This is a genomic window from Oryzophilus luti, assembly GCF_059726245.1.
This window is the reverse complement of sequence record NZ_AP040874.1, coordinates 864,318-1,325,690: the sequence shown is the minus strand read 5'-3', so window position 1 is coordinate 1,325,690 and position 461,373 is coordinate 864,318. Positions and strand designations below refer to the sequence as shown.

General features: G+C 61.8%; 401 protein-coding genes, 7 tRNA genes, 1 other RNA gene and 1 pseudogene (2 of these 410 running past the window's edge). 209 read left to right on the top strand and 201 right to left on the bottom strand.

Translation table 11 applies throughout. The annotated features are described in order from the left end of the window. The 3 genes from AC6IZO_RS05790 to AC6IZO_RS05780 form a co-directional block, all read right to left on the bottom strand. Positions 1 to 159 carry the 5' end (the start) of an SAM-dependent methyltransferase gene (locus tag AC6IZO_RS05790; RefSeq protein ID WP_497808902.1) on the bottom strand. 588 nt of this gene lie to the left of the window's left edge, so only the first 159 of its 747 coding nucleotides appear in the window; it begins with the start codon at positions 157 to 159; its stop codon lies beyond the left edge, outside the window. A 337-nt stretch (positions 160 to 496) separates the two neighbouring features. Continuing rightward, complete coding sequence (locus AC6IZO_RS05785; RefSeq protein ID WP_497808900.1) at positions 497 to 778, bottom strand: 4a-hydroxytetrahydrobiopterin dehydratase; 282 nt, start codon at positions 776 to 778, stop codon at positions 497 to 499. A 69-nt stretch (positions 779 to 847) separates the two neighbouring features. Further along, on the bottom strand, positions 848 to 1,951 hold the full coding sequence (locus AC6IZO_RS05780) for an HD-GYP domain-containing protein (protein ID WP_497808898.1): 1,104 nt from the start codon (positions 1,949 to 1,951) through the stop codon (positions 848 to 850). Positions 1,952 to 2,161: 210 nt separating this feature from the next. Between AC6IZO_RS05780 and AC6IZO_RS05775 the strand changes: the two genes are divergently transcribed. The 3 genes from AC6IZO_RS05775 to AC6IZO_RS05765 all read left to right on the top strand — a co-directional run bounded on the left by AC6IZO_RS05775 (position 2,162) and on the right by AC6IZO_RS05765 (position 7,113). After that, positions 2,162 to 5,605, top strand: a complete 3,444-nt coding sequence (locus AC6IZO_RS05775) for a PAS domain S-box protein (protein ID WP_497808896.1) — start codon at positions 2,162 to 2,164, stop codon at positions 5,603 to 5,605. 123 nt (positions 5,606 to 5,728) lie between these two features. Then, on the top strand, positions 5,729 to 6,823 hold the full coding sequence (gene amrS, locus AC6IZO_RS05770; protein ID WP_497808894.1) for an AmmeMemoRadiSam system radical SAM enzyme: 1,095 nt from the start codon (positions 5,729 to 5,731) through the stop codon (positions 6,821 to 6,823). Between the two features lie 47 nt (positions 6,824 to 6,870). Further along, positions 6,871 to 7,113: a hypothetical protein gene (locus tag AC6IZO_RS05765; RefSeq protein ID WP_497808892.1), complete on the top strand. Its 243-nt coding sequence runs from the start codon at positions 6,871 to 6,873 to the stop codon at positions 7,111 to 7,113. 85 nt (positions 7,114 to 7,198) lie between these two features. Here the strand turns inward: AC6IZO_RS05765 and glmU are convergent, their stop codons facing one another. From glmU to AC6IZO_RS05750, 3 genes are all read right to left on the bottom strand, one after another. Further along, the gene (gene glmU / locus AC6IZO_RS05760) at positions 7,199 to 8,611 is read right to left on the bottom strand and encodes a bifunctional UDP-N-acetylglucosamine diphosphorylase/glucosamine-1-phosphate N-acetyltransferase GlmU (protein WP_497808890.1); all 1,413 of its coding nucleotides are present in this window, start codon (positions 8,609 to 8,611) and stop codon (positions 7,199 to 7,201) included. 74 nt (positions 8,612 to 8,685) lie between these two features. Further along, complete coding sequence (locus AC6IZO_RS05755) at positions 8,686 to 9,738, bottom strand: gluconeogenesis factor YvcK family protein (protein WP_497808888.1); 1,053 nt, start codon at positions 9,736 to 9,738, stop codon at positions 8,686 to 8,688. A gap of 43 nt (positions 9,739 to 9,781) precedes the next feature. Continuing rightward, a complete protein-coding gene (locus AC6IZO_RS05750) occupies positions 9,782 to 10,315 on the bottom strand; it encodes a tetratricopeptide repeat protein (protein ID WP_497808886.1) in 534 nt (177 codons plus the stop codon). A gap of 367 nt (positions 10,316 to 10,682) precedes the next feature. Here AC6IZO_RS05750 and lepB point away from each other — a divergent pair, with 367 nt between their 5' ends. From lepB to AC6IZO_RS05690, 12 genes are all read left to right on the top strand, one after another. Then, positions 10,683 to 11,282 (top strand): signal peptidase I, encoded by a 600-nt coding sequence (lepB, locus tag AC6IZO_RS05745; protein WP_497808884.1) that lies wholly within the window; start codon positions 10,683 to 10,685, stop codon positions 11,280 to 11,282. Between the two features lie 138 nt (positions 11,283 to 11,420). Continuing rightward, positions 11,421 to 11,909, top strand: coding sequence for a YybH family protein (locus AC6IZO_RS05740; protein ID WP_497808882.1), 489 nt, complete (start codon positions 11,421 to 11,423; stop codon positions 11,907 to 11,909). An 85-nt stretch (positions 11,910 to 11,994) separates the two neighbouring features. Further along, complete coding sequence (locus tag AC6IZO_RS05735) at positions 11,995 to 12,621, top strand: NAD(P)-dependent oxidoreductase (RefSeq protein ID WP_497808880.1); 627 nt, start codon at positions 11,995 to 11,997, stop codon at positions 12,619 to 12,621. Between the two features lie 10 nt (positions 12,622 to 12,631). Then, positions 12,632 to 13,345, top strand: coding sequence for a hypothetical protein (locus AC6IZO_RS05730; RefSeq protein ID WP_497808878.1), 714 nt, complete (start codon positions 12,632 to 12,634; stop codon positions 13,343 to 13,345). 87 nt (positions 13,346 to 13,432) lie between these two features. Further along, on the top strand, positions 13,433 to 14,557 hold the full coding sequence (gene carA / locus AC6IZO_RS05725; RefSeq protein ID WP_497808876.1) for a glutamine-hydrolyzing carbamoyl-phosphate synthase small subunit: 1,125 nt from the start codon (positions 13,433 to 13,435) through the stop codon (positions 14,555 to 14,557). After that, positions 14,554 to 15,153 (top strand): hypothetical protein, encoded by a 600-nt coding sequence (locus AC6IZO_RS05720; RefSeq protein WP_497808874.1) that lies wholly within the window; start codon positions 14,554 to 14,556, stop codon positions 15,151 to 15,153. Before carA ends, AC6IZO_RS05720 begins: the two co-directional genes overlap by 4 nt. Beyond that, positions 15,153 to 18,437, top strand: coding sequence for a carbamoyl-phosphate synthase large subunit (gene carB / locus AC6IZO_RS05715; protein WP_497808872.1), 3,285 nt, complete (start codon positions 15,153 to 15,155; stop codon positions 18,435 to 18,437). Before AC6IZO_RS05720 ends, carB begins: the two co-directional genes overlap by 1 nt. Positions 18,438 to 18,505: 68 nt before the next feature. Then, positions 18,506 to 18,940 (top strand): FKBP-type peptidyl-prolyl cis-trans isomerase, encoded by a 435-nt coding sequence (locus AC6IZO_RS05710; protein ID WP_497808870.1) that lies wholly within the window; start codon positions 18,506 to 18,508, stop codon positions 18,938 to 18,940. Between the two features lie 117 nt (positions 18,941 to 19,057). Next, positions 19,058 to 20,581: a 30S ribosomal protein S12 methylthiotransferase RimO gene (gene rimO, locus AC6IZO_RS05705; protein WP_497808868.1), complete on the top strand. Its 1,524-nt coding sequence runs from the start codon at positions 19,058 to 19,060 to the stop codon at positions 20,579 to 20,581. A gap of 31 nt (positions 20,582 to 20,612) precedes the next feature. Next, positions 20,613 to 20,873 (top strand): DNA gyrase inhibitor YacG, encoded by a 261-nt coding sequence (locus AC6IZO_RS05700; RefSeq protein ID WP_497808866.1) that lies wholly within the window; start codon positions 20,613 to 20,615, stop codon positions 20,871 to 20,873. Continuing rightward, positions 20,851 to 21,384, top strand: a complete 534-nt coding sequence (locus AC6IZO_RS05695) for a phosphatidylglycerophosphatase A family protein (RefSeq protein ID WP_497808864.1) — start codon at positions 20,851 to 20,853, stop codon at positions 21,382 to 21,384. Before AC6IZO_RS05700 ends, AC6IZO_RS05695 begins: the two co-directional genes overlap by 23 nt. Positions 21,385 to 21,443: 59 nt before the next feature. Continuing rightward, the gene (locus AC6IZO_RS05690) at positions 21,444 to 22,493 is read left to right on the top strand and encodes a Vgb family protein (RefSeq protein WP_497808862.1); all 1,050 of its coding nucleotides are present in this window, start codon (positions 21,444 to 21,446) and stop codon (positions 22,491 to 22,493) included. Between the two features lie 28 nt (positions 22,494 to 22,521). On the opposite strand, the gene AC6IZO_RS05685 is transcribed toward AC6IZO_RS05690, so the two are convergent. Then, entirely contained in the window at positions 22,522 to 24,729 is a 2,208-nt protein-coding gene (locus AC6IZO_RS05685; protein WP_497808860.1) for a transglutaminase TgpA family protein, read from the bottom strand. A gap of 203 nt (positions 24,730 to 24,932) precedes the next feature. On the opposite strand from AC6IZO_RS05685, the gene ffs reads away from it, so the two are divergent. Together ffs and AC6IZO_RS05675 are read left to right on the top strand one after the other, a co-directional pair. Beyond that, positions 24,933 to 25,030: signal recognition particle sRNA small type (gene ffs, locus AC6IZO_RS05680), an RNA gene on the top strand. Between the two features lie 165 nt (positions 25,031 to 25,195). Continuing rightward, positions 25,196 to 26,200: a beta-ketoacyl-ACP synthase III gene (locus AC6IZO_RS05675; RefSeq protein WP_497808858.1), complete on the top strand. Its 1,005-nt coding sequence runs from the start codon at positions 25,196 to 25,198 to the stop codon at positions 26,198 to 26,200. Between the two features lie 406 nt (positions 26,201 to 26,606). On the opposite strand, the gene AC6IZO_RS05670 is transcribed toward AC6IZO_RS05675, so the two are convergent. The 3 genes from AC6IZO_RS05670 to AC6IZO_RS05660 are packed head-to-tail and all read right to left on the bottom strand — an operon-like array spanning position 26,607 to position 29,515. Then, positions 26,607 to 28,010, bottom strand: a complete 1,404-nt coding sequence (locus AC6IZO_RS05670; protein WP_497808856.1) for an NAD(P)(+) transhydrogenase (Re/Si-specific) subunit beta — start codon at positions 28,008 to 28,010, stop codon at positions 26,607 to 26,609. Further along, entirely contained in the window at positions 28,011 to 28,358 is a 348-nt protein-coding gene (locus tag AC6IZO_RS05665) for an NAD(P) transhydrogenase subunit alpha part 2 (protein ID WP_497808854.1), read from the bottom strand. 14 nt (positions 28,359 to 28,372) lie between these two features. Then, positions 28,373 to 29,515 (bottom strand): Re/Si-specific NAD(P)(+) transhydrogenase subunit alpha, encoded by a 1,143-nt coding sequence (locus tag AC6IZO_RS05660; RefSeq protein WP_497808852.1) that lies wholly within the window; start codon positions 29,513 to 29,515, stop codon positions 28,373 to 28,375. Positions 29,516 to 29,905: 390 nt separating this feature from the next. On the opposite strand from AC6IZO_RS05660, the gene AC6IZO_RS05655 reads away from it, so the two are divergent. Further along, positions 29,906 to 33,616 carry an alpha-amylase family glycosyl hydrolase gene (locus AC6IZO_RS05655; protein ID WP_497808850.1) on the top strand — a complete coding sequence of 1,237 codons (3,711 nt, stop codon included), beginning with the start codon at positions 29,906 to 29,908 and terminating at the stop codon, positions 33,614 to 33,616. Positions 33,617 to 33,725: 109 nt separating this feature from the next. Here AC6IZO_RS05655 and AC6IZO_RS05650 read toward each other — a convergent pair whose 3' ends face one another. Beyond that, a complete protein-coding gene (locus AC6IZO_RS05650) occupies positions 33,726 to 35,777 on the bottom strand; it encodes a protein-disulfide reductase DsbD family protein (protein WP_497808848.1) in 2,052 nt (683 codons plus the stop codon). 421 nt (positions 35,778 to 36,198) lie between these two features. Between AC6IZO_RS05650 and AC6IZO_RS05645 the strand changes: the two genes are divergently transcribed. Next, entirely contained in the window at positions 36,199 to 37,500 is a 1,302-nt protein-coding gene (locus AC6IZO_RS05645) for an amidohydrolase (RefSeq protein WP_497808846.1), read from the top strand. 82 nt (positions 37,501 to 37,582) lie between these two features. Here the strand turns inward: AC6IZO_RS05645 and AC6IZO_RS05640 are convergent, their stop codons facing one another. After that, positions 37,583 to 40,021, bottom strand: coding sequence for a glycoside hydrolase family 31 protein (locus AC6IZO_RS05640; protein WP_497808844.1), 2,439 nt, complete (start codon positions 40,019 to 40,021; stop codon positions 37,583 to 37,585). 130 nt (positions 40,022 to 40,151) lie between these two features. On the opposite strand from AC6IZO_RS05640, the gene AC6IZO_RS05635 reads away from it, so the two are divergent. From AC6IZO_RS05635 to AC6IZO_RS05625, 3 genes are all read left to right on the top strand, one after another. Continuing rightward, entirely contained in the window at positions 40,152 to 42,851 is a 2,700-nt protein-coding gene (locus AC6IZO_RS05635; protein WP_497808842.1) for a PD-(D/E)XK nuclease family protein, read from the top strand. Then, entirely contained in the window at positions 42,844 to 46,212 is a 3,369-nt protein-coding gene (locus AC6IZO_RS05630; protein WP_497808840.1) for a UvrD-helicase domain-containing protein, read from the top strand. Before AC6IZO_RS05635 ends, AC6IZO_RS05630 begins: the two co-directional genes overlap by 8 nt. 131 nt (positions 46,213 to 46,343) lie before the next feature. Beyond that, positions 46,344 to 47,576 carry an MFS transporter gene (locus AC6IZO_RS05625; protein ID WP_497808838.1) on the top strand — a complete coding sequence of 411 codons (1,233 nt, stop codon included), beginning with the start codon at positions 46,344 to 46,346 and terminating at the stop codon, positions 47,574 to 47,576. Between the two features lie 64 nt (positions 47,577 to 47,640). Here the strand turns inward: AC6IZO_RS05625 and AC6IZO_RS05620 are convergent. Beyond that, positions 47,641 to 48,532: pseudogene (locus AC6IZO_RS05620) on the bottom strand (IS1 family transposase). Positions 48,533 to 48,611: 79 nt separating this feature from the next. Here AC6IZO_RS05620 and AC6IZO_RS05615 point away from each other — a divergent pair. Together AC6IZO_RS05615 and AC6IZO_RS05610 are read left to right on the top strand one after the other, a co-directional pair. Next, complete coding sequence (locus AC6IZO_RS05615; RefSeq protein WP_497808836.1) at positions 48,612 to 49,634, top strand: P63C domain-containing protein; 1,023 nt, start codon at positions 48,612 to 48,614, stop codon at positions 49,632 to 49,634. A 245-nt stretch (positions 49,635 to 49,879) separates the two neighbouring features. Further along, positions 49,880 to 50,563: a MarC family protein gene (locus tag AC6IZO_RS05610; RefSeq protein ID WP_497808834.1), complete on the top strand. Its 684-nt coding sequence runs from the start codon at positions 49,880 to 49,882 to the stop codon at positions 50,561 to 50,563. Positions 50,564 to 50,673: 110 nt separating this feature from the next. Here the strand turns inward: AC6IZO_RS05610 and AC6IZO_RS05605 are convergent, their stop codons facing one another. The 4 genes from AC6IZO_RS05605 to AC6IZO_RS05590 form a co-directional block, all read right to left on the bottom strand. Beyond that, positions 50,674 to 51,003 (bottom strand): DMT family protein, encoded by a 330-nt coding sequence (locus AC6IZO_RS05605; protein WP_497808832.1) that lies wholly within the window; start codon positions 51,001 to 51,003, stop codon positions 50,674 to 50,676. Between the two features lie 92 nt (positions 51,004 to 51,095). After that, positions 51,096 to 52,133, bottom strand: coding sequence for a class II fructose-bisphosphatase (gene glpX / locus AC6IZO_RS05600; protein WP_497808830.1), 1,038 nt, complete (start codon positions 52,131 to 52,133; stop codon positions 51,096 to 51,098). A gap of 172 nt (positions 52,134 to 52,305) precedes the next feature. Then, positions 52,306 to 53,484, bottom strand: a complete 1,179-nt coding sequence (locus AC6IZO_RS05595; RefSeq protein ID WP_497808828.1) for an acyl-CoA dehydrogenase family protein — start codon at positions 53,482 to 53,484, stop codon at positions 52,306 to 52,308. Positions 53,485 to 53,649: 165 nt separating this feature from the next. Then, positions 53,650 to 54,231 (bottom strand): YfiT family bacillithiol transferase, encoded by a 582-nt coding sequence (locus AC6IZO_RS05590; RefSeq protein WP_497808826.1) that lies wholly within the window; start codon positions 54,229 to 54,231, stop codon positions 53,650 to 53,652. A 223-nt stretch (positions 54,232 to 54,454) separates the two neighbouring features. Between AC6IZO_RS05590 and AC6IZO_RS05585 the strand changes: the two genes are divergently transcribed. Next, positions 54,455 to 54,634 (top strand): Rcat domain-containing protein, encoded by a 180-nt coding sequence (locus AC6IZO_RS05585; RefSeq protein ID WP_497808824.1) that lies wholly within the window; start codon positions 54,455 to 54,457, stop codon positions 54,632 to 54,634. Positions 54,635 to 54,767: 133 nt separating this feature from the next. Then, the gene (locus tag AC6IZO_RS05580) at positions 54,768 to 55,091 is read left to right on the top strand and encodes a hypothetical protein (protein ID WP_497808822.1); all 324 of its coding nucleotides are present in this window, start codon (positions 54,768 to 54,770) and stop codon (positions 55,089 to 55,091) included. Here the strand turns inward: AC6IZO_RS05580 and pyrF are convergent. Next, positions 55,088 to 55,786, bottom strand: a complete 699-nt coding sequence (pyrF, locus tag AC6IZO_RS05575; protein ID WP_497808820.1) for an orotidine-5'-phosphate decarboxylase — start codon at positions 55,784 to 55,786, stop codon at positions 55,088 to 55,090. The two genes, AC6IZO_RS05580 and pyrF, sit on opposite strands and share 4 nt — an antisense overlap. Before the next feature lie 187 nt (positions 55,787 to 55,973). Between pyrF and AC6IZO_RS05570 the strand changes: the two genes are divergently transcribed. After that, entirely contained in the window at positions 55,974 to 57,500 is a 1,527-nt protein-coding gene (locus AC6IZO_RS05570; RefSeq protein WP_497808818.1) for a hypothetical protein, read from the top strand. Positions 57,501 to 57,628: 128 nt separating this feature from the next. Here the strand turns inward: AC6IZO_RS05570 and AC6IZO_RS05565 are convergent, their stop codons facing one another. Both AC6IZO_RS05565 and AC6IZO_RS05560 read right to left on the bottom strand, forming a co-directional pair. Continuing rightward, positions 57,629 to 58,768 (bottom strand): acyltransferase family protein, encoded by a 1,140-nt coding sequence (locus AC6IZO_RS05565; RefSeq protein WP_497808816.1) that lies wholly within the window; start codon positions 58,766 to 58,768, stop codon positions 57,629 to 57,631. A 179-nt stretch (positions 58,769 to 58,947) separates the two neighbouring features. Further along, complete coding sequence (locus AC6IZO_RS05560; RefSeq protein WP_497808814.1) at positions 58,948 to 59,451, bottom strand: septal ring lytic transglycosylase RlpA family protein; 504 nt, start codon at positions 59,449 to 59,451, stop codon at positions 58,948 to 58,950. A 488-nt stretch (positions 59,452 to 59,939) separates the two neighbouring features. Here AC6IZO_RS05560 and thiD point away from each other — a divergent pair, with 488 nt between their 5' ends. Next, positions 59,940 to 60,761: a bifunctional hydroxymethylpyrimidine kinase/phosphomethylpyrimidine kinase gene (gene thiD / locus AC6IZO_RS05555; protein ID WP_497808812.1), complete on the top strand. Its 822-nt coding sequence runs from the start codon at positions 59,940 to 59,942 to the stop codon at positions 60,759 to 60,761. A 75-nt stretch (positions 60,762 to 60,836) separates the two neighbouring features. Here the strand turns inward: thiD and ybgF are convergent, their stop codons facing one another. From ybgF to AC6IZO_RS05525, 6 genes are all read right to left on the bottom strand, one after another. After that, complete coding sequence (ybgF, locus tag AC6IZO_RS05550) at positions 60,837 to 61,703, bottom strand: tol-pal system protein YbgF (RefSeq protein ID WP_497808810.1); 867 nt, start codon at positions 61,701 to 61,703, stop codon at positions 60,837 to 60,839. A gap of 173 nt (positions 61,704 to 61,876) precedes the next feature. Beyond that, complete coding sequence (locus tag AC6IZO_RS05545; RefSeq protein WP_497808808.1) at positions 61,877 to 62,611, bottom strand: OmpA family protein; 735 nt, start codon at positions 62,609 to 62,611, stop codon at positions 61,877 to 61,879. 107 nt (positions 62,612 to 62,718) lie between these two features. After that, positions 62,719 to 63,987, bottom strand: coding sequence for a DPP IV N-terminal domain-containing protein (locus AC6IZO_RS05540; RefSeq protein ID WP_497808806.1), 1,269 nt, complete (start codon positions 63,985 to 63,987; stop codon positions 62,719 to 62,721). A 99-nt stretch (positions 63,988 to 64,086) separates the two neighbouring features. After that, positions 64,087 to 64,923, bottom strand: a complete 837-nt coding sequence (locus AC6IZO_RS05535) for an energy transducer TonB (RefSeq protein WP_497808804.1) — start codon at positions 64,921 to 64,923, stop codon at positions 64,087 to 64,089. Then, positions 64,907 to 65,341, bottom strand: coding sequence for an ExbD/TolR family protein (locus tag AC6IZO_RS05530; RefSeq protein WP_497808802.1), 435 nt, complete (start codon positions 65,339 to 65,341; stop codon positions 64,907 to 64,909). The genes AC6IZO_RS05535 and AC6IZO_RS05530 overlap by 17 nt, the downstream gene beginning before the upstream one ends. Positions 65,342 to 65,352: 11 nt before the next feature. Then, entirely contained in the window at positions 65,353 to 66,057 is a 705-nt protein-coding gene (locus tag AC6IZO_RS05525; protein ID WP_497808800.1) for a MotA/TolQ/ExbB proton channel family protein, read from the bottom strand. A 277-nt stretch (positions 66,058 to 66,334) separates the two neighbouring features. Here AC6IZO_RS05525 and AC6IZO_RS05520 point away from each other — a divergent pair, with 277 nt between their 5' ends. Next, positions 66,335 to 68,398, top strand: a complete 2,064-nt coding sequence (locus AC6IZO_RS05520) for a M13 family metallopeptidase (protein WP_497808798.1) — start codon at positions 66,335 to 66,337, stop codon at positions 68,396 to 68,398. A 242-nt stretch (positions 68,399 to 68,640) separates the two neighbouring features. After that, a complete protein-coding gene (locus tag AC6IZO_RS05515) occupies positions 68,641 to 69,306 on the top strand; it encodes a hypothetical protein (protein WP_497808796.1) in 666 nt (221 codons plus the stop codon). 128 nt (positions 69,307 to 69,434) lie between these two features. Here AC6IZO_RS05515 and AC6IZO_RS05510 read toward each other — a convergent pair whose 3' ends face one another. Continuing rightward, positions 69,435 to 69,962: a DUF4410 domain-containing protein gene (locus tag AC6IZO_RS05510; RefSeq protein WP_497808794.1), complete on the bottom strand. Its 528-nt coding sequence runs from the start codon at positions 69,960 to 69,962 to the stop codon at positions 69,435 to 69,437. 223 nt (positions 69,963 to 70,185) lie between these two features. Here AC6IZO_RS05510 and recN point away from each other — a divergent pair, with 223 nt between their 5' ends. From recN to hpnE, 14 genes are all read left to right on the top strand, one after another. Further along, on the top strand, positions 70,186 to 71,877 hold the full coding sequence (gene recN, locus AC6IZO_RS05505; protein ID WP_497808792.1) for a DNA repair protein RecN: 1,692 nt from the start codon (positions 70,186 to 70,188) through the stop codon (positions 71,875 to 71,877). A gap of 434 nt (positions 71,878 to 72,311) precedes the next feature. After that, positions 72,312 to 72,785 carry a hypothetical protein gene (locus AC6IZO_RS05500; protein WP_497808790.1) on the top strand — a complete coding sequence of 158 codons (474 nt, stop codon included), beginning with the start codon at positions 72,312 to 72,314 and terminating at the stop codon, positions 72,783 to 72,785. 730 nt (positions 72,786 to 73,515) lie between these two features. Then, complete coding sequence (locus AC6IZO_RS05495) at positions 73,516 to 73,983, top strand: hypothetical protein (protein ID WP_497808788.1); 468 nt, start codon at positions 73,516 to 73,518, stop codon at positions 73,981 to 73,983. Positions 73,984 to 74,787: 804 nt separating this feature from the next. Further along, on the top strand, positions 74,788 to 74,922 hold the full coding sequence (locus AC6IZO_RS05490) for a hypothetical protein (RefSeq protein WP_497808786.1): 135 nt from the start codon (positions 74,788 to 74,790) through the stop codon (positions 74,920 to 74,922). 510 nt (positions 74,923 to 75,432) lie between these two features. Continuing rightward, a complete protein-coding gene (locus AC6IZO_RS05485; RefSeq protein WP_497808784.1) occupies positions 75,433 to 76,401 on the top strand; it encodes a 4-hydroxy-3-methylbut-2-enyl diphosphate reductase in 969 nt (322 codons plus the stop codon). 27 nt (positions 76,402 to 76,428) lie between these two features. After that, a complete protein-coding gene (shc, locus tag AC6IZO_RS05480) occupies positions 76,429 to 78,387 on the top strand; it encodes a squalene--hopene cyclase (RefSeq protein ID WP_497808782.1) in 1,959 nt (652 codons plus the stop codon). A gap of 126 nt (positions 78,388 to 78,513) precedes the next feature. Then, entirely contained in the window at positions 78,514 to 79,515 is a 1,002-nt protein-coding gene (hpnH, locus tag AC6IZO_RS05475) for an adenosyl-hopene transferase HpnH (protein ID WP_497808780.1), read from the top strand. A 97-nt stretch (positions 79,516 to 79,612) separates the two neighbouring features. Next, the gene (gene hpnA / locus AC6IZO_RS05470) at positions 79,613 to 80,629 is read left to right on the top strand and encodes a hopanoid-associated sugar epimerase (protein ID WP_497808778.1); all 1,017 of its coding nucleotides are present in this window, start codon (positions 79,613 to 79,615) and stop codon (positions 80,627 to 80,629) included. Further along, on the top strand, positions 80,622 to 81,356 hold the full coding sequence (locus AC6IZO_RS05465) for a phosphorylase family protein (RefSeq protein WP_497808776.1): 735 nt from the start codon (positions 80,622 to 80,624) through the stop codon (positions 81,354 to 81,356). Before hpnA ends, AC6IZO_RS05465 begins: the two co-directional genes overlap by 8 nt. Positions 81,357 to 81,372: 16 nt before the next feature. Continuing rightward, entirely contained in the window at positions 81,373 to 82,494 is a 1,122-nt protein-coding gene (locus AC6IZO_RS05460; RefSeq protein WP_497808774.1) for a zinc-dependent dehydrogenase, read from the top strand. Between the two features lie 18 nt (positions 82,495 to 82,512). Then, entirely contained in the window at positions 82,513 to 83,547 is a 1,035-nt protein-coding gene (locus AC6IZO_RS05455; protein ID WP_497808772.1) for a zinc-dependent alcohol dehydrogenase, read from the top strand. A gap of 18 nt (positions 83,548 to 83,565) precedes the next feature. Next, positions 83,566 to 84,558 carry a squalene synthase HpnC gene (gene hpnC / locus AC6IZO_RS05450; RefSeq protein WP_497808770.1) on the top strand — a complete coding sequence of 331 codons (993 nt, stop codon included), beginning with the start codon at positions 83,566 to 83,568 and terminating at the stop codon, positions 84,556 to 84,558. Further along, the gene (locus AC6IZO_RS05445; RefSeq protein WP_497808768.1) at positions 84,555 to 85,481 is read left to right on the top strand and encodes a phytoene/squalene synthase family protein; all 927 of its coding nucleotides are present in this window, start codon (positions 84,555 to 84,557) and stop codon (positions 85,479 to 85,481) included. Before hpnC ends, AC6IZO_RS05445 begins: the two co-directional genes overlap by 4 nt. A gap of 2 nt (positions 85,482 to 85,483) precedes the next feature. Continuing rightward, positions 85,484 to 86,872: a hydroxysqualene dehydroxylase HpnE gene (gene hpnE, locus AC6IZO_RS05440; protein WP_497808766.1), complete on the top strand. Its 1,389-nt coding sequence runs from the start codon at positions 85,484 to 85,486 to the stop codon at positions 86,870 to 86,872. A gap of 3 nt (positions 86,873 to 86,875) precedes the next feature. Here hpnE and AC6IZO_RS05435 read toward each other — a convergent pair whose 3' ends face one another. From AC6IZO_RS05435 to AC6IZO_RS05410, 6 genes are all read right to left on the bottom strand, one after another. After that, a complete protein-coding gene (locus AC6IZO_RS05435; RefSeq protein WP_497808764.1) occupies positions 86,876 to 87,520 on the bottom strand; it encodes a DUF4919 domain-containing protein in 645 nt (214 codons plus the stop codon). A gap of 107 nt (positions 87,521 to 87,627) precedes the next feature. Beyond that, on the bottom strand, positions 87,628 to 88,593 hold the full coding sequence (gene cysK, locus AC6IZO_RS05430) for a cysteine synthase A (protein ID WP_497808763.1): 966 nt from the start codon (positions 88,591 to 88,593) through the stop codon (positions 87,628 to 87,630). A gap of 263 nt (positions 88,594 to 88,856) precedes the next feature. After that, on the bottom strand, positions 88,857 to 89,237 hold the full coding sequence (locus AC6IZO_RS05425) for a hypothetical protein (protein WP_497808761.1): 381 nt from the start codon (positions 89,235 to 89,237) through the stop codon (positions 88,857 to 88,859). Next, positions 89,234 to 89,656, bottom strand: coding sequence for an EamA family transporter (locus AC6IZO_RS05420; protein ID WP_497808759.1), 423 nt, complete (start codon positions 89,654 to 89,656; stop codon positions 89,234 to 89,236). The genes AC6IZO_RS05425 and AC6IZO_RS05420 overlap by 4 nt, the downstream gene beginning before the upstream one ends. A 299-nt stretch (positions 89,657 to 89,955) precedes the next feature. After that, positions 89,956 to 91,446 carry a hopanoid biosynthesis associated radical SAM protein HpnJ gene (hpnJ, locus tag AC6IZO_RS05415; protein ID WP_497808757.1) on the bottom strand — a complete coding sequence of 497 codons (1,491 nt, stop codon included), beginning with the start codon at positions 91,444 to 91,446 and terminating at the stop codon, positions 89,956 to 89,958. Between the two features lie 173 nt (positions 91,447 to 91,619). Continuing rightward, the gene (locus tag AC6IZO_RS05410) at positions 91,620 to 92,135 is read right to left on the bottom strand and encodes a hypothetical protein (protein WP_497808755.1); all 516 of its coding nucleotides are present in this window, start codon (positions 92,133 to 92,135) and stop codon (positions 91,620 to 91,622) included. 205 nt (positions 92,136 to 92,340) lie between these two features. On the opposite strand from AC6IZO_RS05410, the gene AC6IZO_RS05405 reads away from it, so the two are divergent. After that, positions 92,341 to 93,564 carry an ABC transporter permease gene (locus AC6IZO_RS05405; protein ID WP_497808753.1) on the top strand — a complete coding sequence of 408 codons (1,224 nt, stop codon included), beginning with the start codon at positions 92,341 to 92,343 and terminating at the stop codon, positions 93,562 to 93,564. A gap of 76 nt (positions 93,565 to 93,640) precedes the next feature. On the opposite strand, the gene AC6IZO_RS05400 is transcribed toward AC6IZO_RS05405, so the two are convergent. From AC6IZO_RS05400 to AC6IZO_RS05355, 10 genes are all read right to left on the bottom strand, one after another. Beyond that, positions 93,641 to 94,966, bottom strand: a complete 1,326-nt coding sequence (locus tag AC6IZO_RS05400; protein WP_497808751.1) for a TolC family protein — start codon at positions 94,964 to 94,966, stop codon at positions 93,641 to 93,643. Then, a complete protein-coding gene (locus AC6IZO_RS05395) occupies positions 94,966 to 95,928 on the bottom strand; it encodes a tetratricopeptide repeat protein (protein ID WP_497808749.1) in 963 nt (320 codons plus the stop codon). The genes AC6IZO_RS05400 and AC6IZO_RS05395 overlap by 1 nt, the downstream gene beginning before the upstream one ends. Beyond that, the gene (locus tag AC6IZO_RS05390; protein WP_497808747.1) at positions 95,928 to 97,190 is read right to left on the bottom strand and encodes an efflux RND transporter periplasmic adaptor subunit; all 1,263 of its coding nucleotides are present in this window, start codon (positions 97,188 to 97,190) and stop codon (positions 95,928 to 95,930) included. The genes AC6IZO_RS05395 and AC6IZO_RS05390 overlap by 1 nt, the downstream gene beginning before the upstream one ends. Before the next feature lie 196 nt (positions 97,191 to 97,386). Beyond that, positions 97,387 to 97,938 (bottom strand): protein tyrosine phosphatase family protein, encoded by a 552-nt coding sequence (locus AC6IZO_RS05385; protein ID WP_497808745.1) that lies wholly within the window; start codon positions 97,936 to 97,938, stop codon positions 97,387 to 97,389. A 68-nt stretch (positions 97,939 to 98,006) separates the two neighbouring features. Further along, on the bottom strand, positions 98,007 to 99,266 hold the full coding sequence (locus AC6IZO_RS05380; RefSeq protein WP_497808743.1) for a spinster family MFS transporter: 1,260 nt from the start codon (positions 99,264 to 99,266) through the stop codon (positions 98,007 to 98,009). Between the two features lie 146 nt (positions 99,267 to 99,412). Continuing rightward, positions 99,413 to 99,832 (bottom strand): preQ(1) synthase, encoded by a 420-nt coding sequence (gene queF, locus AC6IZO_RS05375; protein WP_497808741.1) that lies wholly within the window; start codon positions 99,830 to 99,832, stop codon positions 99,413 to 99,415. A 218-nt stretch (positions 99,833 to 100,050) separates the two neighbouring features. Continuing rightward, a complete protein-coding gene (locus tag AC6IZO_RS05370) occupies positions 100,051 to 100,317 on the bottom strand; it encodes a carboxymuconolactone decarboxylase family protein (protein ID WP_497808739.1) in 267 nt (88 codons plus the stop codon). An 18-nt stretch (positions 100,318 to 100,335) separates the two neighbouring features. After that, a complete protein-coding gene (locus AC6IZO_RS05365; RefSeq protein ID WP_497808737.1) occupies positions 100,336 to 100,578 on the bottom strand; it encodes a carboxymuconolactone decarboxylase family protein in 243 nt (80 codons plus the stop codon). Positions 100,579 to 100,728: 150 nt separating this feature from the next. Next, positions 100,729 to 101,076, bottom strand: coding sequence for an STAS domain-containing protein (locus AC6IZO_RS05360; protein WP_497808735.1), 348 nt, complete (start codon positions 101,074 to 101,076; stop codon positions 100,729 to 100,731). After that, entirely contained in the window at positions 101,073 to 101,495 is a 423-nt protein-coding gene (locus AC6IZO_RS05355) for an ATP-binding protein (RefSeq protein WP_497808733.1), read from the bottom strand. Before AC6IZO_RS05355 ends, AC6IZO_RS05360 begins: the two co-directional genes overlap by 4 nt. A gap of 218 nt (positions 101,496 to 101,713) precedes the next feature. Here AC6IZO_RS05355 and AC6IZO_RS05350 point away from each other — a divergent pair, with 218 nt between their 5' ends. The 4 genes from AC6IZO_RS05350 (at position 101,714) to AC6IZO_RS05335 (ending at position 106,308) form a co-directional block, all read left to right on the top strand. Beyond that, on the top strand, positions 101,714 to 102,301 hold the full coding sequence (locus AC6IZO_RS05350; protein WP_497808731.1) for an acyloxyacyl hydrolase: 588 nt from the start codon (positions 101,714 to 101,716) through the stop codon (positions 102,299 to 102,301). Positions 102,302 to 102,577: 276 nt separating this feature from the next. After that, positions 102,578 to 103,324: a YebC/PmpR family DNA-binding transcriptional regulator gene (locus AC6IZO_RS05345; protein WP_497808729.1), complete on the top strand. Its 747-nt coding sequence runs from the start codon at positions 102,578 to 102,580 to the stop codon at positions 103,322 to 103,324. A gap of 169 nt (positions 103,325 to 103,493) precedes the next feature. Then, positions 103,494 to 104,735 (top strand): magnesium transporter, encoded by a 1,242-nt coding sequence (locus AC6IZO_RS05340; RefSeq protein WP_497808727.1) that lies wholly within the window; start codon positions 103,494 to 103,496, stop codon positions 104,733 to 104,735. Positions 104,736 to 105,048: 313 nt separating this feature from the next. Next, the gene (locus tag AC6IZO_RS05335; protein ID WP_497808725.1) at positions 105,049 to 106,308 is read left to right on the top strand and encodes an Nramp family divalent metal transporter; all 1,260 of its coding nucleotides are present in this window, start codon (positions 105,049 to 105,051) and stop codon (positions 106,306 to 106,308) included. On the opposite strand, the gene AC6IZO_RS05330 is transcribed toward AC6IZO_RS05335, so the two are convergent. From AC6IZO_RS05330 to AC6IZO_RS05320, 3 genes are all read right to left on the bottom strand, one after another. Further along, complete coding sequence (locus AC6IZO_RS05330; protein ID WP_497808723.1) at positions 106,305 to 107,477, bottom strand: GGDEF domain-containing protein; 1,173 nt, start codon at positions 107,475 to 107,477, stop codon at positions 106,305 to 106,307. The two genes, AC6IZO_RS05335 and AC6IZO_RS05330, sit on opposite strands and share 4 nt — an antisense overlap. Before the next feature lie 272 nt (positions 107,478 to 107,749). After that, entirely contained in the window at positions 107,750 to 108,169 is a 420-nt protein-coding gene (locus AC6IZO_RS05325) for a (deoxy)nucleoside triphosphate pyrophosphohydrolase (RefSeq protein ID WP_497808721.1), read from the bottom strand. Then, positions 108,169 to 108,894: an HAD family hydrolase gene (locus AC6IZO_RS05320; protein WP_497808719.1), complete on the bottom strand. Its 726-nt coding sequence runs from the start codon at positions 108,892 to 108,894 to the stop codon at positions 108,169 to 108,171. The genes AC6IZO_RS05325 and AC6IZO_RS05320 overlap by 1 nt, the downstream gene beginning before the upstream one ends. Positions 108,895 to 109,000: 106 nt before the next feature. Between AC6IZO_RS05320 and bamJ the strand changes: the two genes are divergently transcribed. Continuing rightward, on the top strand, positions 109,001 to 109,816 hold the full coding sequence (gene bamJ / locus AC6IZO_RS05315) for a BamJ family beta-barrel-assembly machinery protein (RefSeq protein ID WP_497808717.1): 816 nt from the start codon (positions 109,001 to 109,003) through the stop codon (positions 109,814 to 109,816). A 111-nt stretch (positions 109,817 to 109,927) separates the two neighbouring features. Here the strand turns inward: bamJ and modA are convergent, their stop codons facing one another. Continuing rightward, positions 109,928 to 110,689, bottom strand: coding sequence for a molybdate ABC transporter substrate-binding protein (gene modA, locus AC6IZO_RS05310; protein ID WP_497808715.1), 762 nt, complete (start codon positions 110,687 to 110,689; stop codon positions 109,928 to 109,930). 294 nt (positions 110,690 to 110,983) lie between these two features. On the opposite strand from modA, the gene AC6IZO_RS05305 reads away from it, so the two are divergent. Next, on the top strand, positions 110,984 to 111,523 hold the full coding sequence (locus AC6IZO_RS05305) for a MerR family transcriptional regulator (RefSeq protein ID WP_497808713.1): 540 nt from the start codon (positions 110,984 to 110,986) through the stop codon (positions 111,521 to 111,523). A gap of 18 nt (positions 111,524 to 111,541) precedes the next feature. Beyond that, the gene (locus tag AC6IZO_RS05300; protein ID WP_497808711.1) at positions 111,542 to 111,805 is read left to right on the top strand and encodes a hypothetical protein; all 264 of its coding nucleotides are present in this window, start codon (positions 111,542 to 111,544) and stop codon (positions 111,803 to 111,805) included. A 90-nt stretch (positions 111,806 to 111,895) separates the two neighbouring features. Here the strand turns inward: AC6IZO_RS05300 and AC6IZO_RS05295 are convergent, their stop codons facing one another. Continuing rightward, entirely contained in the window at positions 111,896 to 112,174 is a 279-nt protein-coding gene (locus tag AC6IZO_RS05295) for a YciI-like protein (protein WP_497808709.1), read from the bottom strand. 297 nt (positions 112,175 to 112,471) lie between these two features. On the opposite strand from AC6IZO_RS05295, the gene bshC reads away from it, so the two are divergent. The 6 genes from bshC (at position 112,472) to menC (ending at position 118,089) form a co-directional block, all read left to right on the top strand. Next, positions 112,472 to 114,076: a bacillithiol biosynthesis cysteine-adding enzyme BshC gene (gene bshC, locus AC6IZO_RS05290; protein WP_497808707.1), complete on the top strand. Its 1,605-nt coding sequence runs from the start codon at positions 112,472 to 112,474 to the stop codon at positions 114,074 to 114,076. 84 nt (positions 114,077 to 114,160) lie between these two features. Beyond that, on the top strand, positions 114,161 to 114,493 hold the full coding sequence (locus AC6IZO_RS05285) for a hypothetical protein (RefSeq protein ID WP_497808705.1): 333 nt from the start codon (positions 114,161 to 114,163) through the stop codon (positions 114,491 to 114,493). Positions 114,494 to 114,500: 7 nt separating this feature from the next. Continuing rightward, positions 114,501 to 115,259: a glycerophosphodiester phosphodiesterase gene (locus AC6IZO_RS05280; RefSeq protein WP_497808703.1), complete on the top strand. Its 759-nt coding sequence runs from the start codon at positions 114,501 to 114,503 to the stop codon at positions 115,257 to 115,259. Then, positions 115,252 to 116,121, top strand: a complete 870-nt coding sequence (gene mazG / locus AC6IZO_RS05275; RefSeq protein WP_497808701.1) for a nucleoside triphosphate pyrophosphohydrolase — start codon at positions 115,252 to 115,254, stop codon at positions 116,119 to 116,121. Before AC6IZO_RS05280 ends, mazG begins: the two co-directional genes overlap by 8 nt. A gap of 138 nt (positions 116,122 to 116,259) precedes the next feature. Next, the gene (locus tag AC6IZO_RS05270; protein ID WP_497808699.1) at positions 116,260 to 116,964 is read left to right on the top strand and encodes a GNAT family N-acetyltransferase; all 705 of its coding nucleotides are present in this window, start codon (positions 116,260 to 116,262) and stop codon (positions 116,962 to 116,964) included. A 15-nt stretch (positions 116,965 to 116,979) separates the two neighbouring features. Further along, a complete protein-coding gene (gene menC, locus AC6IZO_RS05265) occupies positions 116,980 to 118,089 on the top strand; it encodes an o-succinylbenzoate synthase (RefSeq protein ID WP_497808697.1) in 1,110 nt (369 codons plus the stop codon). A gap of 48 nt (positions 118,090 to 118,137) precedes the next feature. On the opposite strand, the gene AC6IZO_RS05260 is transcribed toward menC, so the two are convergent. Continuing rightward, positions 118,138 to 118,971 (bottom strand): hypothetical protein, encoded by an 834-nt coding sequence (locus AC6IZO_RS05260; protein ID WP_497808695.1) that lies wholly within the window; start codon positions 118,969 to 118,971, stop codon positions 118,138 to 118,140. A 363-nt stretch (positions 118,972 to 119,334) separates the two neighbouring features. On the opposite strand from AC6IZO_RS05260, the gene AC6IZO_RS05255 reads away from it, so the two are divergent. Beyond that, positions 119,335 to 119,769: a bactofilin family protein gene (locus tag AC6IZO_RS05255; protein ID WP_497808693.1), complete on the top strand. Its 435-nt coding sequence runs from the start codon at positions 119,335 to 119,337 to the stop codon at positions 119,767 to 119,769. A gap of 85 nt (positions 119,770 to 119,854) precedes the next feature. Beyond that, positions 119,855 to 120,487, top strand: coding sequence for a class I SAM-dependent methyltransferase (locus AC6IZO_RS05250; protein WP_497808691.1), 633 nt, complete (start codon positions 119,855 to 119,857; stop codon positions 120,485 to 120,487). A 17-nt stretch (positions 120,488 to 120,504) separates the two neighbouring features. On the opposite strand, the gene AC6IZO_RS05245 is transcribed toward AC6IZO_RS05250, so the two are convergent. Both AC6IZO_RS05245 and lptF read right to left on the bottom strand, forming a co-directional pair. After that, a complete protein-coding gene (locus tag AC6IZO_RS05245) occupies positions 120,505 to 122,301 on the bottom strand; it encodes an ABC transporter ATP-binding protein (protein WP_497808689.1) in 1,797 nt (598 codons plus the stop codon). 70 nt (positions 122,302 to 122,371) lie between these two features. Next, on the bottom strand, positions 122,372 to 124,750 hold the full coding sequence (gene lptF / locus AC6IZO_RS05240) for an LPS export ABC transporter permease LptF (RefSeq protein WP_497808687.1): 2,379 nt from the start codon (positions 124,748 to 124,750) through the stop codon (positions 122,372 to 122,374). Positions 124,751 to 124,877: 127 nt separating this feature from the next. On the opposite strand from lptF, the gene AC6IZO_RS05235 reads away from it, so the two are divergent. From AC6IZO_RS05235 to AC6IZO_RS05210, 6 genes are all read left to right on the top strand, one after another. Next, the gene (locus AC6IZO_RS05235; RefSeq protein WP_497809928.1) at positions 124,878 to 127,109 is read left to right on the top strand and encodes a glycoside hydrolase family 57 protein; all 2,232 of its coding nucleotides are present in this window, start codon (positions 124,878 to 124,880) and stop codon (positions 127,107 to 127,109) included. Between the two features lie 166 nt (positions 127,110 to 127,275). Then, positions 127,276 to 127,351 (top strand) — tRNA-Lys (locus tag AC6IZO_RS05230). A gap of 256 nt (positions 127,352 to 127,607) precedes the next feature. After that, a complete protein-coding gene (locus tag AC6IZO_RS05225; protein WP_497808685.1) occupies positions 127,608 to 130,379 on the top strand; it encodes a [protein-PII] uridylyltransferase family protein in 2,772 nt (923 codons plus the stop codon). A 215-nt stretch (positions 130,380 to 130,594) separates the two neighbouring features. Then, positions 130,595 to 132,016 (top strand): NADP-dependent isocitrate dehydrogenase, encoded by a 1,422-nt coding sequence (locus AC6IZO_RS05220; RefSeq protein ID WP_497808683.1) that lies wholly within the window; start codon positions 130,595 to 130,597, stop codon positions 132,014 to 132,016. Positions 132,017 to 132,096: 80 nt separating this feature from the next. After that, positions 132,097 to 133,023 carry a malate dehydrogenase gene (gene mdh / locus AC6IZO_RS05215; protein ID WP_497808681.1) on the top strand — a complete coding sequence of 309 codons (927 nt, stop codon included), beginning with the start codon at positions 132,097 to 132,099 and terminating at the stop codon, positions 133,021 to 133,023. A 284-nt stretch (positions 133,024 to 133,307) separates the two neighbouring features. Next, positions 133,308 to 134,018: a zinc ribbon domain-containing protein gene (locus tag AC6IZO_RS05210; RefSeq protein ID WP_497808679.1), complete on the top strand. Its 711-nt coding sequence runs from the start codon at positions 133,308 to 133,310 to the stop codon at positions 134,016 to 134,018. A gap of 36 nt (positions 134,019 to 134,054) precedes the next feature. Here AC6IZO_RS05210 and AC6IZO_RS05205 read toward each other — a convergent pair whose 3' ends face one another. The 8 genes from AC6IZO_RS05205 to AC6IZO_RS05170 form a co-directional block, all read right to left on the bottom strand. Further along, positions 134,055 to 135,662 (bottom strand): S1 family peptidase, encoded by a 1,608-nt coding sequence (locus tag AC6IZO_RS05205; protein ID WP_497808677.1) that lies wholly within the window; start codon positions 135,660 to 135,662, stop codon positions 134,055 to 134,057. 179 nt (positions 135,663 to 135,841) lie between these two features. Then, positions 135,842 to 136,372, bottom strand: coding sequence for a peptidylprolyl isomerase (locus AC6IZO_RS05200; protein ID WP_497808675.1), 531 nt, complete (start codon positions 136,370 to 136,372; stop codon positions 135,842 to 135,844). Positions 136,373 to 136,433: 61 nt separating this feature from the next. Beyond that, positions 136,434 to 137,036, bottom strand: a complete 603-nt coding sequence (locus AC6IZO_RS05195; protein ID WP_497808673.1) for a peptidylprolyl isomerase — start codon at positions 137,034 to 137,036, stop codon at positions 136,434 to 136,436. Between the two features lie 16 nt (positions 137,037 to 137,052). After that, complete coding sequence (locus AC6IZO_RS05190) at positions 137,053 to 138,357, bottom strand: dipeptidase (protein WP_497808671.1); 1,305 nt, start codon at positions 138,355 to 138,357, stop codon at positions 137,053 to 137,055. Between the two features lie 38 nt (positions 138,358 to 138,395). Then, a complete protein-coding gene (locus tag AC6IZO_RS05185; protein ID WP_497808669.1) occupies positions 138,396 to 139,031 on the bottom strand; it encodes a DUF5715 family protein in 636 nt (211 codons plus the stop codon). Between the two features lie 764 nt (positions 139,032 to 139,795). Then, entirely contained in the window at positions 139,796 to 140,545 is a 750-nt protein-coding gene (sdhB, locus tag AC6IZO_RS05180; protein ID WP_497808667.1) for a succinate dehydrogenase iron-sulfur subunit, read from the bottom strand. 15 nt (positions 140,546 to 140,560) lie between these two features. Beyond that, a complete protein-coding gene (gene sdhA, locus AC6IZO_RS05175) occupies positions 140,561 to 142,342 on the bottom strand; it encodes a succinate dehydrogenase flavoprotein subunit (protein WP_497808665.1) in 1,782 nt (593 codons plus the stop codon). A gap of 18 nt (positions 142,343 to 142,360) precedes the next feature. Continuing rightward, positions 142,361 to 143,122: a succinate dehydrogenase/fumarate reductase transmembrane subunit gene (locus tag AC6IZO_RS05170; protein WP_497808663.1), complete on the bottom strand. Its 762-nt coding sequence runs from the start codon at positions 143,120 to 143,122 to the stop codon at positions 142,361 to 142,363. A gap of 374 nt (positions 143,123 to 143,496) precedes the next feature. Between AC6IZO_RS05170 and pdxS the strand changes: the two genes are divergently transcribed. Continuing rightward, the gene (gene pdxS / locus AC6IZO_RS05165) at positions 143,497 to 144,432 is read left to right on the top strand and encodes a pyridoxal 5'-phosphate synthase lyase subunit PdxS (protein WP_497808661.1); all 936 of its coding nucleotides are present in this window, start codon (positions 143,497 to 143,499) and stop codon (positions 144,430 to 144,432) included. Positions 144,433 to 144,572: 140 nt separating this feature from the next. Beyond that, a complete protein-coding gene (locus AC6IZO_RS05160; protein ID WP_497808659.1) occupies positions 144,573 to 145,076 on the top strand; it encodes a DUF2721 domain-containing protein in 504 nt (167 codons plus the stop codon). 81 nt (positions 145,077 to 145,157) lie between these two features. Here the strand turns inward: AC6IZO_RS05160 and AC6IZO_RS05155 are convergent, their stop codons facing one another. Continuing rightward, positions 145,158 to 146,258 carry a serine hydrolase domain-containing protein gene (locus AC6IZO_RS05155; protein WP_497808657.1) on the bottom strand — a complete coding sequence of 367 codons (1,101 nt, stop codon included), beginning with the start codon at positions 146,256 to 146,258 and terminating at the stop codon, positions 145,158 to 145,160. A gap of 75 nt (positions 146,259 to 146,333) precedes the next feature. Here AC6IZO_RS05155 and pdxT point away from each other — a divergent pair, with 75 nt between their 5' ends. Further along, positions 146,334 to 146,903 (top strand): pyridoxal 5'-phosphate synthase glutaminase subunit PdxT, encoded by a 570-nt coding sequence (pdxT, locus tag AC6IZO_RS05150; protein WP_497808655.1) that lies wholly within the window; start codon positions 146,334 to 146,336, stop codon positions 146,901 to 146,903. Between the two features lie 60 nt (positions 146,904 to 146,963). Here the strand turns inward: pdxT and AC6IZO_RS05145 are convergent, their stop codons facing one another. Next, positions 146,964 to 147,437: a glutathione peroxidase gene (locus AC6IZO_RS05145; protein ID WP_497808653.1), complete on the bottom strand. Its 474-nt coding sequence runs from the start codon at positions 147,435 to 147,437 to the stop codon at positions 146,964 to 146,966. Between the two features lie 105 nt (positions 147,438 to 147,542). Here AC6IZO_RS05145 and AC6IZO_RS05140 point away from each other — a divergent pair, with 105 nt between their 5' ends. From AC6IZO_RS05140 to AC6IZO_RS05130, 3 genes are all read left to right on the top strand, one after another. Beyond that, positions 147,543 to 147,842, top strand: a complete 300-nt coding sequence (locus AC6IZO_RS05140; protein WP_497808651.1) for a hypothetical protein — start codon at positions 147,543 to 147,545, stop codon at positions 147,840 to 147,842. Between the two features lie 189 nt (positions 147,843 to 148,031). Next, the gene (gene miaB / locus AC6IZO_RS05135) at positions 148,032 to 149,312 is read left to right on the top strand and encodes a tRNA (N6-isopentenyl adenosine(37)-C2)-methylthiotransferase MiaB (RefSeq protein ID WP_497809926.1); all 1,281 of its coding nucleotides are present in this window, start codon (positions 148,032 to 148,034) and stop codon (positions 149,310 to 149,312) included. Positions 149,313 to 149,422: 110 nt separating this feature from the next. Further along, on the top strand, positions 149,423 to 149,908 hold the full coding sequence (locus AC6IZO_RS05130) for a bifunctional nuclease family protein (protein ID WP_497808649.1): 486 nt from the start codon (positions 149,423 to 149,425) through the stop codon (positions 149,906 to 149,908). Between the two features lie 74 nt (positions 149,909 to 149,982). Here the strand turns inward: AC6IZO_RS05130 and AC6IZO_RS05125 are convergent, their stop codons facing one another. From AC6IZO_RS05125 to AC6IZO_RS05100, 6 genes are all read right to left on the bottom strand, one after another. Then, positions 149,983 to 150,669: a SprT-like domain-containing protein gene (locus AC6IZO_RS05125; RefSeq protein ID WP_497808647.1), complete on the bottom strand. Its 687-nt coding sequence runs from the start codon at positions 150,667 to 150,669 to the stop codon at positions 149,983 to 149,985. Positions 150,670 to 150,733: 64 nt separating this feature from the next. Next, complete coding sequence (locus AC6IZO_RS05120) at positions 150,734 to 151,327, bottom strand: hypothetical protein (RefSeq protein ID WP_497808645.1); 594 nt, start codon at positions 151,325 to 151,327, stop codon at positions 150,734 to 150,736. Beyond that, a complete protein-coding gene (locus tag AC6IZO_RS05115) occupies positions 151,324 to 151,782 on the bottom strand; it encodes a hypothetical protein (protein WP_497808643.1) in 459 nt (152 codons plus the stop codon). The genes AC6IZO_RS05120 and AC6IZO_RS05115 overlap by 4 nt, the downstream gene beginning before the upstream one ends. A gap of 68 nt (positions 151,783 to 151,850) precedes the next feature. Beyond that, complete coding sequence (locus AC6IZO_RS05110) at positions 151,851 to 153,179, bottom strand: tetratricopeptide repeat protein (protein ID WP_497808640.1); 1,329 nt, start codon at positions 153,177 to 153,179, stop codon at positions 151,851 to 151,853. Next, positions 153,179 to 156,082 (bottom strand): excinuclease ABC subunit UvrA, encoded by a 2,904-nt coding sequence (uvrA, locus tag AC6IZO_RS05105; protein WP_497808638.1) that lies wholly within the window; start codon positions 156,080 to 156,082, stop codon positions 153,179 to 153,181. The genes AC6IZO_RS05110 and uvrA overlap by 1 nt, the downstream gene beginning before the upstream one ends. A 144-nt stretch (positions 156,083 to 156,226) precedes the next feature. Then, complete coding sequence (locus AC6IZO_RS05100) at positions 156,227 to 156,982, bottom strand: cytochrome c oxidase subunit 3 (protein WP_497808636.1); 756 nt, start codon at positions 156,980 to 156,982, stop codon at positions 156,227 to 156,229. A gap of 180 nt (positions 156,983 to 157,162) precedes the next feature. Between AC6IZO_RS05100 and AC6IZO_RS05095 the strand changes: the two genes are divergently transcribed. Continuing rightward, positions 157,163 to 158,026: a substrate-binding domain-containing protein gene (locus AC6IZO_RS05095; RefSeq protein WP_497808634.1), complete on the top strand. Its 864-nt coding sequence runs from the start codon at positions 157,163 to 157,165 to the stop codon at positions 158,024 to 158,026. Between the two features lie 90 nt (positions 158,027 to 158,116). Here the strand turns inward: AC6IZO_RS05095 and AC6IZO_RS05090 are convergent, their stop codons facing one another. The 5 genes from AC6IZO_RS05090 to AC6IZO_RS05070 all read right to left on the bottom strand — a co-directional run bounded on the left by AC6IZO_RS05090 (position 158,117) and on the right by AC6IZO_RS05070 (position 163,131). After that, on the bottom strand, positions 158,117 to 158,515 hold the full coding sequence (locus tag AC6IZO_RS05090) for a DUF1634 domain-containing protein (protein ID WP_497808632.1): 399 nt from the start codon (positions 158,513 to 158,515) through the stop codon (positions 158,117 to 158,119). A 12-nt stretch (positions 158,516 to 158,527) separates the two neighbouring features. After that, positions 158,528 to 159,397 (bottom strand): sulfite exporter TauE/SafE family protein, encoded by an 870-nt coding sequence (locus AC6IZO_RS05085; RefSeq protein ID WP_497808630.1) that lies wholly within the window; start codon positions 159,395 to 159,397, stop codon positions 158,528 to 158,530. A gap of 171 nt (positions 159,398 to 159,568) precedes the next feature. After that, positions 159,569 to 160,177 (bottom strand): RdgB/HAM1 family non-canonical purine NTP pyrophosphatase, encoded by a 609-nt coding sequence (gene rdgB / locus AC6IZO_RS05080; protein ID WP_497808628.1) that lies wholly within the window; start codon positions 160,175 to 160,177, stop codon positions 159,569 to 159,571. 110 nt (positions 160,178 to 160,287) lie between these two features. After that, a tRNA-Arg gene (locus AC6IZO_RS05075) sits at positions 160,288 to 160,364 on the bottom strand. Between the two features lie 205 nt (positions 160,365 to 160,569). Next, positions 160,570 to 163,131: a cation-translocating P-type ATPase gene (locus AC6IZO_RS05070; protein ID WP_497808626.1), complete on the bottom strand. Its 2,562-nt coding sequence runs from the start codon at positions 163,129 to 163,131 to the stop codon at positions 160,570 to 160,572. Between the two features lie 223 nt (positions 163,132 to 163,354). Here AC6IZO_RS05070 and AC6IZO_RS05065 point away from each other — a divergent pair, with 223 nt between their 5' ends. Then, a complete protein-coding gene (locus AC6IZO_RS05065) occupies positions 163,355 to 165,001 on the top strand; it encodes a DUF8728 domain-containing protein (RefSeq protein ID WP_497808624.1) in 1,647 nt (548 codons plus the stop codon). Between the two features lie 102 nt (positions 165,002 to 165,103). Here the strand turns inward: AC6IZO_RS05065 and AC6IZO_RS05060 are convergent, their stop codons facing one another. Continuing rightward, positions 165,104 to 165,331, bottom strand: a complete 228-nt coding sequence (locus AC6IZO_RS05060; RefSeq protein ID WP_497808622.1) for a hypothetical protein — start codon at positions 165,329 to 165,331, stop codon at positions 165,104 to 165,106. Positions 165,332 to 165,458: 127 nt separating this feature from the next. Between AC6IZO_RS05060 and AC6IZO_RS05055 the strand changes: the two genes are divergently transcribed. Beyond that, entirely contained in the window at positions 165,459 to 168,206 is a 2,748-nt protein-coding gene (locus AC6IZO_RS05055; RefSeq protein WP_497808620.1) for a heavy metal translocating P-type ATPase, read from the top strand. A gap of 75 nt (positions 168,207 to 168,281) precedes the next feature. On the opposite strand, the gene AC6IZO_RS05050 is transcribed toward AC6IZO_RS05055, so the two are convergent. Genes AC6IZO_RS05050 through AC6IZO_RS05040 form a run of 3 tightly spaced genes read right to left on the bottom strand, consistent with a single transcriptional unit; the run spans position 168,282 to position 170,614 of the window. Next, positions 168,282 to 168,773, bottom strand: a complete 492-nt coding sequence (locus tag AC6IZO_RS05050; protein WP_497808618.1) for a TlpA family protein disulfide reductase — start codon at positions 168,771 to 168,773, stop codon at positions 168,282 to 168,284. 52 nt (positions 168,774 to 168,825) lie between these two features. Next, positions 168,826 to 169,920, bottom strand: a complete 1,095-nt coding sequence (locus AC6IZO_RS05045; protein ID WP_497808616.1) for a glycosyltransferase family 4 protein — start codon at positions 169,918 to 169,920, stop codon at positions 168,826 to 168,828. Next, entirely contained in the window at positions 169,895 to 170,614 is a 720-nt protein-coding gene (locus AC6IZO_RS05040; protein ID WP_497808614.1) for a hypothetical protein, read from the bottom strand. The genes AC6IZO_RS05045 and AC6IZO_RS05040 overlap by 26 nt, the downstream gene beginning before the upstream one ends. A gap of 73 nt (positions 170,615 to 170,687) precedes the next feature. Here AC6IZO_RS05040 and AC6IZO_RS05035 point away from each other — a divergent pair, with 73 nt between their 5' ends. Genes AC6IZO_RS05035 through AC6IZO_RS05020 form a run of 4 tightly spaced genes read left to right on the top strand, consistent with a single transcriptional unit; the run spans position 170,688 to position 172,890 of the window. Next, the gene (locus AC6IZO_RS05035; protein ID WP_497808612.1) at positions 170,688 to 171,095 is read left to right on the top strand and encodes a 6-carboxytetrahydropterin synthase; all 408 of its coding nucleotides are present in this window, start codon (positions 170,688 to 170,690) and stop codon (positions 171,093 to 171,095) included. Then, a complete protein-coding gene (locus AC6IZO_RS05030) occupies positions 171,096 to 171,521 on the top strand; it encodes a 6-carboxytetrahydropterin synthase (protein WP_497808610.1) in 426 nt (141 codons plus the stop codon). Between the two features lie 39 nt (positions 171,522 to 171,560). Then, complete coding sequence (gene folE / locus AC6IZO_RS05025) at positions 171,561 to 172,160, top strand: GTP cyclohydrolase I FolE (RefSeq protein ID WP_497808608.1); 600 nt, start codon at positions 171,561 to 171,563, stop codon at positions 172,158 to 172,160. Between the two features lies 1 nt (position 172,161). Then, complete coding sequence (locus AC6IZO_RS05020; protein ID WP_497808606.1) at positions 172,162 to 172,890, top strand: SDR family oxidoreductase; 729 nt, start codon at positions 172,162 to 172,164, stop codon at positions 172,888 to 172,890. 24 nt (positions 172,891 to 172,914) lie between these two features. Here the strand turns inward: AC6IZO_RS05020 and AC6IZO_RS05015 are convergent, their stop codons facing one another. After that, on the bottom strand, positions 172,915 to 173,613 hold the full coding sequence (locus AC6IZO_RS05015) for a rhomboid family intramembrane serine protease (protein WP_497808604.1): 699 nt from the start codon (positions 173,611 to 173,613) through the stop codon (positions 172,915 to 172,917). Between the two features lie 106 nt (positions 173,614 to 173,719). Between AC6IZO_RS05015 and truB the strand changes: the two genes are divergently transcribed. Then, positions 173,720 to 174,601 (top strand): tRNA pseudouridine(55) synthase TruB, encoded by an 882-nt coding sequence (truB, locus tag AC6IZO_RS05010; RefSeq protein ID WP_497808602.1) that lies wholly within the window; start codon positions 173,720 to 173,722, stop codon positions 174,599 to 174,601. A gap of 144 nt (positions 174,602 to 174,745) precedes the next feature. Here the strand turns inward: truB and AC6IZO_RS05005 are convergent, their stop codons facing one another. From AC6IZO_RS05005 to AC6IZO_RS04995, 3 genes are all read right to left on the bottom strand, one after another. Further along, positions 174,746 to 175,141, bottom strand: a complete 396-nt coding sequence (locus AC6IZO_RS05005) for a hypothetical protein (RefSeq protein ID WP_497808600.1) — start codon at positions 175,139 to 175,141, stop codon at positions 174,746 to 174,748. 104 nt (positions 175,142 to 175,245) lie between these two features. Then, on the bottom strand, positions 175,246 to 177,021 hold the full coding sequence (locus tag AC6IZO_RS05000; protein ID WP_497808598.1) for a chloride channel protein: 1,776 nt from the start codon (positions 177,019 to 177,021) through the stop codon (positions 175,246 to 175,248). Continuing rightward, complete coding sequence (locus tag AC6IZO_RS04995; RefSeq protein WP_497808596.1) at positions 177,018 to 178,223, bottom strand: tetratricopeptide repeat protein; 1,206 nt, start codon at positions 178,221 to 178,223, stop codon at positions 177,018 to 177,020. Before AC6IZO_RS04995 ends, AC6IZO_RS05000 begins: the two co-directional genes overlap by 4 nt. 226 nt (positions 178,224 to 178,449) lie before the next feature. On the opposite strand from AC6IZO_RS04995, the gene ileS reads away from it, so the two are divergent. Continuing rightward, positions 178,450 to 181,272, top strand: a complete 2,823-nt coding sequence (ileS, locus tag AC6IZO_RS04990; RefSeq protein ID WP_497808594.1) for an isoleucine--tRNA ligase — start codon at positions 178,450 to 178,452, stop codon at positions 181,270 to 181,272. Continuing rightward, the gene (gene lspA, locus AC6IZO_RS04985) at positions 181,272 to 181,766 is read left to right on the top strand and encodes a signal peptidase II (protein WP_497808592.1); all 495 of its coding nucleotides are present in this window, start codon (positions 181,272 to 181,274) and stop codon (positions 181,764 to 181,766) included. The genes ileS and lspA overlap by 1 nt, the downstream gene beginning before the upstream one ends. A gap of 75 nt (positions 181,767 to 181,841) precedes the next feature. On the opposite strand, the gene AC6IZO_RS04980 is transcribed toward lspA, so the two are convergent. Continuing rightward, positions 181,842 to 184,127, bottom strand: coding sequence for a lytic transglycosylase domain-containing protein (locus AC6IZO_RS04980; protein WP_497808590.1), 2,286 nt, complete (start codon positions 184,125 to 184,127; stop codon positions 181,842 to 181,844). A gap of 207 nt (positions 184,128 to 184,334) precedes the next feature. Further along, entirely contained in the window at positions 184,335 to 185,417 is a 1,083-nt protein-coding gene (locus tag AC6IZO_RS04975) for a hypothetical protein (RefSeq protein WP_497808588.1), read from the bottom strand. A gap of 196 nt (positions 185,418 to 185,613) precedes the next feature. On the opposite strand from AC6IZO_RS04975, the gene AC6IZO_RS04970 reads away from it, so the two are divergent. The 3 genes from AC6IZO_RS04970 to AC6IZO_RS04960 all read left to right on the top strand — a co-directional run bounded on the left by AC6IZO_RS04970 (position 185,614) and on the right by AC6IZO_RS04960 (position 187,016). Continuing rightward, positions 185,614 to 186,225: a sigma-70 family RNA polymerase sigma factor gene (locus tag AC6IZO_RS04970; protein WP_497808586.1), complete on the top strand. Its 612-nt coding sequence runs from the start codon at positions 185,614 to 185,616 to the stop codon at positions 186,223 to 186,225. Positions 186,226 to 186,244: 19 nt separating this feature from the next. After that, complete coding sequence (locus AC6IZO_RS04965) at positions 186,245 to 186,520, top strand: anti-sigma factor family protein (protein ID WP_497808584.1); 276 nt, start codon at positions 186,245 to 186,247, stop codon at positions 186,518 to 186,520. Positions 186,521 to 186,716: 196 nt separating this feature from the next. Then, entirely contained in the window at positions 186,717 to 187,016 is a 300-nt protein-coding gene (locus AC6IZO_RS04960; protein WP_497808582.1) for a hypothetical protein, read from the top strand. 49 nt (positions 187,017 to 187,065) lie between these two features. Here AC6IZO_RS04960 and AC6IZO_RS04955 read toward each other — a convergent pair whose 3' ends face one another. Together AC6IZO_RS04955 and AC6IZO_RS04950 are read right to left on the bottom strand one after the other, a co-directional pair. Beyond that, positions 187,066 to 188,046, bottom strand: a complete 981-nt coding sequence (locus AC6IZO_RS04955; RefSeq protein WP_497808580.1) for a DHH family phosphoesterase — start codon at positions 188,044 to 188,046, stop codon at positions 187,066 to 187,068. Positions 188,047 to 188,165: 119 nt separating this feature from the next. Then, entirely contained in the window at positions 188,166 to 188,672 is a 507-nt protein-coding gene (locus AC6IZO_RS04950; RefSeq protein WP_497808578.1) for a Fur family transcriptional regulator, read from the bottom strand. Positions 188,673 to 188,864: 192 nt separating this feature from the next. Between AC6IZO_RS04950 and AC6IZO_RS04945 the strand changes: the two genes are divergently transcribed. The 5 genes from AC6IZO_RS04945 to AC6IZO_RS04925 all read left to right on the top strand — a co-directional run bounded on the left by AC6IZO_RS04945 (position 188,865) and on the right by AC6IZO_RS04925 (position 192,440). Then, complete coding sequence (locus tag AC6IZO_RS04945) at positions 188,865 to 189,731, top strand: carbon-nitrogen hydrolase (protein ID WP_497809924.1); 867 nt, start codon at positions 188,865 to 188,867, stop codon at positions 189,729 to 189,731. Between the two features lie 8 nt (positions 189,732 to 189,739). Further along, positions 189,740 to 190,837, top strand: coding sequence for an agmatine deiminase family protein (locus AC6IZO_RS04940; RefSeq protein WP_497808576.1), 1,098 nt, complete (start codon positions 189,740 to 189,742; stop codon positions 190,835 to 190,837). A 111-nt stretch (positions 190,838 to 190,948) separates the two neighbouring features. Next, a complete protein-coding gene (gene tadA, locus AC6IZO_RS04935) occupies positions 190,949 to 191,416 on the top strand; it encodes a tRNA adenosine(34) deaminase TadA (protein WP_497808574.1) in 468 nt (155 codons plus the stop codon). 137 nt (positions 191,417 to 191,553) lie between these two features. After that, a tRNA-Ser gene (locus tag AC6IZO_RS04930) sits at positions 191,554 to 191,643 on the top strand. A gap of 194 nt (positions 191,644 to 191,837) precedes the next feature. Continuing rightward, positions 191,838 to 192,440, top strand: coding sequence for a hypothetical protein (locus AC6IZO_RS04925; RefSeq protein WP_497808572.1), 603 nt, complete (start codon positions 191,838 to 191,840; stop codon positions 192,438 to 192,440). A 70-nt stretch (positions 192,441 to 192,510) separates the two neighbouring features. Here the strand turns inward: AC6IZO_RS04925 and metH are convergent, their stop codons facing one another. Together metH and nuoI are read right to left on the bottom strand one after the other, a co-directional pair. Further along, the gene (gene metH / locus AC6IZO_RS04920) at positions 192,511 to 195,999 is read right to left on the bottom strand and encodes a methionine synthase (RefSeq protein ID WP_497808570.1); all 3,489 of its coding nucleotides are present in this window, start codon (positions 195,997 to 195,999) and stop codon (positions 192,511 to 192,513) included. Between the two features lie 163 nt (positions 196,000 to 196,162). Further along, complete coding sequence (gene nuoI / locus AC6IZO_RS04915) at positions 196,163 to 196,681, bottom strand: NADH-quinone oxidoreductase subunit NuoI (protein ID WP_497808568.1); 519 nt, start codon at positions 196,679 to 196,681, stop codon at positions 196,163 to 196,165. Between the two features lie 80 nt (positions 196,682 to 196,761). Between nuoI and AC6IZO_RS04910 the strand changes: the two genes are divergently transcribed. Both AC6IZO_RS04910 and AC6IZO_RS04905 read left to right on the top strand, forming a co-directional pair. Beyond that, positions 196,762 to 197,991 carry a glycosyltransferase family 4 protein gene (locus tag AC6IZO_RS04910; protein ID WP_497808566.1) on the top strand — a complete coding sequence of 410 codons (1,230 nt, stop codon included), beginning with the start codon at positions 196,762 to 196,764 and terminating at the stop codon, positions 197,989 to 197,991. A gap of 12 nt (positions 197,992 to 198,003) precedes the next feature. Further along, on the top strand, positions 198,004 to 198,918 hold the full coding sequence (locus AC6IZO_RS04905; RefSeq protein ID WP_497808564.1) for a hypothetical protein: 915 nt from the start codon (positions 198,004 to 198,006) through the stop codon (positions 198,916 to 198,918). 10 nt (positions 198,919 to 198,928) lie between these two features. Here AC6IZO_RS04905 and AC6IZO_RS04900 read toward each other — a convergent pair whose 3' ends face one another. From AC6IZO_RS04900 to dnaE, 8 genes are all read right to left on the bottom strand, one after another. Next, positions 198,929 to 199,411, bottom strand: coding sequence for a DUF5063 domain-containing protein (locus AC6IZO_RS04900; RefSeq protein WP_497808562.1), 483 nt, complete (start codon positions 199,409 to 199,411; stop codon positions 198,929 to 198,931). Then, positions 199,404 to 200,975, bottom strand: coding sequence for a UbiD family decarboxylase (locus tag AC6IZO_RS04895; RefSeq protein WP_497808560.1), 1,572 nt, complete (start codon positions 200,973 to 200,975; stop codon positions 199,404 to 199,406). The genes AC6IZO_RS04900 and AC6IZO_RS04895 overlap by 8 nt, the downstream gene beginning before the upstream one ends. Before the next feature lie 39 nt (positions 200,976 to 201,014). Beyond that, positions 201,015 to 201,779: a hypothetical protein gene (locus AC6IZO_RS04890; RefSeq protein WP_497808558.1), complete on the bottom strand. Its 765-nt coding sequence runs from the start codon at positions 201,777 to 201,779 to the stop codon at positions 201,015 to 201,017. Positions 201,780 to 201,884: 105 nt separating this feature from the next. Next, positions 201,885 to 202,919 carry a 2-oxoacid:ferredoxin oxidoreductase subunit beta gene (locus AC6IZO_RS04885; RefSeq protein ID WP_497808556.1) on the bottom strand — a complete coding sequence of 345 codons (1,035 nt, stop codon included), beginning with the start codon at positions 202,917 to 202,919 and terminating at the stop codon, positions 201,885 to 201,887. Next, positions 202,919 to 204,769: a 2-oxoacid:acceptor oxidoreductase subunit alpha gene (locus tag AC6IZO_RS04880; RefSeq protein ID WP_497808554.1), complete on the bottom strand. Its 1,851-nt coding sequence runs from the start codon at positions 204,767 to 204,769 to the stop codon at positions 202,919 to 202,921. The genes AC6IZO_RS04885 and AC6IZO_RS04880 overlap by 1 nt, the downstream gene beginning before the upstream one ends. 203 nt (positions 204,770 to 204,972) lie before the next feature. Further along, on the bottom strand, positions 204,973 to 205,905 hold the full coding sequence (gene coaA, locus AC6IZO_RS04875; protein WP_497808552.1) for a type I pantothenate kinase: 933 nt from the start codon (positions 205,903 to 205,905) through the stop codon (positions 204,973 to 204,975). A gap of 6 nt (positions 205,906 to 205,911) precedes the next feature. Then, positions 205,912 to 206,871 carry an acetyl-CoA carboxylase carboxyltransferase subunit alpha gene (locus AC6IZO_RS04870; protein ID WP_497808550.1) on the bottom strand — a complete coding sequence of 320 codons (960 nt, stop codon included), beginning with the start codon at positions 206,869 to 206,871 and terminating at the stop codon, positions 205,912 to 205,914. 50 nt (positions 206,872 to 206,921) lie between these two features. Further along, a complete protein-coding gene (gene dnaE, locus AC6IZO_RS04865) occupies positions 206,922 to 210,398 on the bottom strand; it encodes a DNA polymerase III subunit alpha (RefSeq protein WP_497808548.1) in 3,477 nt (1,158 codons plus the stop codon). A gap of 113 nt (positions 210,399 to 210,511) precedes the next feature. On the opposite strand from dnaE, the gene ribA reads away from it, so the two are divergent. Continuing rightward, positions 210,512 to 211,144 (top strand): GTP cyclohydrolase II, encoded by a 633-nt coding sequence (gene ribA / locus AC6IZO_RS04860; protein WP_497808546.1) that lies wholly within the window; start codon positions 210,512 to 210,514, stop codon positions 211,142 to 211,144. 98 nt (positions 211,145 to 211,242) lie between these two features. Here ribA and AC6IZO_RS04855 read toward each other — a convergent pair whose 3' ends face one another. Beyond that, a complete protein-coding gene (locus AC6IZO_RS04855; protein WP_497808544.1) occupies positions 211,243 to 212,157 on the bottom strand; it encodes a DUF2520 domain-containing protein in 915 nt (304 codons plus the stop codon). Positions 212,158 to 212,278: 121 nt separating this feature from the next. Between AC6IZO_RS04855 and AC6IZO_RS04850 the strand changes: the two genes are divergently transcribed. From AC6IZO_RS04850 to ribD, 11 genes are all read left to right on the top strand, one after another. After that, entirely contained in the window at positions 212,279 to 212,872 is a 594-nt protein-coding gene (locus AC6IZO_RS04850) for an NUDIX hydrolase (protein WP_497808542.1), read from the top strand. A 236-nt stretch (positions 212,873 to 213,108) separates the two neighbouring features. Further along, positions 213,109 to 213,318 (top strand): cold shock domain-containing protein, encoded by a 210-nt coding sequence (locus tag AC6IZO_RS04845; RefSeq protein WP_497808540.1) that lies wholly within the window; start codon positions 213,109 to 213,111, stop codon positions 213,316 to 213,318. A 183-nt stretch (positions 213,319 to 213,501) separates the two neighbouring features. Continuing rightward, on the top strand, positions 213,502 to 215,271 hold the full coding sequence (polX, locus tag AC6IZO_RS04840) for a DNA polymerase/3'-5' exonuclease PolX (protein WP_497808538.1): 1,770 nt from the start codon (positions 213,502 to 213,504) through the stop codon (positions 215,269 to 215,271). Positions 215,272 to 215,360: 89 nt separating this feature from the next. Next, on the top strand, positions 215,361 to 216,041 hold the full coding sequence (locus AC6IZO_RS04835) for a lysoplasmalogenase family protein (protein ID WP_497808536.1): 681 nt from the start codon (positions 215,361 to 215,363) through the stop codon (positions 216,039 to 216,041). 54 nt (positions 216,042 to 216,095) lie between these two features. Next, positions 216,096 to 217,340: a competence/damage-inducible protein A gene (locus AC6IZO_RS04830; RefSeq protein WP_497808534.1), complete on the top strand. Its 1,245-nt coding sequence runs from the start codon at positions 216,096 to 216,098 to the stop codon at positions 217,338 to 217,340. 1 nt (position 217,341) lies between these two features. Next, on the top strand, positions 217,342 to 217,917 hold the full coding sequence (gene thpR, locus AC6IZO_RS04825) for an RNA 2',3'-cyclic phosphodiesterase (RefSeq protein ID WP_497808532.1): 576 nt from the start codon (positions 217,342 to 217,344) through the stop codon (positions 217,915 to 217,917). 15 nt (positions 217,918 to 217,932) lie between these two features. Then, positions 217,933 to 218,574 carry a glycerol-3-phosphate 1-O-acyltransferase PlsY gene (gene plsY, locus AC6IZO_RS04820; RefSeq protein ID WP_497808530.1) on the top strand — a complete coding sequence of 214 codons (642 nt, stop codon included), beginning with the start codon at positions 217,933 to 217,935 and terminating at the stop codon, positions 218,572 to 218,574. A gap of 51 nt (positions 218,575 to 218,625) precedes the next feature. Further along, positions 218,626 to 219,648 carry an NAD(P)H-dependent glycerol-3-phosphate dehydrogenase gene (locus tag AC6IZO_RS04815; RefSeq protein WP_497808528.1) on the top strand — a complete coding sequence of 341 codons (1,023 nt, stop codon included), beginning with the start codon at positions 218,626 to 218,628 and terminating at the stop codon, positions 219,646 to 219,648. A 9-nt stretch (positions 219,649 to 219,657) separates the two neighbouring features. Next, on the top strand, positions 219,658 to 220,026 hold the full coding sequence (locus AC6IZO_RS04810; RefSeq protein ID WP_497808526.1) for a hypothetical protein: 369 nt from the start codon (positions 219,658 to 219,660) through the stop codon (positions 220,024 to 220,026). Between the two features lie 100 nt (positions 220,027 to 220,126). After that, a complete protein-coding gene (gene ftsY / locus AC6IZO_RS04805) occupies positions 220,127 to 221,110 on the top strand; it encodes a signal recognition particle-docking protein FtsY (RefSeq protein WP_497808524.1) in 984 nt (327 codons plus the stop codon). A gap of 24 nt (positions 221,111 to 221,134) precedes the next feature. Further along, on the top strand, positions 221,135 to 222,337 hold the full coding sequence (ribD, locus tag AC6IZO_RS04800; protein ID WP_497808522.1) for a bifunctional diaminohydroxyphosphoribosylaminopyrimidine deaminase/5-amino-6-(5-phosphoribosylamino)uracil reductase RibD: 1,203 nt from the start codon (positions 221,135 to 221,137) through the stop codon (positions 222,335 to 222,337). A gap of 54 nt (positions 222,338 to 222,391) precedes the next feature. Here the strand turns inward: ribD and AC6IZO_RS04795 are convergent, their stop codons facing one another. The 3 genes from AC6IZO_RS04795 to AC6IZO_RS04785 form a co-directional block, all read right to left on the bottom strand. Then, on the bottom strand, positions 222,392 to 222,964 hold the full coding sequence (locus tag AC6IZO_RS04795) for an FUSC family protein (protein WP_497808520.1): 573 nt from the start codon (positions 222,962 to 222,964) through the stop codon (positions 222,392 to 222,394). Between the two features lie 78 nt (positions 222,965 to 223,042). Beyond that, positions 223,043 to 224,530, bottom strand: a complete 1,488-nt coding sequence (locus AC6IZO_RS04790) for a hypothetical protein (RefSeq protein ID WP_497808518.1) — start codon at positions 224,528 to 224,530, stop codon at positions 223,043 to 223,045. A gap of 42 nt (positions 224,531 to 224,572) precedes the next feature. Next, positions 224,573 to 225,358, bottom strand: a complete 786-nt coding sequence (locus tag AC6IZO_RS04785; RefSeq protein WP_497808517.1) for an ABC transporter ATP-binding protein — start codon at positions 225,356 to 225,358, stop codon at positions 224,573 to 224,575. Positions 225,359 to 225,539: 181 nt separating this feature from the next. On the opposite strand from AC6IZO_RS04785, the gene AC6IZO_RS04780 reads away from it, so the two are divergent. The 5 genes from AC6IZO_RS04780 (at position 225,540) to AC6IZO_RS04760 (ending at position 229,682) form a co-directional block, all read left to right on the top strand. Beyond that, positions 225,540 to 225,980 (top strand): thiol-disulfide oxidoreductase DCC family protein, encoded by a 441-nt coding sequence (locus tag AC6IZO_RS04780; protein WP_497808515.1) that lies wholly within the window; start codon positions 225,540 to 225,542, stop codon positions 225,978 to 225,980. Between the two features lie 51 nt (positions 225,981 to 226,031). After that, positions 226,032 to 227,126 carry a BON domain-containing protein gene (locus AC6IZO_RS04775; RefSeq protein WP_497808513.1) on the top strand — a complete coding sequence of 365 codons (1,095 nt, stop codon included), beginning with the start codon at positions 226,032 to 226,034 and terminating at the stop codon, positions 227,124 to 227,126. Positions 227,127 to 227,320: 194 nt separating this feature from the next. Continuing rightward, a complete protein-coding gene (locus AC6IZO_RS04770) occupies positions 227,321 to 228,250 on the top strand; it encodes a prepilin peptidase (protein ID WP_497808511.1) in 930 nt (309 codons plus the stop codon). A 181-nt stretch (positions 228,251 to 228,431) separates the two neighbouring features. Next, positions 228,432 to 229,031, top strand: coding sequence for a hypothetical protein (locus tag AC6IZO_RS04765; RefSeq protein ID WP_497808509.1), 600 nt, complete (start codon positions 228,432 to 228,434; stop codon positions 229,029 to 229,031). Between the two features lie 174 nt (positions 229,032 to 229,205). After that, the gene (locus AC6IZO_RS04760; protein WP_497808507.1) at positions 229,206 to 229,682 is read left to right on the top strand and encodes a DinB family protein; all 477 of its coding nucleotides are present in this window, start codon (positions 229,206 to 229,208) and stop codon (positions 229,680 to 229,682) included. 72 nt (positions 229,683 to 229,754) lie between these two features. Here AC6IZO_RS04760 and AC6IZO_RS04755 read toward each other — a convergent pair whose 3' ends face one another. Together AC6IZO_RS04755 and AC6IZO_RS04750 are read right to left on the bottom strand one after the other, a co-directional pair. Further along, positions 229,755 to 230,441, bottom strand: coding sequence for a tetratricopeptide repeat protein (locus AC6IZO_RS04755; protein ID WP_497808505.1), 687 nt, complete (start codon positions 230,439 to 230,441; stop codon positions 229,755 to 229,757). An 87-nt stretch (positions 230,442 to 230,528) separates the two neighbouring features. Next, complete coding sequence (locus AC6IZO_RS04750) at positions 230,529 to 231,302, bottom strand: hypothetical protein (RefSeq protein WP_497808503.1); 774 nt, start codon at positions 231,300 to 231,302, stop codon at positions 230,529 to 230,531. Between the two features lie 335 nt (positions 231,303 to 231,637). Between AC6IZO_RS04750 and AC6IZO_RS04745 the strand changes: the two genes are divergently transcribed. The 13 genes from AC6IZO_RS04745 (at position 231,638) to AC6IZO_RS04685 (ending at position 245,685) form a co-directional block, all read left to right on the top strand. After that, positions 231,638 to 232,030, top strand: coding sequence for an NADH-quinone oxidoreductase subunit A (locus tag AC6IZO_RS04745; protein WP_497808501.1), 393 nt, complete (start codon positions 231,638 to 231,640; stop codon positions 232,028 to 232,030). Next, complete coding sequence (locus AC6IZO_RS04740; RefSeq protein ID WP_497808499.1) at positions 232,031 to 232,528, top strand: NADH-quinone oxidoreductase subunit C; 498 nt, start codon at positions 232,031 to 232,033, stop codon at positions 232,526 to 232,528. After that, on the top strand, positions 232,528 to 233,742 hold the full coding sequence (nuoD, locus tag AC6IZO_RS04735; RefSeq protein ID WP_497808497.1) for an NADH dehydrogenase (quinone) subunit D: 1,215 nt from the start codon (positions 232,528 to 232,530) through the stop codon (positions 233,740 to 233,742). The genes AC6IZO_RS04740 and nuoD overlap by 1 nt, the downstream gene beginning before the upstream one ends. Before the next feature lie 71 nt (positions 233,743 to 233,813). Beyond that, on the top strand, positions 233,814 to 234,299 hold the full coding sequence (locus AC6IZO_RS04730) for an NADH-quinone oxidoreductase subunit NuoE family protein (RefSeq protein ID WP_497808495.1): 486 nt from the start codon (positions 233,814 to 233,816) through the stop codon (positions 234,297 to 234,299). A gap of 108 nt (positions 234,300 to 234,407) precedes the next feature. Next, the gene (nuoF, locus tag AC6IZO_RS04725) at positions 234,408 to 235,727 is read left to right on the top strand and encodes an NADH-quinone oxidoreductase subunit NuoF (protein WP_497808493.1); all 1,320 of its coding nucleotides are present in this window, start codon (positions 234,408 to 234,410) and stop codon (positions 235,725 to 235,727) included. Between the two features lie 8 nt (positions 235,728 to 235,735). Further along, positions 235,736 to 236,278 (top strand): DinB family protein, encoded by a 543-nt coding sequence (locus AC6IZO_RS04720; protein ID WP_497808491.1) that lies wholly within the window; start codon positions 235,736 to 235,738, stop codon positions 236,276 to 236,278. Between the two features lie 27 nt (positions 236,279 to 236,305). Continuing rightward, a complete protein-coding gene (gene nuoG, locus AC6IZO_RS04715; RefSeq protein ID WP_497808489.1) occupies positions 236,306 to 238,636 on the top strand; it encodes an NADH-quinone oxidoreductase subunit NuoG in 2,331 nt (776 codons plus the stop codon). 15 nt (positions 238,637 to 238,651) lie between these two features. Further along, positions 238,652 to 239,725, top strand: a complete 1,074-nt coding sequence (gene nuoH / locus AC6IZO_RS04710) for an NADH-quinone oxidoreductase subunit NuoH (protein WP_497808487.1) — start codon at positions 238,652 to 238,654, stop codon at positions 239,723 to 239,725. Between the two features lie 43 nt (positions 239,726 to 239,768). Next, the gene (locus tag AC6IZO_RS04705) at positions 239,769 to 240,269 is read left to right on the top strand and encodes an NADH-quinone oxidoreductase subunit J family protein (RefSeq protein ID WP_497808485.1); all 501 of its coding nucleotides are present in this window, start codon (positions 239,769 to 239,771) and stop codon (positions 240,267 to 240,269) included. 55 nt (positions 240,270 to 240,324) lie between these two features. Continuing rightward, positions 240,325 to 240,627: an NADH-quinone oxidoreductase subunit NuoK gene (gene nuoK / locus AC6IZO_RS04700; RefSeq protein ID WP_497808483.1), complete on the top strand. Its 303-nt coding sequence runs from the start codon at positions 240,325 to 240,327 to the stop codon at positions 240,625 to 240,627. Continuing rightward, the gene (nuoL, locus tag AC6IZO_RS04695; RefSeq protein ID WP_497808481.1) at positions 240,624 to 242,693 is read left to right on the top strand and encodes an NADH-quinone oxidoreductase subunit L; all 2,070 of its coding nucleotides are present in this window, start codon (positions 240,624 to 240,626) and stop codon (positions 242,691 to 242,693) included. Before nuoK ends, nuoL begins: the two co-directional genes overlap by 4 nt. Further along, complete coding sequence (locus AC6IZO_RS04690) at positions 242,690 to 244,231, top strand: complex I subunit 4 family protein (RefSeq protein WP_497808479.1); 1,542 nt, start codon at positions 242,690 to 242,692, stop codon at positions 244,229 to 244,231. The genes nuoL and AC6IZO_RS04690 overlap by 4 nt, the downstream gene beginning before the upstream one ends. Then, positions 244,228 to 245,685, top strand: coding sequence for an NADH-quinone oxidoreductase subunit N (locus AC6IZO_RS04685; RefSeq protein ID WP_497808477.1), 1,458 nt, complete (start codon positions 244,228 to 244,230; stop codon positions 245,683 to 245,685). Before AC6IZO_RS04690 ends, AC6IZO_RS04685 begins: the two co-directional genes overlap by 4 nt. Positions 245,686 to 245,946: 261 nt before the next feature. Here AC6IZO_RS04685 and AC6IZO_RS04680 read toward each other — a convergent pair whose 3' ends face one another. From AC6IZO_RS04680 to AC6IZO_RS04665, 4 genes are all read right to left on the bottom strand, one after another. Then, the gene (locus AC6IZO_RS04680) at positions 245,947 to 246,261 is read right to left on the bottom strand and encodes an ATP synthase F0 subunit C (RefSeq protein ID WP_497808475.1); all 315 of its coding nucleotides are present in this window, start codon (positions 246,259 to 246,261) and stop codon (positions 245,947 to 245,949) included. 148 nt (positions 246,262 to 246,409) lie between these two features. After that, the gene (gene atpB / locus AC6IZO_RS04675; RefSeq protein ID WP_497808473.1) at positions 246,410 to 247,132 is read right to left on the bottom strand and encodes a F0F1 ATP synthase subunit A; all 723 of its coding nucleotides are present in this window, start codon (positions 247,130 to 247,132) and stop codon (positions 246,410 to 246,412) included. A 21-nt stretch (positions 247,133 to 247,153) separates the two neighbouring features. Then, positions 247,154 to 247,648, bottom strand: coding sequence for an ATP synthase subunit I (locus AC6IZO_RS04670; RefSeq protein WP_497808471.1), 495 nt, complete (start codon positions 247,646 to 247,648; stop codon positions 247,154 to 247,156). Next, complete coding sequence (locus AC6IZO_RS04665) at positions 247,645 to 247,869, bottom strand: AtpZ/AtpI family protein (RefSeq protein ID WP_497808469.1); 225 nt, start codon at positions 247,867 to 247,869, stop codon at positions 247,645 to 247,647. The genes AC6IZO_RS04670 and AC6IZO_RS04665 overlap by 4 nt, the downstream gene beginning before the upstream one ends. 159 nt (positions 247,870 to 248,028) lie before the next feature. Between AC6IZO_RS04665 and lysS the strand changes: the two genes are divergently transcribed. From lysS to AC6IZO_RS04645, 4 genes are all read left to right on the top strand, one after another. Beyond that, positions 248,029 to 249,582: a lysine--tRNA ligase gene (gene lysS / locus AC6IZO_RS04660; RefSeq protein WP_497808467.1), complete on the top strand. Its 1,554-nt coding sequence runs from the start codon at positions 248,029 to 248,031 to the stop codon at positions 249,580 to 249,582. Further along, on the top strand, positions 249,579 to 249,845 hold the full coding sequence (locus AC6IZO_RS04655; protein WP_497808465.1) for a hypothetical protein: 267 nt from the start codon (positions 249,579 to 249,581) through the stop codon (positions 249,843 to 249,845). Before lysS ends, AC6IZO_RS04655 begins: the two co-directional genes overlap by 4 nt. Positions 249,846 to 249,992: 147 nt before the next feature. After that, positions 249,993 to 251,462 carry a pyridoxal phosphate-dependent decarboxylase family protein gene (locus AC6IZO_RS04650; RefSeq protein ID WP_497808463.1) on the top strand — a complete coding sequence of 490 codons (1,470 nt, stop codon included), beginning with the start codon at positions 249,993 to 249,995 and terminating at the stop codon, positions 251,460 to 251,462. An 84-nt stretch (positions 251,463 to 251,546) separates the two neighbouring features. After that, positions 251,547 to 251,909: a YbjQ family protein gene (locus tag AC6IZO_RS04645; protein WP_497808461.1), complete on the top strand. Its 363-nt coding sequence runs from the start codon at positions 251,547 to 251,549 to the stop codon at positions 251,907 to 251,909. A 56-nt stretch (positions 251,910 to 251,965) separates the two neighbouring features. On the opposite strand, the gene AC6IZO_RS04640 is transcribed toward AC6IZO_RS04645, so the two are convergent. The 3 genes from AC6IZO_RS04640 to AC6IZO_RS04630 form a co-directional block, all read right to left on the bottom strand. Then, positions 251,966 to 254,530, bottom strand: coding sequence for a hypothetical protein (locus AC6IZO_RS04640; RefSeq protein ID WP_497808459.1), 2,565 nt, complete (start codon positions 254,528 to 254,530; stop codon positions 251,966 to 251,968). 15 nt (positions 254,531 to 254,545) lie between these two features. Next, positions 254,546 to 255,388, bottom strand: a complete 843-nt coding sequence (locus tag AC6IZO_RS04635; RefSeq protein WP_497808457.1) for a DmsE family decaheme c-type cytochrome — start codon at positions 255,386 to 255,388, stop codon at positions 254,546 to 254,548. 179 nt (positions 255,389 to 255,567) lie between these two features. Next, complete coding sequence (locus AC6IZO_RS04630; protein WP_497808455.1) at positions 255,568 to 257,004, bottom strand: tetratricopeptide repeat protein; 1,437 nt, start codon at positions 257,002 to 257,004, stop codon at positions 255,568 to 255,570. 147 nt (positions 257,005 to 257,151) lie between these two features. On the opposite strand from AC6IZO_RS04630, the gene AC6IZO_RS04625 reads away from it, so the two are divergent. After that, positions 257,152 to 257,559: a hypothetical protein gene (locus AC6IZO_RS04625; RefSeq protein WP_497808453.1), complete on the top strand. Its 408-nt coding sequence runs from the start codon at positions 257,152 to 257,154 to the stop codon at positions 257,557 to 257,559. Positions 257,560 to 257,990: 431 nt separating this feature from the next. Here the strand turns inward: AC6IZO_RS04625 and glnA are convergent, their stop codons facing one another. Further along, complete coding sequence (glnA, locus tag AC6IZO_RS04620; RefSeq protein ID WP_497808451.1) at positions 257,991 to 259,418, bottom strand: type I glutamate--ammonia ligase; 1,428 nt, start codon at positions 259,416 to 259,418, stop codon at positions 257,991 to 257,993. 223 nt (positions 259,419 to 259,641) lie between these two features. Between glnA and AC6IZO_RS04615 the strand changes: the two genes are divergently transcribed. Both AC6IZO_RS04615 and AC6IZO_RS04610 read left to right on the top strand, forming a co-directional pair. Beyond that, positions 259,642 to 260,547: a LysR family transcriptional regulator gene (locus tag AC6IZO_RS04615; protein WP_497808449.1), complete on the top strand. Its 906-nt coding sequence runs from the start codon at positions 259,642 to 259,644 to the stop codon at positions 260,545 to 260,547. 129 nt (positions 260,548 to 260,676) lie between these two features. Further along, the gene (locus AC6IZO_RS04610) at positions 260,677 to 261,234 is read left to right on the top strand and encodes a pyruvoyl-dependent arginine decarboxylase (RefSeq protein ID WP_497808447.1); all 558 of its coding nucleotides are present in this window, start codon (positions 260,677 to 260,679) and stop codon (positions 261,232 to 261,234) included. A gap of 86 nt (positions 261,235 to 261,320) precedes the next feature. Here the strand turns inward: AC6IZO_RS04610 and AC6IZO_RS04605 are convergent, their stop codons facing one another. Both AC6IZO_RS04605 and AC6IZO_RS04600 read right to left on the bottom strand, forming a co-directional pair. Beyond that, positions 261,321 to 262,430: an acyltransferase family protein gene (locus AC6IZO_RS04605; protein ID WP_497808445.1), complete on the bottom strand. Its 1,110-nt coding sequence runs from the start codon at positions 262,428 to 262,430 to the stop codon at positions 261,321 to 261,323. Positions 262,431 to 262,531: 101 nt separating this feature from the next. After that, complete coding sequence (locus AC6IZO_RS04600) at positions 262,532 to 263,611, bottom strand: deoxyhypusine synthase family protein (RefSeq protein ID WP_497808443.1); 1,080 nt, start codon at positions 263,609 to 263,611, stop codon at positions 262,532 to 262,534. 160 nt (positions 263,612 to 263,771) lie between these two features. Between AC6IZO_RS04600 and AC6IZO_RS04595 the strand changes: the two genes are divergently transcribed. Beyond that, the gene (locus AC6IZO_RS04595) at positions 263,772 to 266,276 is read left to right on the top strand and encodes a penicillin acylase family protein (protein WP_497808441.1); all 2,505 of its coding nucleotides are present in this window, start codon (positions 263,772 to 263,774) and stop codon (positions 266,274 to 266,276) included. 74 nt (positions 266,277 to 266,350) lie between these two features. Here the strand turns inward: AC6IZO_RS04595 and AC6IZO_RS04590 are convergent, their stop codons facing one another. Beyond that, positions 266,351 to 267,637 carry a YncE family protein gene (locus AC6IZO_RS04590; RefSeq protein WP_497808439.1) on the bottom strand — a complete coding sequence of 429 codons (1,287 nt, stop codon included), beginning with the start codon at positions 267,635 to 267,637 and terminating at the stop codon, positions 266,351 to 266,353. Between the two features lie 131 nt (positions 267,638 to 267,768). Between AC6IZO_RS04590 and AC6IZO_RS04585 the strand changes: the two genes are divergently transcribed. The 4 genes from AC6IZO_RS04585 (at position 267,769) to AC6IZO_RS04570 (ending at position 273,244) form a co-directional block, all read left to right on the top strand. Continuing rightward, complete coding sequence (locus tag AC6IZO_RS04585; RefSeq protein ID WP_497808437.1) at positions 267,769 to 269,619, top strand: bifunctional homocysteine S-methyltransferase/methylenetetrahydrofolate reductase; 1,851 nt, start codon at positions 267,769 to 267,771, stop codon at positions 269,617 to 269,619. Between the two features lie 196 nt (positions 269,620 to 269,815). After that, positions 269,816 to 270,619 carry a TIGR00282 family metallophosphoesterase gene (locus AC6IZO_RS04580; protein WP_497808435.1) on the top strand — a complete coding sequence of 268 codons (804 nt, stop codon included), beginning with the start codon at positions 269,816 to 269,818 and terminating at the stop codon, positions 270,617 to 270,619. After that, positions 270,616 to 271,311 (top strand): HAD family hydrolase, encoded by a 696-nt coding sequence (locus AC6IZO_RS04575; RefSeq protein WP_497808433.1) that lies wholly within the window; start codon positions 270,616 to 270,618, stop codon positions 271,309 to 271,311. The genes AC6IZO_RS04580 and AC6IZO_RS04575 overlap by 4 nt, the downstream gene beginning before the upstream one ends. A 40-nt stretch (positions 271,312 to 271,351) precedes the next feature. Further along, a complete protein-coding gene (locus tag AC6IZO_RS04570) occupies positions 271,352 to 273,244 on the top strand; it encodes a type II secretion system protein GspD (protein WP_497808431.1) in 1,893 nt (630 codons plus the stop codon). A 61-nt stretch (positions 273,245 to 273,305) separates the two neighbouring features. On the opposite strand, the gene AC6IZO_RS04565 is transcribed toward AC6IZO_RS04570, so the two are convergent. The 5 genes from AC6IZO_RS04565 to AC6IZO_RS04545 all read right to left on the bottom strand — a co-directional run bounded on the left by AC6IZO_RS04565 (position 273,306) and on the right by AC6IZO_RS04545 (position 279,506). After that, positions 273,306 to 274,271, bottom strand: coding sequence for a DsbA family protein (locus AC6IZO_RS04565; protein WP_497808429.1), 966 nt, complete (start codon positions 274,269 to 274,271; stop codon positions 273,306 to 273,308). Between the two features lie 72 nt (positions 274,272 to 274,343). Beyond that, positions 274,344 to 276,008, bottom strand: a complete 1,665-nt coding sequence (locus AC6IZO_RS04560) for an NAD+ synthase (RefSeq protein WP_497808427.1) — start codon at positions 276,006 to 276,008, stop codon at positions 274,344 to 274,346. 38 nt (positions 276,009 to 276,046) lie between these two features. After that, a complete protein-coding gene (locus AC6IZO_RS04555; protein WP_497808425.1) occupies positions 276,047 to 277,048 on the bottom strand; it encodes a hypothetical protein in 1,002 nt (333 codons plus the stop codon). Positions 277,049 to 277,126: 78 nt separating this feature from the next. Then, a complete protein-coding gene (locus AC6IZO_RS04550) occupies positions 277,127 to 278,080 on the bottom strand; it encodes a CPBP family intramembrane glutamic endopeptidase (protein ID WP_497808423.1) in 954 nt (317 codons plus the stop codon). A 61-nt stretch (positions 278,081 to 278,141) separates the two neighbouring features. Then, the gene (locus AC6IZO_RS04545) at positions 278,142 to 279,506 is read right to left on the bottom strand and encodes a hypothetical protein (RefSeq protein WP_497808421.1); all 1,365 of its coding nucleotides are present in this window, start codon (positions 279,504 to 279,506) and stop codon (positions 278,142 to 278,144) included. 232 nt (positions 279,507 to 279,738) lie between these two features. Between AC6IZO_RS04545 and ygfZ the strand changes: the two genes are divergently transcribed. The 6 genes from ygfZ (at position 279,739) to AC6IZO_RS04515 (ending at position 283,994) form a co-directional block, all read left to right on the top strand. After that, the gene (gene ygfZ / locus AC6IZO_RS04540; protein WP_497808419.1) at positions 279,739 to 280,791 is read left to right on the top strand and encodes a CAF17-like 4Fe-4S cluster assembly/insertion protein YgfZ; all 1,053 of its coding nucleotides are present in this window, start codon (positions 279,739 to 279,741) and stop codon (positions 280,789 to 280,791) included. A gap of 52 nt (positions 280,792 to 280,843) precedes the next feature. Next, positions 280,844 to 281,446 carry a DUF1844 domain-containing protein gene (locus AC6IZO_RS04535; protein ID WP_497808417.1) on the top strand — a complete coding sequence of 201 codons (603 nt, stop codon included), beginning with the start codon at positions 280,844 to 280,846 and terminating at the stop codon, positions 281,444 to 281,446. After that, the gene (locus AC6IZO_RS04530; protein ID WP_497808416.1) at positions 281,443 to 282,222 is read left to right on the top strand and encodes an MBL fold metallo-hydrolase; all 780 of its coding nucleotides are present in this window, start codon (positions 281,443 to 281,445) and stop codon (positions 282,220 to 282,222) included. Before AC6IZO_RS04535 ends, AC6IZO_RS04530 begins: the two co-directional genes overlap by 4 nt. A gap of 1 nt (position 282,223) precedes the next feature. Next, positions 282,224 to 283,192, top strand: coding sequence for a bifunctional riboflavin kinase/FAD synthetase (locus AC6IZO_RS04525; RefSeq protein WP_497808414.1), 969 nt, complete (start codon positions 282,224 to 282,226; stop codon positions 283,190 to 283,192). 126 nt (positions 283,193 to 283,318) lie between these two features. Further along, a complete protein-coding gene (locus tag AC6IZO_RS04520; RefSeq protein WP_497808412.1) occupies positions 283,319 to 283,615 on the top strand; it encodes a c-type cytochrome in 297 nt (98 codons plus the stop codon). A gap of 79 nt (positions 283,616 to 283,694) precedes the next feature. Next, entirely contained in the window at positions 283,695 to 283,994 is a 300-nt protein-coding gene (locus tag AC6IZO_RS04515) for a c-type cytochrome (protein ID WP_497808410.1), read from the top strand. Positions 283,995 to 284,092: 98 nt separating this feature from the next. On the opposite strand, the gene AC6IZO_RS04510 is transcribed toward AC6IZO_RS04515, so the two are convergent. The 3 genes from AC6IZO_RS04510 to AC6IZO_RS04500 are packed head-to-tail and all read right to left on the bottom strand — an operon-like array spanning position 284,093 to position 287,001. After that, complete coding sequence (locus AC6IZO_RS04510) at positions 284,093 to 285,100, bottom strand: DMT family transporter (RefSeq protein WP_497808408.1); 1,008 nt, start codon at positions 285,098 to 285,100, stop codon at positions 284,093 to 284,095. After that, entirely contained in the window at positions 285,097 to 285,519 is a 423-nt protein-coding gene (locus tag AC6IZO_RS04505) for an OsmC family protein (RefSeq protein ID WP_497808406.1), read from the bottom strand. Before AC6IZO_RS04505 ends, AC6IZO_RS04510 begins: the two co-directional genes overlap by 4 nt. Before the next feature lie 54 nt (positions 285,520 to 285,573). Next, the gene (locus tag AC6IZO_RS04500) at positions 285,574 to 287,001 is read right to left on the bottom strand and encodes a cation-efflux pump (RefSeq protein WP_497808404.1); all 1,428 of its coding nucleotides are present in this window, start codon (positions 286,999 to 287,001) and stop codon (positions 285,574 to 285,576) included. Positions 287,002 to 287,147: 146 nt separating this feature from the next. On the opposite strand from AC6IZO_RS04500, the gene AC6IZO_RS04495 reads away from it, so the two are divergent. Then, positions 287,148 to 288,221 (top strand): NAD-dependent epimerase/dehydratase family protein, encoded by a 1,074-nt coding sequence (locus tag AC6IZO_RS04495; RefSeq protein ID WP_497808402.1) that lies wholly within the window; start codon positions 287,148 to 287,150, stop codon positions 288,219 to 288,221. A gap of 71 nt (positions 288,222 to 288,292) precedes the next feature. On the opposite strand, the gene ubiE is transcribed toward AC6IZO_RS04495, so the two are convergent. Further along, positions 288,293 to 289,042, bottom strand: a complete 750-nt coding sequence (ubiE, locus tag AC6IZO_RS04490; protein WP_497808400.1) for a bifunctional demethylmenaquinone methyltransferase/2-methoxy-6-polyprenyl-1,4-benzoquinol methylase UbiE — start codon at positions 289,040 to 289,042, stop codon at positions 288,293 to 288,295. Positions 289,043 to 289,070: 28 nt separating this feature from the next. After that, positions 289,071 to 290,168 (bottom strand): 3-dehydroquinate synthase, encoded by a 1,098-nt coding sequence (gene aroB, locus AC6IZO_RS04485; RefSeq protein WP_497808398.1) that lies wholly within the window; start codon positions 290,166 to 290,168, stop codon positions 289,071 to 289,073. Positions 290,169 to 290,286: 118 nt separating this feature from the next. Here aroB and nadB point away from each other — a divergent pair, with 118 nt between their 5' ends. Then, positions 290,287 to 291,852 (top strand): L-aspartate oxidase, encoded by a 1,566-nt coding sequence (gene nadB / locus AC6IZO_RS04480; protein WP_497808396.1) that lies wholly within the window; start codon positions 290,287 to 290,289, stop codon positions 291,850 to 291,852. 77 nt (positions 291,853 to 291,929) lie between these two features. Here the strand turns inward: nadB and AC6IZO_RS04475 are convergent, their stop codons facing one another. Continuing rightward, complete coding sequence (locus AC6IZO_RS04475) at positions 291,930 to 292,880, bottom strand: TerC family protein (RefSeq protein WP_497808394.1); 951 nt, start codon at positions 292,878 to 292,880, stop codon at positions 291,930 to 291,932. A 128-nt stretch (positions 292,881 to 293,008) separates the two neighbouring features. Next, positions 293,009 to 294,625 carry a S41 family peptidase gene (locus AC6IZO_RS04470; RefSeq protein ID WP_497808392.1) on the bottom strand — a complete coding sequence of 539 codons (1,617 nt, stop codon included), beginning with the start codon at positions 294,623 to 294,625 and terminating at the stop codon, positions 293,009 to 293,011. 307 nt (positions 294,626 to 294,932) lie between these two features. Between AC6IZO_RS04470 and AC6IZO_RS04465 the strand changes: the two genes are divergently transcribed. From AC6IZO_RS04465 to AC6IZO_RS04450, 4 genes are read left to right on the top strand one after another with little or no spacing between them, the layout of a single operon-like run. Continuing rightward, positions 294,933 to 295,373, top strand: a complete 441-nt coding sequence (locus AC6IZO_RS04465) for a twin-arginine translocase TatA/TatE family subunit (RefSeq protein WP_497808390.1) — start codon at positions 294,933 to 294,935, stop codon at positions 295,371 to 295,373. Positions 295,374 to 295,401: 28 nt separating this feature from the next. Further along, positions 295,402 to 296,229 (top strand): twin-arginine translocase subunit TatC, encoded by an 828-nt coding sequence (gene tatC / locus AC6IZO_RS04460; RefSeq protein ID WP_497808388.1) that lies wholly within the window; start codon positions 295,402 to 295,404, stop codon positions 296,227 to 296,229. Then, on the top strand, positions 296,229 to 297,233 hold the full coding sequence (locus tag AC6IZO_RS04455) for a M28 family peptidase (RefSeq protein WP_497808386.1): 1,005 nt from the start codon (positions 296,229 to 296,231) through the stop codon (positions 297,231 to 297,233). Before tatC ends, AC6IZO_RS04455 begins: the two co-directional genes overlap by 1 nt. Before the next feature lie 20 nt (positions 297,234 to 297,253). Then, positions 297,254 to 297,727, top strand: a complete 474-nt coding sequence (locus AC6IZO_RS04450; RefSeq protein ID WP_497808384.1) for a hypothetical protein — start codon at positions 297,254 to 297,256, stop codon at positions 297,725 to 297,727. Between the two features lie 179 nt (positions 297,728 to 297,906). Here AC6IZO_RS04450 and AC6IZO_RS04445 read toward each other — a convergent pair whose 3' ends face one another. The 3 genes from AC6IZO_RS04445 to AC6IZO_RS04435 form a co-directional block, all read right to left on the bottom strand. Continuing rightward, positions 297,907 to 298,689 (bottom strand): DODA-type extradiol aromatic ring-opening family dioxygenase, encoded by a 783-nt coding sequence (locus AC6IZO_RS04445; RefSeq protein ID WP_497808382.1) that lies wholly within the window; start codon positions 298,687 to 298,689, stop codon positions 297,907 to 297,909. A 213-nt stretch (positions 298,690 to 298,902) separates the two neighbouring features. After that, positions 298,903 to 298,978: transfer RNA gene (locus AC6IZO_RS04440), tRNA-Ala, on the bottom strand. A 229-nt stretch (positions 298,979 to 299,207) separates the two neighbouring features. Beyond that, a complete protein-coding gene (locus AC6IZO_RS04435) occupies positions 299,208 to 301,013 on the bottom strand; it encodes a tRNA nucleotidyltransferase/poly(A) polymerase family protein (protein ID WP_497808380.1) in 1,806 nt (601 codons plus the stop codon). Positions 301,014 to 301,336: 323 nt separating this feature from the next. On the opposite strand from AC6IZO_RS04435, the gene AC6IZO_RS04430 reads away from it, so the two are divergent. The 3 genes from AC6IZO_RS04430 to AC6IZO_RS04420 all read left to right on the top strand — a co-directional run bounded on the left by AC6IZO_RS04430 (position 301,337) and on the right by AC6IZO_RS04420 (position 303,313). Continuing rightward, on the top strand, positions 301,337 to 301,816 hold the full coding sequence (locus AC6IZO_RS04430; RefSeq protein WP_497808378.1) for a DUF6982 domain-containing protein: 480 nt from the start codon (positions 301,337 to 301,339) through the stop codon (positions 301,814 to 301,816). Positions 301,817 to 301,885: 69 nt separating this feature from the next. Further along, a complete protein-coding gene (gene lpxD / locus AC6IZO_RS04425) occupies positions 301,886 to 302,890 on the top strand; it encodes a UDP-3-O-(3-hydroxymyristoyl)glucosamine N-acyltransferase (protein WP_497808376.1) in 1,005 nt (334 codons plus the stop codon). Between the two features lie 66 nt (positions 302,891 to 302,956). After that, the gene (locus tag AC6IZO_RS04420; RefSeq protein WP_497808374.1) at positions 302,957 to 303,313 is read left to right on the top strand and encodes a hypothetical protein; all 357 of its coding nucleotides are present in this window, start codon (positions 302,957 to 302,959) and stop codon (positions 303,311 to 303,313) included. Positions 303,314 to 303,331: 18 nt separating this feature from the next. Here the strand turns inward: AC6IZO_RS04420 and AC6IZO_RS04415 are convergent, their stop codons facing one another. The 9 genes from AC6IZO_RS04415 to AC6IZO_RS04375 form a co-directional block, all read right to left on the bottom strand. Next, positions 303,332 to 304,051, bottom strand: coding sequence for a lysophospholipid acyltransferase family protein (locus tag AC6IZO_RS04415; RefSeq protein WP_497808372.1), 720 nt, complete (start codon positions 304,049 to 304,051; stop codon positions 303,332 to 303,334). Further along, complete coding sequence (locus AC6IZO_RS04410) at positions 304,048 to 305,898, bottom strand: M61 family metallopeptidase (protein WP_497808370.1); 1,851 nt, start codon at positions 305,896 to 305,898, stop codon at positions 304,048 to 304,050. Before AC6IZO_RS04410 ends, AC6IZO_RS04415 begins: the two co-directional genes overlap by 4 nt. 13 nt (positions 305,899 to 305,911) lie before the next feature. Beyond that, positions 305,912 to 307,333, bottom strand: a complete 1,422-nt coding sequence (gene mpl / locus AC6IZO_RS04405) for a UDP-N-acetylmuramate:L-alanyl-gamma-D-glutamyl-meso-diaminopimelate ligase (protein ID WP_497808368.1) — start codon at positions 307,331 to 307,333, stop codon at positions 305,912 to 305,914. A 40-nt stretch (positions 307,334 to 307,373) separates the two neighbouring features. After that, the gene (locus tag AC6IZO_RS04400) at positions 307,374 to 308,303 is read right to left on the bottom strand and encodes a S66 peptidase family protein (RefSeq protein WP_497808366.1); all 930 of its coding nucleotides are present in this window, start codon (positions 308,301 to 308,303) and stop codon (positions 307,374 to 307,376) included. A 75-nt stretch (positions 308,304 to 308,378) separates the two neighbouring features. Continuing rightward, the gene (gene dapF, locus AC6IZO_RS04395; protein WP_497808364.1) at positions 308,379 to 309,194 is read right to left on the bottom strand and encodes a diaminopimelate epimerase; all 816 of its coding nucleotides are present in this window, start codon (positions 309,192 to 309,194) and stop codon (positions 308,379 to 308,381) included. A gap of 4 nt (positions 309,195 to 309,198) precedes the next feature. Then, entirely contained in the window at positions 309,199 to 309,906 is a 708-nt protein-coding gene (locus AC6IZO_RS04390) for an MgtC/SapB family protein (protein ID WP_497808362.1), read from the bottom strand. Between the two features lie 183 nt (positions 309,907 to 310,089). Next, the gene (pnp, locus tag AC6IZO_RS04385) at positions 310,090 to 312,456 is read right to left on the bottom strand and encodes a polyribonucleotide nucleotidyltransferase (protein ID WP_497808360.1); all 2,367 of its coding nucleotides are present in this window, start codon (positions 312,454 to 312,456) and stop codon (positions 310,090 to 310,092) included. 336 nt (positions 312,457 to 312,792) lie between these two features. Further along, positions 312,793 to 313,059: a 30S ribosomal protein S15 gene (gene rpsO, locus AC6IZO_RS04380; RefSeq protein WP_497808358.1), complete on the bottom strand. Its 267-nt coding sequence runs from the start codon at positions 313,057 to 313,059 to the stop codon at positions 312,793 to 312,795. A gap of 106 nt (positions 313,060 to 313,165) precedes the next feature. Beyond that, positions 313,166 to 313,594 (bottom strand): hypothetical protein, encoded by a 429-nt coding sequence (locus AC6IZO_RS04375; RefSeq protein ID WP_497808356.1) that lies wholly within the window; start codon positions 313,592 to 313,594, stop codon positions 313,166 to 313,168. Between the two features lie 413 nt (positions 313,595 to 314,007). Here AC6IZO_RS04375 and AC6IZO_RS04370 point away from each other — a divergent pair, with 413 nt between their 5' ends. The 3 genes from AC6IZO_RS04370 (at position 314,008) to AC6IZO_RS04360 (ending at position 315,881) form a co-directional block, all read left to right on the top strand. After that, positions 314,008 to 314,427 carry an ArsR/SmtB family transcription factor gene (locus tag AC6IZO_RS04370; RefSeq protein ID WP_497808355.1) on the top strand — a complete coding sequence of 140 codons (420 nt, stop codon included), beginning with the start codon at positions 314,008 to 314,010 and terminating at the stop codon, positions 314,425 to 314,427. A gap of 118 nt (positions 314,428 to 314,545) precedes the next feature. Next, the gene (locus tag AC6IZO_RS04365; RefSeq protein ID WP_497808354.1) at positions 314,546 to 315,634 is read left to right on the top strand and encodes a permease; all 1,089 of its coding nucleotides are present in this window, start codon (positions 314,546 to 314,548) and stop codon (positions 315,632 to 315,634) included. A 10-nt stretch (positions 315,635 to 315,644) separates the two neighbouring features. Next, complete coding sequence (locus AC6IZO_RS04360) at positions 315,645 to 315,881, top strand: thioredoxin family protein (RefSeq protein ID WP_497808352.1); 237 nt, start codon at positions 315,645 to 315,647, stop codon at positions 315,879 to 315,881. A gap of 106 nt (positions 315,882 to 315,987) precedes the next feature. Here the strand turns inward: AC6IZO_RS04360 and AC6IZO_RS04355 are convergent. Then, positions 315,988 to 316,061, bottom strand: a tRNA-Gln gene (locus AC6IZO_RS04355). Positions 316,062 to 316,268: 207 nt separating this feature from the next. Here AC6IZO_RS04355 and ispG point away from each other — a divergent pair. Then, complete coding sequence (gene ispG / locus AC6IZO_RS04350; RefSeq protein ID WP_497808350.1) at positions 316,269 to 317,489, top strand: flavodoxin-dependent (E)-4-hydroxy-3-methylbut-2-enyl-diphosphate synthase; 1,221 nt, start codon at positions 316,269 to 316,271, stop codon at positions 317,487 to 317,489. 69 nt (positions 317,490 to 317,558) lie between these two features. Here ispG and AC6IZO_RS04345 read toward each other — a convergent pair whose 3' ends face one another. From AC6IZO_RS04345 to AC6IZO_RS04330, 4 genes are read right to left on the bottom strand one after another with little or no spacing between them, the layout of a single operon-like run. Continuing rightward, positions 317,559 to 318,044 (bottom strand): hydrogenase maturation protease, encoded by a 486-nt coding sequence (locus AC6IZO_RS04345; RefSeq protein ID WP_497808349.1) that lies wholly within the window; start codon positions 318,042 to 318,044, stop codon positions 317,559 to 317,561. Next, positions 318,037 to 318,756, bottom strand: coding sequence for a Ni/Fe-hydrogenase, b-type cytochrome subunit (gene cybH / locus AC6IZO_RS04340; RefSeq protein WP_497808348.1), 720 nt, complete (start codon positions 318,754 to 318,756; stop codon positions 318,037 to 318,039). Before cybH ends, AC6IZO_RS04345 begins: the two co-directional genes overlap by 8 nt. Positions 318,757 to 318,760: 4 nt before the next feature. Next, complete coding sequence (locus tag AC6IZO_RS04335) at positions 318,761 to 320,476, bottom strand: nickel-dependent hydrogenase large subunit (protein WP_497808346.1); 1,716 nt, start codon at positions 320,474 to 320,476, stop codon at positions 318,761 to 318,763. Next, positions 320,473 to 321,591 (bottom strand): hydrogenase small subunit, encoded by a 1,119-nt coding sequence (locus tag AC6IZO_RS04330; RefSeq protein WP_497808344.1) that lies wholly within the window; start codon positions 321,589 to 321,591, stop codon positions 320,473 to 320,475. The genes AC6IZO_RS04335 and AC6IZO_RS04330 overlap by 4 nt, the downstream gene beginning before the upstream one ends. 318 nt (positions 321,592 to 321,909) lie before the next feature. Between AC6IZO_RS04330 and AC6IZO_RS04325 the strand changes: the two genes are divergently transcribed. Both AC6IZO_RS04325 and AC6IZO_RS04320 read left to right on the top strand, forming a co-directional pair. Beyond that, on the top strand, positions 321,910 to 322,701 hold the full coding sequence (locus tag AC6IZO_RS04325; protein WP_497808343.1) for an ABC transporter ATP-binding protein: 792 nt from the start codon (positions 321,910 to 321,912) through the stop codon (positions 322,699 to 322,701). A gap of 72 nt (positions 322,702 to 322,773) precedes the next feature. Next, on the top strand, positions 322,774 to 323,283 hold the full coding sequence (locus AC6IZO_RS04320) for an SET domain-containing protein (protein ID WP_497808342.1): 510 nt from the start codon (positions 322,774 to 322,776) through the stop codon (positions 323,281 to 323,283). A 73-nt stretch (positions 323,284 to 323,356) separates the two neighbouring features. On the opposite strand, the gene AC6IZO_RS04315 is transcribed toward AC6IZO_RS04320, so the two are convergent. Continuing rightward, positions 323,357 to 323,701, bottom strand: a complete 345-nt coding sequence (locus AC6IZO_RS04315) for an STAS domain-containing protein (RefSeq protein WP_497808341.1) — start codon at positions 323,699 to 323,701, stop codon at positions 323,357 to 323,359. Between the two features lie 202 nt (positions 323,702 to 323,903). Between AC6IZO_RS04315 and dnaX the strand changes: the two genes are divergently transcribed. From dnaX to recR, 3 genes are all read left to right on the top strand, one after another. Then, positions 323,904 to 325,799 carry a DNA polymerase III subunit gamma/tau gene (gene dnaX, locus AC6IZO_RS04310; protein WP_497808340.1) on the top strand — a complete coding sequence of 632 codons (1,896 nt, stop codon included), beginning with the start codon at positions 323,904 to 323,906 and terminating at the stop codon, positions 325,797 to 325,799. An 83-nt stretch (positions 325,800 to 325,882) separates the two neighbouring features. Next, positions 325,883 to 326,188 carry a YbaB/EbfC family nucleoid-associated protein gene (locus AC6IZO_RS04305; protein WP_497808339.1) on the top strand — a complete coding sequence of 102 codons (306 nt, stop codon included), beginning with the start codon at positions 325,883 to 325,885 and terminating at the stop codon, positions 326,186 to 326,188. A 155-nt stretch (positions 326,189 to 326,343) separates the two neighbouring features. Then, the gene (recR, locus tag AC6IZO_RS04300; RefSeq protein WP_497808338.1) at positions 326,344 to 326,943 is read left to right on the top strand and encodes a recombination mediator RecR; all 600 of its coding nucleotides are present in this window, start codon (positions 326,344 to 326,346) and stop codon (positions 326,941 to 326,943) included. Positions 326,944 to 327,067: 124 nt separating this feature from the next. Here the strand turns inward: recR and cyaY are convergent, their stop codons facing one another. Next, positions 327,068 to 327,397: an iron donor protein CyaY gene (cyaY, locus tag AC6IZO_RS04295; protein ID WP_497808337.1), complete on the bottom strand. Its 330-nt coding sequence runs from the start codon at positions 327,395 to 327,397 to the stop codon at positions 327,068 to 327,070. A 109-nt stretch (positions 327,398 to 327,506) separates the two neighbouring features. Then, entirely contained in the window at positions 327,507 to 328,139 is a 633-nt protein-coding gene (locus tag AC6IZO_RS04290) for a hypothetical protein (RefSeq protein WP_497808336.1), read from the bottom strand. Between the two features lie 316 nt (positions 328,140 to 328,455). Here AC6IZO_RS04290 and AC6IZO_RS04285 point away from each other — a divergent pair, with 316 nt between their 5' ends. Next, positions 328,456 to 328,848, top strand: a complete 393-nt coding sequence (locus AC6IZO_RS04285; RefSeq protein WP_497808335.1) for a response regulator — start codon at positions 328,456 to 328,458, stop codon at positions 328,846 to 328,848. A gap of 70 nt (positions 328,849 to 328,918) precedes the next feature. On the opposite strand, the gene AC6IZO_RS04280 is transcribed toward AC6IZO_RS04285, so the two are convergent. Next, positions 328,919 to 329,953, bottom strand: coding sequence for a YpdA family putative bacillithiol disulfide reductase (locus tag AC6IZO_RS04280; RefSeq protein ID WP_497808334.1), 1,035 nt, complete (start codon positions 329,951 to 329,953; stop codon positions 328,919 to 328,921). Positions 329,954 to 330,069: 116 nt separating this feature from the next. Here AC6IZO_RS04280 and fumC point away from each other — a divergent pair, with 116 nt between their 5' ends. Then, positions 330,070 to 331,479, top strand: coding sequence for a class II fumarate hydratase (gene fumC, locus AC6IZO_RS04275; RefSeq protein WP_497808333.1), 1,410 nt, complete (start codon positions 330,070 to 330,072; stop codon positions 331,477 to 331,479). Positions 331,480 to 333,031: 1,552 nt separating this feature from the next. On the opposite strand, the gene AC6IZO_RS04270 is transcribed toward fumC, so the two are convergent. Together AC6IZO_RS04270 and AC6IZO_RS04265 are read right to left on the bottom strand one after the other, a co-directional pair. Beyond that, positions 333,032 to 334,633: a hypothetical protein gene (locus tag AC6IZO_RS04270; RefSeq protein WP_497808331.1), complete on the bottom strand. Its 1,602-nt coding sequence runs from the start codon at positions 334,631 to 334,633 to the stop codon at positions 333,032 to 333,034. A gap of 186 nt (positions 334,634 to 334,819) precedes the next feature. Further along, entirely contained in the window at positions 334,820 to 335,554 is a 735-nt protein-coding gene (locus AC6IZO_RS04265) for a metal-dependent hydrolase (protein WP_497808329.1), read from the bottom strand. A 177-nt stretch (positions 335,555 to 335,731) separates the two neighbouring features. Between AC6IZO_RS04265 and AC6IZO_RS04260 the strand changes: the two genes are divergently transcribed. The 3 genes from AC6IZO_RS04260 (at position 335,732) to AC6IZO_RS04250 (ending at position 339,367) form a co-directional block, all read left to right on the top strand. Further along, a complete protein-coding gene (locus tag AC6IZO_RS04260; protein ID WP_497808327.1) occupies positions 335,732 to 337,504 on the top strand; it encodes a GAF domain-containing protein in 1,773 nt (590 codons plus the stop codon). Then, a complete protein-coding gene (gene lysA, locus AC6IZO_RS04255) occupies positions 337,501 to 338,820 on the top strand; it encodes a diaminopimelate decarboxylase (protein WP_497808325.1) in 1,320 nt (439 codons plus the stop codon). Before AC6IZO_RS04260 ends, lysA begins: the two co-directional genes overlap by 4 nt. Positions 338,821 to 339,205: 385 nt before the next feature. After that, positions 339,206 to 339,367, top strand: a complete 162-nt coding sequence (locus AC6IZO_RS04250) for a hypothetical protein (protein WP_497808323.1) — start codon at positions 339,206 to 339,208, stop codon at positions 339,365 to 339,367. A gap of 27 nt (positions 339,368 to 339,394) precedes the next feature. Here AC6IZO_RS04250 and AC6IZO_RS04245 read toward each other — a convergent pair whose 3' ends face one another. Further along, positions 339,395 to 340,240 carry an NAD(+)/NADH kinase gene (locus AC6IZO_RS04245; RefSeq protein ID WP_497808321.1) on the bottom strand — a complete coding sequence of 282 codons (846 nt, stop codon included), beginning with the start codon at positions 340,238 to 340,240 and terminating at the stop codon, positions 339,395 to 339,397. A gap of 72 nt (positions 340,241 to 340,312) precedes the next feature. Next, positions 340,313 to 341,077 (bottom strand): TlyA family RNA methyltransferase, encoded by a 765-nt coding sequence (locus AC6IZO_RS04240; RefSeq protein WP_497808319.1) that lies wholly within the window; start codon positions 341,075 to 341,077, stop codon positions 340,313 to 340,315. A gap of 87 nt (positions 341,078 to 341,164) precedes the next feature. Here AC6IZO_RS04240 and AC6IZO_RS04235 point away from each other — a divergent pair, with 87 nt between their 5' ends. Beyond that, positions 341,165 to 342,043, top strand: a complete 879-nt coding sequence (locus AC6IZO_RS04235) for a thiamine pyrophosphate-dependent enzyme (protein ID WP_497808317.1) — start codon at positions 341,165 to 341,167, stop codon at positions 342,041 to 342,043. 37 nt (positions 342,044 to 342,080) lie between these two features. Beyond that, positions 342,081 to 342,290 (top strand): hypothetical protein, encoded by a 210-nt coding sequence (locus AC6IZO_RS04230; protein WP_497808315.1) that lies wholly within the window; start codon positions 342,081 to 342,083, stop codon positions 342,288 to 342,290. Here AC6IZO_RS04230 and AC6IZO_RS04225 read toward each other — a convergent pair. Then, positions 342,281 to 342,673, bottom strand: coding sequence for a carboxypeptidase-like regulatory domain-containing protein (locus AC6IZO_RS04225; protein ID WP_497808314.1), 393 nt, complete (start codon positions 342,671 to 342,673; stop codon positions 342,281 to 342,283). The two genes, AC6IZO_RS04230 and AC6IZO_RS04225, sit on opposite strands and share 10 nt — an antisense overlap. 417 nt (positions 342,674 to 343,090) lie before the next feature. Between AC6IZO_RS04225 and AC6IZO_RS04220 the strand changes: the two genes are divergently transcribed. The 7 genes from AC6IZO_RS04220 (at position 343,091) to AC6IZO_RS04190 (ending at position 350,002) form a co-directional block, all read left to right on the top strand. After that, on the top strand, positions 343,091 to 343,384 hold the full coding sequence (locus AC6IZO_RS04220; RefSeq protein WP_497808312.1) for a co-chaperone GroES: 294 nt from the start codon (positions 343,091 to 343,093) through the stop codon (positions 343,382 to 343,384). Between the two features lie 80 nt (positions 343,385 to 343,464). Next, positions 343,465 to 345,126: a chaperonin GroEL gene (gene groL / locus AC6IZO_RS04215; RefSeq protein ID WP_497808310.1), complete on the top strand. Its 1,662-nt coding sequence runs from the start codon at positions 343,465 to 343,467 to the stop codon at positions 345,124 to 345,126. Between the two features lie 289 nt (positions 345,127 to 345,415). Further along, positions 345,416 to 346,336, top strand: a complete 921-nt coding sequence (locus AC6IZO_RS04210) for a hypothetical protein (RefSeq protein WP_497808308.1) — start codon at positions 345,416 to 345,418, stop codon at positions 346,334 to 346,336. A gap of 204 nt (positions 346,337 to 346,540) precedes the next feature. Beyond that, a complete protein-coding gene (locus tag AC6IZO_RS04205) occupies positions 346,541 to 347,347 on the top strand; it encodes a VTT domain-containing protein (protein WP_497808306.1) in 807 nt (268 codons plus the stop codon). A gap of 241 nt (positions 347,348 to 347,588) precedes the next feature. Then, entirely contained in the window at positions 347,589 to 348,101 is a 513-nt protein-coding gene (locus AC6IZO_RS04200) for a thioredoxin family protein (protein ID WP_497808304.1), read from the top strand. A 214-nt stretch (positions 348,102 to 348,315) separates the two neighbouring features. Continuing rightward, positions 348,316 to 349,227 carry a hypothetical protein gene (locus AC6IZO_RS04195; RefSeq protein ID WP_497808302.1) on the top strand — a complete coding sequence of 304 codons (912 nt, stop codon included), beginning with the start codon at positions 348,316 to 348,318 and terminating at the stop codon, positions 349,225 to 349,227. Positions 349,228 to 349,444: 217 nt separating this feature from the next. Then, positions 349,445 to 350,002 carry a hypothetical protein gene (locus tag AC6IZO_RS04190; RefSeq protein WP_497808300.1) on the top strand — a complete coding sequence of 186 codons (558 nt, stop codon included), beginning with the start codon at positions 349,445 to 349,447 and terminating at the stop codon, positions 350,000 to 350,002. Positions 350,003 to 350,140: 138 nt separating this feature from the next. On the opposite strand, the gene AC6IZO_RS04185 is transcribed toward AC6IZO_RS04190, so the two are convergent. The 4 genes from AC6IZO_RS04185 to AC6IZO_RS04170 form a co-directional block, all read right to left on the bottom strand. Continuing rightward, positions 350,141 to 351,514, bottom strand: a complete 1,374-nt coding sequence (locus AC6IZO_RS04185) for a dipeptidase (RefSeq protein ID WP_497808298.1) — start codon at positions 351,512 to 351,514, stop codon at positions 350,141 to 350,143. 84 nt (positions 351,515 to 351,598) lie between these two features. Further along, on the bottom strand, positions 351,599 to 353,215 hold the full coding sequence (locus AC6IZO_RS04180) for a glycosyltransferase family 39 protein (protein ID WP_497808296.1): 1,617 nt from the start codon (positions 353,213 to 353,215) through the stop codon (positions 351,599 to 351,601). A 116-nt stretch (positions 353,216 to 353,331) separates the two neighbouring features. Continuing rightward, on the bottom strand, positions 353,332 to 354,426 hold the full coding sequence (gene thiO / locus AC6IZO_RS04175; RefSeq protein WP_497808295.1) for a glycine oxidase ThiO: 1,095 nt from the start codon (positions 354,424 to 354,426) through the stop codon (positions 353,332 to 353,334). A 92-nt stretch (positions 354,427 to 354,518) separates the two neighbouring features. Beyond that, on the bottom strand, positions 354,519 to 354,962 hold the full coding sequence (locus AC6IZO_RS04170; RefSeq protein WP_497808294.1) for a hypothetical protein: 444 nt from the start codon (positions 354,960 to 354,962) through the stop codon (positions 354,519 to 354,521). 287 nt (positions 354,963 to 355,249) lie between these two features. Between AC6IZO_RS04170 and AC6IZO_RS04165 the strand changes: the two genes are divergently transcribed. The 6 genes from AC6IZO_RS04165 to AC6IZO_RS04140 all read left to right on the top strand — a co-directional run bounded on the left by AC6IZO_RS04165 (position 355,250) and on the right by AC6IZO_RS04140 (position 363,693). Further along, positions 355,250 to 356,056, top strand: a complete 807-nt coding sequence (locus AC6IZO_RS04165) for a hypothetical protein (protein WP_497808293.1) — start codon at positions 355,250 to 355,252, stop codon at positions 356,054 to 356,056. Positions 356,057 to 356,179: 123 nt separating this feature from the next. Next, complete coding sequence (locus AC6IZO_RS04160; protein WP_497808292.1) at positions 356,180 to 356,701, top strand: DUF421 domain-containing protein; 522 nt, start codon at positions 356,180 to 356,182, stop codon at positions 356,699 to 356,701. A gap of 903 nt (positions 356,702 to 357,604) precedes the next feature. Next, positions 357,605 to 361,534, top strand: coding sequence for a chromosome segregation protein SMC (smc, locus tag AC6IZO_RS04155; RefSeq protein ID WP_497808291.1), 3,930 nt, complete (start codon positions 357,605 to 357,607; stop codon positions 361,532 to 361,534). Between the two features lie 342 nt (positions 361,535 to 361,876). After that, a complete protein-coding gene (locus tag AC6IZO_RS04150; protein ID WP_497808290.1) occupies positions 361,877 to 362,788 on the top strand; it encodes a phosphoribosylaminoimidazolesuccinocarboxamide synthase in 912 nt (303 codons plus the stop codon). A 1-nt stretch (position 362,789) separates the two neighbouring features. After that, positions 362,790 to 363,311: a CvpA family protein gene (locus AC6IZO_RS04145; RefSeq protein WP_497808289.1), complete on the top strand. Its 522-nt coding sequence runs from the start codon at positions 362,790 to 362,792 to the stop codon at positions 363,309 to 363,311. A 115-nt stretch (positions 363,312 to 363,426) separates the two neighbouring features. After that, positions 363,427 to 363,693 carry a helix-turn-helix domain-containing protein gene (locus AC6IZO_RS04140; protein ID WP_497808288.1) on the top strand — a complete coding sequence of 89 codons (267 nt, stop codon included), beginning with the start codon at positions 363,427 to 363,429 and terminating at the stop codon, positions 363,691 to 363,693. 229 nt (positions 363,694 to 363,922) lie between these two features. On the opposite strand, the gene AC6IZO_RS04135 is transcribed toward AC6IZO_RS04140, so the two are convergent. Beyond that, positions 363,923 to 365,248, bottom strand: a complete 1,326-nt coding sequence (locus AC6IZO_RS04135; RefSeq protein ID WP_497808287.1) for a hypothetical protein — start codon at positions 365,246 to 365,248, stop codon at positions 363,923 to 363,925. 371 nt (positions 365,249 to 365,619) lie between these two features. Between AC6IZO_RS04135 and AC6IZO_RS04130 the strand changes: the two genes are divergently transcribed. Continuing rightward, positions 365,620 to 365,931 (top strand): YtxH domain-containing protein, encoded by a 312-nt coding sequence (locus AC6IZO_RS04130; RefSeq protein WP_497808286.1) that lies wholly within the window; start codon positions 365,620 to 365,622, stop codon positions 365,929 to 365,931. Between the two features lie 96 nt (positions 365,932 to 366,027). After that, complete coding sequence (locus AC6IZO_RS04125; RefSeq protein WP_497808285.1) at positions 366,028 to 366,537, top strand: hypothetical protein; 510 nt, start codon at positions 366,028 to 366,030, stop codon at positions 366,535 to 366,537. Between the two features lie 116 nt (positions 366,538 to 366,653). On the opposite strand, the gene AC6IZO_RS04120 is transcribed toward AC6IZO_RS04125, so the two are convergent. Next, on the bottom strand, positions 366,654 to 368,003 hold the full coding sequence (locus AC6IZO_RS04120) for an NAD(P)/FAD-dependent oxidoreductase (protein ID WP_497808284.1): 1,350 nt from the start codon (positions 368,001 to 368,003) through the stop codon (positions 366,654 to 366,656). A 108-nt stretch (positions 368,004 to 368,111) separates the two neighbouring features. Here AC6IZO_RS04120 and AC6IZO_RS04115 point away from each other — a divergent pair, with 108 nt between their 5' ends. Both AC6IZO_RS04115 and AC6IZO_RS04110 read left to right on the top strand, forming a co-directional pair. Continuing rightward, on the top strand, positions 368,112 to 368,786 hold the full coding sequence (locus AC6IZO_RS04115) for a TetR/AcrR family transcriptional regulator (protein WP_497808283.1): 675 nt from the start codon (positions 368,112 to 368,114) through the stop codon (positions 368,784 to 368,786). A 140-nt stretch (positions 368,787 to 368,926) separates the two neighbouring features. Next, positions 368,927 to 369,961 (top strand): aldo/keto reductase, encoded by a 1,035-nt coding sequence (locus AC6IZO_RS04110; protein ID WP_497808282.1) that lies wholly within the window; start codon positions 368,927 to 368,929, stop codon positions 369,959 to 369,961. Positions 369,962 to 370,302: 341 nt separating this feature from the next. On the opposite strand, the gene acs (AC6IZO_RS04105) is transcribed toward AC6IZO_RS04110, so the two are convergent. From acs (AC6IZO_RS04105) to AC6IZO_RS04090, 4 genes are all read right to left on the bottom strand, one after another. Further along, on the bottom strand, positions 370,303 to 372,270 hold the full coding sequence (gene acs, locus AC6IZO_RS04105) for an acetate--CoA ligase (protein ID WP_497808281.1): 1,968 nt from the start codon (positions 372,268 to 372,270) through the stop codon (positions 370,303 to 370,305). Between the two features lie 365 nt (positions 372,271 to 372,635). Further along, a complete protein-coding gene (gene acs / locus AC6IZO_RS04100) occupies positions 372,636 to 374,549 on the bottom strand; it encodes an acetate--CoA ligase (protein ID WP_497808280.1) in 1,914 nt (637 codons plus the stop codon). Positions 374,550 to 374,874: 325 nt separating this feature from the next. After that, entirely contained in the window at positions 374,875 to 376,482 is a 1,608-nt protein-coding gene (locus AC6IZO_RS04095) for a solute symporter family protein (protein ID WP_497808279.1), read from the bottom strand. Further along, on the bottom strand, positions 376,479 to 376,853 hold the full coding sequence (locus AC6IZO_RS04090) for a DUF485 domain-containing protein (RefSeq protein WP_497808278.1): 375 nt from the start codon (positions 376,851 to 376,853) through the stop codon (positions 376,479 to 376,481). Before AC6IZO_RS04090 ends, AC6IZO_RS04095 begins: the two co-directional genes overlap by 4 nt. A gap of 706 nt (positions 376,854 to 377,559) precedes the next feature. Between AC6IZO_RS04090 and AC6IZO_RS04085 the strand changes: the two genes are divergently transcribed. From AC6IZO_RS04085 to AC6IZO_RS04050, 8 genes are all read left to right on the top strand, one after another. Next, a complete protein-coding gene (locus AC6IZO_RS04085; RefSeq protein WP_497808277.1) occupies positions 377,560 to 378,396 on the top strand; it encodes a hypothetical protein in 837 nt (278 codons plus the stop codon). A gap of 626 nt (positions 378,397 to 379,022) precedes the next feature. Then, the gene (locus AC6IZO_RS04080; RefSeq protein ID WP_497808276.1) at positions 379,023 to 379,646 is read left to right on the top strand and encodes a Crp/Fnr family transcriptional regulator; all 624 of its coding nucleotides are present in this window, start codon (positions 379,023 to 379,025) and stop codon (positions 379,644 to 379,646) included. Between the two features lie 337 nt (positions 379,647 to 379,983). Continuing rightward, positions 379,984 to 380,361 (top strand): c-type cytochrome, encoded by a 378-nt coding sequence (locus AC6IZO_RS04075; protein ID WP_497808275.1) that lies wholly within the window; start codon positions 379,984 to 379,986, stop codon positions 380,359 to 380,361. Between the two features lie 386 nt (positions 380,362 to 380,747). Beyond that, positions 380,748 to 381,518 carry a 4Fe-4S dicluster domain-containing protein gene (locus AC6IZO_RS04070; RefSeq protein WP_497808274.1) on the top strand — a complete coding sequence of 257 codons (771 nt, stop codon included), beginning with the start codon at positions 380,748 to 380,750 and terminating at the stop codon, positions 381,516 to 381,518. After that, positions 381,515 to 382,702, top strand: a complete 1,188-nt coding sequence (nrfD, locus tag AC6IZO_RS04065) for an NrfD/PsrC family molybdoenzyme membrane anchor subunit (protein WP_497808273.1) — start codon at positions 381,515 to 381,517, stop codon at positions 382,700 to 382,702. Before AC6IZO_RS04070 ends, nrfD begins: the two co-directional genes overlap by 4 nt. Then, positions 382,692 to 384,515, top strand: coding sequence for a sensor histidine kinase (locus tag AC6IZO_RS04060; protein WP_497808272.1), 1,824 nt, complete (start codon positions 382,692 to 382,694; stop codon positions 384,513 to 384,515). Before nrfD ends, AC6IZO_RS04060 begins: the two co-directional genes overlap by 11 nt. A gap of 16 nt (positions 384,516 to 384,531) precedes the next feature. Beyond that, positions 384,532 to 385,899, top strand: a complete 1,368-nt coding sequence (locus AC6IZO_RS04055) for a sigma-54-dependent transcriptional regulator (RefSeq protein WP_497808271.1) — start codon at positions 384,532 to 384,534, stop codon at positions 385,897 to 385,899. Between the two features lie 23 nt (positions 385,900 to 385,922). Further along, positions 385,923 to 386,459, top strand: coding sequence for an archaemetzincin family Zn-dependent metalloprotease (locus AC6IZO_RS04050; RefSeq protein WP_497808270.1), 537 nt, complete (start codon positions 385,923 to 385,925; stop codon positions 386,457 to 386,459). Positions 386,460 to 386,464: 5 nt separating this feature from the next. Here AC6IZO_RS04050 and AC6IZO_RS04045 read toward each other — a convergent pair whose 3' ends face one another. Both AC6IZO_RS04045 and AC6IZO_RS04040 read right to left on the bottom strand, forming a co-directional pair. Next, on the bottom strand, positions 386,465 to 387,307 hold the full coding sequence (locus AC6IZO_RS04045; RefSeq protein ID WP_497808269.1) for a dimethylarginine dimethylaminohydrolase family protein: 843 nt from the start codon (positions 387,305 to 387,307) through the stop codon (positions 386,465 to 386,467). A 10-nt stretch (positions 387,308 to 387,317) separates the two neighbouring features. After that, the gene (locus tag AC6IZO_RS04040) at positions 387,318 to 388,676 is read right to left on the bottom strand and encodes a GTPase (protein WP_497808268.1); all 1,359 of its coding nucleotides are present in this window, start codon (positions 388,674 to 388,676) and stop codon (positions 387,318 to 387,320) included. Positions 388,677 to 389,070: 394 nt separating this feature from the next. Here AC6IZO_RS04040 and AC6IZO_RS04035 point away from each other — a divergent pair, with 394 nt between their 5' ends. Next, positions 389,071 to 389,562 (top strand): chemotaxis protein CheW, encoded by a 492-nt coding sequence (locus AC6IZO_RS04035; RefSeq protein ID WP_497808267.1) that lies wholly within the window; start codon positions 389,071 to 389,073, stop codon positions 389,560 to 389,562. Positions 389,563 to 389,758: 196 nt separating this feature from the next. On the opposite strand, the gene scpC is transcribed toward AC6IZO_RS04035, so the two are convergent. From scpC to AC6IZO_RS04015, 4 genes are all read right to left on the bottom strand, one after another. Next, positions 389,759 to 391,297 carry a succinyl-CoA:acetate CoA-transferase ScpC gene (gene scpC / locus AC6IZO_RS04030; protein ID WP_497808265.1) on the bottom strand — a complete coding sequence of 513 codons (1,539 nt, stop codon included), beginning with the start codon at positions 391,295 to 391,297 and terminating at the stop codon, positions 389,759 to 389,761. Between the two features lie 75 nt (positions 391,298 to 391,372). Then, positions 391,373 to 392,908: a rhomboid family intramembrane serine protease gene (locus AC6IZO_RS04025; RefSeq protein ID WP_497808263.1), complete on the bottom strand. Its 1,536-nt coding sequence runs from the start codon at positions 392,906 to 392,908 to the stop codon at positions 391,373 to 391,375. A 182-nt stretch (positions 392,909 to 393,090) separates the two neighbouring features. Beyond that, the gene (locus AC6IZO_RS04020; protein ID WP_497808261.1) at positions 393,091 to 393,582 is read right to left on the bottom strand and encodes a DinB family protein; all 492 of its coding nucleotides are present in this window, start codon (positions 393,580 to 393,582) and stop codon (positions 393,091 to 393,093) included. 70 nt (positions 393,583 to 393,652) lie between these two features. Continuing rightward, positions 393,653 to 394,312: a hypothetical protein gene (locus tag AC6IZO_RS04015; protein WP_497808258.1), complete on the bottom strand. Its 660-nt coding sequence runs from the start codon at positions 394,310 to 394,312 to the stop codon at positions 393,653 to 393,655. A 138-nt stretch (positions 394,313 to 394,450) separates the two neighbouring features. Between AC6IZO_RS04015 and AC6IZO_RS04010 the strand changes: the two genes are divergently transcribed. Both AC6IZO_RS04010 and AC6IZO_RS04005 read left to right on the top strand, forming a co-directional pair. After that, positions 394,451 to 395,608, top strand: a complete 1,158-nt coding sequence (locus AC6IZO_RS04010) for a hypothetical protein (RefSeq protein WP_497808256.1) — start codon at positions 394,451 to 394,453, stop codon at positions 395,606 to 395,608. Further along, on the top strand, positions 395,601 to 396,806 hold the full coding sequence (locus AC6IZO_RS04005) for a glycosyltransferase (protein ID WP_497808254.1): 1,206 nt from the start codon (positions 395,601 to 395,603) through the stop codon (positions 396,804 to 396,806). Before AC6IZO_RS04010 ends, AC6IZO_RS04005 begins: the two co-directional genes overlap by 8 nt. A gap of 58 nt (positions 396,807 to 396,864) precedes the next feature. On the opposite strand, the gene AC6IZO_RS04000 is transcribed toward AC6IZO_RS04005, so the two are convergent. Together AC6IZO_RS04000 and AC6IZO_RS03995 are read right to left on the bottom strand one after the other, a co-directional pair. Then, positions 396,865 to 397,698, bottom strand: coding sequence for an Fpg/Nei family DNA glycosylase (locus tag AC6IZO_RS04000; protein ID WP_497808252.1), 834 nt, complete (start codon positions 397,696 to 397,698; stop codon positions 396,865 to 396,867). Further along, positions 397,698 to 402,428 (bottom strand): Lhr family helicase, encoded by a 4,731-nt coding sequence (locus tag AC6IZO_RS03995; RefSeq protein ID WP_497808250.1) that lies wholly within the window; start codon positions 402,426 to 402,428, stop codon positions 397,698 to 397,700. Before AC6IZO_RS03995 ends, AC6IZO_RS04000 begins: the two co-directional genes overlap by 1 nt. Positions 402,429 to 402,952: 524 nt before the next feature. On the opposite strand from AC6IZO_RS03995, the gene AC6IZO_RS03990 reads away from it, so the two are divergent. After that, positions 402,953 to 403,879 carry a hypothetical protein gene (locus tag AC6IZO_RS03990; protein WP_497808248.1) on the top strand — a complete coding sequence of 309 codons (927 nt, stop codon included), beginning with the start codon at positions 402,953 to 402,955 and terminating at the stop codon, positions 403,877 to 403,879. A gap of 81 nt (positions 403,880 to 403,960) precedes the next feature. Here the strand turns inward: AC6IZO_RS03990 and AC6IZO_RS03985 are convergent, their stop codons facing one another. Both AC6IZO_RS03985 and AC6IZO_RS03980 read right to left on the bottom strand, forming a co-directional pair. Continuing rightward, positions 403,961 to 404,701 (bottom strand): RNA methyltransferase, encoded by a 741-nt coding sequence (locus AC6IZO_RS03985; protein ID WP_497808246.1) that lies wholly within the window; start codon positions 404,699 to 404,701, stop codon positions 403,961 to 403,963. Positions 404,702 to 404,735: 34 nt separating this feature from the next. Then, positions 404,736 to 406,463 carry a methyl-accepting chemotaxis protein gene (locus AC6IZO_RS03980; RefSeq protein ID WP_497808244.1) on the bottom strand — a complete coding sequence of 576 codons (1,728 nt, stop codon included), beginning with the start codon at positions 406,461 to 406,463 and terminating at the stop codon, positions 404,736 to 404,738. Positions 406,464 to 406,830: 367 nt separating this feature from the next. On the opposite strand from AC6IZO_RS03980, the gene gdhA reads away from it, so the two are divergent. Further along, the gene (gene gdhA / locus AC6IZO_RS03975) at positions 406,831 to 408,231 is read left to right on the top strand and encodes an NADP-specific glutamate dehydrogenase (RefSeq protein ID WP_497808242.1); all 1,401 of its coding nucleotides are present in this window, start codon (positions 406,831 to 406,833) and stop codon (positions 408,229 to 408,231) included. 165 nt (positions 408,232 to 408,396) lie between these two features. On the opposite strand, the gene AC6IZO_RS03970 is transcribed toward gdhA, so the two are convergent. Further along, positions 408,397 to 409,611 carry an acyltransferase family protein gene (locus tag AC6IZO_RS03970; RefSeq protein ID WP_497808240.1) on the bottom strand — a complete coding sequence of 405 codons (1,215 nt, stop codon included), beginning with the start codon at positions 409,609 to 409,611 and terminating at the stop codon, positions 408,397 to 408,399. Positions 409,612 to 409,828: 217 nt separating this feature from the next. On the opposite strand from AC6IZO_RS03970, the gene AC6IZO_RS03965 reads away from it, so the two are divergent. The 3 genes from AC6IZO_RS03965 (at position 409,829) to add (ending at position 417,125) form a co-directional block, all read left to right on the top strand. Further along, positions 409,829 to 412,807: a PEP/pyruvate-binding domain-containing protein gene (locus AC6IZO_RS03965; protein ID WP_497808238.1), complete on the top strand. Its 2,979-nt coding sequence runs from the start codon at positions 409,829 to 409,831 to the stop codon at positions 412,805 to 412,807. A gap of 236 nt (positions 412,808 to 413,043) precedes the next feature. After that, positions 413,044 to 416,016 carry a TonB-dependent receptor gene (locus AC6IZO_RS03960; protein ID WP_497808236.1) on the top strand — a complete coding sequence of 991 codons (2,973 nt, stop codon included), beginning with the start codon at positions 413,044 to 413,046 and terminating at the stop codon, positions 416,014 to 416,016. A 122-nt stretch (positions 416,017 to 416,138) separates the two neighbouring features. Further along, positions 416,139 to 417,125: an adenosine deaminase gene (gene add / locus AC6IZO_RS03955; RefSeq protein ID WP_497808234.1), complete on the top strand. Its 987-nt coding sequence runs from the start codon at positions 416,139 to 416,141 to the stop codon at positions 417,123 to 417,125. 68 nt (positions 417,126 to 417,193) lie between these two features. Here the strand turns inward: add and AC6IZO_RS03950 are convergent, their stop codons facing one another. The 9 genes from AC6IZO_RS03950 to AC6IZO_RS03910 all read right to left on the bottom strand — a co-directional run bounded on the left by AC6IZO_RS03950 (position 417,194) and on the right by AC6IZO_RS03910 (position 426,972). Further along, positions 417,194 to 418,327, bottom strand: coding sequence for a pyridoxal-phosphate-dependent aminotransferase family protein (locus tag AC6IZO_RS03950; RefSeq protein WP_497808232.1), 1,134 nt, complete (start codon positions 418,325 to 418,327; stop codon positions 417,194 to 417,196). Between the two features lie 138 nt (positions 418,328 to 418,465). Further along, complete coding sequence (locus AC6IZO_RS03945; protein WP_497808230.1) at positions 418,466 to 419,356, bottom strand: YeiH family protein; 891 nt, start codon at positions 419,354 to 419,356, stop codon at positions 418,466 to 418,468. A 113-nt stretch (positions 419,357 to 419,469) separates the two neighbouring features. Beyond that, a complete protein-coding gene (locus tag AC6IZO_RS03940; protein ID WP_497808228.1) occupies positions 419,470 to 420,765 on the bottom strand; it encodes a sensor histidine kinase in 1,296 nt (431 codons plus the stop codon). A 3-nt stretch (positions 420,766 to 420,768) separates the two neighbouring features. Continuing rightward, positions 420,769 to 421,491 carry a response regulator transcription factor gene (locus AC6IZO_RS03935; RefSeq protein ID WP_497808226.1) on the bottom strand — a complete coding sequence of 241 codons (723 nt, stop codon included), beginning with the start codon at positions 421,489 to 421,491 and terminating at the stop codon, positions 420,769 to 420,771. Between the two features lie 125 nt (positions 421,492 to 421,616). Then, positions 421,617 to 421,692, bottom strand: a tRNA-Phe gene (locus tag AC6IZO_RS03930). Between the two features lie 114 nt (positions 421,693 to 421,806). Next, on the bottom strand, positions 421,807 to 422,472 hold the full coding sequence (locus tag AC6IZO_RS03925; RefSeq protein WP_497808224.1) for a SanA/YdcF family protein: 666 nt from the start codon (positions 422,470 to 422,472) through the stop codon (positions 421,807 to 421,809). A 6-nt stretch (positions 422,473 to 422,478) separates the two neighbouring features. Then, entirely contained in the window at positions 422,479 to 423,819 is a 1,341-nt protein-coding gene (hutI, locus tag AC6IZO_RS03920; protein ID WP_497808222.1) for an imidazolonepropionase, read from the bottom strand. 2 nt (positions 423,820 to 423,821) lie between these two features. After that, a complete protein-coding gene (gene hutU, locus AC6IZO_RS03915; RefSeq protein WP_497808220.1) occupies positions 423,822 to 425,498 on the bottom strand; it encodes a urocanate hydratase in 1,677 nt (558 codons plus the stop codon). A 133-nt stretch (positions 425,499 to 425,631) separates the two neighbouring features. Next, a complete protein-coding gene (locus AC6IZO_RS03910) occupies positions 425,632 to 426,972 on the bottom strand; it encodes an inositol-3-phosphate synthase (protein WP_497808218.1) in 1,341 nt (446 codons plus the stop codon). Positions 426,973 to 427,150: 178 nt separating this feature from the next. On the opposite strand from AC6IZO_RS03910, the gene AC6IZO_RS03905 reads away from it, so the two are divergent. Next, entirely contained in the window at positions 427,151 to 427,996 is an 846-nt protein-coding gene (locus tag AC6IZO_RS03905; protein ID WP_497808216.1) for an SDR family oxidoreductase, read from the top strand. A gap of 61 nt (positions 427,997 to 428,057) precedes the next feature. Then, complete coding sequence (locus tag AC6IZO_RS03900) at positions 428,058 to 429,455, top strand: M48 family metallopeptidase (protein WP_497808214.1); 1,398 nt, start codon at positions 428,058 to 428,060, stop codon at positions 429,453 to 429,455. Positions 429,456 to 429,527: 72 nt separating this feature from the next. Here AC6IZO_RS03900 and AC6IZO_RS03895 read toward each other — a convergent pair whose 3' ends face one another. Together AC6IZO_RS03895 and nth are read right to left on the bottom strand one after the other, a co-directional pair. After that, positions 429,528 to 431,462 carry a S9 family peptidase gene (locus AC6IZO_RS03895; protein ID WP_497808212.1) on the bottom strand — a complete coding sequence of 645 codons (1,935 nt, stop codon included), beginning with the start codon at positions 431,460 to 431,462 and terminating at the stop codon, positions 429,528 to 429,530. 170 nt (positions 431,463 to 431,632) lie between these two features. Next, the gene (nth, locus tag AC6IZO_RS03890; RefSeq protein ID WP_497808210.1) at positions 431,633 to 432,448 is read right to left on the bottom strand and encodes an endonuclease III; all 816 of its coding nucleotides are present in this window, start codon (positions 432,446 to 432,448) and stop codon (positions 431,633 to 431,635) included. Positions 432,449 to 432,671: 223 nt separating this feature from the next. On the opposite strand from nth, the gene hemQ reads away from it, so the two are divergent. The 3 genes from hemQ (at position 432,672) to AC6IZO_RS03875 (ending at position 434,553) form a co-directional block, all read left to right on the top strand. After that, a complete protein-coding gene (gene hemQ, locus AC6IZO_RS03885; protein ID WP_497808208.1) occupies positions 432,672 to 433,529 on the top strand; it encodes a hydrogen peroxide-dependent heme synthase in 858 nt (285 codons plus the stop codon). Between the two features lie 19 nt (positions 433,530 to 433,548). Beyond that, complete coding sequence (locus AC6IZO_RS03880) at positions 433,549 to 433,779, top strand: hypothetical protein (protein ID WP_497808206.1); 231 nt, start codon at positions 433,549 to 433,551, stop codon at positions 433,777 to 433,779. 114 nt (positions 433,780 to 433,893) lie between these two features. After that, positions 433,894 to 434,553 (top strand): DedA family protein, encoded by a 660-nt coding sequence (locus AC6IZO_RS03875; RefSeq protein WP_497808204.1) that lies wholly within the window; start codon positions 433,894 to 433,896, stop codon positions 434,551 to 434,553. Positions 434,554 to 434,631: 78 nt separating this feature from the next. Here the strand turns inward: AC6IZO_RS03875 and AC6IZO_RS03870 are convergent, their stop codons facing one another. Together AC6IZO_RS03870 and ruvC are read right to left on the bottom strand one after the other, a co-directional pair. Then, positions 434,632 to 435,309, bottom strand: a complete 678-nt coding sequence (locus AC6IZO_RS03870; protein ID WP_497808202.1) for a hypothetical protein — start codon at positions 435,307 to 435,309, stop codon at positions 434,632 to 434,634. Between the two features lie 6 nt (positions 435,310 to 435,315). Beyond that, a complete protein-coding gene (ruvC, locus tag AC6IZO_RS03865; RefSeq protein WP_497809922.1) occupies positions 435,316 to 435,819 on the bottom strand; it encodes a crossover junction endodeoxyribonuclease RuvC in 504 nt (167 codons plus the stop codon). A gap of 126 nt (positions 435,820 to 435,945) precedes the next feature. On the opposite strand from ruvC, the gene AC6IZO_RS03860 reads away from it, so the two are divergent. Both AC6IZO_RS03860 and AC6IZO_RS03855 read left to right on the top strand, forming a co-directional pair. Continuing rightward, a complete protein-coding gene (locus tag AC6IZO_RS03860; RefSeq protein WP_497808200.1) occupies positions 435,946 to 437,928 on the top strand; it encodes a M1 family metallopeptidase in 1,983 nt (660 codons plus the stop codon). Positions 437,929 to 437,940: 12 nt separating this feature from the next. Then, a complete protein-coding gene (locus AC6IZO_RS03855; protein WP_497808198.1) occupies positions 437,941 to 438,990 on the top strand; it encodes a hypothetical protein in 1,050 nt (349 codons plus the stop codon). 73 nt (positions 438,991 to 439,063) lie between these two features. On the opposite strand, the gene AC6IZO_RS03850 is transcribed toward AC6IZO_RS03855, so the two are convergent. After that, positions 439,064 to 439,642: a DUF2127 domain-containing protein gene (locus AC6IZO_RS03850; protein WP_497808196.1), complete on the bottom strand. Its 579-nt coding sequence runs from the start codon at positions 439,640 to 439,642 to the stop codon at positions 439,064 to 439,066. Positions 439,643 to 439,852: 210 nt separating this feature from the next. Between AC6IZO_RS03850 and AC6IZO_RS03845 the strand changes: the two genes are divergently transcribed. Beyond that, positions 439,853 to 440,416 carry a putative outer membrane beta-barrel protein gene (locus tag AC6IZO_RS03845; RefSeq protein WP_497808194.1) on the top strand — a complete coding sequence of 188 codons (564 nt, stop codon included), beginning with the start codon at positions 439,853 to 439,855 and terminating at the stop codon, positions 440,414 to 440,416. Between the two features lie 68 nt (positions 440,417 to 440,484). On the opposite strand, the gene AC6IZO_RS03840 is transcribed toward AC6IZO_RS03845, so the two are convergent. The 14 genes from AC6IZO_RS03840 to AC6IZO_RS03775 form a co-directional block, all read right to left on the bottom strand. Continuing rightward, positions 440,485 to 441,444 carry a UDP-glucuronic acid decarboxylase family protein gene (locus AC6IZO_RS03840; RefSeq protein WP_497808192.1) on the bottom strand — a complete coding sequence of 320 codons (960 nt, stop codon included), beginning with the start codon at positions 441,442 to 441,444 and terminating at the stop codon, positions 440,485 to 440,487. A 35-nt stretch (positions 441,445 to 441,479) separates the two neighbouring features. Next, complete coding sequence (locus tag AC6IZO_RS03835) at positions 441,480 to 442,475, bottom strand: GDP-L-fucose synthase family protein (RefSeq protein WP_497808190.1); 996 nt, start codon at positions 442,473 to 442,475, stop codon at positions 441,480 to 441,482. After that, positions 442,468 to 443,556 carry a GDP-mannose 4,6-dehydratase gene (gene gmd, locus AC6IZO_RS03830; RefSeq protein ID WP_497808188.1) on the bottom strand — a complete coding sequence of 363 codons (1,089 nt, stop codon included), beginning with the start codon at positions 443,554 to 443,556 and terminating at the stop codon, positions 442,468 to 442,470. The genes AC6IZO_RS03835 and gmd overlap by 8 nt, the downstream gene beginning before the upstream one ends. Before the next feature lie 64 nt (positions 443,557 to 443,620). After that, positions 443,621 to 445,018: a UDP-glucose dehydrogenase family protein gene (locus AC6IZO_RS03825; protein ID WP_497808186.1), complete on the bottom strand. Its 1,398-nt coding sequence runs from the start codon at positions 445,016 to 445,018 to the stop codon at positions 443,621 to 443,623. A gap of 240 nt (positions 445,019 to 445,258) precedes the next feature. Next, positions 445,259 to 446,497 (bottom strand): glycosyltransferase family 4 protein, encoded by a 1,239-nt coding sequence (locus tag AC6IZO_RS03820; protein ID WP_497808184.1) that lies wholly within the window; start codon positions 446,495 to 446,497, stop codon positions 445,259 to 445,261. 8 nt (positions 446,498 to 446,505) lie between these two features. After that, on the bottom strand, positions 446,506 to 447,324 hold the full coding sequence (locus AC6IZO_RS03815; protein ID WP_497808182.1) for a glycosyltransferase family 2 protein: 819 nt from the start codon (positions 447,322 to 447,324) through the stop codon (positions 446,506 to 446,508). Between the two features lie 24 nt (positions 447,325 to 447,348). Then, positions 447,349 to 447,930, bottom strand: coding sequence for an LbetaH domain-containing protein (locus AC6IZO_RS03810; protein ID WP_497808180.1), 582 nt, complete (start codon positions 447,928 to 447,930; stop codon positions 447,349 to 447,351). A gap of 40 nt (positions 447,931 to 447,970) precedes the next feature. Further along, on the bottom strand, positions 447,971 to 449,122 hold the full coding sequence (locus tag AC6IZO_RS03805) for a glycosyltransferase (RefSeq protein ID WP_497808178.1): 1,152 nt from the start codon (positions 449,120 to 449,122) through the stop codon (positions 447,971 to 447,973). A 130-nt stretch (positions 449,123 to 449,252) separates the two neighbouring features. Further along, positions 449,253 to 450,269, bottom strand: coding sequence for a CgeB family protein (locus AC6IZO_RS03800; protein WP_497808176.1), 1,017 nt, complete (start codon positions 450,267 to 450,269; stop codon positions 449,253 to 449,255). A gap of 2 nt (positions 450,270 to 450,271) precedes the next feature. Beyond that, positions 450,272 to 451,459: a glycosyltransferase family 4 protein gene (locus tag AC6IZO_RS03795; RefSeq protein WP_497808174.1), complete on the bottom strand. Its 1,188-nt coding sequence runs from the start codon at positions 451,457 to 451,459 to the stop codon at positions 450,272 to 450,274. Next, complete coding sequence (locus AC6IZO_RS03790; protein ID WP_497808172.1) at positions 451,456 to 452,805, bottom strand: lipopolysaccharide biosynthesis protein; 1,350 nt, start codon at positions 452,803 to 452,805, stop codon at positions 451,456 to 451,458. Before AC6IZO_RS03790 ends, AC6IZO_RS03795 begins: the two co-directional genes overlap by 4 nt. A 72-nt stretch (positions 452,806 to 452,877) precedes the next feature. After that, positions 452,878 to 454,338 carry a sugar transferase gene (locus tag AC6IZO_RS03785; RefSeq protein ID WP_497808170.1) on the bottom strand — a complete coding sequence of 487 codons (1,461 nt, stop codon included), beginning with the start codon at positions 454,336 to 454,338 and terminating at the stop codon, positions 452,878 to 452,880. Between the two features lie 23 nt (positions 454,339 to 454,361). Next, a complete protein-coding gene (locus AC6IZO_RS03780; RefSeq protein ID WP_497808168.1) occupies positions 454,362 to 455,330 on the bottom strand; it encodes a polysaccharide biosynthesis/export family protein in 969 nt (322 codons plus the stop codon). Beyond that, a complete protein-coding gene (locus AC6IZO_RS03775) occupies positions 455,314 to 457,479 on the bottom strand; it encodes a GumC family protein (protein WP_497808166.1) in 2,166 nt (721 codons plus the stop codon). Before AC6IZO_RS03775 ends, AC6IZO_RS03780 begins: the two co-directional genes overlap by 17 nt. Positions 457,480 to 457,972: 493 nt before the next feature. Between AC6IZO_RS03775 and AC6IZO_RS03770 the strand changes: the two genes are divergently transcribed. The 3 genes from AC6IZO_RS03770 (at position 457,973) to AC6IZO_RS03760 (ending at position 459,759) form a co-directional block, all read left to right on the top strand. Next, positions 457,973 to 458,683 (top strand): tyrosine-protein phosphatase, encoded by a 711-nt coding sequence (locus AC6IZO_RS03770; protein ID WP_497808164.1) that lies wholly within the window; start codon positions 457,973 to 457,975, stop codon positions 458,681 to 458,683. Positions 458,684 to 458,867: 184 nt separating this feature from the next. Next, a complete protein-coding gene (locus AC6IZO_RS03765; protein WP_497808162.1) occupies positions 458,868 to 459,092 on the top strand; it encodes a hypothetical protein in 225 nt (74 codons plus the stop codon). A 235-nt stretch (positions 459,093 to 459,327) separates the two neighbouring features. After that, positions 459,328 to 459,759 carry a hypothetical protein gene (locus AC6IZO_RS03760; RefSeq protein WP_497808160.1) on the top strand — a complete coding sequence of 144 codons (432 nt, stop codon included), beginning with the start codon at positions 459,328 to 459,330 and terminating at the stop codon, positions 459,757 to 459,759. 92 nt (positions 459,760 to 459,851) lie between these two features. Here the strand turns inward: AC6IZO_RS03760 and AC6IZO_RS03755 are convergent, their stop codons facing one another. The 3 genes from AC6IZO_RS03755 to AC6IZO_RS03745 form a co-directional block, all read right to left on the bottom strand. Then, the gene (locus AC6IZO_RS03755) at positions 459,852 to 460,343 is read right to left on the bottom strand and encodes a metallophosphoesterase family protein (RefSeq protein WP_497808158.1); all 492 of its coding nucleotides are present in this window, start codon (positions 460,341 to 460,343) and stop codon (positions 459,852 to 459,854) included. Between the two features lie 29 nt (positions 460,344 to 460,372). Next, positions 460,373 to 460,447 (bottom strand) — tRNA-Gly (locus tag AC6IZO_RS03750). A 105-nt stretch (positions 460,448 to 460,552) separates the two neighbouring features. After that, positions 460,553 to 461,373, bottom strand: the 3' portion of a protein-coding gene (locus AC6IZO_RS03745) for a PIN domain-containing protein (RefSeq protein WP_497808156.1). The gene runs 409 nt beyond the window's last position; 821 of the gene's 1,230 nt are visible here — the last part of the coding sequence; its start codon lies beyond the right edge, outside the window — the gene reads right to left on this strand; its stop codon occupies positions 460,553 to 460,555.

Below are 461,373 nucleotides of genomic sequence, written 5' to 3'. Positions count from 1 at the left end.
GGTGCACAGCATCTCGCCCGAACCGCTGCCGAGATCGAGCACGCGGGTTCCAGGCTCCATGCGCAACGCCGCGCCGAGGGTGGAGAGTTTTTCTGGTGTGAATGGATTATGGATGCGATGAGCGCTTTCGGTAACGGTAAATATCCGTGGAATGTCCACTGCAGATACTCCTTTGGCCGATAGACCACATGTGCGGAGAGCAGATGTGGAAACGCTCATTCTCTCACACATGCAGAAGCCTGATTTGCGCGCCGGGCTTCCGCTCTGGCGCGCTCATTCTGCACACGGGATAAAGACTCTGTGCTTCACCGCGATGGATGGGACGCGGGGATCCTTCGCTTCGCTCAGAATGACAGCGGAGACAGAGTGGGGCTGGAAGGCATCGGCGTCGTTTGCGGGCGATGCCGCCAGCGCGAGAAGGAGCGATGCGGCAGGCGACTGATACAGACTCCGCTGCACGTCGTAACCGCAGAGTATGCAGGAGTGAGGGGCAGCGTTACTCCAGCGCGCCGATGCGTGCGGCCAAGGCGAGGTCGCGGGCGGTGACGCCGTGGGCGTCGTGCGACCAGAGCCGGAAGCCGACGCGGTTGTAGCGGATGGTGATGTCCGGGTGGTGGCCCTCGTCTTCGGCGATGGCGGCCACGCGGTTGACCAGCTTCATCGCCTCCAGAAAGTTCTTCAGCTCGAACTCACGCTCCAGCGCGTTGTCATGGAAGCTCCAGCCGGGCAGTTTCTCCAGCGCGCGCCAAATCTCTTTTTCGGAAAATGCTTCAGGCATGAAAAATCCTCCGTGGGCAGCGGCCTACGGAGGAATGGATGCTTGCAAGTGCCGGTTGGTTGCGCCGGATCAGGCGCGTCCGGTGGGCCCGGTGATGCGGTGGCTCTCCAGAAAGCCGTAAATCTTCTGGTCCACCTCGCGGCGCAGGTCCTGCCAGATGCTGTCGGGCATGGAGAGGAAGATGCGCACGATTTCCGGGTCGAACTGGCGTCCGCTCCAGCGCTGAATTTCTTCGCGCGCCGCCTGCAGGCTCTGGGCCGGGCGGTAGGGGCGGTCGCTGGTGATGGCGTCGAGCGCGTCGGCCACGGAGAAGATGCGCGCCCCGAGCGGAATCGCGTCGCCCTTCAGCCCGCGCGGATAGCCGGTGCCGTCGTAGCGCTCCTGGTGCGAGTAGACGATCTCGGCGGCCTCGGCGAGGAAGGGAATCTTGCGCAGCATCATGTAGCCACGCACGCAGTGCTCACGCATGGTGCTGACTTCGCTTTCGGTCAGCTTGCCGGGCTTGCGCAGAATGTCGTCGGGGATGGCCATCTTGCCGATGTCATGCAGGAAGGCGCCGCGGGCGATGATGCGTATCTTGTCCGAGGAGAGGCCGATAGCGCGGGCAATGGCGATGGTGAAGGCCGTAACGCGCTTGGAGTGGCCCTCGGTCTCGGCGTCCTTGAGATCAAGCGCATCGCCCAGAGCTTCAAGCGTAATGTCGTAGGACTTTTCCAACTCGTTCAGGGCGTCGCGGAGCTGCTCGGTGCGGGCGCTGACGAGCGACTCCAGGTTCTCCTGGTAGGCCAGATTCTCCAGCTTGAGGCGGCGGGTTTCCAGCGCGCGGCTGACGACGGCCAGCAACTGGTCGCGCTCGAAGGGCTTCAGCAGATAGTCGTAAGCGCCGTTGCGGATGGCGGTGAGGGCCACGGAAATATCGTGCACGGCGGTGACCATGACCACCTGCATGTCGGGCACCTGCTCCTTGGAGCGCTGCAATAACGTCTGGCCGTCCATCTCCGGCATCATCAGGTCGGAGAGCATGAGAGAGAAGCGCTCGCCGGATTGCAGCAGGGAGAGCGCCTCAACGCCGGTACCGGCCTGCTCACAGTGATAGCCGGCATGCTCCAGCATGGAGGAGACAATTTCGCGAATCGGTTCTTCGTCATCAACCACAAGAATTCGTTCAGCCACCGAGTACCCCAGCCTTCTTGACCCCTTTGTGTTATTCGCGGGTAGTCCAACGCATTTTACCGGGTTTTCCGGTTTCGTGAAGCGCCTGTTCCACGGAAAAGTGATGGTTTCTGTTTCACTCTGTGATATAGAAAAAGGCATTCATTTTGTAAGATTTGCAGAGTACTGTTTCACAGGAGCCGCAGTCTGCCAGTCTGGACAAGTTCGGTGGTGGCCAATTTAATCAGCCAGAGTGCGCTGACGTGCATGTTGCTGGCTATTGCGGTGCTGCTGTATCGCACCTTCCGGCACCGGTATCTGTTCTTCTGGGTCCTTGGCTGGCTCAGCTTCCTTTTCTATAAACAGGCGCTTTACTCGGGAATTCATTTCCAGTACACCCCGGCGGCGACGGCTCTGGCGGGCGCCAGCTTTGTGCTGGCCATTACGCTGTTCACCGTTTCGGTGATGCACTATGTGGAGTCGCGCACCTTCCTTTACGGAATCTGCGTACTCTGTGCCACAGGCGTGGACACGGCCATTGTGGACGCGCTATGGCTGAAGGGCGCGGCGGGCGCGGCAATCTTCCTGCGCCTGGTGTGCTACGCCATCGCAATCATAGGCGTGGTGCGGCTGGCGTACTGGTGCCGCGGACGCAGGGAACCCGGCCCCTGGCTGCTGATCATTTCCTTGCTGGCATTGCATCTGGATGTTGGCGTCCCTCTGCCGCACCGCTTCAGCATGCTGGACGGAGTGATTGAGGGTGCGCTCGGCATCAGCATGTTCCTGATCGTGCTGGATGATTCACGCGCCCGCGGACGCCGATTGGCGGCCGTCGGCTCCATCACCGCCGCGGTCAGCGAATCGCAGGACCTGGCAGGCATGATGATGGCCGCCCTGCTGGAAGTGAAGAGCATGACCGGCGCCACTGCGGTCTGGTTCCGCTCTCCTGCCGAGGGGCAGCGGCTGTTGATTCAGCAGCAGATTGGGTTGGCGGACGAGTGGCTGGCAGACCCGAGGCTGGCTAACGCCGATTACGACATGGCATGCCGCCTGATGACGGACCGCAGCACGGCCCGCGTGGACCTGCAGGAAATGCCGGAAGCGCCTCGCGCCATGCTGCAGTCGATTGGCCTGAACCATGTTCTGCTGGTGCCAGTCCTGGGCAAGGCCAGCGTGCTTGGCGTGCTGAGCATCGGCCTCTCCTTTGAGCGCGCGAGCACCGTGGAGGAGATGCGCTTCCTCTACACCATTGCCAACCACATCGGCATCGCGCTGGAAAACCTGCGCATGGTGGAGCAGTTGCAGCGCTCGCAGCGGCAGTGGGCCAGCACCTTTGACTCCATCGAAGACATCATTCTGGTGCACGACGCCGATGGGCGTCTGCTGCGCGCCAACCGCGCCCTGTGCGACAAGCTGGGGCGGAGCCTCGGCGAGCTGATTGGCAAGCACTGCTCCATGCTGCTGCCGAATGCGGGAGAAGGCTGCCCGTACTGCCTGCGTGCCGCCACGATTCTTGGCGAGGCACCGGACCCGTGTTTCGGCGGCTACTCAATGGTCTCCACCTCGAACTACGTCGGCGAGCCGGAAGCCGGTGTCGGCACCGTGCACATCATCAAGGACCTGACGGCGCAGCGCGCCGCCGAAGAACGCTACCGGCTGCTCTTCGAGGAAGTGCAGGAGGGCGTGTTTGTCTCAAGCGCCGATGGCAGGATTCTCGAATGTAACAGCGCATTCATCCGGATGCTGGGCTACGAGAGCCGCGCCGATGTGCTGGCGCTCAATGTTTCCGACGATATTTTTGCCGAACCGGCCCAGCGCAAAGCCTATATGTGGCAGATGGAGACGCGCGGTTTCGTTCGAAACTACGAGGTCACCTACAAGCGCAAGGACGGCAGCCGAATTTCGCTGCTGGAGAACTCTCTGGCTACGCGCAACATCAACGGGGAAGTGGAGCGCATTTCAGGCTTCCTCGTGGACTTCACCGAGAAGAAGCTGGCGGAGCAGGAGATCCGTCGGCGCAACCGCGAACTGCGCGCGCTCAACGCCATTGCCGTGGTGGCCACGCAGACCTTCGACCTTGACGAAATCCTCGACGTGACCCTGCGCCACGCCGTCGAACTGTTCGCCTGCGAGACCGGCATCATGCTGATGGTGGGGCCGGATGGCCGTTCGTTAAATGTTCGCGCCACCTTCGGCCAGTTTGCGGAGACCTCCGTGGCGATGATGAACCGGCAGATGCCTGATAGTTGGTGGAACATGGTCATCTCCGGCAACCTGGAGTTGCTGACCCCGCGTCACCTGCAGATGCTGACCGAGCCAACGCGCCAGATGCTGCGGCAGGAGCGCTTCCAGAACTGGATGGCCGTGGTGCTGTGGGCGCAGAAGCGTCCGCTGGGCGTGGTGGGCATTGGTACCCGCGCTGACCGCACCTTCAGCGAGTCGGATGAGAATATGCTCATTGCTATCTCGCGGCAGTTGGCCACCACCATTGAAAAAGTCCGTCTCTACGAGGAGACCTCGCGCGCATACGCCGACCTGCGGCGCGCGCAGGAGCAACTGCTGCAGAGCGAGAAGATGTCGGCCATCGGCCAGCTGATCTCCGGCGTGGCGCACGAGCTGAACAATCCGCTGACGGCCATTCTTGGCTACGCGCAACTGCTGGAGTCCGAACAGCAGAGCGACCGCGGCCGCGACTTCGTGCTCAAGCTCTATAAGCAGGCGCAGCGCACGCAGCGCGTGGTGCAGAACCTGCTCTCCTTTGCGCGGCAGCGCAAGCCGGAACGAGCATTGGTGGACTTGCGGCGGGTGGTGGAGGACACGCTGTCGCTGCGTGATTTCGATCTGAAGATGCACAACATCGAGATCACACGCGACTTTGGCAATGACGTGCCAAACGTGATGGCCGACTCTCACCAGCTTGAGCAGGTGTTCCTGAACATCGTGAACAACGCGGCCGATGCCATCATGGATTCCGGACAGGGTGGCGTGCTCGCGGTTCGTATCTTCCCGGAGAACGGTTCGGTTGTGGTTGAGTTCCATGACTCCGGCCCGGGCATCAAGGACACGAAGCGGGTCTTCGATCCGTTCTACACAACCAAGAAGATTGGCAAGGGAACCGGACTCGGCCTCTCGATCTGCTACGGCCTCATCAAGGAGCACGAGGGTGAAATCGTAGCCTTCAATCACGCGGAGGGCGGCGCTGTGTTCCAGGTGAAGTTGCCGGTCGCCCACGGTGGCGAGATTGTGCCGGCGACGCGCAATCACCATGAGCAGCGCGCTCTCGCGGGCAGCATCCTGCTGGTGGAATCGGAAGAGGCTGTGCTGGAGTTCGAGCGCGAGGTGCTGACCCGTGCGGGAGCCGAGGTGACTGCGGTGACCAAGGGGCAGTCGGCCTACGAACTGCTGCAGCAGCGCCACTTTGACGTCATCCTGATTGGCACGCAGGCCGGGGGAACGTGGTCGGCGGAGGGGCTCTACGACTGGCTGGCCAAGGAGCAGCCCGGCATGGAGCGGCACATGATTTTTGCAGCTTCCCATGTACAGAACGCGGCGCAGCATGACTTCCTCGAGCGCTCCGGCGCCAGCTACCTGGTGAAGCCGTTTGAGATGGAAGACCTGATCAGCGCGATACGCGCGCAACTCAGCCGCCAGATTCCAAGCGCAAGCGGGCAGTAACGGCCGCGTCCACCGAAGGCTCGGCCCATCTCGCAATACTGCGCGAAAACTGCGATTCCCGTAAGGGGCCATCCGCACGATTCCTGCGAATTTCCGGTTGCCGGCGGCGGTACAATCAGCGCGATGACGTACGCTTCGGCTGAGAAACCGGTGATTGCCCGCTGGTGGCAGAAGCTTCCGGATGGCCGCCTGCATTGCTACCTGTGTCCGCGGCACTGCAAACTCGCCGAGGGGCAGCATGGCTTCTGCTACGTGCGCCAGAACCTGGGCGGCGAACTGGTGCAGCTCGGCTACGGACGCCCGGCAGCCGTGGCGCTGGACCCGATCGAGAAGAAGCCGCTCAACCACTTTCTGCCCGGCACCTCGATCTTCTCGCTGGGCGGCGCAGGCTGCAATCTCGGCTGTCAGTTCTGCCAGAACTTCGATATCAGCCGCGCCCGCGCCGTGCAAAGCGAGGCCATGAGCCTCTCGCCGGATTACGTTGTGGCGCTGGCGCAGCAGCACGGCGCGCCGTCCATCGCCTTCACCTACAACGAGCCGACCATCTGGGCGGAGTATGCCATCGACATTGCGAAGGTGGCGCACGCCGCCGGGCTTAACACCGTGATGGTTTCCAACGGCTACATCACGCGCGAGGCCTTCTTCGATGTCTACGACCACATCGACGCCGCCAACATCGACCTCAAGGCGTTCACCGAAGATTTCTACGCCAAGGTGACGCTCTCGCGCTTGGACCCGGTGCTGGACACACTCCAGTGGCTGCGGCACGAGACGAATGTCTGGTTCGAGATCACCAACCTCATCATCCCGACCATGAATGACGCCGAGGATGAGACGCGGCGGCTTTGCGAATTCGTGCTCGCCAAGCTGGGGGACGATGTGCCGCTGCACTTCACGGCCTTCCACCCGGATTACAAGCTGATCGACAAGCCGCCGACACCGACCGCGACGCTTGATCGCGCGCGGCGCATCGCGATGGAGATGGGGCTGAAATACGTCTATGAGGGCAACCTGCAGACCGATGCGGGCGATACCATCTGCCCCGGTTGCAAGCGGCGCATCGTCCGGCGCTCGTGGCACAGCATCATCAGTGACGACGTGGTGAGTGATGGCGATGGAGGGCGGTGCAGGTTCTGCGGTGCGGCTATTGCCGGGGTCTTCAGCCAGCAGGAGGCGGTGGCGCGGCGCGCAGTGGCCGTCAGTCACCGGAACCAGTGAGTCCCGTCACAGCCCGGTGTTCGGTTTCAGGGTTTCATAGTGCTGCCATGAGAGCCGCCAAGAAAACCGCCACCTCGCGCAAGCCGGGCACGAAGGGCAGCGCAAAGAGCAACTCTGCGAAGAAGGCCACGGGCACACGCAGCGGCGTTGCCGCCCGCCTGATGAAGCAGCCCACGCCCGCCTGCGACTGCACGCGCTGCGGCATGGAATATTGCGACTGCTCAGAAGAGCAGTGCAAGACCACCGTGCCTGCCGCCAAGGCACATGTCGCCAAGGGCGCGCTCGACTAACAAGATGTAGTTGGGTGCCCCAGGCTTGCGCCTTTGTTGGGCGCGAACCTGGGACGAAACTGCGCTCGCTTGCGGACGGGAGCGACTACTTCGCCTTCGCCGCTTCCTTCTTCGCCTTCAATTCCTCGCGCTTCTTCTTGGCCCAGCCTTCCTTCACAATCTGCGGCGGACGTGTCAAGCCGAGTGAATCATCTGGAATGTCCTTGGCGATGCAGGAGGCTGCGCCGACATAGGCTCCGTTGCCGACCGTGACGGGCGCGACCAGCGTGGTGTCGCTGCCGATGAATGCACCGTCGCCGATGATGGTCTTGTGCTTGAAGACGCCGTCGTAATTGCAGGTGATCGTACCTGCGCCGATGTTGGCGCCTTCGCCGATCTCAGCGTCGCCGAGGTAGGTAAGGTGGTTGGCCTTGGAGCCGCGGCCGAGGCGCGTCTTCTTCGTCTCCACAAAGTTGCCTACGTGCGCCTCCGGCCCGATGTGGCTGGCTGGGCGCAGGTGCGAATATGGCCCGAGAATGGCGGCGTTTTCGACTTCGGAGTCCTCGCAGATGCAGCCATGCTTGACCATGACGCCGTCGGCAAGCTGCATGTTGCTCAACACCGAGTAGGACTGGATGCGGCAGTCGCTGCCGATGGCGGTGTTGCCGAGCAGTTGCACAAAAGGCTCGATGACGGTGTCCGTTCCGATGGTCACCTGGCTGTCGATGAGGCAGGTTTCCGGCTTGTAGATGGTGACGCCCGCGTCCATCAGCTCCTGGCACTTGCGCGCGCGCAGCATCGTATCGAGCGTGGCCAGTTCGGCGCGCGTGTTGATGCCGAGCACTTCGTTGGAATCCGTGGCGGGCAGCGCCAGCACCGGCAGCCCGTCGGCGCGGAGCAACTCGGCCATGTCGGTCAGGTAATACTCCTTCTGCACGTTGGCTTTGCTCAGGCGGTCGATGCGGGCGAACAGTTCGCGCACGTTGAAGGCGTAGATGCCGGAGTTGATCTCGCCGATGGCGGCCTGCTCGGGCGTGCACTGCTTCTGCTCCACAATGGCGGCGACCGTGTCGCCCTCGCCGCGCACAATGCGTCCGTAGCCGAACGGATCGGCAGGCGTGGCAGACAGGATGGTCATAGCCGCGTTGCGCTCGGTGTGGAAGCGGCGCACGCGCTCGATGGTCTCCGTGCGGATGAGCGGCACGTCGCCGGAGAGAACCAGCACGGTATCGTAACCGGCAAGCGCCTCGCGGCACATCTGCAGGGCGTGGCCGGTGCCTAGCTGCTCGGTCTGCTCCACAAAGCGGACGCCGGTGGCTTCCACGGCCTTGCGCACACGATCAGCCTGGTGGCCGATGATGCAGACGATGTCGGCTGGCGGAATGTCAGCCGGTGCGGCGGCAATGACATGCGCCAGCAGCGGGCGGCCCGCAATCTCATGCAGAACCTTTGGAAGCTTTGACTTGAGCCGCGTGCCTTTGCCCGCGGCAAGAATGGCGATTGCAAACTTGTTGCTCATGACGCCAGCTATTGTAACGAAGTTGTAAGGGAACGGTCGTGTGCCGCCGTGCAAAGACGATCAACGAGAGGTGGCTACGCGCGCGGTTTGCCGAGGCGTGTGCGGCGCGCCAAAGTGACCAGGTCGGCTGCCAAGCGCTCGGAGTTGTGGCGGGCTTGCTGTTTGGCCACCAGGTAGTCGCCGCAGAGAGGCGTGACGCCGAGTGCCTCGATGTGGTCGTAATCGTTGACGATCTGCGTGGCGGCCTCGGCGGCGTAAGCGTTGCGCAGGTGCGCCGGAACGGGCCGGTCGTTCAGCAGCACATAGTCGAAGCAGTGTTCGCCGGCGTGCTCAAAGATCGCGCGGATGTGTTGCGCGGCGGTCAGGTCGAGGCTTTCATTGGCTTGCGTCATCAGGTTGCAGATGTAGACCTTGACGGCCTTTGACGAGCAGATGGCCTGCGTGATGCCGCGCACCAGCAGGTTGGGGATGATGCTGGTAAACAGCGAGCCGGGGCCGATGGTGATCAAGTCGGCTTCGCGAATGGCTTCCACCGCCGCCTTGAGCGGGCGTGCATTCGAGGGCAGGAGGCTAAGCCTTACGATGCGCTGGTGGCTGGCGCTGATGCGGGTTTCTCCGCGCACCCGCGTGCCATCGTCCATCAGCGCCTCAAGTTCCACGTTGCTGTTGGTGGAGGGGTAGATGGTGCCCCGAGTCTTAAGAATGGCGGAGCTGAGCTTGACGGCCTGCGCGAAGTCGCCGGTGATCTGTGTAAGCGCCGTAACGAACAGGTTGCCGAAGTTGTGTCCCTCAAGCTCGCCGCTGCCACCGAAGCGGTATTGAAAAAGTTTGGACATGAGCGCTTCGTCGTCGCAGAGGGCGGTCATGCAGTTGCGTATGTCGCCCGGCGGCGGCACGCCCAGTTCCTTGCGCAGGCGCCCGCTGGAGCCGCCGTCATCGGTGACGGTGACGATGGCGCTCAGATGGCGTATGGGATGTTCCGCAGCATCGTGCGCGTTGTCGGAGTCGGCGGTGTACTTCTTGAGGCCGCGCAACAGGGTGGAGAGGCCGGTGCCGCCGCCGAGACAGACGACGTTCAGCCGGTCCTTGCCGGATACAGAAGCGGATTTTGCAGAGTGAGGTGACACGGCAGGGAAGTTGCACGGGAGGGGCAAGCCCTCCCGTTGCGAATTAGTAGCTCATCGTGCCTTCCGGATAGAGCAACTCCGTAAAGCGCGGATCGTCGGCCATGTTGCGGAAGTCCGAGTCATTGCGCGCCTGGAAGCGGTTCTGCGGATTCAGCCGGATGGCGTTGGCCAGGTGCTCAAGCGACGGGCTGGTGTGGCCGGTCAGGCACTCGAGCACGGCCAGCCCGTACCAGACGAAGTCGAGCGAGGGCTTGTCGTGCGTGAGCTGCTCAAAGTGCTCGCGCGCGCCCACAAAGTCGCCCATGTTCATCAGCGAGACGGCGTAGTCGTAGTGCTCTTCGGGCGTGGCGAAGGTGGTCTGCTGGCGCGAGAGTTGCTGCACACAGATGTTCAGGTGCATCTTGGCGCGGTCGACGAGCTGCCGCGGGCCGCTGGCAATCACCTTCTCAAACAGCGGCTTGGCCTTGTCGAACTTCTGCGCCTGCATGTGCTTCAGCGCGGCTTCATAGTTCTGAAGGGCCTGCTGCATCTCGGCTTTGGGATCGGGGATGGGAGTATTGGTTTTCTTCGCGACCATGACCACAGCTTCTTTCGTCTTTTAACCGCAATTAGTAAGACAGCTTCGCCGCAATCGTACCTTCGGCTCTATCGGACTCTCGCCGGAAACGTACCTCCGCGCCGGGGTCGTCTGGGGGAGAGACGAGAGCGTCCGTCCGCAACACACTGGAATATTGCTTTATACCCGCCTGCGGAATCGGCGTCAACCCGCTGCCCGGGCGTGCCCCTTGCTGCCCGGCGCGCCGCCATAACGCCCTGAGTATACAGGAATTTCCGGGGCGTGGTTCCCGGCGGGCGGCGGGGTGGCGCTCGAAAGGGCATGGCCGCCCCCGGATTTCATCCACAGGGCGGTTGCGTCTAAGATAGGGAAGGAGACTGGCAGTCGGATGAGCGAAGAGCAGGCAAAGGCCGAGGGCAGTGCGGTAGAGCAGGGGATCGGCGACGGTCAGGAGCCGAAAACGGCAATGCCTGAGTCACTGGTGCAGACCATGCGCGCGGTGCGCGACATTGCCATGTCCATTGCTGTCGCGGTCTTCATCATCGTCTTTGTCTACCAGCCGGTGAAGGTCGAAGGCACCAGCATGCTGCCCGGGCTGTGCGATCAGGAACGCATCTTCGTCAACAAGTTCATCTACCGCTGGGAGTCGATTGACCGCGGCGACGTGGTGGTCTTCCGCTACCCGTTCGACCACAGCAAGAGCTACATCAAGCGCGTCATCGGCGTGCCGGGCGATACGGTCGAGATTCGCGACGGCCGCGTCTTCGTCAACAACCGCCAGATCCTGGAGCCGTACGTTCCTGCCGAGTTCCGCGACGAGCGCTCCTACCTGCCGGCGGTGGTGCCCGCGGGAACCTACTTCGTGCTCGGCGACCACAGGAACCTCTCCAGCGACAGCCGCGAGTTCGGTCCGGTCGACCGCGACTTGATCTTCGGCAAGGCGGTCTTCGCCTACTGGCCTGCGAGCAAGGTCGGCAAGCTGAACTAGCGCCGCTCACGGCACACCCTCAAAGACTTTCCATTTTTGCCCAAAATCCGGTCCTTCTGGACTCGCGCAGGCTTCTGCGATAGAGTTCCGCCACTCTGCGGGCGCGGGTGGCCCGCCATGTTCTGCGCGAGGGAAGCAATGACAATGCGGAAGCTGCTGTTGAGCGTGCTGGTGTGTGCGTTGTGGACGGCCTTTGCCTGGGCGCAGGAGATGAAGCCTGCGGCGTCAAAGGCCGAGGTGATGGCCGCGGCAGAGACGGAATTGCTGGCGGCGGAAAAAGCCTTTTGCGATGACTGGCAGGCGCGCGGCGCCGAGGCTTGGGCCACCTGGTTTGCGCCCAACGGCGTGGAGGACACGGGCGAGGCTCCAGCCGTGGGGCCGGAGGCTGTACGCAAGTCGATTCAGGAGAACTATGGCGCGCCCAGCTCGTCGCTGACCTGGGCCGCCGATGAGGCCCGCGCCGTGGAGAACGGCCGCATGGGCTTCACGCGCGGACACTTCGTGGCCAAGTTCGTCGCCAATGGCAAGCCGTTTGAAGTTCGCGGCCAGTACATCACCATCTGGCGCAAGCAGAAGGATGGAAACTGGCGCATTGTGTGGGATGGCGGCGAGGCAATCAAGGATTAGCTGGACACGGTGCGTTGCTCATTCATGCGAGCCGTCCGCTGCGGTATGCTGTTGGCGCAGAAACTCTTCCACGCGGGGAACCCTTATGATTCTTGCCGTTTTTGGCTCGACCGGGCCGACCGGTTTGCAGGTGGTGCAGCAGGCGCTCGATGCCGGACACAACGTGCGCGCGCTGGTGCGCAACCCGTCGCGCATGACCATCAGCCATCCGAACCTGCGCGTGGTGCTCGGCGACGTGATGGACCCGGAAGCCTGCCGCAAAACCCTGCTGGGCAGCGCCGGAGCCATTGTCTGCCTGGGGCAGCACAACCTGCTCAGGAACCAGCAGATCATCTCGCGCGGCACGCGCAATGTCATGCAGGTGATGAAGCAGATGGGCCTGCGGCGGCTGGTCTACATGAGTTCGTACGGCGCCAGCGACAGCTATCAATACGCGAAGCTCAGCTTCAAGCTGGTGGCGCGCACGCTGCTGGCCGCGCCCTATGCGGACAAGGCGATCATCGATCCTGAAGTTCGCGCGAGCGGCCTGGAGTGGACGATTGTGCGCCCCACGGCGCTGACCAACGGCCCGCGCACCGGCCACTACCGCGTGGCGGAAGACTTACGGCTCGGGGCAAACACGAAGATCTCCCGCGCCGACGTGGCCGAGTTCATGCTGCGAGAGTTCAGCGAGCGCCAGTGGCTGCACAAGGCGCCCAGCATGAGCTACTGAGGGGAGAAGAGTGACAGAAACCGGAACCTCGACGATACAGTGGCGCTGGTGGCTGCCATTGGCGGAATTTCTGCTGTGCCTCGGACTCCTCATGCCGCTGTTGCCTCTGGTCTATCTGCAATTGGCAACGGGAGAAGCGTTTCCGGGATACCAGCGGACAAACGGAGAAGGCGGAAGCAGCCAGGCCACTGGGGAACCGTCACGCCCGGCAATCAACATTGAGCTTCCTGCGGAAGGCAGCCCCGCATCACGCCGGCTCATGCTGGCGCGGATACGGTTTCAAGTTCCGATTGCGCTGAATCTTCCCGCCGCGAGTTTCGAGCTGCCTTACTCGATTGCCACGACGCGAGCGTATGTCCCGCAGGCCGTTTTGTTGGAGCACTGGCGTGCAATCACATGGAGCATCTTCGGCACGGTCTTCTGGTTTGTGCTGGGTCGCGCCATCGAAGTGATGTCAGCGTTGCGTAGAGGGGCAGCCTCACCTCGGTTGCATGTTTTGGATGGGGTGGCAGCGACTGTGGCTCTGGCGATTGGGGCGCTGGGTACGGGGCTGCTACTCACGGAGGGTGCCGGAAATCCTGTCCGCGGGGATGATGGCAAGATGCTGCTCGTGGGCCTCGGCGGCGTGCTTTGGCTGGTCCTCAGTCTCATCATTTTTGCTGCTTTTGCGTGGCAGTGGCGTGTGAGAAGGCGCGAGAGGGCGCAAGTGACAGTGGTTGCTTGATTGCTCCTGTATATACAACCGCGGATGTGTTTGGGGGATGGGGCCTCAAGCTGGTAAAATCAATGAAATCCACACTCCGGAGTTGCGATGCAAGCAATCCTGGCGCTTGAAGATGGGCGCATCTTCCGCGGCAAAGGCTACGGTGCAAAAGGCGAATGCCGTGGCGAAGTTGTTTTCAATACCTCCATTACCGGCTATCAGGAGATCTTTACGGATCCTTCCTACGCCGGACAGATCGTCGTTCTCACGAACCCGGAAATTGGCAACTACGGCACCAACCCCGATGACGATGAGTCGTCGAAGCCCTACATAGAGGGCCTGGTGACGCGCGAGTTCAGCCGGGTGGCGAGCAACTGGCGCTCCAAGCAGGTGAGCGAGGAGTACATGGAGCGGCACAACGTGCCGGTCATCTCCGACATTGACACGCGCGCGCTGGTGCGGCATTTGCGCACCTATGGCGTCATGCGCGGCGTCATCTCCACCCGCGAGACCGATACCGGGAAGCTGGTGGCCATGGCGCGCTCGTTCCCCAAAATGGACGGCACGGACTTGGCCAGCGTGGTGACCACGCGCAACAGCTACGCCTGGACCAAGCCCGACCTGGATGGCGTGAACGTGGAACTGGCCGAGCGTTACAAGGTCGTGGCCTACGATTTCGGCATCAAGCACAACATCCTGCGCAAGCTGGTTGGCTCCGGCTGCGATGTGACGGTGGTGCCCGCCCAGACGAGCGCCGACGACGTGCTGGCGATGAAGCCGGATGGCGTCTTCCTCTCCAACGGCCCGGGCGACCCGGAGCCGGTCACTTACGCGCAGAAGAACATCAAGCAGTTGCTGGGGCGCGTGCCGATTTTCGGCATCTGCCTGGGGCATCAGCTCACGGGCCTGGCGCTCGGCGGCAAGACCTACAAGCTCAAGTTTGGCCACCACGGCGGCAACCACCCGGTGAAGCAGCTCACGACCGGCAAGGTCGAGATCACGGCGCATAACCACAACTTCGCCGTCGACCCGGATTCGCTGAAGCAGAGCGAGGTGGAGCTGACGCACGTGGATTTGAACGACAACACGCTGGAAGGCATGCGTCACCGCAGCTATCCGCTGTTCAGCGTGCAGTACCACCCGGAGGCTTCGCCCGGTCCGCACGATTCGCACTACCTGTTCGCGGACTTCGTGAAGCTGATGAACGAGTGGAAGTCCGGGGGGGCGAAGTGAAGCGGATGCTGGCGGCGCTGCTGATGCTTTGCGGCGTGGCCGCGGCGCAGATGGCGCCTTCGCACGGCGGGGCACAGGGCGGGCAGGCGGTGAATCCGCATGGCATGAAGCCCTCGAGCCGCGTGCAGTTCGCGCACGAGTGCGGCATCAGCGATCCGGACCCGACCAAGGCCATTGTGCTTTCGCGCTCGGTGGAAGGCCAGTGGAAGAAAGTGAGCACGGCGACGCCGCCGGCCGCGACCGACAACGCGCAGATGCGCGCCTGGCGCGAGAAGAACCTGATGATCGACTGGCACGAATCGCCCGGCGGCACCACCATGCACACCGGGCAGTTCTGCTACGCGCCCAGCGGCGCGCTGCTCCACGTCATTGACCGCTACATGGATATGCCAGGCTGCGGCTGCATGCGCTTTACGGAGATGACCTTCGACGCGAAGGGCAACGTGCAGAAGCGCCAGCAGAGCTACCACAACGTTCAGACCGGGCAGGAGATTCCGGCGCCTGCGCAGGCGAAGAGTTTTCCGCCCGCGTACGAGATCAAGAAGGTTGAACAGTTGCCGTTTGCAGGATTCCTGAAGGACACGTCAAAAAAGTAATGCCACGTCGCACAGATATTTCGAAGATTCTCATTATCGGTTCGGGGCCGATTGTCATCGGCCAGTCGGCGGAGTTTGACTACTCGGGCGCGCAGGCCTGCAAGGCCCTCAAGGCCGAGGGCTTTGAGGTGGTGCTGGTGAACTCGAACCCGGCCACCATCATGACCGACCCCGAAATGGCCGACCGCACCTACGTTGAGCCGCTGACGCGCACCTACCTCGAAGAGATCATCCGGCGCGAGGTGGAGCTGGGCGTGGGCAAGGGCATGGCCGTGCTGCCCACCGTCGGCGGACAGACCGCGCTGAACCTGGCGGTGGAGCTGGCCGACAATGGCGTACTGGAAAAGTACGGCGTCAAGCTGATTGGCGCGCAACTTGAAGCCATTAAGAAGGCCGAAGACCGCCTGCTGTTCAAGGATGCGATGACGCGCATCGGGTTGGATGTGCCGCGCTCGGCGCTGGTGAACAACCTGAAGGACGGCATGGACTTTGCCTCCAAGATCGGCTTCCCGGTGGTGCTGCGTCCGTCGTTCACCCTGGGCGGAAGCGGCGGCGGCATTGCCTACAACCGCGAAGAGCTGCTGGAGTTGCTGGCGCGCGGCCTCGACCTCTCCCCGGTTCATGAAGTCCTGATCGAAGAGAGCGTGCTCGGCTGGAAAGAGTTTGAGCTGGAAGTGATGCGTGACATGAAGGACAACGTCATCGTCATCTGCTCCATCGAAAACTTCGACCCGATGGGCGTGCACACGGGCGACTCGATCACCGTGGCTCCGGCGCAGACGCTCACCGACCGCGAGTATCAGCGCATGCGCGACGGCGCGCTGGCCGTGATGCGCGAGATCGGCGTGGAGACCGGCGGTTCGAACGTGCAGTTCGCGGTGAATCCGCAGAACGGCCGCATGATCGTCATCGAGATGAATCCGCGCGTGTCTCGCTCCTCGGCGCTGGCTTCCAAGGCCACCGGCTTCCCGATTGCGAAGATCGCGGCCAAGCTGGCCGTGGGCTACACGCTCGACGAGATCACCAACGACATCACGCTGAAGACGCCGGCCTGCTTTGAGCCGACGCTCGACTACGTGGTCGTCAAGATTCCGAAGTGGCAGTTTGAAAAATTCCCCGGCGCCGATGAGGGCCTTGGCCCGCAGATGAAGTCGGTGGGCGAGGTGATGGCCATTGGCCGCACCTTCAAACAGGCTTTGTTGAAGGCGGTGCGCTCACTGGAGACGGGCAAGAAGCTGGAGTCGGAGAAGATTGTTCCGGCCATCGTCACCAAGCGGCTGGTCACGCCGCATCCGGAGCGCCTGCTGTATCTGCGCCACGCGCTCTCCAACGGTATGACCGTGCCGCAGGCCGCGCGATTGACCGGCATGGACCCGTGGTTCCTCTACCAGTTGCAGGAAGTGAGCGAACTGGAGAAGCAGCTGCGTGAGACCTCCATTGACACGGTGACGCACGACGAAATGCTGGAGGCCAAGCGGCTTGGCCTGAGCGATGCGAAGCTGGCCGAGATGTGGGGTATGCACCAGCGTGGCGACCAGGTGAAGGTCTTCAACAAGCGTCAGGAACTGGGCATCCGCCCGGTCTACAAGCGCGTGGACACCTGCGCGGCGGAGTTCGAGAGCTACACGCCCTACCTCTACTCCACCTACGAGGAAGAGGACGAAGCCACGCCGACGCCGAAGAAGAAAGTCATCATTCTCGGCAGCGGCCCGAACCGCATCGGACAGGGCATTGAGTTCGACTACTGCTGCTGCCACGCCTCATTCGCGCTGCGCGAAGACGGCTACGAAACCGTCATGGTCAACTGCAACCCGGAAACGGTTTCCACCGACTATGACACCAGCGACCGCCTCTACTTTGAGCCGCTGACCTTCGAGGACGTGAAGGCTGTTTGCGACCACGAGCGCGAAGGCGGCGCCGAGATCGGCGTGATTGTGCAGTTCGGCGGACAGACTCCGCTGAACCTGGCGCTGCCGCTGAAGGGCGCTGGCGTGCCGATCATCGGTACTTCGCCGGAGTCGATTGACCTGGCGGAAGACCGCAAGCGCTTCGGCAAGCTGCTCGAAGACCTGAACATTCCGCAGCCTCCGGGAGGCACCGCCACCAGCGTGGACGAGGCGCTGGCAGTGGCCAACCGCATCGGCTACCCGGTGCTGGTGCGCCCCAGCTACGTGCTCGGCGGACGCGCGATGGTGATTGCCTACGATGATGATTCGGTGAAGGAATACATGACCCGCGCCGTGGAGTACTCGCAGGATCGCCCGGTGCTGATCGATCACTTTCTGGAGGAAGCGACGGAAGTGGATGTGGATGCGCTGAGCGACGGCGAGGACGTGGTCATCGGCGGCATCATGCAGCACATCGAGGAGGCCGGCATTCACTCGGGTGACTCCTCCTGCGTGCTGCCCTCGGTCGACCTCCCGAAGGCCGTGCTGGACACATTGCGCCAGTACACCTTCCAACTGGCCAAGGCGCTCAAAGTCGTCGGCCTGATGAACGTGCAGTACGGCATCCAGCGCGACAAGGTGTACATCATCGAAGTGAACCCGCGCGCCTCGCGCACCGTGCCGTATGTCTCCAAGGCGACGGGCGTGCCGTTGGCGAAGATTGCCTCGCGGTTGATGACCGGACGCAAGTTGAAAGAACTGCTGCCGGAGGCCGTGGCAAGCGGTCAGCCGCTCGGCACCGGAGACCGCTATTTTGTGAAGTCGCCGGTCTTCCCGTGGAACAAGTTCCCGGGCGTGGACACCGTGCTGGGGCCGGAGATGCGCTCGACGGGCGAGGTGATGGGCGTGGCCGACAACTTCGGCGAAGCCTTTGCCAAGGCGCAGCTTGCCTCCGGGCAACTGCTGCCGTCGCGCGGAACCGTGTTCATCTCGGTGGCCAAGCGCGATCAGGACCATGTGGCGGATGTGGCGCGGCGCTATGTCGATCTCGGCTTCAAGGTTGTGGCCACGCACGGCACGGCCGATGTGCTGGAAGCCGCGGGCATGAAGGTGGAGCGCGTCTTCAAGGTGAAGGAAGGCCGCCCGAATGTGGTTGACCTCATCAAGGGTGACCGCATTCAGCTCATCATCAACACACCGCATGGCATGGAGCCTTGGTTCGACGAGAAGGCGATCCGGCGCGCGGCCATCAACGGACGCATTCCGACCATCACCACGCTCTCGGCGGCGCGCGCTGCGATTGAAGGCATTCCCGCGCTGCAAAGCGGACAGGTGCACGTCTTCAACCTCCAGCAGTTGCACGCGGAGCGCAAGGCGAAGGAAGAAGCGAAGGCATAGCTGCGTTGCGGAGAGCGGCGCAAGGCCGTGGTTTACAATGCACGGCGGAGTCTTACAAGGAGACAACGATGAAAGTTTGGATGATTGCGGCACTCATGCTGGTGATGGTTGGTTCGGTGTTCGCGCAGAAGCCCGACAACAGCAAGCCCACGCCGGTGCAGGGCAAGGGCAAGACGCTGCGTGGCGGACTGCAATATTGGGACCTGAAGGAAGGCACTGGCAAGGTCGCCGGCGCGTATTCGACCGTGACCGTGCATTACACGGGATGGCTGCTGAGCGGTAAGAAGTTCGACAGCTCGCTTGATCGTGGCCAGCCATTCACGTTCAGCAATGGTCAGCACCAGGTGATTGAGGGCTGGGAAGTGGGCGTGCAGGGCATGAAGGTCGGCGGCAAGCGCCAGCTGCGCATTCCGCCGGAGATGGCCTACGGCTCGCGCGGCATCGGCCCGATTCCGCCGAACGCGACGCTCATCTTTGAAGTCGAGCTGCTGAGCGTAAAGTAGCAGCATCCGTTCAAGTTCACTGGAGAGGCCTCGCGCAAGCGGGGCCTTTCTGTTGCGCGCAGCGGCCGGTATGCCGGGCGGAAGGTGCTCCGGCGCTGGTAGAATTGAAGTACAACGATGGCAGAGAAGAAACACAAAACCGCAACTTCACAGCCCCGGCCGCGCGTCGGCTTTGTCTCGCTGGGCTGCCCCAAGAACCTTGTCGACAGCGAGGTGATGATGGGCATGCTCGCCTCCGGTGGCGCGGAAATCACGCCGCGCGCGGAGGACGCCGATATCATCGTCGTCAACACCTGCTCGTTCATCAACTCGGCCAAGCAGGAGTCGGTGGACACCATCCTGGAGATGGCGAACTACAAGACCGAAGGCCGCGCGAAGAAGCTGATCGTCGCCGGGTGCCTGGTGGAGCGCTACCGCGACGAGATTCAATCGCAGATTCCGCAGGTGGATGCCGTAGTCGGCACCGGCGAGTTGGAGGCGATTCTGGCGGCGGCGGGCATCACGCCCGTGGAACCCGCAGAGAAGAATTCGCCGTTCAAGATCATCAACGGCACGTCGGCCTCGCAGGCGCTCAAATCGGGCATCGAGCACGAGCATGACCACGCCTCGCGCGCGGAGGGCGAAGCGCGCGAACGCGCCGGACGCTTCTCACGCAACGACTGGCAGGGCGCGCACGCGGAGCTACCGGACTATCTCTACGACGACGCCACGCCGCGCATTCTGGCCACGCCGAAGCATTCGGCGTACATCAAGATTGCCGAGGGCTGCGATCACCCCTGCGCGTTCTGCATCATCCCGCAACTGCGCGGCAAGTTCCGCTCGCGCCGCGTGGAGAGTGTGGTGGCTGAAGCCGAGAAACTGGCGGCACAGGGCGTGCGCGAGATCAATCTGATCGGACAGGACACCACCTGTTACGGCGAGGACCTCGGACTGAAGGATGGACTCGCGCTGCTGCTGGAGCGGCTGGCGGCGATTCCTGACCTGAAGTGGGTGCGCTTCCTCTACGCCTACCCGAACAAGATTACCGGCAAGCTGCTGGAGACGATTGCGGCGCACGACAAGATTTGCAGTTACATTGACGTACCCTTGCAGCACGCGTCGGCCCCGGTGTTGAAGCGCATGAAGCGCGGAGCCTCCGGCGAGATATTCCTGAAGTCGATCGCGAAGATGCGAGCGGCGATTCCGAACCTGACGCTGCGCACGTCGTTCATTGTCGGCTACCCCGGCGAGACGGAAGAGGACTTTGCCGCGCTGCTGGAGTTTGTGAAGGCCGCACAGTTCGACTGGCTTGGCGTCTTTGCCTACTCGGACGAAGAAGGCTCGCCCGCCTACAAACTGGCCAACAAGGTGCCCGAACGAACGATTGAGAGCCGCCGCAAGAAGCTGATGCAGGCGCAGAAGGCGATCAGCCGCAAGCGCCGCAAGCAGATGGTGGGCCGCGAAGTGCAAGTGATGCTGGAAGGCCCGAGCGAGGAGACCGAGCTGCTGTGGGAGGCGCGCACGCAGGCGCACGCGCCGGATATCGACGGCAAGGTGTTCATCAACGACTTTGGCGAGCACGAAGACGTGAAGCCCGGCGAGTTCTACCGCGCCAAGATCACCGAAGCGCACGATTACGACCTGGTCGCGCGGCTCCTATAATCGAACCCAGGACTGGAAGAGCGAACGAACCATGCCACGCAAAGTGAAATCGTTGCGTTGTCCAACCTGCCGCAAGCTGGTGCTGACGACCGACCCGGAGTTTCCGTTCTGCAGCGAGCGCTGCCGTACCATCGACCTGGGCAAGTGGGCCAGCGGCGGCTACGTCATTTCCACGCCGGTCAACGACCCGGAGTCGGGCGGCGAGGCCGAGTACAATGAACCGGTGACGCGCCGCACGGGCGGCGTATTGAAGGGGCACACAGGCAGCGATGGTACAGGCAGACCCAACTAGCGAACACACGCATACCAAGAAAGGCCCGGTCGGGCCAACGCGTCCGTACTGGGCGTGGATTGTGGCAACCTACTTCGGCGCCGGTGCCATGAAGCCCGGCCCCGGCACATGGGGCTCGGCGGGAGCCGTGGTGACCTGGGCGCTGATCGCGCATTGGCTTCCGGCAAATCTGCATATCGCCGGAGCCCTGGCGTTTGCCGCCGTGGCGACGGCCATCGGCATTCCAGCAGCCACGCTGACGGCGCGCGCCTGCCATCGCGACGACCCGTCGCACGTTGTGATCGACGAAGTGGCGGGGCAGATGCTGACGCTGGTGGCGGCACCGCTGACCTGGAAGGCACAACTGGCGGGTTTCATCCTCTTCCGGGCCTTTGACATCACGAAGCCGTGGCCGATCCGCAAGCTGGAGCGGCTGCCGGAGGGGACGGGCATCATGCTCGACGACCTTGGCGCGGGCGTTTACGGCTTTCTTTGCCTGCAACTGTTGCTGCACCTGCACTTGCTCGGCTGACGTGTTGCACTGATTCGCGCGGTCGCTGCATCGAATCAGGGGAGGGCTTGCATAGGCTTATGAGCACGGATCCGAAATTGGCCAGCGTGAAGGAGTTTCCGGTACTTGCCGTGGTGGAGCCGCGTTACGCGCTTCCGGGCGGCGAGATGCGCATCAGCGGCAACGGCCTTATTCATGGGGATGAACGCGCTGTCGTGTGGTTCGGCGAAGATCGCGGGCTGGTCGTCTTCGGCAGCAATCGCGTCATCGTGGCCAAGGTTCCCGAGGACGCAACCGGCGGCCCGCTGACGGTGGAGACCTCTGCGGGCAAGAGCGAGCCGGTAGAAGTGCGCATAGCCGTGCCGGTGGCGGAGAATCTGCACCCGGTGGCGAACCCTGCCGTCGACAGCGATGGCAACATCTTCGCAACGTTTTCCGGCTCGCGCGGCCAGAGCGTGCCCGTCTCAGTCTTTCGCATCGACGTGGATTTCAATGTGCATCCGTTCCTGCGCGAGGTGATGAACGCCACGGGCATTGCGCTGGATGCGAGCGAGAATCTCTACATCAGCTCGCGCAATGATGGTTCGGTCTACCGCGTTACGCCTTCGGGCGCGCTGACGACCTACGCCGCCGGGCTGGGCGTTGCAACGGGCGTGGCGTTTGATGCTGTCGGCAATCTCTACGTGGGCGATCGCAGCGGCACCATCTTCAAGATTGCCCGCACACGCGAGATCTTTGTCTTCGCCACACTGGAACCGAGCGTGGCGGCGTATCACCTGGCCTTTGCGCCAAATGGAAACCTCTACGTAACGGGGCCCACCACGTCGAGCAACGACGCCATTTACGAGATTGATCCGCAGGGCAGCGTGCGCGTCTTCTTCCGAGGCCTGGGGCGTCCACAGGGGCTGGCTTTTGACATGGAAGGCAACCTCTACGTTGCGGCCTCCTACAAGGGCCGCCGTGGTATCGTGCGTTTCACGCCTGATGCGCGTCCGTCGTTGGTTGTCTCCGGCAACGGGCTGGTGGGGCTGGCGTTTGCGCCCGGCGGAGCCATGGCGCTGGCAACCTCGAGCGGCGTCCACTACCTGCACTGCGGCATCGAGGGCTTCCTGCACCGTCCGCTGCTGTAGCGTACTTCACATTTCTATTTAGTAGCTTTTATTTCGAAGTTTTCAGTGTCTCGTACAATTCCGGCAGCTTTGCGGCGTCTTCGCCGGAGTTGCCGAAGCGTGCGCGCTCGTAGTGCGCGGTAAAGCACACAATCAGCTCGCGGGCGGGCGCGTCGGGGATGCTCTCGGCGAACTCGGCGGGTGTCTGCTCAGGCTGACGGTGCCAGCCGCGACGCGCAGCCAGCCTCGTCATGCGCGTGTACCACAGCGTGGCGACGCGCTCGGGCTGCCGCTGCGGGTTCAATGAGGCGCGGCGAATGGCGCGGACGATGCGCGGAGCCAACAGCACAGCAAGCATCGCCAGTACAATCCAGGCGACCTTGCGTCCGGTGGCCAGCGGGTTGTTGCGGGCGTTGGCATCGGTGGAGCGTGCCCAGGCCTTCATGTGCTCATAGCGCTCGTGCAGCCAGTCGCGCACCTGGTCGGCACGGCGGCGCGTCTGGGCGGCGGAGTTGACGGCGAGCACGCGCTGGTGGCCGCTGTCATAGTTGACGATCCATTCGCGCCAGAATTCGCGAGCGGCATCGGCGTAAAGCCGCATGCGCGTCCAGAAGTTGATGACCGGAGGCGGGCCGGTGGGTGTTGGATCGAAGGCCAGCCACCCAGCGCCGGGGATGTATGCCTCCACCCAGCTATGCGCGTCCTGTGCGCGGATGATGTAGCTGTGCGTGATCGAGTTGTATTCGCCGCCGCGGAAGCCGGTGATGATGCGCGAGGGAATGTGCAGCGTGCGCAGCATCACCGCCATGGACGAGGCAAAGTACTCGCAGTGTCCCTGGCGGCGATGGAACAGAAAATCAGCCAGTGGGTCGGCGGGCATCTCGTTGGGCAGTTGCAGCGTGTAGCCGTACTGCGTGGCGAGGAATCGTTCCAGGTTCGCCGCACGCTCGTAGTCATTGCGCGCGCCGCGCGTCGCCTGGTGCGCCAGTGCGCGGATGCGCGGATCAAGCTTGGGCGGAACGCGCAGGTACTGCTCGGGGAAGTTTGTGGGCAGCGCGTCATTCAGGGCCAGCAGTTGCTGGCGCGTGGGCTGCGAGATGTCGCTGAAGCCGGTATAGCCGCTGGTGGCGCGATCGCGATCCGTGTTGCGCACCGTCAGGTCGCCGTCGGTGGAGACCTCGCGGAAGCCGCCGGAGATGGACAGCGGCGTGGGGATGGTGAACAGTACGTTGGTTCCGATCGGCTCCAGCGCAACGCGATACTCAATCTGCTGCGGCATGGTGCCGTGCGCGAACAGCGTGTGTGAGCCGGGCGCGCTGTACTGGCGGTCGCGGATGACGAAACTGTGCAGGCGGCGCGAGCCCTGGATGTCCACGTTGTGCGGCGGGTTCAGCCAGCGGGTACCGTCGAAGATGGTGAGGGCGGCACCGCGCAGACGCAATTCGCGTGCCCCGGTCTCATCGCCGTCAATGTGAACATGAGCCACCAGCTGGCTCGATTGCTGGATGCGGCCGATTTCTCCTAGATTTACGTTGTCGCTGAAGCCGGTGACAATGTCATTCTGCTGTGCGAAGCGGCTCAGGTATCCGCCGGAAACACGAGGCATCAGAAAGAACAGTACGGAGCCGGCGACAAGAATGGCCGCGACCATGACGACGGTGGTGCGCGTTAGCGCAAAGGCCAGCCGCTCCAGCGGCGGAACAAAGCGGCGGCGCGTGCGCAGCCCGGGGATCTGAAGCTCGGCATGATTGCTGGCAACGGTGGCCGAACGGCGCATCTCAAAGGTGATGAAGGTGAACACCGCCAGCAGCACAAACAGGCAGAAGAGGCCAAGAAATGTGCTGTCTACGGTGAGAATGGCCGCCGAGAGCACCATGACAAATGCCAGCAGTGACAGGTAAACGAAATCGCGGTCGCGGCGCACGCTGAACAGCTTGACGATCATGCCGAACATGACCAGGTGCACCGAGGCGTTCACAAAATTCTGCGAGACGTAATAGAGGTCCCCGAGATAGACCGGGATATAGACCAGGCCGAGCCATGAGGTGACGCGGTCAGAGAGCAGGAACAGGCTGCCACGCACAAGCAGGATGCCGCGCACGAGCAGGGCCACGGAGACGATGAGCACGCTGTCAATGTCGAGCCGCCCGGTGCTGGCCAGCATGCCAAAGCCGGTCAGCAACATCAGGTAGAGAGCGGTCTGGAATATGCGCTCAATCTCCCTGGGTGGTGCAACCGGGCTGGCGGCGGTGCTCATGCAGATCATTGTATCCGCAGTGCGCGCGGCCGAGGGCGGCAGCGCGCAGTTCGCGGAGGACGTGATGTTTCGGAAGTGCGGCGAGGCTGGGCTGCGGCCGGCATCCGAATTGAGGAGGCTTAGGAAGTCCGGCTCGCTCGCAGCCGAAATCCACAGCCCGGCCGGATGACAAGGGGCGCGGCGTGGTAAGATTTCTATGTCGGGCATCGGTCTTACGCGACGCAACCCCGCCAACCCCGCCAGGTCCGGAAGGAAGCAACGGTAACGGGATAGTGCGTGTGCAGTGAGTAACCGGTGTCCGGCTTTTTTGCGCGCAAAAGGGCAGGGAGGCCCGGCGCGCTGCTCGCGTGAAGGGCTCCGAACAGCAGGCTTTCCGCCTGTTTCAGCCGCTCTCCGGCTCCGTTCGGCGGTTTTCTTTCCTCACCCCGCACGTGATTGTTAAAATAGTTTTTTTCGGAGAAGACCGTTGACCAAACCAATCCGCGCCAAGATCAGCGCCCTCGGCACTTATGTCCCTCCCCGCGTTCTCGACAACAAACAGTTGGAGGCCATGGTGGCCACCAACAATGAGTGGATCATCGAGCGTACCGGAATCCGCGAGCGGCACCTTGTGGACAAGGGCGTAGCCGCCAGCGATCTGGCCGTGGAAGCCTGCAAGGACATGGTGGCGCGCTACGGCGTGGACCTGAACACCGTCGAGTGCATCGTGGTCGGCACCGTCACGGCCGACATGCACTATCCCTCCACCGCCTGTCTGGTGCAGCACAAGCTGAACATTCCGAATGTGTGGGGCTTTGACGTTTCCGCCGGGTGCTCGGGCTTTGTCTACTCGCTGACCGTGGGCGTGAAGCTGGTGGAGAGCGGCGCGCACAAGCGCGTGCTCGTCATCGGCGCCGACGTAAACTCCGCCATGATCGACTACACCGACCGCAACACCTGCATCCTCTTCGGAGACGGCGCGGGCGCGGTGCTGGTGGAGCGCTGCGAGGAAGGTGAAGAGGATCTCGGCTTTATTGACTATGTGCACCTCAGCGAAGGCTTCGGCGGGCAGTACCTCTACATGCCGGGCGGCGGCAGCCTGCACCCGTCTTCGCATGAAACCATCGAGCAGAAGATGCATTACGTGCATCAGGACGGCCGCCAGGTCTTCAAGTACGCCGTGACCAAGATGGCCGAGATGACCGAAGCCGTGCTGGCCAAGCAGGGGCTCACCGGCGCGGATGTTGACTGCTTCATCTCGCACCAGGCCAACAAGCGCATCATCACCGCCACGGCGGACCGCCTGAAGATGGATCCGGCAAAGGTCATCATCAATATCGACCGCTTTGGCAACACCACGGCCGGCACCATCCCGCTCGGCATGCGCACCGCCATCGACGAAGGCAAGCTCAAGAAGGGCAACCTCCTTCTGATCGCGGCGGTCGGCGCGGGCTTTACCTGCGGCGCCAGCCTGATCCGCTGGGCGATCTAGTAGAAGGTTTCGAAAAGTTTCGGAAGGTTTCAAAGTGCAAAAGCCTCGCGCGAGCGGGGCTTTTCCTTTTGGTTCGTACTGCTCGCACTGTCATCCTGAGCGCAGCGAAGGATCCCTTCGTACTTAGGTTCATTCGCGTAGCGTATCGAGAGTTTTCTCGTGAAAGTGGCGGAGAGCCTTGCCTGTGACTGGCTGCGGACGTCGCGGCGGGAAAGCTCTGCGTAGTTCTGGCCAGTGCGAGGGAACGGGGATCCTTCACGGCGGCTTGCGGGCGCGAGCCTTGTTGAGGATGACACAGCTCAGCGTGACATCCGGGGAGATGCGAAAGCATTGGAGTGGGTGTGCGGTGCGGCGCAAAGGAAACCGGGCAGCCGAAGCCGCCCGGTTCGTGAGACTGCGTTCACTGCTATGCGTTGCGCACGGCCTCGGTCAACGAAGTCAGGGTGCTCTTGGCGTCGCCGTAGAGCATGTGCGTCACCGGCTTGAAGAACAGCGGGTTCTCCAGTCCGGAGAAGCCGCGGCCCTGGCCGCGCTTGAGCACGATGACCGACTTCGCCTTGTCGACCTCGATGATGGGCATGCCGGAGATCGGGCTGCCCGGGTTATCGCGCGCGTCCGGATTCACCACGTCGTTGGCGCCAACCACAACGGCGACGTCGGTGGTGGGGAACTCGGGGTTGATCTGGTCCATTTCGTACAGCTCGCCGTAAGGCACGTTGGCCTCGGCCAGCAGCACGTTCATGTGTCCGGGCATGCGGCCCGCCACCGGGTGGATGGCGTACTTCACGGTCACACCGAAGTCGGTGAGCACGTTGGCCAGCTCGCGCACGGCGTGCTGTGCCTGTGCGGTCGCCAGTCCGTAGCCGGGGACGAAGATGACCTTGCTGGCGTAACGAAGCTGAATCGCCGCATCGTCCATCTTGATTTCGCGCATGATGCCCTGCGCGCCAGCGGTGGAAGCATGCTGAACAGAGCCGAAGCCGCCGAAGAGCACGTTGGTGATCGAGCGGTTCATGGCCTTGCACATCAACACCGAAAGGATGAAGCCGCTGAATCCGTCGAGGGTGCCGGCGATGATGAGCACGTTGTTGCCGAGCACGAAGCCGGTGGCCGCCGACGACAGGCCCGCGTAGCTGTTCAACAGCGACATGACCACGGGCATATCGGCCGAGCCAATGGGGATGACCAGCATGATGCCGAACAGGAAGCCGAGGCCTACCATCAGGAAGAAGAAGGCGCTCGCCGCCGGGTTGATCAGCGAGTAGATGAACGAGCCGACCATGGCGGCAAAAATGCCGAGGTTCAGGAACTGCTGGCCCTTGAACTGGACCGGGGTGCCCTTGATGACGCCCTGCAGCTTGCCGCAGGCAATCAGCGAACCGGTGGTGGTCAGCGTGCCGAGCATGACTTCAAAGCCCAGTGCGCCGCGCGTGAAGGCCGTCATCTCCGTGCTGTGCATGATGAATTCGGAGATGCCGACCAGTGCGGCGGCAATGGCTCCGAAGGCGTGCGACAGCGCGGTTCGTTGCGGCATGGCCGTCATCGGGACCCAGATGGCGAAGGCCGCGCCGACCATGGAGCCGGTGATGAGGCCGAAGATGATCCAGCCGTAGAAGTGAACGTCCGGGTGGCAGAGCGTGCCGATGATGGCGGCGGCCATGCCGGCCTCGGCCAGGAACATGCCCTTGCGCGCCGTGTCCGGGTGGCTCAGGCTCTTGAGGCCGAAGACGAACAGGATGGACGCGATGAGGTAGGTGAACTCAAGAATGTACCGGGAAAGCGGCAGAGACTGAGCAATGGTGGATTCCATTTACTTGGCCTCCTTCGTCTTGATCTCGCGGCGGAACATCTTGAGCATGCGGTCGGTGAGGCCGAAGCCGCTGACCACGTTGACCATGGCGGTGAACACGGCAATGGTGCCGAGGATGGTGACGATCGAGGCGCGCGAATCCGGCCCGCCCGCCGTCAGCTTCGTCCACTCAAACTCATACTTGCCGGCGATGACGATTGAACCGATCAGCGAAATGCCGGAGATGGCGTTGGTGGCCGACATCAGCGGGGTGTGCAGCAGCGGCGGGACGCGCGAAATCACCTGGTATCCCAGGAACGCTGCCAGCGCGAAAACATACAAAGAAGCAATCAGAACTAGTGGTTCCACCGTTCTCCTCCTGATTACGCCGTGTGGGCCGCAAGGGCCTTGGCCACGCGCTCGTTGACGATCTTGCCCTGATGGGCGACGCAGGCGCCCTTCAGGATGTCGTCGTTCATGTCCAGGGTCAGCTCGCCCTTCTTCAGCAGCAGCGCCAGGAACGTATTGACGTTGCGCGAGTAGAGCTGGCTGGCGTGCACGGGCACGGTGGCCGCAAGGTTCAGCGGGGCCACAATGCTGACGCCGTTGACCACGATGGTCTCGCCCGGCTTGGTCAGCTCGCAGTTGCCGCCGTTGGGCGCGGCCAAGTCGATGATGACCGAACCGGCCTTCATGCCGTCGAGCGCTTCCTTGCGGATCATGAGCGGTGCGTGGCGTCCGGGGACCTGCGCGGTGGTGATGATGACGTCGCTGGTCTTGGCGGTCTTGATGATGAGCTGGCGTCCACGCTCGAGCGCTTCCTCACTCAGCTCCTTGGCATAGCCGCCCTTATCCTCGGTGTCGATGCCGCCAAGGTCCACTTCCAGGAACTTGGCGCCGAGCGACTTGACCTGCTCGCCGGCTGCGGCGCGCACGTCATAGGCTTCCACCACGGCACCCAGACGGCGCGCGGTGGCGATGGCCTGCAAACCGGCCACACCTGCGCCGAGCACAAAGACGTGCGCGGGCGGAACGGTTCCGGCAGCGGTCATCAGGAGAGGGAACATGCGCGGCAGCATCTCAGCCGCGGTAATGACCGCCTTGTAACCAGCCACGGTGGCCATCGAGGACAACGCGTCCATGGACTGGGCGCGGGTGATGCGGGGCACCAGTTCCATGGAGATGAGGGTGACGCCGCGCGAGACGGCGGTGTTCAACTCGGCCGGTGCATCCAGCGGACGCAAGAAGCCTACGACGACGCAGCCCGACTTGAGCTTGGCCTGGTCGGCTTCCGGCAACAGGTTGACCGTGGGAAGCACGTCGGCATTCGCCAACATCTCATCACGGTCGGCGGAGATGGTAGCCCCGGCGTGCGTGTAGTCTTCATCGCTCACGCTGGCCCGGACTCCGGCTCCGGCTTCAATGGTGACCGTCAAACCCTGTGCCACAAGGCCCTTTACGGCCTCCGGCATCAGCGCGACTCTGGTCTCAAGAGGGGCGGTTTCCTTTAGAATTGCAACGCGCAAAGGATCCTCCATTGCTGCGAAGAGTAAGCTTCCACAATACTTGGTTCAGGCGACGCGCACAAATCTCCCGCAGACTCACAAGGTGGAAATTGTGCACGGGCATAAACGAAGAAGTATCCACCTTTCGCCGCATTCTGCCAAGCATTTCCCGCTGGAATCGCCTGTTTTTGTGGCTCAACGTGCGAACTGGAACAGTCGGTGCGTCCAAGAAAAATTCGTAGACGCTTCACTGCTGCTTATCGATATGGAATAGGCCGATAGCGCTTTGGGGGCGCTCAAATGGCGTCATTTGCAGTGCCACTTACCAGCCCACCTGTAAGTGGAAGCGCATACGGACACGATTGGGTATACTTCCCGACAATGGAAAACTGCGTGACGTACGAGTTCCATGTGTCCCGTTCGGCCCGTGCGAAGTACCAGTTCAGCGAGACCCTGTTCTCGCTGACGGGCAACGTAGTGTTTGCCAACGTAAAGGCTGCGCGCGAGTTTGCCGAGCGCATCAACCGCGTGCGTGAGGCTGACAAGAACCCGGCGAAGGCCGCGCGTGCCAGCGAACTGAACGCCATGGGCCTCATCGACGAGGCGCTGCACGCGCTGGTCGCCAACTACCGCCTGCGCCAGGACCCGCTGGTGATGACCGACGCGCTCAAGTTCTTTGGGCAGCGCCTGGGTGCCGAACGGCTGGAAAAGACTTTGGCGGCTTTTGCCGAGCAGTTCCCGGTGGTCAAGGTCTACCGCGGCGAGCAGACGGCCGAGGAGTGGCTGAACGGCTCCACAGGCGGCACGCCGCACCGCGCCGTAGCCCTGGAAGAGCTGTGGATGCTCTGGCTGGCGAACGTGAATCCCGGCTATCGCGCTTACGCCGAGCTGTTTGACGAGGTGCAACTCGCCCGCACGGGCTACCGCGAGATCACTGGCGCGTTGCGCGAGTATTTTGAGACGCGTCCGAAGTTTGGTAAGCGGCGGCAGAACTTCCTCGACGTGCTGCGCGCGCCCGCCTTGGCCTCGCCACAATCGCTGGCAGGGCAGTTGGCCTTCCTGCGCGAGGAGTGGCCCGATGAACTGGGCGACATCCTGCGCCAGATACTGACCGCGCTCGGCGTGCTCAAGGAAGAAGAACTCGCTATCTGGATGCAGTTCAACCCGCCCGGCCCGGCGGCGGACCACACCGGCAAGAACGCCGGCTGGCTGACCGGCGGCGACTCGTCCTCGGCGGCAATTCCGCACTTCAACCTGAAGGAGCCGGAGTACGAGCGCTTCAGCCCCGACGTGGACTGGATGCCTTCCACCGTGCTGCTGGCCAAGACCGTCTACGTCTGGCTCGACCAGCTCTCCAAGAAATATCGGCGGGATATTTACCGGCTCGACCAGGTGCCGGACGAAGAACTGGACATGATTGCCCGGCGCGGTTTCAACTCCCTGTGGCTTATCGGCATCTGGGAGCGCAGCAAGGCCTCCCGCCGCATGAAGCAGATGATGGGCAATCCCGAGGCGGTGGCCAGCGCCTACTCGCTCGCCGACTACCGCATTGCCGACGATCTGGGCGGGGAGACCGCCTACCAGAACCTGCGGGATCGTGCGCGCGCGCGCGGCCTGCGGCTGGCCAGCGACATGGTGCCGAACCACATGGGCATCGACTCGCGCTGGGTCACCGAGCATCCTGACTGGTTCGTCTCGCTGCCGTACAGCCCGTTTCCGTCCTATAGCTTCAATGGGCCGGACCTGAGCGAGGACGGCCGCGTGGAGATCAAGCTCGAAGACCACTACTACAACCGCACGGACGCCGCCGTGGTCTTCCGCCGTACCGACCGCTGGAGCGGCGATACGCGCTACATTTACCACGGCAACGACGGCACGAGCTTCCCGTGGAATGACACGGCGCAGCTCAACTACCTGAACCCCGAGGTCCGCGAAGCCGTCATCCAAACCATCCTGCACGTGGCGCGACGCTTTCCGATCATCCGCTTTGACGCCGCCATGACGCTGACCAAGCAGCACTATCAGCGGCTGTGGTATCCGCAGCCGGGGACGGGCGCGGCCATTCCGTCGCGCGCCGAGCATGGGTTGACCAAGCCGGAGTTCGACCGGGCCATGCCCGCCGAGTTCTGGCGCGAGGTGGTGGACCGTGTGGCCAAGGAGTGCCCGGACACGCTGCTGCTGGCCGAGGCTTTCTGGCTGCTGGAAGGCTACTTTGTGCGCACGCTCGGCATGCACCGGGTCTACAACTCGGCGTTCATGAACATGCTGCGCGACGAGGAGAACGCCAACTACCGCAGCGTGCTCAAGAACACGCTGGAGTTCGACCCCGAGGTGCTGAAGCGCTACGTCAACTTCATGAACAATCCCGACGAGCGCACGGCGGTCGACCAGTTCGGCAAGGGCGACAAATATTTTGGCACCTGCACGCTGCTGGCTACGCTGCCCGGACTGCCCATGTTCGGACACGGCCAGATTGAGGGCTACGCCGAGCGCTATGGCATGGAGTACCGCAAGGCTTACAAGGACGAGCGCCCCGACGAGTGGCTGGTGGGCCGCCATGAGCGCGAGATTTCTCCGCTGTTGCACCGCCGCCCGCTGTTTGCGGAGGTCGCGAACTTCCTGCTCTACGACTTCTTCACCGAAGACGGCTACGTGAACGAGGACGTGTACGCCTATTCGAACCGCAAGGGCGACGAGCGCGGCTTAATCCTCTATCACAACCGCTGGGGAAACACTGCGGGCTGGGTGCGCGTCTCATGCGGCTTCGCCGTCAAGCATGCGGACGGAAGCAAGTCGATGACGCAGCGCACACTCGCACAGAGCTTCGGCCTGGCCACGGAGAGCGATTGCTACGTTGCCTACCGTGACGCCAACAGCGGCCTGGAATTTCTGCTGGCCTCGCGTGAGGTTGCGGAGAAGGGCCTGCGCTTTGAACTCGGCGCCTACCAGTACAAGGTGCTGCTCGATTGGCGCGACCTGCGCGAAGATGCCGAGCACCCGTGGGGCGAGCTGTGCGCCATGCTGAACGGGCGTGGCGTGCCCAGCCTCGACGAGGCGCTGCGTGTGCTCGAACTGCGTCCATTGCATGACGCGCTGCGCCACGTGCTGGAGCCGATCCCAGTCGAGGTGGAAGAAGCCGAGGAGGCCGTGGGCGAGCCTGCGCTGGAAGAGATGACCGAAGCCGAAGCCGCTGCCGCCGGACGTGCGGAAGACACCGTGGAAGGACCCGAGCGCACCAGCGAGGAACTGGCCGCGCTCAAGTCCTCCGAGCTTGCAGCGGAGCCGTGGCGGGTGTGGACTCGCGAGCCGCAGCGCGTGGCTGAGATTGCGGAGGGCTTCTACGAGCAGTTGGTGAAGTTTGTGCTGAAGGAACTCTCGCACGACAAGGCCAGTAAGCTGCGTCCGGAAGTGGAGATGGATGTGGCGAAGGCGGTGGCGGCCTTCCGCGAGACACTGGCCGCAGCCGCCAGGTTGCCGGAACTCGAGGCGGAGTTCAGCACCGAGTGGCCGGCCGAAGCGTTGCTGGTACTTCCGGCGCAGCAGGCAAAGTGGCCGCATGCGGTGTGGGGCTCGGTGGTGGCGTGGGCGCTGCTTGCGGCGTTTGCGCGCACGGTGGCTCCGATGAATCCGGACCGCTACGCGCTGAATGTGTTTGAAGAGGCGCGACTGCGTCCGCTGATTGCCGAGGCCATGAACCGGCTGGGGCTGGCCGGCGAGGATTGCTGGCGCAAGGCGGCGCGCGTGCGCTACCTGTTCGCGCACGCAGCTTCAACGCATAAGGCGAAGCCCGCGGCCGCCGCACAGGCGCCGTATTCGTGGTTCAACGATCCGGACGTGCGCTGGCTCATCAACGTGCATGAGCATGAGGGCGTCAGCTACTTCAACCGCGAGCAGTTCGCGCAACTGCTGTGGTGGACGGCGCTCCCGGTGCTGGTGGAGATTTCCGCCGAGTACGCGACGGCCACTGCCGTGGAAGGCGCACGGATGTTCGTCTCTGGTACGCATCAGCAACTGCGCGAGCGGTTGCGCGAAGTTGAGCGCGATCTGAACGAGCGCCTGCGCGCCGCCGCCGATGCGGGGTACAAGGTGGAGGCGCTGGTGGAGCAGGCAGGGGTGTTGTAGAAAATCAGTTTCGAGTTTCGGGTTTCAAGTTTCGAGCAGAAGAGCGGGAATAATGAGAACGGCGCGGACAGTAATCACTGTTCGCGCCGTTTCGTAGTTAGGAGTTTGTCTACTTCGCGCGGTCGAGCGCGTCCAGCACCGTCTGCATGGTCAAAATGCCTTCTGGCAGGACAGTGCCCGTGTGTGAGGCGTCCGAGTCATAGACCACGTAGAGCGGCACGGCGCTGCGATGGAATGAAGCGAGGACCCTGGTGATCTCGGGATCGTAGCTGGTCCAGTCGGCCTTCATCAGCACCACGTTGCGCTCGGCAACCTTGTTGCGGAAGGGCTGCTTGGTGAGCACGGCGCGCTCGTTCACCTGGCAGGTCATGCACCAGGAGGCGGTGAAGTCCACGAAGACCGGATGCCCGGCGGCGCGGGCTTCTGCCAGCTTCTGCTCGGAGAAGGGAACCCACTGGCCGTCGGTTGCAGTAGCCTTGGCTTCGGCGCGCATGTCTGTGCGCGAGAACCATGCACCACTCAGAACGATCAGCACCAGCGCCCAGATGGCGGCCTTGCGCTTGCCGGGCCAGTGACCCAGGACCCAGCCGCCAAGAGCCAGTCCGAGTAGCATCAGAAGCAGTCGCGCGGTCGCGTCCACGGAGGTTTGCCGCCCGAAGACCCACACCAGCCAGATGGCGGTGGCGAAGAGCGGGAAGCTGAACAACTGCTTCATCGTCTCCATCCAGCGCCCGGGCTTGGGCAGCAGTCGCACCCACTCGGGGCGGAAGGCGAGGAGCAGGAACGGCGCGGCCAGTCCTGCCGCAAGTGCGCTGAAGACTGCCACGCACACGACGGCGGGCTGCGCCAGCGCATAGCCCACGGCGGTGCCCATGAATGGCGCGGTGCACGGCGTGGCCACTACGGTGGCCAGCACTCCGGTAAAGAACGCGCCGGTGTCGCCTTCGCGCTGGGCCAGGCCGGAGCCGACGCCCATCATCGAGTAGCCGACTTCAAACAGTCCCGCCAGGTTCAGGCCAAACATCATCATCAGCGCTGCCAGCATGGCTACAAAGCCCGGCGACTGCAACTGGAAGCCCCATCCAATGTGGCGACCTGCGCCGCGCAGGATGAGCAGCGCCGTGACCAGCGCCCAAAACGAAACGAAGATGCCGAGCGTGTAGAACAGGCCTTGGCGGCGGAGGCGTCCGCGTTCGCTGGCGCCCACCTGCACAAAGCTGAGCACCTTGATCGAGAGCACGGGGAAGACGCAGGGCATGAAGTTGAGAATCAGCCCGCCGCAGAAGGCGAGGAACAGAGCCAGCGCCGAATTGCTGATGCCTCCAGCGTTTGGCTGTGCAGGTGCGTCAACAGCGGTGCTCGCGGGCGTGGCGGCCGCAGCCGGTGTAGCTGTGGGAGACGCTGTATCGGCAGTCGCAGGCTGCGCCGGTGCGGCCTCAGTGTTGGCGGCATCGGACGTGCCGTTGATCGCAACATCAATTGCGTAGGCCTTGTCTTCAATCTGCAGCACGCCGCGCAGTTGCTTTAGCGAGCCGTGCAGATTCTCTGACTTCTTTAGAGCAAGGTGAACTTGTCCGTTGCGGTTGAACGGCTCGGTCCTGGCGTTGCCATCCACCTGGTCGGCGGCGAGCGGGAAGAACTCGGCGTGCTTCACGTTGCTGGCGTGGAAGGTCAGTTCCACTTCCTTGGCGTTCTGCGTGGCCGCCAGCTCCCACGCTTTTGGCATGGGCTTGGGCAGGCGTTCGCGAGCCTGCGCGAAGATTGCGGCATTGGCGCTGTTGATTGTGCTGCGCGGGCCAACCGGCAACTCCAGTGACACGTCGGCTTTGCCCGGCAGGCACACGTTGGAGCACACCAGCCAGCGCACGTGCGCCTTGATGGGTAGCTTGCCGGTGGCGTTGGCCGGAACCTTCAACGGCAGCATCAGGGTCACGGTGTCTTCATAGCCGTAATCGAGCAGCGTGCTGAGCGGGAAGCGCTTCGGCACCGGCCACTGAAAATCGCCGACGCTCGCGCCCTGCGGCAGTTCCCACTTGGCGGACGGAGCTTCACCGGAATCGCCCGGGTTCACCCAGTAGATGTGCCAGTGCGGCGCCATCTTGAAGTGCAAACCCAATGTGGCGGTGGAGCCGGCCTTGACCTGCTGCTGTTCCGCGAGCAATTGAAGCTGAAGGTGCTCATCTCCCGCCTGGGAGAAAAGGGGAAGCGCGCAGCAGAGAAGGAAAGCAACGATAAAGTACGAGCGCAGAAAACGAATCATGTTCGAAGTCAGGGTCACGCCAAATACGTCTGGGGCTCGGTGCCCGATAATCTGCGGCCTCGTTGCTGCCGCTTGCCTATATTCTCCCACGAAACGGAACGCGGCGGACGGATTTCGCTGTGTGGAAACCTGTCTGCCTCGTGAGTTCCTGGGGATGTTGAGCGCCTGCGCCATATCCGTTGGATGCGTGCGGAGCTGTTTGGGAAGCAGGGGCGTGGTCCGGGGAGGCCTGGCAACGTCCTGCCTGCGAAGGCGGATGTACACTGTGTGCCACGCTTTTCGCGTACTCTGGCCCATGTTCACGGTTGCGGGGGAGAGAAGAATGAAAAAGATTCTGATTGGTTGCGCGGCGTTGCTGCTGGCATTGCCGCTGGCGGCGCAGACGCGGCCGCAGTTCAGCAACGACGAGATCAACGCCATCTACCCGGACGTCGAAAAGATTTATCTCGACCTGCATCAATCGCCGGAGCTTTCTCTGCATGAGGTGCAGACTGCGCGCAAAATGGCCGACGGGCTGCGCGCGCTGGGCTTTGAGGTGACGCCGGGCGTGGGTGGCACGGGCGTTGTGGGCGTGCTGCGCAACGGCCCTGGCCCCGTGGTGGCTCTGCGAACGGAGCTGGATGCGCTGCCGGTGACCGAGGCCACCGGACTGCCCTATGCAAGCAAGGTTCGTACCAAGAACGACGCGGGGTTGGACGTGGGTGTGATGCACGCCTGCGGACATGATGTGCACATGTCGAGCTGGCTGGGCACGGCTCGCCTGATGGCCGCCAACCGCGCGCGCTGGAGCGGCACACTGGTGATGCTGGCGCAGCCCGCCGAAGAAGGTGGCAACGGCGCTCATGCCATGCTTGCCGACGGTCTCTACAAGCGTTTTCCCAAGCCAGATCACATGCTGGCCGTGCACGATGATTCCGGCATTCCGGCCGGCACGGTGAACGTGGTCAGTGGCGTAGCCAGTTCCGCCGCCGATTCGGTTGACATCACCATCTATGGCCGTGGCGGACACGGCTCCGCGCCAAACACCACGGTTGATCCCATCGTGATTGCCGCCGCCACTGTGCTGCGGCTGCAAACGCTGGTTTCGCGCGAGAAATCGCCGTTCGCGCCCGCCGTCGTAACGGTCGGCTCCATCCACGGCGGCACCAAGCACAACATCATTCCCGACGAGGTGAAGCTGCAACTCACCGTGCGCAGCTATGACCGCGACGTGCGCAAGAAGCTCCAGGAAGGCATTCGCCGCATTGCAAAGGCCGAGGCTGAGGCTGCCGGAGCGCCGCGCGAACCACTGGTGGTCTTCAGCGATGGCGTGGATTCCGTGGAGAACGATGCGGCGTTGGTGCGGCGCGTGAGCGGTGCGCTCCGCACACGGCTTGGCGCGGCGATTCACGATGCCGGGCCGATGACCGCGTCGGAGGACTTCAGCGAGTACCAGACCGGCGGCGTGCCGGTGATGCTGATGTTTGTGGGCGCAGTGAACCCTGCGAAGTTCGCCGAGGCCAGGGAGAAGGGAACGCCGCTGCCGTCGCTGCATTCGGCCTACTTTGCTCCCGACCGCGAGCCGACCATCAAGACGGCCATCACGGTGGAGACCACGGCACTGCTCGATCTGCTGAAGAAGTAGCCGCGTCAACGCACGGAGTTCTCTGCAAAATAAGAAAGGCCGAAGCGCTTGCTTCGGCCTTTCTTTCGCACCGGAGACAATCTCAATAGCTCAGGCGAATCTCAGTCGTCTGGCGCGAGGCACCGACGCGCACCGTCACGTCGCCATTCGGGTGCTGCTCACGGTGGATCGCGTTGTTGTTCACGGTCGCTTTGGCTCCTCCCGTCCAGCGCGCGCCGTTGGCGATGACGATGTCGATGCCGTTCCACCAGGGCTTGTAACTTCCTTCAGGCTTCTCCAGTACCACGCGGACGCCGTTCGGCAGAAGCTCGCAGCGGAACTGCTGACGGAAATAGACGCCGCGACGGTAGTCGTAGCTACGGCCGTCATCGGCATAGACGGAACCGGCACACTTCTCTCCAGGATAAACGCGCAGCGTAAGTGGTCCCTGCGGAACTTCGTCGGTGTTCTGCACCACGGGCTGCATGGGCAGAATGGCACCGGCGCGCACAAAGACCGGCAGCACATCCAGCGCAGGGGTGAGCTTTACGTCCTTGCCGCCCGTTAACCGCTCGCCGCTCCAGAAGTCGTACCACTCTCCGGCGGGCAGCGTGGCGTTATAGGCGTCGAGCCGCTCATCGAGTTTGGGCGCCACCAGCAGGTCGTTGCCGAAGAGGAACTCCTTGTCGTTGAGCGCCACCTTTTCGTCGCTGGCGTAGTCCATGAACATCGGCCGCATGAGCGGCACGGCCGTGCGCGAGGTCTCTTCCATCTGCGTGTAGATATACGGCAGAAGCTGGTAGCGAAGCTCAATGTACTTGCGGCGGATTCGTTCGTGCTCCGGCCCGTGAACCCAAGGCTCCTTGTCGAGTGAGTCCTTGACTGAGTGGTTGCGGAAAATGGGCATGAATACGCCCAGTTCGGTCCAGCGCGTCACAAGGTCGGGCGGCGCCGAGCCGTCAAAGCCCCCCACGTCGTTGCCCGCGAACGGATAGCCCGAAACGCCGAGGCTGAGCAGCGTGGGCAGCGTGAGCCGGTAGTGCAGCCAGGTGCCGCTGTTGTCGCCCGTCCAGGTGGCCGCAAAACGCTGCGTGCCCGCGTAGGCCGCGCGCGTCAGCACGAACGGCCGCTCGTTGGGACGCAGCGCCAGCAGCCCCTCATACGTCGCGCGCACATTCTCCATGCCCACCACGTTGTGGATCTCACGATGCGTGGCCGTGCGCTGGTAGTCGCCTTCTTCGATGCGGTGGCGCGTCTCCAGCGGCATCGTCTTCTCCGGATAGCGGAAGACCGCCGGCTCGTTCATGTCGTTCCAGAAGCCCCGGATGCCGAGATCGAGAAAATGCTTGTTCAGCGCGCCGTACCAGCGGCGCGTGGCTTCGCGCGTGAAGTCTGGGAAGACGCTGTCGCCGGGCCAGACCTTGCCCACGTACTCGCTGCCATCGGGGTTCTTCACAAAGTGGTTGCCCGCGTGTCCGCTGTCGTAGACGCTGTAGCCCGCCTCGCGCTTGATGTGCAGGTCGCTGATGGCCACCAGCTTCACGCCCTCATCCGCCAGCCTCTTCACCATCTGCTCAAAGGTGGGGAAGTACGCGCGGTTGATCTCGTAGGCCTTGTAGCCGTCGAGGTAGTCAATGTCGAGATAGATCACATCGAGCGGAATCTTGCGCGCGCGGAACTCGGCCGCCAACTGCTCCACGCGCGATTGCGGATAGTAGCTCCAACGCGATTGCTGATAGCCGAGCGTATAGAGCGGCGGCAGCTCCGTGTGCCCGGTCAACGCGGCGTAGAGCGCCAGTACGTGGCGCGGCGCGGGGCCATTCAGAAAGTAGTAGTTCAGTTCGCCGCCCTCGGCGCCGAAGGAGAGCACGTCGCGCGTGCTCTTGCCGAGGTCGAAGTTCGAGCGCCAGGTGTTGTCCATGAACACGCCATAGGCGCGGCCCTTGCGCAGCGCCACGTAGAACGGAATGGCCTTGTAGAGCGGGTCGGTGCCCTCCTGGAAGCCGGGCGCGTCGGTTGTCCACATGGTGTAGGAGCCGCCGGTTCGGTCGAGCGGCGAGGTCTTGTCGCCCAGCCCGAAGTAGTGCTCGTCGGCGGGCATCGCCTTGTAAAGCCGGAATTCCTCGCCATTCCACTCCGCAGGACGCTGCGGCTGATCCTCGCAGAGCATGTTGCCATCGGCGTCCTCTATTACGACGCGAGCGGTTGCCCGCTCGATCTTCACCGTCAGCGTGGCGGTGCGAAAGCCCACAAATTGCGGGTCGTCGACGGGCGCGACCTTGGGTGCGCTCAAACCTGTCTGGCTGACCACGGCGAAGGAGAAATCGCGCGGGAACTCGCTTTGACGCGTGTACCGCAGGCGCAGCACATCGTTGTCGAGTGCGGTCACGCGCACGAGCGCCTCGGCGGTGCGGAACTCCACACCGTCCGGCAGCGGGTGGCTGCTCACAATGCGTCCAAGGCGTGCGTAAGTGGCGGACGTCTGCGCGGCGAGCGGCAGGGCGAGGAGCAGCGAAACAAGCAGCAGTCTGAGGCGTCGCATAAGCTTCGGCGGAAGCCTAAGCGTCCGGCGAAGGTGTGTCAACCGCGCGAACCCCGGCACGTGAATGAAATGTTGCAACTGCGAGGGCTGGCGGATTGTTCTCCACCGCCGGGCGTGATAGAACGGCCCCATGAGGGATTTGGTCGGGGCGGTTCCGGCAGGAGCGGGATTAGAGCAGGCAGTGGAGCGCGCGAGGGCCGGTGCCGTGGTGCTGACGCCCACGACGCGAGCGGCCCGGCTAATGGTTCGGGCCGTGGGCGAGGCGGAGCAACGTGCAGGGAATAGCATGTGGGCCTCTCCGCAGGTGATGCCGCTGGCAGCATGGGTTGAATCGTCCTTTGCCAACGCCTTGTTGAGCGGCAAGACGCCGTTGTTGCCGCTTAGCGCCGGGCAGGAGATGCGGTTGTGGGAGCGTGTGCTCCCGAGTTCGCGGAGGGGCATGGCGGCCGCTGCCGGGCAGGCGTGGGCGCTCGCACACCAGTACGGCATTGCCCTGGATTCGGCCGCAATGAGCGCCACGGAAGAAACCCGCAGCTTCTTTACCTGGGCGCGCGATTTTCGTCAGCAGCTTGCCGATAATCACTGGGTCTCGCGTGCACAACTTCCCGACGAATTGGCGGCGCTGCTTCCCTCGCTGACGGTGCCCGCCGAAATTGTCCTCTACGGTTTCGACGAACTTACGCCGCAGGAGCAGCGGCTCCTGCAGGCGCTCGGCGCGCACGGCTGCGCGGTGGAGCGCATCGCGGACGCGCAGGGCGAACTGGCCTCTGCCCGGCTGTTCCGGGCCGATGACGTGGAGTCCGAGTTGCGCGTGGCGGCCCGCTGGGCACGCGCGCAGCTGGAGCGCGACCCGCAGACGCAGATTGGCGTCGTGGTGCTTGGTCTTGCGGAGTCCCGCCTGCTGGTGGAGCAGATCTTCACCGAGGTGCTTGAGCCGGAGACCTTCTATGGCGGGCGCACCCAGCCCGCGTTTGAAATTTCACTCGGCTCGCCGCTGGCTGCGCAGCCGATGATGCGCACCGCGCTCGAGTTGCTGGAGCTGTGCGCTGGAGAGGCCGACTGGAGTGTGGCCTCCGTGCTGCTGCGCTCGCCTTACGTGGGCGGTGCCGCCACTGAGTGGGGGCGCCGCGCCGAGTGCGAGGTGCGTCTGCGGAAGCAGTTGAAGCCTCGCGTTACCATGCCTCGCTTGCTGGACGCCATGGAGACATTGGATGCGCCGCCGTTGCTCGACGCAAACCTGCGTGCGGTGCTTGCGCTGCTGCGGACGGCGCACGCCGAGGCAACCTTCTGCGAATGGCGCAGACTGGCCGAGAGCATTCTGAAGCAGATGGGCTGGCCGGGCGAGCGCGCGCTGGGGAGTGTGGAGTACCAGGCGGCGGAGCGTTGGCGCAGGGTACTTGGTGAAGTCGCCGCGCTCGATCTCGTCGGCGACCCTGTGCGCTTCCGGGAGTTTGTGGCGGAGCTGCGGCGGGCGGCGCAGGCCGCCATCTTTCATCCAGAGAGCCTGGGCGCGCCTGTGCAGGTGATGGATGCGCGCGAGGCCAGCGGCGCGGTCTTCGATGCGCTGTGGGTCTGCGGCCTGACCGATGAGGCGCTGCCCGCGTCCCCGCGTCCCAATGCGCTGCTCCCGCTCTCGGTGCAGCGCGCAGCCGGTGTCCCCGGAACGGACGCCACGGCGACGCATGTGCAGGGCGAACGCACGTTGCGGAGGCTGCTGGCCTCGGCCGCGCCTGTGGTGTTGAGTTGCGCGCGCCGTGAGGAGGACCGCGAACTTCGCTGCTCTCCGCTGCTGGCGGGGACGCAGGAGGTCCTGCTGAGTGAGCTGTCGCTCTCCGCAGAAGACGGAATGTTGCGCAGTTTTCCACGCCCTTCGCTGCTGGAAGCGGAGCCGGAGCGGAAGGCTCCGCGCGCGGTGCCCAGCGAATTGCGCGGTGTGACGCGTCTGCTGGAGTTGCAGTCCACCTGCCCGTTCCGTGCCTTTGCCGAGCAGCGCCTGCGAGCCAGTGTGCTGGAAGCTCCTGCAGAAGGTGTGACGCCCATTGAGCGCGGGGACCTGGTGGAGACCGTGCTGAAGTATGCGTGGGACGAGCTGAAGGACAGTGCTTCGCTGGCCTCCGCCGACCTCGATGCCGTTATTGAGCGGGCGCTCGATCGCACCCTGCACGAGTTCCCGAATCGTCCGCGGGATGCCTGGTCGCGCAAGCATCTTGAGCTCGAACGCGAGCGGCTTGCGGCGGTGGCGCGGGAATGGCTGGAGATGGAGAAGAAGCGCGCTCCATTCACGGTGGTGGCACACCAGAAGAAGCTGACGATGGTGCTTGCCGGACAGTCGATGAGCGGCCGCGCCGACCGCATTGACCACGTGGACCAGGGCCTGGTGGTCATCGACTACAAGAGTGGCTCGAGCAAGTATGGTCCGGGCCAGTGGATGCCTCCACGCCTCGAGCGACCGCAACTGCCGTTTTATGCTGCCCAGCTCATGTCGGACGGAGAGCATGTGGCGGGCGTTGCCTTTGGCCGCGTGGAACGGGGCAAAACGCGCTTCGCGGGCATCGCCGAGGATGCGGGCATCTTCGGGGCGCGATCGGGCAGCGTCGACCGTTACTGCAATGGCGATTACGCGGCGCACCTCAAGAGCTGGCGCCCCGCGCTAGAGGCTTTGCAGTCAGCGTTTCTGGAGGGCGAAGCCTCGGTTGATCCGTTGCGTTGGCCGGGCAAAGGGAACTCAACCTGCCAGGACTGCAAGCTCTATCGCCTCTGCCGCGTGCGTGAACTTGCACCACTTGCAACGGACGACGCGGAGGATTCTGAGGAGGCGGCGGATGAGTAGCGTTACGGCGATCACCGGCGATGCGAGCATCCGGCGCGAGGTGCTTGACCCGGCGCAATCCTTCCTCGTACAGGCTCCCGCTGGCTCCGGCAAGACAGAGCTGCTGATGCAGCGCTACCTGAGCGTGCTGGCCGCACCCAATGTTGCCGAGCCGGAGTGCGTGCTCGCCATTACCTTCACGCGCAAGGCCGCGGCGGAGATGCGCAGTCGCATTCTTGGCGCGTTGAGTGATGCCGCCACCCGTTCCGATGAAGAAGCAGCGGCGCTCGAAGTGCACAAGCGTGTGGCGCACGATCTGGCGAAGAAGGTTCTGGCGAGGGATCGCGAACGTGGCTGGCACCTGTTGGAGAATCCTTCGCGGCTCGCCGTGCGCACCGTGGATTCCTTCTGCGAGGGGCTTGCCCGCGCCGTGCCTCTGGCAGCCTCGCTGGGTTTGGAGATGGCTACCACGGAGAACTCTGCGCCGCTTTATCAGGAGGCCGCGCGCCGCTGCATTGCGGAGCTTGGCGGCACCGGTCCTGTAGCCGACGGCGTGGAACAACTTCTCCGCTGGCAGGACAATCGCATCGGCCCCGCGACGGAACTGATCGCCGGGATGCTGGCGCGCCGCGACCAGTGGCTGCGCTTCGTGGGGCGTGCCGATGCGCTCAGTGGGGACGAGATGCAGTTGGTGCGCGAGCGATTTGAAGCCAGCCTGCGCGCCGCTGTTGAAGAGGAATTGCAGGCCGTCCGTAGGGCTCTGGTGGAGTGCCTGAGCGAAGCAACGCGCGCTGCCATCTTTCGTTACCTCTCCATTGCGCAGGGCTTTGTGCCGGATTATGCCGCTGCGCGCGGACTGACTGATTTTCCCGTAGCTTCTGGCGATCAGCGGGACGCCTGGCTGGCCGTAGCCGCTTGGATGCTGACGCGCGATAGCAAGGGCCTGCGCAAGAGTTTTGATGCCCGCGTGGGCATGCCCGGTACGGAGAAGGCGATTGCCGCCGAGCGCAAGGCGTGCATCGAGCTGTTCAAGGATTTGGTGGCGAAGCCGTGGGCAGGGCAGGTGGTGGAGGCACTCAAGCGGGTACGTGTGCTGCCGCCCGCGCATTACACGGATGAGCAATGGCAGTTCACGAGCGCCATGCTGGCCTTGTTGCCGTATGCCGTGGCGCAGCTCAACTCTGTCTTTGCCGAACAGGGCAGCGTGGACTTTGTAGAGATCTCATTGGCGGCGCAGCGCGCGCTGCGGGAGAACGGCCTGCCAACAGACTTTGCGCTCTTCCAGGGCGAGCGGCTGCGTCACCTGCTGGTGGACGAGTTTCAGGACACTTCGCGCTCGCAGATGCTTCTGCTGGAACTGCTGGTTGCGAGCTGGGAGCCGGGCGACGGCGCAACCGCGTTCATCGTCGGCGACCCCATGCAGTCGATCTACGGCTTCCGGCAGGCGGATGTGCTGAACTTCCTCGCGGTGGAATCGCGCGGACTTGGCGCGGTAAGTTTGGAAGCGCGGCGCCTGAGCTCGAACTTCCGCTCGCAGCAGAAGCTCATCGACTGGTACAACCGCATCTTCCCCCATATTCTTGACCGGCGTGATGAGCGCACGGCCGCCATTGACTACGCGCCGGCAAAAGCCGAACGCGCGGAGTTGGAGGGCGATGCCGTGGTGGCCAGGCTGTTCCCCAAGGACGAACTTGAGGCCGAGGGAAACTATATTGCCGAATGCATGGCCGAAGAGTTGGCTGCCGATGGCCGTGCCCGCATTGCTGTGCTGGTTCGCGCGCGTACGCACCTGCCTGCGGTTTTGGCTGCGCTGGAGGAGCATGGAATTGCCTACCGCGCAGTGAAGATCGGAGGTCTCAGCGAGGTGCAGGCGGTGCTGGATGCCGATTCGCTGCGCCGTGCGCTGCTGCATCCGTGCGATCGCGTGGCGTGGCTGGCCGTGCTGCGCACGCCGTGGGTGGGGCTTGCAATGGCGGACCTGTGGACGCTCTGCTGGGAGCAGCCATCCGCGCCGGTGCTGGAACTGCTGACGCATCGGCGGAGTGAGCTGAGCGCCGACGGCGGGGAACGCGCTGCCCGCGTGCTTGCCGTTGCGGAGCGCGCAGAACAGAGCCGCGGGCGCATGCCGTTTTATCTCTTTGTAAAGTCCCTCTGGGTGCAACTGGGCGGCGCGGCCTCGGTGAATGAGGCGGAACTGGCGGCAGTCGAAAGTTACTTTGCGTTGTTGCGCACATTTGAATCGCGTGGAGAGCTTCCGGAAGGTGACGAGTTCGAGCGCGAATTCGAGTCACTGTTCGCCCCGGCAGAGACCGACCCGAACGTGCGCGTGGAAGTGATGACCGTGCATAACGCGAAGGGCCTGGAGTGGGATGTGGTCTTCCTGCCGTCGCTGAACCGCAAGACCGGCGGCGTGGAGAGCCAGATGCTCTACTGGCGCGAGCGCGAACTGGGCGGCGAGGAGAACCTGTTGCTTGCGCCGGTGGACGCGCGCGGTGGAACGAACGCAACGGCGTCACTCGCAAAATACATGAAGACCCTTGCGGGCGAGCGTGAAGCCGAGGAGTTGAAGCGCGTGCTCTATGTGGCTGCCACCCGCGCGAAGAAGCGTCTCTACCTCACGGCCTGCGGCGATGCCGCCGAAAAGCCCACGAAAGGCTCCATGATGGAGATGCTGTGGCGCTCGGACGAGGGCCGTTCCATCTTTTCACCGGTGGAGCCTTCGGAAGCGGCGGGCTCAGAGGAAGAGGCAAAGTGGCTGCGGCTGCCCACGGACTGGAGCCTGCCGTCAGCGCCTTCTCCGTTGGCGGCTGCACGCCCTGACGTGGGGCCGAGCGAGGCGCACACCTACGAGTGGGTGGGCGACCTGCTGCCGAAGGTCGGCACCGTGGTGCATGCCGTGCTGCAGCGCATTGCGCAGGAAGGGCCGCAAGGCTGGGATGAAGGGCGCATTGCCAACGCTCGTCCACAGCTTGAAGCTGCGCTGCTGCGCGAAAATGTTTCTCCCGCCGAACTGGCCGAGGGCGTGGAACGTGCGCAGGCCGCACTGGCTCGCACGTTGGAGGATGAGCGCGGCCGCTGGGTGCTCTCAGCGCATGAGGATGCCGCCTGTGAATTGGCGCTGACTGCCATGCACGAAGGCCAGCCGCGCGCACGGCGTATTGACCGCACGTTTGTGGAGGATGGCGTCCGCTGGATCATCGACTACAAGACGGCGGACCGGCAGGGGACGGGGCTCGACGCGTTTCTTATCGCGCAGGAGAAGAAGTATCGCGATGACCTGCGGCGTTACCGCGATGCAATGGCCGCGCGCGACCTGCGTCCCATTCGCTGTGCACTCTACTTTCCGCTATTGCAGGCCTTCCGCGAGGTGATGTTCGACTGACGGCAGGCATGCATGCATGTTCCCCCGTTGCGCAAGCCCGGTTCAACGTGCGCAACGGGCATCCGTGCCGCGTTGTCAGCGACGTCGCTCTTCGTAAACTGCTATAAAGGTGTGTGGGATCTTCCGCGGGAATGTCGTCTGAATCCAATCTTCGCAGCAACGCCGCGCCGCGGCGCGCGTTCGACGTCAGCATTCTGGCCTGTGTACTCGCCGGGTTTACCACCTTCATCGATGTCTACACGACGATGGCTCTGCTGCCGTTTTTGCGGCGCATCTACCACGCCAGCGAACTTGAAGTCAGCCTGACCATCGGTGCCACCACGCTTGGTACCGCGCTGGTCGCGCCCTTCATCGGGTTGTTTTCTGAGAGCATCGGTCGCAAGACAGTGGTTGTTCCGGCCATCTTCCTGCTCGCGGTGCCCACATTCCTGGCTGCCACATCGCCCAACCTGCACATGCTCATCCTGTGGCGCTTCATGCAGGGACTGTTCATTCCCGGCATCATCGCCGTCATGATCGCCTATATCAACGAGGAATTCGCTGGGCGCGGCGTTGGGCGCGCCATGTCTGCCTACGTCACGGGCACCGTTGCCGGTGGCTTCGTCGGCCGCTTGATTCCGGGCATCATTGCGCAGTATTGGCCGTGGCGTGTGACGTTCATCCTGCTGGGTGCGCTCACGCTCATTGGCGGTTGGGGCGTGCGCCGGTGGCTGCCCAAGGCGGAGCACTTCAAGAGGAATACCGACCTGCGCGCGTCGTTCCGCGATATGGGCCAACACCTGCTGAACCCGCGGCTGCTCGCCACTTTCGGCATGGGCTTCATGGTACTGTTTGCGCTGGTCGGCGTCTTCACTTACGTCAATTTCCATCTCGCGGAAGCGCCCTACCTGCTGAACTCCGCGCAACTCGGCAGCATCTTCTGCGTCTACCTGCTTGGCTTGGTGGTGACGCCCATGGCCGGCCGCTTCCTTGACCATGCAGGCTTTTTGCGCACCGTGCTGCTCTCGATTGCCATGCTCTGCGCGGGGCTGTTGCTGACGCTGGCTGCAAACCTGTGGATCATCATTTTCGGGTTGGCCATCCTTTCCTCCGGTGTCTTCGTGCTGCAATCGTCGGCTACCTCACAGACAGGCCGCGTGGCCACGCGGGCACGCTCCACGGCCGCCGGGTTGTATGTCACCGTCTACTACATTGGCGGCAGCGCGGGCTCGGTGCTTCCGGCCTGGGCGTGGAAGCGCTGGCACTGGCCCGGATGTGTCGGCGTTTTCCTGGCTTCCGCCGTGCTGCTGCTGGTGCTGGCGCTGCTGACGGAGCGCAAGGGCGAAGATGACCGCGGACACAGCGACGTGCAGCTTCCCGCCTAGGCCGAAGCGCCTCCTGTGCCACTTTTCACACAGAAATCAGCCGGTTTTTCGGTAGTGGTGCAGTTTAATTTTCCACAGCCGCTAGCGCCTTAGCTAGCATCTCTCGTTCGATGGTGGACTTAGCCGATTTCTTCTCGGGAAGGATGCTGCACAGTTCTCCAATCGTCCAAACGTGGTCAGTCAAACCCGCTTCCATTGCTGGCGTTACTTTTTCAGCGTCTTGTGAACACGGCAAAAGTTGTAGTGCATAAAGTGCAGCGCAACGGCGTGGCCGTGGTTATCAAGCTTCTTGCTGAATGCGTTGGTGAGACGGGTAAAGCGGCGGATTGCCATGCGCATCGTTAGGTTCTGGCGTTCAACGTAAGACGTGCTTACATGGTCGGGATCGGGATTACCGCTCACAACTTTCATGTCGGCTCCGATGCAGCGTGCAGGGCTGTATCGCACTTCCGGTTCCTCGGAAGCGCCGTACAGCTTGTGCAACTGCGCATAATCAACTTCTGAACCAAATGCAGCTTCAATTGCGTCTGGATACGACTTGAGCGCATCCGTGGTGATCTGCGGGCGTCCGGTCATGCGGTCTGCGCAATCCTGCATGAACTCGTAAGCGCAGCCCTTGTCTCGAAGCCCAACAAGGTAGGAAACAACCAGCTTCGTGTCGGCGTCGATGCCGACCCAAGTCCACGCATCGCCCCAGCCTTCTTGCTTCTGCTCTGGCGTAGCGTTCTTTTTCTTGGCACCAACGAAAGACCAGATTTCGTCTGCCTGAAGGCGGCGGACTTTCAGATTGCGACATTGCGGTGGTGGTATTCGACGCACGACTGGCCGAGATCGCGAAGCAGGTTCAGAATCGTGTGCTCTGCAACTCCGGTCATGCGAACCGTAGCGTTAATGCTGTTACCCTCTACCAGCGCCGCCACTACTTGAACCCGCTTTTCTGTGCTTAAGGCGTTCATTGCTTTTCCTTTGCAAGCATCTTGACAATATATGCTTGCATGATAAAATGCAAGCATTATTTCAAGAAAGGATGCAAGCATGAGCGCAGATGACCCAAAGGGAAAAGCGAAGGGCGGATTTGCACGAGCGCAGAAGTTGCTACCAGAGGAGCGGAAGGAAATCGCTCGCAAAGCTGCGGAGATGCGCTGGGGAGATAGGGCGCTTCCGAAAGCGACGCATGAGGGCGCGTTGCAACTCGGGGGCATCTCTGTGCGCTGTGCAGTGCTTGAGAACGGACAGCGAGTTCTCACGCAGAGCGACGTCATGCGAGCGCTCGGTCGGGCGCGGCAGGCGAAAGGGAGGCAGTATTACGATGGTGACGTCAACCTACCGGCATTCCTCACTGCAAAGAACCTCAAGGATTTCATTCCAAAAGAGTTAGAGGTGACGTCCAGCCAAATCGAATTCAAACCGCTTAAAGGCAATCTCGCCTTTGGATACCCCGCCGAATTACTACCAAAGGTCTGCGATGTGTTCTGGAATGCGGATGAAGCTGGAGCGCTTACTGTCGGACAGAAGCACATTGCGGAACGCGCAAGAATCCTGATGCGCGGTCTAGCTCACGTGGGCATCATCGCGCTCATTGATGAGGCTACCGGCTATCAGGAAATCCGCCCGCGTGATGCTCTTGAGAAATATTTGGAGAAGATCATCCGGAAAGAACTCGCGGCATGGGCGAAGAAATTCCCAGATGAGTTCTACGAGAATATCTACAAACTAAAAGGCTGGGCGTGGCCAGGAATGCAGAAGAATAGGTACAGTGTCGTTGCCCGCTACACGACAAATCTGGTTTATGAGAGGATCGCTCCGAACCTGCTTGAGGAACTAGAGCAACGAAGCCCAAAGAACGAAAAAGGTCACCGCAAGAACAAACTGCATCAATGGCTCACGGAAGATGTCGGGAATCCAATGCTGGCGCAGCACCTTCATTCGCTAGTCATGCTACAGCGGCTTGCGATTGCGCAAGGACACGGCTGGATTCGATTCCTGAAATCGGTAGATATGGTCATGCCAAAGCGCGGCAATACGTTGGAGTTGCCGTTCCCAGACGAAGCGAACTAGTCCTTCGTCGCCTCTCGCACGATCCTGAAAGCCGCTTGGTTCACATCCTCGCGGCTTTTCTTTTTGGCTGCTGGTTTGGGCTTCGATTTTGGAGATGGTTTCTTCTTTTCATTCATGGAGACAGTTTGGCCGAATCCTGCCAGCAGTTCAACCCTGTGAATTTTCAAACTGCACCACTACCGGTGCCGAGTTTGGAGACTTTGCCCGCTTGGGGTAGGCTGGTAGAGGAGACCTGTTCGATTTCTATGCTCGCATTTCTGCCCCAAGACGCAGGACACTTCAGTTCGTCCTTCAGTGACTTCACCTCGTTTTCCGTGGTCGCCATCAGCTCTGTCTTCTTCCTGGTGGACCCCTTCGCCGCCGTGCCAGTCTTTCTGGCCATGACCAGCGAGGCCGATGCGACCGCGCGCCGCCGCATGGCCAAAAAGGCCGCTTGGACCTGCTACTGTGTGCTGACGGCCTTTGCTCTCGCCGGTTCGCTCATCTTCAAGATGTTCGGCATCACGCTGGCGGCCTTTGAAATTGCCGGTGGCCTCATCCTTTTGCTCATCGGCTTGGACATGATGCAGGCCCGCCGCTCCACGCAGGAAGGGCAGAGCGAGACCGAGGAAGGCTCGCACAAGGAAGACGTCGGCATCACGCCGCTGGGCGTGCCGCTGCTGGCCGGCCCCGGCGCCATCTCCACCGTCATGGTGCTGATGGGCGCCTCCCCAAGCCCGCTGCACGGCATCCCCGTGCTGCTTGCCATCGCCATCACGGCCTTTGCCGCCTACCTCATCCTCGCCTCGGGCGACACCGTTCGCCAGAAGCTCGGCGAGACCGGCATTCGCGTGATGATGCGGATGATGGGCCTGCTGCTGACCGCGCTGGCCGTGCAGTTCGTCATCAACGGACTGGCGGGCATGGGCGTCGTCAACGTGAACAAGTAGCTTTTCAGAAATTTGCAGTGAGAAGCCCGCCGCGTGCGGGCTTTTCGTTTTCTGCGGCTTTCAGTAGGAGAAATGCGGTAATGGGTGAGGCGGGAATGCTTCCCGACGGACTACCACTTCTTGAAGATGAAGAACACGGCGGCGATGATGCAGGCGAAGCCCGCAAGGTAATTCCAGCGCAGCTTGTCGCCGAGATAGAACACGCTGAATGCGGAGAAGACGACGAGCGTGATCGCTTCCTGCATGGTCTTCAACTGTGCGGCTGAGAACTCATAGGAACCGATTCGGTTGGCCGGAACCTGGAAGCAGTACTCGAAGAACGCGATGCCCCAGCTCACCAGAATCACCTTCCACAGTGTAGCGTCGCGGTGCTTCAGGTGTCCGTACCAGGCAAAGGTCATGAAGACGTTGGAAATTGTCAGCAGGGCAACGGTTCGCATTCGTGAAATTCTTCTCCAGCAATACACCTCTGCGGCACAAAGGGAAAAGCCTCGCGCGGACGCGAGGCTTTTGCCACAGGTCAACTTCAATTTTAGTTGACGCGGATGCGGTAGTCCACCGAGAGGTCGGCGTGAATGGTGTCGATGAAGCGCACCTTGCCGCTGGCCTTGGTCATCACGAGCGACGACGTGCGGACGCCCTCGCCGAAGAAGCGGACTGCCTGCAGCAACGCGCCTTCGGTGACGCCCGTGGCGGCAAAGACAATGTTCTTGCCCGGCGCCAGTTCGTCGGCCGTATAGATCTTGTTCGGATTGATGATTCCCATGCCGTCCATGCGCTTGCGCTGCTCGTCGGTGTAGCCGGTCAGGCGGCCCACCATGTAGCCGTTCAGGCAACGCATGGCCGCTGCGGTGATCACGCCTTCCGGCGCGCCTCCGCTGCCCATCACGGCGTGAACGCCGCTGCCCAGCATGGCCGCTGCAATTCCGGGGGCCAGGTCGCCGTCGCCGATTAGCTTGATGCGCGCGCCCGCCTTGCGGATGTCGTCAATCAGCTTCACGTGGCGTTCGCGGTCGAGCACGATGATGACTAGGTCCTCGACGTCGCGGTACAGCGCGTTGGCAATGTTTTTCAGGTTCTCTTCAACCGGAGCATCCAGGTCCACCACGCCCTTGCAGGCCGGGCCGACCACAATCTTTTCCAGGTAGCAATCCGGGGCGTGCAGCAGGCCGCCGTGCTCGCTGGCCGCCAGCACGCAAATGGAGCCGGGCGCGCCGGTGGCGCACAGGTTGGTGCCTTCCAGCGGGTCCACGGCAATGTCAATCTCCGGATAGGGAACGCTGCCCGTACCCTTGCGGCCCACCTTTTCGCCGATGTACAGCATGGGAGCCTCGTCGCGCTCGCCCTCGCCAATAACGATGGTGCCCTGCATGGGCACGGAATCCATGATGCGGCGCATGGTCTCCGTGGCGACCTGGTCGGCGTGCTTGCGGTCGCCGTATCCCATGGTCCGCGCCGAAGCAATCGCGGCGCCCTCCACCACTCGCAACAGTTCCAAGGCCAGATCGGTCTCCAGGTTGGTTGCGATGTTCTCTTCGATGTGGACCTTGGTTGGTGATTGTGTTGCCATGATTGCTCCTAAGGACGCATGCCGCCTTCCGCGCGCAGGCGCCGAGTCGTTCAAAATTGTGCTGCTGGAAAAGTGTTGTGCCCGCTCCAATCGCTGCGGGCACGGCGAACTATGTTGCTACCAATTTCAAAACGCGTCAATAGCCCCACCACTGAGCGGCGAAAATTCGCGCTCAGAACGCGTCAAATCCGGTTACAGATGCTCCCACAATGAGCGTGTGAATATCGTGCGTGCCTTCGTAGGTCTTCACCGACTCCAGGTTCGCCATGTGGCGGAACACCGGGTACTCGTCGGCAATTCCATTGGCGCCCAGAATGTCGCGTGCCATCCTCGCGCATTCCAACGCCATCCATACATTATTACGCTTGGCGAGCGAAATATGCTCGGGTTTTACCTTGCCTGCGTCTTTTAGACGGCCCACCTGAAGAACCAGTAGCTGCGCCTTGGTGATCTCGTTGATCATCCACACCAGCTTTTCCTGCACCAGTTGGTGGCTGGCAATCGGCTGCTCGCGGAACTGCTTGCGGAACTGCGCGTATTGCAGCGCGCAGTCATAACAGGCCATGGCTGCGCCCACCGCGCCCCAGGAAATTCCATAGCGCGCCTGATTCAGGCACATCAACGCCGACTTCAATCCTGTGGTTCCGGGCAGCAGGTTTTCCGCCGGAATCCGAACATCCTGCAGCGAGAGGGAACTGGTCACCGAGGCCCGCAGAGACCATTTGCCGTGCACATCCTCGGCCTTGAAGCCCGGCCGGTCGCACTCCACAAGGAAGCCGCGAACCTTGCCGCCGTGCTCCTCGCTCTTGGCCCAGATGACGGCCACATCGGCAATCGAGCCGGAGGTGATCCACATCTTTTCACCGCTGATCACGTACTCGTTGCCTTCGCGGCGCGCGCGCGTGCGCATGGCTCCGGGGTTCGAGCCTGCGTCCGGCTCGGTCAGGCCAAAGCATCCGAGCTTTTCGCCCGAGGCCATTGCCGGCAGCCAACGCTGCTTCTGCTCCTCGCTGCCAAAGGCCCAGATCGGATACATGACGAGGCCACTCTGCACGCTGACAAATGAGCGCACGCCGGAATCGCCGCGCTCCAGCTCCTGCATGATCAGCCCATACTCGACGTTGTTCATCTCGGCGCAGCCATAGCCCTTCAGCGCCGCGCCGAAAAAGCCCAGCTCGCCCATCGGTTTTACCAGTTGGCGCGGAAATGAGCCTTCGCGGTTGCACTGCTCAATGATGGGGATGAGGTTTTCTTCAATGAACTGCCGCGCCGTGGAGCGAACCAGCAGTTCTTCTTCGGTCAGCAGCGTGTCGAACTCAAGAAAGTCCACGCCCTTGAACTTGATGGCCATCGTGTCACCCTCGGAAACGAACTGGCGAGGGTATCAAAGCGCGGGCGGCATTGTCGAAGGATTTTCGCGGCAGGCGCGTCCGTGTGAGAGGGCGCACAAATAGCAAAACCCCACTCCGGCGGATACACGCGAGTGGGGTTTGAACTGAGAGCAGGGAACTGTCTTCTACCACTTGTTGCGCTGGCGCGTCATCGCCAAGTGCGCCAGGTGGTGCTCGCCATGCCAGTTGTAAAGCGCCAGCACCATATCCAATGACATCTGCCCGCGCTCGGGATGACGGAAGGTGCGCTCCCAGTCGGCATCGGTAAAGCTGCGCATCAGCGTGGTCCAGCGCAGGTGCAGGTCGGCAATCAGGCGCAGGGAAACGTCAACCGGCAGTTTGGCGTCTGGCAGGGCGGCCCAGGCGGCCTCGTCATAGGGTTTGATGAGCGGATTGCTTTCGGTCAGTGCCAGCTTCACGCGCGAATAGGCCTGCATGTGGCTGTCGGCCACGTGGTGCACCACCTGGCGCAGTGTCCAGCCATTTTCCCGGTAGGGCGTGTCGAGTTGTTCGTCGCTGAGGCCTTCGACCGTGGCGCGGTAGCGCTCAGGCAGCTGTTCCAGCACCTGGATCATGCGCTGCCGGTCGGTCGGGGTATTCACGCCGCTCCACACAAAGCGGCCTATGGGATACTGTAATTCACTCGGAGTCTGCATGGGGATGGTGTAACACGCGCAGCGCATCGGCGAAACAGGGAAATGGGACAATAGACTCCCGATAAGCAACTCCCGCGCCTGACACAATCGGCAATTCCGTTTACAATAACAATGCTATCCGCTACGGACGGTCGTCTTGCCGTGGCGGTTCCGGAGCAAGCTCTACGCTTCCTGGGTGGTCCCGGGCAGAAGGCCCTCGGCGCTCTCGCGTCCCGTGGTTTCCCATGCCCTGCCAGAGCAATTCGCCGCCAATGGCGGCCAGAGGAGAGTTCCCGTGGCAAAGATCGCAAAGACAGCCGATCGTAAGAAGGTAATGGACACGTCGAAGAGCACTGACTGTCCGAAGTGTGGCAAGCCGACCCGCATTGTGAAGCGCGTGAAGGATCGCGAGCGCAATGTCCCGGGCGGAATCTACATTTCCTGCTCGGCCTGCGAATTCTACGAGAAGCTGTAACTCGCGCTGCCCACCACGCAGCCAATTCCTGCACCCGGCTCACACAGCCGGGTGTTGCTTTTGTAAGACAGTTTTCGATGAGTCAGTGGCTGCGCAGGAAGGCACGGCAACGTCGAACGAACAGGGGAGTCGCATGAGCCGCGAACAGGAAGCCGAAGAGATTCTGAAGTTGCAGCAGGCCGTTCTCTCACGGCTGGAGCAGTTGGGCTACGCCGACCACAACTCAGCCGTGCGCATCGCCCGTCACCTGGCAGAAATCTCCGTGCTCGGCCGCGCCTTCTCCGAGAACACGCTTCCGCTTCTGCTTGAGATGAATCCCGAGAGTCGCGACAGCCTGAGTCAACTGGCCGTCTCCATGAAGGTGGACCTGGAAGAGATTGGCGACGCCATTACCGACGTGGATGATGACCTGCGCAGCCTGATGGAGTTTCTGCGGCCAGCGCAGAGCGAAGGCTAAGCCTTTGCCATCTCCGCCAGAATCGCCTCTGCCGCCGCCGCCGGTTCTGCGGCGGCCGTGATCGGGCGACCCACCACCAGATGCGTCGCTCCAGACTTCAACGCCATCGCCGGCGTCACCACGCGCGCCTGATCTCCCACGGCGCTGCCTGCCGGACGGATTCCCGGCGTCACAATCGCAAAGCCCCGGCCAAACTCCTGCCGCAGCAGGGCCGCTTCCTGCGCCGAGGCAACCACGCCCCCGCATCCGGCCTTCAGGGCCAAATCCGCCAGCCGCAGCACCTGATCCTGAAGCGTTCCCTTGACCCCCACCTGATGCAGTGCCGCTTCATCCATGGAGGTCAGCACGGTCACGGCCAGCACAACCGGCTTGGCTTCGGTCTGCGCCGCAGATTCCGCCGCAGCCTTGAGCATGGCCATGCCTCCGCATCCGTGCACGGTCAGCATGCTTACGCCCAACGCCGAGGCGGAGCGAACGGCTCCGGCAACGGTGTTCGGGATGTCGTGGAATTTCAGGTCGAGAAAGACCTTCTTGCCTGCCTTTACCAACTCGCGCACCGGAGCGGGGCCTTCGGCGGTGAACAGTTGCTTGCCTATCTTGTAAAAGCTGACGCCATTTCCAATGGCATTTACAAGCGCCCGGGCCGGTTCGGCGCCGGAGACATCGAGGGCGACAATCAACTGTTGCTTCGGCATAATTTGGCACTCCTTGCGCAGGCTCTCCCCCGTGCGCTGTATGATAAAGAGACCCCAGAATTATAGCTGCAACGGCGGCGTGGGCTGTGCCCGGGGCATCCGAGAATTCAAACTGTTCCGAAGCCTTGGCGAAGCAAGGCCGGGCCACCCGAGACCGCAGTCGCAGCGGCGACAAAGGAGTTCTGCATTGAAGTGGGCTGTGCAGCCGATGCGGCAGATCGCCGGAAGTCCTGACTTCAGGCCCTTGCACATGCAGGCGCGTTTCCCTGTCTGGGTTGTGATCCTGCCGCTGGTGTTGCTCGTAACGCAGATCGGCGCCGGAACCCCGGTGCTGGTTGCCGCTTGCTTCACTTTTGCCGTTCTGTTCGGCCTGCTCTCCACCGTGGTGGGCGGAGGCCTGCGCAGTTTCGCAGGCATGCTGAACTTCCTGCTGATTGCGAAGTTCCTGCTTGTAGCACTGATTTTGAAAGCCTGGCTCTGGCAGCCGAGCGACCAGAATCTCTGGGCTCCCCGCGAAACATCAACCATCCTGGCACTTGGGTTTGCCGGGGTTCTGGTTGGAACCGTGTTTTACAGAGTCCTGCCATTTCCCCCCATCCAGATTGTGCGCTTCCCTGATACTCCCGCCTTCTTGAAGGCGCTGGCGTTTGTGGTGGTTCCATTCGGCATCCTGGGCCCGCTCCTGATGCTGATGGCCTCGCAAGTCGATCTGCAACGGTCCTATGCGCAGAAGGTCATCTGGTTGTTGACAGGTAACATCACGTGGCTAGCGCTTCCGTTGCTGATGCTCTATCTCTGGCGTTCGCAGAACCGCCGCTTCCTGACGCATCCGCTTGTGCTGACCCTGCTCGCCATGCAGGAGATACGTGGTCTGGCCGACGCCTCAAAGCAGGGCATTATGCAGCCTGTGGCCAGCTATGTCCTTATCGCAGGACTTCGCTACGGGTTCCGGAAGAAGGTGTTCTGGGCGCTCGCAGCTCCGATTCTCATCGTCTACATCGGGTTTGTTTACCCGTTTGCTCAAATCGGCCGAGGTGAGGGACTGCGCGAGGGAACCATCGTGGAGAGGGCCCGGGCCGGGCAGGAGGTCGCGGAAAAGGTGCTGACGGACAGCAACTACCGCGAGAAGGCCTATCGAGTCGGCGGAGAAACTTCAGGCCAGACGATCACAACCTACTGGGGAATCGGCCGCTTTGAGTCACTCACCCGCTTCGCCATGGTGGGAGAAGCGGACCGCCTGATCGCGATGGCTCCGTATGGGCCGCACGAGGGCAAATACGTGATCCTCTACGGTCTTGCCAATGCAACCCCCCGGTTTCTGCTGCACGATAAGCCGGATCTCGGCCTGGGAAACTACTTTGGCCAGGTGTCGCGCGATGCCAACGCCTCGGACGACACGACACAGCTGTCGTTCGGCTTCATGGCAACACTTTATTCCGCTATGGGGCTGTTTGCTGTCTTCCTAGGCAGCGTTCTGGTTACATTCCTGCTGTTTATGACGATGAAGATCTGGTTTGGGAATCCTCGCTTCTCGCGGGCGGCCTCAACCTCGCTGATGCTCTACCTTGTCATCGTGCTCACCAATCATCACTCCTACGCGGAATCTCCCTTTACGCAGGTCTTCAACGTCCTGTGGCCAGCCAGCATATTGGGACTGCAGATTGCCGCCCACTTTGTGCAGCAGTTCCTGCCGCGCGTTCCAGACGAAGCGTAGCCCGTCGTTCCGGAGTTTCCGCGGCGTGCTGCGGAAACCTCACCCAGCGGAATGCGAGCCTGTGTACCTATCGCTGTTTTTGGGCGGAAAGGGTGCCGAGGCTGGGGAATTGTCAGTTCGCGGCCGGCTTACGCCTGCTTGGGGCAGGGAGGCGTGGCCGTTGAAAGCGGATTGAGTTCGGAATTCCGGAGCTTGGCAAGGCCCTGCTGGATGAACTGGGCGGAAAGTATCCGTCCGACGCGTATACAGGGACGCTCAACCGCAATGAACAGCAGAGATGCCAGCGCAATGCTAAGCACGTAAGTGCCAGCTACAATCGGAATCCAACTTGTCACACCGCGCGGAAGCAATATCTTCTCTACCGCGTTCAGAACCAGCACATGAACCAGATAAACAGCGTAGCTCCGCCGGCCAATGTAGACCAATGGGCTAAGCGAGAGGACGCGCCGCATCCATCCGTCGTGCAGTACGACGTGCGCGACCAGCAGCGCAATGCTGGCTGAAAAGAGCAGGATGAATCGCGCAGGAAGCCGATGTGCCAGCAAATAGTAGGAGGCCGCTACCAGAACGAGCACCAATGATGGCCGCAGGGCGCTCAGAATGGACTGGGCAGTTCGCCACCCTGCCTGATGGGAAAGCGCAACAGCCAGCAGTGCTCCAAGGAAAAGCCCGCCGTAAGACCGGCAGTAGAGCGCCGGAAGCACGAGCAACCCGCTCGCCAGAACAAGCAGCCAGGTGGTCCGTTTGCGAGTGAATGGATAGGCAAGGCCGAGGAGCATCGGCCACAAGAGGTAGAACTTTTCTTCAATCCCCAGGGTCCAGGCGTGGCCGAAGATCGTGCCGCTGGACAGGGGGCGGTATTCGGGCGTGAAGGTCAAGAGGTAAGGCAGGGCTTCTTTGAATTGCTGAACTTTCGTGTGGTCGTGCGCCAGAATGATCGCTGGCACATAAAGGGCTATCGCCACCAGATAAATGGGGACAATGCGAAAGAACCGGCGTGTGTAGAAGGCCTTGAACGAGATTTGGCCATTGTTTGCTCGTTCGCGAAGCAGGATGGTGGAGATCAGGAACCCGCTCAGAACAAAAAAGACATCGACTCCGAGCTTCCCGATGATCCAACGGGGAACCTGTACGTGTACATGGTTGAAGATGACCAGTAGAACGCAAATAGCCCGCAATCCGTCCAGAGCTGGAAAGTACTTTTCATTCCAGAACCGGCGTATGGGGAGTTCCTCGGCCTCTGTGTTCCCTTGGTTACCCGTTGACACCTGCTGTCCGTCCCGCCATTCCTCTAGTTTCTCTTAGCGTACTGAACATGCCAGAAGCTTGGCAAGGCTGGGTGGACTTTGGGGAAGAATCACGAGGAAGGCTTTTGGACCGGGGCGGGGGCAGTTGCCCCGGTCTGCCTTGTCACTGGAAGCGGGCCTCTCGGCCGGCCTCCGTCTGGCTAACGGATGTTAGGTTGGGAGTTGGCGGAGAGACTTGCGACCTCCACCTGCTGATCGGCCAGAGCTACAACATCCAGCCGTACCTTTGCCACTCCGTGTTCCTTCAGGCCAATTTTCTGCGCGGCCTTATAGGAGAGGTCGATGATGCGTCCCGGCGTGACCGGTCCGCGATCGTTAATCCGCACCACCACCGATTGGTCGTTCTTGAGGTTGGTGACGCGCACCCAAGTCCCCAGGGGGAGCTTGAGGTGGGCAGCGGTAAAGCCATACATATCATAGCTTTCCCCGCTAGCGGTTGATTTCCCGTGGAAGAGCGCGCCGTACCAGGAGGCTCGGCCTACCTGATAGGGCCGCTGCGGCTTCTTTGGGGACGTCGTTTCTGGCCCCTTGATGGCCACCAGACGGGGAGCCGGGATGGTTTCCGGAACCCTGTGTCCGGGTGCCGCCCCCAAGCTGCATGTCAAAAGCAACAGCAGCGTTGGCTGGGTCAGTACTCGTCGCATTCAGTACACCTCGTGTTGGTGGTCCGGGCCGGTACCGCTGGCCGCAGACTCGGATTGTTGCCCCCGTTACACTGAATGTGCCCGGGGTTCTCCCCAGGCACTTCTGAAATTCTAAAGACCATGCCCGGCCGGGTCAACCCTTCATCAAATTTTCTTAAAAAAGTTCTTGTCAGAATTCGCAAAGTATGATTATCGAAGCCTTCGGCAAAGCAGGGCAGATTCGCGCGGAAGCGGCATGGGACGCTCCCCCAATGCTGGCGCGGTACGCACGGTGCCCCCTCTGCGGAAGCCGCATTCGGCGCGGCGCAGGAAGCCATCGCACGTGTGTACCCCGCTCCGAGTGCGGCCGTCCCCGCCCTCCTTTGCCGGAGTGGGCGAAAACTCCCACTGCGTGACACTTGACGCTTGGCAACCAACTGAAAAACAATAAGTTACCGCGTCTGTCCGCCGTGCTTGGCAGCCCGCATCGAAGGGAGTAAGGTTCCGCTATGTCCGCCTCTAACGCGCATGTTGCGCCGCCCGTGGTGCTCACCATTGCCGGGTTCGACCCCTCGTCCGGGGCTGGCGTTACCGCTGACCTGAAGACAATGGCTGCCCACGGCTGCTATGGCGTTTCGGTCATTACCGCCCTGACCGTGCAGAACACGCAGGGAGTCTTTGCCGTGCAGCCCGTGGATCCTGCCTTGGTCGTGGAGAGCCTGCGTCGGTTGGCCGAGGATTTTCCGATCTCCGCCGTGAAGGTGGGCATGCTGGGAAACGGGCAGATCGCCCAGGTGGTGGCCGAAAGCCTCGACGCACTCCAGCTCCCGAACGTGGTGGTGGACCCGATCATGTGGTCGTCGAGCGGTGCGGAGCTGCTCGATGAGCAGGGCCGGGAGGTTGTGCGCGATACCCTCATGCCCCTGGCAACCATTGTGACGCCAAACGCCCTGGAGGCGATGGCGCTGACCGGCGACGACATTCGGGGCCTCGACAGCATGGAAGCCCCGGCGGCAAAGATTCTGGCGGCTGGTGCGCGCGCTGTGGTCATCACCGGCGGCGATTTGGAGCGTCCAGACGACCTGCTGGTGCGGGGCCGGGAAGATGGCTCCATCCGCTCGCTGCGGCTGGTTGGTGAGCGTGTGGAGACCCATGCCACCCACGGCACCGGCTGCGCCTTCTCGACCTCCATTGCCTGCCTGCTGGCCCGTGGGGTGGCCTTGGAGCAGGCAGTGCGCGAGGCCAAGCGTTACGTGGAGCGCGCCATGGAACTCGCTCCGAAGCTCGGCCACGGCAAAGGGCCGCTGGAGCACCTTTGGACGCTGGAATAGCGTCTGCCCAATTTCGACCTGCAACGGAAAACGGCAGCCCCGGGGCTGCCGTTGAACTTTCTGCCTGCCGGAAGGCTACTTGCGGCGGGTGGTGCCACCCACTCCGAGCTTGTGCAGCCGGTCGCGGGCCTGCATGGCCTCGTTCGTCTTGGGGTAGCGGTTGATGAGAGCGTTCAACTCGCGGACACCGGCGTCGCGCTGGCCCAGTTCGAGCAGTGCATAGCCCTTCTTAAGCTGCGCGGCCGGGGCCTTGTTGCCGCCAGGGAACTGCTCCAGCACCTTGTCGAAGTCCTTTACCGCGCCCTCGAAGTTGCCCTGCTTGTATTCGATGTCGGCCACGTAGTACTGGGCGTTCCCGGCCAGGTCGGTGGTCGGGTAGTACTTCATGTAGTCGGCGAACTGCTGCATGGACAGGTCATAACGGCCGGCGGTGTAGTCGCGCAGGGCGTTGTCATAGAGCGTGCCCGGCGGCGGAGCCTGCGTCTGCGCGGCAGGTGCGCCGTTGGCGGCGTTGGCACCGGCAGCCGCCGCAGCGGCATTGGCCGGAATGTTCTGCTGCTGGTTCTGCAGGTCGTCAAGCTGCTTGCTGACCTTGGCCAGGCGCGCCTTCAACTCATCGATGGAGTCGTTCAGCGTCTGGATCTGGCCGCTCACCTGGTCGACCTTGGCCGCCGAATCCGTGTTCTGCGAGGCCAGGGTCTTCTGCAGGCCGTTGATGGAGGCCGAGAGCTTGTTGACCGTGTCGGTATCCTGCTCGATGAGGTTGCGCATTACGCCCATGCGCTCATCGAAAGCCTGCTGCATCTTCGCCATATTGTCGGCGAGCATCTGCACCTGCGTCTGAAGCTGAACCATGTCCCGGTTAGCGGCGAAAAGGGGAGTCGTCGGGGTGGTCAGCAGCGCGCCCAGCGTCAGCACTGCGATTGTCTTTTGTAGTCTCATAGCGGTTCCAATGTAATGCCCGGAAGTGATGTACAGCGCCGGTGTTATATCCGGAACCGGCGGCAGCTGCCCAAAAGAGCCTTTCGCACGGGAGGCTCAAAAATTGTAACGCAGTTTCTGGGCAAAGGTTTCGGGGCGCCCCACAGGACGCCCCGAATAAGTTAACAGCCTGACTACTTCTTGTACGCGAAGTGGCCGCGGCGGTTCTGCGCCCAGCACGCTTCGGTGCTCTCGCTGCAGATCGGCTTCAGCTTGCCATAGCTGATGGTGTTCATCGAGTTGGTGACACCGGCAGCCGCCATGGCATCCTTCACGGAGTTGGCGCGGTTGGTGCCCAGCGCCAGGTTGTAGTCTTCCGAGCCGCGCTCGTCGCAGTGGCCTTCAATGGTGAAGGTGATCGACGGATGCGACTTCAGGAACGCGGCGTTGGCGGCAACCACCGACTTGGCGGTTTCGTCCAGCGCGGCGCTGTCATAGGCAAAGTGAACGTCCTTGATGCTGGACGCAAACAGCTCCTCTTCGCTCGGGCCCTGGGCGACCGGTGCCGGCGGTACCGGCTTCGGGTTCACCGTGATGCGGACGGACGAATCGGTGCTCCCACCCTCACCCTTGGCGACCACGCGGTAGGTGGTCGAGGCGGCCGGGGTCACGGTCTTGGAGCCGTTGGGCTCAACCGTGCCGATGCCGTCAATGCTGACGCTGGTGGCGTTCGAGGTCTGCCAGCTCAAGGTAACCGAGTCACCCTCGGTGATGGCCGTGCGGTCAGCCGAGATCAAAGCGGTCGGGGCTGGCGCTGGCGGAGGCGGTGTCGGCGGGGCCGGAACGGCCTTCTTCTTACAGCCGGCAACAAATAACAACGCGGCGAACAGCGCCACAAAAACCAGGTACTTCATGCGAAATTGCTTCACCCTATCCTCCATTGCGAGAAAACTCACGATGCCGGTGATCTGCGTCCTCGCAAGCGGCGCGACCACCTGAACACACCCAAACAAAACTCATGTCCACGTTGCGCGAACTACTTCCAGCTCCAGTTCGGCTGCATGTTCGCGCCGTTGGTGGTCAACTGCTTCTGCTGGCTCCCATCAGCCAGCATCGACCAGATTTCTTCCCGTCCGGAGCGGGTGGATTGAAACACGATGTGACGCCCGTCTGGCGACCAGGAAGGAAAATCATTGCGTCCGCCGTCGTGGGTCAACTGCACCCACTTGCGGCTGGCTACATCCATAATATAGATATCCTGCGCTCCCGGCGCACCCGGACCGTAGTGGCGAATCCAGGCAAAGGCCAGAAACTGCCCATTTGGGGACCACGATGGCGAAACGGCATAGCCCTCGTTGGTCACACGCGCCAGGTTCGAGCCATCGGCATCCATCACGTAAATCTGCGGTAAGCCCGTGCGTCCGCTGACGAACGCAATCTGGTTGTTCGTCTTCGGATTCCACGATGGCGAAGAGTCCGGGCCCTTGCCGTTGGTGAGCTGGCGCGCACCGCCACCGCTGGCATCGCTCACCCAGATGTTGGGGAAGCCGCGCCGCGAGGATGAGAAGGCCAGGCGTCCGCCGTCGCTCGACCACGCCGGCGTAATGGTGTCACCGCCCATGTGCGGGAAGTTCACCAGCCGCTTCAGTTCCAGCGAGTACATCAGGATGTTCAGCCCGCCCTTGGCGTAGGAGGCAAAGGCAATGCGGGAATTGTCCGGCGAGATGCGCGGCTGCAGCGAGATGGAATGCAGTTGGAACAGCGGCGCCTGATTGGCTCCGTCATAGTCCATCGACCAGATTTCGCGGCTGCCCGTGCGCGTGCTGGAGAAGTAGATGCGCGACTCGGCAATGCCGTTCAGTCCGCCGCCGAGGCGGAAGATGATCTCGTTGGCAAAGCGGTGCGCGATGATGCGCGCGTTCTCATCGGTGGCGGCCTCGCGGTAGAGTTTGGCCAGAACCTGCGGGTTCTGCGGATTGCGCACGTCAAACAGCCACCCGGCCACGCTCAACTGACCGCCGGAGGCCGACAGGTTGCCGAAAGCCAGCATGGCCGTGTTCGGCGGCGGCGTTGCCCAGGCCTGCAGCTTCACGTCCGCAGGCGAAGCAATGTTGCCGAGCGGGTAGAAGCTCTTGGACACCATGTCGAAGATGCCCGCCTGTTGCAGGTCATTCCACAGCACCACGTTGAATGTGTTGCGCAGCACAAGCGTCTGCGGATCGGAAGGCGCGGCAAAGTCAGCCGCAGCCACGCGAATCCGCTCCACGCCGAGGCCGGTGCCGGTGCGGATCCAATCCTGCGCCAAGGCAGGAAGGCTTGAAATCAGAAGAACGATGGTGAGTACAGCCCCAGTGTGTTTGCCCGTTTTCACTTCGCCACTCCGGTGCACTTGATCTCCAGACCTCTATCGGTCGAACCAAAATTCAACGGACACCCTGCTGCCGCCGTAATCGCCGGGCAGGGGGCCGAAGGTATCGATGCGTTGCAAAGCCCGTAGCGCCGAAGTGTCCAGCGCCGGGATGTTGCTGCTCTGTGACAGCCGTATGTTCGTGGGCGCGCCGGAGCGCGTGATATCGAACGTGATATAAACCCTACGTTTATTGGACGAGCCTGGCCCCGCTTCGTACTCAAACCAATTTTGCGAAACCTTGCGGCGCACGTTGTCCACGTACCAGGCATAGCGGCTGCCGAAGTCTCCGCCGGCGCCGCCCATGCTGAAGCCGCCCTTGAATCCGTTGGTGTTGAAGACCCCATAGGGGCCGCTGACCGGGCCGCCCTGGCCGAAGGGAATGCGATTGTCCTGCGGTGGCGGAGGCGTCTGCCGCTGGGGCAGACGCTGCGGCTGCTGCGCGGTCGCCGTCTGAATCGGCTTCTTCTGCGGCTGCGTCTCGATCTTGGTTGGCTTGGGCTTCTGCTCGCGCGCATTGCGCGAGGGAATCTTGATGGCGTCGTCGGGAGCCTTCTGCTCCTCGACGGGCTGCGACTCCGTCATGCCTTTGCTCTCAACGGCCATGACGTTGGTGCCCTTGGGATTGGCGGGCAGGGGAATATTGCTGACCAGCGTGGCGCTCATCGCCTCGCCGCCGCCAATTTCACTGCCGCCCCAGCTGTCTCCGCGATGGTCAATCCAGGCCGGGGCCAGGATGATCACAGCGGCCAGCGCGGCATGCCCGATCAGGCTTGCCGTGAAGGGCGCGCGCAGCGAATCCTTACTTTCGTAAATGTCAGCGCTGAGAGCCATTCGTCCCCTGATCGATGGGTTGCGTGACGATGCTCACGTTGGTAATGCCAGTCTGCTTGACCGCGTCCATGACGGTGGCGAAGGCGCCGAAGGGCACGTTCTCATCGCTGCGGATGAAGACCGACTGCCCCTGCGGGTCGCGGATTTTGCCGCGGATGCGGTCGCCGACCTCGTTGATGTTGATCTGGTCGTTGCCGAGGAAGACGTTCTGGTCCTTATCAATGGTGATGACCAGCCGCTCTTCGGTGATTTCCTTCACCGTCTTCGTCTTGGGCACGTTCACTTCAATGCCCGACTGAAGAATCGGCGCGGTGACCATGAACATGATGAGCAGCACAAGCACGACGTCGACGAACGGCGTGACGTTGATCTCCGCCAGCGACGTCTGTGTGCGGCCCTGTTGATTCGTAAAGGCCATGCTGCTCTCCGCTACCGCTGGTCGTACCCGTTGCCGTTGGTGCGCTGGTCCACGCCGCGCTCGATGTTGTTCAACAACTCGAGGCTGAAGTCGTCCATGCGCGCGCCAAACTGGCGGATCTCATTCAAGAAATAGTTGTAGGCAATGACGGCCGGAACGGCGGCAAACAGGCCGGCGGCGGTCGTAATCAGGGCTTCCGAAATGCCCGGTGCCACGGCGCGCAGGCTGGCGCCACTGGCGGAGCCGAGTCCGTGGAAGGCGTCGATGATGCCCCAGACGGTGCCGAACAGTCCGACGAACGGCGAGACCGAGCCGGTGGTTGCCAGCCATGACAGGCGCGACTCCAGCCGGGAAAGCTCCTCGCTGGCCGCAATCTGCGTGGCGCGCTGCACATTGGCCACCTTGGGCATGCCGTTCTGCCGGCGAAGCTCTTCCACCGCGCCGTCAAATACCGGCACCAGCGGGCTGGGCTTGAACTGCTCGCTGACCGCGGCGATTTCCTGCATGCGGCCGCTGCGGCGGAACGCCTTGACGAAACGCGCGCTCTGCACCCTGGCGCGCCGGAACAGGCTCCATTTGGAGGCGATGATGGTCCAGGAGAAAAGGCTGAACAACAGCAGCAGCACCAGGACCAGCTTGGCGACCAGACCGGTCTGCGTTATCAGATCGCTGATCTCAGAGCCAATGGCAAAAGCCAGAACTGAAGAAAAAGTCATTCTTGTGTCTCGAATCTGCGCCGGAGGACTGTTCCACACGACAGTTGCGGCGCGCTACGTTTCATTATAAGCACCATGCGCCGTGCATCGCGACCCGGGTAGCCGCGGAATTAACACTCTTTCACCTGCGCGGAACATCCGGCCATTTTTGCGCGTATCAACGGTTCGATGCCGTAGGTGTGCGCGTTTCCGCCCACCCCGGTCGGCGCATCGACCGCATGCGCGCGCGGGTTGTACACTGTCGGCCACGTACTTCTGTTTGCGAAAGGGAAGATCGATGAAGCAACTCGCTCGACTCCTGCCTGCCATTCTGGCGTGCACGCTGGCGGCTTCCGCCCAAAGCGCCGCACCGGCAGAGAAGCATCCGCTGCAAGCCTTGCCGTATTCTCCGAGCCTCGACGTTACCTCCATGGACCGCACCGCCGACCCCTGCACCGACTTTTATCAGTACGTCTGCGGCGGCTGGATGAAGAAAAATCCGATTCCGCCGGACCAGACCGGGTGGAGCGTCTACGGCAAGCTGACCGATGAAAACGAGCAATTCCTCTGGGGCATTCTGGAGGACTCCGCCAAGCCGCAGGCCAGCCGCACACCCGTGCAGAAGAAGATCGGCGATTTCTACGCCGCCTGCATGGACGAGCCGAAGATTGAGAAGCTCGGCTCCGAACCGTTGAAGCCGCAGTTGAAGGCCATCGCCGCCATCAAGACCACGAAGGACCTTGTGCCGTATCTCGCCTCTCGCAACCTGGAAGCCTGGTACTACGGCGGGCCGCTGTTCGTCGCCGGTAGCGATCAGGACTTCGGCAATGCCGAACAGGTCATTGCGAGCATTGGCGGCGGTGGGCTAGGGCTGCCCGACCGCGATTACTACACCAAGACCGATGCCAAGTCGGTGGAGATCCGCCAGAAGTACGTTGAGCACATTGCGAAGATGTTCGGACTGCTGGGCGAGTCGGAAGCGCAGGCCAAGGCCGATGCGGAGAACGTGCTGCGCTTTGAGACCGAACTGGCCAAGGCCACGCTGACGCGCGTGGAAAAGCGCGACCCCTACAACCTCTACCACAAGATGAGCGTGGCCGAGTTGCAGAAGATCACGCCCGATCTCGACTGGAAGGCCTATTTCGCGGCCTCAAAGTTTCCGGCCTTCGAGCAGGTGAACGTGGACCAGCCGAAGTTCTTTGCCGAGGTTGAGACGCTTCTGAAGTCGGAGAAGATCGAGACCTGGCGCACCTATCTGCGCTGGCAGCTTGTGCGTTCGCGCGCGCAGTATCTGTCGAGCGCCTTCGTAAATGAGAACTTTGCGTTCTATCGCAAATATCTGCGGGGCGCGCAGGAACTGGCTCCGCGCTGGAAGCGTTGCGTGCAGTACACCGACCACAACCTGGGCGAGGCGCTCGGGCAGGAGTTTGTCCGCCGCACCTTTACCGAGGACACCAAGCAGCGCACCCTGCTGATGACCAAGCAGATTGAAGATGCCATGGAGCAGGAGATCAAGCTGCTGCCGTGGATGACCGACGCGACCAAGGTGCAGGCCGAGGCCAAGCTGAAGGGCATCCGCAACAAAATCGGCTACCCCGACAAGTGGCGCGACTATTCTTCGGTCGAAGTGACGCGCAAAGATTTTCTGGGGAACGTGGTGCGCGCCACCCGGTTCGAAACCAAGCGCCAGATCGACAAGATTGGCAAGCCGGTGGACCGCACCGAGTGGGGCATGACGCCGCCGACCGTCAACGCCTACTACAACCCACAGATGAATGACATCAACTTCCCGGCCGGCGTGCTGCAGCCGCCTTTGTTTGACCCGAAGCTCGACGACGCTCCGAACTACGGCAACACCGGCGGCACCATCGGCCACGAGCTGACCCACGGCTTCGACGATGAAGGCCGCCAGTTCGACGCCACGGGCAACCTCAAGGACTGGTGGACGAAGAAGGACGCCGAGGCCTTTGAGGAGCAGATCAACTGCGTCCGCGACCAGTACGCGCAGTACGTGATCGTCGACGACATCAAGATCAACAGCAAGCTGACGAGCGGTGAAGACGTAGCCGACCTTGGTGGAACCTACCTCGCCTATCTGGCGTGGAAGGAGCAGACGAAGAACCAGAAGCTGGAGCCGGTCGAGGGCTTCACGCCGGAGCAGCGCTTCTTCATTGGCTATTCGCAGTGGGCCTGCGAGAACGAGCGTCCGGAAAACCTGCGCGTTTCTGCCATGACCAACCCGCACTCGCCTGGCCGGTATCGCGTCAACGGCATTGTCAGCAACATGCCGGAGTTTGCCACGGCCTTCCAGTGCAAAGCGGGGCAACCAATGGTGCGTCCCAAGCCTTGCAAGGTGTGGTAGACTCCCTGTGTTCGTAGCACTTAAGTCGTAATAATTCCCCACGCATGCCGAATCATGCGCGGCATGCGTGGGGATGATTGTTTTGCGTCGGGACACAGCCTTTGTAACCCGTGCGGTTGCCTTCCCCTTCGCCTCTATTCACCTGAACGCGGGCCTCACAAGCCCGAGGTGTAACCGTGGAGTCGATTATGAGAAAAGGTTATCTGCTATTGGGTTTCATTGCGTCTTGTTTTGTTCTCTGCATGTCCGGTTGTTCTGCATTCAACTTCAATCAAAAACCTATTGGGCTGGCCCTCACTCCGTATTCGCGCGTGCAGCGCTATATGGCTCCCGGCGAGCGCATTGACTTCAAGGCCGTGGTGGCCAATGACTCGAAGAATGCCGGAGTCCGCTGGACGCTCTCTCCGGCAGGCTGCGGCAGCCTGAGCAATGAAAGCTCGACCGGCGTCAGCTTCCAGGCTCCTGCCACTTCACTGCATGAAAGCTGTACGGCCACCATCACGGAAACTTCCATCACCGATCCAAGCAAGTCCTATGCAACCACCGTCATCCTTCCTGCGATTCAGGTGGCGTTCACTCCTGAGCGGGACCCGGGGCTTATGCCCGGAACCTCCCTGGATCTGCAGGCGGCGACGTCGTATGACACAGGCAAGGGCGGCGTGACCTGGAGGCTGGATTCAAAGGACTGCGGCAAGATTTCCAAGGCAACGGAGAAGGGCGTCACCTTCACCGCACCGGCTTCGCCGTCCGCGCTCTGTACGGCACAGATCGTTGCCACCTCCATTAGCGACCCGAGCAAATCAAACGTCTTCAGCGTCTCGGTGTTGCCCAAGACGCCGACGGCTGTTCGCAGCCTTGAGGACACCCCCATGGCGAAGGGCGTAATGCGCGGTGACGGTCCGCTCTAGACTGCGGCTGATTTGCGCACGCGCTGCTGAAGCCTCCGGCAGGTTGTATTAACGAGCAGCAGCAGAAGAAAGAGCCCCATCTCTGCGAAAGCGGATGGGGTCCTTCTGTTTCCAGATGACGGAACGCTCTATTTCAGGCCTTCAATTTCCTCGATCAAGCGCTGCTCAAGGCTGTTGACGGCCTGCCGGCGCTGCGTGTTGTTTCCCTGGTACGGACTGAACGCAAGGTTGCCGCGCACTCGGATGCGCTTGTTGTAAAGCTCTTTGCCGTCGGCATCCTGAAAGATGAGCTGGCAATCGACCGTGCTGCGGCCCGCTCCCATGCCGACCAGGAAGCGTTTGGCGGCTGAGCCGGACGTGAATTCATTGAGCACAATGTGCGCTCGGATGGGGGCCTCGCCGATCTGTATATCCGCATAGCGAAGGGAATTCTTCAGGCTGTCGGCGACCTGGTTCGCGGCGTGTTCTTCCTTTACCTGATCCGGGTTGGGCACAACGGTTGCCTCCACCTGAACCAGCTTCACGCCGGCGAGGACTTTTGGCGTGGCGCCCTTTTTCGTCTCTTCCTGCTTGCCTTCCTTCTGAGCGAGGGCGACTGCGATCAGCGCGAAGAGACAGAGCCCGACTGCCAGAGTTCGTTTCAGATTGAGTCGCATGGAATCCTCCTCTCCGGGCCGCAGACTCTATTTCCGCTGCCACGGGGCGTCTAGGACGGTTCTCACCGGAGGGTGTGACGAGTTGGAAGAGTCCGGTACATCAGCTTCGCCAGCAATTTCCTCTAGGATTCAGGAGGTTGGGCGATGGAATGGCGAAAGTCATGCACCGTTCCACCGGTTGGTGTGCTATTCTCACGGCGAATCCCGCATTGAGAGTGCTTAGGTGCTGCGCGAATTAAGGGTCGAAAACTACGCCGTCATCGATAATGTCGCCGTGCAATTTGGCCCGGGCCTGAACCTGCTGACGGGTGAGACCGGCGCTGGCAAATCCATTCTGATTGACGCCTTAGGATTGCTGCTGGGCGATAAGGCCAACACGGATGTCATCCGTCATGGTGCCGACAAGGCCGTGGTCAGCGCCGTATTTGAGACCGATGCCGCCTCGCTCGACCCGCTGTTGGAAGAGAATGGGCTGGATGGTGTGGGCATGGAGATCATCCTGCGCCGCGAATTGCTGGCCAACGGCAAGGGGCGCGTCTTCGTCAACAACCAGCCGGCCACGGTGAAGGTGCTGCGCCAGCTCGCGCCGGTGCTGGGCATCATCCACGCACAGAATGAGTCTCTGGTGGCCTTTGACGCCGCCGCCCGCCTGGAACTGCTCGACCTGGCCGCCGGGCACGACCTCGCGCCGGTCGCCACGGCCTACACGGCTTGGTCGGAGATCCGTGCCCGCATCGACGATCTTCAGCAGGGCGAGCAGGACAAGATGCGGCTCGTTGATCTGTGGAGCTTCCAGCTCAAGGAAATTGACGCGGCCCACCCAGAGCCAGGTGAAGACGAAAAGTTGACGGCGGAAAAGCGTGTGCTCGCCAACTCCGAGCGTCTGTTCTCCTCGGCGCAGAGCGCGCATGACGTCCTCTATGAAAATGCAGGTTCCGCTCTGGCCAGCCTGCGCCTGGCCATGAAGCACGTCGAGGACCTGTCGCGCTTTGACGAGAAGTTCCGCGAGACCGTGCAGCAGCTTGATACCGCCCGCATCACGCTCGAGGACGTGAGCGACACTCTGCGCGACTACGCCGACACCATCGACGCCTCGCCCGAGCGCCTTGCCGAGGTGGAGGATCGCTTGGCCGCGCTCGACCGCCTGCGCCGCAAGTACGGCCAATCCATCGACGACGTGATGCACTACGCCGACGAGCTGCGCCGCAAGCTCAACGAGGTGGAGAACAAGGATGAAATTCTGAAGGGGCTGCGGCTGCAGCAGGACAAGCTGGCTGCGCAGTACCTGGAGCAGGCGCGCGCGCTTAGCCGCAAGCGCTACGAGGCGGCCCGCAAGCTGGAGAAGACCGTCGAGGCCGAGATCAACGACCTCTCGATGAAGGTGCGCTTCCACATTGAGGTGGCTGGCTCGGACGAGCCGGAGAACTGGACGGCCTCGGGCTTTGACCGCGTGGCCTACCTTATTTCCACCAACGCCGGGCAGCCCCTGGGGCCGATCGAGGAGATCGCCTCGGGCGGCGAAATGTCGCGCGTGATGCTGGCGCTCAAGGCCAGCGTCGAGGCCGGACGCACGAAGAAGGCTGCCGACACGCAGCGCACGCTGGTCTTCGACGAAATCGATATCGGCATTGGCGGCCGCGCGGCCGACTCCGTCGGCAAGAAGCTGAAGGCGCTCTCTCGCAACAAGCAGGTCGTCTGCATCACCCACCTGCCGCAAATCGCCAGCTTTGCCGACCAGCACTTCCTCATCGAGAAGCACGAGGCGGCAGGGAAGACGCGCACCACCGTGCGTCCGCTGGACGCCTACGAGCGCCGCCATGAACTGGCCCGCATGCTCAGCGGCGCCAAGGTTACCGAAGCCTCACTCAAGAACGCCGAACAGTTGCTCAAGGCCGGAGCCTCGGCGAGAGAGTAGCCTCCACGCACATATTGCGCGGAGGTGGGGCGTTCTCTCGATGCAAGCCCACAGCCCCGCGCAAGCCAAAAGAAGGCTTGAACGTGACATCTGCGCTACGCTCAGGCCGTATCTGCCGCGCCTTTCGTTCATTTTGTCCACAATTCATTCGCGTTGAACGCTTGCGGCGATTAGTCTGTTGCGCGTAGGGCGCGGAGCTCCCACATTTGCGAACACCGCGCAAATGTGGGCCACCCGCCGGAAATCGCAAAGAAGATACACGATCTAACTGGAAACGAAGGAGATGGTAAGGGGATGCCCCTGCTCACGTGTGCTCACGCCGTCTCAGAAGTGTTAAATGGTACAGGGCCGTTTAAGGGCCTTGGCAACTATTACCGGCCGGAAGCGCTCGCCCGACGCCGTCGACAAATGCTCGCTAATCAGGGGAACTAGAAATGTCGAAATCGGCGTATTTCTTGGTGTCATGTTGCATATCTGGTTTGGTGTTTGCGTTTGCCTATTTGATGTTTCCTTATTTCAAGATCAAGATCGCCATTGGCGACGGCAAGCTTAATCACTACTTTGAGGTCGTTTTTCTTGTGGTGCTGGTCTTACTCTTCCTGTCCATATCCTGGTTTCGATATCGTACCGCAGGCGGAGTTACAAACCTGCTTATGAGCGGATTGCTCGGCTGCTTGTTTGGCTATGGGGCCGCAGTAATTGCCTATGCTGCTACAATCGCACATTTCCATGCTCGCATTAATGCCGCGTGGTTTCTTGGCGATCCCATGAATACGTTGCGGATCGCTGTGCTGATGGCGTTACGTCCGTTTTGGCTAATCGGCAGCCTCATGATGCTAGGTCAGGCCCTATTTGCCTCGATCATAAGCAAAGCGGGAAAAATTCATATGCTTGGGCATAGTGCGTGAGAGATGCCGAAAACGATACGGAGGTACTAACGCGGCAGGAGCCCCACGTCTCCAACGGTGAAAAAGGGCTGGTGGCCCACAGTTGGCGTATTTCCAACTGTGGGGAGGAGAGTTGGCTCTGAGTTGGCGCTGCTCCAACGCAGGGGGCGGCGGATACAGCAACGGCCCCACACTTGCGAACAGCGCGCAAGTATGGGCCACACGCCTGCCCTATAGGTAGGCAAATATCATGACTGTATGTGTGCGGACAGGAGTCCTACGTGGCGTTGCGGGAATCGTATACGCCTGCACGGCATTGTGCCTGAGTGCGTGGGGTTCAGATCTGACATTCCTCGCCACGGAGTCGATGAAGGATGTGTCAATTTACGTGCATCTTCTGGACGTCGTGGCATGGCTGTTTCTGAGTGCGGCCATCCTCCAGATGATTTTGCCAAAGGTCGGGAGAATTGCCGGTGGTATTGCCTGCGTCACCACGTTCCCCGTGTGGGTGGAAGTCGTCATCAGTCAGCGAGCAAATATTCTATACGGCCAGTATTATGACAAGCCATACATAGTCAGTGGATTCGCGTTGACAGTATTCTCTCTCGCCGTCTCGCTTTGCCGGACAGGTGTCGGCTCGATTCGGAGATGAGTAATCTGCTCTCCTGTCTCTGGCCTGCTTTGGCATGGCATTCCGTTGCGGCATGTCCGCTCAGCGGGCTTGCAAGCTGGCACATTTAAGGAGCGCGAAGTGGAAGACAATCTGTTCAAGGCGAGATTCGAGGGGCAGTATCGTGCGAAGTATGCTGGCGCGGAGCCAGCCGGGTTCACGGCCCTTGACTTCGTCGGAGCGCTCGGGTCTGTGGGAAATGCGCTTCTGTATACAAGGCTGTTTTGGCCCGAATTCATCGAGGTTGAGGGCATGGTATTCCTTCAGGATCTTGCAGAGGACCTGGGAGGGCCGGGCGCGATACGGAAGCTGCGTGAGAATCTTGGCGGTAGGCAACTCCTCGAGAAGAGCGTCAACAACTTCGACGTCAACCTCAACTTCCCAAATCATCCAGAAGAGAACGCCGAAGGGGATGATCTACTCCTCGCAAACCAATTAGCAAACATGTGGAGTGTGCGATTGCAGCAGCTATATCCGGACCGGAGGTTTCGCGTTGAGGTCAATGACGACAGTGGCTCACCGTGTGTGTCTTTCTTCGAGGATGTTTAGACGAGTGGCCCGTTCCAGCCCTCATTGGCAGCGATGTTGGAGTGCAGATTGAGTCGAAGTGGACGGTTCGTGCAAGAGAACGTGAAGCGCACTGAAGCACAGCCCCAGAGTTGGAACTGCGCCAACTCTGCGCCACAGGCCGGGGGGCACGTGGTTGGTGACACTATCGGTCACCGCTTCGCCTATACCGTACCCATCGGGAATGGTCTCCTTCATCAACACAAACACTGGGGTTCTCGGTGGAGGTAAGAAGTGAGTGCCAATGGTTTCATGGACGCAATGGCGGCGGTGTACGGGCTACTTAGCGGCTGTCTGGCTCTGCTTGGTGGCGGGTACTGTCTGAGAGGTGTTCTCACATATGAAGTAAAGGCTTCGACACTAGTAATTCGAGCTTTTAGCGTCGACGTTCAACAGATTCCGCTAGCGTGCATAGAACGCATCGAAGTCGTTCCTTTTGTAGCATTGATTCCACTTAGTCATTCATTTCGGTTCGATGCTTTTTTTTCTTGGAAATGGTGTGCATATAGGAAAAGGGTCGTTTTGATAAAGAGGCAGGATGGGATATTGAAACAGATCATAGTTAGTCCCGCAGAGCCCGAACTATTCGTCGATTCTGTGATAAATGCTTGCGCTGGCACTCGGATCGACGAGACGAAATAAGTTATGCAATTGAAAGCACTCGTTGCTGAAACGTCGGATTATCGCGGCGGGTGGCACACCCTTTCAGAAGCGAAGTTTTGGGGGTGCCCCATCCTTCTCGCGAAGCGAGAGGGTGGGGCAGTTCGAATGTCTGATGAATAGAGAATGAAGACTGCACACACAACTCGTGCCTCCTGGCAGAACCAGCTGATGGGCACGCCTACGACGTCATTCACCTACGACCGCAACGGCAACATGCTGACGAAGACGACCACTGCGGGAACGGCCAGCTACTCCTGAGACTACGAGAACCCGTTGGTGTCTGGCACCAATTGGGGGTGCCGAACGGGGCGCTTAGGCCACATTTCAGGCCCTCCTACCTGATAAAATCATTCCTAGAAAACCTCTCGGACCGAACGTGGCGGGGCGGGCAGCCTTGCCGGACGAGGTTTTTCTCGGTCTGGATCGAATTCGCGGAAGGCTTTGTGCTTAGCAGCCGGTGACGACGCCCGGCGGCAAGGCTGGGCGCAGAGCAGCCCCGAAGTGAATCCCACAGCTTGCGACCGGTACCCGTAGCGGAGGAAGCGTCTCCGTTGGAGGGCGGTTTTGCACCGGAAACTGGCAAAACCTACCCCTTCTATGAGTTGGAGTCGCGCCGGTGCTCTGCTTCGGTTACTCTAGATTTGGGTGATGGGTGCGCGGGGAGAACTGCGTCCGGACCCGAGCGGGGTTTGCGTGGGTCGCGGCCAACGCCTTCCCCTTACGCCTGTTGAGCAGGCGCGGAACCGGATGAGGCCGCGCTGGAGAGAGATGAGCGAAACGACGAACGCCAAGACGATTCTTCTGTTGAAGCCGCGTGGCTTCTGCGCCGGGGTGGTGCGCGCCATTGACATTGTGAAGATTGCCCTCGAAGCCTTCGGGGCGCCAATCTACGTGCGCAAGGAGATTGTGCACAACAAGTTCGTGGTGGAAGAGCTGCAGGGCAAGGGCGCCATCTTTGTCGACGAACTGGATGAAGTGCCCTCGGGCGAGCGCGTCATTTACAGCGCGCATGGCGTGGCTCCGTCCGTGCGGGATGCCGCCAAGCAGCGCGGGCTGCGCGTCATCGACGCCACCTGCCCGCTGGTCACAAAGGTTCACGTGGAAGCCGTGCGCTTTGCCAAGGAAGGCTCCTCGCTGATCCTGATCGGCCACCTGAACCATGACGAGATTATCGGCACGCTGGGCGAAGCTCCGGCGGTCACGCAGGTGGTCAGCAACGCCGAGCAGGTTGCGACGCTGGAAGTGCCGGACCCGAACCGTGTGGCCTACCTGACGCAGACAACGCTCAGCCTGGACGAATCGCGCGACATTATTGAGGCGCTGAAGAAGAAGTTCCCGAACATCCGCGGGCCGCACGCGCAGGATATCTGCTACGCCACGGAGAACCGCCAGACAGCGGTGAAGAAGGTCTCCAAGGAGGCCGACCTGGTGCTGGTGGTGGGCTCGCCCAACAGCTCGAACTCAAACCGGCTGGTGGAAGTCTCTCGCAACCTGAATACGCAGGGCTACCTTATCGACAGCTTCAAGGATATTGACGCCGAGTGGCTGAAGGGCATCAAGACGGTCGCACTGACCGCGGGTGCCTCGGCCCCGGAACATCTGGTGCAGGAGGCCGTCGATTTCCTCCGCCAGCATGGGTTTGAAAACGTCGAAGAGGTAGAGGTCATGCCCGAACATGTGCGCTTTGCGCTTCCGCCGGAGATTGTGGAAGCCATTGGCAGCGCTCCGCGGGGTTAACGCCGCTTGACCGGCGACAAGGAACCAATGGAACACAAGCAAACAGCTTCGGCGCAAATACGCTTTGGCAAGATCGGCGGGCTCAAAACCCACCTGGATTCCGCCATCCGCGCCGCGCAGAATTACCTGTTTTCAGAGCAGTATGAGGACGGCTACTGGTGCGGCGAGCTTGAGGCCGACACCACGCTGGTCTCCGACTACATCTTCCTGCACACGGTGCTTGGCACGCGCGACGAAGTGCGCGACCAGAAGTGTGTGCGGCAGATTCTGCGCTACCAGAACGAAGACGGCGGCTGGCCCATCTACAGCGGCGGGCCGTCGAACATCAGCGCCGCCGTGAAGGCCTACTTTGCGCTGAAGATGTGCGGCCACACGCCGGACCAGCCGCACATGGTCAAGGCCCGCGAGTACATTCTCGCGCAGGGCGGCGTGCCGGCGGTCAACACCTTTACCAAGGTCTACCTCTGTGCGCTCGGCCAGTATGACTATGACGCCGTTCCGGCCATTCCGCCGGAGCTGGTGCTGTTCCCCAACTGGTTCTGGTTCAACATCTACGAGATTTCGTCGTGGTCGCGTGCCATCCTGATCCCGCTGGCCATCTGCTATGCCAAGAAGCCGTTCAAGAAGATTCCGGACGAGCAGGGCATTGATGAACTGTTCCCGAATGGCCGCTACGGCGACGACCTCCGGCTGAAGTGGGACAAAAAGCTGTTCTCCTGGCGCAACTTCTTCCTGCTGCTGGACCGCATCTGCCACGGCTTTGAACGGGTGCATGTGCGCCCGCTACGCTCGCTGGCCTTGAAGCGGGCAGAGAAGTGGATGCTGGAGCGGCTGGAGAAGTCCGACGGACTCGGCGCCATCTATCCGGGCATCCTGAATTCGATCATCGCCATGCGCTGCCTCGGCTACTCGATGGATGACCCGCAGGTGATCCGCGCACTCGACGAGTTTGAGAAACTCGGCATTGAGGAACAAGATACCTTCCGCATGCAGCCCTGCATGTCTCCCGTGTGGGACACCGCCTACGCGGTCTTTGCCCTGGGCGAGAGCGGCGTGGACAAGCAGGACCCGCGCATGGTCAAGGCCGCCGAGTGGATGCTGAAGAAGCAGATCCGCGAAAAGGGCGACTGGGCAGTGAAGAATCCGAAGACCGAGCCAGGTGGCTGGTACTTCGAGTTTAACAATGAGTTTTATCCAGATGTAGATGACAGCGCACAGGTTATGCTGGCGCTGACCCACGTGAATACCAGCGACGAACGCTTCCAGGAAGAGTCCGTGGAGCGGGCTATGCGCTGGGAGCTTTCGATGCAGTGCCGCAACGGCGGCTGGGCCTCCTTCGACAAAGACAACGACCGGATGGTCTTCCAGTACGTTCCGTTTGCCGACCATAACGCCATGCTCGATCCGGCAACGGTCGATATCACCGGTCGCGTTCTCGAGTGCCTAGCCAGCCACGGCTACACGCTCGAAGACAAGCCGGTGAAGCGGGCGATCGACTTCATTCGCAAGGAGCAGGAGTCGGACGGCTCGTGGTTCGGACGCTGGGGCGTCAACTACATCTACGGAACCTGCTGCGTGCTGCGTGGGTTGGATGCCATCGGCTACGATCACAATGAGCCGGAGGTTCAGCAGGCGGCCGAGTGGCTGCGCATGGTGCAGAACCCGGATGGCGGCTGGGGCGAGACGGTCGGCTCCTACGATGATGTAAACCTTAAGGGAACCGGCGAAAGTACTTGTTCGCAAACGGCTTGGGCGCTGCTGGGACTGCTGGCGGCGGGCGATACGCGGAGCGAATCACTGGCGGCGGGAATCAAGTTCCTGCTCGACCGCCAGAAGCCGGATGGAAGCTGGTTTGAGGTGCCCTACACGGGGACGGGGTTCCCGCGGGTGTTCTATTTAAAGTACATGATGTACTTCCAGTACTTCCCGCTGATGGCTTTGAGCAAGTACGCACGCATGATGGAGGCCGAAGAGGCCGGAGCGTAACGCAAGAATTGTGTCGCCTGTGTCTGCCGAAGAAGGCAGGCTGGGTGTGCGAAGAGTTGAAGCAAGGCAAGGGTTGAGAAGTTCAGACAGGCCGCGGAAACTGGGGCGGCCGTAGTTAGGAGCGAGATGCCGATACATCCGATACGCCTACAGATGGACCTGGCGAAGTACATCATTGGACAGAAGCTGAAGGGTGTGAAGCACTTTCCGCTGGTGATGATGCTGGAGCCTCTGCACGCCTGCAACCTGACCTGTACGGGTTGCGGACGCATTCGCGAGTACGAGGACACCATCAAGGAAGTGGTGCCGGTGGAGCAGTGCTTGAAGGCCGTGGAAGAATGCGGCGCGCCAATGGTCTCCGTCTGTGGCGGCGAGCCGCTGATCTACAAAGAAATCGGCCGGCTGACCGATGAGCTGCTGAAGCGCGGCAAGCACGTCATCATCTGCACGAACGGCGTCTACCTGGCCAAGAAGGTCGACCAGTTCAAGCCCGATCTTCGGTTCATCTGGAACATCCACCTGGACGGTCTGCGCAAGTCGCATGACCTGGCGGTGGAGCGCGATGGCGTTTTCGACGCGGCCATTGAGGGCATCAAGGCGGCCAAGGCCAAGGGCTTCCGCGTGATGACCAACACGACGGTCTACGAAGAGACCGACATGAACGAAATTGAGGCGCTGTTCGAGTACCTGAAGACGCTGGGCGTGGATTCGCACGTAATCTCGCCGGGCTACTCGTACTCGGCTGTCGAGACCAAGGAAATCTTCCTCGACCGCAAGGCAATCCGCGAGAAGTTCAAGGACATCAAGCGCTTGGCGAAGAAGTACCCCATCGGCGATTCGCCGATTTACGTGGAGTTCCTGGCGGGCGACCGCGAGCTGAGCTGCACGGCCTGGGGCAACCCGACCTACAACACCAAGGGCTGGAAAGGCCCCTGCTACCTCATCACCGACAAGCACCACGAGAGCTTCAAGGAGTTCATTGAAGACACGCCGTGGGACAAGTACGGACATGGCAAGGACCCGCGCTGCGAGGACTGCCTGGTGCACTCCGGCTATGAGGCCTCTGCCGCAATGGCCAGCGGCTTCCGTGACACCTGGAAGCTGATGAACTGGTCGCTGTTCGGGTAGTAAAATCAGAAGCAAGGCGCAGCCACCGGGGAGGCCCGGTGGCTGTCGCTTTGAGAGATGAAGATAGCCGGAAAGTGCTATCCGGCGAAGGGCCAAAATGAAAGCGTTCGTCACTGGGGCTACGGGGTTCATAGGGTCGCATGTTGCGCAGGTGCTGGCCGAGCAGGGCGCGGAGTTGCGTCTGCTGGTGCGCGAGCACAGCCGTCTGGATAATCTTGCGGGATTGAAGTGCGACCTGGTGAAGGGCGACCTGACCGACGAGGCCAGCCTTCGCAAGGGCATGGAGGGCTGCGAGGCGGTCTTCCACGTGGCGGCCGACTATCGCCTGTGGACGCCCGATCCGAAGCCGATGTACCAGGCCAATGTCGAGGGCACGCGGGCGATTCTTGCGGCGGCGAAGGCTGCCGGAGTGCGGCGTACCGTCTGCTGCAGCTCGGTGGCGACCATGGGCTTTGGCTACGAGCCGAAGGCCGTGGACGAGAACACGCCAGTCTCCGAGGCCGAGATGATCGGCCACTATAAGCGCTCCAAGTTCCTTGGTGAGCAGGTGGCGCTGGAGGCCGGACGCGCAGGGCAGGAAGTTGTGGTGGTGAACCCGAGCGCGCCCATTGGCGAGCGCGACATCAAGCCGACGCCGACTGGAGAGATCGTCCTTCGCTTCCTGCGCAAGCAGTTTCCCGCCTACATGGAAACCGGATTGAACATTGTAGACGTGCATGACGTGGCACGCGGGCACGTGCTGGCCTTTGAGAAAGGGCGGCGCGGCGAGCGCTACATTCTCGGCGGCGAGGACATGACGCTGAAGCAGATGCTCGACCTGCTCGCGGAGATCACCGGACTGCCGTCGCCGACCGCCAAGGTTCCGCACGCGGTGGCGCTGACCTATGCGGCGTTCTCGGAGTTCTTTACGGGCAAGCTGATGGGTAAGACGCCGGGCGCGACCGTCGACGAGGTTCGCATGGGCAAAAAGTACATGTGGGTGAACTCGTCAAAGGCGGAGCGCGAACTGGGTTACACGCACGGGCCGGCGAAAGAGGCTCTGCGGCGGGCGGCCGAGTGGTTTGTCGTGAGCCGCTACGCGCCGGTCTATGGGACGGTGTGTCCGTATGCCTGATGCCGCGCGCGTGGTCATCATTGCCGCCTTGGAGCGCGAGATTGCGCCGCTGGTGAAGGGCTGGAAGCGAGGCCGGTGGGCGCTGCCAGAAGGCACTTGGGTTCGCTTTACGCAAGGTGAGGCACTGGTGATTGTGGCCGGACCGGGGCGCGAGAACGCAGCCTATGTTACGGCGGAAGTGTTGAAGTCGCAGAGGCCGGAGCTGGTGGTGTCCGTGGGTTTTGCCGGGGCCACAACGGCCGAGATGAAGGTGGGCGACGTGGTGGTGCCTGCCAGGGTCTGCGACGGCGATGAGAGTTTTGAGACCGCGTTCGGCGCGGGCGTGCTGGCCACCGTGCACGAGGTCGCCACGCAGGAGTTGAAGCAGCAGCAGGCAAAGCGGTATGGAGCCTGCGTGCTGGACATGGAAGCCTCGGCGGTGGCGGAAGCGGCGCAGGCCGAGGGCGTGAAGTTTGCGGCGGTCAAGGCGGTTTCCGACACGCTGGCCGATGAAGATGTGGCGGTGAGTGCGCCCTTCGTGAAGCCCGAAGGCTTCGATATGGCGGGCTTTCTGAAGCACATTGGGCCGCGTCCGCAGCTTTGGCCCGCGGTGGCGAGGTTGAAGCGCAACAGCGAGCAGGCGAGCGCGGCATTATGCGCGGCGTTGCGCGAGCTGGCGAAGGATCTGGACGGTTTTGCCGCGAAGGCCACGGATGGCCGCTCGGCGGAAATGAGCGCGAAGCAGTAGAGCGCTGGTGAACGAGATGGGTGTAACGACGGAAGTAAATCTGCAGAAGGTGATTGGGCGGGTGCCCAAAACGATGCTTGCCGCGGTCTACTACGGCAAGAACGACGTGCGCATGGAGACCGTGCCGGTGCCGGAGATTGGCGCGGGCGAACTGCTGGTGCGCATACACACGTGCGGCATCTGCGGCACGGATTTGAAGAAGGTTTCAACCGGCTCGCACTCGGCACCGAGAGTCTTTGGGCACGAGATGACGGGCGTGGTTGTGCGCGCGGGTGCCGGCGTAAAGGACTTTGCCGAAGGCGACCGGGTGATGGTCTTTCATCACATTCCGTGCCGGAACTGCTACTACTGCCGCAAGAAGGTGTTTGCGCAGTGCGCCACCTACAAGAAAGTGGGTGCGACGGCAGGCTTCGGCGAGCCGAGCGGTGGCGGTTTTTCCGAGTACATTCGCGTGATGGACTGGATCGTCGCCAACGGCGGCGTCATTCCTATTCCCGACAACGTGAGCTACGAACAGGCCTCGCACATTGAGCCGGTGAACACCGTGTGGAAGGCCGTGGAGACGTTGGCTCCGCAGCCGGACGAGACGGTGCTGGTGATTGGGCAGGGGCCGATCGGACTGTTGCAGGCCTGCCTGGCAAAACGGAAAGGCGCCACGGTTGTGGCTTCCGATTTGTTCTCCCAAAGGCTTACAATAAGCCGGAGTTATGGGCTGAACAACACGATTGATGCTTCCCAGGTGAACGTGGTGGAGCGTTTGCGGGAAATGACGGACGGACGCGGCGCGGATGCCGTAGTGCTGGCCGTTGGGGGAGATGCATTGATTCGTACCGCGATTGACGCGGCGCGGCCGGGTGGCCGCGTGATGTTGTTTGCGCAGACAGTCCGCAGTCAGGCCACGTTCGATCCTGCGTCGGTTTGCGTGGACGAGAAGACACTGCTGGGCAGCTACAGCGCTTCGGTGGAGCTGAACGACGAAGTTGCAAAATTCGTCTTCAGCGGAGAGATGGACCTGGAGGGACTCTTCAGCCACCGCTTCCCGCTGGAGCGCGCACTGGAAGCACTGGAACTGGCATCGCATCCTCAGCCAGAGACCATGAAGATTGCCATTCAACCGGGCACCGCCTGGGAAGGATAAGTCATAGTGAACGGAAAAATGACCGCAGCGGTCCTCTACGGCAAAGAGGACGTGAAGATTGAAGAAGTCCCGATTCCTGAGCTGGAAGAAGGCGAAGTACTGGTACGGGTGCAGGCGGCGTTGACCTGCGGTACCGATCTGAAAGTCTATCGTCGCGGCTACCACGCGAAGATGATTGTTCCTCCCGCACTTTTTGGACACGAGTTTGCAGGCGTAATTGAAGAACTGGGCCCCGGAGTCCGCGGATACAAGAAGGGGCAGCGCGTGGTGGCGCTGAACTCCGCGCCGTGCGGGCAGTGCTTCTACTGCAAGAAGCACCAGGAAAACCTCTGCGAGGATCTACTGTTCAACAACGGCGCGTATGCCGAGTACATCAAGGTTCCCAAGCGCATTGTCGAAGCCAACATGCTGGCGGTTCCGCCGGACGTTTCCTTTGAAAACGCCGCGCTGACCGAGCCGCTGGCTTGCGTGTTGCGTGGATTGCATGAGACGGGCGTGGAAATTGGCGACTCGGTGGTGGTCATCGGCATGGGGCCGATTGGCCTGATGTTCGTGCAGATTGCGCACATCATGGGCTGCAACGTGATTGCCGTGGTGAAGCGTGATGCGCAGGTTGCGGCAGCACGCCGGGCAGGCGCGGCCGAGGTGGTGCAGATCACCAAGGTGGATGCCGTGCAGGCCGTGCGCCATCTGACGCCGGAAGGCCGAGGCGCTGATGTGGTGATCGAAGCTGTGGGCCGTCCCGAAGCATGGGAGTGGGCCATTGAGATGGTGCGCAAGGGCGGTGTGGTCAACTTCTTTGGCGGATGTCCGAAGGACACGCAGGTGGGGCTGGACACGCAGCGCCTGCACTACTCGGAGATCACGCTGAAGGCGACGTTCCATCACACGCCGGAGACGGTGCGGCGCGCGTTTGCGCTGGTGGCCGAGCACAAGATCAAGGCGGAGCACTACATCACTGGCGAAGCGCCGTTGTCGGAACTTTCCGAGGTGCTCCGCCACATGGCAAACCGCAAGGGTGAAATCAAGACCGCGATCATACCCGGGCTGTAGGCGCGGACAAGGACGACGATGTCAGTGATCCATCCCAACGGCCCGATGGGCGGGCCGCCGAGTGGTGAGGTGCGTCCGGAGGCAGTGCGCGAAGGTTTCTCGCGGCTCCCCGCGAGCTACGCAATCCCCGAGACTGCGCCGACGTTGGCGGAGGCGCGCGCCTACTGCGAGCGGCTGGCGCGCGGCCACTATGAGAATTTCTCTGTGGCCTCGTGGTTCCTGCCTAGAAGACTTCATCAGCACTTCTTCAATGTCTATTCCTACTGCCGCATCTCCGACGATCTGGGCGATGAGGTTGGCGACACCGCTCTTTCGCTGGCGTTGCTCGATCAGTGGGGGCGGGAACTGGATGCGACTTACGCGAAGCTGAGCAATCCTTCGGCGGAAGGGTCGCGGCATCCGGTATTTGTCGCGCTGGCCGATACCATCCGCGAATTTCAGATTCCCGAGCATGAATTCAGCGACTTGCTGGTGGCCTTCCGGCAGGACCAGACCGTGAAGCGGTACCAGACGTTTGACGACGTGCTCGGCTACTGCCATTACTCGGCGAACCCGGTGGGGCACCTGGTGCTGTATCTGTGCGGCTACCGTGACGCGGGACGCCAACTGCTGAGCGACTTCACCTGCACGGCGCTGCAACTGGCCAACTTCTGGCAGGACGTTTCCGTGGACTGGGAGAAGGACCGCGTTTATCTGCCGCTCGAAGACCTCACGCGCTTTGGCGCGACGGAGCAGCAGATTGCCGAACGGCGATTCTCTCCGGAGTTCCGCGAGTTGATGCGCTTTGAAGTGAAGCGTGCGCGCCAGTGGTTTGAGCGCGGATTGCCGCTGGTGAAAGAAGTTGATCGCCACCTGGCGCTCGACCTGGAGTTGTTCAGCCGTGGCGGGTTGGCGATTCTGGACGCGATTGAAAAGCAGAATTACGACGTGCTGGCGCAGCGCCCGGTGGTCTCCAAGACGCAGAAGTTCATGCTGTTGCTGCGCGCGCTGGCGGGGAAGGTGTCCGCATGAGCACCACCGCGGTTACGCCTGCGAACGCGCTGCAACTGGATACCGCCTACTGCGTGTGCCGGCACATTGCGCGCAGCAAGGCCAAGAACTTTTACTACGGCTTCATGGTGCTGCCGTCGCGGCGGCGCAATGCACTCTGCGCGGTATACGCCTTCATGCGCCGCGCCGATGATATCTCCGACGATCCCACGCTCTCAGTGGAGGAGCGTCGCCAAAAGATGGGCGTGTTCCTCGATGCATTCCGGCGGGCTTCTGCCGGAGAGCGCACGGACGAGCCTGTGCTGATGGCTCTGCGTGATTCGCAGCAGCGCTTCAACATTCCGAGCGAGCTGCTGGAGAAGCTGGTGGCTGGGACCGCGATGGATCTGGAGGAGACGCACCCGTACGATCCCGCGCATCCTATCGTTGCCTACCAGACCTTCGACGAGCTTTACAACTACTGCTACCACGTGGCGAGCGTGGTCGGCCTGGTGTGCATCTGCATCTTCGGTTACACGGAAAAGAAGGCGGAGATGCTGGCGGAGCGGCTCGGTGTCGCCTTCCAGCTCACCAACATTCTGCGCGACGTGAAGGAAGACGCGGAAATGGGGCGCATCTACCTGCCGGCGGAGGACCTGCTGCGCTTCAATGTCTCTGTTGAGGAGTTGTGCGCGGGCAAGGACCCGGACAAGCTGGTTCCGCTGCTGAAGTACGAGGCGGACCGCGCGCGTGAGTTCTACAAGAGCGGCGACGAATTACTGCCTCTGGTGGAAGAAGCAAGCCAGCCTGCGTTGTGGGTGCTGATCGCAATCTACCGCGGATTGCTGGAGCGCATTGAGCAGCGCAATTACGACGTCTACTCCGAGCGCGTGCGCGTGAGCACCTTTGACAAGGTGAAGATGCTGCTGCAAGGCTTCGGTAAGCGGCTTCTCTGGTGGGCGTAAGCATGGCGGGCGGGAAGACGAGCGTGGCCATCGTGGGCGGCGGGCTTTCCGGAATCGCCGCTGGCTGTGCGTTGTCGGAGGCTGGATACAAGGTCACATTGTTTGAGCGGCGCCCCTATCTTGGCGGCCGCGCTTCTTCCTACGAGCATCCCGGCACGGGCGAGGTGGTGGACAACTGCCAGCACGCGCTGCTGGGCTGCTGTACCAATCTGCTCGATCTCTACAAGCGGCTCGGCGTCGCCGACAAGATCCGCTGGTACTCCAAGCTGACGTTCATGCTGCCCGGCGGCAAGAGCGGCGTCATTGCGCCGTCGTGGCTGCCAGCTCCGCTGCACTCCACGCCAAAGTTTCTGGGCTTCCCGTTGCTCTCGCTGGCGGACAAGCTGGGCGTAGCTCGTGCGCTGATGGCTGTGCTGAACGGAGTGCCGCAGGAAGAGGGCGACTTCGCAAGCTGGCTGCGGCGACATGGGCAATCACAGCGGGCAATCGACCGGTTCTGGCAGCCGGTGCTGGTGGGCGCGCTCAACGAAGAACTGGACAAGGTGAGCGTGCGCTACGCGGGGCTGGTCTTCCGCGACGCGTTCCTGAAGTCTGCCGAAGCCGGACGCATGGGCCTGCCGACAATTCCTCTCTCCGAGCTTTACGGCGTGGCCGCCAATTACATCACGGCGCGCGGAGGCGAAGTTCGCCTGCGGAGTTCGGTGGAGGGAATTGGGGCGACGGCAAATGGTGCGTTCATCCGCACGGCGAACGGGGAAGAGCAGTTTGATGCGCTGATCTGCGCGGTGCCGTTCTATGCACTGTGCAAGCTTCTGCCGCCGGGAGAAGCCAGCGAGAAGCTGCTGCACGAGACAAGCCGGTTGCAGACGGCGCCGATCACCGGCGTGCATCTGTGGTTCGACCGCGAGATTTCTCCGCTCGAACATGCGGTGCTGCTGGAGCGCAATATTCAGTGGATGTTCCAGAAGTCAAAGATTCAGCAGCGCACGGTGGAAGGCGCGGGCAGCTACGTGGAGCTGGTGGTGAGCGCTTCGCGGCAGATGGTGCCGATGTCGCGCGCCGAGGTGATTGAATTATCTTTGCGGGAGCTTGCGGAGTTCTTCCCCATCGTGCGCGAAGCCAGGTTGCTGAAGGCTACCGTGGTGAAGGAAATCCACGCGACGTTTGTGCCAGCGCCCGGCTCGGACGCGTCGCGGCTCAAGCCGAAGAGCCCGTGGCCGAACATCTTCCTGAGCGGTGATTGGACCGAGACAGGCTGGCCCGCGACGATGGAAGGCGCTGTTCGCGGCGGCTATCTTTCGGCGGAAGCCCTCGTGACTTCGCGCGGAGAACACGCGAAATTTCTTGTCGCAGACCTTGCACCGCAGGGCTTGATGAAGCTCTTTCCGTAATCGTTACTGTTTTTCCTGTCCATTCTTGGCGGGCGTCTGCTTATCGCTCGTGTGCTCGTTCGCCCACGCCTCGTCGATATTGAAATAGATGTCGACGGGCGCGCTGTCGTCTTCGGGCACAACCTTCAGCACATCGTAGCGATGGCCGCCGGTTTCCACCATTGATTCCGAGCGGACGCGATAACCCTTCAGTGCAAGAATCGAATACACCTCGTGCACCAGTACCGCATTCCATGCGGTTTCCGGCGAGTGACCGTCGCGTTTCTGCGTGATGGAATCCATCAGCGCATGCATCACGGTGCGGTGGAACTCTTCGCGCTTGGTCTTGCCAAGCTGGTGCAGGGCCGTAGCCGCGGCGGCATGAGCGTCAAGGCTCGCGGGATCGTGCTCGCAGATGTCCTCGGCGAGCTTGACGGCAGTGTTGTAGTCCTCATCGTCAATGGCGTCGAACATTTGCTCGGTCGTCAGTTCGGGGATCGACTCGGCCAGCGGAGGCAGGCAGCGGCGGCGCAGCGCAGTGTAGTCGATGCTAATTTCACCGCGCGCCAGCGACCAGGAAAGTTGGCGGCAGGTGGGAGCGGCAGCGGGTGTCTGTGCAAAGAGAGGGCAGCCGAGCAGCAGGAACGCGACGAGGGCGACGTGCTTCATGTGTGTATGGTCGCATCGCGCGGGCACTGCGCGCAAACCATCGGGCACAAAAAAAGCCCCGCTCGCGTGGAGCGGGGTGCAGGAGGCTGTGTACTGTTTGCGCCGTGCTAGATCTGCACGGTCTCCAGGCCTTTGGCTTCTTCAAACAGGCTCTGGAAGAGGATGGTGCTGAGGTAGCGCTCGCCGAAGTCAGGCAGAACGGCGACGATGAGTTTGCCCGCATTCTCTGGACGCTCGGCCAGCTTGAGCGCGGCGGCCACAGCGGCACCGCTGCTGATGCCGACAAGCAACCCTTCCTTGATGGGCAGGTCACGCGCGGTCTGGATGGCAAGCTCGCTCGGGATGGGCAGAATCTCATCGACGAGTGTCGTATCCAGCACGCTCGGGACAAAGCCCGCGCCGATGCCTTGAATCTTGTGGGGGCCGGAGGCTCCGCCGCTCAGCACGGGGCTTTCCGCAGGTTCCACTGCTACGGCCTTAAAGCCCGCCTTCTTCGGCTTGATGAACTGCGCAATGCCGGTGATGGTGCCGCCGGTGCCGACGCCAGCGACCACGATATCAACCTTGCCATCGGTGTCGCGCCAGATCTCGGGGCCGGTGGTCTCGCGGTGAATCTTCGGATTATCAGGGTTGGCGAACTGCTGAAGGATGTAGCTATCGGGCGTGTTCTTGTTGAGTTCCTCGGCCTTGGCGATGGCGCCCTTCATGCCCTTTGCGCCCGGGGTCAGCACCACTTCGGCGCCGAAGGCCTTGACCAGCACGCGGCGCTCAAGGCTCATCGTGTCGGGCATGGTGATGATGAATTTGTAGCCCTTGACGGCCGCGACCCAGGCGAGGCCGATGCCGGTGTTGCCGCTGGTCGGCTCAATCAGGGTGGTCTTGCCAGGGGTGATCTTGCCGGCCTTTTCGGCCTCTTCAATCATGCTGACCGCGATGCGGTCCTTCACGCTGTTGGCCGGATTGCGGCTTTCGAGCTTCACGGCCACGGTGGCCTTCAGGCCCGCAGACAGGCGGTTGAGCTTCACTAAAGGCGTGTTGCCAATGAGCTTGGTCAAATCGTTTGCAATCGTCACGATGTCCTCTTTTCAGTTGTATGGATGTTGAAAGTCAGCGGCGGGAATCAAAAGATCCCGCGACTTTAGAACCTGGAAATGTGAGAAGGCAGAAAGGTGCCTGTTAGCGGCAACAACAACAACAGCAGACGATGATGGAGGAAGTGCTCGTCATTTTGCTGAATGGGGCCGGGAGGCCCGCGTCCTGGTTATTGTGACGCGGACGGCCCGATTGTGCAACATCTGATTTGATTGAAGCGGCGAGGCGAAGGATTCAGGAATCGCTAGCGCGCGAGCAGCGCGACGCCCGCACCCACGAAAACAGCGGCGATCCAGCGACGGCGGTCGACGTTTTCCTTGAGAAAGAATTTCGCAACAAATGCGTTGGAGATGAACGTCAGCGCGGCAGCCGCAGGGCCGACAAGGGACAGATCCGCCCACGAGAGTCCGAACAAGAGGCTAAAGAAGGCGATGGCCATGAAGAACACAGCGACGAAAACCGACGGCGTGGAGAAGACGCGGCGGACGCAAGCGGCAAGCCCTTCGCGATTGCGAAGCTCGCCAAGGTCTCCAATGTTCTGCATGGAGTAGGCAAGCAGCGATTCTCCTGCGGTGGAGGCCAGGGTGACGACGAGGATGGCGGCCCAGGTGTAAAGAGTCTTCATCGTGCCTCCTCGTGAGCTTCCGCGGCTTGCGGCGCGTCTTCGCGCTCGGTCTGCGCGGGACCGCCGGCGACAAAGCCAACGCCGATGGTGATGAGCACGATGCCAAGCCAGCGCGAAGAACTGATCTGTTCGTGCAGGAAGAACTTTGAGGTCAGCGCCATGACAACGTAGCCCATGCCGGTGGCGGGCATCACGTAGGTCAGGTCTGCCCAGCTCAGCGCGGCGGACATGGCGGCGAAGAAGCAGAGCAGCAGGAGAATTCCGCAGACAACCCACGGATTGAGCACGGCAAGAATGACCGCGCCGAGATGCTCGAGGCTGATGGCGCCCACGTCCTTCATGCCGCGCGAGAGCAGCGTATCGCCAATGGAGGCGAACAAAGCGACGGCCATCAGGACCATGTATTTGCGAAAAGTCATGCCTCAATCGTAACAGCTTCGCGGCGATGGAATGACGGAGTGACGAAAGTACGAAAGGACGAAATGAGCGCGATGGGAGCGCTGCGTGAATGCAGTGCGTCGCGACTTGGAGAAATGAGACACGAGGGAAGAGAAAGCAGATCCTTCAGCGCAAGAAGCCACCTCAGGATGACGCCTGGGATTAGGAGAGGTTGCTTCGATCAGGGCGGAAGTGCGCGGTGGACATTCCAGCGCGCAGATAAGAAAAGGCCCCGCGGGTGCGGGGCCAGCTTGAAACCTTGTGACTGTGAAGCCTGCGGCTAGCTGTGGGCGGCGTGTGCCGGAGCCTCGGCCGCTTTCTTGGCGCGGGCTTCTTCCACGGCGCGCTTGCGTGCGGCGCGCAGGGTCAGGAACTCCTTGGCTTCCTTGTAGAGGCGCTTGCGCTCCTCACTCTTCATCATGGCCTTGGCCACGATTGGAATCCACATCTTCGGACGGTAGATGAAGTACTCGTCGTAGAAGCGGTGGACCATCTCCATGATGTAGTCAGTGGGCAGGCCTGGGTACTCAATGTGCGCCACCTGGTGTCCGCCCAGATCGACGAGATCCTCGGAGTTGGTGATGTAGCCGCCCTTTTCCGCGAACTCGAAGAACTCGGTGCCGGGGTAGGCGTGTGCCACGGAGACCTGTATGGTTTCCACGTTCAACTTCTTGGCGAAGTTGATGGTGCGGCGGATCGTCTCCTTGGTCTCACCGGGGAGGCCGAGGATGAAGTCGCCGTGCACGGTCAGGCCCAGCTTCTTGCAGTCCTTCACAAACTGCTCGGCGCGCTCGATGGTGGCGCCCTTCTTGATGTTCTTGAGAATCTGCGGGTCGCCCGACTCAAAGCCGACGATGAGCAGGCGGCAGCCCGCTTCCTTCATCGCCTTCAGCGTCTCGTAATTGGTGGTGACGCGCGAGGTGCACGACCAGGTCAGCTTCAACGGCTTCAACTTGGCGCACAGCTCGATGGTGCGCGCGCTGTTGATGTTGAACGTGTCGTCGTCGAAGAAGAATTCCTTTGCCTCGGGGAAGAGCTTCTTGGCCTTGGCCATTTCAGCGGCCACGGCGTCGGTGGAGCGCTTGCGCCATGCGTGTCCGCTCAACTGCTGCGGCCACAGGCAGTAGGTACACTGCGCCGGGCAGCCGCGCGTGGTGTAAAGCGCCACATACGGATGCTGCAGGAAGGGCACGTTGTAGCGCGTGATGTCGAGGTCGCGCTTGTAGACGTCGACCACATCGGGCAGCTTGTCCAGCTCCTCGCCGGAGAGCGGCGGGCGGTCGAGATTGTGGATGACCTTGCCGTCGGCGCCGCGGTAGCTGACGCCGAGAATCTCGCTCAGCGGCTTGCCGTTGGCGTACTCGACGGTTGCGTAGTCGAACTCGCGGCGAACCACGAAGTCGATGGCCGGGCAGTCATTCAGCGCCTCATCGGGCAGCGTGGTGACGTGCGGACCCACGAAGCAGATCTTCAGCTTCGGGTTGGCCTGCTTCATCAACGCGGCCAGCTTCATGTCTCCGCGGAAGCCAGGGGTGCTGGTGAACAGCACAAGAAACTCGTAGTCCTTGCCGATTTCGATGGTCTGCTCGGCCGAGATGTGATGCGGGCTGGCGTCGAGCAGGCGCGATCCCTCAAGCATGCCGGCGGGGTAGGCGAGCCAGACGGGGTACCAGTAGGACTCGATTTCACGCGTGGCCGGCCAGCGCGAGCTGGCGCCGCCGTCAAAGTTCTCAAACGATGGAGGGTTCAGAAACAGCGTCTTCAAAGGCATAAGCACCTATTATCCTAACATCTTGCAAGGGCCATTTCGCAGCGATTTGGAAGCGAACGGCAGCCCTTTGGTGGTGAACGGGGCAGAGCGAAGGGCGAGCGGAAGGCGTTGTCGAATGACGGAATGTCGAAAGTACGAAGGGATGAATTGGAAAGCGCGCTACCGTGGGGTGCTCAACGAACCTCAGGAAGAAATACATCGGGCGAACCCTTTAGGGCGCCATTGCCACATTGCCAAGGCCCAGAGAAGGGCAGCGGTGGCTCTGGAAGAGCAAAGCTGCACTTGCCGGGGAGAAGGTGATCCTTGCTGATGAGGGCGATGCGGATGTCAGGAACAGCATTCTGCGCCTGATTGATAAGGGCCGCGGCCTCTTGAAAATCAGCGTTGGGTTCAGCGTAGAAGAAGAGGACCTTCTCCGCACGAGTGCGCATGAGGTGCCGCAACACCACCGGAAGAGCTCCAGGTTGCAGAGGCGTGTTGTTCAGGTAAAGTCCATCTGGTTGAAGATTGAGTACAACTGTACGGTTGTTATCAGCAACGTAGGGGGAGCAAGGGCGTTGGCGTCCGAGCCACACCGATAATCCCGTGCTCGGGGTCAACATAGTGGACAGCAAAAGTACCGCAACGCCGACAGAAAGCGTTGTTGCCATCATGAGGCTGAACACGCGCAGAGCAGAGGAATGGCGCATGTTCCTAAAGACACCGCACAGAGGCTGGCGGTTCCTGACTCGCGAAAATGTATGGAAGCACATTCGCCAAAGGCTGCGAAAAATGGGGCACGACGGCTGGCGAACTCAATCGTCCACCCAAAGTTAGCGAGACGATATACTGAACAGGCTGTGGAAGCCCGGAGCGCCTGAGCGGCGGGCCGGGAATTGAGAACTGGGAACTCGCTTGGCCATACAGATCAATCACGAAACGGTGGGCGTGGCGCTGGACGCGCTGCGTGCGAACAAGGTGCGCGCCGCGCTGACCATGCTTGGCGTGATGATTGGCGCCGCCTGCATTGTGCTGGTGGTGACCATTGCCACGCTGGGCCGCACCTATGTGCTGACTCAGATCGAGGGCGTCGGCTCGAACCTCGTCTACGCCTTTTATCAGGGCGGTTCGGCGGGTTCGGGCGGCGCGCGTTCGTTGTCCGACGAAATCACCATGGGTGACCTGGAGGCTGTGGCCGCGCAGCCCAAGGTGGCCAAGGTTGCCGGAACCTACGATATGGCGTCGAATATCGTGGTCAACGGCATTGAGAAGCCGGTGGCGCTGATTGGCGTGACCGAAGGCTTCCAGGACATACGCAACCTGCAAATTCTCCACGGGCGCTTCTTCGACGGCAGCGACATGACGCAGGCGGCAAAGGCGTGCCTAGTGACCTACGACCTGGCGAAGCAGATTGATCCCTCCAACCCGAACCTGGTTGGGCGGCAGATTCGCGTGGGCGAGCTGACCTTCACGGTCATCGCCGTCTTCCGCGAGCGCGTCGCCACCTTCGGGCAGTCGGAGATCACGTCAAGCTCGGTGCTGATCCCGTTCCCGCTCATCCGCTACTACACGGGCAATGACTACATGCGCACCTTCTACGCGCAGGCGGCGACCGCGACCGATGTGCCGCAGGTGACGCAGGAGGTGAGCGACGTGCTGACCTCTCGCCACCACGCCGGAGCCATTTACACGGTGCAGAACCTTTCGTCGATCCTGGACGCGGCGCGGAAGATTTCGCTGGCGCTGACCGTGGTGCTGCTGCTGGTGGGCTGCATTGCGCTGGTCATCAGCGGTGTGGGCATCATGAACATCATGCTGGTGACGGTAACGGAACGCACGCGCGAAATCGGCCTGCGGAAGGCCTTGGGCGCGCGCCGCAAGGAGATTCTGTACCAGTTTCTTGTGGAGGCCGGGCTGATCAGCGGCATGGGAGCCGTGCTCGGCATCCTGATCGCCGTCAGCGTGAAGGTGATTGTGGAGCCGCTGCTGCCGGCGGAGCTGAACCTGCGCATTCCGATCTCGCTGGCCTCCGTGGTGGCGGCCTTCATTGTCTCGTGCGCCACGGGCGTGCTGTTCGGTTTCCTGCCCGCGAATCGCGCATCCAAACTGCAGCCGACGGAATCGCTGCGGTACGAATAGTCAATTGACGCTTGATTGCAAAAGACAGGGCGCCTTCGCGGCGCCCTGTCTTATTGCGGTAAGAAGTGACGAAAGGCTATTTCGACGCAGGCAGCGCCCAGGTCTGCAATTCGCCGGTCTGGCGGAGCAACTGCAGTTGCGCGCGCTGCAACTCAAACTGCGATTGCAGGTAGCTGGCCTGCCGGTCGCTTCGGTCGATGCGCGCATTCTCCAAGTCGCGCGAGTTTGCCTTGCCATCGGTGATCTGCGCGGCGACAGAGTCGACGCTGGCCTCAGCCACTTCGTACTCAAGCCGTGCCACATCGACGGCTGCGGTGAGCTGGCGCAGGCTGCGCTGAAGTTTTAGTGCTTCATCGGACACCTGGCTGCGCGTCTCGATGGCCTGCTGGCGCGCGCGGACCACTTCAGCGTCGGCGGCGCGGATGCGGGCGCGCTCGGCAAAGTTGAAGATCGGGATGCGAATGGTGCCGCCAACAGCAAAGCTGTCATTGGAGAATGACTTGTAATACTGCTCGTAATTGTTGAAGGTGCTGAGCCGCTTGTATTGCGTGTAGAAATCCATCTGCGGCTTCATCTGGTCCCGCTCGGCCTGCGCGCGGAACTGGGCGGAGCGCACGCGCTGCTCGGCGGAGCGCACCGTGGCGCTGGTTTCCACGGCAAGTGCGGCCGCGTCGCGCTCGACGGCGGAGGCAGGAAGATCAGGGATGGAAGAGTGGTCGGTGGTCAGCGTGTCCGCCACTGTGCCGATCAGGCGGGCAAGCTTGGTGCGCAGCACTTCGGCGGAAGTCTCTGCCTCGGTAATACGCATCTGCACGCGGGCGGCGGCGAGCTGTGCCCGCTTCAGGTCAAGCTGGCTGTCAACGCCTTCATCGGCACGCTGGCTGGCAATGTAAGTGGCGCGCGTGGCCGACTGCTGTTCCTCTCGGAGCGCCTTCAGGCGCACGGTCACATTGTCCAGTTCAAGGTAGAGCAGGGCAGTGTTGAGCAGCACTTCGTTGGCCTTGTCGGCGTAGTCAACCTGCGCGGCCTCCCAATCGGAGCGCGCGGCGCGGACAAGGCTGCGCTGCGCGAAGTTGATGAGGCTCTGGTTGCTGCTGATGCTGAAGATGGAGGGCACATCGCCCGTGGCGGGCATGCCGAAGGAGTAGCCAAGTTGCGAGCCAAGCGCAACGCTCGGAATGTAGGCGGCGCGCTGCTCGCGGTAACCCTGCTCGGCCTTGGTGCGATCGGCGGTGGCCGTCACCATGGCACCGCTATGTTTGAGCGCCAGCTCCAGCGCGGAACGGAAAGTGACAGGCTGTTGCGCGGAGGCCGCTACGCAAACGGCAAGCGCGATGAGTGCGACGGCGGTGGCGCGCTGGAACCATGCGCGGAGTGTGTGCTGCGGAGCGAGGCAGTGCATTACGCCGCACCTCCGAGCTTGCGCAGCGCATCCTTTGCCGGGCGATAGTTGGAGTAAAGCGCGAGCGCCGCACGGTATTCGGCGGCGGCTCCGGCGCGATCTCCGGTACGCTCCAGCAACTGGCCCAGCATCCAGTGGATGCGGAAGACCGGGGCGGCCTCATCGGCGGGACCAGCGAGATAGCGACGAAGCGCGCTGATGCCACCATTCAGGTTGCGCCCGCTGGTGAGGTACAGCTCGCCAGCGTCATACAGATCATAGGGGCGCACGTTGTGCTCGGCCAGAGCCGTGGAGATGGTGCGCTCCATATCGTCCCAGCGCTTGTGCTTGCGATAGAAGTGCGCCAGCTCCATGAGCGTGGACGGATGATTCCTGCTGGCTTGTATGGCGAGCTTGTGCTGGCGCTCGGCCTCGGCTTCATTCCCACGCGCACCGGCCACAATGGCGCGGATCCATGCGGCGCTGGATGGATCTGATTTTTCAATTTCTCCAGCCAAGCGCATGGCGCGGTCGCGGTCGCCGCCCACCACGCCGGGAGCGTTGGTCAGGTACTCAGCCAGGTCGCGGCGCGCGTCCGTGTTCTTCGGATCGGCGGCAAAGGCGCGGTTCATGGCGTCAAGAGACTTGCGGGCGAGGCCGTAGGCAGAGAGAGCACCAACCTTGTCGGCGCGTTCGCCATAGGCACGGCCCAGCCACATCAGGTAGAAGCTGTTGCCGGGCTGCAACTGCGCGGCACGCTCGCAATTGCTGACGGCGGCGCCGAAATCCTCCGCGTGGTAATAGGCGCGGCAGAGCAGGTTGTAGGCCGCAGCATCATTCGGGTTGCGGGCAAGTTCGGAGCGCAACGCGCGCACGGCATCATCCGTGCGGCCCTGCGTCACAAGCTCCGCGGGAGAGCTGGCGAGTGCGGCCGCGGCTGACAGCGCCAGCACCGCTGCGGCAATGGTCTGAAATACGCGCATTACGATGGGTTCTCGATGATCTTGACGGTGATGCCGTCGGTCATGGGCGTGGGGCTGAGCGAAGAAAGCCCGAGCACTTCGCTTCCGGTCAGGCCCTGCACAATTTCCACGCGCGTCAGGTTGCTGACGCCGGTGCGCACGTCGCGGCGATGGAGTTTGTTCTCATTCACCACGTAGACGAACGATGCGCCATTCTCCGTGTGCAACGCTTCACGGGGAATGGTGAGCGCCGCGGACTGGTTGTTGAGCACAATGGCCACGCCAACGTTGGTGTTCGGCAGCAGGCTGCCATCGTGGTTGTCCACGGCGCAGAGCAACTCGCCAACCACGCGGCTGCCACGGTTGACGACCGTGGTGGGCACGGTAGTGATCTGGCCCTCCCAGGTGCGGCTGGGCAGCGCGTCCCAGGTGATGCGGACCTGCTGGCCGCTGCGCAGCTTGCCAATCTCCGGCTCGTCGACAAATGCGCGTATCTGAATGCTGCCGAGGTCGGCGACCATCACAAGCACGTCGCTGCTGGCAACGTAGGAGCCTTCGCGGGCTGCAAGGTTGTAGACCGTGCCGTCAAACGGCGCGTGGACCTCAAACTGTGCCAGCCATTCGCGGGCGGAGGTCACGGAGGAGCGGGCGTTGGCCACCTCGTCCTGCGCATGCTTCAACTCCTGCGGCGAATAGCGCGACGAACCGTTGCTCTGCAGTACGGACTCCTGCGCGTGGGCGCGGACAACTCGGCTGCGCGCAGCGGCCACTTCGTCGGCGGAGGCGGCACCCTTCTGCTGCAGACGCTCCAGCGCGGCCAGTGTGCGCTCGGCGCTCTGGCGCTCGTCGGTAGCCTTCTTCAGGTCGGCCGAGCGGGTCAGCACATCCATGCGGCTGCCGCCCTGTTTCAGGTTGTTCAGGTCGGCTTCGGCGCCGCTCAACAGCGTTTCGGCCTTGGCAAGGCGCTCGCGCGCGTCGGCGTCATCCAGCGTCACAAGCAACTGGCCGGCCTTCACGCGGTCGCCGGCCTTGACCGCGACGCGCTTGACGGCCGCAGCGGCCGGGGCATGCGCCTCAAAGTTGCGCAGCGGTTCAGCCTTGCCATTGGTGGTAATGCTGCTACTGATGCTCTGGCGCTCCGCGTGCGTGGTGCTGATGCGTATGCGGCGCGGCCGCGACTGCAAGTAGGAGCCGACGGCCGCCACCAGAACCAGCACAATTACTGCGGTCCAGAGGCCCGTCATTCCCTTGAAAAATCCGGTCTTTTCGTTTCCGTTCGACATTCGCTTAAGAGTGCCCCTCGCGCTCCCCTGAAAGATCCCCAAACTATTGAGGGTAAAAACTCCCGTGGCCTTTGGCAAGCGAAAGACAAATGTAAATCTACAAAATAGTTAGACGCAGCGGGGCACGGATGGTCTCAGGGGGTGTTGGGCAATGACGTTGGAGGGCGAGAGCGGTGCTCTCGCCCTGTAGAACCAGTTACTTCTTTGCTGGTGCACGGTTCGCAATGCGGTGGTCGATTTCTGGCTTGAGCGCGTCCACGGGGTGACCGGCGGCCTGCGCCATCTGGAGGATGCTGGCGGCGTCCGGGCCGTTTGGCATGGAGGCCAGAGCAAGCGCCAGAACGCTGGTGGCGCGGTGTCCGCTGCGGCAGTAAAGAAGAATCGGCTTCCGGCTGGTGCTGATGGCATGCAGCGTTGTCTCAACCGCGGCATCGGGTACAGGGCCGCGTCCGACCGGCGCATAGAAGAAGTTCATGTGGTTTGCTTTGGCGAGCTTTTCGGCCTCGGCGGAGGGAACCTGCCCGGGCTGCTCGCCGTCGGGCAGAACGTCAATCACGGTGGCAAAGCCAGCGGCGTGCATGGCCGGAATGTCCTCGGCAGCGATCTGTCCGGTCACGTAGTAGCCATTTCCGAAAGTGGATGCCTTGGGCCAGTTGGGCTGCGCGGCATGTGTCTGTGCGGAGAGCGGCAGCGCGAAGGCAACGGTGCAGAGCAGAGCAAGAGCAAGCAGGAATCTTCTCGAAGTCATGCGAGGGATGGTAAGCCACCGGCGCCCGCAGAACAAGCGGAAAGCCTTCCACTGAGTGTGAAAAACATCTAGTCGCCCATTTCAACTTCCGGGGCGAAGCGCGCACCGTAGAACAGCGACAGCGCGCCGAGGGCGGAGGCCGAACCGGCGGCAACGAAGGCGATCTGCAGATTTGTGCGGTCGGAGATGGCGCCCATGATCCACGGCGAGCAGGCGTCGCCCAGCACGTGGAAGACGAAGATGTTGACCGAGATGGCGGTGGCGCGGATGCCTGCATCCACGGAGTTGACCACGGCCGCGTTGAGCGGAGCGGTGTTCAGCAGGATGAAGAACTCGCCGAGGAAGATGGCGGGGAACATGAACGGGCCGGAGTGGAAGACCGCCAGCAGCACCATGGGCACGGAGAGTGCAAGCCCGACGGCGGAGACGATGTAATAGCCGCCGCGGTGGTGGCGAATCGCGCGGTCTCCGAGCCAGCGGCCTATGAGCGTTGCGCTGATGCCGGCAACCACGGTCAGCAGGCCGAAGTAGTAGTTGGCCGTGCTCAGTTCCATGTGGCGAACGCGCGCGAGGAACGTAGGCATCCAGACCTGCATGCCACCGACCGCAAAGGTCAGCCCGGCCATGCCAAGGCTCGCCGACCAGAAGGCGCGATTGTGCATCAAGCCGCGCACGCTGCTGCGCTCCTGCGTGGAGTGCAGATGATCGGAGGCTCCGCGCTTGGGTTCGCGAATGGTGAGCAGCAGAAACGACAGCACCACGCCGGGCGCGGCGCAGACAAGAAACGGCAAGCGCCAGCCCGATAAGTGCGGCTGACCGAGGAACGAATACTGAGCGAGGTGTCCGCCGAGCAGATAGCCGATGGCTGTTCCGACCGGAATCGCCAAGTAGAAGATGCCGAAGACGCGGTTGCGCCAATGCTCGGGAAACAGATCGCAGAGGAATGCCGGGGCGATGACGACGAAAGTAGCTTCGCCCACGCCGACCACGGTGTGGCGGAACAGCAGCATGTCGAAGCTGGTGGTAAAGGCCGTCAGCAGCGTGGCGCCGCTCCACAGCAGGCCACCCACAAACATGATGATGCGCCGCTGGAAGCGGTCGGCCAGCGGGCCCACGAAAGGCGCGGCGCACATGTAAAAGATGATGAAAACGCTGGTCAGCAGGCCGAAGCGCGCATCGCTCTCGGGGAACTCCCGCTTCACCAGCTCCTGCACGCCCCAGAGCACCGAGCGGTCAATGTAATTGATGAAGTTAAGCGCCGTAAGCAGGGCGAGCGCCCACCATGCGTGCTTGCTGTGCGTGGAGCCGGAGGTTTCTGCGGAGACCATGGACGAAGGCATCTGCGGCGAGGATAACAGGATTTCAGAATCTTCGAATTTCAAATTCTTCGCGAGCGAAACTCTGGGGAGGTCAGAAAGAAGAAGCGGCACGGAGTGCGTGCCGCTGCATGTGTCTATCCGGTGCGCAATTCAAACTACTTGCGCTTGCGGGGCCACTCGGCCACAACCTTGGTGCCCAGGCCGCCGCGCGGACGGAACTCACCGGTAATGCGCGCCCACTTCGGCTTCGTGGCCTTCACCACGTCTTCCAGAATGCGGTTGACCACGTTCTCCTGGAAGATGCCGAGGTTGCGGTAGTGGTTGATGTATTCCTTCAGCGACTTCAGCTCGAAGCAGAGCTTGTCGGGCACGTAGTTGATCCAGATGGTGCCGAAGTCGGGCAGCCCGGTCTTGGGACACACCGAAGTGAACTCCGGAATGTCGATCTCAATCTCGTATCCGGGGAACTGGTTGGGCCAGCACTCGATCTCCGGGAACTTCTCGTCCAGCCCGCTGGTGGCGTGGAGGTCGGTGTAGCCGAGACGGGTTGCGTGGATGCTTGTCTTCTTTGCCATGAGGACATTGTAAAGAAGTTTCGGGTTTCAAGTTTCGAGTTTCAAGCGCGGCGTCCGGAGAAGCGTAAGCGCGAGCATCACACGACGCGCCCTTCAAGGAGCGCAGCGATAAAGGATCTGCTGGGGCACTGCGATTGGCCGGACAGCATATCCTTCGCTTCGTTCAGGATGACGCACGAAAGATGACGCACGGAAAGAGTGTGCGGAGCGAGCAACCGCTACTTGGTTGGCTCCATCTTCAGCACGTCATTAAAGCGGTTGAAGTAGTTGAACAGGCCGATGGCAGCCGCCAGCTCAATGATTTCGCCCTCGCTGTAGTGCGTGCGCAACTCCGTCCAGAATTCGTCGTCGACCGTGTGCGGATCGCGGGTCTCGCGCTCGGCCAGCTCCAGCGCGGCCTTCTCGGCGGGGGTAAAGTCGGTGCGGATGCGGAAGTTCTTCAGGTCGGAAATCTGCTCGTCGCTCCAGCCGTGCCGCCTTGCCAAGGCGGTGTGGGAGGCGAGTCAATAGGCGCACTGGTTGATTTGCGAAGTGCGTACGATGACCAGTTCCTTGATCTTCGCGGGCAGCGTGCCAGTCTCCATGACGGCGCGGAAGTGGGCAATCATGGTGCGGAGAATCTCCGGGCGGTGGGCCACGGTGCGGAACATGTTGGGCACGTTGCCGCGTTCTTTCTGGAAGTGGTCGTAGATTTCCTGCGTCGGTTTATCGACGGCGTCACGCTCAAGCCGTGGAATGCGGGGCATGGAACCTCCTGTTGGAACCATGAAGTGTGAGGGAACGCCTTGCGAATTGCAAGAAGTGGAATGCGCAGGGCCTCTGATGACAACTGTTGCGGCAAATAGCAAAGCGCGCCGAAGGCGCGCTCACTGGAAACTCAAAACTCGAAACTCTCTCTACTTCCGGAAGCTCTGGATCGCCGCAGCTTCGTCATCGTGAATTTCAAAGACTGTGTAGAGCTTGGTGATCTGCAGCAGGTCGTGGACCTTCTTGGTCAGATGGAGCAGTTTGAGGTCGCCGCCCTGTCCGCGAACATTGGTGAAGGCCGAAACCAGCTCGCCGATACCGCTGCTGTCGATGTAGGTAACGTCGGCCAGATTCAGCAGCAGCTTCTTGCGGTCCTCGGCCAGCAGAGCGCGCACCGTGTCGCGCAGCACCACCGACCCTTCGCCAAGGGTGATACGGCCTTGCAGGTCCACGATGGTCACATCCTCCACCTGGCGGGAGTGGGCCAACATCGTCATTGTCTATCCTCTTTCGTCGCGCGTCGCAGGTGTTTGATCATGGTGATTTCGGTGCCGGGTTCGTGCTGGCGGAAGCTGACCTCGTCCATGAAGGCGCGGATGAGAAAGATGCCGCGGCCGGACTGCTTGAGCAGGTTTTCCGGCGCCAGCGGGTCGGGCACGGTCGTGTCGTTGAACCCAATACCTTCATCGCGCACGCTCACGGTCATGGCGTCACGGCTGCTTTCCATGAAGAGGTAGAAACGCTTGGCGGGGTCGTAGTGATTGCCGTGCAGCACGGCATTGACCGCGGCTTCGCGCACGGCCATGGAGATGCCCCCGATCTCATCGTCTCCGAAGCCAGCCCTTCGGGCAAGATCGCTTGCGGCCTGTTCGGCTTTGTTCACGCTGTCCAAGGTGGAATCCAGCGTGTAGCTCACTCGGGTCAAGTTCATCCGTCAGGAAACCGGACGCAAACACTGCTTGCATGGAGCGTCCAGAGCTAAGTGTGCAATTCCGAACCGGAGCGTGTCAATCGCAAGCGCACGGGACGTGGTTACCAGAGGCACGCGGCGCCGGCAAGCATGCCAAATTTTTGCACGCGCCAAGTGCTCCTCCGGTGTGCGAAACTGTTTGCCTCTGGGAGACGAACCGAACGATGAGAACGAAGCTGCTGGTTGCAGTTCTGCTGTTGACGGCCTGCGCGTGGGCGCAGGATGACTTGGCCTCTGTGGTAAAGCGCGAGCACTGGAGCGGTGCGGTTTATGCAGGCGGCGGAACCGGCGTGGGCGTGAACACCGACGTTCAGTTCGCCCGGGCGGGCGTGCGCGCCTCGCGTGTGATGACCGGCGAGATGGGCCGCGGCTGGGCGCGGGGAACCTTTGAGTACGGCTGGGAGTTCTCTCCGGTGGATGCCGTACTGAACCGGCAGACGGTCTACGGATTCAGCGTCTCACCGCTGATGTTGAAGTGGAACTTTACGGGCCACCACAAGAAGAACGTGCCATTCTTCTTCGCCACCGCCACCTATATGCACACCAATGAGAACGTGCCGGCGGGCGATACCTCCAAGCACAACTTCCTCTCCGGCGCGGGCTTTGGCATGCACCACTTTGTGAAGCCCGGCGAGGCGATCACCTGGGATGTACGGCTGGCGCACCTGTCAAATGCCTCCATTGGCGCGCACAATCCGGGCGTGAACGCCACCATGCAGTGGACGCTGGGCTACACGTGGTGGAAGAAATAGCGCGCGAGGTGGATTGTTCTGTTGGACAATGGGGCCAAAGCTCGCAGGGCATTGAAATTGAGCGTGATGCGAGCGGGTGAGGGCTTCCGGCTCGTGCTATAATCACAAATTGTGTGCAGGAGTGAGACGCCTTGTGCGTCGCGGCGCCAAGCAGTTGATGCGGCGCGGCTTCTGTGCTGCAAGTTCTGCGCCGGTTCCGGCTGGCGCAATCCAGCTGCGGCCTTCGGCGGCGGCGCAAGTTCGAAATCCAAAATTACTTACTCGTGAGGTTCTGGCATGTCCGGCCACTCAAAATGGGCAACAATTAAGCACAAGAAGGGCGCGCTGGATGCAAAGCGCGGCAAGATTTTTACCCGCCTGATCAAGGAAATCACCATGGCCGCCAAGGGCGGTGGTGACCCGGAAAAGAACCCGCGACTGCGCGGTGCCATCGCCGCCGCCAAGGCTGAAAACATGCCGGGCGACAACATCAAGAAGGCCATCCAGCGCGGTACCGGCGAACTGCCGGGCGTCAACTACGAAGAGATCACGTTCGAGGGCTTCGGCCCCGGCGGCGCGGCCATCATGGTTGAGGTCACGACCGATAACCGCAACCGCACGGTCAGTGAAATCCGCCACGCCTTCGGCAAGAACGGCGGCAACATGGGTTCCTCCGGTTCTGTGGCGCACATGTTCAGCAAGAAGGGCGACATCATCGTTCCCAAGGCCAACGCCAAGGAAGACGACCTGATGAACATCGTGCTGGAGTCCGGCGCCGATGACCTGCAGGACGATGGCGAAAACTTTGAAATCATCTGCGATCCCAGCGTGTTCGAAGCCGTGGTGGAGGCCCTGAAGGCCGCCAACATTGCCACCGAGAGCGCCGAGGTCACGATGCTGCCCGCCAACTACGTCAAGCTTGAGGGCCAGCCTGCCCGGACCATGCTCCGCTTGATGGAAGTGCTCGAAGATTCCGACGATGTGCAGAACGTCTACTCGAACTTCGACTTCGACGAGAAGGACATGGAGGAGGTCGCGGGCTAGTCTCGCGCCTCATTTCGAGTTCCCAAAGGGCCGCTCAAGTTCGAGCGGCCTTTGTTTTGCCCGGAGGAACACGCGCCTTTGCGGTGCGGTGGCAGGTATCTGAAAAGTTCACTGGAAATTTGCGCGAATGCAGTTGGCAGCCCTGAAAGTTGAGGATTATTCTGGCACCATGAATACCTTCGCACTCTCCGAATTGCTTGGCCTGACGGTCTACGACCCGGCGGGCAAGGCCGGACGTGTGCGTGAGATTGCCATCGTTCCGCAGGAAGATGCCGCGCACGTTTCCGCCTTGGTGGTGAAGACCGCCGAGGGCGACCGGCTGCTTTCCACCCGCCAGATCATGTACATCAACGGCGGGGTGATGGGCAGCGTGCGCCGCAGGGACTGGAGCCAGTTCACCAGCTCCGAGGGCATGCTGTTGCTGGCGCGCGACTTGCTCGACCAGCAGATCATTGATGTTCACGGACGCAAGGTTGTGCGCGTGAATGACATTGAGTTGGTGCAGGTGGCGAGCGGCGACGGCTCGTTCGGGCTGCGGCTGGGCTTTGTGGATGCCGGTGCACGAGGCGCCGTCCGGCGCCTGCTGAAGGGCATGGTTCCGCGTCCGACGCTGGCCGACCTGATGCGGCGCATTCCGGCCCGCAATATTCCGTGGGAGTTCGTCAATCTCATCGAGACCGATCCGGCGCGGCGCGTGCGGTTGAAGATCAGCAGCGAGCGCATTGAGAAGCTGCATCCGGCCGATATCGCGGACATTATCGAAGAACTGGCGCCAGCCGAGCGCGAGGCCGTCTTCCAGGCCCTCGACGAGGAAGTAGCGGCGCAGGCGCTGGAAGAAATCGACCCGAAGCTGCAGGTTTCGCTGGTCAACTCCATGGACAACGACCGCGCGGCGGACATTGTCGAGGAGATGGACCCGGACGCCGCGGCCGACCTGCTCGGCGACCTCGAACCAGAGCGTTCCGAAGCCATCTTGGAAGAGATGGAGCCGCAGGAGCGGCAGGACGTTCAGGAACTGCTGGACTACGATGAGGACACCGCCGCCGGCCGCATGACCACCGACTACATGTCGCTGGCACCGACCGCGCGGGTGACCGATGCCGTGGCGCTGATGCGCAAGTTCGAGGGCGATGTGGAGAGCATGAGCACCATCTACCTGGTGGCGGAAGGCGACCGGCTGGTGGGCGCCGTGCCGCTGGCCAAGCTGCTGCTGGCCACGCCGGAGACCCCTCTGCAGGAGTTGACGATTGAGCCGCTCATCACCTGCTCCAGTGACGCCGACGAAAAGGAAGTGGCAGAGATCTTCGACAAGTACAACCTGCTGGCGCTGCCCGTGGTCGACGAGCAGGGCGCTCTGACCGGCGTCATCACCGCCGACGACGTGATTGCCATCCTGCGCGATCAGCTCTAATCATTTCAATTACAGTTGCCGAATTCATTGCCCGTTGAACCGTCTCGCGTGCGCCCCAGATGAGGGTACCCACATCTGCCAGAAGCAGGCAGATGTAGGGCACGGGCCTCGCCCATTGCAGAGCGCCTGAGCCTGTCGACGCCGTGTCGTCAGGTGCCTCTGCTGCGTCGATTGACTTCGCGGACACGTTGTGCAAATGAATTTCCGTGAAATCTTGCCTTCGGGGTTGGCGCGAGCGCGCGATGCGTTTATTCTGAGCTTTCGGGATCGCTCCCGCTAGAAGCCATGTAGACAAAGGTCCAGTTCGCGCGCCATGAAGAGCAGCCGTCTCAAACTCTGGAAGATTCGTCTGTTGATGTTCCTTGCCGTGGTCGGTCCCGGCTTCATCACGGCGAACGTCGATAACGACGCGGGCGGCATTCTGACCTACTCGCAGTCGGGCGCGCAGTTCGGCTACAAGCAGCTCTGGATCATGCTCCCGATGACCCTGGCGCTCATCGTGGTGCAGGAGATGTGTTCGCGCATGGGCGCCGTCACCGGCAAGGGCCTCAGCGACCTCATCCGCGAAGAGTTCGGCTTCCGCATCACGTTCTTCATGATGATCGGCCTGATCATCACCAACTTCGGCAACGTCATTACGGAGTTTGAAGGCATCGCGCTCAGCCTGGAGCTGTTCGGCATCCCTGTGTGGGTGAGTGTGCCGGTGTGCGGGCTGATTGTGTGGCTGATGGTGGTGAAGGGCAGTTACCAGAGCGTGGAGAAGGTCTTCCTCGCCGCCTCATTCATCTACTTCGCCTACCTCATCGCGGGCGTGATGGCGCATCCCTCATGGAAGGCTGCCGGCATTGAGACCGTGCTGCCGCCGTCGCTGGGCGAGTTCAAGAATTCGGCCTATCTCTACATGATCATCGGGCTGGTCGGTACCACCATCGCCCCGTGGATGCAGTTCTACCTGCAATCGAGCATTGTGGAGAAGGGCATCACGGCGAAGGAGTACAGCGCGTCGCGGCTGGACGTGATTGTGGGCTGCCTGTTCACGGATATCGTGGCGTGGTTCATTGTGGTGGCCTGCGCGGCCACGCTCTACGTGCACGGTGTGCACGACATCAAGTCGGCGGCCGAGGCCGCACAGGCGCTGAAGCCGCTGGCGGGTAAATACGCCTACATCCTCTTCTCCGCCGGGTTCTTCAACGCTTCGCTGTTCGCGGCATCCATTCTGCCAATCTCGACGGCCTACACCGTCTGCGAAGGCCTCGGCTTTGAATCCGGGCTGGACAAGAAGTTTGGCGATGCGCCGTTCTTCTACTGGCTCTACACGGCACTGATTGTGGCCGGTGGCGCGGTGGTGATGATTCCGGGCATTCCCCGTGCGGACGTCATCCTCTTTTCGCAGGTGCTGAACGGTGCGGTGCTGCCCTTCGTGCTGATCGCTATGCTGATTCTGGTGAACAAGAGCGAGCTGATGGGCAAGTACGTGAACTCGCGCTTCTTCAACATTGTCGCGTGGGCGACGGCAGTCATCGTGATCGTGTTGACGGGCGCCTACCTCTGGACGCTGCGCGCGGGCGTCTAGTGCTCCACAGGCTGCGGTTCATCCTGTAAAACCAAACAATTCCTGCCATTAGCCTTCGCCCGATAGAGCGCCTGATCGCAGCGTTGCAGCACTGCTTCCCATGTGTCAGAGGGGGGCTGAAAACATGCGATGCCGAAGCTGGCGGTAACCTTCAGCTCTGCGCTCCTGGTGGAAACGCGCATCTGCTCGATATTCTTCCGTATCCGTTCTGCAAACGCCATTGCTCCGGGCAACGGCGTGTCCGGCAGAACGATCAGGAACTCCTCACCGCCGACGCGGGCTGACAGGTCTTCGGTGCGTCCCTGCTTACGCAGAACCTGTGCCACGCTTTGCAAGGTGCAATCTCCGGCGGCGTGGCCGTAGGTGTCGTTCAATCGCTTGAAGTGGTCGAGATCAAACATGACGATGGAGAAACACTTGCGGGCGCGGGTGTGGCGCGAGATTTCGCGGGGCACTTCCGTCTGGAGCGCGCGGCGGTTCAACAGACCGGTCAGAGCGTCACGGCGCGCGGCGTCATTGAGGCGGGCATGTTCACGTGCCGTCGTCATCCAGAAGAAGCAGAGAGGAATCAAGGCGCTGGAAATGAGGAATACCATGAGCCCGGCAATTTGCACATAGCTCTCCGAGGAGAGGTAATCACCTTCAATGCGCGAGACTGCGGTCATGATGGCCCTGCCAAGCATGCAGGCGGCCACCAGCAGCATCTGGATGCCGGTAATGGTGCACGGAGGCCGGAGTTCCGGGCGTTGCTCCCGCAGGAGCACAATGCCACTCATGGTGGCCTGTGCCGCCACCAGCAGGCTGAGCAGAATCACGCGCGCCGAGGTATTCGGCTCCAGCACGGCATATTGAGTAAGGCCGGCGAAGCACAGAATCAAAAGGACGGTTTGCGCGGGAAGAGTCCAATCCGGACGCTCAACCACGCTCGTAATGGCGTGGTGGAACAGAACGTAGCAGAGCAGCGTGAGCGAATTGGAAAGGAGAGCGATCCACGGCGCGTGCAGGGCATGCTGGACCAGCATCAGCAGGACCGCAATTGTGGCACCAACATAGGCCAGCGCCAGCAAACTTGTTTCGCGCCGCAGATTGGGCGTGGTGGCAGCGATCGCAATAAGACTGATGAGGAACGAGGCGAGTAGAAAGAGTTCGGCTACCAGAATCGTCTGCATAGCGGCGGCATTGCTCCCGGGGGCGGAGTCGAGTCCGCACGAAACCGACTCATCAAGGGTATGACCGGGGTGCAGGAGACGCAAGAGAATGGCTCTTCATGTGTGCACGAAAGTATCGCTCGCCGCGTGCACGGGGCAGCTTGACGTGCTCTGAGCTACGCCTGAAAGCTCCGGCAGTTGCTGCTGCCTGCGTCGAGGCCTCGCACACCATCCGCCGCCTGTGGATGAAGCGATTCAGGCCACAGAGCTTGGAGGATGTAAGTCATCCGCCTCTAGAGCAACTCTCCGCGTGCAAGCTGCGTGACGATGCCACGATCGGCCTCAAGGAAGCGGAACTCGCGCAGCGTGGTGGCAGGTTGCCAGAGCAGTTGGGCAAAGATGCGGTTCTGCACCTCATCCTCATAGCGCGTGACGTGGTGAAAGTGCAATTCGACCGCTTTGCCGTTCTCGTAGGTGTGACGCACCACGGCCACTCGGCGGCCAATGCGGGCGCGGATGCCGAGTTCTTCCTGAAGTTCGCGCGCGAGAGCCTCTGCCAGCGTTTCTCCTGGCTCTACCTTGCCACCAGGGAACTCCCACTGTCCGGCGAAGGGTTGGTCGGGGCGGCGCTGTCCAATCAGGATCTCGGTGGTGCCGGAGCCCTCGCGGGTGATTATGGCCGCGACAACCTGCCGCGCAGTTGGTTCCTGCATCACTTTCCCGTCTCCTTCACCCGCACGGCCTCAGGCCAGTAGACACTCCATCCCCGCACGGATGCTTCCAGTTCCAAGGCTGTGTTCGGATTGATGGCGTAAGGATCGCGCGCCAGTTCGAGCATCGCGAGGTCGTGCATCGAGTTGCCAAAGACGGCGTCGGGCGTACTTCCCAGCACCTCGTTGATGGCGGTCGCCTTCAGTTCGTCGGTGGGAACGCGGATCAGTTCGCCGGTGGCCAGGTTGTCGCGTGTCTTGACGGATGCGGCGAGAATCCGATTCTTCGGAATACCAAAGGATTCAACGCCGGCCTCGATCACCCAGTCATTGGTCGAAGAGCAGGCCCATATCTCGCAGCCTTCTTTCTGTAGCAGATGAACCAGCCGTTGCATCTCGGGGAAGATTCGCTGCTCGTACTGTGCAGCGAAGAAATCCTTGGCGGAGTTGCGAATCAGGTCGAGCGAAATTCCATCGTGAATGGTGACCATTTCGCCGCAGATGGTCAGTTCATCCACCTTGCCAGCCAGGTAGTCGGCGTAGCGCGACTGCGCCCACTCGGCCACCGGCTTGGGCAGCAGCCCCTTCTCGATCTCCCAGTAGAAGAAGCCGGCTCCGGCATCGCCGGACCAGAGCGTGCCGTCGCAGTCAAAAACGGCCAGCCGGGGCTTGCGGGCAATCACCAGCTCCAGAAAGTTTTCAGGGGACGAGGATGGGGCCAGGCTCAAGGAGTTTCTCCGGTGCAAACAGCATTAGCAGCGCTGCTACCAGAATACACGGTTGCAGTCGCGGCAGTGTTTGACCGCGGCGCGCTGGGGTGAAACAATCTCGCCCATGATCAACCGCACATTTCGGATCGCACTCGTCAGCCTTATGAGCGCGGGACTGGCCGTGGCAGCCTCGGCGCAGACCGCGCCCAAAAAGACCACCACCGCCAAGCCCGCAACCGCCAGCAAAGCCGCTCCCGCAAAGCAAGCCGAGCCGAAGACGCTCGCCACGGAAAAGGAGAAGGTGAGCTATGCCCTCGGCCTGAACCTGGGCATGAACCTGAACCGCGTGGACGCCTCACCGGAAATTGACCAGGCGCTGGTGCTCCAGGGCTTGAAGGACGGACTGGAAAACGGCAAGGGAACAATGTCGGAAGGTGAGATGCGTGCCGTCCTGACCAAATTCCAGAATGACCTCCGCGCGCGCGCCGAAGCGAAATACAAGGCCGAAGCCGCGAAGAACAAGACCGAAGGCGAGGCCTTTCTGGCGAAGAACAAGTCGGAAGCAGGCGTGGTCACGCTGCCCAGCGGTCTGCAGTACAAAGTGCTGACCGCCGGAACCGGCGCGAAGCCCACGGCCAGCGATACGGTTGAAGTGAACTATCGCGGCACGCTCATCGACGGCAAGGAATTCGATGCCTCGGCCAAGCATGGCGGCCCGGCCACGTTCCCGGTGGGTGCGGTGATCAAAGGATGGACCGAAGCGCTGCAACTGATGCCGGTTGGCTCCAAGTGGCAGCTGGTGATCCCGTCGGCGCTGGCCTACGGCGAGCGCGGCTCCGGCCCGGACATCGGCCCGAACGCAGTGCTTGTCTTTGACGTGGAATTGCTTTCGATCAAGCCCGCCGCCGCTCCGGCAGCACCAGCGGAGCCGAAGAAGTAGCCGGCCAGAGAGAAAACGCAGGCATGAAAAGAACGGCGGGCACGAGGCCCGCCGTTTCAATTTGCGCCGGAGGAAGTTTGGCGCGAGTACAGAACCGGAAGTTTCCGAACTCTATTTGCCGGGGATGGTGAAGCCGTAGCTCTTCATCAGCTTCACGATCTCGGCCGACTTCAGGAAGGCCATGAACTTGGCGGCTTCCGCCTTGTGCCTGGAGGCGGTCACGATGACGCCAGCCTGGCGCAGCGGCGGATGCAGTTCTGCCGGAACAACCGAGTAGCGGCCGGTGTTGGCTGTGGCCGGATTCAGCGCCAGCGACAAAGCAAGGATGCCCACGTCGGCGGCGCCGGACTGCGCGAACTGCGCGGTCTGCGAAATGTTCTCGCCCATAACGAACTTGGGCTGCAGCGTGTCATACAACTTCGCCGACTTCAGCGCGGCGACGGCGGCGCGGCCATAGGGCGCGTGCGCCGGGTTGGCAATGGCAATCTTCTTCACCGAAGGATCGGTCAGCGACTTCAGGCCCTTGCTCACGTCGAGCTTGCTGCTGTTGGGCACCCAGACCACCAGGCGGCCTGCTGCGTATTCATAAAGCGAGCTCTTCTCAGCCATGTTGTGGTCGATCAGGCGGCTGGGGTATTCGATATCGGCGGAGAGCAGAATGTCGAACGGCGCGCCGTTCTCAATCTGCGTGGTCAGGTTGCCGGAAGACCCCAGCGTGTTCTTCACTTGGATGCCGGTCTGCTTGGTAAATTCGGCGGTGATCTTGGGCAGAACGCTGGTGAGGTCGGCGGCGGCGGCAATGTTCAGCTCCTGCGCAAACGAGAACGAGCCGAGCAGCAGCGCCAGCGCGAAAATCCACAAGGACTTCTTCATAATCAGAGTTTCACTCCATTCAATCGTCAGGGATCACGTTCGACTCCTTCACTTTGAACGGAATGGTGTGTCGTGTCAAGACGAAACCGTATGGTTTAAAAGACGTATTAACACGACAAAGCGCGTTGCGTCCAAGGGAGACGGACAAGACCTGAATCCTCCGACCGTGCCCCTTGAGGACCACTGTTTGGCGGAATCAGAACGTTAACTTGACAGCCAACAGGATGCGGGTAAGATGTTCCAAACATTTCAGTGTTGAAATGTTCTTTTCCAGTTTCCGAGGGAGCGCCGGCGGTGGAGCAGAAATTCACGTCCGTGCAGGTCTCGCAGTTGACGCGCCTGAGTGCGCGGCAGTTGCAGTGGTGGGACGAGCGCGGGCTTGTGGTGCCCGCCCGCGAAGGTCATCGACGCCTCTACTCCCCGGAAGACGTAGCTGAAATATCAGTCATCTGCGAGCTTCGCCGCCGCGGCTTCAGCCTGCAGCGGATCCGCAAAGTGATCCGCTACCTGCAGCGTGAACTGGGCCGCCGTCTGTTGGAGACCGTCTCCTCCGGAGGCGAACTCCACCTGCTGACCGACGGGCGAAGCATCTACCTGAAGGACACGGACCGTGGCGTTGTGGACGTGCTGAAGAATGCGCGCCAGCCCATCATCGCCGTCTGCCTCAGCGACGCGCTGGAACAGGTTCGTGCCGACCTCGCAACCATCTCCCGCATGCAAGCCGGGGGCACGCCGCAAGCCGGGCGCAATGCGCCGCGCAAGGCTCCGGCGGCCCACGACACTCACAGGCCCATCCCGCGGAGGACACGACGCTCCAAGGCGGTTGGGGAATGACCCTGAAAGGTGGAGAGCATGATCGCTGAGATCAATTACCTGAACGAGTGGATTCCCGAGCAGATGAACCCGGGCACGATCTTCGTGCTTGAGAATGCCGGTGAAATCGGCGACGAGCAGGACCCGTTCTGGGCCGTGATGGCCTGCCCAAGCTGCGGGACCCTGGGATTGATCACGCGCAAACAGATTGCCGGGTTGCTGCCCGTGCTGTGCGGCTCCGACCAGTGCTCCGCGCAGTTCTTCATACGGGATTACGAGATCATCCCGCGCAAACCAAGCTAGAGCAGGGCACAATCCGGGGCGGAGCAGCGCTTGCGCGATGAGAGAGCATGGGGCGCGAAGGCTGCCTTGCGCAGGAACTTTGCTTCAGAACTATTTATCCCCGATCACCGTTACCCATTTGCGCACGCGCCACTGCTTGACGATGCCGTTCTGCACGTAGGGATCGGCGTTGGCGAAGGCGATGGCCGCATCGGGTGTTTCACCCTTGAAAACGAGTACGGCTGCGTCGGCAGGGTCGGCCAGCGCTCCACCCAGGACGAGTTCGCCGCGTTCGTGGGCTTCGCGTGCCAGGCGCAGGTGCTCCTCGCGAAACGCGCCACGCCGCTCTAGATAGTCCGACACAACGTCATAGACAAGAATGTGGTGCACAGAGCCTCCCTGTTGCTCAGGATTGCGTTGGCCGCACGATAGCACAAGCGGTGCGCGGTCGCGGAAGGGAAATCCTCAGCCGCGGGCTGCGATAGAATCGGAGTGTACCCGGCAGTTCGTGCGACCTGTGCGCGCGTGGCTCATCCAAAGGTGTATCGCGCCGGATTTTCACGGTTTCGGAACGCTGGCCGGCAGCAGCTTTGCTGGCAGGGCCGGCGGGCGACCAATTTACCAAGCACAGAGCGGAGAAGTCGAATGTCCACGGATTGTCCATGTTGTCCTGAAATTGGAGGTGCGGTGAGCACCGAATCGCTTCCTTTCTCCGCCATTCCGCACATGTCGCGGCTGTTCCAGGACGTTCTCTTCGACTTCGCCAAGGTTCATGAGTTTTACGCGCACGAGCCGCAGTTTGCGGCGGTGGCTGCGCATGCTCGCCGTGTGGCCCGTGAGTTCCCGGCGGAGCGACGCGCGGTGGTTGCCGATGCGCTGACGCGCCAGAACCGCGCATTTGGCGCCGAGCAGAAGACCTTTGACTCGATTGAGCGCCTGCGGAACGGCGCGGCCGCCGTGCTAAGCGGCCAGCAGGTGGGCCTGTTCGGCGGGCCGCTGTATTCCGTTCTGAAGGCTGCGCACGCAGTGGCGCTGGCGCACAAATTGACCGAGCAGGGCGTGGATGCGGTGCCGATTTTCTGGCTGGCGACCGAAGACCACGATCTGGCGGAGATCAATCACACGGTTCTTCCTGCGGACAAGGAACTGCGCGGCTTCCTGGCGGAAAGCGCAGGGAAACCGGACCAGCCGGTGGGCACCATCGCGTTCGGCGCGGAGATTGCAAAGGTGGCCGATGAGTTCGCCGCGCAGCTCGGTGACGTGCATGTGGCGGCGATGATCCGCGAGTGCTACGCCGAAGGCGAGAGCTACGGCAGCGCCTTTGGAAAGCTCTTCGCGCGCCTGTTCGCGGAACACGGGCTGATCCTGGTGGACCCACTGGATGCCGAACTGCACAAGGTGTTTGCGCCGCTGATGGCGGAGGCCTTGGAGCGTGCGTCGGAGATTGATACCGCGTTGCTGGCGCGGGGTAAGCGCCTGCGTGACGCCGGTTATCACGAGCAGGTGAAGGTCACGGCAAGCTCCACGCTGCTGTTCTCGCTCGAGGACGGCACGCGCAAGGTGGTACAGCTTGAGGGAGAGAACTTCAAGATTGGCACGCGTCTGGTGCCGCAGGCGGAGTTGATTGCGCGCGTGAAGGCGCAGCCGGAACTGTTCAGCGCGAACGTGCTGCTGCGTCCCGTGGCGCAGGATGTGTTGTTCCCAACGGCGGCTTATCTCGGCGGTCCGGCCGAGGTGGCGTACTTCGCGCAGAACAGCGTGGTTTATGACAAGCTGCTGGGTTACAGCACGCCGGTGCTGCCGCGCGCGAGCATGACGCTGATCAACTCGCGCATGGAGCGGCTGCTCAATCGCTATCACATTACGATTCCCGAGCTTTTCCACGGAGCCGACAGCTTGCGCGAGACCCTCGCGGGGCGAGTGTTGCCGCCGGGTGTGCGCCGAATGTTCGAGGCCAATTACGCGAACCTCGAAGCCATGCTGCATGAGCTGACCGAAGAACTGGATGATCTGGATCACACGCTGGTGGAGGCCGCCGAGCACGCAGGCCGCAAGATGCACTACCAGCTCACACGGCTCTCGGCCAAGGCCGCCCGCGCGGAACTGCGGCGCAACGAGCAGATCAACACGGACTGCGACCTGATCCTGACGGAGCTGTTCCCGCACAAGGGCTTGCAGGAGCGCGTGCTGCCCGGTGTCCACTTCGTGGCCAAGCATGGCCCGGAGCTGATTGACCGGCTGGTGGAGGCCGCAGGCGCGGCCAGCGGCGTGCATCAACTGGTGCGCATTTAGCAGGCAAGAGCGCGAAAATCGTCCTTCCGGAAGCTCCCGCTGCGGACAGTTGGAGCTTCGAGGGTTTCGCGCTACCATTCCTACATGGGCAAGAAGAACAACAAGGACGCTCCGGCCGAGATTGGGTTTGAAGTGCTGTGTCCCTGCTGCGAAGCGACGCTGCGGATTGACCCGGTGACGCGCGCCGTCATCTCACACAAAGCCAAACCTGCCGCCAAGACCTTTGCCGACATGGAAGAGGCCGCGCGCGCCATGCGCGAGCGCGACGTGCATAAGGAATCCCTGTTCCGCCAGTCGGTGGAGGCGGAGAAGAACAAGGCGGACCTGCTGGAGAAGAAGTTCCAGGATGCGCTCCGCCGCGCGAAGGAAGAGCCCCAGTCCGAAGGCCGCCCGCTGCGCGACTTCGATCTGGACTGAGCCGCCCATGCTGTTGATCGCTCACAGAGGGGCCCGCAAGCTAGCGCCGGAGAATACCTTTGCCGCCTTCGATCTCGGATTGGCGCAGGGCTGCGATGGCGTCGAACTCGACGTTCGACGCACCTCCGACGGCCGCCTGCTGATCTGGCATGACGCGAAGATTGCCGGCCTTCACATCGACAGTTCCACCTACGACGAAATTCTGACCGCGCACCTGCGTCCGCGGCGCTTCATCGCGCGCAAGCGCCGGGGCGCGGAATTGTGCTGCCTCGAAGACGTGCTTGCCGAGTACGGCACGCGATCGTTTCTCGATATTGAAATCAAAGTTCCGGGCATTGAGCCGCAGGTGGCGGAGATGCTGCACTCACTGCCGGAGCTGCCCAGGAACCTGATCATCTCGTCTTTCCTGCCCAAGGTGCTTGTAAAGCTCCACCACCTGCTGCCGGAAGTTCCGCTGGGTTTTATTGCCAACCGCAAGCGCAGCATGGCCCTCTGGAAGCGGCTTCCCGTGGAGTATCTGAAGCCCTATTGGCGCATCGCCAGCCGCAAGTCGATTGACGAATATCATCGCGCGGGCAAGAAGGTTCTGGTGTGGACCGTGAATACTGCGAAGGGCATGAAGCGCTGCGCGCGCAACGGCGCGGACGGCATTCTGACGGACAACACCGAACTGCTTTGCGAGATGTTTCACGGCCGCAGCCTCTCCATCCTTGGGCTGGAGGATACCGGAGCGGCCGAAAATCCACTATCATTCGAGAATGTCTGATACGGGAAAGCGGTTTGAGCGGGCGGTCGAGATCATGCGGCGTCTGCGTGCGCCGGGGGGCTGCCCCTGGGACCGCGAGCAAACCTTCGACACCATCAAGCAATACACCCTGGAAGAAACCTACGAAGTCCTGGAAGCGATTGACCTGCGCGACTGGGACGAACTGACCGGCGAGCTGGGCGACCTGCTGCTGCAAGTGCTGTTCTACGCTCAGATGGCGAAGGAGGAGGAGCGCTTCTCCATCGACGACGTGCTGGACACGCTCTCCGCCAAGCTCGTGCGCCGGCATCCGCATGTCTTCGGCAATGTGGAAGCCGATACCTCCGACGAGGTGCTGCGCAACTGGGAGGCCATCAAGCGGCAGGAGCGCGCCGAAAAGGGCAAGGGGAGCACGGAGCCAAAGTCGATGCTCGCGTCAGTTTCTCCCGCAATGCCCGCGCTCTTGGAAGGGACCAAGCTCAGCAAGAAGGCCGCGCAGGTGGGCTTTGACTGGCCGGATATTGATGGCATCTTCGACAAGCTAAAGGAAGAGGCCGGCGAGTTGCAGCGCGAGATTGAGAAGATTCCGCCGCCGGGGCCGCAGCCGATTGGGCGCGGCGTGGCCGGTGCGCGCGAGGCGAACGTGCCACCGGAGTTGCAGCAGCGCTTACAGGATGAAGTGGGCGATCTGCTGTTTGTGGTGGTGAACCTGGCGCGCTATCTTGACGTCGATCCGGAGTCGGCGCTGCGCGGCACCAACCGCAAATTCCGCACGCGCTTCGCACACGTGGAACAAAGTTTACGGGCAGAGGGCAAAACACTCGACGAGGCCAGCCTCGACGAGATGGAGCACTACTGGCAGCAGGCAAAACATACAAAGTAGTTCAGGCATTCACGGGTTCGAACTTCGTGGGGAACCCCGTGCGGGTCTCCTACGCAGAAAGGCGAGAAGGTGGCAAAGGAAAAGAAGTGCGGGGCGTTGACCTTGCGCAGTTGTCACACGGTTGGAGAGTTCCGGCAGGTGTTTGCACTGCAAAAGGAGATATGGGGCTTCACGGACGCCGAACTGGTTCCAGTCAGGTTCTTTGTTGTGGGAGAGAGCATCGGCGGACACGTGCTGGCTGCGTACGACGGCAGCGAGATGGTTGCCTTCACATTCGATATTCCTGGCTTCCGCAACGGCCGCGTCTACATGCACTCGCACATGCTCGGAGTGCGCAAGGAGTACCGCAACTCGGGCCTCGGACGCCACATGAAGCTCTGGCAGCGCGAAATCGGCCTGGAAGAAGGCATCGAGCTGATGGAGTGGACCTTCGATCCGCTGGAGATCAAGAACTCATTCTTTAATATGCAGCGGCTGGGTGCCATAGCGCGCCGGTATGACGTGAATCACTACGGCATCACCACCTCGCCGCTGCAGGGCGGCCTGCCTTCGGACCGTCTGGTTTCGGAGTGGTGGCTGCGCTCGCGCCGCACCATGAGCATTCTGGAGACGGGCAAGTTGCCAGCCGTTGAGACTGATGTGAACGTCGACGTGCCGGCGGAGATTTACGCCTGGAAGGCCGACGAGCACATGCGGAGCAAGGCTGCCGAGGTGCAGATGCGCATTCGCGAGCAACTGCAGCAGAACTTTGCCAACGGGCTCTCGGTGCTCGGCTATGAGCGCGATGAGCACGGCAACGGAACCTTCAAACTCGGGCGCTGGGACGAAGCGCTGTCACTCTAGGGAGACCTCCGGACAATGAAGCTGGATGCAATTACACTCCGTGAAATTCGCATGCCGCTGGTGCACCCGTTTGTCACCAGCTTTGGAGAGACGACCGCGCGCCGCATTGTGCTGGTGACGGCGCACTGCGGCAGCGTGGATGGCTGGGGCGAAGTGACGGCGGGCGAAGACCCGTTCTTCAACGAGGAATCGCAGGATACGGCGTGGTTGATTCTGCGCGACTACCTTGCGCCGATGACGCTGGGCAAGGAGTTTGCGACCGGCTCCGAGGCTGAGAAGGCCATGGAGCGCGTGCGCGGCAACCGTATGGCCAAGGCCGCGCTCGAAAACGCCCTGTGGGATGCCGAGGCCCAGGAGAAGAATGTTCCGCTCTGGAAGCTGGTGGGCGGCACGCGCGAGGAGATTGCGTGCGGCGTTTCCATCGGCATACAGCCCACCATCGACAAGCTGGTGAACAAGGTCGAGAAGGAGATTGTCGACGGCTACCAGCGCATCAAGGTGAAGGTGAAGCCGGGCTGGGACACGCGGGTGCTGGCGCGCCTGCGCGAGCACTGGCCACGCATTCTGCTTAGCTGCGATGCCAACTCCTCCTACACCATGGACGACCTCGACCACCTGCGCACCTTCGATGATTACGGCCTGCTGATGATCGAGCAGCCGCTCTGGTGCGACGACATTCGCGAGCACGCCGAGTTGCAGAAGAAGCTGCAGACCTCGATCTGCCTGGATGAATCGATCCGTCATCATCGCGACGCCGAGACGGCCATTGCCATGGGCGCCTGCCGCATCATGAACATCAAGCTGGGGCGCGTCGGCGGCTTCTCGGAGGCAAAGCGCGTGGAGGCCGTTTGCCGTGCCAACAACATTCCGGTGTGGTGCGGCGGCATGCTCGAGACGGGCATCGGCCGCTCGCACAACATCGCCATGTCGACCCTGGAGGGATTCTCGCTGCCGGGGGATGTTTCCGCCAGCGCGCGCTACTGGAAGGAAGACATCATTGAGCCGGAAGTGAAGGTCTCGGTGGTGGGTACCATCACGGTGCCGACGACTGCTGGGCGCGGCTTTGCCATCAAGGAAGAACTGATTGAGAAGCTGACCGTCCGCAAGGAGACGATCAAGCTGTAGAGGATTGGCAGGGAATTGGAGACGCGCAGCGGCCAGCCCGTTGCGCGTTTACTTTTTGGCGACGGTCTTGTGCGCGGCGGCCTGCGCTTCCTGCGCCTTCAGGTAGTTGATGGCCTGCGGCACGCTCATGCGGTCGACCGGGCGGTAGTCCCAAGTGGTCTCGGTCTCAAGGATGCGGATGTTCTTGAAGATGAGCGCGCGTCCGGAGAAGTTCAGCGTCATGCGCGTGATGGACCAGTGTCCGTTGCTCACGTTGCCGGCCTCGGCCACAAAGCGTCCGCCCTTGTCGAGGCGTCCGATGATGCCCCATCCAATCGTTACGTCCTTGGCGAGCGTGCCGTCGAGCCGGACCATGTGCGTGGCGGTCTGGTCCACGATGATTTCTCCGCTCATGCCCTGGAGAATGATGCATTCGCGCGACGGGGGATTGAACTTCGGATCGGGCGTGAAGCGCATCTTGATCAGCTTGTGTCCGTCTGCCGTGCTCTCCTCCCCAGTGCGCGTGAACAGGAATGCGTCGGGAATGGCGCGCAACAACTTCATCGCGCGGTTGGCATCTTCCTGCTGCGACTTGCGCTTCTTGCGCATCTCGTCGGGGTTCAGCAGGCGATTGACGCGCGCATCCTCATCGGTGGCCTGCTGGCCGTTCAGTAATTGGCCGTTGAGCGAGAGAACCCGGGCGAGCGTACCATCCGGGGTCTCGACAATCTGCTTCACCGTCACCGGACGGTTGATCTTCTCCAGCTTGCTCTTGTAGGCGTAGAGCACGGCGGCGTGTCCGTCGGCATCGCGCGCGTCATTCTGGATGGCGCGGCGCACCAGTTCGCGCGCGGCGGCGTCCTGTGCCACGGCGGCGGATGCGAACAGCAGGCAGACCAACATCAAAAAGGAGACCCGAAAATAGACAGACCGGTGCATATGTCAATTTTAGACGGAATGGCCGCCGGAATGTTAGGCACGCGGCCAATGCACGGGCTGGACCGTGGTAACAGGAGAGCGGTTGCCGTCCTCGCAAGGCTCGTCTATAGTTCGAGATAGCCGCGAAACACCATCCCGGATGCAGCGTACAATACTGGGATTAGGCTGTTTTGGTTGGCCGAGACCAGAGAAGGACGGGAGCGATCGCCCATGTCCATGTGGAAATCGCGTAAAGAGGACGAGAAGCCGTACACACCACCTACACCACCACCGGCGCCTGTTCCGCAGTATGCGCCCGCAGCAACACCCCGCATGGAGGCTCCGAAGATGGATAGTTTCCGCGCCGATGTGGCGCACATCGGCAAGTCAGTGCTCGTCAAGGGCGAGCTGAGCGGCAGTGAAGACCTGTATCTCGACGGCGAAGTCGAGGGCAGCATTGAGCTGAAGGGCCACGCCCTCGTCATCGGGCCGAACGGACGCGTGCGCGCCAACGTTCATGCCAAGGAAATCATCATCCACGGCAAGGTGGACGGCAATGTGCGCGGCACCGACAAGGTGGAGCTGAAGAAGAGCGCGCTGCTCAACGGCGACATCTTCACCCAGCGCATCATCATAGAGGATGGCGCTTTCTTCAAGGGTGCCATCGACATTCAGAAGGCTCCGGAAAGCAAGTCCGAGCCGAAGCCGGCAGTGACGCCGAGCCTGAACCTGACGCCGACGCCGATTTCCACGCACAACGGCCCAACGCCGGAGCACAAGTAAAGCAGGCAGGAATCTTGAGGGCCGGTGCTGAGCGCCGGCCTTACCTCTGAGGGGACAGAACCGGTTGGTGAATTTCTGGAGGAAGTTGTTCGGGCAAGCCGAGGTGGCCGCTGCGCCGCAGGATTCCGCGGCAGTGCGCATCACGCGCCGTTCCACCGGCCTGCAGCAATTTGCGCAGGTGGCGCTCGGCTGCGAAGGCCGCCGCATTCTCGATCTTGGCCCGACCTCTCCCACCAACATCCAGTTCATCACCGGCCTTGGACACAAGCTTTACAACGAGGACCTGCTGACGGCTGCGAAGGAGTCCGGGCTGATGGCACCCGGCGAGGCCGAACACAGCGGGCGGATTGACTCGGATGCGTTCTTCGCACAGAACCTGACGTATCAGCCGGAGACATTCGACGCCGTGCTGCTATGGGACCTGTGCGACTATCTTCCGGAATTGCTGGTGAAACCAGCGGTCGAGCGGCTCTATACCGTGACTCGTCCGGGCGGAATTCTGCTCGGACTGTTCCACGCAAAGAGCGCGGGCGCCGATGCGCCGTATGCGCGCTACCACATGCGCGACACTGAGACGCTGGAACTCCAGACCGGCGCGCAGTTTCAGTTGCAGCGGGCCTTCGCCAACCGCCACATTGAGAACCTCTTCCACCAGTACTCTTCGATCAAATTCTTTCTGGGCAAAGACAACATCCACGAAGTGCTGATTATTCGGTAGTCAACGCGGTCAAAGGGCTAGACCGTTTCCAGCTCTTCTTCCAGCAATTGCCGGTTGTGCAGCTCGGTGTAATAGCCGTTGAGCGCCAGCAGTTCCTCATGCGTGCCGTACTCCACGATCCTGCCGTCATGCAGCACGGCAATGCGGTCGGCGTTGCGCACGGTGGAAACACGGTGGGAGATGAAGATGGTGGTGCGGCCCTGCATGACGCTGCGCAGGTGGTTGAGAATGTACTCCTCGGTCTGCGTGTCCACGCTGGCCAGCGCGTCATCGAGCACCAGAATGCGTGGATCGCGAATGACGGCCCGGGCAATCGCCGTGCGCTGCTTCTGTCCGCCGGAAAGCGTAAGGCCGCGCTCGCCCACCATCGTCTGGTATTTCTCGGGGAACGACTCGATGTCCCCGGCGATGCGGGCGACTTCGGCGGCGCGGTGCACTTGCTCGTCGGTCGCGTTCTCCACGCCGAAGGCGATGTTGCCACGGATGGTGTCGCTGAACAGGAATGTCTCCTGCGGGACGAAGCCGATGTTATGGCGCAGCAGTGCCAGCGGATATTCGCGGATGGGGCGTCCGTCGATGAGCACCATGCCCGGCTCGGCGTCGTAGATACGCGGAATCAGATTTACCAGCGTCGATTTGCCGCTGCCCGTGGGGCCGACGATGGCGAGGCTGGTGCCTGCCGGAACCTTCAAGTTGATTTCTTTGAGAATGGGTGAGCCCGGCTGCACAGTCGGCGCGGCAGCGCTGTCGCGCAGCTGGCTTTCGCGCGGATAGGCAAAAGTCAGGTTGCGGAATTCAATCTCCCCGCGAATCTCCACGTCAGGCGAGACTGTGATCTGCGCGGGATCGTCGAAGATCGCCGCCTTCGTGCGCAGAATGTCGTCGATGCGCCCCATGGAGGCCGCGCCACGCTGGAAGAGGTTGATGACGTAGCCAAGCGCGATGATGGGCCAGGTCAGCAGCAGCATGTAGGTGACAAAGGCGCTGAAATCGCCGACGTTGATGTGGCCGTTCAGCACCTCGTGGCCGCCCTGCCAGAGAATGATGACCACGGCGAGGCCGAGCAGCGCCTGCAGCGTGGGCCACAGCATGCCCATCAGCCGCGCCAACGGCAGGCTGCGGCGCATGTAGCGCTCGTTGTCGCGCTCAAACTTGGCAATCTCAGCATCTTCCTGCGCATAGGCACGGACCACGCGCGCTCCGGAGAAATTCTCCTGCGCGCGGGCGCTGATCTCGCTGAAGGTGGCCTGGATGCGCTCGAAGCGCTTGAAAATCTTGGCGCCAAAATACTGAATCAGGATGCTGGCGATGGGCAGCGGCAGGAAGGTCCACGCCGTCAGCTTCGGGCTGATCTTCAGCATGAAGAACAGCGACCCGGCGGTGAAGGCGATGGTGTTGGCGGAATACATGATGCCCGGCCCGAGCAGGTTGCGTACGGCGTTCAGGTCGTTGGTGGCGCGTGCCATGATGTCGCCGGTGCGGGTGCGCTGGTAGTAGTTGTAGTCGAGCTGCTCCAAGTGTCGGAACAGGTCGTTGCGCATGTCGTACTCAATATCGCGCGAAACGCCGATCATGACCCAGCGCGTCAGAAACTGGAAGATGCCCTTGCCTGCGGCGCAGGCCACCATCTCGGCCGCGTAAAGGACGAGCTTCTCGTGCGTCACGCCGGTGTTCAGGTCATTGATGGCGTTGCGCAGCACCAGCGGAAACAGCACCCAGATGCCGTTGTTCAGCAGCACCGAGAGCAGGCCCGCGGCAAGCTTCTTCCAATACCGCACAAGGTACGGAAACAGTGGCCGCAGGTTCTTGAACATGTGCTGTAACTCCTGAATGTGACGCTGATGATTGGATGAGCGGGCGGACGCGGGCGATGCAAGCCGCTGTTTATGTGGGAACCTTCAGCACCAGGTAGCCGCCAATCATGGCGAAGATAATGTCCGGCGCCCAGGCCGCGAGCGCCGCGGGCAACTGACTGGAATTGCCCATGGCCTCGAAGAATGCGTTGGCGACAAAGTAGACGGCCGCCACGCCGATGGCGATGGCAATGCCTGTCAGCGCGCCCTTGCGCCCCGTGGAGAGCGAGAAGGGTACGGCCAGCACGGCCATGATGAAGGTGATGATCGGGTAGGCGACCTTCTTGTGCAACTGCACCTTCAGGCGCACCACGTCAAAGCCGCTCTGTTGCAGGTCGGCAATGTAGGCGCTCAGCTCCTGGAAGTTCATCTCCTGCGACTGGTGAACTTCCTTCTTGAAGTACGAAGGCTGCTCGCCGGTGTAGGGGAAGGTCTTGACGTCGAAGGTGTCAAAGGTGCGCACGGTGCCATAGGCAAAGCTGCGCTGCCAGCCCTGCTCGAAGATCCATTTGTTGAGGTTGTCTCCCCAATGCGCGCGGGCGGCAAACACACGCTCGGTCAGCGCAAAGTTCTTCGGGTCAAGGTGGAAGGCCGAGATGTTGGCAAAGCGGTTCTGGTCGGCGTCAAAGAACTCGTAGTAGTAAATCGTGTCCTTTTCGCCGAAGATCCACTTGCGATCGGGCCGCAGGTAGGTTTGCGGCGGCTTGCCCTTGATCTGGTTGCGCAGCGTTTCCTGCCGCTGATTCGCCTTGGGAATGTAGAGCTGGTCAAAGGTGAACAGCGCCGCGGCAATCACCGCCGAGATGACCATCACGGGGAAGACTACGCGGTAGATGCTGACGCCCGTGGCCTTCATCGCGGTAATTTCATTCGACTTCTGCAGCAGGCCGAAGGTGACCAGCACCGCCAGCAGCACGCTCAGCGGCGTCATGATGTAGATCATCGACGGCGAGACGTTGAGCAAGTAGCCGCCCAGCACCCAGAGCGAGATGCGGTTGCGCACAATGTCGCCCAGCAACTCGAAGAACGTGAATACCAGCGTCAGCATCAGGAAGCTGGCGAGGATCATGCCGAGGTACATCAGAAAATCGCGCAGGATTAAGTCGTCAATGATGAGCGGGAAGCGCGCGCTGAACAAGCGCCGGCGGTTGAATGCCCGGTCGAAGGCGCTGCCATTGTCGCGGGCGCTGGCCTGTGCCGGGGCGGCCTTGCTGCTGCTGAACAGTGCCATGACGCGCTGCCACGGCAGCGAGAGCACCGACAGGTCGATGGGCGCGCGGTCCACCTTGCGCGTCAGCAGAATGCCTGCAACAAGGAAGACAATATTCGCCGCCCACACGCCGATCCCGGGCGGAACCTTGCCGCCTCGTCCCAGCGATATGCCTGATAACGAAATGAAGTAGTAAAGGAAGACGAGCGCGATGGTCAGCACGAAACCCATCGCCTTGCCGCCCTTCTTGGAACTCAACCCGAGCGGGATGCCGACCAGCGCCAGCACAAGGCAGGAGGTCGGCAGCGCGAGTCGGCGGTGGAACTCCACGCGATACCAGCGGGCGCGAACTTCGGGCGTATCGCGCGGGTCGCGCTTCTTGGCCGAGACGTTGGCTTCCGGATGATTGGAGCGGTACCACAGCTCGCGCGTGCTCATCTCGCTGACCGGGACAAGGTCTTTCGCGTTCGCGTCGGGTGCGGGCAGCGTGATGGGAATGTCCGTGTCCTGGAAGCTGCTGATGGTGTACTGCTCGGGGTCGCGCGGGTTCACTTCCTGCGTGGAGCCGTTCACCAAGTGCAGGCGAATGCGGTCGGGACCTTCATTGATGACAACCCCGCGCTCGGCCATTGTGATACGCGGCGCGCTCGAGTTGGTAACGTCGGCCAGAAAAACTCCGCGCCAGATGGCAGCGCCCACGGCGGGCTTCACGTCCTCCACGTAGAGGACCATGTTCTTGAAGTCCTCATAGAAGACGCGCGGTTGAACTTCGAAGGAAGCCTGCGTGTTCTTCAACCGGTCTTCCAGCTTGGCCAGCGCAGCCGCCGAAGTCGGCGCAATCCACATGCTGTTGGCCAGCGCGAAGAGCCAGATCAGGACGGCAAAAAGGGAAATCGCGCGGACGAACATTCCCGCACCGAGACCGCTGGCGCGCATGGCCGTCACTTCGCTATCTGCCGCCAGGCGGCTCAGGCCGATAAGAATACCGACGAGCACGCCCATGGGGATGGTGATGGTGAACGCCATGGGCAGGGTCAGGAAGAAGATTTCGGCAACGGATGGAATTGGAGCGCTATTACGGACCACCAGTTCCAGCAGCTTGCCCAGGTCGCGCATAAAGATGACGAAGGTGAACAGCGCGGCGCCAATCGCCGCGTGCGAAATCACTTCGCCAAGGATGTAGCGCTGCAGAATCTTCACGGATCATCCACGCCCAAGGTGCTGGAAACAGGGCCAAAAGAGAAGTCTAGCATGACGGGCTGTGGTATTACGGACGCGCTTCCTGTATCGTAAAAAATCGTCTTAGGAAATTCTCTTAACGTTGTCTATGGCTACCGGAACACTTCGCGTTGTTTTGCTCTGGCACATGCACCAGCCTTATTACAAGGATCTGGTGACCGGGGAGTATCGTCTCCCCTGGGTGCGCCTCCATGCCATGAAGGATTACTACGGCATGGTGAAGCTGCTGGATGAGTTTCCCAACGTCCACCAGAATTTCAACATTGTTCCGTCACTGGTAGCGCAGATCAACGACTACGTCTCCGGGGCTTTCCGCGACCCGTTTTTCCAGATTGCTGCAAAACCCGCCAATCAGCTCGGACAGGCCGAAAAGTTTTTCGCGCTCACCTACCTGTTCCAGGCGCATCCGGAGCAGATGATTGCCCGCTACCCACGCTACCGCACGCTGTGGGAGCAGGTACGCGCCGCAGGCCCCGAGCCGACGCGAGCGGAAGTGACCTTTACGCAGCGCGACTACACCGATCTTCAGGTGCTGTCACAGTTGGCGTGGTTTGACGAGTTCTTCCTCGATGACCCCGAAGTAGCGCGGCTGGTGGAGAAGGGCGAGAGCTTCTCGCTCGACGATCAGAAGGCCGTCCTGCGCAAAGAACTTGAGATCGTGAAGGCTGTGCTGCCTGCCTACCGCGCGGCGGCCGAGCGTGGCAGCGTCGAACTCTCTGTAACGCCCTACTATCACCCCATTCTGCCGCTGGTGTGCGACACGAATCAGGGAGCCATCTCCTCCCCCGGCATGCCGTCGCCGAACCATCGCTTCCGCCACCCCGAAGACGCGCAGGTGCAGATTGAGCGAGCGATGGCCTTGCACGAGCGCACGTTTGGTTCGCGTCCGCAGGGCATGTGGCCGTCGGAGGGCAGCGTCTCGGAGGAGGCGATTGCGCTGGCCGCCAAGTGCGGCGTCCGCTGGATGGCCACCGACGAGGGCGTGCTGGGCCGCAGCCTGGGCTTTGAATTCACGCGCGATGCCGCGCAGAAGCTGACCCCGGAGAGCGCAGCGAACCTCTATAAGGTCTACAAGTACGAAGGCGAAGCGGCGGAGATGAATATGGTCTTCCGCGACCATCGTCTCTCCGACCTGATCGGCTTTGTCTATGCCGGAATGCCCGCGCAGGATGCGGCCAGGCACATGCTCGATTCGATTCGAGCCAACGCGGCTCCGCTGGTGGAGAATGGCAAGGACGCCGTCGTACCCATCATCCTTGACGGCGAAAACGCCTGGGAGACCTACCCGAAGTCGGGACGCGAGTTCCTGCGGAGGCTCTATGACCTGCTCGGCAGTGACCCGCAGGTGGAGACCGTCACGGTGGCCGAAGCCATTGAGCGCAGCAAGCCTGAGACGGTGGGCAAGCTCAAGAAGCTGGTGCCCGGCTCGTGGATCAACGCGAATTTCCACGTCTGGATCGGCGCGCCCGAGGACAACAAGGCCTGGGATTATCTCTCGGAGGCTCGCGACTTCTACACGTCCAACGCCGAGCACGCCAGTGCGGAGCAGCGCGCGCTGGCCTATGAAGAACTGCTGATTGCTGAGGGCAGCGACTGGAACTGGTGGTACGGCCCAGAGCATCACTCCGCCAATGATCGCGATTTCGACGAGCTTTATCGCAAGCACCTCTCAAACGTCTACCAGGCGCTGGGCGGTGTGCCGCCTGAGTATCTGGCGCGGCCCATTTCCGCCGGGACCTCCAAGCCTACCGTCGTGGCGCAGTCCGCCTACATCCATCCGGTGATCGATGGCGAGGTAACGAACTACTTCGACTGGATGGGCGCGGCCATGTATTCGAGCGACCGCCGAGGCGGCTCCATGCACGGCAAGGAATTTGTGCTGGAGGCGATCTACGCGGGTGTGGATGAGGCGAATGTGTACGGCCGACTTGATTTTGCCGCGCTGCTGCCGCAGGCGGAGACGCGCATTGCGGTCTTCTTTGCCGTGCGTGGCACAGAGGAAGAGAGGGCGCGCAACTATCGCTTTGAAGGCACCGTGCGCGACTGCAAGTTGGCCGGCTGGCGACTGGTGGCGAACGGCGATACCGCTCCGATGGCCACCGATGCCGACGCCAAGGGCTGCGATACTCAGTTGGGCAGCATCTTTGAGCTTCAGGTGCCGCTGGCACTGCTTGGTGCCAGCCAGGGAAGCACCGTCAACCTGCGCTTTGCCCTCTACCGTGACAAGCTGCTGCTGGACGCGCTGCCGGTCGAAGGCTCCGTCGATCTTTCCGTAGAGCCGGAAGACGTCATCATCAGCAACGAGTACGCTAAGAACTGAGCCTTGCCCACGCACGTTCAGCACGAGAGCCACGCGGATTTTGCAGGGAAGATCGGATTATTCCCGAACAGTGCGGTTCTATTAGAATGTCCGCCGCGATGGCGGGTACAAAGAAGAGCGTGGGCTTCGCGGATCTGCGAAAATTCATGCTAAAGTAGTTGTGTGTGGGCGCGTAGCTCAGTTGGTAGAGCAACGCCCTTTTAAGGCGTGGGTCCTGGGTTCGAGTCCCAGCGCGCTCACCATCTTTTCTCAAGGCCACGCCCTTAATTCTTCTGAAGTTATTCAACCGTAGCTCGCTAACTGCAAGTAGCTTCGCCTGCGCTCTTCGGCACGGTCCATCTGCTATGCTCGCTTAAAGTGGCCGCCAGCGGCGAAAACACGGAGCAGGGAACCGGCGCGCTCGACGCGCTGACGGATCGACTCGGTTCCGTGCCGTTTTCTGACGCCGTATGCGCGCGCCGCGGACTCGAACGAATAGCTCGAGTTGTGCCCTCGGCGGTGCTTCACAGTCTGTGCGCCTTCCTGTCCGATGCGCCTGACCCTGATCAGGCTGTCAACGGTTTTGAGCGGCTTGTCTCCATCGAAGATGCCGGACCTCGCTCCGCGTTGTGCGGACTATTGGCCCGGAACCCTGCGACCGTTCATTACGCCGTCGCCGTGTTCGGCAACAGCCACTGGCTCGGTGAGACGCTTCTCCGCAACACCGACAAGTTGTTTCAGATGGCGCGCGAGAGCAGCCTCGATCAGGCGCGCTCGGCGGACGACTATCGCGAGGCGTGGGCGCGCTTCCGCACCCGCACCTTCGAGGATGACGTTGCGCTGCTGCTGGCACGCTTCAAGCGGCGCGAGTACCTCCGTATTCTTGTGCGTGACGCGCTGAAGCTGGCCACGCTGGCGGAGACTACGGGAGAGATTTCCGCGCTCAGCGACGTGCTGATTGAGCAGGGGCTAATCGCCGCCTCCAGCGCGCTGCGCAACCGCTATGGCTGGCCGCAGCACACGGATGCGCGCGGACGGCTGGAGAGCACGCCATTCACAGTGCTTTCGCTCGGGAAACTGGGCGGCAATGAGCTGAATTACAGCTCCGACATCGACCTGCTGTACCTCTACGGCGATGGTGAGGACGCAGGAACGTGCTCCATCAGCGCCCGCGAGTTCTTCATCCGGCTGGCGCAGGAGACCACCGACATTCTTGGTCGAGCGACCTCGGAGGGGGCAGTCTTCCGCATCGACTTGCGGCTACGTCCGATGGGGCATGAAGGGGCACCGGCGGTTTCGCTGGGACGCGCGCTGGATTACTACCGCAAAACGGCCCATGCGTGGGAGTGGCAGGCATTGCTCAAAGCGCGGCGCTCAGCCGGGGACGACGAACTGGCGCGAACTTTTATCCGCGAAATGCAGCCGCTCGTCTACACCAGCGAATTGAACTTCACGGCAATCAAGACCGCGCTGGTCAGCCTGCAGAAGATCAAGCGCTTCCACGGCGGTGATGCCGCGATGGTCGACGTGAAGATTGATTCCGGCGGCATCCGCGACATTGAATTCCTGGTGCAGTGCCTGCAGCGCGTTTATGGCGGGCCGGAGCCGTGGCTGCGCTCCAGCGGCACGTTGTTCTCGCTGCAGAAGCTGCACGACAAAGAGCACATTACTGGCCGCGACTTCCATCGCCTCACGAGTGTCTACGTCTTTTTGCGACGCATTGAACACCGGTTGCAGTTGAAGGTGGGGCAGCAGACACACCGGCTCCCCGCCCATCAGTCGCAACTGATGGCGCTCAAGCGCTCCGTGCTGCCGGACTTGCCAGGCATGAGCACCGAGGAGTTTGTGGAACTGCTGCGCGCGCGCATGATGGCCGTCAGCGAAATCTACAACCGCATTGTGCACCAGCAGAAGCGCGTGGAAACCGAGATTGCGCAGATCGGTGAGATCTCCGAGGCGCACCGCACGCCCATTGAGCATTTCGGCGAGCAGGGAAGCATCCAGTTGCTGGAGCGCTTGCGGGGCGAGGCTCCGGCGCTGGCACAGTTCGCCACGCGCGCTCCACTGGGTACGCCACTGCGGAAGAATCTGTACCGCTACCTGGGCGCGGCCACCACCAGCAGTGCGCGCTTCCGCACGGTGGTGGAGCACAGCGCTGAGGTTTTGCGCGCGGAGCCGCTGTTCGCGCACAGTGACTTTGCCATCGACCTGCTGGTACGGCATCCGGAAGAAATCTGTCTGCTAAAGCCCGCAGAGACCTCTACCGAACCGCTGCGCGAGCGCGTGTTGGCCCACGTGGATGAACAGGCTGCGGTAATGACCGAGCTGCGCACAGCGTTTCGCCACGCCAGCTTTGTCAGCGCGGCGCAGGACCTGCGTGAGCCGCGCCCGGTATGGGAGTCCTTGACCGAGTTGACGGCAGCGGCGGAGGAAGTCCTTGCAGCCGCGGTGGAGGCCGCGCAGCCGCCGAGTGGATTTGGAATCTTCGCCCTTGGGCGGCTGGGCGCTTGCGAGTTCGACCTACTCTCAGATGCCGACCTGGTCTTTGTGCGCGAGGAGCAGAGCGATGCGGAGGAGGCGGCACGGGCTGCCGCGCGCATTGTCGAACTGCTGGCCTCGTACACGCGCGAGGGAACAACATTCGTGGTGGATACGCGGCTGCGGCCGCATGGCTCGCAGGGCGAGCTGGTGATTACGCCGTCGCAGTTGGAGAACTACCTTGTGCGCGAGGCGCGCCCGTGGGAGGCGATCAGCTACCAGAAGCTGCGGTTCGTCGCCGGAGACCGTGCACTGGCGCCACATGCGCGAAGCTGCGTTGAGGCCATGCTGACACGCTTCAAGGCTGAGTCTAACTTTGCGGACGAACTGTTCGCCATGCGCTCGCGTCTGGAGGCCACGGCGGGCCGGGAGTTGAACTTGAAGTTGTCTCCGGGCGGCGTCTACGACCTCGACTTCATCGCCGGTTATTGCGCGGTGCGCAGCGGCCAACGCGTGCCCTCGGCGAACATTCTGGAGCGCATGAACGCCCTGCACGAACTAGGCGCGCTGAGCAGCGAGATGCTCGACGAACTGCGCCCGGCAGCATTGTTCCTGCGCACGGTGGAGCACGTCGTCCGTTTGGTGGACGGGCACAATCGCAAGTCTCTGCCGGGCAGCGACCACGCGCGCGCCAGCGTTGCCGAATTGGTGTCGAAACAACTCGGCCGCAAGTTCCACGGAACCTTTGAGGAAGAACTGCGGCAGTGGATGAAGACCGTGCGGCGGCGCTTCTTCACCACCTTGAACGGCTAACCTGGCGGCGTGGTCTCCAATCGTTGCCGAGCACCCCGCGCGGTGGTAGGGTATTGAGTTGCGCACATACGTCCGCACAAGCTGTCTGGCTTGTTCCGCAGCGCGCGGTCGGTCCTGTTCAGTGGGGTTCAGGCCGGGCATCGCGCCAAGCCTCGTGCGGGCGGCAGCACACATCCAGTATTCAAAACACTTGGTTCTCCAGGGAGGACGACTGAATGGCAGTAGCGTATAACGGCTTGCCACTTCCTGCCGACGGACAGGCCATCGAATTCCGAGATGGCCGTGTACAGGTCCCCGACAATCCAATCATCCCCTTCATCGAAGGCGACGGCACCGGCCGCGACATCTGGAAGGCCAGCGAGCGCGTCTTCAATGCCGCCGTTGAGAAGGCCTACGGCGGCAAGCGCCGCATCGTCTGGTATGAGGTTTTCGCGGGCGAAAAGGCCAAGGAGAAGTTCAATACCTGGCTGCCCGATGACACGGTGGACGCCTTCCGTAATCTGCGCGTAGGCATCAAGGGGCCGCTCACCACGCCGATCGGCGGCGGCATCCGCTCGCTGAACGTGGCGCTGCGCCAGGTGCTCGATCTCTACGCCTGCGTTCGCCCGGTGAAGTACTACCAGGGCATTCCTTCGCCGGTGAAGCACCCTGAGCGCATGGACATTGTCATCTTCCGCGAGAACACGGAAGACGTCTATGCCGGCATCGAGTGGCGGCAGGGCACGCCCGAGGCAAAGCGCCTCATCGACTTCCTGAACAACGAGATGCTCGCGGGCGGCAAGAAGAAGGTTCGCGAAGACTCCGGCGTAGGCATCAAGCCCATGTCCATCACCGGCACCAAGCGGCTGGTGCGCATGGCCATCAAGTACGCGCTGGCCAATGGACGCAAGTCGGTCACGCTGGTGCACAAGGGCAATATTCAGAAGTTCACCGAGGGCGCCTTCCGCGAGTGGGGCTACGAAGTGGCCACGCAGGAATTCCGCGACCAGACGGTGACCGAGCGCGAGAGCTGGATTCTCGGCAACCTGGACAAGGACCCGAAGCTGAGCGTGGAAGACAACGCCGCCATGATCGAGCCGGGCATGGAGTTCGCTCCGCCCGAGTTCCGCGAGGGCGTCTACAAGGAAGTGAAGGGCGTCATCGACGCCATTTACGCCACCCACGGCAAAGGCCAGTGGAAGCAGAAGCTGCTTATCAATGACCGCATCGCCGATTCGATCTTCCAGCAGGTGGTGACGCGCGCCGACGAGTACTCCGTGCTGGCCACGCCGAACCTGAATGGCGACTACATTTCCGACGCCTGCGCCGCGCAGGTCGGCGGCTTGGGCATCGCGCCGGGCGCCAACATTGGTGATTCGCACGCGATTTTCGAGGCCACGCACGGCACCGCGCCCAAGTATGCGGACAAGGATGTGATCAACCCCGGCTCCGTCATGCTCTCGGGCGTAATGATGCTCGACTACATGGGCTGGACCGAGGCTGCGCGCCTCGTGGAGCACGCCATGGAGCGCACCATCCTCGACAAAACCGTTACCTACGACTTTGAGCGCCTGATGGAGGGCGCCACCAAGGTCGGCACCAGCGAGTTCGCCTCCCACATCATCCGCAACATGGATGTTGTGGCGGCAAAGAAGTAACTGCTGGGGGTAAGATGTTTGGGCAGGCACTGTACTCTTAGTTTCGCGCACCACGTGTGCGCGTCTTTGAAAGGACTGACATGCGCAAGAAGGTTACGATTGTAGGAGCTGGAAACGTGGGCGCCACCTGTGCCCACTGGATTGCCGCGAAAGAGCTGGCCGATGTCGTTCTCATCGACATCATGGAAGGTGTTCCGCAGGGCAAGGGACTTGACCTGGCGGAGGCCATGCCGGTTGAAAAGCGCGACTGTGCCATCGTCGGCACCAACGATTACGCCGACACGGCCAACTCCGACATCGTCGTCATCACTGCCGGCGTTCCGCGCAAGCCCGGAATGAGCCGTGATGATCTGCTTGGCATCAACTACAAGATCATGCAGGACGTGGTGGGCAAGGTCGTCAAGTATTCGCCCAACTGCATCATCATCGTCGTCAGCAACCCGCTGGACGCGATGGCGCAGGCCGCGTTCAAGCTCTCCGGCTTCACGCGCAACCGCGTGATCGGCATGGCCGGCGTTCTGGATTCCGCGCGCTTCCGTACCTTCATCGCGCAGGAACTGGACGTTTCGGTGGAGAACGTGACGGCCTTCGTGCTTGGCGGACACGGCGACACCATGGTTCCGCTGGCGCGCTACTCGACCGTGGCGGGCATCCCGATCACCGAACTGATCGAGCCGACCAAGCTGGAAGCGCTCATCCAGCGCACCCGTGACGGCGGCGCCGAGATTGTGAAGTACCTGAAGACCGGCAGCGCCTTCTACGCGCCTTCAGCTTCGGCCGTCGAGATGGTGGAAGCCATCCTGAAGGACAAGAAGAAGATCGTGCCCTGCGCTGTCTATCTTGAAGGCGAGTACGGCATCAACGGCCTGTACGTGGGCGTTCCGGCCAAGCTTGGCTCCAACGGCCTTGAGAAGGTCATCGAAATCAAGCTGACCACCGAGGAAGCCGCCGCCCTGAAAAAGAGCGCCGACGCCGTCGCCGAACTGGTGAAGGTCATCAACGTGTAGCTTGCGCTTGCCGCAAAATGAAACGCCCGGAGCCGAAGCTCCGGGCGTTTCTTGTTGAATTGCGGTGCGCCTGTCGGAAACGGGTTGGGTCAAAATCTGAATGGCCCAATCGTGAACGTACTCTTTGTGAGGTTCAAGTATCCCTTGATGATGAGCCTATAAGTGCTGCACAGGATCGATTCCCCTGTGTATATAATTGCGCATCATTACAGAGCGGGCTAAGTGTGTCGGTTGCATCGTGTGCCAGCTCCAGGGCAATTCCTTAACGAGGAGCATAGTGGTCTATGTTTTGCGAAGCGTGTGGCACTCAAGCGGGTGATGGCGCAGCGTTTTGTTCAAATTGCGGTAGACCGATTCCGGGCAAGCAAGTTCTCAATGAGACGGCCGAGAGTTTGCCTAACGCGGGCACACTCAATGTTCAATGCGCGGCGACGAGTACAACCAGCATACCGCCCACCTACGGATATTCCTTAAAGGAGGAACCCGGACGAATCACTATCCTGTTGCCAGAGAGGAATATGGAGTACCGCCCGAAGGTCATGCTGCTTGTTCGAATTGGGATGATGGGCACAGCGGTTGCAATGACTATTCCGGGAGCGATAATCGGTTTGTTGGTCGGCCCGATAGGTGCCGTTGCCGGGGCATTCATCGGGCTCTTGCTCGGGTATCTCCTCTACCTCGGCACAGTTCGACTGCTGCAGTGGGCGTGGAGCTTTTACAATGGGGGTGGGGTGCTGGAAATCACTCCGGCTGAATTAATTGTTAATCGGCAATGCTATTCACGCGAACATATTCTTGAATTGGACGTCCTCTCTGTAATTTCCCCTTCACTCTGGGATACATCTTATGGCGAGTGCTGTCATATTGCGTTTGAATATGGAGCGCAGAAGGTGATTATTGCGAGGAATCTTCCATCCGCAACCGCAAAGAGAATCCTTGAGGCAATTCAAGGTGCATTAGCGAAGACACTGCGGGCCACGGAGCAACACGCATAACCGTGCGGCGAATATGTCTTGTGTTCGGCTATTCGCCTAGCGCGCCTCCGGAACTAGCGGAGCTTTGTTTTTGAGCGCCCGCCGCCACGGCTCAAAGTCGCTCCAGAGACGCTCCACGATCTTAGAATCGAGTACTTTCGTTAGTGGCTTATCGGGGGCCTCTGCCGGATAGAGCTCCAGCGTTACCTGCCCGCAGCTTGGCGGTAGCGCATCCGGAGGATACACGTAGTGGCCGCGCATGCTGTCCTGATCCACGCGGTAGCGCACGCCGTCGCCGGGGTCCATGGGGAAGCGTCCCGGACGGATCGGCTCCACCTCCTTGCCGCCGCACAGCAGCCGCATCCGCAAAAAACTCGTCTTCGGGCGCAGCACCACAGGTTGAATCTGCGTGCGGCCCATATTCGCCCAGAAGGGCAGCTTCAACTCCGGTGTGGCGGAGATGGAGAGCACCGCGTCGTAGTCGTGCGTCGGCTCCTTCAGTTCCTCGGCCTTGCCGCCCTTGGCCCGCTTCTGGCGCTCCTTCATGATCTCCTGATAGCGCTGCTGGTTCCATTGATAGAGCGAGACCGGCGTGCCGAGGAAGACGGTGAAGTCGCCAACCTTCAGGTCGTAGAGGTCCTTTTCATACTTCGATTCGCGGCGAGAGAGCAGGGCGTCGGCAGGAAAGCGACCGGGGCTCGAAGGAATCAGACGCGGCGATGGTGGAGGCTCCTTCGCCGCCTTCTCCCGCGCGGTCCGCAAAACTTCGCGGACGGCCATCAGCGGGACAATCGTGAACGAGTTGCCCTCGATGCGGCTGTAGGCAACCACCGTTCCGCTCGAGTTGAACAGCGGCGTTCCCGCATCGGTGAATTTCGTATCACCAAGGATGCTGTCGCTCGAAACCTTGCTGATGACGCCCGTGTGGATGGTCTTGCCCATGCGCGGGTTGTTGTCCACGGTGAAGACGCGCTCGCCCTCCACCAGCGCTCCGGGGTCGTAGGAGATCAGCGGTATGGGGATATCCTTGATGACTTCCAAGTTCACACGCAGCACGGTGATGTCCTTCTGCGCGTCGTCGGCCACCACCTGCCCACTGACGGCCCTGTGGCCTTCAAACTCCACGGAGATCCAGTTCTGCTGTTCGGCGGGAATGTGCGTGGTCACCAGCAGCCCGGCCGGATCAATTAATACGCCGTCGTGCACCTGCCGCGAGGTGAAGACCGTAGCCACGCTGTCGCGCACGCGCCGGAACTGTTCCACAAGCTCGTCCACATGTGCATTCCGCGCAGCGGCCTCCGTGGTCTTCGCATTGTCGTTGGAGAGTTCAATGAGCTGGTTGGGCGCAGTGATGTTCACTGCGAGATCCCACTGATAGTTCTTGCCGAACAGCTCGGCCGGTGACGTGGTGGTGAGTTGGTAGCGTCCCGGCGCGACGGCGGCTGTGGCCTCGCCGTCCAGCGAGGTACGCAACTCAAGCGCCGCCTCCGAGCTATCCAGCGGCTTCAAGCGGATGGCCAGCCGTGGCACCGGCTTGATGTTTAGATCGCGGTCGAACAGCGCGGCGCGAATGCGGACCGTGACCGGCTGCGGTGCCTGCGCAAGCAAGGGGATGGAGAGCACTGCAAAGAGAAGAACGAGAAGCGCTGTCTGCCCACGTTTCATAGAGTCCTCCGCTCAGCGGCGGCAGTATGCAGCAGGCGGAGCAGGGCTACAAGGAAAATGAAGCGCGTCACCGGAATTGGCGATGAAGTCGCAGCAAAAGCAAAGCGCCGGACTCTTCGCCCGGCGCCCGCCTTAGAGATTGCCTAATCGCTGATCGCTAACCCCTAATCCCTGCTTTCTTACACGCGCTCGATCACAACCTGCTCCAGCACCACGTCCTTGTTGGGACGGTCCTGGCGGTTGCGCGGCAGGTTGCTGATCTTGTTGGCGATGTCCTGGCCTTCAATGACCTCACCAAAGATGGTGTGGTTGCCGGTGAGCCACGGCGTCGGCGCCACGGTCACAAAGAACTGCGAGCCGTTGGTGTTCGGACCGGCGTTGGCCATAGCCAGCTTGCCCGCCTTGTCAAAGCGGTGCTTGGAGCCGGCGGTTTCATCCTGGAAGCGATAGCCCGGGCCGCCCATGCCGCTGCCGCTCGGGTCGCCACCCTGAATCATGAACTCAGGGATGACGCGGTGGAAGACGGTGCCGCTGTAGAGCGGGCCGGGGCCTTTCTTGCCGCTGACGTGGTCCTGCCAGTCGCGCTTGCCCTCGGCCAGCTCGACGAAGTTCTTTACGGTGATGGGCGCGTCCTGCTCAAAGAGCTGGCAAACGATGTCGCCTTCGCTGGTCTTCAGCGTGGCGTAAAGTCCGGGTGTTTTCTCTGCCATGGTGTCCTCTGTCTGCAAAGTAAAGCTCGCGCACAAGGGCGCGAGCAGGTTCAAGTGTTACTTAGGGAATAATCTCGATGTGCTTGATGACCAAAGGATTGTATGGACGGTCGCCGCGGTCACGAGCTTCGCGTGCAATCTGCTTCACCAGACCGACAGCGGCAGCGTCGCACTGGCCGAAGATGGTGTACCCGCCGTTCAGGTGCGGCACGGCCTCCTCGGTGATGAAGAACTGCGAGCCGTTGGTGTTGGGGCCGGAGTTGGCATAAGCCAGGCGTCCGGGGCGGTCAAACTGCACGCTGCTGCTGACCTCGTTGACGAACTCGTAGCCGGGGCCGCCTTCGCCATTGCCCTTCGGGTCGCCGCCCTGAATCATGAACTGCGGAATGACGCGGTGAAAGATGGTGCCGTCATAGAGCGGCACGCCGTGCTTTGCCTGGCCGGACTTCGGGTCCTTCCATTCCTTCTTGCCCGTCGCCAGGTCCATAAAGTTCTTAGCGCCGATGGGCGCAACCTCGGGATACAGATCGCAGTGCATCTCGCCCGCCGTGGTCTTAATGACCGCCTTGGGGTGATGCGCGGCTTCCGGCGCGGCCTGTGCCGCGGCCAGCGAGGCCATTGCGAGCAGGGTCAACAACAGTGTCGCAGTCTTGCGAATCATCATGCGTTCTCCTGATTCCTTATTTCTTCTCCGGCGCGGGAAGCTTCACTTCCTGCCGGGGGTCTGAATTTTTTTCGGCCTGCATCTCATGCGCAGTCTTCTCCACCTCGCGGAAGACGCGCAGCAGGTTGCCGCCAAGAATCTTCTGAATGTCCTGCGCGCTGTAGCCGCGCTTTACGAGTTCAGCGGTGATCTTCGGCAGGTCCTGCACGCCGTCCATCCCCTCCGGCAGGCACTCCACGCCATCAAAGTCGGAGCCGATGCCGACGTGATCGATGCCGGCGACCTTCACCATGTGGTCAATGTGGTCGATGAGCACCGAAAGCGGTGGGCGGGGAACTGCGGCGTTGAAGTCGCTGCGCAGGTGGTCCATCTCAGCCTTGGACTCGGTCGTGACCGGCCCGCTCCAGAGTTGTTCCATACGCTTGCGAACGTCCGGGTGCGCGTCCTCGTAAGCCTTCTGTGCGGCAATGTAGTCATTGCTGATGAAGCCGCAGTTAAAGTTGACCTGCGCCACGCCGCCATTGCGCGCGAGAGCCTCCAGCATCTGGTCATTCATGTTGCGCGGGTGGTTGGCCACGGCGCGCGAGGAACTGTGCGAAGCGATGACCGGCGCACGGCTCACGGTAATGGCGTTGTAGAAGCTGCGGTCGCTGACGTGGGAAATATCGACCGTCATGCCGAGCCGGTTCATCTCCTTCACCATGTCGCGGCCGAACTGCGTCAGGCCCGGATCGCGCACGCGGCCGGTCTGGGGATCGGGTTTCGGCAGGTCGCCGGAGCTTTGGCCGAGTTCATTCGAGTTCGCCCAGGTCAGCGTCATGTAGCGCACGCCGAGCCGGTAGAAGTCGCGGAGGATGCGCACGTCGCCTTCCATGGCGTGTCCGCCCTCAACGCCGAGCAGGGAAGCCAGCTTCGGGTGCGGGCCTTTGCGAGCGGCCTCAATGTCGGCAACGCTGTAGGCCATCACCATCCGGTCCGGATGCGCCTGCACGGTCTCATAGACCGAGTCGATCATGTCGAATGCGCGGTGGGCGTACTGGCCCTTGAACTTTACGGGGTCCACCCAGATGGAGAAGAACTCTGCTCCAAGGTTGCCAGCCTTGACCTTGGCAAGGTCCCAGTGTCCGGCACCGGCATCGGTGGCGGGATCGAAATTCTCGTCCACAAAGCGGCCCGGCGTGTCGGCATGAGTGTCGATCACGATGGCCGAGCGATGGATGCTGGCGGCGTCCGGCGTGGCCTTTTTGGGCGTGGGCTTGCTCTGCGCCGAGGCACAGAGGGACAACAGGAGAACTGCGGTAGCGATCGAGGACAGTCTCATTGCGCTCCGGGGTCAGGCTTCCGATGGGAAAGTCTGAACTAAGGAGCAACCGTCGCTGCGGTGGTGGCCGTTACGTCATGGGTGCTGGCCAGCCGCTGCTGCTCCTCACGCCAGCCAGTATACCTGTCACTCACCATGATGTGGTAACAAGCCTGGCGATGTTCCTCGGCGGCTTCGACCAGCCCGGCGTTCTGCAGGGGCAGCACAAACTCGTCGATGAAGTGCTTTTCGGTGCGCGACATTCCAGACTTGCCAATGTCGATGGTCAGGCCCGCAAGGTGCGAGGAGGCGGTGTCACCGTTGATGGGCGCGGCGTTCTTATTCGAGCGGCGCAGCTTGGCCTGCTGCTCTACCGTGCGCACGGCGCTGGTGACAAAGAGCGGATGATGAAACTTGGCGTAGAAGGCGGTCGAGAGGTCCTCGACGAAATCGCGCGTCCACGGACGGCAGTAGCGGCGCATCGGCTCAATGTTCGGAGCCACCTGCATGGTCAGGCTGTCGTGCAGTGGAACCAGCTCCTCGCGCAGCTCCAGTTCCTGGAGTTCGAGGTCATTGGCGATGCGGGGAAGCTGCAGGCGGTTGATCTCGTCATTCTGGCGCAGCAGGCTCTCGTGCGAGCCGCGCAGCACAGGCGCGAAGGCCACCACAGCGCGGCGGCTGCGGCGTGCGTTCACCCTTCTCGACCTCGATGCGGGAGTTTGAATCTTGGCCGAAGAGTGATGCGCGCGGCCGACGCGCGTGACGGGGCGAATACTGGCTCCCCACGACGGAGAAGCGATGGTCAGCAGAAGTGCGAAAGTCAAAAATACTGAAGTCTGTGTATGACGCATCAATCCCGTTTCCCTGCAAGTTCAATGATGACGAACACCTCCGGCAAAGAGCACGCCACGGCCTGCACGGGGCTATGACACAAACAATCCTCTCTTCGTCCGGCTGTAACTTCAGTGTAAACCAGAAGTGTCACAAAACAGGACATAAATCTTGTTTATAGGGGTATAGACGGAATCGGAAGTGTAACCGGAAAGCAACACCTGGCCATTGCGGACCGAGTGGCCGGAAGATGCCCGCGCACTGGCTAGAAGTACCCAGCCTCAATGAGACGTTGCGAGATCCACCAAGTGTTACCCGCCGGATCGACGATGCCGCACTGGCGGTCGCCATGGGGCATGTCCGCGACTTCCGAGATCATTCCCCTGAGGCGTGACCGTCGCAAAGCCGGACGGAACGTACACGCGTGTCTCCTCTGAATCCCCGTACACGGTAACGCCGGCGTCCTTGTGGGGGCACCGGCGTTGGTTCAGAGCGTTAGATTGTGGATTGCGCGCACGGGTCGCGCAAAATCCGGGCTGGATCACTTGCGCGATGAGTGTGTCCGCCTTTCTCACCGCCCGGCGAAGCCGCCCGGCTCCTTCACGGACACACCTTTCGCGAATCCGGCCTAGCTGCGGAAGAAGTCGAGTACCGCCTTCTTCATCACGTCCTTGGCCACGTGGCTGATGGATTCGGTCAGCGGAATCTCCTTGGGGCAGACTTCCACGCAGTTCTGCGCGTAGCCGCACTCCTGAATTCCGCCATCGCCCATCAGTGCGGCAAGGCGGTCGTTTTTGAGTTCCTTGCCCGTGGGATGGTTGTTGAACAGCCGTGCCTGCGAGATGGTGGCCGCGCCGACAAAGCCGGTGCTCTCCGTGAATTGCGGGCAGGCTTCCATGCAACAGCAGCATGAGATGCACTTGGAGAGCGGGTAGTTGACCTGTTGCGCCTCGGGCGACTGCCGCGGGCCGGAGCCGAGGTCGTAAGTGCCATCGATGGGCACCCACGCCTGCACGGCCTTCAGGTTCTCAAACAGCACCGAGCGGTCCACGCGCAGGTCGCGGATGACGGGGAACTTCGAGAACGGGGCCAGCGTGATCGGCTGCTCGAGGTTGTCAATCAGCGCCGAGCAGGCCATGCGAGCGCGTCCGTTGATGAGCATGGCACAGGAGCCGCAGATCTCCTCCAGGCACGAGCTGTCATAGACGATCGGCGTGGTCTGCTTGCCCTCGCGCGTGACCGGATTGGCCGCAATTTGCATGATGCAGGAGATGACGTTCAACCCCTTGCGATAAGGGATTTCGAACTCCTCCCAGTAAGGCGCAGAGTTCGGATTGTCCTGCCGCTTGACCTTGATAATGACTGTCTTGTTCGCCATTTCAGTTTCAATCCTCTACTTGGAGTCATAGCGGCGAGGCCGCGGCTTGATCAGGGAAATATCGACCGGCTCCAGCTCCAGGCTGGGAGCATCCTGCTTGGCGTCGTAGTGTGCCTTCGTCGTCTTCAGGAACTTCTCGTCATTGCGCTCGGGGAAGTCGGGCTTGTAGTGCGCGCCACGCGACTCGTCGCGCAGCAGCGCGCCCTGCGTGATGACGCGCGCCAGTTGCAGCATGTTGTAAAGCTGACGGGTGAAGATGAACGTGCTGTTGGCCCACTGCGTGCGGTCGCTCAGGTTCACGTTCTTGTAGCGGTCGAGCAGCTCCACCAGCTTGACGTCGGTTTCCTTCAGCTTGTCGTTGTAGCGGCTGACGGTGACGTTCGCGCTCATGATGTCGCCCATCTCGCGCCAGATCACGAACGGATTCTCCGTGCCCTGGTTGTTGAGCAGCGCCGCGTTCTTTTCTTCCTGGCGCTTCTTCTCAGCCTCAAAGACGGCGCTGGGCGCCTCGTTCTTGCCGTTCTCCTTGGCGTACTTCATCATCTCCGGGCCGGAAATGAATCCGCCGTAGATGGCCGAAAGCAGCGAGTTCGCACCGAGGCGGTTGGCACCGTGGATCGAATAGTCGCACTCGCCGGCGGCAAAGACGCCCGGGATGTTGGTGTGCTGCTTGTCGTCCACCCAGAGGCCGCCCATCGAGTAGTGCATGCCGGGGAAGATCTTCATCGGCACTTCGCGCGGATCGTCGCCCACAAACTTCTCGTAGATTTCGAGGATGCCGCCGAGCTTGATGTCGAGCGTCTTCTTGTCGATGTGCGTCAGGTCGAGGTAGACCATGTTCTGGCCGTCGACGCCGAGGCCAAGCTGGAAGATGACCTTGTGGATGGCGCGCGTGGCAACGTCACGCGGAACGAGGTTGCCGTACTTCGGATACCACTCTTCGAGGAAGTAGAAGCGCTCGTTCTCGGGGATTTCCTTGCCGTGGCGCTTGTCGCCAGCGGTCTTGGGCACCCATACGCGGCCGCCTTCGCCGCGAGCCGATTCCGACATCAGGCGCAGTTTGTCTTCGCCCGGAATCGAGGTGGGGTGAACCTGTATGAACTCACCATTGGCGTAGTAGGCGCCCTGCTGATAGAGCGAGGACGCGGCCGAACCGGTGCAGATCACCGAGTTGGTGCTCTTGCCGAAGATGGCGCCCACGCCACCGGTGGCGAGTAGCACGGCGTCGGCGGCAAAGGTCTTCACTTCCATCGTCGACAGGTTGATGGCGCAGATGCCGCGCGCCACGCCGTTGTCGTCGAGCACTGAGGAGAGATACTCCCAGTATTCGTACTTCTTGACCTTGCCCTCGGCTTCATGGCGGCGAACCTGCTCGTCAAACGCGTAGAGCAGCTGCTGGCCGGTGGTAGCGCCGGAGAAGGCCGTGCGGTGGAAGAGCGTGCCGCCGAAGCGGCGGAAGTCGAGCAGGCCCTCGGCCGTGCGGTTGAAGGGAACGCCCATGCGGTCGAGCAGGTCGATGATGCCCGGAGCCATCTCGCACATGGCCTTCACGGAAGGCTGGTTGGCGAGGAAGTCGCCGCCGTAGACGGTGTCGTCAAAGTGGTTCCAGGTGGAGTCGCCTTCGCCCTTCAGGTTCTTGGCCGCATTGATGCCGCCCTGCGCGCACACGGAGTGCGAACGCTTCACCGGCACCACGCTGAACAGGTCGACGTGGCCGCCCATTTCCGCAATCTTGATGGTGGCGCCGAGTCCTGCAAGGCCGCCGCCCACAACAATAATCTTTGGTGTTTTCGCCATAGTTTTCTCTTCCGCCTCCTAGCGCACGGCGGCCGTTGCGGCCGGTTGTGCAGCCGGGCGGGCATTCGTGGTCCGCTCCATGCCGGTTTCGGTCTTCGAGTGGTTGGCCGAGATGAAGGCAAATTCGCTGGCCAGGCCCAACAGCACCAGCAGCAGGCTGACAGCAATGCCGATCACGCGCACTCTCCAGCGCGCCTTCTTGCCGGTCACAATGCCCCACTTGGCGGAGAACAGGAACAGACCGTAGCCGAAGTGCCACGCCGAGGCAATGATGCCTGCGAAGTAGAAGGCGATGGCGAACGGGCTGGCAAGCTGCTTCTGGACCTCGTCAAACGCGATGTTCGGATCGCGTCCCATGGCGCCGGACAGGTCAAAGCCGGCGAAGCGCAGGGTGGCCAGGTGGTAGCAGACGTAGGCGAAGACGATGAGACCGGTGTAGCGCTGGATGGTGTACAGCCAGTTGCCGGCCCAGTGGTAATCGCTCACGTTGTTCTCGCCGCGCAACCAGATGTAGACGCCGTAGCAGGCGTGGAAGGCGAGCGGGATGAAGATGCCGAAGAACTCAAGGCCGATGCGGAAGGGAAGCGAAGTGAGGAAGCGGACGGCGGCGTTGTAGTGCTCGGGGCCGTAAAGCGCTTGCGAGTTGGAGATGAAGTGCTCGATCAGGAACAGTCCGACCGGCACAATGCCTGTGAGTGACTGTAAGCGACGCCAGAAGAACGAGGTTCCTTGGCCGGCACGCAGCGGCGGAACGCCCGTTGGTACGGTATGCGTAGACACGTGTGGTAGCTCCTTACCCCAGCAAGGTGCAGATAAACGAAAAAGTTTATGGTCACCCAACAGCGAAGTCAAGAATGAGGATGCACAGGCGCACGCAGATTGCCCGCATGCGGCTGCCACGCCTCATTCAGCCGTGATGGAGAACGATTGCGTATGAAAGAACTGCGTTGTACAGAGACAAATTCGTTGCGCCAAATATCTTACCTCCATCCTGCGGCGGCTGGTGAAACTTTGCGCGGCGGCATCACCGGGCGTGGCATCCCCGCACGCAGGTGGCGGGCGATGGTAGAATGTCGCTACGCCAAGGCCCTGACTGCACCCGGCAAAATGGATTGTTCGCGTGCCGCCTTGTGCATGGGGGAGCCAAAAATCCTATGTCTGAAACCAACGGAAATTACGGATTGCGTTTGAAAACCGGCCTGGCAGAGATGCTCAAGGGCGGCGTCATCATGGACGTGATGAACCGCGAGCAGGCTGAAATTGCGGAGAAGGCCGGCGCCGCGGCCGTCATGGCCCTGGAGCGCGTGCCCGCCATCATCCGCGCCGAAGGCGGCGTCAGCCGCATGGCCTCGCCCAAGATCATCAAGGCCATCATGGCCACCGTGAACATCCCGGTCATGGCCAAGGCCCGCATCGGACACTTTGCCGAGGCGCAGATTCTGCAGGAGCTCGGCGTCGACTACATCGACGAGAGCGAAGTGCTGACGCCCGCCGATGAAGAGCACCACATCGACAAGCACGCCTTCAAGACGCCGTTCGTCTGCGGCGCGCGCAACCTGGGTGAGGCGCTTCGCCGCATCGCCGAAGGCGCGGCCATGATCCGCACCAAGGGCGAGGCCGGCACCGGCGACGTCATCCACGCCGTCAAGCACATGCGCCAGATCGTGAAGGAAATGAAGCAGCTCACCGTGATGAGCGAGGAAGAGCTGTTCGCCGCCGCCAAGAACCACCAGGCTCCCTATGAGCTGGTGCGCATGGTGGCCAAGGCGGGCAAGCTGCCCGTGCCGAACTTCTCCGCCGGCGGCATTGCCACCCCGGCCGATGCGGCCATGATGATGCAGCTCGGCGCCGAAGCCATCTTTGTCGGCAGCGGCATCTTTATGAAGCAGGGCGCCACGCCGCTCGACCTGAGCGACAAGAAGGAGCGCGAAGAGGCTGAATCGCGCGCCAAGGCCATCGTCATCGCCACCACGCACTACAACGACCCCAAGGTGCTGGCCGAGGTGAGCGAGCAGATGACCGGCTCCATGAAGGGCCTGGCCATCAGCGCCATCGAGGAGAAGGACCTGCTCCAGACCCGCGGCTGGTAGCTGCGGTGCGCTTGGTGCGAGAGCGCCAGCGGAACAGTGTGCAAAGAGGTACAGGCGCAGCTTCGGCTGCGCCTTCTTCATTGCCGAACAATTCTTGCCGTGGTAACTGTGTGGTATCTCATTAGAAAGGGCACTGACGAATGGCTGATCTGGAGAGTCCGTTTTCCATACTGACCGCCGTGGCGGCGCCGGCGCTGCTGACCAACGCTTCCACCGTACTGGTGCTGGGACTGGGCAACCGCATTGCCCGCGTGGTGGACCGCACGCGCGCCGTGGCCACCGTGCTGGCCAGCGTGGACAAGGAATCCGAGCTGCACAAGCTCCTGATGCATCAGGCGACGCTGCTCAAGCAGCGCACATTCAAACTCAGCCGCGCCATACGGCTTGGCTACGCGGCCGTCGGAGGTTTTGCCGCCGAGGCTCTCGCTGCCGTCATCGGCGGAACGATGGTGCACTACGACTTTCATCTGCTGGCGCACGCCACCGCGCTGTTCGCGCTCTGTATTGGCGTGGCCTCGGTCGGCAGCCTGGTCTCCGCCTGCGTCTACATGGTGCATGAGACGACGATTGCGCTCGACAACCTTGCGGAAGAAGCCCGCACGGTTATGCTGGAAGCCTCCCGCCGCAAACCGTCCGGCGTATAGCGCAAATGACGCTGCTAGAAACAACAAAGCCCGCCGTGAATTTCTCCGGCGGGCTTCCTGCTTGGAAATCGTTTTAGGTGCCTATCGCGCTTTCGCGTGCGGTTCCGGCTCGGGCTTCATTAGCAGCAGAATATGCGCCATGCGTTCACCCACGGCGGTCATGTTGGCGCCGTCGCGGTTGGTAAAGACCGCCACGGCCAGCCGCTGGTCGGGGATGACGATGAGGATGGTGCTGGTGCCCACCTGTCCGCCAGCGTGTTCGGCCACGTGGTGACCATCCACGCTCGCCAGGAACCAGCCAAGCGCGTAGTGCGTGTTGTCCTTGGGGATGGTCGTTTCCTTCCACATCATGGTGGTCCACTCGGCGTTCAGCAGCTTGTGGGTCATCACCGCGTCGCCAAAGCGAACGAGTTGCTCGGGTGTGCTCAACCAGCCGCCGCCGGGCAGGCGGTCGCTCGGGTCAAACGGCGTGGCCACCAGTAGTTGGTCCTCTTTGTGCGTGTAGAACGTGGGGCGCGGAATATCGGCCTTCGTGGCGTCGTCCACCACGATGTCCTTCATTCCGGCGGGCGCAAACACATGCTCCTGCATATAGCGCACGTAGTTCTCGCCGCTTGCGCCTTCAATGGCGCAACCGAGCACGGTGTAGCCATAGCTGGTGTAGTGGAAGCCGCTGCCTGCGGGAATCTTCAATGGATCGTGGGCGAAGTTGGCAACCGCACTGCTCAGGTCGGTGAAGTGCCGGGTGTTGTGCGCGGCGGCATCGTTCATGTAGTGGTGCACGCCGGAGCGGTGGCCAAGCAGCATGCGCGCCGTCACTTCCTTGTGTCCGGAAAAGGCTGGGCAGTACTGCTCCACGGGATGGTCCAGATCGAACTTGCCCGCACCGGCCAGTTGCAGCACTGCCACGGCGGTGAGCGGCTTGGAAATGGATGCGAGGCGGTAGAGAGTCTTGGGCGTAGCCTTCTTCTGGTGCTCAATCTCCGCCCATCCGTCCGCCGAACTGTAAATCAGTTGCCCGTCGCGCATCACGGCCATGGAGACGCTGGGCAGATGCTCGCGGCTGAGAAGCTCGTGCAACTGGTCGTCCAGCGCCTCCTTCTGGTAGGCGGTCAGGTGGGGCTGCGCGGCGGCCAGCACGGCCAGCAGCAACACGCAGACAGTAATGCGTACAACTCTCATCGGGAGCCCCTCAGCAGGAATGGTATGAGTGCGTAGTTGCACTCTACCGTGTTCTGGAGGTGCTAGTCTAGGAAGATGAAGATTGGGGTACTGGCATTACAGGGTGATTTTGACGCGCATCGCCGCCGCCTGGAGGACTTGGGCGTGGAGACCGTGCTGGTGCGTAAGCCGGAGCAACTCGACGAGGTCGCAGGTCTGGTGATCCCCGGCGGAGAATCATCGGTGTTTTTGAACCTGTTGGGACAAGCGGGTTTTGCGCGGCTGGAAGCTTTCGTCCGCAGCAAGCCGACCTTTGGCACCTGTGCAGGCTGCATCCTGCTGGCGCGCGAGGTGGAGAACCCGCCGCAGAAGGGCCTTGGCGTGCTCGATGTGGTGGTGCGCCGCAACGCCTATGGACGCCAGGTGGATTCCTCCATCGTGACCGGCGCAAGCAAGCTGGGCGGCGCGCCACTGGAGCAGGTCTACATACGTGCTCCGCGCATTGAGTCCGCCGGAGCCACGGTTGAGGTGCTGGCCGAACGCGAAGGCCATCCCGTGCTGGTGCGTCAGGGACACACGCTGGCCGCTACCTTCCATCCCGAGTTGAGCGAAGACCCGCGCGTGCATACGCTGTTCGTGGAGATGGTGAAGCAGGCGGTCGCGTAGCGAGTCGTCGTGAACCTTCAAGAAGAGTTGAGGCACGGCTTTGAGGCCGTGCCTTTTCCTTTACAGCAGCTTCTCAATCGCTTCGGTCAGGCTCTCGGGCGTGGTGGTGGGGGCATAACGGTCAACAACATTGCCCTCGCGGTCAAGCAGAAACTTTGTGAAGTTCCACTTGATGGCGTTGCCCAGCAGGCCGCCCTTCTGTTCCTTGAGGAAGCGGAAGACCGGGTGCGTGTTGTCGCCGTTGACCTCGACTTTGTGGAAGAGCGGAAAACTGACGCCGTAGTTCAGCTCGCAGAAGCCCTTGATCTCGGTGTCGGTGCCGGGCTCCTGACGCCCGAACTGGTCGCAGGGGAAAGCAAGGATTTCAAGCCCGCGGTCGTGGAAGACCTCATAAAGCTGCTGTAAGCCCTTGTATTGCGGCGTAAACCCGCACTTGCTGGCCGTGTTGACCACCAGCACCACCTTGCCTTTGTAATCGGCCAGCGATTGCATGCTGCCGTCGTTGCGCTGGGCGCTCATCTCATAGAATCCCATCCCATCCTCCGGTACCGCTGGTGATTCGATGACGGGCGCAGCCTCGGAGTTGCTTCCGGGCGTTACCAATTTGAAATCGATAAATATCTTTCTTCGGAGGGTAGGATGCGCCTGGCGAAGGCGGGGGTATCCTATCGGGCCGGACTGCACGGGAGCGGCACCGGCCGCATCGCATTCTTTCTCATTTCTAACTTTGAGGCGCGCACGCCAGCGCCAGGGGACACGACAATGACCCAGACGAAAAAGACGCAGTTTGGGCTCCACTTGCACAACGAGGACCGGCGTTTCGGCGACCCGATCGACATCCGGGAAGTGCTGCACGACGAGATGCCACTGGGAGATGAGCCTGTGGTTGAGGCAGAAGAATTGGAAGAGATGGAAGGCAGATTGATCGGAACTCATTAAGCGAACTTTGGGTAAACGGAAGGAAGGGGTGAGAGGCCCGCGGAGCAATCTGCGGGCCTTCGCTTTTGCACCCGGCCCGTTGGGGAGCCGCAACTGAAGGCGCTGCTGTTCGGTATACTGAAAGCCGAGGATGCGCCCGCAGTGAGCACCACGCAGAAGACATTTTTCATCGAGACTTTCGGCTGCCAGATGAACTTCCATGACTCGGAAAAGGTCATTGGAACGCTCATCTCCGAAGGCTATCGCCAGGTCCAGTCGGTCGAAGAGGCCGATCTGATCCTCTACAACACCTGCTCCATCCGCGACAAGGCGGAGCAGAAGGTCTTCCATCGCCTGACGGACTATAAGCGGCTGCAGGAGCAGGGAAAGCGCTTCGCCGTCATTGGCTGCGTAGCGCAGCAGGAGGGCGAAAAGATCTTCGAGCGGGCGCCGCACGTCTCGCTGGTGGCCGGCTCGGCCAGCTACAGCAATTTGGCGAATCTTCTGGTGCAGATCGAGCATGGCGAGCGCGCCACGGGCCTTGACGACCGGCAGTCGGGCGAGACCTTTGAGACGCCGTTCACCGCGCGCAGCAACCAGCACCGCGGCTATATCACCATCATTGAAGGCTGCGACAAGTTCTGCGCCTACTGCGTGGTGCCCTATACGCGCGGCAAGGAGCGCAGCCGCAGTTCAGAGGCCGTGCTGGCCGAGGCTCGGCAGATGGTCGATGCCGGTTATACGGACATTCAACTCCTCGGGCAGAACGTGAACTCTTACGCCGATCCACTTGGCAAGAAGAGCTTTGCCGACCTGCTCTCGGCAGTCGGTCTCATCAACGGCATATGCCGTGTGCGCTTCACCACCTCGCACCCGCGCCACTTTACCAAAGACATTGTGGATGCCATCGACGCCATTCCCACGCTCTGCGACCATGTGCACCTGCCGGTGCAGAGTGGCTCCAGCCGCGTGCTGGCGGCCATGAACCGCGAGTACACGCGCGAGCAGTACCTAGAGCGCATCGGCTGGCTGAAGGCCACGAAGCGCGACATCTCGCTCACCACCGACATCATCGTGGGCTTCCCCGGCGAGACCGAGGCCGAGTTTGAAGAGACGATGTCGCTGATGCGCGAAGTGGGCTATGACGGTGCGTTCACCTTTAAGTACTCTCCGCGCCCGAACACTCCGGCCATCGAGATGCCGGACAGCATCGCGGAAGAGGAGAAGACGCGCCGCCTGCATCTGCTCAACGCGCAGCAGCAGGAAATCCAGCGCGAGCGCTACAAGCGCCACATGGGGCAGACCATTGAGGTGATGGTGGAGGGCTACAACGAGCAGCGCGCGCAGGTCATCGGCCGCACCTCGCAGAACAAGACCTTCAACTTCACGCTGCCGGAGGGTGTGTCGCGCCCGGCGCTGGGTGCCTACGTGCGCGCACACGTCCTGCGCACGCATCCTAACAGCCTCTCCGGCGAGATGGTGGTGGAGTAGGCGGCAAGCGTCTGCTTGCTTTTGTGGCGCACCGTTCTTGCGCATGCGGTCGCCCGCTCGCATCGAATCCCTTCGCGTGGTAGCCTCATCCAAAAGGGAAGGAGCGCACGATGGAAATCGAGATGAAAATTCGCGGACTGATGATGGACCCGGTGACGAACATGCCGATCGTCGTGCTCCGCGACATGGCCTCCGATGCCATCCTGCCCATCTGGGTAGGCGTCTATGAAGCCAATGCCATTGCGCTCGAGATCGAAAAGGTTGCCACGCCGCGCCCGATGACGCATGACCTGCTGAAAAATATCTTCGTGGGGCTTGGTGCGACCGTGGAGCGTGTGGTCGTCACGGAATTGCGCGATGACACGTTCTTTGCCGCCATCTGGGCGGAACGCGGCGGCGAGCACTTCACGCTCGACGCTCGTCCTTCCGATGCGCTGGCGCTTGCCCTCCGCATGGATTGCCCGATCTATGTGGATGATTCCGTCCTGAAGCACGTCAAGATCACCACCAACGGCACCGACCAGGTGACGGCTGAAGAGCTACGCAAATGGCTCGACAACCTCGGCGACGACGACCTTGGCAAATACAAGATGTAACGCCAGCCGAGAATATGAAGAAGCGAAGCCCCGACGATGATCGGGGCTTTTGATTGCTGATACTCACGTGTGCGCTAGAGCGTCTTCAGGAACGCCTTGGCTTCTTCCAACTCAGGGAACAGCTTCTCGTCGGCCATGAATTCCTTGCCGTGCACGCAGCGCCGCGAGCCGCGCAGCCGCACGGGGTGCTTCAGGTGCAGCATCTCGTGGTAGACAAGGTAGTCGATGGCGTAGCGCGGCACGCGCGGGTGGTCGAAGATGCGGCTGACGACGATGGTGTTGTGCGCCGGGTCGTAGTGGCCCAGCATGTTGCGTGCACGCTCGGCGCTCCAGGTCATCTGCGGACGCGCCAGCAGTCCGTAGAAGAATCGCGTGTTCAACTCATCGAAAATTGCTTCGAGGTTGTAGACGGCGCCTTCGGGGGTATCAATGTGCTTGCGTCCGCGCATCTGGCGCACAAGCTGCGCCTTGGCCGCCATGTCGTGGCTGGAGATGTATCGGCGGTAGCGCGTGGCGTGCAGGGCCTCGATGGGCTTCTTATAGATCTTCGCCATCAGGATGTGCACGATGGCCTTCAGCACGGTCTCCGGCGCGCCTTCCAGCAGGTCGCTCAGGCGCAGCTTCAGCCGGCCCTCGCGCAGCCGTATGGTGTTGTTGATGTTCGCAAAGGGATAGAACTGTAGCTCCAGTTCGGGCAGGGGCGCCCGCGGCCGCAGTTCCCGGTAGCACTCTTCCAACAGCTTCTGCAACGGTTCGGTCAAGACAGTTTCAGGGTACCACGCGTGCGAACGCGGCGCGCGATGCATGGCGGAAGTTGCAGAATGCCTAGTAGGGCGGCTTCTCACTCATCGGCGCGGGAGGCTCCGGCGGCTTTACGTCGGCAGGTTTCTTCTGCGTAGGCTTCTTGTTTATCTCCGCCTTCTCCTGGCCCTTGCGTTCAAGCTGTTGCGCCAGCATGGCGCGTGCGCTGCTGCCGCTTGAGGTGACTGAATCCAATGCACTCTCCAAGGCAATTGCGAAATCTGTCTTTACGCCCTCTGGCAGTTCCTGGGCCATGGCGCGCAACTTGACCTTGAACTCCGTGTCGGCGGCGATCACGGCATGCAGGGGCTTGCGCAGGTCGGCGCTGCTGCGGTTGTAGCTGTCCAGGTTCACGTCCAGCTCGTCAATCAGATCGGTGAAATCATCGAGCTGCGCGGCGAGGGAGGGATCGGAGGTGCCCGGCGTGGCACGCAATTTCTCCACCTGCTCCAGCCGCGCGCGGGCGAACTTGACCAGCAGCTTGATGCGGTCTTCGGGCTGCTGCGCCGTGTCGCGCAACTGGTCGATTTCCTTGTTGTTGAGCGGATCGTGGCGCTGCTGCGCCATCACGGGCAAGGCGAGCATCAGTGCGGCGACAATGGCGGGCAGGCGTTTCATTCGCGGGGCTTCAGCGCCTCGGAGGCTTTGCCTCCGAACATGGCGACCATGAGCTGCGAGCGCCAGTTATCAATTTTATCGATTTGCGCATGCACCAGGGGGCGGTCGTCATAGGAGAGGGACCGTTCAATGTCGGAGAAGCGCTTGGAGAGACGACGGAGAGAGATCTCTGTCTCGCGCTGCTGTTTGCGGGAGAAGAGTGCGCACTTGGCGCCACGCTCGGCATAGTGCATGGTCAGGTTCACGGCCGTTTCCGCCTGGTCTACTTCGCCGTCATTGTAGTGATGGTTGGCGGTTTCGATGGTGTGCAGGGCAACGGCCAGCGAGTAGCGCGCGCAGTCGCTTCCATCGGAGCCGTCGGCAATCTGCTCCAGGCGGCGCACGGCATCATCCTGCGCCGCGCAGGTGCCCAGCGCCAGCCCTACCACAAACCCGGCAACCAACCAGACCCTCATCCTGCCCCCAATGAGAAGACTGCTGACTGTTGCGGAAACCGCCAAGCGAGGCCGCCTCCGCGATTGCGTTACTTCTTCCGCGCCTTGTCGCGGCTTTCCGGATCAATCGCGATCAGGCGGTGGCGCGCCTGCCACTCCTGGTCAGGAAAGCGACCGCCCGCCGCGTCAAGAAACTGTTTGTAAAAGACCGATGCCGTCTTGTAGTCCTTTAGATGATCGAAGCAGGTCGCGCGCGTAAATAAAGTTCCGGCCGTTTCCTCCAGGTACTTTGCGCGGTAGTCGAGTGCCTTGAGCGCCGCCGGGTAATTCTGCTGCTCATCAAAGACCAATGCAAGGTCGCCGTAGGCGCTGCCAAAGTCTGGCTTAAGGTTGACGGTCTTGAGCAGCTCGTCCTGCGCTTCCTTCCAGCGCTTCTGGTGCATCAGGGCAAAGCCCAGTCCGTGGTGAATGAGCGGGTCCTTCGGATTGACAGCCAGCGCCTTGCGGAAGGTATCTTCGGCGGCAGGGAACTCTTTGCGGATGTTATAGATCGCGCCCAGTTCGCGCAGGGCATCGCCGTCGTCAGCTTTCAGCTCCAGAACACGCTGGTATTCGGGGATGGCCTCCACGTAGCGGTCCTGCGCAGAGAGCACGCGCGCCAGTTGCAGGTGGGCTACCACGCTGGTGCCATTGGTTGCTAGGAACTTGCGGAGGGCCGCCTCCGCCGCCGGAAACTTCTTCTGCTCCATGGAGGCGTTGGCGAGCGCGGCCTGTGCGTCTGCCGATGTTGGGTCGAGGTCGGCGGCCGTTTGGAATTCCTTCTCTGCGCCGGCCCAGTCGCCGGACTGGCCAAGCAGGTCACCGAACTCAAGGTGCGCAGAGACGTTCTTGGGATCGAGTGCCAGCCCTCGTTGCAGCGCATCGCGGGCAGCATCCTTGTCCTTGGCGGAGAGTACCTGACCGAGAGCGATCCATGCGCGAGCCATCTGGTGTTGAGGATGGGCCGTGGGCTTTAGCGCCGTGGCAATCTTCAGGAACTTTGCGGCCTCGGGATCATTCGCGCCAGCCAGCAACAGGCCCAGATTCAGGTTGGCCTCAAAGACACTCGGATCGGCCTCCACTGCCTTGCGGTAGGCGTCAATGGCCTGCGGGCGGCGCTCGGTGGCGTGGTAAAGGTAGCCAAGGTCGAACCACGCGCGCGCCGCATACTGCTTACTGCTTGTCAGGTCCGTGAGCAGCTTTTCGGCTGCCGCCCACTCCTGCTTGTCCATCGCGGCCTCGGCCTGCGTCAGGTGCGCCGCGGCCCCGCTTGCCGGAGCCGACTGCTCCGTGCGAGGGGCTTTGCGCGTCTGAGCCTGCCCGGCGCCGGACAGAGCAACCAGCAGGAACACGATCAGCGTTGTCGTGAGCCGTTGCATTATTCGTTCACCACCGGCTGCGGAAGCACACGAGCCAGCCACTGTCCGGTGTAGGAACCGGGCGCCGCCGCAACCTGCTCCGGGGTACCTTCCGCCACAATGGTACCGCCGCGGTCGCCGCCCTCCGGGCCAAGATCAATCACCCAGTCGGCCACCTTGATCACGTCGAGATTGTGCTCGATGACCAGCACGGAGCCACCCGAATCGATGAGGCGCTGGAACGATGCCAGCAGCTTGCTCACATCGTCAAAGTGCAGGCCTGTCGTCGGCTCATCGAAGATGTAGAGCGTGTGGTTGTGTCCGCGAATGACGTGGCCCTCGGCGTCCACACGGCGAACCTCGCGCGCCATGGGTTGCAGGTGGGCCGCCAGTTTCATGCGCTGTGCCTCGCCGCCGCTGAGCGTTGTGGCCGACTGGCCGAGCCGCAGATAGCCGAGGCCAACTTCATCCAGCACGCGCAGTTTCTCCTGCAACTTGTTCACGCCGCTGAAGAATTGCAGAGCCTCTTTCACCGTCAGGTTGAGGACGTCGTGAATGTTCTTGCCGTGGTAGCGCACGGCTAGAATCTCCGGCTTGTATCGCGTGCCTTTGCAGTCTTCGCAGATAAGCTCCACGTCGGCCAGGAACTGCATTTCGACCGTCACCGTGCCATCACCCTGGCAGGTTTCGCAGCGTCCGCCGGGGATGTTGAAGGAGAAATGCCCCGCGCCGTAGCCGTGCCTTACGGATTCCGGCTGCGCGGCAAACAGTTCGCGGATCTGGTCGAAGGCCTTGATATAGGTGATGGGGTTCGAGCGCGGCGTGCGCCCGATGGGCGACTGATCCACCAGCACTACCTCGTCCACCCACTGGTCGCCGTGCAGTTCGCGCACACTGCCGTCGCTGGCCACGCCGGTGGTCTGCTGCTTGGCGGCCGAAAGTGCGCGATAGAGAACCTCATGCACCAGCGTGCTTTTGCCGGAGCCGGAGACGCCGGTGATCGCCACAATCATGCCGAGCGGGATGGAGAGGTCAAAGCCTTTCAGGTTATGCCCACGCACTCCCACCAGCTTGAGTTGCTGTTTGCCGCGCGCGCGGCGGTTCTGCGGAATGGGAATGTGCAGCTCTCCAGCCAGGTAACGGCCGGTCAGAGACACAGGGTTCTTCGTGATCTCGTCGTAGGTGCCTTCCGCCACCAGCTTGCCGCCATGCTCGCCCGCGCCGGGGCCAAGGTCAAGGATGCGGTCCGCTTCGGTCATCACCTCCGGATCGTGCTCGACGACGAGGATGGTGTTGCCAAGGTCGCGCAGGCTCTTGAGGATCTTCACCAGCTTGGCGGTGTCGCGCGGATGCAGGCCGATCGACGGCTCGTCGAGCACGTAGAGCGTCCCGACCAACTGCGAGCCGAGCGAAGTGGCAAGCTGGATACGCTGTGCCTCTCCGCCGCTCAGGGTGGAAGACAAGCGGTCGAGTGTCAGATACTCCAGGCCCACTTCATTCATGAAGCGCAGGCGCATCTGAATCTCTTCGAGCAGCTTGGCGGCGATGTCGCGCTCCTGCTTTGACAGTTCGAGCGTGCGGAAGAACTCCGCGGCCTGCTCGACGGTCAGCTTGCAGAGCGAGCAGATGTCCTTGCCGCCGATGCGGACAAGGCGGGCCTCCGAGCGCAGGCGAGCGCCACGGCACTCCGAGCACAGCGAATAACCGCGGTAGCGGCTGAGGAAGACACGCACGTGCAGCTTGTACTTCTTGCGCTCCAGATGCTCGAAGAATCCGCGCACGCCCCAGAAATCGTCGTTGCCGTCGATGAGGATGGCGCGATGTTCCTCGCTCAATTCGCTCCACGGTACGTCGAGCGGAATGCCGACGCTGCGCGCATAGCGGCGCATTTCCGTCGCAAGCTGGCGGGCTTTGGGCTTGGTCCAAGGCTCAATCGCGCCTTCATTCAACGACTTCGATTTGTCCGGAATCACAAGGTCCATGTCGAAGTCGATGGTGTTGCCAAAGCCCTGGCAACGCGGGCACGCGCCGTAGGGATTATTGAAGGAGAACAGGCGCGGCTCAGGCTCCTCGTAGGCAATGTTGCAGCTCTTGCACTCGAAGTTCTGCGAGAAGCGGAAACGCTCGGGCGTGCCTTCGCGGGGGGCGGTCTCAAAGATGACTTCGCCCGCCTCGCGATAGCCGCTTTCAATGGCCTCCACCAGCCGCGAGCGCGCCTCCGACTCGATCATGATGCGGTCGAGCAGGATGTAGACGGGCTTGGTGAAGTCAATCTCCAGCAGCGACTCAGGCGTGGAGAACTCAAAGATTTCGCCGTTCTGATAAAGGCGGTTAAAGCCGCGCTTGCGAAGTTCGCCGAGGCGCTCTTTCAGCAACTCGCCGGTATCGGGCGGAGCGGCTTTCTTCTTGCGGCCTCGGGGCTTCTTCTCCGGTTCCTGCGGAGGAGGAGGCGGCAGCAAGGGAAAGAGCACCTGCAGACGCGTGCTCTCGGGCAGGCCCAGCATGCGCGAGGCTACTTCGTCGACAGTGTCCTTGGTGACCGGCTTGCCGCAGACGCGGCAGAACGTGCGGCCAATGCGCGCATAGAGCAGGCGAAGGTAATCGTAAATCTCCGTGGCGGTGGCCACGGTCGAGCGCGGGTTGCGGGTCTGGTTCTTTTGCCGGATGGCAACGGCCGGTGCGATGCCGTCAATGATGTCAACCTCGGGCTTCTCGATGCGCTCCAGAAACTGGCGTGCGTAGGCGGAGAGCGATTCGACGTAGCGGCGCTGCCCCTCGGCATAGATGGTGTCGAAGGCGAGCGAGCTTTTGCCCGATCCCGAAACGCCCGTCACCACGGTCAACGTGTTATGCGGGATTTCGAAGTCGATATTCTTCAGGTTGTGCATGCGCGCGCCGCGCACGATGATCGCATCATTCGACATGGGGTACCCGGCGGCGCCGGCAACGCTCCTCCCACCCAGTTGTGAGGAGACCCGCACAGCAAGCCGCAAACCTGCTGATGAATCTTTCAATTATACCCATGCGCGGCAAGGCGGCTCAATGAGCAGCAAGCGCGAAGCGGAGGATCAGTGAAGGGCGACCATGACGGCCAGCACGTAGAGCCACATGGCGCCCATGAAGTGCCAGTAGCGGCTGCTGATCTCTGTGTTGATGCAACGGGCTTCGACAGAGCGAAGCGATTCAGGGGCAAAGCCAGCCCACGCCAGCGCCAGCAGGCCGCCTGCGACATGCAATCCGTGCGTGCCGGTCACAAGGAAGAAGAAGGTCGCCGCCGGGTTGGAATTGACGAGCGTGCCGTGGTTGTAAAGCTGCTGCCACGCCAGCCACTGTCCAGCGAGGAAGAGCACGCCAAGTAGGGCCGTTCCTCGCGCCCACCATAGCGACCAGCTTCGCTCAAGCCTTACACCGGGAATGCTGCATGCCGGGAACAGAATGGATTCCATGCGGGCCGCGCGTCGGGAGCACTCCGCCGTGAAGGAGCTGATGGCGAGAATGAAGGTGTTGAAGGCGAGCAAGCCCAGCGGAAGCGCCACTTGCTGCCAATCTGACACACGCCGGTGCAGTTGCGGACTGTAGTAGCCGCCGGCGAGCTTGCGCGCAGCAAAGACGGTGGTAAAGACCAGAAACAGCACGCCCACGCCGCCCAGCAGCAGATTCAGCCCCAGCCGGAACATGCGTAGACGGTCGCGGAAGTACTCGGCATCGCCAGGGCGGTCGTTACTGCCACCACCGCCACCGGAGCCACCGTGCGGCATGGGCGGAAGCACGCCACGGTCGCCGCCGCCGGTCTGCAAAGCACCGTATCTGAACTCTGAATCCAACTTTCGTCGTCCCCACAGAAATGCCGTTGTTTAGGTAGATGCAGGGAGGAGCGATCCGGCTGGAAAAACTTCTAGGGACCAGAAATGCAGATTGTGGGGCGAAAATCTTTGAATTTCACGCGACTGCAACCGGCGTGTTGCGTGCCGTTAACAACCTCCTGCCCATAATGCAGCGTCCCTATGAAAAAGTCTGCGTTTTTCCTGGTTCTGGTTTTGCTGGCGGGCATGGCGGCCGCGCAGCAGGCGGTAGTAGTGCGGGGTTCGGATTCCATGGTGCTGCTGGGGCAGCGATGGTCGCAGCGCCTGCGCCAGATTTTCCCGGCAGCGGTGTTGCTGGTTTATGGAGGTGGTTCCTCCGGCGGAGCGTCGGCGCTGGCCAGCGGTCGCGCACAGATTGCCCAGCTGCCACGGCAGCTCTCCCCGCGCGAGCGCGATGCCGTGGAGGCTGCAACCCATCATCCGGTTCTGGAGTTCCCAGTTGGAATCGAATCTGTCCTCGTCTATGTAAACTCGTCGAACCCGATCACGGAACTTACCATCGGTCAGCTGCGGGATATCTACGCCGGTCGCGTCACGAACTGGCGGCAGGTAGGCGGACGCGATGCCCCGATTCATCTCTACTCGAGCGAGAGCGTCGTTGGTGGCAGTGTTTTTTTCAATGAGGTTGTAATGGGCGGCGAGGAGTTCGATAGCGCCATGCGCGGGTTTGCGACCGCAAAGCAGACGGCCGATGCGGTGGAAGGCGATCCGCATGGCATCGGTTTCGGCGGCCCCATCCCAATGCGCCGCAGTCGCTACCTGCGCATCCAGCGCGCCAACGGCGGTGCCCCGGAGACCACCATGGAGAACGTGCGCTCAGGGCGCTACCTCCTTTCCCGCTATCTCTATTGGGCCGAAGCGCAGCCGCTCAACGACGCGCAGCGGAAGATCTCCAACTGGGTGCTCTCCGCCGAGGGACAGCTTGTGGTGGAGAGTGCTGGTTACTACCCGCTGAACGCCAATGACCGCGCAAAGGCCACGGGCCTCATTCATCAGGCGAGATAGCAGGGGAGAAAGGCTGCTTGAGGTGAACGGGAAGAGCGGCTGAACCCTTCGCTCTTGCTGCGATCTCGGCGCACCTATAGCGCCGATTCCTCAGGCGATACCGAGGATCCCCAGCACGATGGCCAGTGCGATGGTGACCAGTACGACCGCCGTCACCAGCACAAAGCGCCGGTCGCCGTCGATGGCGAAGGCCACCAGCGAGACGATGACGCGGGAAATTGGCGTCAGGATCATGGCGATGGTTCCGAGCATCAGGACGGCCTCGGCATCCAAGTGCGCCAGGCGAGAGAACAAGTACGCGGGGTGGTAATAAGCCGTCAGCTCCGCAGAGGTCAGCAGGCGTCCTGCGGGGTGCAGCAGCGCTAGCACCACGCCGAGTGCGAACAGTGGCGTGCTGATGTACATGCCAAGGGTCAGCGCATGGTGCACGCCGTTGTAGACGTTGCTGCGCGGGGCATTCTCTTCAAAGTGCTTCAAGTCTTCCGCCATATCCTCTCCCCTCTACAGGTTCGGCAAGTGCATACCGAAGCGAATCTCCAGGCCCTTGGCGATCATGGAGTACGCCATATAGAGCATCAGCACCATCAACATCTTCTTGAGCGTGGCGCTGTGAAGCCGGTTCATCACGCGCGTGCCCACGGTAGCGCCGAATGTGGTTCCGAGCGCGATGGGGCCAACCAGCGTAAATTGCAGGGCGCCCGCCACGAAGAACAGCAGTGCGCTCACGGCGGCTGTGATGCCGATCATCAGCTTGCTGCTGCCGACGGCAACCTTCATGGGCACGTTCATGTAGCGGTTCATGGCGGAAACCTTCAGTGCGCCGCCGCCGATGCCGAGCATGCCGCTCGCGATGCCTGCCAGCAGCGAGACGAATGAGCCCGCGCCGACGCCGGAGATCAGGTAGTCGACATGCTTCTGGCTGGCTTCGTCGTAATAGCTGCCTCGCAGCCCCAACCAGCGCGAGAGCGCATCCTGCTTGATGTGGGTAAAGCCGCCGGAGGCAATGCGCTGATCGTCGAGCTTGCGGGTGGCAAAGTTGCTCCAGGCCATGTTCAGCAGCACCAGCGAAAAGACAAACAGCAGCACCCAGTCGGCGAGGTGCAGCGCCAGAATGGCACCGATCAATGCGCCAATCGTGGTGGCAATTTCCAGCAGCATGGAAAGCCGCAGATTGGTGATGCGCCGCTCAACGTACTTGGAGCCGCCGGCATTGGAGGTGGCGATGACCGAGACGATGCTGACGGCCACGGCAACCTTCATCGGCAGATGGCAGGCCAGCACCATCATCGGCACCATGAACATGCCGCCGCCGATGCCGAGCAGCGCACCGAAGAAGCCGCCGACCGAGGCGCCGAGAAATAGCAGAAACACGAAAAGTGGCGTGTACTCCATGTGTGTGCGCGTCCGACGGGGACGCAATCCCCACCACCATCATAGAGGACTCAGACGGAGAGCCGCGAGCACCCAGTCTCGTGAGAGCCGAAAGAATGTTTGCGGAGGGCTGAGGCGCTCAGGCTTCATGCGCGGCCGGATGGATGAAGACTACTGCTCCCGGCACCAGTCGAGAAACTTGCGGAACGCTGCGCCGCGATGGCTGACTTTGCCTTTTTCCGTCGCCGTCAATTCGGCAAAGGTCTTCTTCAGGTGAGGGAAGTAGAAGAGCGGGTCGTAGCCGAAGCCGCCCTTGCCGCGCTTTGCCGTAAGAACTTCGCCCTCGGCTTCTCCACGAAAGCAGGCGAGTTCGTGTCCGTCGCGTGCGACCGAGATGACGCAGACAAAGCGCGCTGTGCGCTGCGGTTCGGGCAGGTTCTCGAGTTCGCGCAGCAAACGCTCGTTGTTCGCCTCGTCACTGGAGTTGCCCAGGGTACCTGCCTGCATGGCCGCGTAGCGCGCGGAAAAGACGCCGGGCGCGCCGTCGAGGGCATCAACCTCCAGGCCGGAGTCGTCGGCGATCACCATCACGCCCTTGGCATGGCGGCTGTAGTGCTCGGACTTCTTGCGTGCGTTTTCCTCGAAGGTCTCGCCGTCTTCTATCGCTTCCGGCAACTTGGCGAACTCCGGCATCAGCGCCACTTCCACGCCGTGCGAGGCTGCGGCGGCGGAGAAATCCTTCAGCTTTCCCTGATTACTGCTCGCAATCAATACCTTCATGGCTTCACGATAGCAGAGTTGCAGGGAGTGAGAGCAGCGAGGGAAGAAGAGAAGGGTGCGCGGAAAAGAGAAAAGCGGCCGGTCGGCCGCTTCGGTGAAACTCGAAATTATGGTGGGCCCTGAGAGATTCGAACTCCCGACCTACTGATTCGTAGTCAGTCGCTCTATCCAACTGAGCTAAGGGCCCGCGTACCGCAACCGCGCTTGCACAGCGCGTTCGTTCTTGCGAACGACTGAAATAACTATAGCACAGCCAAATATGGATTAGGCAAGCCGGAGCGGTGGAAAACTCGCCGCCGCCAGGCCCCGCAGCCGGAGAAGCGCTGCACGGCCTCCGAATGAACAAGCGAGAGCCGCCAGGACCTCATTTTGGGCTTCCACGGCGGCTGCGCTCAGGCCGCGCGATCATCGTGTGCACGCGCACGCCGCATCGCGAACTTCAAGACTTCAAACCACAGGATCGCGGCCGCGCTCGCGGCGGCACACCGCAGCAGGTCTTCCATTCCAAGCCTGGAAATACGGAAGAGGTTGTTCAGAAATTGGAGACGAAGCACAAGCAGGAGCAAGCCGAGTGCTCCGGCCGTGACGCTCCAGAGAGCCATGTTGCGCGCGCGGATCGTCTGCAGGATGGTGCCGCCCCACGACCGGTTCGTCCAGATCAGGGCCAGGTTTACGAGAATGAGCGTGGTGAACGCGAGCGCCCGTGCCCGCGCCTCGCCCTGCTGGGTATGCACGGCCCAGGCGAAAACTCCGACCACCACCACCAGCGCGCTCGCGCCCTGCAGGAGCGCAATCAGTGTGGTGCGCAGGCTGAAGAGCGGTGCCTTGGGCGGACGCGGCGGACGCAGCATTACCGACGGTTCTTCGCGCTCCGCCTCAAATGCGATCGAGCAGGCCGGATCAATAATGAGTTCGAGAAACACAATGTGTACCGGCAACAGTACCAGCGGCCACTTGAGCGCCACGGGGATGAGCGAAATGCCGGCGATGGGAACATGGATGGCGAGGATGTAGGCCATCGCCTTCTTCAGGTTGTCATAAATGCGCCGCCCCATGCGCACCGCCCGCACGATGGAGGAGAAATCGTCGTCAAGCAGCACGAGCGAGGCGGCCTCGCGGGCCACGTCCGTACCGCGTCCTCCCATGGCGACGCCGATGTGCGCAGCCTTCAACGCGGGCGCATCGTTCACGCCGTCGCCGGTCATCGCCACCACCTCGCCGTCAGCCTTCAGGGCATTCACCAGCCGCAGTTTCTGCTCGGGCACCACGCGCGCAAACACGTTGGTGCTGCGCACGGCATGACAGAGTTGCACATCGTCCATCTGCTCCATCTCGGGACCGGTCAGAATCTGGTCGCGCGGTGAAAGGCCGATTTGCGCGGCAATGCTCTGCGCCGTCACCGGGTAGTCGCCCGTAATCATCACGACACGAATGCCCGCGTTGTAGCATTCTCGAATTGCGGCAGGCACAGCAGGGCGGATCGGGTCGGCCAGCGCCACCAGCCCGACATACTCAAACTCAAACGCTTCCTGCGTGGCAGGCAACTCCTGCGCGTCGCAGGCGGCCGAAGCCACGGCGAGCACGCGCAGCCCTTCGGCGGCCATCGCACGAACCTCCTCGGCGAGAGCGGCCTTCTGCGTTTCGTTCAAGCGGCAAAGGCGCGCGATGGCTTCCGGCGCACCCTTGGCGGCCACCACGCAGCGCAAGCCGTCGCCGCTGTTCCATGCCCGCGTAATGGAAAGCTGCTGCCGCGTTAGCGGGTACTCGCGCACCAGATGCCAGGCCGGATGCAAGTGCTCGGTGCCTGCCAGGTACTTTTCGCCAAACTCCTTGAAGGCGACCTCCATCGGGTCGAATGGATTCTTCTGGCTCGCCAGGATGCTGAACTCAATGACCCGGTGAAACTCCTCGGGAAAGCCATCGGCGGTGTGATGTGCCAGATCGAAGACCGCGCCCGAGGCTACGAGTTTGCTGACCGACATGCGGTTCTGCGTGATGGTGCCAGTTTTGTCCACGCACAACACGGTGGCAGAGCCAAGCGTCTCCACGGCAGGAATGCGGCGGGTAAGCACGCGCTGCTGAGAGATGCGCCATGCACCCAGAGCCAGGAATATGGTGAGAACGACAGGGAATTCCTCCGGCAGCATGGACATGGCCAGTGCCACGCCGGCCAGCAACGCGTGCAACCAGTTTCCGCGTGTGAGGCCGTAGAGAATCGCGACCGCCGCGCATAGCAGAAGTCCGACGGTGGCGAGGATGGTGACCACCCTGCGCGTCTCGCCTTGCAGCGGGGTCTGCTCGCTTTCGACCGTTTGAAGCGCCTTGCCGATCCTGCCAAGCTCAGTGTGAAGTCCGGTGGCTTGGACCCTGGCAATGGCCTGCCCTTGCACCACGAGCGTTCCTGAGTACACAAAGGGAAGGTCATCGCCGCCGGGACGCGGAGCTTCCGCAGGCTTTGTGGTGGCGCTCTTCCGCACGGGGACCGACTCGCCCGTAAGCAGTGATTCGTCCACTGAAAGGTTCACCGAGGAGAGCAGCCAAGCATCGGCAGGAACGCGGTCTCCCTCCGAGAGGATGACGACATCGCCGGAGACGACTTCGCGTCCGGCAATGCGCTGGCGGCGTCCCTCGCGGATGACGAGCGCCCGGGGGCTGGAGAGGTCACGCAGCGCCTCCAGCGCGCGCTCCGTTTTGCGCTCCTGGTAGAGCGTGATGCCGATGACGACGAAGACGCACGCCAGGAGAAGCAGAGATTCTTCCAGATCGCCAAGCAGAATATAGAGGACGCCCGCGGCCACCAGCAGGAGGAGCATGGGCTCGCGCATCACGTTCCAGGCGATCGCCCAGATGGTGCGCGGTCGCGCGGAGGGCAGTTCGTTCGGCCCATCAGCTTTCAGGCGGGCAGAGGCTTCCGCTCCGGAGAGCCCTTGAATGGCGTCGACTTCCACGAACACGGCGTTCCTTGGAAGGGAATCACTCAGCGAGTTGGAGACATCACCATTCACGTGCGACCTCCACGCCGGGGTGTAAGTGCGTTCTGCATGGTAACGCCCCGTGGACGCATGCGCAAAAGGGAAAGGCTCAACGCTCGCGAAAGGGTGCTAACATCAAGTTCCCCCCCCAGCCGTGCGCCCATCGCACGCCCTGCATTCTGTAGTGGAGACAACATACGGCCCCATGCACCCTACAAGCATCGAGTCTCAAGCGAATGAAGTGAATTTGCAGGCAACGGGCGGAAAGCCGCAAGCTCGGCCCAGAGACATCAGCTTCTCCCTAGCCGCCGCCGCAGGTCTGTACATACTGCTGCTCGTGGTACTGCTGGTGGACATGCTTCCCCAGACAGGCGGGGGTCTGGTTTATGCATTGGATGACACCTACATTCACATGGCGGTCTCACGCAATGTTGCCGAACACGGAATCTGGGGGATCGTTCCGCACGAGTTTGCGTCCGGTTCATCGTCACTCGCATGGCCCATGTTGATAGCTGCCGTATTCAAAATCCTGGGGCCGCAGGTATGGGTGCCGTTCGGCTATGAGATCGTATTCTCCCTCGCGTTGCTCTGGCTGGTATGGAAGATGTTCGGGGAAGCGGGCGTCCGGTCGGCTTTGTTTGTGTTTGCCACACTCCTATCGGTTGTCATGTTTGCCCCGCTGGTGACGCAGACATTTGTAGGAATGGAGCACATCCTGCAGGCGCTGGTCGCCCTGGGGCTTGCACGGAGCGCAGCGCTTTATCTCGCGGAATCTGGCAAGCTGCCTCTCTGGCCTATGCTTCTGTGGGCCGCGGCAAACACACTGGTGCGATATGAAGGCGCCTTCCTGGTCTGCGCAGTGGTGGCGCTGCTCTGGCTTCAAAAACGTTACATGGCAGGAGTGTGGATCGCGCTCGCGGGGGCTGCGCCGCTTGTTCTGTTCGGCTTGTACTGTATGGCGCACGGACAGTTTTTCCTGCCAGAGTCGTTGATTCTGAAGCACACGCCGTTCGGCTGGTTCACGTTGGCGAAGATTCTCGCAGTCGACCTGCAATGCCCGGAACTCTACGCTCTGGAGGGAGCCGCGGTCCTGTTGCTGGCCTTCGCGCGAAGTGTACCGCCCGCCACCCGCAATCTGCTCAAGGTGTTCATCCTCTCCGCCCTGGCGCACAACTTCCTCGGCAGTTACGGATGGTTTTTCCGCTACGAGTGCTATCTGATCGTGCTGGGGGTGGTCTCGGTGGCTCTCGGCCTCTCGACCCTTACGGATCAGGCAGCCTTCTCGAAAGCGTGGTTGGCTGCGGCGCTCTCGGTTCTGCTCCTGCCGTTGATACCACGCGCGTTCCTGTCAAGCAGCCAGCTGCCCGACGCGATGCGCGACATTTATCACCAGCAGTTGCAGATGGCCCGCTTCTTCCGCATCTATTACCCGAATTCCATGATCGCGGTCAATGACGTGGGGGCGGTGAGTTTCTATCGCGAGGGGCCGATGCTGGATATGGTTGGCCTGGCCAGTCCGGAAATTGTACGCGCGCGGATTGCCGACGGGATCGCCGGGAACGGCGATGTCAGATACATCTACGGAAATGCCCCGCATGTTCAGCACGTCGTGGAGGAGAAGAACGTGGAAGTGGCCGCTGTGTATGACTACATGGCCGGATTCACGGCCGGGTCTCTCCCGCGTGGATGGATGCGAGTGGGAGAGTGGCACGTTCTCAGCAAAACCGTGCTGGGTGGGGACACGGTTGTGTTCTATGCCAACGGGCCAGAGGCAGCCGAGCGGTTGCACCGCAACCTGATGGAATTCAAGCCGACACTGCCCGACGGCCTGGCGGAGTTCGCCGTCCCGTAATCGGCAAAGATGTTGGCGACGAAATGCGCTCCGAAGCCATGGCAAGCCCCGTAATCAGTGCGGAGCCGCGGCTTCGGGGCGCTTCTTTGTGAGACCGCGCAATTATGCGGTGACTTGTTTTTCCTGCAGGTCGAGGCCGCTGCGGCGAAGGAGACTGCTGACGGTGTCCTCGTTCAGACGCGTGGCGTCATATTCCACGGTCAGCAGGTGTGCCGCTTCGTTGAAGGTGAGGCGGCGGATGCCGTAGACCTCACGCACACTGTCCAGCGCGCGCACCACTGCCTCGTCGGGCGCAAGTCCATATTGGAAGCTGACTTCGATGGCGGTCATTGAGTCCCCCACAAGCGCGGTACATGTCACCTGTAACAACATCCGCGCCAACTGGATTTACTATATCAGCAGACCCGCGCGGAGCAACGTTCCGCCGACAGGCCGGCGAAAGACCTTGGGGGAACCCGTGAACGATCAAAGATTCAAAGACCCCGTATGCGGCATGATGGTGGATCCAACAGCGCCACGCGGAGGCTCATTCGAGTATCAGGGCACCACCTATAGCTTCTGTAATCCGAAGTGCAACGAGCGCTTTCAGGCTGATCCGGCGAAGTATCTTGACCCCTCCTACAAGCCGGGCATGCACGGCATGGGTGGCGGCATGGTGCAGCTCGGAGGAATTAAACCCGCTATTGCGTCTGCCTCGCCCGCCGGAGTGGCAAAAGACCCCGTCTGCGGCATGACGGTGGATTCCACCGCGCCGCGCGGCGGTTCATTCGAATATCAGGGCGTTACCTACTATTTCTGCAATCCGAAGTGCAACGAGCGCTTTCAGGCTGATCCGGCGAAGTATCTCGATCCCTCCTACAAGCCGGGCATGCACGGCATGGGCGGCGGAATGGTGCAGCTCGGAGGGATCAAGGCCGCTGCAATTCCCGCAGAGAAAGCTTGTTGCGGCGGTGCCCCCGCCGTGGAAGCGCAGAAATCTTCCGAGGAATCCGAGGTTTACTACATCTGCCCCATGTGTCCGGAGGTGCGGGAGAAGACGCCGGTGCCGTGCCCGAAGTGCGGCATGGCCCTGGAGCCGGAGACGATTGCGCCCGCCAAGGTGGAGTACTTCTGCCCGATGGACCCGGACGTTGTGAGCGACAAGCCCGGCGCGTGCCCCAAGTGCGGCATGGCGCTGGAGCCGCGCACGCTGACCGCCGCCGAAGAAGAGAATCCGGAGCTGCGCGACATGACGCGACGGCTGAAGTTGTCGCTGGCGTTCGGCGTGCCGTTGATCGTGCTGGCCATGCTTCACATGGGGCCGTTGCAACACGCGCTCCGCGCGCAACTGGTCACGTGGATTGAGTTCGCGCTGGCCACCCCGGTGGTCCTGTGGTGCGGCCGCCCGTTCTTCGAGCGTGCCGTAGCCTCGCTCAAGTTCCGCTCGCCGAACATGTTCACCTTGATCGGCATGGGCGTGAGCGTTGCCTACCTGTACAGCGCCGTGGCTACCATCTTTCCGGGCATCTTCCCGGAGGAATTGCGCGGCCCGCACGGGCAGCCGGAGGTTTACTTTGAGGCTTCGGCGGCCATCATCGCACTGGTCCTGGTGGGCCAGGTGCTTGAGCTTCGCGCCCGCGGACGCACCTCGGCGGCGATTCGCGCGCTGCTGAATCTCTCTCCGCAGGAAGCGCGCCTGGTGTTGCCTGACGGCAGCGAGCATGACATTCCGCTCGCGCAGGTCGAAGTCGGCCAGAAGTTTCGCGTGCGTCCCGGCGAGAAGGTGCCGGTCGATGGCGTGGTCGTGGAAGGCGAGAGCACCATCGACGAGAGCATGATCACCGGTGAGAGCCTTCCGGTCGACAAGGAAGTTGGTCAGCACGTCATTGGCGGCACCATGAACGGTGATGGCAGCTTCTTGATGCGTGCCGAGCACGTTGGCTCGGAGACCGTGCTGGCGCAGATCGTGAAGATGGTCAGCGAGGCGCAGCGCAGCCGTGCTCCCATTCAGCGGCTGGCGGACCACGTTGCAGCCATCTTCGTTCCAAGCGTCGTCTCCATCGCGGTGCTGGCCTTCCTGGGCTGGATGGTGATGGGACCTTCGCCGCGGCTGCCCTATGCGATTGTCGCCGCTGTCAGCGTCCTCATCATCGCGTGCCCGTGTGCGCTGGGGTTGGCAACGCCGATGGCCATCATGGTGGCCGCTGGACGCGGCGCACAGGCGGGCGTGCTGGTAAAGAACGCTGAAGCGCTCGAGACGCTTGAGAAGATTGACACGCTGGTGATCGACAAGACCGGCACGCTCACGCAGGGCAAGCCGGAAGTTTCGGCGGTGACGCCTTGCGATAGCTTCTCGGAAGTTGAGTTGATGCGGCTGACCGCGAGCGTCGAGCAGGGCAGTGAGCATCCTGTCGCGTCGGCGATCGTGAAGGCCGCCCGCGCCAATGACATTCCTCTGACTTCGGCCACGGGCTTCCAGTCATTTCCTGGCAAGGGCGTACGCGGAGTTGTCGATGGGCGGACGCTGATTGCGGGTACGGAGCGCTGGCTGCGCGAGCAGGGAATTGACTTCCCGGCAGCAGCCGTGGAAGAGCACGCCAAGAGCAAGACAAGCGCGGTGCATGTGGCGCTCGACGGAGTGGCCGCGGGTCTGATCACCGTGGAAGATCCGCTGAAGCCGGAGACGCCGCTGGCCGTGAAGCAGTTGACCGAGGATGGCATCCACCTGGTGATGCTGACGGGCGACAACGCGTTCATCGCGCGTGCCGTGGCCGAAAAAGTCGGCATCAAGGACTTTGAGGCTGAGGTGCTGCCACAGCGCAAGCTGGAAGTGGTTCGGCAACTTCAGCAAAAAGGCCACGTGGTTGGCATGGCCGGTGATGGCGTGAACGATGCACCAGCGCTGGCGCAGGCACAGGTGGGCATTGCCATGGCCACAGGCACCGACGTTGCCATGCAGTCGGCCGGTATCACCCTGCTGCGCGGAGACCTTCGCGCGCTGCTTCGTGCGCGCCGCCTGAGCAAGGCAACCATGCGCAACATCCGCGAAAACCTGTTCTTCGCCTTTGCCTATAACTCGCTCGGCGTGCCGATCGCGGCCGGAATCCTCTATCCGTTCCTGGGGCGCCACGGCTTGCTCAGCCCGATTCTGGCGGCCGCAGCCATGAGCTTCAGCTCGGTTTCGGTCATCAGCAACGCGCTGCGGCTGCGGCGCATCAAGCTGTAAGAAACGCGCACCATGCAGAAAGGCGAGGGACGCGTCCCTCGCCTTTTCTATTCGCGAACTGAAAGGTGCCACGAGCTAAATACTGGACAGATAGTTGATGATCTCCGGAGAGGTCCAATCCACGGCTCCGATGAACTTGCGGCGGATGACGCCCTCGCGGTCGATGATGAAGCTCTCGGGGAAAGCATAGGTGCCGTAGAGGCTGTTGGAGCGGTTCTGGCCGTCACGCGCGGTCAGCATGCCGGGCATGCGGCGCTGCACAAACTTCTGGTAGGCATCATCGTCCACGTCGGCGCTAACGGCGAAGACCGTCACCTTGTCTCCCATCTGCTTCTGCATGGCAACCAGCGCGGGCGTCTCTTCAATGCACGGCGGGCACCAAGTGGCCCAGAAGACGAGCACGACGGGCTTGCCGCGCAACTGGCTGAGGCTGACGTTGCGACCGTTGCTGGCGAGCGTGAAGTCAGGAGCGGGGCTGCCCACCTGTGCGGGTTGCGAGTTGCGGCAGGCGGCTGCGAACAGCAGGACCGAAAGGATCATTCCGAAGAAGAGGACGTGGCGTTTCACAACGCCATGATACTTCATCGCAACGGCGCGTTCCAAACGGGGCGGATTGTGCTCAGAGCCGTGCCAGCGCGTCTTGCACCATGGCGAGGAATTGATCTGTCACGCGTGGAAGCTGATAGAGTTCCACGCGCGCTGCTCCGGCGGCTGCGGAGGAGCGCCGCCATTCCGTGTTGCGAAAGGCATTCTCGATTGTCTGCGCCAGAGACTCCTCGCTGTCGGGAGCGGCGAATAACGCATGCGGCACGACTTCCGTACTGGCCGCAGCGCGCGCCGCAACAATCGGCTTGCCCGCCGCCATTGCCTCCAGAAAGACGATACCGAATCCTTCCTGCACGCTGGGCAGGCAAAATAAGTCACACGCATTGTATTCGCGAGCCAGCTGTGCCTGAGAGATATCGCGCAGCCAGGTGATGCAATCGCCGAGACGAAGGTCGCGAGCCAACCGATGAAGTCGGGCTTCCTCCGGGCCACCACCGACGATCCTCAAATGGATCTGCGGAATTCTGCCGCGCAGCAAGGCGAACGCCTTCAGTAGAACATCCAGGCGTTTGCGCCGATAGAAGCGGCAGACGCTCAGCACCGTGAACATGTCCGGAGAAGGCTCGGCCGGGTTTGCGGCAAGCTGCGCGCGCCAAGGGGCGAGCGCAATGGATTCAGGCACCACGACTGGCCGCGTGGTCAGTCCATAGGCCTCCTGCGCGAATTGCGCGGAGTGTTCACTCGTGGCGAGCACAATGTCTGCCCGCCGGGCATGCTCGCGCTCCCACCCGGCCTGCAGGTTCATGGACCAGCGTGTGTAGCCGCGTTCGAAGCGTGCCTCATCCGCCACCACACCTTTCAGTGACGCGATGTGCAGAGCACCCATGCCGCGCGGAATGCGGTAGCCATCGAGGTCGAAGCCGACGATGATTTCGTCGTTGGCTATCGAAGCATTTGTAAGGCTCCGGTTGAACGTCCATCGCGCGAGCGTGAAATTCGGCGACATGCTGGCCGGGCTGAGAACGCGCACGGAATGCCCACGGCTCTCCAGCCCGCGTTGCAGGTTGGAGATGCCAACGTAGGTGCCGCTTCCGGCGGTGACGTTCAGCGGTGTTGCGGTGATGAATGCGAAGCGCACGGGCCTACACCACCTGCAGAGTGACTCCACGGCCGAGCATCAACTCCTCGCCGTCATACCAGTGGCCGCTCAGCGTAAAGGCCAGCCGGAAACGATGCGGCGGGCAGTTGCTTCCGGCCGCCAGCAACTCCATGCGGTAGGTACCTGGCCCCACAAGATGCCCCTTCATCTCCGGCTCGGATTGCAGATCGAGCGCGAGGATGAATTGCTCGGGCGGAACCTCGGGCAGCACATGGCCCTCGGCGGCGCGCGCCGTTGGGTGCAGAATGTGTCCCAGATCGCAATACTTCGCCATGCGCGGTGAGAGCAGCGGCATCACCACCTTGTGATCGTGCGCCCAGAACAAATTCATGGGCGTAAAGCGGTCCACGCGGACGTAGTGGCCGTTCTCGTCGCGTCGCTCCAGCCCGGCGGCGTAAACCTCCACATCTCGGGCTTCGGTGTTGCCGTGGTTCTCGATCAGAATTCGCAGGTAGTAGCAGGGAACCTTCGTGGTCGTTCGGCGCATGCTGCCACGCGCCTGGTCCCAGCTGTCCTCGTAGTGGTTCCAGAGCGTCTTATGCGCGTCCGGCGGGGCGACACTGGCGCGCACGCGCAGCCGCGGACGCCACACCAAGGCACGCAACCGGTCCTGAAAAATCGCCAGCGAACTCAGAACGATGAGGTTCACCAGCATCAGTGCATCTGCGAACTTCAAGGAGACGGCGAGGGCGGAGATCGTCATGGCGTTTGCGAAATTATAGAGCAGACAGAAAAACTTTCGCGCATCTGTCCGCGCTGATTATCATCTCTTCAGTATGCTCTACCTCACACGCAAGGCTGAGTTTTCCGCCGCACATTACTACCATCTGCCGGAGCTTTCCGATGCGGAGAACCAGCGGCTGTTCGGCAAGTGCGCCAACCGCAACGGGCACGGCCACAATTACACGCTGGAAGTCACCGTGCGCGGCGAGGTGGACGCACAGACCGGCTTTGTGATGGACCTGAAAGAGCTCAAGCAGGTGCTGGAGCACGAAGTGATGGAAGCGCTCGACCATCGCCACCTGAACCTTGAGGTGCCGGAATTCGCAAAGCGGCTGCCGACGACCGAGAACATCGCCATCGCCATCTGGCATCGCATGGAACCACACCTGAATCAGGCAAAGCTCTATCGCGTGCGCCTCTACGAGATGGATGACCTGTTTGTCGACTACTATGGGGAATAGATGAAGGCCTACCTTACGCGCCGCTACCGCTTCAGCGCATCGCACCGTCTGCATTGTGAAGCAATGAGTGACGAGGTCAATCGCGCGGCTTACGGCAAGTGCAACAATCCGCACGGACACGGCCACAACTATTACGTTGAGGTCACCGTGGGCGGCGTGGTCGATCCGCGTACCGGCATGGTCTGCGACCTTGCTCTGCTTGACGAGTGCGTGCAGCGCACGGTGATTGAGCGCTTTGACCACATGAATTTGAATACCATGCAGGAATTTGCCGCGCTGGTGCCGACGACGGAAAATCTATGCGTGGTTGTCTACGGGATTCTGCGCCGCGAATTCACGTTGGCGCATCTGGAACAGGTAAGGATTGAAGAGACGGCGAACAATAGTTTTGTGTACGCCGGTGAAGCGGAGCCGCGGCACGTCTGATGCGTGATCTGCGCCCAAGAGGAAATGAAGGAGACCTTGATGAAGAGCACGGTTGACGTACCCGGTTTGAGCAACGCCAGCTATGAGGAACTTGTCCGCGAGCAGCTCGCGCGCCTTGGCGAAGACCCCGAGCGCGAGGGACTGCTGAAGACGCCCGAGCGCGTCTCCAAGGCGATGGAGTTCCTGACGCGTGGCTACCACGAAGATCCGCACACCGTGCTGAATGACGCGCTGTTCACCGTTGACTACGACGAGATGGTGATCGTGAAGGACATTGAGATGTTCAGCCTTTGCGAGCACCACATGCTGCCGTTCTTCGGCAAGGTGCACATCGCGTACATACCCAAAGGCAAGGTCATCGGGCTGAGCAAGCTGCCGCGGCTGGTGGAGGTCTTCTCGCGCCGGTTGCAGGTGCAGGAGCGCCTGACCACCGAGATCGCCGAGGCCATCATGCAGACCATTCAGCCGCAGGGCGTGGGTGTGGTGATTGAAGCACGCCACCTGTGCATGATGATGCGCGGCGTTGAGAAGCAGCATTCTTCGGCCGTTACGAGCGCCATGCTCGGCGTCTTCCGCGATCTCGACACGCGCGCCGAATTCCTCTCGCTCATCCGGCAGCGGCAGGGCAATGGATACTGAAATGCCCGGCGAGCGCGAGCAGTTCAAACGTCTTGAAGGCAAGGTCGCGCTGGTAACAGGCGGCGGCCGTGGCATCGGGCTGGCCATCGCGCAGGCATTGGCCGGCGAAGGCGCGCAGGTGGTCATCACCGGGCGTGACCGCACGAAGCTCGACCAGGCCGTGGCCGTAGTCGGCCCACGCGCGCGAGGTGCAGTCTGCGACGTTCGCAGCGAGGAGATGGTCGCGGCTCTTGTTTCGGAAATGAAGAGCCGCTACGAGCATTTCGATCTGTTGGTGAACAACGCCGGAGTGGCTGGCCCCTCGGCAACCGTCGAGGAACTGAGCGCGTCTGCTTGGCGTGAGGTGCTCGACACGAACCTTACCGGCACCTTCCTGGTCACTCACGCCGCGTTGCCCGTGCTAAGCGAGGGCGCGAGCATCGTCAACATTGCCAGCGTGGCTGCCAAAGTGGCGTTCCCCGGCATGAGCGCCTACGCGGCCTCCAAGAGCGGCATACGAGCCTTCAGCAATGTGTTGCGCGAGGAGCTTCGACCGCGCGGTATCCGTGTGATGACCGTATTGCCGGGTGCGGTGGCAACGGATATCTGGGATCAATTTTGGCCGGGGGCTCCGCGCAACAAGATGATGAGCGCCGCGAGCATCGCAGAGACTATCTTGACGGCGGTAACGCTGCCGCCTGGAACCTCAGTGGACGAAATCACAGTCGAACCAACGGCAGGGAAACTCTAAAACAGGAAATGTAAGAGGGAAGTCCTACCGCCGCCCGTAGCGGTAGCGGCGCGTGCGTCCCGGCAGCAGGTGTATGAGCAGCATGCCGGCCACAAAGCCGCCAACGTGTGCCCAGAAGGCGATTCCACCGCCATCGGCGCCCGCCGATAATGACGTAGCCGCGCCGCTCAGGAACTGCACTACAAACCAGTAGCCGAGCACGATCCACGCCGGAAGCCACAGGAAGAAGACAAAGATAAACGGCACCAGCGTGAGCACGCGCGCGCCCGGATATAGCGCGAAATAGGCTCCCATCACCGCCGCAATAGCGCCGCTGGCTCCCACGATCGGCACCGGCGAGCCGAGGTTGAAGACCGTGTGTACCACCGCCGCCGCAATGCCTCCGCAGAGGTAGAACAGCAGATACAGCGTGTGCCCCACGTAATCCTCAATGTTGTCGCCAAAGATCCAAAGCGCCCACATGTTCGAGAGCAGGTGCCACCAGCCGCTGTGCAGGAACATCGAGGTCACCACCGGCAGCAGGATGGTGCTCCACATGATTTCGCGATTGCGCACTACGTGGCCCAGCAGCGCAGGTGCCCAGCCAAACTGGTAGACGAACGCCTCGGCAGCCCGTGGAGGCAGCGAGCGCTCAAACAGAAAGACGACCACGTTTGCCACGATCAGGAAGTACGTGACAAAAGGGGTGCAGAGGCGCGGTGTGTCGTCTTTGAGTGGGATCATCGATCAGGGTACCGGACTGTAAACAACATGATACGGGATTTACCTGTGCCTGTCTTTCCACAGACAAGGGTTGACCTTCCGGCTTGGAACAGGGACGATAACGAACGTGGATTGGAACGGATTGCTGATTGTCGATAAGCCTGCGGGGTGGACCTCGCACGACGTGGTTGCCCGCCTGCGCCGCATCACCGGCGAGCGCAGCATTGGACACCTTGGAACCCTTGACCCTATGGCCACCGGGCTGCTTCCCCTTGTTCTTGGCCGCTGGACGCGTCTGGCGCAGTTCTTTGGCGCCTCAGAAAAGACATACACGGGCCGCATACGCTTCGGCTTTGCCACCACCACCTATGACGCCGAGGGCGAACCCGTGGGCGAGCCGCAGGATGTCTCCAGCCTGACGCTGGGGGCAATTCAGCAGACCTCCATGCGCTTTCTCGGTAGCATCCTCCAGACCCCGCCGCCGTTTTCCGCCAAGAAGATCAATGGCACACCGGCCTACAAGCTGGCGCGCAAGCAGGTTGAGGTTGAGCTGAAGCCGGTCGAGATTACGGTCCGCAGCTTTGAGCTGGCGGATTGGGACGGCGAGAGCATCGCCTTCCGTATCGACGTCTCCAGCGGCACCTACATCCGGTCCATTGCTCACGATATGGGGAGGGCGCTTGGCTGTGGCGCGCACCTGACGGTCCTGCGCCGGACCCAATTTGCCGAGTTTACCGAGGCCGACGCCCACACGCTGGAGCAAATCGAGGCGGCGGCCGCGCCGGACGATGTGCTGATTCATCCGCGCCGGGCATTGCCGGCCTTGCCCGCAGTGACAGCCACCCCACAGGATGTGAGCTACCTGGGCAACGGCCGCACAGTCAACCTGGCGGAATTCTCCGATGCGCCTCTGGTGAAGGTCTTTGACGGCCAGCGCGAGTTGATCGCCATCTGCCAGCGACTTGCAGGAACACTCTTCAAGCCGAAGGTCGTTCTCCGGGCACACTAAAGCGATAAGCCACTCTCTGATCTCTGACTGGTGTGCGGCAGGAAGAAATTGCAGCAACGTCCGATAACAGATATTCTGTGAAATACAGAGAATCGCTGCGTTTCTAAATGCTTCGGGCAGACGGAACGTTCCTGGAAACGTTCCCTACCATTGGCTGTAGCCATCCGGTGAGGGGCCAGGTACGACTCTCAGGCGAATGTGGCGGGCGTCGATGCGGCCGCCAATGCCCAGCAATGGGAAGAGTCGCAGACGGTACACGTGTTCGCCACCTGCGGTCAGAATTGAGCTCAAGGTCAAACTGCCGAGAACATTCTGGGGGCTGAATTCAGTTAGCTCCAGCGAGACGATTTCGCTCAGGATGAACTCCACCGTCGCGGGACGATCCGGATAGAACGGATACACCTGGATCACCGACTCACCTTGGCGGGCCAAACTCAGGCGAACAACCTCTGCATCCTGGAAGTTCGGCCATCCGCCGAACCAATCATGCACAACGCCGGATCCCGGAATCGCAGCTCCAAGCTCCTCGGGCCTGATCATCGACCGTCTCCGTATCGTTCCATAATCCTATTAATCAATGCCTTGCCGGCTAAATATCATCTAGCGGTTTAGCGTACGCAAGTCGGCTTGCGCTTCCGGAGAGACTATTCTCCACGCGGCTGCTCTTCGCGCCGGTAGGCGTTCAGAATATCTGGCAGCGAAACCACGCCAACAAGCTGTCTTGGATCGGCTCGATGGACCACGGGAAGCAGTGGAAACTCTCCCATGATTCTCAGTGCAACATCCAGCGACTGGTCCGCATACAGGTATGGCAGGCGCGGACCGAACAAGGAGCTGACCGGGATCGCCTCGTCCAGCGTGCTCTCCTGAATCGTCTCCCGCGTCAGGCCGCTCCAGAGTCCGCCATTATGGCTGACCAAGAAGTGCTTTCGCTCGCTTCGGTTCACCATCTCACGCGCGAGCCGAATGGTGTCGTCGGCTTGCAGCGGCGGCCCTGAGGGCGGGCGCATGGCGTCCTCCACGCGCAGGATGGACAGTTCCCTCTCCTCCTCCAGCGACGGCAGGTCGATACCGTCCTGGCGGGAAAGAAGGTCGAAGATCGGCGTTGGCTGAATGGAGCGCGAGATAAGGTAAGCAATGGTGTTGGAGATGATGACAGGCAGAATGATCGAGTAATTGCCGCTGATCTCCAGGATCATGAAGACACTGGTGAGCGGCGCTCGCAGCATCCCGGCGAACAGTGTGCCCATGCCCACCAGCGCATAGGCACCCACCGGCACCTGCAACTGCGGGAAGACCTGCTGCGTAATCAGACCGACTGCCCCGCCCAGCATGGCTCCAATGAACAGCGACGGCGCAAAGAGGCCTCCGGGCGAGCCGCTGGCGAAGGAAAGGCAGGTGGCGAGGATCTTCAGCCCGGCTAGCATGCCCAGCAGCTCCCACGTGTAGCGGCTGTGCATGGCCAGGTCCATGTATTCGTACCCTGCGCCCATCACCTGCGGAAAACGGATGCCAATCAGTCCAATGATCAGGCCGGCAATCGCGGGCTGTAGATAGAACGTCCACGCAGGCAGCTTGCGCAACTGTGGGCGGATGACGCGGATGGCCTTGACGAAGACGATGGAGGCAATGCCGCCAGCCAGTCCGAGTGCCGCGTAGGCCAGCAATTCTCCGGCGTGCGCCAGGTGGTATTGCGGAACCCGGAACAGCGCCTCATCGCCAAGGAACCAGCGCTCCACCACCACGCTGGAGATGGCAGACAGCACGACCGCGCCCAGAATTCCGGCGCTCCATCGGCCGATCACTTCCTCAATTACAAACAGCACGGCGGTAATCGGCGAGTTGAACGCCGCCGCAAGGCCCGCAGCGGCACCAACGGGCGCAATCAGGCGCAGACGCTCGCGGGAGAGTTTCAGCCAGCGTCCAAGCGCAGAGGCCAAACCGGCGCCAATCTGCAAAGACGGGTCCTCGGGGCCAAGCGACTGCCCGCTGCCGATGGACAGCGCGGACAGCAGAAACTTGCCGATGATCGTATCGGGCGCGATGTAGCCGTCGTAGATATAAAGCGCGGCCTTGGTCTGGTTGATGCCGCTTCCGCGTACGCGCGGGAAGAAGCGGATCACCAAGAACGCCACCACAAGTCCAACCAGCGCCGGCACCAGGAACACCCTTGGCGCGGAGGGATGCAGCGAACTGCCGAGCAGCGCCAGGCGCGTGCCTTCAATGGCAACACGGAACAGCACCACGCACAGGCCCGAGGCGATGCCGATCAGAATCGCCAGCACAAGGAAGAATTGCTCCTCGCGCATGGAGGCCAGCCCGGTGGAGCCGAGCATGCGGCTCAGGCTGTCAAAGTACTTCCGGCGTACCGGAGAAAGCAGCGCGTCGCTGAACTTTGAAATGCGCGGCACGGGGCTCATTCGCTCCCCCAGCGGCGACGCGCCAGCAAGATCAGGGCGTCGTCATTTCCCTGTGGTTCGCCGCAGTATCGCGCAGCAATCCCCTCGCTCTGGAAGACGAAGCGCATGGCATTTTCGATGACGTCGTCGTGCTTCCGCAGGTGCTTGTCATTCATATATGGACGCAACTGGTCGGCCCATTGCCGGAGTCCCTGCCATTGCACCGTGAATTCCGCCGGGGCGTTGCCCACTGGGCCGGATGTGTCAGGCATGTCGCCCTGCATTGGCACGCCACAGGCATTCAGGCGTCGCACGGCCTGTTCATACGCGGCCAGAACACGCGCGGAGCGTTGCGGCCATTTCAGCCCCTCGGCAAAGGGATCCACGGCGTTCACGGCATTCAAGCGTCGCAGGAGCAGCGCGCCTGCTGCGTGGTGAGGCTGATCGCGCAACAGTTCTTCCAGCATGCGGCGTGCAGCGCCAAAATTGTTGCGGGCAAACTCGGCCTCAGCCACGCCGTATTCAGCCTCGGGATTGTGCGGATCGAACTGCCGTACTGCGTTGAACTGGTCCAGCGCTCTGTCGGCGGCACCGGCCTTCAACAACGCATGCGCCAGACGCATGTGCGCCTCAGGACTTGGCGGCATCTCGGCGGAAAGCGCAATCAATTCGGAGATGGCACGCTGCGGTTGCTGCCGCGCGGCCAGACAGCGGGCCAATTCGTAGCGAACTTCGACGCGCTCAGCGCGGGCGTCCATCTGCGCGGGCCAAGCACCGTAGATGGCGCCCTGATAGAAGCGGATGGACTCATCAATATTGCCCCCGGCGGCTTCCAGACGTGCCAGCTCAAGGTTCACGCGCGCATCGCCGGGGCGTTCATCGTAGAGATTCAGCAGGCGGGCGCGGGCTTCCTTGTCGCGTCCGGCGGCCACCAGCGCCTGCGAGAGGCGCAAGCGAAACTCCGCGGAATTCTTGTTGTAGGCAAGCGCCGTCTCAAAATCGTCGACGGCCTCCGCCGCATGCTGCTGCCGCAGGGCGTCGATTCCCTTCTCGTACCAGTTGCGTGCGAGGCCATCCACCCCGGCCATGTGGCGGTTGACGATAAAACGCGTGAAACTGAACCCAACGATGAGAACAACGGTGAGAATGACAAGAGGAACACGAGCCCCACGCAGCGTCCACTCCTGGTGTGCGCTGCATTGCGGACACAGTCCGTTTTCCATCAACCGGCCGCCACACTGGGCGCAGCGGCCTCCATCCTCCTGCATACTGATAAGTTAACAGAGTCTTGCCGGGTTGGACGAGGAAAGCCGCGCGAGTTCCATTGCGTTTGTGGATTCCTCTGCACGTGTGGCGGCGCACCGCAAGCGTCAATGCCGCGGCGCCCCGCGTCCCGTATAATGTTGGTTTATATAGATTGCGTTTTTCGCGCTGGAGAGAGAACCCCAAGTGGAACTGAAGGCAACCGTCAATCTGCCGAAAACAGCTTTTCCGATGAAAGCCAACCTGCCCACCAACGAGCCCAAAATGCTCGCGCACTGGGAGGAGTTGAAGATTTATGAGCTGATCCGCGCCTCGCGCAAGGGCCAGCCGCAGTACATCCTGCACGACGGTCCGCCCTACGCCAACGGCGCCATTCACCTCGGCCACGCGCTCAACAAGTGCTTGAAGGACTTCATCGTCAAGTCCAAGACGATGTCCGGCTTTGATTCGCCGTACATCCCCGGCTGGGATTGCCACGGCCTGCCCATCGAAATCAAGGTGGACGAGAAGCTTGGCCGTAAGAAGCTGGAGATGGACCCGCTGGCCGTCCGTTCGGAATGCCGCAAGTATGCCGAGAAGTTTCTGGACACGCAGCGCGAGCAGTTCAAGCGCCTCGGCGTCTTCGGGGACTTCGACCATCCCTACTCGACCATGACTCCCGAATACGAGGCGCGCGTGGCGGAGAACTTCTTCGCCTTCCTTGATAAGGACATGGTCTACAAGGGCCTGAAGCCGGTCTACTGGTGCATCCATGACAAGACCGCTCTGGCTGAGGCCGAAGTGGAGTACGCCGACCACACCTCGCCGAGCGTGTGGGTGCGCTACGCGCTGACCAGCACGCCGGAAGAGATTGATTCCGCGCTCAAGGGCCGCAAGGTCGCCACCATCATCTGGACGACCACGCCCTGGACGCTGCCGGCCTCGATGGCCGTGGCCTTCAACCCGGTGGAGCAGTACGTCGCGCTCGACTGTGGCGAATGGACGTACATCGTGGCCGAAAAGCTTGCGCCCGAGACGGCAAAGAACTGCGGATTGGGCGAGGAGCTGAAGACCATTGCGCGCTTCCCCGGCTCAGTGCTGGAGCGCAAGACCTTTGCGCACCCGTTCCTCGACCGCGTCATTCTTGGCGTAAACGCCGACTACGTCACCATGGACCAGGGCACCGGCGCGGTGCACACGGCTCCCTCGCACGGTGCGGACGACTTCTACACCGGCGTGAAATACGGCATCGACCCCACCTGCTATGTGGACGAAGCCGGACGCCTGACCGTGGGCCTCGACGAGTACAAGGGCAAGAAGGTTTTTGAGGCGAATGAGCCGATTGTGGAGATGCTGAAGGCTCGGGGCGTGCTCATGGGCCGCGCCAACATCTCGCACTCATACCCGCATTGCTGGCGCTGCCACAAGCCGGTCATCTTCCGCGCCACCGAGCAGTGGTTCATCTCGATGGAGGGCAAGCTCGACGGAGGCACGCTGCGCAGCGTCGCGCTCGATGAGATCAAGAAGGTGAAGTGGGACCCGGCGTGGGGCGAGGAGCGCATTGCAAACATGGTCGCCACCCGTCCGGATTGGTGCATCTCGCGCCAGCGCATCTGGGGCGTGCCCATCACAGTCTTCTTCTGCCAGAAGTGCGGCAAGGTGCTGCACTCGAAGGATGCCAACCGCGCCGTGGTCGAGATGTTCCGCAAGGAGGGCGCTGACTCCTGGTACGCCAAGAGCGCAGCGGAGATTCTGCCGGCGGGTACCAAGTGCGAATGCGGCTGCACCGACTTCCGCAAGGAAATGGACATCATCGACGTGTGGTTCGAGTCCGGCTCGTCGCAGGCCGCTGTGCTCGACGTGCGTCCAGAACTGCGCTGGCCGAGCGACCTCTACCTTGAGGGCGGCGACCAATATCGCGGCTGGTTCCACTCTTCCCTGCTTTGCGCCGTGGGCCTGCATGGAGCCTCGCCCTACAGGGCCGTCGCCACGAACGGCTGGACGCTCGACGAGCAGGGCCGCGCCATGTCCAAGTCACTCGGCAACACGGTAGACCCCGTTGACATTGCCAAGCGCATGGGCGGAGAAGTCGTCCGCTTCTGGGTCGCGTCGGTCGACTTCCGCGAGGACGTGGCTGCCAGCGAGAACCTGATGCAGCGCGTGGCGGAAAATTACCGCAAGATCCGCAACACGTTCCGCTACATCCTCGGCAACCTTGACGGATTTGTGCCCGCGCATGACGTGTTGATGTTCGACGAACTTGAGCCGATCGACCAGTACATGCTGCTGCGGACTTCAAAGTTTGTGCAGGAAGTGCTTGCCTGGTATGACCAGATGCTCTTCCATCGCGTCTACCAGCGGCTGAATGAGTTCGTAGTGGTTGACCTGAGCGCGGCGTACTTCTCCATCTTGCGCGACCGCCTCTACACCTTCCCGCGCAGCTCGCGCGAACGCCGCAGCGCACAGACCGCTCTGTGGCGCATTGGCGAGGCCCTCACGCGACTGGTGGCGCCTCTGCTCAGCTTCACCGCAGACGAGGTGTGGCAGCACCTGCCGCAGTTGCTGTCGCGTCCGGAGAGTGTGCATCTGGCACTGTTCCCCAGTGAGCACGACCTCACCGGCGAGATTGGCGACCCGGCAAAGAAGGCTGGCATCGAGGCCGACTTTGACCAGCTCTTCAAGGTGCGTGAAGACGTGCTGAAGGCGCTCGAAGAACTGCGCAAGAACAAGACGATCAATGACGGCCTTGAGGCACATGTGACCCTGACCGCTGGCGGCGCGACGTATGGTCTGCTCCAGCGTTACGTGGCGTACTTGCCGTCGCTGTTTGTGGTCAGCACCGTGGAACTGAAGCAGGGCGAAGGCGACACGGTGACCGCCGAGGCTTCCAAGGCTGCGGGCGCCAAGTGCGAACGCTGCTGGAACTACTCGACGCACGTGGGCGAAGACACGAAGTACCCCACTGTCTGCGAGCGTTGCAGCGCGGCCCTGAAGGTGATTGAACAGGAACAGGCCGGAGCGCAGCAGTAATGAATGCTGGCCGCACCCGCGCATGGCTCTATGCCATCTCGCTGTTCGTCATTGCGCTCGACCGCCTGACCAAGCTGTGGGTGGAGCGTCACATTGAACTGAACTGGGGATCGATTCCGGTGATCCCCAGCCTGTTCAGTCTCACGCATGTGGAGAACACGGGTGCGGCGTTCAGCCTGCTGGCGAATGCACCGGCGGCGGTTCGCGTGGGCGTGCTGGTCACGTTCTCGTCGGTCGCCATGATCGCCATCGGCGTCATCCTCTGGCGCGTCGGAAGCCAATGGAGCCTGCTCAACGTGTCGCTGGCGCTCGTGCTGGGTGGTGCAGTTGGCAACCTGTGGGACCGCGTGGTGCGGCAGCGCGTGACGGATTTTCTCCACGTCTATTACGGCAACTGGAGCTGGCCGGACTTCAACGTCGCCGACAGCGCCATTGTCGTGGGCGCCTGCCTGCTGATGCTTGAGATCATCTTTCCGAAGAAAGCTGCCGAATAGACCTTCCCGAATACTGACGCATAAAACAAAGCCGGGCGATTGCCCGGCTTTCTTCTTGCGCAATTGAGGCGCGTGTTATTCGGAAGCGCTGCTTGAGGTGTGTCCGCCCTGCGCTTGCGTGCGGATTGCGTCCTGCGGATAGAGGCGACGATAGACCTGCGCGTTGCGCACAATGGCCTGCACGTATTCGCGCGTTTCGGTGAACGGGATGGACTCGACGAACTCCGGAATATCGCGATACTGCCCACCGGCACGCCAGTCATCCACGCGGTTAGCGCCCGCATTGTAGGCGGCCAGTGCGTACTCCACCTGCCCCTCGAACTGGTCCACCATCTTGCGGAAGTAGCGCGTGCCAAGCTGCAGGTTGGTCGTGGGTTGCAGCAGGCTTGCGGTGGTAAAGCGCTTCACGCCTGCCTGCTTGGCCTCAGCCTTGCCGACCGCCGGAAGCAGTTGCATCAGGCCGTAGGCGTTGGCGCGAGAAACCGCTCCGGGGTTGAATTCACTTTCCTGGCGGATGAGCGACGCCACCATATACGGATCAAGCCCGCTCTCCTGCGAATAACGCCGCAGGTCGCTCCAGTATGGCTTCGGGAAGAGGATCTCCCAGTAGGCACGCGGCAGCGCAGGCAGGTCGAGCGAGTAGTAGTTGCTCACCGCCTTCTTCACGAACTGCAGCGCCCGATGTGACTGCCCGGCATCCTGGTAAAGATGCGCAATCGCCAGCGTCGCCCAGTTGGCACCATTGCCGCCTCCGGCCGCCTGCAACTCGCGCACGGCAAAATCGGTCAGCCCGGCATTGAGGAGCAGCCGGCTCTTCTCCACGCGCAGGTCTGTTTCCGGAGCAACGGTCTCCATCGCGTCCGGCGCAATGGAACTGGTGGGAGGAATGCGATCCAGCGCAATGTCATGCGTGGAGGTCTGATTCGTGCGCGGCAGTTCCGTGAGCCGCACGCCCGCCATGTAGCCATAGTAGTAATTGCGGAAGCGCGTGGCCAGCTTGGTGTAGTAATCCCGGGCCTTCGGCAGGTCTCCATCGCTCTCGGCAATGCGGGCGCGCCAGTAGAGCGCCGCGGGCACCTCAAGCGTCGCGGGATACCAGCCAATCTGGTCGTCGAAGGCCTTGCGCGCGTCCGCCACCCGCCCCATGCGATAGCTAAGCCAAGCCGCGCGCCAGTGCAGATAGCTGGCTCGTGAGCCCGATGGGAAGCGCTGCTGGGACTCGCGATAGGCCGCGATGGCGTTGTCGTAATCCTTCTTCAGCAAATAGTAATTGCCAAGCAGCAGCAGCGCCGGCTCCATCGCCGGGCTGCTCGCGGAAGCCTCTCTCGCTCGTGTCACGTAGTCAAGGAACGCGCTGTCGTTGTCCTGCGAGCGCGCAATCTCCGCCAGCAGCACCAAACGCTGCGCTTCGGTGTCGCCGGTTGCAGCAAGGCTTTCCAGCAGCATTCGGCTCCGGGTGACGTCGCCAGCCTTCTTCATGGCAGCCGCCTGTGAAACCTGCAACGCGGCGCGCATTTCTTCTGGAGCTTCAGGCACCGTGGCGCGGTACTCGGCAGTGGCATCGGCCCAGCGTCCGGCACGCTCCAAGGCCTGCGCGCGCATGCGGTGTTCCTGCAACGTGCCTGCCAGCGTGCTGCCCTGCCCCTGCATTTCCACTGCAGCCTTTGTGGCTTCCGGCGCGGCTGGCATGCTGAAGTAGAGATGCCGCAGAATCTCCATGCCCTTCGGTGCCTGTCCCGCGTGCAGATAGGCACGGCCGAGGGCAAGCTCCGTAGCTGCGCGCGCGGGAACTCTCTGGGCTTCCAGCACGCTGATGGCGGTCTGCGGGTCGGTGCTCGCCAGCGCCGCACCGTAAAGGTCGTTGGCCTCGCGCAGGAAGATCGACTCCGGGAAGTTGCGCTCGAAGTCCTTCAGCGTGATTACAACCTTCTCGCTGTCGTTCAACCCGTCATAGGCAACGCCCTGCAGGTAGCGCACGTAGTCGGCGAGTTCGCCCGCATGTTTGGCGGCCTTGGCCAGTTCGGGCACCGCGCGTGCGTAGTCTTTATCGAGAATGTGCGCGTAGCCCAGCGTCAGGCTCGCCATTGAACCGGCGTCGGTCCCGGCGTGCCGTGCGGCGTAGCTCTCCACGCCCTGGTAGGCAGAAGGCGTACGCGCGGCGATCAACTGCAGGGCCATCGGCTTCAGGTCGCTGGAGGCCACGAACACGCGGTTCATGCGCTGCGCCTTCGCCGGGGAAACCCTCTTCACAGTCGTTGTCTTACCGGCCGCTTTCTGCTTGGAGGCAGGGCCCTTCTTCGCGGCGATCACGGGAGCCTTGGCAGTTTTCTTCGCTGCCGTGCTGGAACTCTTCTTCTTCACGGAAGAAGGCTCCTCCGCAGAATTATCCGCAGCCTTCTTTGCGGCGCTCTTTCTTACAGAGGCTTTGGGCTTGGCTTTGGTGGCCTGCTTATGTTTTACAGGCGCGTTTTCGCTTGCTTCCTGCGCGCAGGAAACCACTGTGCAGCCAAGAACGGCTGCAATCACTACGGAAGTTAGGAGCTTGTGACGCATGACGTTACTGATAGTTTAACGCGGAACGGTGCCCCCGAGCAGTGCCGGGTCGCCCTGGGCGAGAATTCGGACAATCTCCTCGGTGAAAAAGTCCGGCTCCGGAACCAGCGCGCCAAATCGTTTGTTGTACGCGTCGCGGCTCTTCTGAATGTCGACCTTCAGGCGGTCGAGCAGATCGTGGTGCAAACGCCCTTCGGCCACGCGCGGCTGGTTGTAGAGCTTGATCTCCTCCACAAGCAGTTTGGCAAAGCGGCGCGCCTTGTCCTGCAACTCCGGGCTCGCTTGTGATTGCGTAGCGGCCGGGGCCGTTGCGGCAGCAGCCTGAACAGCAGGCGTATGGCTCTGTGCGCCGCCATTGGCTGGCACGGCGCTTGCGTGGGCAGGCGTGTGAGGAACCGACGCCACTACCGGCGCAGCTACCTGCCCGCGAGGCTGCGGCGGAACTGCATGTGTGATGGAAGCCTGTGCGGGCGCGGCATGAGTCGGAGCCGGCGTTGCAGCAGCAGCTTCCGCAGGCTGGTTCTTGCGGTATGCCTGAATCTCCAGCCACATCTCTGCCGTGTGTACCAGCAATTCGATGGCGGCGGTATCCGGCTCTCCGGAATTCTCCGCATACACAAGTGCCACCACGCGGTCGCGGATGATGACTGGCACCAGCAACGCAGAGGCCAACGGCTCGGAGCCAAGCGTTGCGGCCATCGCCGTTGAGACCGCCTCCGGGCTGGCAACGACGGCCCCATGAGAGTGCATCGCGCGGGCGGCCTCTCCGGAAGAACAGTCGAGTACGCAGCGCCGGAATGCGTCCATCGCAAATCCGCGCGCTTGCCAACCCGCGGCGTTATTGCCGCGAACAATCAGAAGTCCACAGCGCTCGGCAAATTTGGCCACGCCGTTCAGGAGCGCTTCCAATATCTCAGCCTGTGAGGACGGTCGACGAATGGAGGCGGCTGCTTCTGTCAGCTCGGTGGTGCCGCGCGGTGGCCGGTATTCCTCGGCAAAGCGTTCGGCAATGCCGCGCTCAATCATCTCGCGGTGGTACTCCAGCACGTCGCGCGTGATGCGCGCCACCATATCCCGGATTGCATTCTGATCAGACACGTCAGGCCTGCGCGGAAAAATCCGCTTGGCTTTGGATTATCCGAGGGAGGCATCATGGTGTCAATCGAGGGAGCGTGAGGAACCTGACTTGGCACCACACGAAAGTCACTCCAGATTCCCTCCCCTATTCGGAACGGCCATTGAGCATTTACAATAGAAATCGTAAGCGAATCGAAAACTCTGAATCGACAAAAGCATGGAAGCCATCGAAACCAAAATAGGTGAGCCAACCAGTGAAGAGTTGCCGCTGGTAGATGCCGCCCGAGCGGGCGACGTAGCGGCGTTCGAGAAGCTGGTTCGCCGGTATGACCGGAATGTCTTCCGCATTGCTCAGCATATTACGCAGAATCGCGAAGATGCTGAGGACGTGGTTCAGGATGCATTCCTGAAGGCATACCAGAATTTGGCCCAGTTCCAGGGCCAGTCGAAATTTTATACGTGGCTGGTTCGCATCACCGTGAATGAAGCGTTGATGCGGTTGCGGCGACGTCGTCCGGAGCGCATGGTCTCTCTGGATGAGGATGTGAAGACGGAAGAAGATTCCATGCCGCGCGAAATCGCGGACTGGTCTCCGAATCCGGAGCAGCTTTACAACCAGTCGGAGCTGAAGGAGATTCTGGGTAAAACCATCCAGGGTCTGCCGGCAAGCTTCCGCACCGTGTTCGTGCTGCGAGACGTGGAAGGGTTGTCGACGGAAGAGACCGCGGAAGCGCTGAACCTGAGCGTTCCCGCCGTCAAAAGCCGACTGCTGCGGGCGCGCCTGCAACTGCGGGAGCGTTTGACCAAGTACTTTAAAAGACGTGACTGAGTAATGGAGAGTTGCAACCGTGACTTGCTCTGACTTTCTCAACGAGCTGACCGACTACCTCGACAACTCGATGGATGCCCGCACCAAGGCGGAACTGGAAGAACACCTGACTTGGTGCCACAACTGCTACGTTGTCTGCAATACAACCAAGCGGACCATTGAGATTTACCGCGGATCGCAACTCTACGAACTCCCCGATGATCTTCGTTCGCGTCTACAATCGGCTATCGTCTCCAAGTGCGCGTGCTCCAAGAAGGAGCCTGTCGCCGAGGCCAAGGCAGAACCCAAGAAGTAATCGGCTGCACGTCAAACGGTTTCACGGTGCCGGGCTATATGCCCGGCTTCTCTTTTGCTAACTCATTCCATATGAAGGCCTTCGGAACTATCTCTCCTCGCGGTTGGCTGCTCCCTTCCCGCAAGCCTCCCTCCTCCGCTTAATCTGCATCCGTGCACGCGCCCAGGAATCAAACTGTTGTAAAGGAGTGCTCCACATGCCGGTCGTGGGGGCCGGTGGTCGTAGGAGTGCTCTGAAAGGGCAGTTTATGCTCGCCAATTTGTTCGACGTGGTTTTTGGGTGCTGGCACAAGCGTTACAGCTTCCCCATCTCCGCCAGGGGTATGCATCCGGTTCCGGATGCCGCCCGCCAGACGGGGATGTATGTGGTATGCCTCGATTGCGGGAAGGAGTTTCCGTATGACTGGCAAAGCATGAAGGTTCTTCCGCCAAAGGCCGAAGGGCAGGCACAGAGGGTTCCGGCGAAAGCGGCCGAGGATCTCGGCCGCGCCGCCTGATTCTGATTCAACGGGAAGACTGAACGCTCTGCGTTAGCGCGGAGAGTGCCTATGCGCCGTGTTCGCGCACGTGTGCCTGCAACTCGTCCACAATTTCCTTGCACGCGGCGCGGGCGCGGTCCCATTCGCCCGGAGGGAAGCTGATGGCACCGACGCGGGCGTGTCCGCCGCCGCCGTAGCGCTCGCATACCTTCGCGAGGTTCACCATCTTGGCCGGGTCAACTTCCGTCCACGGGTTGGAGCCTACGGAGATCTTGACGCGGAAGCTGCTCTTGCTCAGGCCTACGCTGTAGATGCTCTCCGGATGCAGGTAGTAAGGCACGAACTTGTTGTAGCCTTCCAGTTCGTACTGCGTCACGTCAAAGTAGAGCGTGCGGTCCTCGCAGATCGTGTGTTTGCGCAGGATGTCGATGGAGCGGTGGTGACGCTCCAGCAGGGCCGGAATGCGCTCGGCCACAAACGGTTCCTCCAGAATTTCTCCCAGCGGCCGCGTCGCCAGCAGCGGAATCAGGCGCGGGACAAAGACGTTGTCCTGGCTCGCCTCGATCACCATTGTCAACTTCATTGCAGGCTCTTTCATCCCGACGGCGACCTCGGCGTTCTCGTACAGCGCGCCGTCGATGATGTTGGCCCAGTGCACCATCTCCTCCACCGGCTTCAAGTCCATGCCAAAGCGCGTCTGCGCCACGGTGGCAATCAGCTTGGTGCAGGAGGTGAAGTCCGGATCGTAGAACATGCGATTGCTGGACTGCTGCTCAAAGTGTTCCGCGTCAGCCGGAGTCAGGAACGCGCTCTCGTGATGGTCAAACCACCAGGTGATTTTGGGCGAGGTGCTGTACTTGAAGTCGACGATGACGTTCTCGTCGCCGGTGAAGTCGTCCTCATTGAACAGCGCGCCGGCGCGATGCAGCAGGCCGGAATACTGGAACTCCGCGTTGGAGCGGATGCGCTCACGGTAGAAGCGCGAAAACAGCGAGGCCGAACAACTCCCATCGAAACACCGGTCGTGGTAGAAAACGCGAACGTTCACTGGCTCCCCTTGCCCGGACCTGCATCGTCAGGCCCTGTGCCCTGCCGTGCGGCGCGCATGGTGGCGCACCCGCTGTGGCGGAATCCGTTATCTTACCAGACCCGGGGACCGTCTGAAACCTAGGCGGGACGCGCAGCCATCTTCTTGCGGCAGGCTTCGCAGATTCCGTAAATCTGGAAGGTGTGGCGCGTGGTGGTGTAGTGGTGCTTGCGGCCGATTTCGCGCTCGATCTCTTCAATTTCCGGCGAGAAGAATTCAACCGAGCTGCCGCACTCGGTGCAGACCATGTGGTGATGCGTGCGCCGGTTGTACTTATGCTCGTAACGCGCCACGCCGTCATGGAAAGCCACTTCACTCGCGAGGCCGCACTCGGCCAGCAGCTTGAGCGTGCGGTAGACCGTGGTGAAGCCCACGCGCGCGTCCTTCTTCTTCACCAGCCGGTAGAGTTCGTCGGTTGACAGGTGATCGCGCGTCTCCATGAAGGTGCGCACGATGACGTCGCGCTGCGAGGTGTGCTTCAGCCCCACGCGCTTCAGGTGGTCGTGAAATATGGTCTCAGCCTCGCGCATGGTTTCGCGCGAGAGGGAGGAGTGATCATCAACCCGTTTCTGTGAGCTCGGTGCCATCCTGCGATCGGTGAAGCTGCGGAATTTCCGCTTCGGCGAAAGAATATCATCTTCAATTGCCATGCGAACGTTTTTCGTCCGCTTTGCGCGGCGCGGCACCATACGGGTAAGCCCCGACTTTGTTATTCTTGAGCTTTCGTGTGTGCAGGAGGAAAAGCCTTGGCTGAGAAGTTCACAGTCGGACTCATCCAGATGTCGTGCTCTCCGGAGCCCGACGATAACGTGGAGCGCGCCGTAGAGCATGTGCGCGAGGCCGCCCGCCGTGGCGCGCAGGTCATCTGCCTGCCGGAGCTGTTCCGGACGCAGTATTTCTGCCAGCGCGAGGACACCGCGCTGTTTGACCTGGCCGAGCCGATCCCCGGCCCCACGTCGCAGCGTTTTGTGGCCCTGGCGCGTGAGTTGAAGGTTGCCATCAACGTCTCGCTGTTTGAGCGCCGCGCCGCCGGCTTGTACCACAACACCTCGGTGATGATCGACAACCGCGGCGAAGTAGCCGGAATCTACCGGAAAATGCACATTCCGGACGACCCGCTCTACTACGAGAAGTACTACTTCACGCCCGGCGATCTCGGCTTCAAGGCCTTTGAGAGCGGCGTAGGCAAGATCGGCTCGCTCGTCTGCTGGGACCAGTGGTACCCGGAGGGTGCGCGGCTGACGGCCCTGCAGGGCGCGCACGTGCTCTTCTACCCCACCGCCATTGGCTGGCATCCGGCGGAGAAGGCCGAGTGGGGCGAGGCGCAATACGACGCCTGGCGCACCATTCAGCGCGCGCACGCCATCGCCAACGGCATCTATGTTGCCGGGGTGAATCGCGTGGGCCACGAGACTGGCAACATCCGCGGCAACCAGGCCGAGGGCGCAGGACTTGAATTCTGGGGCGGCTCGTTCCTGGCCGATCCCTTTGGCCGCGTCATCGCCCAGGCCGCGCACGACCGCGAAGAAATTTTGATCGGTGAAATCGATCCGCGCCTGCAGGAGGAGATTCGCCGCAACTGGCCATTCCTGCGCGACCGCCGCATCGACGCCTACGGGCAGATCACCGAACGCATGTTGATTTGAGGAGCAAGATGAAGAAGCAAGCAGCGCCCGCAGTCCCTGGAACCTTGAAGTCGCTCGGCTACCGCATGCCCGCCGAGTGGGAGCCTATGGCCGCCACCTGGATGGTGTGGCCGCACAACCGCAGCGACTGGCCGGGCAAGTTCGAACCCATTCCCTACGTCTACGCCGAAATCGTGCGCCAGCTTTCGCTCGCCGGCCGCGTGGAACTTGTGGTGAATGACGAAGCCCACGAGAACCGCGCGCGCAAGGTGCTAGCCTTTGCCAACGTGCTGCCCACAGCGGAGAAGAACATTCGTTTCCACCGCTGGCCTACCAATCGCGGCTGGACGCGCGACTCCGGGCCGATCTTCGTGCGCAACCGCCGAGGCGAGGTGGCGCTGACAAACTGGCGCTTCAACGCCTGGGCCAAGTACAAGAACTGGCAGTTGGATAACGAACTGCCCGCGCACATTGCCGAATTGCTTGGCCTGCCTGCCTTCGACCCGGTGGTGCTCACCAACGATGATGCAATCCACGTTGTGCTGGAAGGCGGCAGCATTGACGTGGACGGCCGCGGCACGCTGCTGACGACCGAGGAATGCCTGCTCAGCAAGGTGCAGCAGCGCAATCCGGAGCTGAAGCGCGCCGACCTCGAAGCGGTCTTCAACATCCTGCTTGGCGTGAAGAAGGTCATCTGGCTCGGGCGCGGCATTACCGGCGACGACACGCATGGGCACGTGGATGACATTGCCCGCTTCGTGGCTCCGCACACGGTGCTGGCCGCCTGGGAGGACAACCCGCGCGACGCCAACCACAAGCCGCTCAAGGAGAACTTCGAGCGCCTCTCCAAGGCCACCGACGCCGCTGGCAAAAAGCTGACGGTCATCAAGCTGCCCATGCCCGCGCCCGTCATCATTGACGAACAGCGCGTGCCGGCGAGCTACGCCAATTTCTACATCTTTAACGGCGTGGTGCTGGTGCCGACCTTTAACGACGCGAACGACCTGAAGGCGCTGACCATCATCCAGAAGGCGATGCCCAAGCACAAGGTCATCCCCATCTACTCCGGCGACCTCATCTGGGGCCTCGGCGCTATCCACTGCATGACGCAGCAGCAACCGAAGTAGCTGCGAGCTTCGCATACGACTCAGCAGCCCTGGACTTCCGGGGCTGCTCGCTTTTGCGCGGAATTGCCGCAGGCCTTTGGTCGCGACCGGCCTCCGTGTACCATGAATGCGATGAGCAACCAGCCCCACGACGAACTCTGGATGGAAGAAGCCTTGCGTGAGGCCGTGCGTGCGCAGGCCGCCGGAGAGGTGCCAATTGGCGCCGTCGTCGTCTCCGAGGGCCGCATTGTCGGGCGCGGCTGGAACCAGGTGATCACCACCGGCGACCCCACAGGGCATGCGGAGATTGTGGCGCTGCGCGAGGCCGCTCGCACGCTCGGCAACTACCGGCTCGCGGGCTGCGAGCTGTACGTCACGCTGGAGCCATGCGCCATGTGCGCCGGGGCCATTACGCACGCGCGCATTGCGCGGCTCATCTTCGGCGCCGCAGACCCCAAGGCCGGAGCCGTCGGTGGCGCGCTCGCGGTGCTGAACCACCCGGCGCTCAACCATCGCGTGGAGGTCACACCGGGCGTCCTCGCCGCCCGCTCCATGGCGATGCTGCAGGCATTCTTCCGCGCACGCCGCGAGCGCCTGTAACGCCCGCAGCTCTGCGCTCTCCGCGAGATATCCATGCGGGCAATACGAGTTTTCCACTGATCTTCGGGCGGCTCCCGTGACGCTACGCGCCAGTTTTGTTACACTGTTCGAGAAGCGATAGCTTCCTGCAACCACGCGGAGAGGTGCGTGAGTGGTTGAAACGAGCCGCCTCGAAAGCGGCCATAGGTGAAAGCCTATCGGGGGTTCAAATCCCTCCCTCTCCGCCATCTACAAACCCGCAATTCATGCGGGTTTTTGATTTTTCCGGCACACTCCACTGTTCACCGGCCTTTCGCGTCCGCGCCATCCTGAATGCGGCGTATTCTTGATAGAGGGGCCTCCTTGCATTGCGCATGCGCTGCACCGCTGTTTGCGGCGGGCAGGACTCTTCGCGCAAAATCCGTTGGCGGCCCGGCAAGGCATGAAGATCCGGTTTCCTTTTCTTTCCGTTTCCCTGTTCCTGATGATTTCACTGGCCGCGCCGCTGGCGCAGGCCGCGCAGTTCAAGGTTTCCATTGGCTCGCTGGAGCGCACGCTCAAGCAGCGCGTCTTTAACACGCCGGATGGCCGCTACTATCTGAAGGGCGATCCTCACTCGGCGTGCAACCTCTACGTGGAAGACCCGCATCTTTCCTTCGCGGGCGACCGCATTCTGGTGCGCGTGCACACCGCCGGACACTACGGCAAGCAGATCGCGGGCCGCTGCATCGGCGTGCCCATCTCCATGAACACCACGATTTCGCTGGCACCGACCGCGCAGGGCGAGGTCATCGGCGTAACCGATGCGCGCATTGACCGCCTGAGCGACAGCTCGGAGATCAACTTCATCCTCAATCCGTTTCTGCGCAACAAGGTCCCCAGCGGCATGAGCATCAACGCCGCCACCATGCTGCGCGAGACGCTGACGAAGTCCACCGAAACCAGCGGCTACCCCGTCAGCCTGGACAAACTGGAGATGCGCTCGGCGCACGTCACCGACCGCTTCCTCGTCGTCGATTACGAGAGCGATATGCGTATTGAGTAGCTGCGCCGCTCGCGCGCAAAAGAAGAAGCCCCGCCAGGTGCGGGGCTTTTCTGTGTACCTCCGAGCCGTGCTACACCACGAAGTACTTGGCGTTCGGGTGGTGCACGATGATGGCAGAGGTGCTCTGCTCGGGCTCCAGAAGATACGTTGAGGTGAGGCGCACGCCGATGGCCTCCTCGGGCTTGAGTAGCGCGAACAGCTTCGTCTGATCTTCCAGGTTCGGGCACGCCGGGTAGCCAAACGAGTAGCGCGCGCCACGGTACTTCTGATGGAAGAGGTCGCTGATGCGCTCGGCATCGTCACCGGCCATGCCAAGCTCGGTGCGGATGCGCTTGTGCATGTACTCCGCGAGTGCCTCGGCGGTCTCCACGCTCAGGCCGTGCATGTAGAGATAGCGCGTGTATTCGCCGCCCTCGAACAGCTTCTGCGTCTCGTGGCTGGCCTGCTCGCCAATGGTGACCACGCTCATGCCGATGACGTCTGCCACGCCCGACGACTGCGGCCGGAAGAAATCTGCAATGCAGAGCCGGCGTCCGTCGCGCTGGCGCGGCAGCGTGATGCGCTGGATTTCCTTCAGGTCGGCAGGCAGCGCCGCACCGGCCTTCACGCCCTCGCGCGCTTCATAGATGATGAGGTCGTTGCCGTTGCTCTGGCATGGCCAGTAGCCGTAGACAACCTTCGGCGTGAACCAACCGGCGTCGATCACGTCCTTCTCAAGGCCGCGCAGAACCGGACGATATTTCTCTTCCACCAGCCGCAGGTAATCGTGTTGCGCGGCGGTCTTGAGCTGCCACTGGTTCTTGAACAGCGCCGTCTCGTTGATGTAGTCGAACAGCGTTGACAGCTCGAAATCGGTGGTCTTGCGCACGCCCCAGAATGGCGGCTGCGGTATCGGCGCCTCCGGAATCGCATCACGCGGAGCCGCCGGAGCGTCGGGAACCTCCTCTGCCACGGGTCGCGTGAACTCCTTCACCTCGTGACCTTCGGCAAGAGCGGCCTCGCGCTCACTGCCGCAAAGCTTCTCCATCGCGTGCAGACCGGCGAACGCGTCTTCGGCGTAGAAGACCGCGGACTGGTACTCCCGGCGAAGATCATCCTCCACGTACTTGCGCGTGAGCGCCGCGCCGCCGCAGATGACGGGATACTTCAGCCCCTGCAGTTGCAGGTCCTGCACCACGTACTTCATCTCGAGTGTCGACTTCACGAGCAGGCCACTGAGTCCGATGGCGTCAGCGTTGTGCTCCTTGGCGGACTCGATGATGGTCTCCGCCGGCTGCTTGATGCCGAGGTTGACGACCTTGAAGCCGTTGTTGCTCAGAATGATGTCGACGAGGTTCTTGCCAATGTCATGCACATCGCCCTTGACCGTGGCCAGCACCATGGTTCCCTTGTGCGAGCCCTCCGTCTTCTCCATCTTCGGCTCAAGGTGTGCGACGGCGGCCTTCATAACAGCAGCGGAATCAAGCACTGAAGGCAACTGCATTTTGCGCGCGCCAAACAGGTCGCCGACGGTCCGCATGGCGTCGAGCAGCACGGTGTTGATCAGGTTGAGAGGCGTGTAGCCCTGCGTGAGCGCAGTTTCCAGCAGTTGCTCCAGCGTCTGCTTCTGCTCTCCCTCGCCCACCATCTTTTCGCCCTGAATGATGCAGAACTTCAGCTTGTCTTCGAGCGTCAGGCGTTCGATGTGAGCGGTTGTCACCACTTCCTTCACGCCCTTGCGCGCCTCAAAGTGCTTCATGTAGTTCTGCAGCGGATCGCCTGCGCTCCAGTCGGCAAAGACGAGCTTTCGCGCCAGCTCCACTTCAGCTTCCGGCAGCTTATAGAGCGGATAAATCTTGCTGTAATTGACGATGGCCACGTCGAGGCCGCGCGCCACCGCCTCACTCAGGAAGACCGAGTTCAACACGCGCCGCGCATAGGTGTTCAGGCCGAACGAGATGTTCGACACACCCAGCACGGTGCGGCACTCGGGCAATTCCTTCTTGATGCGCTCGACGGCCTTGAGCGTCTCAATGCCCGCCGTGCGGTAGTCCTCCTGGCCGGTCGAGATCGGCAGCGTCAGCGCGTCGAAGATCAGGTCGCGCGGATCAACGCCGTACTTGTTCACCGCCAGGCCATGGATGCGGTGCGCGATAGCGGTCTTCTTCTCCGCCGTCAGTGCCATGCCCTCTTCGTCGATGGTGAGCGCGATGACCGCCGCACCGTAGCGGCGCGCCATAGGCAGCACGCGGCTGGAGCGCTTCTCCCCATCCTCGAGGTTGATGGAGTTGATGATGGCCTTGCCGGGGATGCGCTTCAGCGCCTCTTCAATCACATCGGCTTCGGTGGAATCAACCACGATTGGCGCGGGAATACGCGTCGCGATCTTTTCCAGCACACCGGAGATGTGCGCCTTCTCATCCTCGCCAACGATGGCGCAGCACAGGTCGAGCATGTGCGAGCCTTCGTTCACCAGCTTCTTCGCCAGCGTCAGAATGCCGTCGTAGTCCTTGGCGCGCACCAGGTTGCGGAAGTGCTCCATGCGCGTGGTGGTGTTCATCTCCTCGGCCACGATCAGCGGCTTCGGTTCCAGGTCAAGCGGCACGGAGCTATAGGCGCTGGCAACGGAGGCAGCATTGCTCACCTTGCGAGGCTTCGGCGTAAGACCGCTGACAGCCTTTGCCACCGCCGCCAGGTGCGCGGGCGTGGTGCCGCAGCAGCCGCCAACCACGCGCACGCCATAGTCGAGGACAAAGTGGCGATGATACTCAGCCAGTTCCTCCGGAGTCAGCTTGTAGACGGCCCGGCCTCCCACGTTCTGCGGCAGGCCTGCGTTGGGCAGCACGGAAACGTGCTTCTCGGAGTACTCGCACAGGTAGCGCACGGCGTCGTTCATTTCGCGCGGGCCGGTGGCGCAGTTCAGGCCGATCACGTCCACGTCGAACGCCTGCAGCGTGGTCAACGCGGCGCCAATCTCCGTGCCGAGCAACATCGTGCCCGTCGCCTCCAGCGTCACCTGCACCTGCACGGGGACGCGGCGACCGGCCTTCTTCATGGCGTCAAAGGCGGCAACCACACCGGCCTTGGCTTGCAGAATGTCCTGACAGGTTTCCACCAGCAGCACATCCACGCCGCCTTCCAGCAGCGCATCCATCTGCTCCACGTAGAGCGCCACCATGTCATCAAAGCTGATATGGCCGAGCGAGGGCAGCTTGGTGGTCGGGCCGACAGACCCGGCGATAAAGCGCGGCTTGTCGGGCGTGGAGAATTGGTCGGCGACGGATCGGGCCAGCTTGGCAGCCGCCAAGTTCAGTTCGTGGACCTTGTCTTCCAAGCCGTACTCGGCCAGCACCACGCGTGTGTTGCCAAACGTGTCGGTCTCCACCACGTCGCAGCCGGCGGCAAAATACTCCGCGTGGATGTCGCGGATGATGTCCGGACGGCTCAGTACGAGCAGCTCGTTGCAGCCCTCCTTGCCCCAGTAGTCGTCGGGCGTCGGGTTGCGGAACTGTATGTTGGTGCCCATCGCGCCGTCGTAGATGACCACGCGTTCGTTCAGTGCCTTCAGAAAGTCAGACATAGATTCCTTGTGCCTCGCCGCGGTTCTATCGACCGTCGTGCGCTTATCTGTTCAGGATAAATGATTGCGACGGCTGACGGCGCTTGTTCCGCGTCAACAAACCGGGGCAAGAGAAAGGCCGGTCTGCGCGACCGGCCTTCCGCAACGCTCGTCGCGCGGTGAATCAGCGCGCCAGCATCTCCTGCTTGTCCTGCTCGCGGTTGTTGAACGCGGCATTCTCGCCCACATGCGCGGGCGCGGCGGCCAGCAACTGTTCCTTGCGGTAGATCAGGTTCGTGGCATTGAAGGTGCCAAGCTCAAAGCCGTGACCGTGCGTAATTGCATCGGTTGGGCAGGCCTCCACGCAGTAGCCGCAGAAGATGCAGCGGTTGTAGTCGATGTTATAGACCTTGGCATAGCGCTCGGCTCCGCTGACGCGATGCTCCTCGGTGTTCTCTGCTGCTTCAATGTAGATACAGTTCGAGGGGCAGGCGGCGGCGCAAAGGAAGCAGGCCACGCACTTCTCCAGCCCATTCTCATCGCGCTGGAGCACATGCAGACCGCGGAAACGTTCCTGGAAGACCGCTCCGCGCAGCGGTCCCGGCCCATCCGGGTAATTTTCAACAGTGGTGGGCTTGAACATCTCGCTGAACGTGATGCTCATTCCCTTGGCGATGGCGGTGATGTTGTTGATGATCCCCATACTCACCCGTGCCGGACAGTATATATGCGAACCGGCGGCTTGGCCAACAATTCGCAGGCACAGCTTGTGCCGATGCTAGAATGAGCCAGACGCGTCCCTCCCTGTCGGGCCGTGAGGATTTCATGGGACTCCTGAAACACCTGCTCCTCGTCTCCCTCGATAATTGCGAGAATCCCCGCTCGTGGAGCGGCACGCCATACACGCTCCGCCACAAGCTGGAAGAACGGCTGGAGAAGCTGACCGTGCTGACCGCGATGCGTCCCAAGCGTACGCTGCACACCGCATTGCTGCGGAAATGGCACGGCGGCACGCCTCCCCGGTATCCTCTGGTACTTACAGACCCGGCGTTGCGCGAATTCGCACGCCTTACGCAGGAAGCCATCAGACGCGAGCAGCCTGACGCACTGCTTTCCATTTCGAGCCACTCGCTGATTTTTCTTCCCCCTGGTATTCCGCGCTTCATGTTCTCAGACGCGCCGTGGCTCGCGTGGAAGCGCGCCTATGCTCAGTTCGACGAGATGCCGATACTTGGAGCAAAGTTCGCGGCACAGGAGGCCGCTGCCGCACGCACCTGCGATGGCATCATCTTCTCCTCGGAGTGGGCCACACGCCAGGCCCAGGCGCTGTACAAGGTCGACGAGAGCAGGCTCCACGTCATCCCGATGGGAGCGCATAGCGTACCAACGGCCTCGCGGGAGGAATTGCTCCGCGCCGTGGATCAACGCTCCAGTGCCGGGCTGCGCCTGCTCTTCATTGGCAAGGACTGGGAGCGGAAAGGTGGCCCACAGGCCATCGGGATCGCTCGGCGGCTGCGCGATGCAGGCCTACCCGCAACCCTGGATATTGTTGGCTGCAAGCCGCCTCTGACCGCTGATGACCACACCTTCTGCACGGTTCATGGACTGTTGAACCGGGATGTCCCGGCTGAAAATGAGAAGCTCAACCAGCTACTGATGGAGGCACACTTCTTCGTTCTTCCCACTCACGCCGAATGCTTCGGCCTGGTCTTTGCGGAGGCCCAGGCTTATGGCCTGCCTGTGATTGCCTCCACTGTTCATGCCGTGCCATCGGTGGTCGCTGATGGCGTTACGGGCATTCTGGAAGCTGCCGACGCTCCGGCCGAACGATTCGTTCAGCGCATTTTTCCCTTGCTCGAAAACGATATGGCAGGCTATCGGGCTATGGCGCGGGCCGCGCGCGATCGCTATGAGGCGACGTTGAACTGGGACTCCTTCACAGACCGGCTGATTTCCCTCATCGAATCTGCGCTCGCCACCGGAACCGCGACGGCGACTCCCCTCTCGCGCTAGGATGGAATCGTCATGAAATTGCAGGCATTCCTTCTTACCGCTGCATTCGCAATCTTCTCCGTCTTTGTCGCGCCCGCCGCAACCGCGCAAGAACAGGAGGAGCATCTCTCTCTCCCGACCGTCTCCCAGTTGTTTGACCACCTGCGCGAGCACCAGAAGGAGTTGGAGCGTGTCCGCCAGAACTACATCTTTGTCGTGGACGAACAGGAGCAGGAACCGCAGAAGGGCGGCGGCTATCGCACGGTGGAGACGAACACCTACGAAGTTCGCTATACCTACGGGTGGAGCGTGCGCACGCTGATCGCACGCAACGGTCAGGCGCTCTCCGCCGAGCAGATTGCGAAGAACAAGCAGGAATCCGACAAGATGATGCGCATGGCCGAGCAGAGTCTCGACCGGTTGGCCAGCGATCCGCTGGCGCAGGGCAGCAGCCTGAATGTCTCCGACTTCCTCGCCGCCGACGACTTCAAGAACATGCGCCGCGAAAACTATAAGGGCCATCGCGTGCTCATCTTCGACTTTGCGCCGAAGAGGGACTTTGAGCCGAAGAACGCGAGAGAAAAGTTTCTGAAGAACCTGGCGGGAACCATCTGGGTGGACGAACAGGCGGTGCAGCTCATCCGGCTGGAAGCGCGCCTGATCAACAACGTCAGCTACGGCGGCTTTCTTGTCTCCATCAAGAAGGGCATGAGCATCGTGATGGAGCAGAAGAAGGTAAACAACGAAATCTGGCTGCCGAGCTACAGCGAATTTCACCTTGACTCACGTGCCTTCCTGAGCGGAAAGCACGTGAACCTCGTCGATCATGTGCGCGACTACCGGCGCTTCCGCGTGGAGACCGTCTTCAAACCGCTCGAAGAAGGCGCGCCGGAGACCGACACGCCCACGCAGCCAGCGCCGCAGACCACGGGGCAGCCGCAGCACTAGGCGGTTGCCGCTACCAGGTGTCGATGCAGATGGCGCGCAGCACGCTCAGCGCGTAGCGCTCCCAGTGCGTCTCAAAGCCGGTCTTCCACTCCACGCAGGCATCGTTCACCAGCCCCTTGTCGTAGAGCCACAGGCCGTCCTTCAGGTCGGAGTATATGTCGGAGAGGCCATCCCAGGTGTAGTGCGCCGAGGGCTTGCGCGCCTCTTCGTCTTCCGCGGCTTTCACCGGATCGGTCACATCCCAATACTCCTGCACCGGAAAATCCGCAAAGCGTGCCTTCATCCGCGTCATCAGCTCGGCGATATCTTCCTTCTCGCGCGCTGGAGGCTGCTCGGTCGGAGCCACGGAGGGCAATTCAAACGCCGCGCCGATGAGCTGAATTAATAGGGTGTGCGCCCGCCGGGTTTCCTCGTATCCCCACAGCGACTCGCCTTCCACCCACTCGCAGTACTGCCGCGCCAGGGCGGCGAAGTTTTCAATCGCGCTACTCAATGCCAAGCTCCTTCCAGATCCTGTCAACCTTCTGCTTCACGTCCTCGCGCATGGTCAGCACCTCGGGCCACGGGCGCTGGAAGCCCTCGGCGGTCCACTTGCGCGTGGCATCCACGCCCATCTTGCTGCCATAGTTCGGCAGCCGCGAAGCATGGTCGAGCGTATCCACCGGCCCCATGGTGAACTGTATATCGCGCTCCGGGTCAATGTTGTTCAGCGCGCGCCAGGTCACTTCGCGCAGGTCTTGCACGTTGCAATCCTCGTCCACCACCACAATGCACTTGGTGAACATGGCCTGCCCCAGCGACCAGATGGCGTGCATCACCTTGCGCGCCTGCCCCGCGTAGCTCTTGCGGATGGAGACGATCATCAGGTTGTGCGCCACGCCCTCGGCAGGCAGGTTCACGTCCACCAGTTCAGGGATGGTCATCTTCATCATCGGCAGGAAGCAACGCGCAATCGCCTTCTCCATGTACGCGTCTTCCTGCGGCGGACGCCCCACGATCGTCGCCGAGTAGATCGGATTCTTGCGGTGCGTTACACACGTGACATGGAAGACCGGGAATTCATCTTCGAGCGAGTAATAGCCAGTGTGATCGCCAAACGGGCCTTCCGTGCGCAGTTCGCTCAGTTCCACGTAGCCTTCCAGCACAATCTCCGCCGAGGCCGGAACCTCAAGATCAACGGTCTCGCACTTCACCACTTCCACCGGCTTCTGCCGCAGGAAGCCCGCGACCATGTATTCGCTGATCTCCGGCGGCGCAGGCACCACGGCGGCGAAAGTCAGCGCCGGATCGGTGCCAATGGCTACCGCGACCTCCATACGCCCGTTCAGCGGCGTGCCAGTCACGGCCACGGAGCCACCCGCCGTGCGCGCCATCAGGTCAACACTCGCGGCCTTTCCTACTGTGTCCTTACCCGTCACCGCCTCGCGCATGCGCTCGCGGAAGTGCTCAGCGGCGTTCTTGTGCCGCTGCCAGTGCATGCCCGTGGTCTGCGCATCGTAAACCTGCATGCGGTACATGCCGATGTTGTGCTTGCCCGACCGCGGATCGCGCGTTATCACGCACGGCAGGGTGATGAACCGGCCGCCATCCTCGGGCCAGCACTGCAGCACCGGGAAGTCCTGGAGGTTAAAACTGCCCTGGCGCAGAATCACTTCCTTGCACGGCCCGGTGCTCACCTGCTTTGGAAAGAAGCTGCCCATCTCGGCCAGCATCGGCAGCATCTTCATCTTGTCGAACAGGCCCTGCGGTGCCTTCAGGTCAAGGAAGCCGCGAATGCGCTCGGCAATCTCGTCGAACGATTCGGTCCCGAGCGCCATGTTCATGCGGTGCTCGCTGCCAAACTGGTTCACCAGAATCTTCTGCCCCGGATGCCCCTTCACGTTCTCAAACAGCAGCGCCGGGCCGCCCGGCCCCATCTTGCCGCGCGCGCCCCACTTGCTCACGCGGTCCACAATCTCGGTGACCTCAAGAATCGGGTCCACCTCGGTCTTCACACGCTTCAGTTCGCCGGCTTTTTCCAGCGCGGCAATCCACTCGCGTAAATCGTTGTAGGCCACGCGGCCTCCTTCGCAGTGCAGTCGGCAGAGCCTTGTGCTCTACCGCTCGTCTTCCGAATCTTCTTCCCCATTCACATCTGAATCTGCGGGCAACGCGCGGTACTCAGCAACGCCATCGTCGGTCCACTCATGACCGCAGGCATCGCACTGCCACTGAAAATTACGCGCGTTCTCGCCTTCACCCTCAAAATCCATCAGCACAATCTCAAACGAATGGCATTGCGGACAGCACGCCGCAGCCGACTCCTCAGTAACGGCGGCCTCCTCGAGCGACTTGCGATACTCCTCAGGATTTGCCTCCGCCCACGCTTGATCCGCGCGATGGCGGTCCCAGGCCGTGATGATGACCGGCACGCCCTTCTCGTAAGACTCAATCTCCTCGGGATCGTCCACGCGCTCTTCGCCAAAGACGACGGGGATGTTCGCATTGGCAAGCACCTCGCGCACGTGCTGCGCTTCAGCCAGGCTCGTGGCGGTGTCCCAGCGGATCAGACCGGAGCCTTCCATATCGCACGAACCCGACGAACATCCGCCAACGCAGTCAGCAGCAATCTGCGTCGCCGTCAGGTTCGGCTCTGCCGGCTCTTCGGGCACAGCCTGCACCATCTCATGGCGCGCGCGCCGCACGGGCTTGGGAGGTTCATACTTCAGGCTGCGCGAGTTCATTTCTCCGCGCAGAACCTCGCGGGCGACGTCCGTCAACTCGCCTTCCTGCGCGGCCAGCTTCAACAATTCTTCGTCGGCCATCTGGCTGTAGATACCGCTCAGCCTCGTCCATTCCTCGTTCGGATTGCAATCGCTCATGGGATTGTTCGGTATTCGTTCGTGATGCGGAACACCCGATTATAAACAGAAATGGCGCGGTTCTCACCGCGCCCTTCCCCATTTCACTTAGCTTTCGCTTCCCTGCTACTTCATGTCTTCCATGATCTCGTCGAGCACGCTCTTCGGCGGCCGCGTGACGCTCTCCGGCAGAGTGCCCAGCGGCAGCTCACCCACGTTGAGCAGCTCCATGAAGTCGGGCCGCCCGGTCTCCACGTAGAAGACGCCGGTCAGCACCTCGTGGTTCTCCTTGGCGCGCGTCAGGCGGTCAAGCGCCGCGCGCTTGCTGGTCGGGTTGTAATCCTCTTCCAGCTTGCGCAGGCAGAGCGTGCCACCGTCGTGCAGCGTCACCTCGGTCGAGCCTTCGTAGTCCACGTCAATATCCGCAAAGGCCGGCACAAAGTTCACGTCGTGCAGCGGCTCTTCGTGGTCCTTCATGAACTTGAAGCTCTTGGTCGAACCCTCGTGGTCATTGAAGGTCACGCACGGAGAAATCACGTCGATCATTACCGTGCCGCGATGCGCGATGGCCGCCTTGAGAATCGCGGCCAACTGGTGCTTGTCGCCGCTGAAGGAGCGCGCCACGAACGTTGCCCCAAGCTCAATGGCCAGCGCGCAGATGTCGATGGGCGGCAGCTCGTTCACCACGCCGTTCTTCAGCTTGGAGCCGAGGTCGGCGGTGGCGGAGAACTGGCCCTTCGTCAGACCGTAGACGCCGTTGTCCTCCACGATGTAGATCATCGGCATGTTGCGCCGCATCAGGTGCACGAACTGGCCCATGCCTATGGAGGCCGTGTCGCCGTCGCCGCTCAGGCCGATGGTGGTCAGCGTGTGGTTGGCCACGATTGCGCCCGTCGCCACGGCAGGCATGCGTCCGTGGACGCCGTTGAAGGCATGTGCGCGCCCCATGAAGTAGGCCGGGCTCTTGGACGAGCAGCCGATGCCGCTCATCTTCATCACCTTCTCCGGGGTAACGCCCATCTCGTAGAAGGCTTCCACCAGACGCTCGCTGATGACGTTATGCCCGCAGCCCGCACACAGCGTGCTCTTGGCGCCGCGGTAGTCGAGCACGGTCAATCCGATTCGATTGGTCTTGGGCTGGCTCGCCGGTGTGGTTGCCATTACTTCACCTCCTGCGCGGCGTTTTCCTGCGCCACAATTGCCTCGGCCACCGTGCTTGCGCACAGCGGATGACCGTCATAGTTGCGTACGCTGCGCAGCCTCGGAACCAGCGTTTCCGGCAGTTCCAGCTTCAGCAACTGCTCCATCTGGCCGTCGCGATTCTGGTCGATAACGTAAACGCGCTCGTGAGTCTTCACGAACTCCGCCACTTCCTCGCCGAACGGGAAGGCCCGCACGCGAAGATAGTCCACCGCCAACTTCTGCTTAGCCGCGAGCTGGTCGATGGCTTCCACCGTGGCCCAGTGCGAGGTGCCGTAGGCGATGATGCCGACCTTGTTCCCTTCACCCTGCAACACAGGCTTTGGCGCCAGCTTGGCCGCTGTTTTCGACTTCAGCGCCAGCCGGTTCATGTTGTTCACGTAGTCTTCCGGACGCTCGCTGTAATGCGCCACGGCGTTGTGTCCGCTGCCGCGCGTGAAGTACGCGGCCTTGCCGTGGCCATTGCCCGGCAGCGTGCGGTAGCCAATGCCGTCACCGTCCACGTCCGTGTAGCGGCCAAAGCCGCCGAGCCGGTCGAGGTCATCCTTGGAGAGCACCTTGCCGCGCTTCAGCGGCTTGGTCGGATACTCAAACTCGTCGCTCATCCAGAGGTTCATGCCGAGGTCGAGATCGCTCATCACGAAGACCGGGGTTTGGAGTTGTTCGGCTAGATCAAAGGCTTCGCCCGCAAACTCAAAGCATTCCTTCACCGAGTTCGGGAACAGCAGCACATGCTTGGTGTCGCCGTGCGACATGTAAGCCGTGGAGAGCAGGTCTGCCTGTTGTGTGCGTGTCGGCAGGCCCGTCGAAGGCCCAACGCGCTGCACGTCCCAGACCACGGCGGGAATCTCCGCATAGTAGCCGAGGCCGGTGAACTCCGCCATCAGCGAAAGGCCCGGTCCGGAGGTCGCAGTCATGGCTCGAGCACCCGCCCAGGATGCGCCAAGCACCATGCCCATGGCGGCCAGTTCGTCCTCAGCCTGCACAACCGCGAAGGTTGCCTTGCCGTCCGGCGACATGCGGTATTCCTTCAAGTAATCGGTGAGGTTTTCCACCAAGGTCGAAGAAGGCGTGATCGGGTACCAGGCCACCACCGTCACACCGGCGAACATGCTGCCAATGGCAGCGGCGGTGTTGCCGTCGATGATGATCTTTCCCGCCGTCTCATTCATCGGCTCAATCTTGTACGGGTCCTGCTTCTTCAGCTCCGCGCTGGCCCACTCGTAGCCGGCTTTCGCGGCATTCCAGTTCAGGTCGGCGGCCTTCACCTTTTTGGCAAAGTGCTTGCGGATGGCCTTTTCGATCTCGCTCATGTCGAGCGAGAGCAGATGCGCCACCACGCCGACATACACCATGTTCTTGACCAGCTTGCGGAGCTTGACCTCCGGGCAGATGCCGGCGGTGATCTTGTCAAAAGGCGCGGAGTAGAAGTGCAGATCGTTGCGCGTCTCGCTCAGCTTCAGCGGTTCGTCAAACAGTACGGCCGCGCCGGGCGAGAGTTTCTTGACGTCCTCCTGCGCCGATTCGGCGTTCATCGCCACCAGGAATTCCACTTCCTTGCGGCTGCCGATGTAGCCATGTTTGCTGGCGCGGATGGTGTACCAGGTGGGCAATCCCGCAATGTTCGACGGGAACAGGTTCTTGCCGCTGACCGGCACGCCCATGGCGAAAATGGTGCGCAGCAGCACGTTATTGGCTGTCTGCGACCCCGATCCGTTGACCGTTGCCACCTGTATGCTGAAGTCGTTTACGACCGGCTGCTGAGCCGGTGCGTTCGTACCCTCTTGGGGGGCCACTTCCATGGAAGACATTCCGAATACCGTCCTTAATTTTGGAACACGCGAGCGTGTGGCGGCCCGAGTTCATGGGCACGCGATCCACCCTCATTGCGTTCAGAGCGCAACCGCCAATTATAAGCCCGGGCACCAAACCCTGCCCGACGGCGCACGCGCCGTGCTAACGCCCTGATCTTAAAGATGCAGAAAGTGGTACAGAGGAACTACGTGGAAGCGAATTAAGTCTTGCGCAGCCAGATTTCGCGTAGCGTGTGGTCGTTGTTCTTGCGCCAGACCAGCGTGGCGCGCTGCCGCGTCGGCTGGATGTTACTGCGCAGGTTCGCCAGGTTGATTTCGCGCCAGACGCCGAGTGCGAATTCGTGCGTCTCCTGCTCCGACATGTTGCGCCGGTCGTAGAAGAACGATTCCGGCTTCTGGAACGCCGTGCGGCGCAACAGCTCCACGCGCTCCAGGTACCAGTGCTCCAAATCTCCTTCTCTCGCGTCGAGAAAGACGGAGAAGTCGAAGAAGTCGGAAGCCACAATCTCCGTGCCCGGCGGCACCTGCAACACGTTCAGGCCTTCAAATATCAGGATGTCGGGCTGCTCTACATCGCGGTATTCGCCCGGCTTGATGTCGTAGGTCTCGTGCGAATAGACCGGCACGCGCACGCCGCGGGCGCCCGACTTCACTGCCCAGAGGAAATCGATAATTGCGCTCTGGTCGTAGCTCTCCGGGAAACCTTTGCGGTGCATCAGGTTTCTCTCAAGCAGCACCTTGTTCGGATAGAGGAAGCCGTCGGTGGTGACCAGTTCCACGCGCGGATGGTCCGGCCAGCGCGCCAGCACCGCCTGCAACACGCGGGAGAACGTGCTCTTGCCCGCAGCTACACTGCCGGCAATGGCGAGTATGTACGGCGGATGAACCGTCAGGTTGCCGAGAAAGGCATCTCGCACATGCCCGAGGCTGCGCGCCGCCGCCACGTGCAGGTTCAGCAGACGTGAAAGCGGCAGGTAGGCCTCGCGCACCTCGCTCAAGGGCACCTGCTGATTGATGCCCCGCAGGCGCTCCAGGTCGGCGTCACTCAAATACAACGGTGTGTTCTGCCGCAGTTCGGCCCACTCTGCGCGCGAAAATCGCTTGAACAGCGTCCGCTCTTGCCCGTTGGTCACGGTTCCCTAAACTTCCTTGTAGATTCGTGCCATGTTCCGGAACTTGTTGTAGCGCGCGTCCAGCATCTGGCGCGTGCTGAGCTTGCGAACATCCGCCAGCGCCGCCTGCAGGCGCGCGTCGAGTGTTGCGGCCATTGCCACATGGTCCGTATGCGCGCCGCCCACCGGCTCCGGCACAATTTCGTCGATGATGCCGAACTGGATCAGGTCCTGCGCGGTGATCCTCATTGCCGCCGCCGCCAGCTCGCGCTTGGTAGCGTCGCGCCACATGATGGAGGCGCAGCCCTCGGGCGAAATCACCGAGTAGACGCTGTTCTCAAGCATCATGATGTGGTCGCCCACGGCAATGCCAAGCGCGCCGCCGCTGCCGCCTTCGCCCGTCACGGTCACAATCACAGGGACTTCAATGCGGGCCATCTCCAGCAGGTTGCGCGCGATGGCCTCGGCCTGTCCGCGCTCTTCGGCACCAAGGCCCGGATAGGCGCCCGGCGTATCCACAAAGGTAAAGATCGGGCGGCCCCACTTCTCCGCCATGCGCATGGCACGCAGCGCCTTGCGGTAGCCCTCAGGGCTAGGCATGCCGAAGTTGCGGTAGACCTTCTGCTTGGTGTCGCGCCCCTTCTGGTGCCCCACAATGAGCACCTGCTCGCCGTGGAAGTCGGCCATGCCGCAGACGATCGCCGGGTCATCGGCAAAGCCGCGGTCGCCATGAATTTCACTGAAGTCGCCGAAAATGTGCTGCACGTAGTCGAGCGTGTAGGGCCGGTTGCTGTGGCGCGCAATCTCCGTGCGCTGCCAGGCCCCGAGCGGCATCTGCATCTGGCGCCGAAGGGTCTCAACCTGTTCGTGCATTGCCGTCAGCTGTGCGCGCGCCGCCTGGTTCTCCCCGGCGACCGCTTCCAGTTCCGCGATCTGCTTTTCGATCTGTTCCAGTTCCTGCTGGGTATTGCCGCTTGCGTCTGCCATTCACCTCTACCTATGCCTGCAGGCGCTCCGTGAGCGCCGCGGCCGTGGGGTTAATCCACCACTTTTACGCTGCCGCGTCCGCACAGTTCTTCCACACGGTTGATGAAAGAACGATCCGGCAACACATTATAGCCTTCGGGTTGCATCACCACCACGTACTGCCCTTCGCGCTCCAGCTCAAACATCACGGCAGCCTCGCCCGGAGCCTCCGTAAAGATGTGGTGCAGCGCGTCGACGGTCTCCACCGTGGCCTTGGTCAGGTCAATCTGGAGCCGCAACGCGCGAGCCAGCCTCGGCTTCGCTTCGTCGAGCGGCTGAATCTCATTGATGGCGATCTTTGGCGTGGAGCCTTCCTCCACCCGCACGCTGGCCTTCACAAACACCGGCACTTCGAGCTTCAGCTTCTCGCCAAGCCGCTTGTAGGCCTCCGGAAAAGCGATGGCGTCGATCTTGCCAGTCATATCCTCAAGCGAAAGGTTCGCGTACAAGTCGCCCTTGCGAGACTTCATCACCTTCGCGGTTCCGAGGATGCCCGCCGTCGCAACTTCTTCGCCTTTGCCCGATGAACGCTTGAACTTCTGCAGGTCCTCCACGCTCAGCGCGCGCAGGTCGGCGATTTTGTCCTTGTACTTCTCCAGCGGGTGCCCGCTGACGAAGAAGCCGAGCACTTCCTTCTCCGCCGACAGGCGCGTGTACTCATCCCAGTCGGGTGTGCTGGGCAGCGGGCGCTCCGCCTCCTCTGCCGTGTCCTCAAAGAGCCCGAACAGGCCCTCCTGACCTGCATCGCGGTCGCGTGCGGCCTTCTGCGCCTGCTCAATTGCCTTGTCCAAGGCGGCCATCAACTGCGAGCGCCGTCCGAGGTCGTCCATTGCTCCGGCCTTGATCAGCGATTCGAGCACGCGCTTGTTCAGCAGCCGCAGGTCCACCTTCTCGCAGAACTGGTAGATGCTTGTGAACTTGCCGAGTTCCTCGCGGGCCGCCACGATGGAGGTAATGGCGTTCTGGCCCACGTTCTTGACCGCGGCCAGGCCGAAGCGGATGGCGCCGTTGACGGGCGTAAAGTTCGACTTGCTCTGGTTGATGTCCGGCGGCAGAACCTCAATGCCCATGTCGCGGCACTCGCTGATGTACTTCACCACGTCGTCCGTGTTGCTGGTGACCGAGGTTAGCAGCGCGCACATGAACTCCACCGGGTAGTGCGTCTTCAGGTAGGCCGTGTTGTAGGCGACGATGGCGTAGGCCGCCGAGTGCGATTTATTGAAGCCGTATCCGGCGAACTGCTCCATCAGGTCGAAAATGTGTCCGGCCTTGTCCTTGTTGAAGCCTTTCTCGGAGGCGCCGGACATGAAGCGCTCACGCTGTTTCACCATCTCCTCGGCAATTTTCTTGCCCATGGCGCGGCGCAGCAGGTCGGCTTCACCCAGCGAGTATCCCGCCAGCACGTTGGCGATCTGCATCACCTGTTCCTGGTAGACGATGACGCCGAGCGTCTCCTTCAGGATCTTCTCCAGCTCGGGGAGCATGTAGTCGACCTTTTTGCGTCCCCACTTGCGCTCGATGAAGTCGTCGATCATGCCGCCCTGAATCGGGCCGGGGCGGTAGAGCGCGTTCAAGGCCGTCAGGTCCTCCACCGAATCCGGGTGATAGCGCCGCAGCACGTCGCGCATGCCCTCGGATTCAAACTGGAAGACGCCGCTGGTGTGTCCCTGGTGGAAGACGATCTCAAAGGTCTTCGGGTCCTGCCGGTCGATGGTCTGCAGGTCCACCGTCTCGCCATGCGTTTCCTTGATCATGTGGAGACAGTCGTCGAGAATTGTCAGCGTGGTGAGCCCGAGGAAGTCCATCTTCAGCAGGCCCATCTTCTCGATCGACTTCATGTCATAGGCGGTGACGATTTCGTCGTTCTTCGTCTTGTAGAGCGGCACCATGTACTTCAGCGGCGACGGCGCAATCACCACGGCCGAGGCATGCACGCCGGTGTTACGGCAAAGGCCCTCGAGCTTCTTCGCCGTGTCCACAAGGTTCTTGGTTTCCGGATTGTTCTGGTAGGCGTCCTCGAACTGCGGCGATTCCTTCATCGCCTTGTCGATGGTCATGCCCGGTGTGCCGGGGATCATCTTGGCGACCTTGTCGACCTCGGCGTAAGGCATGTCGAGCACGCGGCCCACGTCCTTGATGGCAGCCTTGGCGGCCATGGTGCCGAAGGTGATGATCTGGGCCACCTGCTCGCGACCATACTTCTGCGTTACGTAGTCGATGGCCTCGCCGCGCCGGTTCATGCAGAAGTCGACGTCGATATCAGGCATGGTGACGCGCTCGGGGTTCAGGAAGCGCTCAAACAGCAGCTCGTTCTGAATGGGGTCCACGTCAGTGATGCCCATAGCGTAGCCCACCAGCGAGCCGGCGGCCGAGCCGCGCCCCGGGCCGACCGGAATGCCTTTGTCCTTGGCGTAGCGTATGAAGTCCCAGACGATGAGGAAGTAGCCCGGGAACTGCATCTGGCGGATGATGCCGATCTCGCGGTCGAGCCGCTCCTGGTAATCCTTGAACTCGTGCCGTAGCTGGCCGCGCGCCTTCAATTCCGAGAGCAGCACCATGCGGCGCTTCATGCCCTCGCGCACCACGTGCTCAAAGTAGCTGTCGATGGTCTCGCCTTCCGGCACATCGAACTTCGGGAAGGCATCGTGCAGCTTTTCAATCTTCATATTGCAGCGCTCGGCAATGCCGAGCGTGCGGGTCAGCACCTGCTCATAACCGCGGAAGACGTTTGCCATTTCCTCGTAGCTCTTGACGAAGAACTGGTTGGTCTCAAACTTCATGCGGTTGGTTTCATGCAGGCACTTGCCGGTCTGAATGCAGACCATGGCGTCCTGCGCCAGCGCATCGTCCTCGCAAATGTAGTGGCTGTCATTGCTGGCCACCATCGGAATGTCGAGGTCCTTTTCCAGCCGGAACAGGTCTTTGTGGATGCGTTTTTCGAGCTCCAGCCCCTGGTCCTGAATTTCGAGGAAGAAGTTGCCGCGACCGAAAATATCCTGGAATGTCGACGCCGCCTCGCGCGCCGCTTCGTACTTGCCTTCCGTCAGCCGCTCGGCCACCTCGCCCTTCAGGCAGGCGGACATGCCGATCAACCCCTTGGAATGCTCCGCCAGAAACCGCTTGCTGATGCGCGGCTTGTAGTAGAAGCCGTTCAGCGAGGCCTCCGAGCAGATCTGCACCAGGTTGCGGTAGCCTTCCTGGTTCTCCGCCAGCACGATCAGGTGGTTGTAGCTGTCGCCGGAAGGGTCCGCGCGGTGGTCTTCCTTCTTGCAGATATACAGCTCGCAGCCGAGGATCGGCTTGATGCCAGCTTCCTTGGCGTCGTTAAAGAAGTGCACGGCGCCAAAGATGTTGCCATGGTCGGTCATGGCAACGGCGGGCATGCCAAGTTCCTTCGCCCGATGGGTCAGCACCTTGGTATCGCAGGCGCCGTCCAGCATCGAGTAGTCGGTGTGCAAATGCAGATGGACAAACTGTGCGTCAGACATGGGCTCGGACCCTATTCTACTTCGAGCGGGCGACCCACCCTGTGAAATTCCGGCACCCAAAGCCTCCGGGTAAGCCTGCAACCGGCGCCCCGTCCGGCATCTATAATGGTGACGTGAGCAACGAAGGCATCAAACAGCTTGCGGAAGCCAACCTCCCGACGCGGTGGGGGCAGTTTCGCATCTACGGGTTTGAAGGCGAATTTCTCCCCGAAGGCGGTGGCGACCTGGAGCCGCGCAAGGAGAGCGCGGTGGCGCTCGTCATGGGCGACATCTCCAAAGGCGCGCCTCTGGTTCGCATCCACTCGCAGTGCCTTACCGGAGACGTCTTTGGCTCCATCCGCTGCGACTGCCGTCAGCAATTCGAGATGGCCATGACGAAGATCGCCGAGCTTGGCTCGGGTGTGCTCATCTACGAGCGGCAGGAAGGCCGTGGCATCGGCCTGATGGCCAAATTGCAGGCCTACGCCCTGCAGGACCAGGGGTTGGACACCGTGGAGGCCAACCTGAAGCTCGGCTTCAAGAGCGACTGCCGCGACTACAAGCTGCCGGTCGGCATTATGAAGGCCCTCGGCCTTACCCAGATTCGCCTGCTCTCGAACAACCCGGAGAAAGTCGCCGCCGTGGAAGAGGCGGGTATCAAGGTCGTCGAGCGCGTCTCGGCCGAAGTGGAGCCGAGCAAGTATGCCAAGCGTTATCTGCGTACCAAGCAGGAGAAGATGGGGCACCTGTTCGGCAAAAAGATGTAACAGGCGCAAGTTGCCCTGCGCCGGAACTTAGGCACTCTTTTCCTCTTTGCGCTGCCATTCTGATCGTAGCGAAGGATCTGCTGTTTCCTTTCTCCGGCCTAACCGAGCACCTTCCGCATCGCGGCCTTTTTCTTCCCCGGCAGCGTCTTCACAGCATTCTTTGAAAGCGCCCGGTAAGCTTCGAGCGCCAGTGGCACCTTGCGCAGCGCGTTCAGGTGTTCGCGCACGGTCTCCACGTCACCACGCCGCAACGGCCCGCTGAAAGCTGCTGCCCCGCCCCGCGCAAAGTAGTTGGCCAGGGTACGTTCAACAATCGGCCGCATCACCTTCCGCAGTTTGTCCGCCCGAATCCCCGCCGCGCCACCGACGGCCTCGGCTGCCGTCAGTTCACTCACCATCATGGGCGAGAGCAGCGCCCCGAAGGCGTGGTACCGGGGCTTGTCCTTGGCCTCGATCTCAAAGGTCTCCGAGCCAAGCGACCGCGCGATGCGACGGGCGGCTGCAACCGCCGCCGCTTCCCCCTCCAAGGCCCAGAAAACGCCTGCGAGCGACGGAGCCTCCCCGGCGACGAACGACATCATCGGATGCGCGCTGGCAATCTTCATCCCCCTCGCTGCGAGCGGAGCCAGCGCCCTGGCAGGTAGCGCGCCACTCGAATGCAGCGCAATCTTCGCCTTCGCGCCGGTCTTAGCCAATTGCCGCGCACAGGCTGCAATCGCCCCATCCGGCACCAGCAGCCAGAGCAGGTCGGCCTTTGGCGGCTCGCCCACTTCTAACGCTTTCGCTCCCACGCGCGCGGCCAAGGCTCGCGCACTGCGGCCTCGGAGCGACTGCACGCTGACAATTTCGTAGCCCTGGGCCTTGAGCAAAACGGCCAGCGCCTGTCCCAAGGCACCGGCACCCACGATTGCAATGGTTGGCTTCTTCACGCCCGCAGGATAGCGCAGCGTCAGGAGCGAATTGAAGATTGAAAATGGAAGAAGGAATATTGCCGAAGGCAAGGCGATTGCCATGGCTCTACCAAGCGGGCACGCCCCCCACTCTCTGCGTCCCGTTTTCCAATCTTCCCTCTTCAATTTCCAATTCTCCCGCTTCCATCTTCGGGATTCCCGCTGCCCGCGCTACTATGAATCCATGCCGAATCGCAAGAAGTCCTCCACTGCCCAGCCAGCCCCCACCTCCAAGTACTCCAAGATTCTCAAGTCGAAGGTTGTATTCAAGAACAAGGTGTTTCGCGTCACCAGCGACGACCTTGTCGAGCCTAGCGGCGTCACCGTGCATCGCGACATCATGCGTCACAACGGCTCGGTGGTCATTGCCGCCCTCGACGAAAGCGGCAAGGAGCCGCGCGTGCTGCTGGAGCGCCAGTACCGCTACGCCGCCGACCGTGAACTGCTGGAACTGCCCGCCGGACGCATCGACGAGGGTGAAGATGCCCTGACGGCCGCCCAGCGCGAGCTGAAGGAAGAGACTGGCTACACCGCCCGGGAGTGGAAGCAGGTACTTTTTTACTACCCCAGCCCAGGATTTATGGACGAAACTCACGTCCTTTTCCTCGCTCGCGACATCAAAAAGGGGAAGGCTTCGCCCGAAGAGGACGAATTCATCACCTCGCGCCTGGTTCCGATCCGCAAGGCCGTCAAGATGGTCATGAACGGAGAGGTTCCCGACGCCAAGACCATTGCCGGGGTGCTGTGGCTGGCGCAACGGCTGGGCTTGAAGTGTTAACTTCCGTAAAATGTCTCGAATTAGGAGACGCGACGTTCTGTGAAACTACGTAACTTAACAACGGGTTGCACATGTTCGTCACATTGACATCCGAAAGCGATTCAAGGCACACTATCGTGGCAGGTCCAATCGCGAATGCAGTACGGGCTCAGCAGCGCTTGATCGAAACCTGATCCTTACCTACACCGTTGGACCGCCGGCAGCCACCGGTATGCAAGGTACGGAGGAACTGGCAAGTGGAACGTCTAAAAGGAACCGTGAAGTGGTTTAACAACGCCAAAGGCTTCGGCTTTATCGGCCGCGAAGATGGTCCGGACGTTTTTGTCCATTACAGCGCGATATCGTCGGATGGCTACAAGAGCTTGCAGGAAGGCGATCAGGTCGAATTCGAGATCGTGGAGGGTCCGAAGGGGCCGCAGGCCGGAAACGTAAGCAAGGTAGCCTAGCCGGTGGCAAAGCGGGATGCACGCACAGGCAGCCCGCTCCATGGGGATGGTGAACACTCAATTTCTGGAAGGAAAGCCCAGCTTCGGCTGGGTTTTCTATTTTTGAACAAACTGTACTCAAGTAACCGCCCTTCTTGATCCTCCTCCCTGCCGAACTCTTCAAATCTTGATTAGAATCTTTCCGTGGACAATCGCGCCCTGGCCTCGATTCTGTATGAAACCGCCGACCTGCTGGAGGTGGCCGGTGCGGACTCGTTCCGCATACGCTCCTACCGCAACGCGGCCGAGGCCATCGAGGGCTGGACGCAGCCTATCGCTTCCATCATCGACGATCCCAAAGCCGTGCTGGAGATCCCCGGCATTGGCAAGGGCATGCTTGCCAACCTGAAGGAGATCTTCACCGAAGGCCACCTCGGCGTACATGAGGACCTGCTGCAGAAGTACCGGCCCTCGATGCTCGAGCTGCTGAAGATCTCCGGCCTGGGGCCGAAGACGATTGCGCTGATCTGGGATGCCTACCAAGTCAGCGATCCGGAAGGTGTGGCGCAACTGGCCCGCGACGGCAAGCTGCGCCTGCTGCCCCGCATGAGTGAAAAGAAAGAGCAGAAGATCCTTCAGTCCATTGAGACCTTCCGCTCCATCTCCGGGCGTTTCCATCTGGATGAAGCCGACCGCACGGCCAGCACGCTGCTCGAGTGGCTGACTGGGATGGAGGGCGTGGATCGCATCACGCCGGCCGGTTCCTTCCGCCGTGGGCGCGAGACCGTCGGCGACTTGGACCTGCTGATTACCGGCCCGTGCTGCGCCTCCAGCGAAGGCCGTGCGCCGGTCATCGAGCGCATTCTGGCCTTCCCCGGCATTGTGGAAGTGCTGGCAAAGGGTGAGAACAAGGTCAGCTTCAAGCTGCGCAGCGGCATGCAGGTGGACGTCCGCCTGCTGTTGCCGGACCACTACGGCGCAGCCATGCAGTACTTCACCGGGTCGAAGTCCCACAACGTGACCTTGCGCCAGCGCGCGCAGAAGATGGGTTTCACGCTCAACGAGTATGGATTATTCCGGGCTGGAGATGACGGCAAGGCCTCTGCCGGCGCCAAGCCGGTTGCCAGCACGACGGAAGAAGAGATTTACAAGAAGCTCGGCTTGGATTGGATTCCGCCCGAGTTGCGCGAGAACAATGGTGAGATTGAGGCGGCCGATGAGCACACGCTGCCAAAGCTGATCGAGCTTGAAGACATTCACGGTGAGATACACATGCACACCGTGGAGACCGACGGTCGCAACACCATTGAGGAGATGGCCGAGGCCTCCCGCGCACGCAGCTATAAGTACATCGCCATCACCGACCACACCAAGAACCTGGCCTTCGCCAATGGGCTGAATGAAAAGCGTGCGGTGCAGCACATTGCGCGCATTCATCGGGTGAACGAGGCGACGGAAGGCATTGAGATACTAGCGGGGGCCGAAGTCGACATTCTCGCCGACGGCTCTCTCGATCTCGACGACGAAGTGCTGGCACAGATGGATGTCGTCATTGCCAGCGTGCACTCGGCGTTCCACCAGTCGCCAGAGCAGATGACCGAAAGGCTGGTGCGCGCGGTCAGCAATCCGTACGTCACCGCGCTCGGGCACCCCACGGGGCGCATCTTGCTGCGGCGCGAGGCTTACAAGTTCGATCTCGAAGCGGTCTTCAAGGCGGCCAAGCAGAATCGTGTCGCCATGGAACTGAACGCCTATCCGGATCGCCTGGACCTGTGCGACGTGCACCTGCGCATGGCCCGCGAGCATGGATTGAAGATCGTCATAAACTGCGATGCGCATAGCACCGCACACTTTGAAATGCTGAAATACGGCGTGTGGCAGGCGCGCCGTGCCTGGCTTACACGCAACGACGTGTTGAACACACTGCCGCTTGCGGAGTTCCGTAAAGCCATAGCACGGGGACCCCAAGAATGAGTTTTCCGATACCCCGGTGGTCGGCGACCAAGCTGGCACCGCCACTGAAACCGCAACGCCGAGCCGTTCAACCGCCCTCGCCTGCCGCGATGATGGCACTGCTTGTGCTGAGTGCGGTCTGCGCCGCAATCTATCTGCCGGCCCTGTTCACCGGGTGGCTGCGCACGGCCCTGGCCGTGGAGTTGATCTGCCCGGCCGCGCTGCTGGCTTACGCCGAGCGCCCCACAACGCCGCGTCTGCTGCTGGCAGCGCTCTCATTCAGCGTCCTCGGAGACATGTCGCTCGGGGTGATCGGCATCATTCCCGTGCCCGCCACCTACCTCTTTGCGACTGCGCTGGTGGCGTTCACGGTGACGCAGGTTTGCTATTTTGCGCTCTTCGCCAAGCACCAGGAGCGGAGGCACCGCTCGGCATTCCGCCGCTTCTCCATGGTCGTCATCGGCGTCCTGTTTCTGTTGGTGATGGCCTTCCTCTGGCCGCTTCTCGGAAAGTTGCGCGTTCTTGTGACGATCTACGCCGCGGCGCTGGCCCTGACGGCCATTGCCGCTCAGCGCTCCTCCATGCCAACCCTGGCTGCGACTGGGGCGCTCATTTTTGGCCTCTCCGATGCCGTCTTTGGGATCGCGCATTTTCATGGCACCTTTTTTGGCGCGGCGGTGCTCATCTGGGGCGGCTACTACGTGGCGCAGCTTTGCATCACGGTCGGCGTTGTCCGCTGGGGAGAGGCCCGGCGGGCCGAAGCGGTTCCGGCCCTCGACGCACAACTCTAACGAGCCATCCTGCCCAGGCGCGTTGGCAGGGCATTCTGATTTACACTGTCCCCTGTGAATGCAGAGATTGTAGCCGTTGGCTCCGAGATGCTGACCCCGTTTCGTCAGGACACCAATTCCCTGTTCCTGACCGGCCAGCTTAATTCGCTTGGAGTCGAAGTCATTGCCAAAACCATTGTGGGTGACAACCGCGAGCACCTGACCGCGGCCGCCCGCATCGCGCTCTCGCGCGCCGATATTGTCGTCTTCAGCGGCGGGCTCGGCCCCACCGAGGACGACCTGACGCGTGAATGCGTGGCCGAAGCGCTCGGCCTGAGCCTGAAACGCGACCCCGCGCTCATCACCGAACTCTATACGCGCTTTGCCGCGCGCCGCACCAAGATGCCGGAGAACAACGCACGGCAGTGCGACGTCATCACCGGCGCGGAAATTCTGCGCAACAACAACGGCACCGCGCCCGGCCAGTACATAGAGATCCTTCACGAAGGTTCGCTGCGCATTGTGGTGCTGCTGCCCGGCCCGCCGTGGGAGCTGGAGCCGATGTTCGCCGAGCAGGCGCTGCCAAGGCTGCGCACTTCGGTGCCGCAGGCGCACATTGCCACCGCTCAGCTGAAGCTCGCGATGGTTCCGGAGTCGCAGGCAGACCAGCGCGGCGCGGCCATTTACAAGAAGTTCCCGAATGTGCAGACCACCATTCTGGCCTCCGCCGGAGAGGTGCAATTCCACCTCCGCGCACAGGCCGCCACGCAGGAAGAAGCCGAATTTCGCGTGGAGGAAGTGGCACAGCAGCTCGAAGAAGAGTTCCAGAACGAGGTCTTCTCCACCGGCCCAGACAACCTTGAACAGATCGTTGGCTACTACCTGCAGATGCGCAACGCCACGGTATCCACCGCCGAGAGTTGCACCGGCGGGCTGGTGGCGCAGCGCCTCACCAGCATCAGCGGAAGCTCGCGCTACTTTCTCGGCGGGCTGGTTGTCTATTCCAACGAGATGAAGAGCCTCTTCTGCAACGTGCCGCCGCTGCTCATCAGCGTGAACGGCGCGGTCAGCAAGGAAGTGGCTGTGGCGCTGGCCGAGGGCGTGCGCAACGAATGCCAGACGACCTATGGCATCGGCATCACGGGCATCGCCGGGCCAACGGGCGGAACCGACGAGAAGCCTGTCGGGCTGGTCTACATTGCGCTGGCCGGCGGCGGAAAGACCGAGGTCGTCGAGCGGCGTTTCCCCGGCGACCGCCAGCGGATACGCTACATTGCCTCGCAGCAGGCGCTGGAGATGCTGCGGCAGAAGCTGGTGTAACGTGCGTCTCTTTGTTGCCCTTGATATTGATGCGGAGATTCGTTCCCGAATCGCGGCCTTCGTGCGCCAGCTCAAGCAGCAAGCGCCCGGCGTGCGCTTTGTCTCCGACACGAGCTACCACGTCACGCTCAAGTTTCTCGGCGAGACTGAAAAGCTCGAAGCCCTCCGCGAACGCCTCCGAAACGTTGAGGCCCCGCCATTCAAGCTGAGCTTCCGCGGGACAGGCTTCTTCCCCGCCGCCGAGCGTGCGCGCGTCTTCTGGGCTGGAATTGAAGCTGGCCCGGAGCTTTCGCAGTTGGCCGCAGCGATCGACCTCGCTGTTTCACCACTCGGATTTCAGCGTGAGAGCGCACCGTTCAAGCCGCACCTGACCCTGGCGCGCAACGGTTCAGGCAACCCGCACAACCGCCACGCTCCGGCGCGGCCCGGCGGATTTCAACAGCTCCAACGCGCACTGGCTTCAATCCAGCCCCCCGAGTTCGGTACAATGACGGCTCAGGAGTTCATCCTCTACGAAAGCCGGCTGGCGCCCTCTGGCGCCGCCTACACCAAGCTGGAGCGCTTTGCCCTGCGCTAGCGACACAAAGGAATCGTGACCCTGACTTACATACTCGTCGCTCTTTTTGCTTATCTGCTCGGCTCGATTCCGTTCGGGTACCTGCTTGTTCGCCTCTTCACCGGCTCCGACGTCCGCAGCGTTGGCAGCGGCAACATTGGCGCCACCAACGTCGCGCGCACCGGTCGCAAGGGACTGGCCATTGCCACGCTCGTGCTCGACGCCGCGAAGGGCTATGTCGCCGTATTCCTGGCACCCGCGCTGGCCTTGATGATCTCCGGCATTGCGCCGGACGCGCGCACCGCTCTGACCTTCCGCGCCGTGGCCGCCATGTGCGCCGTCATCGGGCATATCTTCACCGTGTGGCTCGGCTTCAAGGGCGGCAAGGGCGTTGCCACAGGATTGGGCGTATTTCTGGCGCTGGCTCCGGCCGCAGTTGGAATCGTACTCATCGTCTTCATCGCAATTCTTGCGTTCACGCGCTATGTCTCGCTCGGCTCCATTGTCGCCTCCGGGTTGTTCCCGCTGGTCTTCTGGGCTGTGACGGGCAAGCGCATGACCATACCGGTATTTCTTGCCGCCGCGGTTTCCGCGTTTCTCATCGTCTACCGGCACAAGGAAAACATTCATCGCCTGGCCACCGGCACCGAAAACAAATTCGGTACCCGCAAGGCATAGCTTGTTCGCGCGGAAGCCGCACACCGCGGCATCGCTTTAGAGGGGTTTGCAATGGCTAAGATCGCTGTCATCGGCGCCGGCGCCTGGGGTACGGCACTGGCAATTGTTCTGGGACGCAAGGGCACGCACGACGTTCGCCTGTGGGCCTTCGAAAAGGAAGTGGTCGAGAGCGTCCGTCTGCGCCGCGTCAATGAGCTGTTCCTGCCGGGGCTGGAGGTTCCTGCCAGCGTGAAGCCGACCAACTCACTGGCGGAGGCGCTTGCCGGTGTCGAGCTGGTGCTGAGCGTGATGCCTTCGCACCACGCGCGCCACATCTACACGGACATGCTGCCGCACCTGCGCCCGGAGATGCTGTTTGTCTCCGCCACCAAGGGCATTGAGAACGACACGCTGCTGCGCATGAGCCAGGTCATCCGCGAAGTGACCGCCACCGCCGGCCTGACGCCGCGGCTCGCCGCGCTGAGCGGCCCGACCTTTGCCAAGGAAGTGGCCAAGGGCGACCCGACGGCCATCACGGTGGCTTCCACCGACACGGAGCTGGCGGAGTTCGTGCAGTGCCAATTCAGCGACCCGAATTTCCGCGTCTACCGTAACGAGGACGTGATCGGAACCGAGTTTGGCGGCTCGCTCAAGAACGTCATTGCCATCGCCAGCGGCATTGTGGACGGCCTTGGCCTCGGCTACAACACGGCCTCGGCGCTCATCACGCGCGGACTGGCCGAGATGACGCGCCTGACTGTTGCCTGCGGCGGACGCCTGGAGACCATGGCGGGCCTGGCCGGGCTGGGCGATCTGGTGCTGACCTGCACCGGCGGCCTCTCCCGCAACCGCACCGTGGGCGTGGAGCTGGGCAAGGGCCGCAAGCTGCCGGAGATCATCGCTGGCATGCGCGGCATGGTCGCAGAAGGTGTTCTGACCTGCAACGCCGCCGTGGGACTGGCGAAGAAGATGAACGTTGAGATGCCTATCACCGAGCAGATGTACGAGATTCTGCACAACGGGAAGGCGCCGATGGAGGCCATCCGCGAACTGATGACGCGGCCCTCGACCAGCGAGATTTCGCTGGTGCAGTAGAGAAACACTGTGTCTAACGAACTTATGAGCACCGAGAGGCATCGCTATATCCAGCTCGCATTGCGTTGTATCTGGATAGCGGCATGCCTGTCGGTGCTTATTATTTTTTTGATCTCACCGCTTGACGATGCTTCTTTGGCACTGTTCATTTTCATGTTCGTACTTGCGTATCCCTCTGGCTATCTCACGATAGCAATCGTTCTAGGTGCATTTAAGTTCGATCCGGTAACACGTACAGGATATTTTCTCTTGTGGGGAGCCCTCTTTATCACCGGCTATTTGCAGTGGTTCATAGCCCTGCCTTGGCTAGCTCGCTTATTCCGTAAACGATTTCCTCGAGACCCCATCGGCGGTCCGTCGATTCTTCCGAAGCCGTAGAGCCTAAAGCAGCAGCCGCACCGTCACTTCGTCCTTCCGTCATTTCCTCCACGTCTGTTCCCTGTTGCTCGCTCGGCTCGCCCGTTATAATGACCAAGCAATGTTCAAGTCCTTATTTGGCGGCAAGCAGGAGCCGGAGCAGCAGCCCGAAGCGGCTCAGCCGGAGAAGAAATCGTTTTTCGACCGCATGAAGCAGGCGGTCACGCGCACGCGCGAGTCACTCTCCGAGCGCATTGAGAGCGCCATCGGCCTCCGCAAGGAGATTGACCGCGAGACGCTCGACGAGCTCGAAGCCACACTCATCGGCGCCGATCTCGGCACCACCACCACGCGGGAAGTGCTCGACAAAGTACGCGAGCGCGTGGAGCGCAAGCAGATTGGCGACGTCACCGAGCTGAAGCGCGTGCTGAAGGAAGAATTGCTGGCGATTCTCACCAAGTCCGCCGAGCGCCCCGTGGCGCGTGTGGATGGCGAGCCTGAGGTCATTCTGATCGTCGGCGTGAACGGCGTGGGCAAGACCACCAGCATTGGCAAGCTGGCGCACACGCTGCGCGAGCAGGGCAAGAGCGTGCTGATGGCCGCCGCCGACACCTTCCGCGCCGCCGCCATTGAGCAGCTTGAGGTTTGGGGCGAACGCACCGGCGTCGAGGTGGTTAAGACCAAGGCGGGCGGAGACCCGGCGGCCGTGCTCTATGACGCGCTGCAGGCTGCGAAGTCGCGCAACATTGACGTGGTGATTGTGGATACCGCCGGACGCCTGCACACCAAGAGCAACCTGATGGCCGAGCTGGACAAGATGCGCCGCATCGCCGGACGCATCATTCCGAACGCCCCGCATGAAACCTACCTGGTGATGGACGCCACCACGGGCCAGAACGGCCTGCAGCAGGCGCGCCTGTTCACCGAGTCGGCTGGCGTCACCGGCATCGTGCTCACCAAGCTGGACGGCACGGCGAAGGGCGGCGTCATCGTCGCCATCTCGCGCGAACTCGGCCTGCCCGTGCGCTATGTGGGCGTGGGCGAGAAAGCCGGCGACCTGCTGCCGTTCAACCCCACGGACTTCGTGGAATCTCTGTTCAACTAGGTTTTGCGCTTCACATCGAGGATCATGGCCCGCTCTGCCGACGAAATCTTCCTGGAACAAGCGATCGAACTCGCACGCGCGGGTGTCGGTCTGGCTTCTCCGAACCCGTGTGTCGGCGCCGTCATTGTCGACGAATTGGGCCGCATTCTCGGCCGTGGCACGCATCGCTACGAAGAGAAGAAGCACGCGGAAATCTGGGCGATTGAAGAAGCCGGAGACAAGGCTCGCGGCAATACCCTCTACGTTTCGCTGGAGCCCTGCTGCCACACCGGCCGCACTGGTCCCTGTGCCGACGCCGTGATCAAGGCTGGCATTGCACGTGTGGTCTGCGGCATGGTGGACCCGAACCCGCTGGTTGCCGGGCAAGGCATTGCGCGGCTGCGCGCGGCGGGCATTGAAGTGGAAGTGGCGGAGGGACGTCTGAATGAGGAAGCCCGCAAGCTGAATGAGGCCTTCGCGGTCTACATTCGCTGCCAGCGTCCGTTGGTCACGCTGAAGGCCGCGATGTCGCTCGATGGCAAGATTGCCGCGCGTCCGGCGGACCCAAATGTGCACGTGCTAGGCGCGCCCTCGCAGGCCTCCACCAGCTACATCACCTCGGAGCCCGCGCTGGCGGAGGTTCACCGTCTGCGTCACGCCTCGGACTCCATCCTTGTCGGCGTGGGCACGGTCATCGCCGACAACCCTCTGCTCACCGACCGCAGCGGCCTGCCGCGGCGCCGTCCGCTGACGCGCGTGATCCTGGATTCGCAGCTCCGGCTGCCGCTGGAGAGCCGCGTGGTAAGCACCGCGAATGAAGACGTTGTCGTTTTCTGCTCCTTTGCCGAGGAGAACAAGCGGCGCGCGCTGGAGGACTTCGGCGTACAGGTGGTGCAGGTGCCGCTGGCTGCGGGCAATCTCGGCGGAGAGCCGGGCCCGCACGAAGGCCGTCCACACCTTGGTTCCGTGCTTCACGCGCTCGGCGAAATGAAGATGACTTCCCTGCTGGTGGAAGGCGGCGCCATCGTCAACTGGGCCTTCCTGCGCTCCAGCATGGTCGATAAGCTCCACCTGTTCTACGCGCCCAAAATCTTCGGACCGAGCGGAACAGTGCCGTGGCTTGACGGCCCCGGCGGCTACACGCTGGCCGATAATCTCACTCTGCACAACATCGCGCTGCATCGCCACGGTGACGACTTCGCCGTCGAGGGTTACCTGCGCGATCCCTACTCGGACGACATCGTCTAGATTTTCATTCTTAATTTGGCTCAGCGAATCCGCGCTTCACAGCGCGGCGGGGTGCTATTCGTCGATGTTCTGCGCGTCGACCGGAGGCTCAGGCTCGTCATCGCCGCCGGACTTGCGCAGGTCAAAGTGGTGGAAGGCCCAACTTGTGGCGTAGGTGACAAAGACCGCGATGGCGCTGCCCAATAAGACTTCTCCGGTGCGCATCAGCGCGTTGTATTCAGCCACCTTTGCAGAGTTGTTCATCACGGCCGGAACCATGACGATAGCCACCGTGATGGGCGCAATGCGCCAGCTCACCGGAACCTTCACAACGTCGCTGGAGATGACAACCGCAGCGGCCATGGCAAACAGGATGGTGAAGATGGAGCGGCCGAAGCAGAACAGCATGGTCAAACCTACGCCGCAGCCAATCAGCGTGTTCATCAGGCGGGAGCGGAAGGCGCGCACAGCGGCGTCCACCTCCCGGTCGGTGACCACCACCACGCTGATCATGGCCCAAAGAGGATCGGTGCGCCCCACGCGCTCCAGCAGGAGCCAGGCCAGCGCGCCGCCCATCAGGATACGCAGGCCATAGCGCAGCCCCGGAAGGCGCTGTGCTCGGGCCGCAATGTAACGAACGGATCTCATCCCTTTTTCTAGGATAGCCGTGCCCGGGCCAACACGCCAACTCAGTCCGCCTGTATCGAGGAATGTCGATCCTGTGGTTTAGCGCCGAACCAGCAGCACCGCCACGCTATCGCGGAAGACGACCTGATAGCGCGGATCGCGCTCCAGCGCCTGCGTCAGCGCACGGTCAGGCGCTCCCAGAACCATGCGGGCCGAGGCCAGTTGCGGATCATACTGCGCGCCCGGCACAAGGTTCCAAGTGTCCCAAGAGCGCTCGATCTCTCTGGCTGTGTGCACGTTCGTGCGGCCATCCATCGCCACCGGAATGTCCGGCACGGCGTAGATCAGGAAGCCGCCCCAGTTGAAGTCGTTGAAGATTGGGCCTTGGAGATGGTGCTCGTGAATGGCCGCCACCGCTCCCAGCGGCAGAATGCGCGCCGTGCGTTGCAGAAGCTCACGGCTCGTCGGTGCAATGCAGGTAAATCCAAGCGCGAGCAGCAGCGCGACTGCGCCGCCCAAGGCAATCCGGTGCTCTCTCGGAAGCATCTCATCTTCTGCGTCCTGACGGCGCAATGCCGTGGCAATGATGGCGCAGGACACGATCACCAGCGTCCACAAGTCCCGCTGCGAGCGCAGCCCGAAACCCAGCGCCCAGGCCAGCAGGGCCGCCCACTGCACCCTCGCCCGCGCCATGCGCAGCAGGCTCACCATGGCAAATGCTGCCAGCCCGAAGGCGATCCAGTTCAGCCAGTAATGCGGGTCGGGCGGCTGCGTCTCCACGGCCAGCTGCGCAGGCTGGCTGCCGTAGGTAAAGATCACGCGATAGATCTCCGCACCGTACGGTGTGATGAGCGTGCCGATCGCGCACGCGGCAAGCACCATCCAGCGGAGCGGCACCGGAAGCACATCGTCATCGCGACGCCCCAGTATGCGTTCCAGCAACGGAGCCGCGGCAAAGACTCCCACGGCGAACAAGCCGTAAACAAACTGTATGTGCAGGTTCGCCCACAGGATGAACAGCGGCGGCAGCAGCCATAGCATCCGTGGTGCGTTTCTCCGCTGTGCGCGTTGGAGCAGCAGCAGCAGGAGCGCAAAGAACAACAACGAGAACACGCCTGGACGTGGCGCATAGTTGCGGGCGGTGGCCATGCTCGCCAGCAACGTCAGCCCCGCAGCGGGCCAGAAGCGCCCGCACGCCTCGCGCAGCGACACGAACACCGCCGCCAGCACCGCCACGCACATCATCACCTGGTAGGCAACAATGCCAAGCAGGTCCCAGGCCTGGGCCATCGCATACAGCAGCAGCTCGCAGAGCCAGCTATAGGCAACCCACGGGCGCCCCAGTGTCGGCGCGGAGAAGACGTCGGCGTGCGGTACCGCGTGATGCTGCATAATCCACTCGCCCGTGCGCATGTGCCACCACACGTCGGGGTCATCTACGCTGGCAAAGTGCATGTATTGCAGCGGAAACCAGCACAGGATGAGAGCCAGCACCGCGATCTTCACCCAGTGCGACTCCGCCAACTGCGCCCACGGCGAGCGATCTGCCAACTGCTCTGTCTGCTCCAGCTTCTCCCCCGTCTTCATCACCTATCCCTGATTGCTCGTTGCGGCACTCGAATGTTCTTCTTACTTGCCCGGTTCCAGCTTCAGCGCATCCAATTCCAGAAATTCCCGCACAATCGGAATCTCCGACTGCTCCATTTCCGTTGGAGTGCCAAAGAACACAACCTTCGCCTCGTGCAGGAATAGGATGCGGTCGCCGACTTTGCGGGCCAGCGCCATGTCGTGCGTCACCACAATGCTGGTCAGCTTCAACTGCACTTTCAGCTTCTTGATGAGGTCTCCGAGCAATTGCGCCATCAGCGGGTCCACCATCGTTGTCGGCTCGTCGTAGAGGATGCACTCCGGCTGCGCGGCCAGGGCACGCGCAATCGCCACCGAACGCTTCATGCCGGTTGAGAGGTCGGACGGAAGGTGGTCGCGATACTTGCCCACATTCACCATCTCCAGCAGCCCATCCACAATCTGGTAGATCTCTTCCTCGCTCAAACCGCCGCGTTCGCGCAGAGGAAATGCCACATTCTCGCCCACGGTCAGCGAATCAAAGAGCGCGCCGTTCTGGAAGACCATGGTGACCTTCTTGCGGATGACCTCCAGTTGCTCCTCGGTGTAATCGGTAATGTCTTCATAGGCGACAATGACGCGGCCCGAATCCGGCTTGAGGAAGCCCATGATGTGATGCAGCGAGACGGACTTGCCCACGCCGCTGCGTCCAAGGATGCAGACGGTCTCGCCGGTGCGCACGTCAAAGCTCACGTCGTTGAGTACGACCTTTTCGCCAAAAGCCTTGGAGACGTGCTGAAACTCGATATAAGGGACCGCCTGAGGCTCACCGATTGTGTTACCGGCCATCGTTCCTCTCTCCTGACTCACTGCGCAAAGCCTCGCACTTTGAAAGGGCCGCCCAATCGCCCACAGCGCTATGGTACACGGCATAGCCGGCGCGGATAAGTTGCGGCGCATGTACCTGTGGCGTAACCTGTTTCCGCAACAAAGCGCGGCTTGGCGCGTCTAATATCGAGAGGAGACATTTGTGGAACAAGGCCGCCGCTTTCTGCTCGTTTATTACGACTCGCAGTGTGAGTTCTGTCGCTGGGCGCGCGACTTCGCCGCCCGCCGCGATCTGGCGGGACAAATGGAGTTCATGGATTTTCGTTCCTGTGAGGACGCCTCCATCCCAGCCTCGGAGCTGTTTGGCGCGCTGCATTGCTTTGACACCGGCGGCCAGTGGCACTCGGGCTACGCGGCCATCGTCAAGATTCTCGCCGTGCTCCCTCGATGGAAGCGCGCCGCCTCGGTGATGGCGTTGCCACCCTTCACCTGGGCGGGGCCATGGGTGTACCGGCTGGTTTCACGCAATCGTACCCGGCTCTCTGCACTGATCTCCCGTGTTGCTCCCGTGCCCGTTCCCTGTTCGGAGGGCTGTGAGCAGAAGCAGCAACTTTCAAGCCCCGAAAGGGTTCACTCAAGATAAGCATCCGTTTCCACGGGGTTCTTGCCCCAATCGTCCGCAAGGAGAATGGTTATGAAGCGTTGGTTCTATTTCGTGCTGGTCATTGGCGCTGTGGCTCTGTTGCTCTCCGCCGTGGGATGCAAGAGCAAGCAGCGCAGCGACGACCAGATCAGCATGGACGTCCAGAAGAAAGTTTCCGCCGACCCGGCATTGCAGAACAAGACCGTCAGCGTGCAGGCCGCCAATGGCGTTGTGACCCTAAGTGGCGTGGTGGATTCCGATGCCGCGCGCAACGCGGCCGCCAATGACGCAGCCACGGTGGACGGCGTTCGCACGGTGGTCAACAACGTACAGGTACAGCCAGGTTCCGCGCCCGCGCAGCAGGAGACGGCCGTCTCCCAGCCGCCCGCCGAGCCACAGCCCGCGCAGGCGAGCACGCCGGTTGCCAGCAGCAAGCCCGCTGCGGCCCGCAATCCCCGCCAGGGCGTGAAAGGCAGCAGCAGTCAGGGGCAGACGCAGTACGCGCAGAACAACGTGCCGTATGACACGGTTCCTGTCAGCACATACACCCCGGCACCGGCGGCCGCTCAGCCTGCGCCTCAGGCTCCACAGCGGATCACCATTCCCGAGGGCACCACGCTCGCCGTTCGCCTCATTGATGCTCTCGATACCGAGCGCAACCACGATGGCGACAGCTTCCGCGCCACACTGAATTCCCCGGTGATCATCAACGGCCACGTCGCCATTCCTGCCGATGCCGACTTGCAGGGCCGCGTGGTGGAGGCCAAGAACGCCGCTCACTTTAGCGGCCAGTCCGCGCTCACGCTGGAGTTGACCAAAGTGAGCTACAACGGCCACACCTACACCGTTCAGACCAACGCATGGTCCCGCCAGGGCAAAGCGCGCGGCAAGAACAGCGCGGTGAAGATTGGCGGCGGCGCGGCGCTGGGTTCCATCATTGGAGCCATTGCCGGCGGCGGTAAAGGCGCGGCCATTGGCGGCGTGGTTGGTGCCGGAGCCGGAACTGCGGCGCAGGGCGCTACGCGCGGCGAGCAAGTTCGCCTGGCCCCGGAGACCATGCTGACCTTCCAATTGCATGCTCCGGTGACCGTGCAGCCCTCACCAGCGACCGACCGCAACAGCGGCCGCCAGAAGCTGAACGAGTAGCCTTCACGAACGCAATCGAAGGCGCGGCTTCGGCTGCGCCTTTTCTCATGTTCACGCCGAATGTACCCGTTCCCCGGCTGGCTTCGGTGACAAGGACCCGGCGTTCGGCGCTTTTCGTGCCGGGGGGTACCCAGGCTGCCACATTGCGCCGGGCTGCTGTGCCCGTATAATCCGAATGTCACACCTACACGCGGATGATCTACGAATACTTCATGGTCGGCGTCTTCATGGCCTTCATTCTGGGCCTCTGTTTTGGCAGCTTTCTCAACGTGTGCATCTACCGGATGCCACGCGGAATTTCGGTGGTGCATCCCGGCTCCATGTGCCCCGGATGCCGCAAGCCGATCGCGCCTTACGACAATATTCCGCTGTTCAGCTGGTTCATCCTGCGCGGACGCTGCCGCCGCTGCCACATGCGCATCACCCCGCGCTACTGGATGGTGGAGCTGCTGGTGGCACTGCTCTTCGTGATGTCTTTTTATCTGGAGCTTGGCATCGTTCTGCCAGCCATCCGCGACGCCGTCTTCTGCTTCCTCATCGTGGGACTCATTTTCACTGACGCCGAAACGCAGCTCCTGCCCGATAAGCTGACACTCAACGGTCTCGCATTCGCTCTGGCTTACAGTTGGTTCACGGTCGTGCCCGGTGTCTTCACCCTGTTTGTACAATCCGAGACTCCGGATTGGCGTCTACGCCTAGCCTGGTTCGGAAATTCCGTGCTGGGCGCCGCGGTTGGAGCTGGCTTCATCTATTTTGCGGGATGGGCCTACAAGCTGATCCGCGGCGGAGAGGGCATGGGCTTTGGCGATGTAAAACTGATGGCTATGGTAGGCGCGTTTCTCGGGCCGGGGAACACCGCATTGACGTTGATGCTCGCCTGCGTGGCCGCCGCCTTCTATGGCATCGTGGTACTCTGTGCCATCTTCCTCCAGCGCCGGAAGCGCTATGCGAGAAAGCTCTCAAGCACGGCCGCCAGCACCCGTGCCTGGCGCGCGTCCACCCTGGCTCTTCGCTATCTCCCCATTCCCTTCGGCGTGTTTCTGGGGACCGCTGCCTTGCTGTCGCTGTTTTTCGGCGACTGGATCATTCACGCCTACCTGACTCTGTTCCACATTGCCGCCTGATCTTGTGGCTTATCGCGTGTCGGGTTGCGGAGACTTAGGAATTCGTAACATTTGCGACAAACTTGCTCGCAGTGCCGTTTTTTCCATGTGGGCGTTCCCCGCTTATGCACCCAAGTAACCCCTGCGGTTCCTCCTCGCAATGCGGCAACGAAAATTCGGGCTACAATGCGTGCAGGTGGAGATGATGAAGATAACCACTGTACCTTCCTCATACAAGGCGCTGGCAGTGATGGCATTGGCAATGTTCATGCCCTTATGTGTGTCCGCGCAGTCGACAACGAGCGCAACCAGCAATCAACGGCCTCCTGAGGCGGCGAACACGCAGGAGTCCGCTCCTCTTGGAGATCTGGCACGCCAGCAGCAGTCGGCTTCGCGCGCGAAGTCAAAACGCGTCTACACGACCGAAGACCTTACGGCTCCTGAACCTATCGCCGCGCCCAAGGCTGCCGACGAGAAAGATGCAAAGGACGCAAAGGACGCCGCCTCCAGCGCGGCCCCGGCGGCAGCAGCACCCGCGCCCAAAGCCGCGGCTTCCGAATGGAATGAGAAACTCGCCGCGCAGAGAGCCCGCGTCGCTGACATGGAAAAGCGCGCGACGCAGCTTCAGGATGAACTGAAGTATCGCGTGATGGCCGCGCAGAACAGCAGCAACAAGGATGCCGACATCGCAGCCGCCGCCGGAGTCAAGAACGCACTCGACACTTCCCTGCAGCAACTGACCGACGAACGTGCACGACTCGCGGATATCGAGGAACGCGCTGCTCGCGCAGGCGTCCGTTAGCCCCCCACCCCACTACGGGTTGAAAGGCATGGCCCAACGCCATGCCTTTCTTCTTTTGCTGCACTACCCCACATTTACCTTGCAGACATCCCCCAGGTCGAAGAACAATGCGTTCGCAGCAGCGCATGTCCCAAGGAGCACCCTCTGCCAGACGAGATTCCCCAACTCCGACGGATGATCGAGAAGACCGTGGCTGGCATGACCGCCGAAGACTGGCTCCGTGCCCCATCCGGCAAGTGGTCTGCGGCGGAAATCGCCGAACACCTGGCGCGCGCCTACGGAGGCACCGCTCGCCTCCTGGAGCTGGCGCTGGAGGCTGGAGAGCATCCGCCGTTGGTCCCGGCAACACTTCGGCAACGAGTCGCACAGTTTGTAGTTGTGACAGTGGGATGGCTTCCGCCCGGACTCTCCGCGCCTGAGGCGGTGCGCCCCAAAGGGCTACCGGCCGAGGAAGCATTGCGGCGCCTGCGTGAGAACCTCGACCGGCTGGAACGCTCATTGAGCAACGCCGAGCGAACCTGGGGGCAAGGACCGCTTTCCATGCACCCGATTCTCGGCCCTCTCACGGCCGCACAATGGAGGCGCTTCCACACCGTTCACGGCATGCACCACCTCCGACAGATCCAAGCCCGGCGTGCGCTGAGAGCCTGAACCTCCCCCGCTTTCCGCGCAGCAAAAAGCGGGAGGAAGCTCCTCCCGCTCATCGATGAACCTTAAACTTGCCTAATTCTTTTCTTGAGGATGCTGTTGCCCGGAACCGTTCTCTGCACCCGGGCGGCGTCCGCCCTCGGGCACCTCGTCGTCAGCGCCAATGCTTGTGCCGGTCAGCTTGATCGCCGGAGGATCAAGCAGTCCGGTGGGACAGCTCGCCATCGGATCGGACTCGGCGGCCTTGACGTCTTTCAGGCGATCCAGTGCCTTGTGAACTTCTTTTGCGTCAGGACCATCCGGAAGAATACTCAAGTATTGCTCGAAAGCCTTGCGGGCTTCCGCCTTCTGGCCCAACTTTTCCAGGGAAGCACCGAGGCCGTAGGTTGCCTGAGCGTCTTTTTCCTTGTAGAGCAGCGCTTCGCAGAAGCGGCTCAGAGCGGCCTTGTAGTTCTTCTCGCGCATGTAGTAGTTGCCCACTTCCACGCTCTTCATGGCCTTCATTGGGTCCCAACGCTGCGTCTCATACACGTCCGGAATCTGGGAATTCGGATGACGGCTCACGTCGCCGGAGGGCGCGCGCAGGTCGACCTGCGTCTGCTTGCTGGAACTCTCGGTGGACGGCTGCTTCTTCGTCTTCTTGGCCTTGGACGGCGTGGTCGAGACGGGCTTTTCAGTACCGTCGGGCAGCGGGCCTTCCTGCGCGGACACAAACGCGGCGCAGGCGCACAAGAGCAGGAGCAGGGGCAGCAGACGTTTCATAGGGCGATTGTAACCCGCCAGAACCAGCCGGGCTGCTGATTGGACGCTAAAAAGCGTAAAGGGAGAGCGCCGGGGATGCCGCACGCATCACTGGTGCTCGAAGCGGATGCGGAAGCGCTTGGTCAGGCTGCTGTCCCCGGAGTGGGCCGTAACGGCCAGCGTGGTGGTTTCCGCTGCCGAGCTGTACGGCACACGCATGGTGCCCACGCCATCGGAGCCCGAAGAACTGCGCGCCACAACGCGGTTCGGCTCATCGCTCCAAGCTGCGGAAATCTCCACATCCGAAGCTCTTTGAGGGCCAAGGAAGATGCAGAACTGGAGTACGACCATGCCGCGCTCCATACGCGGTGCGCCGAGGAATTCGATACGCAGGCTGGGAAGAACTTCGATCTTGGGCGTGGCAACCTGCCGCGGACGGGAGGCCGGGGCCTTGGTCTCTACCTGCACATGCATCGGACGCTCGCACGGCTCTGCGCTCAGCTTGCCTTTCGCGGGACGCTGCGGCGCAGGCGCTTCGCTGGTGGCAAGAGTCGCGGCCCAATCACTGGTGGAAACAGCCTCAGCCTGGGCAGCCGGATGTGAAGCACCCGTCTCGCTCAATTCCGTCAGGGGGGCGTTCAGCATCAACGCATCTTCGAGAAAACCGTCGCGGGCCGATTCGATGATCCACTTGTGCTGCGCGCGCAACAGCTCCTGCACATTCTCGTCGTGGTCCGGCTCATAGGGGACCACGCGCTTGCCAATGCAATGCCCATGCACAAAGACCTGCGTCTCCAGAAGCCGCTCCTGGAGGCGCGCCTCGCTCTGCACATGCACCACGTTGCTGCCGACGCGAATATCGGTGTTGAACCCAAAGATCATAGAGACACTAACCCCACCGCTGGACCGCGCGCGGGGAGTACGCAGGTTGGTTCCAAGTGGACAGGCTATTTTCCCCCGTCGTGGCATTTTGCGGCAAGTGGAGATTCCGAAGTCTCAGCCCAGAAGGACAGTGGCCGAAAGTACCTGCTCGCTCGTGCCTCTCCCGGCGGGTTCTGCATGCACTGCCCGGCAGGAATGGCCTCGCTCACCCGCTTCTCAATACCACAGAGAAAGCGCCCGCACGGCCTGTGGATTCTACATCTTGACACTGCTTTCCCTCGACAATAATATTGCCTGTTCCCCTTTGAGGATGGGCGGAAGCACTACAACTCTCTATGGTCGATAACTACTTTGCGCGGTACCTCCCGTTGCTGATGCATACGGTGGTGGCAGCAACGATCGCCATAGCCATCGTCACGCTCTCGTACCTGGTTGGGCAGCACAAGGCCAACAAGGCCAAAATGTCCCCCTACGAGTGTGGCGTTGAGCCCATTGGCGACGTCCGCGGCCGCTTTTCCGTCAAGTTCTATCTGGTGGCCATGCTGTTCATCCTGTTCGACGTGGAAGCGATCTTCATGTACCCGTGGGCCATCCTGTTGCGCGAACTGAAAATGTTCGGTTTCTGGGAGATGCTTGTGTATATCGGCATCGTGCTCGTGGGGTTCTTCTACATCTGGAAGAAGGGCGTGCTGGACTGGAACAAGTCGGCGCGCCATGAGGTCCTGTAAATGGCACTGGAGCCGGCTGTCACCGATCTGGAGCAATTGAAGACCCGTCCCGCGCTGGCATGCCTGCTGGCGTGGAAGCCTGAGGCCGTGCAGGGCGCCAAGTGGGACCGCGACGAACTCACCATCTGGATTGACCCGATTGAGCTGCGTGACGCCTGCCGTCGCCTGCGCGATGACGACACAACACGGTTCATCTTCCTCGCAGACATCACCTCGGTTGACTGGTATCCGGCCGAGCCGCGCTTTGAGGTGATTTACTCTCTGGTCTCACACAAGCTGAAGGAGCGGATTCGGTTGAAGGTGAAGCTCCCCGGACAGGACCCGAATATTGAGTCACTGACCAACTTGTGGCCGGGCGCCAGCCCGTTTGAGCGCGAAGTGTTCGACCTGATGGGCATACGATTCCAGAACCATCCGGACCTGCGACGCATCCTTTTACCTGAGGACTTTGAGGGCAATCCGTTGCGCAAGGACTTCCCGGTTGAGGGCTACCGCTAATGTCGACCCTGAACTTCATTCCGATTGTGCCCGCGACCCGCATCGGCTCCGACCAGACGATGATCCTGAACATGGGCCCGCAGCATCCTTCAACCCACGGCGTGTTGCGTCTGGTGCTTGAGATCGACGGCGAAACCGTCGTGCGCGTCCGGCCTGATATTGGCTACCTGCACACGGGTATTGAGAAGACCTGCGAAGCCAAGTTCTACCAGCAGGTGGTGCCGATGACCGACCGCATCGACTACCTGTGCCCGATGACCAATAATCTGACCTACGTGCTGGCCGTGGAGAAGCTGCTGGGGCTGGAGATTCCGCCGCGCGCGCAGTGGATCCGCGTGATGATGAACGAGCTGACGCGCGTGGCTTCACACCTGGTCTGGCTCGGAACGCACGCTCTGGACATTGGCGCGATGACGGTGTTCCTCTACTGCTTCCGCGAACGCGAAACCATTCTCACCTTCTTCGAGAAGCTGACGGGGCAGCGCATGATGACCTCGTATTTCCGCATCGGCGGCGTGAGCCTCGATCTTCCGCTCGGCTTCACCGAGGAGTTGAAGAAGTTCGTTGACCGCTTCCCTGCCTGCGTGGACGAGTACGAGAACCTGCTGACCGAGAACCCCATCTGGAAAGAACGCACGCAGGGTGTGGCGAAAATCACTACGGAAGATGCGTTTGCCCTGCTGCTGAGCGGCCCCACGGCGCGCGGCAGCGGCATTGACTGGGACCTGCGGCGCGACATGCCGTACTCCGGTTACGAGAATTTCAAATTCAAGGTTCAGGTGGCAACCGAAGGCGACGTTTACGCGCGTTACAAGGTGCGCGTGGCTGAGATGCGCGAGTCCATCGGCATTGTGAAGCAGGCGCTCGAAGGGCTGCCGGAAGGCGCAATCAAGGCCGACGCGCCCAAGGTTGTGCTGCCCGACCGAGAGAAGATGAAGACGCAGATGGAGTCGCTGATCCATCACTTCAAGATCATCACGGAAGGCTTTACGGTTCCGCCCGGCGAGGTTTACCAAGGCGTGGAATCGCCACGCGGCGAGATGGGCTACTACGTCAACAGCGACGGCACGGCCAAGCCGTACCGTGTGCATATGCGCAGCCCTTCGTTCGCGAACCTGAACGCCATACCCGTGATGTGCGAAGGCGGGCTGCTGGCCGATGTGGTGGCGGCTATTGGCAGCATCGACATTGTGCTGGGAGACGTGGACCGCTAAGGCCCTCCCCGGCAATTGAGTTTCTGATTCGTGCGGACCGCGTGCAGTCCGCCAGTGAGACCCGACCGACCATGAACTTTTCGGAGCAACTCGAAGCCCGCTTTGCCGACATGGCAACGCACTACCCGACCAAGCGCTCGCTGCTGGTGCCGTTCCTGCTCTACGTGCAGGACGAACTTGGCTACCTGACTGACGAGGCCATTGACGAAATCGCGCAGCGGCTGGAGATCACCAGCCTCGACGTGCGCAACGTCATCAGCTACTACTCCATGCTGCGCACCAAGCCGGCGGGCAAATACAACGTGCAGGTGTGCACCAACATCTGCTGCCTGCTGCGCGGTGGCGAAGAGATGCTGAAACACGTGCGCGAAAAGCTGGGCGTGGCGGTGAACAAGGGCGTCACGGAGGATGGCATGTTCAGCGTGGAGGAAGTTGAGTGCATTGGAGCGTGCAGTTGGGCGCCCGCCATGCAGGTCAACTATGACTTCCACGAGAACCTGACGCCGGAAAAGATCGATCAGATTCTGGACGAATATCGCAAGAAGGCGGAGCACTAGATTTTCGAATTTTCGGATTGCAACATTTTCGAATTGAAGTTTGGCCATACTGCTGGCGCATTTGAAATTCGAAGATATTGAAATTCGACAATTCACGAATTCAAAGCTATGGCGACTTTGGTTTCACATCCCGATGAGGTGAAGATCGTCTCCCGGCGCTTTGGCATGGGAGCCGCCAACATCGACCGCTACCTGGAACTGGACGGCTACAAGGCCGTGCAGAAGGCGCTGGCGCTGGGCGTGGACGGCATTATTGCCGAGATGAAGGCCAGCAACCTCCGCGGACGCGGCGGCGCGGGCTTCCCCACGGGCATGAAGTGGTCCTTCGTGCCCAAGCAGAGCGAGAAGCCGAAGTACGTGCTCTGCAACGGCGACGAGAGCGAGCCGGGCACCTGCAAGGACCGGCTGATCTTCGAGCACGATCCGCACTCGGTCATCGAGGGCGTGATGATTGCCGCAATTGCCACCGGCGCGCACAAGGGCTACATCTACATTCGCGGCGAGTACCGCTACCTGCTGGAGATCATGCAGAAGGCGATTGCCGACGCCTATGCCAAGGGCTTCCTGGGCAAGAACATCTTCGGCTCCGGCTACGATCTTGACATTTACTGGCACGGCGGCGCGGGCGCCTACGAAGTGGGAGAAGAGAGCGCGCTGATGGAATCGCTGGAAGGCAAGCGCGGCGTGCCGCGCATCCGTCCACCGTTCCCTGCCGTCGTAGGGCTCTGGGGCGGACCGACCGTCATCAACAACGCGGAAACTCTCGCGACCGTGCCGCACGTGCTGATGATGGGCGGCGAGGCCTACGCCAACGTGGGTGTGCCGCGCAACGGCGGAACCCGCCTGTTCTCGCTCAGCGGACACGTGGAGCGGCCGGGCGTTTATGAAATGCCGCTGGGCTACAACCTGAAGAAGCTGATTTACGAAGTTGCGGGCGGCGTGCGTGGCGGACGCAAGCTGAAGGCCGTGGTTCCGGGCGGAAGCTCGACACCGTGCCTGACCGCCGAAGAGTTGGACGTGGCGCTCGACTTCGATTCGATGATGCGCGCCGGAACCATGCTCGGCTCCGGCGGCGTCTGCGTCATCGACGACCAGACCTGCATTGTGAAGTTCGCGCTGCGAACCATTCAGTTCTATCGCCACGAAAGCTGCGGCTGGTGCATTCCCTGCCGCGAAGGAACCGACTGGCTCAACAAAACGATGCACCGCTTCCACGCCGGCGGCGGCGTGAGCAAGGACATCGACAACCTGCGTTACCTGGCCGAGAACATGCTGGGCCGCACCTTCTGCCCGCTGGGCGATGCGGCGGCCATGCCGATGATCGGCTTCGTCAAGAAATTCAGAGAAGAGTTCGAAGCGCACCTTGACGGGCGTCCCTGCCCGTTCGAGGCGCATACCATCTCACAGTTGCCGGTGCTTAGCCGTTAGGAGTTGTTATGACAGCAAACACGAAGTCGGCGGCCGAAGAGAAGGCAGAGGTACTTGCTCTGCTGGAACAAACGCGTACACAAGTCATCTCCGCCGTCCGCGAACTGGCGCACTCCGATGTTGAGGCGGTTCCGGGCGAAGGACGCTGGTCCATTCTGCAGACACTGGAACACATGGCCGTCGCGGAGGAAGTGATTCTGAAGCGCTGGCTCGACGAAGCAAAACCCGGAGTGGCCGACCGCGCCAACGACGAGCGGCTGAAGCCTCTCGTGCTGGATCGCAAATCGTATCCGCGTGTGGCGGTGGAGACCATGGAACCGCATGTGGACACGCACTCGCTCGCCGACGCGCTGGAGCACTTTGTGACCGTGCGTGGACGCACGATGGCGGTTGTGCGCGATCTCGCTCCCGAGGATCTGCGCGGCAAGACGGTCTCCCACCGCGTGCTCGGCATTGCCGACGGGTATCAACTGTTTCACATCATTGCGCTGCACGGCTTGCGCCACCTGGACCAGATGCGGGAAGTGGCGACGCAATTGACAGCGCGGTAACGCGCAACGAGTAAGGGCGACACACACATGGCTGACGTTACGATCACGGTGAACGGCAAGACCATCAAGGCCCCTGCGGGCACGCTGCTCATTGAGGCCTGCAAGCAGGCGGGCATTGAAATTCCGGCCTTCTGCTACTACCCCGGGCTCTCGCTGCAGGGCGCCTGCCGCATGTGCCTGGTGGAAATTGAGAAGATGCCGAAGCTTCAGACCGCCTGCACCACGCCCATCACCGAGGGCATGGTGGTGCAGACCGAGAGCGAGAAGGTCGTGCAGTCGCGCAAGGCGATGCTCGAACTGCTGCTTGCCAACCACCCGCTCGATTGCCCCGTGTGCGACGCGGGCGGCGAGTGCGAACTGCAGGACATGACGTTTAAGTACGGCGCGGCCGAGTCGAAGTACATCGACATCAAGAGCCACCGCGACGAACAACAGTGGTCGCCCGTGGTGTTTTACGACCGCCCGCGCTGCATCATGTGCTACCGCTGCGTGCGAGTCTGCGGCGAGGGCATGGACGTGTGGGCCCTCGGCGTTCAGGGCCGCGGCCAGAGCGGCGTCATCGCGCCGAATAAGCAAGACCACCTGGAGTGCGAAGAGTGCGGCATGTGCATCGACATCTGCCCGGTCGGCGCGCTCACCAGCGGCAGCTACCGCTACAAGACGCGTCCGTGGGAGATAAACCACGTGGGCACCGTGTGCACGCATTGCGGCGACGGCTGCCTCACCACCGTGGGCGTGCGGCGCAGCGAGACCGGAATGGAGATTGTCCGGTGCGACAACCGCGACCGCGGCGGCATCAACGGGGATTTCCTCTGCGTGAAGGGCCGCTACGGCTTCGACTTTGCCAACCACTCGGAACGCATCACGCGTCCGCTGGTGAAGCGCGAGGGCGAGTTCGTCGAGGTCACCTGGATGGAGGCGCTCGACACCGTTGCCAGCCGCTTCAAGGAAGTGCTGGAGGCGAACGGACCGCAGGCCATCGGCGTGATCGGCAGCAACCGCACTACGAACGAAGAGAACTACCTGCTGCAGAAGTTCGCGCGCACGGTGCTGGGCACCAACAACATCGACCACCACCGCACCGCCGACTTCCCTGCTTTTGTGAAGGCTGTCTCCACGCACAAGGCACAGACGGCCACCATGCGTGACCTGGGCAACGCCCCGGCCATTCTGCTGATCGGCAACGATCCGACCGAGCAGCATCCGCTGGTTGCGTGGCAGATTCGCACGAACATCCGCCTGCACCACGCCAAGTTCTACGTGGCCAACGCGCAGGAGATCAAGCTGAAGCGGCAGGCGACACAGTTCGCCAAGCTGGCGGAGGGCGAGGAGGCAGCGCTGGTTTCGATGCTGGCCGGTGGAAAAGCCACGACGGACGCGCTCCAGAGTTTGGTGGACGCCGTCCGCGCCGAGCAGGACCTTGTCATAGTCTTTGGCTCCGAGTTGCGCGGTGCGGCCATCGAGACGCTGGTCGCCTTCGCCGCCAAGCAGAACGCGAAGGTGATGGCACTGGCGGATTACGCGAACTCGCGCGGCGCCGCCGACATGGGCCTGTTCCCCGACATTCTGCCGGGCTATGAGCCGCTGACGACAAACACTATCTATCACAAGGAATGGAGCGGGCTGGTGCCGACCTCACCGGGCCTGGACCTGCCGCAGATGATGGAGGCCGCGCAGGCCGGGCGCTTGCAGGCACTCTACGTCGTCGGCTCCAACCCGGTGGCGCGCTATGACCTCGCTCCCGCCTCGCTCGCGGACACGTTTGTTGTTGTGCAGGAGATGTTCCTGACCGAAACGGCACAGGCTGCCGACGTCATTCTGCCCGTCGCGAATGCGTACGAGAAGTCTGGCACATTCACCAACACGGCAGGCGATCTGCAACTGCTGAAGAAGGCCGGCGAGGTGGCAGGCACCAAGAGCGATTTCGAGATTATTGTGCGGATTGCGGAACGTATGGGCTATGACGTGCACGACCTGGTGCCCTTTGCGGGCGCCACGCGCGCGGACATGGGCCAGTCGCGTGGCGCACAGAGCGGTGAGGCCGACCGTCACGCCGTGTGGCTCAAGGCCAACAACATGGAGCCAAAGGTTTCGCCTCTCGACCCGATGGCGATGCTCGATGAGATCGAGCGCATCGTTCCGGGCTACGCGGTCTCGCGGTTGAACCTGCTGGCGGGCAACGACGTGCCGACCGAGCTGGTGCAGATCACGAATGCCGCCGCGCCGTCCAAGCCCGAACTGGTGGCTTCGGCGCACGACACGCTGTACACCAGCGGCACTCTCGGACGCTACTCAAAGACCTTGAACTCGGTGATGGAGAACCAGCACCGGCAGCCGCAGGAAGCAATGGCCGACTAGGCAGACAACAGGCACATGAGCGCACTCACATTCATTCTCGTTGCGGTCATCAAAATCGCCATCACGATTTTTGTGCTCCTCACCGTGGTGGCTTACACGGTGTGGCTTGAGCGCAAGGTGGTGGGCCACATGCAGAACCGCTGGGGACCCCAGCGCGTCGGGCCTTTCGGCCTGCTGCAGCCGCTGGCAGACGGCATCAAGTTCATCCTGAAGGAAGACCTTGTGCCGCCCTACGTGAACAAGCATCTCTACATGCTTGCTCCGGTGCTGGCGCTCACCATGGCGCTTACAACCATTGCGCTGATTCCGATCGGCCCGGTGATTCACCTGTTCGGCATCTCCACGCCGGTGCAGATCACGGGTGTTGCAGGCCCCAATGGCCAGGCGGCGGACATCAACGTCGGCGTGCTGATCATCCTCGGCATCACGTCGCTCGGTGTCTACGGCATCGCGCTCGCCGGATGGTCCTCGAACAGCAAGTATTCGCTACTTGGCTCGCTGCGTGCCTCGGCGCAGATGGTGAGCTACGAGCTGTCGCTCGGGCTTTCGCTGGTCGGCGTGCTCATCATGTCCGGCACGCTGAGCCTGCAGGGCATTGTGAGCCAGCAGGTGAGCGCGTGGTGGGGCGTGGTGCCCAAGTGGTACATCTTCCAGGGACAGATTGTCGCCTTCTTCATCTACCTGACGGCGGCCTTTGCCGAGACCAACCGCGTGCCGTTCGATCTGCCGGAAGCAGAGACCGAGCTGGTTGCCGGGTACCACACGGAATATTCGGCAATGAAGTTCGCCATGTTCTTCATGGCGGAATACGCGAACATGGTCAGCGTTGCGTGCGTCGCCTCGGTGCTGTTCCTCGGCGGATGGAGCGGGCCTCCGATGCCCTTCCTGCCGCAGGCGGTGCAGGCGTTCCTGCCGCTGATCTGGTTCACGTCCAAGATTTTCGGCTTTCTGTTCCTCTACATATGGATTCGCGGCACGCTGCCGCGCTTCCGCTATGACCAGTTGATGTCGTTCGGCTGGAAGTTCCTGTTCCCGCTGGCGCTGGCCAATGTTGTGGTCACGGCGCTGGTGGTGGCGTTGCGGTCGTAGCAGTTCACAGCTCCGGCCGTGGCGGCTGGAGGGGGCAAAGCGAATGTTGCACCTTGTACTGTTTGTGATCTTCGGAGCGCTGTGCGTGGGCGGGGCCATCAACCTGCTCATCCAGAGCCACCCCATCAACAGCGCGCTGTCGCTGATTGTGGTGATGGGTTCGCTGGCGCTCATCTATCTGCTGATGGGCGCGGAATTCGTCTCCATTGTGCAGCTCATCGTCTACGCGGGCGCCATCATGGTGCTGTTCATCTTCGTCATCATGCTGCTGAACGCGGGGACGGAGGAGAAGCTGCGCACCGGACAGTTGATGCCCATTGTCGGCACCATCGGGTTGCTCAGTGGCTCCGCCGCGGGCGTCTACGTGCTGCTGCATGACGAGCACACGACCCAGCAGATATCCCTTGGACAACTGCCCGGCCCGGCCGACGCCGTAGGCCGCCTGCTCTTCAAGGAGTTTCTGTTGCCCTTTGAAGTCACGTCCGTGCTGATCCTGATCGCCATCATGGGGGCCGTGGTACTGGCCCAGCGAGGTGAACGATGATCCGCCCGGCCGGCATCTGCCAGATGCGATTTCGCCTGCTCGTGGGAGGCGTTCGATGATCCCCTTGAACTATTACTTGATCCTGAGCGCGATCCTGTTCGCCTGCGGCGTGATCGGCTTTCTGATCAAGCGCAACATCATCACCATCTTCATGTCCATTGAGCTGATGCTGAACGCGGTGAACCTGTCGTTCGTGGCCTTTGCCACCGCGCTGCACACGCTCAACGGACACATCTTCGTCTTCTTTGTGATGGTGGTGGCTGCCGCCGAAGCCGCCGTCGGCTTGGCAATCATCATTTCTGTTTACCGCACGCGTGAGACGTTGAACGTGGATCGCGTGAACCTGCTGAAGCTATGAACCTGTATCTGTGGCTCATCCCGATATTGCCCCTCGTGGGCGCGGCCATCAACGGGCTGTTCGGCAAGCGCTGGTCCGAGAAGATGGTGGCGAGCGTTGCGTTGGCCTTCCCCGCCGCGTCATTGCTGGTGGCCGCCAGTGCGGCCTGCCGCTTGATTGCAAGCGGACAGGAGTCCTACGTCGAATCGCTGGGAACGTGGTTCCAGGCCGGAAGCTTCCGGGTGGAATACGGCTTCCTGCTCGATCACCTTTCCCTGGTGATGGTACTGGTCGTCACCGGCGTCGGCTTCCTGATTCACATTTACGCCGCAAGCTACATGCACAACGAGGGTGGCTACTACCGCTTCTTCTGCTACCTGAATCTGTTCATGTTCTTCATGCTCACCTTGGTGCTGGCCAACAACTACCTGCTCATGTTTGTGGGCTGGGAGGGCGTGGGCCTGGCGAGCTACCTTCTCATCGGCTTCTACTTCCTGCGTGACTCGGCGGCGAACGCCGGCAAGAAGGCGTTCCTCACCAACCGCGTGGGCGACTTCGGCTTCCTGATCGCGCTGTTCCTGCTCATCAAGTACTTTGGCTCGGTGCAGTACAGCGAAGTTTTCGCCAAGATGGCTCACATGCCGGTGGAAGCCGGACTCGGCTTGCTGACCATCATCGGCCTCTGCATGCTGCTGGGAGCTACAGGCAAGAGCGCGCAGATTCCGCTCTACATCTGGCTGCCGGACGCGATGGAAGGCCCCACGCCGGTTTCGGCCCTCATCCACGCTGCCACCATGGTCACCGCCGGTGTCTACATGGTCTGCCGCTCGAACGCTGTCTTCAGCCACGCGCCCACGGCGCTGCTGGCCGTGGCCATCATCGGCTCGCTGACCGCGTTCTTCGCCGCCACCATCGGCATCACGCAGACGGACATCAAGCGCGTGCTGGCCTACTCAACGGTTTCGCAGTTGGGCTACATGTTCATGGCCGCCGGGGTGGCAGCCTACTCCGCCGCCATCTTCCACCTGATGACGCACGCATTCTTCAAGGCGCTGCTCTTCCTCGCGGCCGGCGCGGTCATCCACGGCATCGGCGGTGAGCAGGACATGCGCAAGATGGGCGGCCTGCGGAAGTACATGCCCGTCACCTTCTGGACCATGCTGATCGCGACCATAGCCATCACGGGCATTCCGCCCTTCGCCGGATTCTTCTCCAAGGACGAGATTCTCTGGCAGGCGTTCAGCAGCCCGCATGGACACTGGATCTTCTGGCTGCTCGGCGCCCTCTCGGCCTTCATGACCAGCTTCTACATGTTCCGACTGATCTTCATGACCTTCTTCGGCGAGTATCGCGGGGAGGCCACAGCGGAACAGCATGGCGGACACGATGTGCACGCGCATCACGGACCGCATGAAAGCCCGTGGATGATGCTCGCTCCGCTCTGCATCCTGGCCGCGCTCAGCATCTGCGGCGGCTGGATCGGCATTGGCGGACGCTTCGAGCACTTCCTCTCGCCGGTGTTTGAAGCCAAGCACGAGCAGCCCGCGCAGAAGATTGCACCCAGCGCGCTGCTCGACGATCAGCAGCGCCACATGCTCGCCCTGATGCAGCACGCGCAGTCCGAAGACGAGCAGCACATGCAGATGACTGGCGCCGCCGCTCCGACGCATGAGGAAAGCAAGTACGGCGAAGGCACCGAGTACACGTTGATGGCCGTCTCCGTGCTCATCGCGCTTTCCGGCGCGGGGCTGGCGTGGTTGTTCTACGTCAAGCGGCGCGACCTGCCGGAGAAGTACGCAGCCGCGCTCGGCGGACTCTACAACACGGTGCTCAATAAGTACTTTGTTGATGAGTTCTATTCAGCGGCTGTGATACGGCCGATCATCAACTTCTCGCGCTACGCGCTGTGGCGCGGCGTGGACATGCTCTTCATTGACAACTCTGTGAACAACGGCGCGCGCATGGTGCAGGATGCCAGCGGCGTGCTGCGGCATCAGCAATCGGGCAACGTGCGCTCCTACGCCGCGTGGATTGCGCTCGGCGCCGGGCTGGTGGTTCTGTACATGATCTGGACGGGGACTCGATGAACGCGACCTGTTTCAATCCATCCATTCTGACGATCGTCGCCTTTGTGCCGGCGGCGGGCGCGCTGCTGCTTGTGCTGTTTCCGCGCCGCGACCGCGACATACGCTGGTTCGCCCTCGGCGTCTCGGTCGTCACGTTCCTGCTCTCTCTGCATCTGCCCGTACACTTTGCGCACGCGCAGTCGAGCACGAACTTCGCCTACGAGCTCGATCATCCGTGGATCTCGGTGCCGAACATCCACTACCACGTCGGCGTCGATGGCATCTCCATGTGGCTGGTGCTGCTGACCACCTTTCTGGTGCCGCTCAGCGTGCTCATCAGTTGGAAATCGATCCGCGACCGCGTGAAGGAGTTTTTCATTCTCCTGCTGGTGCTAGAGACGGCCATGATCGGCGTCTTCATCGCGCTTGACCTGTTCCTGTTCTACTTCTTCTGGGAAGCCACGCTGATTCCGATGGCGCTGCTCATCGGAATGTACGGACACGAACGGCGCATCTACGCCGCTGTCAAGTTCTTCCTCTACACGATGATCGCCTCGGTCTTCATGCTGGCGGCCATCATCTGGCTCTACGCACGCTCAGGATCGTTCGACTTCGTTGTCATCCGCTCCATGCTCGCATCCGGCACGCTGGTGCTCGGCTCGCGTGAGGCTTTCTGGCTCTTCCTTGGCTTCTTCGTCGCCTTTGCCGTCAAAGTGCCTCTGTTTCCGCTGCACACATGGCTGCCGGACGCGCACGTGGAAGCCCCGACCGCAGGCTCCGTGCTGCTGGCAGGCGTGCTGCTGAAGATGGGCACCTACGGCCTGCTGCGCTTCAACGTCGGGCTGTTCCCTGCTGAATCACGCGCCAACCAAGGCTGGATCATCACGCTGGCGATCATCGGCATCATCTACGGCGCGCTGGTCGCCATGGTGCAGCCGAACATGAAGAAGCTGATCGCGTATTCGTCGGTCAGCCACCTGGGCTTCTGCGTGCTTGGTATCTTCAGTCTCACGCAGCTTGGCGCAGAAGGCGCTGTCTACCAGATGCTCAATCACGGCATCTCCACCGGCGCGCTGTTCATGTTGCTCGGCATGATCTACGAGCGGCGGCACACCTACGAGATCAAGGAATACGGCGGGCTGGCCACTCCCATGCCCATCTACGCCACGTTCTTCCTGCTCATTACGCTGTCGTCCATCGGCCTGCCGCTGATGAACGGCTTCGTCGGTGAGTTCCTGGTGTTGAGCGGCTCGTTCCAGGCCAAAGCGCTGTGGGGAGTGCTGGCCGCAACGGGCGTCATCTGGAGCGCGTGCTACATGTTGTGGCTCTACCAGCGGGTCTTTTACGGCACGGTGAAGAACGAGGTGAATAACCACCTGCACGATCTTGACGCGCGCGAGCGCACCAGCCTTGTGCCGCTTGTGGTGGCCGCGCTGGTGATGGGCGTTCTGCCCTCGCTGTGGCTGAAGTCAATTGACCCGGCCGTGGCGCGAGCGCTGACTCCGCCTCCACCAATCGTGCAAACCATGTCACAGGTTCACGCGGGAGGTGCGCAGTGATTCCGGCAATTGACTATCTCCGCATCCTTCCCGAACTCGTGCTCACCATCTTCGGCATGGTGGTGATGGTGCTTGACCCGCTCTTCAACGAGCGCAATGACCGCAAGCTGCTTGGCATGGTGAGCGCACTTGGCGTCATCAGCGCGCTGTTCGCCACCCTCTATCAGGCACAGGACCCGACACACGAGATTCTGGGCCGCACCGGCTTCTTCAACATGGTGCGCGTGGACCAGTTCAGCATCTTCTTCCACGTCGTCGTGCTGCTCATCGCGCTGGCCACCATCCTGATGTCGATTGAATACCTGTCGACACAGAACATACGGCAGGGCGAGTATTATGCGCTGATCCTGCTGGGCGCCGTGGGCATGTGCCTGATGTCATCGGCCATCGAGCTGGTGCTGATCTTCGTCGCCTTGGAAATCTCCTCGATTGCGAGCTATGTGCTGGCGGGCTTCCGGCGGCGCGCGGCGGAGAGTGCTGAATCTTCTCTGAAATACTTCCTGCTCGGCTCATTTGCCACGGCGTTCTTCCTCTACGGCGTGGCCTTGATGTTCGGTGCGACCGGCTCCACAAATGTGGACGCCATAGCCGCAGTGCTCAAGGTGCATGCCTCGCCACTGATGTACATGTCGGTGGCGCTGATGTTCGTAGGACTGGGCTTCAAGGTTGCAGCCGCACCGTTCCAGGTCTGGACGCCGGATGTGTACGAAGGCGCGCCATCACCAGTTACGGCCTTGATGTCCACCGGCCCGAAGGCGGCCGCATTTGCCGTACTGCTGCGCGTGCTGTTTGCCACCTGGGCGCCGGGCTGGTTCTGGCTGGTGTGGGTCGCTGCGGCTCTCAGCATGACGCTCGGCAACCTGGGCGCGCTTATGCAGTCGAACATCAAGCGCATGCTGGCCTACTCGTCCATTGCGCACGCCGGATACCTGCTCGTGGCCTTTGTCGCTACCAGCCACAAGGAGCTGGCGGTCTCGGCTGCCATGTTCTACACCGCATCCTACGCGGCCATGAACGTGGGCGCGTTCGCGGTCATCAGCCACATCGCCGGACAGGGTGAGAAGTACACCTCGATTGACGATTACGCCGGTCTCGGACGGCGCTCGCCATTGCTGGCTGCCGTGCTCACGGTCTTCCTGCTCTCGCTGATCGGCATCCCCATCACCGGCGGCTTCCTTGCCAAGTTCTACGTCTTCAGCGCCGCGCTCAGCTCGCACCTCATCTGGCTGACCATCATCGGCGTGGTGAACAGCGCGATTGGCGCCTACTACTACCTGCGGGTGATTGTGATGATGTACATGCGCGAGCCGAAGGTGGAGGCGGAGGTCGCACCGGTTTCCGCAGGCATGGGCTTTGCGCTCACGCTCAGCCTGATTGGCACGCTGTGGCTCGGCGTGGCGCCGAACTATGTGCTGGAGTTCGCGCGAAACTCGGTGGCAGGGCTGATCCACTAGTCGTCTCCGCATCGAACTGCACTCTGGAACGACACAGCGTGATACTTGATTCCAACTCTTCAGCAAGGGCTGGCCATGCGCCAGCCTTTGCTGTGCGCTAAAGTCCCCGTCCCCCATCCGGAGTGATACGCCGCTTCACCTTCCGATACAGGCGTCAGCCCACTAAGGCTGATGCCGTTACACCGCGTGCCATTGCAGGTCCGAGCGCGCACAAATAAGAAGGCCTCCGCCGCAGCGGAGGCCTTTGCGCAGAGCGCGAACTTACGCAACCTTCACGAAGATGATGACCAGCGTGAAGAGCACGAGGGACTCGATGAAGGCGAGGCCCAGAATCATCGCAAGCTGGATGCCGGCGCGGGCAGCAGGGTTGCGGGCCAGACCTTCGCAGGCGGCGCTGGCAACCTTGCCCTGTCCGAGGGCAGCGAGTGCAACGGCGAAGGCCATTGCGAAGCCCGAGGTGATGGCAACCCAGTTCGGGCCGGCAGCGGCGTGCGCGCCAGCTTCCTGAGCGAAGACCGGGGTGGTGAACATGCAGACGGCCAGAACGGCCAGCATAACGAACATGAACTTCTTCATGGTGATGCTCCTTGTTTGAATTCCGCCAGTGGGTGGTTGGCTGGGTCTCCGGGGAGAGACGGCCCTCACGCTTGCGGGTACAACGGTACTACAAAACTTGTTTGACATTCGCCCGGAGCGCAACCGCCGCTCCGCTCGAAAGCTCGTTCTAGTGCTCGTGCGCTGTGGCTTCGCCCAGGTACACCATCGCCAGCAGAACGAAGATGTATGTCTGGATGACAGCAACGCCCATGTGCAGAACCATGAACGGGATCGGCAGCACAATGGGAAGCATGGAGAAGAACACCAGCGTCACCATGTCGCCGGCAAACATGTTGGCGAACAGACGGATGGTGAGCGAGAGAATGCGGGCCAGATGGCTGCAAACTTCGATGACGAACATCAGCGGGGCCAGCCACCAGACTGGGCCCATGAAGTGCTTGATGTAGCCGGGGCCATTCGCCTTGAAGCCATGGATCTGGTAGAAGAACCAGGTCACCAGCGCGCAGCCGAGCGGGACGCTGGGCGTGCCGGTTGGCGTCTCGTGCAACGGCACCAAGCCGATAAGGTTGCTGCACAGGATGAACAGGCCGAGCGGGATCAGATAGGACAGGTACATCTTGTTGTGATGTCCGATGATCTCTTCGCTCTGCGCGTCAATAAATCCGTAGATGCCCTCCATGATCTGCTGCAGCGAGCCCGGCTTTTCCACCGAAAGACGCGTGCGCACGATGACGAAGAACAGCACCAGCAGCAGGAATACGAGTACCTGCATCGCGATGTAATCCGGAATGGGCGCTGCCGGGTTCTTCGGTGTCAGGTGGAGGGAGTTCAACAGCGCCATGACAGGCGCGTGCAGCAGAGCGTTCAGCAGCTTTGTAAAAGGCAGCATGGGTCCTTATTCGATGCCTGATTAAAGTCCGCGCCGGAAGGCGGCGTAGGTTTCGTAAGCGGCTTCGCACAACATGGCCGGGACAGGGACAGCCAACCCCACCATCAAGCCATAAAAGCCCCTCACGGAAAGATTGAATGTAGCATATCCAGCTAATGCTATCAAGAAGATACGGCCTAAGAAGCGAAAGACAAGCCGTCCGCCCCGCTCACTGCTGCTGGTGTTGACAATCCGGTCGCCAACTCCCTCCACCGCACGTGCCAGCGAAGCGAAGCTGTACCAAGCCAGCGCGGCCCCCAGCAGCACTCCCAACGCCCCAGCCCAACTCCACGGCAGAAAGCAAACCGCGGCAGCCACCACACCGCACGCAACGATCAAGCGCTTGATGCGTGGCACGGCTGCCGAGTAGAAGGCGATGGAGGCGGGATTCTCCGGCGGAGCGGGCAGAAGCTCGCGAGGCTCTTCGGGAGCAGCACTCTCTGAAGCTGGCGTTGGCTGTTGCAGCTCGTCGTTCATTTCTCGTCCGTCATGCGCATGGCGCGGCGGATCATCTGCACAAAGCCGAGAATGGCGCCAAAGATGAGTCCGGGGATGTAGATCCAGTGCGTGTGGCAGAGGTAGTCAAGCAGCAGCCCGAGCAGGTAGCCAACAATAACCGACGACGGAATGATGAAGCCCATCTCGGTGTAGCGTGCAACCTCTGCCCAGCCGTTGCGGTCTTCGCCGTCCTTCGCCATGCCACAAGGTTAGCATTTTGCGCGCCGGACTGAAACGACCGAGCCTGCGGCGAGAGTCCTATATAATTGCAGCATCGCCCGGGGAGCTTACAGGCTCCATCTTCCCCTTTGCGCGGCCACGTGCCGCTTCGGACCGGGCTCAGACGAAGGAACCCTGACGTGTCACTCGAACAGACGATTTACGAGCAGCGCAAGGCGAAGCTTGCGCAAATTGAGGCCCTCGGCCATCGCGCCTACCCCTACGGATTCAACCCCACTCACCAGATCCCCGAGATTGTTGCCGCCTACGCGGAGACGACGGGCGAAGCACTGGAGGCCAACAAGGTCGAAGTGCGTGTCAGCGGCCGCATGATGGCCATGCGCCTCATGGGCAAGGCCGGCTTCGCGCACCTGCAGCAGGGCGGAAAGCAGCTTCAGATCTACATCAAGAAGGACGCAGTCGGCGACGAGGGCTTTGCCCTGTGGAAGCTGCTCGACATTGGCGACCACATCGGCGTGCGTGGCTACCTGTTCCGCACCCGCACCAACGAGCTCAGCGTGCACGTGGAGGCAATCACCTTCCTCAGCAAGGACCTGCTGCCGCTTCCGGAGAAGTGGCACGGCCTGCAGGACGTGGAACTGCGTTACCGCCAGCGCTACGTCGACCTGGTGATGAACCCCGAGGTTCGCGAGACGTTTGTGAAGCGCGCACGGATCGTGCAGTCGATGCGCCACTTCCTCGACGCCAATGGCTTCATCGAGGTCGAAACGCCGATGATGCAGCCGCTGGCCGGCGGCGCCGCCGCGCGTCCGTTCATCACGCACCACAACACGCTGGACATGGACCTGTACCTTCGCATTGCGCCCGAGCTTTACCTGAAGCGCCTTGTGGTTGGCGGGTTGGATCGCGTGTACGAGATCAATCGCAACTTCCGCAATGAAGGCATCGACCGCCAGCACAACCCCGAGTTCACCATGCTCGAGTTCTACATGGCGTATGCGGATTATCACGACCTGATGGCCTTCACCGAGAAGATGATCCAGACCATTGCGCAGGATGTGAACGGCTCGCTGACTTCGACCTACGAAGGCCGCGAGATCGACTGGAGCAAGTTTGAGAAGCTCTCCATGCGCGAGGCCATCATCAAGTTCTGGCCGGAAGCCGCCGGTGCCGCGCCCGTCATGACAGACTTTGCCGATGCCGCCAAGGTCGGTGAGCTGGTCCGCCGCCTGCAGAAGGCGAAGATTGATATCGCTTACGATCCGAACGAGCCTGCGGGCCGCGCCATCAGCGACATGTTTGAGGCTGTTGGCGAAGAGCATCTGTGGAACCCGACCTTCATCTACGACTATCCGGTCGCCGTCAGCCCGCTCAGCAAGGTGAAGCGCGATGAGGAAGGCTGGGTGGAGCGCTACGAGATCTTCGTGGCGGGCATGGAGTTGGGCAACGCCTTCAGCGAGCTAAACGACCCCGAAGAGCAGCGCCGCCGCTTTGAGATGCAACTGGCCGAACGCGAGCGCGGCGACGACGAAGCACATCAGATGGACGAGGATTATGTCCGAGCGCTCTCCTTCGGCATGCCGCCGACGGGCGGCGAAGGCATTGGCATTGACCGCCTGGTGATGATGTTGAGCGGCTCGTCCTCCATCCGCGACGTGGTGCTGTTCCCGCTGCTGCGTCCCGCGAAGGAAGGCGAGGAAGAAGGCGAAGCCGAGGGCGCCAGCGCCGAATGAGGCTGGAACTGATTGCGGACGGCGCGTTCGTCGCGCTGCTGTTCTTCTTCTTTCTGCGGCTGTTGCTGCGCGCCATCTGCGCGCAACGGCTGAAGGCTCGCCGGGGCTTCCGCGCGCGTTTCTTTGACTCCGACGCGCGGCTGCTTGGCGTTTACCAGGAACTGTTTGGCCGCGACGCGCTGTGGTACCTGCTGCGCTATTGCAAGCACGGCATTGTGCTCTCCGTCGCGCTATTCGGAGTCTCCTTCGCGTTGACCCTCTAGGCTGGTCGGCCGCGAAGCAATTCAAAACTATTTGCGCCCTTCGCTCGTGCGCAGCATCTGAATTCACGGCGACCGCTACCGATCCGGAGCGGACACCCGCCGCACGAGCGCAAGGGCCGCAAGCAGGCCTACGAAGCGAGTACCCAGATGGGATTTGACTTCAGCAGTGAGCAACGCCGCGAGCTTGGCTACAAGCTCATCGACCGCATTGACCGTTACTTTTCTTCCCTTCCCGACCATCCGGTCCAGCAGCCTCTCGAAACCCGACGCATTGCCGAATTGAGAGACGCGATACCCGAGCTTCCGCAGGACGCCGCGCAGGTGCTCGACACGCTTTGCACGGAGATGGAGCAGAAGGGATTCCACGTTCCCAGCGCCAACTATTTCGGACTGATGAATCCAACGCCGACCTACATGGCAGTGCTGGCCGAAGCGCTGGTCTCTGCGATGAACCCGCAACTGGCTTCGCTGGCGCGCTCACAGTTCGCCAGCAGCATTGAGGCAGAGACCATTCGCTGGATCGCCTCGCGGGTTGGCTGGGCCAAGCATCCGGCTGTCGCTGATGCAGCGCACCCGGCCTGTGATGGCACCTTCACCAGCGGCGGCAACGAAGCAAACTTTACCGCGCTGGCGTTGGCACTCTCCGCCCGCTATCCCGACGTGGTCGACGACGGCGTGGCCTCGATTGGCGCGCGGCCCGTGCTCTATGCCTCCGCCGAGTCGCACCACTCGCTTGATAAATCCGTAGGCCTGCTCGGACTGGGGCGCAAGGCTCTGCGCCGCATCGCCCTCAACGGCCGCCTGCAGATGGACCCCGCGCGTCTCACGCAGCGCATTGAGGAAGATCTTGCCGCTGGCTTCCAGCCCCTGTGCATCGTCGCCACGGCTGGCACCACCAATTCCGGCGCCATTGATGACCTGCGCGCGCTCGCGGCTGTTGCACGGCAATACGGCCTGTGGCTGCACGTAGATGGCGCATATGGTGCCGCTGCGGTCTTCTCCGACAAGCACCGGCAACTTGTCGACGGCATTGAACTGGCTGACTCCATCACCATTGATCCGCACAAGTGGCTGGCCATGCCCTTTGCCGCCGGAGTGCTGCTGACGCGCCACATCGAACTCCTACAGCACGTCTTCGGCGTGACCACGCCGTACATGCCCAAGGTGAAAAACACGAACATCATCGACAACTTCAAGATTGGCGCGCAGTGGTCGCGGCGCATGAATTCTCTGAAGTTCTGGCTGACGCTGCGCGTGCATGGGCGGCTGGCCTACGAAGAGATGATCGACCATCAGCTAACGCTTGCGGACACGATCGCCGCGTGGATCAGCGCCTCCGAACACTTTGAGATGGCCGCGCCCCACCGCCTGCCGATCCTCAACTTCCGCGTAAAGGGACAGTTCACCGAGCGAGAGCGAGAGGCCGCGCATCTGGCGATTCTTGAGGCCGCTACGCGCAGTGGCCGCGTATGGTTCTCGCATACGCATGTGCGCGGAGAGAGCGTGCTGCGCCTGATGGTCATCAGCTACCTGAGCCGCGAAGAGAATGTCGCAACGCTTACCGGCGAGTTGGAGTGCGCCGCGCGCCAGGTGCTGCACCCTTCCGCCGCTCGATAACCGCCGAGGTTCGCTCACACCTTTCCCTTTGCCTGCAACGGATACCAGCGTATCCTTCTCAGGCAAAGAAAGGGGCAATCCTCCATGGCTACTACTTCTTCTCTGGGCTCGCGCGTTGCGCCCGACATGGTAACCACGGCCTTTGAAATCGACGGCTACGAAATTGTGCGCACGCTCGGCGTGGTACGAGGCATTATCGTGCGTTCACGCTCCATCTTCGGAACCATTGGAGCAGGCTTGCAGACGCTGCTCGGCGGCAACATCACGCTGCTGACCAACCTCTGCGAGAAGACGCGCTCGGATGCCTTCGAGCTGATGACCGCACACGCCGCGCAAGTTGGCGCCAATGCTGTGATTGGCGCGCGTTATGATGCAACGGAACTCATGCAGGGCGTCACCGAGGTTCTGGCCTACGGCACGGCGGTCGTCGTCCGCAAACTCAATTAGGCGTAAATAACAGGGGCGGCCGCAGCCGCCCCGTTTCCTTTCCACTTCCCTTTTCATCAGAACGAATAGAGCAAGGAAAGCGTGCCGGTGTTCACGCGGAATTCGCGCGGGGCAACGAGCGTGCCCGCCGGGGCCTTGTCGTGATAGAGGTAGTTGTTGAAGATTCCGCGGAAGCTGACCTGACGCGTAAACGCATACTCCACGCCCGCCATCGGCCGCTGCCAGATCGTGTTCAGCGACCCAAGCGGCACACGCGGATTCGGGCCCAGCGCGTAGCCGGCCACGGTACCAGTCGTGCTTGTGATCACGTTCAGCCCCGTCGAGTCCACAGGCACCAGCAGCGGCGCGCCGTTATCCGGACGAGTCCACAGGTCATAGCCTTGGCCCGAGCTGATGTCGTAACCGCCCATCAACAGCAACTGGCGGATCGGCCTCCACTGCAACTTCACATACGCGGTGTTGGTGATCTGGCGATACTTGAGGACCACAGGCATCACCGACGTCTGCGTGACGCCGCTGTACACACATCCCGCATAGCCGTAGGGATTCGATGAGGTGATGGTCCCCGCATCCGGAACCACGCCAGCCGTCAGCGGCATGCAGTTACCGGACTTGGAGTAGATGTCGTTGTACGTCCAGCCAAGATCAAGGCTGGTGCCATGCACCGGCTGTGCCGTATAGCTGAGGCTGTAGTAGCGGGTGTAGTCCTTGTGCTTGGGCGAGGTCACCCCCGACGGAAACACGCTGACGCCATCGATACTGGCGACCGTGTCATTCTGTCTGTCGGTCAGGTTTACGCTCGCCGCCAGGGTGCCGTACTTCTCCAGCGAATAGGTGGTGCGCAGCTTGAACTTGTGCACTTCCTTCGGCGTCGTGGCAACAAAGTTGTTCGACGCATAGGTCATGTCGTAGTTCATGTTCACACGCCAGTCTTTCGATGGGCGCAGTTCAGTGCCCAACAGCAGGGTGTGCTCGTGCAGCGACTTGCTGTCCTTGGTATCCGGCGTGGTCACCGCAACCGAGGTGCCTGCCGTGCGCGAGGAACTGTTGTCCGCGAACGTGGTCGAGGTCGTTGTGTCCATGCTCTCGGCCTCTAGCTTGCGGTTGCCATACTTGTACCCGAGGTGCACGGCCACGCGATGGGTCGGCTCCCAACTCACCGCAGTCTTCTCTTCCATCTCGCTCTCGCCCAGGAAGCGATACGAACCGACGGCACGCAGATCCGCAGTGGTGCTGGTTCCCGCGTACGCGGCCCCGCTCGCTACCAACGTACCGCAGGTACCGCTGCCATCAGGGCTGCCAATACCAGCGTTTACGTAATCGGTCGGCGTGCTGACGATGCCGTTGGCGAAGCACGTCGTGGTGTTCATCAGTGCTTCCGCCGGAATACGCCAGCGCAGGAAACGAAATTCCTGCGTGACGCTCCAAGCCTCATCAATGTGATACGTAGCGCCCAACTCGGCGTTCGCCGTCTTCTGATGGATCGTGGCAGGGCCGCTCAACTGCGATGCCTTCACCTGCGTAGGCAGGTAGTACGGCACGGCCGTGTCGTTGTTATTGCGCATGCGGTTGATCGCGTCCGTATAGGCCGCCGAAGCCGAAATGTCGAGCTTCTCCCAGTAGTTGGAAGTAAACGACAGCTCCGTGGTCGGAATGTTCGTCGTCGTCGGCTGGCGACTGGTGTAGGAGCTGAGCAAAGCGCCGTTCGAACTTGTGCAATTAGCGATCTGCAGCACACCGCCGGACAGGATTGAATTGCACGGATAGTTGTACTTCGGGTCGTAGGCAAGCCCAGGATTCAGCACGCCTGTGCCAAGAACAGCCGTGCCGCCGCTGGCGGCGGTGTTCACCGAATACAAACTCACATACGACGATGCCCACGTGTAATCCTGCCGATTGTGCACGTAGGCCTGGTCCAGGCGCAGGAAGGTACGCGGCGCTACTCGCCAGTCGACGCCAGCGCGGTACTCATCCTGGCGCGACTCTCCCTCTCGCGTGATCGGGTGATCGCCGTACTGGTGCAGCGTCGAATCCGCTTCGCCCGAGGTGCTGGTGCCCGTGTAACCAAGGCGCAGCGAGAACGTGTGCTGCGGAGCCAGAGTCAGGTCAAAGCCTCCCATATTGCGGCGAAGATACTGTGCGTGTAAAGAGCGGTTCCACACGAACGTTCCGCCCGTTGTATTGAAGGGCTGATCCATCGTGTTGTAGTCCCACCAGAATTTGCTGGTGCGGAAATCCGCCTTCAGGTCATACCAGCGGTTCTTGCTCATGCGCAGCCGCGAGCCCGCCGCCGGGTCGCCGCCGTAGCCGAAGCTGTTCAGGTACAGCTCGTCAATCAGAGCGTTGGAGTTGTGCTTGAGCGAGCGCATGTAGAGGCTCTGGTCCAGCACGCGCAACCCGTCGTGGAGGTTCACCAGCGTGTTGTAGGTGGAGCCGTTGCCGCTCGCGTCCGTGACGCGGCCTCCAACCTCCACCGTCTGCTGCAATTTGTAATTGCCGAAGACCTGGCCGTTCTGTTCAATCTGCGCCACGGCGCAGCCCGCCAGAACCGTCATCGATGCCATGCACCAGAGGGCAGCCTGCAGGAGGCCTTGGCGCGTAGTGTGTTTGCAGTTCTTCATCACCAATCCTCCTCTCTACTTCATGAACGTCGAGCTGGCGTTGGAGCCATGAATCTGAACATGGCACAGCGTGCAGCTTTGGCGGTAAGTGTTCTGCGGGTGCGGCCCCGACGGAAGGTTGTTGTGGCACTCCAGGCAAACGGCGTTCACGTTGGAGCGCGTCAACTGGTGTGCATTGGCGCTGCCGTGCGGCGTGTGGCAGGTGGAGCAGCCTTCGGAGCGCACCGGCTCGTGCTCGTAGACAAACGGCCCGCGCTTGTCGCTGTGGCACTGGTAGCAGACGCGATCCTTGTTGCGCGCACTGCGCAGCTGCTTTTCGCTGGAACCGTGTACGTTGTGGCAATCCGAGCAGCGCACCAGGCCCTCTTCCACGCGATGATGGAACGGCTTGTTGAAGTCAGCCCTCACTTCCTGGTGGCAGGTGTAGCAAACGTACGGCTCCTGCGCGGCGAGCAACGGCTCGGCCTTTGCGCGGTGAACTTTATGGCAATCCGTGCAGGCCACGCCGGCGTGCGAGTGCATGCTCCGCGCATAGCTCGTCAGGCCTGGGCGGTCCTTGTGGCAGTTCAGGCAGATGGCGGAAATGTCTTCCGCCCTCACTCCGCCGAGGCGGGAGATCTTCGAGCGGTCGCCACCGCCATCGATGTGCGCCGAACCGGCACCGTGGCAGTGCTCGCAGCCTTCGGCACCCACCGTGCCTGCACCGCCGCTGAAGATGCGGTAGTGCGGCGTGCTCTGCATCATGCGCGCCTGGTCTTCGTGGCAGATCTTGCACTGGTCCGAGCCAACGTACTTGGCGCCCGCCACTCCCACGGCACCCTGCTGTGGAGACGCGGCTTTGTCCTTCTCCGACGCCAAGGCCGTTCCAGCGGCCGCTACGATCAGTAAGATTGCGAGTGCCCAGGCGCTACACTGCCTCGGGCTTGCTTGGAATTTCATCCTGACTCCTGATGCGACTCTTCTTCACTTCGCGGACGCTCTCTGTGTCACTGCGGCGTCCGTCGACCCAATGGTCCCAGTCTGTGCTTTATGGCCTGCTACCGCAGACCGCTCACCTGCTGGGCCCGGAATTCCTTCTGCACCATCGACAACGAAATTTCAGTGCCATGCTGCTTCTGGATAAGCGCGGCAACCACCTGCGCCGCGTCATTCAGTCCCTGCTTTTCAAAACAGTGAACCAGCAGCGACATGGAGAACACGTCCTTCAGGTCCTCCTGCAACTCGGCGGTTGCGTCCTCATATTTCTTCTGCGAGACCAGCAGGGCGCCACGGCCACCATGCATCGCGGCGTCCACATTCAGGTCCTTGGAATTGGAGCCGATGGAATCAAGCTCAGCCTGCGCCTTTGCGGCAACGTCCATCTTCCCCGCGGCGGAAGCTACGCGCACCTTGTAGGCCAACGTACGGGCGATGACTTCTTCCTTGTCTGCGGACGGCAGTGTCTTGCTGGCTCGCGCAGCGGCGATTGCCTGATCAAAGTGCTGCACGGCGCTGTCAGCATCCTTGCTGATCAGCCCCAGTGTGATGAAGCTTTCCACTTCCATGGAGATGCGCTTCATCTGCTTCATCTTCTCGTTGAACGCCTTGAGCTGCGTTGTGGCCTCCGCCAGATTGTCCTCGCGGATGTAGGTGTAGATGGCCATCTTCTGGCAGGTAAGGCGCGTGCTCAAGGAAGGCGACGTGCTGCACTTCGCATACTCAGTGCGAGCGGCATTCTGGTCGCCTTTGAGCGCGTAGGTGTCCGCAATGCCCAGCTGCGCGGAGTCAAACGACGGCAGAATCTTCAGCGCATTGCGGTAGTGCGCAAGAGCTTCGTCGTAGCGGCCGGCCATGCGCAGCACTTCTGCATGCACGTCTTCGGCGTTAGGCTGGTTCGGCAGCATCTCCGCATAACGCGTGCTGGCCTTCACGGCCCGCTCATAAAGCTGCAGATGCGCATACGAAAAAGCCAGCTCGGCTTGCGCGGGCGCAAACTTCGGGTCCGCCTTCAGCGCCATCTCCTGCAGAGAGGCATCGCGCGAATACTGGTGCAGCTGGAAGCCGTACCACGATCCGATGGTCCACAGGATGCGCGGCTGCTCCGGATTCTTGGTCACCAGGTCATTGGCCACGGAGATCGAATACATCATGTCGGTCTCCGAGCGGCTGATGATCCAGCGGATCAGCAGATCGTCGGCATTCACCTGCGGCTTGTTCTCAATCAGCAGGCGGGCCTTCTCGCGCGCGGCACGAGCGCCCTGCGTATCCGGATCAACCACCGACAGCATCGCCCATGCCAGGGCAAGGTCCGGATCGAGCTTCACGGCCTCGCGCCATTTCTGCATGGCCTCATAGCTGCGGCGGTCCTGCTGCAGGCGCAGTCCTTCGGTGTAAAGACGGACGGCCTGAGGCGAACGGGGGGCACTGCCGTTCTGCGCGAACACACCTGTTACCAGCGCGCACAGCAGCAAAAAGATGAGAGACAGTTTTCGCATGACGGAAGCGAGAGTAGCAGATTACTTCGGTCAGGTGAACAATTCTTCCTTGTCTGATACGTTACTTCTGTGCTTAACTCCGTTGTGAGAAGTTTTGGCGGCCTATACATGAAGTCACTGCTCAAGATTTGTGCAGTTTTCATTTTGATGATTGCCGCGTCCGCTACGCTCTACGCGAAGGACGTCGCCGTCGTGGTTTCGAAAAATTCGAAACTCGGCTCGCTCCAGTCGGCGACTCTCTCCAAAGCGTTCAAGACCCTTCCCGCAAAGATCGGCGAAATGGACGTGGTCCTGGTTGTGAAGTCGGCGAATGCCGCCGAAGCCCGTGTTTTCGCCAGCAAAGTGCTGGGGCAGAGCGCGGAGTTCCTGAACGAAGCGCACGCCAAACGTTCCGTGATCGTGGTCGGCAGTGACGCCGAAGTGCTGCGCATCGTGGCCTCCACGCCGAACGCTCTCGGCATCGTGGACGTCTACTCGATCAGCAGCTCAGTCTCGGTTGCCAAAATCGACGGCAAGCTCCCTCTCGAACCTGGCTATCTGCTCCACTACAACTAACCAATTGGCAGGCGCATGAAGCTCTCCGCCGCCTGCCCGCCGTCTCTTTCTGCAAGCGTTTCTCCCTTAACTCTGCGTTGAACCGGGTTACGTCAGTAACCACATTTGGCGCGCTTTCTCGTCCATTCACTCTCGATCAACGCCAGGAATCCACACTCGGACGCCCGCTGCCATACACTGCGCTTCCCTCTCCACGGAACGAATGCCCACAAATGGCAACTTACTCTCCTACTCACTCCAGATTTCATGACTCAAGTTAGTTACTAGTCATAGGAATAAGAAACGCGAGTTGGAAGCAGAGGCTTCGCTCAGCGCGACGCATCGCGAGCAGCACGCCAGCTCATTCTCGCGACCGGATTCCCTGCCAAATGCGAAGCCCCGCGCGTCTGCACGGGGCTTCGTCATTCATGGCATAAGCAGGCCGCGCCTGCCTAGATGTCGTAGTACATGTGGAACTCGTATGGGTGCGGACGCAGACGCAATGCGTCCACTTCCTTCTCACGTTTGTACTCAATGTAGGTGGAGAGCAAGTCTTCGGTGAAGACGTCCCCTTTGAGCAGGAACTGGTGGTCGGCGTCGAGCGCGTCCAGCGCACCCTCCAGCGAGCCGGGCATCGACGGCACCTTGCGCAATTCCTCCGGCGCCAGGTCGTAGATGTCCTTGTCGAGCGGCTGGCCGGGATCAATTTTGTTCTCGATGCCGTCCAAGCCCGCCATCAGCATGGCCGCGAAGGCCAGGTACGGGTTGCAGCTCGGGTCCGGCGGACGGAACTCTACACGCTTGGCCTTGGGCGAGGCCGAATACATCGGGATACGGCACGCAGCCGAGCGGTTGCGCCGCGAGTACGCCAGGTTCACCGGCGCTTCAAAACCCGGCACAAGGCGCTTGTAGCTGTTCGTGGTGGGTGCAATCAGCGCCGAGAGCGCTGGCCCGTGCTTGATCAGTCCGCCGATGTACCAGAGCGCCATCTGCGACAGCCCCGCATAGAGGTCGCCTGCAAACAGAGGCTTGCCATCCTTCCACAAAGACTGATGGCAGTGCATGCCGCTGCCATTGTCCTGGAAGAGCGGCTTGGGCATGAAGGTCACGGTCTTGCCGTACTGGTTCGCGGTGTTCTTGACGATGTATTTGTAAAGCATCATCGCGTCCGCCGAGCGCACCAGCGAGTTGTATTTGAGATCGATTTCGGTCTGTCCGCCGGTGGCCACTTCGTGATGGTGGCACTCCACCTCCAGCCCGCACGCCTGCATGGTCATCACCATCTCGCTGCGCAGGTCCTGGTAGTGGTCGGTGGGCGGCACCGGGAAGTAGCCTTCCTTGTAGCGCGGGCGGTAGCCGAGGTTCTCTTCCTTGCGGCCGGAGTTCCAGCGCCCTTCCTCGGCGTCGATGAAGTAGAAGCCGTGGTTCGGCGTCTGGTCAAAGCGGATGTTGTCGAAGATGAAGAACTCGGCCTCGGCGCCGAAGTACGCGGTGTCCGCCAACCCGGTGGAGTTCAGGTACAGCTCGGCCTTCTTGGCGATGTAGCGCGGATCGCGGTCATAGCGCTGCTTGGTGACCGGGTCAATCACCTCGGCGGTGATAATCATGGTCGGAATTTCCGCGAACGGGTCCATCGCGTAGGTGGCCGGGTCGGGGATGAGGAGCATGTCGCTCTCGTGGATGGCGGCCCAGCCGCGAATCGAGGAGCCGTCCATGCCGAACCCGTCGGTGAAGGAATCTTCGCTCAACTGGCTGATGGGGTAGGACACGTGGTGCTGAAGGCCGGGAAGGTCCGTGAAGCGGACATCGACCATCTGCACGCCGTTCTGCTTGGCGAACTCCAGAACTGCCTTGGGATCGCCCTTGCCATTGGTGCTCATAGCTGCTCCTGTTGCCGCGTGGGCTGAATGCGAATTGCCGTGTGGCTCGACTGACGAAGATAGACCATTGTGCACCAATCCGCGAGTGGAAAAGCGATTTTCACGCGCTCTTTGTGGGGGTACACTGAACATTCCGTGAACAAGTAGGTGCGCTGGGCAGCACAGAGGCACGGCGCGTGGTATGGTGTTCTCCTAGCCGTCATTCCGTGTCCGGGTTGAAGCGATGGATTTCGATCAGTTGGAGACATTTCTCGAAGTTGCCCGTCACCTGAGCTTCTCGCGCGCGGCTGAACGCAGGTTCCGCACGCAGCCGGCGATTTCCGCCCAGATTCGAGCACTGGAAGAAGAAGTGGGCGTGCGCCTGCTGGATCGCACCGGCGGCAAGGTGAGCGTCACGGCTCCGGGCAAAGTCTTTGTCGCCTACTGCGAGGAAACGCTGGATGCGCGCCGCCAGGTGCTGAACAGCATGCAGGAGATGGAGCGCGTGCCCCGCGGTGAAATTGTGGTGGCCGCCAACGAAGGTACCTGCCTGCACGTACTGCCCGAAGTGTTCGCAGAATTCAAGAAGGCCTACCCCGAGGTCGCCATCACCGTGCAGAGGTCGGAATCGCGCGAGGTGCTGGAAGCGATCAACGACAACACGGCCGACTTCGGCGTGGTGGCCCTGCCGGTGAATGACAAGCGCCTCTCCACGGTCCTCATCCATCGCGACGAGCTGGCGCTGATTGTGGCGCCCAACCATCCGCTCACCAAGCTCGACAAGGTGCGCATGACCGACATCGTGAAATATCCCGTGCTGCTCCCCAAGCTGGGCCGCACGCGCGATTCGATCAACAAACTATTCGAGGACGAAAACCTGCGCCCGAATGTCTCGATGGAGTTGGACTCCAGCGAACTGCTGAAAGCTTTCGTCAGCGCTGACGTCGGCGTCGGCTTCATTGCCAGCAGCAATGCGGAAAGCGACGTAAAACTGGGTATGATCGTGCGTCTGCATCCAGTGGGCGTCAACGTCCGTCGCGATCTCGCGCTGGTCTTCCGCAAGGATAAGGCACTCAGCCGGGCCGCGCTCACCTTCATCGACATCACAGTCAAGCTCAAGACGCCGAAGGCCGCTGCTTCCCAATCCTGAGCCAGCCCCGCCCGGTCGAAAAGTTTTACCCAAAACCGGATTGCGTCGAGGGTGATTTTCATTTACTTTTTCTATTGCCGCCAAAATTCAGATTGGTGCGTTTTTCTCTGTCTGGAGGACTGAAAAGAATTGGCCAAAGACATGGTCCCCAAGCGCATCTTCCTCACCAAAGGGGTGGGGAGGCACAAGGAGCGCCTGACATCGTTTGAGCTGGCGTTGCGGGACGCCGGCATCGCCGCCCACAACCTGGTGCGGGTTTCGTCCATCTTCCCGCCCAACTGCAAGCTCATTCCCCGAGCCGAGGGCCACAAATTTCTAGCCCCCGGTGAAGTTGTCTTCGCCGTCGTGGCGGAAAACTCCACCCGCGAGCCGCATCGCCTGATCGCTTCCAGCATCGGCGTGGCATTGCCGGCGGACCGCACCACCTACGGCTACCTCAGCGAACACCACAGCTTCGGCGAGGTTGAAAAAGTCGCCGGCGATTATGCTGAGGAACTTGCAGCCGAAATGCTCGCAACCACGCTTGACGTGGAATTTGACCCCGACAAGAGCTGGGACGAAAAGAAAGAAGTCTATCGGCTCTCGAACAAGATCGTGCGCACCGCGAACATCACGCAGAGCGCCGTAGGCGACAAGAAGGGCCTGTGGACGACCACCATCGCCGCAGCCATCTTCATTTTCGAATAGTCGCTGGGCACCCCTGAAGTTCACAAAGCCCCGGAGCCTTCCGGGGCTTTTGCTATGCGCGTGCGCAGTTCTCAGAAGCGATGCGGTCAGTCCGCCAGGCTCTCTGCCGGAGCCTGCAAGCGCTGGGGTTCGAAGTAACGCTTCAGAGCGAGCCAGTGCTTCTCATACAGGTGATAGCTGAGCAGTGCCAGCACGACCGTGATCCCTGTGCCAATCGCGAACCGTACGATTCCCAGCGGCAACGCCACCGGACCTGCATGAAGATGCCAACGGGAAAGCTTCTCGTTCAGAACAATCGAGACTGGCATATGGAAAATGTACAGTCCGTAGCTGTATTTGCCGAAGAAGCGCAGCCATGCAATATCAAGCTTTTGGGAAGCGGCCGGAAGATGAACGGCACAGCCCACAGCGGTCGCGAACAGCATCGACAGCGGTGTGATGGCGAAGGCCACGATCATGAGATCCGAGTTCGCTAGATGGGATCGCCAGGCAACGATGGCTACCAGCGCGGCGGCTGCCAGAATTGCCAGGGGCTTCCAAAAACGAACGAAGTATTCACGCGGCAGAAGCGCCAGCAACGCCCCTAGCGCCAGCGAATCAAGCCGGGCCGGGGTAAAGACATAGGCCGTCGTGGCGGTCATCCCGGCACGTAGCAGCGGGCAGAAAACCATCAGAAACAGGCAAACGCGAATCAGCCACTTGCGGTCCAGCAGGAACACCAACAGTGGCCAGACCAAGTAGAACTGCTCTTCAATGGCCAGCGACCAGATGTGTGTGATCGGACGCAGCCCCTGCCAATCATTCGTGAAGCTCACAAGCAGGTTCGAGCAATAGGTCCAGAGCCACACCTGATTCTGTTGGAGCACGTTGAGCTTCTGCAATTGCGGCAGGTGCAGCGCGGGAAGCAATACAAGGAAGATGCAGAGGAACCCGTAATACAAGGGGAAGATTCGGACCGTCCGCCGTCCGTAGAAATTCAGAAAGAAGCGGGAAGTTCCCTTGGTGTCCCAAAGAATGCTGGTGATGAGATAGCCGGAGAGCACAAAGAACAGCTCCACCCCCGTCCACCCAACCTCCGCGAAGTTACTGGCGATGGTGTCGATCAGCGTCCCTTGGCTGTTCCCTACAAAATGGTGAACCATAACCAGAAGAACAGCGATTCCCCGCAATGAATCAAGGGACGGAACATGACGCATGACGATCCTTTGGGCCTCCGAGGTTGAGTTCTTCCCTTGGAGTGGAAAATTAAAAGAGGGCTGCCCATGAATGACAGCCCTCTTTTCCAAGCGTAACCGTATTACTTTGCGGGATTCTTATTCAGGCGCTCGAGCACCGCGCCAGCCACCAGCGGCAGGCCCACGGTGGCGTCCAGCAGCAGCTCGCCGTACTTGCCGCCTTCCTCCGGCGGAACGAACTTGCCCCAGGAGACGCCTTCCGAGTACGGGCAGCCGCTCAGGCCGCCCCACTGCACAGGCTCCGGACAGATGCGCAGGCCGTAGTGGTAGCGCTTCAGCGGCAGTTCCTCCCCGCCGCGACGGTGGCGAAGTTCGATGTACGGGCCGAACTGCTGCGCCCAGTTGCGCGGCACGCCGCCGCCCAGAGTGAAGATGCCCAGGCGCTCCTGCGGCAGCAGGGTCTCGGTGAAGTGCTCCAGGTCGAGGAATGGGTTGAACTGCAGAAGCTGGCGGCCCTGCTTGGCGCGCTTGCGGTTGTGCAGTGCCACGTCCAGACCGAGTTCGCTGTCCGTGAAGGCGGGCACGAATACCGGCACGTTCTTCTCGTAGGCCGAACGCAGGATACCCCGTCCGTCAATGTGCTCGCTCAGGTATTTGCCGATGCGCTGGTTGATCTTGTAGGAGCAGACAATCTCGGTGGCGTCCCACTGCTCAAGGATCTCGGCCACGATGCCCTCGACGAAGTTCAGGTTCGTCTCCGGCTCCAGCGTGTCATACACGCGGTTGTAGCCCGCCTCGTACAGTTCCACGTCATCCAGCTTCTCGTCCCACACAAAGTGAGACTTGCCTGCGGCCTCCACCAGTCCGTGCGCCATCAGCGCGCCGGTGGAGACGATGGCCTTGACGATGCCTCGGTCGACCAGCTCGGTCACAATCAGGCCCTGCTTGGCCACCGTCATGGCGCCGGAGAGCGTCATCACGACGAAGCAATCCTTATCGCGGGCCATCGCTTCCAGCACGTCGGCGGCAATGCCAACCTGGCGGCCAGTAAAGGCCGTGCGGCCCATGGCGCGCACCAGGTCGTCAATGGTGATGACCTTGCTCAGGTCAAGGGGTTCAAGCGCAACGAGCTTGTCGGAAATCGGATCGTGCAGCTCGCGTTCGATGCCGGAGCCGTCAGCGTTACCGTGGCAGTTGTTCACAATTCACCTCGCGCGCGCCGCAACGGCGCGCCTAGTCTCTGGATTACAGTCCGAATAGTCAGCGTAAATTCTGCGTCCGGCAGAGTCAAGCGGCCCAACCCACGCGCGCGCGGAGAAGCTATGTCCCGGCAGGCGTGAGGGTTGTACAATTCGGGCACCCATGACGGACATGAACGAATCGACACTTCCCCCTTCCGCAATGGCCAAGCCGGCTCGCTCCGGCTGGCGCTGGGTCTGGCGCACGCTGCTTGCCGTGCTGGTGATCGCGGTGCTCGTGGCTGCGGCAGGCGTCTTCTGGGCCCGCAACGCCGCGCTGGTGGCCCTGCCACAGATCGATGGCTCCCTCTCGCTCTCCGGCCTGAAGGCCCCCGTGGAGGTTCTGCGCGACCAGCAGGGCGTGCCGTACATGAAGGCACAATCCGCCGAGGACCTGTTCTTCGCCCAGGGCTACGTGACCGCGCAGGACCGCCTCTGGCAGATGGACATGCTGCGCCGTTACGCCGCCGGTGAACTTTCCGCCGCCCTTGGCGACCTGCCCGGCGACACTCCAGCGCAGATGCTCGCGCTCGACAAGAAACAGCGCATCCTCGGCCTCCGCAAAATTGCCGACGGCGCCGTGGCTCACCTGAGCGACCGCGACCGCGCCTACTTTGAGGCTTACGCACGCGGCGTGAATGCCTACATCGAGGAGCACCACTACACGCTGCCGCTCGAGTTCCGCGTGCTTCGCTACTTCCCTCGCGCCTGGACGGTTGAGGATTCATTCCTTGTGGCGGCCGTCATGGTTCAGATGCTCAACGACGGCGAGTACGAGACCGAGTTGAGCCGTGAATACGTCTCCTCGCGCCTCGGGCCGGAGTTGACCGCCGACCTCTACCCAGAGCGCTCCGACCGGGATATCCCGCCTGGATCAGACGTTGAGCGCTACAGGAAGCAGGAAATTCCCAAGACTCTCTCGCCGCACCCGGTTGCCCGCCCCGTCCCGCCACAGGTGAAGCACCTGCCGCTCGGCGCTGCGTTTGGCCCGACCGAAGCCGCCGTCCACAAAACTGCCTTCGCGCAGGACGACATGGCCTTGCGCCCCGGCTCCAACAACTGGGTGGTGAGCGGCGCGCAGACTGCCAGCGGGCGTCCGCTGCTGGCCAATGACATGCACCTGCCGCTCTCCATTCCGAACACCTGGTACGAGGCCAAGTTGAGCGGCGGCGGCTACAACGTGGCGGGCGTCACCCTGCCCGGCATGCCCGGCGTTATCGTGGGACACAATGACCGCATCGCGTGGGGCTTCACGAACCTTGGCCCAGATGTTGAAGACCTCTACATCGAAGAGTTCAACGCGCAAGGCGAATACCGCACACCCACCGGCTGGCAGAAGCCCACGGTCCGCCACGAGGTCATCCACGTCAAAAAGCACAAAGACGTCATGCTCGACGTGTTGGAGACGCGCCACGGCCCCATCATCACTCCCATTCTGAAGGGCGAAACGCGTCAGCTTGCTTTGCGCTGGAGCGCGCACGACGGCAACGTGGTCAACTGGGTCTTCTTCGACGTGAACCGCGCCGCCAACTGGCAGGAGTTCCGTACAGCGTTCTCGCACTTTGGCGCGCCGGGGCAGAACGTGGTCTACGCCGACGTGGATGGCAACATCGGATATCAGGCCACCGGCTTTGTTCCCATCCGCAAGGCTGGCGACGGCACCCTGCCCGTCAGCGGCACAGACGACGCGCACGAATGGACCGGCTATCTCCCCTTCGACGAGATGCCGCGCGTCTTCAACCCGCCCTCCGGCGTCATCGGTACCGCGAACGGACGCGTCATCCCCGAGAGCTATCCGTACCTCATCACGAAGTCTTGGGGATCCGGCAACCGCACTCAGCGCATTTATGACGTGCTGCACCAAGGCAAGAAGCTGACCCGCGAGGACATGCTGGCACTCCAGACGGATGTCTATTCGGCGCTCGATCAACTGGCGGCCAAGCAGTTTGCCTATGCCATTGAGCGCACGCCAGCGGCCTCCGACCGCGCCCGACGCGCCGTCGAGTACTTGCGGCGCTTTGACGGACGCATGACAACCAACTCCACGGCCGCGGCCATTGAGTACTCCGCCCGGCGCGAACTGCGGCGCATGGTGCTGGAGGCCAAGCTTGGCCCGGACGGCGCAAAGCAATACCACTGGTACATGGAAGCCGCGTGGCAGGAGCATCTCTTCAAGGACCGCCCGGCCAACTGGCTGCCGCCGGGCTACCCCAACTGGGACGCGCTGCTGACAGCCGCCGTTGAAAGCGCACTCCAGCCCGCGCCTAAGAACCTGGCCGCGTGGAAGTACGGCGATGTCTTCAAGGTCAAGGTCTCTCACCAGATATTCGGCAGCCTGCCGCTGCTGCGCCATTGGTTCTCCACCGGCGAGCAGCCGCAGTCGGGCGACGGCCTGACGGTCAAGCAGGTGGGCCGCAGCTTTGGCCCCTCCGAGCGCATGACCATCGACTTCGCGAACTTCGACCAGAGCACGCTGAACATCGTCAACGGACAGTCCGGTGCTGTCGATAGCCCCAACTTCAACGACCAGTGGAGCGCGTGGTACAAGGGCACGACCTTCCGCCTGCCGTGGTCGGACGCTGCGGTGCAGAAATCCGCAATGCACAGACTGGTGCTTCAGCCGCGCTGATTCGCGCAGCGTGAAGGCAAATGCGAAGGGCGGCCGCATGGCCGCCCTTGCTGTATCTAAAACCGCCGCACCGTTTACTGGTCGGCGTCCGCGTCCTTCACCCAGAGCGCGTCGTAGAGCTTGCCGACGATGTCGAAGTTCTCCACGTACTGCTGCTGGAAGCTCGCGTTGTACAGGCAGAGCTGCCCGTTTTCGATGACGTAGTACATGCCGCGCGACGGCAGGTAGGTTGCACCCGTCACGTCGCCCGGAGGCGTTGTCACCAGGCTCGCCAGTGGCGTGCCGAATGTGACGGTCTTGGTCGTCGGGTCGATGACCGCCAGGCAGCTCGTGTCCGTGGACAGGCAGCTGGTGGAGCCGACAAATATCTTGTTGTTCAGGTTGCGCAGCATCACCTTGTTACCACCACTGATCGCGAGCGGCGTGCCCGCGGTAAAGGTGGAAAGATCGATCGGTACAGCAACACCCGCCGCGCTGGTGCCGTTCGGCGAACCGACCAGCCACAGCGTGTTCGAGTCATACAGCAGGCCCTTGCGTGCGCCCCATGCGCCACCCGAGAGCAACGTGCGAGCCACACCGGTGGCAACCGTATACTCCACTACGCTCGCCGCACTGCTGCCGCCGCACTCAGTGCCGCAGTTCAGGATGTAAACCTTACTGTCATCGGCGGAGAAGATGGCGTCCACAGGCGCGTTGAGCGAAACCGCGTTGCTGCCGGAGTCAACCATCGCCAGCTTGGTCGCCTTGTCCTCAACGGTCTGCGTGTAATCAACCGTGGTCAGGTCCACCCAGTAGGCGTCCCACTTCAGCGGCGTCGAGCCGGTGTTGTTGGGCTGGTCGCTGAAGATCATCAGGTGCTTGCCGGTATGGTCCACGGCCACATAGCGGGCGGCGGCCACCGGAATAAAGGTGGAGATCGAGTTGTCGTTGTAGTTGAACACTCGCACCGCACCATCCGGACGGCTGTTTGGCATCGACTGGTTCCGGATGGCGGCAAAGCCGGTCCGGTTGTCACCCGCAAAGGCGATGCTGTCGGTCCAGTGAGAGAACGACACCGTCAGGTTCACGGCCTGCGTCTTGTTCACAATTACGGTCACGCCCGGGCTGCCGTAGTTGTAAACCATCGTCAGGTTTCCGTCCGCCGAGCTGTAGAGCTGCTCAGGGTTGGTCGACGTGGAAATGGTGCTGGAAGAGATCTTGTCATTCTTGGAGTCGATGACGTCCATGACTCCGTAGTAGTAGTTGCTGACGAACACACGGTTCTTCAGGCTGGCCGAACTACTGGAACTGCTGCTGCTATTACCGCAGCCGCTGAGCAGAGCGGCAGCCGACACGAGGAACGCAACGACAAATTTCTTCACACTGGCTCCGGAACCGACAGAACAAGTCATATGGAATCAACCGAGTATAACATCCGGCGAGGCGTGTGCGCCCCCGTTTACCGCAATGTGCTATTGTGCTTGCAAACCACTTGTGGCGGCAGCAATTTACCATGACACGCGATTTCAAAGCGCGACTTAAGAAGGGCCCCATTCTTTGCGATGGAGCCATGGGCACCCTGCTTTATGCCAAGGGCGTCTTCATCAACCGATGTTACGACGAGCTGAACCTGTCGCAACCGGAGTTGATTCTCGATCTGCACCAGGAATATGTGAAGGCCGGTGCCGAGATTATCGAGACCAACACCTTCGGCGCCAACGCCGTTCGCCTCGGACGCCACGGCTTCCTCGACAAGGTTGAAGAAATCAACCGCGCCGGAGCGCAACTAGCCCGGCAGGCCGCAGGCGAAGACATTTTCGTCGCCGGTTCGGTTGGCCCGCTCGGCACACGCATTGAGCCTCTGGGAAAGATTGGCCGCGACGAAGCCCGCGCGATTTTTGCCCAGCAGATCAAGGCCCTTGCCGAAGGTGGCGTCGACCTGCTGATCCTTGAAACCTTTGGCCACGTCAACGAGTTGCAGCAGGCTGTGCTGGCGGCCAAGGACGTTGCCCCGCAGCTCCCTATCGTCGCGCAGGTCACCATTGACGACGAGGGCAACTGTCTTGACGGCAGCGAACCCGAGCAGTACGCCGCACGCATCTCCGGCTTCGGCGTTGACGTGCTTGGCTGCAATTGCTCGGTCGGGCCGGTGGCCATGCTGGACGCGGTGGAACGCATCAGCCACGCTACTCATCTGCCGATTGCCGCGCAGCCCAATGCCGGCATGCCGCGCAACGTGGAAGGCCGCAACATCTATCTCTGCTCGCCGGAATACATGGCGAGCTACGCGCGCAAGTTCATTGCCGCCGGCGCCACGCTGGTGGGCGGCTGCTGCGGCACCACCCCCGAGCACATCCGCGCCATGAAGTCCGCACTGCGCGCCGGCGACGCGCGTGTTTCCAGCTATCCGGTGGCCAGCGTCAGCGCCGACCACAAGGTGGAATCCACGCCGTTGGCCAAGCGCACCGAACTGGGCCGCAAGCTGGCCGCACGCGAGTTCGTCACCATGGTTGAGGTGGTACCGCCCAAGGGCATCAATCCGGCCAAGGAACTTGACGCCGCGCGCTATCTGAAATCAGTGGGCGTCGACGCCGTCAACATTCCGGACAGCCCGCGCGCCTCGGCCCGCATGAGCAACCAGGCGCTGTGCACGCTCATCCAGCGCGAGGTCGGCATCACGCCGATCCTGCACTACACCTGCCGTGACCGCAACGTGCTCAGCATGCAGAGCGACCTGCTGGGAGCCTGCGCGCTCGGGCTGCATGACATTATCTGCATCACCGGAGACCCGCCAAAGCTCGGCAATTATCCGGACGCGACGGCCGTCTTTGACGTCGATTCCATCGGCCTTGTGAACCTGGTTAACAACCTGAACCACGGTGTTGATCTCGGCGGAAACGCTATTGGCGCGGCCACCCGCTTCGTCATCGGCGTGGGTGCCAACCCGGGCCTGCCCAATATCGACGAGGAGGTTCGCCGCTTCGCATTCAAGGTAGAAGCCGGTGCCGACTACGCCGTAACCCAGCCGGTCTTTGACCTGAAGCTGCTTGAGCAGTTTCTGAAACGCGTTGAGCAGTTCCGCATTCCCGTGCTGGCCGGCATCTGGCCGCTCACCAGCGCGCGCAACGCGGAGTTCATGAAGAACGAGCTGCGCGTCAGCGTGCCGGACCAGATCATTGAGCGCATGGGCAAGGCCGCTAATGCCGACGCCGCTCGCGCCGAAGGCGTGGCCATCGCGCGCGAAATGCTGCACGAGGTCTGCGGCATGGTGCAGGGCGCTCAAGTCAGTGCCCCGTTCGGCAAATTCTCCGCCGCCGTTGATGTGCTCGAAGTCCTCGGCTCAGAGAAGAAAGCAAACCTGTAAACCCGTCCAACTCTCCCCGAAAGCCCCGGTTCATTCGAGCTGGGGCTTTCGTTTTTGGCGCAAGGAATCGCCTCCTTCTTGCCCGGTACGCTATGCAAGACCGGCTCCTCACGCCCTTCCCGCGCCCGTCGAACCGCACACTTCCGCGTGTTACCATCAAGCATTGGTACTTTGCGTTTTCAAGGGCTGACTACTCGTGAGAATTCTCTTTGTTGGCGACATTTTCGGGCGTCCCGGGCGAACCATCGTCTTTGACCGGCTGCCTGCCCTGGTGCGGGAGCGCGGCGTCGATCTGTTGATTGCCAACGCCGAGAACGCCGCCGGCGGTTTTGGGCTGACGCCGCAGATTGCCGAAGAGTTTTTCGACATCGGCGTCGACGTCATCACCACCGGCAACCACGTGTGGGACAAGCGCGAGCTGATCGATTACATCAACGGCGGCGTCAACGAGCCGTACAGCCCCGCGCGACGCGTGCTACGCCCCGCCAACTACCCGGCGGGCACTCCCGGCATCGGCTATTACGAGGGCACCACGCGCGGCAACGTGCCCTACGCGGTCCTCAACCTTCAGGGGCGCGTCTTCATGACCAACATCGACGACCCGTTCCGTTCCGCCGACCAGTTTCTGGCACAGACCAAGGCCAAAGTCATTTTTGTGGACATGCACGCCGAGGCCACCAGCGAGAAGGTCGCGCTCGGCTGGTATCTCGACGGCCGCGTCACCGCCGTCGTTGGCACGCACACGCACATTCCCACGGCCGACGAGCGGCTGCTGCACAACGGCACGGCCTATCAGACCGACGTGGGCATGACCGGCCCCTACGACAGCGTCATTGGCGTGCAGAAGGAGGCCATCGTGCAGCGCTTCCTCACCGGCATGCCTTCGCGCTTTGAGGCCGCCAGCAACGGTGTGCAGCTCTGTGCGGTGCAGATTGACTGCGACCCCGCCACCGGACGAGCGACAGCCATCGAACGCATCATGCTGCGCGATACGCAATGACTGATCGCTCCCAGTTCGACTGGCGCGGCTGCGACGCCTATCTGTTCGACATTGACGGAACCCTTCTGAATTCACGCGACGCCGTTCACTATCAGGCGTATCTGCATGCGATGAACGATGTCTTCGGCATCGCATGCAGCATTAGCGGCGTCCAGGTGCAAGGCTCTACCGACCCGCGCATCATGCGCGACGCGCTGCGGCTGGCCGGTGTCAGTGACGAGCGCATCTCCGCCTGCCTCCCCGACGCAACCGCACAGATGTGCGTTGAAGTCAGCGCGAAAGAGAGCCTGCTTCGTCCGGAACTCTGCCCGAGCGTCCACGAGCTTCTGCGCACGCTAAACGCGGAAGGGCGCTTGCTTGGCGTGACCAGCGGCAACCTGGAAGCCATCGGCTGGGCCAAGCTGCGCGCGGCTCATCTGCGGGAATACTTCGCCTTCGGCTCGTTCAGCGACCTGCGGGAGACCCGCTGCGAAATCTTCCAGCATGGCGCAGCACATGTTCGTGAAACGCTCAGCCCGCAGGCGCGTCTATGCTTTGTGGGCGATACTCCGTCGGACGTGGAGGCGGCGCACGCAGTCGGCGCGCCCGTCATCGCCGTGGCAACCGGAATCTTTACCGTGGAAGAACTAGCTGAGCACGGCCCGGAGCTCTGCCTTCGCAGCCTCGACGCCCTGACGGAAACATTGCTCTAATCGCCCGCGGAGTGCGCTGCTCCGGTAGAATGCCAAACGTATGCGCCGGTCTCTTCTGATCACCGTGCTGCTCTTCCCGCTCGCCGGTTGGGCGCAGGCTGCGCCTGCTCCTGCGCAGAGCGCCGCGGCGACTCCGCCTGCCTCCACGCAGCAATCCGTGGAACAGCAACTCAAACAGCAGTATTGCTCGATGACGCGCACGGAATTTCCCTCCTGCCCTTTGAAAGGCGACCAAAAGAAGCACGCCCTGCGGAAATATGAGCAGGGGCTGAAGCTGGCGGGCGACGAAAAGTATGAACAGGCCCTGGCGCGGCTGACCGAGGCAACCGATCTTGCGCCGCGGGACGTTGACCTGGTGACCGCCCGCGAAATGGTTCGTCAGAAGCTCGTCTACAAGACGCTTGAGCACGCCAATAAAGCAACGATGGAGAATCATCCGGTTGAGGCCATGGGCGCTTTCCGGCAGGCGCTCACCATCGACCCGCACAACGAATACGCGTTGCAGCAACTTCGAGCCGCCCTGCCTGCCGTGCCGCGCAAAGGTGCCGTTCGCGAAGAACCACTTGCCTCCAATATCGAGCTTGAGGCCAAACCCGGTACCGCGTCGCTGCATTTCCGTGGTTACAGCCGCGAGTTGCTGGCGCAGCTAGCGCAGACGTACGGCCTCACCGCCGTGGTGGAAGATGGCGTACTGAACCGGAACCTGAAAGTAAATCTCGACGAAGCGGATTGGTCGCAGGCGCTGCTGATTGTCACCCGCATGACGCACACGCTGGCGATTCCGCTTTCCTCGCGCCAGGTGCTGTTTGTAGACAACACCAACGAGAACCGGAACCAGTTGGAGCCGATGGCCATACGCACGTATTACGTTGGCGGCATCAGCACGCAGCAGGAATTCAGCGAACTGGTCGGCACCATGCGCACTCTGTTCGACCTCAAGACGCTGCTGCAGAATCAGACCTCGCAGACGATCACCGTGCGCGCTCCCGTCGCCACGCTGGATGCCCTCAGCGCGTTCATGGAAGACCTTGATCAGGACCGGGCGCAGGTAATGCTCAACATCCGCGTCTTTCAGGTTTCGCACACCTTTGTGCGCAAGTTCGGCGCAGACCTGCCAACCTCATTTACCGCGTTCAACCTGGTGACCGAGGCCCGCAAGCTTCTTGGCGACCAGACCCTTTCCCAGATTCTGAGCGAACTGCAGAGCGGCACACTCAGTTCCAGTTCAAGCGCCGCGGCACTGGCGCTTCTGGCGCAGGGCAGCAGCCAGAGCTCCCTGCTTCTGAGCCCGTTCATGACCTTTGGCGGCGGCCTCACCATGACGGGCATCGCATTCTCCGCCGGGTCGTTCAACCTCGCGGAAAGCAAGTCCGACGTCAAGACGCTCCAGGATGTGAGCCTGCGCGCCTCGCAGGGCAATCCCGCGATACTGAAGATCGGAGAGCGCTATCCAATTATCACCGCCACCTACTCCTCGGCAATCACCTCAAGCCTGCTCTCGCAGTACCTCGGCACCTCCAGCACCTCCTCGGGAAATCCCTATCCTTCGTTTCAGTTCGAGGACATCGGACTGAGTTTGAAGGCAACGCCGCACATCGAGCGCAGCGGCAACGTGGTCCTCAGCTTTGAGATGCAGCTTCGCACGCTCGGCGCTTCCAACTCCATCGGCATTCCGATCATCAACAACCGCGAGTACAACGGGGATATTTCCTGCCAGAAGGGCGAGTCCATCGTCATCGCCAGCTACCTGAGCAGCAGCGATTCCAAGAGCCTCTCCGGCTTCCCGATCGTCTCTTCGCTGACAGGTAACGCGCTTGGCACGCGCTCGCGCCAGAAGGATGACGACGAGCTTCTGGTGGTGATTACGCCGCAGGTTCTCACCAGTAATCCGCCGCAGCTCTCTCCGCTCATCCCCGTACCGAACACCAAGTAGGGGGCGCCGCAAATAGAAAAGCGCCGCAAGCGCGGCGCTCTCTAGATCGGAATCTTTCCTCTTACTTGCCAGCCTGATCGATCTCGTACTGGATAATCGTCTTCAGCGTCTCGTAGGGCTGCTGTCCGGGAGTGTTGATGATGCGCCCGTTGATGAACAGCGTCGGCGTGGCATTGATCTTCACTTCGTTGCCGAGCGCGATGCTGTTGCGCACGTGCAGTGCCGCCTCGGGCTGCGTGGCACACGCGGCGATCTTCTCCACATTGGCGCCAGCCATGCTGACGTATTTGTTCATGCGCTCAACTACGGATTTTTCATCCACCGTACCGGCCGGAGTCCGCACGCCCTGTTCAATCTCCTGCTGGTGCGTGTAGACGGCTCCCAGGAAGGTCCACGCCTGTTCGTTGCTGCCACGCTCCAGGCAGTCCAAATACTTGGCCGCCGTAAACGCCCACGGATGCAGCGTCTCAATCGGGAAGCTCTGGAAGACGAACTTCACGTTCGGAAAATCCTGTTGCAGCTTCTCCATGGTCTGCTGCGCCACGCGGCAGGCCGGGCACTCCAGGTCGGCAAACTCCACCAGCAGAATCTTGGAGTCCTTGTCGCCCTTGTATGGCCCGAATGCCTTCTTGTTCAGGATCTCCCGCGGCCCGCCAAATGGGTCCTTGCCGTACGGAAACACCTCGCCCGTCACAATCGACTGCAGGTCACTGCTGACGTACCAGTGCGTCAACTGCTGCCCTTCCGGCGTGGTCAGCACCACGATCGCATCCCACATGCCGGGCATTTGCGCGGGTTCCACCTTCGCAACTTGGAAGCGCAGATTGGTCTCGAAGCCGAACATGCGCTTGAAGTACGCATCCACCTGCGCCACCGTCGGGCCGCCCTCGGCGCTCGCAGCCTTAGCGGGCGCGGGCACTGCAGGCGTCGGAGTTGCCGTCTTGGGGGTCTTCGCTTTGCCCGCCTGCGCCAGCGCGCAGGCCGCAAGCAGCAGCACAAGGGTCGTCAGGGTCAGGAATTTCCGCATGCATCCTCTCTTGGTCACGCAATCCATCCGTTCAATGAATCCGAAACAGTGTACCAATCTCAAATCGGTCTGCTACACCTCGTGGCGAGCTGCGATCGGGAAGCGCCGTCCCACGCCGAACGCCTTCTGCGAAATGCGAATGCCCGGCGCGGCCTGCTGGCGTTTGTACTCGTTGCGATCGATCATGCGCACCACCGACCGCACCAGCTCAGGATCCAAGCCGCGCTTCTCTGCAATCTTCGCCGCGCTCAGCATCTCCTCAACGTAATCCTCGAGGATGGCGTCGAGCACCGCGTAATCGGGCAGCGAGTCGCTGTCCTTCTGGTTCGGGCGCAGCTCGGCCGAAGGCTCTTTGGTGATCGTCGCCGCCGGAATCACCTCGCGCTCCCGGTTGATCCACCGGCTGATGCGGTACACCAGCGTCTTGGGCACATCGGAGATGACCGCCAGGCCGCCCACCATGTCTCCATAAAGTGTGCAGTAGCCAACACCCAGTTCGCTCTTGTTGCCCGTGGTCAGCACCAGCGCGTTGAACTTGTTGGAGAGAGCCATCAGCAGCGTGCCTCGGATGCGCGCCTGTATGTTCTCTTCCGTCACATCTTCCTTCAGCCCGGCAAACACGCCCGCCAGCGCCTTGCGATAGCTCTCGAACATCTCGCGGATGGGCACGATCTCAAAGCGTATGCCGAGGCTCTGCGCGAGCTGCTGCGCGTCGGCCACGCTGCCCTCGGAGGAGTACTGGCTCGGCATGCCGACGCCGATCACGTTCTCCGCACCCAGCGCATTAGCCGCCACAACCGCCGTCAATGCCGAATCAATACCTCCGCTCAGGCCGACAATCGCCTTACGGAAACCACACTTACGGACGTAGTCACGCGTGCCGAGCACAAGCGCCTGGAAGGCACTCTCCTCTTCTCCTGGCATCGCGTCGCGCACGTCGCCCGCAAGTGCTTCGCTATCGAAGCAGATGAGGTCTTCCTCAAAGGACTTCGCACGCGCAATAACCTCGCCATTTGGGGCAATGGCTACGCTGGCGCCGTCAAACACCAGGCTGTCGTTGCCGCCCACCTGATTGCACATTGCCACCGGCATGTTGTGGTGGCGGGCCAGCGCGCCCAGCATGCGTTCGCGCAACTCCTGCTTGCCCACATGGAACGGCGATGCCGAAATATTCAGCAGCAGTTGTCCGCCGGCTGCCGCCAACTCCGCGACCGGGTCGGCCTTGTACAGCGGACGCTCCCAGAAGCTCTTGTCATTCCAGGCATCTTCACAGATGGTGAGCGCAATGTTCCGCCCGTCAGCAACGAACAGTTCCTGCCGCTCTGCGGGGGCGAAGTTGCGCATTTCGTCAAAGACATCGTAGGTAGGCAGCAGGCGTTTGGACTGCACGAATGCGATCTGGCCGTCGCGCAGCAGCGCTGCGGAATTCATCACGCGCTTGCCGGTCTCAGCCTTCGCCGGAGTCACAAGGCCGACAACAACGTCGATACCGCGAGTCTCCTGCGCAATCTCCGCCGCAACCTGCCCGTTGCGCTCGACGAACGCCGCACGCTCAACAAGGTCGCGTGGCGGATAGCCGCAGATGGAAAGTTCGGGAAACAGCACCAGAGAGGCGCCCTGCTCGCGCGCACGCGAGGCATATTCGACAATCTTCCGCGCGTTGCCGCTGAAGTCGCCGACCGTGGGATTGATTTGCGCAAGCGCGATCTTCACAGAACCAGTGTAATCGAAAGCCACGCGTGATTCCCCGCGCGCGTTGGAAAACCGCGCAGTGGCTATTGCGGGCTGCTCTGGTCGGCCATAGGAGGCTGCTTGTTGCGCCCTGCCGGAGTGGCCTCTGCGGGCTTTTCTCCCGGGCGCATCAGCGACGGCGCGGGCCGCGTCGCTTCTTCTGCCACATGCCCGGCTGCGGCCTCATCCTTCTTCGCCATTGCCGACATGATCTCGCCCAGGTCGCCAACCTCATTCTCCGTGCGGATCACCTTCTGCCCGTCGACGCGCATGGTCTCGATGCGCGTGGCTACTTCGCCGTGGAAGCGGATGAATTCAACTTCCTTGGGGGGTGCACCGTAAATCCACTCCTCGTACTCGCCCTTTTCATCGCTCTCGCGCGTGCGGCGCGGCGGGCGTCCAAGCGCGTAGATGACCATCTCCTTGTCCATGCCCACCAGCGCCTCATGGCGCTTCACGGCTTCCTGCAGGAACGGTGGCAGTGACTTCTGGTAGGCCTCCGCCATCGACTTTGCTTTGAAGTCGAAGACCGGGACCAGCATCTCCTTTACCTGCTCGGCAGTCAGCGAGGGGATGCCGCCTTCAAAGCGCAGCAGCACGTAGGAGCCTTGTGCGTTGTTGTCCACCTCGGAAGGGTCCACGGGCTTGCCTGTCGGGCTGACGCCGACGCCGCCAATGCTGCCAATCTCAAGTCGCTCGTACCACTTCTTGCGCTTCACCGGCCCGCCATTGATCTCAAAGACAATACCGTTGCGCAGGAATTTGATCTCCGTGATCTTGGCGCGGTCTCCGGGGCGCGCGGCAGCGCCATGCTGTGCCGCAAGTTGCCGCACCTCCATCTCTGAGGGCGTCACGGCTCCCTTGTTGAGCGTAAGGCCGGTCTTACCCATGGGAAAGATGCGGTGGACGTAGCAGCTCTCGGCCAGGAAGGCGCGGATCAATTCCTTGCGCTCGTCATCGGTGAGCTTGGATCGCTCATCCGCGCACGCCCAAGCGCAGCCCAGGATCAGGCAGATAACGATTGCTAGCAGGCGCTGGAATCTCACGGCGGGCCTCCGGAACAGGTCGGCGATGGCGAGCATTATATGCCCGTTTCGACGATCACGACGGGCGCAGGAAGGCAGTTAAGAAATTCGATTGCGCAACTTTGCTGGGCGCGTCAGCAGCCACAACAGCGGAAAGCCCACAACCAGCACGGCGGCGCAGGTGGCGCTGCCCTCTGGCCCATACGTGCCGCCGGTCAGCACACTAGGGCCTTGCGCGGTGGCCCGCGCCAGCACGTTGAAGTCGCGCAATCCGCTGACAGGCAGCCCGAAGACCACGCCCTGAAAAAAGTTCCAGCCAAAGTGCATGCCAACCGGCAGCCACAACGTGCGCGTACGCAGGAATGCCACGGCGAACAGCGCACCTACCACCACGGTGTTCACAAAGGCCCAACTTCGCAGGCCTCCGTTCGACGGGTTGTTGAAGTGCACCGCGCTGAACAGCGCCGACAGCACCACCACCGCCCCCACCGGCCCTATCGACTCCAGCAGCTTCTGGAACGGGTATCCCCGGAAGCTCAACTCCTCCAGCAGTGCGCCGAGCAACAGCACAAGGAAGACCACAAGCACGCGCAGCACTGCCCGCGGCGTGGCATGCCCGTGCACGTTCACGCTGCCCCGCAGCGAGATGATGAAGATGTCGACTGAAATAAGCAGGCCGCCAAAGAAGAAGCCTTGAACGCAGTGAGCCAAGGCGCGCATGTTCAGAGGCAGCGTGAGGGCCTTCGCCAGCGGCTCGTCGTTCTCGTCGAGCACGCGCAGCATCAGAAAGTAGCCGGTGATGACAAACAGGCAGCCCAGTAGCGGGGAGAACAGGTCGGCCAGAAGCGGGTGGCGGACGTCGACAGGCGCCACAATCACCCAGGTCACGCGCGTGGCAATGTAGACAAATACGCTCGCGATGACAAAGCGCATCCACGCCGGGGGCCGCAGCGCCGTCACAGGCTCAGGAGTCTTGGGCACATTCGGCTCCGGCTCGACCCTGGGCGCATCATTCACCGCGCGGCTCTCCGTGCGGAAGGTTTCCGCAAGCACACAGTTTTACCACGCATTGCCCGCCGTGGGTATAAACCAAAGATGTGGCCCCCTACATCTCTCACTTCGCCGGAACGGAGGCCCGGGCGGTGCTCCGCATGCTCTCAAGCAGCTTTGCCGAAGTCTCGCGGTCAAATGATTCCGTAGCCAGCAGCAGCTCGCCATCGGTGGAGACCTTCACCAATCCTTCTTCGGTCTCCCACTCGCCGGGGCCAACGGCCTTCACGCTCTTGTAGCGCTTCGCCAGCGTCTCGCCGTAGACCTTTGCGACGGCCTCCGCATCCTGCGCGGTCGCCATGCGCAAGGCCATCGCCACCCAGCCCTGCTCGGTCTTTGCGCCCTTCGGCTGGAAGGTCAGGTAGTATCCGGCGCGCAGGCTTGGAGCAATCTTTGCCGCGGTCGTCTTGTCGCTCCACTGCTGGAGCATCAGCAGCAGGTCGATCTCTCCAAAGGTTCCGCCATCGATGCGCTGCCAGCCCCTGCCCAGAACTTTGCCGAGCGGCGCGAACGCCATCGAAGGAAAGCTCTCATGCGCGAAGTAGGCCTCCGGATGCATGATCTGCCGCGTGTCGGCCGGAGGATTCTGCAGCGCGCCTGTGAACGCTGCCGCCTTGCCGCCCTTCTTCAATAGCGCCAACTCAAAGCCTGTTCCGTAGTCATAGGGGAAGATCAGCGACTCGCGCAAATACAGCGGCGCGTGGGTATACATTGGCGAATCCCCACCGGACTTCATCTCCGCGCGCATGGCTTCCGCCAATTCCGGCGCGTCGGCGATGGTGCGCCCGGCCGGGGCCAGCATGTAGTCCATCAGCACCAGCATCGCCTGCCCTTCGGTAACGGCCTGCCGCGCGGTGCGCGCATCCTCAAGCTGCCAGTCCTCCTCGTCGTTCGCGGGCTTCTTCTTGATCTCCCCCCACTTGTCGATCTGGAAGTTCTGGTCCTGGAGCGCGTGCGTCAGCTCATGCGCCAACACGGGCTTCTGCGCATCGGCTCCAAGCCAGTTCAGCAGGTTCACGGTCTTGGTCTTTGCGTCGTAGAAGCCTGCCACTTGCTCCTGCAGCAATCCGAGCATGTAGCTGCGCAAGTCAAAGTCGCGCGGCACAATGCCGAGCTTCTTCATCGAAATCGCCGAACGCTCCAGCCGCTGCGAGTCCTTGTCCTCGGCCATGCGGTCTTTCAGGAACTTGAGCACATCGTCGCGGCTCACCAGGCGGCGCTTCACCGCGTGCTTGATCGGCAGGCCCGTGTCCTTGCTGGCAAACTGCAGAATCTCGTCGACCGAGCGGAACAGTTCGTCGGCCTCGGCCTTGGTGATGATGTGCTCGTCTGGCTGCGCCGGGGCCACCTGCTCCGGCTTCGACGGCGGCTCCACAGGGGCCTGCGCGACGGCGCTGCCCAGCACAAGCGCCAGAACCAGCACAAGCAAAAGACCGTGCCGTACGCGTCTCGCTTGCTTCCGTACGTCATCTGCAAAGGCTTCCATAAATCCGACTGCCAGCATTGTTGCCTGTTCCCCTGCGCGCACCTTGGCTCCCTCCGGCTGGCGTGTTCCGCGCGTCTTTGCAAGCGCGCCCAGCACGAAAAGTTGAAGATACCACGGAAGCCCCTGCCACCTCTGCCGATGCCCGCGCCGGTTCGCTATAATCAAGATTCTGGATATGACGAGTTCTGTTCTGATGGAAAGCTTTGGCGCCAACACAACCCGTGGCGAATATGCCGGCTCGCCCGCCGTTGCCAGCTTCGGACAGCCGCAGGCGGAACTGTCCGCCCTGCTGGAATCCGCTGGTGTTGCGGCGCTCAGTTGGCGAGCCCGCCTGGTGGTCAGCGGCGAGGATCGCTCGCGCTGGCTCAACGGCATGGTCACCAACAACACGCGCGACCTCGCTCCGAACCACGGCAATTACAACTTTGTGCTCAACGCGCAGGGGCGCATCCAGTTTGACCTCACAGCGTGGAACCGCGGCGAGATCTACATGCTTGAGACCGAGGCCGCGCAGCTTACCGGGCTGACCGAGTTCTTCGACCGCTACATCATCATGGACGACGTTGAACTCACGGACATCAGCGACCGCCTTGCCACGCTGGCCGTCATCGGGCCGCAGAGCCTCGCCGTGTTGACGAAGGCTGGCCTTGCCGTGCCCGCGCTGCAGCCGGGTGAAATGGCCGACGTCTATCTCGGCGAAATTGGCTGCTCCGTCGCACGTATGCCAGAGGAGCGTTTTGAGAGCTACGAGATTTGGTGCGCGCCACAGAGCGCGCAAGCCATCTGGGACGCCCTGCACACCGCCGGCGCCACGCCCGTCGGGGCTTCGGCCATCGAATCGCATCGCGTGCTGATGGGCATCCCGCGCATCGGGGTGGATATTCGCGAGCGCGAACTGGCGCAGGAGACCGGCCAGACGCAGGCGCTGCATCACTCCAAGGGCTGCTACCTCGGCCAGGAAATTGTGGAGCGCGTGCATTCACGCGGAGCCGTGCATCGCCAGCTATGTGGCTTTGAATTTGAGGCGCCACTGCCCGCCCCCGGCGACAAGGTTCTAATCGGAGACAAGGAAGCGGGCGAGATCACCTCTGTGCGCGAAGTGACCGTAAAAGGCACAACACACAAACTCGCACTCGGCTACCTGCGCCGCGAGTACGCTGCGCCGGGCACAGAGATTTCCGCCGGTGCGCAGCAAGGCAAGGTCGCCGCGCTGCCGTTTTCGCTGTAAGCTGACCAAAGGGTCAGACGTACGTTTTTGATTCATACAAGGACACAACACCATGTCGGATGAAAAGAAACCGCTGTTCGTAGTGAACGACCGCCGCAAGGCGTTTCTGGAAGACGAACCGGCGGACTCCGCCCCGAAGCCCGAACCGGTCGCGCCGGAAGCCCCGGCACCCGCTGAAAATGCGGGTCCGCAGCTTGTGCAGCCCGCCGAGGGCGCGCAGGAGAAGCCGCTGCCCACGCCCACGCCGGAAGAGCACGCCAAGTCCGTCGACCGCTACAACGAGCGCTCGCGCGACCTGGATGCCGAGTTGGAAAAGCAGCTCAAGGCGCACGGCGACCCCCGCAAGGCCAGCGATTTTGAGATGACCTTCGAAAAGCTGGTTGCCTCGCTCTACATGACGGCGCTCATGCAGCTCGGGCTGGTGCACCAGCAGACCGCGCAGCCCCGCGTGGACTTGATCGGCGCGCGCCAGACCATCGACACCATTCAAGTGCTCAGCGAAAAGACCAAGGGGAATCTCACCGAGGTCGAGCAGACCATGATCAACAACTGCCTGTATGAGCTGCGCATGGCCTACGTTGAAATGACAAGCACCATCGCACAGCCCCCCGCGGGCGGCACGGTGCCTCCGGGAAGCGGCCCCGCCGGAAAATGAAAGCGACTCTGACGGTATTGGGAAGCGGCACGTCCATGGGCGTGCCCACCATAGGATGTGACTGCCCGGTCTGCACCTCCAGCGATCCGCGCGATCGCCGCCTCCGCCCCTCCGTAATGCTGGAGTGGGGCGAGCGCCGCGTACTCATCGACAGCGGCCCGGACCTCCGCAAGCAGATGCTGCGCGAGAAGGTGCGCCACATCGATGCCGTCTTCTACACCCACGGCCACGCCGACCATATTCTCGGCCTCGACGATCTGCGCCCGCTGACCTACGAACGCGTCACCGGCGGAGCCAAGCTGCCGCTTTACGCGCAGCCGCACACCGCGCGCATCATGCGTTCGGTCTTCCGCTACATCTTTGAAAACAACTACAAATACGGCGGCATTGCACAGGTGGAGCTGAACGAGTTCACCTCGCCGTTCGAGTTCCACGGAGCGCAGGTGGTTCCCGTCCCCGTCATGCACGGGGAGAACGAGATCACCGGCTACCGCATCGGCAACATGGCGTATCTCACCGACCTGAGCGAGCTGCCCGAGGCTTCCTACGAACTGCTGCAGGACCTCGATGTGCTCTTCCTCGATGCGCTGCGCCATCGACCGCACCCGACGCACTCGACGGTCGAGAAGTCGTTGGCCATTTCTCAGCGCGTGAAGCCGCGCCGCACATTCTTCACGCACATTTGCCATGACCTGGGCCACGAGGGGACCAACCGCAGGCTGCCCGCAGGCGTCGAGCTTTGCTACGACGGAATGAAACTGGAGTTTGAGATCTAGCATGCAGTTGTTCCGGACACTGGCCGAAATCCCCGCCTCCTTCGGGCCCACGGTTGTCACCATCGGCAACTTCGACGGCATACACCTGGCGCACCGCGCCCTGCTCGACGGCGCCGTGGAGCGCGCGCGCCAGTTGCACGGCCGCAGCATGCTCATCACCTTCGATCCGCATCCGCTGTGCCTGCTTCGCCCCGGACGTCCGCCCAAGCTGATTACGCCGCTTGAGCATCGGCTAGACCTGCTGCGGAAGACCGGGCTGGACGCCACGCTGATGTTGACCTTCACGCCCGAGCTGGCCGCCATGCCTCCCGAGCAGTTTGCGCGCACCATCCTTGCCGAAGGTGTGCACGCCGTCGAGGTGCATGAGGGCTTCAACTTCCGCTTTGGGCACCGCGCCGAAGGCGATACCGAACTGCTGCGCGAGCTTGGCACCACTCTTGGCTTCGATGTAACTGTCTATCCGCCGCTCAAGCTTCGCGGACACATTGTCTCAAGCAGCCAGATTCGCAAGCTTGTTCAGGCTGGCAACATGGATGGCGCGCGCCGCTTGCTGGGCCGCCCGTTCGCGCTGCGCTCCACACCTGCGCACGGCCGCGGCTTTGGCAGCCGCTATACGGTGCCAACCATCAATCTGAGCCCTTACAACGAGCTGCTCCCCGCCAATGGCGTCTACGTCACGCGCATGCGGGTGGCGGATGAGTGGTTCGACGCTGTCACGAACGTGGGGAATCGCCCCACCTTCGGCGAGGATTCATTTGCCGTCGAGTCGCACTTGATCGGCTTTCATCCACTCGAACTGACGCCTGCAACGCCGATTGAACTGGCATTCCTCAAGCGTTTACGCGAGGAGAAACGCTTTCCCTCGCCCGAGGCGCTCAAGGAGCAGATTGGCTACGACGTGAAGCGCGCGTTGCGTTATTTTCAGCTCGCGCGGCGCCACTGTCCGCTCCGCCTGCCTCCGTGTGATTGATTTTCAGTGAACTCAAGCACGGCTGGTGCTATATTGGCTTCGCTTCGAAGAGTGGGGTCTTACGGAGCGGGTGCGCATTTTTGCGCCCTCCGTTGCTTGCCTCACCGGGGCACAAGGAGAGAATCAATGAATATCCGCCGCATGGTTGTGTTGACCGTTCTGGCTGCCATGGTTTCTGCCGTGAGCGTGCCGGCTTTTGCTGATGACGCTGCCGCCACTTTCAAGGCAAAGTGCGCTATGTGCCACGGCGCCGATGGCAAGGGCAAGCCCGCCATGGCCAACACGGACCTCGTCGCCGGGACCAAGGCGAAGTCGGAAGCTCAGATCGCCGAAATCATCGCCAAGGGCAAGGCTCCGAAGATGCCGGCTTATGCCAGCCTCGACGCCAAGGGCCTGGCCAAGTACATCAAGACCCTTAAGTAGGTTTGGTGTTCCTCCGAGAGGGCACGGCTGAGGCCGTGCCTTTTCTGTTGCCCGCTGCTAGGATGGCGACGAGGACATCATGAAGAAAACCGTATTTCTCACCCTCGTGCTGTTTTCCGCCACCTGCTTTGCGCAGGATTCCGCTTCGGCCTTCAAGAAGAACTGCGCGCTCTGCCACGGCGCGGACGGCCACGCCACCGGCCCCATGGCCAAGAACATTGGAGCCGTCGACCTGACCTCTGCCAAGGTGAAGAAGACCCCCGACGCAGAGCTGAAGACAATCATCTCCAAGGGCAAGGGCAAGATGCCGCCCTATGGCACGGGCCTTGGTGCAAAAGGCGTGAACGACATGGTGAAGTACATCCGCGCCCTGAAGTAGTAGCAGCAAATTCCATCGCTTAAAACAAAAAGGGCACGGTCCACGCCGCGCCCTTCTGCTTTTTGTCTGAAATCTGCAATTCGACGTTTGGAACTTCCCTACTCCATCGGCTCCACCATCAGTTCCGCAGGCTCGTCCTTGCGCTCCGGCATCTGGACCACGACAGTCGCAGCCAGCACCACGAAGATTCCGGCAACCTGCACGCCGCTCACCAGCTCACCCAGTGCCGCCGCCGCAATCGCAATGGAAAACACCGGCTCCAGGCAACTGGTTACAATAGCACGCGTCGCGTCGAGGTAGTGCAAGCCCGCGAAGTACAGTGAAAATGGGATGAGGATCGACGTCACGGAGAAGACGCACATGAACGCCCACTGCGCGCCCGTGTAATGCGCAGCCACAATCTTCCACGGCGGATTGATGAGCAGCCAGAAGATGCCTGCGCCCGTCAGAGCCGCGGTCAGCACCCTCCAGCGCTCGTTGCGCACCATCAGGTCGCGCCCAAAGACGTTATAGAACGCGAACGCCACCGCCGCCGTCAACGCCGCGGCCACGCCCGCCGTGTTGTACTTCAGCGACTCGGTGCCTACCGTCAGCCACGGGAAGTGCGTATGCCCATGAATCACTCCGATGGCGAGCACGCTGCCCGCCACGGCCGCCACCACGCCGAAGACGCGTGCGGCCGTGGCCCGCTGCAATTTGCGCGCGACCATGTACAGCAGCACAAACACCGGCGCGAGATATTGCAGGATGATGGCCGTCGCCACCGTCGTCTGTTGAATGGCGTAGTAGTAGAAATAGTTGGAGCCAGCAATGCCGAGCACGCCGATCAGCACGGAGTCACGCACGTCACGTCGCGGCATGCACAGCGCGCGGCGTCCCCGCGTGGCCAGCAGCCAGACGATCAGCGCCAGCGCCGCGATGGAGGTGCGACTCTGCGCCAGCATCTCCGGCGGAATCAACGGCACTACCGCGCCCCCCAGCCGAAGCTGACCGGTGAAAACGGCGCGTCCCAGCGTTGCGGAAATTCCCCAGAACAGCGTGGCCGCCGCGATGCAGAGATAGCCTCTCACGCGGCCCTGCGCGCATTCCTGTTCACCCACGCTCACTTCATCTCCGTCGCGTTGTCCACGTCGGGCAGCACAATTTCCGTCACAATCTTCGCGGTCTTCGAGAGCATCTGTCCCACGGAGCAATACTTGCTCTCGCTCAGCCGCACGGCGTCTTCCACCGCCTTGCGCGTCACCTTGCCGCCCACTTCATAACGCACACGGATAACCGTGAACACCTTCGGTACCTCCGGCGCGCGCTCCGCCGTGGCGCTCACGCGGACACTCGTAAACGGCTCACGCTTCTTGCGGAGAATCCCCACCACGTCGCTGCCCGTGCAGCCGCACAGGCCGATCAGCACCAACTCCAGCGGACTGCTCGCCTGCTTCTCGCTGCTGGCGTCCATCACCAGCGCGTGGCCGCTCTCAGCCACCCCGACAAACCGTTCGTCTTCCGTCCAGTTTGCACTGGCCTTCATGGATACACTCCTTCCGGCTGCACAGCCTCGCTCATGCAGGCTGCGCAAAATCTCTTAGCGGCGGTTGTCCGTCCTGGGCTCCGGATGAATCAGCACGCGGAACAACTGTGGCGCAGCAGCGCGGAACTGCCCCTCAAGTTCAGTCTGCAAATCATGCACGCGCGCCAGAGGCAGTTCGTCCTGCATGGTTACATGGCAGGAGAGGAACAGCCGGTCATTGAAGCGTCGCAGCACAATCTCGTGAACGTCAATCACTTCGGGGAATTCCGCCACAATCTTCCGCAGTTCGTTTTCCATCTCCACGTCAGAGAGCACGGCCGACGCTTTCTCAATCGTTGCAGGCTCGCTCTCAATGTGCGTCAGGATGGAGTCGATTTCCTTCACGCTGCCGCGGATATCGTTTTCGAGCGAGGTCACAAGGTCGTGCGCTTCAATCAACGTGAGCCGCTCATCCAGCTCGACATGAAGCTCCACGTGCAGGCGGCCTTCCACAAACTGCACGCTCACGTCGTGGATCATGATGTTGCTTTGCAGCGCGGCGGCACGGATGCGATCGAAGATGCTCTCGGTGTTCAACGCGCGCGGCACGGCCGTCACCAGCACATCGGCCTCGCCCAGCAGATGGTGTATGCAGGTGGTCACGTCGGCCACCACCTGGTCGGAAGCCTGGAAGGTGACATTGCGCGCCAGCCCCACGGCCACATCCACGAAGTAGCGGTTGCCCGCCTTGCGGATTCGCACGCGCTCAATCTCCACCACACCGGGCACGTGCTCCACTTCGTCAATGATCTGCGCGCGCACGCCCGCCGGGGCCGCGTCCAGCAGTCCGTCGACAGTTTGCCGCGCCATGCGCCAGCTCACCTGCACCACAATTCCGGCCACGCCCAGCGCCGCCAGCGGGTCGGCCTTCATCAGCCACGGCAGTTCAAGGTGCCGGCCAAACCACACCACCGCGAGTCCGAGAATGACCACCGAACTCGACCAGATGTCGGTGGCAAAGTGCAGCGCGTCGGCGTGCAGCGCCTGGCTGTTGTACTTGTCCGCAATGCGCTTGAGCGCGTGCGAGCGCCACCAGTCCGTTCCGATGGAGACGAACATCACGAAGAACGCCCAGATGCTCGGCTCGATCTCCACGGAGCTGAAGAACAGCCGCTTGAACGCCTCGTAGACGATCCAGATGCAGGTGATCAGCAGCAGGCTTGTCTCGATGAAGGCCGAAAAGTTTTCGACCTTGCCGTGGCCGTACTGGTGATCGGCATCGGCGGGCTTGTCGCTCACGCGCACGGAAAACAGCGTGACCAGTGCGGCCACGAGGTCCAGCGAGGAGTGCAGCGCCTCCGACAGAATGCCCAGCGACATCGTCATGGTGCCGACGATGAACTTCAGACTCGTAATCAGTATCGCGGCGTAAACCGAGTTCTGCGCGACCTTCTGTTTCTCCGCGCGCATCAATTCCAGGTCAATGCCGGTAGCCGGTTCCATGACTCAGGGGTCTCCACGGGCGCAAAACGCCACCAAAGCAGTGTAAAACATGCAGACGGGTTCCTGCCCGTGTTACGATTCGTTCGCTCCCTTCCGGCATCAAACCGCATTGCAGGGTCCAAGCGTTCTAAAGGAGTACAACGCAAGTGAGTGCCAACCAGAAGACCGTGCTTGTCACCGGCGTTTCCGGCAATCTCGGACGCCGCCTTCTTCCCCTTCTCGACGGCTACCGCGTCATCGGCGTCGATTTCCGGGAGCCGTTCGGCGCCAACCTCGCACACTTTGTCTCCATGGATCTGGGCCGCGAGGAGAGTTGCCGCTCGCTGATTGACCTGATCTGGCAGGAGCGCCCCACGACCATCGTCCATCTGGCCTTCGTCATCGATCCGACCGCGACCGGTGTGCTCGAGCAGGACCGCATGTGGCAGATCAACGTGGCAGGCACTGCGCGCGTCATGGAGGCCGTCGCCACCGTCAACCGGCTTGCCTTCACCGTGGAGCGCTTCATCTACCCCAGCAGCGTGGCCGTCTATGGCCCTGAGACGCCGGGACCTGTGGATGAGAATGCGCCGCAGAACGCGCACACGCTCACCTACGCGCTGCACAAGCGCGAATGCGACGCAGTGGCACGCGACCGCGCCACCACCATGGGCGACTGCAACACCACCATCCTGCGCCCGCATATCTTCACCGGCGCCAGCATGAAGAATTATCTCGTTGATTCCCTGCGCGGCACGGCCTATGGCAGTGGACACTGGGGCCAGCGTCTGCGCCGCAAGGGTTGGAAGCTGCCGCTGCTGCTGCCTTACGGCAAGGAGTATCCGGAAAAGCTCTTCCAGTTTGTGCATGTGGATGACGTGGCGCGCGTGATGGCGCACTTCGTCGCCCGGCCGCATGTGCCGGGCCAGCCTGCGCAGGTCTTCAACCTCGCCGGCCGCGGCGAGCCGGTCACCATTGCGCAAGCCGCTGAAATCGCTCACGCGCGCATTCGCCGCCTGCCCTCGCGCTCGCTCTGCCAGAAGGTGCTCAACTATCTGTGGAACTCGCAGACCGCGACGATTCCGCCCGACGCCTATCCGTACATGATCGGCTCCTACACCATGAATACCGACCGGCTTCGCAAATTCCTTGGTGCCGATTATGAGCGGCTCATCCATTACACGGTGCGGGAGGCGCTGGCTGACAGCTTCCAGCTTCACGAGCACGACCTGACCGCCTGATCTCCGGCTTTCAGCGCAAAGGGCACGGCCGAAGCCGTGCCCTTTTGCACTCTCAAATTTCTGGTCGCGCTCTACTTCTTTCCCCAATACAGCCCGGCAATCCCGAACGTGTAGGGCTTATATGAGACTTCCTTGAAGCCTGCAGCCTTCATGCGCTCCAACATCTCGGGCGGCTCCGGAAAACGCGCTACAGAGGCTGGCAGGTAGGCGTACGGCCCCGTCACGCCGGAGATCATCGTGCCGATCTTTGGCAGCACGCTGCTGAAGTAGAAGCGATAGAACTTGCCCAGCAGCCCTTTCGGTTCGCCGAAATCGAGGATGCCGATCTCGCCGTGCTCGTTGAGCACGCGCGCAATCTCGCGCAGTCCGGCATCGTAATCGGCCAGGTTGCGGAAGCCGAACGCCGAGGTCACCAGGTCGAAGCTCGCCTCGGCAAACGGCATGTGCAGTGCGTCGGCCTCCACCCACTCCACGGGGCGGCCCTTGCTCTTTTCCTTTGCCCGGGCCAGCATCGCGCGAGAGAAATCCGCGCCCGTCAACTGCGCGCCGTTCGCTCCAGCCTGCTTCAGCAACGCAAAGGTCATGTCGCCGGTGCCGCAGCACAGGTCCAGCACGCGCGCGCCGCTCTGCCGCAGAGTCGGGCGGAAGCGCCTTGCGGTGCGCCACCACCACCAGCGGTCCACGTTCATGCTCAACACATGGTTCAGCAGGTCATACTTCGGTGCAATGGAGGAGAACATCTGCTCCACCGCCTGCGCGGCGGCTTCGGTGTTCTGGTCCGTGGCGGTGCGCGCCCCGGACGTCTTGGTCACTTCACTCATCGGTATCAATCCCGTCTGTTCGCGGCCTCTACGCCCGCGAAAGGTGCCGCAGCTCTTCCACGGCCTGCAGCACAGCCTTTTCCGGCACGTCGGTCACAATCTTGACCTTGCCAATTTCTGTCGGCAGGATGAAGTGCACCTTGCCGTCGATGGTCTTCTTGTCGTTGGTCAGCCGCCGCAGAATCGAGCGCGGCTTCACTTCCACCTTGGGCAGCGGGGCATACGCCATGATGGTGCTGATCATGCGCTGCGCCAGCTCCGGCGTAATCATCTCCATGCCAGCGGCGATCATGGACGCGGCCACCATGCCCCAGGCCACGCCCTCGCCATGCAGGAAGTGCTTGTAGCCGGTCTCTGATTCCAGCGCATGCCCGACCGTGTGTCCAAAGTTCAGGATTCTCCGCACGCCCTGTTCGCGCTCGTCGTGGCTCACCACGTCGGCCTTCACGCGCACGCACTCGCCAATCAGCCACTCCAGCGAGCCTGCATCGCGCTCTAGAATCCGTTCGCGGTTGTCTTCCATGAACGTGTAAATCTTCGGGCTGCGGATGATGCCCGTCTTCAGCGCCTCAAACAGTCCGGAGCGGAATTCGCGATCCGGTAGTGTCTTCAGCGTCTCCGGATCAATCAGCACCAGCTCCGGCTGGTTGAAGGTCCCAACCAGATTCTTGCCTTCGGTCAGGTTCACGCCGGTCTTGCCGCCCACGGAGGAATCAATCTGCGCCAGAAAGGTCGTTGGCACCTGCAGAAAGCGGATGCCGCGCATGTAGATGGAGGCCGCAAAGCCGGAGATGTCGCCGACCACGCCTCCGCCCAGCGCCACCACTACGCTGCCGCGGTCGGCACCCAGGCGAACCAGCTTGCCGCAAAGCTCTTCCACGGTCTTCAGGTTCTTGTGGCGCTCGCCGTCCTGTATCTCCAGAAACTGGTGCTCCATGCCGGCCTGAGAAAATGCGTCGCTCAGCACTTCGCCCCAGTGTTTCCGCACCGGCGGCACGGTGATGATGAAGTATTTCTTGCCTTCCGGCAGCAGCTCGCGAATGTAGCTGGCCGAGGAGCGCAGCATGCCGTGTTCAATCAGCGCGGCGTAGTCATTCGATGCGGTTTTTACATGTATGCGGATCAAGCTTCCATCATACTGCATCGCCCAGCCCGTTGGCCGCTGCTCAATTTCGGAACACAGCCGCACACACGCATTCCCTTCACTGCCGTCGCCCCTCGGTTGGTGATATGCTCTGTGGGCTGTGAAGAACGCATATCATACCGATTTCATCGTCGTCGGCTCCGGTATTGCGGGCCTCCGCGCCTGCATCACGCTCTCCAATTACGGGCACGTTCTCTGCCTTGCCAAGCGCGAAGTCACCGAGAGCAACACCAATTACGCGCAGGGCGGCATCGCCGTCGCACTCAGCGACGAGGACGAGATCGGCCTGCACTATCAGGACACGCTCGTTGCCGGTGCCGGTCTTTGCGACCCCGAGGCCACGCACGTCCTCGTGGAGGAAGGCCCCAAGCGCATTGAAGAGCTGCTGCAATGGGGCACCGAGTTCGATCGCCAGGGCACCAAGCTGGCCTTCACCCGCGAGGCCGCGCACAGCCGCAACCGCGTGCTGCACGCCCACGGAGACTCCACCGGACGCGAGATTGGCCGCGCCCTCTACCACCGCGCCGCCGCCATCAAGAACATCACCTTCCGCGAGTTTGGCTATACCACCGACCTGCTTGTGGAAGGCGGCCGCGTGACCGGAGTGCGCGTGCTGAACGAGGATGGCAGCACCATGGAGCTTCGCGCTTCGTCGGTTCTGCTCGCTACCGGCGGACTCGGCGAGATCTTCGGCAACACCACCAATCCTTCGGTCGCCACCGGGGACGGCGTCGCCATGGCGTTCCGCGCCGGGGCCGATATCTCCGACATGGAGTTCATCCAGTTCCACCCCACCGCGCTCTACGTCAAGGGCGCGCCCCGCTTCCTGCTGAGCGAGGCCCTGCGCGGGGAAGGCGCCTACCTGCGCAACATGCAGTTGCAGCGCTTCATGCCCAAGTATCACGAACTGGCCGAGCTTGCGCCGCGCGACGTTGTTGCCCGCGCCATCGCGCATGAGCTTGAGACCAGCGGGCAGCCCGAGCCGGTCGTCTATCTCGACCTGACGCATCTCGACGCTGCCAAGCTACGCGTGCGCTTCCCGCGCATCTACAGCACCTGCATGCAGTACAACGTGGACATCACCTCCGAGCTGGTGCCCATCCGCCCGGCCGCGCACTACTCCATGGGCGGCGTGGCCACAGACCTCGACGGACGCACCTCGCTTGACGGTCTGTTTGCCGCGGGCGAAGCTGCCTGCACCGGCGTCCACGGCGCCAACCGCCTGGCCAGCAATTCCCTGCTCGAAGGCCTTGTCTACGGCGCGCGCGCTGCGGAGAACATGGCACGCGAGATGGGCGAGCCCGCTCCGGCTGCCAAGCTCCCCGCCGCCGCAAAAGTAGACGGCCAGCCTGAGCCGGAAACCGAGAAGTTCATCCAGCATGTGCAGCAGTTGATGTGGAATGACGTGGGCATCGTGCGCAAGGGCAACCACCTGAAGTCTGCCCTCACGCGGCTGACCGAGCTGACGAAAACCGCACCCAAGCCCTGCACCCGACGCTCGTGGGAGGCCAACAACATGCTCACCACGGCCCGTATCATCACCCGCTCGGCCATTGCGCGGCTGGAGAGCCGTGGCGCACATTACCGCACCGACTACCCCGACCACGACGACGTGAACTTCCTCAAGCACTCGATCGTCACCGGAGATCAAATCCGCTTCGAGTAGCCAGCCTGCGCACCAAAAGATAAAGCCCGGATTTCAATCCGGGCTTTCGTTTTTCCTGCGTGCTCCGCGCTTGGCGGTTAGGCCTCGTCCTGCTTGGGGTACCACAGCGAGAGCGCCACCGACGCCGCCAGCACGACCACGATGAAACCCAAAGCGGCAATGGCCGGCAGTTCAACCCATTCGGCAATCAGCATCTTTACGCCAACAAAGATCAGAATCACCGCTAGCCCGAAGTGCAGCAGGTGGAAGCGCTGCATGGTCCCAGCCAGTGCAAAGTACAGCGAGCGAAGGCCGAGAATGGCGAAGACGTTCGACGTGTAGACGATAAACGGATTGCGCGAGATGGCGAGCACCGCCGGGATGGAATCAACGGCGAAGATGATGTCCGTGGTCTCCACCACCAGCAATACCAGGAACAGCTGCGTGGCCCAGCGCACGCCATCGCGCCGGACAAAGAACTGGCCATCGCTGCCGAAATCGTTGGTCACACGCATGTGGTTGCGCACCAGCTTGATGATCGGGTTGTGTCCTGGGTCCACAGCCTTGCTGCTGCGGAACAGCCCGAAGCCTGCATAGACGAGGAATGCCCCGAAGATGTAGACAACCCAGTGGAAGCGCTCGATCAGCGCCACGCCCGCGAAAATGAACGCCGCACGCGCAATCAGCGCGCCCACCACGCCCCAGAACAGCACGCGGTGATGCAGGTGATGCGGCACCTGGAAGAAACGGAAGATCAGCAGGAAGACAAACAGGTTGTCCACCGACATCGATTCTTCCACCAGGTAGCCGGTGATGAATTCCAGCGAAAGCGTCGCATTCGAATGCGCGCCATCGGCCGCCATGCGGTGGCCGAAGAAGTACAGCAGCACGGCAAACACCGCCGCCGAGGCGATCCACACGCCCGTAGTCTTGACGGCCTCCGCAAAGCCCACCGTGTGCGCCTTGCGGTTGAACACGCCAAGGTCCAGCGCCAGCGCGCTGAAGACGAAGACGTGAAACAGCAACCAGAAAACCCAATTCTCAGGCATCACTCAGAATTCTACCTTGCCACCTTGGTGGCGGTAAGCCATCTCACAGGAAAATCAGTGGAATTTCTTGTCGCAAGCAAAAGCCGCGTCCATTTTCCGGACGCGGCCTTGGTTTTCAGCCTTGCCTTCTACTTCTGGGCCAGGTGTCCGCTCTCGCGCTGGGCGATGGTGCGGCGGGCGTTATCCGCCAGCTGCTTTGCCTGCGGCATCAGTTCCAGAGCCTTCAGCACCGCCGGATCGTTCTCGGCATAGACGCGCAGGCCTTCCTGCTGGCCAAAGGCGCTCACGAACAGCTCAGCCTTGATGTTGTAGCGCATCCAGGCGTCGTTTGCCTTCCAGTCAGCGTCGGCATAGGTCACTTTCTGCTCGTCCACAAACTTGCGGAACTCCTGCATCACCGCGTCGTCCACCTGCACCTCCTTGGTCACCTTGTGGTTGACCATGTAGTGCTTGGCGAAGTTGAAGAATGCGTATTTGAGCACCAGCGCATCCTGGAACTTGTTGCCCTTCACCGGGGGCAGCTTCACGTCGGGCGTTATGCCTCCGCCACCGTAAACCGTGCGTCCGCTGTCCGTGAGCTTCACTTCGCGGTTCGCCTCGGGCTGCGCAGACTTGCCCTGATCGTCGCCGTCCTCGCGGTTGTAGTAGTAGTCGTACAGCGAGAGGCCGTTGTAGTCGCGCTGAATCAGTCGTCCGCTCGGCGTGTAGTAGCGCGCCGTGGTCAGCGCCAGGCCGGTGTTCTCCGAAAGCTGATAGACGGTCTGCACCAGCCCCTTGCCGAACGTGGTCTCACCCACAATCAGGCCGCGGTCGTGGTCCTGTATGGCGCCCGAAACAATCTCAGCCGCCGAAGCCGTGCCGCGGTTGACCAGCACCACCAGCGGATATTCCTTGCCGCCATTGCCACGCGGCGCGCGGTAAACACGCTCCGGCGAATTGCGTCCGTGATGGCTGACGATGACCTGTCCCTTCTTCAGAAACTTGTCGGCCACTCCAACGCCCTCGTTCAGCAGGCCGCCAGGGTTCTGGCGCAGATCGAGCACCAGGCCCTTCAACTCGCCCATCTGGTCGAGCGCGGCGGTCACTTCATCTTCCGTCGTCTCCTGGAAGCCGGTGACGTGCAGATAGCCGATGCCCGGCCGGATCATGAAGTGCAGGTCCACCGAGTAGCGCGGAATCTCGTCGCGGATCACGGCGAACTCCATCGGCTTGTCGTTGCCCTCGCGCAGGATTCCGATGCGGACGGTGGTGCCCTTCGGCCCCTTCAACATCTCGGCTACGTCGCTGGTGGTCATGTTGTCGGTCGGCTTGCCGTCCACGGCCACAATAATGTCGCCCGGCCGGATGCCCGCGCGGTAGGCCGGTGCGCCCGCGAACGGCGCAATCACAATGACCTTGTTGTTGCGCGGTCCCACCTGCATGCCCACGCCGTAATACTTGCCGCGCTGCTCTTCGCGCAGTTGCGAATACGACTTGGGATCAAAGAAATTCGAGTGCGGGTCCAGCACCCGGAGCATGCCCGGGATGGCGCCGTTGAAGATCGCCTTGTCAGGGTCGACCTTGTCGGCATAGTTCTGCTCCACCACGCTGTAAACCTCGGAGAACGAGCGGAGGGAGTCGTTGACCTGCGCGTCATTGGCGGCCGTAGCCACTCCCAGACGCTGCCCGAACACGGTGCCCAGGCACCCGCAGATCAGCAGAACAATGAACACCACCACGAGGGAACGATTTGTACGACCGGCCATTTCTCTTCCTTTGGCTCCAGGCGGAATTGCCAGACAGGCCCATGCGGCGGAATGCTCCCCCGCGGGCGATTGTGCTGAGTATAGCAGGGCCGACGGCTCCGCCGGAGTACCCTCCCCGGCACGTCCGCACCTGCCCGAACCTGCTATTTCAGATGCAGATAACGCCTGCAATGGTTCGTTTTTGCTGCGCCCCGTATTCTTTCAGACGGCTCTGCGCGCCGCCCGTGAGCGCGCCATCCTCTCCGCCGACTTTCCACAGCCGATTTGGAATGACGGCTCCCCCCATTCCCCGTGTAGAATGGCACTTATGAGCACCGGCGAAATGATTTTTCTTTTCTTCCTGGCCCTGGTGGTCTTTGGACCGAAGCGGCTTCCAGAGATCGCACGGCAGGTGGGAAAGATGCTTGCCGAATTCAAGCGCGCCAGCAACGAGTTCCAGAACCAGTTGGAGTCGGAGGTCCGTGCCACCGAAAGCGACGTCAAAAACGCGGTTACGACCGAGGAACGGCCCAGCATTGCCGAACTGCCCAAGCAGCCGGTGGAGTTGACCGATTCCCAGCGTGACGCCATGCGGCTGGCCTACCAAGCCCAGCAGATGGGCGAAAAGGGCGCAGCTGAAGCCGTTCCCACCACCGTTCTGACCAACTCGGGCGAAGCGCCCTCATCGGCCACACCGGAAACCAAGACCGAAGCCCCCGTGGCTGGGTCTGAAAATTCATCGCAGCCCTCCAGTGAACATGCGAACTGAGAGAGCACGTTAGTTAAGCAGGGACCAGATGGCAGATACCGCGTCAACCCCTTCCAAACCTAAATCTGAACTGCCCGCGATGGCCTTCCTCGAGCATCTCGAGGAGCTTCGTCGCCGCATTATTTTCTCGGCATATTTCATCGCTGCGGCCTTCGCACTCTGCATGTTCTGGTCGCGCGAAATCTTCAACCTGATGGAGAAGCCCATCGTCGACGCCTTGCGCTCGGCCAAAATGGACGTCTCCATCGTCTATACCAATCCGCTCGACACCTTCAACATGTCGATCCGGATCGGCATGGTCGCCGGAATCTTCCTGGCATCGCCCTTCCTGCTCTACCAGGTGTGGGCCTTCATCGCGCCGGGCCTTTATAAGAACGAACGCCACTACGTGCTGCCGTTCATGGTCTCCACCATCGGCCTGTTCGCCGCCGGCGGAGCCTTCGGCTACGTGGTCGTCTACCCGGCCGCCCTTGAGTTCTTCATCAAGTACGGCGCCGGTTACCAGAACCTGAAGCCCATGATCACCATGAACGAGTACACCAACCTGTTCATGACCATCATGCTCGGCCTCGGCGTGGTGTTTGAAATTCCGGTCGTCATCTTCTTCCTGGCGTTGTTCGGCCTTATCTCGGCGAAGTTCATGGTCAAGAACTTCCGCTACGCCATCCTGATCATCTTCATCATCGCCGGCATCATCTGCCCCACGCCGGACGTGATGAACATGTGCATCTTCGCCGCGCCGATGATCTTCCTTTACATCATCAGTATCGGCATTGCCTGGTATGTGCATCCCGAACGCCGCAAGAAGCGCGCCGCAGACAAGGCGGCCAAAGAAGCGGCCAAGGAAACCGAATAATGCGTAACACGGAATGGAATGCGAGGACCGCGATTGCGGTCCTCGTTGTTTTCAGCAGCCTCTCGCTGATGGCCTGCAAGGACGATAAGAAGCCCGAAGCCACGACTTCCGCTGCGCCTGCCGCCATCGAGCCGGTCAACCGCAATGCGGCCGACTTCGATCCGCCGGCCTCTGCACCGGCTGCGCCCAAGGTAGACGGCAAGGCCGCCTTCAAGCTCTGCGCCGACTTCGTCAACCAGGGACCTCGCCCGCTCGGCACCGACGGCCACAAGAAGGCAGAAGACTTCATCCATGCGCACCTGGCGGGCCTGACCGTGGAGGATGACGCATTCACCGCGCAGACTGCCGCCGGGCCATTCGCCATGCGCAACATCATCGCCAAGATTCCGGGCAAGAAGGACGGCATCATCGTCATTGCCGGGCACTACGATACGAACCTGCCGCTCAAGGGCACCAAGTTCGTCGGCGCCAACGACGGCGGTTCAAACGTCGGCCTGATGCTGCAAATGGCCAACGAGATGAAGTCGCGCCCCAATGACGGCTATAGCGTCTGGTTCGTCTTCACCGATGGCGAAGAGGCCACCAAGGACTGGTCGGACGAAGACAGCGTTTACGGCGCCAAGCACCTGGCCGCGCGCTGGGCACAGGACGGCACCGCGAAGAAGATTCAGGCATTCCTGCTGCTCGACATGATCGGCGACAAGGACCTCACCGTCTGGCACGAACTGAACTCCACCGAGTGGCTCGTGCAGGTCGTCGAGCGCTCCGCCTCCCGTCTGGGCTACGGCCGCTACTTCAACACCACGCAGAGCGCGGTCGAGGACGATCATCTGCCCTTCAAAAAGGTGGGCATCCCCGTGGCCGACATCATCGACCTCAGCTACGGCTTTAACAACCTGTACCACCACAGCACCGAGGACACTCTCGACAAGCTCAGCCCGCAGAGCCTCCAGATTGTTGGCGATGTTGTGTATGAGACGCTCCGGGCGCTAAACACGAAGTAGCAGTGCCAGAGAGGGACAGGATGAGCACAAAACTTCTCGGCGCGGTCATCACAACTTCAGCCATTGCGACGGCGCTGCTGTTCGCCATGATGTTGCCTGCTGTCTTTCTGCTGGGCCGAGCCAACTCCGCAAGCCGGCTCCCGCAGGGATTGGCCGGGACTCTCATCTACGTCGTCGTTGTGTTTCTGGCCTCCGTGTGGCTCTTCCGCACGCTCCGTCTGACGTACTCCGCGCGCGAAGCAAAGACCGCTGCGTATACCTTTGCCCTGACGTCACCAATCTCCATGGGCATTGCCATGCTGCTGGCCCCGCTCGCGGGCAGTGTGGCGCAGGATTGGTTCGGCTTCAACATTGGCCGTGTCGGCATCCTCGCCGCCATCATGCTCGGCGTCTTCAGCGTCACTGCCGCGTTGAGCTATCTCTTCGTCTCCGTCGCGCTGTTCATCTGTGGTGGCAGCACGCCCCCAGCACCGCCCGCAGATTCCTCAAATTAATCGACGCGCTCACCGCGCGCTCTTTCGTAGCATCAGCCGTCTCCCGAAGATAGAAAGGCCCCACCTCCGCCTTGTTTTGCGGAAGCAGGGCCTTTCGCGCAGCACCACTTCGCTGCCCGGCGCGCACGCGCCGGATTGCAACTCATGAGCAAGCTACTCTACCCGCTCGGATTCTCTCCTTACTCGAACATGTACGCCGAAATCAGGTGTCCGCCCATCGGACGGTCCTCGAACACCTTCTTCCCCTTGCCACCCGCGCCCGCCACTGTCATCAGCGGAATCAGGTGATCTTCGCGTGGTTGCGCCTCACGCGCACCCGGTGCCTGTTCCCAGTCCGCCAGCAGCTTCGCGCGTTCTTCCGGCGCAGACTCCACGGCCTTCGTCAGCCATGCGTCGAACTGGTTCGAGAGCGCAATGTTGCCCATGCCGAAGAGTCCGCGCATGTTGTGGTAGCTCATGCCGCTGCCCAGAATCAGCACGCCTTCATTGCGTAGCGGAGCCAATGCCTCGCCAACTTTCAAGTGCAGCTCCGGCGAGAAGTTTGCCTCGATCGAAAGTTCCACCACCGGAATCTTCGCCTCCGGGTAAATCACCTTCAGCGGCACAAACACGCCGTGGTCCCAGTCGCGCCGCAGATCCACCTGCGACGCCAGCCCCGCATTCGCCAGCAACTGGTTCACTTTCGTCGCCAGCTCCGGCGCGCCCGGCGCGTCATAGCGCAACTGGTAGGTGTGCTCTGGGAAGCCCGAATAGTCGTAAAGCAAGCCCGGCTGCTGCGCCCCGGTCACGCGGAATCCGCGCGTCTCCCAATGCGCCGACACCAGCAGAATCGCCGTGGGCGGCTCCGGCAGCAACTGCGGCAACTGCTCAAAGAAGCCGCGCAGCTTGTCCCAGGCATGTGGAGGGTCCCACTCCATGAAGAAGCATGGCCCGCCGCCGTGCGGTACATAAATGGCTGGCATACGCGTGCTCCCCGTCTCCCTGCCTGTTTGTGCTTCGCTCTGACTGCGGATGGCTCCTGCGGCCTGCTGCGTGCTCATATGGTCCTCTTTCAGATAATCGTTGCAACAACTATCTGCTTATCAGATGCCGGCGGCAAGAAAAAGTCGCAGACTTCCCTGCCGCATCTGAGCACAGACACGGGAGCTTGCTATGAGAATTCGATTGGAAGAATTTGGTGGAGCTAGTCGGGCTCGAACCGACGACCTCCTCGTTGCGAACGAGGCGCTCTCCCAGCTGAGCTATAGCCCCACTCTGGTTGTGGGAGCGCGGAAACCGCGCCAAAGACATAGTAACAGTCTCCGCCCTCCGGCTCAAGCGCACCCGCAGATTCTCTGTGGAAATACGAACGTAGGAAGACGCTTTCCTCTTTCCCACAAGTACAGACGATTGGTCAGTCTCCTGCCGCAGCCAACACCGCACAAATGCGAAGGGCGCGGCCATCGCCACGCCCTTCACAACTCTGACGCTGAAGCAGTCCTTACTTCTTCTTCGGCTTTGCTTTTGGCTTCGGAGCCGCCTTCTTCGGCGCGGCCTTCTTTGCCACGGGTTTTGCAGGAACCTTCTTCCCGCTTGGCTTCGGAGCGCTGTGCTTCGCGGCCGGTTTCGCAGCAACCTTCTTCGCTGCGGGCTTTTGCGCGCTCTTGCCCTTGGCCGCTGGCTTTGGCTTCGCCGTAGGCTTGGCTTTCACCACAGCCTTTGCAGACGCTGGAGCTTTCGCCGTCTTCACAGCCTTCTTCTCCGGAACCTTCGCCACCGACTTTGCTGGCTTGGCCTCCGGCTTCGCGTTCTTCGCCGGTTTCTCTGCGGCCTTCACTGCCTTGGCTTCCTTCTCCGGCTTCGCAGCCTTCTCGGCAACAGGCTTCGCTTTGGAAGCCTTCGCAGCAGGAGCCGCTTCCGCAGCCTGTGCCGCAACTTCAACCGCAGCCGGAGCCGGTGCAGCAACCTTCTTGGCTGCGGCCTCGCCACGGCGTCCGCGGCGTCCGGCCGGTGCCGGAGGAGGAGGCGGTGGCGGCGGCTCAAACGGCTTCAGGAAGCGCATGATCTCGCCCTTGCTGCGCAGCTTGCCGTCGATGAGCTGCAAGAAGGCTTCCTGCATGATCTGCGGATACTCCGGCAGCACATTGGTGATGCGCAGCTCAGCCATCTCCTCGAACGGCAGCTTGCTCTGCACCTGCCGCCACTTGCCAAAGAAGTTCTCAATCTTCGTTTCAACGGCGCTGCTGCGAACGGTGGCCGCAAGATAGAGCAACGCCTCCTGCTTGGCTTCACTCAGAATCTTCCACGCACCCGAAGGCAGGTTCGCGTCCTTCGATTGCAGCTTCTTGGAGAGTTCCTTGGCGTCCTCATCCAGACGCTTCCACGACGCCACAAGTTCCTTGTGCGGAATCTGGCGCTGAATGTCGTGCACTTCCTTTTCGCCCAGCTTGAAGGTCAGGAAGTGGATGGTTGCCGCCGAAGCGTCCGGCGAGAGGCCGATCTCCAGCATCTGCTGGCGGACCTTGATGAGCGAGTGCAGCTCGGGCGTCTCAATTTTCGCCACCGCCCATTTGGCATGCAAAACCTTCAGCCAGCCCTCTTTCTCGAGGGCCTTGGCCACCCCGATGGGGTCTTCCTCATGCGCCAGCTGCTCAATCTCATAGCCGATGGCAGCCTTGCCGAGGTACTGGATGTACTCGCCTTCCTTGGCCGACTCAAAACGGGCCTGGGTGCGGTCATCCAGCTCCCAGTGGAAGCGGGCGCAGAAGCGCGTGGCGCGGATCAGCCGCGACGGCTCATTCAGGAAGCCATAGTTGTCGATCAGCCGGATAAGCTTGGCCTCAACGTCCGCCTGGCCGTTCCACGGGTCCAGCAACAGGCCCATCGAGCCCTCGTTGAGCGAGAGCGCCATGGCGTTGACCGTGAAGTCCCGTCGCCGCAAATCTTCCACGATGGTGGCGGGCGCGACCGCCGGGGGCTTTCCCGGCTTGTCATAGGTCTCCTGGCGCGCCATGTTGATCTCCGCGCGCACATTGCCCGGAAAGACCACGTGGATCACGCGCAGCGCGTCATCGACCAGATCGACCTTGCCGCCAGCTTTCTCCAGTTCTTTCTGGAGCTTAAGAGCATTTCCCTGAACCGTAAAATCAAGATCCCGGATAGGAAAGCCAGTGAGGATATCGCGGATTGCGCCCCCGGTCAGGTACAGGTTCATTCCCAGGTTGCGCGCAGTTTCCTGAACCAGCTTGACCGCCTTCATCTGCTCAGGCGTCAGCCGGGTTTCCATGGTGTAAATGTAGTCTGCCATTGGCTTTAAGACCGCGGGGCCCTCTGGGCGCCCGTGAGACTGGCATGGATTCCTTCGTACTGCCCAAAGGGCAGAACAGCGGTCGCCTTGCCAGCTATTAAGTCCATCCTCCACAGTAACTTACGTGGAATTGCCACAAATCCGCTTCAAACCACAGACGATACCACAAGCGTAACCCTCTTGGCTACCATCATTCATAAGCTCTTGATTTTCTTTGAACTTCGGGCAATCGTTGTACCGTCACGGATTCCCCCAAAGGCTTGCACAGGCTTCCCGGCGGGTACAATGGGAAGTGGTTGCAAGAAGGGTTCTGGAAGCGCGCCATGTCCTCGACTCACAAGAAGGTGATCGTCCGCAAGCTGGACCGCGACAGCGTCAACGGCTACGTTGCGGCGGCCGACTTCCTCTCCGGCGGCAAGCTGGAGATGATGAACACCGCCGGCAACGTGGTGCAGATCGACCTGCGCGAGGTAAAAGGCGTTTACTTTGTCCGGGAGTTTACTGACTCCGAAGGACTTACGCGCAAGACTTTCACCACACGTCCACGGGTGGAAGGCCTCTGGGTGCGGCTGCGCTTCCGCGATAATGAGACATTGGAAGGGCTGATGCCCAACGACCTGACGCAGATCGGCGCCGACGGCTTCTTCCTGAATCCGCCGGACACGCGCGGCAACACGCAGCGTATCTTTGTGCCGCGTCAGGCCATTGCCGAGCTGAGCGTGCTGGCCGTGATCGGCGCCAACGCCCGCAAGCGCAAAGCGGCCACACCGGAGCCGCAAACGCCGTTGCTGTTTGAACCGTAACGCGGACGGGCCGGTTCCCCGTCACCGCAGGCCAAGCGAATTACCCCTCGCAGAAACAGGACTGTTTGTATGAAGCTCTCGCAACTTGCCGCAAAGCTGAATCTGACGCTTGAAGGCGCCACGAGCGACCCGGAGATCACCGGGGTGGCCACGCTGGAAGACGCCAGCGAAAGCCAGATTTCGTTCTTCACCAACAAGAAGTATGCCGCCCAGATGAAGGAGACCAAGGCGGCCGCCATCATCGTGGACCCGAAGTACCACGCTGACGGTCATGCGCTGCTGCGCTCCAGCAATCCTTACCTGGATTTTGCGCGCGCGCTGGAGACTTTCTATCAGCCGCCACAATACGCTCCGGGCGTCCACCCCACGGCCGTGATTGACCCGACGGCGAAGATTGGTGCCCGCGCCCACATTGGCCCCTACGTGGTGATCGACCGCGATGTGATCATCGGCGACGACGCTGTGCTTCTAGCGCACGTGGTGCTCTACCAGGGCGTGCAGCTCGGCAACCGCGTCTTCCTGCACTCCGGCGTCACCATCCGCGAGTTCTGCCAGTTGGGCGACGACGTGCGCCTGCAGAACGGTGTCATCATCGGTGCCGATGGCTTTGGCTTTGCCCGCGACGGCGCCAACTGGCACAAGATTGTTCAGAGCGGACGCACCGTGCTCGGCAACCGCGTGGAGGTTCAAGCCAATTCGACCGTGGACCGCGCCACCATCGGCGAGACCCGCGTGGGTGAGCAGGTGAAGATCGACAACCTTGTTCAGGTGGGACACGGCTGCACCGTCGGCGACGCCACCATGATCTGCTCGCAGACGGGCCTTTCCGGCTCCACGCGCGTGGGCAAGAACGTGATTCTTGCGGGCCAGGTCGGTGCCGCCGGGCACCTCACCATCGGCGATGGAGCGATTGCCACGGCGCAGACCGGCATTCCATCCGACGTGCCTGCCGGCGCGATGGTCAGCGGCTATCCGGCAATTGAGAACCGTCAGTGGCTGAAGGCCGTGGCGGTCTTCAACCGGCTGCCGGAGCTGGCTCGCGCGCTGCGCAAGCTCTCGCACAACGAAGAGTAGAGTCCAACGGGCGGTGCGCTTGCGTAACTACACGGTGCGCCGCCCACTCTCTGTACAATGGTGCGCATGACGCGCACGTCCCGTTTGCTGACCGCTGCCCTTCTCTCCACCGCGCTAGTTGCCTCCGCCTGCCACTACCAGAAGCGCAACCTAACCCTCTCGGTGACCAACCAGAGCACGCGCATGTTGAACAACGTGGAAGTTGACTATCCCGGCGGCGTTTTTGGTTTCAGCATGCTGAAAACGGGCCAGAGCTTTCAGCGGCAGATTGTCGAGGCCTCGCCCTGCAAACTCATTGTGCACTTTGACGGGCTCAACGGACGCCAGCAGACGCAGAACTTCGACCTTGGACGAAACTGCCCCGAGGCCATCCGCTTTACCTACGGACAGGAAGGCCTCTTCCACCTGCAAGGCGCGAAATAACCTGTTAGCAATCGCCAGCTAGTTCTGATGGGGAGTGCGGTGTGGCTCTGGCAACGCATCGTTGATGATCCACCAGACGTGCTGCAACAGCTCTTCGCGGTTGGCAAACTTCGCGGGGTCCACCGGCGCGTGGCAGCGCACGGTCACCACGCCGGGCTTGATGCGGAATGAACCTTTCGGCCACGCTTCATACGTGCCGCTGACGGTGATGGGCACCACCGCCACACCGGCCTCCATCGCCATGTGAAACGGCCCTTTCTTGAACGGCAGCATGCGCCCCGTGCGCGAGCGGGTTCCTTCCGGAAAGACCACCATGCTGCGCCCCGCGCGCAGAACCTCGACGGCCTTGCGTACGCTCTCAATCGCGGCTTCGCGATGGCGGCGGTTGACGGGCACCATGTTGCCCTTGCGGAAGACCATGCCAAGAATCGGAATACGGAACAGTTCGTCCTTCGCCAGAATTGACATCGGGCGATAGATTGGCGGCACCACAATTGGCGGGTCAAGGTTGGAGACGTGGTTCGCCATGAAGATGTAGGCGGCCTTCGGGTCAAGCTGCTCGCGGCCTTCCACCACCACTCGCACGCCGGCCAGCCGCACCGCAATCCGGGCGGCCACAATTCCCCATCGCCACAGGATCTCGCCGTCTCCGGTGATGAAAACGAGCACCAGCGCCACCAGCGACGCCGGCGGCGTATAGAGCGCGAGAAAGCCGACAAATAACAACAGACGAATCAATGCGTGGTCTCCGTCTCGCTTTCTCCGTGAATCCAGGCGGCACGGCGTTGCAGTTGCGCGCCCGTGACCTGCGCCACATCCTCCAGCGCGTACTCATCATACTTGCGGCCAGCAAGCGTCAGCTCCACCTCGCGCTCCTGCTCCCCGCTGCGCAGCTTGAGCCGCACGACTTCACCCGGGTTGCGGCGATTGAGTTGTGCGCTCAACTCGCCCATCAGCGGGCGGCCATCCACTTCCACCACAATGTCTCCGGTGCGAATTCCCTGCTGCTCGGCTGGACCGCGAGGTTCCACGCGCGTGACCGTGGCGCCGCCCGAACGCAGGCGCGTGGTGCTCATGCCAGCAGCGGCCGCAGTGCCCTGATGATGCGAAAGCCGAAGGCCAACGGTTGCAAAGAACTCGTCATACGGAATCTCATCCGTGCCCGCGACGTAGCGGCGGAAGAACTCGCGGAAGTCGCTGCCGGTAAGCACTTCGCAGGCAAGCCGGACGCTCTCGGAGTCATCGAAGAACTCGCCCTGCTTGGCCCAGCGGGCATTCATATACTGAAACAAGTCACGCAATGAGCGGCGTCCGTGGCTCACGCGACGCAATTCAAGGTCGAGCAGCACGCCCACGATCTCGCCCTTGTTGTAGTAGTTGATGGAGCGCTGCGGCGAGCCATAGAACGCGTACTTGTCGTACCACGTCGTCAGGCTCGACTCTTCCACCGACTGCCACTGCCGCGCCGGGCGCGACTCCAGTACACCAATCTGCTGCGACAGTTGCGACAGAAAGCGCTTGTCATCCATCAGCCCGGCACGCACCAGAATGTGCGCCGCCGCCGTGCTGTCCACACCTTCGCTGAACCAGAGAGCGCGCGTGTACTGCTCGCGCGTGTAATCCACCGGCTCCAGCGAGCGCGGACGAATGCGCTTGACGTTCCACAGGTGAAAGAACTCATGCGCGCTCACGCCGGCAAGGCCCATGGCATCGCGTTGCACGCGCTCGGCGCTCACATCAATGGCCGTGCCGTAGGCGTGCTCCATGCCGCCTCCGGCGGGGCCGCGCGGAAAATGATAGAGGAACGTGTAGTCGTCGAACGGGCGGTCCTGCATCCAGTCGGTAGCGGCCGCCGTAATCTTCTGCAGCACGCCGCGCACGGCAGCGAGGTCGTAATCTCCGGGGTCGGCATCCACCGCAACGTGATACGTGGCGCCGTTCTGCTCGTACTGCGTCTCGGCAAAGCGCCCCATCTCAATCGGCGTATCAACCAAGCGGTCATAGGTCGGGGCTTCTGCCCGCGCGTTCTGCGCGTCTTCCGGTGAAAGCCCGCCAAAGACGCCGGTATCGCGCACTCGCCAGCCTCCGGGCACATCCAGCAGCTTTACCGAGACCGGCTCGTTACGATGCTCCGGGCGATAGACGAGCACCTCCGCCCAATTGAAGAATGCGTGGTGCGCATCGGCCTCCGCGCCGAACGGCCCGGCTTCATCAACATAAATGTCATAGCTGAAGGTGACGCAGGGGTGCTCGCTTTCGACCTCAACGCTCCAAGTCGTTTTGTCGACGGCGCGCACGTGCGCATCGGTCAGGTCGCAGCGCGAGCACATCCAGCGCGGCACGCCGCCCGTGGCCTCCACATGCGTCATGTACTGCGAGAAGTCACGCACGCGGTAGAGGGCGTTCCACACCGGCAGTTGAAACTCCCCGGCCGGCGTGTGTGCCACAGCATCCACGTGGACGATGTGTTCGTTCGCGCGCTTGAGCGAGACGCCATAGGCCACGCCCGTCGCCGGACACCACATCTGCGTTTGCGCCGCGGCTGCCGCGCACAGCGCCAACAACACCGCCAGGAGCTTCAACATTCTGCGAGCCAAACTATTCCCCTTTGTGCTGGGCCTTGATGCTTGCAGGCAGCTTCTCATAGATGCCGCCAAAACCGCCATTCGAAAGTAGCGCGACCACGTCTCCCGCGCGAAGCTCGGAGCCAAGCTGCGAGGCAATCTCATCGGGTGTGGTGCATTGGCGGGCAGGAATGCCGCGCGCCTTGAGCGCATCGACGATCGCCGCCACGTCCAGCCGCTCCTCCGGACGCAGCGAATCCGTGGTCTTGAAGAAGACGCTCGACAGCACCACTTCATCGGCCTTGGCGAGGCTCTCAATCAGCTCCTGCTGAAACACGTTGCGGCGCAGGGTATTCGAGCGCGGCTCCAGCACCGCCACCAAACGGCGTCCGTTGTAGCGCGAACGCAGCGCGCCGAGCGTGGCGGCAATGGCCGTGGGGTGGTGCGCAAAATCGTCGATGATGGTGATGCCGTGCAGTTCGGCCTTCACTTCCAACCGGCGCTTCACGCTCTTGAACTCTGCCAGCGCCTTCACGATGGCATCCGTAGCGATTCCGTAGTGCGAGGCGATTGCGGCGGCGGCCGTCGCGTTCAGCACGTTGTAGTCTCCGGCCAGCGCAAAGCGGAATGCCGCCCAAGGCTCGCCGTCGCGGAGCACGCGCCACGAGGTGCCGTCAGCGTCATGCTCAATATCGACCACGCGCCAGGTGGAATCCGCGGCAAAGCCGTAGCGCTCCACCTTGCAGAAGGCGCGCTCCACGCACTCGCTCACGTTCGCGCTGCCGTCCCAGGCCACAATGATGCCGCGCTGCGGAACAAGATTCACCAGCCGCTTGAAGGCGAACTTCACAGCCTCAAGGTCGCGGTAGATGTCGGCGTGATCGAACTCGACGGCTGTCAGCGCCACAGCGTCCGGGAAGTAGTGCCAGAACTTTGGCCCCTTATCGAAGAAGCAGGTGTCGTACTCGTCACCTTCGATGATGAACTCGCGCCCCTCGGTAACAGCAAAGCTTGAGCCGAAGTTCTCCGCTACGCCGCCAATGAGAAACGACGGATTGCGCCCGGCGCTGGCAAAGATCCACGCCAGCATGGAGGTCGTTGTGGTTTTGCCGTGCGTGCCGGCGACCACCAGCGACTGATGCCCGCGAATGAATTCGTCATGCACAAGTTGCGCCATCGAGGTGAATGGCAGGCGCTGGTCCAGCACGTGTTCCAGCTCCACGTTGCCGCGCGAAATTGCGTTGCCGACCACGATGAGGTCGGGCTTCCAGTCAAAGTTGGAGGCGGCAAAGGGCTGCATCACGGGGATGCCGAGCGAGGCGAGCATGTCGGACATGGGCGGGTAGGCGGCGGCGTCCGAGCCGCGGACTTCATACCCGCGCTTCTGCAACATTCCGGCCAGCGACGCCATGGCTGTGCCGCAGATGCCGATCAGGTGAATCTTGCGTGGCTGCATCCTTCTACACTAACGCATCGGGCGTTACGACCGCCACGGGCTATCGCGTTGCGGGCGCAAAGGCCAGGCGCACGGACTGAGCGGTGAACTCGACATCCGAGGAGACACCCAGCGGGAGGGTTAGATTGCGGCCTGTGACGTGTCCGCTGGGGACCCCGTAGGCGATGGGCACACCGAGCGGCACGAGCAGGCGCTCGATGACGCTCCACACGGTAGGCACCGTCGGGTCGTCCGCATTGCAGCCCTTCATCTCTCCGAAAACGATGGCTCGCACGCCGTTGAACTTGCCCGCCAGCAGCAGTTGCCGCAACATGCGGTCGATGCGGTAGGCGGGTTCGCCCACGTCCTCAAGGAAGAGCACTTTGCCCTCGGTCTGAATCTCGTACGGCGTGCCGAGCGTGGAGACCAGCAGTGACAGGCACCCGCCGTAGAAGATACCGCTGGCCGCGCCGGGGGCGAGCGTTGCGACCTGTGCATCGGTCGGCAGGTTCAGGGTCAGCGCTTCCCCACCCAGCGCAGAGCGGAATGACGCCATATCTGCGGCTCCGTTGGCGAAGTCGCAGGCCGCCATCGGCCCGTGAAAGCCCACGAATCCGCGGTCAACCATGCGGGTCAACAGCACGGTCACATCGCTGTAGCCGAGGAAAGGCTTGGCATGCGCGGTGAAATCGATGGAGTCGAGCACCGGCAGCAGGTAGTTGCAGCCGTAGCCGCCCCGCGCGCAGAGGATGGCGTCTATGTCGTCGCGCTCGAACATCGAGACCAGGTCGCGCGAGCGAGCCTCTGCTGCACCGGCAAAGTAGCCATCGCGCGCCAGCACCGCCTCGCCCAGGACAGTCTCATAGCCAAGCGCGCGTAAGGCTTCAAGGTTGGCACGCAGCTTCGCTTCTTCCACCGGACTGGCCGGGGCAACAATGCCAAGCCTCGCGCCGGGGCGCAGCGCGCGCGGAAGAATGGACGCCCCGCTCATCGCGCGTGCTCCTCTGGCACACACGCAATGCAAAGCGAGCCGCACGCATGCGGCTCGCCTGCGCTGCATTCGAGCTTACACAAAGTAGTCACCTTTGCAGACGAGCACGGCCGGGCCTTCCAGCGCGAGAGCGGAGCTGCCGCCCTCCCACTCCACGGTCTGCGTGCCGCCCGGGGAATGCACGGTCACCACCGGCCCCTGCACTTTGCCCGCAGCCAGCGCTGCGGCTGCCGTGGCCGAGGTGCCCGTGCCGGATGACATGGTTTCGCCCGCGCCGCGCTCAAAGATGCGAATCGTGATTTCGCTCGCGCCGGTCACGGTCACGAACTCCACGTTCACGCCCTCATGGAAAGCCTGCTCCTGCCGCTGCACTTCGGTGGCGATCCGCTGCCAGTCCTGCGGAAACTCGTTGACGAAGATGACGTAGTGCGGGTTCCCTGTGGAAACAGGCGTGCCTCGCACAATGCTGCGGTTCAGCTTGAGCGCAAACTCTTCGCCCACCTGCGGCGTGCCCATCTCGGTACGGAAGAAGAACGTCGCGCCCTCGCGGCGGCGCAGCAGGCAGAGCTTTTCGCCCGCGTCGGTTGCAATGTTCAGCCGCGTTTTGCCGCTGGTGGCGGCCAGGTAAGCGGCCACGCAGCGCGTGCCATTGCCGCTCAGTTCGGCCTTGGAGCCGTCGGCGTTGATGAGGTGAATCTGCCCGTCGGCGCTCTCATCGTTGTAGAGCCACTCCACGCCATCGGCGCCCACGCCGTTGTTGCGATCGCAAAGCTGGCGGCTCAACTCGGCCGCATCGGACGGAGCGTGCCGTCCGTCGATGATGAGAAAGTCATTGCCGCACGCGCTGGCCTTTACAAAAGGAAGACGTTTTCCCTGAAAATTATCGAACACGTTCCTACTCCTGCTCGGTCACGGAAAACGACCGGAGCTGATGAATGAAATCCTCCGCCTGGAGCTGCCGGCGAAGCCGTTCGTGCTGCTTTTCGTCTGCTTCGAGTGTAAACGCAAATTCGGCGAGTTCGCCGTGATACTGCATCTGCAGGGAGCGCATCTCCAAGCCCTCGCGGCTGAGCACGCCATTGATGTGCTCCAATACCGGCTCCGGCGTCTCCGTCGAGAACTGGTAGACCCAGCTCACGGGCTGCGGTATCCAGCGCTTTTCCATGCTGCCCAGGCCTTCCAGCACAAGCAGGATGAGCACGGTGGCCACCACGGCCACCAGAAGGTGCCCGCCGCCACATGCCATGCCGATCGATGCCACCACGAACAGGGTCGCCGCCGTGGTCAGCCCCAGCACGTTGCCGCGCGAATGCAGAATGGAGCCTGCGCCGATGAAGCCGATGCCCGGAATGATCTGCGCGGCAATGCGCGCGCTATCCGCGGGGGTGCCCGCCAGCGCCACGGAGAGAATGGTGAACATGGCCGCGCCAAAGCAGATGCAGATATTGGTGCGCAGCCCGGCCGGGCGATGATGCAGCGCGCGCTCCAGTCCGATGGCGCCGCCCAGCACTGTCGACAGCAACAGCCGCAGCAACACCTGCGTGACAAAGGTGGCTGCCTGCGGATGAAGACTGAGATCGAACAGGTGTCTGAGTTCGGGCATCGGCGTAGTCCTGCCGCAGAAGGGGGCGCGCGGCTTGCGAGATTGTAGCACCGGCCCGTTACAAACGAACGTGACGCAAAAGAAGAAGGCCACGCCGAAGCGTGGCCCTGCATCCTGCTACCGCCGGATTGCTCCGTCTGGAACAACCGGCCATTACTTTACTGTCCGGCTTCCGAGGCTCCGCTAGCTGCGGGGGCCACGGTCTCCACCCGGACGGGGTCCGCGACCGCGACGGCGGCGACGGTTGTTATTGTTGGCGCTGTGCGGACGGCGTTCGCCCTGAGCCTCAACCGCCATTCCTTCGCGGTTGAAGTTCGTCTCCTCGCCGCCTTCCTCTTCGGTATCGGCGTCATCGGCGCCGCCCTCGAAGGTGACGGACTCAGCCGAAGGCTCTTCGCTCGTCTCGTGCTCTTCCGCCTCGGCCGGAGCCGGGCTACCGCCCTGCTGGGCCGCGAGCTTCGCACGCTGCTCCTTCAGGATGGCCTTGCGCGACAACTTGATGCGGTTGCCTTCAACGGCCAGGACCTTGACCAGAATCTGGTCGCCTTCCTTCAGCTCGTCCTTTACGTCCTTAATACGGTGCTCGGCCACTTCCGAGATGTGCAGCAGGCCATCGGTGCCCGGCAGAATCTCGACGAAGGCGCCGAACTCGGCCAGACGGGTCACCTTGCCGAGGTAGGTCTTGCCAACCTCAGGCACGGCGGTGATCTCGCCGATCATCTGCAGAGCCTTCTCGGCGGCTGCCGCGTCGCTGGAAGCCACGCGCACGCTGCCATCGTCCTCGACGTCGATCTTGACGCCCGTGGCATCGACGATGCCGCGGATGATCTTGCCGCCGGGTCCGATCAGATCGCGGATCTTGTCTACCGGGATCTTCAGGTTGTAGAAGCGCGGAGCAAATTCGCTGACCTTCTCACGACCCTGGGTGATGACCTCGTTCATCTTGCCGAGGATGAACAGGCGTCCCTGCTTGGCCTGCGCGAGAGCTTCGCGCATGATCTGCGGGGTGATGCCCATGATCTTGATGTCCATCTGCAGCGCGGTGATGCCGTCGCTGGTACCGGCAACCTTGAAGTCCATGTCGCCGTAGTGGTCCTCGGCACCGGCGATGTCGGTCAGGATGGCGTACTTCTCGCCTTCCTTCACCAGGCCCATGGCCACGCCCGCAACCGGAGCGCGAAGCGGAACGCCGGCGTCCATCAGGCTCAGCGAGCCGCCGCAGACGGTCGCCATCGAGGACGAACCGTTGGATTCAAGAATGTCGCTGACCACGCGCATCGCGTAGGGGCACTCATCTTCCGGCGGAAGAACGGCCGTCAGAGCGCGCTCGGCAAGAGCGCCGTGGCCGATCTCGCGGCGACCGGCGCCACGCAGGAAGCTGACTTCGCCGACGGAGAACGGCGGGAAGTTGTAGTGCAGCATGAAGCGCTTCTTGGTCTCGCCTTCAAAGCGTTCCAGGCGCTGCATGTCTTCGCCCGTGCCCAGCGTGGTGGTGACCAGCGCCTGGGTTTCGCCGCGGGTGAAGATGGCCGAACCGTGGGTGCGGGGCAGCACGCCGGCTTCGATCCAGATCGGGCGGATCTGGTCGAACGCGCGTCCATCCGGACGGCGGCGGTCATTGGTGACCTGCTCGCGGAAGATATGCTCGCGCAGCATCTCGTAGTACTTGCCGAGCTTGGCGCGGCCTTCATCGTCATCCTCGGCCAGTTCCTTCTTCAGCTCGTCCTTGATCTCCTTGACCTTGGCGTAGCTTTCCAGCTTCGGATACTTCTCGGTGTTCAACGCGTCGGTCAGGCGCTCGCCAATCTTGGCGCGCAGCGCGCCGAGGTATTCCTCGTCAACGACCGGAGCCGCCACCACGCGCTTGGTCTTGCCTGCCTTGGCCGCCAGTTCGTTGATGGCCGCGCAGATCTTCTTGATCTCTTCGTGCGCGAACTCGATGGCATCCACCACGCGGTCTTCGAGCACTTCGTTGGCGCCGGCTTCAATCATCACGATGCCTTCGGCGGTGCCGACGACCATGATGTTCAGCTTTGACTCGTGCATCTCGGCATAGGTCGGATTGACCACGAACTGGTCATTCACCAGGCCGACGCGCACGGCGCCGATGGGGCCGCAGAACGGAATGTCGGAGATGCTCAGCGCGGCCGAGGCGCCGTTAATGGCGGCAACGTCCGGATCATTCTCGGTGTCAGCCGAAAGGACAAAGGCGATGACCTGCGTTTCGCAGCGGAAGCCTTCGGGGAACAGCGGACGGATGGGGCGGTCGATCTGGCGGCTGGTGAGAATTTCACGCTCGCTCGGGCGCCCTTCGCGCTTGATGAAGCCGCCGGGGATGCGTCCGCCGGCATAAGTGTATTCACGGTAGTCGACCGTGAGCGGGAAAAAGTCGATTCCCGCGCGAGGCTCTGCGTTGGCGCAGGCCGTGGCCAGAACGACGTTGTCTGCGATGCGGACCACGCAGGAGCCGTGCGCCTGCTTGGCGACCTTGCCGGTCTCAAACGAAATCGTTTTGCCGCCGCTGAGAGTAACGCTGACTTCTTGTTTCATGATCTTCCTTGTCTACGGAACGCGCCGTCACAATGTGGGGGTCCCCCGCGAAACTCGGGCGCTGCATACAGCAATGCCCTGCCCGTCGCAACAGGCTTTCGCGAGGCCACAGGATGGGATCGGTCTGGGTCAACTCGTGCGAAACCGCGGAGTGAATGCGCCGCCTTATAGATAGCAGTCACCGCCGGATTCTTGATCCGGATGCGACGGCCGGGCTGCGAATTCAGCCTGCACGTCGTTCCGCCAAAGACCACTCTGGCGGAGATGCAGTTCACCTGGCCGGAACTCGGCACAAACGCGACCGGGACGCTTGCGCGCCCCGGAAGCCAAACCTGGTTACTTGCGGATACCGAGCTTCGCGATGACCACCTTGTAGCGCTCGGTGTCGTACTTCTTCAGATAATCAAGCAAGCTTCGACGCTTGCTGACCATCATCAGAAGACCGCGGCGCGAGGCGTGGTCCTTCTTGTTGGCCCGGAAATGATCGGTCAACTGACCGATGCGCTCGCTCAACAGAGCGATCTGCACTTCTGGGCTGCCGGTATCGGTTGCGTGGGTCTGGAACTGCGAGATGACGTTGGATTTCTGCTCTCGGGCTAACACTGAAACTGACGCGCTCCTGCTCTTTGTCTCAATCCTGTAACAACTGAGAGGCTAACATATTGAGGGCGAAAGTGTAAAGCTTGAATTGCCCTGCACCCGGTGCAGACTACTTCACACCGTCCATTTCGGACTCATCGTGCAGATGCGGACGGCGCCCCTCGAGAAGCAATACGAGTTCCGAGCAGGCGGTCAAAGAGAAGTATTTGCCATCGGGAACGATGTCGCCATGTTCGTTGGCCAGCGAGGCACGCACTACAATCGCCGTGCGGCGATGCGATTCCTGAATGCCCTCCAATAGCTCCGGCAGGCTCCAGCCCGGCATCAGGCTGTCGAGAATCACAATATCAATGCAGGATTCCTTCAGAATGCGGCAGGCATCTTCCATCGCGCCGGCCTTGTGCACGATGTAGCCACGCGCGGCCAGATACATCCAGGCCTTACGGAAATCCTCCGTCTGCTCTCCTAGCATGAGAACAGAGGGAACCTGCTCGTCCCCTCCGAGACGAAGTTGAGAACTTAATTCACGCCACGACATTACATCTATTATCAAACACGGAGCGTCCCGCCGGAAGCGGAAAACCTCGCTTCACCTAAATTCACACTTCGTGATTGCCGGGCAAAAATCAGTTCTCCGTAGTACTTACCTTCCTGTCTTGCAGCCGTGAATTTATTTTTCCCGGCACGACTCCCCCTGCTCCGCCGCCACCATTGTGCAAGGCACTCCAGAATTCCACGCAGATGGATGACATTGTCGACCGCTTCCGCCAGGTGATTATATTCACCGCCGCGCAGGAATCGCCCGATATCGTCCCCGCATGCAGACCAAGACCATCGCATGGGCGCCCTTCGCAAATTGCATCTACATCCAGTTTTGACACTGCCGGGGTATTCATGCATACGTCTATGCGTATATATGTGATATTATGGCTCCGCGTAGGAGATTCTGTGATGAGAGAGTTGGACCAAATCTTTCGAGGCCTCGCGGATCAGACCCGCCTCCGAATTCTTAACCTTCTGATTCACGGTGAGCTGTGTGTGTGCGATATACAGCTCGTGCTGGAATCGGCTCAGCCCAATGTGTCGCGCCACCTTACCTATCTGAAGAACTCCGGGCTGATTCTTGACCGGCGTGAGGGCACGCGGATCTATTACCGCCTGGCTCAGCCAGCCGAGGGCGTCCACAAGCTGCTCTTTGCCTTTTTGAAAGAGGCGTTTCAAACCTCCCCGTCACTCTCGTCCGACGCGAAGAAGCTGAAGCGGGCGATCGAAACAGGAGCCAGCAACGCTCGCAAATGGAAGCCTTACTCGGCGCTGACGATGGACTTGCTCCACTCCAAAGCTCAACCGGTTCAGGACAAACTGAAATGAAGACAGTTCTCTGAATCCAGCGCAGCGTTTTCGTCAGTTGCGGCTGCGCCTGCATGAACCATTTCGTAATGAAGTGCGATGAAAACGCATTTCTTCCATGAACCAGAGAGAAGATCCGATGCCTGATAAACCCTGTTGCGAAGAACAAAGTTCACTGACCACCATTCCTGAGGCGTCGAAACCGCTAATGTCCACGCTGCTTGCGCGCTACGCAACTGGAGTGCTCGGACTCGCTGTGTGGTGGCTTCTCTATACGCATTTGGAGCGGTTTGCTGATTGGCTGTCGTTCCAGGTCTTCGGACTTTCCAAGGCCACTCGAATCGGCTCCGCGGCACAGTTCTTCATCTTCGAAACTCCGAAGGTGCTGATGCTGCTTACGATTGTCGTATTCGGCGTCGGCATTGTCCGGTCCTTTTTCACCCCGGAAAGGACACGGGCTATTCTCGCTGGTCAGCGGGAGTCCATCGGCAACGTGCTCGCGGCTCTGCTCGGAATCGTAACTCCGTTCTGCTCGTGTTCTGCGGTTCCTCTGTTCATCGGATTCGTCACCGCCGGTGTTCCGCTCGGTGTCACATTTTCGTTTCTTGTGGCTGCGCCCATGATCAATGAGGTCGCACTGGTCCTGTTATTCGGACTATTCGGATGGCGAACCGCCGCGATCTACGCTGGCACGGGACTGATAATTGCCATGCTCTCCGGCTGGATCATTGGACGGCTGCGAATGGAACGCTACGTCGAGTCCTGGGTATACGCCACGAAAACTGGCAGTCTTGAGCAGGACGAGACCATAACCTGGTCTCACCGTGTTCGCCTTGGTGCCGATGCCGTCCGTGACATTGTCGGCAAGGTCTGGCCATACGTCATTGCGGGCATCGCCATTGGTGCGGGCATCCACGGCTACGTTCCAGAAAATTTCATGGCCCACATCATGGGCAAAGCGGCGTGGTGGTCGGTTCCGGTCGCCGTACTCATTGGAGTGCCCATGTATTCCAACGCGGCGGGGATCATCCCAATCGTTCAAGCCTTGCTCGGAAAAGGTGCCGCGCTAGGAACGGTTCTGGCCTTCATGATGTCTGTCATCGGCCTGTCTTTGCCTGAGACGGTAATTCTGCGGAAGGTCCTGCGCCCGCAATTGATTGCCGCATTCGTCGGGGTAGTTGCCGTGGGCATTCTGATTGTGGGCTACATTTTCAATTCAATCATGTAAAGGAGAACTCATGATCAACATAACGGTCTACGGACCCGGTTGTGCCAAGTGCAAGGAAACTGAGAAGCGGGTGCGCAATGTCGTTGAGCAGACTGGAGTGCAGGCCAACGTGACCCATGCCACAGACTTTGCCGAGATGGCAAAGGCGGGCGTACTCATGACTCCGGCCGTCGCGATCGACGGCACGGTGAAACTCGCCGGGCGCGTGCCCAACGAAGACGAAATCAAATCCTGGCTTATCGCTTAGGCAGCAGAGTCACAACCACTCGTTTCCCTCGCGGGGCAGCTTGACTGCTAATTCCTGAATGATTTTCGAGTGAATGTGATTCGAGGGTCTTCGGTTACAAACAGTTTGGCTGCCCCCCAGGGATTCGAACCCCGATATGCCGCTCCAGAGGCGGCTGTCCTACCATTGAACGAGGGGGCAGCACATGAGCGCTCGGTAGCTATTGCTGGAACGCATCAACATTTTGATTCTACGGACACTATGCGGCGGCGTCAACCGTTCCAGAGCCTCTCGGCGCACTTTCTCGTCACAAAGTTGTGGAAAGTCGCACGCTCTCGCCGAATGCTCTGTGCACCGAACACGCCGGGGAAGCCCCGCTCCGCGTGCTAAACTTGAAGTGTTCTAGCCATGGCTACGATTCAGCGCAGAAAGACCTATACAACTCAGATTGGACACGTTCGCGTAGGTTCCGGCGCGCCAGTAATGGTGCAGTCGATGACCAACACGGACACCGCCGATATTGCCGCGACGGTTGAGCAGGTAGCGGCCCTGGCCCGCGCCGGCTCCGAAGTTGTCCGCGTGACGGTGAACAACGAGAAGGCCGCCGAGGCGGTGCCGCACATTGTGGAAGAGCTGGCGGCACGCGGCTTTGACGTCCCCATTGTCGGCGACTTCCACTACAACGGCCACAAGCTGCTCAAGCAGTTCCCTGCCTGCGCGCGCGCCCTGGCCAAGTACCGCATCAACCCCGGCAACGTCAGCATCGGCCGCAAGGACGACGACAACTTCCGCACCATGATTGAGTGCGCCATTGAGAACGGCAAGCCCGTCCGCATCGGCGTCAACTGGGGCTCGCTTGACCAGCAGATGCTCGTCCGGCTAATGGACGAAAACGCGAAGACCGCCAAGCCGCTCGACGGCAACACCGTGATGCAGGAAGCGATGATCCAGAGCGCGCTGCATTCGGCGGAGCTGGCGCAGAGCTACGGCCTTCCAGCGGATCGCATCATCCTGAGCGCCAAAGTCAGCGGCGTGCAGGATCTGGTCGACGTCTATCGCAAGCTGGCGGCGCGCTGCCAGTATCCGCTGCACCTGGGCCTGACCGAAGCCGGCATGGGCGCCAAGGGCATCGTGGCCTCCTCGGCCGCGCTGGCCATTCTGTTGGAGGAAGGCATCGGCGACACCATCCGCGTCTCGCTGACGCCGCAACCCGGCGGCGACCGCACCGAAGAAGTTCACGTGGCGCAGCAGATTCTGCAGTCGCTCGGCATGCGCAGCTTTGCCCCGCAGGTTACGGCCTGCCCCGGTTGCGGACGCACCACATCGAGCTACTTCCAGCATCTCGCGCAGAAGGTGCAAGGCTACATCCGCGAGCAGATGCCGGAGTGGAAGACGCGCTATGCGGGCGTGGAAGAGATGAAGTTGGCCGTGATGGGCTGCGTCGTCAACGGCCCCGGCGAAAGCAAGCACGCCAACATCGGCATCTCGCTGCCTGGCACGTTTGAGGAGCCGAAGGCCCCGGTCTACATCGACGGCAAGCTCTCGCTGACCTTGAAGGGCGACCACATCGCCGAGGAGTTCATGACCATCCTCAACGAGTACGTGGAATCGCACTACGCGAAGAAGTAGCGCACTGAATTTCGCAAGAAGAAGGCCGCCATTGCTGGCGGCCTTTGCAGTTTGAGATGGAATAGCGCGCTAGCTTGCGGTGGCCTCGGCGGCAAAGGCATTCACCTCATCGAGCGTGAGCGCGATTGCCTCCTGCGCGGCCTTCTCCACTTCTGCGGAGAGTCCGATGCCGAGCGTCTGATTGGGGTCGATGGTGATGGCAATCAGCCGCACGTCGGCCGGGGTCCCCATCAGGTAAAAGCTGTCGATGAGGTCCTTCAGGCCGATATCGTGCGCGGTCAGCGTGCGCGGGTAGTCCTTCGAGTATTTTGGAGAGAGCACCCGCACGGTGCCCACCGGATCGTCGGAGGCAGCGGCGTCGATGAGGACGACGCGCGCGGCCTGCTGCATCGGCTCCAGCAGGTAAAAGCTGCCGGTGCCGCCGTCAAGCAACTCCACATGCGCGGGCAGCGGCATCTTCTCCAGCCGCTGGACGACGTGGACGCCAACGCCCTCGTCGCCCATCAGCAGGTTGCCGATGCCCATCACCAGCAGCTTCCCTTCCCGCCTAGTCATTGTTGCGCCTTTCGAACTTCCATCCGCCGATGATGGCCGAGACCGTGCCGCGTCCTTCAATGTAGTCGTGGTAGAAGGACAGGTACACGTGCACCGGAATGAACAGAATGTAGAACCACATCAGCAGATGGTGCAGAAAGCGCACGTCGAATTCGCTGCCAAACAGCTTTACCACCCACTTGAAGCCCTGCGGCAACAACGCCAGGCTCATGCTCGAATAGAGCTGGAGTCCGGTGAGGATGGTGGTAACCGAGGCAACGAACAGGCCGACGTAAATCAGCGCCGCCAGCGCGTTGTGACCGGTGGAGATCGGGCCGTGCAGCTTCGTCTGCAACACGTCCGCCTTCAGCACTTCCACAATCTCGCGCTGCTGCCACTTCTTCAGCGGCAGAAAGCGCTTGAGCCGCGAATACTGGTTGCCCACAAGCCCCCAGTAGACGCGGAACACGAGATTGAAGATGAACAGAAACGCGAACAGGAAGTGCAGGAAGCGCACCGTCCCGAACCAATACTGTTGATAGGCCTCCGAGGCGTAGAACATGTGCATGGGCGCACCGATGAGAAAGCCGGTGACGCACAGCACGGCAATGCACGCCGCGTTGACCCAGTGGAAGACGCGCACCGGCAGCTCCCAGACGTATACGCGATGGTATTCGGCCGGACTCTGCGCGGTAGCGGCGTTGGCAAGGAATCCTGCTCCAGGCGCGCTCATCTCATCACTCCACATGGCACTGGCTCAGGTGCCGTCCTTCGGGATCGAAGAGGTGCACCGAGCAGGCCAGGCACGGGTCGAACGAGTGCAGCGTGCGGATGATCTCCAGCGGCTGTTCCAGGTTCGCCACGGGGCTGCCGATCAGCGACGCCTCAAACGCCGAGTGCTGGTTGTTGCCGTCGCGCGGAGAACCGTTCCATGTGGTCGGCACCACCATCTGGTAATTGAGGATCTTGCCGTCCTTGATCTTGATGTAGTGGGCCAGCGCGCCGCGCGGAGCCTCGGTCAGGCCCACGCCTTCGGCCTCCTTCGGCCACGTGCTCGGGTCCCACTTCTCGCCGTTGAAGGTGGAGGTCTCGTTGGTCTTCACCTGCTCCAGCAGCTCGTTGTAGAACTCCTTCATGTAGTGGACCACCATCTTCGCCTCGAGAGCACGCGCCGCCGTGCGGCCCAGCGTCGAATACATGGCCTCGAACGGCACGTTCAGCTTGCTGGTCAGCTCGCCTGCAACTTCCTTCACGTCCGTGTTGCCGCTGGCCATGGCCACCACCATGCGCGCCAGCGGGCCCACTTCCATCGGGTGGTCCTTCCAGCGCGGAGTCTTGATGAACGAATACTTCTGGCTGCCCTCCAGGGTCTTGAATGGAGGCTTCGGCCCCGTGTAGTGCAGCTTGGTCTCGCCCTTCGAGGGATGCACGCCTACGCCATCGCCCTCCTGATAGGTGTACCAGGAGCTGGAGATGTATTCCTTGATCTCGTCAACGTTCTTGGCGTTGACCGGGTGGACCGTCGAGAGGTCGCGGTTCAACACCACGCCGCGCGGGAACTTGTAATACTCCGGATGTCCGTAGCCGCGCGTCGGCAGGTCGCCATAGGCGAGGTAATTCTGCAGACCGCCGCCGATGCCTGCCCAGTCCTTGTAGAAACCGGCGATGGCGATGACGTCGGGCACATACACCTGCTCGATAAACTCCATGGCCTGGTTGATGAGCTTGCCCACGAAGTTCAAGCGCTCGGTGTTGATGGCGTTCACTTCGTCCACGTTGATGGAGCACGGCACGCCGCCGACGAGGAAGTTCGGATGCGGGTTCTTGCCGCCAAAGATGGCGTGAACCTTCACAATCTCCTTCTGCCACTCGAGTGCCTCAAGGTAGTGCGCCACGCCCAGCAGGTTGACCTCCGGCGGCAGCTTGAACTGCGGATGCCCCCAGTAGCCATTGGCGAAGATGCCCAGTTCGCCGCCGTCGACGAACTTCTTGATGCGCTGCTGCACCTCGCTGAAGTAGGCCGCGCTGCTCTTCGGGTACTTCGAGATCGACTGCGCGATGGCCGCCGTCTTCACCGGATCGGCCTTCAGCACACTCACCACATCAACCCAGTCGAGCGCGTGCAGGTGGTAGAAGTGCACCACATGGTCATGGAGCTGAATGGTGCACTCCATCAGGTTGCGGATCAGCTCGGCGGTGCGCGGAACCACGATGCCGAGCGCGTCTTCCACGGCGCGCACGCTGGTTAGCGAGTGGCAGCTGGTGCAGACTCCGCAGACGCGGCCGACGATGGCCCACGCGTCGCGCGGATCGCGGTCGCGCAGGATGATCTCCAGCCCGCGCACCATGGTGCCGGAGCTGAAGGCGTCCTTGATTATGCCGTTTTCGACCACGGCCTCAACGCGGAGGTGGCCCTCGATGCGGGTAACGGGATCAACAATTACGCGGGTCATTCGGCCTTCTCCTTGTTCTCCTGGCTTTCAGTGCCTTCAGCGTGAATCTCAGCAATCAGCTTCTGTTTGCGGATGTTGGTGGTGATGGCGTGTCCGGCGATGCCGGCCAGCGTCACCAGCCCGACGGCGGTGCCGACCGTGTCGGCCGTGCTCTCAATGCCAAAGCCCGGGAACGAACGCAGGTGCTGGTAGAACGGCCCGTTATCCCAGAATCCGGCCTCGGAGCAGCCAATGCAGCCATGGCCCGACTGAATCGGGTAGCTGACGCCTTCGTTCCACTTCACCACCGAACAGGCGTTGTAGGTAATGGGGCCGCGGCAGCCCATTTTGTAAAGGCAATAGCCCTTGCGAGCGTTCTCGTCGTCCCAGCTCTCGACGAACAATCCGGCGTCGTAGTTCGGGCGGCGGTAGCAGGTGTCATGCACGCGGCGTCCGTAAAACTCCTTCGGGCGTCCGAGGCTGTCCAAGGCCGGTGCGCGGCCGTTGACAAGCAGATGCGTCACCACGGCGGTCATCACGTCGGCAATCGGCGGACAGCCCGGCACGTTGATCACCGGCTGATCAATCAGTTTGTGAACCGGCGTGGCGCCGGTCGGGTTCGGATTGGCAGCCTGCACGCAGCCGTTGCTGGCGCAGGAGCCCCACGCGATGACAACCTGCGCGTCCTTGGCGCATTCCTTCAGAATGTCCTCGGCGGTACGTCCGCCGATCATGCAGTAAACGCCGCCGTCAGCGGTCGGAATGGCGCCTTCCACCATCAGAATGTATTTGCCCGGGAAGCGCTTCAGCGTGTCCTGCAGGCACTTTTCCGCCTGGAAGCCGGAAGCGGCCTGCAGCGTCTCCGTGTAGTTGAGCGAGACGGTGTCGAGAATGATGTCTGCCGCCAGCGGGTGCGAAGAACGAATGAACGACTCGCTGCAGCAGGTGCATTCCTGAAAATGAAGCCAGATGATGGGCGGGCGGGCCTGCTTCTCAAAAACCTCTGCCACCTTGGCGACTGCGCTGCCTTCCAGCCCGGCGACGACTGCGGCCATCGAGCAGAACTGCAGAAAATCGCGGCGGCTGTACCCCTTGGCCTGCATCGCCTCCCAAATTGTTGTTTTAGAGCGATCCATGTCCACCTCGAACTTGTTTAATCACTGCCCTGATACTGCCCCGCGCTTCCATGCACGGCGCGGACGGCAAAAGGTTATGATGCACATCGGAAACCGGCTTGTGCGCCGCATCACGACAGTTAAATAAGAATTCGGTTGAAGTTGTATTTTGGGAAGGTCCCCAAATCAGAGTCGCGGTCTTACCCGCTGCATGGGATACGGAAAGATTGCGTGCTCACAAAGCTCCGTTGCACATCTTTGCTGCTGAGACTGCGCGACACATCCAGAGCTGCGCTACAATCGGTTTCCATTTGAAAAGTATAAATAGAAACGGCCAAGATGGATGTTGAAAACCTGCCTGCTTTGATTGATTTTCACAATGTCACGGTGATGCGCGGAGCAACTCGCGCGCTCAACCAGTTTTCCCTGCGTATAGGCCCGCGCGAAAACGTTGCCATCATCGGGCCAAACGGCTGCGGCAAATCCACGCTGCTGAAGACCATCACGCGCGAACTCTACCCGGTATCCACTCCGGATTCACACGCGCTCATCTTCGGGCGCGACCGCTGGGTGACGGCTGAAATGCGCCAGCAGCTCGGCATCATCACCAATGACCTGTTTGCGCAAAGCTGGGCCAATCCGACGGGCCGCGAAATGGTGCTCTCCGGCTTTTTCGCCAGCTTCGGGCTGTGGTCTCACATGGTCGTCACCGCGGAGATGGAGCAGCGCGCCACCGAGGTGCTCGAGCTGTTGGGCGCGGCAAAACTTGCCGCTAAACGCTACCGCGAGCTCTCCAGCGGCGAGCGCAAGCGGCTCGTACTGGGCCGCGCGTTGGTGCACCGTCCAAGCGCGCTCATTCTCGACGAGCCGAGCGACAGCCTTGATCTGGCGGCGCTCAAGGCACTGCAACGGAATCTCCGCACACTTGCCCAGCAGGGCGTCTCCATCATCCTTGTGACGCACCATCTGCACGAGATCATTCCGGAAATCACGCGCGTGGTGCTGCTCAAGGATGGGCAGGTCTTCCGCGACGGCAGCAAGCCCGAGGTGCTCACCCGCGAAAACCTCTCCGCCGCCTATGGCGACACCATCGAACCCGTCGAGCACAACGGCTATTACCAGTTCTGGTAGGCCGGGACCACAATTTCCACGCACTGGCACAGCGCACACGCCGCGCCAGCTTTGCTATCATCAGGCATTCCCATGCGATTGATCATCCGTTCTTCCGAGATCCACGCGGCCGGTGTCTTCACGCTCGACCGCATCCCCAAGGGCACGCGCGTTGTCGAGTACACGGGCGAGCGCATCAAGCACGACCTGGCCGACGAACTCTACAAGGAGCGGCCTTACACCTACCTGTTCGGCGTCGGCGACGGCACCAACGTCATTGACGGCTTCGGCATGTCGATGTACCTGAACCACTCCTGCGCGCCCAATTGCGAGACCGAAGAGGACGAAGACGAGCGCGTCTGGATTGTGGCCACGCGCAACATTGAGCCGGGCGAGGAGTTGGTCTATGACTACTTTCTCTATGACGGCGAAGGTGAGGCCCCCTGCACCTGCGGCGCAAAGAAGTGCCGCGGCACCATGTACTCTCCCAAGGAATTGAAGAAGCGCGAACGCGCCAAGAAGGCCGCTGAGCGCAAGAAGAGGGCTGCCGCCCGCAAGCGCCGCCTCACCCGGCAGGCGAAGAAGCAGGCCGCCGCAAAGTAGTTTTTTGTCGGGCTCAAACGCAAAAATGCCTGCACCGGAGTGCAGGCATTTCGTTTTACTGAAAATCCGAGGGCTATTTGAAGGAGCCGGCGGCCACTTCCACGGTATCCTTCACGTCGAAGACGGTCAGCAGCTTGGTCACCTGCAGCAACTGGTTGACGCGCGAAGCCACCTCTGCCAGCTTGATCTCCGCACCGGCATTCTTTGCCGAGCTGTACAAGCCGACCAGAGTTCCCAGGCCACCGCTGTCGATGTAGGTCACGTCGCGCAGGTTGAGCACGATCTTCTTGGTGCCTTCGCTGATGAGCACCTTCACCTTGTCCCGCAGCATGCCGGATTCGTCGCCGAATACCAGGCGTCCGCTGAGGTCCAGTACCAGCACTCCATCCACTACACGGTCGCTAATCTTCAATTCCATAGTCAGCTCCACCCTTAGTCAAAAAACCGTAGTGCCACAATACAGCGTTCATCAGCGGTTGGCAACCCTCCGCAATCCGCGCCATTTTGCGGCTCATATGACCTAATACGCAGGGAATCCCTCATGGTTCCCCGCCCCGGAAACATTTCCCGTCGAATGCGTGTCTACGCCTCCGGCGGCTTCCCTTATAATGGAGCCGTCCATGAGCTACACGGTCCTCGCACGCAAGTACCGCCCGCAGAAGTTCGCCGACGTCATTGGCCAGGAGCACGTGACGCGCACCCTGAAGAACGCGCTGGAACAGCAGCGCATTGCCCACGGCTACATCTTCAGCGGACACCGCGGCATCGGCAAAACCACCATCGCGCGCATTCTCGCCATGGCGCTCAACTGCAAGTCGAGCGACCGCCCCGTGTCCGAACCGTGCGGCGTCTGCGAGAGCTGCCGCGAGATCCGCGAGGGTTCGGTCGGCGCAATGGACGTCATCGAAATCGATGCGGCCACCAATCGCGGCATCGAGGAGGTGCGCGGCCTCATCGCCACCGCCACCGCCGAGCCTGCGCGCGACCGCTACCGCATCTTCATCCTCGACGAAGCGCACCAGGTCACCGACGCCGCCTTTAACGCGCTGCTGAAGACCCTGGAAGAGCCGCCCGAGTGGGTCGTCTTCATGATGGCCACCACGCAGCCTGAGGATATTCCGCAGACCATCCGCTCGCGCTGCCAGCACTTCTCGTTTCACGCCGTCAAATTCGACGACATCATGAGCCAGCTCCGGCACATCTCCGAGGCCGAGCACCTGACCGTCGACGATGGCGCGCTGGCGCTGCTGGCCGAGGCCGGCGACGGCTCCATGCGCGACGCACTCAGCATCATGGACCAGGCCATTGCCTGCTGCGGCACCACCCTCTCCGAGCAGGACGTGCGCGGCCTCATCGGCAGCGTGGCCAGCGACGTGATGGAACAGGTGCTCGACGCCGTCTCGCGCAATTCCAGCGAGGACGTGCTGCGCATCATCGACAAGCTGTTGGTGGAAGGCCAGAGCCCCACGCACTTTGCGCGCCAGATGGTGCGCTTCCTGCGCAATGCGCTGGTGGCCAAGGTGGGCGGCAGCGAAACATCGCTGCTGCAAATTTCAAGCGATGAAAAGGCCCGGGTGGCGCGCGTGGCCGAAAAGTTCAGCGAAGAAGACCTGACGCGCTTTCTCCAGATCATGCTGCGCACGCACGGCGACGTCAGCTACAAGCAGGAGCAGCGCTTCCATCTCGAACTCGGCCTGCTGAAGCTGGTGCATGCGCAGCGGCTGTTGCCGCTGGAGCAACTGCTGAGCAACGCAAAGCTCGACGCACCAGCGCCCGCGCATAGCTCGCAACCCGCACGCACCGCGCCGCCCAGTTTGAGCAACACGCGCCCCGCTCCCTCGGCCCCCGGTGGCGGCGTCTCGGCATACCGCCCGGCTGCGCCGCGCACCTCTCCGTTTGAGGCCGACCGACAGCGTAAGTCCACGCCACCCAGCGGCGGCAACACGGAGATGAGCACTTCAACGGAAGCACCTGCCTCCGCTCCGCAGGTTACCCCGTTCTCGCCACGCACCTTTGGCGGCGCATCGCCTTCGCCCTTCCCGGCGGCTTCCGCCCCGGCCCGCGCGCAGGTGGTGCAAATGGGCTCGAACATGGCCGTGCACGCGCCCACCTCACAGAACAATGCTGGCGCGTGGAATCTCGAGGCCGTGCGCGAGGCCGTGATCAACGATTTTGAACGCGCCGGGCAGCAAACGCTCGTCGATAAGCTCGAGGCCGGCGAGTGGCGCGCGGAAGGCGCACAGGCTATCGTCGTTGTCGACTGGTCGGCACAGATGATCGGCTTCAGCTACGGCACAGAACTGAAGCGCACCGCAAACCAGTCGGCCTGCAAGGCCGCCGGAACCACCGTGCACGTCACGCTGGTGAGCGGCGCCCCGGTGGCACAGGCCACGCGCGCGCCGCGCAAGTCGAGCGGCGGCAACCTGCGCGCGCTCGCCATGGATGAGCCGGTGGTCAAGCGCCTGCAGGAAAAGTTCAAGGCGGAAATTCGCAGCATCATTGAGCCGAGAGATTAGCTGCGCAAAAATACGCGGGCGGTACTGCGGCAGCGCGAAAATCGAAACGAGCCGACCTGCGAGGCAGCCCCGGCGGAGGAACCATGAACCCCAATCAGATTCAGGAAATGATGCAGCGCGCGCAGCAGATGCAGCAGCAAATGCAGGAGAAGCTGGCGCAAACCGTGGTCGAGGCCAGCGCGGGCGGCGGCGCCGTTACCGTGAAGATGAACGGCACCAAGCAGGTGCTGGGCGTCACCATTGCTCCCGACGCCACGCAGGACGTTGAAATGCTGCAGGACCTTGTGATGGCCGCCGTCAATGAAGCGGGCCGCAAGGTTGACCAGGCCGCGCAAGGCGCCATCGGCGGAATGCTGGGCGGCATGGGCCTGCCCCCGGGATTGTTCTAGATTTTCGAATTGTTAATTTGAGAATCTTCGAATTTCTATCTTCGTCGCCGACCTTCTCTTACGGTCCGGTCAGACGAGGGTTTCAATTCGAAATTGTTGAAATTCTCAAATTCGAAAATTCTGCCGCGAACCGCATAGAAGGCTACTTACCCATTATGTCCAAGTTTGCCGAGCCGATGGCTCGCCTCATTGACGAATTGAAGAAGCTGCCGGGCGTCGGTTCCAAGAACGCGCAACGGCTGGCGTTCCATATTCTGCGCTCGCCGGAGGAAGACGCGGAGGCGCTCGCCGCGGCCATCCACGAGATCAAGCAGAAGCTGCATCTCTGCTCGGTGTGCAACAACATCACCGACGTCGATCCCTGCTCGTACTGCTCCAGCGCCACCCGCAACCAGCGCGTCATCTGCGTGGTGGAGGAGCCGACAAACATTGCGGCCATCGAGAAGGGACACAACTACAACGGCGTTTACCATGTTCTGCACGGCACGCTCTCGCCCATCCACGGCGTGGGGCCGGAGCACCTTCGCATCGGCAACCTGTCAAAACGGGTGGAAGATGGCGCGGCCGATGAAGTGATCCTCGCGACCAACCCGACCGTCGAGGGCGAGGCCACCGCGACCTATCTGGCGAAGATGTTGCGCCCGATGGGAGTGAAGGTCACGCGCATTGCCACCGGCCTGCCCGCGGGCAGCGATATTGAGTATGCCGACGAGGTCACGCTGCAGAAGGCGCTCGAAGGACGCCGCGAGCTTTAGCCTTTCGGCTCCCGCAGACGCACAAACGCCCCGCAATTGGCGGGGCGTTTCACTTTTTAGATGTCTTCTGGCTCTCAACCTTCCGAAACCTTACGCACTTTTCGAAACCTGCCGACACCTTCCCCTATAGCGTCACCGTCTCGCCGCTCTGCTGCTCAATCAGGCGCGACATCAGTTCCTTCAGCCGCTCGCCGGTACGCGGAAAGACGAAGTCACCGGCCGCAAAATCCCAGTCGAGCTTGAAGCTGGTCGACAGCGCCGAGATCCATATCTGCTGCACCGCCGAGTTGGGGGAGATGACGAAGGTTCCAGCCGGGTCCTCAAAGTTCATGTGGAGCGCGCCGCCGCGCTCTTCCACTTCGTAACCGCCGGCATCCTCCGCGTTGTAGAGCGCGCGCTTCAACTTCTCCAGCGCAGCGTCGGACTTTTTTTCGAATTCCTTCCCGTCCATCATGTGCCTAGTCTCGGATGTTCCCTGAAAAGTTGCAAGCATCTGGTGCGCCGCGCGCGAAGAAAAACGAGCGGGACAATCCTCCGCCCTGCCCATGCCGCCGATATCGGTTTCAGCGCTCCACTGGAGCAGCGGGAGGCGTCACCGGAGCTTCGGAAAGCTTCGGGCTGGCCGCCGGAATCACAACATATCGGTCGAGACGCACGCGCAGTCCCGTGTTTGGCGGAAGTTCCACGTCGCGTCCCTGGGTAGCAAGCACGTAACCGCCACCGGCAATGGCGCCGATGAGCGCGCCCTTCAAAGCGCTGCCGAAGATGAGTCCGGCAAGCGTGCCGCCGCCCGCACCCACGCCGACGTCGCGCGCCGTCTCACGGCCACTCGCGCCCTTGGCATCCACATCGCCAGACTCGTTGGTGGAAGCATTCACCCGCGTGGAAGATTCATTGATGCCGATCAAGGAGGCTTCCATCGGGAGCAATTCCCCGCCCTCAAGCATCAGATCGGTAAAGCGAAGGTTCAGCCGCGCGCGCGCGTTGCGCATGGAGCCGAACAGCTTGCCGCGCTCGATTCCGGCAATGCGTCCGCGAACGCGCGCACCGCTCGGCACCAGCACCTGGCCGTCTTTGTTGCGCAGCGGCTCCATCAGCGTGGCCGTAAATTCGTCGCCCGCCTGCGAAGTCTTGCTGGAGATCGCCGCGTCGAGCGAGGCGCGTATCTCCGTGCCTGCGTCCAGCAGCCTCTCCATGGGAATCTCCGTTTCTCCGGTGGCGGGCGCAGGGCGCGGCTTTAGTTCCGGAGCTGGCGGAGCATCTGGAGGCGGAACGGGGGGCTCCTGGGCCGCGGCGGCCAACGTCCACAGCAGCACACAGGCCAGAAGGATGCAAAGTCGTTTCATCGGAACCTCCACCCAGACACACTACTCCCAACAGCATATCAAGTCGAAACACGCGCGGCAGCAAAGAGTTGCTGTGCACTTGCGCCTTCGTTGCCCGCAAGCGTTTAATTTTAGAGACGACTATTGATTGAGCGGACCCGAGATTGCCGCCAGCATTGGATGATGGATGAGTTTGCAGCCTGGCAAGACCAAAGTTCTGATTGTTGATGATGAACGCATCATTGCGGACACCCTTGCATTAATCCTGAGCCACGCGGGCTTTGATGCCTTTGCCCTCTATTCCGGCGAGGCCGCACTGGAGCGCGCCAGAAAGAATCCCCCAGATCTGTTCCTATCTGACATTTCTCTGTCCGGCATGAACGGCGTCGAAACCGCCATGCACGTCCACCAGATGCTGCCTGACTGCCGTATCGTTCTGTTCTCCGGGCAGGCTTACACCGCCGAACTGGTGAACCAGGCTCGGGCATCGAGGCTCCCCTTTGAACTGATTGCCAAACCCATTCATCCGGCGGAGCTGATCGAACTGCTGCGGCGGCAGGCCGAACTTCCGGCAGACTGAAGACCCCGCCGAGGCGGGGTCGCTTGCTATCTGCATTTTTCTTAAGAATGTTTGCGGCGAATCCTGCGGCCTACTCGGCGTTGCGCAACCGCGTCGGCACGGCCACCGCCTGTGCCGCCTCATGCCGCAGCTTGGCCCGCAGGTCTTCGGCAATCTGCTTGCCGTGGAAGCGTCCGTTCTCGATGAAGACCTCGTTGGTCCGATTGCCGCCCACCACCACGCCTGCGAGGTAAAGCCCCGCCACGTTGCTCTCCAAGGTATCGGGATCCACCATCGGCTTGTGGTCCGGCCCGTTGAAGGCCACGCCAAGGCTCTCCAGAAAGCTGAAGTCCGGCCGGTAGCCAGTCATCGCCAGCACAAAATCATTCTTCAGCGTTACTTCGCCATCGGGCGTCGCCAGCGTCACCGACTCCGGCGTGATGGCCACAACCTGCGAATGAAAATACGCTTTGATCTCGCCGTTCTTAATACGGTTCTCAATGTCCGGCTTGACCCAGTACTTCACGTGATGGTGAATGCCTTCGCCGCGATGCACCAGCGTGACCCGCGCGCCGTGCCGCCAAAGCTCCAAGGCCGCAATGGCCGCCGAATTCTTCGCGCCCACCACCAGCACGTCATGGTCGTAATACGGATGTGGCTCGGTGTAGTAGTGCTCCACCTTGGGCAAATCTTCGCCCGGAACTCCCAGCAGGTTCGCCACGTCGTAATACCCGGTCGAGGCCACCAGCTTGCGCGCGCGGAAGGTGAGATGATCGCCGCGACGGTCGCGGGCATGCACCAGAAAATCGCCATCGGAGCCTTCGACGCGCTCCACCGTCGTGTACTGCCGCACATCGAGCCGGTAGTGCTCGGCCACTTTGCGGTAGTACTCAATGGCCTCCAGCCGCGTCGGCTTCTGATTGGCGCTGGCAAAGGGCAGGTCGCCAATTTCAAGCAGCTCCGGCGTGGTGAAGAACGTCATGTTCGTTGGGAAATGGAAGATGGAGTTGACCAGGCAGCCCTTCTCCACGCAGACCGCGCGCAGCCCGGCCTTCTGCGCCTCAATCGCGCAGGCCAGTCCCGTGGGACCAGCGCCGATCACCAGCACATCAAACGCTTCATTCATGTTCCTAGCATAGCAAGCATGGCAATGCCCCGGCCGCTTAATCCGAATGTATAATTCTGTCGGCTTCACTGCGCAGTTCTCTCATTCCGCTGTCCCGCACTCATAAGGAGATCACGATGAGCCACACCGATCTGACAGGCGTTCCCACCCGCACGGAATCCGACAGCATGGGCAAGATTGAAGTGCCCACCAACGTCTACTGGGGAGCGCAGACCCAGCGCTCACTGCACCACTTCGCCATCGGGCATGACACCATGCCGCCCGAGTTGATCCGCGCCTTCGCCATCCTGAAAAAGGCCGCCGCGCTCGTCAACCAGGACCTTGGCAAGCTGCCCGAAGACAAGGCCAGGCTCATCGTCGCCGCCGCCGACGAAGTGATCGCCGGCAAACTGAATGACCAGTTCCCGCTGCGCATCTGGCAAACGGGCAGTGGCACCCAGACCAACATGAACGTCAACGAGGTCATCAGCAACCGCGCCATCGCGCTGGCGGGCGGCGAACTCGGCTCCAAAAAGCCGGTCCACCCCAATGACCACGTCAACATGTCGCAGTCCTCGAATGACACCTTCCCCACGGCCATGCACATTGCCGCCGCGCAGCGCGTGCGTGAGGTGCTCATCCCGGCGGTGAAGACCGTGCGTGACGCCCTGCTGGCCAAGGCCAAGGAGTTCGAGTCGGTCGTCAAGATTGGCCGCACCCATCTGCAGGACGCTGTGCCGCTCACCGTCGGCCAGGAGTTCGGCGGCTGGGCCAGCCTGCTTGACCGCGACATCACGCGGCTGGAGCAGGTGCTCGACGGCCTCTACGACCTTGCCATTGGCGGCACCGCCGTCGGCACCGGTCTGAACACGCACCCGGAGTTTGCCGAGCGCGCGGCGAAGAAGATCAGCGAGTTGACCGGACTTCCCTTCCGCTCGCACCCGAACAAGTTTGCCGCGCTCAGCGCGCATGATGAGCTGGTCTTCGCGCAGGGTGCGCTCAACACCCTGGCCTGCTCGCTCATGAAGATCTCCAACGACATTCGCTGGCTGGGCAGCGGCCCGCGCTGCGGCCTGGGTGAGCTGGTGCTGCCGGAGAATGAGCCTGGCTCCTCCATCATGCCCGGCAAGGTGAACCCCACCCAGTGCGAGGCCATGACGATGGTGGCTGCGCAGGTGCACGGCGCTACCGCCGCTGTGGCTTTTGCTGGCTCGCAGGGCAACTTTGAGCTCAACGTCTTCAAGCCGGTCATCATCTACAACTTCCTGCACTCGGTCACCTTGATCTCCGACGCCTGCCACGGATTCGTTGAGTTCATGGTCGAAGGCATTGAGCTGGACAAGGCGAAGATCGACTACTACGTGAAGAATTCGCTGATGCTGGTGACCGCGCTGGCACCGAAGATCGGCTACGACAAGGCCGCCAAAGTGGCGCACACCGCGCACGTGGAGCACACCAGCCTGCGTGAGGCTGCGCTCAAGCTCGGCTTCCTCACGGCCGAGGAGTTCGACGCCACGCTGAAGCCGGAGACGATGACGCATCCGTAGAGGAAGGCTTCGAGAGGTTGAGAAAGGTGTCGTAAGGTTTCAAGTTTCGAGTATCGTGTTTCAGGCAGGGCGCGCTTTCGGGCGCGCCTTGTTGTTTCCGCCGCACAGACCAGTTGCGCAACTTGCGCCGATCAGCACCCTCCCCTTCCGTGCTCGTCTCTTCCCCACACCGGCCCTTCCTGCCACCACATCCTTCCCCTTTACGATGCGTCATCCTGAGGAGCGCAGCGACGAAGGATCTGCTTCTCGTCTCCCCTCGCGTGCACCTTGAGGCTCGACGAGTGGCGGGCACGCGAGCAAAAACAACCGCACCGCCAAATCCCCCGCGGCCTCCAACAGCAAAAGCCCCGCCGGCGAGCGGGGCTTCCGTTCCAGCGGAGGCTGGAGCTTTTGCGCGCGGAGTTGCGCGCAAATACGAATCCCGAGGATTGTCTGCTCCATTCACCTCGGCCAGCAGCTTGCGTTAGACCCTCACTTTGCCTGCTCTCGCTGCTTCCTGCTCTCGCAGGCTGCCGCGCGCGGCATTTGCTTGGGCTCCGGGCTCGCCAACCAACCGGGTAAACCGATCAGGTCCTCGGGACTCTATCTTGCCTTTAACACTTTCTTGTTCTCCTCGACCAGCAGCTCGCTATAGACCCTTGCGGTCCCTCGGCTACTCGGGCGAAAGACGTCGCGATTTCAGCGCGTCGCATCGGTTGCGGCCTTTGCGGCGTTGTGCCAACTTGCAAAGTTGGCTGCGCGGGTTGCGCCCGCGCGCTCGCCAGATTGCGGCTGGCGCCCCCTCGGGATGCCTCCCTTGGGGTCTCCACCGGTTTGCGGCCAGTGGGTGGGGCTCGTCGGCTTGCGGCTTTCGAGCATTTGCGGTTGCCCGCAAACCCTGCTGCGAAGCAGGCTCGCGTGCCGTGACTGCCGTCTCGGCACAAACACGATTCGCTTGCGCGTTTCGCGTCGCTGGGACTGCCGTCCCTGGTTGTCCGGCGGCCGCCGCCGCCGAACTGCTGAAATCACTTCCGTCCCCCGTTGGTACCCGTGAACTCGTTTGAGCCCCGGACTCACCACCAATCGGGAAAACTTCAGAAAATGTCAAAGAACGATTGTGGTTTTACTCCAGCCGTATGCAGAGTCAACGGAAAACGTGAAACTCTATGCGTTTTGTTTTCAATCAAGTGCAGCTCGTCCACAGGCCGCTGCCAGGAAACAGTGCAACGCCGCCCCAAAACAGGTTTCTGCTGATTCTCCGCAAAGCCGCTTTCCATGCGCACTTCGCGCGCCGGAGATGCGTCCCGCCCGCATGTTTGCCGTAGATTTCTGCAACCGTCAAAACTTGCTTTCACAATCAACTTGCGACTCTGGCACTTCCGGGAGCAAGTCGAAACGCCCGCCCTCGCCTGTGCAAAAACGGTTCACACCCGCTATTCATGCGGTACTCCGAATTCACAAACTCGTAATATCGCGCATCCCGCGCGGGCAGCACTTTTCCCCTTTCCCCTGGCCGTCGAGGCAAGAAAAGGCCGCGCACTCGGCGCGGCCTCAAGGTTCCCAGCGTTTTTTACTAATTCAAAGACAGTTCGGTCAGCAGCCGGTCCAGCTCGCGGGCATACCGCTGCTGCAAGGCTGCGAACTCCGGCGTGCCGTAGAGCTTCATTCCCAGCTCGTCCCCGGCGGGCGTGGCGGCCGAGGCCGTCTGCACGGAGAGCACGGCGCGGCGCAACTGGCTCAGCATCGCCGAGTCAAAGCTCTGCGAGATAATGAGCGTGTTGCCGGGCCAAAGCTCCATGCTCACAAGCCCTTCCTTGGTCGTCAGGCGAACGCCCCACTCAATGCCCTTGCAGTTCGTATCGCCTGCGGTGCAGGTGGAATCGTAGTTGACTTCCTCGGAGATGGACGTGTGCCGCAGCAGGCCGTTGCGGTAGATTTCGGCAAAGCGGCGCGCCGCCTCCGGCGTATTCCAGCGTGAGACGTAGAGCAGCGCCAGTTCGTTCAGGAACGGCTTGGCCTTCGGATTCACCGGAGCCCGGCGGGCCACGACGTAAGAACCGCCCCGCCACTGACGGGCCACCGAATAGATGTCGTTCTCCACGCCGAAATCGCGGGCCATCACCTGCACGTCCCACTCGCCAATGGCGCCGCTGTCATACGGTGCATACGCACTGCCGAAGATGGGACGCAGGTCGGGAATAACCACCTCCGCCACGGGGTCGCGATTGATGTAGGCCTCCGGCTGCAACACCTCGTGCGTGTTGCGCGGCGCATGTTCAAAGGCTCCGACGAAAGCCGAGCGGCGATCCTTGCGCGCCAGTTCGATCTCGAACGCCAGTCCTTCGCGATAGGGGAATTCCAGGGTGTCTTCCAGGATGCGGGGCGCCTTCTGCAGCGAGTAGCGCTCGTCATGGTTCAGCAGGTTCTGCTGCACGTACTGGATGGCCTGCTCGTACTTATCCCACGGCAGCCCTTCGCCGCCGGTCATTTCGCGGATCTTATAGTCGGTCAGCACCAGTGCGGCCTGGCCTTCCATCACGGCGCGGCGCGCATTCGAGCGCTCCGTCGGGTCCTCGCCTGCGACCCATGCCCGCGCCGCGGCGCCGCCCGCCACGCCATTGTTCATGAAGCGCGTCAGGTCGAAGTTGCGGTCCTGCAAGGCGTGCGTCAACTCGTGCGCCATTACGGCGCGCTGTTGCTCCATCGGCACCCAGTCCATCAGGTACATCGTCTTGTCCTGAAAGCTGTAGAAGCCGTTGAGTTCGTCGAGTGCGCCCTTTCTCATGAAGCCGGGCAAGTCGAACTCCGGGCGCAGCAGCCCGAACTTCTTCAACACCATCTCGGAATTGATCAGCCGCTCCTGCCCTCCCTGATGGAGATCGAGCGCGGCACTGTTCCACTTCAACAGCTCTTCGTGCGAGATCAGCTTACGGTTGACGCTCGCCGGGCGCGCATAGCCCGTATCACGACTGACGAACGTCATGATCGAATCCATTTCCTTGAAGAGCTGATTGGCGTCGTTGGCTCGTATTTTCGGGGCAAATTCGGTGGCATCGCGCTGCCTGCGCGCGGTGTCCCCCAGGCTTTCGCCGGAGACCTGCGCGAACAACGGAACCGAAACGGCGGAGACAAGACAGAGAACGGCTGCGGAGAGGAACAATGTATATCGGCGCATGTGAGTGGGGGCCTCGTGTTCGGCCTGCCAGCGAGTATAGAGATTTTGGACACCGGCAACAATGTACTTTAGTACACGTCCCCAGCTTCGCCTTCCCGAGCACAGAAAAACGAAGGCCGCGCGAATCTCTTCACGCGGCCCCATCTGTGAATATCAATATTGATGCCTTCTGTCTATTCCTCTTGCTTATTCCTCGACGACCTCAAGCTCCTCGGCGTCGAGCGTGCGGGTCTCGCCCGGATGCATCAGTGCCATTTCAAAGTCCAGCTCCTCACTTGCAGCGTCCAGCTCCTCCGGGTTGCCGGTAAGCAGCGGGAATGTGCCGTAGTGCATGGGGATGACGAGCCTGGGTTGCAGCATGTCAATGGCGTATGCGGCCTCGCGCGGTCCCATGGTGAAGTGGTCGCCCACGGGCAGCATGGCCACGTCAGGCTCGTAAAGATCGCTGATAATCTGCATGTCGCTGAAGGCCGCAGTGTCTCCCGCGTGGTAAACGCGCAGGCCATCGCTGAACTCCAGCACGAAGCCGCAGGCCTCGCCACCATAGATGATGGAGCCGTCATCTTCTTGGATGCCGCAGGAGTGCACGGCATGCGTCATGGTGATGCGCACGCCCTCGACCTCGACGGTACCGCCCTTGTTCATGGGCGCAATATTGTGCGCGCCCTTCTTCGCCAGCCAGCTCACAAGCTCAAAAATGCCGACAACCTTGGGCTGATCGCGGGTGATAATCTCGCGCGCGTCGCCGATGTGGTCATAATGGCCGTGCGTGCACAGAATCACGTCCACCTTGGGAAGGTTCTTCTTCTCCGGCGGACAAGCGGGGTTGTTCTTCACCCAAGGGTCGATGAGGAACAGCTTCCCCTCCGGCGTCTTGAAGGTGAAGGTGGAGTGTCCGAGGTAGGTGATTTCCACGGCCATGATGAGGTCCCCTTTCCAGCCGCCCGCCTTGGCGCGCAGCGCTTAGGAATCATAGTGCGCGGCAACGCAGCTGGCAAATCAACCAGCCTCTAGAATGCTAGAATCGAAGACGCGCAGCGTTCGCGGCGGAGCGGTGGTGCTCCGCTGTCGTCCCCCCGAACGCTCACACCGCAGCCGATGGAAACCAAACTGACCGCACAACACGACGCCGGTGCGTGGGAGCCGCTTGAGTCCTTCCTTCTGGAAGTGACCGACGTGCTCAACGCCACGCTCGACCTGGATACGCTGCTCTCCCGCGTGGCCGAAATTGTGCAGAGCGTCATTCGCTATGACATTTTCGCCATCCTGCTGCTGAATGAGCGCACACAAACCCTGCGCATCCGCTTCCAGAAGGGCCATCCGCCGGACGTTGCCTCGCGCATCCGCGTCAAGGTCGGAGAAGGCATTACCGGCGTGGCCGCCGCACGAGGCGAGGCTCTGCTGGTCAGCGACGTGAGCGAGCACCCGGAGTTCATCTCCAGTGGCGTGGGCGCGCGCAGCGAGCTGGCCGTGCCGCTTATCGTCAAGGGCCACACCATCGGCGTGCTCGATCTCGAATCGCCCACCCCCGGCTACTTCAACGAAGACCACCAGCGCATGTTGACGCTGCTTGCCTCGCGCATTGCCAGCGCCATCGAGAAGGCGCGGCTCTACACGCGCATCAAGCGGCAGGCACGCACTCTGGCGCTGCTCAATGAAATCAGCCGCGACCTCACGAGTATTCTCGACCTCGACGAGCTGCTGCGCCGCATCGGAGACTCGCTGGCGCGCATCGTCGACTACCAGATGTTCTCCATCCTTCTGCTCGACGAGAGCGGCCAGAAACTTCAGCACCGCTTTTCGCTGCGCTTCCGCGAGAACATCCAGCTCAAGCATGACATTCCGCTCGACCGCGGCCTTGTGGGTTACGCCGCCAGCAGCAACCAGGCCGTGCTGGTGCCCGACGTCAGCAAAGACCCACGCTACATTCCGCTCAACCCGGAGACGCACAGCGAACTCTGCGTGCCGCTGGTCTACAAGAACAAGGTCATCGGCGTGCTCGATTTGGAGCACACGCGCCGCAGCTATTACAACGACGAGCACGTTCGCCTGCTGACCACGCTGGCCGCGCAGATCGCCATCGCCATTGAGAACGCCACGCTCTACCAGAAGCTGGCGCATCAGGAGCACCGGCTGGAGCAGGACTTTGCGCTCGGCCGCGAGTTGCAGCTCCGCCTGCTGCCGCCCAAGCGGCCACTCTTCGCCCATGCGGAGATTGCCGCGCGCTTCACCCCGGCACGCACCATCGGCGGAGACCTCTACGACTACATTCCTTACGGCGGCAGCCCCATGACCGCGCTCGCCATCGGCGACGTCAGCGGCAAGGGTGCACCGGCGGCCATCTATGCCGCGCTCGTCAGCGGCATCATGCGCTCGCTGGTGCTGGAGGAACCGCACCCTGCCCAGATGCTCGCAGGGCTGAATGACTCGCTTGCCGAGCGGCCCATCCCCGGCCAGTTCGTTTCGATGATCTATGCCCTTTGGGATTCCGAGAGCCTGACCATGCGCGTGGCCAACTCCGGCCTGCCGCGCCCGGTGGTGTGTCGCAACGGCAAGGTGGAGATTATCGAAGCCACGGGCCTTCCCTGCGGCCTCTTCCCCACCGCCACCTACGACGAAATCACGCTCCCCGCCAAGCCCGACGACCTGTTCATCTTCTTCAGCGATGGCATTACCGACGCCACCAACCGGAAGGGCGAACAGTTCGGCTTTGCGCGCCTGCACAAGGTCATCGAGCACCATTCCCGCGCCAGCGCCGTGCAGGCCGTCAGCGCCATCTTCAACGCCGTTGCCGAGTTCGTCGGCGACATTGACGCCTTCGACGACCAGACCGTCGTCGCCCTGAAGGTAAAGGACCCGAAGAAGAAGTGACCCAGCGCAAGCACCCGGCGGGACGTCCGCCTGCCTTCGTTTATGCCCCCACCGAAACCGGCCGAGAGCTTTGCTGTGAGCAAGTGCCTCTCGCACAGCTGGCGGAGAAGTTCGGAACGCCGCTCTATGTTTATTCGGCCACCGCGCTGCGCGCACGCTGTGCCGCCTACGGGAAGTGCTTTGCGCACCAGCCGCACACCGTCTGCTACTCGGTAAAGGCCAACTCGAACCTCTCGCTGCTGAAGCTGCTGGCGAAGGAAGGCTCGGGCTTTGACGTGGTGAGCGGTGGCGAAATTGAGCGCGTGCTGCGGGCCAGCCGCGCCGCCGCGCACCGCATCGTCTTCAGCGGCGTGGGCAAAACGGCCGCCGAACTCGACCTGGCGCTGCGCAGCAACATCCTGCTCTTCAACCTGGAGAGCGAAGCCGAGCTGGAACTGCTCGCGTCGCGCGCCTCCGCGCTGCGCAAGACCGCGCGCGTCTCCTTCCGCGTCAATCCGGACGTGAAGGCCGAAACGCACCCGTACATCTCCACCGGCCTGCGCGAGCACAAGTTCGGCGTGCCCATTGCCAAGGCCCGCGAGCTGTATGCGCTCGCCGCCTCCTACGAATACCTTGAGCCTGCCGGTGTCAGCGCGCATATCGGCTCGCAGATCACCGACGTTGCGCCCTTCGGCGAGACCATTCACCGCCTTGTCAAGCTGGTTCATGAGCTGCTCTCCGACGGGCTGAACATTCGCTTCATCGACATTGGCGGCGGCTTCGGTATCGACTACCACGGCAGCACGCTGGCCGAGTTCCAGCGCGCGCTGCGCACCTACGCCGAGGCCGTGCGTACGCCACTCGCAGGCACCGACCTGCATCTGCTGCTGGAGCCGGGCCGCTCCATCGTCGCCCCGGCCGGCGCACTCATCACGCGCGCGCTCTACGCCAAGCAGAACGGCGAAAAACAGTTCCTCATCGTCGACGGCGCCATGAACGACCTCATCCGTCCCGCGCTCTACGGCGCGCGGCATGACATTGTGGCTGTCACTCCGCGCAAGGCCGCGAAGACGCTGCCCGCCGGAGCCATCGCCGGTACCATGGACATCGTCGGCCCCATCTGCGAGACCGGCGACTTCCTCGGACGCGACCGCGAACTGGCGTGCGTCGCCCCTGGCGACCTGCTGGCCGTACTCGACGCCGGAGCCTACGGCATGTCGCTCTCCTCGAACTACAACACGCGGCCCCGTGCTGCCGAAGTCCTTGTCGACGGCAAGCGCACGCGCCTCATCCGCCGCCGCGAGACCATTGACGACCTGTTGCGTAACGAGCTCTAGCCAACAGTTCTGTTGTAGAACTCTGAAACCCACTTTCGCCCGATCGGCGAAGGTGGGTTTTTTCATTTTGCGAGGATCGTTACTCTCGAACGCTACGCATGCGCCTTCGGCCGTCTTCTGCTCAAAGTGGATTCGACTTCGGCCGTGCGGCCGTGTCCCACTTCTGCCCGCCTCTGGCAGAAGTGGGTACCTCATCAAGCGAAGGTCTTTGTTCTCAGCCCCTCGCGCATGAGCATACAACCAGCGCTTGAAGCCCGCGCATGAACACCGGATGAACGCGTCACAGCCGGCGGTGCGCTCGGGGTTTGCAATCCTCCGCGCGCTCGCCTATGGTGGTAACAGAATGCCGTACAGAAGTCTCAGTTCGCGGTCCGAGCAGCACTGTGTGTGGTGTAACGCGAGTTACGCGCTGCGCGCCAGCAAGGCACTGACGCCCGATATGTTCTGCTCCCGCGCCTGCGAGAGCAAGGCCCGCATCTGGCTGCTCGACCAGTTCAACTCCGTCATCGTCTACAAGCGCGACGCCGAAGACAGCAGCCAGCTTTAAGCGGCCTCTACTCTCTTTCGAAGAAACCTATCCCCACTTCAGCTTGGCGCGTAGCACGTCAAAGAACGGCTTGTGCTGGCGCAGCAGCTTGACGTTGTGCGCTGCGCGCTGGCATTCCACGCGGTCGCCGGGCAGCATGGTTTCGCTCACCTGCCCGTCGATGCTCAGCACGCCGTTGGCGCCGTCGGCCAGCAGTTCCAACTTCACGCAAGCTTCGTCCTGCACCACCACGGGCCGGTAGGTCAACGCATGCGGGCACACCGGCGTGATGACCCAGGCATTCACCTGCGGAGTCAGGATGGGGCCGCCCGCCGCCAGTGAATACGCGGTGGAGCCGGTGGGCGTGGAGATGATGAGACCGTCGGCCTTGTAGTCGACCGCAAGCGTGGTGTTGACCCGCAGCGCAAAGTGGATGAGGCGCGCCTGTTGCGACTTGAGCACCACGTCATTCAGCGCGAAGTAGTGGCCCACCTGCTGCTCGCCGCGCATCAGGTGGCACTCGATGACCGCGCGCTCCTCGACCGGGCAGGTGCCCGCGTCGACCGCCGCCAGCGTCTCATACATGTCCGGCAGCTTCACCTCGGTCAGGAAGCCGAGCGAGCCAAGGTTCACGGCCAGGATGGGCACACCGGCCTGTGAGATCGCACGCGCCGCCGAGAGCAGCGTGCCGTCGCCGCCCAGCACCAGCGCAAAGTCCGGCTTGAACTGCGGCAGATCCTTGCGGGGCATCACCGTGTCGCACTTGCCGTAGGCCGCCGATTTCTCGTCGATGGCCACCGTGTAACCGTGTTCGGCAAACCAACTCAACAGCGCCGGAACAATCGACTCCAGTTCCGGCTTCCCAGGTTTTGTGATGATGACGGCTCGCTTCAAAGCTTCCTCGGTCTTTCATGGCCGCCACGAGGACGGCCCACGGCGCTCACAAGTACGCGTCGCCGCAGAAGGTCACTCTCCAGCATACCGCGTCCCGAAGCTGGCGTGCAGCAGGAACTCCCGGTTGCCTTCGGTACCAAGAATGGGCGAATCGATCACCTCGATCATCTCTCCGCCCAACTCCGTAACGGCCACGCGAAGCTTCTCCACTGCGCCCTGCTGCGCGCGTTCGTCGCGCACAATGCCGCCCTTCCCCACGTTTTCACGGCCCACTTCAAACTGCGGCTTCACCAGCAGCACCAATTCGTGCCGTGGAGCCTGCTTGCCCTCGAACGCCGCCCGCACCACCGCAGGCAGAACCAGCGTGGCCGAAATGAACGAAACATCCATGGCAATGAATTCGACCGCTTCCGGCACCTGTTGCGGCTCAAGGTAACGGGCGTTCGTTTTCTCCAGCAATCGCAGCCGGGGCTCGGTGCGCAGCCGCGCGTCAATCTGCCCATAGCCCGTGTCAATGGCAAGCACGCTGGCCGCGCCCGCCTGCAGCATGCAGTCGGTAAAACCGCCAGTGGAGGTGCCCACGTCCATGCAGACAGCGCCGTTCAGATCGATGTTCCAGTGCTTGAGCGCGTGCTCCAGTTTGAGTCCGCCGCGGCTCACATACTTCAAATCGTTGCCCAGCAGGCGGATGGCGCAGGCCTCATCCACGGCGGTTCCCGCTTTGGTCACCTTCTGCTCGTTCACCAGCACGCGCCCGGCAAGAATCATGGCCTGCGCGCGTTCACGCGTGGGAAGCAGGCCGCGCTCCACCAGCAATTTGTCGATACGAAGCTTCATTTCTCTCTCTGTTCCATCATTTCGACTACTATCGCACCACGTTGTGTGCAAACCGGAGAAACGCGCGCCATTGTTGCGAATCTGTGAATGCGCAGCCCCTTTTCACCGGTGATTTCCACATTCATGTTGAAAACCTTCTCACACACTTGGCACGCAAATTGTAAGACGCGCCGTTCCGTGCAGTGCCCTGCGCTCTACGTTACAATGAGCAGGCATCAACTCCAAATCATGCCGAAAGTACGGATGTCCTCCCATCAGAATTCAGCGGCCGAAGCCGCAACCGACACGCAAGAGATCTTTTCCCTGGTTCCCGGCGACGACCAGCGCGCCATGTACCGCGCCCTCTGCCGCCTTGCCGCACTCGACGGTGAGCGAACCGGCACGGAGGTCGCAGAAATCGCGGCCACGCTCGCCATCCGTGAGAGCGACGCCGTAGTGGCCTGCTCGACTGCTCAGGGCGCACGCCAGGTGCGCGGCAACATTCTCGACGTGGCCAAGGTTCCGGCCCGCGCGCACGCCGCGCAGTCGCGCTTTGAGCTGGCAACCGCGCTGGCTGTCTCGTCATTATTCGGCGACCGCGAGCGGCTGGCTCTGGTCTGCTGCGGCGAGCTAGGCCCGGACGAAGACCTGCGCCCTGCCATGCAATTTGCCGGCGACCACAAGCTGCCCGTCCTGTACCTGGTGGCCAACCGCTTCGAGCGCGGCAAGGCCCGCTATGACTTCCGCACCTATCACGCCGAGTTCGGCGTGCCTGCGCTGACCGTGGACGCCAGCGACCCCATCGCCACCTTTCGCGTCATCACCGAAGCCGCGCACAACGCCCGCTTCCAGCGCGGCGCAACGCTGGTGGACGTGATGCAGATTCGCTCGTCGCAGAAGCCGTTGGCTTCGCCCGACCCGCTGCGTGCGCTGGAGAGCTACATGCGCCGCCACAATACCTGGAGCGACGCTCTGCGCGAAGGCTAACTCCCGCGCACAGCGGCGGCTGGCGCGTCAAAGCCACATGCACGTTACGGTGATCTTTCGTCTGCTGCTGATGATTGGGATACTGTTCGTCGGCCTGCTATTTACGGCCGCAGCCATCACCTTCACGCCGGTTCAGGACAACGGATATGATAGCCGCGTGGAGCGGCAGTCGCCGCAAAGCCTCGCCCGTAGCGTCCGTGCTCCGGCACTGCCCGGCTCATACGGAGCTTCCGAACTCTACTTGTAGATGGAATATTGCTCGGCGGGAGGCTTCAGCCGGATGGTGATCTGCTGCTGCTCCTCGGTCACCTTGAAGTCGTCGCCAAAGGTCTGCATGCCCGGAGCAATGACCTGCACGCGCAGACCGCCGAACGGAACCAGCTCCATCACAACCTTGCCCTCGGTGCTGGTCTTCAATTGCGCCGCCCCCAGCTTGAAGCTCGGGTCCAGCGGACGCAGAATCACGCTGGCATTCTTCACCGGTTTGCCGTTGGTGTCCTTCACCACCACGACCGTAACGGTCGCCATGCGGAGAGTCACCGGTTCCTTTTCCTTCTTCTTGTCCGCCGCGCAGACGCTCACCAGCGCCAAGGCCATTACCAGCAGCAACGCAATCCGGATCCCACGCATGCCACGCCTCCCTAGGATGTGAACCCCATTGTACGCAGCGGGTCGCGTGGCGTCTCCAGAAAAACACGAAAGTGGCTGGGGGCAGGCTCATGGCACTTTGCCGCCCGCAGAAACCGTCGCTGAACGATGTAATACCTCATATAACAATGCAGTAGAAGGACTTTCCGGCGCCTACAACTGGAGTATGGGCGAAGAATGGAGCCGGTTGTTCGAGTGCTCGAAGTGTGCGAAAAGTTGAGTGAGTTTAACTCATGTCAGGCTTGACATCGGGCTCGACAGAAGCGTAAATTAGCACTCGCGTTAAAAGAGTGCTAGCAGCTCGGTTCCGCACTCTTCTAAGAATTTCCCGCCGTGCACGGCCCGGTGGCCGTCCGGCAAGAAAACCTCAATCTGCATCGATTGAAAGGAGCTTTACCAATGGCAGCTAAGTTTACTCCGCTGCACGATCGTATTCTGGTTCGCCGCGTGGAAGCGGCTGAGACCACCCGTGGCGGCATCCTCATCCCCGACAGCGCCAAGGACAAGCCGCAGGAAGGCGAAGTGATCGCCGCAGGCCGCGGCAAGAGCAATGACGAAGGCAAGGTGTTCCCCCTCGATGTGAAGGCGGGCGACCGCATCCTCTTCGGCAAGTATGCCGGCACCGAAATCAAACTGGACGGCGAAGAGTTCATCATCATGCGCGAGGAAGAAGTCCTCGGCATTCTCGCCTAATTGCGCCGCTGAGTTTCCGGGCTTGCGCCCGATCGAGTTTCCCGCGCTTTGCGCGGACAAAATTCTGAAGGAGCTTTGAAATGGCAAAGCAGATTGTTCACGGTGAGGAGTCCCGCCAGGCCGTCCTGCGCGGTGTCAACGTGCTCGCCGATGCTGTGAAGGTAACGCTCGGCCCCAAGGGCCGCAATGTCGTCATCGAAAAGAAGTTCGGTTCCCCGCTCATCACCAAGGACGGCGTCACCGTCGCCAAGGAAATTGAGCTGAAGGACCCGCTCGAGAACATGGGCGCGCAGATGGTGAAGGAAGTCGCCAGCAAGACCAGCGACGTGGCCGGCGACGGCACCACCACTGCCACCGTTCTGGCCCAGGCCATCTTCCGCGAAGGCGTGAAGACCGTGGCTGCCGGTGCCAACCCGATGGCCCTGAAGCGCGGCATTGAGAAGGCCATTGCCGCCGTCAACGGCAGCGTGGACAAGGAAGGCAACCGCACCGCGGGCGCGCTCGACAAGCTGAGCAAGCCGGTGGACCGCGAAGAGCTGATTGCCCAGGTGGGCACCATCTCGGCCAACAACGACGAGACCATCGGCCACATCATCGCCGAAGCGATGAAGAAGGTCGGCAAGGACGGCGTCATCACCGTGGAAGAAGCCAAGACCATGGAGACGCTGCTTGAGGTTGTCGAGGGCATGCAGTTCGACCGCGGCTACCTGTCGCCGTACTTTGTGACCGACGCCGAGCGCATGGAAGCCGTCATGGACAACGCGCTGATCCTCATCCACGAGAAGAAGATCAGCTCCATGAAGGACCTGGTTCCCCTGCTCGAGCAGGTTGCCAAGAGCGGCCGCCCGATGCTGATCATTGCTGAGGATGTGGACGGCGAAGCGCTGGCCACCCTGGTGCTGAACAAGCTGCGCGGCACGCTGAACATCTGCGCCGTCAAGGCTCCGGGCTTCGGCGATCGCCGCAAGGCCATGCTGCAGGATATCGCTATCCTGACCGGCGGCCGCGCCCTCACCGAGGACCTCGGCCTGAAGCTGGAAAGCATCACCATGAACGACCTGGGCCAGGCCAAGAAGATCACCGTCGACAAGGACAACACGACCATCGTCGAGGGTGCAGGCAAGGCCAGCGAGATCCAGGGCCGCGTGAAGGAAATTCGCGCCCAGATCGAAAAGACCACCAGCGACTACGACCGCGAGAAGCTCCAGGAACGCCTGGCGAAGCTCGTCGGCGGCGTTGCGGTGATCAAGGTCGGCGCTGCCACCGAGACCGAGATGAAGGAAAAGAAGGCTCGTGTGGAAGACGCCATGCACGCCACCCGCGCCGCGGTCGAGGAAGGCATCGTCCCGGGCGGCGGTGTTGCCCTCATCCGCTGCATCGCGGCCGTTGAGGCCCTGAAGCTGGAAGGCGACGAGCAGATCGGCGCCAACATTGTGAAGCGCGCTCTGGAAGAGCCGCTGCGCCAGATCGTCGGCAACGCCGGCGAAGAGGGTGCGGTTGTGATCGGCAAGATCCGCGAGCACAAGGACAAGGGCTTCGGCTACAACGCGCAGAACGGCGAGTTCACCGACCTGGTCAAGGCTGGCGTTATCGACCCGACCAAGGTGACCCGCACGGCTCTGCAGAACGCGGGTTCGATCTCCGCGCTGATGCTGACCACCGAAGCGCTCATCGCTGAAATTCCGGAGGAGAAGAAGGAAGCTCCTATGCCGGGCGGCGGTGGCATGGGCGGCATGTACTAAGCACGCGCCGCGAGCCGGAGCGCCGTCAGTTGGCGCGTACCCGGCGCGCAAGCGTGAAAGCGATTCAAGTAGTATTCAAGCCCCGCTGAAAACGGCGGGGCTTTCTTTATGCTTTACACACGGAGTTGGCAGCGAGGTGACAAGGAATCGTCTCTCTGCGCACCAGCGCAACGCCTACCGCACTTGCAGGCAGCAATTACCTAGCACCTACATTTCATCGTGCGCTACGATACGTTGGTTCCGTTTGCAGTCTTCCGAAGTTCAGAACGCAGGTCGGAGGATATTCCCCGTGAAGCACATCTTGAAGGCACCCGTTTTCGCCTTTGCACTTCTTCTCACCTCGCTTTCATCGCCTTTCCTGTTTGGACAAGCGCCGTCGTCCGGCACCTCCTTTGAGGCCAGCCACTGGCAGGTGCAGCGAGCCCTTGTGACGGCCAGCAAGTATGCCGTGGCCCGGTGCTGGAGCGGCTGGAGCGGTTTCTATTACTACGCGGTCACTCCTGGCAGTTTTCAACTCACTTCGGGCGAATTTGTCGGAATTGCCAAAAACTCGAAAGGCAAAACAGTCCACCTGCGTGCCCATCTACAGGATGCCGGGCCTTATATCTCAAAATGCAATCCAAGCGGAGATTGCTTTGTTTGGACCCACAATTCTCCCGAAGGCCGACCTTTTCAGATCAAGGTGGAGGAGGAACATAAGGACTGCTATTTGGATGTTGGCTACGAGTTGTCTAGAAAGGATGGATCCCTTAATTGCAAGGAGCTGGCTGCGGACCGTAAGACACCGGAGTGCGAGCAGTCGTATACATGGCTCCCTGCGGCGCTGAACCGCCTTCGCGTAGCACCTCAGCCGGTCACCACAGACGCGGAGTTTCACCAGAAGGCAGAAGCATGGCGCGGCTTGGCCGCCAAGCCACCGCTCTCTGAGGACGTCAATGTTCATCGCCTGATGGCTGAAGACGCCATGAAACGCCAGAAGCCTTACGAGGCGCTCAACCAGTACGAGTTGGGGCTGGAAGCCGACCCGACCTGGGCCGTGGGCTGGTACAACGCCGCCGTGCTGGCCGGTGAGCTTGCCTACTACTCGGATGCAGCCGACCACATGCAGAACTACCTGGAACTGATGCCCGACGCCAAGGACGCACAAGCCGCGCGCGATCAGGCCTCCCTATGGCGGTACAAGGCAAAGGCGGCGGCAAACTCCAATTAGCCACCTCGAACACTCTCAAACTCCGGCGAGGCCGTTGCTCCACGGATGGCATCGGCCTCGTCCATTCCCCGATCAGTGAATCACTGAAGAAACGTTATTTTGCAGGAACAACTATTTTCGCCCGCATGCGCATCTGCGCCCGGCGGCAGCGCATCTAGTAAAGTGACACTTTAAAGATTGCACCACTCTCTCCGGGAGCCCCGATTGCACGAGACCCTACAATTTCTGGCGAGGCACGGCTACGTGCTGCTGTTTGGCTGGGTTCTGGCCGTGCAGCTTGGGGCGCCTATGCCCGCCACACCTATTCTGCTGGCGGCGGGTGCGCTGGCCGGGCAGGGCCGGTTGAGCCTCTGGGGAGCGTTGCTGCTATGCGTGGTGGCCGCCACGCTGGCGGACAACGCATGGTACGAGCTGGGCCGCAGACGCGGCGCGCAGGTGCTCGAATGGCTCTGCCGCATCTCGCTGGAGCCTGACTCCTGCGTTCGCCAGACCGAGGACCGCTACACCAACCTTGGGCCGCGTGTGCTGCTGTTCGCCAAGTTCATTCCCGGGCTGAACACCGTGGCTCCGCCAGTGGCGGGTATCTTCGGCCTGGAGCGGGGCACCTTTCTCTCCTATTCGACGGCGGCGGCGGCAATCTGGTCCGGCAGCTTCCTTGCGCTCGGATGGGCGTTCAGCAACCAGTTGGAGCTGGTGCTTGACTACGCCAGCCGCTTTGGCGAGTGGCTGCTGATTCTGATGGCTGCGGCGGCGGTCTCGTATGTGGCTTACAAGTGGCATGACCGGCGGGCCTTCCTGCGCTCGCTGGTGGCCGACCGCATTTCCCCCGAAGAATTGAAGCAGCGCATGGACGAGGGGCATGAATTGATTGTTGTCGATCTTCGCCACGCGCTTGATTCCCTGCCCGATCCGCGCACCATCCCCGGCGCGCTGCGCATGGAGCCGCACGAACTGACCGAGCGGCACGCCGAAATCCCCGACGACGCCGAGGTCATCCTCTACTGCACTTGACCAAACGAAGCCTCCAGCGCCCGTGCGGCGCTTGAACTCCGCAAGCTCGGCAAGAAGAACGTGCGCCCGCTGGCCGGCGGCTTCCACGCCTGGAAGAAGTTGGGCTACCCGCTGGAGTAACGTGCCGTTGCCCTCCCCGGCGGCAAATTGATACCAACGTAATCGGAAGCGGCGGCAATTCCGCGCGGCACGAGTGTCCACTCCAGATATAATCTCGCCAACCCATTCAGGAGTTCGTCATTTGAATTTGCGCAATTTCTTCCTGTGCCTTGCCGTGCTGGGCCTGAGCGCGACCGTTTTCGCGCAAGGTCCCAAGCCGACGGAGACCACAACGCCTTCTGTCGCATCCAGCAAATCCGCACCAAAATTCGACTCCAAGCGCGATCCGGCCAAGGACTTAAAGGCCGCCGTCGCCGAGGCCACCCGCACGCATCGCCGCATTCTGCTCGACGTGGGCGGCGAGTGGTGCGTCTGGTGCAAGTATCTGGACCAGTTCTTTGAGACCAATGCCACGCTGCGCCAGTATCGCGACGAGAACTTTGTGGTCGTGCGCGTCAACTTCAGCAAGGACAATGAAAATGCCGCGTTCCTCGGACAGTATCCGAAGGTCCCCGGCTACCCGCACCTGTTCGTGCTCGACTCCGACGGCAAGTTCCTGCACTCGCAGCCAACCAGCCCGCTGGAGCAGGGCCGTGGCTACAGCACTCAGGAAGTGAGCAAGTTCCTCTCCACCTGGGCACCGAAAAAGAAGTAGAGAACCTGCCCGGCTCTGCAATGATGCGAAGTTTTGCTGCGTGGGGACGGGCAGGGTCCATTGCAGAAAACAGCCTTCGGTATGATGTAGCCAACGTCTTCCCAAACGGGAGATGTGGCCATCCGCCTGACATGGAGAGCAAATGCCACACGCCGATTGGCGTAGAACTTCCCTGCTGAGCGTAGCGTTTCTACTGGGCTGTGCCTGTTGCGCATTGGCACAGACAACAGGCTCACAGACCGATAGCGATCACGATGGTCTCTCCGACGAGTTCGAGCAGACACTGCTCGAAAAGTTCCGGCCCACGTTCATGGTCAGCGCGACAGACTGCGCAGTAAGGCCATCAAGGTTCCGGGCGGCACAGCCGGAGCCGGAGGCGATTTCCCCCGACGGCACAATCTACGGACAGGTTTTTCCCGTAGCGAACGGACGCATTGAAGTCCACTACTACACGCTCTGGGATCGCGACTGCGGTCGCAACTCCCACCCGCTGGATGCGGAACACGTGGCCGTGCTGCTCTCCAACGAGGCGGGCGAGTGGACGGCATTGTATTGGTATGCCGGCGCGCACGAGAAGACTGTCTGCGACATCAGCAGTGGCGCGCGCTCCACACGCCTCTCCGCGCAACACCACGGTCCGCAGGTGTGGAGTTCGGCAGGCAAGCACGCGCTCTATCTCAATCAGGCCATGTGCCAGAGCGGTTGCGGCGCAGACTTATGCGCGGGGAATGCGGAGTTGGCGCGCAGTGGCCCGGTTGTGAACCTGGGCGAACTCAACGCTCCCGCCAATGGTGCGCAGTGGATCGCCTCGTCCAAATGGGTATTGTCTGACCGCATGGATAGCGACTTTCTCCCTGAGGTGCTGGTTCGCCTAGATGCAACCTCCAACGACACGGTCATCACCGTTCGCGGCAACAGTTCCGTTCGCGGAACCATCCGAGGCAGCGACGCGGTTGTGGACGGTGCATTTTCAGGCGCGCAACACACAGGGGCGGCGTTGGATGTGGCGAACGAACAGACCTCGAACGGCCTGGCACTCGCGGCGCGAGCCACAGGGCGAGCTTTGAAAACTGCGTGGAAGGCTTGTTTTGCCCGCAACAGCACTCAAAACGGCCTAAAGGACTGACCCGGCGCTGTGGGCACTCGGAGAATGAGCTGGGAACTTCCACCAGGAGCAACAGTTTCCAGCTCCTCAGTGAACTCCATTCCGCTGGCCATTTCGCTTATTGTCCAAATAGTCTGCCGAATTTACTCCCCCTTTTACCGCTTCCGCAGTACACTTCACGGCTAAGATGGGCCGCGGGCACCCGCACCCCAGCCTCGCGCGCCCACGGGAGGCAGCCATGGCAACGCCCAAAATCACCCCCGAGCCCGATGCCGGTCACGTCCCCCTCAGCGAAGAAATCGACAGCGCAAAGTACACCATGCCGGGCACCATCCCGGTCATCGGCTCGCTTGTGCTGGTGGCCGTGGTACTGACCGTGGTGGCGTTTTTCTGGCGCGCCAAACCGGTCGCACAAGGCAGCATTGGCGACGTTTCCGCTGTTGAAGTTACCAAGCAGCATTCCTCGTTTGTCAGCGTGCCATTGACGCTGACAAACACCACCGAGCGCCCGCTTGTCATCAAGAACGTGGTAGTGGCACTGCATGGAGCGTGGGGAGAATCGAGCGACGAATTCCTGCCCGCCGTGGATGTACAGCGCTACGCCAAGATGTTCCCTGAACTGGAGACCGGCGGCACACACGTCTTCATGCGCGAGGAGCGGATTCCGCCCAAGGGCACGCTCAACGGCGTGGCCATTGTGAACCTGCCGCTCACCAAGGGAGACGTGTCCGCCCGCAGCGGCATGGAGGTCACGGTCAACTTCTTTGACCACAAGCCGATCATTCTGCGGAAGTAGCACTGGTAGCCGCGCTCCGGAGGGCCGCCTCCAGAGCAGTTGACGGTACTGGCGGCACCCAAAAACACCAAGCCCCACCTTGTCCTGATTTCTGCTGACAAGGTGGGGCTTTTGGCTGTGATCTGCTGCGACGCTCGCCTACTTGCCGAGGATGGTGAAGAAGCGCACCACGGATTCAACGCCGCGCGTGTAGTTGGCAATGTGGAACTTCTCGTTCGGCGCGTGGATCTGGTCGTCCGGCAGGCCCAGGCCCATCATCACCGAGGGAATGCCGAGGTCCTCGTTGAACTGCGTGACGATCGGAATGGAGCCGCCCGAACGCATGTAGACCGTCTGCTTCTGGAAGACCTCATGCAGCGCTTCGTTGGCCGCGTGAATGTACTTGTTGTCTGTGCTGACGACCGAGGCCGGCCCCTTGGAGTGGCACTTGATGTTCAGCTTGACGCCCTTCGGGCACAACGACATCACGTACTTGGTGAACTTGCCATAGATGTCGTCGGCGTTCTGCGCCGGCACCAGCCGCATGGAGACCTTGGCCGAAGCGCGCGCCGGAATTACCGTCTTGGCACCTGCTCCCACGAAGCCTCCGGGGATACCGTGAACTTCGAGCGTCGGACGCGCCCAGGTGCGGTAGAGCACCGGGTATTCCGGCTCGCCGGTCAGTTCCGTGGAGCCGACTTCGGTCTTGCGGTAGTGCTCCTCGTCGAACGGCAGCGCCTTCCATGCCGCCAGCTCCGCGTCCGTCGGTTTGGTCACCGCGTCGTAGAAGCCGGGGATAAGGATGTGGCCGTTCGAGTCCTTCAACTTGCTGATGATCTCCACCAGCGCAAACAGCGGGTTCGGCGCGGCACCGCCATAAACGCCCGAGTGCAGGTCGAGCGTGGCGCCCTGCGCTTCAATCTCGGTGTACACCAGTCCGCGCAGGCCCACGCAAAGCGTCGGCAGGTCAGGCGCAAACAATTCGGTATCGCAGATGAGAGCGAAATCGCTCTTCAGGCGTTCGGGATGCTCGTGCACGAACTTCTCGATCGACTCGCCACCAACCTCTTCCTCGCCTTCGTAGATCACGCGCACGTTGATGGGCAACTTGCCGCCGTTGCCGGCCATGAGTGCCTCAAATGCCTTCACCTGCATCCAGAGCTGGCCTTTGTCGTCGGCGGCCCCGCGTGCGTAGAGGTTGCCGTCGCGCTCGGTAGGCTCAAAGGGCGGAGTCTTCCACTCGTCGAGCGGCTCGGCCGGCTGCACGTCATAGTGCGCATAGCAGAGCGCGGTCGGCTTGCCCGCCGCATGGAGCCAGTCGGCGTAGACCAGCGGATTGCCCGCCGTCGGCACCAGTTCCACGTGCTCGAAGCCGATGCGCTTCAACTCGTCGGCAATGAAGGTGGCCGCCTTGAGCATGTCTTCCTTGTGCTCGGGCAGCGTGCTCACGCTGGGAATGCGGAGCAGGGATTTCAACTCATCCAGAAAGCGTTGCTGATTCTGCTTGGCGAACGATACAGCCGAAGCTGCCATGCGATTTCCTTTCGTGTTTGTGCAGTTCCAAACAGCGCAGTATACACCGCGCGCGAGCGTCGCTGCCTGCGGCGGAGGGCCAGCTCAGTGCTGTTGCGCCGCGCGTTCGCGCTGAATGTTCTCCAGGGTTCTCCGGTAGCCGGGAACGCCGGGCGCATCCTGAACGGCGCAACGGGCGTAGCGCTCGGCCGCAGCCAGGTTTCCGCGCTCGCGCTCAATGCCCATAAGCTGGTAGCAGACGAAGGAATGCCGATCCGCGTCGCCCACCAGACGAGGAAGAACTTCTTCCAGCAAGATCGCGGCGCGATCCTTCTGTTTTGCGGCGGAATAGTGGCCTGCCAAGGCCAATTTGAGTCGGATGGAGTCCGGGTGCACCCGCAGACCGTTGAACAGCGTCTGCTCCACCAGCTCCGGATGACCACTTGAGGACTGCGCCTGCGAAAGAAAATCGACGGCCTCTGTATTGTCGGGCGCCACATCCACTGCATGCCCGAACATGGTCAACTCGTCGCTCCACCAGCGCACCTGCCACGCGCTCAAGGCAAACAGCAGCACGCCGAGAGCCGCCACGCCGCACAGCACCGACTTCTGCGGCACTCGTTCCGAGAGCTGACGCACCGCCACGGCCAGCATGAGCGCCACACCGAAGGACGGCACATGCAGATGGCGGTCATGCAGGGTGATCCACCAGAAGCCAGCGAGCACCGGAGCCAGCGTCAGCACATACCAGACGGCGGCGAACTTCAAGGCCGCCTCATGCCAGGCCCAGCGGATGTACAGCACGGCCAGCACCAGCACTCCGAATGCGGGAATCACAAAGCCCGTCAACGTGACGTGGGAAACGACCACTGGCGAGTAGAAGGCGCTGATGTTCACGGGCCACGCTAGCTGACGCAGGTAGAGGCATAAGCCAGCGGGCATCGTCAGCAGGGCGGCGCGAAGCTCCGCCGGATGCGCCGGCAGCAGGTGGTCTCCACTGCCATGCAGGACTAGCATGCGCACGAACATGAAGATCACAGCCACAAGCAGGAATGGCGCAGCCCCGGCCAGCACTCGGCGAAACCGCTCCGGTCTTCGTCCTTCGCCATACCACCATTCGTAGGCCGCCACCAGCACGGGCAGGAAGATTGCCGTCTCTTTCGAGAGAAGCCCCAGCGCGGCAAACAGCAGCGACAGCAACAACCACGGCCAGCGCCGTCCCTGCGAGCCACGCCAGCGGAAATACGCCAGCAACGATGCGAACAGGAATACCGACACCAGCGCTTCGGTGGCGGAAGCAATCCAGCCAACACTCTCCGCCTTGCTCGGATGCGCGGCATAGAACACCGTCGCTACCGCAGCGTACAGACCGCTGCCAAGCAGCACGCGAGCCACCCGATAACACAGGTAGACGGCCACCAGATGCGTGACCAGTGCACACAGGTGAAACCATCCCGGCAGAGCGCCCCCTGTGTTCCGCACGCACCACACCCACAACATAAAGATCGGGCGGTAATGACGCTCCGGCATGGGCGTATCCGAGAAGGCGAATGAATGGTGCGCGAACATCGCAAGGATGCCACGCCAGCTCTCCAGCCACGGGTTCAGCACGATCAGCGGAAAGTCGTCGAAGACGAAGCTGAAATTGATCGTTTGCAGGTAGACGGCAAGCGTGCCGAACAACGCCAGCCGCAACAACCAGGTTTCAGCGTCTGCGGACAACAGCGATGTGCGCTCCGCAGTGCATTCCTTCAGGCTAGCGGGTTTCGTCGTCAACGGAGTCGGCCTCGGTTCCGGGGGCTTTGCGATTCATTGGCATTGTATCCGCACTGAGGGGCTCAGGCGCCAAAGCGGTGCGGAGCAAAACGCGAGAGGTCCACCGAGGTCTTCCCCGTGCGGATCAGCTCACTCATCACGCGCGCCGTCACCGGCGTCAGCAGGATGCCGTCGCGGTAGTGCCCGGTGCATGCATAGTAGCCGTGCAGGCGCGTCTCACCCAGAACCGGAAGGCCGTCCGGCGTACCGGGGCGCAGCCCTGTCCAGGCCTCGTGCAGCTTCATGCGGCTGACAGCTGGAACGAACTTCTGCGCGGCTTGACGAAGCCGCTGAATGCGGCGCGGGTCCACCGTCTTATCAAAACCGGCTGGCTCCAGCGTGGAGCCAATCACAACACGGCCATCGGTGCGCGGCACCATGTAGCAATCCGGCGTGCGCACAACATGGCGCAGGAATGGCGCGGCCTTGCCCAACTCTGCCTCCGGCTCCATCAGCGCCAGCATGTGTCCGCGGGCCGGAACCGTCGGAATGTTGAGCGGTGCAACCTGTGCGGCCCAGGCTCCGGCACTGTTGACTACGATTCCAGCCGGATAGCTCGCGCTGGCCGTGCGGACGCCGGTGGCGCGGCCGTGCTCGTGCAGCACTTCCAGCACCGGCGAATGCGTGACAATCTCAATGCCCTTATTCTTTGCCGCCGCCAGCAGGGCCGACATCAGCGTGCGCGGGTCCAGGCAGTCTTCCTTGGCGAAATAGGCCAGCGAGCGGAAGCTCACCTCCGGCTCAAGCTGCGCAAGTTCGCCCGGCTCGAGCTGGCGCACCAGGCCGGTATCGGTGAGATAGGCCTCAAGCGGCTGGTAGGTAAGCTGGAGGACGCCTTCGCGGCGAAAATCCACTTTGCAGCCCGACTCGGCTTCGAGTTGCTGCACATACTCCGGATAAATGCTAGCGGCGATGTTCGCCAGCGGCAGCAATTCCTTGACCGTGACAGGGTCCAGATAGGCGACCATGCCGGCTGCGGCGTGCGAGGCCTCCTGCCCCGGCTCGCTCCGCTCCAGCACCAGCACGCTCATCCCTGCGCGGTTCAACTCCAAGGCCAGCGAAACGCCTATGACCCCGGCCCCGATAATGGCTACATCCCAGCTACGCGGCTCGCTCATGTTCTTGGAGATTGTAGACCGTTTTGAAAGTGGGTGCGGGTTGGAACACGCCGGATGGTCTGCAGAGGAAGCTACTCCCGGCAGAGATTCGGCTATTCCAAAGGGACCTTCTGGCTGGCCGGGATTGACTGAACCGGGAACAGCTCTTTCAGCGCGCGGTCGATCTTGCTCACGCTCTCGGAAACCATCGCGCGATGCTCCTCGGTACACTCCAGGTGATGCACCAGCGCAATCACTTCCAGCGAGTTGCGGATGATGTGGTTGAGGTTGGCGGCGCGTTCGTGCTCGGCCTGCACGCGGCGGCGCAGGCGGCGCATCATTCCCAGCAGGAAGCAACTGGCGATTGCGCCAGCCATACCAACAGCAACCGGGGGCAGGACCAGCTGCATGACCGGGTCTCCAATCCTGCTCTCCACGTTGTAATCGAGCAGGTGATCGAACACGCCAACCAGCAGAATAGTGCACAGCGCACAGACCAAATACCCCGCACGCGCCCGCAGGAACCAGGCGCCGGCTCGTGCGGCCAGCGTAGACATAGAACTCCGCCTCTCCATTTGTTGAAACGTTTTATGAAAGATTGCACTGCCCCGGACGTTCCCGCAAGGCCTAAAGGGACGATAGCGGTCGATTGAACGAACAGAGTCAAAAGTAATCCCACTCAAGCGCCATCTGCTCCGTCCAACCATTCTGGAGAAGTACGTGCGGACAGGGCGCGCAGCGGGTTCTGATTGACACCCAGTTCCCTGCACTGCAAAATCCAGGTGTTACTCTTTTCAAAGCCTTACGGCCCGAGCCGGGTTTGTACGAGAAAAGGAGTCATGCAATGACCGAGGAAACGCAGGTTCACTCTCAGTCCGGAACATGGGACCTATTTCAAAAGATTATTCTCGCGGTCCTGACGCTGATCGCTGTTCTGCTGATCTACCTTGTGGTTGACCTGCGCGGGCGGGTTGCCGAGTTGGAGGGCCAGAACAAGGCCGTCGTGGCCTCCATCAAGCAACTGGATGAAAAGCTCCACATCACCAACACCGCGCTGCATGAGACCTCTGAAGAACTGGGCAACAAGGTGGGCATGACGCAGCAGGAGCTGAGCACGCGCGCCGCCGAATTGAAGCGCCAGCAGGAAGCTTCCGCCAGCAAGCTGACCGCGGAGCAGCAGAAGACCAACCAGGCATTAAGCGGCGTGAGCGGCGAAGTGGGTGCCGTGAAGACCGAGCTGGGCGGCGCCCGGGGCGACATTGCCAAGACGCGCACCGACCTGGATGCCACCAACGCCAAACTGGAAAAGACTATTGGCGACCTTGGCGTGCAGAGCGGCCTGGTTGCCCGCAACCATGACGAGCTGGAGGTTCTGAAGCACAGGGGCGACCGCAACTACTACGAGTTCACCCTGCGCAAGAAGCAGAAGCAGGCCGTCTCCAACATTGCGCTGGAACTGAAGAAGACCGACCCGAAGAAAAGCAAGTTCACACTCAACGTGATGGCCGACGACAAGACGATCGAGAAGAAGGACCGCACCGCCGCCGAGCCGCTGCAGTTCTACACGGGCCGCGACCACCGTCTCTATGAGCTGGTCATCTTCGGCGTCGACAAGGAAGCCGTTACCGGCTACCTCTCAACACCGAAATAACCTCTGCTCTCAACCAGAAAGGCATTGGCCCGGCACACGCCGGGCCTTTTCCATTTTGTATGATGTTTCTTCAAAGCAAAGCGCAAGCCCTGCCACCGCGGCTTGCCGGGGAGAACCGAACGAATGCTGACAAGCTGGGTCGTGCTACTGAACATCGTGGGACGTACAACCGTCGTTTACCTGCTGGTGCTGCTGGGCGTGCGCCTGACCGGCAAACGCGAGGTCGGGCAGATGACGCCCTTCGACCTGACGCTGCTGCTGCTGTTGAGCAACTCGGTCCAGAATGCCATGACCGGCCCGGACAACTCGCTGGCTGGCGGCGCGGTGGCAGCCGTCACGCTGCTGCTGCTCAATTACTTTGTAGCGGAGTTGAGCGGCACCAACCGCCGCTTCCGGCGCATCATTCAGGGCCAGCCCTCGCTGCTCATCCACAACGGCGAGATGATTCTGCCGCACATGGCACGTGAGCACGTCACGGTCGACGAGATTGACCGCGCCCTGCGCGAACACGGCATCCCCAGCGTCAAGGAGGTCTCGCTCGCGGTGCTGGAGGTCGATGGCTCCATCAGCATGCTGCGCGTCAGCGACATGCCCCAGCCCTGGCACAACAAGCACCACACGCGCTTCCTGAAGAAACAGTCGTAGCCGGTTTAGATGACAAGGCTTCGCGTTCATCCAGCCGATGCCCAAGCGGCCACAGGGCTGACGCGGATTCGCACCCGATCCGTGTCCTTCTGCCGCCTTGCCTTTCGCCCTCTGTTCGCGCTAGGCTGAGTTTGCTTCTGGCGGTTCTCCGTTCGCGATTGAACAATCCCCAGCGACAAGTGTGTGAGTTTCACGAAGGCTTAACCGGCCTTCGTTGGCGGCTGTGCGAGAGTGTTGCTGTGCCCGGCTCCGACTGCATGCAGCAGTTGAATGGTTGCACCATAAATAGTGCATATCATGAGGCTTAGGGTGACCAGTGATGCCGGTTGATACAATTGGAGTGCAATTAGTAGCCGTTTTGCACAGAGCACCCCAAAATCTGGTGTTTTGTTCCTTGACGCTGCCTCAGGACGGGCTATACCCTTTCCTTAACTTGCGAGGCGGGTCTCTGAGCAAGTCAACTCGACCAGCCGTCGGGTTGAAGCGCAACAGGGAGCGCCGGGATGTGAATCCACCGTCCGGCACCAGCCACCACTCGCACACACGCGTCACGGACCAGCCCTCCATGAAGGAGACCGATGACGCAAGGGCGCCCCATCTGGCAGAGGGGCAAACACCGGTAGCTCTGTGGCACCGGGGACTGTTTGTTAAGGGTCCCAATCTGCACCGCGCAGCAGCAGGAGCAGTTCCCTGCGGCGGCCCGTGGCGGAACAGAGTGTATTGACCAGTGATGTTTGCGCGCACGGCAGGCGCAACGTCCTTTAGACCGGATTCGCGGAAAGTACATCCCGGGCAGAAGCCGCGTGAACGCGCGGCGGTACTCCAGAGGGTGCGGCACCGCAGAATTCGCTCTCGCAGTTGCTGTGCCGGGTATGGCGCAGCGCGAGTACGCAAGGAGTCCACTTGCTGAAACTAAAAAAGCTCCAGATTCTGGGCTTCAAGTCCTTTTGTGACCGCACCGAGTTGAAGTTCCCCGGCGAAGGCATTGCTGCCATCGTGGGGCCGAACGGCTGCGGCAAATCCAACATCTCCGATGCCATTGCCTGGGTGCTGGGCGAGCAGAGTGCGAAGACTCTGCGCGGCGGCAGCATGACCGACGTGATTTTCGCCGGGACACGCGACCGCAAGCCCACCGGCATGGCGGAAGTGACGCTGCATCTCATCGACCCTTCCGTCTACGAAGGCGCCGAGGTGGTGGAGCCGGAGATTGAGATTCGCGACGAGATGCCCGACGACTGGGACGAAGCCAGCCTGAGCGCGGCCCGCGAAAAGGAAGTGGACGAATACACCGAAGAGGTGCGTCCGGGACAGAGCGATGAGATCCCGGCACCGGAAGGTCAGGTTTCCGCCGCCACAGACGGCGCCGCGCCCGCGGAGCCGTCTGCTGCCCCGTCGCCCTCCGCAAGCGACGGGGAAACCTCGGAGGGAGGCGCAGCCGCCGCTGCCGCCTCCACCGCGGGACCTCAAGTAGTACTTAAGATTCGCCGCCGCAAGTTCAACCGTACCTTCAAGAAGGGCGAGATTGTGGTGACGCGCCGCCTGTTCCGTTCGGGCGACAGCGAATACCTGCTGAATGGCAAAATCTGCCGCCTGCGCGACGTGCATGACATCTTCATGGGCACCGGCCTTGGCCCGGAGAGCTACGCGCTCATCGAGCAGGGCCGCATCGGGCAGATTCTGTCGTCGAAGCCGACCGACCGCCGCAACATCATCGAGGAGGCCGCCGGCATCACGAAGTTCAAGACGCGCAAGCGTCTGGCGGAGGCGCGCCTGGCAGATGCCAAGCAGAACCTCTCGCGCATCAATGACATCTTCGACGAAGTGACGCGGCAGATGAACAGCCTGAAGCGTCAGGCGGCCAAGGCCGAGCGCTACGCCAAGCTGCGCGACGAAATGCGCGGCAAACTGCGCGTGGTGCTCTCCAGCCGCTTTGCCGAGTTGCACCAGCAGAAGGAGCAGCTCGACGGTGAGCTGACCACGCTGGTGGCCGACCTGCAAACGCGCGGTGAGGCCGTGCAAGCGATGGATGGCGAGCATGCCGAGCGCACGCAGCGCGGCTACGCCATTGACAACGATCTGCGCCTGACGCATGACCGCCTGAACCAGGTGGCGATGGAGAGCGACCGCGCCACGGCCCGCATCCGCACCAACCAGGAACGTTGCGCAGAGCTTTCTGCGCGCTCGGCCGGAGCCGAAGCCGAGATTGCCAACACGCAGCAGCAGTTGGAGAGCCTGCAGTCGGAACTGGCGAGCAACCAGCAGGTGCTGGAGAGCGCCGCGGCCGAGGTTGCCGGAGCGCAGAACGAACAACGCCAGCGCCAGCAGGAAGCCCAGACCGCCACGCAGACGCTCAGCAACATGGAGAACCAGCTGGAGCAGCGCCGCCGCTCGGTGCTCGACGCCATCAACATGGCTTCGGCCGTGCGCAACCGCATCACGCAGGCGGAAGAGCGCATTGCGGCACTGGAGCGCGAAGCCAACCGGCTGAAGTCCGAAGCCGAGGCGGCCAACCAGCAGATTGAAACCTTCAGCAGCCAGCGTGGTGTGCTGCAGGGCGAGTACGAAACGGCGACGCAGAAGGTCACGTCGATTGCGGCGCAGATTGCCGAGACCCGGCAGACCATCGCCGCCAAGCGGCAGTCGGAGACCGACGGCAAGCGCCACTTGGATTCAATGCGGGCGGAGTTCGCAACCTTGCAGGGCAAGCGCGCCTCGCTCGAGGCGGTCATCCGCGAGCACGGCTACTCCACCGACAGCGTTCGCCGCCTGCTGCGCTCCGGGCAGTTGCAGGGCGGACACGCGCCGAGCGGCGTGCTGGCCGACTACATCGAAGTCGAAGACCGCTTTGAGCAGGTCGTCGACGAGTTCCTGCGCGAAGAGCTGAACTACGTGGTGGTGAAGTCGTGGGAGTCGGCGGGCGAGGGCCTGAACCTGCTCCGCACGGACGCCACCGAAGGACGCGCCACGTTCCTGGTTCACGAGAACGACTTCCAGCAGCGCTTCCCCTTTGTGGGTGAAGACACCGCAGTGATGGCGCACGGCGTGACCGGCGTGACGCCGCTGAAGAATTGCATCCGCGTGCTGAACGGCTTTGGCCGCTCGCTTGAGGTGATTCTGCCGAAGCTCGGCAAGGGCTACCTTGTGCCGGACGCCGCCATTGGCCGCACGCTGGCCAACGAGAATCCCGACGCCTACTTCCTCTCGCAGACGGGCGAATGCTTCCACAACGTGACCGTGACCGGCGGACGCCAGCGCACCGAAGGCCCGCTGGCCATGAAGCGCGAACTGCGCGAAGTGCAGCGGCAGATGGGCGAGCTTGAGATCGCCATGCGCGACAAGGAAGCCGCCGTGCAACTGATCGCGCGAGAGATCAGCGAACTGACCACGCTGCTCGATCACCTGGAGACCGATCGCCGCGAGGCCGAAAAGCAGGCCATCACCAGCGGCCACAGCCTGCGCCAGTTGGATGCCGACATCAGCCGCACGCGCGAGCACCTGACCCAGTTCGACCGCGAATTGCAGCGGCTGGATGTGGAGAAGCAGGATCGCCAGCGCTTCATCGAAGACCGCCAGGCGGAGCTGGCCGCGCACGAAGCGCGCCGCGCCGAGTTGGAGGCCGCGATGACGACCGGCCAGGATGAACTTGCAGGTTTACGCTCGGCCCGTGACGCCGCCGCCCATGCAGCGAGCGAAGTCATGGCCCGCGTCGCTGGACTGGAGGAGCGCCGTCGCGCTGCCGCCGCATCGCTGGCGCGAATCCAGTCCATGGTTGCCGAGGTTGGCAACCGCGTGCACAGCCTGCGCTCGCAGCTTGATGCCGCCGCCGCCGAAACGCAGCAGCGCCAGCGTGAGAACGAATCGCTGACCGTACAGCTTGAAAACTGGACGGCCGAGCGCGAGCAGCTTCAGGCGAAGGAGAAGGAACTTCAGGCGGAATCCGAGCAGGTGCGCGCGCGCATTGCGGAGATCGAGCAGGAGTTGAAGTCCGCACGCGAAACGCTGGACCAGTTGCGCGACCGTCGCGGAGAGCTTTCCGCGCAGGCCGCCAAGGTAGCCAGCGACGTGGAGCACATGAGCGAAACGTGCGTGCAGGAGTTGAGCCTGCAGCGCGAAGAGCTGATGGCGGACGAGACGATTGTCCATGTCGGCGGAGACGAACTGATCGCCGAAGACGCGGCCTATCGCGAGATGCGCACCAAGCTCGAAAACATGGGCCCGGTGAACATGATGGCGCTCGAAGAGTACCAGGAGACGGCGGAGCGCCACGGCTTCCTGGAGACGCAGCGCAAGGACCTGCTGGAGTCGATCGAGAACACGCAGAACACGATCAAGGAGATCGACACCATCTCGCGGCAGAAGTTCGAGGAAGCCTTCAACATCATCAACGAGAACTTCCAGGTCACGTTCCGCAAGCTGTTCGGCGGCGGGCAGGGCTTCATGCGGCTCACCGACCAGGAGAACTCGGCCGAAAGCGGCATCGACATCGTGGCCTCGCCTCCGGGCAAGAAGCTGCAAAACGTGCTGCTGCTCTCCGGCGGAGAGAAGGCGCTCACCGCGCTCAGCCTGCTGGTTGGTATCTTCCAGTACGCACCCAGCCCGTTCTGCATTCTGGACGAGGTGGACGCACCGCTGGATGAAACGAACGTTGGCCGCTTCACCGACCTGGTGCGCGAGATGAGCGTGCAGACGCAGTTCATCCTGATCACGCACCACAAGCGCACGATGTCGGCGGCGCCGGTGATGTACGGCGTGACCATGCAGGAGCCGGGCGTCTCGAAGATTGTCTCGGTTCGCTTTGGCGAGGACAGCCAGCCGAAGGCTGCCACCGCGTAAGAAGTGAGTGGCCGTCGCCCCGTGCGGCGGCCACTGTTTGAGCTTCTCCGCAAGTAACCACGCAAGTGTTTTTTCGGACACCCTCCCACGGTGCACCTCCGAACACTTGCGCGATCCCATTTATCCGTGATTACGGTTTTTCTTCCTCCGCCTGAATTCCCTTTCGAGACGCCGAGAAATCAGGCATATCGCAAAGCCGCTATTCATGCGGGTTCCGCGATTTACCAGGGTTTGTCAAGCAACTTCCTCCTGGCCGCTTCCGGCCCGGACTTTACGAATCGCATCAATCGTTGACAAAATAGAGGCACTGGTTTGGAATCACACTTCCAAGAAGAGAGGCCCGTGAACACGACATCCGACAACGTCCTGTTGCATACCGACTTTCCTGATCTTGAGTTGCACGCCAGCGGCAAGGTCCGCGACGTTTATCGGGTTGACGACCAGCACCTGCTGTTTGTGGCCACCGACCGCATCTCGGCCTTCGACTACGTGCTGGGCAGCGGCATTCCGCAGAAGGGCCGCGTACTGACGCAGCTCTCGCTCTTCTGGTTCGAATTGCTGAAGGACGTTGTGCCCAACCACCTGGTGACCGCCAAGGTGGAGGAGTACCCGGCGAAACTGCAGAAGTACGCCGACGCGCTGCGCGGCCGCTCCATGCTGGTGAAGCGCGCCAAGATGTTCCCCATCGAGTGCGTGGTGCGCGGCTACCTGGCCGGCTCCGGATGGAAGGAATACAAGAAACTGGGCACGGTCTGCGGCATCAAGCTGCCGGAAGGGCTGCAGGAAAGCAGCAAGCTTCCGCAGCCGATCTTTACGCCTTCGACCAAGGCGGAGACCGGGCACGACGAGAATATTTCGTTTGAGGCGATGGTGAAGGTTGTCGGCGAGGCCGACGCCACCAAACTGCGTGACCTGACGTTGAAGGTCTACCAGACGTGCGCCGATTATGCGGCCACCAAGGGCATCATCATTGCTGACACCAAGTTTGAATTCGGCGTCACCGACAAGGGTCTTGTGCTTGCCGATGAAGTGCTGACGCCGGACTCCTCGCGCTTCTGGCCCGCCGATAAGTACGCGCCGGGCCGCGCGCAGGATAGCTACGACAAGCAATACGTCCGCGACTACCTGGAAGCGATCAAATGGGAGAAGAAGCCTCCCGTGCCGTCGCTGCCGGAAGAAGTGCAGCGCAACACGACCGCCAAGTACGTGGAAGCGTACCGCCTGCTGACCGGGCGCGAACTGCCGCAGGGCTAGCATGAACGGCCTTGATTGGCTGATCGCGGTGATTCTGGTTGTCTCCACGCTGCTGGCGGCGTCACGCGGCTTCGTGATGGAAGTGATTTCGCTGGCAGGAGCCGTTCTCGGCTACCTGCTGGCGGCGTGGAACTACCCTCGCGCGGCACAGTGGTTCCGGCCGTATGTGAACAGTGACTGGCTGGCGAGCGGATTCGGCTTTATCGTCATCTTTGTCGGCGTGCTGATTGTGGCCGGCGTGGTGGCGCGTGTGGTGCAGTGGGTGCTGAAGCAGGTTGGCGTAAGCTGGATGGATCGCCTGCTCGGCATGGGCTTCGGCCTCCTGCGGGGCGCAATGATCGTGGTTGTGCTGCTGCTGGGGATGACGAGTTTCGGACTGCATCCGGAGTCGGTTGCCAAGTCACGGATCGCACCGTTCTTCCTGACCGTGGCGCGGGGCTTCACCTGGGTTGGACCGGGCGAGCTTCGCCACCATTACCAGGACGGCCTGCGGGCGCTGGAAAACCTGCCGCACACGACGTAGCGGCCGGAGAGAGACAGCTTCACTCTGTTGTTCTGTAGATTGAATTCTTACGAGCTTTCCCTGGGACGGGGCTCCCTGGAAAGAAAGGGAAACGAGGCGCACGGTGAAAGAACAGTTGGAAGCACTTGTATCGCAGATGTACCAGAGCGGAATTCTCTATTCGGAAGCGGTTCGCGAATTCAAGAAGCGGTTCATCATCACCGTGCTGGAGCAGAACAACGGCAACCAGTGTAAGGCGGCGCGCCAGTTGGGCATGCACCGCAACACGCTCAGCCGCACCATTGCCGAGCTGAAGCTGGACGTGCGGGCCATCCGCACCGGCACGCGGCGTCCGCCGCGCAGCGCGCAGCCTCTGGTGATGGAGAAGAAGATCGCCCGCTAGAGCGCTTCCCTGCCGCATGGGCAGAGGCATTTCAAGATACACGAGAGGCAGCCCAAGGGCTGCCTCTTTGCATTGCACGGCACACCGTCGTTACCGCTCGCGGCTGAACAGCAGATCCTTCGTCGCTGCGCTCCTCAGGATGACGCCGTCTCTTTCACTTTCAACTAGCAATTCTGAAGACAAGAAAAGGGCGGCCCGAAGGCCGCCCTCGTCGCATACTCGATTGCGTCTACTTTGCCGGCTTCTTGGCGGCGGGGTGGGCCGCCGGAGCTTTCTTTGCAGGCTCTTCCACGGCCGACTTGCCGATCAACTGGCCATCGCTCATCTTCATCAGGAAGACGGTCGGGGTGGCCTTCTGGTCGCTGGTGTATTCGGTCGGAACGCCTTGGAAGGTGATGTCGGTGCCGACGATCTTGGCGGCCTTCGCAGCCGAGATCGGAGCGGTCATCGTCAATTCGATATCCGCCTTCTTGTCGTTGATGGAGTCTTCGCTGCCGGCCAGCATCAGAACCTTGGTGGTGGCGCTGATGACGCGGGCTTGCGCCTGAATCGGCTTGCCCTTGGCGGCGGTCCAGACAGCGTTCACGTCGGCTTCCGTGCCGTACTCAAGGATGAACTGCCACTCGGCAAAGGCCATCTTGTCAGGAGACTTCTTCGACAGCATCTCGTGCGCCTGATCGGCGGGCGACGGAGCCGGGGCAACCTTGAAGTCAGCCGGAACCGCCGTCTGATCCTTCGAGGAAGCAATCAGCGCATCCCAGCCATCTTCGCCGCCATGGTAGCGAACGTACTTGTAATGGCCGTAGCGCTTCCATTCCGCCTGCGCGGCGGCCGGAGCCAGGTTGATGGCGCGGGCGATCCAGAACAGGCCTTCCACCTGAATCGGCTTCGGCTCAAGGTAGCTGATGGCCAGATAGTAGGTGGCATAGGCGTCGGCGGGCTGGGCTTTCACCAGGTCCATCAACGCGGGCTGCGCCGTCGGATAATCCTTCACCGAGATGGCGGCCAGGGCCACCGACCAGTCGAACATGGTGTAACGGAAGGTGTTCTTCTTGGTGTTCCAGTCGGCGTCGGAGATGCCTTCAGGCTTCTTGACGGTCTCCAGCAGCTTGAGGCCGCGCTGCGCCAGCGCGCCGGCATCGGCGAGTTGCTGCGCGGACTCCGGTGCGCCCGCATTCTGCTGCGCGGCGGTGCGCTCCAGGTAGCTGACAAACGCCAGCGAAGTCAGGTTGTTCGGGTCCGCCGCCAGGCAGCGCTTGCCGGCATCGAGCACCTTGGGAACATTCTGCGTCTGCACGTAGGTGTTCACCAGGGTCTCCAGGGACTCTACCTTCATCACAGTGTTGGGGTAGGTGGTGAGGAAGCTTTCCAGCTGGGCGGCGCGCTGTGTAGCGTCCGCAGCACCAGTGGCGGCCATGTAAGCGTTGTACTCGGCCGGATCCTTGATCACTTTTTTCTGTTCTTGCGCTGGCGCGCCCGCGGCAGGCGATTGGGCAAACGAATAGGCCGACAGAACCAATGACGCAATCAGAAAGGTGAGTAGCGACTTCTTCATTCGAAGGCTCCTTAGAACACTGCAGATGTCGAGAATTCCCCTGCCAGGCGCACAAATTTGGCCAAGCCAGTTGCCGCGTCAGGGACGATCGTCACACCAACGACTGAACGACGGACGGCACCACCACCGCATACGTTACAGCACGCTGAAATTGCGATTATAGGGAGCGGCGCACCCTCGCGCAAGTTTTGTCGGCAAGGAAAATCAGCAAGGCAGTATCCGCCTGCTGGAGGGACTGTCAAGGCGGCTTGAAGGCCCCTGTTTCGAGCCGTCCGGCCCTGCATTTTTGCGGCGGAATCCACCGCCTGCGACTTGCCCCGGCTCAGGCGCAGTGCTAGCATTCGAGCTTTGGTACTCCATGGAGGAGACTTATGGCTGAAGATAACAGCAGCGGAATCTTGTGGTTTCTCGCCGGGCTCGGAGTGGGTGCGGCACTGGGTGTTCTGTACGCGCCCAAGTCGGGCAAGGAGACGCGCGAAGCGATCATGACGGCTGCCGAGGAAGGCTCGGAGTTCGTGCGTGACCGCGCCCGCCAGTATCGCGACCAGGCCGGACAGTGGATGGAGCGCGGCAAGGAGGCGATGGAGCAGCAGAAGGACCAGCTCCGCAATGCCTTTGAAGCCGGGCGCGCCGCCTACCGCGAAGCCAACGTGCCGGCCGCAACCGAAGAAGCAAAGAGCTAACTTTCGACATTCGATCCGGCCGGAGGGCGCGCGCAAGCGTTCTCTCCGGCATACCGCGTGCGGCGCCCTCAGCAGCTCCGCGCCGAGAGAGACTTCATGAACTCAACCTTGCTTACCTTCTTCATCGGCGTCACCTCGGTCGCCGTCATCCTGCAGATGGTCTGCCTGATCGCACTGGCGCTCTCTGCGCGCAAGATGGCGCAGGAGGTCTCTGCCCTGTCGCGGCACCTGGAAGAGGACGTGATCCCCGCCGTGAAGCAGGCGCACGAACTCATCAAGGCCAACACCGAGAAGCTGAATGCCGTGATGGAAAACACGCTGGTGACCACCACCATCTTCCGCACGCAGATTGAGCGGCTTTCGGCCACGGTGGACGACATTGTGGACCGCACACGGCTGCAGGTGATGCATGCCGACGAAGTGGTCTCGCGCACCATTGAACGCGTGGAGGAGACGGCCGCGCATGTGCAGCACACCGTGCTCTCGCCCGTGCGCAAGCTCTCCGCCGTGCTGACCGGCATTGTGGCCGGCTTTGGCGAATACACCGCCGGACGCAAGGTGCAGCACGCCCGCAACGCCGTACCCCGCGACGAGATGTTCATCTAGACTTTCAGCAATGCAAGCGAAAGCGGCGCGAACTTCGCGCCGCTTTTCTGTTTTGTACTCGCAATACACCGGCACGTCTGAATCTGTGCCCTTTCAAAGTTCGCACCCGGCTGCACTCACTCCGGGTCGCGCTCCATCTCGGCTTCCATGGCGATCTGCAACTCCTCGGCGCTCGAGTTGGCTTCGTGAATCTCTCCCTTGCGCATGGGCGTGACCGAGCGGCTCTGCCCGGTGATGAGTCGCGCGCCGCGCGTGAAGCGCATGTACGACCACAGCCACTGCAACAACACCATCAGCCGGTTCTTGAAGCCGATGAGGAAGTAGATGTGGATGAGCAGCCAGGCCAGCCACGCGGTGAAGCCTGAGAAGCCGAAGTTGCCATAGGCTCCGACGGCGGCCGAGCGGCCGATGGTGGCAAGGCTTCCCTTGTCCCAGTAGCGGAACGGACGGCGCGGCGCGTTGCGCTGGTCGGAGAGAATGGTGCGTCCGGCGAACTGGCCCATCTGGATGGCGGCAGGAGCAACGCCCGGCACGGGCTGCCCACTGGCCTGCATGATGGAGGCGAGGTCGCCGAGAACGAAAACGTTGGGATGGCCGGGAATGCTCAGGTCGGGATTGACCTTGACGCGTCCGGCGCGGTCGACGGGCACGCCCAGCTTGGCGCCCAGCGGAGAGGCCGCCACGCCCGCGGCCCACAGCACCACACTGGCCGGAACCTTGCGGTCGCCGAGCATGATGTGGTCCGGCGCGATGGCCGTGACCGGCACTCCGGTGAAGACCTCGACGCCGATCTTCTGCAACTGCTCCACGGCGCTCTTGGAGAGCTTCTCCGGATAGGTGTGCAGAATGCGCGGACTACCTTCGATGAGTAGCACACGCGAGGCCGCCGGGTCGATGGCTCGGAAGTCGTCGGCGATGACCTGGTTGGCGATTTCCGCCAGCGCGCCTGCCAGCTCCACGCCCGTTGGGCCTCCACCCACGACCACGAGATTCAGCGGCGGCGTGACCTTGCCCAGGCGCTTATCGCGTTCGGCAATCTCAAAGGCCAGCAGCACGCGGCGGCGAATTTCAATCGCATCTTCCAGCGTCTTGAGGCCCGGCGCGAGCGGCGCCCATTCGTTGTGTCCGAAGTAGGCGTGCGTAGCGCCGGAGGCAACGATGAGGTAATCGAAGCCGATCGAGTCATCGTCCATGATGACCCGGCGCTTCACCAGATCAAAGCCGGTCACCTCCTCCAGAAGCACTTCAACGTTCTCGTACTCCTTGAAAATGGCGCGGATGGGCACGGCTATATCGGCCGGGTTGAGGCCGGCGCTGGCCACCTGGTAGAGCAACGGCTGGAATGTGTGATGATTGCGGCGGTCGACGATGGTGATATCAAACTCGTGCGCGGCCAGCGTGCGTGCGGCGTAGAGTCCTGCAAATCCGCCGCCTACGATAACTACATGGGGTCGTCTGGGTGCCATAATTGAGCTTACACGAGTTTGATTCGCCGAAACTGCCGGAAGATTCGGCAGAAATGCGCCAAGGCATTGACGAATAGGAATTTTGTGATAAAGTAAGTAATCACTTACATGAAGTGCCTGCACCGCATCTGCGCCGAAGACCGCCGCAACCAGGTATTGGAAGTGGCCGGTGAGCTGTTTGCCCGCCAGGGTTTTGACGGCACCACCACGCGCGCCATTGCGGCCCGCGCCGGGGTCAATGAAGCCATCATCTTCCGCCACTTCCCCAGCAAGGAACAGCTCTACCGCGCAGTGCTGGAAAAGAAGACGGCAGAATGCGGCCTGGCTCCGCAGATTGTCGGCATTCTGCAGCGCGGAGACGATGTACGCGCGCGGCTGACGGAAGTCACCACGCTGATGCTGCGCTCGCGCACGGCCGACCCGGAGCTGACGCGCCTGTTCCTTTACAGCGCGCTCGAAGGCCACGAGCTTTCCACGGGCTTCATGCGCTCCTACATGACGCAGTCAATCCTGAAGCTGGCGGAGTTTCTGCGGGCGGCCATGAAGCGCGGCGATGTGCGCAAGGGCAACCCGGAGATCATGTCCCGCTCGTTCTTCGGCATGATGACCCACTACATCCTGCTGCATGACCTGTTTGCCGGAGACCGCCACCTGGACCACACACCCGAGAACGTGGCGCGCCAGGTGGTGGATCTGTGGCTCGACGGCATCCTGCCCGATGATTCTCCGATGCGCGTGCCGGAGCACCCCAAGCGCGCACGCAAAACACCGGAAGCCCGTTAAGTAGAACTTCAGCCGATTCCCTGCACTGCGCGGCAATCGCACGCTGACACCTCCACCCACAATCGCCCGCTCTCGCGCTTGCCCGCTTCCCGGCGCGCGGGTAGTATCGTTGGCATCGTCTTTCGGGGGTGGAAAACGAAATGAGCGAAACGAATTCCCGTCGTCAATTTCTGAAGGCCAGCGGCGCCGTCACGGCCGGACTGGTTGTTTCCAGCGTTACCGGGCAGGCTGCCAGCAAGCTGCCTCCAATGCCGCAGAATCCGCGCACGCAGCAAGCCATGCCCACGCGCAACCTGGGCAAGACCGGCTACCGCGTCGGCATCTTCTCGTTGGGCGGGCAGGCCGCCATTGAGCAGCCAAACAACGCCGACGTGGCGGTGCCGATTGTGGAGCGCGCCATTGATCTGGGCGTGAACTACATTGACACAGCTGCTCAGTACGGCGGCGCCGACCGCTGGTCGCAGAAATACATTGGCCAGGTGATGAAGACGCGCCGCAACGAGGTCTACCTGGCGAGCAAGACGCACGACCGCTCGCGCGACGGCTCACTGCGTCTGCTGGAAGAAACCTTGAAGCTGCTGAACACCGACCACCTCGACGCATGGCAGCTCCACCACATCACCACGCAGTCGGACGTGGACCAGATCTTCGCCAAGGGCGGCGCCATCGAGGCCATGCAGCAGGCGCTCGACCAGAAGATGGTGCGCTTTGCCGGCGTGACCGGCCACACCGACCCCGACCTGCTCATCCAGTGCATCGAGCGCTTCCCGTTCAATCAGATCCTGATGGCCGTCAATGCCGCCGACCCGCATAAACTCAGCTTCCGCCAGAAGCTGCTGCCGCTGGCGGTGGAGAAGCAGATGGGCATCATCGGCATGAAGATTCCGGCGCGCGGACGCATCCTCTCGTCGTGGAAGCCGACGACGACGCCAACCAATCCGTGGGAGGGCGCGGGGCCGAAGCCCGGCGTGCTGAACATGCGCGAGGCCATGTATTACACGCTCTCACTGCCAGTCAGCACAGTCATCATCGGCTGCGATTCGATTGCGCAACTGGAGGAGAACGTGAAGCTGGCGCACGAGTTCACCCCGCTCAGTGAGCAGCAGATGGCCTCACTCAGCGAGCGCACCGAACCCATCGCGCGGCAGGCATTGTTCTTCCGCCGCTGGGCGTAGCGAAACTGTTCCCTGTTTTCAGTTCCCGGCTCCCAGACAATGGTTCCCAGACACAAGAACGCCGCTCTTGCGAGCGGCGTTCCTTTTCTTGGGCGCAATTGTTTTGCAGGTGACTGGCGACTGAACAGGCTGCGAACCTAGTACACGCAGATGGCGGAGTCACTGACTCCCGCAGGGGCTGAAGCCCCCGGCTCATTCCGCTCCTTGCGGCACGGCTAAAGCCGTTCCCTTTCAAAGCGCGGTGCGTGTTACCGCTCGCTGGGGCAGGAGGGACCCTGCACCCATCTCATCGCCGGCTGCCAACCTCCGACATTTCGGACGTTCGGCAACCCGGCCGGAGCCTACTCGTCGCTCTCTTTCAGCTTTGCCAGCACGCCGAAATCTTCGAGCGTGGTGGTATCGCCTTTCACGTCGCCGCCGCTCGCCAACTCACGGAGCAGTCGCCGCATGATCTTGCCGCTGCGCGTTTTGGGCAGCTGATCGGTGAAGCGGATATCGTCCGGCTTCGCCATCGCGCCGATTTCCTTTGCCACCCAGGCGCGCAACTCATCTTTCAATTCCTTGCCCGGCGCGTAGCCGCTCTCCAGTGTAACGAAGGCGGCCACGGCCTGTCCCTTCAAATCGTCGGGACGGCCCACAACAGCGGCTTCCGCCACCTTCGGGTGGGCGACCAGCGCCGACTCGATTTCCATGGTGGACAGGCGATGCCCGCTGACGTTGAGCACGTCATCGACGCGGCCCATCACCCAGAAGTAGCCATCCTGGTCGATGCGAGCGCCGTCTCCGGTAAAGTAGACGCCGGGGATGTCGCTCCAGTACTGCTTTTTAAAGCGGTCGGGATCGCCCCAGATGGTGCGCAGCATGGAAGGCCACGGCTTGCGCACGATGAGGTATCCGCCGGAGCCGAGCGGCACGCGTTCGCCCTCACGGGTGACGACCTCGGCGGCAATGCCGGGGAACGGGCGCGTGGCCGAACCGGGCTTGGTGGCAATGGCGCCGGGCAGCGGCGTGATCATGATGGCGCCCGTCTCGGTCTGCCACCAGGTGTCCACGATGGGACAGCGCTCCTTGCCGATAACCTCGCGATACCACATCCACGCCTCGGGGTTGATGGGCTCACCCACCGAGCCGAGCAGGCGCAGGCTGCTGAGGTCATGGCGGTTGGGATACTGCTCGCCCCACTTGATGAACGTGCGGATGGCGGTGGGCGCGGTGTAGAAGACGTTGACACGGTACTTCTCGATGATCGCCCAGAAGCGGTCGAGGTCCGGGAAGTTCGGCGCGCCTTCATACATCAGCGCGGTGGCGCCGTTCTGCAGCGGCCCGTAGACGATGTAGCTGTGTCCGGTGACCCAGCCGATGTCGGCGGTGCACCAGTAAACATCCTCGTCGCGGAGGTCGAAGACCCACTTGGCGGTGAGGTAGGTGCCGACCGAATAGCCGCCCGTGGTGTGGACGATGCCCTTCGGCTTGCCCGTGGTGCCACTGGTGTAAAGGATGTACAGCGGATCTTCGGAGTCGAGTTGCTCGGCCGGGCACGAAGGCGCGGCGTTGGCCATCAGCTCATGCCACCAGTGGTCACGGCCCGGGTGCATGGTCACTTCACTGCCCGTGCGCTTGTAGACGATGACGTGCTTGACGGTCGGGCACTTCTCCACCGCCTCGTCGACGGTGGCTTTCAGCTTGACCTCGGCGCCACGGCGGAAGCCGCCATCCTGTGTGATGATGGCCACGGCTTCCTGGTCATTTACGCGGTCGACAATGGCATTGGCCGAGAAGCCGCCGAAGATGACCGAGTGCACCGCGCCAATGCGCGCACAGGCCAGCATCGCTACCGGCAGCTCCGGCACCATGCCCATGTAGACGGCCACGCGGTCGCCCTTCTTAATGCCAAGCCCCTTGAGCACGTTCGAGAACTTTTCGACCTCGGTGAGCAGTTGCTGGTAGGTCAACGTGCGCGAGTCGCCCGGCTCGCCCTCCCAGATGAGAGCGGCCTTGTTGCGGCGCCAGGTGGCAACGTGACGGTCCAGACAGTTGTAGGAGAGATTGATTTTGCCGCCGACAAACCACTTCGCCCACGGCGCATCCCACTCCAGCACCTTCTGCCACGGGTGGAACCAGTGAAGTTCCTTGGCGATCTCGCCCCAGAACTTCTCAGGGTTCTCAATGGACTCCTTGTAGACGCGCTCGTACTCTTCCACGCTCTTGATGTGCGCCGAGGCAGCGAACTCCGCTGGCGGGGGAAATACGCGGTTCTCGTGCAGTACGGAATCGATGTTCGCTTGGGCTGCGCCCGGTATGCTTGCCATCCGAGGTCTTCCTCCAATTGGTAATTGCTCGCCGGTGTTGCCGGTTACGCCGTGCAGGAGGGGTTCGGGCCTGCACGGAAAGGACGTGGCTGCGGCCGGGTTGGGCCGCGGAGATCTGAGAGTGTTCGGCTTTCCAAGTGAGCGCCGATGGAAGGCCTTGACTTGTGAAGCCTGTGATCGTGCTGGGGGCCTTCGCATCCCAGGTTAGCCTCGCTACGCGAGCCGAACCTGGGGCACCCAACTTTCTGAGCATGCAGCGCCTGAACTTTCGTGTTCGGGTGCTCCCAGCTTCTTTAACCTTCCGAAGCGGGAGGCCCCACGCGCTCCCGCTCCGAGATTGGACGCACAAAAAGCGTTTCGGTTGCTTATTGTTCCAGGGTTGAAATGTCGCCGATCTCCTGGCCGGTCTCTTTGGCCTTGAGATAGCGGCGCATGATCTTGCCGGAACGAGTCTTGGGCAGCGCGGTCACGAACTCGATGGCCGAAGGTGTTGCGATCGGGCCAAGCTCGCGGCGCACATGCTCGGTCAGTGTGGCGGCCAGTGTGTCACTGGGGTTGTGCCCGGCACGCAGCATGACGAAACACTTGATGGTCTCGCCCTTGAGTGCGTCGGGGATGCCGATGGCAGCGGCCTCGCCCACTGCGGGGTGCGAGACCAGTGCGCTCTCCACTTCGGCAGTGCCGATACGGTGACCGGCCACGTTCAGCACGTCGTCGGCGCGGCCCAGCACGGCAATGTAGCCGTTCTCATCCTTGATGGCCACGTCGCCCGTGACGTACATGCCGGGTATCTGCTTCCAGTCGCGCTCGTAGCGCGCGGGGTCTTTCCAAGCGGTGCGCATCATGTGCGGGAACGGACGTTTGAGCACCAGCCTTCCGCGAATGTTGGCCCCCACGGGCTTGCCTTCGTTATCCACCACATCGGCTTCCACGCCGGGCAGCGCCACACCGGCCTTACCCGCGTAAACCGGCATGGTGATGGGCGTGCCGAGCGTCGGCCCGGCGAGTTCGGTCTGCCACCAGTTGTCGACCACATAGCCCCACTTGCCATCGCCCGCAAGATACGTCTGCGCCCAGCGCCAGGCTTCAGGGTTGAGCGGCTCGCCCGCGCAGGCGATGACGCGTAGCGTGCTCAGGTCATGCGAACTGGGAAGCTGTTCGCCGTAGCGCATGAACATGCGGATGGCCGTGGGCGCGGTAAACATCTTGCTCACGCCATAGCGCTCCACAATCTCCCAGGCCACGCCGGGGTTTGGCCAGTCGATGGCGCCCTCGCGGAAGAGCGTGGTGCAGCCGGTGACGAGCGGCCCGTAAACGATGTAGCTGTGGCCAACGATCCAGCCGATGTCGGAGGTGCACCAGAAGATGTCGCGCGGGCTGACGTCGAGAAACGCCTGCATATGGTACGCGGTGCCGACCATGTAGCCGCCGTGCACATGGACCACGCCCTTGGGCTTGCCGGTGGTGCCGCTGGTGTAGAGGATGAACAGCGGATCCTCCGAATCCATCTCCTCCGCTGGACACTCGGAGGAGAACTTCATCAGATCGTAGAAGTTCAGCTCGCGCGAACTGGCCGGCTTCCACTCGCCGCCACTGCGCGGGTAAACAATGACATGCTCCACCATCTCAAGGCCGTCGATGGCCTGGTCGACAATGGGCTTGAGCGGCACGGGCTTGCCGCGGCGCACGCCGTATTCACCGGCAATGACGACCTTGGCTTCGGCATCGAGAATGCGGTCGCGCAGCGCGGTGTGCCCCAGTCCGGCGTAGACCACCGAGTGAATGGCGCCGATGCGCGCGCACGCCAGCATGGCCACCACGCCTTCAATGGTCAGCGGCATGTAGATGATGACGCGGTCGCCCTTGCGCACGTCAATGGACTTGAGGCCGTTGGCGAAGCGGCAGACCATGCGGTAAAGCTGGCCGTAGGTGACGACGCGCTCGGTGCCGTCCTCACCAAGCCAGATATAGGCGACGCGGTTGAAGCGGTCGCTCTTGGCGTGGCGGTCGAGGGCGTTGATGGTAATGTTGGTGCGCGCGCCGGTAAACCACTTGTGGTTCACGCCGTCCCACTCGCACACCTTCTGCCACTTGCGGCTCCAGGCAAACTTTTCCGCCTGCAGGCTCCAGAACAGGTCATTTTCTTCAATACTGCGTTTGTACTCCGAGGCGAAGTCGCGCAGCAATGCGTTTTCGCTGACGATGCTAGGGGCGTCGTAGCCGGTCTCGTGCTCGTAAACGCCCGGCTCCTGGCTGACGGCATGCGTAGGGCTGCTCATGCGGTGTTGCTCCGAGTGTGGTGTAACCGATGAAGTTATGGACTGCGTTGACGACCATGCAGCCTCACCCCGAGGCTGCCGCCGCCCGGCTCCCTTGCCATCCTCCCCGGAGCCACCTGCGGCATGACCGCGGAATCATAATTCAAATCCTTGTGGGTGCGCGAGAAAAATGAGACGCGAAGAAAAGGCATCACCCGGCCTGCCGTGGCGGCAGGTGAATCACCTCGCCCGGCGGGCTGCCCACCCGCCGGACAAAGCACAATTGACGTGTCGCGTTCCTGGGCGCGAGCAGCGAGAAAGCCTGCCCGCGCCCGCCCCGCGATGCTTAGTGCGCGGTGGCCTTCTCTGCCCCGAGGCCGGTGTTGGCGCGCACTTCCAGCTCCACCCACTTCTCTTCGCTGGCTTCATTGTGCCGGCCCAGCATGGTTCCCAGCCATGCCCCGGCAAAGCCAATGGGGATGCTGAGGATGCCGGGGTTTTCCAGCGGGAAGATGGGCGCATGTTGAATCATGTGGCGCGCCGCTGCCGCCGTGGCTGCCGTGTCGATGCCCATCACGCTCGGTCCGATGAAGATGAGCACGATGGAGGCAACCAGTCCTGCGCCGAGGCCGCAAACCGCACCGGCGGTATTGAAGCGCTTCCAGAAGATCGACATCACGATAACCGGCAGGTTCGCCGAGGCCGCGACGGCAAAGGCCAATGCCACAAGGAAGGCCACGTTGGCCGTGGGGCCAAGCGCAATGGCAATCGCCATGGAGATGGCTCCGACGACGAAGGCCGCAATGCGGGCCACACGCCGTTCCTCACCCGGATGCGATTCGCGCCCGTCGCGGATGATGTTCGTCCAGACGTCGTGCGCAAACGAGGTGGAGGCCGAGATCGTCAGCCCGGCAACGACCGCGAGAATAGTGGCAAACGCGATGGCGCAGATGAAGGCGAAGAACACGTCTCCGGCGATCACCTTGGCCAGCAGTGGGGCACTCATGTTGGTGCCGCCGTTCTTGACGATGAAGTCACGGCCGACGATGGTGGCCGCGCCAAAACCGAGGAACGTGGTCATGATATAGAAGGCGCCGATGAGCACCATGGCCCACACCACGGAGTGGCGCGCGGTCTTGGCGTCCGGCACCGTGTAGAAGCGCACCAGAATGTGCGGCAGACCGGCGGTGCCAAAGATGAGCGCCATGCCCAGCGAGATCAGCTCCAGCGGCCCGTTCGGCGGCTTGAAGCGCAGACCGGGCGTCATGAAGTCCTTGGTGACCTGCACGCCCTTCTCGGTGTAGGTCACCTTGCTGACGGCGTCAAAGAACTCATAGAAGCTGAAGTGGAAGTGCGCCATCACCAGAATGGACAGCAGCACGGTTCCGGCAATCAGCAGTACGGCCTTGATGATCTGCACCCATGTGGTGGCGATCATTCCGCCAAAGACAACATAGACGATCATCAATATACCGACGCCGATGACCGCCCAGTGGAACGGAATGTGACTTTCCTTGAGCAGCAGCGCCACGAGGGCGCCGGCGCCGACCATCTGCGCGATCATGTAGAAGGTGCTGACCGTCAGCGTGCTCAGCGAAGCCATGGCACGCACCGGACGCGGGTTCAGGCGGTAGGCAAGCACGTCGGCCATGGTGTACTTGCCGGTGTTGCGCAGAGGCTCGGCCACAATCAGCAGCACGGTGAGATAGGCCACCAGCCAGCCCACCGAGTACATGAAGCCGTCATAGCCGAAGAAGGCAATGAGGCCCGCGATGCCCAGGAACGACGCCGCGCTCATGTAGTCGCCGGCAACGGCCACGCCGTTCTGCCAGGCAGTGATGCGGCGGCCAGCCGCGAAGTAGGAGGCTGACGACGACGAGCGCCGCGAGGCCCAGAAGGTGATGCCGAGGGTGACGGCAATGAAGGAGAGGAACAGCAGCAGGGTGGTGTTCATGCAGCGCGGTCTCCTTGATCGTCTTTCAGCAGCCCTTCCTTCTTCAGGTGTTGCATGATGTGTTCGCCGTAGGTGTCAAACTTCTTGGCCGCCTGCACGTAGGCAGCGGCAATTCCCCAGGCCACAAAGAACTGGGAGAGTGCGAACAGATACGCAAGGTTCACCGACCCCCACACTCGCGTGGCCATGAAGTTCGGCGCGTAGCCGACCAGTACCGGCAGCAGGAAGTAGTAGACGACGAAGAACACCGTCGCCGGAATCACAAACTCTTTCTTCGCCAGCAGCAGCAGGCGAAATTCATCCATCTCCGCAACGCGGTCCCAATTGCTTTTGACCACGGGCGGCTCCTCCATCTTCGTGACCGTTGCCATCCTTTGCCTTCCTCCAGCGGACACGGCGGTGCGCCTCCGCTCTCACTTGCTTCCACGGTTCACTGCACCCGCGGGCGCGTGTGCTGGCAGCACAATCGCACCGGCGATTTCCTGGCTTGGATTCCCTTCAGTCCGTGCACAACCCACAACTGGTGAAGCCCAACGGCTGGCCCATGATGGATCGACGACTGCGTAGACCGCCCCGGGGACCCCACCCCGGGACAGAAAGTGCGCGGAAGCATACTTCAACTCTTGCGGAACGCAAACACTTTTCTTACGGAATTTTCACGCAGAGCCAAAACGGTCTCCAATCCCCTCTGTCGTTTTGCCCCTCCGTGAAGGCGAGATCCAGGCGACGACGTCTCGCCGCGAAATCCATTGGACGCAATAGGCGGGCTCAGGTACACTCCGTTGCCATAAGGCAATTCTGTAACTTGTTGACCTGCGGGAGGGTGCCCGCAGGCAACTCAAGATTTCAGCACCGAACTAGCGCAGACGTTTGGCGGCCATGGACCGGCGGGCGCCGCGCACAGGACGGCTCTGTGCCGCAGCATTCACGCAGCATCCTCGCTGAAGGACATGAGCAGACTTTTGAAGCCGACGATGTAGCGGGACAGATTTGACCGATGCATGGCCGTGAACGAAACACCGCCCGGGCCAGACGGCGTTTCAAGGGCTACGGGACTCAACCACAAGGAGACCACCGATGCGCACTCCGCGCTTCCGGCAGTTTGCAGTTGCAACGCTTCTTGCACTCACCCTCTTCCCGATGGCTCTGGCACAGGCCCCGGCCCGCAAGAAAGAGTCCGACGCTGAATGGATCGCACGCACCGCCGCTCTGTACTACTCCCCCACCCGGCAGAAGATGATTAGCTACGAGTGCACCGTGCATCCCCGATGGGAATCGCTATTGGCCCAGGCCTCTCCGGGCAAGCCGGTTTCGGCGGACGATCCATTCCTCGCGTCCCTCAATCGAATCAATGTAACGGTCTCAGTGCGTGTGGGAGATCCAGAGGTCAAGTTGAAATGGAACATTCCGAAAGACCTCGACGTCACAGAGTCCCAGCTCTCCAAGGTGGAGAAGCTTGCGACCCATGCGAACCAAATGCTCTACGGCGCAGCATTGTTCCTACAGTCCTATTACGGCGAAACGATAGCGCCGAAAGACACGAAAGATCTGAAGCTGACTCCACTTCCCACCGGGATGAAGGTTCAATCATTCGATTCCGCCCCAAACAGGGCTCCTGCGAACTCGGTTGCGCTGTTCGATTCCAATCGGATATTGACGCAGGTCCAGTCGACATCAAAGGATGGGGTGACCACCATTTTGCCCCACTTCCACCACACCGAGAACGGACTGCTCCTCGATGCCGTGGAAACAACGTTGGCCCCGACGAACCTGCCCAAGGAAAAGTACACGCACGTCCTACTGAACTTTGGGTATCAGCGCATCGGCAACCATGAAATTCCAAGCCGTGTGGACATTCAAGAGAATGATGACGGGTGGGAAGGCTTCACCTTCAACCAGTGCACGGTTCGCTAATACGAACCGGCAGTTCGCCGCTCGACAAAATACTTACGCAGGTGCTTGCCGGCCACCCGCGCCAGTGAAGGCGTGGTGTGGTGTTGAGTAGGATCAGCCAGGAATCAGAAAGGTGTAGCAAAAAGACAAGGGGCGGTTCGCGCATGGGGATGGGATGGTCTAATCTCGACATTCAACGCGCCGGCTTCGCAAGGCGAAGCAACTGGTTCCACGCAGGTTGGGTGGTGTGGAGGGTGATCCTGCGCTTCACCGTGCGCGTCTCGCCAAGTAAGGACCTGAGCGCGAAACGCCCCTGATCAATTGCCCGTAGTTTGCACCTGGGGATTGTGAAAGTCTGTAATTCGTATCACAATGATTTTGTGATATAAGTCACGTTAGGAACTCCTGCGGCCTCACAACCGGGAAAGCGACTCCGGCCGACCGCACGGCGGTCATCGCCACGTTCGCTTGCAATGGCGAAAACCGGCGGGTCCTGAACATTTGCATCGTTTCGCAACTGTTCGTAGTCACATAGTAGTAACGGGGAGGGAGTCGTGGGATCACCTTACGGCTTGGAACTGGTAGAAAATTGCGTAATTTGCAAGCTGCGCACCGATAGTTTCTTTTGTGGACTGCCGAAGGCGTCGATGGATGCCTTTGAGAAGATCAAGTTCACGGCAGCCTATCCTGCGGGTGCCGTGCTGTTCGTGGAAGGCCAGTCTCCGCGCGGCATTTACATGCTCTGCAAAGGCCGCGTGAAGCTCTCCACCACCTCCTCAGACGGAAAGACGCTGATCCTGAAGATCGCCCAGCCCGGCGAAGTGCTGGGCCTGCACGCCACCGTCAGCGGAACCCCTTACGAAATCACCGCCGAAACCGGCCAGCCCTGCCAGTTGAACTTCATCAAGCGCGAAGATTTTCTGCGCTTCCTGCAGACGCACGGCGATGCCTGCCTGAAGGCAGCACAACACCTGAGCCGCGATTGCCAGTCGGCCTATCAGCAGATACGCTCGCTCGGCCTCTCGCACTCTGCCCCGGAGCGCCTGGCGCGCCTCCTGCTGGAATGGAGCGCCGGAGAAGGCGCAGACGAGCAAGGCATGCGCATTAAAGTCGCGTTGACGCACGAAGAGATTGCACAGATCATTGGCACCTCGCGCGAGACCGTTACACGCACGCTGGCAGACTTCCGCAAGAAACAGATTGCGGTGTTGAAAGGCTCAACGTTGATGATCCGCAACAAGCCGGCACTGGAGCGGCTAGTCGGCTCATAACGCATCGCTGTTGTGAATCACTACTTGTCAATCAAGATATTTAGCCCGATTCCCAATTCGGGATTTTTTCTGAACGGTGCGTTTTGTAATTCTGAGAGCACCCCGGAGCACTGTTGCAACCCGCAACAGTCGCGGAGAATCACCACTTTTGGGGAGTTGCGATTCTCAACAGTTGTACATCCGCCATGCCCGTGGGGCACTTCCTCCCGTGACCTGCGTCACATTCGCATTCCTGCTTAGAGACCATAGTTCGCGCAGATGGAGTGTTCGAAGACTCCATCGGTAGTGACCTGAAACGCGTGCGGGCCTGCACGGAAGGCCTGACGCTGGTGCTACTGTGCGCAATGCACTTTTAGTCCGAGCCAGCCAGACCGGACGCACTTTCCGGTTCTTCTTATGGTCTGCGCTCTTTCTCTTTGTTTGTAATTTGCCATCCTTTTTACAGGCGGCGCCACCAGTCTCCGGTGTTTATGCCGAACACTGCGCGGGATGCCACGGCCCCACGGGCCGGGCGGATACTCCCTTTGCAAGGAAGTACAACCTGCGGTCATTCGCCTCACCGGAGTTTCAAAACAGCAACGAGCAAGCAATTGCGGACTGGATTGTGAGTGGGGGGCCGGAAAAGCTCTCTTCCCACCGGTTCGCCAGAAAGGGCGTCACCCCAGAGGATGCCGTCCGGCTTGCCGTTTATGTAAAGCAGTTGGGCCGAAGCTAGCCCGGAGCAGGGTGCAAGCCGAGGCGCGACGGCGTCCGGCGGGACTTCTGAAAAGCACCCGAAGGATCTCCGGCGGTTCCGCGCACGCAGCGGAGCCGGATGTGCAAGCAATCGCGGAGGTTCCGCGAGGGCAAGTTGTGGAAGTTGCGGCCAAGTTTCGTGGCCGGGATTTCACGGCGCGCCGCCTGCACCCCAAGCCGCCAGGCAGGGGAAACGCGACAGCACACCCAGGGCGAGTGAGCGAAGGGCTCAGCCGCCCGGCCAGTGGTAAGGAACTGCGACCTCATTCTTCCGGGAATTTGAAAAATTCTTGGCCGGAACAACTCCGGCCGTACCGTGGATTCCAGCGTGCTTGGCGAAAAGGGCTCCACGGGTCAGGAGAGCGTATGAGCAAGGCGATTCTGTATGACGCCACACTCTGCATCGGTTGCAAACAGTGCGAGGACGCCTGCGCGCAGCAGAACAAGCTGCCTTATAACGACAAGGTCGCAGCCGAACCGGTGCAGTCCGATCACAAATTCACCGTTGTGCTGCAAAAAGAAGACAAGTTCATGCGCCGGCTCTGCATGCATTGCGAAGAACCGGCCTGCGCCTCGGTCTGCCCCGTCGGCGCCTTCCACAAGACCAAGGAAGGCCCGGTAGTTTATGACCTCTGGAAATGCATTGGCTGCCGCTACTGCATGCTGGCCTGCGCCTATTCGCAGCCAAAGTACGAATGGGGTTCGCTGAATCCGCGGGTCCGCAAGTGCATCATGTGCCCGGACCGCGTGGCCGCCGGTAAGCCCACGGCCTGCGCGGAAGCCTGCCCGACGGGCGCCACCAAGTTTGGTGAGCGCGCTGCGCTGCTGGCCGAAGCCAAGGAACGCATCCAGAAGAACCCGACGCAATACCAGCCCACCGTTTACGGCGAGAAGGAACTGGGCGGAGGCTCGGTGTTCATCCTCTCCGCGCAGTCGCCCGTTGAGTACGGCTATCCCAAGCCGGAGAAGCTCGGCGAAACGCCGCTTCCCTTCTACACCGGCCGTGTCATGAATCTGATGCCCGACTTCATTCCGCTCTGGGCGTTGATTCTGGGCGGCATCTACTGGGTCTGCAACCGCCGCCAGGAAGTGGCCGTTGCCGAGGCGGAGGAAAAGATGAACGGAGGTGCGCGATGAAGTTCGAGATGCCCAAACTGACCGTCTGGCGTGCCATCTTCGTCGTCATCATGATGCTGGGGATCTACTCGACCTACGTCCGCTACTTCCGGGGACTGGGCGCGGTCTCCAACATGAGCGACGCGTTCCCGTGGGGCCTGTGGATTGGCTTCGACTGCCTGTGCGGCATCATGCTGGCCGCCGGCGGCTTCTGCGTAACGGGCGCCGTGTACCTGTTCGGCGTGGAGCGGCTGCACTCGATCGTGCGGCCCACCATCCTGACCGCGTTCCTCGGCTACTGCCTGTTCATCGTCGGCCTGCTGTTCGACCTCGGACGTCCGTGGTTCATCTGGCACTTCTTCCTGTACCAGAACCTGCACTCGCCGATGTTTGAAGTGGGCATGTGCGTGATGACCTACACCACCGTTCTGTTCTTCGAGTTCCTGCCCAACGTGTTTGAGCGGTTCAACTGGAAGCTCGGAATGAAGCTGGTGAAGTTCATTTACCCGGTGCTGGTGGTGGCGGGCATCCTGCTCTCCACGTTGCACCAGAGCTCGCTCGGCTCACTGTATCTGATCCTACCCGAGAAGCTGCATCCCTTCTGGTATTCGCCGGCACTGCCGTTCTTCTTCTTCGGCTCGGCTATCTGCGTGGGCATTGCCATGACGATCTTCGAGTCCACGGTGAGCGCGCGCGCCTTTGGCCGCTCTCTGGAGACTCCGGTGGTGGTGGAACTGGGCGGCGCACTGCTCGTCGCGCTGTGGGTCAACTTCCTGCTGCGCATGCAGGACTACTTCCACCGCGGCGTCTTCGGCATGATCTTCAAGCCGAGCTACGAGGCCTACTTCCTGTGGGCGGAGTTGCTGCTGGCCTTCATCATCCCGATCACGATGCTCAGCTTTAAGAAGGTCCGTCTGAACCCGGATCTGCTGTACTACGTGGCACTCAGCTCGCTGTTGGGGTTTGTGACCAACCGCCTGAACGTCAGCGTGACCGGCCTGGAGACCTGGGCGGGACAGCACTTCTTCCCCAAGTGGACGGAGTTCAGCATCACGCTGATGATCTGCGCCATGGGCTTTTTCCTGTTCTCGATGGCGGTGAAATTCCTGCCGATCTTCGAGGATGGACACCACCAGGCGCCGCCTGTGCCAAAGCACGTACCGTTGCCGAAGCATGAAGAACCTGTGCTGAGCCATGTCAATTAGCAACAACAACCCGGACTCCCGCGGCGACGAACCGCGGGAGCGCCCCGGCAGTTCTGGAGCGGAAGAGAGCGCGGCGCATACCCACGCCAGCGCCGACTTCCGCCCCGGTGCACCCTCGCATCCGGCGGTGCTGCCGGTGGCGCATCAATCGACCTTCAAGCCGATTGTCGACGCCGGCAAGCGCCAGCACCGCTACCGGTTGCGTCCGCCGATCCGGCACGTTGCCACCAAGCTGATTGTGCTGCTGGTGGTGCTGCTCTCGGTGACGCTGGTGGCGATCGGCTATCTGAACGTGCGCGTGCATGGACGCCATCTGCAGCAGAGCACCCTGCGCGCGGCGGCCAACATCGCCGACGTCATCAAGCGCAGCACGTCGTATTACATGATGCGCAATGACCGCGAGGGCCTTTACGAGATGATGAACACCATTGCCGATCAACCCGGCGTGGTGCGCATCCGCATCATGGCTCCCGACGGCCGCATCAGTTACTCGACGGAGCCGAAAGAAATCGATGCCGTCATCAGCAAGCAGGACCCGGCTTGCATTGCCTGCCACCGTGATGGCGTGCAGAAGGCCTCGATTGGCGGCGACGAGCGTTTCCGCATCTTCAACGACGACGGCGTGCGGGTCATCGGCACTATTTCGCCGATTGAAAACGAGCCTTCCTGCAGCAACGCGGCCTGCCACGCACATCCGGCAAATCAGCGGATACTCGGCATCCTCGATACGGAGATGTCTCTGCAATATGCCGATGCCAGCCTGGCCGAGACCAACCGCACCTTCGCCATCTATACGGTCTGCGGAATTCTGTTCATCACCATTCTCATCTGGTACGCGGTTCGCAAGGTGCTGCACAAGCCGCTCTCCATCCTGCGAGCGGGCACGGAGCGGCTGGCAATGGGAGAGCTCGGTTACCAGATCGAAGTCGGCTCGGAGAACGACGAGGTTGGCCAACTTGCGGCAAGCTTCAACAGCATGAGCAGCCAGCTGCTCGATGCGAGACGCGAGATTACCAGCTGGACGCACACGCTGGAGCAGCGCGTGGAGCAGAAGACCGGCGAGCTGCGCCGCGCTCACGACCAGATGCTGAAAGTGGAGCGCATGGTCTCCATCGGCAAGCTGGCAGCCGTGGTCGCGCATGAGATCAACAACCCGCTGGCCGGTATTTTGACCTATGCCAAGCTGCTGAAGAAATGGATTGAGCAAGGCATCAAGACCGACGAAAAAAAGAAGGAAGCCGTCGACTGCCTTGACCTGATTGCCAGCGAGAGCCGCCGCTGTGGCGACCTGGTGAAGAACCTGTTGACCTTTTCGCGGACCTCTCCCATCAACCTGGAGAGGACGGACATCAACCTGATTGTGGTGCGCTGCACCAAGCTGGTACAGCACAAGGCGGAGACGCAGTCGGTGGTGATGGTTGCCGACTATGGCAGCAACCTTCCGGCCATTCTGTGCGACGCCGCGCAGGTGGAACAGGTGCTGCTGGCACTGATCATGAACGCCCTCGACGCCATGCCGCGAGGCGGCAACCTGTGGGTAAGCACGCGGCTGCTCGGCGGCGAGGTCGAGCTGCAGGTGCGCGACGACGGCACGGGCATTCCGCCCGAGCTGATGAACAAGATCTTCGAGCCGTTCACCACCACAAAGGAAGTGGGCAAAGGCGTTGGGCTTGGACTGGCCATCGCCAAGGGCGTGGTGGAGCGCCACGGCGGACGCATTGAGGTCGACTCCGAACTGGGAGTGGGCACCACGTTCCGCATCTATCTCCCGCTGGAAGCAAGGCTCCAGGAGGAGCCGCCGGCGGGTCAATGAGAACAAGGGGCGAGCTATGAGCGAATCCAAAGGTTCATTGCTGATTGTGGATGATGAGCTGAGTGTACGCGACTCGCTGGGCAAATGGTTCCGCGAGGAAGGCTACGACGTCTGCACCGCTGACAGCGCCAGCGAAGCGCTGCTGCGCATGGCCGAGCGCCGTTGGGACTGCGCGCTGCTCGACATCAAAATGCGCGGCACCGACGGCATTGAGTTGCAGAAGCGCATGCACGAACTTGACGCGGAGATGATCTGCATCATGATGACCGGCTACGCCTCGGTGGAGACTGCGGTGGCGGCGCTGAAGAACGGCGCGTATGACTACGTGACGAAGCCGCTCGACCCGGACGAGATTTCGCACCTGGTGGCCAACGCCATGTCTCACCGGCACACGAAGGAAGAGAACGTGCGCCTGAAAGAGCACCTTGAAGAAGCCACTCGGCCGAACGAGATGATTGGCCAGAGCACGGCAATGAAGAAGGTGTTTGATGCGATCGAGACCGTCGGCCCCACGGATGCAACCGTGCTCATTACCGGCGAGAGCGGTACCGGCAAGGAACTTGTGGCGCGCGCCATACATTACGCCAGCCCGCGCCGCTTCCACCCGCTGGTGGCCGTGCACTGCGGTGCGCTCACGGAGACACTGCTGGAGAGCGAACTGTTCGGCCACGAGAAGGGCGCATTCACCGGGGCGCAGTACCGCAAGAAGGGCAAGTTCGAGATCGCCGAAGGCGGCACCATCTTCCTGGATGAAATTGGCGACATCAGCCTGAAGACGCAGACCGACATGCTGCGCGTGCTGCAGGAACGCGAGATCACGCGCGTGGGCGGCAACCAGACCATCAAAGTCGACTTCCGCTGCGTGGCCGCCACCAACCGCCCGCTGGAGCAGATGATCGACGAAGGCAAGTTCCGGCCCGACCTGTTCTACCGCCTCAATGTCTTCCGCATCGAGCTGCCGCCGTTACGCGACCGCCGCGAGGACATTCCGCTGCTGGTCAACGCCTTTGTGCGCAAGTTCAGCCGCGAGATGAGCAAGCGCATTACTCGCGTGAACGTGCACGCCATGGACATTCTGCAGCAGTACGACTGGCCGGGGAACGTGCGCGAGTTGGAAAACGCCGTGGAGCGCGCCATGGTTGTGGCGCAGGAACCGGAGATCCGCGAGCAGGACTTCAGCCTTCGTGCCAGCGCCCAGGTGCTGGGGCCGGCCGCGGTGGACGGCAAGACGCTGGACGACATTGAGAAGGCGCACATCATCCGCGTGCTGGAAGAATGCGGAGGCAACCAGACGCGCGCCGCCGAAGTGCTCGACATTGACCGCGTCACGCTCCACCACAAGCTGAAAAAGTACGGCTGGACGAAATCGGGCACACTGGCCTAGTGTGAAGGAAGGTCCCGGGCCGGATGAAGGGCATTCAACTACTGCCGATTGGCGCTCCGCATCGTCCCCTGCTCGAATGGCTTGCCGCCGAGCTGGGAACGGCCTTCCGCGTGCCTTGTGAAATCGTAGGGCCGGCGCTCCAGCCGAATCTTAGCTTCCATCCCGAGCGCGGCCAGTACCACTCCAGCGAGCTGCTGCAGCGCATGCAGGGCTATGTGAACTGGAACACCTGGCGCATCCTCGGCGTCACGCAGGTAGACCTTTACGTGCCGGTGCTGACGTTTGTGTTTGGTGAAGCGCAGATGGGCGGCAAGTGCGCGCTGGTGAGCTACCACAGGCTAATGCAGGAGTTTTACGGCCTTCCGGCGGACATGAACCTGCTCTCGCGCAGGTTGCTGGTGGAGTCCGTGCACGAACTGGGGCACACCTTTGAGCTGACGCATTGCTCCGACTACAGCTGCGTCATGGCCAGTTCGCACTCGGTGGAATGGATCGACATCAAGGAGTACACTTTCTGCCCGGCGTGCGCGGCCAAGGCGCAGGCCGTGGTAAAGGTTTAGCAAGCTCAGGGCAGCATCGTCTTCAGGCACGAGATTGAGCCGCCTGATTTTTCAAACTCCGAAGTCTCCACCAGCACAGGTTCCAGATGCTCGGCAGCGAGCGCGCGTTCAAGGCTTGGGGTGAGCGCAGGCGTCAGGTAGCGTCCGTTGATGGCCACACCGTTGCAGACAAAACGCAGCGCTTCTTCCCTCGTTACCTCATGGGTGCGCACGCGGCTGCGCAACTCGCGCAGAGATTCCGTGGCGATGGCCCCCGGATAGAGCAGCACACAGTCCGGAGCCAGCGGGCACAGGCAGGTATCCAGGTGGAAGAAGGTGGGATTGATCAACTCGAGCATGGTCACGTTGATTTCCAGCTCGCGCATCATGCTGGCGAAGGTCTCCACCCCACCCAACGTGGAGCGATGCCCATAACCGGCCCAGATTCGCTCGTAATCGAGGTTCCAGAGCAGGTCTCCGCCGCCTTCCAGAAAGTCGCATTCATCCAGCCCAAGGTCGAGAATGCGGTAGCCGTTGCGCTCGAACCATTGTGCGTAATACTGCACCTCGGGGCGGCGCGACTCATGCAGCATGGCGCTGGGAACCATGAACGTGCGATCGTCGCGGTCCACGCCCACAAAACTCTGGTTGGCGGCAAAACACATATCCTCCAGCCCCGGCACCGGGTCGAGCACATGAACTTTCACGCCTGCCTGCTCGAAGGCCAGGCGCAGGGCCTGCCATTGCGATTCGGCACGCGCGCGGTCCACTTTCTGCAGGCCGCGCATGAATGGGTTCTTTACTTCCAGAACATCAAAGTAGGTTGGCTTGCAAAGCAACGCACTGGTCATCTGCTTCGCACTGGTCATGGCTGGGTCCTTAGGGTGCCTCGGTAGTCATCGAGGACATCTCACTGTTCAGCTCGCAACGGTGGCTGAACTCCTCGATCACCTGGGTCAGATTGAACGGCGAGACTTCTTCCACGTCGTAGAACACACGCATGCTCGGCTGCGCGATGCGAATCACCTTCTGCAACTCGACCGGCGTGGCCACCAGCACAAGGTCGCAGGGGATACGCGCGATCGTCTCTTCCATCTCCTGCGTCTGCTGAGTGCCGTAGCCCATCGCGGGCAGCACCGGCCCCAGATGCGGATACTGCTGATAGAGGTCGGCGATGCTGCCGACCGCATACGACCGGGGATCAATCAGTTCGGCGGCCCCATGCATGCGCGCGGCCGCAGCACCGGCCCCTTCGGGCATGCCACCGTGCGTGAGCGTCGCTCCGTCTTCCACCACCAGCACACGCTTCCCAGCAATGTCCGACGGCATACGCACGCTGAGGCGGCTGACGGTTTCAATGAGCCGCGCGTTGGGCGCGTAGCGACGGATGTTCTCATGAACGCGCGCAAGCTGCTCCGGGCTGGCGCTGTCCACCCGGTTGACGATGAGCACGTCGGCGCTGCGTAGATTGATCTCGCCCGGATAGTAGGCCACCTCGTGTCCCGCACGGAGCGGATCAACTACAACGATTTGAAGATCGGGCGCAAAGAAGCAGGTATCGTTGTTGCCGCCATCCCAGACGATGATGTCGGCCTCCTGCTCGGCGTGCGAGAGGATCGCTTGGTAGTCAACACCGGCATAAACCACGGTGCCGTCGACGATGTGCTGCTCGTTCTCTTCGCGCTCCTCTAGCGTGCATTGCTTGCGGTCCAGATCCTCCAGGGTGCTGAAGCGCTGGCATTGCTGCGCGACAAGGTCTCCATAAGGCATGGGATGGCGCACCACCACCGGATGCAGCCCCAACCGCCGCAAGCCGCGTACAACGCGGCGCGAAACCGGGCTTTTGCCGCAGCCGGTACGGACTGCGCAAACCGAAATGACGGGAACGCGCGAGATCAACTGCGTGCGTTGCGGAGCAACCAGCCGGAAGTCCGCCCCGGTGCACAGTACGCGCGAAGCCAGATGCATCAACTCGTCGTACGAAACGTCGCTGTAGGAGAACACCGCCTCATCCACTTTGAGGTCGTGGATGATACCTTCGAGGTTCTTCTCGTCGAGGATGGGAATGCCCGACGGGTACATGCAGCCGGCCAGCTTGTAGGGGTAGATACGCCCGGCGATATTAGGCACCTGGGTGGCGGTAAACGCCACCACCTGCTCATTGGGATTATGGCGGAACAGCACGTTGAAATTGTGGAAGTCGCGACCGGCAGCACCGAGAATCAGTACGCGTCTCATGGTCTTGCGTCTCCAACGGCGGGGAGCAGGCGGGCAGCGGACAATGGCACAGACAATCCGAGAGGGCACGCCTCCTAGGCCATTATGAGCATCGTACTTTCGTGACCACCGTGTCGGTGAGTGGAGTCACAGGGCAGGGTGAGGCGCGATGAACCGCACGGTGATGATGTCGTTTCGAGGCACTTCCCGCAATCGAACACACGCACGCCCATGCCCATTCAGGAACCAGCCAGCGCCATTCGCAGCGTCACGATTCACCCCGCGCGCCAATCTGCCGAAGAGATAAGTGGAAGCGGTTGCCGTGTGGCACGTCCCCGGAGAACCGGCCGCCCGCAGTGCGCCCCGAGCGCGATGCGGGAAGAAGAAATCCAAGTTCGACTGATGGAGGGAGACGATGGCACAGACCTCTGTGACCACAAACAACCCGGCGGAGCTGCTTCAGCTCGTGAGCTTTCACGTGGGCGAAGAGGAGTTCGGCCTCGACATACTGCGCGTGCAGGAAATCATCCGTACCCAGCAACTGACGCGCGTGCCCAATCTCCCGGAATTCATTGACGGCGTCATCAACCTGCGCGGCAAAGTCATCCCCGTCATAGGCCTGCGCAAACGGCTTGGCCTTAACCCGGTCAACGCCGACAAGAAGACGCGCATCGTGGTGGTGGACGTACACGGACAGGTGCTCGGCTTCGTGGTCGATTCGGTCAGCGAGGTGTTACGCATCCACCAGGACACGGTGGAGCCAACGCCGCGCCTCGGCAAAGTGGAACGCGACTACATTGCGGGCGTGGGCAAGCTGGATTCGCGCCTGCTGCTGCTGCTTGACCTTGACCGCCTGATGACCGACTCGGAAGTGGTCTCGGCCACCGATCCTTCTACCGTTCAGTAAACGGTCAGGCCGGCATTGCCGCTGCTGCAGAACCTGGCGCAGCGGCTCCCCCGGCCTGCATTTTCAAGGTTAGCGCTTCCTGAGCGCGCAACTGGAGGCACCGCCACTGGCTCTATGGGCTGCGGGCGGTGCCTTCCTGTGACTGCAAAACAAAAGCCCCGGACGTATCCGGGGCTTTCTCGTATTGCAGATTCGCCTAATCGCGCTGCGGCATCATACGGCCGGTACGCAGGTAGCGCTCATGCCAGCTCAAGGCCTCGCCCAGCAGATGCGGCGTGTGCTTGCCGTAAGCCAGGTCGGTCGCGCGCTTCAGGTAATCCTTCAGCAGCGGACGGTAGTCCGGGTGCGCGCATTTCTCAATCACCAGCTTGGCACGCTCCTTCGGCGAAAGACCACGCAAGTCGGCCAAGCCCTGCTCGCTGACCAGCACCTGAACGTCATGCTCGGTGTGGTCCACGTGCGAAACCATGGGCACGATGGTCGAGATATTGCCCTTCTGCGCCAGCGATGGAGCCATGAAGATGGAGATGTAGCCGTTGCGGGCGAAGTCGCCCGAGCCGCCAATGCCGTTCATGATGCGTGAACCCATGATGTGCGTTGAGTTCACGTTGCCGTAAATATCGGCCTCGATCATGCCGTTCATGCAGATAACGCCGAGGCGGCGGATGATGCCCGGGTTGTTCGAGATGTCCTGCGTGCGGAGCACAATCTTCTTGCGGTATTCCGACATGTTCTTGCGGACCTTGTCGAGCATCTCCGGCCCGAGCGAGAAGGCCGTGGCGGAAGCCGACACCATCTTGCCGCTGTCGAGCAGCCCGACCATGCCGTCCTGAATCACCTCGGTGTAGGCGGTTAGGTTCTCAAACTTGCCGACCTGCAGGCCGTAGAGCACGGCGTTGGCAATGTTGCCGACGCCCGACTGCAACGGCAGCAGATTCTCCGGCAGGCGGCCCTTCTTCACTTCCCAGTCAAGGAACTCGAGGATGTGCCCGGCGATCTGCGCCGAGCCTTCGTCGGCTTCCTTGAAGGCCGAGCTGCGGTCGGGCGAGTTGGTGGGCACCACGGCCACCACTTTGTCGAGCGGCACACGCAGGTAAGGCTCGCCAATGCGCTGCCCGGCGGAGACCAGCGGTACCGGCTTGCGATGCGGCGGCGCATCCAGCCCGTAATAGATATCGTGCATGCCTTCGATATCCATTCCCTGCCACGAGTTGACCTCAAGGATGACCTTCTCGGCACAGTCGAGCCACGCCTTGTTGTTGCCAAGCGAAGTCGACGGCACCAGGCGTCCGTCTTCAAGAATGGCGGTAACTTCCAGAACCGCAAAATCGAGCTTGCCAAGGAAGCCATACTCGACCATCTGCGCCACATGGCTCAGGTGGACGTCCATGTAGTCCATTTCACCGGCGTTGATGCGCTTGCGGGTCTCCGGGTCGGACTGATAGGGCAGCCGAAGCTGCACGCCGCCGGAGCGCGCCAGTGCGCCATCCAGCTCAGGGCCGGTGGAGGCGCCGGTGAAGACGCTGACCTGGAATTTCTCGCCGCGCACCTGCATCTCTGCAATGCGCGCCGCCAGGTTGAGAGGAATTTCCTTGGGATAACCGGAGCCGGTGAAGCCGCTCATGCCAATCTGGTCGCCGTGCTTGATCAGCGCGGCAGCCTCCTTGGCGCTCATGATGCGGCCCTGCAGTTCCTTATTGAGTACACGATTGGTGGTGCACGGAGTCGTAGACATATTAGTGCCTTCTGTTCGTATGAGGTAATTTCAAAAGAAAGAAGAAGACAGCTTATGGCGTGACCCGGTCTGGCGTCAACCGGCAGGAACGATGGCAGCCCCTCCGGGAGGCGACGTCAGCGCGGCGCTGGCCTCTTTCATGCCAATCGCGACCGCGTCCTCCAGATCAAGATGCGGCAATGGAGACCGTTCCACCGCGCGGTAGAGCGCCAGAGCCTGCTGCGGGCGGTGAACCTTGCGCAACGCCAGCCGTGCGGCCGACATCAGCGCCGTGAGCGACTCGCGCTCCTCCGGCCAGTTCTCCGCCGCCTGCTGATACTCGCTGAGCGCCGGCTCAAAGTCTCCCCGCTCCTCCAGACCGCGGCAGACGTAGAGCCAGGTGGAGAGCGGCAGGCGCTCGCCACCGGCGTTGAGGTAGTCGTCGTAATCCTTGAGGACGGCGGCAAAGTCGCGGTTTGCGCCGTGGAAGTCGCACAGGGCAACCGTAGCTGCCAGGTAATCCGGAATCTTGCTCTGCATCCAGAGCACGTCGCGGCGGGCCACCAGCGCCTGCTCCGAGCCGGGATGCTCGGCGGCATACTGATCAATCGCGGCCAGGGCCTCCTCCGGCTTGCTCTGCGCCATCAGTTCCTGCGCCTGCTCCAGCGCCGGATTGCGGTCCGGGTTGAGCTGCGTCTCGATCTCGTCGTTGATCCGGTGCTCCAGACCGGACTTGTAGATGGCGTAAGCCGCCGCCATACCGAAGGCAAAGCCGCCAACGTGCGCCCAGTGGGCCGTGCCGCTGGAGCTTCCGCCCAGAAGGCCGTAGAACACCTCCAGCAGCACCCAGAGCGGCAGCAGCCAGAAGGCTTCCAGCGAGAAGGTGCGGCCCACGCTGCGGTAGAGGATCATCCGGGTGATGCCGAACATCCACATCATCCGGATCTTGACCTTCGGGAAACGGATGAGGAAGGCGCCCATCAGCGCGGCAATGGAGGCACTGGCGCCGAGGGTGGGCGTGATGCTGCCCGCGTTGAACATGCCGTGGACGAGGAACCCGGCGGCACCGCCGACCACATACATGGCGGCATAGAGCCAGCGCCCCCACGCCTCTTCCATCACGATTCCGGCCAGCCACAGGAACCACATGTTCCCGAGCAGATGCAGAATGCCTCCGTGGAGGAAGCTGGCGGTGATGAGCGAATACCACGTTGGATGCGCCGGAACGTAGGCGTATTTCTCAAGCGGCGAGCTGTCGGCGGCCTCTTTGAATTGGCTGGCCAGAAAGTCCATCTCCGCCTGCAACTGGCCGGTATCTTCCATCAGGCGGATCTTGGCGTCCCACGCATCCTCAACCTCGCGGTTCGGGTTCGACGCCTGCTTCCACACCTCAGGCTTATGCCGCTTCACGTCATCCAGCATCGGCTGGACGTTGGGAGGAATCGTCAGCTCCGGATGCCCGGCCGCAAGCATGACGATGTGCCCGCGCAGCTCGCGAACATCCGGCGAGTCCTTCTGCTGCAGGCTTCCGTAAGACAAAACAAAGATCAGAACGTTTGCGACGATGAGGCCGATGGTGACCACAGGCCACCGCCGCGCCTCCATATTTTCATGCCCGATTGGGAGCAGCATTCTCCACCCTTCCTGCCATGCCCGCTGCTGCGTGCCACGCTTCCATTCTGCCGCTTGCGCCGCGCAGCCTCAATCGGGAAGAACCTGCCTGTGCACCGGAAGGTCATGCCCGCGACCGTCCTTCTGTGCATGGAGTCATCTATCTGCGTATGAAAATGAGGCTCGCGCTAAGTGGAGCTTGCCTACTTGAGCCAGCGCGTCCAGATCTCGAACTTCACCACGTCATCGAGCGCGATGCCGCTCTGCTTCAGTGCCAGCATCATCTGGCCCCGATGATGGGACTCGTGCGCGATCAGCATGGCGGCGTAGACAGCCGGCGGCTGCTTGCGCAGCAGAGTGCCTGCCTGCTCCGCCTCCGCAATCATCTTCTCCACCGCCCGCGAGGAGGCTCGAAGCGCCTGTGCCAGTTCCCTGCGGCTTGGCTCGGCGTCCTTCGCGAACAGAACCATCCCTTCCTGATACCGCCGCAGCGGGCCGGTCATGTGCTCAAAGCGCGCATTGTGCAGGTGGGCAAAGTTGCGGCGGACGGTGCGCCCGCGCGAGGGCTGGCCGTTCTTCAGCAGAGGCAGCGCCTCCAGACCGGCGTCCGGAATCTTCTCCAGCAGGTAGAGGTTGATCTCATTGTGCCGCCGCCAAGCCAGCACCAGAGGCGATTCGTCGATTGCATGGGTCATGAGTGTGCTCCGGCACCATTCTAGGCGATGGCACTGGCAGTGTTGTGCCGCGGAGAAGACATCCAGATGATCAGGCTTCTGTTTCCGCCGTACGGCGCAGCACCGCTGACATTCGTACCCAGAGCCACATGGGAGCTGCACTGAGAAAGCCAGCGACCAGTCGCGGCATGCGCGCCATGTCGCGCCCCAGCGTGTCGCCTTCGCCACCCGTAAGGAGCGCGCCACGCCGCATGATGTAGAGATTGAACAGCGAGGAAAGCGTGGAGAAGACACCCGACATGATGAGGCTGATGGTAAGCCTCCGCATGCCAGTGTAGTAGTGCACGGCGCAATCGAGCGTCAGCAGTCCCGCTGGAAGCACCCCGGCGAAGATGACCCGGGAGAGCCACTCCGGCTTGGAGAAGCGTAGCGCCTGCGTGAAGGAGCCGTAAACGCCGGAGACCAGCGCACTGAACACGGCCTCCACCGCGACCGCAATGGAAATGTCCCACCAGCCGCGCTTGATGGTCGCCAGCAGGAAGATGAAGCCGCGAATGATGGCGCTCAACAGGGCGGACTTCCAATTCCACTGCACGACGAGCGTGCGTGCTGGATGACGCGCCAGGTCTGCCAGTGCCGCGGCGACGGTGATGCTGTGAGAGTGTGGATTGTCCAGAACTTCAGCCATCTCCAGCCAGTATAGGAACCGGCGCTGCAACGCGATGTAAAAAGCTGGTGAAGACATTTTCATCGAACTCTCTTTCAGCACTCACACGCTGTTTACCTTTGGAACGCAGACTATCTCCATCAAACGGCACATTCATGGGGTCCAACGGCAGCCGTAGTGCCAAGGCCGAAGGCGGAGCTGTAAGTATCCAAGGAGGTTCGATTGCGGAGCAACGTCTCTTACTACTGGAGCGAGGCGGGCGTCTGCCGCCGTTACCACACCGCGATTTCTCTGCACAGCCACACCAACCAGTCGCGTGAATCCCTTCAGTTCTTATGGGTGCTGGCTCGCAAATGTGCGCCGCTGCGATGGATTCTGAATGCGCAGCAGGCACGTGCCGGCCGGTGCTCCACGATCAAAATGGACCTTGCTCGTGGGTACTGGACACCGCCGCTGAATGCGCTGCTTGCGCATCGTCTTGAAGCCGGACAAATTGAGAACAAACTTGGCCTGCGCGCGATTGTCTCCCTCAGCGACCACGACAGCATTGCTGCTCCCAAGCTGCTCCGAGTGGTGGAACAACACCGCGACACGCCCATCTCCGTGGAGTGGACGCTGCCCTATGCAGAAGGAGCATTTCATCTGGGCGTGCACAACCTTCCCGCCGCGCACGCTGAACTTTGGATGAACCGGCTGGCGGCCTACACTGCGCAGCCCGATCCGGCGCGGCTGCGGGCCATCCTCTGCGACCTTCACGCTCTCGACGACGTGCTCGTCATCCTCAATCATCCGATGTGGAACCTCTACGGCCTGCCGGATGAGCGCTTTCACTATTTGCTGAAGGACTTTCTCGCGAGCCACTCCCAGTGCATTCATGCCTTCGAGCTGAATGGGCTGCGCACCTGGCGCGAGAACCAGCAGGTGGCAGAACTGGCCGGGCACTGGAACCAGATTCTTATCAGTGGCGGCGACCGGCACGGCTGCGAACCAAATGCAAACCTGAACCTGACCAACACGACCAGCTTCGCGGAATTCGCGCAGGAAATACGCGTACGGCGCGTAAGTCACATTCTGTTCATGCCGCAGTATGCAGACCCGTTTGCCGCGCGCTGCTTTCAGACGTTTCTGGATGTGATTCGCCACAACCCCGACATGCCTCCGGGCGCGCAGAACTGGGACGACCGCGTTTTTCATCCTGATACCAACGGCGAGATCCGTCCGCTCTCGGCGTTGTGGTCCGCGCCGCCCCGGTTTCTTCAGCATCTGTTCGCCACCGCTTCCCTGCTGGAACACGGACCCGCCCTCCGCTACCTGGCACAGGCCGGACGCAAGCAGTTGACGCTCCGGCTGAGCAACCACACGGAGGCGGCTTATGACTAACGGCATTCGCGTGGCGCTGTTTCCCGACTCCTACCATGAGGTCAACGGCGTGGCCAACACGGTGCGCCGCTTTGAGGGCTATGCCCGCTCGCACGAGTTGCCCATGCTGCTGATCTGTGGAGGCGAACAAACACGCCGCGTCGAAGATGGCAGCGTGACCCGCTGCGAATTCCGGCGCGGACGGCTCTCCTTCGGACTCGACAAGGACCTCCGCTTCGATCTGGCATTCCTGCGTCACTACGGCGCAATTCTCGACGCACTGAGTGCGTTCGCGCCCGACGTGGTGCACGTAACGGGGCCGAGCGATGTCGGCATCGCCGGAATGACGGCGGCGCATGAACTGGGCATCCCGGTCGCCGCCAGTTGGCACACGAACATTCACGAATACGCCGCGCGACGCATGGCGATGCTCAGCGGCGGCAACGAGGTGGTCTCCGGCACCGTGCAGGAGGCGAGCTTCGCGCTCACTGCCCGCTATTACAAGATTGCCCGCGTGCTCTTTGCACCCAATCAGGAGCTGATGGACCAGTTAAGTGCGGCAACCGGCAAGCCGTGCTTTCTCATGTCGCGCGGAGTGGATACCGAAGCATTTGCGCCGAGCTTCCGCGATCGCAACGAGGATGGAGAGGTCGTCATCGGCTATGTTGGACGGCTGACCACGGAAAAGAGCGTGCGCGACTTTGCGCGGTTCGGGAGTGCGCTGGAAGCAGCGGGCATCGCGAACTTCCGCTTCGTCTTTGTCGGTCAGGGCAGCGAGCAGCAGTGGCTTGCCGCCAACGTGCCCAATGCGGTGATGGCCGGTGTGCATCGTGGCGCGGAGCTCGCGCACCAGTACGCAGACTTCGACATCTTCGCCTTCCCCTCCCGCACGGACACCTTCGGCAACGTCGTTCTGGAAGCGCTTGCCTGCGGCGTGCCCGCCGTCGTTACCGATGCAGGCGGGCCAAAATTCATTGTTAAAGATGGGCATACAGGGTTCATCGCCACGGATGCCGAACAATTCTCCACGCGACTCATTGAGCTTGCGCGTGATGCGAACCTGCGCCGCCGCATGTCGATGGCCGCGCGTGAGGCAGCCTTGCGCGCATCTTGGGACTCCGTCTTCGACTCGGTCTATGAGACCTACCGGTCTCAACTCGGAATCACAGGCGCAGCGGCGCCACGGACAGTCAACGGCCTCGCGCAGCCTGTGGTTTAACTCGTCTTCTCTTTGCAGCGCTTGCCGGGTCGCAAGGCCCGGCGCTTTTTCGGCGGGACTACCTCATTGGCTGGCACACTGGACACCAGAAGGTTACACGCGCATCGGGCTTTTGCTTCCGAACTTGAATCAGAGTGCCGCACACGCGGCACGGCTCGCCTGCGCGTCCGTAGACCCACAGGCTCTCCGACGGATTGCCGCGACCGGTGGTGCGGCGATAGCCGTTGTAGGTGATGATGTGATCCTGGCCTTCACTGACAACGTTCGCGCCGAGATACTGCCGTGATGTTTCCACCAACGCGCGCAACTCTTCGATGCTGAGGCTGTCCACCGTGCGGAACGGATTGATGCGCGTGCCGAAGCACACTTCCGACTTGAAGACGTTGCCGACGCCCGCCATCAGCGATTGCCGCAGCAGCGCATCTCCAACTTCCAGCTCCGAATGCCCACGCAGATTGCGCAACGCCTGCGTGGCGTCGAATTCTGGCGTCAGCAGGTCCGGCCCAAGTTGCGAAAGGCCCCGCCGGCGCTCCAGTGTGCGAGCGGTGTGGAACTCCGCCACCTGCACGCTGAAGCAGACGGCAACGATGGTCTCCGTGGAGATGACGATGCGCATGGAGGAGTGAGCCAACCGCCAGCGCTCGCCCGGACGGTAGATGTGCCAGCTGCCGCTCATCAGCATGTGGGTCAGCAGAATCAGGTCGCCGCTGAATTCCATGACCACCCACTTGCCGCGCGCGGAAACCTCCGTGATTGTCCGGCCACACAGCGGCGCGTCTTCATCCACGCGCGCCAACTTGGGCAACATGGTCTCAAAACCGGTCACCACCTGATTCGCAAGCGCACGCTGAAGAGTGCGCGCCGTGCGGAAGATGGTATCGCCCTCCGGCATCAGTCAAGGTCCTCGGCGTCATCTTCCGGCTCGAGCGATTGCGCTGCGTTGTGCGAAATTCTCCTCATCTGGAAGCCCAACGCGGTGGCAACAAAACCGCAGCGCACGAGGAACTCCGCAAGGAAGTGCTCGCGCGCAGGCGCATCGTTGATCTGCTCGATCATCAGCCCCGTTCGCAAGGTCTGATGGGCAATCGCCACATCGGCGAGCTTTCGAGCCAGCGCCTCCGCATAACGCGTGCGCTCCGGCTCGTCTTCGGGCAGGAAGACACGAATGGAGGTGTTGCGCCGGCGCAGGAATGCCGCGAGCGCACCATTGACCATGATCACGCTGGCTCCGGCGGCACGCGCCATGCCGTGCGACGTCTCCTCTTCCGGCCGTGGCCACGGCAGCAGTGCGCCATAGGGGTTTGCGGGATCGTCGGCGGCTAGATAAATGGCCTCGGGTGTGTCCGGCTCCGCGCGCAGTGACCGCAGCATATCCACCGCTGCCGGGGTGGCGAACTGCGCTGCACCCAGCCCGGCGACAAACATTCCGCGTCGCACCCAGCCGCTGTCCTCCATCGTTCTCAACGCGGGATAGATCGAACTGTACCCGCCCGGAATGCCCTCGCTCACCGCCGTCTCGCGCATCACAATTCCATACCTTGCCAACAACTGCTGCGCCACGGCTGCCGACCACTCTGCCGCCCTTGCGCCCACAGCTGCAAGCGCGGAAAGCGCGTTACCCATCTCCGCGCCTGCGGCTGGCAGGTGCCCAGCACCGTTTCCCAATTCCGCAGCATGTTGCACCGCATCCACCGAGCCCACGCGCTGCGCCATAAGCGACCAGCGCCCCTGCGCGGCCACCGTGCCGGTACTACGCGAGCGGAAGCGCCGCAGAAATTCGGGAGAGCCTGGGCGGGGATCGTCGCGATGCGCACGGGCCCGCCGGTCCTTCTCCGGACGCAGCAGCCCGCGCAGCGGCTGCAGACTGTCATTGGTCGCCATGCCCGCCCACACCAGCTCCCACAGCGCTTCCAGCGTATCTCCCGGGAAGCCGCCAGCGAGCGATTGCAGCTCAGGGAAAAACAGTGCGCCGCGCGCGGCAAGCAGCTCGCGCACCTGTTGCGCGCGCTCGCTCAACTGCGGCTCCGGCTGTGCCGGAGGCAGCAACGAAGGCAACGCCCCCGTCAGGTACAACGCAACGCGGCCATCGTGTTCGCCCAGCCGCTCCACCCCAACCCAGGCTACCTCGCCCGCAGACATCAACACGTCGAGGTCTCCTGGCTTGTACCCCTGCACGCGTGCCGGAAGAATTTCGCGCTCAAGCTCCGAGGCAGGCAGTGCCGCGCCCTGTAGCTGTTCAATCGCGTCGAGCAATGCCTCCATGCCACGGCGTGGCGCGGTGATGCCCTGCCAGCGCGTTACCAGCCGCGCAAACGTGCGCTCCTCCACCGGTTCGATCTCGCGGCGCAGCTTTGCCAGCGTCTTTCGGCGGATCGAGCGCAGCACCTCCGGCTCACACCACTCGCGCCCCGCGCCACCCGGCCGGAACTCGCCCTCCAGCAGACGTCCTTCTCCATGCAGCGTACGCAGCACAAGCTCGGCCTGTGCCTCTGCCACGCTGAAGCGCGCTGCCGCCTGCCGCGTGTTGAATGGCCCATGCGTGCGCGCAAAGCGACGCAACAGCGAGAGCAGCGGCTCTGCTGCGCGTACCAAGTAGGCTTCCGCCAGCCCCGGCGGCAACGGCACACCGAGCGCATCGCGGTAACGCGCCGCGTCCTCCACGGCGATGAAGCGTTGTTCCGCCCCGATCCGTACACGCACCACGCGACGCGCCTGTACAAGCTTTTCCACCGAGCACGCAACCTCCGCGCTCTCACAACGCGCAGCGAGCTCCGCCTCGCTCAGGTCTCCCAGACGCAGCAGGAGATCATGCACGCCATCCATGTGACGGGCGCGATAGCCCTCGGCGAGCGACTGCAACTGCGTCTCCACCTCGTCGATGGCAGCGGCATCGAGCAACTCGCGCAGATCGTTGTCGCCGAGTAGTTCCTCGAGCTTCGACTGGTCAATGGCCAGGGCCTGCGCGCGGCGTTCCGCCAGCGGCGCATCGCCGTCGTAGATGTAGTTGGCGACGTAACCAAAGAGCAGCGACGAGGCGAACGGCGAAGGCGTCTGCGACTCCACGCTCGTCACGCGGATGGCGCCCTTCTGAATCTTTGTCAGCACGTCGCCAAGCGCCTGCAGGTCGAAGACATCCCGCAGGCATTCGCGGTAAGACTCCAGCAGAATTGGAAACGACGGATAGCGCGCGGCAACATTCAGCAGATCCGCCGAGCGTTTACGCTGCTGCCACAGCGGCGTGCGCCCATTGGGCCGCTTGCGCGGCAGCAGCAATGCGCGCGCCGCCGACTCGCGGAAGCGCGCGGCAAACACAGCCGTCGTGGGCAACTGCCGCAGCAGCAGCTCGCGCACTTCGCTCGCACGCGGGAACAGCAAATCCGTGTCGAGCGTCTCATCGCTGTCCGGCAGGCGCAGCACAAAGCCGTCGTCGGTCCACATGGTCTCCGGCTGCAGGCCGCGCTCATGCTGCAACTGGGCCGCCACGGCCATGCACCACGGAGTGTGGACGCGCGCACCGAAAGGCGTGAGCACGCAGATGCGCCAGTCGCCAAGCTCGTCGCGGCAGCGCTCTACAACAATGTCTTCGTCGCTCGGCACGCGGCCGGTGGCCAGAGCCTGGTCCTCCAGGAAGCGCAGCAGGTTCTCTGCCGCATTGCCATCCAGGCTGTGCTCCTCCACCAGTTTGGTGTAGGCCACGGGGCGCGGCATGCGGACGAGTTCGCGCGCGAGCTGGCCAATCTTTTCGCCAAACTCCGCCGGACGCCCCGGATCGTCTCCATGCCAGAAAGGCATCTTGCCCGGCTCGCCGGGCGCGGGTGAAACCACCACGCGGTCATGCGTAATCTCTTCAATCCGCCACGTGCTGGCGCCGAGCACGATGGTGTCGCCGGTGCGGCTCTCGAAGACCATCTCTTCGTCGAGTTCGCCAACCCGCGCGCCACCGCGAGCGGCTCCGGCGAGAAACACGCCATAAAGCCCGCGGTCGGGAATGGTGCCGCCGTTGATGATGGCAATGCTGCGGGCGCCCTCGCGCGGCAGCAACATGGCATTCACGCGGTCCCAGGTGAGGCGTGGACGCAACTCCGCAAATTCATCCGACGGGTAGCGACCGGCAAGCATGTCGAGCACGCCCTCAAACAGCTCGCGGGAGAGCGCGGCGAACGGCGCGGCGTGGCGCACCACGGCAAACAGCTCCTCCACCTTCCACGGCTCAAGCGAGACCATGGCGACAATCTGCTGCGCCAGCACGTCGAGCGGATTGCGCGGGTAGTGAACGCTCTCCACCTTGCCGTCATACATGGCGCGCGTGATGGCGGCGCAGGCCAGCAGGTCGGCGCGAAACTTGGGAAACACGGTGGCGGTGCTGACGGCGCCGACGCTGTGACCGGCGCGGCCCACACGCTGCATGCCGCTGGCCACGGAGGGCGGCGACTCCACCTGCACCACCAGGTCAATGGCGCCCATGTCGATGCCAAGCTCCAGTGACGAGGTGGCAACCAGACCGCGCAGGGTTCCCATCTTCAGGCGATCTTCAATTTCACGCCGCTGCGGCATGGCCAGGCTGCCGTGGTGCGCGCGCACCAGCACCTCGCCCGCGAGTTCATTCAGCGCGCCGGAGATGCGCTCGGCCAGCCTGCGGCTGTTGACGAAGATGAGCGTGGAACGATGCGACCGCACCAATTCGAGCAGTTGCGGGTGAATCGCGCTCCAGATGGACGGACGCGCGGGCGGCGCTGAGGCCGGGCCGCTGGGCAGCGGGTCAATCTGATCGAGCCGCGCCATGTCCTCCACGGGCACTTCCACGCGCAGCTCCAGCGTCTTCTTCTCGGAGGCGTCAACAACGGTGACCGGGCGATAGACCGGCCCGCGCGCGCCGCTCTCGAACTCGTGTGCCGCATCTTCTTCGGCGGCCTCCGCGTGGCCCTCGGCAGGCTGCGCCGCGCCTCCGAGGAAGCGCGCCACCTCATCCAGCGGGCGCTGCGTGGCCGAGAGGCCGATGCGCTGCAACGGGTGCCCGCAAAGGTGCTCCAGCCGCTCGAGCGTAAGCGCTAGGTGCGAACCGCGCTTGCCCGGCACCATCGCGTGGATCTCATCGACGATGACGGTCTCGACGTGGCGCAACGCCTCGCGCACGTTGGAGGTCAGCATCAGGTAGAGCGATTCCGGCGTGGTGATCAGGATGTCCGACGGATGGCGGCGGAAGCGGGCGCGCTCGCGCGAGGGCGTGTCGCCAGTGCGCAGCGCAACGGTCGGAACGTGATGATCAATGCCCATCTGCTCGCTGATGCGCGCAATGCCCACGAGCGGCGCGTTCAGGTTGCGCTCCACATCCACAGTGAGCGCCTTGATGGGTGAAATGTAGACAACGCGGCAGCGCTCCGCTTCCGGCGGTACCGGCCGGAACATGAGACGGTCAATGCACCAGAGAAACGCCGTCAGAGTCTTGCCAGTGCCCGTGGGAGCCAGAATCAGGCTGTTGCCCCCAGAGGAGATGGCCGGCCAACCCAACTGCTGCGGACGCGTGGGCGCGGCAAAAACGCTGGTGAACCACTCGCGCACGGCGGGATGAAACCGCGCGAGTGGATCATGCGTTTCGGGTTCGTGCGCGTTGCGGGAGGGCATCGGAAGTCCGCGTCTATTGTAATTTGCGGAAGCGGCCGCGGAGCACGACGCAGGTTGCGGCGATTCCGAGTGAGACGCTCCAGATTCCGAGTGAATTCGTCCGCACTGCACTCAGCCCGCAAGATAACCTGTGGATATTCCCCGGTGCGCTTGGCAGGTGCGATTTCAGGCCCTGTGCCGCATATCCGGCGCGATAACCCGTTACTTTCCCGGCACCATTACCCATCTCGCGGTGATCTATATCACATCATAATTTTTAATCCCTTTCTTAGAATTCAATCCGTGGGCAAGGACAAAGGGGATGGTGCGTCTGAAGGCCTCACTCGTCTGCCTTTCTCCTGCTTTCACAAAGAACATCATTGAACACTACGGTTTCGAGGATTTCTGACGACCTCGAAGGCAGGACTGCGAACTGTACGCGCGGTGACCGGGGTTCTCTGCCCGGGACGCAAGCGTGGCGGTACCGCAAGTTCAAGGTGATTGCAATTTTTGTTGTTCGATTGCGCTAAGGAGAAAGTAAAACAATGAAACTGATTTCGCGTTTTGTGCTGACCCTGGCGGCGGTGGCCCTTCTGGCCACGTTTGCGTCCGCTCAGGGCTTGAACTGGGATGGACAGACCGGCGCCCTGCTGACCCCCTTCGCCTACACGGCGAGCGCTCCGGCAGGCAAGCTCGGCAAGCCTGAAGTCGCCTTCCACTACCTGAACGGTGGTTCGGTGCTCGGCAACTTCTACCAGTTCTCGGTTACCGAGGGCGTTGGCAAGCGTTTTGAAATCGGCCTGACCCAGTCGCTCAGCTCGACGAGCGACAATGCGTATTCCGTCCTCTTCGCAGGCGGCTACACCACCTTCCACGGCAAGTTCACCGTGGTTCCGGAGAACGCCGGCAAGACCAAGTGGATTCCGGCTATCGCCGTGGGCGCAACCGGCCGCTTTGATGACGGCCGCGGAGCCTATAATCTCGTCCACTCGACCTTGGTTGCTGAACCGGGCATCATCGGTGACGCACGCACCAAGAATGCGGACTTCTACGTTGTGGGCACCAAGACCATCACGCAGATCAAGGGCCTGCCGATCGTTCTGAGCTTCGGCGAAAAGATCACCAACGCCTCCATCCTCGGCATTGCCGGCGCGGCTGGCAGCAAGAATGGTGAAAACCGTTGGCAGGGTCGCCTGTTCGGCGCCGCCGCCTTCGTGGTGAAGGGACCCAAGAAGTCGACTCTGATCTTCGGTTCGGAAGCGGTTCAGCAGCCCAAGTACCTCGAGTACATTGGCGAAGGCGTCAACATTCCGACCTCGCTGAGCTACTTTGTCCGTGTGGTCCCGAACCTGAAGAACACCCCGCTGCAGGTCGATCTCGGCGTGGTGCAGGCTGCCGGCAATGTCTCCCCGTTTCTGCCGGACCTCAAGGCTCGCCACCAGGTTGGCATGGGCATCTCGTACCACTTCTAAACTCAACTGGAAACAGCAACGGCAGCGTCGCATGGCGCTGCCGTTTTTCTTTGCCATCGAGTTTTCAATCCAGCTTTTGCGCTACTCGCCGCGCGTCGCTTCCAGCTTCCACAGCAACTGGCGCAGCATTCCCAGCCAGAGTCGCGCGTCCTCGGCGCTCATCTTTGTGCGGCGGATCAAGCGGCGCAGCTTCAGGGCTGTCACGGCCTCCGACTTCGGCTGAACATAGCCGCTCGTTCGCAGCGCGCTCATCAGCACCTCGGTCATGCGCTCCTCGTCGGCGGCCTCGGCGGGCGCGTGGCGAGGGGCAGGCACCTTGAGGTCAACACCGGCCCTCACAAGCTCCCACAGGCAGACGGCAGCCGCCTGCCCCAGGTTCATCGACGGGGTCTCAGGCGTGGTGGGGATGGTGAGCAGCCAGTGGCAGTAAGCGAGGTCTTCGTTCGCCAGCCCGCGCTTCTCGCAACCGAGCAGCAATGCGGCATTGGCGCGCAGGGCATGACGGCGGAACTTCTTCATCCCTTCCGGCAACGGAAACAGCGGTTGATGCAGCTCGCGGTAACGTCCGGCGGTGGTGCCCACCACCAGCGAACAATCGGCCACGGCCTCCCCAACGCTCTCAAAGACCCGCGCCGACTGCATCAGTTCGGCGGCGCCCACGGCCGACTGCGCATCGCGAAAGGCAAGCTCATAGGGCGCCACCACGCGCAGGTCATGGACGCCGAAATTCGCCATGGCCCGCGCCACGGCACCGATGTTCAGCGGATTGCGCGGAGAAACCAGCACCACGCGCACATGTTCAGTAAGAGTCGATTCAGCCACGCACCCATCTTAGCCCAAGCCGCGCCTGCTTCGACTATTGTGCCCACTGGCTCGCGCCTGGAGATCGCACCACCGGCAGCGCCGCGCCTCTCCACTGCTCGCCGTCGCTACGCGTCGAGCTTTCCCCGGTGGTTTCAAACGTGGTGGTGATCTGCGTCAGGCTCGACGCAATTTCATTTAGTTCGCCGCAGGCATGCGAGGCCTGTTCGGAATCCGCCGCCGAGCCGGAGGCAATCTCCACCACCCGGTCGAGCTGACCGCGAACCCGTTCGGCATCGCCATGCTGATGGTCGGCAGCCTCGGCAATTTGCAGAATCATGGACTGCGTGCGCTCTGCGCAGCGGATGATCTCCTCCAGCGCGGAGCCGGAGTCCTTCGTCATCTTCAATCCCTTTTCGACTAACTGCGCGTTCTCCTGCATCTCCTGCGCAGCCTTCACGCTGGAATCCTGCACGGTCTGCAGGGTACTGGCGATTTCATGCGTGGCGGCCGTGGTGCGCTCGGCCAGCTTGCGGACTTCGTCGGCCACCACGGCAAAGCCACGGCCCTGCTCGCCCGCGCGTGCAGCCTCAATGGCAGCGTTGAGGGCCAGTAGGTTGGTCTGGTCGGCAAGTCCGTCGATCGTCTCGAGAATTTCTCCGATACGTGCGGCGCGATCCTTGAGTTCGCGCACGTCGGCCTCGGTCTTCTGTACCGAGTCCGCGATGGCGGACATGCAGTCGGAAGCGCCGGTCACCACTTCTCCCCCGGTACGCGCAATGCGCGTCGTCTCCTCGGCGGCCTGCGCTGCCTCCTGCGCGTGCTGCGAGACTGAGCCAATGTCGGAAACGATGGCATTCATCAGGCTCGAGCTTTCAGAGAGTCCCTGCCGTTGCTCGTCGGCACCATGCGCCACGCGTGCGGCCCCGCGCGAAATCTGCTCGTTGGAGGCAGCCAGCCGCCCCACGTCACCCGCAATGTGCCGCAGCAGGTCGTGCAGGCTTACGCGCATCTTCTCCAGGCAGGCCATCAGGCTGTCACTATCCCCCGGCTCAACCGTGACCGGCTCCGCAAGGCGTCCGTGAGCGATCTCGCGCATGGTTCGGGTGGCGCTGGCAGGCTCGCCGCCAAGCTCGCGGAACACCGACCGATACAGCATCGACGAAATTGCGAACAGCACGACGCAGGCGATGAACACATAGGTTGCCGCGCCGGCGGCGGTCTTCTGCCAGGCAGCCGTCACATCGTCAATGTAAATGCCGGTACCAATCACCCAGTTCCACTCGGGCACACCACGCACGTAGGAAAGTTTGTCGACCGGCTTATCGGCACCGGGGCGCGGCCACTGGTAGCGAACATAGCCTTCGCCCTGCGCCTTGACGGCAGCCACCATCTCGACAAACAGCAGCTTGCCGTTCGGATCCTTGTAACCGGAAAGATCGCTGCCATTCATGCTGCTCTTGATGGGATGCATGACCATGCGCAGGTTGAGGTCGTTGATCCAGAAGTAATTCGCACCGTCGTAGCGCAGCGCGGCAATCTCGGCCAAAGCTTTCTTCTGCGCATCTTCGCGGCTCAGCGTGCCCTGCCGTTCCTGCCCGCGATACTTCTCCACAATGGAGAGCGGCAACTGCACCAGTTGACGCGTGTGCGCCTTCTTCTGCGCAAGAATGACCTGGTGCTCCGACCACAGCCAGCAAACGGCGATGCCCAGCACCGTGGCGGCCGCCAGCCCGACCAGCATTTTCAGTTTTGACTTCAGGCTCAACTGTTCCAGTGACATGGCTTGTCCCTTTTGTGTGCAGCAATTCCCTGTTTTGCACATCGGCAATGAGGGCGCGTAGCTGAAGCGGCAAATGGGAACTGGGACACGGAAGTACCCGGCTGTCCCGAACTGAAACCTTCCGTCCGTAACTACGAGGATTCCCGTACCGTCGCCATCACTGCGCGGGGTGATAATCGTCACCGCGCAAATGCACGACCGGGCCTTAAATGGTGCGTTTGCCTGAGTAGGGTTTCCCTCTTCCCTGGAGGGTGACCAGCGGTAACGGCGACCTGGGGTCGAGGCCCTGGGCGCATAGCAGTGAAAGTGCTCACCGGGCAACGAACCGGGATGCACTTCAACAGAACGCTCCGAGGAGAGCTCGCTTATGAGTCTTGGAACGATGTACCCGCCCGCCATCAAAACCCCGACTGAATACATTGCTGACGTAATGGCCCAGGTGAAGGCGAAGAACCCCGCCGAGCCCGAATTTCACCAGGCCGTGCAGGAAGTGTTCGACTCCCTGCGTCTGGTTCTCGAGCGTCATCCCGAATACATCTCGAACCACATCCTTGAGCGCATTGTGGAGCCCGAGCGCGTGCTCATGTTCCGCGTTCCCTGGTTTGACGACCAGGGCAATATGCAGATCAACCGCGGCTTCCGCATTGAGATGAACAGCGCCATCGGCCCTTACAAGGGCGGCCTGCGCTTCCATCCCTCGGTGAACCTCGGCATCCTGAAGTTCCTCGCCTTTGAGCAGGTCTTCAAGAACTCGCTGACAACCCTGCCCATGGGCGGCGGAAAGGGCGGCAGCGACTTCGATCCCAAGGGCAAGAGCGATAACGAAGTGATGCGCTTCTGCCAGAGCTTCATGACCGAACTGGCGCGCCACATCGGTCCGGACACCGACGTCCCGGCCGGCGACATCGGCGTGGGCGGCCGTGAAATCGGCTTCCTCTTCGGACAGTACAAGCGCCTGCGCAATGAGTTCAGCGGCGTGCTCACCGGCAAGGGCCTGAACTGGGGCGGCTCCCTCATTCGTCCCGAGGCCACCGGCTACGGCTGCGTTTACTTTGCGCAGGAAATGCTGAAGACCCGCAAGGACACGCTCGAAGGCAAGGTCTGCCTCGTCAGCGGCAGCGGCAACGTTTCGCAGTACACGCTGGAGAAGCTGCTCGACCTCGGCGCCAAGCCGGTCACCTGCTCCGACTCCAACGGCGCCATCTTCGATCCGGATGGCATTGACCGCGAAAAACTGGCGTTCATCCTCGAGTTGAAGAACGTCCGCCGCGGCCGCATCCAGCAGTATGCGGAGAAGTTCAAGAAGGCCATCTACATGCCAGTGGACGGCAAGGGCGACTGCAACCCGATCTGGAACATTAAGGCCGATTGCGCTTTCCCGAGCGCCACACAGAACGAAATCAACGCCAAGGACGCAGCGAACCTGCTGAAGAACGGTGTGAAGCTGGTGTCGGAAGGCGCCAACATGCCTTCGACGCTCGACGCCACCCGCCTGTTCCTTGAGGCTGGCATCATGTACGGCCCGGCCAAGGCAGCCAACGCCGGCGGCGTTGCCACCAGCGGCCTGGAGATGAGCCAGAACTCGATGCGGCTGGCCTGGACGCGCGAGGAAGTCGACGATCGTCTGCACAAGATCATGATCGCCATCCACAAGAACTGCTTCGAGACGGCCGAGAAGTACGGCACGCCGGGCAACCTCGTCAACGGCGCCAACATCGCCGGCTTCGTCAAGGTCGCCAACTCGATGCTCGACCAGGGCTTGGTGTAACAGGCGCGGCCAGCCGGAGCGCCCGCGAATGGCGCATGCCCGGCAGGTCTGCCCGAGGAAACAGTTCGCGTAACTTCGAACCTGGAGTTACCCTCGCGGGGTGGTCAACCAGCCACCCCGCTTTCCTTTGGGTCGCGCCGGACTGATCTCCCTCCTGCAGATACCTTAGAGAGACTCCGCCGCAAGAGATTGGCGCTCCTGCACCAGTGTTGCTTTCCGTTCGCGCCAGGCAACCCAACGGCGCCCCGCTCGTATTGCCGGCTGCTCAATCCATCTCCACGTAAGCCAGCTGATCGGAACACAGATCGCAAGCATGAGCATGAGGGTGAGCACGAGCCCCGGCACACGATCATTGAGCAGCACGCCCAGGAGCGAGTTCGTCTTCACATCCAGCCAGTTGAAGTAGTGCTCCACGATGGCTGCTATCAGACAGTGCACGAGATAGAGACTATAGGATATCTTTCCCAGAAATACGGTCACCCGATTTACAAAGATGCGCCACGGATGGATGGCCAGCGCCAGGAGAAAGGGAAGAAACGCAAACGACGCGGCGTAGAGCTTGGAATTGCGCATGGGGAATTGAGACGCAAACAACACCGCGCTGAACAGCAGCAGCACCAGTGACAGTTCCCTGCTGTGCGCCTTGAATGACTCACTCTCGAATGCCACGCGCAAATGCTGCTTCCAGAGGAAGTAAGCGAGCACGCCCATCATGAACACGGGAAATTGAATGGGGAACGAAGTGAAGACGATCACTTCCTGCAACCGCTTGTCCGCCAGGTGCCGGGCCACGGTCCAGCACGTCACGCCACAGACGAGTGCGCTGCCAACGCACATGATGACGGCATGTGTCACTTTATGGATGCAGGCAAAGACTGCGGGAAACGTGAGGTAGAAGAGTGCCTCCACTCCCACGGACCATCCACCCGGCACCAGGCCTGCGGAGGCTTTTGCACTCAGTCCATGCATCATCAGAAGGCCCAGCAGATAATCCACTGCCCCAAGCCTGACGACGGGCACCACGCCGACCACGCCATGAAAGACGAGGCGGTTCACCACCATCACGGCATAGTACATTGGCGCGATACGGAAAAAGCGCCGGATATAGAAGTTCGACCAGCGGAACCGCTCCCCGGAACGCCCGTCCATCGTGTAAAACAGCGTGAACGCGCTGACCAGATAGAACAGCTGCACTCCGCGCTGCCCGGCGAATCCAATCTCCCACTGCGGATTGTTCTGAAGCGAGAGGATGGTGCAATGAACCAGAACCACTCCGAGAACGGCCCAGCCACGCAGCGCATCCAGATACGCCATATGTCTTGGTTCTGGGACTCCTGCACACGCCAAAGTGCTCCCTGCCTGCACACTCCGCTGCTGCATCTGTAAAACGCTCCTGTTTGAATGCGGATTGAGATTCGCTTTGGGGGGAAGTCCCTGACACTATAGCGCAAGCCGCCGCGCCGGCAAAACCGCAATCTCCCACAAAGACGGCACGAACGATCACGCCTGAACCTCTCCTGCATGAGACCTCTGTTGGCATTGCACAAGTTGAACTACACTGTCTCGTCGGCATTTCGGTACCCACAAGTGGACAAACATGACCGAACCCAACGCGCTTCCCCTCGACGACAACCAGCGGCCCTTTGAGAGCTTTGAAGACCTCATGTCCTTCCGCGTGCAGGACATCCTGCTCGTCTCCTCGCTCTATGATTCGTTCATTCTGCGCGAAGATGGACGCCTGAACGAACTGCTGGCGGGCGAATCCGTCGAGCTGCATCTGCAGCAGATTCCTGGCATACGTCACGTGCGCACTGGCACCGAGGCGCTGGCGCTGGCCAGGAAGCAGCCGCGCTACAACCTGATCGTCACCAACCTGAGCCTGCCGGACATGGATGCCGCGCAACTGGCGCGCAAAGTGAAGGAGGCCGGGCTCGACGTGCCGGTGGTGGTGCTGGCCTACGACTATCGCGAGATCAAGAACTTCCGCGCACGCAATCCGGTCACGGACATTGAGCGCATCTTCCTCTGGCAGGGCAACGTGCGCATCCTCATCGCCATCGTCAAGTACGTGGAGGACAAGCGCAACGCCGCGCATGACACCAGCACCATCGGCGTGCCGGTCATGCTCGTCGTCGAGGACAACATCCGCTATTACTCGGCGTTCCTGCCGATGATCTATACCGAGATGATTGAGCAGACGCGGCGCGTCATCAGCGAAGGGCTGAACATGGCGCACAAGCTGATGCGCATGCGCGCGCGCCCGAAGATTCTGCTGTGCTCCAGCTATGAAGAAGCACAGGAGGCCGTGAAGCAGTATGGCGAATACCTGCTCGGCGTCATCTCGGACGTGGAGTTCCCGCGCGATGGCGCGATGATGAAGGAGGCCGGTTTCGCGCTGGCCTGGCAGGTGCGTGAGACCTATCCGGACGTGCCCATCGTGCTGCACTCCAGCCGCACTGAGCAGTTCATGCGCCGCGCTTACGAAGAAGGCTTCAGTTTTTTGCAGAAGCGCTCGCCTTCCCTGCTGGCCGACCTGCGCAAGTTTCTGGTGGAGCAGGTGGCCTTCGGAGACTTCGTCTTCCGGCTGCCCAACGGCAACGAGGTCGGACGTGCAAGAGATCTGGTCGAGCTTGAAGAGATGCTCAAGTCCATCCCGGACGAGTCGCTGGCCTACCACGCCGAACGCAATCATTTCTCGCACTGGCTGAGGGCGCGTACGGAGTTTGCGCTCGCATTAAAACTGCGTCCGCGCAAAATCTCCGACTTCGCCTCCATCGCGTCGCTGCGCCACGACCTGATCGCCTCCATTGCCGAATACCGCCACGAGCAAAGTCAGATGCTCATTGGCGACTTTCATGGCGATACCTTCCGCGGCGGTGACGATTTCTTCCTGCGTATCGGCGGCGGCTCACTCGGTGGCAAAGCTCGCGGCCTGGCTTTTGTGCGCCACGTGCTCTACCGCATGCGCAGCCATGAGCGTTTTGCTGGCATACGCATTGCCGTGCCTCCCACGCTGGTGCTGGCAACGGCCGTCTTCGATCAGTTCCTGGCGGAGAACGACCTGTTTACTTTTGCAATGCACTGCTCCAGTGACCGCGATGTGGAGGAGCGCTTTCTGCAAGCCTCGCTGCCCGCCTCTCTCGAGCAGAACTTGCGCGCCTTCCTGGCACAGGCGCACTACCCGCTCGCCGTGCGCTCGTCGTCTCTGCTGGAGGACTCGCAGTACCAGCCGTTCACCGGCGTCTATGAAACCTACATGCTGGTGAACCGCGCCAGCGAGGACGAGCGGCTCCAGCAGTTGATACAGGCCATCAAACTCGTCTACGCCTCCACCTTCCGCCAGCACGCCAAGGCCTACGTGCGCGCCACGCCCTACCGGCTGGAAGAGGAGAAGATGGCGGTCATGATCCAGAAGCTGGTGGGCGCCGAGCACGAAAATCGCTTTTATCCGGATTTCTCCGGCGTGGTGCGTTCGCACAACTTCTATCCTGTGCCGCCCATGCGTGTGGAAGACGGCATTGCCACCGTCGCGCTCGGACTCGGCTGCGCGGTGGTGGATGGCGGCAAGGCTCTCACTTTCAGCCCGCGCCATCCGCAGCACATCGTGCAGTTCTCCTCGGTCGACGACATTCTGCAGAACTCGCAGACAGAGTTCTTTGCCCTCGACCTGAGCCACGCCGGACACCTGCAGGACCCGGTGCGCGACCTGCGCGAGCGCAGCTATGACCTCACGCTCGCCGAGCGCGATGGCACCCTGCACCGCGTGGCCTCCACGTATTCCGCCGAGAACGAGATGGTCTACGACGGCATGAGCCGTCCAGGCGTACGCATTGTCAGCTTTGCGCCCATCCTCAAGTACGGCATCTTCCCGCTGCCGCAACTGCTCGACCACCTGATGCAAACAGGAGAAGAAGCGCAGGGGCGTCCGGTGGAGATTGAATTCGCCGTCAGCTTTCCGCTGCGCGAAGGCCAGCCTGTCGAAGTCGGATTCCTGCAAATGCGTCCTCTCGCACTCTCGCGTGAAGAGGAAGAGGTGGAGATAGGCACCGTTCCGCCGTCGGAACTTGTCTGCCAGAGCAACCGCGTACTCGGCCACGGATGCATCAAGAACCTTCAGGATGTGGTGGTGGTCGACTTCCACCGCTTCGAGCGTGGACGCAGTCAGCAAGTGGCGGAACGCGTGGCAGCCTTCAACGCCGAATTGAGCGCAGCCAACGCGCCTTACATTCTCATCGGCGTCGGTCGCTGGGGGTCGAATGATCCGTGGCTCGGCATCCCTGTCGAGTGGGATCAAGTCTCAGGCGCACGCGTCATCGTGGAAGCGGGCTTCCGCGACTTCCGCGTCACTCCCTCTCAGGGCAGCCACTTCTTTCAGAACCTGACCGCCTTCCAGGTGGGCTACTTCACGGTGAATCCTGACGCGGGCGAGGGATTCGTCGATTGGTCGTGGCTTGCTGCCCACCCCGCTGAAGACGAGAGCGAGTGTGTGCGCCTGTTGCACTTTGACCATCCGTTGACCGTCGTGATGAACGGCAAAACCAGCAGCGGCGTCATCTACAAGCCGAAGGCGGAATAGCACTTTCACTGCATGAAATTCGCTTGCACCGGCACTTTCCGGGGATTTTTGCGAAATTATGACCAGATATTCACAGGACCGCGCTGAATATTTCATCAATCTGTAACAATTCCCACCTTTTTGCCGGAGGAACTATATTCATAAATCTCTATACTTAAGCTATCTACACAAATCATGAACTGCATGCGGACCTGGCAGTGAATTGACCAGCCTCCGTGAAGCAGTTGGAGAATCGAATGAAGCTACTGAGACTCACCGTTTCTGTGCTGCTGCTCTTCGCTTCCACTCTCTGTCTGGCCCAGCAAATCACTACCGGCACCATTTCGGGCATCGTCTCCGAACAATCGGGCGCGGTAATTCCGGGTGCCAGCGTGCAAGCCAAGTCCACCGACACGAACGCCATCCGCACAGTGAAGACCGATGCCGACGGGCGCTACACGCTGGCCGGGCTTCCTCCGGGACCGTACAAGGTTGTGGTTGCCGGAGTGAAGGGCTTTAACACGGTCACCGGCTCGCTCTCGCTGAGCGTGGGCCAGAATGTCACCTTCAACGTGATGCTGAAGGTTGCGGCACAGCAGGAGCAGGTGGAGGTCAACACCACCGCCACCATCGACCTGGTTAAGACCGAATCCAGCACCAGCATCGGCAATGATGCGGTGAGCACTCTGCCGGTCCTCGGACGCAAGTTTGAAGACCTTCTTACCCTGACTCCGGGCGTCAGCATTTCGCAGGGCCCGGACGGCGACGAAATCAACTTCAGCGGCCAGCGCGGCATCTTCAACAACATCAGCCTCGACGGCGGCGACTACAACAACGGCTTCTTTGGCGAGCAGCTTGGCGGCCAGCGCGCTGCGGTTGACATCACGCTCGACGCCATCGGTGAATTCCAGGTAGTGGCCAGCGGCGCCAGCGCCGAATTCGGACGCACCGCCGGTGGCGTGGTCAACGTCATTACCAAGAGCGGCACCAACGACCTGCACGGCTCGGCCTTCGAGTTCTTCCGCCATGAAGCACTGACCAGCAACACCAGTGACGGCAAGCCGCTCGATGGCTTCCTGCGTAACCAGTTCGGCGGCACGCTCGGCGGGCCAATCAAGAAGGACAAGCTGTTCTTCTTCGGTGCCGTGGAGCACATCCGCGAGAACCTGAAGCGCGCCAACCTTGGACAGCAGGTGGGCGACACCGCCTGCCCTGTGACGGCACCCACCATCCTCGCCAACGAGGCGCTGATCTCCAGCAACATTGACTGCCAGCGCCTGGCGCTCATCAACTTCTACAAGTCGCAGTACAGCGACGATGAGTCGAAGCCCATCAACCACCAGATCCGCAACACGGCGGTGCTGGGCAAGCTGGACTGGAACATGAACGCCAACAATAAGCTGTCGGCGTCCTACAACTTTGACTACTCGGACAACCTGAACCAGACTTTTGACGTGGCCACCTACGGCACCAGCGCGAATGGTGAAGAAGGCGCGTCGAAGATCAACGCCATCAACCTGAACGCCTATAGCACGCTCTCGTCGAGCGTGGTGAATGAAGCGCACATCGGCTTCACGCGTGAGAACCGCCCGCGCGAGGCCACCAAGTCGCCCATCATCTCGGACACAGCCATCGGCACATCCGACTCGCAGGTGACCTTCCGCTTCGGCCATCCGTTCTTCCTCGGCCCGAACGTGGATGAGATCTTCTGGCGCGGACAACTCCGTGACAACCTGACCTGGGTAAAGGGCAAGCACACCGTCAAGACCGGCGCCGAGTGGGTTCACAGCCGCAACGGGCAGGTCTTCCGCGGCTTCTTCCAGGGACGCTACATCTTTGGCAACACGGTGGGCTTCCTGCATTACGCCACGCCGGCCTCCACCGGTAACGGCTTTGGCCCGAACGCGGCACAGTGTGCTGACGGCACCTGGACCTCCACGGGCGCTTGCGGTGACGACTCCACGCCGAATTCGCCGCTGTGGCTCTACCTGCAAGGCGCTGGGCTGAACGGCCCGGCCACCGATGCAGCCGGCTACTCCAACATCAAGAATGAAGACCTGGCCCTGTTCGTTCAGGACAAGTACCAGGTGACCCGCAACCTCACGCTCAACTACGGTCTGCGCTGGGAAGCCCAAGTGCTGCCTGACCCGGTCATTGCTCCGTCGCAGACGGCCTACGCGCCGTATATTGGCACCGCGGCCTTCCCGTCCAATGGCAAGATTCCGAGCCAGTGGAAGGAATTCCAGCCGCGCGTGGGACTGGCCTGGGATGCACGCGGTAACGGCAAGTCGGTCTTCCGCGTCAGCGCCGGCATCTACAACGGACACCAGAACATGCTCTCGCAGGTTGGCTCCATCACCACGAACGGCGTGTTCCAGCAGACGCTGACGGAGTTCTCCGGCTACGGCAATCCGACCTACCTGCAACTGTTGACCCCGACGGGCGCAGCCAGCGGCGCGGGCGTGCGCGTCTTCGACAAGAACTACAAGAACCCGCGCATCTACACCGGCAACTTCCAGTACGAGCAGCAGGTGGCCGCCGGAACCACGGTCTACGTCGATCTGACCTGGTCCAAGGGAGTCTTCCTCACCAACTTCCTCAACTACAACCGCTCGGACCGCGGCACGCCGTTCCCGACCCTGGGTGAAACCATGGTCACCAGCAGCCGCGCCAACTCGCTCTACCGCGGCATCACCGTTGGTGCGCGCCGCCACTTGAGCAAGGGCCTGCAGTTCGAGGCCAACTACGTCTACTCGCAGGACTCAGACACGGACTCCAACGAGCGTGATCCGTTCACGGACATCACGGTTTCGCCGGACCCGACCTACAACCTGCGCGCCCTGTATGCACCGTCCAACCGCGACATGCGCCACAAGTTCAACGCCTTCGTGATTGGCCGTCTGCCGTGGGGCTTTGACGCCGACCTGCGCTTCCAGGCGCACTCGGCACAGCCCGTCTGGCTCACTGATGCCTTTGGCAACCCGCTGCTGCCGCGCAACAGCGCACGCAAAGACAACGCCTACACCTCCGTCGATTGGCGCATCGCTCGTCCGTTCCACATCCACGAACGCTTCGAACTGATTCCGACGGCGGAGATGTTCAACACCTTCAACTCCAAGAACAACGTGAACACCTTGGGCGCACCTGCCCTGTTCGACTTCAACGGCTTCCTCCGCAAGGGCGTCGGCGATCCTCGACAGATGCAGCTTGCGATCAAGTTGAAGTTCTAGTTCCTGGACATCAATCACACGCCCGCCGTCACGTACGGCGGGCGTTTTCCTTTGCGCGAATTACTGGCTCGCTCCCCGGGCACTCCTGCACTGAGCTGCTGCAGCGGTTACACTGGAACGCGATGAAGACGCTGCCAAAGATTGAATTGCATCTCCACCTTGACTGCTCACTCAGCTACAAGGCCGTGGCGCGGCTCGCGCCCGGAACCACGCGCGAAGAGTACGCACATCATTACGCCGCACCGGAGCAGTGCTCTAACCTGGCGGAGTTTCTGAGTTGCGCGCCGAGCGGCATCCGGCTGATGCAGACAGAAAGCGCGCTCGAACTCGTTGTGGAAGACCTCTTCGAGCAACTCGAAGTAGACCATGTGATCCATGCGGAAATCCGCTTTGCGCCGCTGCTGCACCTTGAGCGTGGGCTTCAGCCCGAGCAGGTCGTCTCCATTGTCGAGCGTGCGGTGGAGCGCATGAGCCAGGCGAGCGGCATCGGAGCCCGCGTCATCCTCTGCGCCCTGCGACATTACACGCCGGAGCAGAGCCTGCACACCGCGCGGCTGGTCTCGCAGTTTAAAGGCTCGCACGTGGCAGCGCTGGACCTGGCAGCGGATGAAGCGGGCTTCCCTCTCGACGCGCACATTGCGGCCTTCCGCCATGCGCGTGAGGCAGGGTGCTTCCTGACCGCTCATGCCGGAGAAGCACGCGGGCCGGAGAGTATCTGGGAGACCCTGCGAGAGTTGCAACCAGACCGTATCGGCCACGGCGTACGCAGCATTGAAGACCCCGCGCTCGTGGAACACCTGCGCCAGAATCGCATTCATCTGGAAGTCTGCCCTTCGGCAAACGTGCAGATCATCGAGTCAATCCACTGTTGGCCGCAGCATCCCATTGACCGCCTGCTGCGAGCGGGAGTGGCGCTCAACGTGAACTGCGACAGCCGCACGCTTACGCCCACCACGCTCAATCGCGAATACGCGAAGTTGCAGGAGCACTTCGGCTGGGGACGCGAGCAATTCCTGCTCACCAACCAGATGGCGGCCCGCGCCGCATTCGTGGACGACGCGACGAAAGAGCGCCTTCTGGGCGCACTGGCGAAAGGCTATTCCGCGTAGACAATCAGCAGGCAAAGCAAAAGGGCGGCCGCCGGGCCGCCCTTCCTATTGCCGCATCTTGACTATTGCTACTTCGCGACCGCTGTGCGCGAACGCCCCAGCGCGCTGGCGAATGCCTTGAGGAACATCTCAACATTCTCCTTGGTTGCCAGCGGCCCCATGACGCCAATGCGGAAGACCTTGCCCGCGAGCTGTCCAAAACCGCCGAGAATCTCGATGCCGTGCTCGTCCATCAGCAGCTTGCGCAGCTTTGGCTCGTCCACGCCTTCGGGCACGCGCGGCGTGTTCAGGTTCATGATCTGGTGCTCGGGCGCGACGTGCATCTCGAGGCCGAGCGCAGCCATTCCCTTCACGAACTGGGCGTGACACTGGCGATGCCGCGCCCAACGCGCCTCCACGCCCTCCTCCATAATCAGCCGCAACGCCTCATGCAGCGCGTAGAAGAGCGTGGCCGAAGCTGTGTGGTGGTAGCGGTGCGAAACCTTGTAGTAGTCGTTCAGCAGCTTCAGGTCAAAGTACCAGCTGCGGTTGACCGACTGCCGCGCTTCGAGCACTTCCATCGCGCGCGGTGAAACCGTGATGGGCGCAAGGCCCGGTACGCAGCTCAGGCCCTTTTGCGTGCAACTGTAGGCGATGTCGATGCCCGTCTCATCCACCTTGACCGGCATGGCGCCAAGTGAGGTCACAACGTCTGTGATGACCACGGCACCGACCTCGTGCGCAGCCGCGCAGATCGCCTTGCCCTCCTGATAAGCGCCCGTCGAGGTCTCCGCCTGCACGTACATCACGACCTGCGGCTTCTCGCGGTGGATGAACTCAGCGGCCTCGGCATCAGAGAAGACCTCGCCCCACGCCTTTTCCAGGCGGACCACGTTCGCGCCCTGCCGCTTCGCCATCTCCGTCATGCGGTCGCAGAAGAAGCCGTTGGCGAGCACGCCGACCTTCGTTCCCTGCTCTACGAAATTCGTGATTGCCGTCTCCATACCGGCGCTGCCGGTGCCGGAGATGGCGAAGGTCAGCTTGTTCTGCGTGCCGAAGACCGCGCGCAACATCTCCTGCACGCCTTCGCTGACCTGGAAGAAGTACGGATCAAGATGACTGACGATGGTCTGGCTCATCGCCTCATAGACGCTTGGAGCCACCTGCGTGGGACCGGGGCCAAACAAAAGTCTCTGGGGCGGCTGAATCTTGCTGATGCTCACGTTGCTCTGCCTTTCCTCGAAGTTGTGCGGTTCCATTCTGCGCACAAAATTCATCGGATGCAAATCAGATTGCAATCGCTTCAGAAGATACGAAAAGGCCGCATGCAGCGGCCTTCTGGTGACAGTGCAGCGGAACAGCTATGGATGCAGCCAGCCGTGGCGGATCAGCGCCAGCGTGGATGAAGCCACGATGATCCAAAGCAGCACGCCCTGCAGCAGCGGCTTGTGCCCAACGCGCTTCAGCGTCTCACGCGAGATGCCCGTGCCAATGAGGTAGAGCGTCAGGGTCAGGCCGATGATACCTGCCTGCCGCAGCAGGTGGAATCCCGGTGCCAGACGCGGAAGGTACGTATTGCAGATGCAGGCGACGATGAACAGCACGATGAACCACTGCACGCGCACCTTGGCAGAGCGCTTGCGGGCCGCCGCGGTAACCAGCCCCACGGGCATGATCCACAACGCCCGCACCAGCTTCACGGTCGTAGCCAGCGCCAAGGCACCACCGCCAAAACGCGCAGCCGCACCAACCACGGAACTTGTGTCGTGGATGGCCAGCGCCGCCCACAGTCCGAACTGCTGCGGCGAGAGATGCGCCCAGAGCCCGATGGGCGGGAAGACGATCAACGCAACGGAGTTGAGCACGAAGACCGTGGCCAACGAGACAGCCATCTCTTCTTCGCTCGCCTCCACCACCGGCCCGACGGCGGCAATGGCGCTGCCTCCGCAAATGGCCGTGCCCGCCGAAATCAGGTACGCGGGCTTGCGCTCAACCCCCAGCCAACGTCCCAGCAATATGCCCAGCGCAAGAACCGTGGCAATGCTGATAGCGGTTACCCAGACGCCGCTGCGCCCGGCACGCACAACCTCTGTCAGGTTCATGCCAAAACCAAGCGCCACAACCGATGCCTGCAGCAAGCGCGACGATGCCCGCTTTGATTGCGATGCGTACGGATGCGTCATCGTCAAGCCAAAGCACAGCCCCAAGCCCAGAGCAAGCGGAGCGCTCAGTTTCCCGCTCAGGGCCAACACAACACCAAACCAAAATAGAATGATCCCCACATGCTTATGATGCCGTGGGGACCCAAAGGTGTCCAATCAGTGTTCTTTATGCCTCATAGGGGCACGTGGAGGAAGATGCGGTGCTAGAGGGCCGAGGGAATTACGATGGTGGTCTCAAGCCCCGGATGCGCGTTACGCGCATAGATTTCGCCATGATGCACGGAGACCGCACGCCGCGCGATGGACAGGCCAAGCCCCACGCCGCCGCTCGCCGAGTCACGCGACTCATCCACGCGGAAGAATGGATCGAAGATGCGCGCGAGTTGATCTTCGGGCACGCCCGGCCCTTCGTCGCGAATGGTGACGGAGATGTTTCCTGCCTGCTCCGCCAGGCGCACGTTGATGGTCGCCCCCGTTGGGGAGTAGCGAATGGCGTTGCGCAGCACGTTCTCCACGGCGCGGCGCAGCAGTTCCTGATCGCCCTCCACGGGGACCTCGCCCTCAATCTCAGTGTTCAAGGTAAGGGCGCGCTTTTCGGCTTCAATCCCGCAGTCATCCACAATCTCCCGGACGAGCGGCCCCAGCAGCACGCGCTGCCGTGTGCGCGATTCAGGGTCTCCCTCGGCGCTGACCATCTCAACCAGCGAGGACACCAACCGCGTCAGGCGCTCCACTTCTCTCCGCAGCCGCGCCGCGGCGGCATCGCGGTCCGAGGAACTCTTCATCAACTCCGCGGCAAAGCTCAGCCGCGCCAGCGGAGAACGCAGTTCATGCGAAACGTCCTGCAGCAGGCGGCGTTCGGCCGTCAGCAGGGTCTCGATGCGGTCCGCCATGCTGTTGAACGCCACCGCCACCTTGCCAATTTCATCGGTGCGCGTGGTGGTGATACGTGCCGAGAGATCGCCGCGCCCGAAGCGCTCCACGGTGTTTGCCACCTTCAACAGAGGAGCCACAATGCCCGCAGAAAAACCCCATCCCAGTGATCCGGTAATCAGCGCCACGATCACAAAATAGGGGATGAACAGCGCAGGGCCAATCGGCGGCGGCGCCACCAGCACCATTGCGTATGGGCGGTCGTGCTCGCGCACCACGAGGGTAAAGTTCTCGCGCTTCCCGGTCGGAATGCCCATCCATGTTGGGTGGTACGAGTGCATCCAGGAGCGATCTTCTCCCGAGACTACGTCGCGTCCGTTGCCATCAATCAAGTAGCGCTGGCCACCGATGGCATCATCCATCTCGTCCAGAGATTCCTTGAGTGCAGGCTTGCCGCCCTTTTCGTAGGCGCGGATTGCCTGTGCCAGTTCCAGATGCACAGTCTTGTGAAAGTACTTGCCGACCGTGATGTGGTTGATGCGCGCCGAAACCCACGAAAAGCTGACCACGCAGAAAAGCAGCGCGATGGAGAACCCGATGGCGACCCGGGCGGTGAGCGTGCGCATCAACTACTCCTCCCCCGGAGTCATAACGTAGCCTGCGCCGCGCACGGTGCGGATCAGCGTCACTTCGCCACGCTCGATCTTGCGGCGCAGATGGCTGACGTGAACATCCAGCGAGCGCTCGTATGGTGTGGCTTCTCGCTGGTAGAGCACTGCGGCAATCTCATCCCGCGAAACCACGCGCCCGGCTGCGCGCATCAGCAGCTCCAACACCTGGAACTCCACCGAGGTCAGCGTCAGCAGTTCGTCGCCGCGCTTGGCCATGTGGGTTTCCGTGTTCAGCTCAATCGGACCAACCTGCAACACTTCCCCGCCCTGGGGTTGCACATGATAGCGGCGCAGCACAGCACGGATGCGAGCCAGCAGCTCATCGGGCCCGAATGGCTTGGGAAGATAGTCGTCAGCGCCGGCGTCCAGCCCCGTGATGCGGTCTCGCTCATGGGTGCGCGCCGTCAGCATGATGACCGGCACCGCGCTGCGTTTGCGAAGCTGGCGAAGCACCTCGAAGCCATCGAGGACGGGCAGCATGCCGTCCAGAATGACGAGATCGTGCTTGCCTTCGAGAGCACGGGCCAGTCCGGCGCGTCCGTCGTTGACGGCGTCCACGGAGTAGCCCTTCTCGGAAAAATACTCGGTCATCAGCGAGCACAACTCGACGTCGTCGTCGATCAGCAGCAGGGTTCCCTGCTCGCTCGGCTGGTTTGCGTCTTTGAGTCCAACTGCGTTCATCGGCAATTCAGTATCACGCAAAAGCAGTGGAATCCGCTCATTGCGGCCGACCACTTTAACAAAACTTAAGGCGTTGCGGGAAGCTCTGCCACGACCACACCTGTTTCACTCTTGAAGGGAGAAGATGGTGGCCAGGGACGGGATCGAACCGCCGACACGCGGATTTTCAGTCCGCTGCTCTACCAGCTGAGCTACCTGGCCATTCCTTGCTTGCACTGTGGAAGTGCGCTACGGAAGGGATCGCTAACATCACGCGACGTATTGAATTATAGCAAACGCATCTGCTCGAGCAAAGCGCCCGCAAACCCTTTTCTGCTATTTCTTTTCGCCGATTTCCACATGCACGCCGAGAAAGTGCGGCTGCCGCTGCAAAACGTAGATGTCAAACACCGCCTTCATGCGCGCGCCCGCCTCGCGCGCCATCACTGCGGCAGTCCAGCGTGAATTCACGTCCGCAGCATTGAAGCCCACCGCATCGATGCCCCGATGTGAGGCGATGAATACGGCGCGCTGGTTATGGAACTTCTGTGAGACGATGATGAACTGGCTCTGTCCGAAGACTTCCTTGGCACGCACAACGGAGTCCAACGTTCGGCGGCCCGCGTAGTCGCAGTAGATGCGCGGCTCCGGCACACCGGCGGCCATCAGCGCCGCCTTCATCGCGGTCGGCTCATCGTAATCCGCACGCCGATTGTCTCCGCTCACCAGCAGATAATCCGCCTTGCCCGCACGGAACAACGCAACTGCGGCGTCGATGCGTGCGGTGAAAAACGGATTCGGGTAGCGGCCGAAGCGCGGTGCGCAGCCCAACACCAGCGCCACCTTGCGATGCGGCACGTCGCTGACAGCATCAAAGACGCGGCCCGCAGATGCGCGTTCGATCACCTGCCGCGAAGCACGAGCCGCCCAACCTGTGCCCGCGAGCAGCGCCAGCAACACCGCACATACCAAGCCTGCAACCATCGCCGCACGCCGCGTCATCCGCGCTTACTCAAAGAAGTGGCCGGCCATCATGGTGGCCGTGCAGTGGTTGGTCCCGAACCAGTAGGCAAGCTCGCGGTAGTCGTCCAGCTCGAAGACCGCCAGATCGGCGTCCTTGCCCGGCTCCAGGCTGCCCTTGCGCTCCTGCAGGCCAAGCGCGTAAGCGCCGTTGATTGTCGCCGCCGAAAGCGCTTCGGCGGGACTCATACGCATCTGCGTCGTGGCCAGTGAGAGCACCATCGGCATGGACGCAGTGGGCGCACTGCCCGGGTTGTAGTCGGTGGCCAGCGCCACGGAAACTCCCGACGCGATGAGCTTGCGCGCGTTTGTCGGCGCGTGTCCGAGGAAGTAGTTTGCGCCCGGCAGCAGCGTGGTGACCGTGCGGGTGCGCGCCAGTTCCTCTATGTCTCCGTCGCTCAGGCAGTCGGCGTGGTCGACCGAGAACACCCCCAGATTGAGGATCGGCGCCAGGTCAGTGCGCGCCAGTTGCCCTGCATGCACGCGCGAGCGCAGACGATGCTCGGCGGAAGCGGCCAGAACGCGCTCAGCCTGCTCAGCCGTGAATGCCCCGCGCTCGATGAAGACATCCACAAACTGCGCCAGCTTCTGCCGCGCGACCTTCGGAATCAGCTCCTCGCAGATTTCGTCCACGTAGCCGTCGGGATTCTTCTGAAACTCCGGCGGAACCACGTGCGCGGCCAGCAGCGTGGGGCACACGGTGCCCTGCCACTGCCCGGCCGCCGTGCGGATCGCCTTCAGCGACTTCAACTCCGCCGCCGAACTCAGCCCGTACCCAGACTTGGCCTCGACCGTCGTTGTGCCATGCGCGGCCATCTCGCGGAGCGCGTCGAGCGTGACTTCGGCGAGAACGGATTCGCTCGCTTTGCGCACCGGCTCCATGCTGGCGCGGATGCCGCCGCCCTTGGCTGCAATCTGCGCGTAGGTTTCGCCCGCAAGCCGCCGCTCGAAGTCGATGAGTCGCGCCCCCAGAAAGACCGGATGCGTGTGAGAATCGACAAAGCCCGGAACAACGAGGCGCCCGCCGCAGTCGAGTTCGATCAGCTCGCGGCGATGCTGCTTCACCCACGTGTCTTTCAGCAGCTCACGCGTGGTGCCGACGGCCACAATTTTGCCGCCGCTGATGAGCAGCGCGCCGTTCTCGACCAACCCGATCTCGCCCAGCGTCATGCCGCGGCGCGGACCATCGTCCGCCCCGCGCATGGTCACCAGTTGGCCGATGTTGTGCATCAGCACCGCCGGTTCCGTCTCCACTTTGACGTTCACAGCTTTGGGTTGCACAACCTTCCGCGTCGTCTTTCTCTGCGCCACAGCGTCCGCCTTTCTCATCGCTATTTCATCGGAATCTTTACGCCGGCTTTTTCGGCAAAGCTCTTTGCCTCGTCGTAGCCAGCGTCTACGTGGCGCGCCACGCCGATGCCAGGGTCGTTGGTCAGCACGCGTTCGATACGCTTGGCCATCTCGTCGGTGCCATCGGCCACCGTCACCTGCCCCGCGTGCTGCGAGTAGCCAATGCCTACGCCGCCGCCGTTGTGTATGGAAACCCACGAGGCGCCGGAAGCCGTGTTGAGCAGCGCATTCAGCAGCGGCCAGTCGGCCACCGCATCAGAGCCATCCTTCATCGCCTCGGTCTCGCGGAACGGCGAAGCCACCGAGCCGCAGTCGAGATGGTCGCGGCCAATGACAATTGGAGCCTTGATCTTGCCCTTCTTCACCAAATCGTTGATGGCCAGCCCGAACTCTGCGCGCTCGCCATAGCCCAGCCAGCAGATTCGCGAGGGCAGCCCCTGGAACTTGATGCGCTTGCGCGCCAGATCAATCCAGCGGCTCAGCATGACGTTCTGCGGGTACATCTGCAGCACCAGTTCGTCGGTCACGGCAATGTCCTGCGGGTCGCCCGAAAGCGCCGCCCAGCGGAACGGGCCGCGGCCTTCGCAGAACAACGGGCGAATGTAGGCGGGCACAAAGCCGGGAAAATCGTAGGCGTTCTTGACGCCGCGCTCGTAGGCGAAGGTGCGGATGTTGTTGCCGTAGTCGAAGGTGACCGCGCCCATCTTCTGGAGTTTGAGCATGCCCTCCACGTGGCGCGCCATCGCGTCCAGAGAGCGCTCCAGGTAGGCCTTGGGATCGCTCTTGCGCAGCGCCAGTGCATCCTCATAGCTCATGCCGTTGGGCACGTAGCCGTTCAGCGGGTCGTGCGCGCTGGTCTGGTCGGTCAGAATGTCAGGCACCACGCCGCGCTCCGCCAGCTCCGGAATCACGTCCGCGCAGTTGCCTACCAATCCGACCGAGATGTTCTCCTTCTTGCGCAAAGCGTTCTTCAAAATGCGCAGCGCCTCGTCGAGCGAGTTGACCATGAAGTCGCAGTAACCGGTCTTCAGTCGCTTCTTGATGCGGTCGGCGTCCACGTCAATGCCGAGGAAGCAGGCGCCCGTCATGGTGGCCGCCAGCGGCTGGGCTCCGCTCATGCCGCCCATGCCGCCGCTAACGATAAGTTTGCCGGAAAGGTCGCCGCCGTAGTGCTTGTTGCCTGCGGCGGCAAACGTCTCATACGTGCCCTGGATGATGCCCTGCGAGCCGATGTAGATCCACGAGCCCGCGGTCATCTGGCCGTACATCATCAGGCCGGCGCGCTCCATCTCGTTGAACTTCTCCCAGTTCGACCAGTGACCCACGAGGTTCGAGTTGCAGATGAGCACGCGCGGCGCGTACTCATGGGTGCGGAAGATGCCGACCGGCTTGCCCGACTGCACCAGCAGAGTCTCGTCATTGTCGAGCGACTGCAGCGAGCGCACGATGGCGTCATAGCACTGCCAGCTGCGTGCGGCGCGGCCGGTTCCGCCGTAAATGACGAGGTCGCGCGGACGCTCGGCCACCTCTTCGTCGAGGTTGTTCATCAGCATGCGCATGGCGGCTTCCTGCGCCCAGCCCTTGCAACTCAGCGTGGTGCCGCGCGGTGCCTTCACCGGTGTGTAAACACGTTCGCCCTTGGCGGTTTCAGTCGGCATTGTTTCCCCCTTGCAACTCGATCAAAGAATCTTAGCCTCACGAGGCGTCACGGGCAAACATTCCGTGCCGAAGCCGCGCGCAAACAGAAAAGGCGCGGCCGAAGCCGCGCCCTTGCTGCGAAAACCCTATTGCTTAGTCGTAGTACTCCAGGCCGAGGTGGGTGATGAGCGCCTCGCCCATGATGTAGCGCATCGTGTTCTTCATCTTCATCGACTGGATGAACAGGTCATGCTCCGGATACAAGCCGGGGACCGTCATCGGGCTCTTGAAGTAGAAGCTCAACCACTCCTGGATGCCGAGGCCCTGCAGGCACGGCGTGCGCTTCGCCAGGTCCATGAGCAGGACGACGTCGAGCACAATCGGGGCGGCAAGGATGGAGTCGCGGCAGAGGAAATCGACCTTGATCTGCATCGGATAGCCGAGCCAGCCGAAGATGTCGATGTTGTCCCAGCCTTCCTTGTTGTCGCCACGCGGCGGATAGTAGTTGATGCGGACCTTGTGGAAGATCTTTCCATAAAGTTCCGGATACAGATCCGGCTGGAGGATGTGCTCCAGCACCGACAGCTTCGACTCTTCCTTGGTCTTGAAGGAGCCCGGATCGTCGAGCACTTCGCCATCGCGGTTGCCGAGGATGTTGGTGGAGAACCAGCCGTGCACGCCCAGCATGCGGGCCTTGAAGCCCGGAGCCAGCACGGTCTTCATCAGCGTCTGACCGGTCTTGTAGTCCTTGCCGGCAACAGGCGCGTTGTTCTTCTTCGACAGCTCGAGCAGCGCCGGAATGTCGGTGGTGAGGTTCGGTGCGCCGTTGATGTACGGCACGCCTTCCTTCAGCGCGGCGTAGGCGTAGATCATGGAAGGCGCAATCGTCGGATCGCTGGCTTCCAGGGCCTTCTCAAAGGCCTCAATGGACTGGTGCGCCGGACCCGCAGTGATGAAGCTCTCGGTCGAGCCGCACCAGATCATCACGATGCGGTCGAGGTTGTGCTCCTTCTTGAAGTTCCGGATGTCCTGGCGAACCTGCTCGGCGAGGTCGGCCTTGTTCTTGCCCTTCTTCATGTTCGGACCCGTGATGTTCTTCACATACTCGTGGTCGAACACGGCGGGCATCGGCTTGATGGACTCGAGGAACGGCTTGATCTGGTTGAGCAGATCCTTCTCGAGCACGCCGGCCTTGTAAGCGGCTTCGTACGCGTTGTCTTCAAAGATGTCCCAGCCGGTGAAGACCAGATCATTCAGGTCTGCGAGAGGAAGAAAATCTTTGATCTTTGGCGAGCGGCCTTCGGTACGCTTGCCCAGCCGGATGGTACCCATCTGGGTCAGGGAGCCGATCGGTTGCGCGATACCGCGCCGGACCGCTTCAACGCCCGCGATAAAGGTGGTGGCCACGGCTCCCATGCCCGGAATCATGACACCGAGCTTACCCTTGGGAGCTTCAATTACTTGCTTTGGGGACTTATCTTGTCCTGTCGCCATTTCGGATGGATCACTTCCTTAGTCGAATAAGTGTCGCAGCAAACTCTCTAATTTTCTCGTAAACCACTGAGTCGATGCAATCCTCTTGTGTTTTTATGCGCTTCCGCGCTGGTGGATTGCAGGTGCACGCATTAAGATGTGCTTTTTCCGGGTCGAACGGAGGCCAATGAACAGCCAAATGCAGCCAAAAGTCGCCTTTCTAACCGGAGCCTCCAGCGGCTTCGGTCTTTTGACCACCCTGGAGCTGGCCCGGCGCGGCTGGCGTGTAGTGGCCACCATGCGCGATCTTGCGCGCGGATCACGCCTCCAGCAGGCCGCAGCCGAGGCCGGCCTCAGCGGCCAGATTGACGTGCGCCAGCTCGACGTGACCGACTTTGAGGCCATTCCACGCGTTGTTGCCCGCGTATTGCAGGACTATGGGCACATCGATGCGCTGATCAACAACGCAGGCTTTGCCATGGCAGGCTTTGCCGAAGACCTCTCCGTGGCCGAAATGCGCAAGCAGTTTGAGACGAACTTCTTTGCCCATGTGGCGGTCACGCACGCCGTATTGCCTGCCATGCGCAAGCAGGGTGCGGGGCACATCGTCTTCGTCTCCTCCATCTCCGGGCGCATGGGCTTCCCCGGAATCGGCGCCTACGCAGCCAGCAAGCATGCCATCGAGGGCTACGCGGAATCCTTACGGCTGGAGACACAGGCGCTCGGGCTGCGCGTGGTGCTCGTCGAACCTGGAGCTTTCGCCACCAACATCTGGGAGCGCGGCGCGCACGTTGCCGAGGCGATGACGTCGCCGGAGTCTCCGAACTATGCGAGCGCACTGAAGATGCGCGAGCACGTGCGAAGCTCGCCCAAGGCCGACCCGTCGGAGGTCTCCCGGCTGATTGCCGAGGTGTGCGAGCAGCCCAACCCACGGCTGCGCTACCTCGTCGGACGCGACGCTAAGATCGCCTTTGCGCTCAAGAGTCTGCTGCCCTGGCGCAGCTTTGAGAAGCTGATTGCCCGTCATGCCAAAGGCGAGCATTGAGCCACGCGGAGCCATCTGCTACCCTGCTTTCTCAATAACCGCTGATGCTCTGGAGGAGCCTGTGTTTCGCACTCTTACGCTTCGCACTGCCGTCCTCTTGCTGATCGTTCTGACCATGTGTAGCACGTTCGGATTTGCAGGAGGCGGCGACCCGGCGCCCGTCGGTTCCGGACCGGAGCAGGCACAGCCGCAATCTGCCCCGCAAGCAGGCACTGGCACACCATCCGCAAGCACTGCGCAGGACACAGCGAGCCAGCCCGCCATCACCGAATACAAGCTGCCGCCCGCGCTGATGGCCAAGGCCACCGCGCTGTACAAGACGCGCCTCATTCTGTGGGGCACCGAGTTGATCTTCGGCTTTGTGGTGTTGATTGCGGTGCTGCAATTGAAAATTGCGCCCCGTTACCGCACTCTGGCCGAGCGCGTCAGCTCCCGCAGCTTCTGGCAGGCCGCCATCTTCGTTCCGCTATTCATGCTCACCATGGACGCGATTGACCTGCCACTTGGCGCCTATCATCACCATCTCAGCGTGGCCTACGGGCTCTCCGTGCAAGGCTGGGGCTCATGGTTTGCAGACCTTGCGAAGGGCGAGGCCATCTCGCTCGTCTTCGGCATCCTCGCCGTTTGGTTCCTCTTCTGGCGCATACGCCGCAGCCCGGAGCGCTGGTGGTTCCAGTTCTGGCTGGTCAGCATCCCGGTCATCATCTTGATCGTGTGGGCCGCGCCCGTGGTGCTTGACCCAATCTTCAACAAGTTCGATTCGCTTGAGAAGCGCCAGCCGCAACTGATTGCGCCGCTGGAAGCCGTGGCGCAGAGGGGCGGGCTCAACATTCCGCGCAGCCGCATGTTTGAGATGAAGGCAAGCGAGAAGGTGACCACCTACAATGCCTACGTCACCGGCCTCGGCTCAAGCAAGCGCGTGGTGGTATGGGACAACACGGCGCGCGACATGACGATTCCGCAGACGCAGTTCATCTTCGGACACGAGCAGGGCCACTACGTTCTGAACCATGTCTATCGCGGTGTGGCCTTTGGCATCATCGGCATGTTCATCTCCCTGTGGCTGGCGCGCAAAGTCGCGCTCGCGGCGGTGGCTCGCTGGGGAGAGCGCTGGGGCCTGCGTGGGCTGAACGACTACGCCGCGCTGCCCGTGCTGCTGCTGGTGCTGAGCATCTTTTCGTTCGTGAGCGAGCCGGTCAATTCCGCCGTCAGCCGCAGCATGGAGCACGATGCCGACATCTACGGGCTGGAGGTAACGCATGCGTTGAACCCGGCCATCAGCTCCCAGGTGGCGGCGCAGTCGTTCCAGAAGCTCGGCGAAAAAGGCTACTCTTATCCCACACCGAACCCGCTCTACGTCTGGTGGACCTACGACCATCCGGACATCGCCAGCCGCGTACGCTTCTCACTCAGCTACCACCCGTGGGACGAGGGCAAGCCGAACAAATTCTTGAAGTAGCGCGGCGCATCTTTACGAATAAAGGAAAAGCGCGGGCCATGACGCCCGCGCTTCTTCTTGCCTGCAACCTGCCTACTCGGTGACGGCGCACGCCGAGCGTCCACACCCCGGCGACGGCACGCGCACCTTTAGGAAGTCGGAGACGCGCTTGTAGGCATCAATCTGGTTCTCAACGCGCGCAAAGCCGTGTCCCTCGTTGTCATAAATCTTCAACTGCACATAGCCGCCGCGAGCTTTGATGGCGTCGGCCACCTGCTGCGCCTCGCTCTTGGGGCAGCGCGGGTCGTTGGCTCCGGCCAGCAGCAGCAGCGGGGCCTTCACGCGGTCGATGAAGTTGATGGGCGAGCGATCCTCCCACAGCGCCTTGTCCTTCACCGGGTCGCCCATAAAGAGACGGTCAGACTCCTGCAACTGCGGGTCCTCATTGGCAAATTCCGTGAACCAGTTGACGAACGGCACAATCGGCACGCCTGCGGCCCACATCTCCGGGGCCTTGGTCACGGCCATCATGGAGAGGTATCCGCCATAGCTGCCTCCCATGACGATGAGCTTCTGCGGGTCCACAAACCCGGACTTCTTGATGAATTCGGCGGCATCGAGCACGTCATTCAGCTCCTGCCCGCCGGCGTCCATGCGGTTGCCCTCCTGGAACTCCTTGCCGAAGCCGGAGCCGCCGCGGTAGTTGGGCGCGATGACCACGTAGCCCTGGTTGGCAATGTACTGGATAAAGCGGTTGAAGCCGTTCACCGTCTGCGAGACCGGCCCGCCGTGGATGTAGACAATGGCCGGGAATTTCTGGTTGCGCAGGATGTTGTGCGGAACGTAGGCCAGCGCGGAGATGGTGAAACGTCCGTCGCGGCTCGGATAATGCACCAGCGTGGCGTCCACCATGTCCGACGCGCGCAGCCCGCCGACGAACGAGTGCGTGAGCTGCGTGGCCGTGCGCGACTTGGTGTCCCACATCCACAGGTCGTAAGGTGCGTTCGCGCCGGAGTGCTCAAACAGCAGCTTCGAGCCATCCGGGCTGTAGACGGACTCCGCACCGCTCGCCGCGTTCAACCCTGCGGCCAGCGGCAGCTTCTCCAGCTTCTTCGCCGCCAGCTCGTAGGTGTACAGGTCCTCGTTGCCATCGACGTTCGCCGACCACAGCACCGAGCGGCCATCGCGCGAGAAGTCCGCCGGTTGAATCTCCCACTTGTCCTGCGTGAGCCACGCGACCTTCTTTGTCGCCACGTCTATGAGCGCAACGTTGACGTAGCCATTCGCAGCGTCGGAGGCAGCCAGCACCTGCTTGCCGTCCGGAGAAATCGCGGCGGCGTCCCACACCTGCTCGCCCTTGTGCTCGGTCAGGTTGGTCAGCGTGCCTGTCGTAATGTCCGCGACAAAGATGTTCGAATCCTTGCCGCTCGAGTGCGACTGCGTAAAGACCAGTTGCTTGCCGTCGCGCGACCAGATGGGGTGCATGTTGGTGAGCTGCGCGGCGGTGTTGCGCGTGATGTGCTTCGTGCGCCGCGATTCCAGGTCGATGACATCAATCTCAAAGCTCGGCGAAGTCTTCGCGCGCGTGATGTAGGCGAGTTGCTTGCCGTCCGGCGACCACGCCGGCTCCTCATCGTCGGAGTTACGCGAGGCCGTCAGATTCAGCACTTCCCCGCTCAACGGAGACACGAGGAAGATGTCCCACATCTCGTCGCCATCGTAGTCGCTCATGTAGGCGATCCACTCGCCGCTCGGTGACCATGCGGGCGAAGTCTGCCGCTGATCGCTGATGGTGAGCTGCGTGGGCCAGCCGCCCACGCTGGGCATCAGCCACAGGTTGCTGCGGCCGCTGATGTTGCTGACGAAGACGATCTGTTTGCCGTCTGCCGACCATGCGCCCGGCCCTATGGAGCGCGTGCGGTAGAGCTGGTCGATGGTGAACTTCTGAAGATTCTCCACCGGCGTCGACTGCAACTGCGTCGGGTCGGTGACAGCGTGCGGTGCGGGAAGCGTTTGTGCCAAAGTCATGGTCATGATTCCAAGAACGATACTTGCGAGCAGGCAGATGCGACGAAACACGGCGGCCTCTCTCGTGCGAAGTGTGAACTGACTAGTGTAGCGGAAACGCGTTGGATCCATTTCGCGGTGACTGTGTCCGTCCTGCGCTACTTCCCAGACATGCCTTTCGCGAAGCTGGCCTAGCACGCTTCCTGGTTCTGCTCCACGGTAGACCAGGTTTTGTCCCCGGCGTGGCAGAGCGGCTCCAGCTTGCATTCGGCGCAGAGCGGCTTGCGCGCCACGCACAGCGAGCGCCCGTGATGGATGATCTGGTGCGAGAAGTCGATCCACTTTTCGCGCGGAATGATCTTCATCAGGTCCTGCTCGATCCGCACCGGATCGTCGTTCGTGGTCAGCTCCAGGCGGCGCGAAATGCGGTGTACGTGCGTATCCACCACCACACCCTCAGCGATGCCGAACCACGAGCCGAGCACGACGTTGGCGGTCTTGCGCGCCACGCCCGGCAGCGTCAGCAGCTTGTCAAAATCGGTGGGCACCTCGCCGCCAAACTCGTTCACCAGCCGCTTGGCCGCGCCGACAATCGACTTGGCCTTGTTGCGAAAGAAACCCGTCGATTTGATCTCCGGCTCCAGTTCTTCCGGCGTCAGAGCCGCAATGTCCTGCGGCGTCGGATACTTCCTAAACAACGCGGGCGTCACCATGTTCACGCGCGCATCCGTGCACTGCGCGGAAAGGATGGTGGCCACCACCAGCTCCCACGCGCTGGAATGCGTGAGCGCACAGCGCACGTTGGGGTAAAGCTCGTCGAGTGCCGACAGAATGGCCTTCACACGCTCCGGCGCGAGCGGGTTGTACGCCAGTTTGCCTGCACGCTTCACGGCAGGCTTGGCTGGGGCGACCGGCTTCGCCACGACAGCATTCTTCGTCGCCTTGACAGCTTTTGCCTTGGGCGTGGCCTTCGCCTTCGGCAGCGAAATACTCCGGCCGCCCTTCACGCTCAGCGGCTTCTCCGCCCCGCGTGCCTTTGCAACCTTTGTGTGCCGTCCTACCTTTGAGGGCTGCCGAGGCCCCGCTCCGTGTACCATCGTGTGTTCTCCCGTAGCGGCCTGCGGGCTGTGCGCCCGGGCCGGTGGCGTTCAATGTACGGCCCCGCCTGCCCTTGGCGCAAGCCGCAACCGCTTGATTTAGAATAGAGCTATTCCGTCCTGAAGGAGCGCGATGAACAACCCTGACGCGACACCGACTGAAGCCTCCGCACTGCCCGCTGTACCGCTGACGCTGGAAGGTTCGGCCGTTTTGCACCAGATGATGCGCCTGCGCCGCAGCGCGTGGCGTGCGCTTGGCGAGAAAGAGCGCGCCGACATTCTGCAGGAAGCCGCCTCCGCGCTGGAGGCGATGGAAGCCGCCGGGAGCGCCGTTTTTTCGCTCTACGGACACAAGGGAGACCTCCTGTTCGTGCATTTCCGCGAAACTTTTGAGGCTCTGAACGCCGCGCAGCAGGCTTTGGCCAAACTGCGCATCAGCGACCTGCTGGAACCGACGACTTCCTACGTTTCCGTCGTCGAGCTGGGACTGTATGAATCCAGCGTCAAGCTCTACCGCGAGCTGACCGCCAAGGGTGTTGCCCCGCACAGCGCGGAGTGGAACGCCGCCGCTGAGGAGATGATGGAGCGGCAGCGCAACGCCATGCGTCCGCGCCTGTACCCCAAGGTTCCGGAAGCCAAATTCGTCTGCTTTTACCCCATGGACCGCAAGCGCGGCGAGTTGAAGAACTGGTACGTGCTGCCGATTGAAGAGCGCCAGCGCCAGATGGACCAGCACGGGCAGGTGGGCCGCCGCTACGCCGGAAAGGTGCAGCAGATCATCACCGGCTCCATCGGCTTTGACGACTGGGAGTGGGGCGTGGACCTGTTCGGCAACGATCCCAACGTCTTCAAGCACCTCATCTACGAAATGCGCTTCGACGAGGTCAGTGGCGTCTATTCCAACTTCGGACAGTTCTACCTGGGCCTGCGCTGCCCGGCGGCACAGATCGGGCAGTTGCTCGACGGCACCTTTGCGGCGGAAGCGCGCTAACAGGAGACAGGCGAAACCTATGGCAGTGAAATCGCTCCAACTCGGGCAGGTTTGGCGCCACGATGAAACCGGCCAGAATTTTCTGGTCACCAAGCTGTATAACGAAGTCTTCTCGCAGTGGGCCATGTTGCGGCCTGCGGATTCGACGGCCGCAACCACCGAGACCCGTCGCGTAAAAGTTCAGAAAACTGGCGAAGGCGTTGGCCTGCCGGGTTACACCTTTACGCAGGATTCCAACGAGCAGTTCTAGCGCGCGGCTGCCGCAGATGTATTCATGGACGCCGCCGGAGTGTTGTTCCCGGCGGTTTTCACACCAACGCATCTGCCCGGCGACCGCGTCTGGAGCACTTCGCAGAGATAAGGCATGATCACAAACATTCTGTTAGTCCTCGCCGAGTTCATCAAGAACGTCATCTCCTCGCTCGGACTGCCGGGCATTGCGGTGCTGATGGGCATTGAGTCGGCGTGCATTCCCCTGCCGTCGGAGGTCATCATGCCCTTCGCCGGCTACCTGGTTTACACCGGACGCTTTAGCTCGCTGTGGATGGTGGCGCTGCTCGGCGCCATCGGCTGCAACCTCGGCTCGGTGCTGGCCTACGAGGTTGGCGCATTCGGCGGACGCCCGCTCATCGAGCGCTACGGCCGCTACATCCTGATGAACCGCCACGATCTGGAAACCGCCGAGAACTTCTTTAAGAAGTATGGCAGCATCACGGTCTTCATCGGGCGGCTGCTGCCGGTCATCCGCACGTTCATTGCGTTGCCGGCGGGCGTGGCGCGCATGCCGCGTCTGCGCTTCCACCTTTACACCTTCATCGGCTCATTTCCGTGGTGCTACGCTCTGGCCTATGTCGGCATGAAGCTGGGCGAACAGTGGGAGACCGATCCGCGCCTGAAGCAGTGGCTGCATCGCTTTGACGCGCTGATTGTGCTGGTGCTGGTGGCAGGCATCGTGTGGTTCGTGCGCAATCACCTGAAGAACCGCGTGCGCGGCAACGGCGGCACACCGCAGGCCGCTGAGTAGCTGAGTCACAGACTAACGAGAAACGAAAGCGCCGAAGGCATTCTCTCCGGCGCTTCTTCTTTTGCGCGAAACAGAGGACTACTTCGCGGCTTCCGCCAATAAATGCCGCGCGCGCTGACGCGCCACGTTCATCACGGCCGGATCATTGGCAATCTTCTCCAAAGTTGGCGCAATGGCCTGCAACTCTCCCAGCAGCCCGCTCTGCTGCAACTCTTCCATCCTCGCCAGCAGCGCATTCAATCCCAGCTTGTCAAAGCGATGCCTTGCCGACAATTGTCGAGCCAGTTCAAAGGTCGTGGACATGCCCTGGAACAGCCCAGTCAATTCCGTCAGCTTCGTGTTGGTGGAGGCATTGTAGACGGTGCAGTGGCCCTCGCCGCTCGCCGTATAACACAGCGTCTTGCGGCCGGTCTGCGCCACCTTCCTGCCCAGATCGTCAAAGCTTCCCTCAAAGTAATTGAGCTGTGCCGCCAGTTCGAAGACCCGCGCGGTTGTCTGTGCCGACGCCGCGAACCGGAAAATGTAAGGGTCGGCTGCTTCTTCGCCAGGGATCGTTTTCGGCTGCTCGCGATAGGTCGCGTGCCCCGCAGCATCCAGCACAATTTCGTACTCGGGAGGCATGCCCTCCGGCCAGTTCAGCTCGAACCGCACGCTTGGTTCATCGGATGCGTTGGCCACAGGGCTGCTCTGTGCGCAGCCAATGGTGCTTGCAACCAGCATCATCAGGGGCAGAAGCCAGCGCAGCCGCGTCGTCATTGCGCGTCACCGCCTCGCCAAGTGCTGGCGTTCGATGGTAGCTGCCGTATTCAGATGGCAGATGGCAATTGCCAGCGCGTCGGCCGCGTCTGGTGGCTCCGGAGGCTTGTCCAGCTTCAGCAGCCGCGCCACCATCACCTGCACCTGCTGCTTTTCAGCCTTGCCGTAGCCAACCACGGCACTCTTGATCGCCAGTGGCGCGTAGGTGGCCACACTGAGATTGCAACTGGAGGCCGCCAGCATGGCTACGCCGCGCACATGTCCGAGCTTCAGCGCCGACTTGGCATTCGCGGCGTAAAAAACGTCCTCGATGGCAACAATGTCGGGGTTGTACTCGTGGATGATTTCGGTCAGTCGCTCAAAAATCCTGCGCAGGCGCACTTCAAGCGGCTCGCGCGTGGAAAGCTTCACAGCTCCCGCCGTGCGGTAGACAAGCGTGTTGCCCGCACCGTGCTCCACCACGCCAAAGCCCGTGTATTCGCCGCCGCAATCAATTCCCATCACTCGCATCACGCCGAGTGTACTCGAATCCGGGCCGCGGGGACAGCGCACACATTGACTTTCCTTCTCGTGAACGGTACCCTCCGCTCACAACGTTTTTTCGCCTTTGCCGTAGTCTCCATTCGAGGGGCAACCATGATTCATGCCGTGCGCCGGACGCTGGGTCCGGTCCTGCTCTTCCTCTTCTGCGCGGGCGCCATGCTGTCAGCGCAGCCCAATCCGCTGCTGGCCTCGCAGAAGGGGCCGCTCTCCGACCGGGTTGTGGCCTACAAGATTGACGCGCGCTATGACGCGAAGACACACTCGCTCGACGCCACGGAGACGCTTACCTGGACGAACCACACCGGCCGTCCGCAGGACCGCTTCCCCTTCCATCTTTACCTCAACGCCTTCCAGCCCAAGAGCACGTTTACGCGCGAGGCGCACCTGAGCGGCACGCGCGACGTGAAGGCCGGCGATGGCTGGGACCCGAAACACACCGGCTCCAATGAGGTGAAGAAACTCGAAGTGGAAGGCTTCGGAGACCTGACGGCGCAGATGCGCTTCATTCACCCCGACGACGACAACGCGGACGACCGCACGGTTGTTGAAGTGAAGCTGCCACGTCCCATTGCACCCAACCAGAGCGTCACCTTCCACATCACCTTTCACGACCAGTTTCCCGAGGTGCAGGCGCGCACGGGCTACAAGCGCGACTTTCTGCTGGCGGGCCAGTGGTTCCCCAAGCTGGGCGTGTGGTGGAAAGATGCATGGAATTGCCACCAGTTCCACGCCACCACGGAGTTTTTCGCCGACTTCGGAACTTACGACGTGAATCTGACGCTGCCCGTGAACTTCAACGTGGGCGCCACCGGCGTACAGGTGGGCGAGACGCACAACTCCGACGGCACCAAGACCCTCCGCTTCCGCGCCGAGGACGTGCACGACTTTGCCTGGACCGCCGATCCCACCACCAAGGTCGTTGAGGACACGGTCACGCTCAGCAGCGGCACGGTGAAGATTCGCGTGCTGATGCAGCGCGCCAACCTCTCCAGCACCGCACGCTACATACAGGCGCTGAAGGGCACGATGAAGAAGTTTGATGACTGGTATGGCGCCTATCCCTACGCGCAGATCACCGTCGTCGATCCTCCGCCGGGCGGCTCGGCCGCGGGCGGCATGGAGTACCCCACCTTCATCACCGCCGACACAAATTGGTACATGCCGGAGTGGCTGCTGATGCCCGAGGTGGTCGTGGAACATGAGTTCGGCCACCAGTACTGGTACGGCATGGTGGCCACCAACGAGTTTGAAAACGCCTGGATGGACGAAGGTATCAACCAGTACTCCGAGGTGAAGGTGATGGACGCGCTCTATGGCGAGCGCACCAGCAACATCAGCGGACGGCTGGGCACGATGGGCGAGCATGCAGTGGCTTTCCTGCAATACCGAGGCTACGCCGAAATGGACCCGCTCGCACGCAACGGCTGGCAGTTCCTCGGCATGGGCAGTTATGGCGGCATCACCTATGGCAAAACGGCGGCCATGCTGCTGACGCTGGAGCAACTCGTCGGTGAAGACACCGTGCGCAGGGCGCAGCGAGCTTACTTTGAGCGCTACCGCTTCCAGCATCCATCGCCCGAGGACTTCACCCGCGCGGTAAATGAGGTCTCAGGGCAGAACCTCGACTGGTACTGGCAGCAGGCTGTCTACGGCACGCAGCTTCTCGACTACCGCATTCTCAGCGTCACCAGCGAGCGCACCGACTGGGCGGACAAGCAGACATCTTCGCCTTGGCGCGACCGCAAGGACCACACGCCACACGAATACCTGAACTCCGTGGTAGTGCATCGCCGTGGAGATTTCATCTTCCCCGTGACGCTGCTGGTGAAGTTCGACAACGGCGAGACCGTGCGCGAAACCTGGGACGGACGCGATCGCTGGCACCGCTTCCAGTGGACACGCAAGGCAAAGGTCATATCCGCCGAGATCGATCCGGAACACCGCATCTGGCTTGACGCCGACCGCTTCAACAACAGTTGGACCGAGCATGGCGACCGCCGCGCCGTGAACAAAATGGCAGCCTACTGGATGCTCGCAACCCAGTGGTTTTCGCAAATGCTGAGCTGGCTGGTCTAGGGGGCAGACGACATGAACCGACCTCTTCGTGATGGTGCAACATTGGTCTGGCGCCACCAGCGCCTGCTGTGGTGGATCTTTTTCGTAAACCTCATCCTTGGCTGGCTGGCCTGTGTTGGCCCGCGCGTGATGTTTGGCGGTGCTCTCGGCAACAACCGCAGCCTGCTCGCCCAGGACTTTGTTTCGCGTTTCGACCTCGGCACGCTGGGCGCGCTGATGTTGAAGCCTGATATTCAGCTTCGTCCGCTGGCGGGAGAATCCGTCGGCTTCTCGCTGTTGTTCGTCGTCTACATGTTGTTCATCTCCGGCGGCGTGCTGGCCGTCTACCGCGACGACCGCAAGCTCACCCGCGGACGCTTCTTCAAGAGCGCCGGACGCTTCTTCTGGCGCATGCTGCGGCTGCTCGCCTGCTCCATCATCCCGTACCTGTGCGTTGTGGGAGCGGCAATCGCGATCAGCGCCCTCGGCGACCTCGCCTCCGACGAACTGAATCCGGCCGTCGGCTTCCGCGTGCAGCTTGCACTGGGCGTGCTGCCGTTGCTGCTGGCGTTGTTCGTGCGCGCATGGTTTGACCTCGCTCAGACGCGCACCGTATGCGACTACGAGCAGGGCATGGTCATGCTCACCTTCCGCTCGTTCGTCCTGGCGCTGCGCAACCTGCCACGCCTGGTCGGCTATTACGTCCTCATCACGCTGTTCGGTGCCGTGGCCATCGCTTGCGGAGTGTGCGTCTGGCTGCGCCTGCCGCATGATCGCCTCTTCGCCAACGTGCTGGTGCTGGAACTGACGACGCTGATGCTGCTGGGCACGCGTCTGTGGCAGCGCGCTACCACCATGCTCTGGTACAAGAAGTACGAGGCGGCACACGCCATCCCGCTCACCTTCGAGCCGGTGCCCGCGCCGCAACCAAACCCATCTCCGGCCCCGGAAACACCTGCGACTGCCCCCGCCAATGCTGCGGAGACACCATTGCAGGCCAGCACAAACTCAGGTTCAGAACTCCCCGCGGGTGACGCTCCCCTGCCGCCGGACGGCAGTTCGCGGCAAGAGCCTCCCGCCTAAACAGAGATTCTGCATAGAACACGAAGCCCGGCTCTAAGCCGGGCTTTTTTATTTCATCTGATGGCAAAGGGAGTCAGCTCGCGTCCGAGCCTTCCTGCGCTCCCTGCCGGCGACATGCCTTGTGCGCGCGCCAGCGCAGATAGCCTATATAGCCGACAATAGCAATGTTGGTAAACAGCACAAGCCACTTGAAGCCGGTGGCGCCCAGAATCAGTTCACGGATTTCAAGCGGAAGATACGCCAGCCCGGAGAGCAACGCGAACCATTCGGCCCACACTCGCTTGCCCCACAGACCATAGGCCTCGATGAAGCGCATCAGGCAGTACAGGCAGGCCGCCGCGCCGACAAGCATCAGGTTGGCGTCCTGCACGCGGCCAGCAGCATCGACAAAGATCAGCGACAGGCGCTTCTCCGGGTCGATTCGCAGCAGATAGAGCAGGTTCTGCGCGCCTTCCTCAAGGTCGAATTCGCGCTTAAGCAGCGCGATGACCGCCACGGCGCCGACCAGGACCACCAGGCCCTTGACCAGCTCAACCAGCGCGATGGTGCGCAGCCCACGTTCGTGCTGTTCGTCGCGCGTCGTTATACAGAACGGATGTTCCGGAGATTCCTGCGTCATGGGCCCCGTGAATGGAGTGCTGTCTGCCATCATCCCACTTTGCTGTCAAAACTACTATACAGTCCCCGACGGGACTGTCACCAGCGCTGCACCTCTGTGGCAAGGAACACACAGAATCATCATTTTCCCGATTTTGACTTGAAACCTCTCGCGCATTTGTTAGTCTAAATAACAAACGCTCGTGGACAGCGCAAGTTCACAGCTAGCTTGAACAACTGGCGTTTTTTCTTGTCCGGAGGCAAGATGGGTTTCTTGCGTAATTCTCTGTTGTTCGTCCTGGTTTTGGGAATGGCAGGTGCGGCGGCTGCACAGAAGGCGCCGGTAGCACCGCTGGCTGGCACCAATGGGAGCGATCTGACGCTCAGCTACATGCTCATGGTAAAGTCCACCGATTTTGTGGTGGGCTATGAGGGTGCCGATCTCACGTACACCAAATATTTCAGCAAGCACTGGGGCTTCCGGGCAGAGGGTGATATCGAAAGGATGAGCACGTGGGGCTACCGCGAATATGGCGTACGCGCCGGCGCGGCCTACCGCTTCCGTCCCAATCAGCGCCTTCAGCCGCATGCCGAATTGCTGGTAGGGTATGCGCGCGCTAAGGGCGATATCTTCCCCGGACCTCGCGTGTATCACTCTGGTGTTTCGATCCTCGGTGGCATCGGTGCGGATTACCGCATCCGGCCTGATTCGCAGTGGTTTGTCCGCGGCGGTGTAGACGTCGTGGGCGACAACAACTCCACCAATGGTTTTGGCAACAAGTACGCCCGCGGCATCGTCGGAATTTCTTATCACTTCGGCGACCGCTAAAAGAAGTATTGGATGAAATGAAAAATGCCGCCTTTGAGCGGCATTTTTTCATTCCGTGGAATCATCTCCTAGCCTTTGACACCAGCCTGCGCCCGCTCTTCCTCCAGGCATTGCTTGAAGTAATCCAGCGACAGCCGTAATCCGGTTCTCAAGTCTATCGTCGGGGTCCATCCCAGCAGGGTGCGCGCCCGCGTAATGTCCGGCCTGCGCTGCTTCGGGTCGTCGGCTGGCAGATCGGAAAAGTGAATCGGGCTGCTCGCCCCCGTCAACTCCCGCACGCACTTGGCACATTCCAGGATGGTGAACTCTACAGGGCTGCCGATATTGACCGGAAGATGTTCACTGCTGCTGGCCAGCTTCAGGATGCCATCCAACTGGTCGGAGATGTAGCAGAAGCTGCGCGTCTGCGAGCCATCTCCGTAGACTACGAGAGGCTCGCCGCGCAACGCCTGCATCATCATGTTTGAAATCACCCGGCCGTCATTCTTCTGCAGGCGCGGGCCATAGGTATTGAAGATACGCACGATGCGCGTATCCACCCCGCGGTAACGATGGTAGGCCATCGTCAACGCCTCGCTGAACCGCTTGGCCTCATCGTAGACCGAGCGGGGACCAATCGGGTTCACATGCCCCCAGTAGTCCTCCGTCTGCGGATGCACCAGCGGATCGCCGTAACACTCGGACGTCGACGCCAACAGAAATCTGGCTCCATACTTCTGGCACAGGTCCAGGCAGTTGCGCGTGCCGGTCGAACCGGCCCTGAGCGTCTCCAGCCCCAGGCGCATATAGTCGACGGGGCTGGCAGGAGAGGCAAAATTGAAGAGGAAATCGAACGCCCCTGGATCAAAGGCATCGCAGATGTCGTGCTCCAGAAACTCAAACCCGGACGTGCCGAGCAAGTGCTGGATATTGGTCCGTGAGCCGGTGCTGAGGTTGTCAACACACAGGACGCTGTGACCGCCGCTCAGCAGGCGATCACACAAGTGCGACCCGATGAATCCGGCTCCCCCCGTGACAACAACGTGCATTTGCCCCCTTTGCCCCGCCTTGCGGGGACGGGCGCCTAATGTGCCCGTGCGGTGAATTGCCGCCAGTCGTTCTGTTTCAAATCCGCGTAAACACTGCTTAAACCTTCGCGCAGGCCGATGCGTGGCGCCCATCCCAGAGCGCGAAGCCGGGAAATATCAAGCAACTTGCGCGGCGTGCCATCGGGCTTGCTGGCGTCGAAGACCAGCTCCCCATGAAATCCGACGACCTCGGCCACCAATTCAGCCAAGGCGCGGATCGAAAGGTCCTCACCACATCCGACGTTGAACAACGGCGGGGTGTGCGGATCACGCGCAATTGCCTCAATCTTTTCCTGCGGCAGCGACAATAAATGCAGACAGGCTGCCGCCATGTCGTCCGCGTGTAGAAACTCGCGGAGCACCTTTCCCGTGCCCCACACCTGCACCTGATGCGCGCCGCTCACCTTCGCTTCATGCATCTTGCGCAGCAGCGCCGGCAGCACATGCGAACTGATCAGATCGTAGTTGTCATTTGGCCCGTACAGGTTGGTGGGCATGGCAGCCACGTATTCCGTGCCGTATTGCCGGTTGTAGCTCCAACACATTTCTATACCAGCAATCTTGGCCACTGCATAGGGCCGGTTCGTGCCTTCAAGCGGACCAGTCAACAGCGCATCCTCCCGCATGGGCTGCGGGCACTCACGCGGATAGATGCAACTGGAGCCGAGGAATAACAGCTGCTTCACGCCGTGCCGGTACGCCTCGTCAATCACATTTGTCTCGATTACGAGATTCTGGTAGATGAACTCCGCCGGGAAATCTCGATTGGCGAGAATTCCGCCGACCTTGGCCGCAGCCAAGAAGACCACCTCTGGCCGCTCGCTGTCGAAGAAACTGCGCACGGCGTTGCGGTCAAGCAGGTCCAGCTCCGCATGAGTACGCGTCACAATCTGCCTGCAACCCGCCGCCTGCAGAGCGCGCACCAGCGCCGATCCCGCCAGGCCCCTGTGCCCTGCAACGTAAACCTTGGATTCCGCCAATGCCTTATTCATTGAACTCGTATGCCCTGTACCCGTTCTTCTTCACCAGTTGATCGCGCTCGGCAATCCGCAGGTCGGCCTTGACCATTTCCTTCACCAGTTCCGCGAAAGTCGTACGCGGCTTCCACCCCAGCTTGGTGGCAGCGTTGGTTGCGTCGCCCAGCAACGTCTCCACCTCGGACGGACGGAAGTAGCGCGGATCGATGGCCACAATGGTGCGGCCGTTCTGGTCAACGCCCTTCTCCTCTTTGCCGCTTCCCTGCCACGTGATGCGCAGGTCCAGCTCGGCGGCGGCGCGCTCCACAAACTCGCGCACGCTGTGCTGCTCGCCGGTGGCGATCACAAAATCCTCCGGCTTTTCCTGCTGCAGCATCAGCCACTGCATTTCCACGTAATCCCGTGCGTGCCCCCAATCGCGCTTGGCGCTCAGGTTGCCCAGGTACAGGCACTCCTGCAGTCCGAGCTTGATGCGCGCCAGCCCGCGTGTGATCTTGCGCGTCACAAAGGTTTCGCCACGCACCGGAGACTCATGGTTGAACAGGATGCCGTTGCAGGCATACATACCGTAGGCCTCGCGGTAGTTCACCGTAATCCAGTAGGCGTAAAGCTTGGCCACCGCGTAGGGCGAGCGCGGATAAAACGGCGTGTGCTCCGTCTGCGGAATTTCACGAACCAATCCGTAAAGCTCCGAGGTCGACGCCTGGTAGAAGCGCGTCTTCTTCTCCAGACCGAGGATGCGCATCGCTTCCAGCAGGCGCAGCGTGCCGATACCGTCCACGTTGGCGGTGTATTCGGGCTGCTCAAAGCTGACCGCGACGTGGCTCTGCGCCGCCAAGTTGTAGATCTCGTCCGGCTGCGTCTTTTCCACCACGTGAATCAGGCTGCAGGAATCCGACAGGTCGCCGTAATGCAGCACAAACTTCTGCTCAGGATCATGCGGATCCTGGTAAAGATGGTCGATGCGATTGGTGTTGAACAGTGAGGTGCGCCGCTTGATGCCGTGTACCTCGTACCCTTTGTTCAGCAGCATCTCCGCCAGATAGGCGCCATCCTGCCCGGTAATACCTGTGATCAGTGCTTTCTTCTTCGCCATAAATCTCGCTCGTCGCGCCTGCCGGCGCGTTCGCGGGCTCACGTCCCGCAACCTTTCCTGTTCTCTATCCCATCAGCGTGTCAACGGCATTGGGCACTCTTGCCGCCACTGCGTCCGGCCGCCCGATGCTGTAGTAGTGCAGCCCCCGTTCGGCAACTGCGGCAGGCTCGTACAAATTTCTTCCGTCCACCATAATCGGATATTTCAAGGCACTCCGCAGCTGCGAAAGGTTTAGACGGCCAAACTCAGGCCATTCCGTCAGGATCAGCACGGCGTGCGCATCACGCGCGGCTTCATAGGCGTCTGAAACGTACCGCATCTGCTCTGACTCAGGCAGCACGGCACGCGCCTTCTCCATTGCCGCCGGGTCATACGCCTGCACCAGGCATCCTTCTTTCAGCAACTCCTGCACAATTGCAATTGCCGGTGATTCGCGTATGTCATCCGTGCCGCCCTTGAAGGCGAGGCCCAGCACCGCCAGCCGCTTCCCTTTCAGGGTCCACAATGCGTCGGTCACCTTGGTCAGGAAGCGCGAACGCTGGCGGCTGTTGATGTCCTCCACCTGCTTCAGGAGTCCAAAGTCACATCCATTCAGTTCACCGATGTGCTGGAACGCGCGAATGTCCTTGGGGAAACACGACCCGCCATAACCGATGCCCGCATACAGAAACGCATCGCCAATCCTTCGATCCGCGCCGATACCGGCCGCCACTTCCTTGACATTGGAGCCTACCGACTCGCACAGCGTGGAGACCATGTTGACGAACGAAATCTTCAGCGCCAGAAAAGCATTCGACGCATGCTTGATCAGCTCCGCACTTTCGGCGGTGGTCTCAATGTAACGCGCCGGGCCGGGATGCTCCAGCCGCCCCTTCACGCGATCGGCCTTTGCGTAGTACGAGCCTGAAATCAGCGGCTCGTAGACTTCACGCAGCACGGCGCGGGCACGTTCGCTTTCCGCTCCAACCACAATCCGGTCGGGGAACAGGAAGTCCTCAATGGCGCACCCTTCGCGCAGAAATTCCGGATTCGAGGCTACGTCGAAATTCACCGGGTTGGCGCCATTCAGCCGCAGGATGCGGGAAATGGCCTGGTTGGTAAGCACCGGAACCGTGCTCTTCTCCACGATCACCGTATACTCACGCAGCTCGGCCGCGATCTCCTGCACAACGGCTTCCACGTGCGAGAGGTCCGCTTCGCCATTGGAGGACTGCGGTGTGCCAACCGCAACAAAGATAGCCTTCGCGCCACGCATCGCCGACTTAAGGTCGTCGCTGAATACGATGCGCCCGCTCTCGCGCTGCCGATGCAGCAGCTCCGCCAATCCAGCCTCGTGGATGGGAATGCCGCCAGCGCGCAGAGTCTCAACCTTGGAGCGGTCGTTGTCGACCGTCACAACTTCATGCCCAAGTTCCGCAAAACACGCAGATGCAACCAACCCGACATACCCGGAACCGATCACGCAAATCTTCACCAAGCCACTCCCGATTGCATGCGCCAACTCCTTTGAACCGTGTGTTGTGCGCGGAGTCTCCTACTGACAGGAAGCGAAAATACGCCCCAGTTGAATTCATCATAGCTGCGCCCATCGCCGCCAACAAGACACGCAAGTACAGGGCAGCACAGCTCTTTACGCGAATGAAACACAACCTTCATCGGAGGCCAACATCCGCCGCGCAACCGCCCTCGCATGCACCGCCGATCACTGTAATTTGCCGGCTGCTCGCATCAGGTTCCGCTCAAACTCCAGCAGGTTTTCGCGATCATGCCAGCGCCGGACAGCGTAAGCGCGTCCTGTTTCGCTCATGGTGCGCCGTGTGGCGTCATCCGAATGCAACCGGCGAATCTCGCGTTCCAGTTCGGCGTCATTCTCAGGCTCCGTCACAACGCCACCGCCGCTTTCGCTGACCACGCGCGATACTTCGCTGCTTGAGGAGACGCTCGCGACGACCGGGCAGCCCGACGAGAGCAGCGTCGCCGTCTTCGACGGAAACGCAATGTCTGAAACCGTGCGCAGTTGCGTGATCAATGCCAGGTCCACCGCGCCGAGCATGTCGAGGAATTCCTCCTCCGGCAGCAGCGGCACAAAGCGCAGATTCCGCAGTTGCATCCGCTCCGCCTGCGCCTCCAGGTTCCGCCGGTCAGCGCCGTCGCCCACAATCAGAAACTCCACATCCGCCAAATCGCGGCAACGGTCCGCCGTCCGCAGAATCACTCCCAGCCCCTGCTTGACGCCCATGTTGCCGGAGTGCACCACCGTAAACTTGCCTTCCAGCCCATACTTCTTCCGGAAGGCCTGCCCCGTGTGCGTGCGCCCAACTTGCAGGTATTCCGCGCTGGCACGGATCGGAGCCAGCACCACCTTCTCCGGCGCAATGCCCTTCGCAAGAATGCGCGCGCGGACGCCCTCGGTCAGCGTGGTGACCAGCGCCGCGTTGTTGTAGGCCATGCGCTCCACGCCGTAGAGAAACTTCAGCAGCCGCTGGTTGCGCAGCATCCCAAGTTCGGCAGCGGCGTCCGGTTGCAGGTCCTCAACGTCGAAGGCGTAGGGCACGTCGCGCAGCTTCTGCAGCACGGTTGCCGTGGCCCCCAGCCCCAGCGGAGGCGAAATCACATAGAACAAATCCGGACGTTTCGCGCTCATCGTGCGCAACAGCGACGAGGTGATGAACGAGGCCTCATGCAAAATGCGGGCTTTGGACGTCACCTTTTCCGGCACCCAGAGCCACGAGCGCAGGATGCGCACACCGTTGTGCTCCTCCTGCTGCCACACCTTGCCACGATAGTCCTCGGCGATCTTCCACGCCGGGTAATACGGGAATCCCGTGCAGACCGTGACTTCGTGTCCGCGCGAGGCGAGAAACTCCGCCCTCCACACGTTAAAGGCGGCAATGCCGGTATCCTCCGGCCAGTAATTGATGCTGACAAAACAGATATGCATTCGATTCCCTATTGCCCGTTCTCTGCCGCCGCGCGCTCCAGCTCGCGCACCTTGAGCACGATCATGTACTCATAGAGCGATTGCAGCATCGCGTAAGTCAGTCCCGCCTGCCCGTCCAGAAACCCGCGCTTGCCCACGTAGAGCAGCAGAAACTTCACCACTGGACGCAACGGCAGGCGATAGAACAATTCCTTCTGGTGATAGCGGCGCTCGTTGCGGTCCCTGTTGGTGAGTGCCTGCCACAGGCTGAATCCGCGCCCTGCGCGCCGGTTGGCCACAATCTGTTCCGCTTCCAGGGTGCTGTACGCATTGTGCTTGGTGAGCCAGTGGCTCATGCCCTTGCTGAACGGAAAATGATCGAAATGTTGCGGCAGATCCCCTACAGGCCCCTGCGGCAGAACCAGCGGATTCACCAGCCGCTCGTAACGCATCTTGTCCTTGCGGAACAGCCGGATATTGAACGGGGATGGGGCCACGTGCTTCAGCCATGTACCGTTCAGGTAATCGCGCCGCAGGCAGCGGAAGGCAACCTTGTCGCCCGCGGAGCGCACAGCCTGCTGCATGGCCGTCACCAGCTCCGGCGTCACGCGCTCATCAGCGTCGCTGTAGTAAACCCATTCGTGCTTGAAGGGGATATTCTTCAGGCCCCAGTTCTGGTGCGCGCTCCAGTTGTCGAAAGGCCGCTGCGTCACGGTAGCGCCCGCGGCACGCGCAATCTCCACCGTGCGGTCCGTGCTCATCGAGTCGAAGACATGCACGTCGTCGCTCCAGCTCACAGACTCCAGGCAGCCCGGCAGGTCACGCTCTTCGTTCCTGGTCAAAATCAATACGGAAATCATCGGTCACCCGGCTTACAGTTTTGGCAAATCCAGCACCAAGCGCTCACGGTCGCGAAGCTTCTTCGCCGGAACGCCGGCCCACACCGTCCACTCCGGCACATCCTTGTTCACCAGGGAGCAGGCGCCAACCATTGCACCTTCTCCAACCGTCACCCCCGGCATGACGAAGGCACGGGCCGCGATGAATGCGGCGTCGCCAATCACAATGGGAGCCGTCACCAGCGGCGTGGTGGACTCCCCGAAGTCATGCGTCCCGGTGCACAAGTAGGCCTCCTGCGAAATGCAGCAGCCCCGCCCCAGCGTGATGGGCCCGAGTGCGTACAGGTTGGCGCGATCTCCAACGGCGCAGCCATGCCGCAGGTCAAGATGCCAGGGAATGTTGATGCGCGCGCGTTGGTGAACGTAAACCGTTCCCTCCACCCGGGCGCCAAACAACTTCAGCCACAAGACACGCCACCGATGCAATGGCTTCGGAGTCCAGCGGCAGAACAGCCCCCACGCCCACTCCCACAGCTGCATGGCGATCCGTTCGCGCAACGTCCACGGAGAATCGATTCGTGACCGGAGCTGGTGCGTATAAGTTTCGTTTGGCATCGTTCTCTCTCGTCCGCCTCAACGGCGGCGGCATTCCTCATCACCGGATGGTTTCAACCAGTTTCAGCATGCTCTCGGCCGATTTCTCAACCTCAAAGCGCTGCTCAAAGCATTGCCGCGCCCGCGCGCCCATTGCGGTCTTCTGCGAGTCATCGAGCGCCGCCCAGCGGCGGAAGTTCGCGAACGTGCCGTCCAGCGTGTCCGGTGCCACCAACCCCGCGCCATCGGCTTCCACTTCGCGCCAGATGTTCACTTTGTCCGACAGCAAGGCTGGAACTCCGCAGGCCAGCGCCTCCGCCACCACGATTCCAAAATTCTCCTGGTGCGACGGAATCGCGAACGCCTCAGCACTCAGATATGCACCCCACTTCATCGCGCCTTCCAGGTGCCCCGTCCACGTAATCTTTTCCGCCACGCCCAGCTGTTGCGCAATGCGCTCCAGCTCCGCCCGCCAGCCCACCTGGTCAGGCCCGGCCATGATCAGGTGATAGCGCTCGTCGGAGGCAAAGACGCGCGCAAACGACTCAATCACGTAATCACAGGCCTTCTTCGGGTGGAGACGCCCAAGGAACAGGATGTTCCGCTTGCCTTGTGTCTCGGGAAAACGCTCCGCAAACACCTGCCGCGGCTCCCGGAGATCGCCTTTGGGTCCGGCCGTCCCGTAATTCAACACGACCTCATTCGCGCGATAGAGCCAGAAGCTCTCGCGCGCCAGTATCTTCTCCGTCTCTGTGGTGAACAGCACAGCGCTGGCGTCGCGCACAACGCGATACTCAACGGCGAGCCAATAAGCCCACTTCTTCAGGTGCTTGAGCGGATAGGTATGCCTGAACCAGGGGTCGAGCATGCCGTGCACAAAAACGTAATACGGAACGTCCGTTCCCTTCAGCGCATCGCGAACTGCCCAGCCGACGTACATCCAGAGACCTTCGGCAATCACGCCATCGTATTCGAAGCAATGTTCCTTCAGCCACGTAACCAGTTTCGGCGCGTAGCGGAGCTTCGTGGCTCCAGGTCCGGCGGCATACACCAGCTGCGGACACGCCCGTACGCAGGGATCTTCCGGGGAATCCAACGACACAATCTCCACGGTGTGCCCCAGCCGCTCCAGAACTGCCGCGCGCTGCAGAATACCCTCGATCGGACCGCCACGCCTGAGGTCCACCGATCCAATCACGTGAAGAATTTTCACGCCACGGTTCCTTTCTCTCCGTCGGCCTGTCGGTACGGCAGTACCAGCAGACAGACACCTTTCTCAACAGAATTCCACGTTTGCGGCCCAGTCGGCACTTGCGACGCCGCATTCATCCGCCGTAGCGAAATCAAGACATCACCTTGTCCAGAACCCGCCCCAGAGCCACTTCATTGAGCGTGCCGTTGGCAATACAACGCAGGCGCCCGCGGGCAGCGATCCGCTCGCGCAGTTCATCGTCGGCCAGCAGACGACGGCACTGTTCCGCGCACTCTTCGGCATCGTCCCAGAACACAGCCTCTTCCCCGTCCTTGTACATCCGCATATGTTCGGGCGTTCTCTGGGCGCAAAGCACCCTTCCCAGATAGGGGACCTCCACCGAACGATGCGTGAACTGGTCGCGATTCCCTTTTGAGAGCATTCCAATGCAGAGCTTTGCACCCAGCACTGCCGCCGGATATTCCCGCGACGCGTCGAGCGCGCCTCCCCTCCAGACGCTACGGAGCTGGTCCCACTCCGGAGCACGATCCCAGCGTCCTCCCCAGATGCTCAGCGGCACACCCAGTTCAAGCAGGCGCTGCATAAAGCGTCCCCTCTGCTCCATCCAGGTTCCCACAAACACAACTTTGCTTGAGAAGCGCTGCGTCTCTTCTGGCGATAGCTCGCGAGGCGCATTCGCCACCTCGTCGGCGGTATGGTGAACCATCATCACCGCACGGACTCCATACTTTTCCGCTTCTGCGATGTTTTCCGGACGCACCACCACCAGCAGATCATATTCAGCGAGACCCTGCCTGAATGCGCGCCAGCGCGCTCCGTCGCGCTGGCCAAACGGGTCATCGTAATTGATTGCCAATACCTTGCCGCAGTGGTGCTTCAGCAGGCGAACCTCATCACGCCCGATCAGTTCGCCGCAGTCCACCCACGCGAGATCAAAGCGCTCTCCGTGAAGGCGCCGCTCCAGTTCTTTCCGCACTGCGCCAAGCATCCCCAGGCTTCCCGTATGGAAGCGCCAGAACGACAGCACACGCGAAGGGGGGAACACCTGGATGGGGTCGAATTGGACAATCTCATGGCCGAGGCGCTGCAGGGCCTTGCCACGCAGCTTGCATGTGCCGGACCACGGCCCAATGTAGAAGATCCTCACCCTCAGCCCCTCGCTTCCATGAACTGCCCTTCCTTACCGCTGAGCAGTGATTCCATCAACTCCAGCGCCTGTTCGCCATAGCTGTCCCAGCCGCCAAGCTCCTGCGTGCGCGCCAGGGCCGCCGCGCTCATCTGCTGCTGGCGCTCAGGATCATCGGCCAGCAACTGCAACCGGTCGGCAATTGCCTGTACGTCGCGTATGGGAACCACAAAGCCTTCCACGCCGTCCGTAAGCAGGTCCTCGGCGCCCGTGTTCGTGGTGCCGATCACAGGGCATCCGCAGGCCAGGGCCTGCCCCTGCACCAGCGCCAGCCCCTCCTCAATGCTGGGAAGCACCATCACATGGGCACGGCTCATCCAGCGCTTCAATTCAGGTTGCGGCAGAGGCCCAGTGATCTCAATCTGGTCCCCGGCGATGCCGCGCACATAGTCGCGCAGTTCGTCACTCAAGCTTCCAACGATGGTCAGCTTCTTCCTGCTGTAGCGCAGGCGCCGGAAGGCGTCCACGAGATATCCAATCCCCTTGCGCACGCTGACAGCGCCGACAAACAGGACGTGAAATCCGTCGCGCTGTGCGCGTGCTTCTTCAACCACGTGGAAGCGGCTCAGATCGACACCGTAAGGCAGTCTCTTCAGCTTTTGGAGCGCTACCCCTTGCTGCACAAAACTACGCAGGGCAAAACTCGACGGCACCGTGATGGCGTCGGCGCGCGCATATTCTTCCTCTTCCCGCGCGATGGTTCTCGGGTCAATCTCACGATACGGGATCTTCCAGCTCGCGTACTCTTCCCGCAGGATTTCATTCTGATAGCGTATGTGCGATGAGCCGCGGTCCAGAATGAACTTTGCGCCGCGCGACTTTGCCACCGCCGATGTTTGCGTGCAGCATCCCGAAAGGCCCATGAACAAATCGCACTCCGGAATCTTCCGGCACATCCAGCGATCCAGCGCGTTGCGCTCGAGCGCCAGAAGCCCCTGCTTCACGCTCTCCCCCAGGTAGCGGCCTGCCGGCCCCATCAACAGCAGCTTGTACCATCCGAAGGTCTGTAGGCGGCTGTCCGGAATCCGCTCATTCCGGAGCTTGAAACGCGGGTATCCGCTGAAGACGCGAACATCCACACCACGGCTGAGAAGCTGGCGAGCCAGGTCAAACGTGTGGAAGCGCCCGTGCGTGGCCAGAACCACCTTCATGCCCGCGCTCCCCCACGATGGAGCAGCAGCTTCGGCAGCACGTCCACGCGCAGCAAACCAGCCAGGTAGTCATTCGCCCGCTCCGCGAGCGCGGCCAGTGTGCGGCGCACCACCATCAGCCAGAGGATGATCTCGGTCGACAAGAGCGCAACACCCATCCCCGGCAACCCCCACAGCTTGATGAATCCGATCGAACACAGCAGCGAAACGAACATGACGCCCACGTAATACACCGAAACTCTGGAGTGCAGATTGAGCGCACTGAGCGCGATATAGCTCATGTTCCACAGCGAATTCACCACGGAGACCGCCAGCAACAGCACAAACAACATCCAGTCCATCTGCACACGCCCATGCGTCCAGTGATTCAGGAGCCATTGCCCGCTGGCGAGCAACCCCAGACAGAGAATCATGCTGATCCAAAGCGTCGACATACATGCGTACCGATGCAGCTTGCGTGTCAGTGGCAAATCGCCCGCGCCATAGGAGATGGAAATTTCCGGCTGCGTCGAATGCGCGATGACCGCCGACGCCTGCTGCGCCACACGCGACATGGTGCGCAACGTGGAGAAGACCACCACCGGTCCCGCCCCAAGAAAATGCCCAACCACCAGCACGCTTCCCTGGAAACTGAAAGCATTGCCGGCCGGAAACGCCATGTAGGCAAACGCGGGCTTGGAGAGGCGGCGGATTTCGGACCAGGTCGCGTACTTCGCCCCGAACTCCAGCCACGGCGCAGCCCTGTGCATCAGGATCGCCGATACTGCGATGGTCGCGCCTCGCGTGAAGACCATCACGGCGGCCGCCACCAGCGGCTTTGCGCCCAGCAGCACCGCCGCAATCTGGGCCACCGATTCCAATAGCCGCGACAGATTTCCCCAGAACATTCCCGTGGCAAATTGCCCGGCACAGCGGAATGCCGCCGTGTGCATCGAGCCTTGCATGCCGATCACCACTTGGATCGCAAGTAGCACGATGATCCAGCGCACGTGCGATTCACTCAGAATGGTGATACTCAGCCAATGCCGCAGCGGCAGAAAGAACACCACCGCCGCGCCGCAGATCAGGATGCTCACCGCCAGGCCGGTCGAAAGCAGCCACACACTTTGAAACGTCTTGCGGGTTCCGTCGCGGTCGCCGCCGGCAACGGCCATGGTCATGTCGGAGCCAGCGACCGCGCCGAATCCAAAGTCCGTCAAGCTCAGATAGCCGGGAATGGCACTGATAATCAACCACTCCCCGTAAAGGCGGGTTCCCCATCCATGCAGGAAGACGGGCACGCACACCAGCTGGATGATGGCGGTGACAACTGGCCCGAGGGCGGTCGCCCCCATTGCACGAAACAATCGCTTTCGAACTGCTCCTGACATTCTTCTCCCGTGCGCCGGGTGGTGCGCAGCAGCCCCTGGTTGGCCGGTCTATCTTCCCGTACCTCGAATCACGACCCTGAATGTTTCCAGCAGAATCTTCAGATCGAGTCCAAGCGACCAGTGATCGACATAAAAATTGTCGTAGCGGATGTAGGTGGAGAACGAGGGACACTGCCTCGCCTTCACCTGCCAGAGGCCCGTGATGCCGGGAGGAACGTGGAAACGCTTGAGGTGGTCGAGCTCGTACTGGGCAAACTCGCCGGGCAGCGGAGGGCGCGGCCCCACAAGGCTCATGTGCCCGAGCAGCACGTTCACGAACTGCGGCAGTTCATCCAGGCTGTACTTGCGCAGAAACGATCCCAGGCGAGTCACTCGCGGATCGTCGTCAATCTTGAACAGGATGCGGTCGCGTTCGTTGAGCGCCTGCAACTTCTCCTTCAGCGCCTCCGCGTTCTTCACCATCGTGCGGAACTTCAGGCAGTTGAACGACTCGCCCTTCCGCCCGATTCGGGTGGAGCCGAACAGAACAGGCCCCCGCGAGTCCAGCTTGATGAGAACGGCGATCAGCAGCAGGACTGGGGCCAGGAAGAGCAGCAACGCCGCCGAACCGACAAGATCGATCAGGCGCTTGCCGATCTCCTGCGCCTGGCTGATGGTATGGCGGCGCAGCGTCAGCGTTGGCAGCAGGCCAATGTACTCCACGCGCGCCTGACGAAGCATTGAATCCAGCCCATCCGGCAACACTCGCACGTCGAGCTGGTTGGCGCTGGCATAACTCATGACCAGCCGATTGGCGTCCGAGGACAGGGTCCCGGCCAGCACCAGTTCGTCGATGAACTCCGAGCGCACGATCATGTCCAACTCGTGGTAGGTGCCGGTGACGACTCCCCCACGCTCTTCCCCGATAATGCCGTGCACCGAGTAACCGAATTCGCCGTGCATGCGAAGGTAGTCGCGGTAGCGCACCGCCGCGGGGCCGGCACCCACGATCAGGACGCGCAGTCCGGCCCTCCCCTGGGTTACGTCGTGACGCAACTTGCTCCAGGCAGCATAGCGCCAGCCGATGCAACCAAGGAACGAGATGATGGGTGTCGAGAGCAGAATGGAGCGGTTTACATGCAGGCCCGGCACCATGTAGAGGAAGCCGGCCATCACGAACGTTGCGGCCACCAGACAGATGCTCACGGCGCGCATCTCGCGCGTGAACGAACGCTTCACCACGTGCGAATAGAGCCGGCGGTTGCTCATCATCAGCACCGAGATCAGGGCGTAAATCGCCATGAACCCGATGAGCGAGCTGTTCCCCGCCCAATTCAGCCCGGCGCCGCGATGGAAGAACATCTGCACCGGCACCAGCGAAATCAAGCCGCTGATGAAGATGAATCCGAAGTCCAGAAGCCCGCGCGCGGTCTGCCGCAGCAGAGCACGCCAGGGTGTTCCGGAAGCAACCGCCGCCGCCCCCCCGAGAGGACGCTCCGAGATTCCTAAAATCGGTGTTGTCGCCTGCACCAGCTCTTCTACGCTCCCTCCCGCTAATAGCGGTTGTAGACCACTACGGCCGAGGCCAATGCGATCGCGTTCTCGATTCCGCGCCGCAGCACCGTACGCCCCACGCTGTGCGGAACATACACAATGTCGCCATCCTTCAGTTCCACATCAGGCAGTTCGGCCTTCATCATCCGGGTCAGCGCCAGTTCCTGCGTCTCGCGTTTGCCATTCACCATGCGGATCAGGACTGCGTGGTTGACCTTGGCATCCTGCTTGGTACCCTGCGCCATTCCAACGGCCTTCACCGCGGTGGTGGAGTCCGTGCGATCCAGCAGATATCCTCCCGGGCGCACGACTTCTCCAACCACATAGATCACGCCTAGACGCGCGGCAACCAGGCGGTCCCCAGGCCGCAGCACAGGGTTGTCCTCCGCGCGTCCGCTTTCCACCGTCAGCACTTCGGGGGCCTCCGGATGATCGCGATGGTAGAGCTTTACCTGCGCCGACGCGGAGCTGTTCAGCCCGTCCACCTTGTCCAGATAGGCCTGCAGACGCTGGTTCGGAACGAACGGATAGGTGCCCGGGTGCTTGAACTCTCCCGCCAGGGATATCCCCGCGCCAACCGACTCCAGCACCGCCACTGACACCTGCGGATCGCGGATCAGTTCTGCGTCTTTCAACGCCTTCTGAATTGCGAGGCGTGCCTGCTCCGGAGTCAATCCCGCCACAGGCAGGCGTCCCACCATCGGCAGCAGAATCGTGCCGTCCGCTTCCACCCTCTGCACGCCGGAAAATTCGGCGCTCATAAACACAGAGACCTGCACCAGGTCGCCGGCGCGCACAATGTCAACCAACTGCGGCGTTCCCGCTCCCGTTGGCATCGTCGGCGCACCGTTTGCCTCCGGCGCAGGCTGGTCCCGCTTCACAAAACGCGAATCCTGCTGCGCGGTCATACTCCCGGCGAACACCAACAGAAAGCCTGCGATCACGATTGCGCTAAGCTTTGTCCGCATTGGCACCGCCTTTCGAGTTCTGCCCCTGAGGCTCGTCGTTCGTGTAGTAGTAATTGGAGTAGCCCGCATAGCCGTAGTAGTTGTGGTAGCCGGAGCTGTTTGGGTTCAGGTCATTGACCACCGCGCCCAGCACCGTGGCGCGCGCGCGTTGCAGCAATCCAACGGCGCGGCGGAACGTACCGATGTCAGTGCGCGAAGCGCGGCACACCAGCAGGCAGCCGTCGGCCATCGTGGAGAGCACCGTCGCATCGGTCACCGCAAGCACCGGCGGCGTATCCAGCACGATCATGTCGAACTCCGTGCGGCACCGCTGCAACAGGCGCATCAATTCATTGGATCCCAGTGCTTCCGCCGGATTCGCCGGACGCATGCCAGAGGGAAGGACTTTCAGATTCGGCAGCGAAGGCACCGGCGTGTAGTAGCTCTCCGGCGCGTTCACTCCCGTCAGAAGGTTGCTGAGTCCAGGCTCCATCGGCATGTCCAGCAGGCGATGAATGGACGGACGCCGTAGATCGGCATCGATCAGCAGCACCTTCAGTCCCTTCTTCGCCAGAGTCATCGCCAGGTTCACCGAAATGGTTGACTTGCCTTCGGCTGGCATGGCGCTGGCAACCACCAGAACTTTGAGCGAGATCTCTGACGCCGAGAGCAGCACGGAAGTGCGCAGAGCCAGCAGCGCTTCCATGAAGCTGCTGTTGGTCTCCTGCATGGAGAGCACCGAGCGGCGGACGCGGGTTCCTTCGTCGAGCCCCATGGTGCGGGCCTCCACAGTCGGAATCATGCCCAGCGCCGGAATGCCGACGCGCATTTCAATGTCATCCGGGCTCTTGAGCGTGGAGTCCATGTTCTCCTGCACCCAGGCCAGCGTCACGCCCAGCAGCACGCCAATCAGAAGGCTCACAATCAGGTTCAGCCGCAGCCGTGGCTCCACCGCCGCGGTAGGAACCGTCGCGTAATCGACGACTTCGGTGGAGTTGTTCCGCATGCTGGAGCTGATGCCGGCGGTCTTCAGTGCTTTCAGCAGGTCCTGATAGAGCAGGCGGCTGGACTCAACCTCTTTCTGCAGCATCGCGTATTGCAGGGCGTCCTCGTTCATCGCGAGCACTTCCTGCTTCTTCTGGTTCAGCTTGCCATCCAGCGTCTTTTCCGCCTGCAGGCTGGCCTCGTACTCGCCCCGGGCCCGTGTCGCGATGTTCTTCTGCTCCCGTGCAATTTCCGTGCGGATGATCTGCAACTGCGTCGCCACCTGCTGCAACTCGGGATACTTGGGGCCGAAGCGGGTTTCCAGGCTCTTCTGGCGCTCCACCAGCGCAGTCTCTTCGCTCCGCAAGCGCTGCATCGTCTCCGAACTCAGAGCGGTGGCATCCGAGGGCGTGGCGGATTGCACGGTCCGGTAACGCGCTTCCTTGACGATGCGGTCCGCCTCTGCGGAGGCCACCCCGTGCGACAGATCGCCCAACTCCTGGGCGACCAGGCTATGCTGCTCGTCGGTAATGAGAATTCCGGTCCTGCGCTGGAAATCCGCAAACTTCTGCTGCGAAACTTCCGCCTGGCTCTTCAAATCTTCCAGTTGCTTGCCGAGCCAGTCCGATTGCGCCTTGGTCGCTTCATAGTGGACGCGGAAATTGCGCTCGGTATAGCAGGCGATCAGCATGTTGACCACTTCCGCCGCCAGCTTCGGGTCGGTGGAACGGAACCTGACATCGATCAGGTTGGTCTTGGGAACGCGCGCGATGCTCAACGAGCCGCTGAAAGCGCCGATCAACGATTCTTTTGTAGCCGCATCAATGCCATCGAGATTGGGCTTCTTCACCTGCTGCGCCGCCAGCGCCGGGCCGGCAAACTGTGGCTTCTGGTCCAAGCGGAGCATGCGGATCGTGTCCCAGATCACGCTATTGCTGGCAAGAATGCGCAGTTGTGTTTCCAGTTTTTCGTCGGTATCGCCGCCGCCGGTGACAATGCGGTCCAGTTCGAGCACATTGCTGCCGCTATCGGCCACATACTCCAGGCGGGCTACGGCTTCATAGCGCCGGGGCGCACGTGCCGTGAGGAAGGTTCCCGCAACCATGGCGAGCACAAGGGTCGAGACCAGCACGATCCTTCGGCGCAGCAAAAAGCGCCAAAGGTCGCGAACGGAAAACTCCGGCACTCCGTCTTCCAGGGTCGCTTGCGGGGTCGTAGCCCAGTCTGTGGGCTTCTGCCCCAAATTTCTATTGCTCTCCAAACAATTGTCTCCGCAAAGGATCGTGCACCCGCAAACGGCTCTCCACCCGTTACTTATCAGGGCCGTATGATCCCAGACAGGAGGCCGGTTCCAGCCCCGGCTGCGTGGGCAGCGCGTGTTTGAATATGATAATGATTCTAGCTGCTACCTAGTGCAGCGTCCAGACTTGTTCCGCCTGCAGGACACCTCCGTAACATACCCTTGTACCTGCATGGAACCTTCACAAACGCCGAAACTTAACCTTTCACCATGCATTGCGCAAACTGTTCCGTTTTGGCGACTCCGGGGGATGAAATGTCCGTTAAAATAGAGGCTGCTTTTCCCCTCCGCCGCACCCAACGGAGTCCCTTCACCTCGCCTTCCAATTGCTCGAAAAGTCGTCTTTTCACCGATTGCTATACTGTCCGGGGAAACTCAAATGGTTGATCTGCATTGCCACGTTCTGCCCGGGGTTGATGACGGCGCCAAGACCGAAGAGACCGCGATTGCCATGTGCCGCATGGCGGCTGCCGACGGGATCACCGACCTGGTAGCCACGCCGCACGCAAGCTACACCTACAGTTATAACCGCGAGAACCATCAGAAGTTGCTGGAATCCCTGCAAACGAAAGTCCCTGAACTTCGTCTACATTTGGGCTGTGATTTTCACCTGTCCTTTGAGAATGTGGAGGATGCCCTCACCCATCCGGGCCGCTACAACATCGGCAGCAGCCGCGCATTGCTCATCGAGTTCAGTGACTTCAACATTCCTCCCAACGTGCTGCACATCTTTGCGGAACTGCAGGAGTGCAACCACCGCCTGGTCATCACCCACCCGGAACGCAACCCCATCCTTCTCAAGCATCCGGAGCGGCTCAAGGAGATGGTTCGGACGGGTGCCTGCGTGCAGATCACGGCCAACAGCCTGACCGGCTGGTGGGGCAAGGAGCCACAGAAATACTGCACCGCGCTGCTCAAGGAAGGCATGGTTCGCGTCATTGCCTCCGACGCACACGGAACCAGCCGCCGCAAGCCCGTCCTCTCCGAAGCGCGCGATGCAGCCGGCCGCATCGTCGGCCCCGCCGCCGCGCAGAAACTGGTGCAGGAGAACCCCGCCGCACTGCTTCACAATCAGCCCTTCCCCGACTAGCGGCCGCGCCTCGGCACCTTCACCACGTTGCCTTGATTGCCAGAGGCATGTTTGCAAATGGCCGCACCATACCTCCCGTTTCGACACTCTCCCGGCGAGGGAATTTTCGAGACGATCTTCTCGGTCATTCGCCCGGTTTCCGATTGCTCCCCATTGCTTCCGATGCGACCCTCACAGAATGGAAATGGATCTGCACAACTCCGCCAGCTATCCGTTCCCCCCGCCGGCAGCACTGCCCCATCTGGAGCAGCCTGCTGAAGATGCGCCCGAACCGGCGGAGCCACCGCACACGGTGTCGGTTGAGCCATGCAGCGACCGTGCATTTCGTGGTCTGCTCTATGCGGCGCCTGCTGCCCTGCTGATGTGGATTGTCATCCTCTTCGCCATCGTTCATTACTTCGTCCGCTGACCCCGGCCAGCCCCACGCATTCCCTGCCGCATGGCGAGAAGACCGCAGCAGGTTTGTCTCCATAGGCTGTTCATGCCATGCCGGAAAGCACCGGAGCTTCTTTCCCACTGGCGGGTAAATTCTTCCTCCCCTCGAAAAATGCCCGCCGAAATACCTTTCATTTTCAATGGATTGCCTTTGGCACACAGCTTGCATTCCAGACAGGCAGGAGGATTCTGTAATGCAGGACGACTTCATGAGCAAAGAGAATACCCAGGGCTTTTGGAAGCCCGCCCAGCAAACCTCCGTGGGAGCGGCCACGAATGTAAAGTCCGGCTACTGCACCCACTGCGGCGCGCAGTTCACGCTGGGCGCACGGTTCTGCCACGTCTGCGGAACGGTACGCCGGGGAGCCATGCCACACCCGCTGCTCTCGCACTGGCTGGACACGGTCAACGTCTCGGCGCTGCGCACGGTCTTTGGCGGCTCCGTGGTTTCGCTCATCTGCGTAACTATTGCCGCGCTCTGTCTGATCGGAGCGGCCTTCACCGGCATCATCTATAAATCCACCACGCTGAGCGAGTGGCAGGCCGTCCAGACCTGGCGCATTGAATGGCTGCTGGCGACCGCCGTGGCACTGCTGGCCGCGCAGGTCTTCAAAAACTCCGGCGCGGAAAAGAAGGGTTGAGTGCCACGATGCAGCGCTCCGTTGGATATTGGGTGATCTTCTTCTGCCCTGCCCTGCTGGCCGATTGCTGGCGTTAGGGCAGTCGCTCGTTCTTACTTCGCGGGAACCAGCTCCACGATCTCAGGAAGCAGCTTGCCGCCCTGTATGCGCACGCGGGCCAGCGTAATGGGCAGGCTGAAGCGTTTCGGCCCGGCGCTGCCAGGGTTGAGGTAGAGCACCTCGCTCCCGTTCCTGCTCTCAAAATGAAATTCCGGCTGGTGGCTGTGTCCGCTGATGACGGCGGCAAAGCCCGCGGCGTGCGGATCAAGGTCAAGCATGCGCAGGTTGTGCAGCATGTAGAGGCTCAGTCCTTCGATCTCCGCCACCTCTGTGAGATGAATCTTGCGCGAGGCCTCCGCGCCATCGGCGTTGCCGCGCACGGCCACCACGGGCGCAATGCAACGCAACGCCGGAAGAATCTCCGGCGAGCCGATATCGCCCGCATGCAGAATGAGATCGCAGCCGCGCAGCGCCTTTACGGCTTCCGGGCGCAGCAAACCGTGCGTGTCTGAAATCACGCCGACGACTCGCCCCCGACTGCTCATGAACGGATGTTTCCGATGGGGAGAAGAAATGGAGCGGGAGACCGGGATCGAACCGGCGACATTCAGCTTGGGAAGCTGACGTTCTACCACTGAACTACTCCCGCTCACTGCGACAACCGCCAAGCCCCACGCCCGGCGAAGTTTGAATATATACCGCCGCCGTGTTCCAACGCAATTGCGCCGGAAGATTACGCGACCACGTAACCTCCTCACTCAGATTCCTTCTTGCGCCTGCGTAAAGACCGCAGGGACGCGTCATCCTCCGCCAAAGCTCTCAGACGAGAGAAGCCCGAACTTGCCAGCAGTTGTCGCGAGTCCAATCCTCCACCCCAGAAAAGTTTCTCGTCTCTAATTCTCTCGCCTACTTCTTCTTTCTTGGACCAAAGGATGTTCAATCGCTGGCTCAAGAAATCGCACCTATCCGAATATCGCTTAACAGCTTCTGCATCACTCCCATCTACAGGAGAATCGCTATTCTGAAGACCATCGATCAATCGTAAAATAGAGTCGAGTTCGTGCTTCGTCGAGGATATCTCGGCATCAAGCTTAGCTTCTCTAGCCTCGAGGGCTTCTCTTAGTACTCTTGCATGGACAAATTCCTCCATTTCCATTCGTCTCGCATCATCCATGTTACGGACAGAACGAACCTCATCCATAGCGGCTTTGTCGGCCGGCTTCCTCAGGACCTTCTGCGCTTGCTCCATAAACTGATCAGAGCGATACATATAGAAGGCCACCCCTGCCACCAAATACGCCTCATCTACAAGTTCGGGACGCGGCCCAATGGTTTTCCCCTCATGCTTCCACCACCAGTCTTCTTTTGCATCATCTGTAACCAGTATTAGAGCTTTCTTCTCTAGCCCTGCTTTATCCAGCATTTGGCGCCAGAGTATGTAATCTCCGTATTGTTGATTGCCGCTCTTCGATTTCGCATCCAAATATCCAGGTGGGACGTAATTCGCATATCGCTGTTCTGCTTCTTTGTGTAACTTAAGCATGCACTCCGAGTCGGGACGAGGGCCGATCCTAC

Excerpts from the sequence above, each read along its gene's own strand:
- AC6IZO_RS05610 (WP_497808834.1), top strand. The coding sequence starts at position 49,880 with ATGCTCGCATTTCTGCCCCAAGACGCAGGACACTTCAGTTCGTCCTTC.
- AC6IZO_RS05435 (WP_497808764.1), bottom strand. The coding sequence starts at position 87,520 with ATGAAGCACGTCGCCCTCGTCGCGTTCCTGCTGCTCGGCTGCCCTCTC.
- AC6IZO_RS05690 (WP_497808862.1), top strand. The coding sequence starts at position 21,444 with ATGAGCACGGATCCGAAATTGGCCAGCGTGAAGGAGTTTCCGGTACTT.
- AC6IZO_RS04755 (WP_497808505.1), bottom strand. The coding sequence starts at position 230,441 with ATGAAACGTCTGCTGCCCCTGCTCCTGCTCTTGTGCGCCTGCGCCGCG.
- AC6IZO_RS05040 (WP_497808614.1), bottom strand. The coding sequence starts at position 170,614 with ATGACGATCTCCGCCCTCGCCGTCTCCTTGAAGTTCGCAGATGCACTG.
- AC6IZO_RS05200 (WP_497808675.1), bottom strand. The coding sequence starts at position 136,372 with ATGGCAGAGAAAACACCCGGACTTTACGCCACGCTGAAGACCAGCGAA.
- AC6IZO_RS04940 (WP_497808576.1), top strand. The coding sequence starts at position 189,740 with ATGAAGAAGCAAGCAGCGCCCGCAGTCCCTGGAACCTTGAAGTCGCTC.
- AC6IZO_RS04290 (WP_497808336.1), bottom strand. The coding sequence starts at position 328,139 with ATGGAGAGGCTGCTGGACGCAGGCACGGAGATACGCGCCTCGCTCGAC.
- AC6IZO_RS04770 (WP_497808511.1), top strand. The coding sequence starts at position 227,321 with ATGATCTACGAATACTTCATGGTCGGCGTCTTCATGGCCTTCATTCTG.
- AC6IZO_RS05455 (WP_497808772.1), top strand. The coding sequence starts at position 82,513 with ATGACCGCAGCGGTCCTCTACGGCAAAGAGGACGTGAAGATTGAAGAA.
- AC6IZO_RS04305 (WP_497808339.1), top strand. The coding sequence starts at position 325,883 with ATGAACCCCAATCAGATTCAGGAAATGATGCAGCGCGCGCAGCAGATG.
- AC6IZO_RS05645 (WP_497808846.1), top strand. The coding sequence starts at position 36,199 with ATGAAAAAGATTCTGATTGGTTGCGCGGCGTTGCTGCTGGCATTGCCG.
- AC6IZO_RS04020 (WP_497808261.1), bottom strand. The coding sequence starts at position 393,582 with ATGACCCATGCAATCGACGAATCGCCTCTGGTGCTGGCTTGGCGGCGG.
- AC6IZO_RS05580 (WP_497808822.1), top strand. The coding sequence starts at position 54,768 with ATGAGCCGCGAACAGGAAGCCGAAGAGATTCTGAAGTTGCAGCAGGCC.
- AC6IZO_RS03845 (WP_497808194.1), top strand. The coding sequence starts at position 439,853 with ATGGGTTTCTTGCGTAATTCTCTGTTGTTCGTCCTGGTTTTGGGAATG.
- hpnE (WP_497808766.1), top strand. The coding sequence starts at position 85,484 with ATGGCGGGCGGGAAGACGAGCGTGGCCATCGTGGGCGGCGGGCTTTCC.
- AC6IZO_RS04530 (WP_497808416.1), top strand. The coding sequence starts at position 281,443 with ATGAAAGCGACTCTGACGGTATTGGGAAGCGGCACGTCCATGGGCGTG.
- AC6IZO_RS04335 (WP_497808346.1), bottom strand. The coding sequence starts at position 320,476 with ATGACCCGCGTAATTGTTGATCCCGTTACCCGCATCGAGGGCCACCTC.
- AC6IZO_RS05670 (WP_497808856.1), bottom strand. The coding sequence starts at position 28,010 with ATGGAATCCACCATTGCTCAGTCTCTGCCGCTTTCCCGGTACATTCTT.
- AC6IZO_RS05205 (WP_497808677.1), bottom strand. The coding sequence starts at position 135,662 with ATGAAACGTGGGCAGACAGCGCTTCTCGTTCTTCTCTTTGCAGTGCTC.
- AC6IZO_RS05510 (WP_497808794.1), bottom strand. The coding sequence starts at position 69,962 with ATGCGACTCAATCTGAAACGAACTCTGGCAGTCGGGCTCTGTCTCTTC.
- metH (WP_497808570.1), bottom strand. The coding sequence starts at position 195,999 with ATGTCTGACTTTCTGAAGGCACTGAACGAACGCGTGGTCATCTACGAC.
- AC6IZO_RS03960 (WP_497808236.1), top strand. The coding sequence starts at position 413,044 with ATGAAGCTACTGAGACTCACCGTTTCTGTGCTGCTGCTCTTCGCTTCC.
- AC6IZO_RS05030 (WP_497808610.1), top strand. The coding sequence starts at position 171,096 with ATGAAGGCCTACCTTACGCGCCGCTACCGCTTCAGCGCATCGCACCGT.
- pdxS (WP_497808661.1), top strand. The coding sequence starts at position 143,497 with ATGTCTGAAACCAACGGAAATTACGGATTGCGTTTGAAAACCGGCCTG.
- AC6IZO_RS04720 (WP_497808491.1), top strand. The coding sequence starts at position 235,736 with ATGACAGCAAACACGAAGTCGGCGGCCGAAGAGAAGGCAGAGGTACTT.
- tadA (WP_497808574.1), top strand. The coding sequence starts at position 190,949 with ATGAGCAACCAGCCCCACGACGAACTCTGGATGGAAGAAGCCTTGCGT.
- AC6IZO_RS04630 (WP_497808455.1), bottom strand. The coding sequence starts at position 257,004 with ATGCGAAAACTGTCTCTCATCTTTTTGCTGCTGTGCGCGCTGGTAACA.
- AC6IZO_RS05635 (WP_497808842.1), top strand. The coding sequence starts at position 40,152 with ATGAGGGATTTGGTCGGGGCGGTTCCGGCAGGAGCGGGATTAGAGCAG.
- AC6IZO_RS03870 (WP_497808202.1), bottom strand. The coding sequence starts at position 435,309 with ATGACGACGCGGCTGCGCTGGCTTCTGCCCCTGATGATGCTGGTTGCA.
- AC6IZO_RS04705 (WP_497808485.1), top strand. The coding sequence starts at position 239,769 with ATGTTGCACCTTGTACTGTTTGTGATCTTCGGAGCGCTGTGCGTGGGC.
- AC6IZO_RS03910 (WP_497808218.1), bottom strand. The coding sequence starts at position 426,972 with ATGGCGACAGGACAAGATAAGTCCCCAAAGCAAGTAATTGAAGCTCCC.
- AC6IZO_RS05460 (WP_497808774.1), top strand. The coding sequence starts at position 81,373 with ATGGGTGTAACGACGGAAGTAAATCTGCAGAAGGTGATTGGGCGGGTG.
- AC6IZO_RS04360 (WP_497808352.1), top strand. The coding sequence starts at position 315,645 with ATGATCAACATAACGGTCTACGGACCCGGTTGTGCCAAGTGCAAGGAA.
- AC6IZO_RS04055 (WP_497808271.1), top strand. The coding sequence starts at position 384,532 with ATGAGCGAATCCAAAGGTTCATTGCTGATTGTGGATGATGAGCTGAGT.
- AC6IZO_RS05035 (WP_497808612.1), top strand. The coding sequence starts at position 170,688 with ATGCTCTACCTCACACGCAAGGCTGAGTTTTCCGCCGCACATTACTAC.
- menC (WP_497808697.1), top strand. The coding sequence starts at position 116,980 with ATGAAGCTGGATGCAATTACACTCCGTGAAATTCGCATGCCGCTGGTG.
- nuoF (WP_497808493.1), top strand. The coding sequence starts at position 234,408 with ATGGCGACTTTGGTTTCACATCCCGATGAGGTGAAGATCGTCTCCCGG.
- AC6IZO_RS03860 (WP_497808200.1), top strand. The coding sequence starts at position 435,946 with ATGATTCATGCCGTGCGCCGGACGCTGGGTCCGGTCCTGCTCTTCCTC.
- lepB (WP_497808884.1), top strand. The coding sequence starts at position 10,683 with ATGAGCGAAGAGCAGGCAAAGGCCGAGGGCAGTGCGGTAGAGCAGGGG.
- AC6IZO_RS04655 (WP_497808465.1), top strand. The coding sequence starts at position 249,579 with ATGAGGCTGGAACTGATTGCGGACGGCGCGTTCGTCGCGCTGCTGTTC.
- AC6IZO_RS03795 (WP_497808174.1), bottom strand. The coding sequence starts at position 451,459 with ATGAAGGTGGTTCTGGCCACGCACGGGCGCTTCCACACGTTTGACCTG.
- AC6IZO_RS04330 (WP_497808344.1), bottom strand. The coding sequence starts at position 321,591 with ATGGATCGCTCTAAAACAACAATTTGGGAGGCGATGCAGGCCAAGGGG.
- AC6IZO_RS05595 (WP_497808828.1), bottom strand. The coding sequence starts at position 53,484 with ATGGCCATCAAGTTCAAGGGCGTGGACTTTCTTGAGTTCGACACGCTG.
- AC6IZO_RS03880 (WP_497808206.1), top strand. The coding sequence starts at position 433,549 with ATGGCAGTGAAATCGCTCCAACTCGGGCAGGTTTGGCGCCACGATGAA.
- AC6IZO_RS04775 (WP_497808513.1), top strand. The coding sequence starts at position 226,032 with ATGAAGCGTTGGTTCTATTTCGTGCTGGTCATTGGCGCTGTGGCTCTG.
- AC6IZO_RS05015 (WP_497808604.1), bottom strand. The coding sequence starts at position 173,613 with ATGATCCCACTCAAAGACGACACACCGCGCCTCTGCACCCCTTTTGTC.
- AC6IZO_RS04320 (WP_497808342.1), top strand. The coding sequence starts at position 322,774 with ATGCGATTGATCATCCGTTCTTCCGAGATCCACGCGGCCGGTGTCTTC.
- AC6IZO_RS04880 (WP_497808554.1), bottom strand. The coding sequence starts at position 204,769 with ATGTCTTCCATGGAAGTGGCCCCCCAAGAGGGTACGAACGCACCGGCT.
- AC6IZO_RS05190 (WP_497808671.1), bottom strand. The coding sequence starts at position 138,357 with ATGAGACTGTCCTCGATCGCTACCGCAGTTCTCCTGTTGTCCCTCTGT.
- AC6IZO_RS03980 (WP_497808244.1), bottom strand. The coding sequence starts at position 406,463 with ATGTCACTGGAACAGTTGAGCCTGAAGTCAAAACTGAAAATGCTGGTC.
- AC6IZO_RS05420 (WP_497808759.1), bottom strand. The coding sequence starts at position 89,656 with ATGACTTTTCGCAAATACATGGTCCTGATGGCCGTCGCTTTGTTCGCC.
- AC6IZO_RS04230 (WP_497808315.1), top strand. The coding sequence starts at position 342,081 with ATGCACGTTACGGTGATCTTTCGTCTGCTGCTGATGATTGGGATACTG.
- AC6IZO_RS05345 (WP_497808729.1), top strand. The coding sequence starts at position 102,578 with ATGTCCGGCCACTCAAAATGGGCAACAATTAAGCACAAGAAGGGCGCG.
- AC6IZO_RS05245 (WP_497808689.1), bottom strand. The coding sequence starts at position 122,301 with ATGTTCAAGAACCTGCGGCCACTGTTTCCGTACCTTGTGCGGTATTGG.
- AC6IZO_RS04730 (WP_497808495.1), top strand. The coding sequence starts at position 233,814 with ATGAACTTTTCGGAGCAACTCGAAGCCCGCTTTGCCGACATGGCAACG.
- AC6IZO_RS05145 (WP_497808653.1), bottom strand. The coding sequence starts at position 147,437 with ATGGGATTCTATGAGATGAGCGCCCAGCGCAACGACGGCAGCATGCAA.
- cyaY (WP_497808337.1), bottom strand. The coding sequence starts at position 327,397 with ATGATGGACGGGAAGGAATTCGAAAAAAAGTCCGACGCTGCGCTGGAG.
- bamJ (WP_497808717.1), top strand. The coding sequence starts at position 109,001 with ATGATCAACCGCACATTTCGGATCGCACTCGTCAGCCTTATGAGCGCG.
- AC6IZO_RS05120 (WP_497808645.1), bottom strand. The coding sequence starts at position 151,327 with ATGAAACGCCTGCCCGCCATTGTCGCCGCACTGATGCTCGCCTTGCCC.
- uvrA (WP_497808638.1), bottom strand. The coding sequence starts at position 156,082 with ATGTCGAATGATGCGATCATCGTGCGCGGCGCGCGCATGCACAACCTG.
- amrS (WP_497808894.1), top strand. The coding sequence starts at position 5,729 with ATGACGTACGCTTCGGCTGAGAAACCGGTGATTGCCCGCTGGTGGCAG.
- AC6IZO_RS04400 (WP_497808366.1), bottom strand. The coding sequence starts at position 308,303 with ATGAGCGGGGCGTCCATTCTTCCGCGCGCGCTGCGCCCCGGCGCGAGG.
- AC6IZO_RS04135 (WP_497808287.1), bottom strand. The coding sequence starts at position 365,248 with ATGAAGAAGTCGCTACTCACCTTTCTGATTGCGTCATTGGTTCTGTCG.
- AC6IZO_RS04035 (WP_497808267.1), top strand. The coding sequence starts at position 389,071 with ATGGCACAGACCTCTGTGACCACAAACAACCCGGCGGAGCTGCTTCAG.
- AC6IZO_RS04960 (WP_497808582.1), top strand. The coding sequence starts at position 186,717 with ATGCCGGTCGTGGGGGCCGGTGGTCGTAGGAGTGCTCTGAAAGGGCAG.
- AC6IZO_RS05390 (WP_497808747.1), bottom strand. The coding sequence starts at position 97,190 with ATGTCGAACGGAAACGAAAAGACCGGATTTTTCAAGGGAATGACGGGC.
- lspA (WP_497808592.1), top strand. The coding sequence starts at position 181,272 with ATGAATGCTGGCCGCACCCGCGCATGGCTCTATGCCATCTCGCTGTTC.
- AC6IZO_RS05020 (WP_497808606.1), top strand. The coding sequence starts at position 172,162 with ATGCCCGGCGAGCGCGAGCAGTTCAAACGTCTTGAAGGCAAGGTCGCG.
- AC6IZO_RS05090 (WP_497808632.1), bottom strand. The coding sequence starts at position 158,515 with ATGGCGGAAGACTTGAAGCACTTTGAAGAGAATGCCCCGCGCAGCAAC.
- AC6IZO_RS03970 (WP_497808240.1), bottom strand. The coding sequence starts at position 409,611 with ATGCAGCAGCGGAGTGTGCAGGCAGGGAGCACTTTGGCGTGTGCAGGA.
- AC6IZO_RS05500 (WP_497808790.1), top strand. The coding sequence starts at position 72,312 with ATGTCGAAATCGGCGTATTTCTTGGTGTCATGTTGCATATCTGGTTTG.
- AC6IZO_RS04435 (WP_497808380.1), bottom strand. The coding sequence starts at position 301,013 with ATGGCAGACTACATTTACACCATGGAAACCCGGCTGACGCCTGAGCAG.
- AC6IZO_RS04525 (WP_497808414.1), top strand. The coding sequence starts at position 282,224 with ATGCAGTTGTTCCGGACACTGGCCGAAATCCCCGCCTCCTTCGGGCCC.
- miaB (WP_497809926.1), top strand. The coding sequence starts at position 148,032 with ATGAACTTCCATGACTCGGAAAAGGTCATTGGAACGCTCATCTCCGAA.
- AC6IZO_RS04085 (WP_497808277.1), top strand. The coding sequence starts at position 377,560 with ATGCGCACTCCGCGCTTCCGGCAGTTTGCAGTTGCAACGCTTCTTGCA.
- AC6IZO_RS05685 (WP_497808860.1), bottom strand. The coding sequence starts at position 24,729 with ATGAGCACCGCCGCCAGCCCGGTTGCACCACCCAGGGAGATTGAGCGC.
- AC6IZO_RS05695 (WP_497808864.1), top strand. The coding sequence starts at position 20,851 with ATGGTACAGGCAGACCCAACTAGCGAACACACGCATACCAAGAAAGGC.
- AC6IZO_RS03820 (WP_497808184.1), bottom strand. The coding sequence starts at position 446,497 with ATGCATATCTGTTTTGTCAGCATCAATTACTGGCCGGAGGATACCGGC.
- AC6IZO_RS05410 (WP_497808755.1), bottom strand. The coding sequence starts at position 92,135 with ATGCGCCATTCCTCTGCTCTGCGCGTGTTCAGCCTCATGATGGCAACA.
- AC6IZO_RS04680 (WP_497808475.1), bottom strand. The coding sequence starts at position 246,261 with ATGAAGAAGTTCATGTTCGTTATGCTGGCCGTTCTGGCCGTCTGCATG.
- AC6IZO_RS04625 (WP_497808453.1), top strand. The coding sequence starts at position 257,152 with ATGATTGCCGCGTCCGCTACGCTCTACGCGAAGGACGTCGCCGTCGTG.
- glpX (WP_497808830.1), bottom strand. The coding sequence starts at position 52,133 with ATGGCAACACAATCACCAACCAAGGTCCACATCGAAGAGAACATCGCA.
- AC6IZO_RS04115 (WP_497808283.1), top strand. The coding sequence starts at position 368,112 with ATGAAGTGCCTGCACCGCATCTGCGCCGAAGACCGCCGCAACCAGGTA.
- AC6IZO_RS05195 (WP_497808673.1), bottom strand. The coding sequence starts at position 137,036 with ATGATGATTCGCAAGACTGCGACACTGTTGTTGACCCTGCTCGCAATG.
- AC6IZO_RS05220 (WP_497808683.1), top strand. The coding sequence starts at position 130,595 with ATGGCAGTAGCGTATAACGGCTTGCCACTTCCTGCCGACGGACAGGCC.
- AC6IZO_RS05605 (WP_497808832.1), bottom strand. The coding sequence starts at position 51,003 with ATGCGAACCGTTGCCCTGCTGACAATTTCCAACGTCTTCATGACCTTT.
- folE (WP_497808608.1), top strand. The coding sequence starts at position 171,561 with ATGAAGAGCACGGTTGACGTACCCGGTTTGAGCAACGCCAGCTATGAG.
- AC6IZO_RS05130 (WP_497808649.1), top strand. The coding sequence starts at position 149,423 with ATGGAAATCGAGATGAAAATTCGCGGACTGATGATGGACCCGGTGACG.
- AC6IZO_RS05615 (WP_497808836.1), top strand. The coding sequence starts at position 48,612 with ATGAGCGCAGATGACCCAAAGGGAAAAGCGAAGGGCGGATTTGCACGA.
- AC6IZO_RS03770 (WP_497808164.1), top strand. The coding sequence starts at position 457,973 with ATGGTTGATCTGCATTGCCACGTTCTGCCCGGGGTTGATGACGGCGCC.
- sdhB (WP_497808667.1), bottom strand. The coding sequence starts at position 140,545 with ATGGCGAACAAGACAGTCATTATCAAGGTCAAGCGGCAGGACAATCCG.
- AC6IZO_RS04945 (WP_497809924.1), top strand. The coding sequence starts at position 188,865 with ATGTCGTGCTCTCCGGAGCCCGACGATAACGTGGAGCGCGCCGTAGAG.
- AC6IZO_RS04420 (WP_497808374.1), top strand. The coding sequence starts at position 302,957 with ATGACGCGCACGTCCCGTTTGCTGACCGCTGCCCTTCTCTCCACCGCG.
- hpnA (WP_497808778.1), top strand. The coding sequence starts at position 79,613 with ATGAAAGCGTTCGTCACTGGGGCTACGGGGTTCATAGGGTCGCATGTT.
- AC6IZO_RS04225 (WP_497808314.1), bottom strand. The coding sequence starts at position 342,673 with ATGCGTGGGATCCGGATTGCGTTGCTGCTGGTAATGGCCTTGGCGCTG.
- AC6IZO_RS05425 (WP_497808761.1), bottom strand. The coding sequence starts at position 89,237 with ATGAAGACTCTTTACACCTGGGCCGCCATCCTCGTCGTCACCCTGGCC.
- AC6IZO_RS04410 (WP_497808370.1), bottom strand. The coding sequence starts at position 305,898 with ATGTTGAAGCTCCTGGCGGTGTTGTTGGCGCTGTGCGCGGCAGCCGCG.
- AC6IZO_RS04650 (WP_497808463.1), top strand. The coding sequence starts at position 249,993 with ATGGGATTTGACTTCAGCAGTGAGCAACGCCGCGAGCTTGGCTACAAG.
- AC6IZO_RS04235 (WP_497808317.1), top strand. The coding sequence starts at position 341,165 with ATGCGCAGCCCCTTTTCACCGGTGATTTCCACATTCATGTTGAAAACC.
- AC6IZO_RS05325 (WP_497808721.1), bottom strand. The coding sequence starts at position 108,169 with ATGCAGGAACCAACTGCGCGGCAGGTTGTCGCGGCCATAATCACCCGC.
- AC6IZO_RS04265 (WP_497808329.1), bottom strand. The coding sequence starts at position 335,554 with ATGGCCGTGGAAATCACCTACCTCGGACACTCCACCTTCACCTTCAAG.
- AC6IZO_RS05525 (WP_497808800.1), bottom strand. The coding sequence starts at position 66,057 with ATGACTTTTTCTTCAGTTCTGGCTTTTGCCATTGGCTCTGAGATCAGC.
- AC6IZO_RS05340 (WP_497808727.1), top strand. The coding sequence starts at position 103,494 with ATGAATACCTTCGCACTCTCCGAATTGCTTGGCCTGACGGTCTACGAC.
- acs (WP_497808280.1), bottom strand. The coding sequence starts at position 374,549 with ATGAGCAGCCCTACGCATGCCGTCAGCCAGGAGCCGGGCGTTTACGAG.
- AC6IZO_RS04950 (WP_497808578.1), bottom strand. The coding sequence starts at position 188,672 with ATGGCACCGAGCTCACAGAAACGGGTTGATGATCACTCCTCCCTCTCG.
- AC6IZO_RS04665 (WP_497808469.1), bottom strand. The coding sequence starts at position 247,869 with ATGGCGAAGGACGGCGAAGACCGCAACGGCTGGGCAGAGGTTGCACGC.
- AC6IZO_RS04130 (WP_497808286.1), top strand. The coding sequence starts at position 365,620 with ATGGCTGAAGATAACAGCAGCGGAATCTTGTGGTTTCTCGCCGGGCTC.
- AC6IZO_RS03895 (WP_497808212.1), bottom strand. The coding sequence starts at position 431,462 with ATGACTTTGGCACAAACGCTTCCCGCACCGCACGCTGTCACCGACCCG.
- AC6IZO_RS05255 (WP_497808693.1), top strand. The coding sequence starts at position 119,335 with ATGGATAGTTTCCGCGCCGATGTGGCGCACATCGGCAAGTCAGTGCTC.
- AC6IZO_RS05400 (WP_497808751.1), bottom strand. The coding sequence starts at position 94,966 with ATGCACTGCCTCGCTCCGCAGCACACACTCCGCGCATGGTTCCAGCGC.
- AC6IZO_RS03875 (WP_497808204.1), top strand. The coding sequence starts at position 433,894 with ATGATCACAAACATTCTGTTAGTCCTCGCCGAGTTCATCAAGAACGTC.
- AC6IZO_RS04835 (WP_497808536.1), top strand. The coding sequence starts at position 215,361 with ATGATGGCACTGCTTGTGCTGAGTGCGGTCTGCGCCGCAATCTATCTG.
- AC6IZO_RS04365 (WP_497808354.1), top strand. The coding sequence starts at position 314,546 with ATGCCTGATAAACCCTGTTGCGAAGAACAAAGTTCACTGACCACCATT.
- AC6IZO_RS05785 (WP_497808900.1), bottom strand. The coding sequence starts at position 778 with ATGCCTGAAGCATTTTCCGAAAAAGAGATTTGGCGCGCGCTGGAGAAA.
- AC6IZO_RS05630 (WP_497808840.1), top strand. The coding sequence starts at position 42,844 with ATGAGTAGCGTTACGGCGATCACCGGCGATGCGAGCATCCGGCGCGAG.
- AC6IZO_RS04640 (WP_497808459.1), bottom strand. The coding sequence starts at position 254,530 with ATGAAGAACTGCAAACACACTACGCGCCAAGGCCTCCTGCAGGCTGCC.
- AC6IZO_RS04390 (WP_497808362.1), bottom strand. The coding sequence starts at position 309,906 with ATGCCCGAACTCAGACACCTGTTCGATCTCAGTCTTCATCCGCAGGCA.
- glnA (WP_497808451.1), bottom strand. The coding sequence starts at position 259,418 with ATGAGCACCAATGGCAAGGGCGATCCCAAGGCAGTTCTGGAGTTCGCC.
- AC6IZO_RS05160 (WP_497808659.1), top strand. The coding sequence starts at position 144,573 with ATGGCTGATCTGGAGAGTCCGTTTTCCATACTGACCGCCGTGGCGGCG.
- AC6IZO_RS04815 (WP_497808528.1), top strand. The coding sequence starts at position 218,626 with ATGGCTAAGATCGCTGTCATCGGCGCCGGCGCCTGGGGTACGGCACTG.
- AC6IZO_RS04160 (WP_497808292.1), top strand. The coding sequence starts at position 356,180 with ATGCTGACAAGCTGGGTCGTGCTACTGAACATCGTGGGACGTACAACC.
- carA (WP_497808876.1), top strand. The coding sequence starts at position 13,433 with ATGCAAGCAATCCTGGCGCTTGAAGATGGGCGCATCTTCCGCGGCAAA.
- AC6IZO_RS05335 (WP_497808725.1), top strand. The coding sequence starts at position 105,049 with ATGAAGAGCAGCCGTCTCAAACTCTGGAAGATTCGTCTGTTGATGTTC.
- AC6IZO_RS05260 (WP_497808695.1), bottom strand. The coding sequence starts at position 118,971 with ATGTTGGTCTGCCTGCTGTTCGCATCCGCCGCCGTGGCACAGGACGCC.
- AC6IZO_RS05285 (WP_497808705.1), top strand. The coding sequence starts at position 114,161 with ATGGGCAAGAAGAACAACAAGGACGCTCCGGCCGAGATTGGGTTTGAA.
- AC6IZO_RS03765 (WP_497808162.1), top strand. The coding sequence starts at position 458,868 with ATGGATCTGCACAACTCCGCCAGCTATCCGTTCCCCCCGCCGGCAGCA.
- AC6IZO_RS05710 (WP_497808870.1), top strand. The coding sequence starts at position 18,506 with ATGAAAGTTTGGATGATTGCGGCACTCATGCTGGTGATGGTTGGTTCG.
- AC6IZO_RS05385 (WP_497808745.1), bottom strand. The coding sequence starts at position 97,938 with ATGACTTCGAGAAGATTCCTGCTTGCTCTTGCTCTGCTCTGCACCGTT.
- nuoI (WP_497808568.1), bottom strand. The coding sequence starts at position 196,681 with ATGGGGATCATCAACAACATCACCGCCATCGCCAAGGGAATGAGCATC.
- AC6IZO_RS04375 (WP_497808356.1), bottom strand. The coding sequence starts at position 313,594 with ATGTCGTGGCGTGAATTAAGTTCTCAACTTCGTCTCGGAGGGGACGAG.
- AC6IZO_RS04045 (WP_497808269.1), bottom strand. The coding sequence starts at position 387,307 with ATGACCAGTGCGAAGCAGATGACCAGTGCGTTGCTTTGCAAGCCAACC.
- AC6IZO_RS04740 (WP_497808499.1), top strand. The coding sequence starts at position 232,031 with ATGGCACTGGAGCCGGCTGTCACCGATCTGGAGCAATTGAAGACCCGT.
- queF (WP_497808741.1), bottom strand. The coding sequence starts at position 99,832 with ATGGCAAAGAAGACAAGCATCCACGCAACCCGTCTCGGCTACACCGAC.
- AC6IZO_RS03780 (WP_497808168.1), bottom strand. The coding sequence starts at position 455,330 with ATGCGGACAAAGCTTAGCGCAATCGTGATCGCAGGCTTTCTGTTGGTG.
- AC6IZO_RS04870 (WP_497808550.1), bottom strand. The coding sequence starts at position 206,871 with ATGGCAGACGCAAGCGGCAATACCCAGCAGGAACTGGAACAGATCGAA.
- carB (WP_497808872.1), top strand. The coding sequence starts at position 15,153 with ATGCCACGTCGCACAGATATTTCGAAGATTCTCATTATCGGTTCGGGG.
- AC6IZO_RS05235 (WP_497809928.1), top strand. The coding sequence starts at position 124,878 with ATGGCTACCGGAACACTTCGCGTTGTTTTGCTCTGGCACATGCACCAG.
- glmU (WP_497808890.1), bottom strand. The coding sequence starts at position 8,611 with ATGAGCAACAAGTTTGCAATCGCCATTCTTGCCGCGGGCAAAGGCACG.
- AC6IZO_RS04890 (WP_497808558.1), bottom strand. The coding sequence starts at position 201,779 with ATGAGCGATTGCAATCCGAACGAGGAATGGACGAGGCTGAGCGGTATC.
- AC6IZO_RS03940 (WP_497808228.1), bottom strand. The coding sequence starts at position 420,765 with ATGCGCACGCTCACCGCCCGGGTCGCCATCGGGTTCTCCATCGCGCTG.
- AC6IZO_RS04470 (WP_497808392.1), bottom strand. The coding sequence starts at position 294,625 with ATGGCCGGTCGTACAAATCGTTCCCTCGTGGTGGTGTTCATTGTTCTG.
- AC6IZO_RS04995 (WP_497808596.1), bottom strand. The coding sequence starts at position 178,223 with ATGGAAAACGGACTGTGTCCGCAATGCAGCGCACACCAGGAGTGGACG.
- AC6IZO_RS04500 (WP_497808404.1), bottom strand. The coding sequence starts at position 287,001 with ATGGAACCGGCTACCGGCATTGACCTGGAATTGATGCGCGCGGAGAAA.
- AC6IZO_RS05060 (WP_497808622.1), bottom strand. The coding sequence starts at position 165,331 with ATGACCGCCATCGAAGTCAGCTTCCAATATGGACTTGCGCCCGACGAG.
- AC6IZO_RS04110 (WP_497808282.1), top strand. The coding sequence starts at position 368,927 with ATGAGCGAAACGAATTCCCGTCGTCAATTTCTGAAGGCCAGCGGCGCC.
- hpnH (WP_497808780.1), top strand. The coding sequence starts at position 78,514 with ATGCCGATACATCCGATACGCCTACAGATGGACCTGGCGAAGTACATC.
- AC6IZO_RS05360 (WP_497808735.1), bottom strand. The coding sequence starts at position 101,076 with ATGACGATGTTGGCCCACTCCCGCCAGGTGGAGGATGTGACCATCGTG.
- AC6IZO_RS04565 (WP_497808429.1), bottom strand. The coding sequence starts at position 274,271 with ATGCGGAAATTCCTGACCCTGACGACCCTTGTGCTGCTGCTTGCGGCC.
- AC6IZO_RS05640 (WP_497808844.1), bottom strand. The coding sequence starts at position 40,021 with ATGCGACGCCTCAGACTGCTGCTTGTTTCGCTGCTCCTCGCCCTGCCG.
- acs (WP_497808281.1), bottom strand. The coding sequence starts at position 372,270 with ATGGCAAGCATACCGGGCGCAGCCCAAGCGAACATCGATTCCGTACTG.
- nuoK (WP_497808483.1), top strand. The coding sequence starts at position 240,325 with ATGATCCCCTTGAACTATTACTTGATCCTGAGCGCGATCCTGTTCGCC.
- AC6IZO_RS05095 (WP_497808634.1), top strand. The coding sequence starts at position 157,163 with ATGAAAAAGTCTGCGTTTTTCCTGGTTCTGGTTTTGCTGGCGGGCATG.
- AC6IZO_RS05740 (WP_497808882.1), top strand. The coding sequence starts at position 11,421 with ATGACAATGCGGAAGCTGCTGTTGAGCGTGCTGGTGTGTGCGTTGTGG.
- AC6IZO_RS05115 (WP_497808643.1), bottom strand. The coding sequence starts at position 151,782 with ATGAGGGTCTGGTTGGTTGCCGGGTTTGTGGTAGGGCTGGCGCTGGGC.
- AC6IZO_RS04520 (WP_497808412.1), top strand. The coding sequence starts at position 283,319 with ATGAATATCCGCCGCATGGTTGTGTTGACCGTTCTGGCTGCCATGGTT.
- AC6IZO_RS05000 (WP_497808598.1), bottom strand. The coding sequence starts at position 177,021 with ATGAGCCCCGTGCCGCGCATTTCAAAGTTCAGCGACGCGCTGCTTTCT.
- add (WP_497808234.1), top strand. The coding sequence starts at position 416,139 with ATGAAGACGCTGCCAAAGATTGAATTGCATCTCCACCTTGACTGCTCA.
- mpl (WP_497808368.1), bottom strand. The coding sequence starts at position 307,333 with ATGCAGCCACGCAAGATTCACCTGATCGGCATCTGCGGCACAGCCATG.
- AC6IZO_RS04170 (WP_497808294.1), bottom strand. The coding sequence starts at position 354,962 with ATGTCTACGCTGGCCGCACGAGCCGGCGCCTGGTTCCTGCGGGCGCGT.
- AC6IZO_RS05350 (WP_497808731.1), top strand. The coding sequence starts at position 101,714 with ATGAGAACGAAGCTGCTGGTTGCAGTTCTGCTGTTGACGGCCTGCGCG.
- AC6IZO_RS03995 (WP_497808250.1), bottom strand. The coding sequence starts at position 402,428 with ATGCCCTCCCGCAACGCGCACGAACCCGAAACGCATGATCCACTCGCG.
- shc (WP_497808782.1), top strand. The coding sequence starts at position 76,429 with ATGGAACACAAGCAAACAGCTTCGGCGCAAATACGCTTTGGCAAGATC.
- AC6IZO_RS05300 (WP_497808711.1), top strand. The coding sequence starts at position 111,542 with ATGATCGCTGAGATCAATTACCTGAACGAGTGGATTCCCGAGCAGATG.
- AC6IZO_RS04575 (WP_497808433.1), top strand. The coding sequence starts at position 270,616 with ATGACTGATCGCTCCCAGTTCGACTGGCGCGGCTGCGACGCCTATCTG.
- AC6IZO_RS04190 (WP_497808300.1), top strand. The coding sequence starts at position 349,445 with ATGGCAACGCCCAAAATCACCCCCGAGCCCGATGCCGGTCACGTCCCC.
- cybH (WP_497808348.1), bottom strand. The coding sequence starts at position 318,756 with ATGAGCGCGCCTGGAGCAGGATTCCTTGCCAACGCCGCTACCGCGCAG.
- AC6IZO_RS05155 (WP_497808657.1), bottom strand. The coding sequence starts at position 146,258 with ATGAGAGTTGTACGCATTACTGTCTGCGTGTTGCTGCTGGCCGTGCTG.
- nuoH (WP_497808487.1), top strand. The coding sequence starts at position 238,652 with ATGAGCGCACTCACATTCATTCTCGTTGCGGTCATCAAAATCGCCATC.
- AC6IZO_RS05380 (WP_497808743.1), bottom strand. The coding sequence starts at position 99,266 with ATGGTCTCCGCAGAAACCTCCGGCTCCACGCACAGCAAGCACGCATGG.
- AC6IZO_RS05365 (WP_497808737.1), bottom strand. The coding sequence starts at position 100,578 with ATGCCCCGCATTCCACGGCTTGAGCGTGACGCCGTCGATAAACCGACG.
- recR (WP_497808338.1), top strand. The coding sequence starts at position 326,344 with ATGTCCAAGTTTGCCGAGCCGATGGCTCGCCTCATTGACGAATTGAAG.
- AC6IZO_RS04185 (WP_497808298.1), bottom strand. The coding sequence starts at position 351,514 with ATGGCAGCTTCGGCTGTATCGTTCGCCAAGCAGAATCAGCAACGCTTT.
- AC6IZO_RS05140 (WP_497808651.1), top strand. The coding sequence starts at position 147,543 with ATGCGCCTGGCGAAGGCGGGGGTATCCTATCGGGCCGGACTGCACGGG.
- nrfD (WP_497808273.1), top strand. The coding sequence starts at position 381,515 with ATGAAGTTCGAGATGCCCAAACTGACCGTCTGGCGTGCCATCTTCGTC.
- AC6IZO_RS05735 (WP_497808880.1), top strand. The coding sequence starts at position 11,995 with ATGATTCTTGCCGTTTTTGGCTCGACCGGGCCGACCGGTTTGCAGGTG.
- AC6IZO_RS04595 (WP_497808441.1), top strand. The coding sequence starts at position 263,772 with ATGACGGACATGAACGAATCGACACTTCCCCCTTCCGCAATGGCCAAG.
- AC6IZO_RS04015 (WP_497808258.1), bottom strand. The coding sequence starts at position 394,312 with ATGAAAATGTCTTCACCAGCTTTTTACATCGCGTTGCAGCGCCGGTTC.
- AC6IZO_RS03935 (WP_497808226.1), bottom strand. The coding sequence starts at position 421,491 with ATGAACGCAGTTGGACTCAAAGACGCAAACCAGCCGAGCGAGCAGGGA.
- hutI (WP_497808222.1), bottom strand. The coding sequence starts at position 423,819 with ATGAGAAAGGCGGACGCTGTGGCGCAGAGAAAGACGACGCGGAAGGTT.
- AC6IZO_RS04585 (WP_497808437.1), top strand. The coding sequence starts at position 267,769 with ATGACACGCGATTTCAAAGCGCGACTTAAGAAGGGCCCCATTCTTTGC.
- AC6IZO_RS04280 (WP_497808334.1), bottom strand. The coding sequence starts at position 329,953 with ATGAATGAAGCGTTTGATGTGCTGGTGATCGGCGCTGGTCCCACGGGA.
- modA (WP_497808715.1), bottom strand. The coding sequence starts at position 110,689 with ATGAAGAAGTCCTTGTGGATTTTCGCGCTGGCGCTGCTGCTCGGCTCG.
- mazG (WP_497808701.1), top strand. The coding sequence starts at position 115,252 with ATGTCTGATACGGGAAAGCGGTTTGAGCGGGCGGTCGAGATCATGCGG.
- AC6IZO_RS05700 (WP_497808866.1), top strand. The coding sequence starts at position 20,613 with ATGCCACGCAAAGTGAAATCGTTGCGTTGTCCAACCTGCCGCAAGCTG.
- atpB (WP_497808473.1), bottom strand. The coding sequence starts at position 247,132 with ATGCTGCCTTTTACAAAGCTGCTGAACGCTCTGCTGCACGCGCCTGTC.
- AC6IZO_RS04765 (WP_497808509.1), top strand. The coding sequence starts at position 228,432 with ATGATGAAGATAACCACTGTACCTTCCTCATACAAGGCGCTGGCAGTG.
- AC6IZO_RS03835 (WP_497808190.1), bottom strand. The coding sequence starts at position 442,475 with ATGAATAAGGCATTGGCGGAATCCAAGGTTTACGTTGCAGGGCACAGG.
- AC6IZO_RS03925 (WP_497808224.1), bottom strand. The coding sequence starts at position 422,472 with ATGACGCGGCGTGCGGCGATGGTTGCAGGCTTGGTATGTGCGGTGTTG.
- AC6IZO_RS04260 (WP_497808327.1), top strand. The coding sequence starts at position 335,732 with ATGGAAACCAAACTGACCGCACAACACGACGCCGGTGCGTGGGAGCCG.
- AC6IZO_RS04455 (WP_497808386.1), top strand. The coding sequence starts at position 296,229 with ATGCGTAACACGGAATGGAATGCGAGGACCGCGATTGCGGTCCTCGTT.
- hutU (WP_497808220.1), bottom strand. The coding sequence starts at position 425,498 with ATGCCGACTGAAACCGCCAAGGGCGAACGTGTTTACACACCGGTGAAG.
- AC6IZO_RS05765 (WP_497808892.1), top strand. The coding sequence starts at position 6,871 with ATGAGAGCCGCCAAGAAAACCGCCACCTCGCGCAAGCCGGGCACGAAG.
- AC6IZO_RS05625 (WP_497808838.1), top strand. The coding sequence starts at position 46,344 with ATGTCGTCTGAATCCAATCTTCGCAGCAACGCCGCGCCGCGGCGCGCG.
- AC6IZO_RS05445 (WP_497808768.1), top strand. The coding sequence starts at position 84,555 with ATGAGCACCACCGCGGTTACGCCTGCGAACGCGCTGCAACTGGATACC.
- AC6IZO_RS04325 (WP_497808343.1), top strand. The coding sequence starts at position 321,910 with ATGGATGTTGAAAACCTGCCTGCTTTGATTGATTTTCACAATGTCACG.
- dnaE (WP_497808548.1), bottom strand. The coding sequence starts at position 210,398 with ATGTCTGACGCACAGTTTGTCCATCTGCATTTGCACACCGACTACTCG.
- AC6IZO_RS05110 (WP_497808640.1), bottom strand. The coding sequence starts at position 153,179 with ATGCAACGGCTCACGACAACGCTGATCGTGTTCCTGCTGGTTGCTCTG.
- AC6IZO_RS04910 (WP_497808566.1), top strand. The coding sequence starts at position 196,762 with ATGAGCCAGACGCGTCCCTCCCTGTCGGGCCGTGAGGATTTCATGGGA.
- hpnC (WP_497808770.1), top strand. The coding sequence starts at position 83,566 with ATGTCAGTGATCCATCCCAACGGCCCGATGGGCGGGCCGCCGAGTGGT.
- AC6IZO_RS04670 (WP_497808471.1), bottom strand. The coding sequence starts at position 247,648 with ATGAACGACGAGCTGCAACAGCCAACGCCAGCTTCAGAGAGTGCTGCT.
- AC6IZO_RS04080 (WP_497808276.1), top strand. The coding sequence starts at position 379,023 with ATGGATGCCTTTGAGAAGATCAAGTTCACGGCAGCCTATCCTGCGGGT.
- thiO (WP_497808295.1), bottom strand. The coding sequence starts at position 354,426 with ATGAGCGAGCCGCGTAGCTGGGATGTAGCCATTATCGGGGCCGGGGTC.
- AC6IZO_RS04445 (WP_497808382.1), bottom strand. The coding sequence starts at position 298,689 with ATGCCAGCCATTTATGTACCGCACGGCGGCGGGCCATGCTTCTTCATG.
- AC6IZO_RS03760 (WP_497808160.1), top strand. The coding sequence starts at position 459,328 with ATGAGCAAAGAGAATACCCAGGGCTTTTGGAAGCCCGCCCAGCAAACC.
- hpnJ (WP_497808757.1), bottom strand. The coding sequence starts at position 91,446 with ATGCCTTTGAAGACGCTGTTTCTGAACCCTCCATCGTTTGAGAACTTT.
- AC6IZO_RS03850 (WP_497808196.1), bottom strand. The coding sequence starts at position 439,642 with ATGATGGCAGACAGCACTCCATTCACGGGGCCCATGACGCAGGAATCT.
- AC6IZO_RS04005 (WP_497808254.1), top strand. The coding sequence starts at position 395,601 with ATGACTAACGGCATTCGCGTGGCGCTGTTTCCCGACTCCTACCATGAG.
- AC6IZO_RS05530 (WP_497808802.1), bottom strand. The coding sequence starts at position 65,341 with ATGGCCTTTACGAATCAACAGGGCCGCACACAGACGTCGCTGGCGGAG.
- AC6IZO_RS05490 (WP_497808786.1), top strand. The coding sequence starts at position 74,788 with ATGAAGACTGCACACACAACTCGTGCCTCCTGGCAGAACCAGCTGATG.
- pdxT (WP_497808655.1), top strand. The coding sequence starts at position 146,334 with ATGAAGATTGGGGTACTGGCATTACAGGGTGATTTTGACGCGCATCGC.
- AC6IZO_RS04535 (WP_497808417.1), top strand. The coding sequence starts at position 280,844 with ATGTCGGATGAAAAGAAACCGCTGTTCGTAGTGAACGACCGCCGCAAG.
- AC6IZO_RS04025 (WP_497808263.1), bottom strand. The coding sequence starts at position 392,908 with ATGCTGCTCCCAATCGGGCATGAAAATATGGAGGCGCGGCGGTGGCCT.
- AC6IZO_RS03965 (WP_497808238.1), top strand. The coding sequence starts at position 409,829 with ATGACCGAACCCAACGCGCTTCCCCTCGACGACAACCAGCGGCCCTTT.
- AC6IZO_RS04430 (WP_497808378.1), top strand. The coding sequence starts at position 301,337 with ATGTCCTCGACTCACAAGAAGGTGATCGTCCGCAAGCTGGACCGCGAC.
- AC6IZO_RS03855 (WP_497808198.1), top strand. The coding sequence starts at position 437,941 with ATGAACCGACCTCTTCGTGATGGTGCAACATTGGTCTGGCGCCACCAG.
- AC6IZO_RS04605 (WP_497808445.1), bottom strand. The coding sequence starts at position 262,430 with ATGCGTCATGTTCCGTCCCTTGATTCATTGCGGGGAATCGCTGTTCTT.
- AC6IZO_RS03810 (WP_497808180.1), bottom strand. The coding sequence starts at position 447,930 with ATGCCAAACGAAACTTATACGCACCAGCTCCGGTCACGAATCGATTCT.
- ispG (WP_497808350.1), top strand. The coding sequence starts at position 316,269 with ATGGCTACGATTCAGCGCAGAAAGACCTATACAACTCAGATTGGACAC.
- AC6IZO_RS04450 (WP_497808384.1), top strand. The coding sequence starts at position 297,254 with ATGAGCACAAAACTTCTCGGCGCGGTCATCACAACTTCAGCCATTGCG.
- AC6IZO_RS05210 (WP_497808679.1), top strand. The coding sequence starts at position 133,308 with ATGTTTTGCGAAGCGTGTGGCACTCAAGCGGGTGATGGCGCAGCGTTT.
- fumC (WP_497808333.1), top strand. The coding sequence starts at position 330,070 with ATGAGCCACACCGATCTGACAGGCGTTCCCACCCGCACGGAATCCGAC.
- AC6IZO_RS05520 (WP_497808798.1), top strand. The coding sequence starts at position 66,335 with ATGAAGCAACTCGCTCGACTCCTGCCTGCCATTCTGGCGTGCACGCTG.
- AC6IZO_RS04270 (WP_497808331.1), bottom strand. The coding sequence starts at position 334,633 with ATGCGCCGATATACATTGTTCCTCTCCGCAGCCGTTCTCTGTCTTGTC.
- AC6IZO_RS04905 (WP_497808564.1), top strand. The coding sequence starts at position 198,004 with ATGAAATTGCAGGCATTCCTTCTTACCGCTGCATTCGCAATCTTCTCC.
- AC6IZO_RS04850 (WP_497808542.1), top strand. The coding sequence starts at position 212,279 with ATGCCGAATCGCAAGAAGTCCTCCACTGCCCAGCCAGCCCCCACCTCC.
- AC6IZO_RS04370 (WP_497808355.1), top strand. The coding sequence starts at position 314,008 with ATGAGAGAGTTGGACCAAATCTTTCGAGGCCTCGCGGATCAGACCCGC.
- ygfZ (WP_497808419.1), top strand. The coding sequence starts at position 279,739 with ATGACGAGTTCTGTTCTGATGGAAAGCTTTGGCGCCAACACAACCCGT.
- sdhA (WP_497808665.1), bottom strand. The coding sequence starts at position 142,342 with ATGGCGAAAACACCAAAGATTATTGTTGTGGGCGGCGGCCTTGCAGGA.
- AC6IZO_RS04570 (WP_497808431.1), top strand. The coding sequence starts at position 271,352 with ATGCGCCGGTCTCTTCTGATCACCGTGCTGCTCTTCCCGCTCGCCGGT.
- AC6IZO_RS04060 (WP_497808272.1), top strand. The coding sequence starts at position 382,692 with ATGTCAATTAGCAACAACAACCCGGACTCCCGCGGCGACGAACCGCGG.
- rimO (WP_497808868.1), top strand. The coding sequence starts at position 19,058 with ATGGCAGAGAAGAAACACAAAACCGCAACTTCACAGCCCCGGCCGCGC.
- AC6IZO_RS04040 (WP_497808268.1), bottom strand. The coding sequence starts at position 388,676 with ATGAGACGCGTACTGATTCTCGGTGCTGCCGGTCGCGACTTCCACAAT.
- AC6IZO_RS04475 (WP_497808394.1), bottom strand. The coding sequence starts at position 292,880 with ATGCCTGAGAATTGGGTTTTCTGGTTGCTGTTTCACGTCTTCGTCTTC.
- scpC (WP_497808265.1), bottom strand. The coding sequence starts at position 391,297 with ATGTCTACGACTCCGTGCACCACCAATCGTGTACTCAATAAGGAACTG.
- gdhA (WP_497808242.1), top strand. The coding sequence starts at position 406,831 with ATGAGTCTTGGAACGATGTACCCGCCCGCCATCAAAACCCCGACTGAA.
- AC6IZO_RS04165 (WP_497808293.1), top strand. The coding sequence starts at position 355,250 with ATGACCGAGGAAACGCAGGTTCACTCTCAGTCCGGAACATGGGACCTA.
- AC6IZO_RS04745 (WP_497808501.1), top strand. The coding sequence starts at position 231,638 with ATGGTCGATAACTACTTTGCGCGGTACCTCCCGTTGCTGATGCATACG.
- AC6IZO_RS04760 (WP_497808507.1), top strand. The coding sequence starts at position 229,206 with ATGATCGAGAAGACCGTGGCTGGCATGACCGCCGAAGACTGGCTCCGT.
- AC6IZO_RS04795 (WP_497808520.1), bottom strand. The coding sequence starts at position 222,964 with ATGAGATCCGTTCGTTACATTGCGGCCCGAGCACAGCGCCTTCCGGGG.
- nuoL (WP_497808481.1), top strand. The coding sequence starts at position 240,624 with ATGAACCTGTATCTGTGGCTCATCCCGATATTGCCCCTCGTGGGCGCG.
- nuoD (WP_497808497.1), top strand. The coding sequence starts at position 232,528 with ATGTCGACCCTGAACTTCATTCCGATTGTGCCCGCGACCCGCATCGGC.
- AC6IZO_RS04345 (WP_497808349.1), bottom strand. The coding sequence starts at position 318,044 with ATGACTAGGCGGGAAGGGAAGCTGCTGGTGATGGGCATCGGCAACCTG.
- dnaX (WP_497808340.1), top strand. The coding sequence starts at position 323,904 with ATGAGCTACACGGTCCTCGCACGCAAGTACCGCCCGCAGAAGTTCGCC.
- mdh (WP_497808681.1), top strand. The coding sequence starts at position 132,097 with ATGCGCAAGAAGGTTACGATTGTAGGAGCTGGAAACGTGGGCGCCACC.
- AC6IZO_RS03905 (WP_497808216.1), top strand. The coding sequence starts at position 427,151 with ATGCAGCCAAAAGTCGCCTTTCTAACCGGAGCCTCCAGCGGCTTCGGT.
- AC6IZO_RS04785 (WP_497808517.1), bottom strand. The coding sequence starts at position 225,358 with ATGGCCGGTAACACAATCGGTGAGCCTCAGGCGGTCCCTTATATCGAG.
- AC6IZO_RS03990 (WP_497808248.1), top strand. The coding sequence starts at position 402,953 with ATGAAACTGATTTCGCGTTTTGTGCTGACCCTGGCGGCGGTGGCCCTT.
- ftsY (WP_497808524.1), top strand. The coding sequence starts at position 220,127 with ATGTTCAAGTCCTTATTTGGCGGCAAGCAGGAGCCGGAGCAGCAGCCC.
- ybgF (WP_497808810.1), bottom strand. The coding sequence starts at position 61,703 with ATGAGACTACAAAAGACAATCGCAGTGCTGACGCTGGGCGCGCTGCTG.
- pyrF (WP_497808820.1), bottom strand. The coding sequence starts at position 55,786 with ATGCCGAAGCAACAGTTGATTGTCGCCCTCGATGTCTCCGGCGCCGAA.
- AC6IZO_RS05465 (WP_497808776.1), top strand. The coding sequence starts at position 80,622 with ATGCCTGATGCCGCGCGCGTGGTCATCATTGCCGCCTTGGAGCGCGAG.
- AC6IZO_RS04000 (WP_497808252.1), bottom strand. The coding sequence starts at position 397,698 with ATGCCGGAGGGCGATACCATCTTCCGCACGGCGCGCACTCTTCAGCGT.
- AC6IZO_RS05750 (WP_497808886.1), bottom strand. The coding sequence starts at position 10,315 with ATGGTCGCGAAGAAAACCAATACTCCCATCCCCGATCCCAAAGCCGAG.
- AC6IZO_RS05330 (WP_497808723.1), bottom strand. The coding sequence starts at position 107,477 with ATGCAGACGATTCTGGTAGCCGAACTCTTTCTACTCGCCTCGTTCCTC.
- AC6IZO_RS03755 (WP_497808158.1), bottom strand. The coding sequence starts at position 460,343 with ATGAGCAGTCGGGGGCGAGTCGTCGGCGTGATTTCAGACACGCACGGT.
- AC6IZO_RS04145 (WP_497808289.1), top strand. The coding sequence starts at position 362,790 with ATGAACGGCCTTGATTGGCTGATCGCGGTGATTCTGGTTGTCTCCACG.
- AC6IZO_RS04070 (WP_497808274.1), top strand. The coding sequence starts at position 380,748 with ATGAGCAAGGCGATTCTGTATGACGCCACACTCTGCATCGGTTGCAAA.
- ribD (WP_497808522.1), top strand. The coding sequence starts at position 221,135 with ATGGCCCGCTCTGCCGACGAAATCTTCCTGGAACAAGCGATCGAACTC.
- AC6IZO_RS04515 (WP_497808410.1), top strand. The coding sequence starts at position 283,695 with ATGAAGAAAACCGTATTTCTCACCCTCGTGCTGTTTTCCGCCACCTGC.
- AC6IZO_RS04645 (WP_497808461.1), top strand. The coding sequence starts at position 251,547 with ATGGCTACTACTTCTTCTCTGGGCTCGCGCGTTGCGCCCGACATGGTA.
- ubiE (WP_497808400.1), bottom strand. The coding sequence starts at position 289,042 with ATGAGTGAAGTGACCAAGACGTCCGGGGCGCGCACCGCCACGGACCAG.
- AC6IZO_RS04285 (WP_497808335.1), top strand. The coding sequence starts at position 328,456 with ATGAGTTTGCAGCCTGGCAAGACCAAAGTTCTGATTGTTGATGATGAA.
- AC6IZO_RS04505 (WP_497808406.1), bottom strand. The coding sequence starts at position 285,519 with ATGAAGGCCAGTGCAAACTGGACGGAAGACGAACGGTTTGTCGGGGTG.
- AC6IZO_RS04050 (WP_497808270.1), top strand. The coding sequence starts at position 385,923 with ATGAAGGGCATTCAACTACTGCCGATTGGCGCTCCGCATCGTCCCCTG.
- groL (WP_497808310.1), top strand. The coding sequence starts at position 343,465 with ATGGCAAAGCAGATTGTTCACGGTGAGGAGTCCCGCCAGGCCGTCCTG.
- AC6IZO_RS04925 (WP_497808572.1), top strand. The coding sequence starts at position 191,838 with ATGAAGATCCGGTTTCCTTTTCTTTCCGTTTCCCTGTTCCTGATGATT.
- AC6IZO_RS05395 (WP_497808749.1), bottom strand. The coding sequence starts at position 95,928 with ATGCGCGTATTTCAGACCATTGCCGCAGCGGTGCTGGCGCTGTCAGCC.
- AC6IZO_RS04095 (WP_497808279.1), bottom strand. The coding sequence starts at position 376,482 with ATGAACACCACCCTGCTGCTGTTCCTCTCCTTCATTGCCGTCACCCTC.
- AC6IZO_RS05535 (WP_497808804.1), bottom strand. The coding sequence starts at position 64,923 with ATGGCTCTCAGCGCTGACATTTACGAAAGTAAGGATTCGCTGCGCGCG.
- lpxD (WP_497808376.1), top strand. The coding sequence starts at position 301,886 with ATGAAGCTCTCGCAACTTGCCGCAAAGCTGAATCTGACGCTTGAAGGC.
- thiD (WP_497808812.1), top strand. The coding sequence starts at position 59,940 with ATGTCCGCCTCTAACGCGCATGTTGCGCCGCCCGTGGTGCTCACCATT.
- AC6IZO_RS04615 (WP_497808449.1), top strand. The coding sequence starts at position 259,642 with ATGGATTTCGATCAGTTGGAGACATTTCTCGAAGTTGCCCGTCACCTG.
- nuoG (WP_497808489.1), top strand. The coding sequence starts at position 236,306 with ATGGCTGACGTTACGATCACGGTGAACGGCAAGACCATCAAGGCCCCT.
- pnp (WP_497808360.1), bottom strand. The coding sequence starts at position 312,456 with ATGAAACAAGAAGTCAGCGTTACTCTCAGCGGCGGCAAAACGATTTCG.
- AC6IZO_RS04970 (WP_497808586.1), top strand. The coding sequence starts at position 185,614 with ATGGAAGCCATCGAAACCAAAATAGGTGAGCCAACCAGTGAAGAGTTG.
- AC6IZO_RS04465 (WP_497808390.1), top strand. The coding sequence starts at position 294,933 with ATGAGCACCGGCGAAATGATTTTTCTTTTCTTCCTGGCCCTGGTGGTC.
- AC6IZO_RS04315 (WP_497808341.1), bottom strand. The coding sequence starts at position 323,701 with ATGGAATTGAAGATTAGCGACCGTGTAGTGGATGGAGTGCTGGTACTG.
- AC6IZO_RS04855 (WP_497808544.1), bottom strand. The coding sequence starts at position 212,157 with ATGGCAATCGCCTTGCCTTCGGCAATATTCCTTCTTCCATTTTCAATC.
- AC6IZO_RS04790 (WP_497808518.1), bottom strand. The coding sequence starts at position 224,530 with ATGAAGACGGGGGAGAAGCTGGAGCAGACAGAGCAGTTGGCAGATCGC.
- AC6IZO_RS05515 (WP_497808796.1), top strand. The coding sequence starts at position 68,641 with ATGTCCGGTTGTTCTGCATTCAACTTCAATCAAAAACCTATTGGGCTG.
- AC6IZO_RS05065 (WP_497808624.1), top strand. The coding sequence starts at position 163,355 with ATGCACCCTACAAGCATCGAGTCTCAAGCGAATGAAGTGAATTTGCAG.
- tatC (WP_497808388.1), top strand. The coding sequence starts at position 295,402 with ATGGCAGATACCGCGTCAACCCCTTCCAAACCTAAATCTGAACTGCCC.
- AC6IZO_RS04125 (WP_497808285.1), top strand. The coding sequence starts at position 366,028 with ATGAACTCAACCTTGCTTACCTTCTTCATCGGCGTCACCTCGGTCGCC.
- AC6IZO_RS04220 (WP_497808312.1), top strand. The coding sequence starts at position 343,091 with ATGGCAGCTAAGTTTACTCCGCTGCACGATCGTATTCTGGTTCGCCGC.
- gmd (WP_497808188.1), bottom strand. The coding sequence starts at position 443,556 with ATGGCGAAGAAGAAAGCACTGATCACAGGTATTACCGGGCAGGATGGC.
- ruvC (WP_497809922.1), bottom strand. The coding sequence starts at position 435,819 with ATGCGAGTGATGGGAATTGATTGCGGCGGCGAATACACGGGCTTTGGC.
- AC6IZO_RS04240 (WP_497808319.1), bottom strand. The coding sequence starts at position 341,077 with ATGAAGCTTCGTATCGACAAATTGCTGGTGGAGCGCGGCCTGCTTCCC.
- AC6IZO_RS04750 (WP_497808503.1), bottom strand. The coding sequence starts at position 231,302 with ATGATCTTTGGGTTCAACACCGATATTCGCGTCGGCAGCAACGTGGTG.
- AC6IZO_RS05005 (WP_497808600.1), bottom strand. The coding sequence starts at position 175,141 with ATGATCAGGCCCGAGGAGCTTGGAGCTGCGATTCCGGGATCCGGCGTT.
- AC6IZO_RS05560 (WP_497808814.1), bottom strand. The coding sequence starts at position 59,451 with ATGCGACGAGTACTGACCCAGCCAACGCTGCTGTTGCTTTTGACATGC.
- AC6IZO_RS05485 (WP_497808784.1), top strand. The coding sequence starts at position 75,433 with ATGAGCGAAACGACGAACGCCAAGACGATTCTTCTGTTGAAGCCGCGT.
- AC6IZO_RS05280 (WP_497808703.1), top strand. The coding sequence starts at position 114,501 with ATGCTGTTGATCGCTCACAGAGGGGCCCGCAAGCTAGCGCCGGAGAAT.
- rdgB (WP_497808628.1), bottom strand. The coding sequence starts at position 160,177 with ATGAAGGTATTGATTGCGAGCAGTAATCAGGGAAAGCTGAAGGATTTC.
- hemQ (WP_497808208.1), top strand. The coding sequence starts at position 432,672 with ATGAACAACCCTGACGCGACACCGACTGAAGCCTCCGCACTGCCCGCT.
- AC6IZO_RS04090 (WP_497808278.1), bottom strand. The coding sequence starts at position 376,853 with ATGGCAACGGTCACGAAGATGGAGGAGCCGCCCGTGGTCAAAAGCAAT.
- AC6IZO_RS04120 (WP_497808284.1), bottom strand. The coding sequence starts at position 368,003 with ATGGCACCCAGACGACCCCATGTAGTTATCGTAGGCGGCGGATTTGCA.
- AC6IZO_RS03840 (WP_497808192.1), bottom strand. The coding sequence starts at position 441,444 with ATGCACGTTGTTGTCACGGGGGGAGCCGGATTCATCGGGTCGCACTTG.
- AC6IZO_RS04885 (WP_497808556.1), bottom strand. The coding sequence starts at position 202,919 with ATGGCAACCACACCGGCGAGCCAGCCCAAGACCAATCGAATCGGATTG.
- AC6IZO_RS04690 (WP_497808479.1), top strand. The coding sequence starts at position 242,690 with ATGAACGCGACCTGTTTCAATCCATCCATTCTGACGATCGTCGCCTTT.